Below are 437,096 nucleotides of genomic sequence, written 5' to 3' on the forward strand. Positions count from 1 at the left end.
TCCCCGGCCCGACCCCGGAGGTGAAACCCCGATGAGCGACACCGTGAACGAGCGCCCGCGCGCCGCCGCCCTGCGCGCCCGCCTCGCGCGGCTGCCCCGCTGGTGGCCCCTGCCGGCCTGCGCGGCCCTCGGCCTGCTGGCCGGGGCCGGGTACGGCGCGTTCCAGACACCGCGGTACACGGCCACGAGTTACGTAGTCGCCGTACCGCAGTCCAAGGCCGACCCGGCCACCGCGCTCGGGTTCGCGCAGGCCTACGGACGGGTGGCGACGCAGCTCGCCGTGCTGGGCGACGCGCAGGTGGCGGCCGGGATGTCCGCCGCCGAGCTGCGGGACAGCGTCACGGTGGCCACCTCCCCCGACGCGCCGATGATCGCGATCTCGGCGGCGGACGAGAAACCCGGGACGGCCGCCGTCACCGCCAACGCGGTGGCCCACTCGCTCGCCACGAACGCCAACCACGCCAAGGGCAGCACCCAGGTCAGGCTCCTGTCGTTCTCCCGGGCCCTGGAACCGACCGAGCCGTCCTCGCTCTCCACCGGCGTGACGACCCTGGTCGGCGGATGCGCGGGCGGGCTGCTCGGCGGACTCGCCCTCCTGGTGCGGCCCCGCGCCCGTACGGAGGAGGCACCGGCCGCCGCCTCGGTGCCGGGCCCCGCGTCCGCCCTGGCCAGGAGCGCCCCATGAGTACGGCGACGGGTGAGCGCCTCTTGACGACGCGGCTGTGCGTCGACGAGGACGAGTTCGACGCGCTGGCCGAGCCGTGGGGGCACCTGCACCGGTCCTGCCGGGCGGCCACACCGTTCCAGAGCCACGCGTGGCTTTCGTCCTGGTGGCGTTCCTACGGGCGGCCCGGGCGGCTGCGGGTACTGCTGGTCCGCGACGGGGACCGGCTCGTCGCGGCGGCGCCGCTGATGCGGGTGCACCGCCCGCTGCCCGCCCTCAAGCCGCTCGGCGGCGCCATCTCCGACTTCGCGGACGTGCTGGTGGACGACTCCGTACGCGAGGCCGGCACCGAGGCGCTGGCCGCGGGGCTCGGCGAGCTGGCCGCGACCGCGCTGATCGACTTCGGCGAGGTCCGTCCCGGGGCCTGCCTGGAGGGCGTCCACGCCCGCTGGCGGGGGCCGCGCCGGGCGCTGGCCGACTCGGCCTGCCTGGAGCTGCCCGCCCTGCCCATGGAGGAGTTGCTCCAGCGGATGCCGGCCCCCCGGGCCCAGCGCACCCGGGCCAAGCTGCGCAAGCTGGCCAAACTCGGGGTGGAGAGCCGCGTCGTGCCCCCCGACGAGGTGGAGGCCTCGGTGCGGACCCTGCTGCACCTGCACCAGTTGCAGTGGAGCGGCAGAAAGGTCACCTCGGAGCACCTGCGACCGCGGTTCCGCGAACATCTGCTGCGCGTCATGCGGCCGATGGTCGCGGCCGGGGAGGCGGTGGTGACCGAGTTCCGCCTGGACGGCGAGGTGGTGGCCGCCGACCTGACCCTGCTCTCCGGCACGCTGGCCGGCGGCTATCTGTACGGCGCCCATCCGCGGCTGCGCGAGCGCAAGGTGGACGTGGCGACGATGCTCCTCGACGCGTGCACGCGCCACACCGGCGGCGAACAGCGCCGCGCGCTGAGCCTGCTGCGCGGCAACGAACCGTACAAGCACCACTGGCGCCCCGAACCCGTCACCAACCAGCGCTTCCTACTGGCCCGCGGACGCACGCGGCCGCTGCTGGCCGCCGCGGCCTGGGACGCCTCGGCCCGCCGGTGGGCCAAGGAGCGGCTGCGCGAGCGCGAGGCACGCCGCGAGGGCGGGGGCCCTTCCTGAGGCCCCCGCGGCGTTGACGGCCCGCGACGCGCGACGCTCAGGGGCGCCCCTGCCCCTGCCCCTGCCCCTGCCCCTGCCCCTGCCCCTGCCACCAGTCGAGCCGGAGGCACAGCTTCCCGCCGAGCCAGTGCTCGACCCACTCGCCGAGTTCCAGCGGCGAGCACGCGGGCGGTGTCGCCGGCCGGGTCGGCACCGTCGGGATGTCGTCGCGACCGGAGAGCATCTTCCGGTAGACCTCGGAGGCCCCGGGATTCTCCTTGCACTGCCAGACGCCGTGCGGGCAGTAGTCGGTGACCGTGTTGTACACGGGCTTCTTGTCGTCCATCCATTTCAGCATGCGGCGCATGTACTCCTCGTTGTCGCCGTTGCGGAAAAGGCCCCACTCCGGGTAGGAGATGGGCTTCTTGTGCGCCGCCGCGAAATCGACGTGGTCCTGGAGTCCGTACGGCTCCGTAACCTGCTCGTCGAACGACATTCCGCGCGGCTGGTCGTAGGAGTCCATGCCGATGATGTCGACCACGTCGTCGCCCGGGTAGCACTGCGTCCAGGGAACGGCGTCCCGCCCTCTGCTGGGCGTGAAGTCGAACTGGAACTTCTGTCCGGCCACCGAGCGCATCGTGGTGACGATCCTGTTCCAGTACTTCTTCCAGGCGTCCGGGTCCGGGCCGCAGCGGTGGGTGTACGTCGTGCCGTTCATCTCCCAGCCCGGCACGACCACCGTGTCCGGCACGCCGAGGTCGACGAGGCGCCGGGCGAGCGCCCGGAAGTGGTGGTCGAAGCGGCCGGCGGCGCCCTGCCGCAGCAGGTCCGCCACCTCGCCGTCGCCGAGGCGCTCTTCGTTGCGTTCGAGCATCGGCACGTTGAGCACGAACAAACGGTCGGCCCGCTCCTTGCGCCAGGCCGCCCAGGCCTCCAGGAAGCGGGGGGCGCCCTCGATGTTGCTCCACCGGTCACCGGGGAGGTAGGTGTGCCCGACCCGCAGCTCGGCCCCGCCGAGCCACTGGCTCAGTTCATCGATGCGCTGGACACCGCGCGGCCCGTAATCGAGATAGGCACCAAAGGCGGGAACCTTTTCCGAGGGGGCCGAAGAAGAGGGACCGCCCGGCGGATCGCCGTCGCGTGTGACGCCCGCCGGGTGGGCCGGGGCGGCGGCGAGAACCACCGCCGAGACGACCCCGGCGGCGATGAGGGAAAGTCGCTTTCCCCGCCGCCCGCCCATCGGGCCGGCGAACCTTCGCCGTGCATCCATAGCCGCTCCTCTTTTTCAGCCGCAACTCATCGACGACTTGGCACCTTGACCCCTCGTCATATGTATTCTTATTACGCCAATCGAGTTTCTAATCCCGCGTCAGGACATACCGCCCGTATGGACGATCGAGCGGAGCCGACGCCTTCGCCGCGGGTTCCCGCCCGTGCCGAACGGGTGGAACCGGCCTCCCGCCCGGGTGTGGCAGCCCCGCGTGCGGCACGCGGCTCCTACGCTCGCCCCAGGTGACGCCGAGACGGCACCCGGCCCGGCTTCCGTGCATGCGATGGTCCACGGGAGCCGGGCCACCAACGCCCCACGCCCCTCCCGCGTCCGGCCCCTCTTATGAGTGACACGGCGGGCGAACGGGTGAACCTCGCACCGCGCCGGGCCCCTCAAGTGATGCACTGGAGGGGCTTCGTGGGACAGGCCGGGTCGCTTCCCGCCAGCCGTCGGCAGCCATGCCGTGGGTGAGCGACTTCCCCGACGGGCCGGCCGCCCCTCCTCCCGAGTCGGTGGGGAAGCGATCGCGTCCGGCCTTCCCCACCGGTGACACCGTTGAGCCCCGCTACCCGGCAGGTAGCGGGGCTCAACGGGTTTCTAGCGGCGCGCGGAGGCGGTGCGTCCACGCCGGTAGAGGATCGCGCCGCCGAGCAGCAGGCCGGTGCTCACGGCCGCCGCGCCCAGCAGCTTCTCGTCCGTGCCGGTCTCGGCGAGGCGGACCTCGGGGGCCGCCGCGTGGACCGGCCGGTCCGCCCGGGACTGGTGCGGTACGTGCCCGGGCGCCGTGTGCGGCGGCATCGCCTCGCGCTCCCGCGGGCCGGGCTCGGCGGGCCGGGGCGCGGGGTGCTCCGGTGCGCCCGGCGGACGGGTGCCGGGGTGCTCGTGCTCGTGGGGCTGCCCGCCACAGCGGTTGCCGAAGGTGGGGTTGAGGACCCCGACGGCGTCCACGGAGTTGCCGCAGACGTTGACCGGGACCGACACCGGCGCCTTCGCGCTGTTGCCGGACAGGACACCGGGCGAACCACTCGTGGCGCCCTGAGCGGCGGCGCCCGAACCCCCGTAGGGGCCGGGAGAGGCGTGCTGCGCGCCGGGGGAGCCGGATGCGGCGTGCGGGTGCGGCCGCTCCGGTGGGCCGGGCGCCGGGGCGCGGTGGTCGTGGCCCTGCCGGGCGGACGAGGACGTGTTCGCGCACTTGTTGCCGAAGGCGGGGTTGGCGGCTCCGACGGCGTCCACGGAGTTGCCGCAGACGTTGACCGGGACCTCCACCGGCGCTTGCACGCTGTTGCCCGAGAGGATGCCGGGCGAGTTCAGAGCCGGTCCGTCCGCCCCGGACGCGGCGAGCGCCGAGCCGCCGGACAGGGACAGGATGCTCGTGGCGGCCGCGGCCGAGAGCATGCCTTTACTGAGGGCCTGTCGCAATCTAGTGGTCTTTCTCTGTGCGATGGGGAGCCGGCCCCGGAGACGGGAGGCCTCCGGGGCCGGCCGAGACGCAGCTGGAGCAGCTGGGTCGCCGCGTCAGTCGTTGACGCAGGTGTTGCCGAACGCCGGGTTCAGGAGAGCGATGATGTCGACGGTGTTGCCGCACACGTTGACGGGCACGTGGATGGGCACCTGGACGACGTTCCCGGAGAGAACGCCGGGGGAGTTGGCGGCCACACCGGAGGCTCCGGCGTCGGCGAACGCCGGGGTGCCCATGCCCAGAACCATGACGGCACCAGCGACGAGCGTTGCGCTCTTCTTGAGCTTCACAGCTTTTCCCTTCTTTCGGGTCACGCCTAAGCGGCGGCCGGGGCCGGACGGGGAGTTCCTGTTCCCGCACCGTGACCTGAGCCCTGCTTAACGAGTGACGTGCAGGGAGGAAACCGAGGTGTTGACCGGCCTCGGAAATTCACTCGAATGCGAACCGGGACCAAAAACCGGATTCGGCGGCGGAGCAAAAGAAACTCGGGCCGCCCACCGTGACGACGGGCGGCCCGAGCGGGTCCTACGGCATACCGGATCAGCCGTTGCCGGCGCCGTTGCCCGAGAGGACCGGGATGTCGTCCAGGATGTGCGACAGCGGCTCGTCGCCCTTGGCCTGGGTCGAGTTCTCGGTGCACTGCTGGGTCTGCGGCGCGGACAGGATCGGGATGTCCTGGATGCCGATGTTGACCAGAGCGACGATGTTCTGGATGTTGAGCTTGGCCGGGAGACCGATGCAGGGCTTGTTCAGCGAGCCCTGGACCAGGGAGAGCTGCGGGCTCATGTCGCCCTTGGTGCCGGAGTTGCCGAACGACTGGACGGCGCCGTTGCCGCTCATCGACTGGGTGCCGGTGTCGTCGCCGATCGCCATCGCCGGGGAGCCGATACCGGCCACGGACACGGCGACCGCGGCTGCTGCCGTTGCCATTGCCTTCTTAAGCATTTGCGGTTCCTTTTTCTGGGGCGAACGCTCACGTTACTGCGGCCTGCCCAACTCCCCGCCCCGCGTTTAGTTCCGCCCATTCACTCCATCGGATCTTTCGGGGAACGCCGCGACGACGGATCGCCCGTGAAAACGGCCCACAGAAATGACGGTCTGATTATTCGCAGATCGGCGTTTCACACCCCACGAGAGGTCGCGCATTGGGCCATCGGAGTGAATTTCAGCAACCCCTTCCACTCCACGGCAGTTGCTCAGGGCGCTCCGAGGACGGGGCTAACTCAGAGAGGAATATCTGTGATCAAGAAGGTTATGACCGCGGCTGCGGTCACGGCTTCCGTCGTCGGCATGTCGGCCGCCGCAGCGCCCACGGCGCTCGCCATCGGCAACGACGGCGGCACCGAGACCATGAGCGGCAACAACGCCGTGCAGTCGTTCGGCAACTCCGCCACGTACGGCAACATGAGCCCGCAGATGGCGCTCATCCAGGGCTCGTTCAACAAGCCCTGTATCGCCCTGCCGGCCAAGCTCAACCTCCAGAACATCGTCGGCCTGGTCAACGTCGGCATCCAGGACATCCCGATCCTGTCCGCGCCGCAGACCCAGCAGTGCACCGAGAACTCGACCCAGGCCAAGGGCGACGAGCCGCTGTCGCACATCCTGGACGACATCCCGATCCTCTCGGGCAACGGCGTCGCCAACGACTGACACCGCGCACCGAAAAGCGGGCCGCCGACTTCCTCCTCGGCGGCCCGCTTTTCGGTGTCAGCGGTCAGCCATAGCCCCTCGTCCAAAGTGGCCCATTCAGCACACTTATCCACCGAATGGGCCAATCGCCGCAACCCGAGCCCTGTCACCGAGTTGATGACCATGCGGCTCCGGAGTGGAGCCTCACTCGAAGGGAACCCCTCACCATGAAGAAGCTGCTCGCAACCGCCGCCATCGCCCTGTCGGCCGCCGCGATGTCCGCCACCGCGGTTCCGCAGGCCCTGGCCATCGGCGACGACTCGGGCACCGAGTCCGCCAGCGGGAACGGCGCCCAGCAGTCGTTCGGCAACTCCGGCACCAAGGGCGACATGAGCCCGCAGATGAGCCTGGTCCAGGGCTCGCTGAACAAGCTCTGTGTCGGCCTCCCGGTCAAGGCCAACATCCAGAACATCGTGGCCCTGGTCAACATCGGCATCCAGGACATCCCGATCCTCTCGGCGCCGCAGCTGCAGCAGTGCACCGAGAACTCGACGCAGGCCAAGGAAGACGAGCCGCTGTCGCACATCCTGTCCGACATCCCGGTCCTCTCCGGCAACGGTGCCGCCAACCACTGAACCTGAGTACCGCCAGGGGCCGGTCGGGCACCGGTCGGCCCCTGCGGCCTCGACGGCAACGGAAGGCTACTGATGCAGCGAATCGCGAAGGCGGGCCTCACGGCGACGGTGGCCGTCGTCTCGGCCCTGGCGCCCGCGGTGGCGACCGCCGCCGAGCGGCCCCAGGTGACGCTGGACCCCGCCGCCCGGATCGGCGCCGACCCGTCGGCCGCCGTGGTGTCCGGCACGTACACCTGCCGGGGCGTCAAGGGCGACGCACAGCTGAACGTGACCCTGCGGACCCGGCGCGACCGTACGCCGACGCCCGCCGAGGCCAAGGAGCTCCAGCAGCTCTACGGGCGTCTCGGCCTGGGGAACGCCCCCTCGACCCTGTCGAACATCACGTCCCGGACGCGGACCGTCGCCGTGTCCTGCGACGGAAGCAGCACCGTGCGCCCCTGGAAGCGCTCCTTCACCGGGGAGTGGAAGAAGGGCACCACCGCCGAGGCGTCCGTCACGATGATCTCCGTCGAGCTGCCCCTGCGGATCAACCGGCTCGCCGACACCTCGCGTACCGTGACGTTCTCCTAGCGGGCGCCGGCGGCGCGCTGATCCGCGACGCACCGTTCCGCTGGGCGCTCCGGTGGTGTCACCATGCGGAGTCGGAATGCGGGGGGAGTCGCCCTCTTCAGGCGGCGGAGCGGGAGGCGTGCATGGCGGAAGTGTTCTTGCGGCGGCTGAGCCGTTGGCAGGCGGAGCAGCAGCGAGAGGCCGTCGCCAACCTCTACGTGGAGGCGTATCGGGGCGCGGCCGGAGCCGAGTACCGCGACCGGCAGGGGTTCCTGCGGCGCTTCGAGCACGACGTCCAGCAGCCCGACTTCGACATGGTCGTCGCCGACTCGGGCGGCCTGGTCGGCTGCCTGTACGGGTACCGCGCCGCTCCCACCGGCGAGTGGTGGGAGGGGTTCCGCGGCATCCTGCCGGCCGGCGTCGAGGAACAGACCGCCTCGGGGCGGGTGTTCCTGCTGGGCGAGCTGATGGTGGCGCCCGCCCACCGCGGGACGGGCGTCGCCACCCGGCTGCGGACGCTGCTCATGTCGCGGCACACCGCCGATGTCGTCGTCGCCGTGATCAAGCAGGACGACGATCAGGGGCGGGAGGTCCTGCGGGCCTGGGACTGGGCGAAGCTCGGCGAGTTCGACCCCGGGCGCGAGGGGTGGCTGCGGCCGCCGTCGCCGCTGCCGTGAGCCGGGACGCGGGGGCGGTCCGTCGCTCGCGTGCGGTTATCCACAGGCTGGGGACCCTCGCCAGCGGATTGTCGGCGGGTGCGGGCACTATGGGGGCATGAGCGAGACGGGTGCCGAGAAGGCCACGGGGTCGAAGTCCATGCCCGACTGGGAGAAGCGGTTCAGGGCGCCGAGGGTGTCGCTGCCGGACTGGGCGCAGGACGCGCCGCAGCGCTCCCTGTTCGTGTCGAACGCGACGGGGACGTACGAGCTGTACGCCTGGGACCGGGCGACGGGCGCCCAGCGCCAGGTGACCGACCGGCCGAACGGCACGACGGACGGCGTGCTGTCGCCCGACGGCGAGTGGATCTGGTGGTTCAACGACAAGGACGGCGACGAGTTCGGCGTGTGGATGCGCCAGCCCTTCGCCGGCGGCCCGGACGAGCCCGCCGTGCCGGACCTCGCCGGTTCGTATCCCGCGGGTCTGGCGCTCGGCAGGGACGGCAGGACCGTGGTCGTCGGCCGCTCGACGGACGAGGACGGCTCGACGATCCATGTCGTGGGGCGCGGCCCGACCGGCGGCCCCGACGAGGTGGTCGAGGTGTACCGCCACCGCGAGTCGGCGGGCGTCGGCGACCTCTCGCACGACTGCGCGCTAATCGCCCTGGAGCACACCGAGCACGGTGACGCCATGCACTCGGCGCTCCGCGTGATCAGGCCCGACGGCTCCACCGTCGCCGAACTGGACGACACCGAGGGCGGCACAGTCGAGCTGGGCCTGGAGGTCCTCGGCTTCGCGCCGGTCGACGGGGACACGCGGCTGCTGGTCGGGCATCAGCGGCGCGGACGCTGGGAGCCGATGCTGTGGGACGTCGCGTCCGGCGAGGAGAGCGACCTCGCGCTCGGCCTGCCGGGCGACGTGAGCGCCGAGTGGTACGCGGACGGCTCCGCGCTGCTGATCGCCCACGGCTTCGAGGCGCGGGGCGAGCTGTTCCGCTACGACCTCGCCACCCGCGAGCTGGTCCGCATCGAGACGCCCGCGGGCTCGGTGTCGGGCGCCACGGCGCGCCCCGACGGCACCGTGGAGTACATGTGGTCCTCGGCCGCCGAGCCGCCGGTGGTGCGCTCGACCTCGGGCGATGTGGTCCTGGACCCGCCCGGCATGCGGGCGCCGAAGTCCGTCCCGGTTCAGGACGTGTGGGTCGAGGGTCCCGGCGGCCGCATCCACGCCCTCGTCCAGAAGCCGGCCGGCGCGGTGGGGCCGCTCCCCACCGTCTTCGAGGTGCACGGCGGGCCCACCTGGCACGACAGCGACTCCTTCGCGGCGGGCCCAGCCGCCTGGGTCGACCACGGGTACGCGGTGGTCCGGGTCAACTACCGCGGCTCCACGGGGTACGGCCGCGAGTGGACCGACGCGCTCAAGCACCGCGTCGGCCTCATCGAGCTGGAGGACATCGCGGCGGTCCGCCGGTGGGCGGTCGACTCCGGGCTCGCCGACCCCGACCGGCTGGTCCTCGCGGGCGGCTCCTGGGGCGGGTACCTCACGCTGCTGGGCATCGGTACGCAGCCCGACGCCTGGGCGGTGGGCCTGGCGGCGGTGCCCGTCGCGGACTACGTGACGGCGTACCACGACGAGATGGAGGCCCTCAAGGCGATGGACCGCACGCTGCTGGGCGGCACGCCGGAGGAGGTCCCGGAGCGGTTCGCGGCCTCGTCCCCGCTGACGTACGTCGACCAGGTCAAGGCGCCCGTCTACATCTCGGCGGGTGTCAACGACCCGCGCTGCCCGATCCGCCAGATCGACAACTACGTGGACCGGCTGGCCGCGCGCGGCGCGGTGCACGAGGTGTACCGCTATGACGCGGGCCACGGGTCGCTGGTCGTGGACGAGCGCATCAAGCAGGTGGCCCTGGAGCTGGACTTCGTGGCGAGGCACCTGGGGGCGGCGGCGGGGCGGGGCTGAGCCCGTCCGGGAAGGCGCTCGGCGAGGGCGACCCCGCGGGTGGGCGGGCCGCGGGGCCCCGTACCGTGGAGGTGTGTACCGGTTTCTGCTGACGCCCCGCTGGTGGGGGATCAACCTCTTCGTCGCGCTGGCCATCCCGTTCTGCCTCTTCATGGGGTCCTGGCAGCTCGGCCGCTTCGAGGACCGCGTACAGGACCACGAGTCCGCCAAGGCGCAGGCGCAGAGCGCGCACGGCCGCAAGGCCGCGGCCCGGCCGCTCGACGCGCTGCTACCGGTCGACCGGGACACCTCGGGTGAGCGGGCCACGGCCACCGGCCGCTACGGCAAACAACTGCTCGTACCCGAGCGGGAGTTGGACGGCAAGCGCGGGTTCTACGTACTGACCCTGCTGCGCACGGACGGCGGCAGGTCGCTGCCCGTGGTCCGCGGCTGGCTCCCCGGCGAGGCCCGCACCGCCAAGGCCCCGGCCGCCCCGAGGGGCGAGGTCACGGTGACCGGCGCCCTCCAGGCCTCCGAGAGCCCCGGCGCCAACGGCGTCAGCGCCGCCGGCGGCCTGCCCCGGGGGCAGCTGGGCGCGATCAGCTCGGCGTCGCTGGTCAATCTCGTGCGCGACGACGTGTACGACGCCTGGGTCACCCTCGACAAGGGCGACTCCGGCATGAAGGCGGTCCCGGCGACCGCGCCGGAGAACACCGGCCTGGACCTGAAGGCCTTCCAGAACCTCGGCTACACCGGTGAGTGGTTCGTCTTCGCGGGCTTCGTCGTCTTCATGTGGTTCCGGCTGTTCCGCCGCGAGGCGGAGGTCGCCCGCGACGCGCGCCTGGGCCTCCTGCCCGACCCCGCGGAACCCGCGCCCCGCCCCTGAGACGGGGACGGGCTCAGGAGGCGGGCAGGATTCCCGTGCGGTATACCGTCCCCGCGCACGCGTTGGCGACCGTCGCGCCCGTCGAGGGCGCGCCCGCCTCCGCGGTCAGGGAGACCACGACGCTTCCGTCGACCACTCCGCCTTCCGACCGGCCCAGCTGGGGGTCCATGCCCCCCTCGGGCGAGCCGCCGTCCGTGGTGCCGCCGTCCGTGGGCGTCGGGTTCGGGGTGGGCTCGCCGCCGTCGGTGGGGCACGCCTCGGCCGGGACCCAGGCGAAGCGGACCTCGTAGGCCGAGCCGGGTTGCAGCACGAGCGGGCTCGCCTCCAGCGAGGGATCGGGCAGCGCGGCCGCCGCGTCACCCACCGTGTGGTCCACCACCGAGACCTTCGCGGGGTCGGCCGCGCCCTGTGCCGTCACGGCGACGGCGCCCGCGGCCTCGACCGTGCAGCTGCTGGCGGAGATGTTGGTGACGCGGAAGCTGCCGTACACCTTGTTCTCCGCGTCGGGCGCGCCCGCGCTGCCGGTGGCGCCGAGCTGGGCGGCGGAGCAGACGGGCGAGGTGGCGGCCTCGGAGGCGCCGGGGTCGGGCGATCCCGGGCCGACGCCGCCTGTGGCGCCCTTCCCCTTGCCGTCCTTCTTGCCCTTCTTGTGCTTCTTGTCCTTCTCCTTGGACTTGCCCGGCTTCTTGTCGGAGTCCTTCGGACCGGAGGCGTGACCCTTGCCCGGACCGGAGCCGCCCTGCGCCTCCTGGCTGTTGCCCGCGATCGAGGGGCGGTCGTCCGAACCGCCCCGGGAGTTGGTGACGTGCACCAGGGCGGGGACGGCCGTGCCGATGAAGAGCGCCGCCGCGGCGAGGCCGACGACGGCCTGGCGCTTGCGGGCCCGGCGGGCCGGTACCGCCCGCCGCAGGTGTTCGAGGGAGCGCTCGCTCGGCTCGATCTCCTCGACCGCCTGCCGCATCAGCCGCCGCAGCGCCAGCTCGTCGGCGCCGAGGTCGTCCGTTCCCGTCTCCTCGGAGCCGGGGATATCGGGGCCGGGGATATCGGGGCCGGCGGCCTCGCGGCCGGGTTCCCTGGGACTTGGGCCGTGATTCACGTTTCCGTTCCCGCCATGCCGCTCACATCCGCCCTGCTCGTCCTGCTTGCTCATGCCGGGGCCTCCATGGCGACCCTGAGGGCCGCGATGCCGCGCGAACCGTACGCCTTCACCGAGCCCAGGGATATGCCCAGGGTGTCGGCGACCTGCGCCTCGGTCATGTCGGCGAAGTACCGCAGGACGAGCACCTCGCGCTGGCGCCGCTGGAGGCCCTTCATGGCCTTGATCAGCTCGTCGCGTTCCAGCAGGTCATAGGCGCCTTCCTCGGCGCTCGCCATGTCGGGCATCGGCTTGGAGAGCAGCTTCAGGCCGAGGATGCGCCGGCGCAGGGCGGAGCGCGAGAGGTTGACCACGGTCTGGCGCAGATAGGCCAGGGTCTTCTCGGGGTCCCGCACCCGCTTGCGCGCGGAGTGGACCCGGATGAACGCCTCCTGCACCACGTCCTCGCAGGACGCCGTGTCGTCCAGGAGCAGCGCGGCGAGGCCGAGCAGCGAGCGGTAGTGGGCGCGGTAGGTCTCGGTGAGATGGTCGACTGTGGTGCCCGCGGTCATCGTGTCGTCAGCGCCCTCACGCTGCGCCGGAAGATGAGCGGGGCGCGCTGCGGGCATGGGCGCGATCACCGGCATGCCGCCGGGCGCGCGGGTACGACGAGGGGGACGCAGCGCTGCCGCGCCTCTCGCCTGTACCGCTGTGAAGTCGAGTACCTCTGCCACGCATGTTGGACACGCTTCCCCCCGTCAGGGTTGTACGCGTCCGGCATCGCGTTCGCGGCACGTCGTGCGCGCACCGCTCGTGACGACGCATCAAATGCCCCCATGCCTACCAGCTCTTCCCCTATGCCCCATTTTTTTCGCGGCGTCCAGGTCACCCCTGAGGGCGATCGCTAAAGACGCCCCGCGCCGCGCCGCTGGTTGCAATGATCGGACGCGAAATATTCGAATGCGGAGATGATCCAGTTCAAGCGTCCTGGGCCACCGAGTTGGACACCGAACTTACACAGATCACGCACAGATGTTCGCTTCGGGGCCGCGTACCGATCAATCTCCGGGGAAAGAGCGACCGGGTCACGCGTCGCCCGGATCAGCGCCCGGTGAACTCCGCGGCCACCAGTTCGGCGATCTGCGCGGTGTTGAGGGCGGCCCCCTTGCGGAGGTTGTCCCCGCACACGAAGAGCTCCAGGGCGGTCGGGTCGTCCAGCGCGCGCCGCACGCGGCCCACCCAGGTCGGATCGGTGCCGACCACGTCGGCGGGTGTCGGGAACTCCCCGGCGGCCGGGTCGTCGAACAGCACGACCCCCGGCGCGGTGGCGAGGATCTCGCGCGCCCGGCCGACCGTGACCTCGCCCTCGAAACGGGCGTGAACGGTCAGGGAGTGCGTGGTCACGACCGGGACGCGCACACAGGTGGCGGCGACGCGCAGCCCCGGCAGGCCGAGGATCTTGCGCGACTCGTCGCGCACCTTCATCTCCTCCGAGGACCAGCCGTCCTCGCGCAGCGACCCGGCCCACGGCACGACGTTGAGTGCCACGGGCTCCGGGAAGGGCCCGGTGTCCTCGCCCACGGCCCGGCGCACGTCCCCGGGGCTGGTGCCCAGTTCGGATCCCGCCACGAGCTTCAGCTGGCGCCGCAGTGTCTCCACGCCGTCGCGTCCCGCGCCGCTCACGGCCTGGTACGAGGAGACGATCAGCTCGCGCAGGCCGAACTCGGCGTGCAGCGCGCCGACGGCGACGATCATCGACAGGGTGGTGCAGTTGGGGTTGGCGACGATGCCGCGCGGGCGCACGCGCGCGGCGTGCGGATTGACCTCGGGGACCACGAGCGGCACGTCCGGGTCCATCCGGAAGGCCGCGGAGTTGTCGACCACGACGACGCCCTTGGACGCGGCGAGCGGCGCCCACTGCGCGGACACCTCGTCGGGTACGTCGAACATGGCGACGTCGACCCCGTCGAAGACGTCCTCGGACAGCGCGAGGACCTCGACCTGCTCACCGCGCACCGCCAGCTTGCGGCCGGCCGAGCGCGGTGAGGCGACGAGTCTGATCTCGCCCCAGATGTCGGCGTGCTGCGACAGGATCTGGAGCATGACCGTGCCGACGGCCCCGGTCGCCCCGACGACCGCGAGCGTCGGCTTTCGGCTCATCGGCCGGTGCCTCCATAGACCACGGCCTCGTCCGTGTCGGAGTCCAGGCCGAAGGCGGTGTGCACGGCGCGCACGGCCTCGGTGACGTCATCGGCGCGCGTGACGACGGAGATGCGGATCTCGGAGGTCGAGATCAGCTCGATGTTGACGCCGGCGTCGCTGAGCGCCTCGAAGAAGGTCGCCGTGACGCCGGGGTTGGTCTTCATGCCGGCGCCGACGAGGGAGATCTTGGCGATCTGGTCGTCGTAGCGCAGGGAGTCGAAGCCGATGGCCGAGCGGGTCTTCTCCAGGGCGTCGATGGCCTTGCGGCCCTCGTCCTTGGGGAGGGTGAAGGAGATGTCGGTCAGGCCCGTCGAGGCGGCCGACACGTTCTGCACGACCATGTCGATGTTGACCTCGGCGTCCGCGATGGCGCGGAAGATCGAGGCGGCCTCGCCCGGCTTGTCCGGCACACCGACGACCGTGACCTTGGCCTCGGAGGTGTCGTGCGCGACACCGGAGATGATGGCCTGCTCCACCTTGCGGGCTCCTTGCTGTGATTCGTTGCTGACCCAGGTGCCCTGGAGCCCGCTGAAGGACGAGCGCACGTGGATCGGGATGTTGTACCGACGTGCGTACTCCACGCAGCGGTGGAGCAGCACCTTGGACCCGGAGCTGGCGAGCTCCAGCATGTCCTCGAACGAGATCCAGTCGATCTTCCGCGCCTTCTTGACCACGCGGGGGTCGGCGGTGAAGACACCGTCGACGTCCGTGTAGATCTCGCAGACCTCGGCGTCGAGGGCGGCGGCGAGGGCGACGGCGGTCGTGTCCGATCCGCCGCGGCCCAGCGTGGTGATGTTCTTGCCCTCCTGGCTGACGCCCTGGAACCCGGCGACGATGGCGATGTTGCCCTCGTCGATCGAGGTCCGGATCCGCCCGGGGGTGACATCGATGATCCGCGCCTTGTTGTGGACGGAGTCGGTGATGACGCCGGCCTGGCTGCCGGTGAACGACTGCGCCTCGTGGCCCAGGTTTTTGATCGCCATGGCCAGCAGGGCCATGGAGATCCGCTCTCCGGCGGTCAGCAGCATGTCGAATTCGCGTCCGGCAGGGATCGGGGATACCTGTCCGGCGAGATCGATCAACTCATCCGTCGTGTCACCCATCGCCGACACCACGACGACGACCTGATGGCCGTTCTTCTTGGCGTCGACGATTCTCTTGGCGACCCGCTTGATGCCCTCGGCATCGGCTACGGAGGAGCCTCCGTACTTCTGCACGACAAGGCCCACGTGCGCTCCTCGCTCAATCCGTTGTGCGGTCGGCTCAGTTTAACGAGCGACCGAAATTCGCCTCGCGGATATCACATCGTGAGATGTTCCGCTCACCGCTCGATCACCCCAGGGCATACGTGCCCGCTGGTCGGGTCGTACGTTCCGGTCGCTCGGCTTGGCACATGCCCGCTGTGGAGCACCGCACTCCGGAAAGTGGGGCGGCTCACAGGGTGCCCTAGCGCACCGGCTTGACCGTGTGCAGGCCGAGCGGGCCCGCGATCTCCTCGGCCATGACCCGGCCGGCCGCCTCGGCGAGCGCGTCCTCGGTCAGGTCCTCGTCGGTGTCCAGGCCGTCCAGGTCCTCCAGGGGCTGGTTCAGCCGGACGTGGGCGACCAGGGACTGGAGCGCGCGCAGGGCGGCGGACGCCGTGCCGCCCCAGTTGGAGAAGTACGAGAACTGCCACCACCACAGCGCCTCGACCGTGCGGCCGGCGCGGTAGTGGGCCAGGCCGTGCGAGAGGTCCGCCACGACGTCCGCGAGGTCGTCCGAGATGCGGGCGGGCACGGGCGCCTTGCGGGGCTCGTAGGGGTCGAAGACCTCGGAGTAGACGTCGACCGGCTCCAGGAGCACCGCGAGGCGCTCGCGGAGGTCGTCCACGTCCTGCTCGGGGCCGGGGTCCGGTTCGTACCGCTCCTCGGGGACGATGTCCTCGTGGGCGCCGAGGCGCCCGCCGGCCAGCAGGAGCTGGGAGACCTCCAGGAGGAGGAAGGGGACGGCCGAGTCCGGCTCGGCGCCCGTGGCGACCTCCCTGACCGAGACGATGAAGCTCTCGATCTGGTCGGAGATCTGCACCGCGAAGTCGTCCGGGTTCTGGTTCTCGCTGGTCGCGTGCAGCGTGGCGTCAGACATCTAGGAGTCGTCTCCCCTCGAAAGCGCGGCCCAGGGTGACCTCGTCCGCGTACTCCAGATCTCCCCCGACAGGGAGCCCGCTGGCCAGGCGGGTGACTTTCAGGCCCATGGGCTTGATCATGCGGGCGAGGTACGTCGCCGTGGCCTCGCCCTCCAGGTTCGGGTCCGTCGCCAGGATGAGTTCCGTGACCGTGCCGTCGGCGAGCCTCGCCAGCAGTTCCCGTATCCGCAGGTCGTCCGGGCCGACGCCCTCGATCGGGCTGATCGCCCCGCCGAGCACGTGGTACTTCCCGCGGAACTCGCGGGTCCGCTCGATCGCCACGACGTCCTTGGGCTCCTCGACGACACAGATGACCGAGGGGTCGCGCCGCGGGTCGCGGCAGATGGCGCAGAACTCCTCCTGCGCGACGTTCCCACACGTCGCGCAGAAGCGGACCTTGTCCTTCACCTCCAGCAGGGCGTGCGCGAGGCGGCGCACGTCCGTGGGCTCCGTCTGGAGGATGTGGAAGGCGATCCGCTGCGCGCTCTTGGGACCGACGCCGGGCAGCCTGCCCAACTCGTCGATGAGGTCCTGGACCACGCCTTCGTACAACGGATCGCCTTTCTGGAAGGTCCTGAGGAGAATGCCGACTCTCTACGTACGGTAGAGGGCCGAGGGGTTTCTTAGAAGGGAAGGCCCGGGATGCCTCCGCCGCCCAGGCCCTGGGTGAGCGGACCGAGCTTCTGCTGCTGGAGCGTCTGCGCGTTCTCGTTCGCCGCCTGGACCGCGGCGACCACCAGGTCCGCCAGGGTCTCGGTGTCCTCCGGGTCGACGGCCTTCGGGTCGATCACCAGGCCGCGCAGCTCGCCGGAGCCGGTGACCGTCGCCTTGACGAGGCCGCCGCCCGCCTGGCCGTCGACCTCCGTGCGCGCGAGCTCCTCCTGCGCGGCCGCGAGGTCCTGCTGCATCTTCTGGGCCTGCTGGAGCAGCTGCTGCATGTTGGGCTGGCCACCACCGGGGATCACGATCAGCTCCCTTTCCTACGGGTTCATGGGGCTAGGGGTTCATGGGCGGGGTTTTCCGCTTGAAACGAGCCTACGTGGTCAGGGGTGCCGTCGCCCCAGCACTCTTTCGAGTGAGAACAGCCGACCTCCTATACCTGATCAAGCGCCTCTTCCGGGCGGAAAAGCCGTGAACCGGGGCTCAGGGCCACCCATTGGGCGGTAGGACTTGGGGCACCGCATCGGTACGGAACGTTGCGCCGCCGCAGGAGAACAGTCACGGATCTCGTAGAGGAGTGCCGGGTGAGCCAGCCGGAGATGCAGCCCGAGGGGGTGCCCCCCGAGGGTCAGGGCACGGGTGCCGGTGCCGGTGCGGGCGGGCGGCGGCTGGGGGATCTGGCCGGGCGGGCCTTTCCGGCGGGCGACTGGGGCGAGCCCGCCGTGCGCCTGGACGAGCTGTACCGCTGGGTGGAGCGCAGCGCCCTGGAGACGGCGCAGTGGTATCTCACCGATCGCGGCCGCAAGCGGCGCGGGGCGCGCCTGCTGCGGGCGGGCGCCGCGCTGGGCGCCGTGGGCGCGGGCGTGCTGCCGCTGCTCGATCTGGCCGGGGCGGTGGCGGGGGTGGCCACGTGGGGGTTCGTGGCGCTGCTGGCCGGGGTGGCGTGTGTGGGGTGCGACCGGTTCTTCGGGCTCACGTCGGGCTGGATGCGGGACGTGGCGACCGCGCAGGCCGTGCAGCGGCGGTTGCAGGCGTTCCAGTTCGACTGGGCGTCGGAGGGCGTGCGCGAGGTGCTCGGGCCGACGGACGGCACGGCCGGGGAGGCGGCGGAGCGGTGCCTCGCGGTGCTGCGGAAGTTCTCCGAGGACCTGGCGGAGCTGGTGCGCGTGGAGACCTCGGACTGGATGGTGGAGTTCCGGGCCGGCCCCGTGCCGCTGGTCATGCAGGCGATGGTGCCCGGGGTGCCGCCCCGGGAGGTCCATGCCGTGCCGGGGCGGTTCCCGCTGCCACCCGGGGCGCGGCCGAACATGCCGCGCCAACGGCCGCCGGAGCCCCGGTGATGCCCGGGGCCCCTTGTCCTCGGCGGCTCGTGTCCTGTGCTCGGCGGCTTGGCGCGCTCAGCTGTAGATGATCATCGAGCCCTGGGCGAGACTGCGGGTCGTGGCCGCGTGCAGGCCCAGCCAGACATGGCGTTCCCGGGCGAAGGGGCTCGCGTCCGCGGGGGCGGGCGCCGCCGGTTCCTCCAGGGCGGTCGGCGCCGCGGGCGGCATCGGTGCCTGGGGAGGGTTCGCCGGGTCTATGCCGATCGACGGGGCGACGAACTCCAGCTCGCGCAGGAGTGCCTGGGAGGAGCCCAGCGGGCCGCCGCCGGCGAGCAGCTCGTCGTTCGACAGCGGCGCCGGGAAGTCCACCGGGACGTACGCGCCGGCGTGGTCGTAGTGCCAGACCAGGTGCGACTGCTGGGCCGTGGCGTCGAACATCTCCAGGAGCTGTTCGTAGTCACCGCCCAGCGCGTCCACCGGCGTGACCTCCAGGCCGCAGATCCGCAGGAGGTAGGCGCGGCGCAGGAAGTGCAGCGCGTCGTAGTCGAAACCCGCGACCGGGGCGACGTCACCGGACAGGCCCGGCATGTACGAGAAGACGGGGACGGACGGCAGACCGGCCGCGTGGAGCGCCTTGTCGTAGGCGGCGATCTCTTCCGCGAAGGGGTTGTCGGGGCTGTGGCACAACACGTCGACGAGCGGGACCAGCCACAGGTCGCAGGCCAAGAAGACTCCTCGGGTCGGATCGGGGGACGCCTGTATGTCCAGGGGTGCCGGTAGGTCTAGGGGTGCCTGTATGTCTAGAGGTGCCTGTATGTCTAGGGATGTACGGACGGACGCACCTGTGTGTGCGTAGCTGTGCGTTGCCTCGCGTGCAGGCAGCGTAGTGCTGCCCCCCGGCCGTTAGCTGCCCCCGTGCGCGTTCCGGTCGCCGCGGTCGGTGCTCTCGTACAAGTCCCATACCCATACACCGTCGACCCACCGCGCCCGCCGCCCGACGAGTGCCTCCACGGTCGTGCGCAGGGCCGCATCGTGCTGCTGCGGGGGCAGGACGAGGACGCCGGCACGCCAGAACTCCAGGTCGGCGCGGGCCGCCTCGCGCCAGGCCGGGGTGATCTTCGGGACGCGGCCCGTGTCGGCGACGTGGCGCAGGAGGTTGGAGGTGTTGCGGGGCACGGGGCCGTAGATGCCGACGCGGTCCGGGCCCCAGGGGCCGTTGAAGTAGCCGCCGGGCAGGCGGAAGCCGAGGCCGGCGACGGTCTGCCAGTGCAGGGCCTCCGCGTGGGCCGCGTCGGGCACCGGGATCGGTACGAGCGTCTCGTCCGCGCCGAGGTACGCGTGCCAGGTGCCCCGCGCGATGAACGGCGGCACCTCGGCCCGGTCCACGGCGTCGAGCGGCACGGGCACGATCGGCAGCAGGGCGAGGGCGACGGCGGCGAGACCCGCGTACCGGGCGACGTCCGGTCCGCTCGCCGCCTCCCGGCGCGCCAGCAGGCGGTCGAGCGCCAGCGCGAGCAGCATGCCGAGCGCCGGAGCGCACACCATCGCCACGCGCCCCTCGATGACGGACTCGAAGAGCGGGCGGTGCCGGATCGCCGCCCACGGGCCCGGGAGGACGATGTCGGTCAGCGGAATCCGGAACTCGGGGCCGAGCGAGAGCAGCGCCGCCCCGAGCGCGGTGCAGGCGAGCGCCTTGACCACCGCCCGCTCCCCCATGCGTACGACGATCGCGAAGGCCAGGGCGGTGAGCGGCCATCCGTAGAAGGCGTTCTGCTCGGTGCGGTTCAGGGCGAGGGCGTCGGCGCTCTCGGCGGCGCCCGCGAGGGAGCGCTCCGCGAAGGCGACGAACGCGAGCGGGCTGTTGCCCGCGCCGTCGCCGTGCAGCACGCTCTGATAGCTCTGGGCGCCGAAGAACTGCCAGTACAGGGGGTAGGCGACCAGCGGGAGGGCGACGGCCAGGGCCACGCCGACGCCCCGGGCGAGCGGGCGCCAGGACCGCCGCGCCACGTCCCTGCGGGCCAGCGCGTAGGCGAGGGCGAACAGCAGCATGCCGAGCGCGGCCAGCAGCAGCGGTTCCTCGCCGAGGAAGATCTGGTACGCCGTGAACAGGCCGAGGACGACTCCGTCGCGTACGACCCCGGTGCCCTCGCACAGCCGCAGCGCCCTGTCGATGATCAGCGGGATCATGAACAGGACGATGAAGTTCGGGTGGGCGGTGGCGTGGCTGACCATCGGGGGCGCGAAGGCCGCGAGGGCCGCGCCGACGGCGGCCGCGCCCCGGTGGGCGACCAGCCGCCTGCGGATCAGCCAGTACCAGGCGACGGCGGTGGCGGCCAGGCCGCCGGTCATCGCCACGTTCAGGGCGAACGCCGGGCCAAGGAGCCAGGTCACGGGGGCCAGCGGGACGGAGAGGCCGAGCATGACCGTGTTGGCCATGAGGTTCACGCCGTCCGGGAAGTTCTGGAGGGTGGTGAAGAGCGGGTTGTGCAGGTGGCGGACGTTGTCCGCCGTCACCGCGAAGAACCACTCCCACTGGTTCTGGTCCTGCATGGAGTCCGGGATGTAGCGGTGGGCCGGTGAGATCCAGCGCTGCGCGTAGAGGACGACCGACAGGGTCAGGAAGAGGAGCGCGACGAGGACGTCGGCGCGGTGCGGGGCGCGGGGTCCGCGCGGGCGGCGGGTCGCGTCCTGGATCGCGCGCCGGGGGCGGATCGCCCGGGCCTTGAGGAGGGTCAGTTCGGCGAGGACCTTGACGTAGTCCAGCGGGCGGACCTTCGAGCCCTCCTGGTGGGACCAGCGCACGGGCACCTCGGCGACCGGCCAGCCCGCCCGGCGGAAGTACTGGAGTATCTCGACGTCTATGCCCCAGCCGCGCAGCCGGGACGCGGCGAAGGCCTCGCGGGCGCGGTCGCCGTCGAAGAGCTTGAAGCCGCACTGGGTGTCGCGGACTCCGGGGACGGCGACCGAGCGTATGAGGAAGTTGCCGGTCCGGCCGAGCAGCTCGCGCAGGCGGTGCTGGTGGGCGCCGATGGTGGCGCCCGGCCGGGCGCGGGAGCCGATCGCCGCGGTGTGGCCGTCCGCGAGCGCCTTGTCGAGGTGGTCCAGCTCCGCGATGGGCGCGGCGAGGTCGGCGTCGGTGATCAGGACGCGGCGGCCCCGGGAGGCCAGGACGCCCAGGCGCAGGGCGTGGCCCTTGCCCTGGTTGCGCTCCGCGCGGATCAGGCGGACGCGGGGGTCGGCCGTGGCGGCCTCGGCGGCGATCTCGGCGGTGCGGTCGGTGGAGCCGTCGTCCACGACGATCAGTTCCCATGTGGGGTCGTCGGGGGTGCGCTTGTCCGGGGCGGGGCGGGCGTCTGCGGCGGGGCTCTGGGGGCTGGCGGGGCTTTCGTCCGTGGCGGGGGCCTCGTGACTGGCGGGGCTTTCGTTCTGGTAGAGCGTGTCGAGGTGGGTTCTTATGGCCGTGAGGGTGGGGGCGAGGCGGTGCTCCTCGTTGTACGCGGGGACGACGACCGTCAGGTCGTGGGTGCTCATGCCGCGGCCAGCCGCTCTATCAGGGACAAGGAGTGCGCGTTGTACTCCCTGACGATGACGTGCGCGGCGGCGGGCTCGCGGCGGGCCAGGGCGTCGACCAGCTCCGTGTGCCGGGACCACAGCGCGCCGCGCAGGTCGCCGCCGCCCTCCTCGCTCCAGCGGCGCAGGTGGGTGACGGCGCAGACCCAGGACTTCACGCGCAGGCGGTGCAGGAAGTCGGAGAGGTGGGGGTTGCCGAAGAGGGCGCTCAGCTCGCGCCAGAAGCGCAGGTCGTAGCCGATCAGGACGTTCAGGTCGCCCGCGCAGGCCGCGCGGGCCGCCTCCTCGCCCCTGCGGCGTACGGAGAGCAGCGCGTCGCTCATGTCGCCGCGGGCGTCGCCGTGCCGCGCCAGGTCGCGGAACATGCCGTCGGCTATCAGGCCCCGAGCCTCCAGCATGCGGCGGTAGTCGTCCAGGGTGTGCTCGTGGACGCGGAAGCCCCGGTGCTGGTCGGCGTCCAGGAGGCCCTGCGCCGTGAGGTTCACCAGGGCCTCGCGTACGGGGGTCGCCGAGACGCCGTACTGCTCGGCGATCTCCTTGACCGTGAACTCCTGGCCCGGCTCCAGGCGGCCGGCGAGGACCTCGTCGCGGAGGGCGTCGGCGATCTGCTGGCGCAGAGTGCTGCGGATGACGGCGGGGCCGTCGGTGCCGGGCATCTGGGTTCCCCCACGGAGTCTGGCGTGGTCGCCTGGTGCGGTCGTCTTTCCTGGCCCTTTTGGAGGGCGTGGGCACGTCAGACTACGCGGTGGGGGGTTGGGGGGTAGGGGGGTGGTTCTTTCGGGTGGGGGGTCTTGGCGGGGGGGCTGGCCTGTAGGTGTCTGGCGTTTGGGCGCATGGTTGGCCTGGGTGCGGGGGTCTTCCCAGGGGGCCGTTCGAGGTACGTGGGCGTGGGGTCTGGGCCGCCGGGGTCTCCCACCCACCCACCCGGTACTCCGGGTCCAGGGGTGGGCGGGCCCGGGTCTCCCCGGGGGCCCTTCGCGGGACATGGCCGTCGTCGCCGTCGGGCCTGTCCCGCCGCTTCGCGGCGGATGTTTCCCACCCACCCACCCGTTACTCCGGGTCCAGGGGTGGGCGGGTGAGGTTTCCCCGGGGGCCTTCGCGGGACGTGGCCGTCCCGGCGTCGCCGGGGTCAGGCGGGACGTGGCCGTCCCTGCGTCGCCGGGGCCGGGGTCAGACCGTGTGGGCGTCCGCTGCTGTCAGCGCCGTGTCCAGCGCCGCGAGGCCCTCCTTCGCCTCCTGTTCCGTGATGGTGCACGGCGGCACCACATGGGTGCGGTTCATGTTGATGAACGGCCACAGGCCGTTCTTCTTCGCGGCGGCGCCGAACGCCGCCATGGGGGCGTTCGCCTCGCCGGTGGCGTTGTAGGGCACCAGCGGTTCGCGGGTCTCCCTGTTCTTCACCAGTTCCAGCGCCCAGAACATGCCGACACCCCGCACCTCGCCCACGCTCGGGTGCCGCTCGGCCAGTTCGGCGAGGCCGGGGCCGATGACCTCGGCGCCCATGCGGGCCGCGTTCGCCACGACGCCCTCGTCCGCCATGACGTTGAGCGTCGCGACCGCCGCGGCGCAGGCCAGCGGGTGACCGGAGTACGTGAGTCCGCCCGGGTAGGGACGCCGGGCGAACGTCTCCGCGATCGCGCCGGAGATCGCCACACCGCCCAGCGGGACGTACCCGGAGTTGACGCCCTTGGCGAAGGTCAGCAGGTCCGGCACCACGCCCTCGAAGTGGTCCACGGCGAACCACTCGCCGGTGCGGCCGAAGCCCGCCATGACCTCGTCCAGGATGAAGACGATGCCGTACCGGTCGCAGATCTCGCGGACGCCCGCGAGGTAGCCGGGCGGCGGCGTCATGATGCCCGCCGTGCCGGGGATCGTCTCCAGGATGATCGCGGCGACCGTCTGCGGGCCTTCGAAGACGATCGTGTCCTCCAGGTGCTGGAGGGCCCGCTCGCACTCCTGCCGCTCGTTCTCCGCGTAGAAGCGGGTGCGGTACAGGAACGGCGCCCAGAAGCGGACCACGCCCGCCGAGCCGCTGTCGGAGGCCCAGCGGCGCGGGTCACCGGTGAGGTTGATCGCCTGCTGGGTGCCGCCGTGGTACGAGCGGTACGCGGAGAGGACCTTCGCGCGGCCCGTGTGCAGACGGGCCATGCGGACGGCGTGCTCGACGGCGTCGGCGCCGCCGTTGGTGAAGAAGATCTTGTCCAGGTCGCCGGGGGTCCGCTGCGCGATGAGGCGTGCGGCCTCGGAGCGGGCCTCGACGGCGAAGGCGGGCGCGAACGTCGTCATCGTCGCCGCCTGCTCCTGGATCGCGGCGACGACCTTCGGGTGCTGGTAGCCGATGTTGGTGAAGACGAGGCCACTGGTGAAGTCGAGGAAGCGGTTCCCGTCGTAGTCCCAGAAGTACGAGCCTTCGGCACCGGCGACGGCCGGCGGGTCGATGAGTTCCTGCGCGGACCAGGAGTGGAAGACGTGGGCGCGGTCAGCGGCCTTCACGGCGGCGCCGACCTGCGGGTTCGGCTGAGGGGTCATGGGGCCGAGGGTAGATGTCCGCCCAGTGGACACGACATGGGCGTCCTGTCTGACGTGGGAAGCGGAACCCGACACTGTGTCGCGTGGCGGTGGCGGTGGCAGGGGCGGTGGCCTAGGGCAGCGGCGCTGGCGTCACGTTCCCGGTCCCCTTCCCGTCCGCGCCCCGCGCGGAAACGCCGTCCGTGCCGCCCGGGCCCATCTGCCGCTCCCCAGCTCGGGGCGGACCGCCGCGTACCCCCCGCAGTACTTGGTGAAGTCGGCCACCCGCACCCCGAACCGGTGCAGCACCCGGTCGGCGTCGGTCAGGTGCCCCTCGGTCCTGGTCTTGGTCTCGACGAGGACGAGCCCGCTGTCGGCGGCGGCCGTGCGGCCCGTCGCGGTGTCCCGGACGACCAGCCCCGCGTCGCAGGTGACGCGCTGCCCGTCGGCGACGAACGTGGCCCGCTGGTAGTCGGTCACGAGCGAGCGGATCAGGCCGCGTGGGGCCTCGATGTCGTACGACCCGCGCAGCACGCCGGCGAGGAAGCCCTGCCGCGCCTCGTCCAGGGCGTGGTCGGCGCCTTCGAGCCGCTGGCGGTGCTTGACGGTCTCGCCCCGGCCGCTCTTCAGCTTGACCTCGAACTGCCGCTCCCCGCTGTCGCGGTAGACCCGCTCGCGGATGCGGTAGCGCGGCCGCCGGCCCTGCCGGTGGTCGTGGAAGGTGCCCAGCTCGGGGGTGTCGTAGTACGTCGAGTGGTACCGGAAGCAGCGTCTGCCGCCGATGCTGAGCGCCCGGAAGGGGCCGCGGGGCCGCCGGGGGTCGGTCAGCAGCGCCGCGAGGTCCTCGAAGATCTCGACGGGCACGAGGTAGCTGTTGTCGTGGCGGGCGAGCAGCTCCGCGCGGGCGTTCACCTCGTCCAGCGCGATGGGGTGCGCGGCGAGCGCGGCGCGGGCGATGGCGCGTACGGCGGGGTTCACACGGTCTCCTTCGGGCGGCTGGGGGCGATCGTGCGGGACCGGGTCGTCGGGCGGTCTTCTTTGGGAACTCCCTCGACCGTATCGAAGGTTCCGGCTGGCGGAAGTGAACTTCCACAGACAGGGGGTACGTAGTCGGTCTCACGGACCGTCCAGCCGCGCGGGCTCCCGGTGTCGTACGTCCGCATTATCCTCGCCACGTCGCAAGAGCAGGTCCGCAACGGTGGCTTGTCGACCCCCGTTGCCGGGCAGCCGCGTCTTTCTGGCCGGCCATACCGCAGTACGGCCGGTTGTCAGCCTGCGAACGCATCACGCGCCATGTCGGCCAGCCAAGTAGGACCGTCCCTCTCGATGACGCGCAACGTCGCACGCATGCGCCTGCGGTTGCGAGACGAGGCCACGTTGCGCAGGATCGGCGGCAATCGCAGCAGAGGCCCCTCGGCCTCGCGCCAGGCGCCGATCCGAACGAGGGCATCCAACTCGGCGGTGGCGTAGTACAGCGCTCCGCGGCCCGTCGGGTTGATCGTGTCAACCAACTCACGAGTCCGCTCGAAGCGCGGCACCGCACGTGCCGGTTCAGCCAAGAGCAAGGCGACTTCCGCCTCGTGCCCGGTGACTTCGAGATCGTCGACCCACCAGGACCACTCGGGGTCCCGGGGATCCAGGGAGTCTTCCAAGCTGCTGCGAGCCTTTTCGATCGCCTGTCGTGCCCGTGCCCGGTCACCCGCCGCGGCAAGGGCACGGCTCCGCTGCCGTCCGTGCGCCCGTACCCACGTCTACCGGACGCTCCTCGACCACACGCAGAGCTGTGAGCAGTGCGCCGACGACCTCACCCGCTGCCCCGGCGGCAAAGCGCTGCGCGCGGCCATGAGGACGCTGCGCTGATGAGTAAGGGGAGCCACCGGTCCGTGATCAGCGGTGGGCAGGGGGACGGTACGGTCTGGCGTAGGTCTGACTCCTGGTGATGCAGGGATCAGAGCCGGGCCCGTCCGGTGAGGGGAGTCACCACGGCGCGGTCGCCGGCCGTCTCACGGATGTGTCACAGATTCCGTCGACGGCTGCGGAGAAAGCGCCCATGATGTGGGCTCTACGTAGGTGAGACCTCGTCTGATGGGCCGTGTGTACGGCCCGTAGAGTTCTCACCCTGTTGCACACCAATGGGGGAGGTCGGTGCGGCGATGGAAAAGCTCGGGTCCGGAGATCCGCAGCGGATCGGCGCGTATCGGTTGCTGGCGCGGCTCGGCGCGGGCGGCATGGGGCAGGTGTACCTCGCGCGCTCGGGGCGGGGCCGCACGGTCGCGGTGAAGCTGGTGCGCCAAGAGCTCGCCGAGCAGGAGGAGTTCAGGAACCGCTTCCGGCAGGAGGTGCGGGCCGCGCGGCGGGTCGGCGGCGCGTGGACGGCGCCCGTCCTGGACGCGGACACCGAGGCCGCCATCCCGTGGGTCGCCACCGGGTACGTGGCCGGGCCCTCGCTGCAGACCGTCGTCTCGCGCGACCACGGTCCGCTGCCCGAGCGGTCCGTGAACATCCTGGCGGCCGGGCTCGCGGGCGCCCTGAAGGACATCCACGCGGCGGGCATCGTCCACCGCGACCTCAAGCCGTCGAACGTGCTGGTCACCATCGACGGCCCGCGCGTCATCGACTTCGGCATCGCCCGCGCCCTGGAGACGGTCACCGACGGTGGCCTCACCCGCACCGGCGCGCTGGTCGGCTCGCCCGGTTTCATGGCGCCCGAGCAGGTGCGCGGGGACCGGATCACGCCGGCCTGCGACGTGTTCTGCCTCGGCTCCGTCCTCGCGTACGCGGCCTCGGGCGCGCTGCCCTTCGGCACCGCCAACAGCGGTGTGCACGCGCTGATGTTCCGCATCGCGCAGGAGGAGCCGGACCTGTCCGGACTCCCGGAGAACTTGGCCGAGCTGATCGCGCTCTGCCTGCGCAAGGACCCGGCCTCCCGGCCCACTCTCGACGACGTCCTGGAGCGCACGGGCGCGCAGGACACCCTCGGCGCGGAGGGCCGCACGCTCGATCCCTGGCTGCCGGGCGCTCTCGTCGCCCAACTCGGGCGGCACGCGGTGCAGTTGCTGGACGCGGAGGACCCGGACGAGCCGCGGGTGGCGACCGTCGTGGCCACAGACGGCTCCCCCGACGCCGGCGCGGACGGGTCCAGAGCGAGAGCCGCCGGTTCCGGCGACGCGGGTGCCCCGGGCGCCGGTTCGCCGGACGGGGCGGGATCGTCGGACGGGCCCCCGGCCCCCTCCCCCGAGGCACGGGCCGACGGCGCGGACGCGGCCGTGTCCGCTGCGGCCGCAGCGGCAGCCGCGGCGGCAGCGGCCTCCGGCGGGGCGGCGGGCGGTGGCGGTGCCACTCCCCCGCCCCCCGGAGCGCCCGGCGGCGCGCCGCTCGACCATCTGCCCACCATGGTCGGGGGCCAGGCCCCGCCGCACACGCCGACCCCGCCGCCCATGCCGCCGGCGGGCGCCCCGGCGTACGGCTATCCCCAGCAGGCACAGCAGCACCCGCAGCCCGGCGCCTACGGCTACCCGCAGCAGCCCCCGGCCGGCTTCGGCCCGACGCCGCCCTACGGTCCGGGCATGTACACGCCGCTGCCCGTGCCGCAGGCCGAACCGGCGCGCCGCAGCGGCCGTTCGAGCGCCGCGCTGATCGTCGTCGCGTTGATAGTGGCCATCGGGGCGGGCGGCACCGTCTACGCCGTCATGAACAACAAGGACGACGACACCAAGCGGGGCGACGACGCCAAGAACTCGGCCAGCAGCGGACCCCGGACCCCGGGACCCAGCTCCCCGGAGCCGGATCCGTCCACGTCGCCCACGCCCTCCCCCACCGAGGAGGAGGGCACCGTGCCGGACAAGTACGTCGGCACGTGGTCGGGCGGCCTGGACAACAAGTTCGGCCACCACACGCGCAGTCTGACCATCCAGCAGGGCGAGACCGGGGACACGGCCCTGTCGCTGGTGGCCGAGGGGCCGACGGACGGCGGCGGCACCTACCGCTGCGTCTTCGAGGGCAAGCTGGAGTCCGCGTCCGGCGACCGCCTGCACATCGGGCCCACCGAGATCACGGAGGGGCAGCCGATGTCGGCGTGCACGCCCGGCAAGGCGAGCGTCGTGACGATCCTCGGCAACGGAAAGCTGCGGCGCGCCAACACGGACGGTACGGGGGAGCTGACGTACGACCGGTCCGGCTGAGCGCCCGCCGCGCCGGGGGCGAGACCCCGAGAACCTCGCCCCCGTCGGGCCTCAGCCCTCGATGCGGACGGTTCTGATGCCCGTGCCCCGGTAGCGGTGCGGGGCTCTGGTCAGGACCGGGCGGCCGCGCGGCCACTCGGCCGACGGCAGCGCGAGATGCAGCGCGTGCGCCCCGCCCCAGTCCGCCGCCCCGTCGATCCGCAGCCGCTTGCCGACGGCCGTGGCGCCCGCGAAGTCCAGCTCCGTGATGTCGACGGACGGCAACGATCCGACGTGCTCGGCGACTCCGGCGCGGTCACGCTCGGCGGCCGCGAGGGCCAGGGCCGGTACGTAGACCCGCAGGGCGGGGTCCTTCTCGGCCTCGGCCACGAACCGGGACGCCATCCTGTTGCCCGCGCCCAGCGCCAGGGCGGCGGTGTCGTCGAAGATGACGGCACGCGGCAGCGGGTACTTGTCCTTCTTCACTGGACCTCCCCGATGCGCCCGGCCTCAAGGTCGGCCCAGAGCTGCTCGCCCGCCTTCTCGTCCTCTTCGGTGTAGGGCCCGCCGAGGAAGTGCTCCTCGACGTACGCCTTCGTCTCCTCGTACCGCCGCCGCTGCTCCTCCTTCGTGGGCAGGGCCCCGGCCAGCTGCGCGACCAGGTCACGCATGGTCATCCCACGCTCGCGGGCCAGCTCCATGAGGCGGTCGCGGACGGCGGGGTCAACCTTGATCGTGGTGTCGGCCATGACGACAGTATACCGACGGTATACCGTCTCCGGGCGTTCGAGTGCGATGGTCATGGCACTCCGTTTCTTTCGATGGACCCGGCCGCACGGTCGTGGGCCGGGAGTCTGGTGGCCGCCGGTCAGGCCAGGAGCGGGGCCGACGCGCCCCGCAGCGCCGCTCTGGCCGCCGCCCCGCCGCGCCGTGCCGCCGCGACGAACCCCGGCTGGCCGGGCGCGCGCCGCTCCTCGCCCGCGCGGGGCGTACGCGGCGGAGGCGGCGGCGCGGGCAGCTTGCGGCGCAGGCGGTCCTTGACCAGCGCCGCCGCCGAGTACACCCGGGACGGCAACCCCTGCGTCAACGCGGCCCGCACCACCGCGTCACTCGCGCCGACCGCCCACCACTCCTCCACGAGCGGCGCGAGGCGGACCGCGTCGGCGGCGCCGAGCGCGAGCCGGGGGTCGCGCCTGCCGAGCGAGGCCAGTAGCTGGGCCGCGACGCCCAGCGGTTCGGCGGCGTTCGCGGGTTCGGCGCCGCGCTGCGCCGGCGGCTCCGGGGAGGGAGGTTTTTCTTCCCTGGTCTTTTCTCCCGAAGGGAGAGCGCCCGCCGCCCCGGATGCCGACTCGCCGGGAGCCAGGTTTTGAACTTTTTCCGCGTCACCCTCTGGGGGCTCCTCGTCGTACGGGGCATCGAACACCTCGTAGACGGTGAAGAGTTGGCCCGTCTCACGGTCCTTGTGGACGGCCCGCCGCAGATAGCGGGATTCCTCCAGCTCACGCAGGGCGGCGGCGACCCGCATCCGCCCTTCCTTGCGCTGTTCCGCGAGCGAACGGACCGTGGCACGGGCGCCGTTCGGAAGGCTGAGGAGGTACATCAGTACGCCTGCCGCGCACCAGGAGATGGACCTGTCGCGGAGAAGAGAGTTGGCGAAGCTGGAGAACGCGCGCGTGGGCGTCGTACGATGGATGCGCATTTGGAGGTCTTCGCTCCGGGTGTCGAGCCCCCAGGTGTTCCCGCACCGTGGGGGCAACTTCATGCGCCGCCGACCGGCCGCGCCACTGGCGGCGACTCTATGCCCACGCAAAGTGCCGCGCGCAAGTCTGAACTGGCCTTTGTGCAGGTGGCGTTCATTATCTTCACTCGTGCGAGTTAAGCGCGGTGTGCAGCAGCAGGGTGTGTACGCGGCGGTCCGCGCCGCTGGGGCGGTAGCGCCAACTCAGCGGCCAGGTGTGGCCGTCCAGCGCCGGAACCGGTACGTACGACACGTGTCCCGGCGCGGCGGTCAGGCGCGTGACGCCGTCCGGCCACGGCCGGTGCGACGTGCTGCCGACGGGGACGAGGAAGTACACCCCGCGACGCCCGTTCGCCTCCTCCACGATCGGCCCCGGGTCGCCGCCCGTCAGCCGCGCCAGATCGTCGGCGAGGGCGCGGCCCCGGTCGCCGTCGACTCGTACGGCGTCGAACTGGACGCCCGCCTTGCGGAGTTGGAGGCCGATCGCCGGAATCCAGTCGGCCTGCGCGTTGTGCGTGTTCATGGGTTCAGCCAAGCGGCGCGAGGATAGCTTTTCCATGACTCTGAGTCGACTACCGCGCACGGTCGGAATCGGGCCGAGCGGGGTTGAGACCGGTTGAGATCGGTTGAGATCCGGTGAGTTCGGAATACTTTCGGAGGTGACCTCGATGGCGCGGTCCGCGAACAAGGACGAGGCGGGCGGCGTGACCCACCTCGTCGCCGCCCTGGCCAGGGCCCTGCGGGAGCAGCAGCGGCTCTCCCAGACCGAGGTGGGCGCGATGACCGGTTACACCGGATCGGCGATCAGCGCGATGGAGACGTGCGCGCAGCCACCAAGTGACCAGATGCTGGTCAAATTGGGGGAGACGATCGGCGCGGGGCTCGGTGTCTTCGAGAAGGCCCGCGAGTACGTCCTGATGGACAAGTACCCGCCTCAGTTCAAGGACTTCTCCCTGATGGAGGCGCAGGCGGTGACGTTGTCCTCGTACCAGACGTACGTTGTGGACGGGCTCTTCCAGAGTCAGGACTACGCCCGCGCGCTGATCGGCGGTGGCTATCCGAAACTGTCCGAGGACAAGGTGGAGGAGCTGGTCGAGGCCCGCATGGCCCGCCGAGCCCTCTTCGACCGGCAGCCGACCGCGATGATCGAGCTGATCCTCGACGAGTCCGTGCTGCGGCGGCCCTTCGGGAGCTGGGACATCCTGCGCGGGCAGCTCCGCTCGCTGGCCGAGGACGCGCAACGGGACAATGTCAGCATCCAGGTGATGCCGATGGCGCGTGGGTTGCGCGGCGCCCATGCCGGTGCTCGCGGTGACATGAAGTTGGTGGAGACCAAGGAACACCACCACGTGGTCTACCTGGAGATCGAGGACGAAAGCCACCTCGTCAGCGATCCCACCAAGGCGGCCCAACTCTCCCACCGCTATGCGAAGATCCGAACACAGGCTCTGAGCCCGGACGACTCACTGAGCCTCATCGAGCGGCTGGCAGGAGAAGAACGGTCATGAGCAGCACTCTGCGGTGGTTCAAGTCGAGCTACAGCAACGACAGCGGCGGCCAGTGCCTCGAAGTCGCCTATGAGTGGCGCAAGTCGAGCTACAGCAACGACAGCGGCGGCGACTGCGTCGAAGTCGCCTACAACTGGCACAAGTCGAGCTACAGCGACAGCAGTGGCGGCCAATGCGTCGAGATCGCCCCCGGCGCGACCACGCACGTCCGGGATTCCAAGAATCCCGGGGGCCCCTCCCTCGCCGTCTCGGCGGGGGCCTGGGCCGCGTTCGTCTCCTGGGCCGAGTAGCGCTCCCCCGCGCGGGGGAGAAGGACCGGCCACGGAGGTGATCCGTCGCGCCGCGCTCGCCGCGAGGCTGGAGGCATGACCACCGCAGCCGCACACCAGCGCCCCGCCCGCACCGTCGCCGCCCCGGCGTCCGCCTGGACCGTCCGGGCCGCCCGCTCCCTCTCCCTGCTCGCCCTGCCCGTCTGCGTGTGGCGGCTGCCGTTCGCCTTCGGGTACGGGATGGGCGGCGAGGCCCCGGACCCGGTGTGGTGGAACACGCCGTACGTGCTCGGGCTGAGTCTGCTCACCGAACTCGCCGCGCTGCTGAGCCTCGGCCTCGTACGCCCCTGGGGCGAGGTCTTCCCGGCCTGGCTCCCCCGCCTCGGCGGGCGCCGCGTTCCGCCCGCCGCCGTGATCGTGCCCGGGGCCCTCGCCGGGCTGCTCTTCAGTGCGCTGTGCGCCGACTGGCTCCGCCTGGCCTGCACCGAAGGTCCGGACGCCTGGCCCTACGCCGACGGCTGGAACGTCCTCGCCATGACGGTGAGCGGGCTGATGACGCTGTGGGGGCCGCTGCTGCTCGCTCTTACGTTCGCGTACTACCGGCGTCGGCGGTAGGCGCCGGGGTGCGGTCCTGTCAGGTGCGGTAGCGGGGGAAGTCGCCCGTTTCTACCGACCAGGCGCCCATCTGTACGGTGTCGCCGAACTTGTAGCGACGCGTGTCCCCGTAACGGGGCTCCCCGGCGGACGTGTCAGGCTCGGAGTGCACGGTGATCGTGCCGTCCCGGGGGTCGATGATCACGTAGACCGGGATGCCCATGCGCGGATAGTCGCGGAGCTTGGTGATGTGGTCGTTGCCCGGGTTCGAGGGGGAGACGACCTCGATGGCGACGGACACATCGGGCGCGAACGCGGCGAAGTCTTCCGTGCCCCGCTCGTCCGCCTCCTCGGTCATGACGAGGCAATCAGCGGTGCGGCACAGACCCAGCCCAGGGTGATCGACCCGTGTCTCGGCGAAGGTGACCGCCTTCTCGTCCTGGTTCTCGATCTGACGTACCAACATGCTCACGGTGCGTCCGTGCGGCTTGGAGGGGGACATCATGTGGACGGTGATCTCCTGATTCGCAATGTCTGCCCGCACCAAGTCGCCGCGGCACTCCGCAAAGGCCACGATCTCCTCGACGTACTCGCCGAGCTGCTGATACGTGACCGTCGGCCTGCTCGGCTCCACCGGCTGCGCACTCATCGGCCTACTCCTCGCTCGGGCATGACGGAGATGCCCTTCCACGGTAACGCCGCTCGCTGTCATGTCCGTCAGCCTTCCGGGCATGGCAAAGGGGTGGGTCGCGTTGTGTGCGACCCACCCCTAAGAGTGAGCTGAGCCCCGTTCGCGGGGCGGGCGGATCAGACGAAGGAGTTGATCTCGATCGTCTCCGTGCGGCCCGGGCCCACGCCGATCGCGGAGATCGGGGCGCCGGACATCTCCTCCAGGGCCTTCACGTAGGCCTGCGCGTTCTTCGGCAGGTCCGAGAAGGTCTGGGCCTTGGTGATGTCCTCGGACCAGCCCGGCAGCATCTCGTAGATCGGCTTCGCGTGGTGGAAGTCGGTCTGCGAGTAGGGGAGTTCCTCCACGCGCTTGCCGTCGATCTCGTACGCCACGCAGACCGGGATCTGCTCCCAGCCGGTGAGGACGTCGAGCTTGGTCAGGAAGAAGTCCGTCAGGCCGTTCACGCGGGTCGCGTAGCGGGCGATCGGGGCGTCGAACCAGCCGCAGCGGCGGTCACGGCCGGTCGTCACACCGCGCTCGCCGCCGATGCGGCGCAGGTCCTCGCCGTCCTGGTCGAACAGCTCGGTCGGGAACGGGCCCGCGCCGACCCGCGTCGTGTACGCCTTGAGGATGCCGATGACCCGGCTGATCTTCGTCGGGCCCACGCCGGTGCCCGTGCAGGCGCCGCCGGCGGTCGGGTTCGACGAGGTGACGAAGGGGTACGTGCCGTGGTCCACGTCCAGGAGCGTGCCCTGGCCGCCCTCGAAGAGGACGACCTTGTCCTCGTCCAGCGCGTTGTTCAGGATCAGGGTGGTGTCGGCGACGTACCGCTTGATGTTCTCGCCGTGCTCCAGGAGCTGCTCCACGATCTGCTCCGCCTCGATCGCGCGGCGGTTGTAGAGCTTCGTGAGGAGCTGGTTCTTGATCTCCAGGGCGGCTTCGACCTTCTGCTGCAGGATCGACTCGTCGTAGAGGTCCTGCACGCGGATGCCGGTGCGGTTGATCTTGTCGGCGTACGTCGGGCCGATGCCGCGCCCGGTCGTGCCGATCTTGCGCTTGCCGAGGAAGCGTTCCGTCACCTTGTCGACCGTCACGTTGTACGGCGTGATGATGTGCGCGTTTCCGCTGATCAGAAGCTTCGACGTGTCGACGCCGCGCTCGTTCAGACCGCTCAGCTCGGAGAGCAGGACCGACGGGTCGACGACGACTCCGTTGCCGATGACCGGGACACAGTCCGGGGAGAGGATCCCGGAAGGGAGGAGATGCAGTGCGTACTTCTGGTCGCCGACGACGACCGTGTGGCCGGCGTTGTTGCCGCCCTGGTATCGCACTACATAGTCCACGGAGCCACCGAGCAGGTCAGTGGCCTTTCCCTTGCCTTCGTCACCCCACTGAGCACCGAGCAGCACAAGTGCGGGCACAGGCGTACACCCCTTCCGGGCGGGGCATGTCCAAGGTCAGGGGCCGTCGCCCCCGTATGGGTGTGGCGTGTACGGCCCGAGTGTGCCTCGGATGCTGCCCCGGAATAGACGAAGCCCCTGGCGCAATAGCGCAAGGGGCTCTTGCACAAAGATGCTACCCGAGGTCTCAAAGAACGGCTAAAAGAAAGGGAGCACGTTGTCGGCTCGCGACCAGCTCCTAGTCGTCATCGACCCGGTCGCCCGACGCGCGGACGGCGAGTCGGTACGCATCGCGAAGGACGTGCTCGGTGCGGGGGCGAACCTGCGGATCTGCCTGCCGGACAGTCCCGAGGACTTCACGAAAGCGCTGGCCAGGCGGGGTGCGCGGCGGCCGGTGGTGATCGGCGACGACCGTGCGCTGCTGCGGGCCGTCCAGGCCTTGCACCGGGAGCGGGGGCTGGCCCGCGCCACGCTCTCCCTCGTGCCCGTCGGGGCCGCGCAGACGCTCGCGCGGGCGCTCGGGGTGCCCGCCGGGGCGGTCGCCGCGGCGCGGGCCGTCCTGGACGGGGCCGAGCGGCGGCTGGATCTGCTGGTGGACGAGAGCGATGGGGTGGTGCTGGGGGAGTTGCGGATTCCGCCTGTGGGGGTGGGGGCGGTGCCGGCGGCGGGCGCGGGTGCGGGGGCGCGGGTTGGGCTGTCCCGTCTTTCCGTGGGTGTGTCCCCGGCCGGTGCCGGTGAGGGGCACGCTTGGCTGCGGACCTGCCAGTCCTTCGTACGGACTCTGGCCGCGCGGCCCTCGCGGGTGGCGGCGGTGGCGGGGGTGGGGCCTTCGCGGTTGCGGGTCGAAGCGGACGGCGTCACGTTGATCGACCTGGACCAGCCTGTCGAGGGCGTGCGGATCAGTGCGGGGGAGGGTGGGCTGGCGCGGGTCGAGGTGCGGCCGGTCTCCGTGGGGGCGGAGGCGGGGCCTCTGGGGGTGTGGGCGCGGGCCGTCACCGTTTCTGGGGCGGATTTTCGCTTTTGTGCGGATGCGGTGGTTGGGGGGCCTGTCCGTACGCGGACCTGGACGGTTCGGGCGGGGGCGTGGGGGTTGACGTTGCCTCGGGGGTGAGGTCTGGGGGTGCGGGGGGTCTTTGGGGGTTTTGCGCAGTTCCCCGCGCCCCTGGGGTGGGCCTCGGGCCTGTTGGTCGGGTGCGGGTTCGTGGGGGGCCGCGCAGTTCCCCGCGCCCCTGGGGGTGGGTTTCTCGGTGCGGGTCGGTGGGGGTTTTGCGCAGTTCCCCGCGCCCCTGGAGGGTGGGCCTTGCGCTCGTTGGTCAGGTGCGGGTGCGTTGGGGTTTTGCGCAGTTCCCCGCGCCCCTGGAGGGTGGGCCTTGCGCTCGTGGTCAGGTGCGGGTGCGTTGGGGTTTTGCGCAGTCCCCCGCGCCCCTGGAGGGTGGGTCTTGCGCTCGTGGTCAGGTGCGGGTGCGTTGGGGTTTTGCGCAGTTCCCCGCGCCCCTGGAGGGTGGGCCTTGCGCTCGTTGGTCAGGTGCGGGTGCGTTGGGGTTTTGCGCAGTTCCCCGCGCCCCTGGAGGGGGTGGGTGTCGGGCTCGTTCGTCGGGTGCTGGTGCGTTGGGGTTTTGGGCCGTTCCCCGCGTTCCTCGGGGGCTAGGGGGTGGGGTTGGTGGCTTGGGCGTGTTCGGTCCAGCCTTCGCGGAACCAGCGCAGGCGGGTCTGCTGGGCCTCGTCCTCCGTGATGATCCGTACGCCCTCCACGCCGGCCTCCTGGATCTTCGTACCCAGTTCGACGAGCAGGCCGCCGAGGAGGAACGCCAGTTCCTCCGACGTGCAGGCGTGGCCCTCGCCGCGTTCGCCGTCGCGGCGCGGGTGGCCCGACGGTCCCTCCGATTCGTCAGTCGGCATGTTCGCGCTCCTTCTGTGCCCCTGCTATTCGTCCTGCGGCAGGAACGCCTTCGTGACGCGCACGAAGACCGCCTGCAATTCCGTCGGGACCCCCATCCGCCGAGCCGCCTCCTCTGGGCTCAGCCGTCGGGGGGCGTCGGCGTCCCCGCCCCGCGGGGCCGTGATCGGCAGGTCGCTCTCGGAGAGGCGGCCCGAGCGGATCAGCATGTCCCGCAGCGGCACACCGAGCACCGTCGCCAGCCGCCGCATCGTCTCCAGGTCCGGCATGCTCTGCCGCTGCACGAGCCGGCTGACCGCCGCCCGGTGCACGCCCGCGTCGTCCGCCAGCTTCGACTTGCCGCCACCGCGCGGGCTGTCGATGTCGTAGCCGCGCTCGCGCATCACACCCTCGATCCACTCGGCGAACTCCTCCAGTTCGTCCGCTCGATTCCGGCCACTGTCCCGGATCTGTCCGTCGTGGTCGTTGCGGGCGCTGGCCCGCGGGCTGGACACCATGTCGTCGCTCTCCCCTCGTCGCAGGGGGAGCGTATCGATCGCGCGCGCACGGACATACGTGCGCGCCAGCGCGTTGCCGGGAAGTTCCGGCCGGGTGCCACCGGACGTTTCTTTCTGGCCATCCCTCTCGTCACTCCGCTCACTCGCCACGCCATTTTTAGTTGCGCCTGCGCACACAGCGTGGAACTCTGATCACGCATCGCCCTTTCGAACATACGTTCGCATACCCTGCGGAGGGATTGCGCATGCCTCAACGGACAGCTGTCCCCGCACTTGCTCTGAACAGCGCGTTTCCTCGTACGGAAGCTCCCCTGGACGAAGCTCTCGATTGGCGCAGAGACGCCGCCTGTGTCGATATCCCCCAGCAGTACGTCTTCACCCGCACCCTCGCCGAGGCCGCGCCGGTATTGCGCGCCTGCAATCAATGTCCGATCCGGCGCGAGTGCGAGGCCGTCGTCGATCCGTCGCACAGCTGGTTCGACGGGGTCAGCGGCGGGCGGCTCTGGCGCAACGGCCGCGCGGTCAAGCCCCGCAAGCCGGCCGCCGGGAGGCCGTGATGAGTGACGCGAACAGCGCGGTCGACCGCGCGGCCCGCTGGATCGACTCCCTGCGCCGCCGCTACCCCCTGCTCCTGGCGGAGCTGACGCCCGGCACCGGACGGACCCTGCGTGAGGTGCGCGGCGGTGGACCCGCCGCGTCCGACGTCGCCCCGGTCCGCCTGTACGTCAGCGACGCCCTGCGCGACATCGGTGACGGCGTGACCGAGCTGGAGGAGGCCGTACGCGACCGGCTCGGCCTGCGCCGCATCTCCGCCGCCCCGGTGCCGGTCCGGCTGCGCCGGCTCGGTGAACTCCTCGACTCCGTGGCGGAGTTGCCCGACCTCGCGGCGCACGTCGAGGAGGAGGCGCGCCGGATGGCCCACCGCTGCGCCCGCGCCCTCGGGGACCCCGAGCAGCTGGTGCGGCTCCCCGGACGCTGCCCGGCCTGCGACTGCGTCTCGCTGCGGGCGTTTCCGGAGCGGGGGATCGCGATGTGCGTGAATCCCCCGTGCCGGCACGTGCTCGACGAGGAGGGGACACCGTGAACACGCCGCTGATCTCGGGCGACCTCGCCGCCGACGAGGCCGACGTCTCGCCCGCCACCATCCGCAAGTGGGTGCAGCTCGGCCATCTGAAGGCCGCCGGGCGGCAGGGGCGGCGGTCCCTGTACCGCCTGGAGGACGTCTTCGCCGCCGAGCGCGCCGTCCGCCGGACACGGGCGGCGGCCCGGCCGCCCACGTAAGCCGCCTAAGCCGCGTGCGGCCCGTCAGCCGCGTGCGGCGCGCGTGGCGCCTCAGCCGCGTCAGCCGCGTCAGCCGCGTGAGAGAAACGTAGGAACGAGGGGTCCCGCACCCAAGAGGTGCGGGGCCCCTCGTGCGTACCGGCAGCGAGCCCCTCGCGTACTTCGCCACCGGGGGCTCAACCCGGCCCTCGTACAAGCCGGTTGCGGGAACGGGCCCCCTGGATCACACTTGGAGCAGCGGCAGAGCTGCGCCCCCGGCGAGGGGCGGCGGACCTGCCGCTTTGTGTTGCCCGCACTCGTCCCATCCCCTCCGATGACAGGGAGTGTCCATGTGGCCATCCTGACCTTTCCCGACGCGGAACGGCTCGTCGTCGACTTCCTCAAGACCCGGGCGGAGCTCGCCGGTTCGGACGTCGACAACCGGCCGCCCCCGGGATTCGACGGCACCCAGAAGGCCGTCCTCGTCTCGCGCGTCGGTGGCGCGTGGGTCGACGACCGGCATCTCGACCAGCCCCTCCTCGACCTGGAGGTCTACGGTCCGGACAAGACCACCGCGCACGGCGTCTCCCTCGCCGCCCGCGCCTGTGTGCTCGAACTGACCGGCACCTCGTACGGCGGGGCCGTCGTCACCGACGTCACCGAGACGGACGGACCGCGCTGGCTGCCCGACTACAACCGCCCGGCGGGAAGCCGGTACCTGTCGACGGTACGGGTGTCGATCCGGCCCCAGTGAGCACCACGCCCTACCCGCTACGCACTACACGCACCGCACGCAGTTCCAGGCCCTGCCCCATCCCGGCGGGGCCTTCGTCGTGTCCGGGACCGTCGTCCCGCGACCAACCGCACCCATCTGAGGAGTACGCATGGCAGGCAACAACGGCAAGGAGATCCGCGTCGCCGGTACCGGACGCGTCCTGATCGCCCCCGCCGGCACCGACGCCCCGGCCAACGCCACCGTCGACTGGGACACCACCAAGTGGACGGACCTCGGTTACACCACGACCGACGGCATCAAGTTCAACAAGAAGGACAAGATCGACCCGGTGGACACCTGGCAGTCGGTGAGCCCGGCGCGGTTCATCTACTCCGACCGCGACCTCACCGTGAAGTTCCAGCTGCTCCAGCTGAACAAGGCGACCCTCGCCTTCTTCATGGGCGGCGGCGAGGTGAAGGCGGTGACCACTGCGCCGGGGACCGTGGTGGAGAACGAGCTCAAGGAGTTCTCGTACGACCTCGCCAACACGCCGACCCCGGACGAGCGGGCGCTCGGCATCGAGTTCGTCGACGGCGCGTCGAAGTACCGCTTCGTGGTGCCGCGCGGCCAGGTCACCGAGACCGAGGAGATCGGCCTGACCCGGACCGGCGCGGTGAAGCTGGGCGTGACCTTCACGGCCCTCGCCAAGGACGACCGGGCCCCGCTGGCCAGTTTCCGCATCAAGGAACTCGCCACGTCCTACGCGTGAGCCGACCGAGGCACACGAGGCCCGCCGCCGACGCCTGTTGACGGCGAGCAACCGGCGGTCGCGCTCGTACGCGACCGCATAGGATCCCCGCGACGCCCGGCCCGTGCCCCCCAGCACGGCCGGGCGTCGCCCTGCCCAAGGAGACAACCGTGGCCGGCTTCAACGTCAACGCCGCCCGCGCCCAGCGCCTCGAAGCGCTCGGCCGGGCCTGGACCTTCGAGCTCGACTCCGAGACCTTCGAGCTGCCGACCGAACTGACCCGCGCCACCGCGCGCGAGCTGCGGGACCTGGACGACAACGACGTGGACGGACTGCTCGAACTGCTCCTGGGCGAGCAGCAGTTCGCCCGCTTCGAGCGTCACGACGTCACGATGCAGGACATCGCGGCGATCCTGGAGGCGTACGGCAAGGAGACCGGGCTCGGCCTGGGGGAAGGCTGAGCCTCGGCGTGTTCGTCGACGAACACGCCGAGGCCCTTGAGGCGGACCTGCTGCGCCACTACGGCCTCGACCTGCTGGACTGGCACCGCGGCAGGCTCTCCTCGCGCCGCCTCGCGCTCCTGATCCGGCACCTGCCCCGGGACAGCGCGGTGGCCCGCGAGACGGAGGGGGAGGCGGCGGAGTGGGCGGTGGGGGACTATCTCCTCGCCCATGTGGTGGACCAACTGGCGGACGCCAACTGGATGTTCGCCACGGTCAACCGGGACGAGGACGCGGATCCCCTGGAGCCGCCGAAGCCGGTGCCGCGGCCGGGTACGGCCGACGCGGCGGCCACCGGGGACGCCCCTGAGCCCGCCACCGCCCCCGGCGCAGGCCCCGCTCCCGCCCCGGACGACGTCCCCGCGCCCGTCGCGAGGCCGACCGCCGATCAGCTGGCCGCCTTCTTCTCCTGACGAGCGGAAGCCGCCTGGTCGCACCGGTCGTCCCCCGTCACCTCCGGCGCAGGGTCACCTTCCACGGGGGCAGGGAGCCCCACCGCAGCGCGCCCCCGTGGCCGCCGCCCACGGCGACGAGTCCCGGGCCCGGGATGACGATCGTGCCGCGGAACTTGCCCGTGTGCTCGATCAGCTTCCTTTCCCCGCGCCCTTGGAAGTCGTAGAGCCAGACGGAACCGTGGCCCTCGAAATCGACGTCCGCCTCCGTCTTTTCCCCGTGGTGGGCATAGACGCGGGAAGTGTTCCCGGCATTCTCCGGCGCCAGCGGGGGCGCGTCCGACAGTTCACCGAGGGATATGTGCCAGCGCCCCGGCCTGTGCACACCGTCGGATATGGCGAGCCGGTGGTATTGCGCCGGAATCACCAGGTGGGCCCGGTCCTTTCCCCACCCGGACTCCCCGACGCGTTCCCGGAGGGTGATGCCGCCCTCCGTGTAATCACCGTCGATCGAGAAGCCCCGCCCGAACGCTCTGCCCCAGGCCTCCGCGAGCAGGACCTTTCCGGAGCGAGAAGCCGGTATGTCGAACTCGTCCCTTCCGCGTCCGGAGAAATACCCCGACGAACTATCGGACATTCAGGAACCTTTCGAGAGGAAATGCCAGATGAGCGAAGGTGACGTGAAGCCGATCAAGGACAGGGTGACAGACCTTGAGAAGCAGATCCAGGAGTTCACGACCAAGTTCGAACACGGCTGGGCCAAAGGGGAAACGGTCGGCGCGGCGGGTGCCGCCACGGGTGCGGCCGCGTCCCTGACCGGAGTCTCGGGCGAGGCCACCCTCCTGTCCGGCGGCTTCAAGCTGGCGAACTTCGAATACGACTTCATGGCCGAGAGGGAGAAGAAGAAGCTCAGAAGTCTCCGCCAGTTGCCGGATCAGCTGGCCGAGGACATCGGTGCCGCCAAACGCCTGGCCAACGAAGGAAAAGAGGCGGCCGGCCGCGTCGACCGACGGGTGAGCGACCTCTCCCGCGACGTCGACCAGAAGCTCCGCCGCAAAGCCGACCTCTCCGAGGTACGGCAGGCCAACAGCCGGCAGAACAGTCAGCTCGAAGGGCTGCGGAGCAGTCAGGTCAGCGCGCTGCGCCGCGAGGCCACCCAGGCGAACGCCGCCGTGCAGCACCTGAACGACGAGATCACCCGGCTCAATTCCCGCTTCTGACGCGGCGAGCGAGGAGAAGACACCATGGGACTGAACCAGTCCATAGGAACCGCGGCCACCCAACTGGGCCGCCTGCGCGGGGCGGCCCGCCAAGCCGCGTCCGAGATCGGCACGTTGGGCAAGTCGACCGGGACGGCCGCGAGGTCCGTCGGCACCCTCGGTCGGCCGGCCGGCACCGCCGCCACCGCCGTCGGCAAGCTCGGCACGTCCTCCGGGACCGCCGCCACCGCCGTGGGACGGCTGCGCACCTCCGCCAACAACAGCGGCGGCGCCGTACGCCAACTGAACACCGGCCTGCGAACCGCCGACGGAGCCCTCTCCAAGGCCCGCAAGGGAAGCGACGGCTTCAAGAAGGCCCTGGACGGGCTGCGCGGCGCCGCCAACCGCACCAGGACCGCCCTGCGCGACGTGCAGCGCCAGGCCGACGCCGTCGAGAAGTCCGTCGGCAAGGCCGGCAAGAACGCCGACAAGGGCGGCAAGTCCATGGGCGGGCTCGGCAAGGGCCTCAAGGGGGCGAGCGTGGCCCAGAAGGGGCTGAACCTCGCCATGGCGGCCAGCCCGTTCGGGCTGATCATGACCCTGGCCGCCCCGCTGATCGCCCAGTTCGTGAACATGGACAAGGTCACCGCCGCCCTCAAGCGGGGCATGACCGCCGCCTGGAACGGCATCAAGTCCGGCACCCGCTCGGCCGTCGACTTCATCAAGCCGCTGGTCAAGGGCCTCGGCAATCTCATCCTGGCGCCCATCCAGGGGCTGGCGTCCGCCCTGAACGGGGTGTTCGGCGTCCTCGCCGGGATCAAGATCTCCATTCCGAGCTGGGTGCCGAAGTGGGGCGGCAAGTCCTTCGGGTTCCCGCGCCTGCACGTGCCCGTCCCGCACCTCGCCCAGGGCGGCGTCGTGCGCGCGCGAAGCGGCGGCACCCTCGCCCTCGTCGGTGAGGCCGGCGAGTCCGAGGCCGTCATCCCGCTCTCCCGCCTGGAGAGCATGATCGGCCGCGGCGGCGGCAACACCGCCGCCCTGCGCCGCCTCGCCGACGTCATGGAGCGGCTCGCCAAGCGGCCCGTGCACGTCGACGTCGACTCGCAGACCATCGCCCGCGCCGTCTTCGCCGGGCAACGCGCCCTCGCCCGCAGGTAACCGCGCGGCCCGCCGTAGGCCCGTACGCCGTATGCGCCGTGTCGTGCGCCGTACGCCGCGCATCACTACAGAACAGGAGGAGTTCATGGCCAGGAACCTGTGGATCGGAGCCCCCGGCCGGCTCCGGGAAATACGTCAGGCGGCGAAGAGCTGGGAGCGCACCGCCGAGCTGAACGTCACCGAGTTCAAGGCGCTCGAAGGGCGCGTCACCACCTTCGCCCCCACCCGCACCACCCGCCGCCTGAAATTCTCCTTCGACTGGCTGGAGCCCGGCGACGCCCGGCACCTGGACCGCCTCGCCCGCCGCGTCGGCACCGGGCGGGGCCCGCTCGTCGTGCTCGACCCCGCCGCCGTCAACCTCCTCGACCCCCACCAGGCGGCCGGCCAGTCGGACAGCCCCGGCGGCCGGGACCACTGGTTCACCATGAACGGCGCCGTCGCGCTCGCCCGCGACGCCGACGACCTCACCACCGCCGACTGCCAGGACCCGGCCGCCGCCATCGGCTGGGTGCACGGCACCTGGGCGGGCTGGCCGGTGGTGCCCGGCATGCGGGTGTCCTGGCTCCTGCCGGCCGGCTGGGACCCGGCCACCGCGACCGCCCAGCTGGACTGGAAGGCGGCGGACGGGACGTATCTGAGCACCGCCCACGCCTCCGGAACCTCCGTCACCGGCACCGCCCCCGCCGGCGCCGCCTTCGCGACCCCGGTCGGGCGCCCCGGCACCACCGGTCTGTTCGGGCTCGCGGGCGCCTGCCTCACCCTCGACGAGGAGCCGGGCGCCGACCCGGGCACGGGGCCCGGCGCCCACCTCCTCGGCGACGGCTGCCCGGCCATGTCCGTCACCGCGTACAGCGACGTCCCGGCGGCCCGCCTGCCGTACCGCAACGTCAGCGTCGACCTCGTGGAGGTGCGCCGTGCAGCCTTCTGACGAGGCCCTCGACCACGCCCTCGCCGCCCCCGAGCGCGTCCCCGCCCACTCCACCCGCCTCGGCGGCGAGGAGCTGGGCGGCCAGGTCCAGTCGTGGAAGGTCGAGCGCGCCTACGCCACCGACCTCCCCGAGGCGATGCGGGCCTTCTCCGGCAGCGCGTCCGCCCAGCTCGAAGTGCAGCTGGGCGGCGCCGACGGCGTCCCCGCGCCACGGCTGTACTCGGCCTGGGCGAACCGGGCCACGGGCGACGTCGTACGCCCCGGCCAGTCGGTCGTCCACCGGGCGGGGGCCGCCGGCCGCACCCTGCCCGCCTTCCGCGGCACGGTCCGCTCGCGCGGCGCGGCCTCCGGCAGCGACACCGTCACCGTGCAGGCCCTGGACGGGGCCGAGCGGCTGCGCGGTCCCGCCTCGCTGCCCCGGCCCTACCACGGCTACCTCTACGGCCGCCCGGTGGCCACCGCCACCTGGTGCGTGGACGAACTCCTGCGCCAGGGCGGCATCCACACCTGCCCGCCCCCGCGCGCGCCGCTGGTCGACAAGGACGACACGGCGGACGAGAAGCCGTTCACCGTGCTCTACGCCTCGCTCCACGGCGGCTTCAACTCCACCTACGGCCAGCCGGAGGAGGTGCCGAGCCCGTCCACGTACGACTGGATCCAGGAGGGCGCGCCCTTCGAGCTCGCGCTGATGCCGAAAGCCACCGGGCTCACCGCCTCCTGGATGCCGCGCTCGCGGTTCGTCATGCCCGGCAAGGTCTTCCTGGTGGAGTGCTGGGTCAACACGGCGCTCACGCGCGGCAACCTGATCGAGATGTCGGCGGTGTTCGACCAGAGCGGCACCAAGACCGGCTACATCAAGGCGTCGTTCGACATCGCCACGGGCGTCGTCGGCATCACCTCGGGCACCACGGGCGTCGCCGCGCCCACGGTCACCTGGGGCATCGACAAGCTGGCCTCGCTGCGCGGGAACTGGCACCTCGGTTTCCTGGTCGACACCTCCTCGACCGGCACCGTCGTCGCCCCGACCGTGCAGCCGCGCCTCACCGCCCCCGACGGCTCGCTGCGCGTGGGCGGCAAGTACACGTTCACCCAGGAGTCGGCGTTCCAGCCCACCTCGGAGCTGAACCGGATCGACCTGACCACCGACATGGCCGTCGAGTGCCTCCAGGTCACCGACCGGGTGTGGACGGACACGGCGAGCTATCCGGACCAGGAGTGGGAGCCGAAGGGGTGGTGGGTGAAGGGCGCGGTCCTCGACCTGCCCGAACTGCCGCTGTACGACATCCCCAAGGTCTCCGGCTCGCAGTGGGACGTGATCACCGAGATCGCCCGGGCCAGCATGTCCACCGCCGAATTCGACGAACAGGGCGTCTTCCGCTGGCGCGGTCCCTCCCGGTTCACCACGGTGCCGACCGTCCCCGACCTCACCGTCACCACGAACCGGGACATCGCCTCGCTCACGGTCACCGAGGAGATCGACGCCTGCCGCAACCACTGCGAACAGCCCTACCAGGACTGGACCGGCATCAAGGCGCTGCGCGGCGAGGCGGTGGACGACACGGTGGTGCGGGAGATCAAGCCGAACACCGCCGTCGTCGTGCAGTACGCCATGGCCGAGGACGAGAACGACGTCGGACCGCTCCTGGTCGTGGACGACTCCGTCAGCTACGACGGCCACGGCGTGCGGTTCGGCACGGCGAAGATCGGCGGCACCGCCGTCAAGGGGAAGGTGTCGGTGAGCTGCTGGCGGGAGGGGCCGACCTACTTCGTACGGTTCTCCAACCGCGGTACGACCAGCGTGTGGACGGTCACCAAGGACGGCAAGCCCTCCGTGCGCGTCCTGCCCCTCAAACGGTCGGCCGATCCCAGGCAGCGGTCCTACGCCCGCTGGAACACCACCAGCCAGCAGCACTACGGCAAGCAGCAGTACACGGCGCCCGCCACCGACTGGGTGCAGACGTCCACGAGCGCCGCCGCCCTCGCGGACGCCATGCTCGCCGCCGGCCGCTACCCCGTGCCGCTCCTCGGCGAGGTCGAGATCCTGCACGACCCGCGCGTCCAGCTCGGCGACGTGGTGCGGGTGCGCGACTCCGCGGGCGCCGAACTGGACACCCTCGCCTGGGTGGTGGGCATCCGCACCACGTGCGCCGCGGGCAGCGCCCCGCAGCAGACCCTCACCCTGCGCGGCACCGCCTACAACGGCGCGCCCGCCGACGACGGGCTCACCCCCGACGGGCCGGTGGACCCCGCCCACGGCACGCAGCGGACGTACCAGCGGCTCACCGCCCAGTACGCGACGCTCGACGCCCTCACCACGGCGGCGCTCAGCTACCGGACGCTCCTGACGACGACGGGGGCCACGACATGAACGAGGACGGGAGCCTCGCCATGAACGAGGAGGACGCCGACGGGGCCGTGCTGCCGCCCGGTACGTACGTGCCGCCGCCCGGGCCCGTGCAGATCGACGACCCCCTCGTGGCGGCCGACGACGAGGGCATGGACCCGAACGAGACGCTGCCGCCGCCGCTCGACGGCTGAGCCCCCCGCGCCACCCCCGCCCCCGTGCCCGTGCCCGTGCCCGCTCCAAGGAGGAATCGAACCCATGGTCGCTCTCACCCCGCTCGGCAGCCTGCCCTACCCGCAGCCCGCCGACAACGCCAACATCCCCGTCCACCTCCAGTCCCTCGCCGAAGCCGTCGACGGGCGCACCGTGCTGCGCTTCGCCGACGCCGCGGCCCGCGACGCGAAGGTGAGCGACCCGATCCCCGGCATGCTCACCTGGCTCAACAACCCGGGCCGCTACTACCACTTCACCGCCGCCCGGCAGTGGGCGCCGCTCGTGCCCGGCCCGGTGCACTGGTTCAGCAACCTCAGCGGTACGACGACGTCCACCACGTACGTCGAGACCCTCACCGGCGTCACCGAGCCGTTCGCCGTCACGTTCCTCGCCCCGCCGTCCGGCATCGCGCTCCTGACGGTCGGCGCCCGCATCAACAACAGCGCGGCGGGCCTGGCGCACTTCTCGGCCTCCGTGAAGCAGGGCACCAGGGTCGTCTTCGCCGCCGCCGACAACCGCGCGGCCGTCGTCGGCGGCACCAACCCGGTCTCGGCGAGCAGCCAGTTCCCGCTCTCCGGCCTCACCGCCGGCGCCGCCTACACCGTGACCGGCGCCTACCGGACCACTGCCGCCACCGCCACCTTCACCAACCGCTTCCTGACCATCACCGCCCTGAACTGACACACCCGAGGAGGCCCCTATGGCCACACCTCTGACCCCCGACGCCCTCGTCCGCGCCCTGCGCGGCGAGGGCGTCCGCGTGAGAGAACACGGCGACTGGAGGACGCACAACCGCAACCACAAGGGCCCCTGGGGGCCGGTGCACGGCGTCATGCTGCACCACACCGCCGGCCGCGACAGCCTCGCCGTCTGCCGGCACGGCCTGCCCGACCTGCCCGGCCCGCTGTGTGTCGGCCTGATCGCCAAGGACGGCACGCTCCACCTGGTCGGATACGGCCGCACCAACCACGCGGGCAACGGCTCCAGCGCGGTGCTCGACGCGGTCCGCGCCTCGAAGGCACCGCCGTCCCGGCCCGGCCCCGACGCGGTGGACGGCAACGCCCGCTTCTACGGCTTCGAGATCGAGAACCTCGGCACCGGCCGCGACCCCTACCCCGCCGCCCAGCTCGACACGGTGGAGCGCCTGTCGGCGGCCCTGTGCCGTGCGCACGGCTGGACGGGGGCGAGCGTGATCGCCCACAAGGAGTGGACCCGCAGGAAGATCGACCCGTCCTTCTCCATGCCGGTGATGCGCGGCCGAGTCGCCGCCCGGCTCGGCTCCGGGCCGCCGGGCGACCACACCCCCTCCCCCGCGTACGCCCCGTTCCCCGGCGCGGCGTTCTTCACGGTCGGCCGGCGCAGCACGCTGTGCACGGCGGTCGGCCGCCGCCTGGTCGAGGAGGGCTGCGGACGGTACGAGATCGGGCCCGGGCCCGAGTGGACCGAGGCCGACCGCGCCTCGTACGCCGCCTGGCAGCACAAGCTCGGCTACCGGGGCGGCGCGGCCGACGGGGTGCCGGGGCGGGCCAGCTGGGACCGCCTGCGCGTACCGCGGCCTTGACGGCGGCCGACCCCTTGGGAGGAGCACTGAGGAGCACCGAGGAGAACCGAGGAGAACCATGGAGAAAGACACCACGCGCAGGGCGCTGCGCACCGCCGTACAGGCGCTGTTCACGCTGCTCGCCGCCCTGCCGCTGCTCGCGGCGGACCCGGGCATCGCCGACGTACCGGTGCTCGCGGCCCTCGTCGCCTTCGCCACCGGGCTGAGCCGGCTGATGTCGGTACCGGCCGTCGAAGCGCTGCTGCCCCCGTGGCTGCGCGGGTCGGCCGGCGAGGGGGCGGACGATGGCGGTTGAGACGGGCAGCGTCCCCCTGGAGCTGGAGCGGCTGAGGCGCTCCGTGGACGTGGGGTTCGCGACCACCCGGGGGGATCTGGCGCTCCTGTTGCAGCGGGCCGACCAGACCGACAAGACCCTCTCGGAACACGAGGACCGCCTCGGCGCCCTGGAGCGCAGCCGCTGGCCGCTGCCGTCCCTGGCCGCCATCACGTCGTGCACGGCGCTGGCGGTCACGCTCTGGCAGACCGGCGGCAGATAGCGCGCCGCCCTTCCGGCGGACCGGACCGCTCGTACGGTCCGGTCCGCCGGTCGACGTGTGGTGCGCGCAAGATGCGCAGTCACACCTCGACGAGCAGTTCCTCGAAGCCGCGGATCACGAAGTTCGGTCTGCGGACCGGCTCCGCGGCGAGGCGCAGGGCGGGGGCCCGGCGCAGCAGCGCCCGGGCCGACGCGGCGAGTTCCATGCGGGCCAGGGGGGCGCCGAGGCAGTAGTGGACGCCCGCGCCGAAGGAGATGTGAGGGTTGTCGCGGCGGGCCAGGTCCAGTTCGGCGGGGCGGGTGAAGACGGCGGGGTCGCGGTTGGCGGAGCCGAAGAGGAGCGCCAGCTCGCTGCCGCGCGGGATGCGCACGCCGCCGATCTCGATGTCGTCCAGGACCCAGCGCTCGAACAGCTGGAGCGGGGTGTCGTGGCGCAGCAGCTCCTCGATCGCCGTGAGCAGCAGGCCGGCCGGGTCCGCGCGCAGGGCGGCGAGCCGGTCGGGGTGGCGCAGCAGCGCGTGCCAGCCGTTGACCGTGGCGTTGACGGTCGCCTCGTGTCCCGCGTTCAGGAGCAGCACGCAGGTGGAGATCATCTCCTGCTCGCCGAGCGACTGTCCGTCCTCGTGGGCCGCGATCAGCCCCGAGATCAGGTCGTCCCCCGGGCTCTTGCGGCGGACGGCGATCAACTCCCGTAGGTAAGCGGAGAATTCGACGGATGCGGCGACCGCCTTGGCCGCCGTCTCCTCGGAGGGGCGCAGCTCGTACATCCCGCAGATCGCGGCCGACCAGGGCCGCAGCAGCGGCCGGTCGCTCTCCGGGACGCCCAGCAGCTGGGCGATGACCGCGACCGGCAGCGGCTCGGCGACCCTCGTGGCGAGGTCACCGCCCCCGTCGGCCACCAGCGCGCGCACCAGCTCGTCCGCCAGCTCCTCGATGTAGGGGCGCAGCCGCTCGACCGTGCGGGGCGTGAAGGCCTTGGCGACCAGGCGGCGGATGCGGGGGTGCGCGGGCGCCTCCAGGTCGAGGATGCCGTTGTCGTTCAGGACGTGGAACGGCTCGTGCTCGGGCGGCGGGGCGGCGCGGCCGAACTCCTCGTGGGTGAAGCGGTGCAGGTACGTCCGGCCCAGGCGCCGGTCGCGCAGCAGGGCCGAGACGTCCGCGTGGTGCGGGATCAGCCACTGGTCGGTCGGCGCGTGGTGGAGGGCGCGGCCCGCCGCGCGGAGCCGGTCGTACGCCGGCCAGGGGTCGGCCACGAACTCCGGCGCGTCGGGGGTGAAGACCTCGGAGGGATCGAACGGTACGGGCGTCATGGCGCGACGCTATGGGGTCCCAGGGGGAGCGGACAGACCTCCGGGGGGTGCCGCAGCCCGCCCGGAGGGGCGACCGGAAGTCCGTCAGCCCGGTGTGACCAGCCTCGCCTCGTACGCGAAGACCGCCGCCTGCGTGCGGTCCCGCAGCCCCAGTTTCACCAGGACCCGGCTGACGTGCGTCTTGATCGTGGACTCGGCGACCACCAGGCGCGAGGCGATCTCCGCGTTCGACAGCCCCTGCGCGATCAGCACCAGGACCTCCGTCTCGCGCTCGGTCAGCTCGCCGTACTGCTGCGCCTGGACCGCCGCCGAAAGGCGCGGCGTCTGCGCCATCTTGGAGAACTCCGTGATCAGGCGGCGCGTGACGGTCGGCGCCAGGAGCGCCTCACCGGAGGCCACCACCCGGACGCCTTCGGCCAGTTGGCGCGCCGACGCGTCCTTGAGGAGGAACCCGGAGGCTCCCGCGCGCAGCGCCTGGTACACGTACTCGTCCAGGTCGAACGTCGTCAGGACGAGCACCTTCGACGTGCCCTCGGCCGCGACGATCTCCCGGGTCGCGTCGATGCCGTTCAGCTCGGGCATGCGGATGTCCATCAGGACGACGTCGGGGGCCAGTTCGCGCACGCGCTCGACCGCCTCGCGGCCGTTGACCGCCTCCCCGACGACCTCGATGTCGGGCATGGCGCCCAGCAGGACGGAGAAACCCTCGCGGACCATCATCTGGTCGTCCGCGATGAGCACGCGGATCGTCATGCGACGTCCTCCTTCGCCGCCTCGGGCCGGTCGGCGAAGGGCACCGGCAGGAAGACGGTGACCTCGTACCCGCCCTCGGCCGTCGCCTCGGCCGTCATCTCGCCGTTCAGCATGGTGACGCGCTCGCGCATGCCGGTGATGCCGTGGCCGGCCCCCGGGGACGGCTTGGCCAGGCCGGTCGCCGGGCCGTTGACGACGCGCAGACCGAGGCCGCCGAGGACGTAGCCGACCTCCACGCGGGCCGGGGCGCCGGGCGCGTGGCGCAGGCTGTTGCTGAGGGCCTCCTGCACGATGCGGTACGCCGAGAGCTCCACGCCCTGCGGCAGTTCCCGCACCGCCCCGGTGATCACCTTGTCGACGCTCAGGCCCGCGTCCCGGACGTTGTCCAGGAGGCGGTCGAGGTCGGCGAGGGTGGGCTGCGGGGCGTCCGGCGCCTCGTAGTCCTCCGCCCGTACGACACCGAGGAGGCGGCGCAGCTCGGTCAGCGCCGCCACCGCGTTCTCCCGGATCGTCGCGAACGCCTGCTCCAGCTCGGGCGGCGGGTCCTGCACGCGGTAGGGCGCGGCCTCCGCCTGGATGGCGACCACCGACATGTGGTGCGCGACCACGTCGTGCAGTTCGCGGGCGATGGTGGTGCGCTCCTCCAGGAGCGTGCGCTTGCCGCGCTCGATGGCGGTGACGGTGCGCTGCACCGTGACCTCACGCTGGGCCTCGCTGCGCACATGGGCGAGGGTGGTGACGAGCAGCGCGAGCGCCGAGCAGAACAGCATCGCCGGGGCGTCGGACCCGGCGTAGCCGTTGGCGCCGAAGTCCAGCAGGACCTCGGCGGCCAGGGCGTACGCCGCCGTGGTGAGCCACATCCACAGGGCGGTGCGCGGGCGGGTGCGGGCGGCGACCACGACCATCACCACGATGTGCGCGAAGAAGGCCTCGGGCGTCCACGGCCAGCCGTCCCAGGTGTTCCCGAACGCCGCGGTGAGCAGCGTCGACGCCAGCGACACCCAGAACGCGCCCACCGGCCTGACCAGCGTCATCAGGACGGCTGCCGCCGGGATCAGGCTGACGGCCACATAAGGGGCACCACCGCCCGCGAGGGCCATCCGGTAGGAGATGAACATGGTGATCAGGGCCGCGGCCACCACCAGGGCGTGGCGGATCCAGACGGCGTACGGGCGTATCCGCTCCGGGAGCAGGCGGGCCGCCCCGCCGCCCGCCGTCCGCGGGGGCAGCAGCCGGTAGGCGAAGGCGTCACGGAACAGTGCCTCGCGCAGGCCGCCGAGGGCCTCCCGCGCGAAATGGAACTCCGGGCTCTTGGGGCCCTGGCCCCTGAGCTGCTCAGTCGTATCGGTCACGGTGACGACGGTACGGGGGCGCCGGGCCCGGGTCGTCCACAGCGAGAGGGGTTCCGCGGGGTCCGTCGCAGGTACTACACGCGGACCCGGCGCGCCGCTCCCACCGAGGCCCCACTCTCACCGGTCCACCCGCTCGCACCGATGCCCCCGCTCTCACCGGTGCCCGGAAGGACGCACCACCCCGGACTCGTAGGCGAAGACCGCCGCCTGGGTGCGGTCCCGCAGGCCCAGCTTCACCAGGATGCGGCCCACGTGCGTCTTCACCGTCTGCTCGGCGACGACCAGCTCCGCCGCTATCTCCGCGTTCGACAGGCCCCGCGCGATCAGGGCGAGGACCTCCGTCTCGCGCCCGGTCAGCTCGCCGACGCGGGACCTGAGGGGGCCGCGCCCCCCGCCGTCCAGGCGGGAGAACTCCGCGATCAGGCGCCGGGTGATCCCGGGCGCGAGCAGCGCGTCCCCGGCGGCCACCACGCGCACCGCCTCGGCGAGCTGGTCCGCGGAGGCGTCCTTCAGCAGGAAACCGGACGCGCCCGCGTGCAGCGCCTCGTACACGTACTCATCCAGGTCGAACGTCGTCAGGACCAGGACGCGCACCTCGGGCAGCGCGGCCGTGATGCGGCGGGTGGCCTCGATGCCGCTCAGCTCGGGCATGCGGATGTCCATCAGGACCACGTCGGGCGTCAGCTCGCCGACCTGGGCGACCGCGTCCCGCCCGTCGACCGCCTGGCCGATCACCTCGATGTCCGGCTCCGCGTTCAACAGGACCGTGAAGCCCTGTCTGACCATGATCTGGTCGTCGGCGATCAGTACCCGGATCGTGTCCCTCACTGGCTCTCCCCGTTCGTCGGCGAAACGTTCGTCGGCAAGAAGGCGGACACCTCGTAGCCGCCGTCCGGCAGGGGGCCGGCGGCGAGGTCACCGCCCAGCATCGCGGCCCGCTCCCGCATGCCGAGCAGCCCGTGCCCGGCGCCCGGCGAGGGCGGGACCCGCTCCCGCGCGGCGGTGTTGGTGACGCGCACGCGCAGACCGGCCCCGCCGTGCGCGAGGGCTATGCGCACCGTCGACCCCGGCGCGTGCCGGATGGCGTTGCTCAGCGCCTCCTGCACGATGCGGTACGCCGACAGGTCCACGCCGGGCGGCAGCGGCCGCCGCTCCCCGCCGGCCGGAAAGCCGCCGTGGACGGTCAGTCCGGCCATCCGGGCGTTGTCGAGGAGGCCGTCGAGGCGGTCCAGGGTGGGCAGGGGGGCCTGCGGGGCGCCGTCGGGGTCCTCGGGGTCCTCCGAGCGCAGCACGCCGAGGACCCGGCGCAGCTCGGTGAGGGCCTCCAGGGCGTTCTCCCGGATGCCCCGGAGGTTCTCCCGCAGCTCGTCGGGCGGGTCCTTGACCAGGTGCGGGGCGACCTGCGCCTGGATGGAGATCACGGACATGTGGTGGGCGACCACGTCGTGCAGCTCACGGGCGATGCGGCTGCGCTCCTCCAGCAGCGTGCGCCGGGCGCGCTCCTCGGCGGTGAGCGTCGTCTGCCGGACGAGCTGGCTGCGGGTCTCGCGGCGGGCGCGCAGCAGCGTGCCGATCAGCGTGACGGCCCCGAACACGAGCGCGGAGAGCGGCACCGTCGTGTCGTACGGCCCCGGGCTGATCGTCTGTTGCAGCAGGAACGGCACCCCGACACCGAGGACGTACGCCGCCCAGGCGGCCCTGGCCGACAGCCGCAGCGCCAGCAGCAGCGTCACGGCGGCGTGCGCGATGAACGAGGGAGGCGACCACGGCCAGGGTTCACCGCCTTGATCGGGCGGCATGGCCCCGGCGGCGGTGAACGCCCCATGCCCGGAGGGGATTCGCGCCGCCGCGGCGACGAACACGTTCACCCCGAGCGACAGCCACCACGCGGCGGCCGGCCGCGACAGCGCCAGCAGCAGGGCCACGGCCTGTGCCAGGCTCATGAACCAGCCGAGCGAATAGCCGAGTCGGTAGACCAGCGCCAGCTGGTCGACGTTGTTGATGGTCGTGGCGAGGGTGATCCCGAGGACCACGAGGTGCGGGGCCCAGCGCAGCCGTCGGGGCCTGCCGAGCGGCGGCAGCGGCAGGAGGGCCGCGTTCCACAACTCACCCCGCAGCCCACGCAGACCACGCAGACCGCCGGTCAGGAACCGGTCGGCCCGCTCTCCGTCGCCACCCCCGCGGCCCGCACCGTCCACAAGATCAACCCTAGTCATGCCGCGCCCCCTCGGTCGCCGCCGCCCCCGCCCCGCGGCGCACACGCACCACCCGGGAGCCTCCCTCGCCGCGCCGCGGACCCCCGCGCTCCTGCGTACGGAACGCCGCCCAGCAGACCGCGAGGGCCACCGCGAACACCGGCAGCCAGGCAAGGCGGGCGAGCACCCAGCCGAGTCCGTCCGGCACCGTGTGCAGTCCCGGCAGCGGTGCGCCGGCGAGCAGGCCGAGCGCGGTCACCGCCATCAGGGCCGTCTGGTGCCAGAGGAATATCGTCATCGCCGAGAGGTTGGCGAGGGCCACCGCCGCCCAGGCGAGGGGCGTGCGCGTCCACCGCCGCAACGGCTCCCGCAGCAGCAGCGCGAGCCCGCACTGGGCGAGGCCGAAGGTGACGGCGGCCAGGGTGGGCGGATCGAGGTTCGACACCGCCGCCCCGGGGACGCCGACCATCGAGGCGGGATAGCCGCCCCACAGGACCAGTACGGCGGTGGCCGCCGCGCCGCCCACGAGCAGCACCCGCCCGCAGACGTGCGTCAGCCCGCCCCGCGCCCAGGCCGTGCCGAGGGTGTAGGGCACGAGCCAGCCCGCCGCCACGTTGATCCAGCCGAGCCAGGCCGGGCCCCCGAAGCCGAACCGCAGCAGATCGACGTGGAGGACGACGGCCAGCGGCCACAGCGGGTTGAGCCGCGCCACCAGCGGGGTGGCCGCGGTGAGCGCGGCGAAGACCAGCAGGAACCACAGCGGGGAGAGCACCAGTTTGAGCAGGGTGTGCACCGTGTCCGGGTCCGTGCCGGTCAGGAGGAGGGCGCACGCTGTGGCGGTCCAGACCGCGAGCACGGCGGTGACCGGCCGGAAGAGACGGCCGAGCCGGGCCGCGAGCCACGGGAGGTGGCCGGTCCCCCGCGCCCGCGCCGACGCGTGGCTCCTCGCCGCCACCTGGCCGCCCACCAGGAAGAACACGGCCAGCGTCTGGAAGGCCCAGGAGATCGGGGCGAGCCACGGCAGGTGCCGCAGCGGGCTCGCGCCGCGCAGGGCTCCGCCGTCCGACACCAGCGCCGTGACCAGCCAGTGGCCGCCCACCACACCGAGGATGGCCAGGGCCCGCAGGGCGTCGACGGCGCGGTCCCGCCCGGGAGGCGTACCGGCCTCGATCCGCCGCACCAGGTCACGCATGGCCGGCCTCCGGGGCGTCCCCGCGCACGATCCGGGCGAGGTTGTGCAGCGACACGGAGCCTGGTCGGAGGTAGTCGCTGTGGCCGCCGTCCCCGGCCGGGAAGACACGGGCCCCGAAGTCGGCGGAGAGCGGGTCGGTGCCGAAGCCGACCGTCGTGCCGAACAGGTCGGCGCTGGTGTGCGGCACCTCGGCGATCCAGTCGTCCGTGCCGCGGCCGGCCCAGATCCGGGCCCCCGTGTTCAGGTCGGCGGCCTGGTCGGCGCCGGTGCCGGGGCTGCCGTAGAGCGCGATGTCGGCGACGTCCAGGGTGTGCGGCCCCGAGGCGGCGCTCGCACACACCACCGAGCCGTAGGAGTGGCAGAGCAGGGACACCCGCGCGCGGGCGTTGACGCCGTGCAGGTCGGCGACGAAGGAGCGCAGCGCGGGCGCCGCGCCGTCCGCGCGGCCCGTGGTCAGCACGGCGGGGCTGACCGTACCCGGCGTCTCGTACCCGAGCCAGGCCACGACCGCCGTGCCCGGGCCCAGTTCGCGGTGCAGGGCGAGCGCACCGGCGCGCAGCCTGCCGTAGGTGTCGAGGGAGGTGTCCGAGCCCGGCACCAGGACGGCGACGCGCCCGGCGTCCGCCAGGTCGCCGAAGACCTCGGCGGTGCGGCCCGCGCCCCGCCCGTCGAAGGCGAGGAAGTGCCGGTCGGGCGCGGCCATGGCGCGCAGTCCGGCGGCCCGTTCCCGCGCTCCGTACCGCTCGGCCATGCGGGCGGCCTCGGCGGCGTTCGCCCTGTTCGCCTCGTACGCGGCGGGCAGTTCCCGGGCCGTGACGTGGCCGAGGGCGGCGGGCGCGGGGGCCGGGATCTCGGGGCGGGCGGCACCCGACAGCGGGAACGCCACCGCCGCGGTGACACCGGCCGCCAGCAGAGTGCGGCGCAGCCGCCCGGCACTGATCCTCATCGCGCTTCCCTTCCACCGCGCGGGCCGGTGCTCCGACTCGCGTCCATGGAAGGGAAGTTATGGATCGGGCTCTGTCACCCGCATCACACCGGGGTATGCACCTGCCGCGTAGCTCTCAGGTATGACGGGTATCCCCGGGCCGCCGCGCGGGGCCCGCTCAGAACGCCAGCTGCGCGATCTCCTCCGCGACCACCGCGCACGCGTCCGCCGCCGGATCGATCAGCGGGAAGTGGCCCACGTCCGCAAGAAGGGTGAGGCCCACGACCTCGCCCGCCGCGGCCGCCGCGGCCGCGTACGCCTCGGCCACGGCCTGCGGCACGACGATGTCGTCGCGGCCCTGCACGAGGGCGGTGGCGATGCCCGTCGGGAGCAGCGAGGCGGGATCGGCGTAGGGCAGCCGGCCCGCGAACCTGGCGCTGCCGCCCAGGAGTTGGGTGCAGGCGCCGCCGCACACGTCCAGTTCCTCGGCGGCCGTGAAGTCCGCGATGGGCGCGAGCGCGACGACGCCCCGCAGCGGGGCGGGCCGCTCGGTGCGCCAGGGCGCGTCGGCGGGCAGCAGGTGCCGTGCGGCCGCCCACAGCGCGAGGTGGCCGCCCGCGGAGTGCCCGGTGACGACCGTGCGGCGCGGGTCGGCCGACGGCAGGGCCTCGCGTACGAGCGGGAAGAGGGCGTCGAAGGCGGCGGCCACGTCGTCGAAGGTCTCCGGCCAGCGCCCGGCCACCGGGGCCGTGCCGCCCTGGGCCGGGATGGGGCTGCCCCTGCGGTACTCGACGTTGGCCACCGCGAAGCCCCGGCGCGCGAGGAAGTCCGCGAACGGCGTCAGGTGCCACCGGTCGTACGGCGCGCGCCAGGCGCCGCCGTGCAGGGTGACGACCAGCGGCGCGGGCCGGGGGGTGTCGCCCCGGGGCGCGTAGAAGTCGATGACCTGGTCGGGGTGCGCGCCGTACGCGGCGGTGGCGTCCGGCTCCACGACGGGGTGCGAGAAGGCGGCTTCGGCCTCGGCGGCATCGCGGGCCACGGCGGCGTCGTCCGGCATGCGGCAACCTCTCCACAACAGTGCGGCTGGCGGGCACGTCCCGTCCCCCCGGACGCGGGGGAACGGGACCAAGATCCGCCGGACGCTACCAGCCCGGCGCGCGCCCCGGCATCACGCCGCCAGCGTCCGCGCGAGGACGCGGGCGGCCCGCTCGGCGTCGGCGAAGGAGACGTACAGCGGGGTGAAGCCGAAGCGCAGCACGTCCGGCGCGCGGAAGTCGCCCACCACACCCTGTTCGACCAGGCGCTTCATGACGTCGCCGGCGTCCGCGCAGCGCAGCGCGACCTGGCTGCCGCGCTCGGCGTGCGCGGCCGGGGTGAGCGACTCCACCAGGCCGCGCGGTACGTACGCCTCGACGCACCGCAGGAAGAAGTCCGTCAGGGCGAGGGACTTGGCCCGTACCGCGTCGACCGAGACGCCGTCCCAGACGTCGAGGGCCGCTTCCAGGGCGAGCATGGACAGGATGTCCGGCGTGCCGACGCGTCCGCGCACCGCGCCCTGGGCGGGCTCGAAGTCGGGGCGCATCCCGAAGGGCTCGGCGTGCGCGTTCCAGCCGGGCAGCGGCGAGTCGAACCGCTCCTGGTGCTCCTCGCGCACATAGAGATAGGCCGGTGAACCGGGGCCGCCGTTCAGGTACTTGTAGGTGCAGCCGACCGCGAGGTCCACGCCGTGCTCGTCCAGGCCGACGGGCAGGGCGCCCGCCGTGTGGCACAGGTCCCAGACGGCGAGGGCGCCCACCGCGTGCGCGGCCGCCGTCAGGCCGGGCAGGTCGTGCAGGCGGCCGGTGCGGTAGTCGGCGTGGTTCAGCAGCACGGCGGCCGTGCGCGGGCCGAGCGCGGCCGGCACCTCGGCGGGCGCGAGCGGGATCAGCCGGCAGCCGGTGAGGCGGGCCGCCGATTGCGCGATGTACCCGTCCGTGGGGAAGGTCGTGGCGTCAACGATGATCTCGTCGCGCCCCCCGTCCGAGTGGCGGCCCCGCTCGTCCCAGTGACCGCTGCCCCCGACCGAGGGGCGGCCGCTCCCGCCCGGGTGCTCGCCGCCCCCGCCCGGGTGCTCGCCGCCCCCGTCCGGGTGGTCGCCGCTCTCGCCGCGGGCCAGCCGCACGGCGCCGACCAGCGCCTTGAAGACGTTCACGCTGGTCGAGTCGCCGACCACGATCTGGCCGGGGGCGGCGCCGACCAGTGGGGCGACGCGGTCGCCGATGCGCTCGGGCGCGGTCCACCAGCCGCTCTCGTCCCAGGAGCGGATGCGCAGCTCGCCCCACTGGCGGGCGATGACGTCCGCGACGCGGTCCGGCACGTTCGCGGGCAGGGCGCCCAGGGAGTTGCCGTCCAGATAGACGGTGTCGTCCAGGACGAATTCGGCGCGCTTGGCGGCCAGATCGTCCTTCGCGTCCAAGGCCTCGGCCTCGCTGCGCAGGTCAGACATGGCTCCTCGCCGTCCACAGCTCGGGGAACACGTTCTTCGTCGCCCGCTTCTCCAGCCAGGCCACGCCGGCCGAGCCGCCCGTGCCCGTCTTGGAGCCCATCGCGCGGCGGGTGGCGACCAGGTGGTCGTTGCGCCAGCGCCAGACCAGCTCGGCCACGTCCGTCAACGTCTCGCCGAGCCGGGCCAGTTCGGCGCTCTCGTCGCCGGAGTACAGCGCCGTCCAGACCGCCTCGACCTCGGGCGACGGCTCGTACTTCTTCGTCAGGTCGCGCTCCAGGACGGCGTCCGGGATCGCGTGCCCCCGCCGGGCGAGCAGCCTGAGCACCTCGTCGTACAGGCTCGGCTCGTGCAGGGCCTTCTCCAGCTCCGCGTGGACGCGCGGGGCGCCCCGGTGCGGGACCAGCATGGACGCCGACTTGTCGCCCAGCAGGAACTCCATGCGCCGGTACATCGCGGACTGGAACCCGGAGCCCTCGCCGAGCGAACTCCGGTAGGAGTTGAACTGCGCGGGGGTCAGACCGGCCAGCGGGGTCCAGGAGTGGTTCAGGGCCTCCAGCTCGCGGATGCTGCGCTTGAGCGCGGCCACGGCGACCGGGACGTCGTCGCGGCGCAGGGCGCTCGCGGCGGTCTCCCACTCGTGGACGATCACCGTGAACCACAGCTCCATGACCTGGGTGGTGACCAGGAAGACCATCTCGCCGGGGTCGTCCGAACGCAGGTGCTGGAGGTGGGTGAGGACATCCGCCTGGACGTAGTCCTCGTACGGAGTGGTGCCGGCGAAGTCGAGGTTCGGGGCCTCGTGCGTCTCGGCGGGCGTCTCATGCGCCTCTGGGGACATCGCTGTCTCCTCGTACGTACTCCGGGTAGCGGTCCGCCCCTGCCGGTACCGGCACGGGGGCCCCGGTCCCCACCGGCATCCTCTGCAACTTTCCCCGAAACGGCAAGGCACACCCGTTCGGGACCCGGGCTAAAGCTTGACGCTGCTGTCGCCGACGCCGTCCTGGACGCGGCGCCGCTCCCGACAGGCCCGCAGGTGGGCGGCGTTCCCGCAGCCCCGCACCGAGTGCCAGACGCCGCTGTTGTTGCGGGAGCGGTCGTAGAACGCGGCGGCGCAGGAGGCGTTGCGGCAGATCTTCAGGCGGCGCCACACGCCCGAGGTCTGGGCCAGCAGCGACTCGGCGAGCACGGCGGAGGCCAGCCAGCGCGCCCCCGCGCCCTCCGGTTCCACGGTCAGCGTGCCGTCACCCGCGAGTCCGACGACCACGGGCGCGGAGGTGAAGCGCACCGCCGTCCCGCTCCGGTCACCGGCGGCCAGCGCGCGCCGCACCTGATCCCGCAGGCAGCGCAGCTTCGGCAGGTCGTCGTCGGTCAGTACGAGCTGGACGTCGGCCCGGCCCGTCTCGCGGGCCCATCCGCGCACCGCCCCGTCGGCCCACTCCTGGGCGGCGCCGAGCGCGCCGTCGGCCAGCAGGTCGGGCAGGTCGGCGGGGCCGGGCCGGTCGGCCGGCGCGGTGTTCAGGAGCTCCTGGACGAGGGCGAGGCCGCCCGGCGCGGGACTCAGGCAGTGGCGCTCGGTCGCTGGCCAGTTCATGCCTCTCACGGTACCCGTCCCGAAGGCGACAACAGCAAAAGGCATACAGTGCTGTCAGCATCGTAGGACGCCATTCGTAGTGGGGGCCGGAACGAACGCCGGTCGAACGTCGGCTGCACGTCGGCCGAAGGCCGAGCCGAACGCCGGACCGACCCCGGTGACACCCCGGACCGGCCGGCCCCGGCGACACGCCGGACCGAGCCCGGACCCCACGCCGGACCGAGAGCCCAGGAGGGCCGCATGGAAGCCACGGAAGCGACGCCGGAAAGCACGCCGGAGGCGACGCCGGAAGCCACCGCCGCGACGGGAACGAGCGACACACGCGCCGCACGTGTTCTCGGCCGCCCCTTCGACATCAACGGCCTCACCCTGCCCAACCGCATCGCCATGGCCCCCATGACCCGTGAGTTCTCGCCCGACGGCGTGCCGGGCACGGATGTCGCCGAGTACTACGCCCGCCGCGCGGCCGGCGGCGTCGGCCTCATCGTCACCGAGGGCACCTACGTCGACCACCCCTCGGCCGGCAGCAGCCACCGCGTCCCCCACTTCCACGGCGAGGCCGCGCTCGCGGGCTGGCAGCGGGTCGCCGAGGCCGTGCACGCGGCGGGCGGGAAGATCGTCCCGCAGCTCTGGCACGTGGGCGTGACCCGCGACGAGGGCCAGGGCCCGATCCCCTCGGCGCCCTCGGTGGGCCCCTCCGGCATCGGTCTGGACGGCGCGGCCAAGGGTCACACGATGACCGGCGCGGACATCGACGCGGTCATCGCCGCCTTCGCCGACAGCGCGGCGGCCGCCGAGCGGATCGGCTTCGACGGGGTCGAACTGCACGGCGCGCACGGCTACTTGATCGACCAGTTCCTCTGGGGCACCACCAACCGCCGCACCGACGGCTACGGCGGCGACCTCGCGTCCCGCACCCGCTTCGCGCGGGAGATCGTGGCAGCGGTGCGCGCGGCGGTCTCGCCGACGTTCCCGGTGATATTCCGCCTCTCCCAGTGGAAGGCGTACGCCTTCGACGCGCGGCTCGCCACCGACCCGGCGGAACTGGAGTCGCTGCTGACGCCGCTGGCGGACGCGGGCGTCGACGCCTTCCACGCCTCCACGCGGCGCTACTGGCTGCCCGAGTTCGACGGCAGCGACCTGAACCTCGCGGGCTGGGTCAAGAAGCTCACCGGCAGGGCCACGCTGTCCGTGGGCTCGGTCGGCCTCGACAAGGAGTTCGTGGGCCCGCAGGGCTGGGCCAAGGAGACCGCGTCCACCGGCATCGACCTGCTCCTCGACCGCATGGAGCGGGACGAGTTCGACGTGATCGCGGTGGGCCGCTCCCTGATCGGTGACCCAGAGTGGGCGAACAAGGCGGTGACGGGGCGCCTGGCGGAAGCGGTGCCGTACGACGTGGCGCAGCTGGGCCGGCTGCGCTAGGCGCCGGCCTGTCCAAGAGCCCGTCCGGCGATTGAGGACGAGCCCGCAGGGCGATCGACGGCACGACCGCGCGGGCCCGCGACGCAAGCGACGCGAGCCCGCTCAAGGTCAGCCCAGCGTGACGGCCGCGGTCTGCGAGGAGTCCCGCAGGAAGCCCGCGCAGCGCTCGTACTCCTCCTGCTCGCCGATCGCCTGTGCCGCCCGCGCCAGGGCGTGCAGCGCGCGCAGGAAGCCGCGGTTGGGCTCGTGCTCCCACGGGACGGGCCCGTGGCCCTTCCAGCCGCTGCGGCGCAGTGAGTCCAGGCCGCGGTGGTAGCCGGTGCGGGCGTACGCGTACGACTCCACGACGCTGCCACGCTCGAACGCCTCGTCGGCGAGCTGCGCCCAGGCCAGCGAGGACGTGGGGTACTTGGCGGCGACGTCGGCGGGCGCCGTGCCGTTCGCCAGCAGCTCGCGCGGCTCCGGGTCGTCGGGCAGGTGGGTCGGGGGCGGTCCCCCGAGCAGATCCTTGTGAATGGGCATGGGTTCAGTGTGCTGCATGGCGGTACGGCGAAGGCCCCGGGTCACCCGACCCGGGGCCTTCGTCACGTGGGGCGAGGGGCGCTACTTCAGCTTCGTGCCGGTGGAGCGCAGGTTGGCGCACGCCTCGGTGACCCGCTTGGCCATGCCGGCCTCGGCGAGCTTGCCCCAGGTGCGCGGGTCGTACGTCTTCTTCGAGCCGACCTCGCCGTCGACCTTCAGGACGCCGTCGTAGTTCTTGAACATGTGGTCCGCGACGGGCCGCGTGAACGCGTACTGCGTGTCGGTGTCGAGGTTCATCTTCACGACGCCGTTCTCCAGGGCGGTCGCGATCTCCTCGGCGGTGGAGCCGGAGCCGCCGTGGAAGACGAAGTCGAACGGGGACTGCTTGCCGTACTTGGCGCCCACGCCCTCCTGGAGGTCCTTGAGCAGCTCGGGACGGAGGACGACGTTGCCCGGCTTGTAGACGCCGTGGACGTTGCCGAAGGACGCGGCGAGCAGGTAGCGGCCCTTCTCGCCGAGGCCCAGCGCCTCGGCGGTGCGCAGCGCGTCGTCGACGGTGGTGTACAGCTCGTCGTTGATCTCGTGCGTGACACCGTCCTCCTCGCCGCCGGTCGGGGTGATCTCGACCTCAAGGATGATCTTGGCGGCGGCGGCCTTCGCGAGCAGCTCCTGGCCGATGGCCAGGTTGTCGGCGAGGGTCTCGGCGGAGCCGTCCCACATGTGGGACTGGAAGAGCGGGTTCCGGCCGGCCTTGACGCGCTCGGCGGAGACGTCGAGCAGCGGGCGGACGTAGCCGTCCAGCTTGTCCTTCGGGCAGTGGTCGGTGTGCAGCGCGATGGTGACGTCGTACTTCGCGGCGACGATGTGCGCGAACTCGGCGAGCGCGACCGCGCCGGTCACCATGTCCTTGCTGTACTGGCCGCCCAGGAACTCCGCGCCACCGGTGGAGATCTGGATGATGCCGTCGCTCTCGGCCTCCGCGAAGCCGCGCAGCGCGGCGTGCAGGGTCTGCGAGGAGGTGACGTTGATGGCCGGGTAGGCGAACTTGCCTGCCTTCGCCCGGTCGAGCATCTCGTTGTAGACCTCGGGAGTTGCGATGGGCATGTGTCCGCTCCTTGTGATGTGCGGGTGGGATGCTGTGCTGCTTGACCCTGACCTGGGGGCGACGACATCGTCGCCCCCATCTTTCCAGACGTGCCGGAGTCAGTCGGCCAGACCGAGGTCGTCCTTGGAGTACGCGAAGAGGTACGGCACGCCGGCGCCCTCGGTGATCTTCTCGCCGGCGCCGGTGGCCCGGTCCACGATCGTGGCGACGCCGACGACCTCGGCGCCCGCCTCACGGACGGCCTCGACGGCGGTGAGCGGGGAGCCGCCGGTGGTGGAGGTGTCCTCGACGACGAGCACGCGGCGCCCCTTGATGTCCGGGCCCTCGACGCGGCGCTGCATGCCGTGCGCCTTGGCGGCCTTGCGGACCACGAAGGCGTCCAGGCGCCTGCCACGCGCGGCGGAGGCGTGCAGCATCGCGCCCGCGACGGGGTCCGCGCCCATGGTCAGGCCGCCCACGGCGTCGAAGTCGAGGTCGGCGGTGAGGTCGAGCAGCACCTGGCCCACCAGGGGGGCGGCCTCGCCGTCGAGGGTGATGCGGCGCAGGTCGATGTAGTAATCGGCTTCGAGACCCGAGGAGAGGGTCACCTTGCCGTGCACCACGGCCTTGTCCTTGATCTGCTGGAGCAGCGCGCCACGTACGTCGTCAGTCATGCCTGTCAGCTTAAAGCCGCGTCCAGGTCCAGGTCGTCGCCGTCTCCAGCGGTTCGATGGGGGTGACCAGGCGGGGCGCGGTGTTGAGCCCGTTGGGCGGGCCGGTCTGCGGCTCCACGCACACGGCCGCCTCCTGCTCGTCGTAGACCACGACCCACTGCTCGCGGCTCTTGACGTTCACCGCGAGCCGCCCGGGCCAGGTCAGCGTCACGTCGACGCCGTCGGGCATGCCGAAGCAGTCGTCCCAGGGGCCGGGGCGCGGCTCGACGCGGCGGCCGGTGGGGAGGTGGTCGTCGCCGCGCTCCTCCTGCCAGGCGGGGGCGAAGTCGATCCGCGCGGGCTCGCCGCCGCCGTCCAGGGAGCGGTTGAACCAGGGATGCCAGCCCGCCTGCGCGGGGAAGGAGTCGCCGTACGTCTCGATGCCGAGGCGCAGCGTCAACGCCTCCTCGGTCAGTTCCACGATCTGGGTGACACGCCCCGGGTGGGGCCAGGGGTCGGTGAGGTCGTACGTGAAGACGGCCTCGGTCGGGGAGGTGCGCGCCGTGCGCCACGCGGCGTCGCGGGCGAAGCCGTGGATGGCGTGCGGCGGGGAGTTCAGCGGCATCTGGTGGACGCTCGCGCCGTCGCGGAACCGGCCCCGGTCGATCCGGCCGCACCAGGGCACCATCGGGAAGCAGCCGTACCGCTCCCCCTGGCGCAGCAGCTCGACGCCGTCGATGCGCAGACTCCCGATGCGGCAGCCGTTGCCCGGCCGCACGGTCACTTCCGCGTCGCCCGCGGTCAAAGTCACGTCTTGGGTACTCATCCGGCCGACCCTACGGTGTACGCGGTCACCGGCGGCGGCGCAGGGCACGCCCGACCACGACGGCCGAGGCCAGCGCGAAAGCGGCGGCGGGCGCGGCCCAGCGGAGCGTGGCACCGGCGGAGAGCGTCTCGGGGACGGGCGCCGGCGCGTACCGACCGCGCGGCGGGGCGTGGTCGACCTCCTCGGCGCTGCGGCCGATCATCGTGCGGCGGGCGTGGGCGGCCTCGGCGGGCGGTACGTCGATGTCGCTGACGTCGTCGTCGATGTCGCTGACGTCGATGTCGATCTCGTCCTCGTCGTCGAGGTCGTCGGCGCTGTCGAGGTCGTCCATGCCCTCGATGTCGTCGTCATCGTCGTCGTCATCCTCCGCTCCGGGGGCCCGCGGGGCGAGCGGCGGCGGTGGGACGTCCGTCCCGAAGGCGGCCGGTGCCCCGGCCGGGCCGGAGTCCGCGGGCGCCGCCGCGGCGAGGGCCTCCGCGAACCGTTCCAGGAGTCTGCGCACAGCGGTCTCCACAGCCTGTGGAGAACTTTCCGTGATCCGGCCGTCGGCCGTGGCCGCGCCCTCGAAGGCGATGTTCGTCCCCGCGGTGACGGGCAGCAGCCGCACGGTCAGCGTGAGCCGCACGGAACCGGAGCCGCGCGCCTCCGTCCCCTCGCCCTCGATCACGTACGCCCCGTCGGCGCGGGCCTCGGTCCGCGCCGCGCCCCGGTAGGTGATGGTGTGCCCCGCGACACGCACCTTGAGGCGGCCGGAGACCGGCCCCGCCGTCTCCTGCGCGTCGCGCTGGAGCGCGGGCACCGCCCCGGCGACCCGCTCGGGGTCGGCCAGGACCTGCCGGAGACGCTCTGCGGCAACCGGGACGAACACCTCATGCTCCATGTCGGTGGAGCCTACCCACGCACTCGCGACTATGTGCGCCGGTTCACCGGACCGTGTACGTCAGTTCGCGTAACGCGGATGCACCAGGGTGGACGCCACCAGGCCGGACACCCGGGTGGGCGCGGCCGAGCGCACCCCGGCGCGCACCGCCCGTGACCCGGCCGCCCGCAGCAGCACGGGACGCGCCCGCGAGGCCAGCACGAACCCCCAGTCGCGCGGCGCCCGCGCCCCCGCCGAGGCGCGGGCGGGCCCGGCGGCGAACCCCGAGCGCGGGCCGACCACGCGGTAGGGCACGGTCCGCAGGCCCGCCGCCCGCACCGTCGCCTCCACGGTCCAGAAGATCCGCGGCCGCACCGACACGGGGCCCGCGTGCACGGCGAGGCGCCCTCGGGGGGCCAGGACGCGGGCGGCCAGGCCGTAGAACTCCTGGGAGTACAGCTTCGCGCTCGCGGTGCCGCCCGGGTCCGGCAGGTCGGAGACCACCACGTCGTACGCGGCGCGCTCCGAGCGCAGCCAGCGGAACGCCTCCGCGCGCACCACCCGCACCCGCGGGTCGCGCAGGGCGTGGCCGTTCAGCTCGCTGAGGGCCGCATCGTGCCGGGCGAGGGCGATGACGCCCGCGTCCAGCTCCACGAGGTCGACGCGGCGCACCCCCGGATGGCGCAGCACCTCGCGTGCCGCGAGGCCGTCGCCGCCGCCGAGGATGAGCACGCGCGCGTGGGGGCCGCGCATCGCGGGCCGGACCAGCCCTTCGTGGTAGCGGCGCTCGTCGCGGCCGCTGATGCGCAGGCGCCCGTCGAGGTAGAGGTCCAGGGAGCGCCGCCGCCCTCCGGTGAGGACGACCTCCTGCACCTCGGTCTGGACGGCGACCCGCACGTCCGCGCCGAACACCGCCCGCCGCGCGGCCCGCTCGAAGTCGCCGACGAGGACGGCGGCCGTGGCGAGCACCGACAGGACGAGCACGTTCGCGGCGATCAGCGCGGCCCGCTCGCGCACGCCGAGGTCCCGCCCGAACAGACCGAGGACGAGCGCGCCGCCCGCGACCGCGTTGACCGCGCCGGTGAACAGGGCGCCCGTGAGCTGCCCGAACACCGGCAGCAGCAGGAAGGGGAAGGCGAGGCCGCCGACCAGCGCGCCCACGTAGTCGGCGGCGAACAGGTCGGCGACGGCGCCCCCGGCGTCCTGCCGCCGGATGCGCTGGATGAGGACCATCAGGAGCGGCACCTCGGCGCCGATGAGGACGCCGATGGCCAGCGAGAACGCGACGAGGAGGTGGCGCGAGCCGCCCGCCCAGGCCTCGCCCCGGTCGCCGGTCCACGCGAACGCCGCGTAGAGCGCCATGGCGCTGCACCCGCCGACCAGCGCGAGCGCGGCCTCGATCAGGCCGAACCCGAGGGCGGCGCGGCGCCGCAGCCGCTTGGCGAGCAGCGACCCGATGCCCATGGCGAAGACCATCACGGAGAGCACGACGGAGGCCTGGGTGACCGGGTCGCCGATCAGATAGGCGGCGAGGGCGACGAGTTCGAGTTCGTAGACGAGCCCGCAGGCAGCGCAGACGAACACGCCGACCAGAACGAGGAGCCGTCCTGCCCGGGGTGAGACCGGCAACCGGACCGTCGAGTCGAGCACCGACAGAACGCTACGTCACGGCGGCCTTGCTCCGGGTCCCCCGCACGGGTGCAAAAGGGTCGCGCCGGGCGCGGCGGGTCCCCCTCACAGCGGCGCGGGCAGCGGCATCCGCACCCCCACCCGCGACCGCGTGGCGACCAACTGGCCGTCCTGCGGGTACGCGTGCCAGGTGCGCCACATCACCGAGCCCTCGTGCCGCTGGGCCAGCAGGGCGGTGAAGGCGTGCGGGCTGCCGGGGAAGACCCCCGCGAGACCGTGCGGGTGTTCGGCCACCAGGGCCAGCAACTCCTGGGCGCGGCCCTCGAACCGGCCGCGCGAGAGGGTCTCGACGCGCGCCGCGAACTCGTACTCCCAGTCGCCCACCCGCTTGGAGACGCCCAGCGGGAGCGGCGTGCTGCTGCCGGGGATGCAGGCCACGGTCTCGGAGCAGCTGCCCTGCTCCTCCTCTAGGAGCACCTGGTGGGAGGCCCCGAGGAGTCTCAACTGCATTTTCGCGTCGGCCAGTTCCACGTCGAGGGTGGCGAGCGCGGGCAACGGTTCGCGCCCCAGGGCCCAGGCGAGGTCCGCGGCGCGCGTGTCGGTGTAGACAGTCTTCAGGGTCGTGAGCATGGGTCGGCTCCGCTAACACGCAATGGAGGTGGGGCCGGCGCACCCGGGTCGTGGACCGGGAGGGTCGTGACCGGGAGGTCGGAATACCGGCTCGTGCCCACGTGAACGGCACCGTTCGGGTCTCCGGGCTTTCGTCCGTGAAACCCGTGAGGGACGTCCGAGGGCGGTACTGGCGGTTAAGAGGGAATCATGGTCGACGACAGTGCCACAGCGCTTTTACCCAACTTCGTGTGATTTCCATCCCCCTGGGGGTTGCACAGTTCAACTGTTCAAAGATTCACGACCGTCCGTCCGCCGGAGCGCGCCTCCTCATCTCGCACGCCTGAACGCAACACCGGGGCGCCCGGCGGGAGTTGCCTCCCGCCGGGCGCCCCGGGGAATCGGTGGACCAGCTGCCCCGTGTCAGCTGCCTCCGCCGCATCCGCCCCCGCCCCCGCACGACGAGCCGCCCCCGCACGAGGAACTGCCCCCGCACGAGGAGCCGCCGCCGCAGGAGTGTCCCCCGTGGTGGTGACCGCCGCCCCCGGAGCCGCTGTCGCCGCCCCCGGCCCACCAACTGCCGCCGCCCGCCGTGCTCGACGCCGTGCCCGAGCTCCACCGCGAACCCGTGCGGCGCTTGGCGCTCCCCCGGGAGCCGGCCACCATGGCCACGACGAACATGATCACTCCTGCGAAGATGAAGGCCACGATCACGACCACCACGCTCCTTCCGTTCCTCCGCGACGCGGTCCCCCCGTGGGCCTCGCTCCTCGCGTGACAGGGGGATGCCCTTCGCCGTCGCGGCCCAAAGCAGAGTTGAGGAAGTCCAGAGGTTCGGCGCAGGATGGCGGCCATGACTTCCACCACCGGGAGCGGGCGCCCGCTGCTCAACCGCCGCCTCGCCGAGTTCGGTACGACGATTTTCGCCGAGATGTCCGCGCTCGCCGTGTCGACGGGCGCGATCAACCTGGGTCAGGGCTTCCCGGACACCGACGGACCCGAGTCCGTGCGCGAGGCCGCTGTGCGCGCGCTGCGCGACGGCCGCGGCAACCAGTACCCGCCGGGCCCCGGCGTCCCCGAGCTGCGCACGGCCGTCGCCGCACACCAGCTCTCCCGCTACGCCCTGCGCTACGACCCCGACCGCGAGGTCCTCGTGACGGCCGGCGCCACCGAGGCGATCGCCGCCTCGCTGCTCGCCCTCGTCGAACCGGGCGACGAGGTCATCGCGCTGGAGCCCTACTACGACTCGTACGCCGCCTCGATCGCGCTCGCGGGCGGCACGCGGGTGCCGGTCACGCTGCGGCCCGGCGACGGCCGCTTCCGCCTGGACCTGGACGAGCTGCGCGACGCGATCACGCCCCGCACCCGGCTGCTGCTGCTCAACACCCCGCACAACCCGACCGGCACGGTCCTCACCCGCGCCGAACTGGCCCGGATCGCGGAACTGGCGGTCGAGCACGACCTGCTCGTCATCACCGACGAGGTCTACGAGCACCTGGTCTTCGACGGCGCCGAGCACATCCCGCTCGCCTCCTTCCCCGGCATGCGCGAGCGCACGGTCACCATCGGCTCGGCGGGCAAGACGTTCTCGTTCACCGGCTGGAAGGTCGGCTGGCTGACGTCCACCCCGGAACTGGTCACGGCGGTCCGCTCGGTGAAGCAGTACCTCACCTTCGTCTCCTCGGGCCCCTTCCAGTACGCCGTCGCGGAGGCGCTCGCGCTGCCGGACTCCTTCTTCGACGGCTTCCGCGCCGACATGCGGGCCCGGCGCGACCTGCTCGCCGAGGGCCTCGCCGCCGCCGGCTTCGACGTCTACCGCCCGGCCGGCACGTACTTCATCACCACCGACATCCGCCCCCTCGGCGAGAGCGACGGCTTCGCCTTCTGCCGCTCGCTCCCCGAGCGGGCCGGCGTCGTCGCCATCCCGAACGCCGTCTTCTACGACCACCGCGAGGCGGGCGCGCCCTTCGTCCGCTTCGCCTTCTGCAAGAAGGCATCCGTCCTGGAGGAGGCCGTCACCCGCCTCAAGCGGCTGACGGTCCCGCTATAACTGGTCGCATGATCTATCACGCGGCACCCCTCGAGCGCTGGCTGGCCGATCCCGAGCGCCCTTACGCGCCGCCGACTCTGCACAGGGACGGGTCGGTCCACTGTGCTCCCAGCACGGAGGCGCTGCTGGCCAGTGCCACCCGTTTCCTGTCGGGGGTGGAGGGTCCGCTCGTCGCGCTGCTCATCGATGAGGCGAAGCTCGATGCCCCGGTGAGCTGGGAGGAACCCGCCGCGGCCGCGCCTTCCGGGGCGCCGGCGGTCTCGATGCCCCGCATCCGGGGCCCCGTCAACCGCGGGGCGGTCGTCGACGTGCTGGAGATCGCGCGGGACGACGACGGCCGGGCCCGCGAACTCCTGCGGAGGTAACCCCCGGGAAGGCCCGCGTGGGGCGATGACCCTAAGTGCGATAGTCGGGTTATTACTCCATAAAGGTGGCAATGAGATGCTTTCCTGCTGAACGTGGGCAGGAATATGCCAAGGACACGCGCGGGCCGGGTCCAGCCACAAGGGGAGTGCCAGGATGACTGCTGCCGACGTTGTGCGGACGTGTCCTTTCCGACACGACGACGCCCTCGAACCGGATCCGGTCATGGCCCGTATGCGCGACGAGTCGCCTGTCGCCCGGGTCCGCATGCCCTACGGGGAGGGCGACTGCTGGCTGGTGACGCGCTATGAGGACGTGCGGACGGTGACCTCCGACCGGCGCTTCAGCCGTGCCGCGCTCGTCGACCGCGACTTCCCCCGGATCACCCCGGCCCCCATCGCCCAGCGCGAGGCGATCAACCTGATGGACCCGCCCGCGCTCAATCGCGTGCGCCGGCTGGTCATCAAAGCCTTCACCACACCCCAGGTCGAGGCACTGCGGCCCTGGACGCAGCGCACCGTGGACACGTTGCTGGACAAGATGGAGGCGGGTGGCGCACCCGCCGACATCGTCGCTCATCTTGCGGACCGGCTGCCGCTGATGACGATCTGCCAGCTCATGGACGTGCCGGAAGAGGACCGGCCGCAACTGCGCCGCTGGGCGATGGCCATGATGTCCATGAGGGCCGCCGACCGTTCATCGGCGGCCGAGGCGAAGGCCGGGTTGCGCGCCTATTTCGACGCGCTGACGGCCGCGCGGCGCCGTGACCCGGGCGAAGACCTGATCAGCGCACTGGCCACCGCACGCATCGGCGCGGAAATGCTGGACGAAGGGGAGCTGTCCGTTCTGGCCATGCTCCTGGTCGTCACCGGACACGACACCACCACCTACGACATCAGCAACGTCCTCTACACGCTGCTGACCCGCCCCACACATCTGCGCCGGCTGCGGGACAGCCCCGAACTGGTGCCCCGGGCCCTGGAAGAACTGCTGCGCTACATCCCCTTCCGCCAGGGCGTGGGCATCCCACGGGTGGCGCTGGAGGACGTCGAACTGTCGGGCGTGCTCATCAAGGCGGGTGACATCGTGCACGTGTCCTATCTGACCGCCAACCGCGACGGCCTGGTCTACGAACAGCCCGACGCCCTCGACTTCGAGCGGAAGGACCCGGCCCCGCACATGGCCTTCGGGTACGGCAGCCACCACTGTCTGGGCTCCCACCTCGCCCGTATGGTCCTCCAGGTCTCCATCGGCACCCTGATCGCCCGGTTCCCGAAACTGCGGCTGGCCGTACCGGCGCAGGACGTGCAGTGGAACACCGTGTCGATCTGGCGCTATCCACTGACTCTGCCGGTCGTCTGGTGAGGAGCTGACCATGGCCACTTTGTGCAGACCCGCCATCGCCGTGCCCGAACACGTCATCACCCGGGAGCAGACCCTGGGCCTGGCCCGCGAGCTCCACGCCGGCCACCCGCAACTGGATCTCGCGCTGCGCCTCATCGCCAACACCGGGGTCCAGACCCGCCACCTGGTGCAACCCATCGAGGACACCCTGCGCCACCCGGGCCTCACCCGACGCAACGCCCTGTACGAGGCAGAGGCGAAGTCACGGGTCCCCGAAGCCGTGCACCGGGCGCTGGAGCACGCCCAGCTGACGCCCGAGGACATCGACATGATCGTCTACGTGTCCTGCACGGGCTTCATGATGCCCTCGCTGACCGCCTGGCTCATCAACACCCTGGGCTTTCGACCGCAGACCCGGCAACTGCCGATCGCGCAGCTCGGCTGCGCCGCCGGCGGGGCGGCCATCAACCGCGCCCACGACTTCTGCACCGCCTACCCGCGAGCGAACGTCCTGATCGTCTCCTGCGAGTTCTGCTCACTGTGCTACCAGCCCACGGACCTGCTCGTGGGAAACCTGCTCTCCAACGGCCTGTTCGGGGACGCCATCGCCGCCGCCGTGGTCCGCGGCCAGGGAGGCACCGGCGTACAGCTGCACCACAACGGCTCCCACCTGGTACCGCGCACCGAGGAATGGATCTCCTACGCGGTCCGCGACACCGGCTTCCACTTCCTGCTGGACAAGCGCGTACCGGGCACGATGGCCGACCTCGCACCCGCCCTGCGCGACATGGCCGCACTGCGCGGCTGGGACATCTCGGACCTGGGCTTCTACATCATCCACGCCGGGGGGCCCAGGATCCTCGACGACCTGAGCACCCACCTGGGACTGCCGCCGACGATGTTCCGCTACAGCAGAGCCACCCTCACCGAACGCGGCAACATCGCCAGCGCGGTCATCTTCGATGCCCTGGAACGCCTCTTCCAGGACGGCGGCGCCGACCACGCCGCCTCGGGCGTCATCGCGGGATTCGGCCCCGGCATCACCGCCGAGATCACCCTGGGCGCCTGGGACGCGACCGGAACGAGCGACCCGTCGGCAGTGCACACCCTGGCACAGACACCAGTCTGAGCACGCACCTCACGGGCCATGGCGAAGAGCCCGGCCGGGACGACCTCTCGGGGTCGTCCCGGCCGGGCTCTCGTGGGTGTACGGACCCTCAGGCCTCGTCGCCCGGCTGCTCGCCGGCGTCGCCCTCGGCGGAGTCCACCTCGGACTCCAGACCGAGCTGCTCGACCAGCCAGCGGTCGAACTCGATCGCGGCGCGCACCCAGCTGACCGTCGACGACACGAAGTGCTCCAGGGAGACACCCGTGCCGATCAGCATCTGGGCCTCGCCGATGAGGCGGACCGTGCCGTCGTCGTGCGTGTGGCTGTAGACCTTCGGCCACAGCGTGCGGCGGTTCCAGTCGTCGATCGACTCCAGGAGCTGCTGCTTCTGCTCGATCTGGTGCGGACGGTCGTAGAACGTCCGCACCGAGAAGACCTGCTGGTCGTCCTCGCCGCGGAACATGAAGTACGTACGGAACTCCTCCCACGGCGCCGCGAGGTCACCCTCGTCGTCGACGACGTGCTTGAGCTCCATCTGGTCCAGGAGCTGCTTCACCAGGTCCTGGTCGGGGACGACGGGGCCCGCCGGTCCTGCGCCCTGCTGCGGTTCGGGCTGTCCCCCGAAATTCGGAATCGAGGACGGGTCGATGCTCACGTGCTTTGTCCCTTCGTATGGATGGGCCCATCCTCTCCCAGGAGGGGCCCTCGGGGGCAAGCCCGGCACCTCGTCTGCCGGGTTTCCGCCGTTCGCCGTCTGCGGACAGGCGGTGGCCGGTCGCGCAGTTCCCCGCGCCCCTTGGGGGGCTACAGCGACTTGCCCGGCGTGTCCGGCGAGGGGCCGACGATCAGGCCGTCCTCGCAGCGGTCCACGCGGACCACGTCGCCGTCCTTGACCTCGCCCGCGAGGATCTCCTTGGCGAGGCGGTCGCCGATCGACGTCTGGATCAGGCGCCGCAGGGGACGCGCGCCGTACGCCGGGTCGTTGCCCTCCAGGGCCAGCCAGGCCAGTGCCTCGGGCGTGACCTCCAGGGTCAGGCGCCGCTCGGCGAGCCGCTTGGCGAGCCGGCCGATCTGCAGCTCCGCGATGTGCGCCAGCTCGTCCTTGGTGAGCGCGGAGAAGACCACCAGGTCATCGAGCCGGTTGAGGAACTCGGGCTTGAAGGAGGACCGCACGACCTCCAGGACCTGCTGCTTCTTCTCCTCCTCGGAGGTCAGCGGCTCGACCAGGTACTGGCTGCCGAGGTTGGACGTCAGCACCAGGATGGTGTTGCGGAAGTCCACCGTCCGGCCCTGCCCGTCGGTCAGGCGCCCGTCGTCGAGGACCTGGAGCAGGACGTCGAAGACCTCCGGGTGCGCCTTCTCGACCTCGTCCAGGAGCACCACGCTGTACGGACGCCGCCGCACCGCCTCGGTGAGCTGTCCGCCCTCCTCGTAGCCGACGTAGCCCGGCGGGGCGCCGACGAGCCGCGCGACGCTGTGCTTCTCGCCGTACTCGCTCATGTCGATGCGGACCATGGCCCGCTCGTCGTCGAAGAGGAAGTCCGCGAGGGCCTTGGCCAGCTCCGTCTTGCCGACACCGGTGGGGCCGAGGAAGAGGAACGAGCCGGTGGGCCGGTCGGGGTCGGCGATCCCGGCACGGGTGCGGCGCACCGCGTCGGAGACGGCGCGCACCGCTTCGTGCTGGCCGATGAGCCGCTTGCCCAGCTCGTCCTCCATGCGCAGCAGCTTCTGCGTCTCGCCCTCCAGGAGGCGCCCGGCGGGGATGCCGGTCCACGAGCCGACGACGTCGGCGATGTCGTCGGGGCCGACCTCCTCCTTGACCATGGTGTCCTTGGCCTGGACGGCCTCCTCCTCGGCCTCGGAGGCGGCTTCGAGGTCGCGCTCCAGGGTCGGGATCTCGCCGTAGAGCAGCTTGGAGGCGGTGTCGAAGTCGCCGTCGCGCTGGGCGCGCTCGGCCTGGCCGCGCAGGTCGTCCAGCTTCTCCTTCAGGGCGCCGACGCGGTTGAGGGACTCCTTCTCCTTCTCCCAGCGCGCGGTGAGCCCGCGCAGCTCCTCCTCCTTGTCGGCGAGGTCGCGCCGCAGCTTCTCCAGGCGCTGCTTGCTCGCCGGGTCGGTCTCCTTGCTGAGCGCCAGCTCCTCCATCTTCAGCCGGTCCACGGCGCGCTGGAGCTCGTCGATCTCGACGGGCGAGGAGTCGATCTCCATGCGCAGCCGGGAGGCGGCCTCGTCCACGAGGTCGATGGCCTTGTCCGGCAGGAAGCGGGAGGTGATGTACCGGTCGGAGAGCGTCGCGGCGGCCACCAGGGCGCTGTCGGCGATCTGGACCTTGTGGTGCGCCTCGTAGCGCCCCTTGAGGCCGCGCAGGATCGCGATGGAGTCCTCCACGGACGGCTCGGCGACCAGGACCTGCTGGAAGCGCCTCTCCAGGGCGGGGTCCTTCTCGATCCGCTCGCGGTACTCGTCCAGGGTGGTGGCACCGACCATGCGCAGCTCGCCGCGGGCCAGCATCGGCTTGAGCATGTTGCCCGCGTCCATGGCGGAGTCGCCGCCGGCGCCGGCGCCCACGACGGTGTGCAGCTCGTCGATGAACGTGATGATCTGGCCGTCGCTCTCCTTGATCTCGGACAGGACGGTCTTCAGGCGCTCCTCGAACTCGCCGCGGTACTTGGCGCCCGCGACCATCGCGCCGAGGTCCAGGGAGACCAGCCGCTTGTTCTTCAGCGACTCCGGCACGTCGCCCTTGACGATGCGCTGGGCGAGGCCCTCGACGACGGCGGTCTTGCCGACGCCGGGCTCACCGATGAGCACGGGGTTGTTCTTGGTGCGGCGCGAGAGCACCTGCACGACCCGCCGGATCTCCTGGTCCCGCCCGATGACGGGGTCCAGGCGCCCTTCCCGGGCCGCGGCGGTGAAATCGGTGCCGAACTTCTCCAGCGCCTTGTACTGACCCTCGGGGTCGGGTGTGGTCACCCGGCGTCCTCCCCTTGTCGTCTCGAATGCTTCCAGCAGCTTCTTGTCGGTGGCCCCGTGCCCGGCGAGGGCCTGTCCGGCCCGGCCGCCCTTGGCGGCGATGCCGATGAGCAGGTGCTCGGTGGAGAGGTACTCGTCGCCCAGCTCCTTCGCCCGCTGCGCGGCGTCGGCGATGACGGCGAGCAGTTCGCGGTTGGGCTGCGGTGGCGCGACGGTGGACCCGGTCACGCTCGGCAGCGCGGCCAGGGCCCGCTCGGTGTCCGCGCGCACGGCCGCCTGGTCCGCGTCGACCGCCGCGAGCAGGTCGGTGATGTTCGCGCTTTCCGGCCGTCCTTGGCCCTCCAGGAGGGCCAGCAGCAAGTGCTCCGGCGTCAGGTCGGGGTGGCCGTCCTGTACGGCCCGGTCACCGGCCGCGTTGATGGCGGCACGGCTCCTGTTGGTCAGCTCTGCGTCCACGTGCGCTTGTCCTCCTTACGGACCGAACGGGCTACGGGTCCTGAACTCGGCCGACGGCCGGGTTCCCTCTCACGCTGACTTAATCAACGTACACAAAGTTGAGTCTATTCCACTCAAGGCAGGGGTCGGAAGGTGGGGCGGCTATGTTCCGGTCCATGAGCAGCCACGCATCCGCGCCCATAGATCCGCGGAATCCGCCCGCGCCCTACCTCAGCTTCTGGCGCGAACGGCACCTGTGCACCTTGACCACCCTGCGCCCGGACGGCACCCCGCACGTGGTGCCGGTCGGCGTGACCTACGACCCCCGGACCGGCACCGCCCGCGTCCTCGCGCGCAGGACGAGCCGGAAGGTCGCGCACATCCTCGCGGCGGCGGGCGCGCCGGACGGGCCGGGGGCGCGGGTGGCGGTCTGCCAGTTCGCGGGCCGGCGCTGGGCGACGCTGGAGGGCCGCGCGACGATCAGGACGGAACCGGAGCGGATCGAGGACGCGGAGACGCGCTACGAGGCGCGCTACGAGCGGCGCCCCTCACCCAACCCCGACCGCGTCCTGATCGAGATCGAGGTCACCCGCGCCCTGGGCAAGGCCTGAGCCCGCGCGGGCCCGGCGCCCTGGAGCGCACGCCCCGTACGCGCCACCGGCCGCGCACGCCACAGCGGCGCCACCGTGTTCAGGTCCACGGTGACGCCGCTGCTGGGGGAAGCACCTGCGCGATTTACAACGACGGGGGAATCGCGTCAGGCGCTGCGGGGGGTGGCTGTGATGCTGTCCGGGGCGCTCGTCATGGCCCCCGGGTCCTGCTGTTCGCCCTCTCCGACCAACTGGTGGTCGCGGCGGTCGAGATTGACGAAGACCATCCCGTACCGGATGGCGCACCGCACGGGCTGCGGCGCTCCTCGCGGCCGCCGCAGGCACCGGTAGGCCCGGATCTCCTCCTCGTCGTCGCGGGTGACGACGATCGGCTCGCCGAGCAGGGTGACCATCAGCGAGTCGCCGCGATGCGGGATCGCGGTCACGAGATCGATGAAGTGCCATCCGGAGCGATAGGCGGTGGCCATCTCGCGGCGGAAGGTGCGGTCGTCAGGAGGAGTGCTCATGTGTGCGCACCCTTCGGGCCCACGGTCCAGCCCGTGTCCCCCGCCGGGAGCGCCTCCACGCTGGTCCAACCGGTGTCCACCGGAAGCGCCTGCACGCTGGTCCAACCGGTGTCCGCCGGGTTCGCCACCGCGGAATTTCCGCTGCCAAGGCCCGAGCCGCTCTGGGCACCGAGGGCCACAGCGGCAGAGAAGACCGCGGCAAGCACTGAGCCAAGTATTCTCACGCGCATAGTCGGCTTCGTCCTCACTTGATGGATTCCTCTCCCCCGGCCATGAAGACGATGGCTCATTCAGGCATGTCAACGCCACAGGAGCGATGCATCATGTTCTTGCACGTTCAGGACCCTGGGGGGTGGAGATATGACCACAAGCAACACAAAACCGACACATCCCCATGCTGTCACTGACCTGTGCGACGAGGGGGCACGGCTTTACGCCAACGCGCTGCGTTCCGGACGCATCAATCGTGTCGAAGCGGAACTGGCCCCGTGCCTCGTGGAATTCGCACTGCTGCACCCGGATCCGGATGACGCCAACTGGCTCCGCCCGGTTCCCCCGTCCGTCGCCCTCGCCCAACGTCTGCACCCGCTGGAACGCGAGATCCAGGACCGCAGGCGGCTCGCCATCGAGCTGACGGACTCCTTCGAACAGTTCGTCACGATCAGCGCCCAGAGCCCCGCGAACATCCACGCGATCACCGTCCTCGAGGGCTTCGACCGCATCAACGCCGCGCTGAATTCGGCCACCGCCGAGTGCAACACGTCCGTGCTGACCATCCAGCCCGGCGGCGGCCGCCCGGTGGACGCCCTGACCCAGGCCCTGGAGCGGGACCGGCCCCTGACCGACCGCGGCGTCAGCATCCGCACCCTCTACCAGCACACCGCCCGCCACAGCCAGGGAACGCTGGCCTACGTGGACCGCATCTCGGGCGGCAAGGTCCAGGTCCGCACCCTGGAGGAGCTGATCGAGCGGCTGATCATATTCGACCGGACCGTGGCCTTCATCCCGGCGAGCGACGACCGGCGCGTGGCCCTCGAACTGCGCCACCCCGGCCTGGTCGAGTACCTCAGCAAGGTCTTCGAGCAGCTCTGGGAGCGCGCGGTGCCGCTGACCGAGGAAGTCCCCTACGACATCGCGCCCAACGGCATCACGGGCGTCCAGCGCTCCATCGCCAAGCTGTTGATCGAGGGTCACGTCGACGAGGCGATCGCCCGCCGGCTCGGCATGAACGTCCGCACCTGCCGCGCCCACATCGCCAAGATCGCCGCGGCCCTCGGCAGCGGCAGCCGCGCCCAGCTCGGCTACCTCATCGCCCAGTCGGGCATCCTCGACCAGGCGAAGCTCAGCCCGGACCGCCCGAAGTAACCGCCCGAACCAGCCGCCAGAAGTGGACACTTCAATCACGGCAGGACAGTCCGCACCCGCACCCTCTGCATAGAATCGCCGCGCTTCAACCGAGCGGGAGGGAGCACACATGGCCAGGGAACTCACGACGCACGCAGTGACGGATCTCTGCGAGGCGGGCTCGGCCGTATACCTGCGCCGGGCCCTCCGCGCCGGTCGTATCCGTGGCGAGGACGTCACGGGCGCCTCCTTCCCGGAGGCGCACATCACCGTCCTGGACGGCGTCGGCCGCATCAACGCGGCCATCGACCGCGCGATGGACGACGTCAGGGAGGAGTTTTTGGCCATTCAGCCCGGCGGCACCCGGCCGCCGGAGACGCTGGCCGAGGCCTTCCCGCGCGACCAGGCGATCCTCAGCCGCGGCTGCCGGATGCGGACCCTCTACCAGCACACGACGCGCCATTCCCTGCCCGTGCTCGGCTATCTGGAGCAGCTGCACGGCGACGCCGAGGCCCGCACCCTGGACGAGGTGACCGACCGTCTCTTCGTCTTCGACCGGGCCGTCGCGTTCATCCCGGCGAGCAAGGACCGCAGCATCGCCCTGGAGGTGCGCCACCCGGCCCTCGTGGAGTACTTCACCACCACCTTCCGGCGGCTGTGGCGGCTGGCCACGCCCATGTGGCCGCAGGCCGCCCCGCAGGTCTCGGAAGGCGGCGTGACACCCCGCCAGCGGGCCATCGCGGGTCTCCTCGTCGAAGGCCTCACCGACGCCGAGATCGCCGACCGCCTCGGCATGAACATCCGTACGGCCCGCGTCCACATCGCCAAGCTCGCCGCCACCCTCGGCAGCGGCAGCCGCGCCCAGCTCGGCTACCTCATCGGCCGGTCGGGGCTCCTGGAGCGGGACCAGTAGCGTCCGCCACCGCCAGCCACTCGCGCAGCAGCGCCTCCCGCGCGGCCGCCCGGGGCGAGCCCCCCTCGTGCCGGCGGCCCCACTCCGCCATCGCCGACAGCGTCGTCAGGAGGGTGGCCGCGCCCTGGGTGAGGCGGCCGAGCAGCGCGCGGGAGAGGTCGTACTCCGTCGCGGAGTAGCCGACCGCCGGGGCGGTGTACGCCGTCAGTTCCGTCTCCCCCGTGGCGCCGCCGATCCGCACCGTCATCGTCGGGGCCTCGTCCGAGCCGCCCAGGCCGACCGTCAGCACGAGGTCGACGGCCACGCCCACATGCCGTTTGAACGACTTCACCGGTACGTCGTCGATGGTCAGCGTGTGGACGTCCGCCCACGGCCAGAACGCCGACTGCCGGTCCCCGAGGGCCGCCACGCCCTCCGGCGTCAGCCGCACCCCGGGGGCGAGCCCGGACGGCTTCGCGCCCACGTACACATCGCCCTCGGCGATCCAGAACAGCCCCACCATGGCCATGGCCGGCTCAACTCCCCGTTCGAACAGCGGAAAACAGCGAACGGGGGCCGGGAGGTTGCCACCTCCCGGCCCCTGCGTCAGCCTACTCAGGCCGTGCGAACCGCCGCCGGTCCCCTATGCCTCGGTGTCCCTACTGCTCGTGCGTCCTCTTGGGCCGCCACACCACGAGCGCGCTCGCCTGCTGCACGTCCTGGTACGGGACGAGGTCGCGGCGGTAGGAGGCGTGCACCGCCGCTTCGCGCTGCTGCATGGCCGCGGCGGCGCCCTCCACGGCCGCGGACAGCTCCGCGACGCGCGACTGGAGCGCCGCGACCTGGTTCTCCAGCTCGATGATGCGCTTGATGCCGGCGAGGTTGATGCCCTCCTCCTGCGACAACTGCTGCACCGTGCGCAGCAGTTCGATGTCACGGGCGGAGTAGCGGCGGCCGCGGCCCGCGGTGCGGTCCGGGGAGACCAGGCCCAGTCGGTCGTACTGGCGCAGGGTCTGCGGGTGCAGGCCGCTGAGCTGGGCGGCCACCGAGATGACGTACACCGGCGTCTCGTCGGTGAGTTGGTACGCCCTACTGAATCCGGACTGTCGACGGCGGCCGTCCATCTCATGCTCCCTTCGCGGCCTGGAACAGTTCTGCCCGCGGGTCGTCCCCCGCGGTCGCCTCGCGGTAGGCCTCCAGGGCCTCCTTGGCGGCGTCCGACAGAGAGGTCGGGACCGACACCTCCACCGTCACCAGGAGATCGCCCCGGGTGCCGTCCTTGCGGACCGCGCCCTTGCCGCGGGCCCGCATCGTACGGCCGTTGGGCGTGCCCGGGGGCAGCTTCAGCGTGACGGCGGGTCCGCCCAGGGTCGGGACCTTGACCTCACCGCCCAGCGCCGCCTCGGGGTAGGTCACCGGCACGGTGACCGTGAGGTTGTCGCCCTTGCGGCCGAACACGGGGTGGGCGTCGACGTGCACGACCACGTACAGGTCGCCGGCCGGACCGCCCCGCTCGCCGGGCGCGCCCTTGCCGCGGAGCCTGATCCGCTGGCCGTCGCTCACCCCGGCCGGGATGCGCACCTGCATGGTGCGGGAGGACTTCGCGCGCCCCGAGCCGTGGCAGGCCTCGCAGGGGTCCTGGGCGATCAGGCCCCGGCCCTTGCAGTCCACGCACGGGTCGGTCAGCGAGAAGCCGCCGCCACCGCCCCGCGAGACCTGGCCCGTGCCGACGCAGGTCGGGCACACGCGCGGCGTGCCGTTCTTGTCGCCGGTGCCGGAACAGGCCTTGCAGGCGGCCTGGGAGGACATGCGCAGCGGCACCGTGGCGCCGTCCACCGCCTCCGTGAAGCTCAGCGTGACCTCGGACTCGATGTCCTGGCCGCGCCTGGGCTGCGTACGCGTGCCGGCACCGGCACCCGCGCCGCCGCGGTTGAACAGGCCCCCGAAGACGTCACCGAGACCGCCCCCGAAGCCGCCGCCGGCCGCCCCACCGCCACCCGGGGCGCCGCCTCCGAAGAGGTCGCCCAGGTCGAAGTTGAACGTGCCGCCGGCGCCTGCGGGGCCCTGGCGGAATCCGCCGTTGCCGAAGAGGGCACGCGCCTCGTCGTACTCCTTGCGCTTCTTGGGGTCACCGAGGACGTCGTTCGCCTCGGAGATCTCCTTGAAGCGCTCCTCCGCCTTGACGTTGCCCTTGTTGGCGTCCGGGTGGTTCTCGCGGGCGAGCTTCCGGTACGCCTTCTTGATCTCGGCCTCGGTGGCGTCCTTGGGGACGCCGAGGACCTTGTAGTAGTCCTTCTCGATGAAGTCCTTGGTGCTCATCCCCGACGTCCCTCCTCACTCATCTCGTCGCCGTCAGCCCTCGTCCGGGCCACCGGTCTCCTTCTCGTCCGATCCCTCGGCGGCCGCGGGCCCCTCGGGGGCCTTCTCGGCGGCCTCCTCGCCCTTGCCCGGCTGCGCGCCGGGCTGGGGCTCGGCGACGGCCACCCGCGCGGGGCGGATGGTGCGCTCGCCGATGCGATACCCCGGCTGCAGGATCGCGACGCACGTCGTCTCGGTGACGTCCGGTGCGTAGCTGTGCATCAGGGCCTCGTGGATCGTCGGGTCGAAGGGCTCGCCCTCCTTGCCGAACTGCTGCAGGCCCATCTTGGCGACGACGGTCTCCAGCGCCTCGGCGACCGACTTGAAGCCACCGACCAGCTCCCCGTGCTCACGGGCGCGGCCGATGTCGTCGAGGGTCGGCAGGAGCTCGGAGAGGAGGTTCGCCGAGGCGATCTCCTTCACCGTCACCTTGTCCCGCTCCACGCGGCGGCGGTAGTTCTGGTACTCGGCCTGCAGCCGCTGGAGGTCCGCCGTGCGCTCGCTGAGCGCGGTGCGCACCTGGTCCAGCTGGGCGGTCAGGCCCACATCCTGGGCGGACGTCTTGCTGTCCGCGTCCCCGGCCGGGGCCGCCGGGCCCTCCTCGGTGGAGGGCTCGGCGGCCTTGGGCGCCGCGTCGTCAGGGGTGGCGCCGGAGGGGACGTCAGGCTTGTCGGCGCTGTCGCCGAAACCCGGGGTCTCCTCGGTCATCAGGCGGCGCCGCCCTTCTGGTCCTTCTCGTCGTCGACGATCTCGGCGTCGACGACTCCGTCGTCCTCCTTGGCCTGCTCGCCGCCGGGGGCCGCGCCCTCGGCGCCGCCCGCGGCCTGCGCGCCCTGGGCGTCGGCGTACATGGCCTGGCCCAGCTTCTGCGAGACGGCGGCGACCTTCTCGGTGGCGGTGCGGATCTCGGCCGTGTCCTCGCCCTTGAGCTTCTCCTTCAGCTCGCCGACGGCTTCCTCGACCTCGGTCTTGACCTCGGCCGGGACCTTGTCCTCGTTGTCCTTGAGGAACTTCTCCGTCTGGTAGACGAGCTGCTCGCCCTGGTTGCGGGACTCGGCGGCCTCGCGGCGCTTGTGGTCCTCGTCCGCGTACTGCTCGGCCTCCTGGCGCATGCGGTCGACCTCGTCCTTCGGCAGCGAGGAGCCGCCGGTGACGGTCATCTTCTGCTCCTTGCCCGTGCCGAGGTCCTTCGCGGTCACGTGCATGATGCCGTTGGCGTCGATGTCGAAGGAGACCTCGATCTGCGGGACGCCGCGCGGGGCCGGCGGCAGGCCCGTCAGCTCGAACATGCCGAGCTTCTTGTTGTACGCCGCGATCTCGCGCTCGCCCTGGTAGACCTGGATCTGGACCGACGGCTGGTTGTCCTCGGCCGTCGTGAAGATCTCGGAGCGCTTCGTCGGAATCGTGGTGTTCCGCTCGATGAGCTTGGTCATGATGCCGCCCTTGGTCTCGATGCCGAGGGACAGCGGGGTGACGTCGAGGAGCAGGACGTCCTTGACCTCGCCCTTGAGGACACCGGCCTGGAGCGAGGCGCCGATGGCGACGACCTCGTCCGGGTTGACGCCCTTGTTGGCGTCCTTGCCGCCGGTCAGCTCCTTGACGAGCTCGGCGACGGCCGGCATGCGGGTCGAGCCGCCGACGAGGACGACGTGGTCGATCTCGCTGAGCTGGATGCCCGCGTCCTTGATGACGTTGTGGAACGGCGTCTTGCAGCGCTCCAGGAGGTCGGACGTGAGCTGCTGGAACTGGGCGCGCGTGAGCTTCTCGTCCAGGTGCAGCGGGCCCTCGGCGGAGGCCGTGATGTAGGGGAGGTTGATCGTGGTCTCCGTGGAGGAGGACAGCTCGATCTTGGCCTTCTCGGCCGCCTCGCGCAGGCGCTGGAGCGCCATCTTGTCCTTGGAGAGGTCCACGCCGTGGCCGTTGTTGAACTGCTTGACCAGGTAGTCGACGACGCGCTGGTCCCAGTCGTCACCACCGAGGTGGTTGTCGCCGTTCGTGGCCTTCACCTCGACGACGCCGTCACCGATCTCGAGGAGCGAGACGTCGAAGGTGCCGCCACCGAGGTCGAAGACCAGAATGGTCTGGTCGTCCTTGTCCAGGCCGTAGGCCAGGGCGGCGGCGGTGGGCTCGTTGACGATGCGCAGGACGTTCAGACCCGCGATCTCACCGGCCTCCTTGGTGGCCTGGCGCTCCGAGTCGTTGAAGTACGCCGGGACGGTGATGACCGCGTCCGCGACCTTCTCGCCCAGGTACGCCTCGGCGTCGCGCTTCAGCTTCTGGAGGATGAACGCGGAGATCTGCTGGGGGTTGAACCCCTTGTCGTCGATGTCCACCTTCCAGTCGGTGCCCATGTGGCGCTTGACCGACCGGATGGTCCTGTCGACGTTGGTGACCGCCTGGCGCTTGGCCACCTCGCCGACCAGCACCTCGCCGTTCTTCGCGAAGGCGACGACGGACGGCGTGGTCCTGGCGCCCTCGGCGTTGGTGATGACGGTGGGCTCGCCGCCTTCCAGAACGCTGACGACGGAGTTAGTCGTGCCCAGGTCGATGCCGACCGCACGTGCCATTTCGATTCCTCCAGAGGTACTTCTTGAGTGGATCTGGCTCAAGGATGCATGAGCGCTGCGCTCGCGTCAACAGATGTGAGTCGAGGGGGCTCAACTCTTATCCCGGACTTACGCGCAAGTCGGGGGCTCCCGGAGGTCCGGAGCGCCCGGCTGCGGGTCGTATGTGGCCGGCCGCGCAGTTCCCCGCGCCCCTGACGGGGCGCCCGTCGGCGGGGTGCCCGCGTACGGCGGCGCGCGCGGCAAGGGTTGCCTGAGCGACGCAGATCACCGCCTTGCTGGCTACAGTGCGACCGGGTAAGTGGGTAGTCTCAGACGGACTGCATAAGTTACCGCTTAGTAATCAGCCCTAGTCCGCTACGACGAGTCCCGCCTCGCAGGCCCGAGGAGCCCCCCAATGCAACTCGCCGCGATCATCGTGTCGCTGGTCCTAATCGCGGTCGGCGTCGCGCTGTTCGGCCGTGCCATCGTGCAGATCTACCGGTTCATGCGGCTCGGCCAGCCCGTACCCGCCGGCACCCGGACCGACAACCCCGTCCAGCGCACGCTCACCGTGGTCAAGGAGTTCCTCGGCCACACGCGCATGAACCGGTGGGGCATCGTCGGCGTCGCGCACTGGTTCGTGGCAGTGGGCTTCTTCTCGCTGCTGCTGACGATCGTCAACGCTATCGGCCAGCTCTTCCAGGCCGACTGGATGCTGCCGATCATCGGCGACTGGGCGCCGTACAACGTCTTCGTCGAGTTCCTCGGCACGATGACCGTGCTCGGCATCGCCACGCTGATCGTCATCCGGCAGCTGAACCGGCCGGACAAGCCGGGCCGCAAGTCCCGCTTCGCCGGCTCGAACACCGGCCAGGCGTACTTCGTCGAGACCGTCATCCTCATCGTCGGCATCTGCATCTTCACGCTGCACGCCCTGGAGGGCGCCCAGCACCACGTGGACGGCTACGAGGCCTCGTTCTTCATCTCGTACCCCCTGGTCTCCGCGTTCGAGGGCCTGGACGTCTCCACGCTGCAGAACCTCACGTACTTCTTCGCCGGCGTGAAGATCGCGACCTCGTTCATCTGGATGATCACGGTCGCCCTGAAGACCGACATGGGCGTCGCCTGGCACCGCTTCCTGGCCTTCCCGAACATCTGGTTCAAGCGGGACGCGGACGGCTCCACCACCCTCGGCGAGCTCCAGCCGATGACCAGTGGCGGCAAGCCCATCGACTGGGAGGACCCGGGCGAGGACGACACCTTCGGCGTCTCCCAGGTCGAGCAGTTCTCCTGGAAGGGCCTGCTGGACTTCTCCACCTGCACCGAGTGCGGCCGCTGCCAGTCGCAGTGCCCCGCCTGGAACACCGGCAAGCCGCTCTCCCCCAAGCTGCTCGTCATGTCGCTGCGCGACCACGCGCACGCCAAGGCGCCCTACCTGCTCGCGGGTGGCGGCAAGACCATGGAGGGCGAGGAGAAGGCCTCCGCGGAGCAGCTGAAGGACGTGCCCGCCGCCGCTCTCGCGGAGGCCGAGCGCCCGCTCGTCGGCACCCTCGAAGAGAACGGCGTCATCGACCCCGACGTCCTGTGGTCCTGCACCACCTGCGGCGCCTGCGTCGAGCAGTGCCCGGTGGACATCGAGCACATCGACCACATCGTCGACATGCGCCGCTACCAGGTGATGATCGAGAGCGCGTTCCCGTCCGAGGCGGGCACGATGCTCAAGAACCTGGAGAAGAAGGGCAACCCCTGGGGGCTCGCCAAGAAGCAGCGCGTGGAGTGGACCAAGGAGGTCGACTTCGAGGTCCCGATCGTCGGCAAGGACGTGGAGGACCTCACCGAGGTCGACTACCTCTACTGGGTCGGCTGCGCGGGCGCCCTGGAGGACCGCGCCAAGAAGACCACCAAGGCCTTCGCGGAGCTGCTGCACATCGCGGGCGTCAAGTTCGCGATCATGGGCGGCGACGAGAAGTGCACCGGTGACTCCGCCCGGCGCCTGGGCAACGAGCCGCTGTTCCAGCAGCTCGGCCAGGAGAACGTCGCGATGCTGAACATGGCGTACGGCGAGGACGACGAGGACGAGTCGACCAAGAAGCCGAAGTCGGCCAAGAAGATCGTCGCGACCTGCCCGCACTGCTTCAACACCATCGCGAACGAGTATCCGCAGCTCGGCGGCGACTTCGAGGTCATCCACCACACCCAGCTGCTCCAGCACCTCATCGACGAGGGCAAGCTGATCCCGGTGACCCCGGTCGAGGGCCTGATCACCTACCACGACCCCTGCTACCTGGGCCGGCACAACAAGGTCTACACGCCCCCGCGCGAGATCATGTCCGCCGTCCCGGGCCTGCGCCAGCAGGAGATGCACCGCCACAAGGAGCGCGGCTTCTGCTGCGGCGCCGGCGGCGCGCGCATGTGGATGGAAGAGCGCATCGGCAAGCGCATCAACACGGAGCGGGTCGACGAGGCGCTCAGCCTCAACCCCGACATCGTCTCCACCGCCTGCCCGTTCTGCCTGGTCATGCTCACCGACTCGGTCAACGGCAAGAAGAACGACGGGAAGGCGAAGGAGTCCCTCCAGGTCGTCGACGTCGCGCAGCTGCTGCTCGACTCCGTGAAGACGCCGGCCGACCCGGCGGGCGACGAGGAGTCCGCGGACGCGCCGGAGCCCGAGCCGGTCAAGTAGCGCGTACCGATACGACGGTCCGCGTCCGGGTACGACGGTCAGGCCGGTTCCGCCCTTCGGGGCGGGGCCGGCCTGACGCGTTGTGACGCGAACGGCATCCCGGCCCTCTTAACCCGCGAGGACGCGGGAGACATCATGGGCTGATCGATCTCCCGTGGGGGTTCGGGCCGGGTCTGTGGGGGGCGGATGAGCAGCGTGCGCGGAGACGGCGCAGGGAGCCGACGGAGTGGCGGGGTCGCCGCGCTGGCCTGCGCGGCGGTCCTGCTCACCGGGTGCGGGCTCCTCGCGGACGGTGACACGGGCGCCGGGGACGGGCAGACCTTCGGGCGCCCGCCCGCCGGCAAGGCCGCCGCGGACCCGGCGCCCGGCGACTTCAACGGCGACGGCTACGACGACCTCGCGACCTCCCTGACCTCCACCCGCAGGAACAGCGCCGGCGACAAGTACCTGAGCAGCACGCTCACCGTGGTCTACGGCTCGGCCAAGGGCCCGCGCCCCGCGTGGTCGCGGCGCCTGCCGGCCGGCACGAGCGACGGCGACACGGCGTTCGGCCCGCTGCTCCGCGCCGACCTGGACAAGGACGGCTTCACCGATCTGATCACCTTCGTCGACGGCGACAGGCTCAAGCGGGGCACGTACGTCCTGTACGGCGGGAAGCGGGGTCTCTCGCAGGCCGAGCGGGTCGAGGCGGACGTGTCGCGGACCGGCGGCCCGGGCGTGAAGGACGGTTTCCGGCCCGCCGCCGCGGGGGACTTCGACGGGGACGGCGCGGCGGACCTCTTCGACGGCAGGACGACCCTGTTCGGGCCCTTCGAGCGCGGCGGCGTCCCCGCCCGCCGCGGCACGGTCGCCGGCGGCCACACCGGCCCGCGGCAGGCCGTCGCGGGCGACTACAACGCCGACGGCCGCACCGACGTCGTCCTCACCTACCCGTTCAACGGCGACGACTACGAACAGAACGACACCCCTCCCACCGGCCGGCCGCCGCAGATCGACTTCTACCAGGGCGGCCCCGGCGGCCTCCGGGACGGCGGTGCGGTGCCGCCCGGCCTGGACTCCATGGCCACCTACGAGGGTCCTCGCCAGGGGGTGTCCGGGGACGTGGACGGCGACGGAGCCGACGATTTCGTGGCCAACGGCGACGACCCGCACGGGGGTTCGCGTTCCGCGAGCAGGCTCACCGTCATCCGCGGCTCGAAGGCGGGCCTCGGCCGGGGCGCGCCCTCACGGGTCCTGCGGGGGCGGGGCTCCACCTGGGGCGGCTCCCCGATGATCGGGGACGTCACCGGGGACGGGAAGCCCGAGGTGGTGGCGGCCAGGCCCGGTTTCAGCCTCACGGACACGGACCGGCTGCTCCTGCTGCCCGGGAGCGGCGAGGGCCCCACCACCGTAGGGCAGCAGATCGTACGAGGGGACGATCCCGGCCTGCCCGGCGACCTGGAGGCGTTCAGCTTCGGGCCGACGGACCTGCTCGACGTCGACGGCGACGGCCATCGGGACGTGATCGTCTACTCCCACAAGTACGGGCGTCCGTACGGGGACTTCGTGGTGTTGCGGGGGGCGCGGGACGGGCTCGCGGCGAAGAGGGCGTGGCACTTCACGTCCGACGACGTGGGGGTACGGGTGGGGCGGCGCTGAGGCGTGGCGCCCCGTTCACCCGGCGATCGCTCCGCCGCCCCCGGTGCACAACCCTTCGTACGCCTCACGAGTCACACACCACGGAAACGATCTTTACCCAGAGGCTCACGTCGAGCCCGCAGACGCCCTGCCCCGTACTTCTGACTTCGGCGTCCATGTCCTCACCCGGTTGGAGACTTCTTCAGTGACTCAGCACGTGCGCACGACCGCGCGCAGGACCGCCCGCAACAAGTTCCTCGCCGCGGGCGCCGTCTGCGCCGCCACGGCCCTCGGCCTCACCGGCCTGACCGCGGGCAGCGCGTCCGCCACCGCCGCCCCCTCCAAGCTGCGCGCCGACTACAACGGCGACGGCTTCGTGGACCTGGCCGTCGGCGTGCCGGGCGCCACGGTCGGGGGCAAGGCCAAGGCCGGTTACGTCAACGTCGTCTGGGGCGGCGCGGCCGGTCTCGGCAAGCACGGCTCGACGACGGTCAGCCAGTCCACCGCGGGTGTGCCCGGCACCGTCGAGGCGGGCGACAAGTTCGGCAAGGCCGTCGACTCCAACGACATGAACGGCGACGGCTACAGCGACCTCGTCGTCGGTACCCCCGGCGAGGACATGGGCACCACCCTGGACGCGGGCAGCGTCACCGTCGTCTGGGGCTCCGCGAGCGGCTTCAAGGGCGGCTTCACCGCGACCACCGGAGAGGGCGAGTCCGGCAACTACGGATCGCTGCTCACCACGGGCGACTTCGACAAGGACGGCGACAAGGACATCGCCCTCAACACCCACTTCGACGAATCCAGCGCCCTCGACATGCGGCGGGGTCCCTTCACGGCGGGTTCTTCCGCCAAGCTCTCCAGGATCCGGGGCTGGCACTTCGCCGGCCCGAGCGTCGTCACCAGCGGCGACTTCGACGGCGACGGCGGCGACGACATCGCCCTGGCCTACTCCGGCATGGAGATCAGCGGCATCGAGGTGGTCAGCCGGGGTTCGGGCGAGTGGAAGGGCCTGTGGTCCACCGGTGACTCCACCAACAGCGCCCTGGCCGCCGGCGACTTCGACGGTGACGGCACGACGGACCTCGCCGTCGGCAACGTCCGGCCCAACCCCGAGTCCGACGACACCGCCTGCGCGGACCGCCTCGGCGGCGCCGTCCTGACCGTCTACAACAAGAAGGGCGGCAAGCTCGGCGACGGAGGCCACTCCTGCACCACGCAGAACAGCCCGTCGGTCGCCGACGACGCGGAGGCCGAGGACAACTTCGGCGCGCACCTGGCGGTCGCCAACGTCGACAAGGACGGCATCGACGAGCTGATCGTCGGCGCCGACACGGAGGCGGTCGGCACCGCGAAGAGCGCCGGCGCCTACTGGGTCCTCGGCTCGCTCGGCACCGGTCAGGCCCTCGTGGGCCCCTCCTTCAACCAGGACTCCCCGGACGTCGCCGGCACCGCGGAGGCCGGCGACCGCCTCGGCGCGGCCGTCGCCACCGGTGACTACAACGGCGACACCTACCCGGATGTCGCGGTCGGCGCGCCCGGCGAGGACGGCAAGGGCGGCGTCTGGTACGACCCGGCCCAGAAGGACGGCCCGAACCTGCCGGTCACCTCGGTGACGCCGGGCAAGCTGGGGCTGACCGGAGCGGTGGAGTACGGGGCGATCCTGGGGCGGTGAGTCACCGGCTCCGCCGAGTTCGTCCTCACACGCCGGACGGGCTCGTCGAGTTCCCCGGCCGGGTCGGCCCTCAACGGCCCCCGGCCGGGCCCGGCCTCAGTACCGGGCGGGGTAGGCAGGGCGGTCACCTGACGGATGCGTTCTCAGCTGCCGGCCGGGCCGGATGCGTTCCCCCGGGGCCCCGCCGAACGACCCGAACCCCGTCAACCCGCCCCAACTCCCCTGCTCCGTACAACCCTTGGGTGCCATCGGGGGTCTCCTCTTCGCCGACCACGGCGTGACGCCAGGGCCAATGCCCGGTGAACGCGTCTGCTCCGCACCCCATCGAACGCGGATGCCCGCCAGGCATCCCCGCATGCCGCAGGAGAACCGCATGGCCCAGCACAAGCGCACCACCGCCGGCAGACCCGGCCGCATCCGCCTCGCCGCGGCGACGGCCGTCGTCGCCGCGCTGTCCGGCGGGCTGCTCACCACCACCGCGGTCACCGCGTCGGCCGCGCCGTCCCCCGCCACGCAGCCCGACGCCGACTTCGACGGCGACGGCGCCGCGGACCTCGCCACCTCCGCCTCCGGCGCCAACGTCGCCGGCAAGGACGGCGCGGGCCAGGTCACCGTGACGTACGGCGGCGGCGACCGGCACCACACCACGTACAGCCAGGACAGCACCGGCGTACCCGGCGCCGCCGAGAAGAACGACCGCTTCGGCAGCGACACCGCGTACGGCGACTTCAACCGCGACGGCTACGACGACCTCGCGGTGGCCGCGATCGGCGAGGACGTCGGCACGGACGTCGACGGCGGCACCGTACAGATCCTGTGGGGCTCCAAGAACGGCCTGTCCGGCGGCACCACGCTGGAGGACCCGCGCCCCACCAAGCACGACTTCTTCGGCGGGCCCATCCAGGCCGGCGACTTCGACGGCGACGGCAAGGACGACCTCGCCATCGGCTCCAGCTCGGGCGCGGCCACCCTCGACGTCTACGAGGGCGGCTTCACCCGCGCCGGCGGCACCGGCCGCCACTACACCGTCACCCCGCCCATCCTCAGCGGCGACGGCGCGGGCCCGTTCAACCTGCACTCCGGAGACGTCAACGGCGACGGCAAGGACGACCTGATCGTCGACGGCTTCTCCTCCGGCGACCACTACAACGCCAACCTCTGGCTGCCCGGCAGCGCGAACGGCATCACGACGACCGGCGTGCAGCGCCTGCCCGGCGGCTACATCACGGATGTCGGCGACACGGACAGCGACGGCTACGGTGACATCATCATCGGCCTCACCTGGGACGACGGCATCGACGGCGCCCACAAGGGCGGCAGCGTGTACGTCGTGAAGGGCAAGTCCACCGGCCCCTACGGCGACAGCCAGGTCATCACCCAGGACACAGCGGGCGTGCCCGGCAGTGCCGAGAAGGGCGACGGGTTCGGCTCCGAGCTGGACCTCGGCGACATCAACGGCGACGGCCACCTCGACCTGGTCGTGGGCACCGTCGGCGAGGACCTGGACGGCGTCTCCGACGCCGGTTCCGTCACCGTCATCTACGGCGCCGCGGACGGCTCCGGCCTCACCACGGCGGGCTCCGTCCTGCTCACCCAGAACACGCCGGGCGTGCCCAACGCCAACGAGAAGAACGACTTCTTCGGCTCGGACGTCCACATCGACGACCTGAACGACGACGGCCGCGGCGACGTCGTGGTCGGTGCGGCCGGCGAGAACTCCTCGAACGGCGCCTTCTACGTCCTGGACTCCAAGGCGGACGGCACGCTCTCGGGCACCTCCGGTGTCTACACCTCCACCGTGGGCATCTCGGGCGCGGGCACGCCCCGCCTCGGCGCGAACTTCGCGGACTGATCCCCCTTCGGCCCGGCCGCCGGGCCCGCACGTGCGGGCCCGGTCCCTCTTCCCCGCGTGAGCGGCGCGGCCGGCCGGTCCCGCCGCCGCTGTCCCCAGAATCGACGTACCGACCCCGCAGAGTTGGAGCCCTTATGCGCCTCCGCGCACACACCCGCCCGAGCCCCCGTGCCCTCGCCCTGGCCGCCGCCACCGCCCTCGCCGCGACGGGCCTCGCCCTGCCCCTCGCAGCCCCGGCCACCGCCTCCGAACGCGCGCCCCTCACCAGCGACTTCAACGGTGACGGGTACGCGGACCTCGCCGTCGGCGTGCCCTCGGGCACCGTCGACGGCAAGGCCAGGGCCGGTTACGTGAGCGTCGTCTTCGGCGGCGCGGACGGCCCCGGCACGAACGGCGTGCGCCGCATCACGCAGGCCACCGTCGAGGTCCCCGGCACCCCCGAGGCCGGCGACCGCTTCGGCGCCGCCGTCACCACCGCGCACGTGGACGACGACAAGTACGCCGACCTCGTCATCGGCGCCCCCGGCGAGGACATCGACGGCAAGGCCGACGCCGGTTCCGTCACCGTCCTGTACGGCACCGGCGACGGCTTCGCCCTCGCCAACACCGCCGCCCGGGGCGAGAAGGCCTCCGACGCGTACGGGATGTCCCTGACCGCCGCCGACTTCACCGGTGACACGGACGTCGACCTGGCGATCGGCGCCAAGGACAAGGTCGTCGCCAATTTCAACCCGTACGCCGCCCGGACCGAGCCCGTCATGGCCCGGCCCATGGGCGGCCGCGCCCCCGTCATGGCGACCGGCGACTTCGACTCCGACGGCCGCCCCGAGCTGACCGTCGCCTACTACACGCAGAACCAGCCCCACACCCAGTCCCACATCCAGCTCTACCGCTACCTCAAGGACGAGACCCGCTTCGACCTGACCTGGAGCAGCGACAACAGCGCCGCCAACGCGCTGGCCGTCGGCGACTTCAACGGCGACGGCCTGGACGACCTGGCCCTCGGCAACTGCCGCGAGATCGCCGACGAGAACATCGACGACCCGTGCGGCCCCGAGGAGCGCGCCAAGGGCGGCGGCATCCACATCCATTACGGGGGCGGCGAGCAGCCGATCTGGGAGGGCCAGACCCTCAACCAGGACACCCCGGGCGTTCCCGGCGTCGCCGAGACGGGTGACGACTTCGGCAACGCCCTCGCCGTCGCGGACATCGACGGCGACGGCAAGGACGACCTGATCGCGGGCGCCCCCGGCGAGGCGATCGGCGACGCGGCGGGCGCGGGCGCCGTCACCGTCCTGAAGGGCGGCCCGAAGGGCATCCTCGACGCGTCGGGGGCGGCGCGCGCGGTGGCGTACCAGCAGAACTCCCCCGGCATCCCGGGCGGTGCCGAGAAGGGCGACGCGTTCGGTGCGGCGCTCCTCACCGCCGACCACGACGGCGACGGCCGCCCGGACCTGTCCGTCGCCGCGCCGGGCGAGAACGCCTCGGCGGGCGGCGTCTGGGAGCTGCCCGCCGTCAAGCCGTCCGGCGTGCGGGTCATCACCCCCAACTCCATCGGGTTGCCCGCCTCTTCACACCCGTACGCGTACGGAGCGGTGCTGGGCCGCTGACCCGGCGGCCGGGGTCACAGGGAGCACAGAGGCCAGTGGGGGCACAGGGGGGCCGGCCCCCTCAGGGTTCCCTTAGGGGTTGTCACAGGTCGGCCGCAAAGCGGCTCTCCTCCCAAGGAGGGACGACCCGGCCCCGTAAGACCAGGTACGTTCGATTCGTGGCTGGATTCAGGAACGGACGCGGCCGGGACAACCGCGCCCCGCAATCGCGACCGCAACAACAACCGCGGCAGCAGCCGTACGGACAGCAGGCCCCCCAGGGGCAGCAGCAGCCGTACGGCTACCCACCCGTGTCGCCGAACCCCCGCCAACAGCAGTACGGCGGGGCCGGCCCTCAGGGTGGCGGCCCCCAGTACGGCGGGGGCGCCCCGTACGGGGGCGGGCGTCCGCAGCCCGGCGGCGGCCCGCAGTGGCCGCAGCCCGACGGCGGTCACGGCGAGCCGGAGTACTTCGGCGGGCCGGGCGACCAGGGCCACGGACCCCAGGGCGGCCCCGACCCGTACGCGGCCAACAACCCGGGGCACACCCAGGCCTTCTCCATCGGGGACGACCACTACACCCAGGGCGACACCTACCGCGCGGGCCAGGCGGCCGCGGCGCCGATCGGTCCGCGCCTGCACTGGAAGGACCTGCTGCGCGGCATCGTGCTGCGCCCGGGCCCGACCTTCCTCCAGATGCGGGACTACGCGATGTGGGCCCCGGCCGTCATCGTCACGTTCGTCTACGGCCTGCTCGCGATCTTCGGCTTCGACGGCGCCCGCTCGGACGCGCTCAAGGCACCCCTGTCGTCCGTGGTGCCCTACGTCCTGACCACCGGCGTCGCGATCACCATCAGCGCCTTCGTCCTCGGCGTGGTCACGCACACCCTCGCCCGCCAGCTCGGCGGCGACGGCGCGTGGCAGCCGACGGTCGGCCTGTCCATGCTGATCATGTCGATGACGGACGCGCCGCGTGTCGTCGTGGCGATGTTCCTGGGCGGCGGCCAGAGCTTCGTACAGCTCCTCGGCTGGGCGACCTGGATCGCGGCGGGCGCGCTGCTGACGACGATGGTGGCCAAGTCGCACGACCTGCCGTGGCCGAAGGCGCTGGGAGCGGCGTCGATCCAGCTCCTGGCGATCCTGTCGATCATCAAGCTGGGCACGTTCTAGCGCTCGCCCACGCATGAGGAAGGGCCCGTCCGACGATTCGTCGGACGGGCCCTTCCCCCACTTCGGGGGGACGCTGTGGCTCAGGCGTCGAGGACCTGCCCCGCGCGCTTGACGACGGGCGGCTCGACGCTCCACGGGAAGTTGATCCACTCGTCGGTGCGCTTCCACACGTACTCGCACTTCACGAGCGAGTGGGACTTCTCGTAGATGACGGCGGAGCGCACCTCGGCGACATGGTCGAGGCAGAAGTCGTGCACGAGCTTCAGCGTCTTTCCGGTGTCGGCGACGTCATCGGCGATGAGCACCTTCTTGTCGGTGAAGTCGATGGCGTTGGGGACGGGCGCGAGCATGACCGGCATGTCGAGCGTGGTCCCCACCCCCGTGTAGAACTCGACGTTCACCAGGTGGATGTTCTTGCAGTCGAGGGCGTAGGCGAGCCCGCCGGCCACGAAGACACCACCGCGGGCGATGGAGATGATGATGTCGGGCCGGTACCCGTCGTCGGCGATGGCCTGCGCCAGCTCGCGCACGGCGCCGCCGAACTTCTCGTACGTAAGGTTCTCGCGCACGTCGCTCATACCGCTGCTCACACCTGTGTCCGATGGAAATTGAGGAAGGACCGGGAGGCGGTCGGCCCGCGCTGCCCCTGATAACGCGACCCGTACCGCTCCGAGCCGTAGGGCTCCTCGGCGGGCGAGGTCAACCGGAACAGACACAGCTGCCCGATCTTCATGCCCGGCCAGAGCTTGATCGGCAGGGTCGCGAGGTTCGACAGCTCAAGGGTCACGTGCCCGCTGAACCCCGGGTCGATGAACCCGGCGGTGGAGTGCGTGACGAGCCCGAGCCGCCCGAGGCTGGACTTGCCCTCAAGACGGCTGGCGAGATCATCGGGCAGGCTGACGACCTCGTACGTCGAGGCGAGGACGAACTCACCGGGATGCAGGATGAAGGGCTCGTCGCCCTCGGGCTCCACGAGCCGCGTCAGATCGGCCTGCTCCACGGAGGGGTCGATGTGGGGGTAGCGGTGATTCTCGAACACCCGGAAGTAGCGGTCCAGCCGCACATCGATGCTCGAGGGCTGCACCATGGATTCGTCGTACGGTTCGATCCGCACTCGTCCGGAGTCGATCTCGGCCCGGATGTCCTTGTCTGAGAGAAGCACGCACCGAGGATACGCAGAGCGCGCGGGCCCGCCCCAATCGGACGGACCCACGCGCTGTGCCACCCCTTACCGCTTCTGCAGGACCACCGGCACGGCGTGCCGGAGCCGGGCGCAGCGCGGACAGCGGATGAGCCGCCCGGGGCCGAGCCGGCCGGCCTGCTGCATCGGGAACGAAGCGGTGCTGAACACGTGCCCCTCGGCACATCGGACGACGGTGCGCTCCATCAAGTCCTCGAGTCCCTTCCCCAAAGCCGTGTGTGAACTCGTCCTGCCGGCCGGGCTCGGGAGGCTGCTGTCCCGCCCCTGAAGCCGACGACGAAAGCACACATTACGGCACGAAAGGGACGCCACTCCAGGCGGCACGACCCCACTAGGCGACCCATCGGCGGTGCGCCCACGGTACGCCCCAACTCCCTCCCCCCGCACGGCCCGACCCCGCCCCGAACAGCACACGGGCCCCGCGGCGACAGCGCCGGGGGCCCGTGATGAGGTACAGTGTGCGACGTTACGACACCGCTTCTGGCGGCGCGTTACGCGGGTGTAGTTTAGTGGTAGAACATCAGCTTCCCAAGCTGAGAGTGCGAGTTCGATTCTCGTCACCCGCTCCACAGTTGAGGCCCAGGTCAGAGACCTGGGCCTTTTTGCTGTGCCGCGCCGGGGCGGCGTGCGTGCCAGGACGCACCACTTCATGACGCCCATCCCCGGCGAGCGCCAGCCGTTGCAAGACCTCGGTTCAGGCCTTCTCCGCACGCACGCGGGGGTGTTCGGCGGTGAGCAGTTCGATGTCTTCCACGTCCGAAGTCAGGATCGTCACCCGACCGGGATGCTGGAGGGCGGTCGCGCACAGTATGGCGTCGATGGCGTACTTGTGGCCGTGCAGTCCCGCTGTGCGCAGCAAGGCGGCAGCGGACTGCGCGACGGCCTGGGTCACCGGCTCGACGGTCAAGCGGGAGAGGGTCCACTTCAGTGCGGCGTCGTTGATCTTCGGATGGATCACCTCGACCAGCACGGCGGCCGAGGTGATCACCGGCAGGTCTGCGTCGCGAGCCGCCGTCAGCCACTCGTGGATCTCCCGATCACGCTGTACGGCCTTTGCCAGGCCCTCGCTGTCCAGGACCAGGGCACCGCTCACGCGGCCGTCCCAGCGTTCGAGGCGCCTCCGGTCAGCCGGGCGCGCTTGGCCGCCACGGCCTCGGGGTCGGCCGGGCCGTGCACCTTGTCGAAGTCCGCGATCAGCTCGTCCAGGTTCTCCCGCTCGATCTGGCGCTGGGCCGCCTTCTCCAGGTAGGCCGAGACGCCTCGCTTGCCGACCCGCTCACGGATCGCATGCAGAGTTCCGGCAGTGAGGGTGACAGAGATGCCACTGGTGGGGCCATCACCGGGTGGGAAGTCCACTTCGTCGTCAGTCACACATCGAGTATGCCATTGGGTATGGCATAGCGCGTGGTGGATGCACAGGGTGCGGTGCGGACGCCTCCGGCGCCCTCACGGCGGCCACCCGCGGCGGCCACCCGCAGCGCGGAATATCTCATCAACCAGCGCACAGAAATCTGTCGTCATGGGAGTAGACATTGGGTTGTCTCCTCGTTATGGTTTCTCTTGTAGTCGAGATCGAGCAAGGGCCCGGCAGACACGAACTGCCGGGCAGAAGTACCCGCATGACGGTGCGGTGGTGGAGTCTCGGAGCCAGGGTTGTCGCATGACGGTGACGAGGCTGACCGCCGGACCGGGTGGCCCGCAGTGATCAGGGGCCGCCGTCAGCAGTAGGTAGTACAACGGCAGTACAGGCAGTATCCGCAGTAAGGGCAGGGACAGGACGTCCTGCCTGGCAGTACGCAGTACGTAGTTTCGTCAGAGGGAAGAAACGGAGGAAGCGCGCGCCATCAGGATCGCCCGGGTCGACGTCTGATCCCGGGTACCGCAACCGCAGGACATCGATAGGTAGGTGGTCTCCGGTCACGCATCTCCGATCCCCGCACCCCCGTCAGCGTTTCGGGCGGCCGTGCGGACACAGAGGGCCGACGCAGTTCTAAGTCGGCAGATGGTGTTGTAGTTCCTTCGGGGCCCTGGTGCTTACCGCACCGGGGCCCCTCAACATTCCTCGCCCATTTCCCGCGTGCCCGCGCGCACCTCCCGCGCGCCCAGAAGCGCTGCTCAATGTGCCAGCTGCGCCGCCACCATCGCGTGGAACCGGTGCACCGCGTCGTCCACGCTGCGGATGAAGCCCGTCTCCGCGTTGCCGCGGCCGCTTCCCATCCCCTTGAAGAGGGACAGACGGAAGCCGGTGATCCGAGCGCCGTTCTTCGGCAGCATGTCCGCCGGCTCGGGGCGGAGCCGTTCGAGTGTTCCTCGTGGGCCTCCCGCCTCGCCCTCCACCAAAGTCTCGATGTGGAGGTCGGCGGGTGCGTCGGACAGGCGGCGGACGAGTCGTTTGACCCAGGTCAGCGGGGACCCCTGAGCGGGCGCCGGGATGTCGATCGACGTGCGCAGCTTGCCGGTGCGCAGATCGGCCGTGATCGCGAGGACACCCGGCGTGTCCTCGATCCGCATCTCCGCCTGCAGCCTTCCTTCGAGGCAGAGCTGGTCCGCCAGCCGCGAGCGGCGCTCCGCGGGGTCCGACCCCCGCCTGGCACGCTGCACGGGCAGCACCTTCTGGCCGAGTTCACCGCCCAGCCCGAGACAGACCTGGCGGATGAGCCGCTCCCAGCTCTCCACCACCTCGAGCGTGCGCGGGTCCCCCTGGCACAGGGTCTCGTCGTCGATGCCCTTGCGTACGGGGACCCAGGCCGCGCCCATGTTCTGGAAGCCGTGGCAGCCGGAGTTCTCGTGTTGGAGGTAGTGCAGCAGCTCCTGGAGCAGCCAGGCGTGCGCCGCGTTGCCCACGCCCTCGTGGCGGATCAGCATCTGCGCCTGGTGGGCGACCTCGGCCCAGGACAGGTGCCACAGGGCCACCTTGTGCTTGCGCCGCCCGTCGACCTTGACGTCGACCAGGGGGCTGCCCTCCAGGGCGACGTCGTTGGACAGCGTGATCACGGCTTCGTAACCGCGGCGGGCGGCGATGTCCATGTACGCCTGCACCTGTTCGGCCTTCAGTGCGTTGCCGTTGGTCTTCGTCTCGACCAGTGCCGTCCACAGCTTGCCGGCCCGCTCGACGCGGATCACGCCGTCCGGGCGCCGGGGGGTCTCACCATGCGGCAGCTGGACCTCCGCGAACGTCTCCATCCGGCCCGCCGGCGCCCCGAACGCGGCGGTGAGCCGGCGGCCGAACTCCGGGATCTGCGCCATCACCGACAACAGCACCGAGGTGGCCCGCGTCTCACGGTCCCGGTCGCTCTTGAGCACGGAGACCGGGAAGAGCCTGGCCCCCTTCCACGAGTCGTTCTCCGCCAAGGACTTCTTGGCCACCTTCGGCAGGGTGACCTTCTTCTTGGCCGTACGAGGCCGGGGGGCCGCCTTCTTCGGCCCCCCATCGGCGTCCGGCCGACGGGGAGTTGGGATGGCCGGCGGCGACACCGCTGGTTGCCCGTCGGCAACCAGGGCCTCGGCTTCCGGTCCACCCGGGGCCTGCCCCGTCGCCCCGCCCTCGGGCACATCCTCCGTCGCCCCGCCCTCGGGCCCGTCCTCCGTCGCCGCGTCGTCGTCGATGTCGACGCCGAAGTCCGTCGCCAGGCCCGCCAGCCCGGTGGCGTAACCCTGTCCGACGGCCCGCAGCTTCCACTCCGGGCCCCGGCGGTAGATCTCACCGAAGATGAACGCGCTGACCGACCCGGTGTCGCCGATGGTGAAGCGGAGCAGCTCCTCGCCGGAACCGTCCGCCAGCGTGAGCCGCAGGTCGTCCAGCTCCCCGAAGTGGGCGCCGCCGTATCGGCTCGCCGCCACGACGATGCGGTCGATGTCCGGCGGAACCGCGGTCAGGTCAAAGCTGATCCGGTCCTTGTCGCCGCCGCCGGTCGGCGTCTTGCCGAGGAGCTGCACGCTGCCGTCGGCGGCCACCGGGTTGTTGTAGAAGTAGAAGTCGCCGTCGTCGCGGACCTTGCCCTCCGCGGTGAGCAGCAGGACGGAGACGTCCGCGTCGCCCTCGCCCGTCGGGCTCGTCCAGTCCAGGCCGACGATCACCGCGTCGGTGTTCTCGCTCAGGGCCGCCAGGCCCACGTTGGCGCCCTTGGTCAACTCGTACATGTTCCGCCCCCATAGCGCCCGTCAGGCGCGCGCCGGCCGCCCCTGGTCGCGCGCCGCCCCTTGTGTGGTGCGTCACACACTGATCGCACAGCGGCACCCTAGTCGCCCGTACGGGCCCTGCGTGGCCTCTCCCGGAATCATGTGAGGACTCCGTCGTACGGACCCGAAGAGCGCGGCAGCGGGACGTGAGCCGGGCGGCAGCAAGGCGTGAGCGGTGGGCGCGAGACTCAGGGGTGTCAGCAGGTCAGGCGGGGTTTCCCGGTCGGGTCGGCTCGCTCCTACGGTCGTCATCCTTAGCTCTCGGGGGAATCCCATGCCTACGTTCCACAGCCGCACCCGCACCGGTGCCCGCGCCCGTTCCGCCGTCGTCGTCGCCGCCGGGGCGGCCGCGCTCGCGCTGTCCCTCAGTGCCTGTGGCGGAGGCGGCACCGGGGTGAAGTCCTCGGGGGCGGGTGAGGCCGGCGAGACCGTTTCCGTCTCGGTGTCCAAGGCCGCGAAGTCGGGGGCGACGCCCGGCGCTTCGGGGGCTTCCGGGGCCCGCACGAAGACCGGCGGGTCCAGTGCCTCGGGTGAGTCCGCCGGGACCCAGGTCGGCGAGGCCTCGTCCTCCGCGTCGCGGGCCACCGCTCCCGTCTGCACCACCAAGGACGTCTCCATCAGTGCCGCCCGGCACGGCGGCCCGCCCTACACCCACCTCGTGCTGACCGCCAAGAACACCTCCGGGCACGCCTGCGAGCTGACCGGCTACCCGGAGATCCAGTTCCTGGAGAGCCACCGCGAGGTCGTGCCGCCGGTCGCCAAGAGCAAGCCCGCCGCGCCCGTCGTGCTGAAGGCGGGAGCCCCGGCGTACGCCCTGGTCAAGCTGTCGGACGGCGGGAGGGACGAGAGCACCGAGGTCGTCACCGACTTCTCCGTGACGTTGCAGGGGGGCGGCGGCATGAGCGCCGTCAGGGCGCCCGGCGCGGGCGGTGTCGCCGTGGACCCGGCGAAGTGGGCCACCGGCTACTGGACGTACGAGCTGCGCAGCGGCGCCGACGACTTCTGAGCGGTCGGCGGGGCCGGCGCCTCTCGGGCGTCGAGCGTCGAGGCGAGGCGGGCCAGTTCCGCCGCCTCCCTCGTCCCCTCAGGGACTCGAAGTCCAGGGTGAGGACGCCGGTCACGGGGTGGTGCGGCCGCTTGCTGCCGGCCGCGCACATCACCACCTCTCGCCGCTGTCCCAGATGCGGCGGAACTCCGCTCTGTGAGCGGTCAGTTCGGCGATGGGCGCCGACAGTCGCGCGTCGTACGGGTGGCGTCCGGCGGCCACCCGCAGCGGGCCACGAGATGCGGCTGCTGCCAGGGGTCGAGGCGCCGGGTGCGGCCGGCCGCCTGGCCCTCCACCGACGCGAGGGCGGCCCCGGCGACGAAGACGGTGACCGCGTCAGCGCCGGTGACGGCGTCGGTGCCGGTGCCGGTGCCGGTGCCGGTGCCGGTGCCGGTGCCGGTCTGCGTGTCGGCGGCGCGTCCACGGGTTCGTAGGGTTCGGGCGATCAACTCACCGGAGCCGGCTACTCCCCGGAGTGGTAACTGCCGCCCCGGTGGCTCCTCTTCCTGGCCGTGGCGGCCAGTTCCGCCGCCACGGTCGTGGCCCGGGCCACCCCGTGGACCCAGCGCGGGCCGCCCCGCGCCGCCCACACGACGGCGCCGAGCCCCGCAGCCGCGATCAGCACCCCCGCGCCGAGCAGCAACATCATCATCGCCATCCCCACCCACCTGGCCGGGACCTTCGCAGGCCCGTTCGTACGGGCCCTGATCATCGCAGACCCACCGCCAAGCCGTGGGCAGAGCTTCACCGAGGTGTTCGAACGGGGGTACGTGACTTCCGCCGGACCCCGGCCAGGCCCCGGTTAGGGTTTGGGCAAGGCAGACCTACCAGCTGGTGGGTCCACACAGTGGGGGGCCACACATGGCACTTTTCGGGAACGCGCACACCATCGATCCGTCCAAGGCGCAGGGCGAGTACGCGCGGCTGCTCGGTCACGGCGAGCAGGTGCACGCCGCGTACCTGCTGATACGCGACACGATGCTGTTCACCGACCGTCGGCTGATCATGGTCGACAAGCAGGGGATAACCGGCAAGAAGGTCGAGTACCACTCGGTGCCGTACCGCAGCATCACGCACTTCTCCGTGGAGACGGCCGGGCACTTCGACCTCGACGCGGAGCTGAAGATCTGGATCTCCGGCAGCCCGACGCCGCTCCAGAAGACGTTCACCAAGGGCGTCGACATCTACGAGGTCCAGGCGATCCTGACGCAGTTCGTGGCGCGCTAGCGCCACGCTTCCGCGACGGCACCGCGACGCACGGACCGTCGCGGGCAGCCCTTCGGCCGACGGGCGATAGACCTTCGGCCGTAGGGCGGCGTGGGGGCGGGCCGCCAGGCTGGTGGCCCGACACCACGGGAGGCACAGTGCGGAACGAAGCGATCAGCAGGGCCCGGTTCATCACGGCGGCGGGGGCGGTGGCGGCCGGCGGCGCGCTGGGCGCCACCGTCACCACCCGCCCGGCCCGCGCGGCCACCGGAACGGCCACCCCGGCACCACCCGCCACCCCGGCGACACCCGCCGCCCCCGCCACGAAGCCGCGCGGTCTCACCTACCGGGGCGTCTGCTACGAGGTCGGTGACGGCGAGTCCCCCGCCACCCGCTGGACGGCCCCCCGCATGCGCGCCGACCTGCGGGCGATCCGCGAGGACCTGCACGCCAACACCGTCTCCGTCTTCGGCGACGGCGTCGCACGCCTCGCCGCCACCGCCACCGAGGCCGCCGAACGCGGCCTGCACGTCTGGCTCCAGCCGCGCCTCGGCGACGTACCGGAGCGGGACATCCTCGACCACCTCGCGGAGACCGGCCGCCACGCGGAACGCCTGCGCCGACAGGGCGCCCGCGTGTACCTCAGCGTGGGCTGCGAGTTCCTGCTGTACGTCCCCGGGATCGTGCCCGGCGCCAACGCCGTGGAGCGCGTCGACAACATCCTGAAGGGCAACTACGACCCGGCGCACATGGTCCGCAAGCTGCGTGAGTTCATCGCGCGGGCCGCCCGGGTCGGCCGTTCCGTCTTCCACGGGCCGCTCACCTACGGCGCCGCGCAGGACGACGACGTCGACTGGGCCCTCTTCGACATCGTCAGCGTCAACTACTACGCCTACCACCGCGACCGCTCCGCCTACGTCAAGGAGCTCACCCCGTACGGGCGTTGGGGCAAGCCCGTGGCGATCACCGAGTGCGGCACGTGCACGTACGAGGGCGCGCCCGAGCGAGGCGGCATGGGCTGGCACGACGTCGTGGACTACACCAAGGAGCCCCCGGAGATCATCGGGGACCTGAAGCGCAGCGAGGGCACGCAGGCCGCCTATCTCCTGGACGTCTTCGGCGCCTTCGATTCCATGGCGCTGCACGCCGCCCTTGTCTACACCTTCGTCGCCCCCGACTCCCCGCACCACCCCGACCGGCTCCACGACCTCGACATGGCGGGCTACAGCATCACCAAATCCGTACGGGATCACCCCGACGACCCCGCCTCGCGCTGGCATTGGGAGCCGAAGGAGTCCTTCCACGCCCTGGCACGCCACTTCGCGCGCGCCGAACGCGCCCAGCGGACGAAACCGGCCGCGCTGAGCTGACCGTACTTGGCGGGCCGACGCCTTCCACCGGCCTCACCCGTGTGCTTGCCTGAGGGCCGTTTCGGCTGTCTGGGGCGGGAGTCGCGGGTGCGAAGGCTGTGGGGCACGGGTGTGGGCGCGGGGGTGCTGGCGGGCGCGCTGCTGCTGGCCGGGTGCGGGGATCCCGGGTCCGGCGGCGAGACGCGGGCCGCCGCGCCCCTCCCCGAGAACCCCGGGCGCTCCGCCCACGCCAAGCCCTCCGACGCCGGTGACCCGGCCCCCGCTCCCCGTCGGGGCGCCGCCGCGAAGCCCCCGCGCAAGGCCCCGAAGGTCCTCTACCTCGGCGACTCCCTCGCCATGGAGAACCAGGACGTCCTCGGTGCCTTGCTCAAGGACCGCCTCGGCGCCCACTACCGCAGCGCCCCCTACTCGGGCACCACCCTCTGCGACTACCTGGAAGGCACCGGCAAGGACTCCCTCGTCCCCGACCGGGACAAGGCCGCCGCCCTGGTCCGCGCCGAGCGGCCCGACTACGTGGTGCTCCAGTTCTGGGGCAACGCGTGGGGCTACACGCCGTGCATGGACGGCATCACGTACGCCGAGGCCCGCGAGAAGTACTTCGACCGGTACGCGGCGGACGCGCGTGCGCTCGCCGCGCAGATCGACGCCGCCGGCGGCGGGAGCGGGCGGCCGCGCGTCGTGTGGGTCCTCCAGGGCCCCGACCCGATCACGCCCGACCGCGTGCGCCGCGTCAACGGCCTCTACGAGGCGCAGGTCCGCGCGGGCGGCGGGCTCCTCGCCGACGCGGGCAAGGCCGTCGCCCCGGCCTCCGCGCGGTACACGTGGGCCGGGACGCTGCCGTGCACCTCGTACGAGGTGAAGCACCCCGCATACTGCACGGACCCGGCGCGTGGCCGCACCGCGCTCCACCGGAGCGACGACTACCTGCACTTCTGTCTGGCGCCGACCACGCCCAAGTCCCGGCCCTGCCCGACACGGTCGCCGGGCGTCCGCCGCATGGCCTCCGCGATTACCTCGCGGGTCGCGGCAGATCTCCGTTAGCGGCGGCGCCCACGAATCGCGTGAACGCGGGGGTCGCGATGGTGAGGGCGGGGCCCCCGGGGTTCTTGCTGTCCCGTATGGCAACGGTGCCGTTGCACTGGGCGGGAGCGAATTCGAGGCATTCGCCGCCTGTGTTGCCGCTGTATGTCGACTTACGCCAGGCCTCGCTGCCGAGGGGGGCACATTCGACGCAGTCGCCGCCGCTGCTGCCGCTGTAGGACGACTTACGCCATCGCGCGAGTGTCAAGTCCTGGCTGGTCCCCATACCGTTCCTCCATCACGCGAGCGATCAGCGTGGCTGACTCCTCCCGTGAGAGGGCCGAGCCTTGCAGGCGAGCGTAACCGAGCGAACGCTCCCTGATCACTTGCGGATTGGCCGTCATGTGACCCGAGTCGTAGCTTTCCGAGTAGAACAAGTCAGGGTCGTCGTTGAAGCGCAGGACGTTGAACGAGCCCATCACCGCAGCATGTTGACCCACCGAGAACGGCAGTACCTGTAGGTGCAACCAGGAGCTGTCACGGTAGCTCAACAGGTGAGCGAGCTGCTCCCGCATGATGTCCCGGCCCCCCACCTGCCGGTACAGGGCCGCCTCGTCGAGTACGACGAACAGGGCGGGCGGCGTGTCCCGGTGCAGGATGCGCTGGCGGTCCATCCGAGCGGCCACCAGCTCGTCCAGCCTGTCCTTGTGCTCAACCTGCAGGATCGACCGCGCGTACTCCTCGGTCTGCAGCAGGCCGTACACCAACTGACACTGGTACGTGGAGATGAAAGTTGCCCGCGCCTCCATCTCCGCGTAGGCCTGGAACCAGTGGGGCAACTGGCTGCGCAGGACGAGGCCCACCAGGCGGGAGAAGACGCCGTCCGTGCCCAGCGCCGCGTCCACCCGCTCGGAGAAATCCCTCGTGGGGACCTTCCGCGCGGTCTCGATCTGGCCGACCAGGGACCCCGTACAGAAGATGCACCCGCCCAGCTCGGACTGTTTGAGGCCGGCGGACTCCCGCAGGCGGCGCAGTTCCGCGCCGTAGTAGTCCAGCGGCGAGGCGCTGGGGTCGAGTTCGGTGTTGTGGACCATGGGACGGACTCCCCCGGGCTCGAACGCACGGACACGGCGTACTGACGCTGTCGCCCAGCGTAACCACGCCGCTCCGGCCGAGTGGCGGGAATCCGCAAGCCTCCGGGTCACTCGTTCGGAGTACGTCCGGTCGCCGCGCCCGGCGGCCCGGCACACGCTGTGGGTCCCGACAGCGAGAGGTGGGGTGGCCATGAGCAGCGTGACCGATCACGGGAAGCCGGACCACCGCGGCGGCCAGAAGGCGGTGTGGACGACCGGCGGCACGGTGTTCGCCGGTGTGCTGATGCTGGTGAACGGCCTGCTCGGCGTGTTCGCCGGGATCGCGGGCATCGCCAAGGACGACGTGTACGAACGTATCGGCGACTACGTGTACAAGTTCAACCTGTCCACGTGGGGCTGGATCCACCTGGTGCTCGGCATCGTCGTCGCCGTCGTCGGCTGGGGCATCCTGACCGGCGCGAGCTGGGCGAAGGCGGCGGGCGTGGCACTGGCGGCGCTCAGCATCGTCGCGCAGTTCCTGTGGCTGCCGTACACGCCGCTGTGGGCGCTGGTCTCGATCGCGATCGGCGTCTTCGTGATCTGGGCGCTGTGCACGGACCGCCCGGACAGCGCCGGCCGCTAGCCCGCCAGGCGCGAGCCCAGGCGGGCGTCCTTCTCCGGGGCGCCTAGCGCGGCCGGGTCGAAGGAGCTGATCCCGGCCGTCGTCAGGCCGGTGGCCGCGCCCTTGAACACCCAGGCGGCACCGGAGTCCCGGTACGTGCCGTCCTCCCCGGGGGCGGTGACGGTCAGGTCGGCCTTCTTGTCGCCGTTGACGTCGGCGAGCGAGACCTCGGCGCCGAACTTGTCGCCCTTCTCGGAGGCGCCGGGGACGCCGGGCGTGGTCTGGGTGAAGGACTGGGCGCCCTTGCCGCCGAGGCCGCTCCTGGCGCCCTTGAGCAGGACGACGTTGCCGCTGTCCCGGATGTTCTTGCCGCTCGCGGTGACGTCCTCGCCGGGGACGCCGACGGCGATGTCGGCGTAGCCGTCGCCGTTGACGTCGCCCGCGCTGATCGAGGCGCCGAACTGGTCGCCGTCCTCACCCACGCCCGGGACGCCCGGGCTGTCCTGGGTGATCTTCACGGTGCGGGTGGCGGCGGGGCCGTTCTTGCTGCCGTAGTCGACGCGGACGGTGCCCTTGTCACGCTCGTTGTCGTCGTCGAAGGGGCCGTTGTCGCGGGTGACGAAGTCGCCGTAGCCGTCGCCGTCCACGTCCGCGACGGCGCCGCCCACGGAGGCCTTGAGGTCCTTGGACGTGTGGCCGAGGCCGGACGCGCCGCCCTTCCAGAAGCGGCTGCCGAACGCCAGGTCCTCAAAGCTGTGGCTGGTGACGAGGTCGTCGACGCCGTCGCCGTCCATGTCGCCCGCGACGAACCCGTCCAGCTCGGGAAACCGTTCGAACCCGATATCGTCCTTCTTGGCCGCCTCGCCGCCGCGCGTGAACGGCCCGTACGAGACGGTCATGCCGGGGAGGCCGTGCTCGGGCGTGGCCTTGTCATCATGCGTCACCAGGTCGCGGTGCCCGTCGCCGTCGAAGTCGCCGACGGCCAGGGAGCCGACCGCGCCCGGCAGTCGGGCGGCCGCGTCCGTGAGCCCGGCGGCGGAGCCCCACAGCACCACGGTGCCGCCTTTACCGGCGCCGACGACCAGGTCGGTGTAGCCGTCCCCGTCCAGGTCGGCGGCGGTCAGCTCGCGGCCGAAGGCCCCGTGCTTGCTGACGTCCCCGGGCACCCCCGCGCTGGACCGGTCGACGACCTTCCGGCGTGCCTGGTCGGCGCCGTCCTTCGACCCGTACACCACGGCCACGTATCCGGCTTCCTGCTTCCCGCCGACCGTCGCGTGCGCCGCTCCGAGCGCCAGGTCGGCGTACCCGTCCTTGTTGAAGTCGACGACCGGGGCCTTGGCCGCCTTCGCCCGAGGCGCTGCGGACGCGGTGGCGGTGCCTACCGCCAGCGGCGCGGCAATGGCGGCGGCCGCGATGGCGACGACGAGGGAGCGACGCACTGTTCCTCCTGAGACTGGCGGCCCTTCGGATCAGGTTGATCAGGGCCCGCAGAGAGGAGACGGCCGAGGTGACGCGAGGGTTGCACACCTGTGAACCACCAGAAACGGAATCCTTGCCTCAACCTGGTGGGGCCGGTCTGCCGCCTTCGCCGCCGGTCTCATGAGCGGCCTCCTGACCGCCGCCGCCCCGGAGGCAGGCAAGGTTCGGGTCGGCTCCGTTCGGGGTGCGGCACACCGAAACGCGGCGCGCGCCGGGACAGTTGACCGGAGAGCCAGCGGGCGTCGGGCGGCTCTGCGGTCATCCAGCCGCTTACGCCCCCGCAACGACTCGGGCAGCAGCGGCCGGACGAACTCCCACTCAGCATCGGACAGTTCATGACGACGTATCACCACACCATGATCCGCCAGCGGTGATCATTTGAAGACACTGTCTAAAACTGTGCGGGCCCCCCGTTCCCGGCGACGACATCCGCGACGGCCCGGACGAACGCGTCCACGCGGGCACTCGTGGTGCCGGTCCGGTGGATCAGGGCCACCTCCGCCGGCGGGACATCCCGTAGGGGCACGAAGGTGACGTCGGGGCGGGCGTAGTACCGCTCCACGGAGGCGACCACCGGCGAGATCCCCTGCCCGGTGGCGACCAGCGTCATCAGTTCCTGGAACGAGGCGACCGCCTGCCCCCGGCGGATCTCCCGGCCGCTCGGCGTGCGCGGCGGCACGTGGAAGTCCCACCAGTACGCGGGCGCGCCGTTGACCACGCCGAAGAACGTCTCGCCCGCCATCTCCTCCAGGGAGACCGACGTCCGCCCGGCGAGCGGATGGCCCAGCGGCATGGCGAGGAGCCGGGGTTCCTCGATGACGACGGGGCCGACCGCGAGGTCCGGTTCCCGCACGGGCAGGCAGGTGAAGAGCAGGTCGACGTCGCCGCCGCGCAGCGCGCCCAGCGGGTCCTTGAACTGCGTCTCCCGCATGGTCACCGCGCAGCCCGGGCAGCGCTCGCGGAACGTCGCGAGGATCGGCGTGGTCAGCGAACCGGCGCCCGAGCCGAGGAAACCGACGTTCAGCTCGCCCTCGACGCCCCGCGCGGCGTCCTTCGCGCGCGCCAGGGCCGCCTCCAGCTGGGCGTGCAGCGGCGCCACATCCTCGTACAACTGCCGTCCCAGCGGTGACATCCGCACCACTCGGCTGGTGCGTTCGAAGAGGGGGGCACCGATCTTGCGCTCCAGTTTCTTCAGCGTCTGGCTGACGCGGGCCTGGGAGAGCAGCAGGCGTTCGGCGGTGCGGCCGAAGTGCAGCTCCTCGGCCAGCGTCAGGAAGGTCTCCAACTCCTGCCGTTCCATCATGTCCCCCATGCCCCCATACCCCTGTACCCCCTGTGACCTGCATCGATAAGCGCAGGCACGTTGATCGTTCCATGAATCGCCCTTGATGGGCGATCGCGGTCGGCGGATCTTTGGGGTGTCGGTCCGGCGCGGTGCCGGGTCGGGTCCCCTCCTCCCAACACCCCGGAGATCGCCATGATTTCGCGTGCCCGTATGACCGCCGTCGCCACCGCCGCCGCCCTCGCGCTGACCGCCGGGGCCGTCCTGACCGGCGCCCACGCCACCGCGCCCGCCACGAGCGGCCAGGCCGCCGGGTGGAACGCCGCCTGGGCGGCCTCCCCGCAGCGGCCCAGCACCGGGTTCAAGGCCAACTGGTCGGAGGCCGGATTCGACGGTCAGACCCTGCGCCAGGTCGTTCGCGTCACCGAGGGCGGCACCAGGGCCCGCATCCGGCTCTCCAACGCGTACGGGGCCTCGCCGCTGCATATAGCGAGCACCACCGTCGCCCGTACGACGAAGGGAGCGGCCGTCGACAAGGGCTCGGTGCGGCGGCTCACCTTCGACGGGAAACGCTCCGCGAGCGTGCCCGCGGGCGGCCAACTGGCCAGTGACGCGGCCGGGTTGCGGCTCGACCCCTTCGAGTCCGTCACCGTCACCCTCCACCTCGCGGCCACGACCGGGCCCGCCACCTTCCACGCGCAGTCCTTCGCCACCAGCTACCGCGCGGACGGCGACCACACCGCCGACGCGGGCGGCGAGGCCTTCGGCGAGTCGACCGAGTCCTGGTACTACCTCGCCGGCGTGGACGTCAGCGGTTCCGGGCCCGCCCGGCGCGACGGCGTCGTCCTCTTCGGCGACTCCATCACCGACGGCTTCGCCTCCACCACCGACCGGAACCGCCGCTGGTCCGACGCCCTCGCCGAACGCCTCGCCCAGGCCGGCGACCAGCGGCCCGTCCTCAACTCCGGCATCGGCGGCAACACGGTCCTCAACGACTCCGCCTGGTACGGCGACAAGGGCCTCGGCCGGTTCCAGCGGGACGCCCTCGACCTGCCCGGCGTCGGCACCGTCCTCGTCCTCGAAGGCGTCAACGACATCGGCTTCAGCGAGACCGACAAGCCCACCTACAAGCCCGCCCCGACCGTCTCCGCCCGGCAGCTCGTCGACGGCCACCGCAAGCTGATCCGCGCCGCCCACGCCAAGGGCGTGAAGGCCGTCGGCGCGACCCTGCTGCCGCTCGGCGGCTCCGACCACTACGGGCCGCACGCCGCCGCCGTGAGCGACACGTTCAACACATGGGTGCGTACGTCCGGCGAGTACGACGCGTACGTCGACCTCGACAAGGCGCTCGCCGACCCGGGCGACCCCGAGCGGATCGCCCCGAAGTACGACAGCGGGGACCACCTGCACCCGAATGACGCCGGTTACCGGGCCATGGCGCGTGCCGTCGAGCTGGGGGAGCTGTGAGCGCCGGTACGGGTGTCGGTACGGGTGCCGGTGCCCGTGTCGGTGAGGGGGCGTTGTCCGTGGGCGGGGAGAGACGGGGGGCCGGGGGCATGACCCGGCGGCAGCGGCTCGTGCTCGTCCTGCTGCTCGGCTCGCAGTTCATGGTCGCCGTGGACTTCTCCATCCTGAACGTCGCCCTCCCCGCCGTCGGGGCGGGGCTCGGATTCTCCCTCGCCCACCTCCAGTGGGTCGCCACCGCCTTCGCCCTCGCGGCGGCCGGCTTCACCCTGCTGTTCGGGCGGGTGGCCGACCTCTTCGGACGCAAGCGGCTCTTCATCGGCGGCATGGCGCTCCTCGGCCTCTCCTCGGCGCTCGGCGGCCTCGCCGGCTCCCCCGAAGTCCTGCTCACCGCCCGGGTGTTGCAGGGCCTCGCCACGGCGGCCGTCACCCCCGCCGGACTCGCGCTGCTCACCACGGCGTTCCGCGAGGGGCCCCAGCGGGACCGGGCGCTCGGGCTCAACGGCGCGCTGATGTCCGCCGGTTTCACCACCGGCGCGCTCCTCGGGGGGCTCCTGACCGACCTGCTCTCCTGGCGCTGGGCGTTCCTCGTCAACGTGCCGGTGGCGGCCGCCGTCGTCGCCCTCGCGCCCGCCCTCCTCACCGACTCGCGCATCGTGTGCCGGCACCGGCTCGACGTACCCGGCGCGGTGACCGTCACCGGCGGCCTGCTCGCCCTCGTGTACGGGCTGACGCGGGCCGGCGAGAGCGGCTGGGGCGACCCCGTGGCCCGCGCCGCGCTGAGCGCGGGGGCGGTTCTGCTCGTCGCCTTCTGGTGCGTGGAGCGGCGCTCGGCCGCGCCCCTGGTCCCCGTACGCATCATGCGGCGCCCCACGGTCGTCTGGGGCAACGCGGCGGGCCTCGTCGCCTTCGCCACGGAGACCTCGCTGGTGTTCCTCCTGACGCTCTACCTCCAGCGGGTCCTCGGCCACTCCGCCCTCGCCACCGGACTCGCCTTCGGCGTGCTCGGCCTCGGCACGGTGGCCGGCGGGCTGCTCGGCGGGCGGGTGGTGAGCCGGTTCGGGGGCCGGGCCACGATCCTCGGCGGCGGCGCGGTCCAGGCCGCGGCCACCGTCTCCCTCGTCGCGCTCGGCACCTCCGGCGGCTGGATCTGGCTGCTCCTCGCGGCGACCTTCGTCGGCGGTGTCGGCAACATGCTGCTGATCGTCGCCTTCATGGTCACCGCCACGTCCGGCCTGCCGGACTCCCAGCAGGGGCTCGCCACCGGGCTCGCCACGATGACCCAGCAGGTCGGCATCACCCTCGGCATCCCGGTGATGAGCGCGATCGTCGCCACCCGGACGGGGAGCGGCTCCGGTGCGGGTGCCTCGCCGGGGGCGGTGCTCTCCGGGGTGGGCACGGCGGTCGCGGTCAACGCGGCGCTGGTCCTCGTCGCGGCGCTGGTGGCCGCGTACCGGTTGGGGCGGGCGGAGCGGTCGGGCGCCTCCGTCGGCCAGCGGTTGTCCGGCTCGTCGGTCGGGTAGCGGTCGTGCGGCTCCTCGGTCGGGTAGCGGTCGTGCGGCTCCTCGGTCGGGTAGCGGTCGTGCGGCGTTCGGTCACTCGGTCGTGTAGTAGCGGTAGAACGTCACCGCGAAAACGCCCCCGGCGATCAGCAGCGCCAGCACCGTGCACCGCAGCACGCCCACTCCGCCCAGGCTGCACAGGAAGCCGAACGTGACCCCCGCGAACACCGCCCAGGACAGGGAGCGCAGTTCGCGGGGCAGCGCGTGTGCCATCCGGTGCACGGCGAACATCAGCGCGGCGAAGACGAGGCCCGTGACCACGCCGAGCAGGACGTTCCCCGTCGTGATCGGCCCTCCGTCGCGGTCGATCGCGCAGGCCCACAGGCCGTAGACGACGCCCATGAGCAGGGCGAGGCCCGCCCAGCGGGTGGCGGGGGTCGTGGCCGCCCTGGAGCGGGCCGAGCGGCCTGAGTGGCCCGGTCGGCGCGTCGGGCGGAGGGGTGCGGCGTGTGCCATGACGGTTCCCTTCTACGTGGCTGCGTGTGCGTACGTACGTGCGTACGCGCGCGTCAGTGGTCGCGGTTCACGCACGGGTCGTGGTGGCAGTCCCGGTCGCGCCACTGCGGGCACGGGTCCTCGGGGGCGGAGCAGCTCGGTACGTGGCGGCCACCGGTGTCGACGTACGCCGCGCTCACCCAGCCACGGGCGCCGGTCAGCCAGTACCAGTCGGGGTTCCCGTGCACGACCGTGCCGTGCGTGGCGCACTCGACGCGGTCCTGACTGCCGGGCGGCAGCTTCTCGACGATCCGGCCGCCGGTGTTCGGCTCGTCGCGGACCTTCAGGTCGGGTCCGGAGACGACGGTGCCCCAGATGACTCCGCCGCCGTTGTGCGCGGGGCTCGCGGCGGGCGCCGTCGTGGTGGTGACGGCTGCTCCCGCGGTGGCGGCGGTCGCGGTGGTTCCGGCGGCCCCGGCGGTCAGTACGGCTGCCGCGCAGGCCGCCCCCAGGGTCAGAGCGATTCGCATGATCGGCCTCCTCGTCCCCTCATCCAGGAAACACCCGTTCGGCCGACTGCTCCACCGGAACCGTCGGCCCCGGGGGCTGACGCCGTTGCCCCATATGCAGTCGCACCGCTCGCGCGCCCCGGGGGCGGGGCCTTGCCTGGAAGGCGTGCCCCGCAGCGTCCGCAGCCCCCTGTCCGCCGTCCTCCTCGTCCTCGCCTGCCTCCTCGTCCCCCTCGGCGCGCTCTCCACCTGGACGCGGTACGAGATCGGGGACGAGGACAACTACGTCGCCACCATGGCGCCGCTCGCCTCCGACCCCGCGGTGCGGGCCGCGGTCGCGGACGCGGTCACCGGCGCGGTCATGGCGGAGGTCGACGTGGGGCCGCTCCAGGGCACGGTCACGACGTTCGTACGGGACGCGGCGGGGTCCTTCACCGGCACCGCCGCCTACCGGACCGCCTGGGAGGCGGCGAACCGGGCCGCGTACGACGCCGTGCGGCGGGCCCGGGGCGACGCCGACGGGGCCGTCACCATCGACCTCGCGCCCATCACGCAGCGGATCAAGCGGCAACTCTCGGACGACGGGGTGCCGTTCGCCTCGCGGATTCCCGTGCGGCACGCCGAGGTCACGGTGCTGCGGTCCTCCGACGACCTCGGGTGGTTGCGGCGGGTCTTCACGGTGCTGCGGGTGGCGGGGCCGTGGGTGCCGGCCGGCGCGGTCGTCCTCGCGGTCGCCGGCGTCCTTCTCGCCCTGTCGCGGCGACGGGCGGTCATCGCCATGGCGCTGGGCGCGGGGCTCGCGGCGGGGCTGTTGCTGGGGGGCGTGGCGGTGGGGCGGGGGTTGACGCTCGGTGACCTTCCGTCGGATGTCTCGCGGGGGGCGGCGGGGGCGGTGTACGACGCCCTGACGGCGTCCTTGCGGGGGTCCTCTTGGGCGGTGGTGGGGGTGGGGGTGCTGGTGGGGGTCGGGGGGTGGCTGTTCCCCCGATTCCCACGCCTTCCGTTAGCGACGCGCGGGCGGGTGGGGGTCGCGCAGGCCCCCTGACAGGGACCCGCCCCGCCTTCTGCCTGCGGCATCGCTGGTTGTTCGCGCAGTTCCCCGCGCCCCTGGAAGGGGGCTCGACCCGCCCTTTACCTGCGGCACCGCTGTGGTCCTCGCGCAGTTCCCCGCGCCCCTGGAAGGTGGCCCAACCCGTCTTCCACCTGTGGCATCTCTGTGGTTGTTCGCGCAGTTCCCCGCGCCCCTGGAAGGGGGCTCGACCCGCCCTTTACCTGCGGCACCGCTGTGGTCCTCGCGCAGTTCCCCGCGCCCCTGGAAGGTGGCCCAACCCGTCTTCCACCTGTGGCATCTCGGTGGTTGTTTGCGCAGTTCCCCGCGCCCCTGGAGGGGGGCCCGACCCGCCCCTTGCCTGCGGCTTCGATGGGGGTGGGGGTGTCGTTCCCCGCGTTTCTGGTGGGGCGTAGCCCCCGTAGGGGCGCGGGGAACTGCGCGAGCAACCACCGACCAGTCGCACGCGACAGACGACCCCTTAAGGGGCGCGGGGAACTGCGCGAACAGCCACGCGCGACCCGCACGCGACAGACGGCCCCTCAAGGGGCGCGGGGAACTGCGCGAGCAACCACCCACGCACCCGCACGCGCGTGATCGGCTCCAGCGTCCATGAGGGAAGATGCCCAGGGTGAACCGCCGGGAGTGAGGAGAGGGTGAGCTTGCGCAGCGTGACCGTCAGTCGTGACGCCGATTCGGACGCGAGGGAAGCAGACGCCCCCCGGCGAGGAAGAGGCGCCGGCGCCGCATGGCTGGGCGGCGCGTTGCTGCTCGGCGTCACCGCCATCCTCGGCTTCCGCGTCGCCGACTCCGACGGCCTCACCCCCGTACCCCAGATCCTCGCCTTCCTGCCCTGGCTGCTCGTCCCCGCCGCCGTCGGCCTCCTCCTCGCCGCCCTCGCCCGATGGCGCACCGGCATGGTGTGGGGCGTCGCCGTACTCGCCCTGCTCGCCTGGTACATGGAGCCCTACGGCACCTCCGACCCCCCGGAGGGGAAGGCCGTCGCCGAGCTGCGCGTCATGGCGGCCAACATCGAGTACGGCCGGGAGACGGCGGGGCTCATCCGCGCCGTCCGCGCGGAGCAGCCCGACCTGCTCTTCGTCGAGGAGTGCGATCACGCCTGCTCCGCGACCCTCCGCGAGAAGCTGCCCCGCGCCGACTACCCCTACCGCGAGTCGGTCGACGCGTACGGCCCGGAGGGTTCCGTCCTCCTCGCCAAGGTCCCCCTGAAGCCCGCGCCCGGCATCGACGCCACCCTCGGCATGCCCGGCGCCGTGGCCGACGTCAAGGGCCACCCCGTACGCGTACAGCTCGCACACCCCATGCCCCCGATGCCCCGCCAGGTGGCCGTGTGGCGCAAGGAGCTGAAGGCCATCGAGAAGTACGCCGCCGCCGGCAAGGGCCGCTCCACCATCGTCGCCGGCGACTTCAACGCCACCCAGGACCACGCCGCCTTCCGCTCGCTCCTGCACGGCGGCGGCCTGCGTGACGCCGCCCGGCTCGACGGCGCCTCACGCACCCCCAGCTGGCCCACCGCCCTGCCCGCACCGCTCGGCGCGCAGATCGACCACGTCCTGGTCACCCCGGACTTCGCGGCCCGCGGCACCCGCTTCCTGGAGCTCGGCGCCACCGACCACCGCGCGCTCGTCGTCACTCTCACGCTCCACCGATAATGGGCTCATGCCTCGTGAGACCCCCAGCGCACCTCCGGTTCCACGCGGCCCCCGGCCCCCGCGCCCGCTGACCCCGCCCGACTGGCTGGTCCGCTCCCTCAGACCGCAGTCCGCGCCCATCCCCTGGGCGGCCGTCGCCCGCGCCTGTGTCGCCATGGCACTGCCCCTCGCCGTTGGCATCCTCACCGGGCGGCCGGCGTACGGCGCGCTCGCGTCGATGGGCGCGCTCTCCGGCGTCATCGGCGACACCGCCGACGCCTACCGCATGCGCGTCCTCAACATCGCCGTGCCGCAGCTCTTCGGCGCCCTCGGCGTCACCCTCGGCTCGCTCGTCTTCGGGCACGGCTGGGTGGCGGTCGGCGCGGTCACGTTCGTGGCGCTCGTCTCCGGGATGATGTCGACGATCGGGGCCGTCGCCTCCGTCGGCGGGCTGCTCCTGCTGCTGAACTGCGTCGTCGGCGCCGGGCTGCCCATGCCCGGCCCGTGGTGGCTGGCCCCGGCCCTGATGACCGGCGGCGGCCTGCTGGTCCTCGCGCTCGGCCTGCTCGCCTGGCCGCTGCGCTCCGGCATCCCCGAACGCGCCGCCGTCGCCGCCTCCTACCGCGCGGTGGCCGCCCTCCTCGACGCGGCGGGCACCGACGCCTACGACGACGCCCGCGCCACCGTCACGGCCTCGCTCAACCAGAGCTACGACCTCGTCCTCGCCCGGCGCGCCCGCGACCACGGCCGCAACCCCGACCTCGTCCGGCTCGTCGCCCAGCTGAACGCCCTCACCCCGATCATCGAGGCCGCCCCCGCCACCCACCTCGGCGCCCGCCACACCTGCGGACGCCTCCCCTCCGCCGTCCCCGGCGCGGTGCGCGCCCTGGCGGAGGCGGTGGAGCACGGCGGCCACGCCGAACCGCCCGCCCCGGCCCCGGAGACGATCCGGCTGCCCGAGCCCGGCGACCACGCCGCCCGCGCCCTCGACCACGCCGTGCGGCACGCGGCGGAAACCCTGAGCGACCCCGACCCGCTCGGCGTCATCGACAGCGACGACCGGCTCGGCAAGCCCGCCGCCCTGCGCGTACGGGCCCGGCGCGCCGCCCGCAACGTCGTCCTGTCCGGCGCCTCCTGGCGCTACGGCCTGCGCCTCGCCCTGTGCATCGGCATCGCGCAGGCCCTGGTCTCCCTGATCGACGTCCCCCGGTCGTACTGGGTGGCCCTCACCGTCACCTTCGTCCTCAAGCCCGACTTCGGCTCGGTCTTCTCGCGCGCCGTCCTGCGCGCCCTCGGTACCGCCGCGGGCCTGGTCGTCGCCGCGGCCGTCCTCACGCAGGTGCCGCACGGCTGGTGGGACGTGCCCGTGATGATGCTCCTCGCCCCGCTCATCCCGGCCCTGACCACCCGGGGCTACGGCTACCAGACGGCGGCCATCACCCCGGTCATCCTGCTGCTCTCCGACATCCTCAACCACCAGGGCCTCGGGCTGGTCGTGCCCCGCCTGGTCGACAGCCTGCTCGGCTGCGCCATCGCCCTCGTCGCCGGCTACCTGCTCTGGCCGGAGAGCTGGGGCACGCGCATCGGGGACCGGCTCGCCGACGCCGTCGCGGACAGCGCCGGGTACGTGGAGTGCGCCTTCGGCGACACCGCGGGCGCCGCCGAGCGGGCCCGCCAGCGCCGGCGCCTGTACCGCGACCTGTCGGTCATCCGCTCCGAGTTCCAGCGGGCGCTGACCGAACCCCCACCGACCGGCGCCCGGGCCGCCGCCTGGTGGCCGCTGGTCGTCGCCGTCGAGCGGATCCTGGACGCCACGACCGCGGCCCGCGTGCGCATCCGGCACGGTGCCCCGCCGGCGGCGGCCGACGAGATCACCGAGATCGCCCGTGAGCTCCGGGAGTTGGCGGCGGGCCTGCGCGCCTCGGACGTACTGGAGGAGGTGCGCCCCGACTTCACCGTGGGGCCCAAGGACAGCGTCCTGGAACCCCTGCGCCAGGAGGTGGCGGCGGCCAGGGCCATCGCCACCCCCAAGGCCTAGCAACCTGGTTGGGGCCGCGAGGGCTCATCCGGGCTGTGGCAGGATCGCGGGATGCTACGACTGACGGACTTCATCATCGACTGCCCCGACACGATGGAGCTGGCGGCCTTCTACTCCGAGATGGTGGGGCTCCCGGTCAAGGAAGGCAGCGACGAGAACTGGGCCGGCATCACGTTCGGCGAGATCGAGCTGGCCTTCTGGCCGGTGGCCGACTACCGCGCCCCGCAGTGGCCCGACAGCGACCACCCCAAGCAGTTCCACCTCGACTTCGAGGTCGACGACATCGAGGCCGAACAGCGCCGCGTCCTGGCCCTCGGCGCGACCCTGAAGCGGGACTGCGTCGGGCCCAACGGCTACGGCTTCCGCGTCTACGCCGACCCCGTCGGCCACCCCTTCTGCCTCTGCCGCAACAAGGGTGTCATCTGGACCGAGCAGGGTCTCGTCTGGCCCGAGAGCGGCCAGCAGGACCAGCAGGACCAGCAGAGCCGGTAGCCCCAGCAGGGCCTGGGGCCGGCAGACCGCGGATCGCGGGCTGAGCCGCCGCTCAGCCCGCTCCGTGGCCCTGCGCTAGCGGACCTTCTGCAGCGCCTTCGCCAGGCCGTTGGCCCACAGCCGCTCGACCTTCGCGCGCTCCGTGGCGTCCGGCCGCGCGTTCGTGCAGGACGGGCCGGGGCCGCCGCCGGACATCAGCTGGCTGCACGGACCCGAGTACGTGTCCGGCAGGCCCAGCACGTGCCCGGTCTCATGGGCGGTCACGCGCGTCGAGTTGTACTGCTGGTTCTGCGCGTAGTCCAGGAAGATGTACCCCCGGCCGTGCCCGTCGGTGCTCGCGTACGAGCCGCGCGAGTCATTGCCCTCGCGGTAGCTGAAGCTCGCGCCCGAACTGCCCTGCTGGAGCTTCACGTTGGACACCGACGAGTTCCATATGGACGTCGAGCTGGCTATCTGCCGGGCGAAGCTGGGGGCCCGGGAGGCGTCGTAGACGACCGTCACGGACGTCGCGCCCGGGTTCGCCGCGCGCTTCTCGGCGACCGCCTTCACGACGGCCTCGAAGAACGCCTTGTTGGCCTTGGCCTCCTGCGCCGACCCCGCGTACCGGGTGTACGACGGGGCGGCGGAGTGCCCGCCGGGCGCCACCGGGGCGGCGGACGCGGTGACGGAGGTGGCGCCGAGTCCGGCGACGGTGAGGCCGAGGACGGCCGCGACGGACAGGTAACGCTTGCTCATGGGTGGGGGGCTCCCTACTCGTTCGACCGACCGTGGGGGTCGATGAAGGGTGAACTTTTCGGTGGCTGTGAGTCTCGGGGAGCCCGGGGCGCGTGGGAATGATGGCAACTCGCGATAGCACGGAGCTATCACCCGCTCCCGGCCTGCCCAGAACGGCTGGTTCTCATGGGGTTTGGGTGTCTGGTGCGCCGGCCGCGGCGGCTCTACGCTCAACGACCATGGAGCTCGAGGTCAGGCACCTCCGCGCGCTGTGCGCCATCGCCGACACCGGCAGTCTGCACAAGGCGGCGCGCCAGCTCGGCATGAGCCAGCCCTCGCTGACGACCCAGCTGCGCCGCATCGAGAACGCCCTCGGCGGCCAGCTCTTCGCCCGCGAGCGCACCGGCTGCCGCCCGACCCCGCTCGGCCGGATCGTCCTGAGCCGGGCCCGGCCCCTCGTCACGGAGATGCGGTCCCTGGTCAGCGAGACCAGGGCGGCCGCCGCCCGCACCGCCGACGGCCCCCGGCTGCGCATCGGCTCCACCGCGAGCCGGGCCATACCGGGCTGGCTGCGCCGGCTGCGGATCCGCCTGCCGGGCATCGAGATCTCGCTCCAGATGGACGTCTCCGCCAACGCGCTGCTGCGCATGGTCGACGCGGCGCAGCTCGACGTGGCGTTCGTGCACGAGGTGGAGGGCAGCCCGCTGCGGATGCCGGAAGCGCTGCGAAGACGGGTGCTCCTCGACCGCGAGCCGCAGTTCGTCTCCCTCGCCGCGGACCATCCGGCGGCCGGGCGGCCCGTCGTACGGCTCGGCGACCTCGCGGACGACCGCTGGATGGTCGACCCCACGGTCGACGGCGAGTGGGACGGCCTGCGCCGCGTCCTGACGGCGGCCGGCCTGAAACCGCCCGTCCTGCACGGCGACTACCTCACCGCCGCGTCCCTCGTCGCCACCGGCGAGGTCGTCGCCCTCTGCCAGCCCACCTCGCGGGGCCGCCCCGAGATGGCCGTACGGCCCCTCCTCGGCGACCCGCTCGGCGTACGCCTCCTCGTGGCGGCCCGCGCCGAGGAGGAACTGGACGCGGTCTACGGCGAGCTGGAGGCCGCCTACTGGGAGGCGGCCCGGCAGTCCCCCGCCTACACGGAGTGGCTGCTGCGCGCCGGTGACCCGCGGGGGGCCACCGGCGGGACGCTGGTCCCGGCCAGCCGGTGACCCCCCACCTCTCTCCCGGACCGCCGCCCCCCCTGGGGGTCACACCCCGATGTCGCGGCCGTCCTCGCGCCACACCGACACGACCGACGGACGGACGATCTTGCCGGGGCCGTCGGGCCAGGCGCTCGCGGGCTTCTCCACGGACGCCCCGTCGACCTCGCCCGGGTGCTGGACGGAGACCAGGACCCGCCGGTCCTGCACGAGCGGCCCACAGGTCTCGGCGCCGGTCGGCATGGTCAGGAACTGCTTCAGCTCACCGCGCCGGTCCCCGCGCGTGGCGACCCCGAACAGGCCGTCGTGCGAGCCCAGTTGGTTGCCGTCCGTGGAGATCCACAGGTTGCCGTGCGAGTCGAAGGCGACGTTGTCCGGGCAGGAGATCGGCGAGACCCGCTCCTTGGGGAAGCCCGCGAAGTACGTCGCCGGGTCGTTCGGGTCGCCGGCGACCAGGAACAGCGACCAGCCGAAGGTCGTGGCGTCGGCGCGGTCGCGGTGCTCGGTCAGCTCCAGGATCTGGCCGTGCTTGTTCAGGTTGCGCGGGTTGGCCTCGTCCGCGCCGGGCTTGCCCGGCTTGCCCCGCTCGGAGTTGTTGGTGAGCGCCACGTACACCTTGCCGGTGTGCGGGGACGGCTCGATGTCCTCGGGCCGGTCCATCTTGGTGGCGCCGACCTTGTCGCCCGCGAGGCGCGTGAAGACGTACACCTCCTCGGCCGTCATGCCCTCGACGTGGCTGACGGCATTCCCGCCGGGCCCGGCGGTGGCCAGCGGGATCCACCGGCCGCCGCCGTCGAACTCGCCGTCCCGCGGGAGCGTGCCCTTGCCGTCGATCTCCTCGACCGGTGAGTCACCGGTCAGCTTGGCCACGTACAGGGTGCCCTCGTCCAGCAGCGTGAGGTTGTGCTCGTGCGCGGCGCGGGAGCCGCCCTTGGCCATGCGCTTGCTGCTGACGAACTTGTAGAAGTAGTCGAACTTCTCGTCGTCGCCCATGTAGACCACCGGACGCCCGTCGCGCGTCAGGCGCGGCTGCGCGGCCTCGTGCTTGAAGCGGCCGAGCGCGGTGCGCTTGCGGGGCGTCGAGTGCGGGTCGTACGGGTCCAGCTCCACCACCCAGCCGAAGCGGTTCGCCTCGTTGGGCTCCTTGGCCAGGTCGAAGCGGTCGTCGAACCGCTCCCACTTGCGCTCCGAGGCCTCGCCCGTGACGCCGTACCGCTTCAGGCGGGCGGCGGCCGTCGCGTCCGTCACCTTCGCGGCGTTGGCGAAGTACTGGTTGAAGTTCTCCTCGCCGTGCAGCGTGGTGCCCCACGGCGTGGTGCCGCCCGAGCAGTTGTTGAGCGTGCCGAGGACGGTCGTGCCGCGCGGGTCGGCCTTCGTACGGAGCAGTTCGCTGCCGGCGGCGGGCCCGGAGAGCCGGAAGCGGCTGGTCGCGGTGAGCCGGCGGTTGAGGTGGTGGCGGCCGACGGCGCGCAGCTTGCCGCTCCTGCGCTCGCCCTCCACCACGACGACGGACAGGCCGTGCGCCGCCCACGCGATCTCCACCTGCTCGCGGGTGGGGTTCTGGGGGTCGTACCCCTTGAACATCAGGATCTCGTCGGTGTACTCGTGGTTGGCGACCAGGACCTGCCGGCCGTGCTCGGACCTGAGCGGCAGCAGCGACAGGAAGTCGTTGTTGTACCCGAACTGGCCGGCCTGCGCCGCGGCGCTCTGCCGGTCCGCGTCGAAGGCGGGCGCGCCGCGCAGGATGGGCTCGCCCCAGCGGATGACGACGTTCTGCTGGTAGCCGGCGGGGACGGTGACGGCGTCCGTGGTGTTCGGCGCGACGGGCGCGAACCTCAGTCCGCGCGCTCCCTTGCCCTTGGCACCCTTCCCCGTGCCGGGGACGGCGGCGACGGCCTCGCCCGCGCCGGGGCCCGCCATGACCGCGCCGCCCGCGGCGGTGGCGACCGTCACGACGGCGGCGGCGCGCATCAGCGAACGGCGGCTGAGCGCACCGGCGATGACGTCACCCACGTACTCGTTCGCGCTGGTGTTGGGCACCTCGCCGAAGCAGGCGTCGCCGCAGCGGAAGCGGCAGGTCAGGGCGGAACGGCCGCCGCTCCCCTGATGCGAGGTGATGATCGGCAGCAGCTTGGGCACGGATCCTCCGTCGTCGTGGCGTGGCTTGTTTCCGCCGTGAGGCTAGGCGGGGGTTCCGGCACGGCGGCGGCCTGCGGGTGAACGGCCGGTGAATCCGCGACGCCCGGGAGGAAGTTGGCGTGCGGGCCGCCGCGTGGTGGCGCGGGCGGGTGACGAGCGGCGACCCTGCCCAAGATCGCCAGGGGCGGCGGCTAACCTTACGTGTCCGCCCTGGCCAGGGATTTCGGGAATCAACTCACGCGAAGGGTTGCGCACATGGGCATTCTGGATCGCCTGCGGAACGCGTTCGGACGGTCACGCAAGGGGAACGTTCCTGAGGCGCGTGAGTCTGCGGCAGCGCTTGAACCGGGGTCGGAGGGGGCGGAGTCCTCGCAGGTCGTCTCGCTTCCCGGCCCGTCACCGGAACCGACGCCGCCCGCCCGGGCGACGATTCCGTCCCCGAGTCCGGAACCGTCTGCCTCGACGGTGAGTGACCTGGTCGCGGCGGCGTTCGACAAGGTCAAGCGCCGGGCTCCGGACCCTGAACCGGACCCCGCGCCCCCCGCCGAGGGTCCCGCGACCGAGCCGAAGCCCGAGACCGCCCAGGAGCCTGCGACCGAGCCGAAGGCGGAGACCGCCCCGGAGCGCACGGCCGAGACAGACGCCGAGCCGAAGGCGAAGACTGTCCAGGAGCGCACGGCCAAGACGGAGGCCGACACCGAGCCGAAGGCCGAAACCACCCCGGAGCGCGCGGCTGAGACAGACGCCGAGCCGAAGGCCACGGCCGACGCGCAGCCTGCGGCTGAAACTGAGGCCACGGCGAAGTCGGAGGCCGCTACGAAGCCTGCGGCTGACGGTTCGCCGAAGACTGCCGCCGCCCAGGAGCCTGCGACCGAGGCAGAGGCCGAGCCGAAGGCAGAGGATGCCCCGGAGCGCGCGGCCAAGGCGAAGGCGGAGGCCGAGCCGAAGGCAGAGGCGGAGGCCGACGCGCAGCCTGCGGCTGAGACCGAGCCCACGGCCAAGGCCAAGGGCAAGGTGGAGGCGAACCCAGAGGCCCAGCCCGAGGCCACGGCTGAGGGCAAGCCCGAAGCGAAGGCCGGGACCAAGGCCAAGACGAAGCCCGACGACAAGGCGAAGCCCGAAGCCAAGGCCGAGCCCGACCCGAAGGCTGCTGCCGCCCAGGACACTGCGGCTGAGCCGAACGCCGAGGACGGCCCGGAGCGCGCGGCCGAGGCGAAGGCCGACGCACAGCCTGCGGCTGAGACCGAGCCCAAGGCCGAGGGCAAGGCGGAGGTGGAGCCAGAGGTCCAGCCCGAGGGCAAGCCCGAAGCTAAGGCCGGGACCGAGACGAAGGCCAAGGCCAAGACCAAGGTCGAGACCGAGACGAAGCCCGAGGCCAAGGCCAAGGCCGAGCCTGAGGCGAAGCCTGAGGACAAGGCGGAGGGCAAGGCCGAGACCGAGCCCAAGCCCGAAGAACCCGAGGTGAAGCCCGGGGCCAAGGCGAAGCGCGAAGCCAAGGTGCAGGCGAAGCCTGAGGACAAGGCGAAGGCCGAGGCGAAGCCCGCAGCCAAGGCCGAGGCCAAGAGGCAGGCCGAGCCCGCAGCTGAACCTAAGGCCAAGGCGGAGGCTACGTCCGAGACGAAGCCCGCAGCCAAGACCGAGGCCAAGAGGCAGGCCGAGCCCGCAGCTGAACCTGAGGCCAAGGCCAAGCCCGAAGTGAAGCCCGCAGCCAAGAGCGAGGCCAAGGGGCAGGCCGCGCCCGCAGCCAAGACGGAGGCTGCGTCCGAGGCGAAGCCCGCAGCCAAGGCGGAGGCCAAGCCCGCAGCCGTGTCCGGAGTCAAGGCCGAGGGCAAGGGGAAGGCCGAAGCCGGGTCCGGGGCCGAGAAGGCCGGGGTTGGCGGTGGCGGCAAGGGGGTTGCCGGGGTTCGGGGGGTGGCTCCTGGGTTGGTTGCCGCGTACAAGGCCGCCGGGGGCGTGTTGAAGAAGCGGGGGCTGGACGGGGTGCGCGCGGCCGTGTACCTCGTGCTGGACCGTTCCGGGTCCATGCGGCCGTACTACAAGGACGGCTCCGCGCAGAGCCTCGCCGAGCAGGTCCTCGCGCTGGCCGCCCACACGGACCCCGAGGCCACCGTCCACGTCGTCTTCTTCTCCACCGACATCGACGGCACCGGCACCCTCACGCTCCCCGAGCACGAGGGCCGCGTCGACGAGCTGCACGCCGCCGCGGGCCACATGGGCCGCACCAGTTACCACCGCGCGATCGAAGAGGTCGTCTCGCACTACGAGTCGCACCACGAGAAGTCGGACCGCGCCGGCGAACCCGCCCTGGTGATCTTCCAGACGGACGGCGCCCCCGACGCGAAGGGCCCGGCGACCCAGGCCCTGGCGGAGGCCGCCGCGCACCCCCTCTTCTTCCAGTTCGTCGCCTTCGGCGAGCACGACGCGAAGGCCTTCGACTACCTCCGCAGGATGAAGGCGGACAACGCCGCGTTCTTCCACGCGGGCCCCACCCCCCGCGAGCTCACGGACAAGGAGCTGTACGAGGGTCTGCTGGCGTCCTGGCGCCCTGGTCCGGCCAGTGAAACCGAGGTGAGTGGATCTTCGCGGGGCCGTTAGGATTTCGACCATGGCGGCCACTGGATCCGAGAAGCAGGGAGCGGGCGAGAACGCGAAGGCGTTCTACGTCTCGACCCCCATCTACTACGTAAACGACGCTCCTCACCTGGGCCACGCCTACACGACCGTTGCAGGGGACGTGCTCACGCGCTGGCACCGTCAGCGCGGCGAGAAGGTGTGGTACCTCACCGGCACGGACGAGCACGGTCAGAAGATCATGCGCACGGCCGAGGCGAACGACGTCACCCCCCAGGAGTGGTGCGACAAGCTCGTCACCGAGGCCTGGAAGCCCCTCTGGGAGCACCTGAACATCGCCAACGACGACTTCATCCGCACCACGGAGAAGCGTCACACGGACCGGGTCCAGGAGTTCGTCCAGGATCTCTACGACAAGGGCGAGATCTACAAGGGCGGGTACGAGGGCCCGTACTGCGTGGGCTGCGAGGAGTACAAGCTCCCCGGTGACCTGATCGACGGCGAAGCGGGCGGCGAGTTCGCGGGGCAGAAGCTCTGTCCCATCCACAAGAAGCCGGTGGAGCTGGTCAAGGAGGAGAACTACTTCTTCAAGCTCAGCGAGTACGGCGACAAGCTCCTCGCCCTCTACGAGGCGAACCCCGGCTTCATCCAGCCGGAGTCCGCGCGCAACGAGGTCGTGAACTTCGTCCGGCAGGGCCTGCAGGACCTCTCCATCTCGCGCTCGACGTTCGACTGGGGCGTCAAGGTCCCGTGGGACGACAAGCACGTCATCTACGTGTGGGTCGACGCGCTCCTCAACTACGCCACGGCCGTCGGCTACGGCGCCAACCAGGAGAAGTTCGACGCCACCTTCCCGGCCGACGTCCACCTGGTCGGCAAGGACATCCTGCGCTTCCACGCGGTGATCTGGCCCGCCATGCTGATGGCGCAGGGCCTGCCGGTGCCGGGCAGGATCGCCGCCAACGGCTGGCTGATGGTCGGCGGCGAGAAGATGTCGAAGTCGAACCTGACGGGCATCAAGCCGCAGGACCTGACCTCGCACTTCGGCGTGGACGCGTACCGCTGGTACTTCCTGCGCGCCATCGCCTTCGGCAGCGACGGCTCCTTCTCCTGGGAGGACTTCACCGCCCGTTACACCAGCGAGCTGGCGAACGACTACGGCAACCTCGCCTCCCGCGTCGCGGCCATGGTCGGCAAGTACTTCGGCGGCGAGCTGCCCGAGGCCACGGCGGCGGGCGAGGCCGAGAAGGCGGTCGAGGACGGCTTGGCGAAGGCCGTCGCGGACGCCGACCGCGCGATCGGTGAGGAGCTGGACTTCCAGGCCGGCATCCTCGCCATCTTCGCCTTCGTCAAGCAGGTCAACGGCTACATCACGGAGCAGGAGCCGTGGAAGGTGGCCAAGGACGAGTCGGCGCAGGGCCGCGCCCGCCTGGCGACCATCCTCTACACGGCCGCCGAGGCGCTGCGCGCCGTCGCGGTCCTGCTGAACCCGGTCATGCCGGAGACGTCCCAGAAGCTGTGGGAGTCCCTCGGCGCGGAGGCCTCGCTGGGCGCGCTGGCCGACCAGCGGGTCCAGGACGCGGGTGCGTGGGGCCGGCTGCCCGCGGGCTCGACGGTGACGAAGGGCGCGGTGCTGTTCCCCCGCCTGGAGGAGCCGAAGAAGGCCTGACGTACGTACGTCCGAGGGCCGGGACCGCGCTGTGCGGTCCCGGCCCTTTCGCATGTGCTCTCAGGCGTACGTCCGCAGCAGCCGGGCCAGTTGCCGGCCCGCGGCCCGCAGGGGCTCCTCGCTGCGCGTGACCTGGGCGGTCACCTCCGCCCCCTCCAGCGTGCTGATGACGGTCGTGGCGACCTCGGCCGCGTCCCCGGTGGTGAAGCCGGACGCGAGCAGCTTCTGGGCGACGACACGCTCCCAGTCGCGCAGGGCGTCCGCGCACACCTGTTGGATCCGCGAGTCGGTGCCGAGGGTCTCCAGGGCGGCGGCCGTGACGGGGCAGCCGTCGGTCCAGCCCGATTCCCGCAGCGCGACCGCCAGGTCGGCGGCGCAGGCCTCGACGGCCAGGGCCGGATCGTCCTCCCGCTTCAACGCGTCTTCGAGGAGCCGGCCGAACTCCTTCTCCCCGTGCTGGATGGCGGCGACGGCAACAGCCTCCTTGCCGCCCGGGAAGAAGTGGTAGACGGAGCCGAGCGTGGCCTCCGCCTCCGTGGCGATCTGCTTGATGCCGGTGCCGACGTAACCCTGCCGCTGGATGAGCCGCGCGGCGACCACGACGATCCGCTCACGCGTGCTGGGGGGCGCGCTGTACTGACTCATCCCGTCACCTTATCCAGCTCTGAGTAGAGCGTTCGTTCTAGAGCCGTGCTACGTTTCGTCCAGGCGCTGGATAGAGCGCTCGTTCTAGTAACTGGTTGTCCCTGCCGGAGGCCCTCATGTCACAGCACGTCACCCCCGCCGTCACCGTCATCGGGCTCGGCCCCATGGGCCAGGCCATGGCCGCCGCCTTTCTCGACCGCGGCTACGAGGTCACCCTCTGGAACCGCACCGCGTCCCGCGCCGACGCGCTCGTGGCCCGCGGCGCGCGGTGGGCCCCGACGGCGGAAGCCGCCCTGGCGGCCAACGAGTTGGTGATCCTCAGCCTCACCGACTTCGACGCGATGTACGCCCTCCTCGAACCCGCCAAGGCGGCCGTCGCGGGCCGCACCCTGGTGAACCTCAGCTCGGACACCCCGGAGAAGGCCCGCGCGGGGGCCCGCTGGGTGACGGACCTGGGCGGGACGCACCTGACCGGCGGCGTCCTGTGCCCGCCGCCCCTGATCGGCACCCCCGACGCCTCGACGTTCTACAGCGGCCCGCGCGAGGCGTACGAGGCACACCGCGCGGCCCTCGAAGTGATCACCGGCAAGACGGACCACCGGGGCGAGGACCCGGGCCTGGCCGCGCTCATGTACCAGCTGAACATGGCCATCTTCTGGCCGTCGATGATCGCCTACTGGCAGGCCGTGGCCGTGGCCGCCGCCCACGGCCTCACGGCCTCGGACATCGCGCCCTACGCCGCGGAGAACTTCGCCGGCATGGGCCACTTCATCGACTTCTACGCCCCCCGCATCGACGCGGGCAACCACGCCGGCGACGTGGACCGCGCCTCGATGGGCCTGGCCAGCATGGACCACGTCGTCCACACGGCCCGCGACGCGGGCGTGGACACGGCCTTCCCGGAAGCGGTCCAGGACCTGTTCCGCCGCGTCGTGGCCGCGGGCCACGGCTCGGACAGCTTCAGCACGGCGGTGGAACTCATGAAGTCCCCGAAAGAGTGACGGCGCGCTGCGCACAGCTCACGGTGAGCTAAGTCATGCGGGGTGATGGCTTAATTTGACGGCGTCTTCACACTCGACTACGTAAGCTTCACGACATGGCCACGACTCACTCCCCCGACCGGCGCCGTACCGCCGACGAGGTCAACGAGGAGATCCGTGCGCTGTGGCTGGGCGCCGGCGGCCGGTTGCGGCCCGACGAGCGACGGGTGTACGAGCAGCTCGTCACCGAATGGGCCGAGGCCGAGGCCAACTCCTCGCCCACGCACGCCGCCTGACAGCGCACGCGGACTCTCACGACCCGAAGAAGAACAGGAAAAGGCCCCCGGAACCGATGGTTCCGGGGGCCTTTTACGGCCGCTACTGCGCCGCGGGCTTGCGCAGCGAGATGTTCAGCTCCCGCAGCCGCGACTCGTCCAGCTCGGTGGGCGCGCCCATCATCAGGTCCTGCGCGTTGCCGTTGAGCGGGAAGGCGATCGTCTCGCGGATGTTCGGCTCGTCCGCGAGGAGCATGACGATGCGGTCGACGCCGGGCGCGATGCCGCCGTGCGGCGGGGCGCCGAGGCGGAAGGCGCGCAGCATGCCCGCGAACTCCTGCTCGACGGTCTCCGCGTCGTAGCCCGCGATCTCGAAGGCCTTCAGCATGACCTCGGGCTCGTGGTTGCGGATCGCGCCGGAGGACAGCTCGATGCCGTTGCAGACGATGTCGTACTGCCAGGCGAGGATGTCCAGCGGGTCCTTCTCCTCCAGGTCCTTCATGCCGCCCTGGGGCATGGAGAACGGGTTGTGGGAGAAGTCGATCTTGCCGGTCTCCTCGTCCTTCTCGTACATCGGGAAGTCGACGATCCAGCAGAAGCGGAAGACGCCCTCCTCGAAGTGCCCGGCCCGCTTGGCGGCCTCGACGCGCACCGCCGACATGATCTTGGAGACCTCGTCGAACTCGCCCGCGCCGAAGAAGACGGCGTGCCCGGCGGCGAGGCCGAGCCGCTTGGTCAGCTCCTCGACGTTCGCCTCGGTCAGGAACTTGGCGATCGGGCCGCTCAGCGAGCCGTCCTCGGCGACGCGCACCCAGGCGAGGCCCTTGGCGCCCTGCTCGACGGCGTAGTCACCGAGGCCGTCGAAGAACTTGCGGGACTGCCCGGCGGTGTCCGGCACCGGCAGCGCGCGCACGTGCTTGCCCGCGAAGGCCTTGAAGTCGGAGCCCGCGAAGATGTCCGTGATGTCGTGCAGTTCGAGCTTGGCGCGCAGGTCCGGCTTGTCGTTGCCGTACTTCAGCATCGACTCGCGGAACGGGATGCGCGGGAAGGGCGAGGTGACCTCGCGGCCGCCGCCGAACTCCGTGAACAGCTCCGTCATCAGCTTCTCGATGGGCTGGAAGACGTCCTCCTGCTCCACGAAGCTCATCTCGACGTCGAGCTGGTAGAACTCGCCCGGCGAGCGGTCCGCGCGCGCGTCCTCGTCGCGGAAGCAGGGCGCGATCTGGAAGTAGCGGTCGAAGCCCGAGATCATCAGCAGCTGCTTGAACTGCTGCGGGGCCTGCGGCAGGGCGTAGAACTTGCCGGGGTTCAGGCGGGAGGGGACGACGAAGTCGCGGGCGCCCTCGGGGGAGGTCGCGGTGAGGATCGGCGTCGCCATCTCGTTGAAGCCGAGGGCCACCATCTTCGAGCGGATCGCGGCGATCACGGCGCTGCGCAGCATGATGTTGCGGTGCATGCGCTCGCGGCGCAGGTCCAGGAAGCGGTACTCCAGGCGCCGCTCCTCGTTCACGCCGTCCTCGGCGTTGATCGTGAAGGGCAGCGGGCCGGCGGCGCCGAGCACCTCGACCTCGGCGGCCTCGATCTCGATCTCGCCGGTGGGCAGCTCGGGGTTGACGTTGTCGGCGCCGCGCGAGACGACCTTGCCGTCGACGCGGACGACCGTCTCCTTGGACAGCTTGTCCAGGACCTCGGCCGCCGCGGTGCCCGGACGGGCCACCAGCTGCGTGATGCCGTAGTGGTCGCGGACATCGATGAACAGAATGCCGCCCAGGTCTCGGCGATTGTGCAGCCAGCCGCTGAGCCGGACGTCGGTGCCGACGTCAGAGGCGCGGAGCTCGCCGCAGGTGTGGGACCTGTACCGATGCATCGTCGTTCATCCAGTCTTCGCGAATAGGGGAGAGAGCAGACGCTCCCCAGGCTACCGCCCGGGCGAAGATCGGTTTCCGGATATCCGCCGGTGGCCGCCCTTCCGGGCTCCCCCCGGACCCCTTCCGGGCCGGGAAAGGGCCCGTTCCCGGAACCGGGCTCGGTGGCGGCTTTCCCCTCCATCTTCCTAAAGTGGGTCAATGCGCACCGACGATCCCCTCTCGCAGGCGGGGAACGACTCCCTGCCTCCCGTACGGGACGTCCTTGCCGCCATCGCGACCGGCCTGTGGCGCTGGGACAACGCGTCCGGGACCGTCACGCTCGACGCCGAGGCCGCCCGGCTGCTCGGCCTGCCCGCCCGCCCGCAGACCCTGACGGAGGCGGCGGTGCGCTCCCGCTTCCACCCGGTCGACTGGAACGAGATCTACGGAACGGTGCAGCTCGCCGTCGCCGAGGGCACCCTCGCCGAGGCCCGGCTGCGGATCATGGACGACACGGGACGGCGCGTCCTGCGCACCGTACGCAGCCGCTCCAAGCCCGTGCTGCACGACGCGACCGAGGCGTACGAGCTGATCGGCACCCTCCAGGAGGTGACCGAGCCCGCGCCCGGCACCGCCGCCCGCACGCCCGTCACGGGCGACTGGCGCCGCTCCCGGGAGGCGTTCCTGCTCGACGCGGGCCGGGCGCTGGCCGAGGCGCGCTCCACGGAGGAGGTGCTGCGGGTCGCGGCGGGCCTGTCCATGCCGGGGTTCTCGCCCGACGGGCTCGCGGTCTTCGGGGTGGCGGGCGACCGGCTCTCGATCATCGGGCACCACGGCCACCAGCCCGGGGACGACGGGCCCTTCTCGGCGATGCCGCTGGACACCGACTACCCGGCCGCCGAGGTGGTGCGCACCGGCCGTGCCGTCTACCTCTCCTCGCCCGAGGACTACCGCCGCCGCTATCCGGCGGCCTGGCCGCTCGCCCAGCGCTTCGAACGGCAGTCGTGGGCGTTTTTGCCGCTGACGGTGGCGGGCCGCACGATGGGCGCGTGGATGGCGGCCTTCGCGTATCCGGTGTCCTTCACGCCCGACGAGCGTTCCGTCCTGACGACGGTCGCCAGGATGCTGGCGCAGGCGCTGTCGCGGGCCGGGGTCGCCGAGTCCGAGCGGGAGCTGACGGAGGGCCTGCAGCGCTCCATGCTGCCGATGCTCGGGCCGCGGATCCCGGGGATGAGCGTGGCGGCCCGCTATGTGCCGACCGGCGGCGGGCTCCAGGTCGGCGGCGACTGGTACGACATGATCCAGCTGCCCAGCGGCCGGATCGCCTTCGTCATCGGCGACGTACAGGGGCACGACGTGCGCGCGGCGGGCCTGATGGGGCAGCTGCGGATCGCCCTGCGCGCGTACGCCTCCGAGGGGCACCGCCCGGACGCGGTCCTGTCGCGGGCCACCCGGTTCCTGTCGGGGATCACCGAGTCGATCACGTACGGCTCCAGCGGCCACGGCGCCGACGAGTCCACGGTGTACGACCCGCGCTTCGCGACCTGCCTGTACGTGGAGGCCGACCCGGCGACCGGCGTCCTGGAGATCGCCCGCGCCGGCCATCCCGAACCGGCGATACGCATGAGTGACGGAACGGTTCTGCTCAGGCCCACGGCGGGCGGTCTGCCGCTGGGCATCGACCCGGACGCGGACTATCCGACGACGCGCCTGGTCCTGGAACCCGGTGAGACCATGCTGATCTGCACGGACGGTCTGATCGAGACCGGCGGCCACGACCTGGACAGCGGCTGGTCCCGTATCCGGTCGATCCTGGAGGGGTACCTGGGCGAGGACGAACAGGACGGCCTGGAACTCCTCGCCGACCGGCTCGTACAGGCCGTGCACGGGCCCGCCTCGCACTACACCACGGGACCGCTCGCCGACCGCCGCGAGGACGACGTCGCCGTCCTGCTGCTGAGCCGCACCGGGCGCCCCGAGCAGCGCACGGACGCCCGTCGCACCGTCCTCACCGTCGCGCAGGCCGAACCGGAGCGCGTCGCGGGCGCCCGCAGGCACCTGCGGGACCTGCTGCACGACTGGGCGGACGACGAGCAGGTCGACTCGGCGGTCCTGATGGTCTCGGAGATGCTGACGAACGTCCTGGTGCACACGGACGGGGACGCCCTCCTGGTCGCCGAGGTCACCGGCGAGCCCGGCGCGCGCCGGCTGCGGGCCGAGGTCGCGGACGGCAGCGACGACCTGCCGCACAAGCGCCGGCCGGGCGAGATGGCCTCGTCGGGGCGCGGCCTGGTCCTGATGGAGCTGCTCGCCGGGGCGTGGGGCGTGGACCCGCGCGGGGACGGCAAGAGCATCTGGTTCGAGCTCTACGAGGACGCGAATGCCGCCGGCGGTGACGCGGAGGACTGAGTACCGGGGCAGTGGCGGGGCATCGACGACGTGCGGGTCGTCGGGGGCTCGGCGCGCGGTTCCCCGCGCCCCTTCGGGGCGCTACTCGGGGTGCTGAGCCGCACCGGAGTAGCGGGAGCGCAGTTCCGACAGGACGCCGAAGGCCGCTGCCGTCAGCGGCACCGCGAGCAGCATCCCGAGGATTCCGGCCACCGACGCGCCCGCCGTGATCGCCAGCATGACCACCGCCGGGTGCATCTGCACGGTACGGCTCTGGATCATCGGCTGGAGGATGTGCCCTTCCAGGACCTGTACGGCCAGGACCACGCCGAGCGCCCAGAGCGCGATGGCGAAGCCCCGGTCGGCGAGGGCGACCAGGATCGCCACCGCGCCGGACAGGAAGGCGCCGAGGTAGGGGATGTAGGCGCCGACGAAGACGAGCGCGCCGAGCCCGAGGGCGCCCGGGACGCGCAGGACCAGCAGTCCGACAGTGATGCACAGGGCGTCGATGAACGCGATGATCGTCGTGCCGCGCATGAAGCCCTCGATGGCCTCGAAGGCGCGCCGCGCCATGACCTCGGCGGTGTCGGCGCTGTCGCCGGGGGCGAGTGAGCGCAGCGCGCCCAACGCGCGGCCGGAGTCGCGCAGGAAGAAGAAGACGAGCAGCAGCGCGAGGACGGCCATCGCCATCATCTCGCCGACGGTGCTGAGTCCGCTGATCACCCCGGACGCCGCCGTGCCGCCGAACTTGCCGAACAGCTCCTTGGCGTTGGACGCCATGTCGTCGAGCGAGGTGCCGGCCGCGCCGAAGTACTTCGACAGGTCGGTCGCGGCCTGCTTGAGGGAGGCGATGATCTGGTCGCCGCTGTCGATCAGCGCCTTGACCACGATGTACGTCGCCCCGCCCACGACGGCGACGACGGCCGCGCAGGTCAGCCCGGCGGCGAGGGAGCGCTGCACCCGCATCCTGAGCAGGCGCCGGTACAGCGGACCGAGGAGCGCGGTGCCGAGCAGGGCGAGCAGGACCGGGGTGACGGCCGTCTTGAGGGTGACGCAGAGCCAGACCCCCACGGCGGCCACGCCGGTGACCAGGAGGACGACGCCGCACCAGGCGGCGGCGCGACGGGCGGGCTCGGGCAGGAGGGTGTCCACCCCTCCTACCCGAGCACGGGGCCGGGCGCCGCGCACGTCATGTACGGCTACATGCCGTGCGGGTCAGGTACGGCTACATGCCGTGCACGGCCGGGACCTTGCCGAGGAGTCCCTTCTGGAAGTCCTCGAAGGCCTGCTGGAGTTCGGCCTGGCTGTTCATCACGAACGGCCCGTAGTGCGCCATGGGCTCGCAGATCGGCTGCCCGCCGAGCAGGACGACCTCCAGGTCGGGGGCGTGCGCGTCCTGCCGCTCGTCGGCGCGGACGGTCAGCGCGGAACCGGCGCCGAGGACGGCGGTCTGCCCCACGTGCACGGGGCGCCGCTCGGCCCCGACCGTGCCGCGGCCGGCGAGGACGTACGCGAGTCCGTTGAAGTCCGCGCGCCAGGGCAGCGTCACCTCGGCGCCGGGCCGCACGGTCGCGTGGATCATCGTGATCGGCGTGTGCGTGATGCCGGGGCCCTCGTGCCCGTCCAGCTCACCGGCGATGACGCGGAGCAGCGCGCCTCCGTCGGGGGAGGTGAGCAGCTGGACCTGGCCGCCGCGGATGTCCTGGTAGCGGGGGTCCATCATCTTGTCCCTGGCGGGCAGGTTCACCCACAGCTGGAGGCCGTGGAAAAGGCCACCGGACAGGACGAGGTCCTCCGGCGGCGCCTCGATGTGCAGCAGGCCGCTGCCGGCCGTCATCCACTGGGTGTCGCCGCCGCGGATGGTGCCGCCGCCCCCGTTGGAGTCCCGGTGGACGAAGGTACCGTCGATCAGGTAGGTGACCGTCTCGAAGCCGCGGTGCGGGTGCCAGGGGGTGCCCTTGGGCTCCCCGGCGGCATACTCCACCTCACCCATCTGGTCCATCATGATGAACGGGTCGAGGTACTTGTAGTCGATCCCCGCGAAGGCCCGGCGCACCGGGAAGCCCTCGCCCTCGAAGCCGCTGGGCGCGGTGGTCACGGCGAGCACGGGGCGGGCCACGGCGTCGGCCGGTGCCACCACTCGGGGCAGGGTCAGCGGGTTCTCGACGGTCACTGCAGGCATGGTCGGACCTCCTTGTGCGCTCACTTTAGTTGAACATAGAACTTTCTGTCATCTGAACGAACGGGACCCGGAGGGCATTCCCTCCGGGTCCCACGGGTGGCTTGATCTGTTCCGTCGGTTACGGGCGCACCGGCTCCAGTTGGAGGTAGTCCAGGTTCCAGTTCTGGAACGCGCCCGCGTCCAGGGACAGCAGTACGTGGTGGTGGCCGGGGGCCAGCTCCCGGGGATCGCGGCCGTCCTGGAGGTCGAAGGCGTGGTGGGCGGTGGTGTTGGCGATCGATACCGGCTTGCCCGGGCGGCCGCGGTCGAAGGCGATCCGGTAGGTGCCGGCGGGGGAGTACGGGGACGAGACGCGGGCCTTGAGGGTGTAGCGGCCGGCCTTCGGTACGTCGAATCCGTAGGTCAGCCACTCCGAGCCGCGCATCCAGCAGACGACCACCGCGCCGTCGTGGTCGCACACGTCGACGTTCTCGCCCCGCCGCCCCGGCCCGTCGCCCCGGTTCCCGGGGTCGATGTCGTGGTAGGCCCGGCCCTCGCCGCCGGGGGCGTAGTTCTCCGCCTGGACGCGTACTGCCCCGGCCGGCACGGGGTCGGGGGCGCCGGTGGTCAGATAGGACCTCAGCGCCCGGACGTTGTCGGTCTGGAGGATCGTCGCCTTGTGGCGGGCGATGAGCGCGCCCCAGCCGTGCGCCGGGTCGATCAGCGAGGCCTCGTCGGTGTACCGGGCCGCGTAGCCGTTGCGCATGGTGTTGAACCACACGCGGCCGGTCGCCCGCAGTCCCTCGGTGAAGGCGGGAGCGGCCACCTTGTCGCGGACGTCGTCGAAGACGACCTCGAACGCGGGCGGCCGGTTCTGGCCGAAATCCCCCACGGAAGCGGCGTTGGCGTCGTCCACCAGGTGCATGTAGAGCGCGCCCCGGTGCCGGTCGAGGAACGCCCGTACTTCCGCGGCCGGCGCCCTGGACTTGAAGAGGCCGTTGCGCACGGTGCCGGTCTGCTCCAGCACCCGCCAGACGGCCTCGCGGTCCTTCCAGGCCTGGTCGAGATTGACGAGGCCGAGGGTGCGGGCGGCCCCCATGGCCTCCGCGAGGGTCGGCACCCGCTCGCCGGTGACCGCCGCCTGGCGTCCGCCCAGTCCCGCGCGCAGACGCAGGCCGCGCAGCTGGGCGAGGGTGAGGTCGGCGACGCGGCCGGTGCCGTTGGTCGTGCGGTCCACTCTTTCGTCGTGCATCAGGACGGGCACCCCGTCCTTGGTCAGCCGGACATCGACCTCGACGATCTCCGCGCCGTCGGTGAAACCCGCCCGGACCGCGGCGAGGCTGTTCTCGGGGGCCCTGCGCCACTGGCCCCGGTGGGCGGCGATCATGACCCCGGCCCTGGGCCCGTGATCGAGGAAGGCACGGTGGGCGCGGTCGGCGGGGGTCTCGCCGGGGGCGGCGGCGTCGGTCCGGGCCAGTGGACCGCCGGGGGTGGCGGCGTCCGTCCGGGGCGGGGGAACGGCGGGGGCCGTGGGGGGCGGGGGGTGGGCGGGGGGTGCGGGGTCCGCCGGAGGGGGCGGGTTCGCGGGAGGGGCGGGGGCCGCCGCTGGAGGTGCGGGGGCCGCTGGAGGCGGGGGGCCGGGGGTGGTGACCGGGCCCCTCATGGCCGTCCCCGGCGACCCGGCGGGCGCCGCCGCTCTCGTGCCCGGGGACGCGGCGCCGAGCAGCGCCGCGCACACGGCGAAGGTCACGAGGACGGCGAGACCGCTGCCCGGAGCGGCGAGGGCGCGGCGCGCGCTCCGTGGCGAGGAGGAGCGCTGGGGTGAGGGCGAGGGCGAGGAGGGCGACGAGGAGGGCATGGTCGTGAGCATCCGCGCCCCCGCTCCGCGCGGTCCCCGACCGGGCCGGGCCCCGTCCGCCGTTCACCTGAAGCGACGATCTGAGCGCGACCCGTCCGGCGGCCGCCGGACGTCAGCCGGCACCGGGGTCACAGCCCGACGGCCGGGGTCACGGCCCGGCACCCGGGGGCACGAACCGGGGCGGCCCGGGGGCGCCAGGAGGGCAGGTCAGCCGTACATGCGCCGCATCGCGAAGTCGACCATCTGCTCCACGGCCTTCGCGTCGAAGACCATGCGGTGCTCGCCCTCCATGTCGAGGACGAAGCCGTACCCGGTGGGGAGGAGGTCGATGACCTCGGCGCCGGTGATCACGAAGTACTTGGAGTCCTTGCCGGCGTACCGGCGCAGTTCCTTGAGGGAGGTGAACATCGGGATGACGGGCTGCTGGGTGTTGTGCAGCGCGAGGAAGCCGGGGTTGTCGCCGCGCGGGCAGTAGACCTTCGAGGTCGCGAAGATCTGCTGGAAGTCCTCGGCGGACAGCGAGCCCGTGGTGAAGGCGCGCACCGCGTCCGCGAGGGACGGCGGCGAGGGCTCGGGATAGAGCGGCGGCTGCTGGCCGTACCCACCGCCGGGCATGCCCTGCATCTGCTGCGGCGGCGGCTGCGCGCCCGGCGGGGCGTACTGCTGCTGGGCGCCAGGGTTCTGGTCGTAGCCGTACATGGGTGGAAGCCTACTGAGTCACAGATGGGCGGTTAGGGGTTGCGTCTTATTACCGACGGGTAGCATCATCGTAGCTACTTACTGGTATTCCATCCCTTTCTGCTTACGGAGCCTTCGCCATGGGCCACTACAAGTCGAATCTCCGCGACATCGAGTTCAACCTCTTCGAGGTGCTCGGCCGCGACAAGCTGTACGGCACCGGCCCGTTCGCGGAGATGGACGTCGACACCGCCAAGAGCATCCTCGAAGAGCTGCGCCGCCTCGCCGAGAACGAGCTGGCCGAGTCCTTCGCGGACGCCGACCGCAACCCCCCGGTCTTCGACCCGCAGACCAACACCGCGCCCGTCCCGGCGTCCTTCAAGAAGAGCTACCAGGCCTTCATGGACTCCGAGTACTGGCGCCTCGGCCTGCCCGAGGAGATCGGCGGCACCACCGCGCCCCGCTCCCTGATCTGGGGCTACGCGGAGCTGCTGCTCGGCTCGAACCCGGCCGTGTGGATGTACTCCTCCGGCCCGGCGTTCGCCGGCATCCTCTTCGAGGAGGGCAACGAGGCGCAGAAGAAGATCGCCTCGATCGCCGTCGAGAAGCAGTGGGGCTCCACGATGGTCCTCACCGAGCCCGACGCGGGCTCGGACGTCGGCGCCGGCCGCACCAAGGCCGTGCAGCAGGCGGACGGCTCCTGGCACATCGAGGGCGTGAAGCGCTTCATCACCTCCGGTGAGCACGACATGTCGGAGAACATCCTCCACTACGTCCTCGCCCGCCCCGAGGGCCACGGCCCCGGCACCAAGGGCCTGTCCCTCTTCCTCGTACCGAAGTACGAGTTCGACTGGGAGACCGGCGAGCTGGGCGAGCGCAACGGCGTCTACGCCACCAACGTCGAGCACAAGATGGGCCTGAAGGCCTCCAACACGTGCGAGATGACCTTCGGCGACCAGCACCCTGCCAAGGGCTGGCTGATCGGCGACAAGCACGACGGCATCCGCCAGATGTTCCGCATCATCGAGTTCGCGCGGATGATGGTCGGCACGAAGGCCATCGCGACGCTGTCGACGGGCTACCTGAACGCCCTGGAGTACGCCAAGGAGCGCGTCCAGGGTCCCGACCTCGCCCAGTTCATGGACAAGACCGCGCCGAAGGTGACGATCACCCACCACCCGGACGTGCGCCGCGCGCTGATGACGCAGAAGGCGTACGCGGAGGGCATGCGCGCGCTCGTGCTGCACACCGCGGCCGTCCAGGACGAGATCCAGGTCAAGGAGGCGGCGGGCGAGGACGCGTCGGCGCTCAACGCCCTGAACGACCTGCTCCTGCCCATCGTCAAGGGCTACGGCTCGGAGAAGTCGTACGAGCTGCTGGCGCAGTCGCTCCAGACGTTCGGCGGCTCGGGGTACCTCCAGGAGTACCCGCTCGAGCAGTACATCCGGGACGCCAAGATCGACACCCTCTACGAGGGCACGACGGCCATCCAGGGGCAGGACTACTTCTTCCGGAAGATCGTCCGCAACCAGGGCGCCGCGCTGAACGGCCTCGCCGAGGAGATCAAGAAGTTCCTCGCCGTCGGCACGGGCGGCGAGACGCTGGCCGCCGCCCGCGAGGAGCTGGCCAAGGCCGCGGTCGAGCTGGAAGCCATCGTCGGCGTCATGCTGACGGACCTCGCGGCGACCGAGCAGGACGTCAAGTCCATCTACAAGGTGGGCCTCAACACCACGCGCCTGCTGATGGCGTCCGGCGACGTCGTCGTCGGCTACCTGCTGCTGCGCGGTGCGGCGGTCGCCGCGGAGAAGCTGGAGACGGCCTCCGCCAGGGACAAGGCCTTCTACGAAGGCAAGATCGCGGCGGCCAAGTTCTTCGCGACGACGGTCCTGCCGGGGGTCGCCGCCGAGCGGAAGCTCGCCGAAGGCGTTGACCTGGAGCTGATGGAGCTGGACGAGGCGGCGTTCTAGCCTCCGCGCCCACGCCGGGTACCGCGGCCCGTCCCCGTCCCCGGGGGCGGGCCGCGCGGCATGGGGCCCTGTCCCGCCGCTTCGCGGCGGATGTTTTCCCACCCACCCACCCGATTGCCCCGCATAGCCCCGGAACCGAACAAGCTCCCGCCGCGAAGCGGCGGACCAGGAGATGACGCCGGGCAACGGGCGGGTGGGTGGGAGACATCCGCCGCGAAGCGGCGGACCAGGAGATGACGCCGGGCAACGGGCGGGCGGGTGGGAGACATCCGCCGCGAAGCGGCGGACCAGGGGATGACGCCGGGTAAACGACCGGGGTACCCCCGCAGGCCCCCGGCCAGCCCCCGCCAGGAGACGTCCCCCACCGAATCCCGCCAAACCCACCCCACCCCCGCAGGGGCGCAGCACCCCCCGCCCCGGGGACCCACGCCACCCCACCCCCGCTCTGGCTAGGCTGGCAGCCATGCGCACATCCACCGGCCCCTTCGACCGCGGCCACACCGAAGACCTCATGTCCTTCCTGGCGGCCGGCCCCACGCCGTACCACGCCGTGGCGAGCGCCGGCGAGCGGCTGGAGAAGGCCGGTTTCCGCCAGGTCGAGGAGACCGACGCCTGGGACGGCACGACCGGCGGCAAGTACGTGCTGCGCGGCGGCGCGATCGTCGCCTGGTACGTCCCGGAGGGCGCCGACCCGCACACCCCCTTCCGGATCGTCGGCGCCCACACCGACTCCCCGAACCTGCGCGTGAAGCCGCAGCCCGACGCGGGCGCCCACGGCTGGCGCCAGATCGCGGTCGAGATCTACGGCGGCCCGCTGCTCAACTCCTGGCTGGACCGCGACCTCGGCCTCGCGGGCCGGCTCTCGCTGCGCGACGGCACGACACGGCTCGTGAACATCGACCGGCCGCTGCTGCGCGTGCCCCAACTGGCCATCCACATGGACCGTTCGGTGCACTCCGAGGGCCTGAAGCTCGACAAGCAGAAGCACATGCAGCCCATCTGGGGGCTCGGCGACGACGTCCACGAGGGCGACCTGATCCGGTTCCTGGAGGAGGAGACCGGTCTGGGCGAGGGCGACGTCACGGGCTGGGACCTCATGACGTACTCCGTGGAGCCCCCCGCCTTCCTGGGCCGTGACCGCGAGCTGGTCGCGGGCCCCCGGATGGACAACCTCCTGTCCGTGCACGCGGCGACGGCCGCCCTCGCCGCCGTGTCGGGCCGCGCCGACCTGCCGTACATCCCGGTACTCGCCGCCTTCGACCACGAGGAGAACGGCTCGCAGTCCGACACCGGCGCCGACGGCCCGCTGCTCGGCAGCGTCCTGGAGCGGTCCGTGTTCGCGCGCGGCGGCTCCTACGAGGACCGGGCCCGCGCCTTCGCCGGGACCGTGTGCCTCTCCTCCGACACCGGCCACGCCGTGCACCCCAACTACGCGGAGCGGCACGACCCGACGCACCACCCGCGTGCCAACGGCGGCCCCATCCTCAAGGTCAACGTCAACAACCGTTACGCCACGGACGGCACCGGGCGGGCGGTGTTCGCCGCCGCGTGCGAGAAGGCGGGCGTGCCGTTCCAGTCGTTCGTCTCCAACAACTCGATGCCGTGCGGCACCACCATCGGCCCCATCACCGCGGCCCGGCACGGCATCAAGACGGTCGACATCGGCGTGGCGATCCTGTCGATGCACAGCGCCCGCGAGCTGTGCGGCGCGGACGACCCGCACATGCTGGCCAACGCCCTCGTGGCGTTCCTGGCGGGCTGAGGCGTCAAGTCCCGTGTGGTCGTGGCCCATCCGGGTACACGGTGCATCGCAGCCACGACCACAGGGAGGCGGTCCATATGGGCCTGGGCGGATGCATCATTCTCATCGCCGTGGGCGCCATTCTCACGTTCGCGACCGACTGGAAGATGGAAGGCCTCAACCTCACCGTCGCCGGTCTGGTCATGATGGCGGTCGGCCTCATCGGCGTCGCCGCGTTCACCAGCATTGCGCGCCGCAGGCGGGCGGTGGTGCCACCGGTCACGCAGAACACGGTCGTCGACCCCGAGCAGGAGCGCAGGGGCTACTGACCCGCCGACGCGCTCCACATCATCGATGCCCTCCACGTCACCGATGCCGGATGTCCGATGTGCGGCGGTTCGGGGTAGTCATGGGTCATGAGACTTCTCGTACGGGACCGCCTGCTCGGCATCGGTGACGACTACTGGATCGAGGACGACCAGGGCCGCAAGGTCTTCCTCGTCGACGGCAAGGCGATGCGCCTGCGCGACACCTTCGAGCTGAAGGACGCGCAGGGCAGGGTCCTCATCGACATCCACGCCAAGATGCTCGCCCTGCGCGACACGATGGTGATCGAGCGGGAGGGACGCCCGCTCGCCACCGTCCGGCGCAAGCGCCTGTCGCTGCTGCGCAACCACTACCGCGTCTCGCTGGTCGACGGCACGGAGCTGGACGTCAGCGGCAAGATCCTCGACCGGGAGTTCGCCGTCGAGTACGACGGTGAGCTGCTGGCGGACATCTCGCGCCGCTGGCTCAGCGTGCGCGAGACGTACGGCCTGCACGTCGTGCGCGAGGACGCCGATCCCGCGCTGCTGGTCGCCGTCACGGTCTGCGTCATCCACCTGGCGGAGAAGGAGCGCACGGACGACTGACGTCCGGTCCCGGCGGCGTGGGCGGGGCGCGCGTCAGCGCCTGGGCGGGTCCATCCCCAGCAGCCGGTCCTTCAGCGCCGGGAACTGCTCGCGCGTCGCCGCCACCTTCGCGGGATCGAGATCGACGGTGAGGACCTCCTCACCGTCACCCGCCTCGGCGAGCACCTCGCCCCACGGGTCGACGACGACGCTGTGCCCGGCCTGCGGTACGCCCGCGTGCGTGCCGCCGGTGCCGCAGGCCAGGACGTACACCTGGTCCTCGACCGCCCGCGCCCTGGCCAGCAGCAGCCAGTGCTCACGCCGCCGCTCGGGCCAGCCGGCGGACACCACGAACATCTCGGCGCCCGCGTCGACAAGACCCCGGAACATCTCGGGGAAGCGCAGGTCGTAGCAGGTGGCGAGGCCGAGGGTGGTGTCCGGCGTGCGGACCGTCACGAGCCGCGAGCCCGCGCCCATCAGCACGGCCTCGCCCTTGTCGAAGCCGAAGCGGTGGATCTTCCGGTAGGAGGCGGCGAGTTCACCGTCCGGGGAGAAGACGAGCGAGGTGTTGTAGAGGACGCCGTCCCCCGCGCCGGAGCCTTCGTCGGACGCGGCGCGCTCGGGGATGGAGCCGGCGTGCAGCCAGACGCCCGCGTCCCGCGCGGCCCTGGACATCGCGTCGTACGTGGGCCCCGTCAGCGGCTCGGCGTCGCTCGCGAAGGCCTCGTAGGCGAAGGCGCCCGTCGTCCACAGCTCGGGCAGCACCACGAGATCCGGCCGCTCCCGTGCCGCCGTCTCCCGCACCAGCGAAGAGACGCGCTCCCTACGGGAATTGACCGACTCGTCCTCGTCCACGGCGATCTGGATGAGAGAGGCGCGCACACTACCACCGTCCTGGCATTCGATCCGTCATCACCGTCAAGCACAGCCTACGATCGTCACACGAAAGCACTGCCGGGGTGCCTGCGGGCAGCGTACTGTGATTTTCCGGGGGAGCCCCCCGGACCCCCACGACGCCCCACCGACACCCACCGCCCGCGTACGACCGCCGAGGGGTCCCGTGAGTCTCCATCCCAGCCTGCAAACCTACGCCGATGCCTGGTCCCACTCCGTGGAAGCGATATCCGAGCTGGTGACACCGCTCGTCGAGGGCGAGTGGAACCGGGCCACCCCGTGCCCCGGCTGGTCGGTGCGCGACATCGTCTCCCATGTCATCGGCCTCGACTGCGAGATGCTGGGCGACCCGCGGCCCATCCACTCCCTGCCCCGCGACCTGTACCACGTGCGGACCGAGGGCCAGCGGTACATGGAGATGCAGGTCGACGTGCGGCGCCACCACACGGCACCGGAGATGACCTCCGAGCTGGAGTACACGATCATCCGCCGCTCCCGGCAGCTGCGGAACGAGTCGCGCGACCCGAGCACCAAGGTCCGCGGCCCCCTCGGCTCGGAGCGCACCCTCGAACAGTCCATGCGTCTGCGGGCGTTCGACGTATGGGTGCACGAGCAGGACCTGCGTACGGCACTGCGCAAGCCCGGCAACCTCGACTCCCCCGGGGCGTACGTGGCGCGCGACCTGCTCCTGGAAGGACTGGCGAAGGTCGTCGCCAAGGAGGCGGGCGCCCCCGCGAACAGCGCGATCGTCTTCGACGTCAGCGGCCCCGTGGAGTTCCTGCGCACGGTGCGCGTGGACGCCGAGGGCAAGGGCACCGTGGACAACACCCCCTCGCTCGGCCCGCTCGCCACCATCGCCCTGGACTGGGAGACGTACTTCCGGCTCGCCTGCGGACGCGTGTCGTACGGGGCCGTCGCCGACCGCGTCAAGACCGAGGGCGACCACGACCTCGCGGAGGCGATCCTGCGCAACTTCGCCGTGACGCCGTGATGTTGTGACGCCCTGACGCCCGACGCCCTGACGCCGTGACCCCGTGACCCCGTGCAGAAGCACCGCCCGTCCGGCGCCCGAGACGCCCCCTGATGCGGTTCACACCGGGACGTGCACGGCCTCGACCCGGGAGGCGACAAGCTGCTCCCGCTCCCGGCGAACCGCCCGCTTCCGCAGCCGCAGGATCTGGCAGAGCCCCACCGCCTCCAGGACGAACACCGCCGAGAACGCCACGCGGTAGTTCTCACCGGTCGCGTCCAGCAGCAGGCCGATCGCCAGCAGCGTCGTCATGGAGGCGACGAAGCCGCCCATGTTGGTGATGCCGGAGGCCGTGCCCTGGCGCTCGGGCGGGTTGGCGGGCCGCGCGAAGTCGAAGCCGATCATGGAGGCGGGCCCGCAGGCGCCGAGCACGGCGCACAGCACGATCAGCAGCCACAGCGGCGCGTGGTCCCCGGGAGAGGCGAGCGTCGCCGCCCACGCCGTGGCCGTCGCCCCGACCGTGCCGAGCGCCAGCGGGAGCCGCGCGGCGTGGTGCCGGGCGACGATCTGCCCGTAGACCAGGCCGATCACCATGTTGGAGAGCACGACGAGGGTGAGCAGTTCGCCCGCCGCCGCCCGGGACAGGCCCTGCGCCTCGACGAGGAAGGGCAGTCCCCACAGCAGCAGGAACACCATCGCGGGGAACTGCGTGGTGAAGTGCACCCACAGTCCGAGCCGGGTGCCGGGCTCGCGCCAGGACAGGGTGATCTGCTCGCGCACGAAGGCCGCCCCGGTGCGCTCGGCCGGCTTCGGCTCGTGGCCCTCGGGGTGGTCCTCGAGGAACAGCGTCAGCAGGACGAGGACGACGACACCGCACAGCGCGCTGCCCGCGAAGGCCGCGGTCCAGCCGACGGAGTGCAGCAGCCGCGCCAGGACGAGCGTGGAGACGAGGTTGCCCGCCATGCCCACGAGCCCCGCGAGCTGGGCGACCAGCGGGCCGCGCCGGGCCGGGAACCAGCGGGTGCCGAGCCGCAGCACGCTGATGAAGGTGAGCGCGTCACCGCAGCCCAGCAGGGCCCGGGAGGCGAGCGCCATCGCGTACGAGGGGGAGAACGCGAAGCCGAGCTGCCCGACCGTGAACAGCACGACCCCGATGGTCAGCACCTTCTTGGTGCCGAGCCGGTCGACCAGCAGGCCGACGGGTATCTGCATCCCCGCGTACACGAGCAGCTGGAGGATCGAGAACGTCGACAGGGCCGAGGCGTTGACGTGGAACCGGTCGGCGGCGTCGAGTCCGGCGACGCCGAGGGAGGTGCGGAAGATGACGGCGACGAAGTAGACGGCGACCCCGACCGACCAGACGACCACGGCCTTCCTGCCGCCCGGCGGATCACCGGGCAGGACGCCGGAGGCGGACGGGGAACTCACCGCACCTCACCCCGGGCCAGGTGCTGGAACCACCCCACGTGCCGGGTGACGACGTCGACCGCCGCCTCCGCGTCGCCCTCGCGCAGCGCCGCGAGGATCTCCTCGTGCTCCGCCAGCGTCTTCGCGATCCGGTCCGGATGCGAGTGCATCACCGCGACCCCCATCCGCAACTGCCGGTCCCGCAGCTGGTCGTACAGCCGCGAGAGGATCTCGTTGCCCCCGCTGCGCACGATCTCGGCGTGGAAGCAGCGGTCGGTGACGGCGGCCGCGGCGAAGTCCCCGGCGGCCGCCTGCTCGCGCTGGCGGGCCAGCAGCGCCGCGAGGCGCTCCACCAGCCCCGTCGGCGCCGGTACGGCCTTGCGCACGGCGTGCGTCTCGACGAGCAGCCGCGTCTCGACGACGTCCGCGATCTCCTGCGCGGAGACGGGCAGCACGAGCGCGCCCTTCTTGGGGTAGAGCCGCAGCAGCCCTTCGACCTCCAGCTTCAGCAGCGCCTCGCGCACCGGCGTGCGGGAGACGCCCACGGCCTCGGCCAGCTCGCCCTCGGTGAGCAGCGTGCCGCCCTCGTAGCGGCGCTCCAGGACAGCTCGCTTGACGTGCGCGTAGACGCGTTCGGCGGCGGGCGGCCGCTTGCCGGCGGGCGCGGTGGCGGTGGCGGTGGGGATGGTGGACGGGGTGGTGGCCGTGGTCGCGGCGGCGGGGGCTGGCATGCGCACAGCTTAGATACAACACGTATACGCGAGAACGCCCCGTCCACATGACGGACCCCGCACGCACCGCGCGTTCCCTCGGGCTCACGGGAGACGCCTCGGGATCGGGAGACGCCTCGGGATCGGGAGATTTCTCGGCCCGCATGCACATCCATTGCCCCCTCTCACTCGTCTTACGAAAGAGGCGGCCCCTCCATGTGGCCGCAATCCAGGGGCATTTGGAGCAGAGATCTTGAAAACCGGCATCAAGGACGTACGCCGCGTATCGGTCGTCACCCTCACCGCGAGCGCGATACTGGCCGGCGGCGTCCTCACCACCCCGGCCCACGCGGCCGCACCACCGAAGCCGTCCATCGCGGCCAAGGGCGGTTATGTGATGAACAACGGCACGGGCAAGAGCCTCTTCACCAAGTCCGCCGACACCCGCCGGTCCACCGGCTCCACGACGAAGATCATGACGGCACGCGTGGTGCTCGGCCAGCGGAACCTCAACCTCGACTCCAAGGTCACGGTCCAGAAGGCGTACAGCGACTACATCGTCGCCAACAACTACGCCTCCTCGGCCCGCCTGATCGTCGGCGACAAGGTCACCGTCCGCCAGCTGCTGTACGGGCTGATGCTGCCCTCCGGCTGCGACGCCGCGTACGCGCTCGCGGACAAGTTCGGCAAGGGCACCACCCGCTCGGCCCGCGTGAAGAACTTCATCGGCCAGATGAACACCACGGCCAGGTCGCTCGGCCTGACCAACACCCACTTCGACTCGTTCGACGGCATCGGGCACGGCCAGAACTACTCGACGCCGCGCGACCTGACGAAGCTCGCGAGCAACGCGATGAAGTACTCCACGTTCCGCACGGTCGTGAAGACGAAGGCGACCACCCAGAAGGTCACCACGAAGTCCGGTGGCTACCGCAACATGGCGTGGGAGAACACGAACAAGCTCCTCGGCTCCTACAGCGGCGCCCTCGGCGTGAAGACGGGCTCCGGCCCCGAGGCGAAGTACTGCCTCGTCTTCGCGGCGACCCGCAACGGCAAGACGGTCATCGGCACCGTCCTGACCTCGTCCTCGGCGGCCAACCGCCTCTCGGACGCCAAGAAGCTGATGGACTACGGCTTCAAGGTCGCCTGACACCAGATGCACCAGTAGTACGAGAAGGGGGGCCCGCCGCTCACTGCGCGGCGGGCCCCCCTTCTCCTGCACGCTACGCCCAGGTCAGCAACCGCTTCGGCCGCTCCAGGATCGCCGCCACATCGGCGAGCACCTTGGAGCCCAGCTCCCCGTCCACCAGGCGGTGGTCGAAGGAGAGCGCCAGCGTGGTCACCTGACGCGGCTTGACCTTGCCCTTGTGGACCCACGGCTGGAGCTTGATCGAGCCGACCGCGAGGATCGCGGACTCGCCGGGGTTCAGGATCGGCGTGCCCGTGTCGACGCCGAAGACGCCGACGTTCGTGATCGTGACCGTGCCGCCCTGCATGGCACCGGGCGAGGTCTTGCCCGAGCGCGCCGTCGACACCAACTCGCCGAGCGCCTCGGCCAGTTCCGGCAGGGTCTTGGCGTGCGCGTCCTTGATGTTCGGCACGATCAGACCGCGCGGGGTGGCCGCGGCGATGCCGAGGTTCACGTAGTGCTTCTGGACGATCTCCTGGTTCGCCTCGTCCCAGGCGGCGTTGACCTCGGGATGGCGCCTGATCGCCACCAGCAGGGCCTTGGAGATGAGCAGCAGCGGATTGACCCGCAGCCCCTCGAACGCCTTGTCCTGCTTCAGCTCCTCGACCAGCCGCATCGTGCGCGTCACGTCGACCGTCACGAACTCCGTGACGTGCGGGGCGCTGAACGCCGAGCCGACCATCGCCTGCGCGGTCGCCTTGCGGACGCCCTTGACGGGGATACGGGTCTCGCGGGCGTCGGCGCCCGACGCGGGGGCCGGGGCCTGCCCTTGGGGCTGTGCGGGGGCGGCCTGCTGTGCCGGTGCCGGCTGCGGCGCGGCGGCCTCGGTCGGAGCCGTCACGACCGCCGCCGCGTGCACGTCCTCGCGCGTGATGATCCCGTCGGGCCCGGACGGGGTGACCGTCGCGAGGTCCACGCCGAGGTCCTTGGCGAGCTTGCGGACGGGCGGCTTGGCCAGCGGGCGGGCGCCGTGGCCGTTCACGCTGCCGTTCTGCCGGGCCACCGGGGCCGGCACCGGCTCCGCGACGGCGGCCGGCTCCACGACGGCGCCCTTGCGGGCCCGCCGCTTCGTCGAGGCCTCGGCGACGCCGTACCCCACGAGTACGGGCGTCCTGCCCTCCGCGACCGGGGCCCCGGAGACCACGGCCTCGGCGGGCACGGCCTCGGGAGCCGCGGCCGGCCGGGGCGCCGCGGCCGGCTCGGTCGCGGGCGCCGCCGGGGCACCCGCTCCGCCGGACACGTCCACCGTGATGATCACCTGGCCGACGTCGACCGTCGTGCCCTCGGGGAAGCGCAGCTCGGCCACGACGCCGTTGAACGGAATGGGGAGTTCGACCGCGGCCTTGGCCGTCTCGACCTCGCACACGACCTGGCCGTCGGTGACGGTGTCACCCGGCACCACGTACCACTTGAGGATCTCGGCCTCGGTGAGTCCCTCACCCACGTCGGGCATCTTGAACTCGGCCAGAGCGGTGTCTGTCATCGTCGTCACGACCCTCTCCCTCAGAACGCCAGCGAGCGGTCGACGGCGTCGAGCACCCGGTCGAGACCCGGCAGGTACTCCTCTTCGAGGCGGGCCGGCGGGTACGGGGCGTGGTAGCCGCCGACCCGCAGCACCGGGGCCTCCAGGTGGTAGAAGCACCGCTCGGTGATACGCGCCGCGATCTCCGCGCCCGTGCCCAGGAAGACCGGGGCCTCATGGACGACGACGAGCCGCCGCGTCTTCTCCACCGAGGCCTGCACGGCGTCGAAGTCGATCGGCGACATGGAGCGCAGGTCCACGACCTCCAGGGACTTCCCCTCCTCCGCGGCGGCCGCGGCCGCCTCCAGACAGACCTTCACCATCGGGCCGTACGCCACGAGGGTCAGGTCGCTGCCCTCGCGGGCGACGACGGCCTTGTGCAGGGGCCCGGGGAAGGCCTCCTTGTCGACCTCACCCTTGTCCCAGTACCGCCGCTTGGGCTCGAAGAAGATCACCGGGTCGTCGCTCTGGATGGCCTGCTGCATCATCCAGTAGGCGTCCGCGGAATTCGACGGGGAGACCACCTTCAGGCCCGCCACATGCGCGAACAGCGCCTCGGGGGACTCGCTGTGGTGCTCGACGGCGCCGATGCCGCCGCCGTACGGAATGCGGATGACGACCGGCATCTTGATCTTGCCGAGCGCGCGGGCGTGCATCTTCGCGAGCTGCGTGACGATCTGGTCGTACGCCGGGAAGACGAAGCCGTCGAACTGGATCTCCACCACGGGGCGGTACCCGCGCAGGGCCAGCCCGATGGCGGTGCCGACGATGCCCGACTCGGCGAGCGGGGTGTCGATGACCCGCTCCTCGCCGAAGTCCTTCTGCAGCCCGTCCGTCACCCGGAAGACGCCGCCGAGCTTGCCGACGTCCTCGCCCATGACGAGGACCTTGGGGTCGTTCTCCAGCGCCGTGCGCAGCGATTCGTTGATCGCCTTGGCGATGGGCAGTTTCTGGACAGCCATGGTTACTTGACCTCCCCGGCCGCGGGGCCGTCCGCGAACGACGCCTGGTAGGCGGCGAACTGGGCGCGCTCCTCGTCCACGAGCGCGTGCCCGTCCGCGTACGCGTTCTCGAAGATCGCCATCAGATCGGGATCCGGCATCGCCCGCACCACCTCTCGCACTCGCTTGCCCAACGCTTCGCTCTCGTCGTCGAGTTCCGCGAAAAATCCCTCATCCGCGTGACCCTCGGACTCCAGGTAGGACCGCAGCCGCAGGATCGGGTCCTTGGCCTCCCAGGCCACCCGCTCCTGGTCGTCGCGGTATTTGCTCGGGTCGTCGGAGGTGGTGTGCGCACCCATGCGGTACGTGAACGCCTCGATCAGCGCCGGGCCCTCACCCGCGCGGGCCCGGTCCAGCGCCCACTTGGTGACGGCGAGCACGGCGAGCACGTCATTGCCGTCGACCCGCACGCCGGGGAAGCCGTAGCCCTGCGCGCGCTGGTAGAGCGGCACGCGCGTCTGACGCTCGGTGGGCTCGGAGATCGCCCACTGGTTGTTCTGGCAGAAGAACACGACCGGGGCGTTGTAGACCGCGGAGAAGGTGAACGATTCGGCCACGTCGCCCTGGCTGGAGGCGCCGTCACCGAAGTACGCGATCACGGCCGAGTCGGCACCGTCCTTGGCCACGCCCATGGCGTAGCCGGTGGCGTGCAGCGTCTGCGAGCCGATGACGATCGTGTACAGGTGGAAGTTGTTGCTGTTGGGGTCCCAGCCGCCGTTGTTCACGCCGCGGAACATGCCGAGCAGGTTCGTCGGGTCGACCCCGCGACACCAGGCGACGCCGTGCTCGCGGTACGTGGGGAACACGTAGTCGTCGTCACGGGTGGCCCGGCCCGAGCCGATCTGGGCGGCCTCCTGGCCGAGCAGCGAGGCCCACAGGCCCAGCTCCCCCTGGCGCTGCAGGTTGGTGGCCTCGGCGTCGAAGCGACGGGTGAGGACCATGTCGCGGTACAGGCCGCGCAGCTCCTCGCCGGTGATGTCGGCGACGTACGCGTCGTACACGGCGTTCTCGGCGCTCCTGACGCGCTTGCCCTCGGGCGTCAGCAGCTGTACGAGCTCGGGCTCCGTGCTTTTCTGCGGCGCGGCCTTCTTGGCGCTCGCGCGCTTGCCGGCGCCGGTACTGCTGCGGCGCGGTTTGCGCGCGGCGGTGCTCTCCACGGTCACGTGTGCTCCTCCGTCGGTCCGGCTCCCGGGATTACCGGGTGAGCCAGTACGGCTCGCCTGGTCCGCCCGCGCACGGGGTGGGTGCGGCTCGGCCGGGAACAGGCGTGACAGGTGCCCCGGCGAGCGCCCTGCACAATGCACGTTACCCAGTGCTTCCCAATTCTGTGAAACCCCATCTGACCTGCGAATTTGCTTGGATTTCCAAGTAAACGACCATGCGTCGACTGCTGGGAAATCCGAGTAGTTCGAGAAAAGCGGGAACACATCCTGGTCACAGCACTGATCACAGCCTGGCAGGGGGCCGGAACACGGGCACGTTATCCCGGCCACCCCGGGCTCGGGAAGGGCCGCACGAGAAGGGTTCCTCCCGGGCGGCAAAAGTGATCGTGTGTGAGACTGGCTCCGTGCGCGAAGACGGAAAAATTACGGTTTTCCTCCTCGACGACCATGAGGTGGTCCGGCGTGGAGTCCATGAACTGCTCTCCGTGGAGTCCGACATCGAGGTGGTCGGCGAGGCCGGCACCGCGGCGGACGCCCTGGTCAGGATCCCCGCGACCCGGCCCGACGTGGCCGTGCTCGACGTACGCCTGCCGGACGGCAGCGGGGTCGAGGTGTGCCGCGAGATCCGCTCGCAGGACGAGGACATCAAGTGCCTGATGCTCACCTCGTTCGCCGATGACGAGGCCCTCTTCGACGCGATCATGGCCGGTGCGTCCGGTTACGTCCTCAAGGCCATCCGCGGCAACGAACTGCTCACCGCCGTGCGCGACGTCGCCGCCGGCCGGTCCCTGCTCGACCCGGTCGCCACGGCCCGGGTCCTCGAGCGGCTGCGCGACGGCAACAACACCAAGGGTGACGACCGGCTCGCCGGCCTCACCGACCAGGAGCGCAAGATCCTCGACCTGATCGGCGAGGGTCTGACCAACCGCGTCATCGGCGAGCGGCTGCACCTGGCGGAGAAGACGATCAAGAACTACGTCTCCAGCCTGCTCTCCAAGCTGGGCATGGAGCGCCGCTCGCAGGCCGCCGCGTACGTGGCGCGCATGCAGGCGGAGAAGCAGCACTGACGGGACTTACGTCCCGTTTCAAGGGGGCGGGGTCCTCTTTTGTGAGCCCTTGCCCCTGGACGAGGGTGGGGGCATGCCCTCCGATGTCCCCGCTGCCACCGATGCCGGCGCTGTCCCTGACGCCGCCGGTGCCGCCGACTCCGCCGACGACCAGCTCGCCTTCGAGCTGCTCCGCCGTTCGGATCACGGCCGGGTGGCGACCAGCATGCGCGCGCTGCCCTTCCTCGCGGTGGCCCGCCACATCGTCGTCGGCGGCGGGATCCTGCTGCGCATGCACCAGGGATACGGCTACCACCAGGCCTGCGTCGGCAGTGTCATCGCCTACGGCGCGGACAACGCCGACACGGCGGGCGCCCATGAGGACCGGTGGAGCGTGCAGTGCGTCGGCCTCTGCGAGGCGATCGAGCCGACCACCACCGAGCTGGAGCTCTTCGGGCCGGCCCCGCACTTCGCGGACGGCGAGCTGTTCGACCCGGTCTACCTGCGGATAGAGCCGCAGGTGACCGAGGTCCACACCCTCAGCGCGGGCCGCGCCCGCAGCCCGCGGCGGATCCGCTGAGCCACCGGATCAGGCGCCCGGATCCTCTCCGGTGCCGCCCTGGTCGCCCTCGCCCTCGGTCGGGTCCGTGGTGACCGGCGGGTCATCGGTCGGGTCCGTCGTGGGGTCGGTCGTCGGGTCGGTCGTCGGGTCCGTCGTGGGGTCGGTCGTCGGGTCCGTGGTGGGCCGCGTCGGGTTGCCGGTCGGCCGGGTGGGACCGGTCGGCTGGTTCGTCTGCGGCGGGTAGTCCGTCTGGCCCCCGGTGTCCCCACCGGGCTCCGTCGCCCCGCTCGTCTCGTCCTTGTCCGGGCTCTTGCTGGGCTTCTTCTCCTGCGACTGCTTCGTCGTGGGAGTCGTCGGGGTCTTTTCCTTGTGCTTCGTGTCGCCGTTGAAGTTCAACGCGACGGCGACGCCCACCGCGATCGCGATGACCGCCAGGACGGCGACGATCCACATCCTGCCCCGGCCGCCCTTGCCGCCGCGCTGCCCGCCCTCGAAGCCACCGTCGTCGCCGCCCGGCGGGCGCAGCATCGGGCCCGGGATCTGCGCGGTCCCGGAGTCGGGGTGCCCCATGGCGCCCGAACCGGCGACGCCCATCGCCGGGGTGCTGCCGCCCTCGTGCATCTCGACGGGCCCGGTGTTCCACGTGCCCGTGTGGCTGCCCTGCTCGTGCAGCATCTGGAGCCCGTACTGGACCAGGCCGCGCATCTCCTCGGCGGTCTGGAACCGGTCGTCCGGGTCCTTGGCGAGGGAGCGCATGACGAGCCCGTCCAGCTCCGGCGGCGCGTCCGAGACCTGGGAGGGCGGCACGGCCGTGTCCTGGACGTGCTGGTAGACCACGGACAGCGGCGTCTCGCCGGTGAACGGGGGCCGCAGCGCGAGGAGTTCGTAGAGCAGACAGCCGGTCGCGTACAGGTCGGAGCGGTGGTCGACGGCCTTGCCGAGCGCCTGCTCGGGCGACAGGTACTGGGGCGTGCCCATGACCATGCCGGTCTGCGTCATCGTCGACTGCGCGCCGTGCAGGGCGCGCGCGATGCCGAAGTCCATCACCTTCACCGCGCCGGTGTTGGTGATGATCACGTTCGCGGGCTTGATGTCACGGTGCACGATGCCGTGCTGGTGCGAGTACGCGAGCGCTTCCAGCACCCCGGAGACGATGATGAGCGCCTGCTCGGGACCCGGCGCCTCCGCGTTGAGCAGCAGATCGCGGATCGTGTGACCCTCGACGATCTCCATGACGATGTACGGGACGACGCTCGGCCCGACGACGTCTTCACCGGAGTCGTACACGGCCACCACGGCGTGGTGGTTGAGGCCCGCCACCGACTGGGCCTCACGCGTGAACCGGGCCTTGGAGACGGGGTCCTCGGCGAGGTCGGAGCGGAGCAGCTTGACCGCCACCGTGCGGCCCAGACGTACGTCCTCGGCGGCGAACACCTCGGCCATGCCGCCCCGGCCGAGCCGGTGCGTGAGCCGATAGCGGCCGTCTCCGACGAGCCCGCCATTGCCCCACAACTCCGGCGCGTCTGACATTCCGCCGCCAGTCGCGTCGGGGTCGGACGGGCCCTGAGCGCGCTGCGTCTGTGCCATCAGTCCTCGCCGTCGTTTCTGGTCGTGGTACTTGGTGCTGAGCACGCCGCCGTACGGGTACTCCGACGGGCCACGCTACAGCCTTCACGCCACCTGCCGGTTCGACGTGGACCGGACATAAAAGCGTTCACGGGTCCTCACGCGCAAACTTGTAACGCTTCCGAGACGCTTCTTGCGCGTACGGTCACGGAACGGGCACCGAGCTTGACGCGTCATCGTCCTCGGGCAGACTTGGCCAGGAATAGCGGGTAATCGATCACCAGCCGCGGAGCCGTCCGGCCGCCGCGCCGATGGGGGACGCACGAGATGAGCAGCCAGGACGGCGCACAGGGGCGGTACGCGGGGCGTTCGCTGGCCGGTGGCCGCTACCAACTGCGCGATCTGCTCGGCGAAGGCGGCATGGCGTCGGTCCACCTCGCGTACGACGCCGTTCTCGATCGCCAAGTCGCGATCAAGACACTCCACACCGAGCTGGGGCGCGAGCAGTCCTTCCGCGAGCGCTTCCGCCGCGAGGCCCAGTCGGTGGCGAAGCTCACGCACACCAACATCGTGTCGGTCTTCGACACCGGCGAGGACGACCTCGACGGCACGACGATGCCGTACATCGTCATGGAGTACGTCGAGGGCAAGCCGCTCGGTTCCGTGCTCGACGCGTCCGTCACGCAGTACGGCGCGATGCCGACCGACCAGGCGCTGAAGATCACCGCCGATGTGCTCGCGGCGCTGGAGATCAGCCACGAGATGGGCCTGGTGCACCGCGACATCAAGCCGGGCAACGTCATGATGACCAAGCGCAACGTCGTCAAGGTCATGGACTTCGGCATCGCCCGCGCCATGCAGTCCGGCGTCACCTCGATGACCCAGACCGGCATGGTCGTCGGCACCCCGCAGTACCTCTCGCCCGAGCAGGCCCTCGGCCGGGGCGTCGACGCGCGCTCCGACCTGTACTCGGTCGGCATCATGCTCTTCCAACTGGTCACCGGACGCCTGCCGTTCGAGGCGGACTCGCCGCTGGCGATCGCGTACGCGCACGTCCAGGAGGAGCCCGTCGCCCCGTCCTCGATCAACCGTTCGCTGCCGCCGGCGGTCGACGCGATCGTCGCCCGCGCGCTGAAGAAGAACCCGAACGAGCGCTTCCCGACCGCCGACGCGATGCGCGACGAGTGCCTGCGCGTGGCCCAGTCCCTCCAGGCGGCGGCCCCCAGCATCGTGCCGGGCGCGCCGACGGCGAGCGGCGCGGGCGTCAGCTCGGCGGTCTTCCCGCCGGTCGACTCCTCGCTCCCGCAGCAGAGCGGCGGCATCCAGACGCCGTACCAGCCGGGCCCGTACGCCCCCTCGACGCCCGCGCCGACCCCGGGCTACGGCTACCCGCCGCAGCAGCAGGGCTACGGCTACCCCCAGCAGCAGGGCGCGCACACCCCGCCCCCCTACAACCTCTCCCCGCAGCCGGTCACGACGGCCACCGGCGGCCCGGGTGGCGGCAAGCGGCGGAACGTCCCGCTGATCGTCGGCTCGATCGTCGTCGCGCTCCTCGCCATCGGCGGCCTGATCACCGCGCTCACCCTCGGCGGCGACAGCGACAAGGAAGCGTCGGACGACAAGTCGAAGCAGCCGGTGGCGGGGCACAAGGGGCCCGAGCGCGACAACACCATCGAGGTCGAGAAGTGCAAGGAGCCGGAGACCTCGTACAACGACGAGAACAAGATCAAGGTCCCTGACTTCACCTTCAAGGACTGGAAGTCGGTGCTGTCCTGTCTGCAGGCGGCCGGGTGGAGCTACGACAAGCGCTCGATCAACGAGAACGCCTATGGCGAGGACACCGTGATGCGGCAGACCCCGAAGGAGGGCTCGGACGTGGACCCGAAGAACGTGGACATCCAGTTCGACGTCTCCACGGGCAACCCGGCCTGATCCTCTGACCCGACACCACGAGGGCCCGGTACGCGTGTCGCGTACCGGGCCCTCGTCACGTACCGGCCGCCTTGAGGCCGTGCGATCCCATGTCCCTAGAGGTAAGGACCCCCCGTGCGGCCGGCGATGCCGCCCTCTTCCTCGTCGTCGCCGCCCATGCCCGGCGGCAGCGCTCGGCGCATGGATTCCAGCTGGGCCCGCGCCGCCATCTGCTGCGCGAACAGCGTCGTCTGGATTCCGTGGAAGAGGCCTTCGAGCCAGCCGACCAGCTGGGCCTGGGCGATGCGCAGTTCGGCGTCGCTCGGCGTCGCCTCCTCCGTGAAGGGCAGGGAGAGCCGCTCCAACTCCTCGACCAGCTCAGGTGCCAGACCGTCCTCCAGCTCCTTGACCGAGCTGGCGTGGATCTCCTTCAGCCGCACTCGGCTCGCCTCGTCGAGAGGAGCCGCCCGCACCTCCTCAAGCAGCTGCTTGATCATGCTGCCGATGCGCATGACCTTGGCCGGTTGTTCGACCATCTCCGTCACCGGAACCTCGCGGGATTCGTCGTCTCCGCCACCACCGAGAGCCATTCCGTCCTGGCCAACGACCAGGACCTGGGGGCTCTCCGGCGACCGTTCGTTCCTCGGCATCTCCATGCCGCCATTCTCTCGCACCCGTACATCACACGTCGGTGGTGCCCCCATACGGCGGTGATCCACCCTCGGGAACCTCTTCGCCACCGCCACCGCCACCGCCACCGCCGCCGCTCAGTCGCTCAGTCACGCCGCAGCCGCAGGCCGAGGAAAGCGAGGCCGAGGCCGATCAGGACCAGGCCGCCGCCGAGCGGCAGCACCCGGGGCCCGGGCAGCACGGACTCCGTGGAGGTGGGCTCCTTCGGGTCGGCCACGCCGTCCCGGTGCGTCACCGACACCCGTTCGGGCCGCGGCGGGAGCACATCCGGTGGCGGCGAGGGCGGTGCCGGCGGATCAGGGACCGGCGCATCGGCGCGCCCCGGCCGCGCGCGGCCCTCACCCGGACGGCTCCCGGCCCGGGGCGTCTCGTCGACGCTGGTGACGGGACCTCGGGGCCCGGCCTCGGCCGCGTACGACACGAGCCCGGGCGGGCCCGACCCGGGGGACGCGACCGACCCGGGGGACGCGGCCGTCCCGAGGACGGTGAACAGCGTCGCCACGAAGACCCCACGCAGAGCCAGCCACGAAACAGTCACCGCGCCGGTCGCCTCCCGCAGTCGGGACACCCAAGGTCAAGGGGAACATCACGCCAGGCACCACACTCACATGGCATGACCATCCCGGCACCTCGATCGCGCCCAAGAGGGTGCGACGACTACCGCGTGAGCAGCACCTTCCCGATGTGCCCGCTCTCCTCCAGCACCCGATGCGCCTCGGCCGCGTCACTCATCGGCACCGTCCGGTCGACGATCGGCCGCACATGCCCCGCGCCGATGAGCGGCCAGACGTGCTCCCGCACCGCCGCGACGATCGATGCCTTCTCGGCCGCGGGCCGCCCCCGCAGCGAGGTGGCGGTGACGGCGGCGCGCTTGTTGAGCAGCGTGGCGATGTTCAGCTCGCCCTTGACGCCGCCCTGCATGCCGATGATCGCGAGCCGCCCGTTCACCGCGAGGGCGCGCACGTTCCGGTCAAGGTACTTCGCGCCCATGTTGTCGAGGATGACGTCGGCACCGGCCCCGTCCGTGGCCCGTTCCAGCTCCTCCACGAAGTCCTGCTCGCGGTAGTTGATGAGGATGTCGGCGCCCAGCTCCTGACAGAACGCCAGCTTCTCCTTGCTGCCCGCCGTGACGGCGACCTTCGCGCCGACCGCCTTGCCCAGCTGGATCGCCATGGTGCCGATGCCGCTGGAACCGCCGTGCGCGAGCAGCGTCTCACCGGGCCGCAGGTGGGAAATCATGAACACGTTGGACCATACGGTCGCGGTCACCTCGGGCAACGCGGCCGCCGTCACGAGGTCGACGCCCTCGGGCACGGGGAGCAGCTGCCCGGCCGGGACGGCGACCTGCTCGGCGTAACCGCCGCCGGAGAGCAGGGCGCACACCTCGTCGCCGACCGCCCAGCCGGAGACGCCGGGTCCAAGGGCGGTGATCCGGCCCGCGCACTCCAGACCGGGGTAGGGGGAGGCGCCGGGCGGCGGGTTGTAGAAGCCCTGGCGCTGGAGCAGATCGGCGCGGTTGACGGCGCTCGCCACCACCTCGACCAGCACCTCGCCCTCGCCGGGCACGGGATCGGGCACCTCGGCCCACACGAGCGCTTCGGGGCCGCCGGGTTCGGGGATCGTGATCGCATACATGCGGCCGAGGCTACTCCCGCCGCCCCCAACACCAAGGAAACCCCACGGGCGAGCACCTCTCGACGGACAGCCACTGGGCGCCCCGTCAGGGGCGCGGGGAACTGCGCGACAAGCCACGACACACCGCCACGAGAAGAGCGACCTCAACCCCCCGGCGGCACCCCGAACCCCGGCACACGGCCCGGAGCCGACCCCGCCCCCGCCCCGGGGGCGAACCCCCAAGGCCCCCAGGCCAGATCAATCCGCCGGCAACGGCCTCGCGTCGGGCGCGACCACCGTCGCGGGCGACGCCCGGACAATCGTGATCAGCCGGTCCGTCAACTCCAGCTTCCCGACGGCCGGATCGTCGTACCCCAGCACCCGATGCCCTCGTACGACACTCACCACGAGGTCATCCGTCTCCCGCACACCCCGCCCCACCTCGGCCTTTATCACCGGCCGCTCGATGAGATCGAGCCCCGTGCCCTGCTGGATCAGGTCCTCCATGACCATGCCCGCGCTCGGACTCAGCACGGAGAGCCCGAGCAGCCGTCCCGCCGCGCTCGCACTGGTGATCACCGCGTCGGCGCCGGACTGCCGCAGCAGCGGCGCGTTCTCCTCCTCGCGCACCGCGGCCACGATCTTCGCCCCGCGGTTCAACTGCCGCGCGGTGAGCGCGACCAGCACCGCCGTGTCGTCGCGCTGCGTCGCGATGATGATCTGCCGGGCCCGCTGGACCTCCGCCCGCAGCAGCACATCACTGCGTGTCGCGTCACCGATGACACCCGCGTACCCCTCGGCCGTCGCCGCTTCGATGGCCTTCGCGCTGGGATCGACCACCACGATCTGCTCCGGTTTCAGGCCGGTGGCGCAGACGGTCTGGATCGCCGAACGGCCCTTGGTGCCGAAGCCGACGACGACAGTGTGTTCACGCAAGTTGGACCTCCAGCGGGACAGACGCCATTCCTCGCGCGTACGTTCCGTGAGCACTTCGAGGGTCGTACCGACCAGGATGATCAGAAAGAGCACGCGCAACGGCGTGACCAGGAGGATGTTGGTGAGCCGCGCGCTGTCGCTGTACGGGACGATGTCGCCGTACCCGGTGGTGGAGAGCGTCACGGTGGCGTAGTACGCGGCGTCGAGGAAGTCGACGCGCTCATCCGAGTTGTCGTGGTAGCCGCTCCGGTCGATCCACACCAGGAACGTCGTCAGGGCGAGCACCAGCAACGCCATCGCCAGACGCCGAGTGACCTGGCGCAACGGCCGTTCGACCACTCGCTGGGGCAGCTTGATCCGGTGGGTCACATGGTGTTCGTCGGGCTGTCGGGCGATGGCATCGTGGCCGGGAAGTTTCACGTGAAACACACCCCGCCCTCGGTCGTACCCCAGGGCAGGTCCAGGATCTCCAACTCCTGACCCCCGCGTGCCCCGCCGGGCGGCACCACGGCGAGTCCGTCGGCCGCCGCGATGCCCCGCAGCATCGCCGGGCCGTTGAACCGCAGCGGCACGGCGTGCTCGGTGCGCAGGGTGACGGGGACGAGGCGGGTGTCGTGTGGATGCCCTTGTACGTCCTCGCGTACGGGCGCGGTGTACGCGGCATGCGAGGCGTGGGAGGCGTGTGGGGCGTGCCTGGCGTCGGCTCGGGGCACGCGTCCGGTGAGCGTACGCAGCAAGGGTTCGGCCAGTGTGAGCAGGCCGGAGATGGCGGCGAGCGGATTGCCCGGCAGCCCGACGAGATGCCGGCCGGGCCGGATCCGGGCCAGCAGCATCGGGTGCCCGGGACGCACGGCGACACCGTCCACGAGCAGCTCGGCGCCGATGCGGCGCAGCGTGGGATGGACGTGGTCTACGGGGCCCGCCGCCGTGCCGCCGGTGGTGACGATCAGATCGGCGGCGGAGCCGGTGAGCGCGTCGTGCAGCGCGTCGGCGTCGTCGCCCAGGCGCCGCACGCCGGTGACCTCGGCGCCGAGCGCGCGCAGCCAGGACGGCAGCATCGGGCCGAGCGCGTCCCGGATGAGGCCCTCGCGGGGCAGGCCTTCGGTCAGCAGTTCATCACCGAGTACGAAGATGTCGACACGGGGCCGACGCAGCGCGCTGAGTGTGTCGTACCCCGCCGCCGCGGCCAGACCGAGCACGGCGGGCGTGACCAGGGAACCGGACGGCAACAGGTGGTCGCCGGCACGGCACTCCTGGCCGCGCGGACGGATGTCCTGGCCCGGCACCACCTCGCGCAGGGCGTGCAGCCTGCCCCTGGCGTCCATTCGGCCGTGTTCCGAGCGCAGCACTGCGGTGGCCTCCCGCGGGATGCGGGCCCCCGTCGCGATCCGGACCGCCTCACCGTCCCCGAGGGTCTCGGGCCCCTCGTGCCCGGCGAGGACCTTGTCCTCCCGTACGCCCCAGGGGCCCGGGCCTGCCACGGCCCAGCCGTCCATGGCGGAGGTGTCGAAGGACGGCAGGTCGGTGAGGGCGGCGAGCGGGGCGGCCAGGGTCAGCCCGAGGGCCTGGTCCAGGGGGACGGCCACGGGCTCGCCTCCCGCCCGGGGCACGGCCTGCGCGGCGCGTGCGCGGGCGGCGCGCCATGAGGTGACACCGTCGTGCGTGGCCCCGCCCTCTCGGCCCTGTTCCCGCGCGCCGGGCCGCGTGGGGGGCGGGGCGGACGGAGGCGTCGGCGGGGAGCCGGGGGAGGCCGGGGACTGCGGGGACGGGGGGGACGCGGGGTGCGCCGGGGACGGCGAGTGGGGCACGGCTCTGCGGCCGTCCCGGCTCTCGTTCACCAGGGCGAGCGCCTCGTCGAGTTCGGCGTCCGAAGCGGGTTGCCCGGTCATCCGGCATCGGACGCGGCGTCGGGGGCGGGCGCGCCGTCGTCCTTCGCGTCCTGGCGGGCCTCCTGCGCCCAGCGTGCCGCGAGTGCCGCGGCCTTGCGCGCCGCCTCGGCCACCGCCTCGGCACCGCCACCCGTCCCGCCCGACGCGGCGGCCTGAGCCGCCGCGTAGCCGACGAGGAACGTGGTCAGCGGTGCCGCGGGCCTGGCCACACCATGCGCGGCGTCGCGGGCGAGGTCGAGGAGGGTGCCGGTATCGACGTCGAGTTCGATGCCGAGCTCGTCCTTGACTGCGGAAATCCATTCATCCAACACGTGCCCATGCTCCCTGATCCGCGCCCGTGCGGCGGCGATGTCGTCCCAGGTGTCGCAGTCGAAGGCGGCGACGGGGTCCGCGACCCGGGTCAGATCGAGCCGCGCGGTGAGCAGGCGCAGCGGAAGCCCGTCGAGCCCGCCGCCCTCGCCCGTGTCCGCGCCGGTACCCGCGCGCGTCTGTGCGACCTCCGCGAGCCCTTGCCGCAGCGACGCGCTGCGATAGGCCGCCACGAGCGGCTGGTCACGCCCCCCGGGATCGGTGAGGAGCGCCCCGTCCGCACCGCTGTCCCGCAGCGCGTCGAGCAACCGGCGTACCGTCCGCCCGTCCAAAAACGGCAGGTCGGCGGAGAGCACCAGCACCCGCTCCGCCGTCGTGCGCCGCAGCCCGGCGGCGAGCGCGGCCAGCGGCCCACCGCCCGGCGGGTCCTCGCGCGCCCACACCACGGGCCGGGCCGTCGCTCTCGGCGCGGCCACGACGACCGTGGTCCCGGCGCCGGAACAGGCGGCCAGGACCCGGTCGATCAGCGTCCGGCCGCCCACGCGCACACCGGGTTTGTCGGCGCCGCCGAGCCGCGCGGCACCGCCGCCGGCGAGCACCACGGCGTCGTAGAGGCCACCTTCGTTCGCGGTCACCCCCCGAGTATGGCCATACGCGGGATCATCGCCACCCCGCGAACAACCCCGGACGCAAAGGACTTCCGTCACTCGGACGCCGCCCCGGCATGCCGTCCGGGGCGCCCTCCCGGCTCCCCCGGCAGGTTCACACCGAGCGCAGCAGCACCGCCGGCTGCTCGACGCAGTCCGCCACGTACCGCAGGAAGCCGCCCGCCGTGCCGCCGTCGCACACCCGGTGGTCGAAGGTGAGCGACAGCTGGACCACGTGCCGCACCGCCAGCTCCCCCTCGTGCACCCACGGCTTCGGCACGATCCGGCCGACGCCGAGCATGGCCGCCTCGGGGTGGTTGATGATCGGCGTGGAGCCGTCGACCCCGAACACCCCGTAGTTGTTCAGCGTGAACGTCCCCCCGGTCAGCTCCCCGGGGGTCAGCCTCCCGGTCCGCCCCGCCTGCGTGAGCCGGACCAGCTCGGCGTTGATCGACTCGGTGGTACGCGTCTGCGCGTGCCGTACGACGGGCACGACCAGGCCACGCTCCGTCTGCGCGGCGAATCCGAGGTGGATGTCGGCGAACTGCCGCACCTCCCGCGCCTCCATGTCCACGCTGGAGTTCAGCATCGGGAAACGCGTGAGCGCGGCCACGGTGATGCGGGCGAACAGCGCGAGCAGCGACACCTTGTGACCGTCGCCCTCCGTCGTCGCGGCGTTCATGGCGGTGCGGGCGGCGAGCAGTTCCGTCGCGTCGGCGTCGACCCAGCAGGTGGCCTCGGGTATCTCCCGCCTGCTGCGGGCCATCTTGTCCGCGACGAGACCCCGGATGCCGGTCAGCGCGTGCCGGGACTCCCGTCCCGCGCCCATGGGTTCCTGGCCCGCCTCGACCTCACGCCGCGCCTGCGCGTACCCGGCCCGGACCAGCTCGTCGTCCGCGCGGGCCGCCGTGACGTCCGCGCCCCGACGCGCCTCGTCCGCCCCGCCGGGGGAATTGCCCGTCGCGCCGACGGCATGGCCCACCGTGCCGGGGACGCGCCCGGCCGCCCCGCCTCCGCCGATGGCCGCCTCGACGTCGCCCCGCGTGATCAGCCCCTCCGGGCCCGAGCCCGCGAGAGCCCGCAGGTCCACCCCGTGCTCCCGCGCCAGCCTGCGCACGAGGGGGGAGATCACCGGAACCGGGCCGGCCACGCGTGTGCGTCCCGCTTCCGGGCGCGGCTCCTCGGACGGCGCCGCCACGGCGTGCCGAGTGGGCCGCACCCTTCTGCGCCGGGCCGGGGCGGCCGCGGTGCCGTAACCGACCAGGACGTTTCCCGAAGCCTCTTCCGCGGCCGTCTGCAGGGCCCGCTCGGCGGGCTCCTCCGGTGCGGAAGCCCCGGGCACGGAGGCCTCGGGCGCGGAGACCTCGGCCGGCGCTCCCACCGCGACCGTCAGCAGCGGTGCCCCGACGGGCAGTTCCGCGCCCTCCGCACCGAAGCGGGCGGTGACCACGCCTCCGTAGGGGCACGGCACCTCGACCATCGCCTTGGCCGTCTCGACCTCGACGACCGGCTGGTCCACGGCGACGACATCCCCGACCTCGACGAGCCAGCGGACGATCTCGGCCTCCGTGAGCCCCTCACCGAGGTCCGGCAGCTTGAACTCCAGCACCTGCGCCATCAGCTCTCCGCCTCCCACTGCAACCGCGCGACCGCGTCCAGGATCCGGTCGACGCCCGGCAGATGGTGCTTCTCCAGCATGGGCGGCGGATAGGGGACGTCGAATCCCGCGACCCGCAGCACCGGCGCCTCCAGATGGTGGAAGCACCGCTCGGTGACCCGCGCGGCGATCTCCGCGCCGGGCCCCGCGAAACCGGTCGACTCGTGCACGACGACCGCCCGGCCCGTGCGCCGCACGGACGCGGCGACCGTCTCGTCGTCGAAGGGCACCAACGACCGCAGGTCGAGCACTTCGAGGTCCCAGCCCTCGGCGCGCGCCGCCTCGGCCGCCTCCAGGCAGACGGGCACCGACGGGCCGTACGTGATGAGCGTGGCGCTGCGGCCGGGGCGCCGCACCACCGCGCGTCCTATCGGTTCAACGGCCTGCGGCGCGTCCGGGTTCCAGTCGGCCTTGGACCAGTACAGCCGCTTCGGCTCCAGGAAGACGACCGGGTCGTCGGAGGCGATGGCGGCCCGCAGCAGGCCGTAGGCGTCGGCGACCGTGGCGGGGGTGACGACATGGAGGCCCGGGGTCGCCATGTAGTACGCCTCGGAGGAGTCACTGTGGTGCTCGACGCCGCCGATCCCGCCGCCATAGGGCACGCGCACGGTGATGGGCAGCGGCATCGCACCCCTGGTGCGGTTGCGCATCTTCGCCACATGCGACAGGAGCTGTTCGAACGCGGGGTAGGCGAAGGCGTCGAACTGCATCTCGACGACGGGCCGCAGTCCGTACATCGCCATGCCGACGGCCGTCCCGAGGATGCCCGCCTCGGCCAGCGGCGTGTCCATACAGCGGTCCTCGCCGAACTCCTTCGTGAGCCCGTCGGTGACCCGGAAGACGCCGCCGAGCGCCCCCACGTCCTCTCCGAGGACGTGCACGGAGGAGTCCTCGGCCATGGAGTCGCGCAGCGCCCGCCCGAGCGCCTGCGCCATGGTGGCCGGTTTGGTGGCCGGCTTCGCCGCGACCGTGGTCATCGCGCCCCGCCCTCCGATCCGTGCGCCTCTTCCGAGGCGGCGTCCAGCTCGGCCCGCAACTGCGCCGCCTGCTCCCGCAGTTGCGAGGTCTGCTCGGCGTACACGTGCGTGAAGAGGTCCATGGGGTCGAGCAGCGGGTCCTGGTTCATGCGCTCGCGCAGGTCGGCGGCCATGGCCTCGGCGTCCTCGCCCGTCCGCCGCTTGAAGTCGTCGTCCAGAAGGCCGCGCCGCGCCAGCTCCCGCTCCAGGAGCAGGATCGGGTCATGGCCGCGCCAGGCCTCGACCTCGGCGTCCCCGCGGTAGCGCGTGGCGTCGTCGGCGTTCGTGTGGGCCTCCATCCGGTAGGTGACCGCCTCCACGAGCGTCGGGCCGCCGCCCTCACGCGCGCGGGTGACCGCTTCGCCGAGGACCTCGTGCATCGCGATCGCGTCGTTGCCGTCCACCAGGCGTCCCGGTATGCCGTACCCGACGGCCTTGTGGGCCAGGGAGGGGGCGGCCGTCTGCTTGGCGAGCGGCACGGAGATCGCGAAGCCGTTGTTCTGCACGAGGAAGACCACGGGCGCCCGCCACACGGCGGCGAAGTTCAGCGCCTCGTGGAAGTCGCCCTCGCTGGTGCCGCCGTCACCGACCATGGCGAGCGCGACGACGTCGTCCCCCTTGAGGCGGGCGGCGTGCGCGAGGCCCACGGCATGGGGAAGCTGGGTGGCCAGGGGAGTGCACAGGGGCGCCGTGCGGTGCTCGCGCGGGTCGTATCCGGTGTGCCAGTCGCCGCGCAGCAGCGTCAGGGCGCTCACCGGGTCGAGGCCCCGGGCGACCACGGCGAGCGTGTCCCGGTAGCTCGGGAAGAGCCAGTCCCGCTCCTCCAGGGCCAGCGCGGCGGCCACCTCGCACGCTTCCTGGCCTGTGCTCGAGGGGTAGACCGCGAGCCTGCCCTGCTTCGTCAGCGCCGTCGCCTGCGTGTTGTAGCGGCGCCCGCGCACCAGCTCCGCGTAGAGGCGGCGCAGCAGCCCCGGCTCGGCCTTCGCGGCGGCCTCGGTGCCGAGCACCCGGTACGGCTCCGCGTCCGGCAGCAGCGGCGCGGGGTCGGTCCTGGGCTGCCAAGCGGGGGGCGGGGTCGGCCGGTAGGCGCCCCGCTGCTCCATGACCGTCATGACGGCACCTCCTGGGGGAAGCGGTCTCCTCGTGAGGAGCGGCAAAAGAGGCGCGGTGATGTGAGGCGCCTCACCTACCGATTGTTCGGTCGTCGGCACATTTTGGCTACAGGCGCCTCCAGGCTGTGGACAAACGGTTCTGCACAGCCTGGGATGGGCGCAGTACGTCCATGGTAGGGAGGCGGGGGGACATGGCATCTGAACGAATGGCCGACCAGCATGCCGAGGGCCGTCCGGAGCCCCGCTCCCTGGACGCCATCGACCGCGACATCCTCCAGATCCTGCACACGGACGGCCGCGCGTCGATACGTTCCGTGGCCGAGCGGGTCCATGTCTCGCGGGCCAACGCCTACGCGCGCATCAACCGCCTCATCGACGACGGCGTCATCCGGGGGTTCGGTGCGCGGATCAATCACGAGCGCGCCGGACAGGGCGCGTCGGCGTACATCACGCTGAAGATCGTGCAGAACACCTGGCGCACGGTGCGCGAGCATCTGCGCGCGCTCCCCGGTGCCTCCCACATCGCACTGGTCAGCGGCGACTTCGACGTACTGCTCCTGGTGCACACGCCGGACAACCGCGCGCTGCGGGAGCTGGTGCTCACCCGGCTGCAGTCCATCCCCGAAGTCCTCAGCACGCGGACGCTGCTGGTCTTCGAGGAGGACGACCTGCAGAGCGCCGAGCCGAGCGCCCATCCATGACGCCGAGACGGCACGCCGGTGCCCGTGAGTCAGCGGTCGGTGCGCAGCCCTCCGAAGGCCAGCTGCACGACGGCGTCGGCGATCTGGCCGCCGTTGGCCGCTCCCCGGCTCTCCGGCCGGTACCACTCCACGATGGAGTTGATCATTCCGAAGAGCAGCCGGGTGGCCAGGCGCAGCTCGACGTCGGAGCGCAGATCACCGTCCGCGACCGCCTCCTTGAGCAGCGCGGCCACCTGCTGGTCGAACTCCCTGCGCCGCTCCAGGGCCCACCGCTCGGTGTCGGTGTTGCCGCGCACCCGCAGCAGCAGCGTCACGTAGGGCAGTTCGGCGACGAGGACCTCGACCGTGCGCCGTGTGACGTATTCCAGGCGCTCGACGGCGCTGCCCACGCGCGCGTGCTCCTCGGCGAGGATCCCGAAGAGGCCGTCGATCGCCCGGCTCACCGCGCGGCGCAACAGTTCCTCCTTGCCCGCCACATGGTGGTAGATCGAGGACTTGGAGATACCGGCCGCCTTGGAGAGGTGCTCCATGGACGTGCCGTCGTAGCCGCGTTCGTTGAAGACCCGTACGGCGACGCTCAGCAGCGTCTCCGGGGTGTACGTGTCACGCCGGGCGGTGGTCATGAGTACTCCTCTCGCACGGCCTGGCGCCGCAGGGCCTGGGAGGGCGCGTAACGCCCGGTGGGGTACTCGTCGTTCATCAGGTCCAGCGCCTCGGCCACGCGGTACGCGGTGAGCCGCCGGCCCCATTCGGCCGGTCCGAGCGGGTAGTTGACCCCGAGGCGCATGGCGGTGTCGACGTCCTGCGCGTCCGCCACCTCGCGGCCGACGGCGTCCAGGGCGAAGTCGACGAGCATCCACACCGTGCGGGCGACGATCATCCCCGGGGCGGGGCCGATGACGCTGACCTTCTTGCCGAGCGCCTGGAAGAGGCCGACCGCCTCCTTCAGCGCCCGCTCGTCCACTCTGCCGGAGGGGGCCAGGGCGATACGGGTCGCGGTGCGGTAGTCCAGGGCGAGGTCGAAGTGGATCGTGGGTTCCGCCGCGGCGTCGGGGGACATCCCGTCGGCCGGTTCGAGCCGCGCGCCGCCGGGCAGCTCGATGGAGCCGGGACAGCTCGGGGTGTCCGTCCCGTGCCCGACCCGGATGCCGGCTTCCCGCATGAGGTCGAGCAGGGCGTTGGCCGCGAAGAGGTCACCGTGGACGGTGACGGACTCCGGAGCCCGCTCGGGCCCCGCGGTGTGCGGCTCCGCGCGCGGGGTGTCGTCGCCGTACGCGTACCAGCCCTGCCCGGACTTGCGGCCGAGGCGGCGCGACTCGACGAGCCGGCGCTGGACGAGCGAGGGCGTGAACTTGGGGTCCTGGAAGAACGACTCCCACACGGAGCGCGTGACGGCTTCGTTGACGTCCTGGCCGATGAGGTCGGTCAGCTCGAAGGGGCCCATCTTGAAGCCGCCGCACTCGCGCAGGACCGCGTCGATCGTCGCCGGGTCGGCGACCCGCTCCTCGTACAGGCGCAGCGCCTCGGCGTAGAAGGGCCTGGCGACGCGGTTGACGATGAACCCGGGGGTGTCGGCGCAGCGCACCGGAGTCTTGCCCCAGGCCCGCGCGGTCTCGTACGCGCGCGTGGCCACCGCCTCGTCGGTCGCGAAGCCGCTGACGACCTCCACGAGGGGGAGCAGCGGCGCCGGGTTGAAGAAGTGCAGGCCGAGGAAGCGGCCCGGCTTCTTCAGGGCGCCCGCGATGGCCGTCACGGAGAGGGAGGAGGTGTTGGTGGCCAGCAGACAGTCCTCGGCGACGACGTCCTCCAGGTCCTGGAACAGCCGCTGCTTGACGTCCAGTTGCTCCAGCACCGCCTCGATGACGAGGGCGCAGCCGGCCAGTTCCGCGAGGCTCTCGGCGGGTGCGAGCCGGGCGGCCGCGGCGGCGCGGTCGCCGGCCGAGAGCCTGCCCTTCTCCACGAGCCGGTCCAGGCGGGCGCCGATCGCGTCGGCCGCAGCCTTCGCCCGGCCGGGGGCGGCGTCGTACAGCCGCACGGGGTGGCCGGCCACCAGGGCGACCTGTGCGATGCCCTGCCCCATGGTTCCGGTGCCGACCACGGCAACGGTGCTGCTGAGCTCGAGTGCTGTCATGCTCGCGATCCTCCCGCACGGTTGGCCGGCCGGAGGGTTCGGGGTGGCCGCGAAGAAGTTGTCCACAGGTTTGGCGGACCCTCTTGTCCCGACCGATCGTTCGGTTACTCTAGCTCTGTCAGCCAGTCCCTGCCCACTGTTCCCGCCCATCTCGCCAGCTCGACGGAGAGCTGACCGACGAGGAGTTGGTCCTGTCATGGCCGCCGAACTCACCGCGCACCAGCTGATCGCCAAGCACCGGTCCACCCTCGATCAGGCGCTGGAGACCATCCGCACGCGTGCGTACTGGTCGCCGCACCCCGAGCACCCCAAGGCGTACGGGGAGGACGGCAGCCTGAGCCTGCCCGAGGGCAAAGCCGCTTTCGACGCCCTCCAGGGCACCCGCTTCGACCTCGACCAGCCCGGCACGGACGACTGGGTCGGCGCCGAGGTCTCTCCCTACGGCCCGGAGCTGGGGATCACCTACCCCCACCCGGACATCGACGTCCTGCTCCCCGCGATGCGGGCCGGCATGCGCGCCTGGCGCGACGCGGGCGCGGAAGCACGCGCGATGGTCGGCCTGGAGATCCTGGCGCGCATCAGCGCCCGCACCCACGAGCTCGCGCACGCCGTCATGCACACCAGCGGCCAGGCCTTCATGATGGCCTTCCAGGCGGGCGGCCCGCACGCCCAGGACCGCGCCCTGGAAGCGATCGCGTACGCGTACGTCGAGCAGGCCCGCACCCCCGACACCGCCGAGTGGCACAAGCCCCAGGGGAAGCGCGACCCCCTCGCGCTGAACAAGCGGTTCACGCCTGTGGCGCGCGGCATCTCGCTCCTGATCGGCTGCAACACCTTCCCGACGTGGAACGGCTACCCGGGCCTCTTCGCCTCGCTCGTGACCGGCAACCCCGTCCTGGTCAAGCCCCACCCGCGCGCGGTGCTCCCGCTCGCCCTCACGGTGCGGATCGCCCGCGAGGTCCTCGCCGAGGCCGGCTTCGACCCGAACCTGGTCTGCCTGGCCGTCGAGCGGCCCGACGAGGGGATCGCCAAGGCCCTCGCCGTCCGCCCCGAGATCAAGATCATCGACTACACGGGGTCGACGTCCTTCGGCGACTGGCTGGAGGCCAACGCCCGCCAGGCGCAGGTCTACACCGAAAAGGCCGGGGTCAACACCGTCGTCATCGACTCGACGGACAACTACAAGGGAATGCTGGCCAACCTCGCCTTCTCCCTGTCCCTCTACAGCGGCCAGATGTGCACGACCCCGCAGAACCTCCTCATCCCCCGCGACGGCATCCACACGGACGCCGGGGCCAAGTCGTACGACGAGGTGGTGGCCGACCTCGCGGCCTCGGTGAGCGGCCTCCTGGGTGACGACGCCCGGGCCAACGGCATCCTGGGCGCGCTGGTCAACCCGGATGTGAGGACCCGCCTGGAAGCGGCCGCCGGCCTCGGTGAAGTCGCCTTGCCCTCCCGGCAGGTGGCCAACCCCGACTTCCCGGACGCCGTGGTGCGCACCCCGGTCATCGTCAAGCTGGACGGCGCGAAGCCGGACGCCGAGGCGGCCTACCTGAGCGAGTGCTTCGGCCCGGTCTCCTTCGCGGTCGCCGTCGACTCGACGGCGGACGCCGTGGAGCTGCTGCGCCGCACGGTGCGCGACAAGGGAGCGATGACCGTCGGGGCGTACACCACCTCGCACGAGGTCTCCACGGCCGTCGAGGAGACCTGCCTGGAGGAGTGCGCCCAGCTGTCCCTGAACCTCACGGGAGGGGTCTATGTGAACCAGACGGCGGCGTTCTCGGACTTCCACGGCTCGGGCGGCAACCCCGCGGCGAACGCCGCGCTGTGCGACGGCGCGTTCGTCGCCAACCGCTTCCGCGTGGTGGAGATCCGCAAGGACGCGTGACCCGCGCGCGGGACGGACTGCGGCGGGTTCAGGCCTCCAGGCCCGGAGGCCTGCCCGCCGACCAGTGGAAGAGCGCCATGCCGACACTCGTCGCCAGGTTGTAGCTGGAGACCTGCGGCCGCATCGGCAGGGACACCAGATGGTCGGCCCGTTCCCGCAGGGCCGCCGAGAGACCGCTGCGCTCGGAACCGAACGCGAGCACGGCGTCGTCCGGGATCTTCAGCCCACGGATGTCCACACCCTCCGCGTCGAGCGCGAACACCGGCCCGGGCGGCAGCTCGGCGACCTCCATGCGCTCCACGGCGGTCGCGAAGTGCAATCCGGCGCCGCCGCGTACGACAGTGGGGTGCCAGGGGTCCAGCGTCCCGGTCGTGACGACACCGGTCGCCCCGAACCCGGCGGCGAGCCGGATCACCGCCCCGGCGTTGCCCAGATTGCGGGGGTCGTCGAGCACGACGACCGGTGCCGTCCTCGGCGTACGCCCCAGTGCCGCCAGGTTGGCGGCGCGCGAGGGGCGTACCGCCAGGGCGGCCATCGCGGTGGGGTGCAGCCTCGGCACGAGCGCGCGCAGCCGCTCCTCGGAAACCTCCACCAGGAGCGCGTCCAGCGCGTCCCGCACATCGGGCGCCAGCTCGTCGGCGAGCGCCAGCGCGCCCACACGGTCACCGGTCAACGCGACGGGCACCCGCGCGTCGAAGCGCAGCGCGTGCTTGATCGCGTGGAAGCCGTCGAGCAGCACGGAGGTGTCGGCGAGCCCGAGCCAGGCGCGTACGGCGCCGTCGGCGTCCGTCGCGTGCGTCCCGTCCGTCGGGTCCGTCCCGTTCATGGAGCGAAGCCTACGTGCGCGCGTGCCGCCCACTTGCCGAGGCGCCGCAGGAACGATGTCGGCAGGAAGACCGCGTCGGCGGTGATCATCGCGAGAGAGAAGAACGGCAGCCCCAGGACGACGGCGATCACGGCATGCTCGAAGATCATCGCTGCCAGGAGGACGTTCTTCACCCGGCGGTTGAAGAGGGTGAAGGGGAAGGCCACCTGCACGGCGACCGTCCCGTACGTCACCAGCATCAGCATCAGCCCGTGGGACGACAGCAATCCGGAGAGAGCCGGCCAAGGAGAGAAGTAGTCGAGGTTCAGCGGGTAGTAGACGGCCGTCCCGTCCTGCCAGCGGCTCCCCTGGATCTTGTACCAGCCGGCGGTGGCGTAGATCAGGCACGCCTCCACCATGATCACAAGCAGGCCCGCGTTGTGGGCGAGGTTGGCGACGACATCGAGAAGCTTGCGCAGCTCGCCGTGCGGAGCGCGCCGCCCCGCCAGCCACCACAGGCCGTGGGCGAGCCACGCCCCCCAGAAGACCAGGGGCCACCAGTCGCTGAGTTCTCCCATGAGGGTGACGACGGACAACCCGAGCCCGAGCACCCACCACAGGACGGGCCCCACCCGGTCGACGCCCGGCTCGCCCCGCCCCGTCCGCACACACGCGCGTGCTGCCCGCCGCGCGTCCAGCGACCAGACCTGACCGCACCGGAGGAAGACCAGGTAGGTCGCCATGAGGTGGATGACGTTGTCACCGCCGTCGCCGATGAAGACGCTGCGGTTCTGCAGCGACAGCACGCCGATCATGAACAGCACGGACATCGTGCGCGTGCGCCAACCGAACAGCAGCAGGGCGCTGCTCAGGACGGCCACCGCGTAGACGATCTCGAACCAGATCCGCGCGTCGGACCACATCAGGGCGGTGAAGGCGCCGTTGCCCGAGATGAGCTGCCGCGCCATCTCCCAGTCCCAGGGGCCGTCGGGGCCGTACATCTCATGGCGGTGGGGGAATTCGCGCAGCAGGAAGAACAACCAGGTGCCGGCGAATCCGATGCGGATGACCGCGCTCTGGTACGGGCCGAGGGCGTGGCCGGTGACCTTGTCGAGCCCCCGCGCCAAGGGGTGTGCGACGGCCAGGAGACGCTGCCCGGCCCAAGACCCCTGCCCGGCGACGGGCTGTTCGCTACGGGTCACCGAGCCGCCCCCTCCGCGTCGGCGAGCGGCAGGTCGTCGGGCGTCACCGACCACCACGGGACCAGGCGGTACACCGGCTTGGTGGAGACCTTCTCCTCGCTCCACTTCGGCGGCCGTACGCTCGTCGTCCTGGAGCGCAGCTGCACGCGCGCGATCTCGTCGCCCGCGCCGCCGGGCCCCTCCCGTTCGAGCCGCAGGTACGCGATGCGGCGGACGTAGCGCTCGGAGAGCCGGCCCCGCAGACCGACGGGACGATTCTGCGCGTCGTGCGAGCCGACGTAGAAGTCCCAGGCGCGGCGCAGTTCGTTCTGCCGGGTGTGGCTGGGCAGCAGGCTTCCGTCGATGGCGGCGCCATCCTGTGCGGAGAGGTCGTACCAGTCGGTGGTCCGTACTCCTCCGTCGGCCGTACGCAGCTCCGCCCGGGCCTGTACGGCGACGTTCTGCTGGAGCGGGTTGGGTGCGAAGAGCTTCCAGTTCTGTTCGAACTCGGGGTAGATCCATTCGTCCACCACGTCGCCGTGCCGCTTGGTCAGCGTGTTCGAGGGAGCGACGTGGAAGAAGAGCATCCCGATGTGGACGCACGCGACCACGGCGATGAGCGCGAGAGCGCAGGCGGCGACGATCTGGTGGCCGAGCTTGAGCCCGGCGATGCCGGGTCGGGGAGACCCGGATGGCGGCTCGCTCGGCCCGGATGGTGGCGTACTCGGCCCCGAATACCCCGCTGGCGCACGGGGCGGTTCGCTCGGCCCGGAAGGCCCGGCAGACCCGCGTGACGGGGCGGGCTCGACAGGCCCGGTAGCCCCAGGCTGCCCGGCGGACCCAGGCGGCCCGCCAGACCCCGGTGGCCCGGCGGACCCGCCCCCGGAACCCTCGTCGTACCCGTCCATTCCGCCCCGTTCCCCCGCCCCGCTCTAAACCCTGCCGCCGGAACGGTACTCAGGCCTGTCCGCCGCGCACAGCGGCGGCGAAGTTATCCACAGGGTTGACACCTTATGGCGGCGCGCCGCACCATTGAATTCCAACGAACCGAACGATCGGTCGGTCGGTTCGCTCCCAGGTCGAGGGGGACCGAGATGGCGACAGCAGCCGCACACAAGGCGGCGGGGACGGAGCCGGAAGAGGCCGCGTCCTCGGCCGCGCGCACGGTCGAGCAGCAGACCGCCTTCGACGCGGCGGTCGCCGCCGACGAGCGCATCGAGCCACGCGACTGGATGCCGGACGCCTATCGCGCCTCCCTCGTGCGCCAGATCGCCCAGCACGCGCACTCCGAGATCATCGGCATGCAGCCGGAGGCCAACTGGATCACCCGCGCCCCTTCCCTGCGGCGCAAGGCGATCCTGATGGCGAAGGTGCAGGACGAGGCCGGGCACGGCCTGTATCTCTACAGCGCCGCCGAGACCCTCGGCACCAGCCGCGACGAGCTGCTCGACAAGCTGCACTCGGGCCGCCAGAAGTACTCATCGATCTTCAACTACCCCACGCTGACCTGGGCGGACGTCGGCGCGATCGGCTGGCTCGTGGACGGCGCCGCGATCACCAACCAGGTCCCCCTGTGCCGCTGCTCGTACGGCCCCTATGCCCGCGCGATGATCCGCGTCTGCAAGGAGGAGTCCTTCCACCAGCGCCAGGGGTACGAGTCCCTGCTCGCCCTCAGCCGTGGCACCGCGGCCCAGCACGAAATGGCGCAGGACGCGGTGAACCGCTGGTGGTGGCCCTCGCTGATGATGTTCGGCCCGCCCGACGACGAGTCGTCGCACTCCGAGCAGTCGATGACATGGAAGATCAAGCGCCACTCGAACGACGAGCTGCGCCAGCGTTTCGTCGACATCTGCGTCCCCCAGGCCGCCTCGCTGGGCCTGACCCTCCCCGACCCCGACCTGGTGTGGAACGAGGCGCGAGGGCACTACGACTTCGGCCCGATCGACTGGACCGAGTTCTGGGACGTCCTCAAGGGCAACGGCCCGTGCAACGACCAGCGCATCACCCAGCGCCGGCGTGCCCACGAGGAAGGCGCCTGGGTCCGGGAGGCCGCCGCCGCCTACGCCACGAAGCAGTCGGCCAGGACACAGGCAGACGGCACGCGGGCAGACAGGGCACAGGTGAGCGGCAAACAGGTGAGCGGCACCGACGGCAGCACCGCACAGCACGGAGAGGCGACAGCATGAGCAGCTCGACCGACTGGCCGCTGTGGGAGGTCTTCGTCCGCTCCCGTCGCGGGCTCTCCCACACCCACGCGGGCAGCCTGCACGCGCCGGACGCGGAGATGGCCCTGCGCAACGCCCGCGACCTGTACACCCGCAGGAGCGAGGGCGTCTCCCTCTGGGTCGTGCCGTCCACCGAGATCACCGCCTCCTCGCCCGACGAGAAGGACTCCTTCTTCGAACCGGCCGGCGACAAGCCCTACCGCCACCCGACGTTCTACGACATCCCGGAGGGGGTGAAGCACCTGTGACCACCACCCCTACCGCAGCCACCACCCGAGCCCCGGCCGTCCCGGCCGAGGCCCTGCCGGCCCTCGCCCTCGGTGACGACGCCCTGGTGCTGTCGCACCGTCTGGGGGAGTGGGCCGGCCACGCCCCCGTCCTGGAGGAGGAGGTCGCCCTCGCGAACATCGCCCTCGACCTCCTCGGCCAGGCCCGCGTCCTGCTCTCTCTCGCCGGCGACGAGGACGAGCTGGCGTACCTCCGCGAGGAGCGCGCTTTCCGCAACCTCCAGCTGGTCGAGCAGCCGAACGGCGACTTCGCCCACACCATCGCCCGCCAGCTCTACTTCTCCACCTACCAAACCCTCCTGTACGGCCGGCTGGCCTCCGGGGACAGCGAGTTCGCCCCCCTGGCGGCGAAGGCCGTCAAGGAAGTCGCCTACCACCAGGACCACGCCGAGCAGTGGACCCTGCGGCTCGGCGACGGCACGCCCGAGAGTCACGAGCGGATGCAGCGCGGGCTCGACGCGCTCTGGCGGTTCACCGGTGAGATGTTCCAGCCGGTGGCCGGCATCGACGTCGACGGCGCGTCCCTGCGGGAGAGCTGGACGGCCTCGGTGACGGCCGTCGTCGAGCGAGCCACCCTCTCCATGCCCAGCGGACCGCAGACCGGCGCGTGGACGGCGGGCGCCGGACGCCAGGGCCTGCACACCGAACCCTTCGGGCGGATGCTCGCCGAGATGCAGCACCTGCACCGCAGCCACCCGGGGGCGTCATGGTGACGACCGCGCCCACAGCACTCGAGGCAGAGCTCCTTGCCCTCGCGGGCTCGGTGCCCGACCCGGAGCTGCCCGTGCTGACCCTGGCCGACCTCGGCGTGGTGCGCGGCGTCCGGGTCCTCGCCCCCGGCAAGGTCGACGTCGAGCTGACCCCCACGTACACCGGCTGCCCGGCGATCGAGGCCATGTCCTGCGACATACAGCAGGTGCTGCGTGACCGCGGCATGACCGAGGTGTCCGTGCGCACCGTGCTCTCCCCCGCCTGGTCCACGGACGACATCAGCGCTGAAGGCCGCCGCAAGCTCGCCGAGTTCGGCATAGCGCCCCCGCGCTCCCACCCGGCGGACGGGCCCGTGCCCCTGAGCCTGTCGATCCGCTGCCCGCACTGCGGATCGACGGACACGGAGCTGCTCAGCCGCTTCTCCTCCACGGCGTGCAAGGCGCTGCGCCGCTGCGCCTCCTGCCGCGAGCCCTTCGACCACTTCAAGGAGTTGTGATGGCACGCTTCCACCCGCTCCGGGTAGCGGCGGTCGACCGGCTCACCGACGACTCCGTGACGCTCACCTTCGACGTGCCGCCCACGCTGCGCGAGGAGTACCGCTTCACCCCGGGCCAGCACCTCGCGCTGCGCCGCTTCACCGACGGCACCGAGATCCGGCGTACGTACTCGATCTGCTCCCCCGCCCCACCCGCCGACGCCCCCGACGAACCCCGGACACTGCGCGTCGGAGTGCGCCTCGTGGAGGACGGCGCCTTCTCGACATACGCCTTCAAGGAGCTGTGCGTCGGTGACGAGCTGGAGGTGATGACCCCGGCCGGACGCTTCACGCTGGACCCCGCTCCCGGCCGCTATGCGGCGGTGGTCGGCGGCAGCGGGATCACCCCGGTGCTCTCCATCGTCACCACACTCCTGGAGCGCGAACCGCAAGCCGAGTTCTGCCTCATACGCAGCGACCGCACGGCGGCCTCGACGATGTTCCTGGAAGAGGTCGCCGACCTGAAGGACCGTTGGCCGGACCGCTTCCAGCTGGTGACCGTCCTCTCCCGGGAGGAGCAGCAGGCCGGCCTCGACTCGGGGCGGCTCGACGAGGAGCGGCTCACCCGGCTGCTGCCGGCCCTGCTGCCCGTGGCGGACGTCGAGGACTGGTTCCTGTGCGGGCCGTTCGGTCTGGTGCAGGGAGCCGAGCGGACCCTGCGCGGCCTCGGCGTGGACCGTCGGCGCATCCACGAGGAGATATTCCACGTGGACGGCGGTGTCTCCACCGCTCCCCCGGCCCCGCCCTCCACTCCCGCGCACAGCATGGTGACCGTGACCCTCGACGGCCGCTCGGGCACCTGGCCCGTCCTGGACGGCGAGACGCTGCTGGAGACGGTGCTGCGCAACCGCGCGGACGCGCCCTACGCCTGCAAGGGCGGGGTCTGCGGTACGTGCCGTGCCTTCCGGGTCTCGGGGGAGGTCCAAATGGAGCGGAACTTCGCACTGGAGCCGGAGGAGACGGAGGCCGGATATGTGCTGGCCTGCCAGTCCCATCCGGCCACGGACACCGTGGAGTTGGACTTCGACCGCTGAGACGCCGGCCCACGTACCGGCGGCCATGACCGCCGTGGCTGTTCCCTTCCCCTAGAACCTGTTCTATCTTGACGCCCCGTCAGTCGGGACAGGCCGGTGCGTGGGAGGACAGGCAGTGGACTTCACCTTCACCGAGGAACAGCAGGCCGTGGTCGAGGCAGCCAGGGCGCTCTTCGCCGGCGTCGCACCGGACGGGGTGCCGAGCCCGGCCCGCACGCCCGGTGCCGTCGCGGAGGACTTCGACCGCGCCGTGTGGGCCCGGCTCGCGGACGCCGACCTGCTCGGGCTGCTCATCGGCACCGAGTACGGCGGCGTGGACCTGGACGCCATCGCCCTGTGCCTGGTGCTCCGCGAGTCCGCGAAGGTCCTCGCCCGGGTTCCGCTCCTGGAGCACACCGCCGCCGCCGCGCTCTTACAGGCCCACGGCAGCGCCGAGTTGCAGCGGCGCGTCCTGCCCCGCGCCGCTCTCGGGCAGCTCGTCCTCACCGTCGCCGCCCACGGCCGGAGCGGCCACGACCGGGCGGACCTCGCCGTCTCCGCCCGACCCGATGGCGACGGCTGGCTTCTCGACGGGCTGCAGACCGCCGTGCCCTGGGCGCAGAACGCCGACCTCGTCCTCGTGCCCGCCCATGCCGACGACGGCCACACCGTCCTCGCCTTCGTGCCCCGTGTCCACGAGGGTCTGACCATCGCCGAGCAGTGCTCCACCAGCGGTGAACGGCTCGGTGAGCTGTGCCTGGAGGACGTGCGCGTCGACGCCGCCGACGTCATCGAGGCAGCCGGCGCCTGGGACCGGCTGCGTGACCTGCTCGCCACCGGCACCTGCGCCCTCGCCCTGGGCCTCGGTGAGGCGGTGCTCCGCATGACCGGCGAATACACCGGCAAGCGCGAGCAGTTCGGGCACCCCATCGCGACGTTCCAGGCAGTGGCGGTGCAGGCCGCCGATCGGTACATCGACCTGCGCGCCATGGAGGTGACCCTCTGGCAGGCCGCCTGGCGGATCAGCACCGGCGCCAACAGCGCACTGCCCGTCACCGGGGACGTGGCCGTCGCCAAGATCTGGGCGTCCGACGGCGTACGAAGGGTCGTCCAGACGGCGCAGCACCTGCACGGCGGCTTAGGCGCCGACACCGACTACCCCCTGCACCGCTACCACGCCTGGGCCAAGCAACTGGAGCTCTCCCTCGGCCCGGCGGCGGCGTACGAGGAGACGCTGGGCGACCTGCTGGCCGCCCACCCGCTCGGCTGACGCGAGGTGGTCGGGCGACGAAGGGATCCGGAAAGACGAGGAGATCCAGAGAGGCGGGGAGAGGCCGTGAGACCCAGAGAGGCTAGGAGGTCAAGAGAGGCGAGGGGCCTCAGATCACGGTGCCCGGCCGGCCCTGGTCGTCCACGACCGGTCGGCCGGAGGCCTGCCAGGCCTCCATGCCCCCGGCGACGTTCACCGCGTCGACGCCCTGCTGCCCCAGGTACATGGCGACCTGGGCGGAGCGCCCGCCGGAGCGGCAGATGACGTTGACCTTGCCGTCCTGCGGGGCGGCCTCGGTCAACTCGCCGTACCGGGCGACGAACTCGCTCATCGGAATGTGCAGCGCGCCCTCGGCGTGACCCGCCTGCCATTCGTCGTCCTCGCGGACGTCCAGCAGGAAGTCGCCGCTCGTGAGGGCGTCGACGCCGACGGTGGGCACATGAGATCCGAAAGCCATGTCCCCGACGCTACCCGACCGGCGCCGCCCCCGCGGGCACACCTCCGTACGCGGACCGGGCCGGACCAAGCCGATCCGGTCAGGTCTGGGCCCGACCGGGATCCTGGGCCAGACCGGGACTACGCCGTCAGCCGTGCCAGCTCCGCCTCGCGCTCGGCGACCTGCGCGAGCAGCTGCTCGGCGATCTCGTCGAGCAGCGTGTCCGGGTCGTCGGGCGCGAGGCGCAGCATCCCGCCGATCGCGCTCTCCTCCAGCTCCTTGGCGAGGACCGAGAGGAGTTCCTTGCGCTGGGCGAGCCATTCCAGCCTGGCGTACAGCTCCTCGCTGCGGGTGAGCCGCTGCTCCTGGGGCACGGGCCCCGCGGCCCACTCCTCGGACAGTTCACGCAGCAGCGCCTCGTCACCGCGGGCATAGGCGGCGTTGACGCGCGTGATGAACTCCTCGCGCCGCTGTCGCTCGCCCTCCTCCTGCGCCAGGTCCGGATGCGCCTTGCGGACCAGCTCGCGGTAGAGCTTGCGAGCCTCCTCGCCGGGACGCACGCGCTGCGGCGGCCGCACCGACTGCTCGGTGAGCATCGCCGCGGCCTCGGGAGAGAGGCCCTCGTCGTCCATCCAGCCGTGGAACAGCTCCTCCACGCCCGGCATCGGCATCACCCGTGCCCGCGCCTCTTCCGCCTTGCGCAGGTCCTCGGGATCACCCGTGCGGGCCGCGGTGGCCTCCGCGATCCGGGCGTCCAGCTCGTCGAGGCGCGCGTACATCGGGCCGAGCTTCTGGTGGTGCAGGCGCGAGAAGTTCTCCACCTCCACCCGGAAGGTCTCCAACGCGATCTCGTACTCGATCAGCGCCTGCTCGGCAGCGCGCACGGCCCTTTCGAGCCGCTCCTCGGGCCGCTGGGGCTCCTCGCGCGGAGTCTCTGCCGCGGGCTGCCCCGCCTGCTCGCGCCGCTCCTCGGAGCGCGCCCGCAGCCGCTCCTTGAGCTGGTCCTTGAGCCGCCCTTCCGGAGCCGGGCGCCCCGCCTCCTCACCGGAGGTCTCGGGCGTCTCGGGCTGCGTCGGCTCGGCTTCCGGCATCGTCACTCGTCCAGCGTAGGGCACCAGGCGCCCCGGTCCGGAAGTCCGCCGTCCACCGCCCGGATGCCGCGCCCGGGAGCACCCCGTCCACCGCACCCGGAAGCGCTCGGCCCGTTCCGCCTCACACCCCCGTCTCGGCGGCCACCCGCCCCTCCTTGACGGCTCGCGCCAGCGACGCGTGATCCGCCTCCGTGCGGTCCGCGTACGCCGTCGCGAAGCGCGATATCGCCACGTCCAGCTTGTCGCTCTTGCCGCAGTACCCCGCTATCAGGCGCGGATCGGCGCTGTGCGCGTGGGCGCGGGCCAGCAGGGCGCCGGTCATGCGGGCGTAGTCGTCCATCTGGTCGGCGGTCAGCGCCGCCGGGTCCACGCTGCCCTTGCGGTTCCTGAACTGACGCACCTGGAACGGTAGTCCGTCCACCGTCGTCCACCCGAGCAGGAAATCGCTGACGACCTGCATCCGCTTCTGGCCGCGCACCACCCGCTGCCCTTCGTGCGCGCTCTGGGGCTCCTTGAAGCCCGCGGCGGGCAGATGCGGCAGCAAGGCGGAGGGACGCGCCTCCTTGACCTGGAGCACCAGGGGCTCGCCCCGGTGGTCGAGCAGCAGCACCACGTACGACCGCAGGCCGACGCTGCCCGTGCCCACGACGCGGAACGCCACGTCCTGCACGGCATACCGCCCGAGCAGCGGCAGCCGGTCCTCGGAGACCGTCTCCAGGTACTCCCCGAGGGACGCGGCCACCGAGGCGGCCTCCGCGTCCTTCACCCGCCGCAACACGGGCGGCGCGTCCACGAAACGCCGCCCCACAGAACCGTCGTCGCCCTCGACCCGCTCCGTCGACTTCGCGGCGAACCGGGCGCTCGTGTTCTGCCGGGCCTTGTCCGAGACCCGCTGGAGCGTGCCGAGCAGATCGCGGGCATCCGCGTGCGAGACCAGTTCCTCGTCCGCGATGGCGTTCCAAGCGTCCAGGGCGGGGAGCTTCGCCAGGAGCCGCATGGTGCGGCGGTAGGACCCCGCCGCGTCCAGGGCGGCGGCCGCGCAAACCGCCTCACTCGCGCCCGCCTCGCGGCCGGCGAGCACCAGGGAGGTGGCCAGTCGCTTCAGGTCCCACTCCCAGGGGCCGTGCACCGTCTCGTCGAAGTCGTTGAGGTCGATGACGAGGCCGCCCCGCGCGTCCCCGTACAGCCCGAAGTTCGCCGCGTGGGCATCCCCGCATATCTGCGTACCGATCCCGGTCAGCGGGGCCCGCGCGAGGTCGTACGCCATGAGTCCCGCGGACCCCCGCAGGAAAGCGAAGGGGGAGGCGGTCATCCTGCCGACCCGGATCGGCACCAGCTCCGGGAGCCTGGTGCGGTTCGACTCCTCCACGGCCGCCACGGGGTCGGGGCGCCCCGCACCCGCCTCGAACCCCGCGTGCATCGAACGGGGAACACGTCCGCGCAACGCCTTGCCCTCGCGCTTGGGCGACCCCTGCCCGGGCCACGGCGCGAACCCCGACACCTGCGGAACTCTCTTCCCCTGCCGTTGTCCCTGCCCTCGCCCTTGGCGCACCAGCGCCTTCCCGAGTTCCGCCATGCCCATCGCCCCCGCCGTCCGTCCACCGAACCTGGCCTCGAAAGTACCGCCGCGCGCCGACTCCCGTCAGAGCCTGTGGATAACTTCGGTGACATAGATCACCGCAAGCCGCAGAGGCAGACCCGAGTACGGACACGGACATGGGCACAGGCACACACACGGGCACAAAAAGAAGCGGTCTTCCTCCGGACTTTCGTCCGGAGGAAGACCGCTTCCTCATGGTGCGCGAGGGGGGAGTTGAACCCCCACGCCCTTTCGGGCACTGGAACCTGAATCCAGCGCGTCTGCCTATTCCGCCACCCGCGCATGGGTGTTGTCTTTGGGTCTCTCACTGTGTGGTGCGAGCGCCTGCCGACATCCAGAAGATTAGCACGGTGCGGACGGTGGATTCACATCCGTATTCGGCGGGCACCTGCCAAGGGATCCGCTCTCGGACCGTGCCGGGGCCCAGGCCACGCCCGGGGCCGCGCCCGGGCCGGCACCGGACCTGCCCCCCTGGACCGTGCTCCCGCCCGCCCGGCCCGGCCCACCCTCGCCCGTCCCCGGGACAGGAGCACGCCGAGGTCCACAGCCAGGTGCGGGACACTGGCTCGGGGCCACCTCTACGATCCCTGCAAGAGGAGACTCAGCATGCGTCGCGAGCAACTGCCCGGAAGGGTTTGCAGATCCGGAAATCAGGGCCTCGTCAGGGGCCCTGGGGGGATCCCTGGCGCCTGGTGCGGGCATGCCTTGTGAGAGGCGACACTCACCGACCGGGCAGACAGGGGGAACCAGCCGATTTCCCGGCGCGTGGATACGATCAGTAAGCAGTACCAGGATGACTACGACGGAGGAGGTGCCCCATGGGAGTCCTGAAGAAGTTCGAACAGCGACTTGAAGGTCTGGTCAACGGCACCTTCGCCAAGGTGTTCAAGTCCGAGGTCCAGCCCGTCGAGATCGCCGGCGCCCTCCAGCGGGAGTGCGACAACAACGCGACGATCTGGAACCGCGAGCGGACAGTCGTCCCCAATGACTTCATCGTGGAGCTCAGCGCCCCCGACTTCGAGCGCCTGAGCCCCTACTCCGGCCAGCTCGGCGACGAGCTCTCCGGCATGGTGCGCGACTACGCCAAGCAGCAGCGCTACAGCTTCATGGGGCCCATCAAGGTCCACCTGGAGAAGGCCGAGGATCTCGACACCGGCCTGTACCGCGTCCGCAGCCGCACACTCGCCTCCAGCACCTCCCAGTCTCCCGAGCAAGCCACCGCGGGCCCCGGTCCCGGCGGTGCGGGTCCCGCTCCCGGCGGCCCCGTGGCCCCGGGCCGTGGCGCGGGCGGCGGCTATGGCTATCCGCCGTCGTCTTCCGGTGCCCCCGGCGGGGCACCTCCCATGCCGGCGGCACCACCGCCCGGCACGGGTCGCCCCGGCGGCCCGTCCCCGGCGGCGGCCAGACCCCCGGTTCCCGGCGCCGGACCACTCCCGGGCGCCCAGGTGCGGCGCTGGATCGAGATCAACGGCAATCGCCATCAGATCTCCCGCCCGACGCTGGTGCTGGGACGCAGCACCGACGCCGATGTGCGGATCGACGACCCCGGCGTATCGCGCCGGCACTGTGAGATCCGGACCGGAACGCCCTCGACGATCCAGGATCTCGGGTCTACCAACGGCATCGTGGTAGACGGGCAGCACACCACCCGCGCTACGCTCCGCGACGGCTCGCGGATCGTCGTGGGCCAAACCACCATCGTTTACCGGCAAGCCGAAGGGTGAAGCGGGGGCAATGTCAGAGCTGACCCTGACGGTCATGCGGCTAGGTTTCCTAGCTGTTCTGTGGCTGTTCGTGATCGTGGCCGTCCAGGTCATCCGCAGCGACCTGTTCGGAACGCGCGTCACACAGCGCGGTTCGCGCCGAGAGCGGCCCCAGCAGGCCGCCCGGGCGCAACAGGCCGCGCCTCCGCAACAGCGCCAGCAGCAGAGCGGCGGCGGTCGCCAGCGCCGCGGCGCCCCGAGCAAGCTCGTCGTCTCCGAGGGCATCCTCGCCGGGACGACGGTCGCGCTGCAGGGCCAGACCATCACGCTGGGCCGTGCGCACGATTCGACGATCGTGCTGGACGACGACTACGCCTCCAGCAGGCATGCCAGGATCTACCCGGACCGGGACGGCCAGTGGATCGTCGAGGATCTCGGGTCCACCAACGGCACGTATCTCGACCGGACCCGACTCACCACCCCGACGCCCGTTCCGCTGGGCACGGCGATCCGCATCGGCAAGACCGTCATCGAGCTGCGGAAGTAGTGCTACGTCATGAAAGAGCGCGAGCGGAGCGAGCGAGCCGAAGCGGCTGTCCAGGCACTGGACGCCGGCGCGCTCCCGACCGGAGGGTGGGCACCGTGCGGATGTACCCGGAGCCGACGGGCGAGGTGCGCATGAGTCTGTCTTTGCGCTTCGCCGCCGGATCGCACAAAGGCATGATCCGGGAGGGGAACGAGGACTCCGGTTACGCCGGCCCCCGTCTCCTCGCCATCGCCGACGGCATGGGGGGCCAGGCCGCGGGTGAGGTGGCCAGCTCCGAGGTCATCACGACGCTCGTCACCCTCGATGACGACGTGCCCGGTTCGGACATCCTGACGTCGCTCGGCACGGCCGTGCAGCGGGCCAACGACCAGCTGCGGCTGATGGTCGAGGAGGACCCCCAGCTGGAGGGCATGGGGACGACCCTGACCGCCCTCCTGTGGACGGGACAGCGCCTCGGCCTCGTCCACGTCGGCGACTCCCGCGCGTACCTCCTGCGCGACGGCGTGCTCACGCAGATCACGCAGGACCACACCTGGGTGCAGCGCCTCGTGGACGAGGGCCGCATCACCGAGGAAGAGGCCACCACCCACCCGCAGCGCTCCCTGCTGATGCGCGCGCTGGGCAGTGGCGACCACGTGGAGCCGGACCTGTCCATCCGCGAGGTCCGCGCCGGCGACCGGTACCTGATCTGCTCCGACGGCCTCTCCGGCGTCGTATCGCACCAGACCATGGAGGACACCCTCGCCTCCTACCAGGGCCCGCAGGAGACCGTGCAGGAGCTGATCCAGCTCGCGCTGCGCGGCGGCGGCCCCGACAACATCACCGTGATCGTCGCCGATGTCCTGGACATCGACAGTGGCGACACCCTCGCCGGCCAGCTGTCCGACACCCCCGTGGTGGTCGGCGCGGTCGCCGAGAACCAGCTCCAGGCGCAGGACGACGGCGCCATGCAGACGCCCGCCGGCCGCGCCTCCGGGCTCGGCCGTCCCGTGCCGCCACAGCCCTCGGGCGGCGGCTTCGGCCCGCCCGGCAGCGGTGACTCCACGGGGTACGTCCCCGAGGGCGGCTTCGGGGCGTATGACGACGAGGACTTCGTCAAGCCCCGCGGCGGCCGCAAGTGGATCAAGAGATCGCTCTACACCGTGCTCGTCCTCGCCGTGATCGGCGGCGGCCTCTACGGCGGGTACCGCTGGACGCAGACCCAGTACTTCGTGGGCACGAAGGACAAGCACATCGCGCTCTACCGGGGCATCGACCAGGATCTCGCCTGGGTCAGCCTGTCGAAGGTGGAGAAGGACCACCCCGAGATCGAACTCAAGTACCTGCCGCCGTACCAGCGCAAGCAGGTCGAGGCCACCATCGCCGAGGGCAACTTCGACGAGGCCACGAGCAAGATCGAGGAGCTGGGTCTGCAGGCCTCCGCGTGCCGGAAGGACGCCGAGCGCCGCAAGGTGGAGCGCGAGAACAACGCCAGGAACGGCGAGGGCGAGGCGGGCGGCACGACCGGCCTGACCAAGGCCCCGGGCGACGACCCCACCACCGACCCGTCGACCAGCCCGACCGGCAAGAACGACAAGAACAGCACGACCGACAAGAACAAGTCCAAGACCGCACCGACTCCCACACCCGGCCCCAGCCTCTCCGAGGATGAGCAGAAGCTGGTCCCGCTGTGCGGTAAGCAGTAAGCAGCCGTTGGGGGCCTCTGCACGCCATGAGCAGTACTACACACACGTCGACGATCGGCGCGATCGGGGCGCCGAGCCGGCGCAACACCGAGCTCGCGCTGCTCGCTTTCGCGGTCGTCATCCCGTTGTTCGCCTATATGAACGTGGGGCTCGCGCTGACCGGTGAGCTGCCGACCGGCATGCTCGGTTACGGGATGGGGCTCGGCCTGCTCGCAGGCGTGGGCCACATCGTCGTACGCAAGTTCGCCGCATACGCGGACCCGCTGCTACTGCCGTTGGCGACGTTGCTCAACGGTCTGGGGCTGGTGGTGATCTGGCGGCTGGACCAGTCGGAGAAGCTCCAGAACCTTGCCAAGGCCCAATTCGGTGCCTTCAGCCCCTCGGCGCCCAAACAGCTCCTGTATTCGGCGGTCGGCATCGCGCTCTTCGTCGGAGTGCTGCTGTTGCTCAAGGATCACCGCATCCTGCAGCGCTACACGTACATCTCGATGGTCGGTTCCATCGTTCTGCTGCTTCTTCCGCTCGTGCCCGGCATCGGCCAGAACATCAACGGCGCCAAGATCTGGATCCACGTCGGGAGCTTCTCGATCCAGCCTGGTGAGTTCGCAAAGATCGTCATCGCCATCTTCTTCGCGGGCTACCTCATGGTGAAGCGTGATGCGCTCGCTCTGGCCAGTCGCCGCTTCATGGGCCTCTACCTGCCGCGTGGGCGTGACCTCGGCCCGATCATCGTCGTCTGGGCGCTTTCGATCCTCATCTTGGTGTTCGAGACTGACCTCGGTACGTCACTGCTGTTCTTCGGCATGTTCGTGGTCATGCTGTACGTCGCCACGGAGCGCACCAGTTGGATCGTCTTCGGTCTATTGATGTCTGCCGTCGGCGCGGTCGGGGTTGCCACTTTCGAGCCGCATGTGCAAAAGCGTGTCGACGCATGGCTGAACCCATTCTCGGATGCCGTCATCACCTCGACCGGAAGTGACCAGATCGCCCAATCCCTGATGGCCTTCGGCTCCGGTGGTGTCCTCGGGACTGGCCTTGGCCAGGGCAACTCCGACCTCATCGGTTTCGCAGCCAACTCAGACTTCATCCTCGCCACGTACGGCGAGGAGATGGGGCTGGCCGGGATCATGGCCGTCTTGCTGATCTATGGCCTGATCGTCGAGCGCGGCGTCCGCACCGCGCTCGCCGCCCGTGACCCCTTCGGCAAGCTCCTCGCGATCGGCCTCTCCGGAGCCTTCGCCATCCAGGTCTTCGTCGTCGCCGGCGGCGTCATGGGTCTGATCCCGCTGACGGGTATGACCATGCCCTTCCTGGCATACGGCGGTTCCTCCGTCATCGCCAACTGGGCCCTGGTCGGCATCCTGATCCGGATCAGCGACACGGCGCGACGCCCCGCCCCGTCCCCCGCCCCGAACCCCGACGCCGAGATGACCCAGGTAGTTCGACCGTAAACCGCCAAAACGATCAGCGCTTTCTACGCGCAATACGGCTGTGGGGACTACGACCACAGAGACAACAATGCCGTATGGGTCACCAGCACGTGACCCATACGGCAAGTTGCCAGACCGCTAGTCGGCCTTAGTGGTGTCAACAGTCACCTTGTCGACGGTCAGCTTGTTTCCCCACTCGATTCCGTTAATGTATTTGATCCGGAAAACGTAGTGGTCTTGGGGAAGGTTCGTCCAAACGCCCGTACTCGTCTGGTCGGCACCACCCGTGAAGCATTCCGTAAACGTCCTGGTCCCACGGCTTTCATTGATTCCGTCTACGCCTATCAGCTCAACAGTGACGCTCCCACCTTCGGTGTTGGATGCGTCACATCGAGTGAAGTGAATCTGCGTGTAACTACTGTCCGACCATTCCCGCGACGTGAACCCAGGCGCTACAGCACTCAAGCTGCTGCTCCAGGTGGCGAAGGCACTTGTGATGCCCAAAACTGTCGCCGCAGTGAACATTCCGGCGACAACCCCGACACGCTTAATGTTGTTCATTCTACTCAATTCTTTAGCCAGAAACGCATATGTTGCACAGTGAACGATCGTCACTCACCGCGTTCGATTCTTCACTAGATGCACATTGCACGTCAACCAACTTTCACGCTCTACCCATACGGCAACGAAAGGAATATTTTGCAGAGAGTGTCCACAATTTTCCCTATATGGTACGTTTCGTGAATTGAGTGAGAAACACAGGCAATACCACTTAGACTCAACGGAAACCACTGAATTAATTACCAGGTAGAGAGGTTTCGTGAACAAGCCCCTGCGCCGGATCGCGATCTTCTGTGGGCTGCTCGTCCTCGCCCTGCTGGCCCGGGACAACTGGCTCCAGTACGTGCAGGCCGACACCCTGGCCAAGCACGAGAAGAACCGCCGCGTCACCATCGAGCGCTACTCCCAGCCGCGCGGCGACATCATCGTGGACGGCAAGCCGATCACCGGCTCCAAGGCCACCCCGGGCAGCGACCTGAAGTACAAGCGCACCTGGAAGAACGGGCCCATGTGGGCCCCCATCACGGGGTACTCCTCGCAGCGCATCGGTGCCAGCCAGCTGGAGAACATCGACGACGGCATCCTGACCGGCAACGACGACCGGCTCTTCTTCCGCCGCACGCTCGACATGCTGACCGGCGAGAAGAAGGAGGGCGGCAATGTCGTCACCACCCTCGACGGAGCGGCGCAGAAGGCCGCCTACGAGGGGCTGAAGGGCCGCGGCAAGGGCGCGGTGGCCGCCATCGACCCGTCGACGGGCGCGATCCTCGCGCTGGCCTCCACCCCTTCGTACGACCCCGGTGACTTCGCGGGCAACACCAACGCCGAGGCCGAGAAGTTCCTGGAGCTCGACAAGGACAAGGACAAGCCGCTGGTCAACCGCGCACTGCGCGAGACCTACCCGCCCGGCTCCACCTTCAAGGTCGTCACGGCGGCGGCAGCCCTGGAGCACGGCCTGTACGACAGCGTCGACGGCAAGACGCGCTCGCCGCTGCCGTGGACCATGCCGAACACCACGACCCAGCTGAAGAACGAGGGCGACCTGCCCTGCAAGAACGCCTCGCTGCGTGAGGCGCTGCGGGTCTCCTGCAACACCGTCTTCGGCAAGATCGGCGCCGATCTCGGCAAGGACAAGATGCTGGAGACGGCGAAGAAGTTCGGGTTCAACTCCGAGCAGTTCGTCCCGGTCCGCTCGAACGCCTCGAACTTCCCCGAGGACATGGACAAGCCGCAGACCGCGCTGTCCTCCATCGGCCAGTTCGAGACCGCCGCCACGCCCCTGCAGATGGCCATGGTCGCCTCCGCGATCGCCAACGACGGCACGCTCATGGAGCCGTACATGGTCAGCGAGCTGCAGGCGCGGAACCTGGACGTCATCGAGAAGCACTCGCCCAAGGAGATGAGCGAGCCGCTCTCGAAGGAGAACGCCCAGAAGCTCCAGGAAATGATGGAGACGGTCGTCAAGTCCGGCACGGGAACCAGGGCGCAGATCCCCGGCGTCACCGTCGGTGGCAAGACGGGTACGGCCCAGCACGGCGTGGCGAACAGCAAGAACCCCTACGCCTGGTTCATCTCGTACGCCAAGACGGACTCGGGTTCGCCGGTCGCCGTCGCCGTGGTGGTCGAGGACAGTGCCGCGGACCGGGGTGACATCTCCGGTGGCGGGCTCGCCGCCCCCATCGCCAGGGACGTGATGGAAGCGGTCATCAAGAGCAAGAAGTGACGCCCGTCACGGCCACTCGACATCGGTGCACGTTGCGGTACCGGTCCGGTATCGGCTGACGGTCACGTCCGGGTCACGTAAGTCGAGCCGGGTACCGTATGCCCGGACAGCACACCGCCGGACCACACAAAGGTGCGGTCGGGGACCGACGGAGAGGGCTGGATTAGCTATGGAAGAGCCGCGTCGCCTCGGCGGCCGGTACGAGCTGGGCCAGGTGCTCGGCCGTGGTGGGATGGCGGAGGTCTACCTCGCGCACGACACCCGCCTCGGACGCACCGTGGCGGTGAAGACGCTGCGGGTCGACCTGGCCCGCGATCCGTCGTTCCAGGCCCGGTTCCGCCGTGAGGCCCAGTCGGCCGCCTCGCTCAACCACCCGGCGATCGTCGCGGTCTACGACACCGGCGAGGACTACGTCGACGGGGTCTCCATCCCGTACATCGTGATGGAGTACGTCGACGGCTCCACGCTGCGCGAGCTCCTTCACTCCGGCCGCAAGCTGCTGCCGGAGCGGGCCATGGAGATGACGATCGGCATCCTCCAGGCACTGGAGTACTCCCACCGCAACGGCATCGTCCACCGCGACATCAAGCCCGCGAACGTCATGCTGACGCGCAACGGCCAGGTCAAGGTCATGGACTTCGGCATCGCCCGCGCCATGGGCGACTCCGGCATGACGATGACGCAGACCGCCGCGGTGATCGGCACGGCCCAGTACTTGTCCCCGGAGCAGGCCAAGGGCGAGCAGGTGGACGCCCGTTCCGACCTCTACTCCACCGGCTGTCTGCTCTACGAGCTGCTCACCGTCCGGCCGCCGTTCGTCGGCGACTCCCCGGTCGCGGTCGCCTACCAGCACGTACGTGAGGAGCCGCAGGCCCCGAGCGTCTTCGACGGAGAGATCACTCCGGAGATGGACGCCATCGTCCTGAAGGCCCTCACCAAGGACCCCGACTACCGCTACCAGTCGGCCGACGAGATGCGCGCCGACATCGAGGCGTGCCTGGACGGCCAGCCCGTCGCGGCCACCGCCGCCATGGGCGCGGTCGGCTACGGCCACCCGGACGACCAGCAGACCGCGATGCTGCATCCGCAGAACGGTGGCGGCCACACGTCCATGATGCCGCCGGTCGGCCCCGACGACGGGGGCTACGACGAGACCGGCCACGGCCGCCGCCAGAAGAAGAACAACACGTCGACGTGGCTGCTGATCATCGCGGGCGTCCTCGTCCTGGTGGGGGCGATCCTCATCGGGAAGGTGGCGTTCAGCGGGGACGGCGCCGACAGCACGACGAAGGCGCCGAACCTCGTCGGCGAGAAGGTCAGTGAGGCCAAGGAGTCGGTCGCCAACGTCGGGCTCAAGCTGGAGGTCGGCAAGCACGAGCCGTGCGCCAAGTACCCGAAGGGCGAGATCTGCGAGCAGGATCCCGGGGCGGACACGGAGGTCGAGAAGGGCGACACCATCACGGTGACGGTCTCGACCGGTGCGCCCAAGGTCGCGGTGCCGAACGTCATCAGCACGGACGTCGAGGACGCCACGGAGAAGCTTCGGGGCGACAAGTACCAGTTCAAGGTGGAGACCGAGTCCCGGGAGTCCACCGAGGAGCCGGGCACGGTGCTCGAACAGGACCCGACGTTCGGGACCGAGGTCCAAAAGGGCAGCGAGATCACCCTCATCGTCGCCAAGAAGAAGACGCAGTCCGTCGTGCCCAGCGTGGTCGGCAAGACCTGGGCCGAGGCGAAGAAGCAGATCGAGGACAGCAACCTCGTCGCCCAGCGTCAGGACGTCGCCAGCGACGAGGTCGCGGAGGGCAAGGTCATCCAGACCACGCCCACCGCGGGCACGTCGGCCGACCCCGGCTCCACGGTGACCGTCCAGGTCGCCAAGAAGCCGGAGGAGACCACCGTCCCGCCGCTGACCGGCCAGAAGCTGAAGGACGCCCGTAAGGCCATCGAGGACGCCGGCCTCTCGGTCGGCACCATCACCGGCCCGCAGGACGACGACGCCCTCGTGGTCCTCTCCACGCCCAACGCGGGCGAGAAGGTGGATCCCGGCTCGGCGGTCAACCTGACCACCGCGGGCGGCGGCGGAAACGGCGGGAACGGCGACGGCGGAATCGGTGGCGGCGGGGACGACGACGGCGGCGGCTTCCTCGGCGGCCTGTCGCAGCGCGACTCCCACCGGGACTCCCACTGGGGCTCGAACCGCGACGAGGACTGACCCGGCCCACCGGCCGCGTGCACAGAGCCCCGGTCACCGCTCAGCGGCGACCGGGGCTCTGTCGTGCCCGCCCTGGGGCGGCGGCGGTCACTTCAGCTCCGGTGGAGGCGTCCTCTTGTTGTCGACGTCATCGATCCGCTCCAGCTCGCCCCACACGACGTAGCGGTAGGTGGAGGTGTAGACGGGCGTGCAGGTCGTCAGCGTGATGTAGCGCCCGGAGTGCTTCACGCCCGATTCCCTGGGGACGGGGTCCAGGACCTTCACGTTGTACTTCGAGGTCTCGGGCAGCGTCTTGTAGACCTTGTAGACGTACCACTTGTCCCGCGACTCGAAGACGATCGCGTCGCCCTTCTTGATCTTGTCGATCTTGTGGAACTTCGCGCCGTGCCCGTCGCGGTGCGCGGCCAGCGTGAAGTTGCCCTTCTTGTCCTCGGGCAGGGCGGACTTGATCGGCTTCTTGTAGTAGCCGGCGACGCCGTCGTTGAGGCGCTTGCTGTCGGTGCCCGGTTTGACCAGGATCTCGCCGTTGCCCATCGCGGGTACGTGGAGGAAGCCGATGCCGCCCTTGGTGTCGACGCTGCCCGGGCCGCCCGCCCACCGGTCGCGCACCTTCTCGCCCTGCTTGTGCGCCTCGCGGTCGGCGACGACGTTGGTCCACCACAGGGAGTAGACGACGAAGAGCCCGAGGACCAGGCCCGCGGTGATGAGGAGTTCCCCGAAGACGCTGACCGCCGTGGCGATGGGGCCGCGGCCCCGACGGTGTGGTGCGGGCGCCGGAGCGGGCGCCTCGGCCTGCTTCTCGTCGTCTTCGGTTGTGGCTGCCACTGGTTCTGCCCCGTTCTCACACTTCTAGTTGACGAGCGCGCTCGGCTTGCCCTTGCCGCGCGGCCGCTCCTCGGCCATCTTGCCCCAGACGATCATCCGGTACTTGCTGGTGAACTCCGGGGTGCAGGTGGTCAGTGTGATGTAGCGGCCGGGTTTCGTGAAGCCGGAGCCCGGTGGCACGGGGCTGATCACACTGATGTTTCCGGGGTTCGTCTGCGGCAGGATGCTTGCCATCTTGTAGACGTAGTACGTGTCCCGCGTCTCGACGACGATGGGGTCGCCCGGCTCCAAGCGGTTGATGTAGCGGAACGGCTCACCGTGGGTGTTGCGGTGGCCGGCCAGCGCGAAGTTGCCCTTCTCGGCGTCCGGCATCGCGGTCTTGGTGGCGCCCTTGTCGTAATGGCCGACCATGCCGCGGTCGAGGACCTTCTGCTTGTCGATGCCCTCGGCGACCGGCACGACGACGTCCAGCTTCGGGATGTGCAGGAGCGCGAAGCCCTGGCCCGGCTCGAAGGCGCCCGGCCTGCCCTCGCCCTTCGCCCACTCCTGCTGAAGCTCGTGGGCGGCGCCGTCCGCCTGCCGCTGGGCCCTTATGTTCGTCCACCACAGCTGGTAGGCGACGAACAGCAGCATCAACACGCCTACGGTGATGAAGACTTCGCCGAGCCCACGGCTGATCACCGCGCCGGGTGAGGGCCTACGGGCACGTTCCGCGCGACGGGCCTCCACACGCGAGAGCGGGGCACCGCCGGGCCGGGGCGGTGCGGGGCGCGCGCCGCCCTTCCTCGCGGCCTTGCGGCGGGCGGCCCTGCCCTCGGCGGGGTGAAGGGGCTCGGGGCTGCCCCCGGTGGAGCCGACGGGCTCGGGCCCGCCCTCGGTTTGCAGCGCGCGGCGCGTCTCGGCGGTCCGCAGGCCCACCGTCTCGTCATCGGCTGTCGGCTCTGGGGCGTAACCACCGTACAGCTGCTCGTACGTGGGTTCAGGCACGCGCTGGGGCACCACCCTGGGGGCGGGGGCCGCCGTGGGCTCGGGCGCGCGTGGCGGCTTTGCCACCGGCTCGGGAGCGGGCGCGCGCTGCGGTTCGGCAATCGCGCTGCGGAACCACGGAGAGGGGTGATCCCCGGGCCGGGGGCCGGGCAGCGGATCGGTCAGCGGGTCGGCCAGGTGCTCGACCGCCTCCTCCAGTGTCTCCGCGTCCCCGGGCGCGCGACCGCCACCGTCCCCGGGCGCATGACCGCCCCCGCCCCCGGGCGCGCCACTCGCGCCGTACGGGGCCGCGGAGGGGTCTGGCTCGGGGCGCGGGGCCGTCACGCCGTGGCCCTGCCCACCACCGGGGCGAGCCCGCTCGAGCGCGCGACGGCGCCGGTGTCGCCACACTCCACCAGCCAGTTGGCGAGCATGAGATGGCCGTGCTCGGTCAGCACGGACTCCGGGTGGAACTGCACGCCTTCGACCGCCAGTTCCCGATGGCGCAGGCCCATGATGATGCCGTCCTCCGTGCGCGCGGTGACCTCGAGCTCGGCCGGGACGGTGGCGGGCTCCGCCGCCAGCGAGTGGTAGCGGGTCGCGGTGAAGGGCGACGGCAGGCCGGCGAAGACGCCCTTGCCCTCATGACGTACGAGTGAGGTCTTGCCGTGCAGAAGCTCCGGGGCGCGGTCCACCACGCCCCCGTACGCCACCGCCATGGACTGCATGCCGAGGCAGACCCCGAAGACGGGCACGCCGGTCGCGGCGCAGTGGCGCACCATCTCGACGCAGACGCCCGCCTGCTCCGGGGTGCCGGGTCCGGGCGAGAGCAGGACGCCGTCGAAGCCGTCCTGCGCGTGCCGCAGCTCGACCTCGTCGTTGCGCAGCACCTCGCACTCGGCTCCCAGCTGGTACAGGTACTGGACGAGGTTGAAGACGAAGCTGTCGTAGTTGTCCACGACCAGGACGCGTGTGCGGCGGGCGCCGCCGGGGGCGCTCACTGGCCGTCCACGGTGACGTCGTTGAAGGGGAGCAGCGGTTCGGCCCAGGGGAAGACGTACTGGAACAGCAGATAGACCACCGCGAAGACGAGCACCAGAGCGATCAGCGCCCTCAACCATGTGTTTCCCGGCAGATGCCGCCAGATCCAGCCGTACATGCCGTCCCTTCCGGTCGCGTACGGCAACAGGCCTCTCTCGCCGTACGGCAACAGACTAACGGCGCAGTGCCTCCGGTTTCCCGGCCTCCACGGGCCGGATGCCCTCCAGTCGGGCCCAGACGACCAGCCGGTGGCTGTGTCCCCACTCCGGTTCACAGGTCGTCAGGGTGAGGTAGCGGTCGGGGCCCTCGAAGCCGGAGCCGCGCGGGACGGGCGCGATGACGCCGATGTCGCCGGGGAGGGTCTTGTGGGGCCTTCTCTCGACGCGGTACGTGAACCAGGTCGCGCCGTCGGTCAGGACGACGGCGTCACCGCGCCGCAGCCGCGGGAAGTCCTTGAAGGGGTCTCCGTAGGTGCGCCGGTGGCCGGCGACCGCGAAGTTGCCCTTCTGCCCCAGCCGGGCGGTGGCGGCGTAGTGCCCGAGCCCCTTCTTCAGCACGTCCGTGCCGGTGCCCTGGAGCACGGGCTTGTTCCACGTGAAACCGAACCGCGGGATGTACATGACGGCGAACGGTTTGCCGTCCTTGTAGGGGGCGGGCTGCTGCGGGGAGGCCTCGACACCGCCACCCTCGGCGCCGCCCGTCCCCGCGGACGCCGAGCCCCGCGCCCACCGGCTGTGGAGGTCGTCGATCTGGCGCTCCATGGCCTCGTCGGCCCGCACGCCGGTCCAGAACAGGACGTACACCACGAAGAGCACGATCAGCGTGCCGACGGTCACGCACAGCTCGCTGAACGTCCTGACGATCACGCGCACGGACACAGGCTCCCCCTGGGGGCGGCTATTCTCCGGCTGCTCCACGGCTCCGCCGGTCGTCGCACGGGACCGCTCCGCCGGTCATCGCACGGGCTTCGCGTAGTGGAGATCCACTGTGCCCGAGTAGCCGGGAAGAGTCACCGCCCCGTCGTCGTCCACCTTCCAGCCGAGGCCGTAGGCGTTGACGTACAGCATGTAGTTCTGGATCTCGGGGGACGCGGCGAGGGCGGCCCTGAGCTTGTCGGGGTTCCCCACGGCGGTCACCTTGTAGGGCGGGGAGTAGACGCGGCCCTGGAGGATCAGGGTGTTGCCGACGCAGCGCACGGCGCTCGTGGAGATCAGCCGCTGGTCCATGACCTTGATGCCCTTGGCGCCACCCTGCCACAGGGCGTTGACCACCGCCTGGAGGTCCTGCTGGTGGATGACCAGGTCGTTGGGCTGCGGGTCGGGGTAGCCCGGGAGCTTGGGCGCCGCGTCGGGTGGGGCGTCGGCGAGGGTGACCGTGACGGCCTCGCCGTGCAGCTCCTTGGTGCCGGCGTTCTCCTCCAGGGCCTTGAGCCGGGCGTCGTCGGCCTTGGTGCCCCCGTCGTCCCGCTGGGCGAGCGCCTCGACGTCGTCGCGCAGGGAGCCGTTGGACTCGTCCAGCGCGCCGTTCTTGTGGCTGCGCTCCTGGATCAGGTCGGACAGTTTCAGCAGGGAGGCGTCGGTGCGGATGTTGGTGCCCTTGGCCGTGTTGAAACTGGTGAAGAAAATCAGGCCGGCGAGCGCGAAAACGGCACCCGTAAGCACCCGAACCGGACGCCATCGAGGGCGACGACCGGCACCTTTGTGGGGGTCGGCAGAATTGCTCAACGTACCCTTATCTCCTTCAGCGCCGCGGAAGCACTACGCTAACGGACGCCCGGGGGGAGGCCTCAGCTCCCCGAGGAGTCCCGCCAAGCCCCGTCCCAGTTACCTGCGCGGCCACGCAGCGCATCGACAGGAGAGACCCTCGTGCCGAAGTCACGTATCCGCAAGAAGGCTGACGACTACACGCCGCCCCCCGCCAAGAAGGCGACGAACATCAAGCTGACCAACCGCAGCTGGGTGGCTCCGGTGATGCTGGCGATGTTCCTCATCGGGCTGGCCTGGATCGTGGTCTTCTACGTCACGAACGGCACGCTGCCGATCGACTCGCTCGGCAACTGGAACATCGTCGTCGGTTTCGGCTTCATCGCGGCGGGCTTCGGCGTCTCCACGCAGTGGAAGTAGCTCTCCGCGGGGAGGGGAAGTAGCCCACTTCACCCCCGCCGCACAAGCCCTGCCCTGAGTTATCCACAGCGCTATCCACACGAGTGGAAAAGGTCTGAAGATCTGTGGATAACTCTCCGCCGGTTGACACCGGTGTGACTGACCCACCGGTTCCCTCGCCACCGCCCACCCCTTGTCCTTCCTGGGAAAACCCGGGCCGGCGACGAGGGGCACGGGTGTTCCCCACTGCGTGCACAGGATCGAGCACACGCTGTGGACAACACCGTTTCCTCACACGAGCTGCCCGGTCCTGACGAGGACGATCACCACGGTCGCGACCAGGACCAGCGCACAGCTGCCGTACTGGATGAGGCTCCGCCGCTTGCGGGGCGCGTACACCATGGCGTAGCCCACGACGAGCCCGCCGACCAGGCCACCGATGTGGGCCTGCCACGCGATGTTGGGCCAGAACTTCGTGATGAGCAGGTTGATCGCCAGCAGCGCGAGGACCGGCCGCATGTCGTACTTCAGGCGCCGCATCAGGATGGCGGTCGCGCCGAACAGGCCGAAGACGGCGCCGGACGCTCCGAGCGAGGGCTGATTCGGCTCTTCGAGGAGATAGGTCAGCGCGCTGCCCGCGATCCCCGAGGCCATGTACAGGGCGATGTACCGGGCCCGGCCGAGAGCCGCTTCGAGCGGCCCGCCGATCCACCACAGGCTCAGCATGTTGAAGGCGATGTGCATGACGCTGCTGTGCAGGAACATCGCCGTGACCAGGCGGTACCACTGCCCCTCGGCGACGCCTTCGACCGATCCGAGCTCCGGCACGATGGCGCGTCCGAGCATGTCGTACTGGTCGGTGAAGCGGTCCCCGATCGCCATCTGCATCAGGAACAGGGCGATGTTCAGCCCCAACAGGATCTTGGTGACCAGCCGGGGGTCGGCGCTGATGGTGCCGCCGGCGACCGTGCGCGGCTGGGTGGCCGTCGGGGCGTGGCCGGTCCCCGAACCGCCGCGGACGCACTCCGGGCACTGGAAACCGACCGAGGCGCTGATCATGCACTCGGGGCAGACGGGACGTTCGCATCGGGTGCAGGTGATGCCGGTCTCACGGTCCGGGTGGCGGTAGCAGCGGGGCAGGCCCGACGCCCCTCGCGACTCCTGCGGGCTGCCTGGCACCTGGTCCATGAGGTCCCCTCAAATCTCCGTGCGACGGCACTGGTACGACGGCACTGCGGCGTGGCGGCACTGGTACGACCGCACTGTGGCGCGGCAGGCGCCGGCGTGATGGCACGCTCGGCAACGCACCGCCCCGCCCTTCCTTACGGATGGGCGGGGCGGTTCGGTTCCCCCGCGGACACCCGCGGGTAAGCGCCGATCAGGCGTCGCGGTTCTCGATGACCACGGACTCGATGACCACGTCCTTCACCGGGCGGTCGGTGCGCGGGTTGGTCTGCGTGCCCGCGATGGCGTCCACGACCTTCCTGCTGGCGTCGTCGGCGACCTCGCCGAAGATCGTGTGCTTGCCGGTCAGCCACGCGGTCGGCGACACAGTCACGAAGAACTGCGAGCCGTTCGTGCCCGGTCCCGCGTTGGCCATCGCCAGCAGGTAGGGCTTGTTGAAAGCGAGGTCCGGGTGGAACTCGTCCTTGAACTCGTAGCCCGGGCCACCGGTGCCGTTGCCCAGCGGGTCGCCGCCCTGGATCATGAAGCCGCTGATCACGCGGTGGAAGACCGTGCCGTCGTACAGACGGTCCGTCGTCTTCTTGCCGGTCGCGGGGTGGACCCACTCGCGCTCGCCCTGAGCGAGCTCAACAAAGTTCTTGACCGTCGTGGGCGCGTGGTCCGGCAGGAGCCGGACGACGATGTCGCCCTGGTTGGTCTTCAGGGTGGCGTAAAGCTGCTCAGCCACGATCTGCCTTCCGTTGTCTTCTGTGACACCCCGATCCTCGCACGGACCGGATTGGGACGAGTAGCCGCCGAGTCGGCGCGCGCCGCGGCGATCCGTGACATCGTCGGCAAAGAACTCTTCTCATCCCGTTCAATCGGATTCCCCGCGCCGGAAACGGATACCCGCTCCTTGCCGCCCGCGAGTGATTCATACCTGGGAGCGATCCAGAAGGCATGATCCTTGAAAGGGTGGAAAGGTGACATACGTATACGCCACCGAGGAGGAGGATCACGTGACCCGCATCGACAGCGTGCGTGCCGCGACTGGCTCGGCCAAGGACAGCGTGCGGCACGCCGCGGACGCGGTGGCGCCATACGCCGACACGGCCAAGGACCGGGCCGCGCAGTACGCCCAAGAGGCGCGTGCGCGGCTGGCGCCCAAGGTGTCGCAGGCGGCCGAACAGGCCCGTGTCCAGTACGGCGCCCACGTCGCCCCCCGCGTCGAGCAGGCGCGTACGCACGTGCCGCCGAAGGTCGACCACGCCGCCCACGAAGCAGCCGTACGTACCCGCAAGGCCGCCCGACAGGCCGCCGAGTACTCCAAGCCCCGCATCGAGAGCGCGGTGGCGGCCGCCCAGCCCGTCCGTGAGGAGGCCGCGGCCCGCAGCACGGCCGCGCTCGCCGCTCTGCGCGGCCAGGTCTCGGCCAAGGAGATCCAGCGGCTGGTCCGCAAGCACGAGCGCCGGGCCAGGAACGGCCGCATCGCCAAGAAGCTCGCCCTTGTCAGCATCCTCGCCGGGGGTGCCTTCGCCGCCTGGAAGTGGTGGGACAAGCAGGCCAACCCGGACTGGCTGGTGGAGCCGCCCGCGGCCACCGAGGTCCCCGACAGCACGCCGCTGACCTCGGTCGACGGCAGCGACCAGGCCGCCCTCGACCCGGAGGTCCAGGCCAAGCAGGCCGAGGCCGAGGCGACGGACCGGGACAAGCAGAGCTGACGCAGGTGGGTCGCGCGCCGCGTCCCGTGCGGCATTGACACAGCAGCACCGCGCATCGTGGGGGCGGAGGGCCAATCGGTCCTCCGCCCCCACGATGTTTCACGTGAAACAGCGTCTCGTACGTCCAGTGCGCCGCCTGACCACGTTCTCGCGCACGCCGCTCACCAGTCGATCCCGGCCGCCACCGGCCGATGGTCGCTGCCGGTGGCCGGCAGCACCCACGCGCTCGTCGGCTCGACGCCCCGGACCAGGATCTGGTCGATCCGCGCCACCGGGAAGGTCGCCGGCCAGCTGAAGCCGAAGCCGTCCCCGGCCTCCTGTTGGGCGGAGTGCAGCCGCGAGGCGAGACAGGCGAGCGCGCGGTCGTCCATGGTGCCGTTGAGATCACCGAGGAGCACCACCCGTTCATTGTGTTCGGCGGCGACGGCCTCGGCGAGCGCCTGTGCGCCGCGATCCCGGTCGCCCGTCCAGAAGCCGTCCCCGGGACGCACCCGTACGGACCCCAGGTGGGCCACGTACACCGCCAGCGGCCCGTTCTCTGTGGTCACCGTGGCGCGCAGCGCCCGACTGTCGGCCGCCCTGACGTCGGCCGGCTTGGTGTCCGCCAGCGGCCCGACGTCCTGCGCGATGTCGACCGGTTCGGTGTCCGACAGCGGCAGCTTGCTCCACAGACCGACCGTGCCCAGCACCATGTGGTGCGGGTACGCCTTCGCCAGTGCCCGCTCGTACGCCGGCTTCGCCTGGGGGGTGATCTCCTCCAGGGCCAGGACGTCCGCACCGGAGCCGACCAGGTCGCGGGCGGTGCCGGCCGGGTCGGCGTTGTCGGCGTCGACGTTGTGGGAGACCACGGTGAGGTCGGCGCCCGGCCGGGACTTGTCGGCGAGCAGCCCGCCGAAGAGGTGCAGCCACGCCACCACGGGCAGCAGCAGCGCGAGTGCCGCCGAGGCGGAGCGGCGCCACAGCGCCCCGGCGAGCAGCACCGGGACGAACAGTGCGGACCACGGCAGGAAACTCTCCACCAGGCTGCCGATGCCCTTGCGGTCCGGGATCCGGGCGTGCAGCAGGATGAGCAGGCCCAGCAGCAGCGCCAGCACCGCGAACACCGGGCCCCGCTTCCAGGGCTCCGCTCGGGAGCGGGCCGGGGCGCCCGGACGCCCCTCCTGGTGCCGCTCCTGGTCTGGCTCCTGGTCTCGGTCGAGCAGGGCGTCCGTTCGGAAAGTGCTGTTCACCGGCGCATCCTCGGGTCCTCGGTGGGGTCGGCGTACCTCCGCGGGCAGCCCTGATCACGCGCTTCGGCGCGCAGCTCGTAGTGCCAGGGCTCGTTCTCGTAGATCTGGCACAGCCCGTACGGGGCACCGTGCCGGGACAACCACTTCGTCGCGTCGGAGCGCCCGAGGTCGACCGCCTCCCCCGAGACATGGGGAGAGGTCTGTGCGGTGGCCACCCACCGGGAGGCCTCGTACTCGGAGCCGTACTCGGCGACCGCCTTGCGAAGCAGTTCTTCCTGGTACTTCGGGGAGCGCCAGCCGCTGTTGACGTTGAACCGGATTCCGTCGTCGGCGGCATCCGTCGCGGCCCGGCGGAGGGCCTTGCGCAGCCGCGGGTCAAGCTTGGTGACGGCCGGGGTTTCGTCGTCGAAGACCGTCACGCCGTCGGGGACCACTCCGTCGGCCGCGCCGACTCCGTCGGGCGGCGCCTTCGGCAGTGCCGGGGCCTCGGAGGACGTGGGCGGTGCGGACGTGGACGTGGACGCGGAAGAGGATGAGGAGGTGGACGGCGGTGGCCTGCGGCCGAGGGCCATGGTGAGCACCGCGACGGCGGCGATGGCGACCAACAGCCCGGCGACGAGGAGCCGCCGCCTCCGACGCTCACGTATTCCTGCCGACAGTGGAGTGGGAGTCATACCGCCAGTCAAGGCAGCCGGGTGTTGCCGGCACGTATGCGGTTTTCGATACACCGGCGATATGTGCCGGCTCGTAGCCTCGCTCCATGCGTGTGCTGATTGTCGAGGACGAGCCCTATCTGGCGGAAGCCATCCGCGACGGCCTCCGCCTGGAGGCGATCGCGGCCGACATCGCGGCTGACGGCACCACCGCGCTGGAACTGCTGGGCATCAACACGTACGACATCGCCGTCCTCGACCGCGACATCCCCGGCCCGTCCGGCGACGAGATCGCCAGGCACATCCTCGCCTCCGGCAGCGGCACACCGATCCTCATGCTCACGGCGGCCGACCGCCTCGACGACAAGGCCTCGGGGTTCGAACTCGGAGCCGACGACTACCTCACCAAGCCCTTCGAACTCCGGGAACTCGCGCTCAGGCTCAGAGCACTCGACCGCAGACGCGCCCACCACAGGCCTCCCGTACGGGAGATCGCGGGACTGCGCCTCGACCCGTTCCGCAGAGAGGTCTACCGGGACGGCCGCTACGTGGCACTGACCAGGAAGCAGTTCGCCGTGCTCGAAGTCCTCGTCGCCGCGGAGGGCGGTGTCGTCAGCTCCGAGGAACTCCTGGAACGCGCGTGGGACGAGAACGCCGACCCGTTCACCAACGCCGTCCGCATCACCGTCTCGGCCCTGCGCAAACGGCTCGGCGAACCCTGGATCATCGCCACGGCGCCGGGAGCCGGCTACCGCATCGACACGGCGCCCCGGGCCGCACACAAGGGGGAAGGCCATGGATAGGCGGCCCGGCCTGAGCGTGCGCCTCAAGCTCACCCTCAGCTACGCCGGTTTCCTCATGCTCGCCGGTGCCCTGCTGCTGGCCGCCGTGTGGGTGTTCCTCCTGCAGTACGTCCCTGACGACTGGGACCGCAGAATGCTGCACGACAACCCCAATCGCCAGCTTCTCATCGGCACCTTCACCCCGGCGGCCGCCGCGGTCCTGACGTTCCTGCTGGTCTTCGGCCTCCTCGGCGGCTGGTTCCTCGCGGGCCGCATGCTCGCCCCCCTGACCCGCATCACCGACGCCACCCGTATGGCCACGGACGGATCGCTCTCGCACCGCATCCGCCTGGAGGGCCGCAGGGACGAGTTCCGCGACCTCGCCGACGACTTCGACGCGATGCTCGAACGGCTCGAAGCGCACGTCGCCGAACAGCGGAGGTTCGCGGCCAACGCCTCGCACGAGCTGCGCACCCCGCTGGCGATCTCGAAGGCGCTGCTCGACGTCGCCCGCGGCGACCCCGACCACGAGACCGGCGAACTCGTCGAGCGTCTCCACGCCGTCAACACCCGGGCGATCGACCTCACGGAGGCGCTGCTGCTGCTCGGCCGCGCCGAGCAGCGGACCTTCGCCCGAGAACGCGTCGACCTGTCCCTCATGGCGGAAGAAGCCACCGAAACGCTGCTCCCCCTCGCCGAGAGGCACGGCGTCACCCTCACCACCAGCGGCGACATCGCCCCCACGACCGGCTCGCAGGCACTCCTGCTCCAACTGGCCACGAACCTGGTGCACAACGCGATCGTCCACAACCTGCCCGGCCGGGGCACCGTGTGGATCACCACCGCTGTCCGGCCCGAAACCGTGCTTCTCACCGTCGAGAACACCGGCGAGAAGCTCGCCCCGCAGTTGACCCCGACCCTCACCGAACCGTTCCGGCGCGGCACGGAACGCGTCCACACCGACCATGTGGGCGCGGGCCTCGGCCTGGCCATCGTCAAGACGATCACCCGTGCCCATGACGGCACCCTCACCCTCACCCCGCGCCCCGCCGGCGGCCTCCGCGTCGCCGTCGAACTGCCCGCGGCGCCCCCGCGTACCGACTCCTGACCGAGGTCGGCGGAGCCACGCATCCGGGGAACGGCGCGGGGCATGTCACGGACATGCACGGAGGGACCAGACCGCATGCACGGCACGGCAAGGGGGTGCCAGAAAGCGCATGCATGCTGAAGCGAGATGCGAGGGGATTGCAGACCCCGCCCCCCACCCGACCGACTGATGAGGGAATGCCGTGCTCAAGAGGACTGGCTTCGCGCTGGTGTCGATCACCGCCGCGACCGCACTGCTCACCCCGCTGGCCACCACGGCCTCGGCGACGACCGGCCCGGCCGACAGGACGACGGCGGTCAGCCGGGACCTCCAGCCAGCGGCCAAGACCAGCGCGGCGACCCGACAGAACTGGCCGGTCATCGACTGGGACATCACGGACATCACGGCCGGCCGGGGTGAGCACGCGAATCGCTACTGGAACCTGATCGACGCGATCCACCAGAACAGCTACGGCGACGCGACCGACACCGGCAGCGGCCTGGTCCAGCAGACCACCCGGAACACGAACCGGCTGATCCAGGTGCGGGTGCGGAACGAGGGACGCGACCTCGTCTCCGTCTACCTGTGGGCCGACAACCTCTACGTCGCGGGCTTCTACTCTCCCGGCGCCGGCGTCCACTGGGCCTTCCAGGACGGCCGCCAGCAGCAGTTCCAGCAGGATCTGGGCGTGCAGGTGCGTTTCATGCCGCGCAACGGGAGCTACCTCAGCCTCAACGGCGGCAGCACGCGCGAGAACCTCTACCTCGGCTCCACCAACATCTTCAACGCGCTGTACGACCTGCACAACGTCCCCACGTGGAACGAGACGCGCGTCGACCGGGGCATGCTGATGGCCATCACCATCTTCTCCGAAGCCGCCCGCTTCGGCCCGATCTTCAACCGCGTCTACGGCAACATCAACGGCTTCACCAACTACCAGCTGAGCCACGATTACGCCGAAATGGAGAACCAGTGGGGAGCCCTCTCCCTGGCCGCCCACAGCTGGCGTGAGGGCCGCCCGGCCTCGGTGCGCCTGATCGGCAACAACGTCACGAGCTTCGACAGGCTGCGCCAGGTGGTGGGCTTCGTCGAGCTGCACGGTTCGGAGGCGCTGCTCTAGAGCTCCTGTTCACCCGCGCCAGGCGGAGGTGCGGTTCCACGGCGGGCGTGCCGGCCGGGGCCGGGAAACAGCCGGCCGGGCTCCCGAGGCCCGCCGTGTCGTCGTCCTCTGTCAGGTCTCGCGGACCACCACCACGGGGCAGGGGGCGAGGTGTACACAGTGCTGGCTCACCGAACCCAGTAGAGCCTGGGTGAAGGCGCCATGGCCGCGGTTGCCCACTACGAGCAGCTCGGCTCCGCGTGCCGCGGTGATCAGGCACTGGGCGGCGTTCCCGTCCACCACGGTCTGGCGGATCTCGACACCCGGTTCGTCCTTCTCCGTCTGCGCCACCGCCTCCGCCAGCACCTTGCCGAAGGTGTTCTCGAAGTCGTCGGGCAGGGGCAGCGGGGGCCACCCCGCCGTCGTCGGATAGTCCCAGGCGGTCAACGCCTCGACGGTGCTGCCCGACAGCCGGGCCTGCCGCACCGCCCACCGCAGCGCCGCCCGGGACGGCGGCGAGCCGTCGACCCCGACCACGATCCTTCGTCGTTCGTCACTGGGGAGAACCATGGTCATACTCCTGTTCGGAGCGGATCTCGCGAGCCGCTCGATGGGCGGGCCGGGCCGGTCACCATTTGTCACCAGGAGTAGATGCGGGAAATGATCTCCGTACGTGCCACCTGCTCCGGGCCCGGATGGGTCACCTGCACCGGAATGCCATTGGGGTCACGGCCCTCGACCCACGTGAAACCGGCCGCCTCCCGCGTGGTGACGTGAGCGCCGCGGTCCTTGAGGACCTCTTCGCAGTGGCGCAGGGCCGACGCGCTGGGGGCTGTCCACATGAGGCACGGCACTCCGATGCCCCCGGTCGGGTGCGGGGCGTGCCGGCCGACGCAGCGCAGATACAACTGGGACCCCTCGCTGCTGACCAGGAGCGTGGCCTCATGCATGGCCACGGCCACCTGGAGCCCGAGCAACTCCCGGTAGAACGCCACCGACTGATCCAGGTCGAAGACGTACAGAACCGCGGAGGCCAGTCGCATCCCCTCGGACCGCGGATGGCTGCTGTCCTCCCGGGCCGTGGCCGGGGCCGTGGTGGAGGAGCTCTTGTTCGTTCCGGTCGACATGGGACCTCCGGTTGCCGGGCTCCGACCGCGGCACCCCGGGGCGCGCGTGAAGGCGGACAGGACACTGACCGGCGCGCAGGGTGTGCCCCAAGAGACGCGGCAGCTGCTCGTTCGCGCTGCCGGGGGCTGGGGCCGCACAGTCCACGTTAGTCCCCCCGCGGACCTCGGGATACGCGAGAGCGGTACTTTCTCCCGCCCTGCCCTGCGACCTGGCCCGCCGACGTCCGCCACCCCGGCGGCGACCACACTGCGCCCCGCATCAGGCCTGGCTGACGCCAGAAACGCGAAGAGCCCCTCCGACCCGCGTTTCCGCAGTTCGGAGGGGCTCTTGCAATGTGGAGCCTAGGGGAGTCGAACCCCTGACATCTGCCATGCAAAGACAGCGCTCTACCAACTGAGCTAAGGCCCCGAGACGATGCGCCGGGCCGCAGGACCGCCTTCCGGCGTGCATCGCAGACCAGAGTACCGGGTCACCCCCCGGATCTCGCAAAAGGATTGGGGGTCCCGGTCGACGACCACGCTCCGTAAGATGCACGACGTGGTTCGCGGCAGCGAACCGCGGTCTTAGGGGAAGCGATGGGGAGACGCAATGGACGCCGCACAGCAGGACACCACCGCGAGAGCACGGGAGCTCCAGCGGAACTGGTACGGGGAGCCGCTGGGGGCGCTCTTCCGTCGACTCATCGATGATCTGGGCCTCAACCAGGCGCGTCTCGCCGGGGTCCTCGGCCTGTCCGCGCCCATGCTGTCCCAGCTGATGAGCGGTCAGCGCGCCAAGATCGGCAACCCCGCGGTCGTCCAGCGTGTGCAGCTCCTCCAGGAACTGGCGAGCCAGGTCGCGGACGGCAGCGTGAGCGCCGCCGAGGCGACCGACCGCATGGACGAGATCAGGAAATCCCAGGGCGGCTCCGTGCTCACCAACACCGCGCAGACGGCGACCGGTTCGGGCGCACCCACGGTCAAGCGCGTGGTGCGCGAGATCCAGTCGCTGCTGCGCTCCGTCGCCGCGGCCGGCGACATCATCGACGCCGCCGACTCCCTCGCCCCGACCCATCCGGAGCTGGCAGAGTTCCTCCGGGTGTACGGCGCCGGACGCACCGCGGACGCGGTGGCCCACTACGAGGCGCACCAGAGCTGAGCCGTCGACCGGGCCGCCGCACGGCCTGGAAGGGGAGCGGAGCGCGACCATGGGTGAGGTCTTCGCCGGCCGGTACGAACTGGTCGACCCGATCGGACACGGGGGAGTCGGAGCGGTCTGGCGCGCCTGGGACCACCGGCGACGCTGCTACGTGGCCGCCAAGGTGCTGCAACAGAGCGACGCGCACACCCTGTTGAGGTTCGTGCGGGAGCAGGCCGTCAGGATCGACCACCCGCACGTGCTCGCGCCCGCCAGCTGGGCCGCCGACGACGACAAGGTCCTGTTCACCATGGACCTGGTCGGCGGCGGCTCGCTGGCGCATCTCATCGGGGACTACGGGCCGCTGCCGCACCGTTTCGCCTGCACGCTCCTCGACCAGCTCCTCTCCGGTCTCGCGGCCGTCCACGCCGAAGGTGTCGTCCACCGCGACATCAAGCCGGCCAACGTCCTGCTCGAAGCCACCGGCTCCGGACGCCCGCACCTGCGTCTGTCGGACTTCGGCATATCCATGCGCAAGGGCGAGCCACGACTGACCGCGACCGACCATGTCATGGGCACACCCGGATACTTCGCTCCCGAGCAGCTGCTGGGCGCCGAACCGGACTTCACCGCCGACCTCTTCGCCGTCGGCCTGGTGGCCCTGTACGTCCTGGAGGGCGCCAAGCCGGACGCCACGGCGCTGATCGAACACTTCGCCGAGCACGGCACGCCGTGCGCGCCACGGGGCGTGCCGGAGCCGCTCTGGCAGGTCATCGCCACCCTGCTCCAGCCCGACCCCCGGGCGCGCTTCCGCACCGCCACCGGGGCGCGCAAGGCGCTGGCGTCCGCCGCCGAGCTGCTGCCGGGGCCGGGGCCGGACGCCGAGGCCGTGCAGATCTTCGACCACCTCCCACCGCTGCCCACGGGGTACGCCCTCACCGGGCCCACTGGTCACAACGACCTCGTCGGTCCTCCCGGCCTCGTCGGCCCCACCGGCCCCGCCCGCCCCCAAGCCACCCTCAGTCACGGCCCCCCACCACCAAGCCCCGCACCCACACTCGCCCCGACGTACCGCGCCCCCGCCTTCGGGCCCCACAGCCACTTACCGCCGCCACCCTCCACGCCCCCGCGCCCGTACTCCACGACCGGTCCACCACCCCACCCGCCCGCGAAGATCGCCGTCCCGATGCTGCTCATCGCGCTGCTGTGCCTCACGGTCGGTGTGTGGGCCCTGACCCGGCTCTGACGGCGAAGAGCGTCGCCCTCCGCCGCGCGACCAGCGTCCACACGCCGAGGACGCCCAACAGACCCGCCCCGGTCCCGATCCCACCGACGGCGAGCACCACCATCACCGTGTCATCGTCGTCGTCCCGCCCCGCGCGGTTCCCGGCAGCCGTCTCGCCCCGCCGGGCCGCGTCCAGGTCCCGCTCCGTGACGTCGAACTCCCCGGCGGGTACGGGCGATCCCGCGTACGCCGGCCCCGGCCGCGCGGTCCCCTCGACGGATATCCGCAGTGTCAGGTCGAGCGGCCCCTCGCCGGACACCTCCGCGACCCGCGGGCTGAGGTGGACCGACAGGTAGTACCAGCCGGCGAACCGCACCGCGGCCACCCTGTCGCCCGGCGCGAAGCGGTTCTCGTACGCGACCGGAGGCAGTGGGTCCATTCCCACCGACTTCTGCTTGCCGTCGTACGCCGTGTCCGCGTCGTCGACCTCCGCGCGCACCGGGTTGGACAGCGCCACGACCAACGCGGAGGAGACGTACCCCCTCCCGCGCCCGGAGCCGCGTACCGTGCCGCTCCGCTCACCGCGCCCGCTCGAACTGCCCAGCTCCGCGCCGACGGAGAGGCGCTGCCCCCAGTCGACCGGCACCCGGTAGAAGAGCGTTCGGCCGGGCTCGATCCGGTCGCCCCAGACCCCCGTGCCCAGCGCGCGGGCCCCGGAGAAGCCCGGCCCGCCCGCGCGGCTCGTCCGCTCACCGGTCCGGGGCGCGGGGGTCGCGGAGTTCCAGGAGCGCGGCGCTCGCGTCGCTCCCGCAGACCGCAGCGCGGGTTCCGTCGCGACCCGAAGCTCCAGCCCCCAGCCACCCCGGGAGGACTCGGGGGCGCTCATCCGCTCGACGAGCACGTAGTACGTACCGCTACCCGCGCAGCTCCTCTCGTCGGGGCCGACCCGGCGCGCCGCCGTGGCGGTGACGGGGCGCGGGCTCTCGGAGGCGCCGAACCTCGCCTTCCGCGCCTCCCGGGGGCTGCAGTTGTCGCCGTCGGCGTCCTGCACGGAGACCTTGATGCCATCGGCGTAGGAGACCTTCTCGGCCAGCCCCGGCACCGCGGTGACCGCCACGTAGGCGCTCTCCTCGGCCGTCAACTCCAGGCGGTAGAAACGCTGTCCCGCGCGCGGGAGGGAGCTTAGGTACGTCTTCCCCGGGCTGAGCCGGTGCCCCGTCGCGTTGCTCGTCGCGCCGTCGATCGTTTCGGCACCTTCGGCGAAACCGTACGGAGAGGACGCACCCGCCGCCACCGTCTGCGCCGGGGGCAGCGCCCCGGTCACACACAGCGCCGCCCCCACTGCCAGCGCCGCGCCCCTGCCCCCGCCAAGCCGCCGCCCCATCCCGCGCCACCCCTCGTCGCGAAGTCGGCGGTCCCGCCCGGACCGCCCGGGCCCATCCGCCCCGAGCGTCCTGCCCGCCGGGCGCCCCGGGGACACCACCACGACTCCGCCGTCACCGCAACCGCGCCACCCACCACCCCCACATTCGCCCCCGCAAGCAACTCCTTCACGGAAGCGAACTCACCGCACAGCACAAAACCCCGGCCGCATCAGCGACCGGGGCCTGTGAAGTGACTGGTGTCGATGACTCACGAACCCGTGGGCACGGAGTCAGTCGCCTCCGTCCACAGATCCTGCTCGGCGCGATCCGCCTGGATCTGGCGGTACACGAGGAGCCCGCCGATGGCGGCCAGTGCGACCAGGAGAAGCTTCTTCACCGCGCGACCTCGTCTTTCCTTGACGTAGGGGACTTCTGGCGCCCGACTATACACACCGACCGATATCGATCGGTGACCTGGATCCGACCCCAACTTCCGCCCCGGACACAGCAGTCCAAACGGACTTCGGCGCTCCATGGGCATCGCCCCACTGTGACGTTCGCCGCTCCGCGCCCTTTCTCGGGGCCCTTAGGGCCATCCGTGTGGTGTTCATCTGAACATCGGCGCCGCGCGGGCGTCGGTCCGCCGTTATCGACCCCACATACACATCATGAGGAAAGTACGCAAATCGCCCAACCCGAATTGAGGGGTCATGACCGGCAACAAGGCCATGAAGCTGTGGACCACGATCGTCACCGCCTTCCTCGCGCTCTTCGCGGCGCTCGGACTCACCACGACGGCCGCCGCGGCCACGGCGGTACAGGAGACCACGAACACTCGCAACGCCACGGAGTGCGCGCCCACGCCGGCTCTGGCCGCCCTCTGGACAGCCGCGTACGAACGTTCGTTGCCCCCGACGATGAAGCAGCGCATCCGCGCCGAGGCCCACGGGTCGTCGCCCAGCTGCCGGCACCTGCCCCCCGCGGACACGGAAGCCGAGGCCGGGACGGCCACCGCCCATGAGCCAGGGCTCGCCTCGGAGCCGTAACCCGGACCAGACACCCCCCATAGACGTCCGAAGGCCCCCCAGCCACACAGGCTGGGGGGCCTTCGCGCGAACGGACGGGCCAACCTGGGGGCGCGCGGTGGGGTCAGCTCGCCCGGTGTCGCTGACCGAGGACGCAGAACTCGTTGCCCTCGGGATCCTCGAGGACCACCCACGACTGCTCGCCCTGGCCGATGTCGACGCGCTTCGCGCCGTGCGCCTCGAGACGGGCCACCTCGGCGGCCTGATCGTCGGGCCTGAAGTCGAGATGCAGCCGGCTCTTCGCCTTCTTGCTCTCCTCGACCCGCACGAAATCCAACCCCGGCAGCCGATCCGGCGCCGGGCGGATCTCGAACTCATCGTCATCGGAGTGGACGACCACCCAGCCAAGAGCGTCGGCCCACCACTGCCCCAGGGCCGCCGGATCCACCGAATGAACGATTACTTGTTCCCATTCCAAGGCCATCCGCAGAGCGTAGTGCGACCGAGGTTTCGGCAACAGTTGTTCAGGGCGGCCGCGACGCAGCAAAAACCCCCGACCGTATTCGGCCGGGGGTTTTCGTACTGGTGGGGCTAACAGGATTTGAACCTGTGGCCTCATCCTTATCAGGGATGCGCTCTAACCAACTGAGCTATAGCCCCGCCGCGCTTCGGAGTATGTCCCGCGCGCTGACCCCTGAAGATTAGCGCACCTGGGGGCCAGTCCCAAAATCGGTGCTCAGGCCCCCGGCGCGACCCCCGTTACTCGTCTTCCGCCAGCGTCAGCTCGACGCCGCCCACGAAGCCCGCGGAGAGGTTGTAGATGAACGCGCCGAGCGTCGCCAGAGCCGTGGCCAGGATGACGTCGATGACCGCGATGATCGAGGTGAACGTCAGGACACGCGGCAGCGACAGGAAGGACTGCAGGTCGAAGCCGTTCGACTCGTTCGAGCCCGTCGCTTCGGAGATCGTGCCGCCCACCGTGGAGAAGACGCCCATCGCGTCCATGACCATCCACAGCACGGCAGCCGCGACGATCGTGCAGATGCCGAGCGCGATGGAGAGCAGGAAGCTGACCTTCATGACCGACCACGGGTCGGCCCTGGACACCCGCAGCCGCGCCTTACGCGTACGCGGCACGGTGCGCGTGCCCGGCCGCGGCTTGCGCGCCGCGCCCCCCTTGGCGCCCTGCTGGTACGCCTGCGGCGGGTGGTACGGCTGAGACGCCTGCGTCTCGGGCCTGCGCTCCCCGGGCAGCGCCCCGCCCGATGTGTCGGCGTCTCGGGTGTCCGTCACAGTTCCCCCCTGGGATCCATGAGACTCGTCGGAGTCGTGGGCATCTGTGGCGGAGCCACGGGCACCGTCCCTACCGGTAGTGCCGGCCCGCTGGGCCTCGGCGCCCGTGGCTTTACTCACGATGACTCACTCCTCGCGCTACTCGGCCGAGGAGTCCGTGCCCTCGTCCGTACCGATGGCCGGCTCGATGCCGTCCGGGTCGTCGACGACGATGTCCCCGTCGACTTCCTCGGCCTCGCGGCCGGCCTCGGCGTTACGAGCGATGCCGACGACGGCATCGCGCTTGCCCAGGTTGATCAGTTGGACGCCCATGGTGTCACGGCCCGTCTCCCTGACCTCGTTGACTCGCGTACGAATCACACCACCGCCCAGCGTGATGGCGAGGATCTCGTCCGTCTCCTCGACCACCAGGGCGCCCACGAGTTCGCCGCGGTCCTCCACGATCTTGGCGGCCTTGATGCCCAGGCCACCGCGACCCTGCACGCGGTACTCGTCGACATTGGTCCGCTTCGCGTACCCACCGTCGGTGGCGGTGAAGACGAACGTACCGGGCCGGACGACATTCATCGAGAGCAGCTCGTCGCCGTCGCGGAAACTCATGCCCTTCACACCCGACGTGGCGCGGCCCATCGGGCGCAGCGCGTCGTCCGTTGCGGTGAACCTGATCGACTGGGCCTTCTTGCTGATGAGCAGCAGGTCGTCCTCGGCCGACACCAGCTCGGCGCCGATCAGCTCGTCGTCCGAACCGTCGTCCGTCTCGCGGAGGTTGATGGCGATGACACCGCCCGAGCGGGGCGAGTCGTAGTCCTTCAGCGGTGTCTTCTTCACGAGACCGCCCTTGGTGGCGAGCACCAGGTAGGGCACCGCTTCGTAGTCGCGGATCGCGAGGATCTCGGCGATCTGCTCGTCCGGCTGGAAGGCGAGGAGGTTCGCCACGTGCTGGCCGCGGGCGTCGCGGCCGGCGTCGGGCAGCTCGTACGCCTTGGCGCGGTAGACGCGGCCCTTGTTCGTGAAGAACAGCAGCCAGTGGTGCGTCGTCGACACGAAGAAGTGGTCGACGATGTCGTCCTGCTTCAGCTTCGTGCCGCGCACGCCCTTGCCGCCGCGCTTCTGCGAGCGGTAGTCCTCGGTCTTGGTGCGCTTGATGTAGCCGCCGCGGGTGATCGTGACGACGATGTCCTCTTCGGCGATCAGGTCCTCCATGGACATGTCGCCGTCGAAGGGCACGAGCGCGGAGCGACGGTCCTCGCCGAACTTGTCGACGATCGCCGCGAGCTCGTCGCTGATGATCTGGCGCTGCTTCTGGGGCGAGGCCAGGATCGAGTTGTACTCGTTGATCTTTGCCTGGAGCTCGTCGTGCTCGGCGACGATCTTCTGGCGCTCCAGGGCGGCGAGCCGGCGCAGCTGCATCTCGAGGATGGCGTTGGCCTGGATCTCGTCGATCGAGAGCAGGCCCATGAGGCCCTCGCGCGCGACGTCGACGGTCTGGCTGCCGCGGATGAGCGCGATGACCTCGTCGATGGCGTCCAGGGCCTTGAGCAGGCCGCGCAGGATGTGCGCCCGCTCCTCGGCCTTGCGCAGCCGGAACTTCGTGCGCCGGACGATGACCTCGACCTGGTGCGTCACCCAGTGGCGGATGAACGCGTCCAGCGAGAGCGTGCGCGGCACTCCGTCGACCAGGGCCAGCATGTTGGCGCTGAAGTTCGACTGGAGGTCGGTGTGCTTGTAGAGGTTGTTCAGCACGACCTTGGCGACCGCGTCCCTCTTCAGGACGATGACCAGGCGCTGGCCGGTGCGCGAGGACGACTCGTCGCGCACGTCGGCGATGCCGCCGACCTTGCCGTCCTTGACCAGGTCGGCGATCTTCTGCGCGAGGTTGTCGGGGTTGGTCTGGTAGGGCAGCTCGGTGACCACCAGGCACTGGCGGTTCTGGATCTCCTCGACCGCGACGACCGCGCGCATAGTGATGGAGCCGCGGCCCGTGCGGTAGGCCTCCTCGATGCCCTTGCGGCCCACCACGAGGGCGCCGGTCGGGAAGTCGGGGCCCTTGATGCGCTCGATGAGGGCGTCCAGCAGCTCCTCGTGCGAGGCGTCGGGGTGCTCCAGGGCCCACTGCGCGCCCGCCGCGACCTCGCGGAGGTTGTGCGGGGGGATGTTGGTGGCCATGCCGACCGCGATGCCCGCCGAGCCGTTGATCAGCAGGTTCGGGAAGCGCGCCGGCAGGACCGTCGGCTCCTGGTTGCGGCCGTCGTAGTTGTCCGTGAAGTCGACGGTGTCCTCGTCGATGTCGCGGACCATCTCCATGGCCAGCGGCGCCATCTTGCACTCGGTGTACCGCATGGCGGCCGCCGGGTCGTTGCCCGGGGAGCCGAAGTTGCCGTTGGAGTCCACCAGCGGCATCCGCATCGACCACGACTGGGCGAGGCGCACCAGGGCGTCGTAGATCGAGGAGTCGCCGTGCGGGTGGTACGTGCCCATGACGTCGCCGACGACGCGGGCGCACTTGTAGAAGCCCTTCTCGGGGCGGTAGCCGCCGTCGTACATCGCGTACAGGACGCGGCGGTGGACGGGCTTCAGGCCGTCGCGTACGTCGGGCAGCGCGCGGGACACGATGACGGACATCGCGTAGTCGAGGTAGGAGCGCTGCATCTCCGTCTCGAGCCCGACGGGCTCGACACGCATGCCCACACCGGGAACGACAGGTTCCTCTTCGGGCGTCACAGGGGTGTTCTCGTCGGCCATTGCTGGTCAAAGTCCTTTCGAGGTGCGGCTTGTACGGGCCGACTCAGATGTCGAGGAAGCGAACGTCCTTGGCATTGCGCTGGATGAACGAGCGCCGTGCCTCGACGTCCTCTCCCATCAGCACCGAGAAGAGGTCGTCGGCCTGTGCCGCGTCGTCCAGGGTGACCTGGCCGAGCACGCGGTGCTCCTGGTCCATCGTGGTGATGCGCAGCTCCTCGGCGTTCATCTCGCCGAGGCCCTTGAAGCGCTGGACCGAGTCGTCCCTGATGCGCTTGCCGGCCTGGCGGCCGATCTCCACCAGGGCGTCGCGCTCGCGGTCGGAGTACGCGTACTGGAAGTCGTCCCGCGACCACTTGATCTTGTACAGCGGCGGGCGCGAGAGGTAAATGTGCCCGTTCTCGACCAGCGGCCGCATGAAGCGGAACAGGAACGTCAGGAGCAGCGTGTTGATGTGCTGACCGTCGACGTCGGCGTCCGCCATCAGGATGATCTTGTGATAGCGGAGCTTCTCGATGTCGAAGTCCTCGTGCACACCGGTGCCGAAGGCCGAGATGAGGGCCTGGACCTCCTGGTTGTGCAGGATCTTGTCGATGCGCGCCTTCTCGACGTTCAGGATCTTGCCTCGGATGGGCAGGATCGCCTGGTACATCGGGTCGCGGCCGGACTTCGCCGAACCACCGGCGGAGTCACCCTCGACGATGAAGATCTCGCACTTCGTCGGGTCGTTCGACTGGCAGTCGGAGAGCTTGCCGGGCAGGGACGCCGTCTCCAGCAGGCCCTTGCGGCGGGTCAGGTCGCGCGCCTTGCGGGCGGCGACGCGGGCCGTGGCGGCCTGGATGCCCTTGCGGATGATGTCGACGGCCTCGTTGGGGTTGCGGTCGAACCAGTCCGTGAGGTGCTCGTGGACGACCTTCTGCACGAAGGTCTTGGCCTCCGTGTTGCCCAGCTTGGTCTTCGTCTGGCCCTCGAACTGGGGCTCGCCCAGCTTCACGGAGATGATCGCCGTCAGACCCTCGCGGATGTCCTCGCCCGTGAGGTTGTCGTCCTTCTCGCGGAGCAGCTTCTTCTCGCGCGCGTAGCGGTTCACCAGGCCCGTCAGCGCGGCCCTGAAGCCCTCTTCGTGCGTACCGCCCTCGTGCGTGTGGATCGTGTTCGCGAAGGAGTACACACCCTCCGTGTACTGCGAGTTCCACTGCATCGCGATCTCGACCGAGAGCAGGCGGCCCTTGTCCTCGGCCTCGATGTCGATGACGGTCGGGTGGATGACCTCGCCCTTGCGGGAGTTGAGGTACTTCACGAAGTCGACGATGCCGCCTTCGTAGTGGTACGTGACCGTGCGGGCCTCGGCGGCCTCGTCATCGGTCGCCTCGGCCGAGTCCGCACCCGCCGTGGCCTTCGCCGACTCGCGCTCATCAGTGAGTTTGATCGTCAAACCCTTGTTGAGGAACGCCATCTCCTGGAAGCGCCGTGCCAGCGTCTCGAAGGAGTACTCGGTGGTCTCGAAGATGTCGCCGTCGGCCCAGAAGGTGACCGAGGTGCCGGTCTCGTCGGTCGCCTCGTGCCGCTCCAGGGGGGCGGTCGGGGCGCCCGTCTTGTAGTCCTGCGTCCAGCGGTAGCCGTCGGTCTTGATCTCGACGGAGAGCTTGGTGGACAGGGCGTTCACGACGGAGACGCCGACGCCGTGCAGACCACCGGAGACGGCGTAACCGCCGCCGCCGAACTTGCCGCCCGCGTGCAGCACGGTGAGCACGACCTCGACGGCCGGCTTCTTCTCGACCGGGTGGATGCCCACCGGGATGCCACGGCCGTTGTCGATCACGCGCACGCCGCCGTCGGCGAGGATCGTGACGTCGATCGCGTCCGCGTGGCCGGCGAGGGCCTCGTCCACGGAGTTGTCCACGACCTCCTGCACCAGGTGGTGCAGACCGCGCTCACCGGTGGAACCGATGTACATGCCGGGTCGCTTGCGGACCGCGTCCAGACCCTCGAGGACGGTGATCGCGCTGGCGTCGTACGAGGGCGGGGCCTCGACGGTCTCGCCGGCGGCGGTGGACGGGATGTTCTCGTTGGGGTTGCCGGAATCGGCCACGAAGCGCCCTTTCTGGCACAGCACAAGCCAAGCTCCCGGCGGTGGCCGGAGCGGCTGCGTCGTTCAGCGATAGTCAGCGTTGCTCGGTGCGTCCCACAAGTGGGGCGGGATTAGCTTCCAGTCTACCGGTAGCACTGACATTGATGGGGGCTTGCCGGTACCTGAGTCCTCATGTGCCGCCCTGAACCGGACTCGGCCGACTCCCCATATACGGAACGGGGCTCCAGAGGGCTCACAGCGGCACTCAGCGCTTCGAGCCGTCAACCCCCAGCAACCGCCGCCGACAGGCTCAGCCGTAGGTGTCGCCGGGGCCCGTGCTGCCCGGTGCGCGCAAGGGTCCGAAGCGGTGCGCGGGCCCCCCGGGACCGAGCACCTTGATGAGGCGCACGGTGCCGTGGCCCAGGTCCTCGTTGAGGCGGGCGACCAGCTGGGGGGCCATGAGGCGCAGCTGGGTGGCCCAGGCCGTGGAGTCGCACTGGACGGTCAGGACGCGCTCGTCCTCGTCGTACTTCTGTGGGACGCAGTGCTTGGCCAGGTCGTCGCCGACGATCTGCGGCCAGCGGCCCATCACACCGCCGACCGCGGCCGGCGTCTCCCAGCCGCGCTCGGTGATCAGCCGGTTGATGGCGGAGCCGAGCGGCAACGGATCGCGGCCGTCGGCGCGGGCTCCGGAGCGCAGTCCGCCGCGGCGGGCCTGCTTCTTCTGCTGCGCGGCGTCGCCACGCGCGCGGGCCTGTTCTTTCGCGGCGCGCAGGGCGACGCGGGCGAGGTCGACGCCGGAGGGCTCCGGCGTCTTCCGCGCTCCCTCGGGCTCACCTTTGGCGGGCTTCTCCTGGCTCATACGCGGTCCACCGCCCCGTCCGCCACCGCGAACCGCGTGCCTGCGAGCACGCCCGGGACGTCGTCGTCCACCGCGGCCGTGACCAGCACCTGCTCCCCGGGGGCCACCAGTTCCGCGAGCCGCTCCCGGCGGCGGGCGTCCAGCTCCGCGAAGACGTCGTCGAGGACGAGCACCGGCTCATTGCCCTCGGCCCTGAGCAGGTCGTACGAGGCGAGGCGCAGCGCCAGGGCGTACGACCAGGACTCACCGTGGCTCGCGTACCCCTTGGCGGGGAGCTGGCCCAGCTTGAGCAGCAGGTCGTCGCGGTGCGGGCCGATCAACGTCACGCCCCGCTCGATCTCCTGCTTGCGCGCCTCCTCGAGGGCGGCGATCAGCTGTTCGTAGAGCGCCTCGCGGGTGTGGCCCTCACCGGGCGCGGAGGGCTTGTACTCCAGGGCGACGGGTCCACCGCCGGGGGCCAGCTGTTCGTATGCCTTGTCGGCCAGCGGCTGGAGCGCCGAGATCAGATCGAGCCGCTGCGCCAGCAGCTCGGCGCCCGCGCGCGCGAGGTGCTGATCCCAGACGTCGAGCGTGGACAGGTCCATGGAGCGTCCGCCGTGGCGCCGGGCGAGCGCGGCCGACTTCAGGAGGGTGTTGCGCTGCTTGAGGACCCGGTCGTAGTCCGAGCGGACGCCTGCCATGCGCGGGGAGCGGGCGGTGATCAGCTCGTCGAGGAAGCGCCGCCGCTCACCGGGGTCGCCCTTGATCAACGCCAGGTCCTCGGGCGCGAAGAGCACCGTGCGCACGATGCCCAGCACGTCCCGCGGCCTGACCTGCGAGGAGCGGTTGACGCGGGCGCGGTTCGCCCTGCCGGGGTTCAGTTCGAGTTCGATCAGCTGCTGCCGCTCGCCCTGGCGGACGTTGGCCCTGATGACGGCCCGCTCGGCGCCCATGCGCACCAGCGGGGCGTCCGAGGAGACGCGGTGGCTGCCGAGCGTGGCGAGGTAGCCGACGGCCTCCACGAGGTTCGTCTTGCCCTGGCCGTTGGGGCCCACGAACGCGGTGACGCCCGGATCGAGTGGGACCTCGACCCGGGCGTACGACCGGAAGTCGGCCAGCGACAGATGCGTGACGTGCATGGTGTGCGCCGACCTCCCCCGGCAAGCCTGTGCTCGACGCACAGGCTGTGGATTACTTCTTCTCGACCGCGTGGCCGCCGAACTGGTTGCGCAGCGCGGCGATCATCTTCATCTGCGGCGAGTCGTCCTGGCGGGACGCGAAGCGGGCGAAGAGGGACGCGGTGATCGCCGGGAGCGGGACCGCGTTGTCGATGGCCGCCTCGACGGTCCAGCGGCCCTCTCCGGAGTCCTGCGCGAAGCCGCGCAGCTTCTCCAGGTGCTCGTCGTCGTCCAGCGCGTTGACCGCGAGGTCCAGCAGCCAGGAACGGATGACCGTGCCCTCCTGCCAGGAGCGGAAGACCTCGCGCACGTCGGTCACCGAGTCGACGGCTTCCAGCAGCTCCCAGCCCTCGGCGTAGGCCTGCATCATGGCGTACTCGATGCCGTTGTGGACCATCTTCGCGAAGTGGCCCGCGCCGACCTTGCCCGCGTGCACCGATCCGAAGTCGCCCTCGGGCTTGAGCGCGTCGAAGACCGGCTGCACCTTGGCGACGTCTTCCTTGTCGCCGCCGTACATCAGCGCGTAGCCGTTCTCCAGGCCCCAGACGCCGCCGGAGACGCCGCAGTCCACGAAGCCGATGCCCTTGGCCTTCAGCTCCTCGGCGTGCTTCTCGTCGTCCGTCCAGCGGCTGTTCCCGCCGTCCACGACGACGTCGCCGGGCTGGAGGAGCTCGGACAGCTCGTCGATGGTCGACTGGGTCGCGGCACCGGCCGGGACCATCACCCACACGACCCGCGGACCCTTGAGCTTGCCCACAAGCTCTTCGAGGCTGTGGACATCGGCGAGGTCCGGGTTGCGGTCGTATCCGATGACGGTGTGACCTGCGCGGCGGATGCGCTCGCGCATGTTGCCGCCCATCTTGCCGAGGCCGACGAGACCGAGCTCCATCAGTGGTTCCTTCACTAGCGACGTGGCGTTACGGCACTTTCGTACCTGCGTCCGAGCCTACGCCCGGACGCACGCACACACCTGTGGGCTCAGCCGCTCAGACGTACCGGCATGATCAGGTACTTGTAGGCGTCGTCCGCCTCGGCGTCCAGGGCCGGCCTGCCGCTCAGCAGCGCCGGCTTCGTGGAGGTCGTGAAGGACAGCTGGGCGACCGGGGAGTCGATCGCGCTCAGGCCGTCGAGCAGGAACGTCGGGTTGAAGGCGATCGAGATGTCGTCGCCCTCGAGCTGGGCGTCGACCCTTTCCACAGCCTGTGCGTCGTCGCTGGAGCCGGCCTCCAGGATCAGCACCCCCTGCTCGAAGCTGAGCCGCACCGGGGTGTTCCGCTCGGCCACCAGGGCCACACGCTTGACGGCCTCCACGAAGGGGACGGTCTCGATGACGGCCACCGAGTTGAACTCGGTCGGGAAAAGCGTGCGGTACTTCGGCAGGTCGCCTTCGAGGAGACGCGTGGTCGTACGCCGACCCGCTCCCTCGAAACCGATCAGGCCCTCGCCCGCGCCCGAGCCGGACAGCGCCAGGGTGACCGTGTCGCCGCTCGTGAGCGCCTTGGCGGTGTCCAGGAGCGTCTTGGCCGGGACCAGGGCGACGGCGGACGCCTCGGGGTCCTCCGGCTTCCACAGGAACTCGCGGACCGCGAAGCGGTAGCGGTCGGTGGAGGCCAGGGTGACCGTGTCGCCCTCGATCTCGATGCGTACGCCGGTCAGCACCGGCAGCGTGTCGTCGCGGCCCGCGGCGATGGCCACCTGGGCGGCGGCGGAGGCGAAGACCTCACCGGGGACGGTGCCCGTGGCGGTCGGCATCTGCGGCAGCGCGGGGTATTCCTCCACAGGAAGCGTGTGGAGTGTGAAGCGCGAGGAGCCGCAGACCACCGTCGCCCGTACACCGTCTGTGGAGATCTCCACCGGGCGGTTGGGGAGCGCGCGGCAGATGTCCGCGAGCAGTCGGCCCGAGACGAGGACCGTGCCTTCCTCGTCCACCTCGGCGTCCACCGAGACGCGTGCCGAGACCTCGTAGTCGAAGCTCGACAGGCTCAGTGCGCCTTCCTCGGCCTTCAGCAGCAGGCCTGCGAGGACGGGCGCAGGCGGCCGGGCCGGGAGGCTGCGCGCCGCCCAGGCCACCGCCTCCGCGAGTACGTCGCGTTCAACCCGGATCTTCACCGTAAGCCGCCCTCCTGCTGTTGCTGGCTGCTCTCGCCCGCTGGGCCTGTGGCCCTCGTCGTCTGACTCGGTGTCTCTCAGCCATGCCGTGGGAAGGACACCGGGGTCCAGTCTGACGCACCGCACTGACAGTCGGTGCCCGTCGGGGTCAAGTCGTGGCAAGCGGCCTCGGAGCTCCGCGGGGCGAGTTGTGCACAGGCCCCACTTCCAAACGATTTCCCCGGACTCTCTAGTTGGGAGTAGTAGTAGGGCCTGTGGAAACCGTGGATAACCGTGTATGCGCTGGTCAGCACCGGTTTTTTATCCACCGAGCCTGTGGGCGGAGCCCGTGGACAACCGGGTGTTTCTGTGGACGGGCGAAAGTTCTGCACACCCGATGCACAGGCAGGGGCCACTTCTCCCCAGCGCTGTCCCCAGCTTTACCCCGCTTCCCCACAGGCCAACCCGGCACCTTGGTGTGACGCCTTTCACTCGACCCGGTGAGGGGGCGCGTCGCGTTGCCGAACAGTGGACAGCCGTGTGGAGAAGCTGGGAAAAGCTGGGGACAACAGCCTCCTGCCTGTGGGCCGCCGGTGGACAACGTCGTGCACACCCTGTGGACGGAAATTTCATCCACACCCTGTGGATAGTCTTCGTCCACGAATCCACAACCAGCTGACCTGGCCTGATGATCTCTCAGCCGCGCTGCCTGTGGACAGTGTCTGGACAACTTTCCAGTCCCCAGGGTGTGGACGCGAAAAAGTGCCGACATCTGTGGAGAACCCCCGTCTGAGCTGGGGAAATCGAACAAAGAGGGCCGGCCGTACGAGGGTCTTGTGCGGTTGGAACGGGCTTCCCACGCCTCCGAACGGGCCCCACGCACGCGTGGGCAACGAAAAAAGGCGCCCCGGAAGGTGTCCCGGGGCGCCCTCAGCGACGTGTCGCAGCGGCTGTCAGCCGTTCTTGATGCGGTTGGTGAGCTCGGTGACCTGGTTGTAGATGGAGCGCCGCTCGGCCATCAGAGCGCGGATCTTGCGGTCCGCGTGCATGACGGTCGTATGGTCGCGGCCGCCGAACTGCGCCCCGATTTTCGGCAGCGAGAGGTCGGTCAGCTCCCGGCACAGGTACATGGCGATCTGGCGGGCCGTCACCAGCACGCGGCTGCGCGAGGATCCGCACAAATCATCCACTGTGAGCCCGAAGTAGTCCGCGGTCGCCGCCATGATGGCCGTCGCCGTGATCTCCGGAGCCGCGTTCTCGCCGCCCGGGATCAGGTCCTTGAGGACGATCTCGGTGAGCCCCAGGTCCACGGGCTGGCGGTTCAGCGACGCGAACGCCGTGACCCGGATCAGCGCGCCCTCCAGCTCGCGGATGTTCCGCGAGATCCGCGACGCGATGAACTCCAGGACCTCCGGCGGGGCGTTGAGCTGCTCCTGTACCGCCTTCTTACGGAGGATCGCGATACGCGTCTCCAGCTCGGGCGGCTGGACGTCGGTGATCAGCCCCCACTCGAAGCGGTTGCGCAGCCGGTCCTCCAGCGTGACCAGCTGCTTGGGCGGCCGGTCGCTGGACAGGACGATCTGCTTGTTCGCGTTGTGGAGCGTATTGAAGGTGTGGAAGAACTCCTCCTGGGTCGACTCCTTGTCCGCGAGGAACTGGATGTCGTCGACCAGCAGGATGTCCATCTCGCGGTAGCGCTTGCGAAAGCTGTCGCCCTTGCCGTCGCGGATGGAGTTGATGAACTCGTTGGTGAACTCCTCGGAGCTCACGTACCGCACGCGCGTTCCGGGGTACAGGCTGCGGGCGTAGTGCCCGATCGCGTGCAGCAGGTGCGTTTTGCCGAGTCCCGACTCCCCGTAGATGAAGAGGGGGTTGTACGCCTTCGCGGGCGCCTCCGCGACGGCCACCGCGGCCGCGTGTGCGAAGCGGTTGGACGCGCCGATGACGAAGGTGTCGAACAGGTACTTGGGGTTGAGCCGGGCGGTCGGCTCGCCGGGTCCCGTCGCGGGCGCCGGCTGCGCGGCCAGCGGGCCGGGGGCGCCGCTGGACGAGTTGCGGCCGACCGGGCCGCCCCGGTGCACTCCGTGGCCGCCGTGCCCCTCGTTGCCCCGGTGATCACGCGGATCGCGGTGGTCGCGAGGATCACGGTGGTCGCGGGGGTCCCCGGACGAGTCGGACATGTCGTGCCGCTCGCGGCGGTCCTGCGACTCCGAGCGCTGCTGCTCGTACGGGGAGCGGTCCTGCGGCTGCGAGCGGTAGTCGCGCTGCGGCTGCTGGACCGGGTTCGCGTACGGGTCGCGGTCGGGGAAGCCGAGCCGGGGCTGCTGCCAGCCGTAGTCGTCCTGCCGCTGCGGCTGCGGCCAGGCGCCGGGGCCCGGGCGCCGGTAGTCCGGGTAGGCGGGCCGGGCGGTCGGCATCTGATCGCGGGAGCCCTGGTGCTCGTCCGAGGGGCGGCGCCCGTAACTCTCGTAGCCGTCACGCCCCTGGCCCGAGCCGGAGGGCAGCTCGGGCTCCTCGTAGCGCTGCTGCTGCTGGCCCTGCTGCTGGTGCTGGATCGGCGGGCCGGCCGGTTCGCCGACGGAATCGTCGACCGTGATGGCGATGCGGATCGGGCGGCCGCACTCACGGCTCAGCGTCTCGCTGACCACAGGGGCCAGACGGCCCTCCAGGACGCCCTTGGCGAATTCGTTCGGCACGGCGAGCAGCGCGGTGTCGGCGACCAGCGCCAAGGGCTGGCAGCTCCTGAGCCACCGCTCGTCCTTCGCCTCGACGCCTTGGCCCCGCCCCTCACCCAGCAGATGTTCCAGAACTCGTGGCCACACTGCGGCAAGATCGGCAGGTACATCAGCCACAGGGCACGCTCTCTCACGGGGTCCCACGAAGGTGTGGTTCTTGGGACGGAAATCGGGATGGGGAGGGGGAAGGGAACGAATCGGAGTTCAGCCAAGGTAGTCAGGGCGACGGCTGCGGTTCAAGTTGTTGTCCACAGGCTGTGCACAGTGTCTCCCTCCAGCGGTCGGTTTGACCGGATGGCGTAGCCCCGCGTACCGTGACCAGGTCGAGTTGTCGATGGCTGCTGCCGCCTGCCTCCGATGGGCAAAGATCACGATCTGTGATTGTGAAGCGGTGCACTCGGTGCGTATTCGCGAGCTTCTCGTGGGCGCACGGTGACAGCCAGGCGATGTCCCGCCACCCACGATCATTTCTGGAGCCCCCGAGTGAGCAAGCGCACCTTCCAGCCGAACAACCGCCGTCGCGCCAAGACCCACGGCTTCCGCCTGCGGATGCGCACCCGCGCCGGCCGCGCGATCCTCGCCAACCGTCGTGGCAAGGGTCGCTCCAGCCTGTCCGCCTGATCTCAGTCAGGTCATGACGTCGTGCTGCCTACCGAGCATCGGCTGAGGCGGCGCGAAGACTTCGCGACCGCGGTACGCCGAGGACGCCGGGCCGGACGCCCGCTTCTCGTCGTCCATCTACGCAGCGGTGCAACGGACCCGCACGTGCCTGGGGAGAGCCTTCCCCCGACACGTGCGGGTTTCGTCGTCAGCAAGGCCGTGGGTGGAGCAGTCGTACGCAACAGTGTGAAGCGCAGGCTTCGCCACCTCATGCGCGACCGGCTGGCCTCCGTGCCCCCCGGTAGCCTGGTAGTCGTACGAGCGCTGCCCGGAGCGGGCGACGCCGACCATGCACAGCTGGCCCGAGACCTGGACGCCGCCTTGCAGCGGCTGCTGGGAGGGGGCGCGCGATGAAGTACCCGCTGCTGGCCCTGATCAAGCTGTACCAGTGGACGATCAGTCCGCTTCTGGGTCCGGTCTGCAAGTACTACCCGTCGTGTTCCCGCTACGGCTACCTGGCCATCGACCGGCACGGTGCGCTCAAGGGCACGGCGCTCACCGCCTGGCGCGTCCTGCGGTGCAATCCGTGGTCGCTCGGTGGTGTCGACCATGTTCCGCCGCGCAAGCGTCCGCGGTGGCACGAGATGCTGCGCGCCGCCTGGCGCGAACGCAAGGGCGGGCCCTCCGCCGCAGGCGCGCCGACCGGGCCTCCTCCCCCGAGCACGGCCGCCGAGACCGAGACCCCGTCCCATGCTCAAGGAGCCTGATTAGTGGACACGATTGCCAGCCTCTTCAGCTTTATCACGACACCAGTTTCGTGGGTCATCGTCCAGTTCCACTCGGTGTACGGGAAGCTCTTCGGCCCCGACACGGGCTGGGCCTGGGGCCTGTCCATCGTGTCCCTGGTGATCCTGATCCGAATCTGCCTGATCCCGCTCTTCGTGAAGCAGATCAAGGCCACTCGGGCCATGCAGACGCTGCAGCCCGAGATGAAGAAGATCCAGGAGCGCTACAAGAGCGACAAGCAGCGCCAGTCCGAAGAGATGATGAAGCTGTACAAGGAGTCGGGCACCAACCCGCTCTCCTCGTGCCTTCCCATCCTGGCGCAGTCGCCCTTCTTCTTCGCCCTGTACCACGTGCTGAACGGCATCGCGACGGGCAAGACGATCGGGGTCATCGACCAGGGTCTTCTGGAGAGCGCGCGCAAGGCACACATCTTCGGTGCTCCGCTGGCCGCGAAGTTCACGGACAGCGCCGACAAGGTCGCCTCGCTCAGCGCCTCGATGACGGACGTCCGCGTCGTCACCGCGATCATGATCATCATGATGTCGGCCTCGCAGTTCTTCACCCAGCGCCAGCTGATGACGAAGAACGTGGACACCACGGTCAAGACGCCGTTCATGCAGCAGCAGAAGATGCTGATGTACGTCTTCCCGATCATGTTCGCCGTGTTCGGCATCAACTTCCCCGTCGGTGTCCTCGTCTACTGGCTGACCACCAACGTGTGGACCATGGGCCAGCAGATGTTCGTGATCCGCCGGAACCCGACGCCGGGCTCCAAGGCCCAGGCGGCCTTCCTGGAGCGTCTGCAGAAGCAGATCACCCACACCAAGAAGGTGCGGGGACGGGGCAACACGAACGTCATCAAGGCGATCGTCGCCAAGGGCCGTGACCGCAACGAGTTCGAGCGCAAGTTCATCAACGGTCTGACCAAGGCGGGCCTCGCGGCCCAGGCCGACGGCACCGTGGTGGAGAGCGAGACCGCGGTCGCCACGCCGACCGAGGACGGTGCCACCGCCGCCGGTGGCCCCAAGCGCCAGCAGCCCAAGCGCCAGAGCAAGGCCAAGCGCCAGACCGCCACCGTGCAGGGCGCCACCAGGACGGACGCCGAAGAGGCGCCCAAGACGTCGCTGGAGAAGGCTCAGGTCCAGCCCGAGGACGCCGCCCCCAAGGCCAAGCCGACGGGCGGCGACACGACGGGCACCAAGCCCGGCTCCGGTACCCGCAGCAAAGCCAAGTCGGGACAGCAGCGCAAGGGCCAGCCGCGGCCCAAACACCCGTCCTCCAAGAAGTAGAAGGAGCCCATCCCGTGACGGAAGGCACCACCACCACCTCCGCCGCTGCCGAGGCTGGCGACACTCTCACGCGCCTCGAGCAGGAGGGCGAGATCGCGGCGGACTACCTCGAGGGTCTGCTCGACATCGCCGACCTCGACGGTGACATCGACATGGACGTCGAGGCCGACCGGGCCGCTGTCTCGATCATCAGCGACACCGCCAGCCGTGACCTGCAGAAGCTGGTCGGGCGCGACGGCGAAGTCCTGGAGGCCCTCCAGGAACTCACGCGCCTGGCCGTGCACCGCGAGACCGGTGACCGCAGCCGCCTGATGCTGGACATCGCGGGCTACCGCGCCAAGAAGCGTGAGGAGCTGTCGGAGCTGGGCGCCACGGCCGCGGCCGAGGTGAAGAGCTCCGGCGAGCCGGCCAGGCTCAAGCCGATGACGCCGTTCGAGCGCAAGGTCGTGCATGATGCGGTCAAGGCCGCCGGTCTGCGCAGCGAGTCCGAGGGCGAGGAGCCGCAGCGCTTCGTCGTCGTGCTCCCCGCCTGAGCGACACCGCTCTTCCCGGCCCCGTCTGTCCGCAGGCGGGGCCGGTCTTTGTCAGCCCGATAGTCACCACCCCAGTGCGGTACGGAAGGACGGTCCCCGTGACGGAGGCAGCGGAGCTTCCCCCGGCGCCTGAAGAGGCGCGGACGGTATTCGGCGATCGCTTCACGGACGCGGTCCGGTACGCGGAGCTGCTCGCCGATGCGGGAGTGCAGCGAGGCCTGATCGGCCCCCGGGAAGTACCCCGGCTCTGGGAGCGGCACCTGCTGAACTGCGCGGTGCTCTCCGAGGTCGTGCCCGAGGGCGTCACGGTCTGCGACGTCGGCTCAGGTGCCGGGCTTCCCGGCATCCCGTTGGCGCTGGTCCGCCCGGATCTGAAGATCACCCTCCTTGAGCCGCTGCTGCGGCGCACGAACTTCCTCACCGAGGTCGTCGAGCTGCTCGGGCTCGACCATGTGACGGTCGTGCGCGGCCGTGCCGAGGAAGTCCTCGGCAAGCTGCCTCCGGTCCATGTGGTGACCGCGCGGGCCGTCGCGCCGCTGGACCGGCTGGCGGCCTGGGGCGTACCCCTGCTGCGCCCGTACGGGGAGATGCTTCTCCTGAAGGGCGACACCGCCGAGGAAGAGGTCAAGGCCGCGGGGTCCGCCCTGAGCAAGCTCGGCGCGGTGGGCACCTCGGTCCTGCACGTCGGGGAGGGCGTGGTGGACCCCCTGTCCACGGTTGTACGGGTCGAGGTCGGGGAGAGCCCGGGCGGAGTGCGCTTCGCGGCCAAGCGGGCCAAGGCCGCCCGCACGGGCCGCACACGCCGCCGTCGCCACGGCTGACGCAGGGCCGTAGAAGCGGGTCCATACGTACGCATACCGGGGTGTCGCAGCAGCGGCACCCCGGTTGCCGTGCATCGTGTTTCACGTGAAACGTCGCTCACTGCTGCATGGCATCATCAATCGCGGCCGCGCTGCGGAACCTCGCGACCGCCGTCCCCTCGGTTCCCTCGATAGGGGAACGGAGTTGTCCACAGAGGTGGATTCGTCCACAGATCACCGGGCCTCGCTGGTTCATGAACCTCAAAGCATGGGAGGCTCTGTTCATTGTGAGCCTGATGTCGAGGAGAGTGAATCCTTGCGGTCCGACGCCAACATCGCGGGACCGATGACCGATCCGGTCCCCGGTCCCCGTACCGAATCGGCGGGGGAGGATGTTTCACGTGAAACACCGACCCCGATGGACGACACACCCATCGGCCGTGCTGCCCAACTGGCGGTGGAAGCGCTTGGTCGCGCGGGAGAAGGCCTGCCACGCCCCGAGCAGACCCGCGTCATGGTCGTCGCCAACCAGAAGGGCGGGGTGGGCAAGACGACGACGACCGTCAATCTCGCTGCCTCGCTCGCCTTGCACGGCGCACGCGTCCTGGTCATCGACCTCGACCCGCAGGGCAACGCCTCCACCGCTCTCGGTATCGACCACCACGCCGAAGTGCCGTCCATCTACGACGTCCTGGTCGAGAGCAAGCCGCTCTCCGACGTCGTGCAGCCGGTGCCGGATGTCGAAGGCCTCTTCTGTGCCCCGGCCACGATCGACCTTGCCGGTGCGGAGATCGAGCTGGTGTCGCTGGTGGCGCGGGAGAGCCGGCTGCAGCGCGCGATCCAGGCCTACGAGCAGCCGCTGGACTACATCCTCATCGACTGCCCGCCGTCCCTGGGGCTGCTGACGGTCAACGCCATGGTGGCGGGCGCCGAGGTGCTGATCCCCATCCAGTGCGAGTACTACGCGCTGGAAGGACTCGGCCAGCTCTTGCGCAACGTCGACCTCGTACGGGGGCACCTCAACCCGCACCTGCATGTCTCGACGATCCTGCTCACCATGTACGACGGCAGGACCAGGCTCGCCTCCCAGGTGGCGGACGAAGTGCGCAGCCACTTCGGAAAGGAAGTGCTGCGAACCAGCATCCCGCGCTCGGTCCGCATCTCGGAGGCGCCGAGCTACGGCCAGACGGTGCTTACCTACGATCCGGGATCGAGTGGCGCTCTTTCCTACTTCGAAGCAGCACGCGAGATCGCGCTGCGCGGGGTCGGAGTGCACTACGACGTACAACACGCCCACCCGGGCGCGCAGAACGACCAGCACAGCACGACGGAGGGGATGCAGTGAGCGAGCGACGGAGGGGACTGGGGCGAGGTCTCGGTGCCTTGATCCCTGCGGCTCCGACAGAGAAGCAGGTACCGCAGAGCGCTGCGGGAGCCTCGACCTCTCCGACGGCTGTGCCGGTACTCACCGCAGAGCGAGGGGTGGCCGCCGCGAAGGTGACGGCGCTCCCGCAGAGCACCGTTTCACGTGAAACGGTGGAGCCGCCCCGACAGGCGGCAGCGGCCCAGGAGAATACGCCGGCGGCCGGTGCTTACTTCGCTGAGCTGCCGTTGGACTCCATCACTCCCAACCCTCGGCAGCCGCGTGAGGTGTTCGATGAGGACGCCCTCGCGGAGCTGGTCACCTCCATCAAGGAGGTCGGCCTGCTCCAGCCGGTCGTCGTACGGCAGTTGGGCCCCACGCGCTACGAACTCATCATGGGTGAGCGGCGCTGGAGAGCCTGCCGGGAGGCCGGTCTGGAGCGCATCCCGGCGATCGTGCGGGCCACGGACGACGAGAAGCTCCTGCTGGACGCGCTGCTGGAGAACCTGCACCGTGCCCAGCTGAACCCACTGGAAGAGGCCGCCGCCTACGACCAGCTCCTCAAGGACTTCAACTGCACGCACGACCAGCTGGCGGACCGCATCGGCCGGTCCCGTCCGCAGGTCTCCAACACTCTGCGCCTGCTGAAGCTCTCCCCGGCCGTGCAGCGCAGGGTGGCCGCCGGGGTCCTCTCCGCCGGACACGCCCGGGCCCTGCTCTCCGTGGAGGACTCGGAGGAGCAGGACCGGCTCGCGCACCGGATCGTGGCCGAAGGCCTCTCGGTGCGTGCCGTCGAGGAGATCGTGACCCTCATGGGGTCCCGTCCCCAGAGCGCTCCGAAGGCCAAGGGGCCGCGTGCCGGTGCCCGGCTCTCGCCGGCGCTCAGCAGTCTGGCCACTCGTCTCTCCGACCGGTTCGAGACCCGGGTACGGGTGGACCTCGGACAGAAGAAGGGCAAGATCGTCGTCGATTTCGCCTCGCTGGAGGACCTGGAGCGCATCCTCAGCACGCTGGCTCCGGGTGAGGGCCCCGTCCTGAAGAACGGCCAGGTCGAGGACGCCCTGGAGGATACCTCCGAGGACCGCAGGGCCTAGCCACGCCAGTCGGCACCGCGAGAGCGGGCCGTGTCCGGTCTGTACCGGAACACGGCCCGCTCTTTGCTTTCCTACGGTATCGGTGGAATCACTTCGTGGATACGATGCGTTCGGGTATGGCGCATCCACCTGACGGCACCTCATTGGGGAGGCGGGGGCCATGCGAACGATGAGCCGCACCGGACTGATGACCGCGGGCCTGGGGCTTGGGGCGGTCGGCGGGTTCGTCGGCAGTCTGCTCCGGGAACGAAGCGCTCTGACAGCCGCCCGCAGTGTGGCGGGCGAGGAAAGTGAGGGACCGCCTTCATGGGGCGTCGGCTCGTACCGCTCACGCTGGACAACCTCCCGGACCTTCCCGAACGCTGCCGATCGTGCGTCTTCTGGGAACTGGACCCGGTCAGCGGCGAGGCCGCGGTAAAGGCCGGAACCTCAGAGGCGGAGAAGGAGGCGTGGATCTCCGCGGTCCTTCTGGAGTGGGGCTCCTGCGGCAGGGTCGTGTACGTCGATGATGTGCCGGTGGGCTTCGTGCTCTACGCTCCCCCCGCTTATGTTCCGCGCTCCACCGCGTTCCCGACGAGCCCTGTGTCGCCGGACGCGGTTCAGCTGATGACGGCATGGATCATGCCCGGGTATCAGGGCCAAGGGCTTGGCCGGGTGATCGTCCAGACGGTCGCGAAGGATCTGCTGCGTCGGGGATTCAAGGCGATCGAAGCCTTCGGCGACGCGCGGTGGGAGAAGCCGGCGTGTCTGCTGCCCGCCGACCACCTTCTGGCGGTGGGCTTCAAGACGGTCCGCCCGCACCCCGCCTATCCACGGCTGAGGCTGGAGCTGCGGACGACGATCTCCTGGAAGGAAGACGTCGAGATGGCGCTCGACCGGCTGCTGGGGGCGGTACAGAAGGAACCGGTGCTACGACCGCTCTGAGCGAGTGGGCCGAGCGCACCGCGTGGGGCAAACACAATGGGCCGGCCCCAGAGGGCCGGCCCGTTGTGTTTCACGTGAAACATCGCGTGACGCGTGAAACGCCGTCGTTGATCACTCGGCGATGAAGTCCGCCAGGTCACGCTCGAGCGCGGCCTTCGGCTTGGCGCCGACGATGGTCTTGGCGACCTCGCCACCCTGGTACACGTTCAGGGTCGGGATGGACATGACGCCGTACCTGGCGGCCGTGCCCGGGTTCTCGTCGATGTTGAGCTTGACGATCTCGATCTTGTCGCCGTGCTCGGCCGCGATCGCCTCGAGGGAGGGGGCGATCTGGCGGCAGGGACCGCACCAGGCAGCCCAGAAGTCCACCAGTACGGGCTTGTCGTTCTTGAGGACGTCCTCCTCGAAGGAGGCGTCGGTCACGTTCTTGAGGGTGCCGGCCACGGCAGTCTCCTTAACTTGGTGCGGTGGGGGAAGAGGGGGTCAGACGGTGGCAGCCGTCGCGGTCTCGCTGTCGGCGAGGGCGGCGAGGAAACGCTCGGCGTCGAGGGCGGCGGAGCAGCCGGTGCCGGCCGCCGTGATCGCCTGGCGGTAGGTGTGGTCGACGACGTCACCGGCACCGAAGACGCCGGTGAGGTTCGTCCGGGTCGACGGCGCCGCCACCTTCAGGTAACCCTCGTCGTCCAGCTCCAGCTGTCCCTTGAAGAGCTCCGTGCGCGGGTCGTGGCCGATGGCGATGAACAGGCCGGTCACCGGCAGCTCGGAGGTCTCGCCCGTCTTGAGGTTGCGCAGCGTCAACCCGGAAAGCTTCTGCTCGCCCTTGATCTCGGCGACTTCGCTGTCCCAGATGAACTTGATCTTCGGGTCGGCGAAGGCGCGCTCCTGCATCGCCTTGGAGGCGCGCAGGCTGTCGCGGCGGTGCACGATCGTCACGGACTTGGCGAAGCGCGACAGGAAGGTGGCTTCCTCCATGGCGGTGTCGCCGCCACCGATGACGGCGATGTCCTGGTCCTTGAAGAAGAAGCCGTCGCAGGTGGCACACCAGGAGACGCCGCGTCCGGAGAGCGCGTCCTCGTTCGGCAGGCCGAGCTTGCGGTGCTGCGAGCCGGTCGTGACGATGACGCTCTTCGCGCGGTGCACGGTGCCCGCGGTGTCCGTCACGGTCTTGATCTCACCGGTGAGGTCGACGGCGACCACGTCGTCGGGCACGAGCTCGGCACCGAAGCGCTCGGCCTGGGCACGCATGTTGTCCATGAGCTCGGGGCCCATGACGCCGTCCTGGAAGCCGGGGAAGTTCTCCACCTCGGTGGTGTTCATCAGCGCACCGCCGGCGGTGACGGCGCCCTCGAACACCAGCGGCTTCAGCGACGCGCGCGCGGTGTAGAGCGCCGCCGTGTAGCCGGCGGGCCCGGAGCCGATGATGATCACGTTACGGACGTCGGTCACGGCTTGATTCCTCGTCTCTGGGGACTGCTGCGTACTGCTGGTGGGTGCCTGTGTCAGGACTACTCACCCCACCCAACGGATCCTACGGGGCATGCATTCCCCGCCGTGCCCACGCGTACGAAGGCGTGTCAGCCCTGAGGGTAGGAATGCGTCAGCAGAACCTTGCCCGCGCTCGGTGAGGACTTGCCCACACAGGCGGCGTCGACGATGTAGGCGGAGACCTGGCCGGCGTCGGAATCGTGGGGCACCACGACGAGATACGCGCGCTTTCCCTCGTACGAGCCCTCTTCGGCGGCGAGCGGGGTCCTGGAGCCGATGCCGCGCCGGATGCACTCGGGGACCTGGACCGCCTCTTCGCGCAGCGGGGAGTCGGCCGTCGGGGACTCCGGGCTGGAGCGGGTGTCGAAGGACGGCTTGGACCCGTCCGACTTGCGGCCCCGCGACTCCTTGACCGGGCTCTTGGCCAACAGGTCGGCGACCTGCCCCTTGAGCTCGCCTTCGGAGAAGGAGTCCGCGGTTTTCTGCCGGTCCGCTGAGATGTTCGGGGAGTCATCGCCCAGGGTCTGCATCAGCAGGGACCCGAGGCCGATGGCAGCGGCGGTGAACACGGCTCCGAGTACGGCTGTACGGCGGCGGGTACGGCGTAGAGGCGCACCGCGCCCCGGACCGGTGGCCCCGCGCGGTCGCCCGGCAGGCCGGTCGCCGGAAGCACGGGGCATGGAGGCGGTGGTGGCAGCGGGCGCTGTTTCACGTGAAACATGCGGCGCGGCAGCGGATGCCGAAGGGGCGGGTGCCGAGGCGGCCGCTGCGGGCTCCGCCGCCGCGTCCGTCGAGGGGCCGTCAGGAGCGGTGGCGTCCAGCAGCGCTTCGGCGGCCAGCGCCGCATCGATCCGGCCCGCGACATCGGCTGGCATATGGGGCGGGCCGGGGAGCGTGCCGAGCAGGCCGCGGATCTCTTCCAGGGAGGCATGGACGTCGGCGCAGAGGTCACAGCTGTCGAGATGCCGCCGTACATCGCCCATGCGCGACGGGGAGAGCAGACCTTCGGTCAGGTCGGAGATCTCGGTGACCTCCGGGTGCCCGTCCGAGTCGGTCGTGGCTGTCACGCTCGCCCACCTCCGCCCTTCACCGCAGCTGAATCGCTTGGTCCCGCATCCCGTGGCCCTGCTGCCGGTGGGACGGATGTCCCCTGCGTCCGGTTCCTTCCTGAGCCGGGCCTCTTGTCCTTGCCGTCCTCGCCACCGTCGCCGTCGCGCGCACGTGTCTCCGAGCGCAGATGGGTGAGCAGCGGCAGCAGTCTGGCTCTGCCACGGGCACAGCGGCTTTTGACCGTGCCGGTGGGGACGTCCAGGACCCGGGCGGCCTCGGCGACCGGGTAGCCCTGCATGTCGACCAGGACGAGGGCGGCACGCTGGTCGTAGGGGAGCGTGCCCAGCGCCTCCTGGAGCTCCCGGTGCAGGTCGTTCCGCTCGACCGGGGCGGACGCCGACTCTTCTGGCTCCAGCAACTGTTCGAGGCGCTCGGTGTCGTCGAGCGGGGAGGTCTTGCGGGAAGCAGCCTTGCGGGCCCGGTCGAGGCAGGCGTTGACGGTGATCCGGTGCAACCAGGTCGTGACGGCGGACTGGCCGCGGAAGGTGTGCGCGGCACGGTAGGCGGAGACGAGGGCGTCCTGGACCGCGTCGGCGGCTTCCTCGCGGTCTCCCAGGGTGCGCAGTGCCACGGCCCACAGCCGGTCCCGGTGGCGGCGGACCAGCTCACCGAAGGCGTCCTTGTCGTGCCCGGAGACGTGGCGGGCGAGGAGCTCCTGATCGCTCAGGTCACCGTGCGCGGTGCCGTCCACTGTCGATCCCCTCCCCCCGTGCCACGCCGATCCCTCAGCCCTTGAACTTCACGTCCGCGATGGCCTGCTTGAATCCTGCTCTCTTGAAACCGTCGGGGCCGGACCGCGGAAGGGACGTCATCCACAGAAGCACGTACTGCGACTTCACGGGTTTCTTGGCCACGATCTTCGCGGTGTTGCCGGATGTCGTGGCGGCACCGATCTTCTTCATCGAGTCGATCGATGTCGTGGGTGTCAGCGAGTCCACGGCCAACAATGTGACCGTGGTCTCGGGACCGCTGTACAGAAGGGCTATGGACGCCTCGGAGACGTCCTGCTTCGAGCCGAGGTCGTACACGATGCCGACGCCGGGCTTGAACGGGGCGATCTTCGGTCCGTCGTCGAAGGTCCTGGTGCGCCAGAGCGTCGAATGGTCCTTGTCGTAGGTCTTCGCGACGGCACTCGGATCCTGGGCCACGCCCTTCAGGACGTACTCCTGGCCGTTCTCGATGCTGATCGGCTTCTTGGGCCTGAGACGGCCCTTGTCGTCGCCGTCCTTGGTCGTCTGCGTCGTGTTGGTGTCCGCGGAGTTCTCGCGGTCCATGAGGGCGTCCGCGAGCTGCCAGCTGCCGAGGCCGAGTGCGGCGATCAGCAGTGCTGACACGGCCCACTTGAGGGCCCTGCCGGTGCGGCTCTGCAGCGGGGCCGGCGGCGCGAGCACGGGCGGGGTGGCGCCGGGGTGGAGCGCGGGGCGGCCGTAGGTGCCCTGCTGGTACGTGGTGCGCTGGTACTCGGGCGGCGCGGTGAACGCCGGCTCCGGCGGGCGGATGCGGGGCATCTCGCCGATGGCCTTGACCAGCTCCTCCGGCGTCGTGCACGGCTGGTCCTGGCGGGATGCGGTCGCCCCGTCGTTGACGAGCGCCCGCATGGCGAGCTCGGAGAGGCCGCGGTGGACCCCTGCCCGCACCTGGTCGGGGGCGATGAGGCCGACGTCCTTGGGCAGCCCGGAGAGGCCGTAGGCGTCGTCCGCGTACGGCCAGCGCTGCGTCAGCGAGGCGTACAGCAGGGCGCCGATCGCCTCCGTGTCCGTGCGCTGCGGGGTCTCGGAGCTGATGCCGCGCAGCGCGGCGTTCACGGCGAGGCCGCGGATGCGGTACTGACCGGTGGAGGTGCGCAGCACGGCGCTCGGGGTCAGCCGCAGATGGGCCAGCCCTTCGCGGTGCGCGGCGGCCATGGCCTGGGCCACCTGGCTGACGAGCTGGTACGCGTCGTGCGCCTCCAGGGGACCGGCCGCGAGGACCGCGGTGAGTTCCGTGGCGTCCGGAAGCCATTCGTGGACGACGTAGACGAGGTCGTTCTCCTCGACCGCGTCCAGGACCTGCACGAACCGCGGGTCTCCGAGGAGAGCCGAGGACCGGGCCGCCGCCAGCACGGATCGCGCCCGTGCGTGGTTCGCGGGCAGCAGGTGTACGCCGACGGCGCGACGGAGTTTCTCGTCCACCGCGCGCCAGCTGCTGAAACCGTCCAGTCGAGTGACGCACTCTTCGAGTCGGTAGCGTCTGGCGAGCTTGTGGCCGCTGTGCAGTTCCGGGGGTGAGGAGGCCCCACGGCTCTTGGGCTTCCCGGTTTCCGCCGCGTCTTCGTCTGCTGCCGTGTCCCGCTCCCGGGTTAGGGCCACCCCGTCGGCCGTGGGCTGCTCCGCCTTGGCGGTCAGCGGCTCATCACCGCTGTTGTCTGCCACGTCGACGGCAGCCGTGCTCCGTTCCGCCACCGTCGTTCCTGCCTCCCCATCCATTGCGCTTCGTCAGACGCCAAAGCCAATTGTGCCCACAGTCCTGTGCTCTGCACGACACGCGGTCCCCGGCGATGGTTGTGCGGTACTCCTCATCTCAGCGCCCGAGACGGCCGCGGACCATGCCGACCATGGAGTTGATCTCCTCGATCCGCATGCGCTTGGCCGCGACGAAGAAGACGCCGATCAGTACGAAGCCGCCCGCGACCAGTGCCGCCAGTGACCCAAGGACACCCTGTCCGAGCGCTCTGGTGACGGCGTACGCGGCGCCGCCGCCGAGCAGGGCCGCGGGCAGCGCCGCGATGCCGAGCCGCGCGTACGTACGCAGGACACGGGAGCCGTCCAGGTCGCCGCCGAGCCGCTTGCGCAGCCGCTGCCAGGCGACGCCCACGCCGATGGCGTAGGCGAGGCCGTAGACGGCCGCCATGCCGGTGACCGCCCAGCGGGTGGGCAGCAGCATGTAGCAGGCCCCGGAGGCGGCGGCGTTCACGGCCGCCACGATGACCGTGTTGTAGAAGGGGGTGCGCGTGTCCTCGTAGGCGTAGAAGGCGCGCAGCACGACGTACTGCACGGAGTACGGGATCAGGCCGAGGCCGAAGGCCATCAGCATGTAGCCCATGTTCGTGGCCTGCTCGGTGCCCGAGGAGCCGAAGATCAACGTGCAGACCGGGATGCCGAGGGCGACGAAGCCGAGGGCGATGGGCACGATCGCGACGGCCGTCGTGCGCAGGCCCTGGGAGATGTCGTCCCGGACGGAGCCGGGGTCCCCGTCCTGGGCCGAGCGGGCCAGCCGGGGCAGCAGGGCCGCCATCAGCGACACCGTGATGATGGCCTGCGGGAGTCCCCAGATGAGCTGGGCGTTCGCGTAGGCGGAGAAGCCGATGCCGCTCGTCGAGGGCAGGTCGGTGGTGGCGGCGGTGGCCAGCTGGGTGACGACGAGGGCGCCCGCCTGGTTGGCCAGCACGAAAAGGACCGTCCACTTGGCGAGCTTGGCGGCCTTGCCGAGACCGTGGCCCTTCCAGTCGAAGCGGGGACGCAGCTTGAACCCGGTCTCGCGCAGGTACGGGAACATGGCCAGGGCCTGTACGACGAGACCGAGCAGGACACCGAAGCCGAGGAGTCGCTCGGCCTCCGGCGGGATGCTGTCGACGGACATGCGGGACGTCGCCGCGGTGCCGTACACCCAGAGGAACATGCCGAGTGTGGCGATGATGACGATGTTGTTGAGGACCGGGGTCCACATCATCGCGCCGAACTTTCCGCGCGCGTTGAGGATCTGGCCCATGACCACGTGGATGCCCATGAAGAAGATCGAGGGCAGGAAGTAGCGCAGCAGCGTCGTGCCGACCTCGGTCGCCGCGGGGTCGTTGGCGACCGGAACGGACATCACCCGGACCAACTGGGGGGCCAGGACCATGCCGAGGACGGTGAGGACGCCGAGCGCCACCATGACGAGGGTCAGCAGGCGGTTGGCGTAGGCCTCGCCGCCGTCCTCGTCCTCCTTCATGGAACGGACAAGCTGCGGGACGAACACCGAGTTCAGGCCGCCGCCGACCGTGAGGATGTAGATCATCGTCGGGATCTGGTAGACGACCTGGAAGGTGTCGCCGAGCAGGCCGACGCCCAACGCCGAGACGATCAGCGCGGAGCGGATGAAACCGGTGAGGCGGGAGACGAGTGTGCCCGCCGCCATGACGGCGCTGGACTTCAGCAGGCCCGAGGCCCGGCCGCCCGACTTCGGGGCGGGCGCCGCGGCCGGCGTCGCGACGGGCGGGGGCACCGGTGCCGCGGGGGCGGGCACGATCGACTGGTCGGCGGGGGGATAGCCGCTGTCGAGGGGCTGCTGGTAGCCGCCCTGGGGGTAGCCGTTGTCGTTCTGGGGATAGGCGTTGCCGTGCGGGTAGCCGTTGCCCTGCTGGTGTCCGCCCTGCGGGTAGCCGTTCTCCTGCGGGTAGCCGCTCTGGGGATAGCCGCTCTGGGGATAGCCGTTGTAGTCCTGCGGGTAGCCGTCGTCCTGAGGGTGGCCGTCCTGCTGGTAGCCGACCTGATGGCCGCCGTGGCCGCCGGACTGCTGGTCGCGGAAGAGGTGGGCGAAGGCGTCTGGCTCGTGCCGCTCCTCGCCGGCCTGGGTGACCAGGTCGTCGACGCCCACGAACTGCGTCGTACGGGCGTCGTCGCCGTACGGCAGATGCCGGGTGGGGCCCTCCGGCTCCGGGGCCGGGGGCTGGGCCCACACGCGAGGGTCGGGGGCGTGCTCGGGCGTGGGCGGCCGGCTGTAGAGCGGCTGCTGCGGGTAGGTGCCCGGCGGCGGCGGAGGGTGGGCCGCACGGTCGTAGAGCGCCTCGGTCACCGGATCCTGGGCGGAGAGGTCCCGCGCCCGGTAGGGATCCTGCTCGTAGGCGTCCTGGAAGTAGGTGTCGGGCGCGGGCTGCGGCGGAACCTGCCCGTGGTCGGCAGAGTCCGCGGGCGGGCCCTCGGGCGAGGCGGAGCCGCCCGAGCCCTGGCCGCGGTCACCGTCGTACGGCGCGTTCATGGTTTACCCCACCTCATCGTCCCCGGGCCCACCGGCCACGACATCGCTCAACGGTCCACTCTCTCACCCGTCTCCGACGGGTCGGTGCTTTCGGGACCGGTGTCCGGTGTCGGGTCACTCGGCTGCTCGGGGTCGTCCTCCCCGGACGCCGTACCGGCTTCGCCGTCGGGGCCGTCCTCCTGGCCTTCCTGCTCGGCCAGCCGGCGGGCCGCTCGCTTGCGCTGCGTGTACATCCGGAATCCGGCGAGCACGAGCAGCAGGAGGCCGCCGGCGATGACGAGCATGACCGTGGGGGTGACCTCGGTGGCATTGACCTCGAAGTGCACGGCATCTCCGTAGAGCTGCCCGTCCTCCGTGTAGAGCTGGGCGTAGACCGGGACCGGGCCGTTGGCGTTGGCCGTAGTGGTGAACTTCACGGACTGGGAGTGCCCGCCCGCGATCTTCACCGGGTGTTCCTCGAACTGCCCGTCGCCGATCTTGAGCCGGGTGGGGTTCTGCGAGTACAGCCGCAGGGTCAGGTTCTCGACGCCCTGCACCAGGTTGTTCTGCACGGACACCGGGATGGTCGCGCTGCGCCCGGAGAGCTTCGCGTCGGACCTGTTGATCAGGGCGACCTGCTCGGTCAGCTCGCGCAGGTAGCTCTCGACGCTGCCCCGGTAGGTGGACGCCTGCGCCGGGCGGCCGCGCCAGGACGTGGACATCTCACGGTCTATGGCCCGTCCGAACGGGGTGACCACCCGGTCCTCGTCCGTGAGGATCACCTGGAAGCGCTCCAGCATGCCCTGGGTGTCGCGGATCGACTCGAAGGCCGACTGCGGCAGCTCCTGCCTGCGCAGCGAGGCCGGGTACGCCCCGGTCGAGGGCACCCGGGTGGTGGCCCGCGGGTCCGGCTTCTCCTTCGCCGCCGCGGTGAGGTCCTCGGACTGCGACCACCGACCGCCCTGGAGCGCGGTCAGGGCCTTCGCCATGGTCTGGGCCTGGCTGGCCGACGGCATGCGCTGCGGGGCGACCACGACGCTGCGCTGCCTGCCGGGGTCCTGGAGGTTGAGCATCAGGCTCTGGGTGACGAACTCCTGGACGGCGAGCGTGGAGTTCTCGGCCTCCGACATGTCGCCCTGGAAGGCGGTGGACAGACGCGCGTCGGCCACCACGGCGGTCGTTCCCCCGCCGATGGGCCGGGCCGCGTTGGGCGAGTACGGCAGGCCGCTGGTCTCGCGCAGACTGTCGCTGCGGGCGATCACCGTGTGGGCGCCCGCGGAGGTGGACACGTCGACGATGGACGGGTCGATCGCCCCTTCGGCGGGCCACGCGAAGTCTGTGCTCGGCTTGACGTGCAGGATCGTCTCCACCGCCCGGACCCCGGCTTCGGTGGCGTCCTTGAGGTGGCTGAGGGATCCGCTGACGGCCCTGCCGTTGTGCGCGAGGGAGGCGAGGTCGGGGTCGGCGAAGGGCAGCGCGACGATCTTCTTGCCCTTGACGGCCGCCTCCAGGTCGTTGAGCCACTCTGTGGCCACCGCCTGGTGCTTGCCGGTCCTCGTGGTCTTCCCGCCGTCGTTCTGGATCTGGTAGCCCTTGGTCATCGCCTCGACGGTGGTCAACAGGTCCGGGTCGAGAACCCACGTGACGTCGAGGTCACTGCCGAGGGTCAGCAGCTGTTGCAGGCGTCCGCCCGGGGCCAGCTCCTCGGCCAGATCGTCGTTCTTGAAGACGGGCGTCTGCTGCTCGTCGGACTCCGTCTTCGCCGTGAGGTGGGTGTCGGAGATGAGCGGCCACAGGTAGGCCGTCTTCGTCTTCGTCTCTGCCGCCCCGGGCTGCCACGGCAAGAAGGTGCGCTCGATGCCGAGCACCTGCGGATAGCCCTGCACCGGGGTCTGCCCGGTGAGGGTCACACCCAGCTGGTAGACACCGTCGGCCCCGAGGTCCAGGGCCTTCACGGGCACCCTGATGCTGAAGTCCTGCCGGACGCCGGGAACGAGCTTGTCGAACTTGTCGACGTACTTGCCGCCGACCTCGCTGCCGTCCGACCCCGGCTGGAAGCCCCGGCGCTCCGCAGCCCGGTCGATCTCGCTGCGGCCACTGAACGACGGTCCGACCCGCAGCCCGACCTGGGCCCCGGTCACCGTCTGCCTGCTGTTGTTGGTGACGGTGCCGGAGACGGTGAGGGTGTCGTCCTCGTCGGGAACCGTGGGAGTGAGCGCGTCCAGCGAGACGTCGACGGTGGTGGAGCCGGTGGCTTCGGCCGCCGCGCTCGACACGGTGGCGTGCGCGGGGCCTGCCGGGGCCTGTAGGGCGCCGGCCAGCAAAGGGGTACCCACCAGGAGTGCTGCGGTGCGCCGCAGCCACCGGCGGGCAGGTGAGGGGCTCGTCCCCGGGAAGTCTGCCGCCTCGGCCACGCGTTCGCCCGTCCCTCGTCGTCAGTGGTCGTCGGTTGTGCGTCCACGCATGGTAACGATGCGCGCTGTGGCGAAGTGCCGCGGACTGCTCCACGGGATCGAAGGACCCGACCGGGGGTACCGAGGCGCGGTCCGTGTCGGTGCGGGCCGCGGGCGGCCGACGGCAATCGGGTCGGCTCCGGGCGCCCGGGGCACGTACCCTTTTCTGTTGTGCCGAACGCCAATGAAGACAATCCCAGCGCACTGAGCCAGGTGCAGCGCCGCGCGGTCGCCGAACTGCTGCGCGTGTCCCCTGTCGCGGACGACCTCGCCCGCCGTTTCCAGGAGGCCGGGTTCTCTCTCGCCCTGGTCGGCGGCTCGGTCAGGGACGCCCTGCTGGGCCGGCTCGGCAACGACCTGGACTTCACCACTGATGCCCACCCCGAGGACGTCCTGCAGATCGTCCGGCCGTGGGCCGACGCGGTGTGGGAGGTCGGGATCGCCTTCGGGACGGTCGGCTGCCAGAAGGAGGGCCGCGCCGGCGACAGCGAGCAGAGCTTCCAGATCGAGATCACGACGTACCGCTCGGAGGCGTACGACAGGACCTCGCGCAAGCCCGAGGTGTCCTACGGCGACTCCATCGAGGAAGACCTCGTCCGCCGTGACTTCACCGTGAACGCGATGGCCGTGGCGCTCCCCGAGAAGGAGTTCATCGACCCGCACGGCGGGCTCGAGGACCTGTCCGGGCGCGTTCTGCGGACCCCTGGCACGCCCGAGGAGTCCTTCTCGGACGACCCGCTGCGGATGATGCGGGCCGCGCGGTTCGCCGCACAGCTGGACTTCGAGGTGGCGCCCGAGGTGGTCGCCGCGATGAAGGCGATGGCCGAGCGCATCGACATCGTCTCGGCGGAGCGCGTGCGGGACGAGCTGAACAAGCTGCTCCTCTCCACGCACCCGCGCAAGGGCCTCGCCCTCCTCGTCGACACGGGTCTCGCCGCGAGGGTCCTGCCCGAGCTTCCGGCGCTGCGCCTGGAGCGGGACGAGCACCACCGGCACAAGGACGTCTACGACCACTCGCTGATCGTTCTTGAGCAGGCGATGGCGCTGGAGACGGACGGCCCCGACCTGACGCTCCGGCTCGCGGCACTGCTGCACGACATCGGCAAGCCGAAGACGCGGCGCTTCGAGAGCGACGGCCGGGTCTCCTTCCACCACCATGAGGTGGTCGGAGCCAAGATGGTCAAGAAGCGCATGACGGCGCTCAAGTACTCCAACGAGCTGGTGAAGGACGTCTCGCGCCTCGTGGAGCTCCACCTCCGCTTCCACGGCTACGGCACGGGCGAGTGGACGGACTCGGCCGTGCGCCGCTACGTGCGGGACGCGGGCCCGCTCCTGGAGCGCCTGCACAAGCTGACCCGCTCGGACTGCACCACGCGCAACAAGCGCAAGGCGAACGCGCTGTCGCGTGCGTACGACGGTCTGGAGGAGCGCATCGCCCGCCTCCAGGAACAGGAGGAGCTGGACTCGATCCGCCCCGACCTGGACGGCAACGACATCATGGAGGTCCTGGGCGTGGGCCCCGGGCCTGCCATCGGCAAGGCCTACAAGTTCCTGCTGGAACTGCGCCTGGAGAACGGCCCCATGGAGCGGGACGCGGCGGTGGCGGCACTCAAGGAGTGGTGGGCCTCGCAGGACTGAGGCGAGAGGGGTGTTTCACGTGAAACACCCGCAGCGCCCAGGAGGGACCAAGACGGACCAAGGGGCGGTGTTTCACGTGAAACCGTGAAACACCGCCCCTTGGAATCTTCTGGAGCCCTACTGGTCCCGCTACTTCGTCTTCTTCAGGCAGAGCACTACGTCGTGGCCCTTGCCCTGCTGGTAGTAGGCGATCTGAGAAGTCTTGACCGCCCGGCACTTCTCGGCATCGCTGGTGCCGTCGAACTTCTCGACCACCTTGAACTCGGAGTCGCTGGACGAGCAGTCGACTTCCTTCAGATCCGGCTTGAAGTCGGTGCCCTCGTTGTGCATGCAGCTGCCGACCGCGGTCGTCTCGGCATCGCTCTTGCCCAGGTACCACTTGCCGACGGCTATGAGGATGGCGACGAGGATGAAGCCGCCGATGCGCAGGAGGAGCTTCTTGCCGCGGCCTTGGCGCGGAGTGGCCGGCGGGGGAACCGGGGCGCCCTGGTTGAAGGCCGGGTACGGCGGCTGCGGAGCGGCCGGCTGGCCCTGCTGCGGGGCGCCGCCCTGGGGCTGGCCGTAAGGGTTCTGAGGCTGGCCGTAAGGGGCCTGTCCCTGGGGCGGGTACGGAGCTTGGCCCTGGGGCGGCGGAGTGGTCACTTTGGGGGTCCCCCTCGAACGAGAGCGCGATGGCGCGGATAAGACGCCCGTAAGTTATCCGGACGCAGTGACATCTCTGAAGCCCAGAGCGGCTCTGTGGCACTGATGTGACACTTACTGCACGTCAAACCGGGCCATAGCCGAAGCAATCGCTGCGTACAGCAGAGCCACGGTGACGACAAGTGGAACCGACCGGCCGTCAGGCGGCAGCATCAGCGCGGCCACGGCGGCTGCGCCCACGAAAGCGACGTTGAAGAGCACGTCGTAGAGGGAGAAGATCCGGCCACGGAAACGGTCGTCCACCGAGGACTGCACCACCGTGTCCGTGGCGATCTTCGGGCCTTGGGTCGTCAGGCCGAGGAGGAACGCGGCGACGAGGAGCGGGGCGGCTTCGAACGAGAGGGCCAGGGCAGGTTCAAGGAGCGCCGCCGCTCCCGCGCACACGGCGACCCACCGGCCCGGCCCGAGCCGTCCCACCGCGGCCGGCGTCACCACGGCCGCCACGAAGAACCCCGCCCCGGAAACCCCGACGGCGAGGCCGAGCAGCGCCAGCCCCTCGGACTCCGTGGACGTCCAGGCGTACCGGCACAGCATCAGGACCATGACGGTCAGCGCGCCGTAACAGAACCGCAGCACCGTGATGGCGGCCAGGGCGCGGGCCGCCGCGGGGCGCCGCGCCAGGTGGCCCACGCCCGCCCGCAGGCCGCGTGCCGTGCCGGCCAGGGCCTGGCCGAGGCGGGGCCGCACCAGTTCGGGGTCGGGGCCGAGCAGCCCGCGGGACATCCGGAGCGAGGCGAGCGCCGCGCAGAGGTACAGGGCCGCTCCGAGCAGCACGACCGCCGCGTCCGAGTCGGGGCCCGCCAGACGGACGACGAAGGCGATGCCGCCACCGGCCGTCGCGGCCAGCGTCCCCGCCGTCGGCGAAAGGGAGTTGGCGATGACCAGCCGGTCGGCGTCGACCACCCGCGGCAGCGCGGCCGAGAGCCCGGCGAGGACGAAGCGGTTGACGGCGGTGACGCACAGGGCGGAGACGTAGAAGAGCCCGTCGGGGGCGCCGCCGAGCATCAGCAGGGCGGTCAGCGCCGCCAGCACCGCGCGCAGGAGATTGCCGTGGAGGAAGACCTGCCGCCGTGGCCAGCGGTCCAGGAGGACGCCCGCGAAGGGGCCGATCAGCGAATACGGAAGGAGCAGCACCGCCATGGCGGAGGCGATCGCCGCGGGCGAGGTCTGTTTCTCCGGGGAGAAGACGACGTACGCGGCGAGGGCGACCTGATAGACGCCGTCCGCGCTCTGGGAGATCAGTCGTACGGCGAGCAGGCGCCGGAAGTCCCGCAGACGCAGCAGGACACGCAGGTCACCGACGACGGCCATGGCCCCCACTTTCCCGAGGGTCCCCACCCTCACATACGAGGAGGGCCCCCGGGGCGCGATGCCCGGGGACCCTCTCAAGCGGCAGGAAGAGAGCGGGTCAGCGCTCGACCTCGCCCTTGATGAACTTCTCGACGTTCTCGTAGGCCTCGTCGTCGAAGTACTGCACCGGCGGGGACTTCATGAAGTACGAGGACGCGGAGAGGATCGGACCGCCGATGCCCCGGTCCTTGGCGATCTTCGCGGCGCGCAGGGCGTCGATGATGACACCGGCGGAGTTCGGGGAGTCCCAGACCTCGAGCTTGTACTCGAGGTTCAGCGGGACGTCACCGAAGGCGCGGCCCTCGAGGCGGACGTACGCCCACTTGCGGTCGTCGAGCCACGCGACGTAGTCCGACGGGCCGATGTGGACGTTCTTCGCGCCCATGTCGCGGTCGGGGATCTGCGAGGTGACGGCCTGCGTCTTCGAGATCTTCTTCGACTCGAGGCGGTCGCGCTCCAGCATGTTCTTGAAGTCCATGTTGCCGCCGACGTTGAGCTGCATGGTGCGCTCGAGACGGACACCGCGGTCCTCGAACAGCTTCGCCATCACGCGGTGCGTGATGGTGGCGCCGACCTGCGACTTGATGTCGTCACCGACGATCGGCACGCCGGCCTCGGTGAACTTGTCCGCCCACTCCTTGGTGCCCGCGATGAAGACCGGCAGGGCGTTGACGAACGCGACCTTCGCGTCGATGGCGCACTGCGCGTAGAACTTCGCGGCGTCCTCGGACCCGACGGGCAGGTAGCAGACGAGGACGTCGACCTCGCGGTCCTTGAGGACCTGGACGACGTCGACCGGGGCCTCGGCGGACTCCTCGATGGTCTGGCGGTAGTACAGGCCCAGGCCGTCGAGGGTGTGGCCACGCTGGACCTGCACGCCGGTGTTCGGCACGTCGCAGATCTTGATGGTGTTGTTCTCGCTGGCGCCGATCGCGTCCGCGAGGTCGAGGCCGACCTTCTTCGCGTCGACGTCGAAGGCGGCGACGAACTCGACGTCACCGACGTGGTACTCGCCGAACTGGACGTGCATCAGGCCCGGGACCTTGGCGTCCGGGTCGGCGTCCTTGTAGTACTCGACGCCCTGGACCAGCGAGGCGGCGCAGTTGCCCACGCCGACGATGGCTACGCGAACCGAACCCATTCCGGTTGCTCCCTGTTTGTTCTCGGTATTCCGGTTGAAACCCCGCGGAACGCTGGGTCTCACTTGGCGGGGCGGTCGGACGGATCCGGCGGCGGGTCGTTGTCCCGCCGCCGGGGCAGGCCCGTCGACTCCCCAGATGTGCTGTTCTGCTGAGCGGAGCTTTCGGGGGAGGGCCGTTGCTGGTCCCGTCCCGCTCGCTCGCTCTCGATGAGCTCGTTCAGCCAGCGCACTTCGCGCTCCACGGACTCCATGCCGTGCCGCTGCAGCTCGAGCGTGTAGTCGTCGAGGCGCTCCCGGGTACGGGCCAGGGAGGCGCGCATCTTCTCCAGACGCTCTTCGAGGCGGCTGCGGCGGCCTTCGAGCACCCGCATCCGCACGTCCCGCGAGGTCTGCCCGAAGAAGGCGAAGCGGGCCGCGAAGTGCTCGTCCTCGTACGCGTCCGGGCCGGTCTGCGAGAGCAGGTCCTCGAAGTGCTCCTTACCTTCCGCCGTCAACCGGTAGACGATCTTGGCGCGTCGCCCGGTGAGCGGAGCCGCGAGGGCGTCCTCGGAGGTGCTGCCCTCCTCCTCGATCAACCAGCCGTTGGCGACCAGCGTCTTGAGGCAGGGGTAGAGCGTCCCGTAGCTGAAGGCACGGAACACCCCCAGCGACGTATTGAGGCGTTTGCGCAGCTCATAGCCGTGCATCGGGGACTCTCTGAGGAGGCCGAGGACGGCGAATTCCAGGATGCCGGAGCGCCTGCTCATCTTCGCCTCCCGTCTGCCGCGGTCCCTCGGAGCGGCCCTTGTGCCGACCGTTATGCCGAGCTGATGTATCGACTCGATACATCGAGACGATAGAACGGTGATCCGCTTGAGACAAGAGGGGGCACGGTGAACGGCGTCACATCACCGATTCGTAGGAAGTAACTTGCCTGATTTGGGGTGAACTTCGGTCCTACGAGGGTTTTGACCGTGCGTAGTCTGTGCGCCATGCATGCCACCGGGAACCAAGTGACCCCAGGGACCGTCGTCATCCCCGGTGTAGTGCGGGTGAGCGCCGGGACGGGCGCACCCGTACGTCGGGGGGACCGGAAACCAGCCGCCGTTTCCAGGCGCGGGCAACTGCGCCTGCCCGAGGAGTAATCGTTCGATGAGCGAGCACCGTCGCAAACCGCCGCAGCCGCAGGGTGGCGGACGACCCGCGGCCAGGCGTGGCGCCCCAGCAGCGCCGTCGGGCCGCCGTGCGGCACCGCGAGATGCCACTGGACCGTCCTCTTCCTCCTACGGAGACAGGTCCTACGGAGAAGCGGCCTACGGAGACACCTCATATGGGGAGGCGTCCTTCGGGACGCGTGCGTCCGGTACCCCGGACGAGGGGGAGCGCCCCTACGGCGGGCGGGCCCAGGCCCGTCGCGCCGCGCAACGCAGCGGCTCGGTCGGCGCGAGCGGCGGTCGTCGCCGGGCGGCCGAGGCCGGCGGTGGCGGACGCGGCGGTGGCGGGGGGCGTCGCGGCGGTGGATCCGGTGGCTCGGGCGGTGGCGCCGGGCGCGGCGGCCGAGGCCGGGGTCCCGGGCCGTCCGGCAAGAAGCGGTTCATCGACTACCCGCGCGCGGGCCGGCACGGCATGCGGCGCTGGGTTCCGTCGTGGCGCCTGGTCAGCGGCCTGTTCCTCGCCTTCCTCGGCAGCCTGATGGCAGTCGCGGGCATCTCGTACGCGTTGGTGGAGGTGCCGGAGGTCGACAAGGCGGCCAAGGCCCAGAACAACGTCTACTACTGGGCCGACGGCAAGCAGATGGTCGCGACCGGTGGTGAGCGCAACCGCCAGATCATCGGCTACGACGACATCCCCAAGGAGATGCGCTTCGCCGTCATGTCGGCCGAGAACAAGACGTTCGAGGACGACAAGGGCGTCGACCCGATGGGCATCGCGCGTGCCTTGGTCAACATGGCCAAGGGCGGGCAGACGCAGGGCGGCTCCACGATCACCCAGCAGTACGTGAAGAACGCGCGGCTGGGTGACCAGTCGCAGACGTTCAGCCGCAAGTTCAAAGAGCTGTTCATCTCCATAAAGGTCGGCCGGACCGAGTCCAAGGAAAAGATCATGGCCGGCTACCTCAACACGGCCTACTACGGTCGCGGGGCCTACGGCATCCAGGCGGCCGCGCGGGCGTACTTCGACAAGGAGGCCAAGGAGCTCGACCCGAGCGAGTGCGCTCTCCTCGCGACGGTCCTGAAGGGCGCTACGTACTACGACCCGGCCGGCTACCCCGAGATCGACCCCGCGGCCACGCGGCAGGACAACACCGCGCGCGCCAAGAAGCGGTGGGAGTGGATCCTCGACGAGGAGGTCAAGGACGGCCGCCTCACCTCCGCGGAGCGGGACAAGTACCGAGACTTCCCGAAGCTGAAGAACCCGCGGTCGAACATCCAGCTGGGCGGCCAGACGGGTTACCTCGTGGACCTGGCCAAGGCCTATGTCATCCGGAACACCGACATCACCGCCGAGCAGCTCCAGCGGGGTGGCTACGAGATCCACACGACCTTCGACAGGACGAAGGTCAAGGAGCTCGAGAAGGCGGTCAACAAGGTCCGCAAGGAAAAGATCAACCCGAAGCTGCGTCCGGAGAAGGACACGCACGTCCAGTTCGGCGGGGCGTCCGTGGACCCCGAGGACGGCGCGATCAAGGCGATCTACGGTGGTGTCGACGCGACGAAGCACTTCACCAACAACGCCGACCAGACCGGCGCCCAGGTGGGTTCGACGTACAAGCCCTTCGTGCTGGCCGCCGCCTTCAAGTACGGCGTGCGCGATCCGAAGGGCCCGGAGATCCAGAGCGAGGCCGAGCGCACGGTCGTCAATCCGAAGAGCCTGTACAGCGGAAAGAACGAACTGAAGATCCAGAATTACAACGGCACCGTCTGGACCGACCGCGACGGCAAGCAGTGGAACCAGAAGAACGACGGGAACCAGTCGTACAACCCTCCCACCTACCAGATCGACCTGCGTGAGGCGATGCGCGAGTCGGTCAACTCGGCCTATGTGCAGCTCGGCATGGACGTCGGGCTGAGCAAGGTGAAGGAGGCGGCGATGGACGCCGGCCTCAAGGACGACCGCTCCATGGCCAGCTCCAACTATCCGTCGTTCTCGCTCGGCACCTCCTCGCCGAGCGCGATCCGGATGGCCGGGGCCTACTCCACCTTCGCGGCCAGCGGCGAGCAGAACGACCCGTACTCGGTCACCAAGGTCGTGCACGAGGGCGACGAGGTCTACAAGCACGAGAAGCAGACCAAGCGAGTCTTCGAGGAAGAGGTGGCCGACAACGTCACCGACGTGCTGAGGACCGTCGTGGAGAAGGGCACCGGTACCTCGGCCCAGCTGGGCAACCGCCCGGTCGCGGGCAAGACCGGTACGACCGACGGCAACAAGTCGGCCTGGTTCGTCGGGTACACCCCGCAGCTCTCGACAGCGGTCAGCATGTACCGCCTGGACGACGACGAGGCCAACAAGAAGCGCGAGTTCCTGGAGATGTTCGGCACGGGCGGTGAGGAGAAGATCCACGGCGCCTCGTTCCCCGCGAAGATCTGGCAGGACTACATGTCGAACGCGCTCAAGGGCGAGCCCGTCGAGAACTTCCCCGTGCCGCAGCCCATCGGAAAGGTGGTCGGCGAGACGCCCCCGCCGCCGCCCAGCCCCACGGCGACCGAGGAGCCGAAGGAGGAGGAGGACAAACCCTCGCCCCCGGCGCCGACCGAGACGGAGACGACGAAGCCCCCCACGAAGTCGCCCGACCCCGAGGAGTCCTGCAGCCAGTGGGACTGGGAGTGCGGCCATGAGGACGGCGGTGTCGACGGCGGTGCCGAAGACGGTGGCGCCAACGGCGACCCGGGCGGGGAAACCCCGCCTCCCACGGCTGATCCGCCCGGCCAGGAGGACGGAGGGCTCTTCGGCGGCCCGCGAGGCCGACAGGGCTGAGCGGGGCCTCCGGCCGGGCTGTAGCCGGGCAGCGGATGTTTCACGTGAAACGAGGGCCGCCACACCGACGGGTGTGGCGGCCCTCGCCGTATCCTCCGTCGCTTACGGGCCGCGTTCTCCGTCGCGTACGGACCGTGTTCTCAGCCGCGTACGGGCCGTGCTCTCAGCCAGGTACGGCAGGATGGCGGGCATGCCCAGTGCAGACCCCAGCGCCGACCCGGGCGCAGAGACGCCGAGCACGAGCGCGTACGAGACCGTGAACCGGTGGGAGCCCGAGCCGGTACAGCCGACCATGGAGGACGAGGTCGCCCGGGCCGGCAGCGAGCTGCTCGGCGGTCCCCTTGGCCGAAGAGCGTTGACCTGCGCGACCTGGTGGACGCCGGTACGCGTCATCGCACTCGTGGCGCTCGGGATGTTCGCGCTCGGGATGGTCCAGAAGATGCCGTGCTACAACGGCGCGTGGTTCTTCGGGACGAGCTCGCAGTACACGCACGCGTGCTACTCCGACATCCCCCACCTCTACGAAGGACGCGGCTTCGCCGACGGCCTCGTGCCGTACTTCGACAAGCTGCCCGGTGACATGGAGTACCTGGAGTACCCGGTCCTGACCGGCCTGTTCATGGAGTTGGCCTCCTGGGTGACGCCCGGCAGCGGATCCATCCACCACCAGGAGAAGATCTACTGGATGGTCAACGCGGGGATACTGATGGCCTGTGCCGCCGTCGTCGCCGTCTGCGTCACCCGCACGCATCGCCGCCGCCCCTGGGACGCCCTGCTCGTGGCCCTCTCGCCCGCCCTGGCGCTGACGGCCACCATCAACTGGGACCTGCTCGCCGTCGCTCTCACGGCCGCCGCGATGCTGATGTGGTCCCGGGGACGCGCCCTCGCTTTCGGCGTTCTCCTGGGGCTCGCCACGGCCGCCAAGCTCTATCCCGTGCTGCTGCTCGGACCGCTGCTGATCCTGTGCCTGCGCGCGGGCCGGTGGCGGGAGTTCGGGACCGCCCTGGTGGGTGCGGCGGGCACTTGGCTCGTCGTGAACCTGCCGGTGATACTGCTCGCCGGTGAGGGCTGGTCGAAGTTCTACACGTTCAGCCGGGAACGCGGCGTCGACTTCGGATCCTTCTGGCTGATCCTCGACCAGCGCATGGACTCCCCCCTGGCCACGGACACCGTGAACCTCCTGGCGATGGTCCTGATGCTTCTCGTCTGCCTCGGCATAGGCGCGCTCGGTCTCACCGCCCCGCGCCGGCCGCGCTTCGCGCAGCTGGCCTTCCTGGTGGTCGCCGCCTTCGTCCTGACCAACAAGGTCTACTCGCCGCAGTACGTCCTGTGGCTGATCCCCTTGGCGGCGCTCGCGAGGCCGCGCTGGCGCGACTTCCTGATCTGGCAGGCGTGCGAGGTCGTGTACTTCCTCGGGATCTGGATGTACCTGGCGTACACGACCAGCGGAGACGCCCACAAGGGACTGCCCACCGAGGGCTATCAGGTCGTCATCGCCATCCACCTGCTGGGGACGCTGTACCTGTGCGCCGTGGTCGTACGCGACGTCCTGCTGCCGGAGCGGGACGTGGTGCGGCGGGGCGGGGACGACGACCCTTCGGGCGGTGTCCTGGACGGGGCGGAGGACGTCCTCGTGCTGGGCGTCGGGGCCCATTCCGGGCGGCGTATGGCGCACTCCAGTGCGGGGCCGCCCGTGAAGTGGGGGTCGGTCACCGACGGGGTTTCGCCCTGAGCGAACAAGGGCCCTCGAATGGCCGAAGGGGCCGGACACGAGCATGTCGTGTCCGGCCCCTTCGATGTGGTGCGCGGCGTTCCGGAGCGGTGTGGTGCGCAGTGCCCCGGAGATGACTCAGCGATCCACCATCCGGTCGAACTGCGTGGTGGTGTGCCGCAGGTGGGCCACCAGCTCCTCGCCGACCTTCGGCTCCGGTGCGTCGGAGGGCACGAAGAGGATGGACACCTGCATGTGCGGCGGCTCGGCGAACCAGCGCTGCTTGCCGCCCCACACGAACGGCGAGAGGTTGCGGTTGACGGTCGCGAGGCCCGCGCGGGCCACCCCCTTGGCGCGGGGCATCATGCCGTGCAGCGCCTTCGGGGCCTCCAGACCCACGCCGTGCGAGGTACCGCCGGCGACCACGACGAGCCAGCCGTCGGACGCGACCTTCTGCTGGCGGTAGCCGAAACGGTCGCCCTTGGAGACGGCGGTGACGTCCAGGACGGCGCCGCGGTACTGGGTGGCCTCGTGGTCGCCCAGCCAGAGGTTCGTGCCGATGCGCGCCCGGAAGCGGGTCTGCGGGAACTGCTGCTGAAGGCGAGCGAGTTCATTGGCCTTGAGGTGGCTGACGAACATCGTGTGCAGCGGGAGACGGGCCGCGCGCAGGCGGTCCATCCAGCCGATGACCTCCTCGACGGCGTCCGAGCCGTCGGTGCGGTCCAGCGGCAGATGGAGCGCGAACCCTTCTAGGCGCACGTCCTCGATGGCGGCGTGCAGCAGCGGAAGCTCCTGCTCGCTGACGCCGTGTCGCTTCATCGAGGACATGACCTCGATGACGACGCGGGCGCCCACCAGGCCGTGCACGCCGTCGAGCGACGACACGGAGCGCACGACGCGGTCGGGCAGCGGAACCGGCTCCTCGCCCCGCCGGAACGGGGTCAGGACCAGCAGGTCGCCGCTGAACCAGTCCTTGATGCGGGCCGCTTCGTAGGTGGTACCCACGGCGAGGATGTCGGAGCCGAAGCGCGTGGCTTCCTCGGCCAGGCGCTCATGACCGAAGCCGTAGCCGTTGCCCTTGCAGACCGGGACGATGCCCGGGAACTGCTCCAGCACGTGCTTGTGATGTGCCCGCCAGCGCGCGGTGTCGACATAGAGCGTGAGCGCCATGGCTGGATCCCGGAACCTTTCTCGTGTCTGCGGTGTAGCTGAGTGGTGGAACGACGTTGTGCGGGATCAGCGACGCGACATGTACATGTCGAGCGCCTTGTGCAGCAGCTTGTTGAGGGGGAAGTCCCACTCGCCGATGTACTCGGCGGCCTCGCCGCCGGTGCCCACCTTGAACTGGATCAGACCGAAGAGGTGGTCCGTCTCGTCCAGGGAGTCGGAGATGCCGCGCAGGTCGTAGACCGTGGCCCCCATGGCGTACGCGTCGCGGAGCATCCGCCACTGCATCGCGTTCGAGGGCCTGACCTCGCGCCCGATGTTGTCCGAGGCGCCGTAGGAGTACCAGACGTGACCGCCGACGACGAGCATCGTGGCCGCCGAGAGGTTCACGCCGTTGTGGCGCGCGAAGTACAGCCGCATGCGGTTGGGGTCCTCGGAGTTGAGGGCCTGCCACATCTGCTGGAAGTAGCCGAGCGGCCGCGGGCGGAACTTGTCGCGCACAGCCGTGATCTCGTAGAGGCGCTGCCACTCCGCGAGGTCCTGGTAACCGCCCTGGACGACCTCGACGCCGGCCTTCTCGGCCTTCTTGATGTTGCGCCGCCACAGCTGGTTGAAGCCCTTTTGGACCTCGTCCAGGGAGCGGTTGGCCAGCGGCACCTGGAAGACGAAGCGGGGCTGCACGTCACCGAAGCCGGCGCCGCCGTCCTCACCCTGCTGCCAGCCCATCCGGCGCAGCCGGTCGGAGACCTCGAAGGCACGCGGCTCGATGAACGTGGCCTCGGTGTCCCGCAGGCGCTTCACGTCCGGGTTCTGGATGCCGGCCTTGATCGCCGGAGCGTCCCAGCGGCGGATCACGACGGGCGGGCCCATCTTCACGGAGAAGGCGCCCTGCTGCTTGAGGTGCGCGAGCATCGGCTGGAGCCACTCGTCGAGGTTCGGGGCGTACCAGTTGATGACCGGGCCCTCGGGGAGGTACGCGAGATAACGCTTCAGCTTGGGCAGCTGGCGGTAGAGCACCAGGCCGACGCCGACCAGGTAGCCGGTCCGGTCGTCGAACCAGCCCAGGTTCTCCGAGCGCCATTCGCTCTTCACGTCAGCCCATGCCGGGACCTGGCAATGACTCGCCGACGGCAGTGTCTGGATATATGCCAGATGCTGCTCGCGACTGATGGTCCTCAGGGTCAGACTCATTCGGGGCGCTCCTCGGGCTGGTGTGTCCCCATGGGTTCAGGGGCTCCGGCTCTCGCGCCGAAGCCTACTGCGCCCCGAGAGCGCCCCGACTGGCCGTAGGCGACCTCAGCACCCCGACCCGCCCGGGGCCGGGGTGCGGCGAGGGCGTCAGCCGACGATTCCGCCGAAGAGTCCGCCGTGTGCCATCCCGAGGAAGAACCCGATCGCCGAGGCCCCGAGACCGATGATCAGGCCGAAGCGCTCGCGGGTCGTCGCCGAGATGAACTGGCCGTACGCACCCGTGGCGATCCCGACCAGGCCCGCCCAGGAGCTGAGCAGATGGAGGTGGTGGAACATCGCCGTCACGAAGGCGATCGCCCCCAGCACCAGCGTCACGCCGACCAGCGTGTCCTGGAGCGGATGGGATCTGCCGTCCGAGGCGAGGAGAGAGGTGGTGTTGTTGTGTCGCATTGTCTGTGCCATAGGAGGCACCTCCTGCGGAAAGCGGCGCATCGTAGCGCCATGCACACCCGATGTGTACAGATTCTGCCCGTCCGCCGCCGGATTTCAACCGGAAGCCTCGGTGCGGGTAGTCTGTACCGTCTGCACCCGTGTCTGCCCGGCCACGGCAGGAGCTCCCGTTCGCGGAAGCCGATTGTCAGTGGCGGCCGATACGGTTGCGTACGCATCACGACCCTCCTGCCACGGAACGACCGTGGCCGCTGAGTCCAAAGGAGGTGGGTTCCACATGCGTCACTACGAAGTGATGGTCATCCTCGACCCCGATCTGGAGGAGCGCGCTGTCGCCCCCCTGATCGAGAACTTCCTCTCCGTCGTCCGTGAGGGCAACGGAAAGGTCGAGAAGGTCGACACCTGGGGCCGTCGTCGTCTGTCCTACGAGATCAAGAAGAAGCCCGAGGGCATCTACTCGGTCATCGACCTCCAGGCCGAGCCTGCGGTCGTCAAGGAGCTCGACCGACAGATGAACCTGAACGAGTCGATCCTCCGGACCAAGGTCCTCCGTCCCGAGATGCACTGAGCTTCCTAGCTCAGCGGCACCCGGGAATCGAGTAGCAGCAACAAGCAGCCAGCAGCAAACCCGCCGAGAGGTTCCCCCATGGCAGGCGAGACCGTCATCACGGTCGTCGGCAATCTTGTCGACGACCCCGAGCTGCGCTTCACCCCCTCCGGTGCGGCGGTCGCGAAGTTCCGTGTCGCGTCCACCCCCCGCATCTTTGACAAGCAGACCAATGAGTGGAAGGACGGCGAAGGCCTGTTCCTGACCTGCTCGGTCTGGCGTCAGGCGGCGGAGAACGTCGCGGAGTCGCTCCAGCGAGGCATGCGCGTCATCGTGCAGGGCCGACTGAAGCAGCGGTCCTACGAGGACCGTGAGGGCATCAAGCGCACGGTCTACGAGTTGGACGTCGAGGAAGTCGGCGCCAGCCTGAAGAACGCCACGGCCAAGGTCACCAAGACCACCGGCCGAGGTGGCCAGGGCGGTTACGGCGGCGGTGGCGGCGGCCAGCAGGGCGGCAGCTGGGGCGGTGGCTCCGGCGGCGGTCAGCAGCAGGGCGGCGGCGGTGCTCCCGCCGACGACCCCTGGGCGACCGGTGCGCCTGCCGGTGGCGGCCAGCAGCAGGGCGGCGGCGGTGGCGGCTGGGGCGGAAGCTCCGGCGGCTCCGGTGGCGGCTACTCGGACGAGCCCCCCTTCTAAGCCCCAGGGCTTTGGGCCTTCGGGCCGAGGGTGGGCCGTACCCACACTTCTTGATCACACAGGAGAAACACCATGGCGAAGCCGCCTGTGCGCAAGCCTAAGAAGAAGGTCTGCGCTTTCTGCAAGGACAAGGTCACGTACGTGGACTACAAGGACACGAACATGCTGCGGAAGTTCATTTCCGACCGCGGCAAGATCCGTGCCCGCCGCGTGACCGGCAACTGCACGCAGCACCAGCGTGACGTCGCCACGGCCGTCAAGAACAGCCGTGAGATGGCGCTGCTGCCCTACACGTCCACCGCGCGATAAGGGAAGGGTGACCGACTAATGAAGATCATCCTCACCCACGAGGTCTCCGGCCTCGGTGCCGCCGGCGAGGTCGTAGACGTCAAGGACGGCTATGCCCGCAACTACCTGATCCCGCGGAACTTCGCGATCCGCTGGACCAAGGGTGGCGAGAAGGACGTCGAGCAGATCCGTCGTGCTCGCAAGATCCACGAGATCGCGACCATCGAGCAGGCCAACGAGGTCAAGGCCCAGCTCGAGGCCGTCAAGGTCCGCCTGGCCGTCCGCTCCGGCGACGCCGGTCGTCTCTTCGGTTCCGTCACCCCGGCCGACGTCGCTTCGGCGATCGAGGCTGCCGGTGGCCCGAAGATCGACAAGCGTCGTGTCGAGCTGGGCTCGCCGATCAAGACCCTGGGCGCCCACGCGACGTCCGTGCGTCTGCACCCCGAGGTTGCCGCGAAGGTCAACGTCGAGGTCGTCTCCGCCTAAGCGTTCCGCTTGGCTGGACTGAGTGAAGGGGCCGCACCCGATGGGTGCGGCCCCTTTGCCGTCCGCCGTTTCACGTGAAACGCCAGCCGCTGTGCCACGTGAATCGCCGTCGGCTGTTTCACGTGAAGCGCCGTCCCCTGTCTCCCGTGTATCGCCGTCGGCTGTTTCACGTGGAACAACGGAGTGTTCAGCGGGTGGCGCCCGTGACGATCCAGCGGCCGGAGCGGGTGCGCAGCCACAGGGTCAGCATCCGCACCAGCATCATCAGCGTCATGGCTCCCCACACCGCGGTCAGCCCACCGCCGAGGACCGGTACCAGCAGGGCGACCGGGGTGAAGGCGGCCAGCGTGAGCAGCATCGCCCAGGCGAGGTAGGGCCCGTCGCCGGCGCCCATCAGCACCCCGTCGAGGACGAAGACGATGCCGCAGATCGGCTGGGCGAGCGCCACGACCATGAGTGCGGGCAGTGCGGCGTCCCGGACCGTGGCGTCACCCGTGAAGAGCGGGACGAACACCGGCCGCGCGAGGATGACGAGCAGTCCCAGGCCCACTCCCGCGGCGATACCCCACTGCACCATGCGCCGGCAGACCGCGCGGGCGCCCTTGGCGTCGCCGGCGCCGAGATAGCGGGCGATGATCGCCTGTCCGGCGATGGCGATGGCATCCAGCGCGAAGGCCAGGAAATTCCACAGGGAGAGAGCGATCTGGTGAGCGGCGACCTCCGCGTCACCCAGACGCGCCGCTACGGCGGTGGCGAGCATCAGGATGGCCCGCAGGGAGAGCGTGCGGACCAGGAGCGGCGCCCCTGCCTGGGCGCAGGCCCGGATCCCGGCCACATCGGGGCGCAGCGAGGCACCGTGCCGTCTGGCGCCGCGTACGACGACGAAGAGGTACACCGCGACCATGCCGCACTGGGCGATGACGGTCCCCCAGGCCGAACCGGCGATGCCCAGGCCGGCGCCGTACACCAGGCCCACGTTGAGGAGGCCGTTGGCGACGAAACCGCCGACCGCGACGTAAAGGGGCGTCTTCGTGTCCTGAAGGCCCCGCAGCACACCGGTGGCGGCAAGGACGACGAGCATGGCGGGAATGCCCAGGGAGGAGATGCGCAGATAGGTGATCGCGTATCCGGCAGCGGCGTCCGAGGCGCCGAAGGCGTCCACGAGCGCCGGTGCGGTGGGCATGACGACGGCGATGACGGCGGCGCCCAGCAGCAGGGCGAGCCAGATGCCGTCCATGCCCTGGCGGATGGCGGCGGGGAGATCGCCGGCGCCCACCCTGCGGGCGACCGCGGCGGTGGTGGCGTAGGCGAGGAAGACGAAGATGCTCACCGCGGTGGTGAGGAGACCCGAGGCGATGCCGAGGCCGGCCAGTTGCGCGGTGCCGAGGTGGCCGACGATGGCGCTGTCGGCGAGCACGAAGAGGGGCTCGGCGACCAGTGCGCCGAAGGCGGGGACGGCGAGCGCGATGATCTCCCGGTCGTGTCGTCGCCGGTCGGCCTTGGGCGCGAGGGGGGCCTGTGTCATGGACACCAATCTAATCTTCCACAGGTAAGAGATGCAATTGTCTAGAGACCCTTACTTCGACTCGCGGTGGACGCTCGGTGACGCGCCGTTTGTCGTGATCTTGGCCCGCTGGGAAAAGTTTTTCTTCTGCACAGCCGGTGGATGGGAAAACCGCAGGTCAGCGGCGCTGACACGCAGGGTCTGAGGGCTTGTTCACAGGGCTGTCCACCGGGCCGTGCACAGGTTTCGCGGAGTTCTCCACAGCATCGGGCCCGTCATCCACACCACCTGTGGATAACCAGATTGGCTGACGGTGCCCGCGGGCCTACCGTGGTCCGGCGCCCGCCTCGTCGTACGACCTCGGAAACCCGGTAAAACCGACGCGTCAGAACCGGAGTTGGGCCCCCTTGTTTGTCAGTGTCGTGCCGTAAGTAAGAGGGGCACGGCTAGGTCCGCGCGGCGGACGGGAGGAGGTGGCCCGGTGAGTATTTCCGAGCCTTTGGACGACCCCTGGGCCGACAGCGGTCCCAGTGACCGTCTGCCCGTCTCCCGTCAGCGCCGTGACGGCGGCAGGGGCCGCGACGAGCAACACGAGCGCGGCCGGGAGGGCGGTTGGGACGGGGGAGGTTCGTCCTTCGAGCGTGTCCCCCCGCAGGACCTCGACGCGGAGCAGTCGGTCCTCGGCGGCATGCTGCTCTCCAAGGACGCCATCGCCGACGTCGTGGAGGTGCTCAAGGGCCACGATTTCTACCGGCCCGCGCACGAGACGATCTACGCCTCGATCCTCGACCTGTACGCGAAGGGCGAGCCGGCCGACCCGATCACCGTCGCGGCCGATCTGACCAAGCGCGGCGAGATCACCAAGGTCGGCGGCGCGTCGTATCTGCACACGCTGGTCCAGACGGTCCCGACCGCGGCGAACGCCGAGTACTACGCGGAGATCGTCCACGAGCGCGCGGTACTGCGGCGACTCGTCGAGGCCGGCACCCGCATCACCCAGATGGGTTACGCGGCCGACGGCGACGTCGACGAGATCGTCAACAGCGCCCAGGCCGAGATCTACGCCGTCACCGAGCAGCGCACCACCGAGGACTACCTCCCGCTCGGCGACATCATGGAGGGCGCCCTCGACGAGATCGAGGCGATCGGTTCCCGGTCGGGGGAGATGACCGGTGTACCGACCGGTTTCACCGACCTCGACCAGCTCACCAACGGGCTGCACCCCGGACAGATGATCATCATCGCGGCGCGGCCCGCGATGGGTAAGTCCACCCTCGCGCTGGACTTCGCGCGGGCCTGTTCGATCAAGCACAACATGCCGAGCGTGATCTTCTCGCTCGAAATGGGGCGCAACGAGATCGCGATGCGTCTGCTGTCCGCCGAGGCGCGTGTGGCACTGCACCACATGAGGTCGGGCACGATGACGGATGAGGACTGGACCCGGCTCGCCCGCCGCATGCCGGACGTCTCGGCCGCCCCGCTCTACATCGACGACTCCCCCAACCTGTCGATGATGGAGATCCGCGCCAAGTGCCGGCGCCTCAAGCAGCGCAACGACCTGAAGCTCGTCGTCATCGACTATCTGCAGCTGATGCAGTCCGGCGGCTCCAAGCGGGCCGAGAGCCGGCAGCAGGAGGTCTCGGACATGTCGCGAAACCTGAAGCTCCTGGCCAAGGAGCTGGAGCTGCCGGTGATCGCGCTCTCCCAGCTGAACCGTGGCCCCGAGCAGCGCACCGACAAGAAGCCCATGGTCTCCGACCTGCGTGAGTCCGGCTCGATCGAGCAGGACGCGGACATGGTGATCCTGCTGCACCGCGAGGACGCGTACGAGAAGGAGTCGCCCCGCGCGGGCGAGGCCGACATCATCGTGGGCAAGCACCGTAACGGCCCGACGGCGACGATCACGGTCGCCTTCCAGGGCCATTACTCGCGCTTCGTGGATATGGCACAGACCTGATCCGAGGCGTGTTGTCGGCTCCCACTTCTCTCTGCCGCGAACGCGGCCCGTCGCACGGGCGGCATGATCGGGTCCTCCGACCCACCTCCCCGCCCACACCGGGCAGCGTGCGTGCCGCCTCGCCGGGATGGCCTGGGCTCAGTGTTTGGTCAGGGTGCGGTCGAGGAGGGGGAGCAGGCGGTCCCAGTGGCGCTGCATGCCGCTCGGGCTGAAGGCCGAGGTGTCGGACATGGTGAAACCGTGGGCGGTGCCGGGGTAGATCTCGGAGGTGTGGTTGACGCCCGCGGTGTCCAGGGCCTCGTTGAGCTCGGCCAGGGTCTCGGGCGTGAGGTCGCTCTCGGCGTGGCCGAAGTGGGCCTGGGCGGTGAGCTCGGAGAACACGTCGGTCCCGTCGGCGCTCACAGGGGCGTGGAACGCGGCGAGGGCGGCCACCTGGTCGGGGTGGGCCACGGCGGTGCGCGTTGCCAGGAGGCCGCCGAAGCAGGAACCGGTCACCGCGACGGGCCCGGGGGCGACCTCCGGCTGGGCGGCGAGGAAGCCGAGGTAGGCGTCGGCGTCCATCAGGGTGCGTTCGGCGGTGTGCGCGTTGACCAAGGGCATCACCTCGGCCAGGACCTCGGAGCGGACCTCTTCTCCGATGTACTCGGGAAGTTCGATCAGAGGCGCTGTGCCGTGCCGGTAGAAGAGGTTGGGGACGAGTACGTAGTAGCCGTGCCCGGCCAGTTCGCCGGCCAGCTCCCGCAGGACGGGCCGGATGCCGAAGGCGTCCGCGTACATGAGCACTCCGGGGTGCCGCGTGCCGTCGTCGGGGCAGGCGGCGAACGCGTCGGCCTGGCCGTCCGGAGTGGGGATCCGCAGGTTCTTGATGGGCAAGAGCTTCCTTCCGTCGGTTTCACTCGATCTGCGTGGGATGCGCTCGATTTCCATCAACGGTCGCTCGTTCTACGCTGAGGTCCCGCGACGGGCGTTTGTGCAGCTGACGTTCTCGCTCGAACGTGCATCGTTAGTCCAACTAACGTAAAGATGGAGATGGGCGCCATGACCAGTGCCGAGGCTGCGGACCGGCCCGATGACGGCACGCCGAGGACGCCCGACAGGCTGCGCCGGCGGGCCAGCCGACTGCTGTCGCAGCTGACCGCGCGGTCGGACCGGCTGATCAACGAAGGGCTGGCCCGGGCCGATGCCCGCAAATGGCATTACGCCGTACTCGCCGCACTGGAGGAGGACGGCCCGGGCAGCCAGGCGGCGTTGAGCGGACGCACCGGCATCTACTGCAGCGACATGGTCGGCGTGCTCAACGAACTGGTCGAACGGGGCCTGGTCGAGCGTGCCCCGGATCCCGCCGACCGGCGCCGCAACGTCATCACGATCTCCGCCGCCGGACGCCGTCATCTGCTCCGCCTCGACCAGGTCCTGGACGACCTGCACGACGTACTGCTCGCGCCGCTGAGCCCGGAGGAACGCGATCAGTTCGTGGGGTTGCTCATCCGTCTCCTGGACCATGCCGGGCCTCTGCCCGCCTAGCGGAGGCAAGCTGCTCAGGCGAGATTGGTCAGCTCACAGGAGAGGTCCCACAGCTTGGCTGCCGCGTCGGTGTTTCTGACCCAGGGCTTCACCCCACCGATGAGCATGTCCTCGGTGGTGGCCGGTTCGGCGATGTCACAGTCCTGGCAGTACGCGCCGCCGTGCGCGTCCAGCAGAGGGGAGGTCGCGGCCCAGACGGCCGTCGCCGCGCCCTGTTCCGGGGTCTTGAAGCCGACGGCCGGCGTGCCGTCCCGCGTCACCCAGCCCTGGGCGACCCACTCCTCGCGCGGGATGTGGCGTTGCAGGGTCGTGAGGATGCTGCCCGGGTGGACGGCGTAGGCCCGCAGGCGGTGTTGTGCGCCCAGACGGTCGAGGTGCAGGGCGAAGAGGGCATTGGCGGTCTTGGACTGGGCGTAGGCCGACCACCGGTCGTAGCCGGTGCGGAAGTGGACGTCGTCCCAGCGGATGCCGGACAGAAAGTGCCCCGAGGACGCCACGGACACCACCCGGGCCCCGCCGGACGCGAAGGCGGGGCGCAGCCGTTGTGTGAGCGCGAAGTGGCCGAGGTGGTTGATGGCGAAGTGCGCCTCCCAGCCGGGGCCGACGCGTGTTTCCGGGCAGGCCATGACGCCCGCGCCGTTGATGAGGAGGTGGAGGGGGCGGCCGGTCTCCAGGAAGCGCTCCGCGAAGACGCGGACGCTGCCCAGGTCGGCCAGGTCGAGGGCGTGCACCTCTGTACGGGGAACGCCGCGCAGGGCGGCCTCCGCGGTTTCGGGCCTGCGGGCCGGGACGACGACGTGGGCACCGGCCCGGACGAGGGCACGGGTGGTCGCCAGACCGAGACCGGAGTAGCCGCCGGTGACCAGGGCGGTGGTACCCGACAGGTCGCGGCCCGCCAGCACGTCGTCGGCGGTGCTGTGCGCACCGAACGGGGAGCCGAGCTTTCGCTGTTCCGTGATCATGCGGGTGAGGCTAGGACCTGGAGTGCGGTCTAGATCAAGCGGTGACGTCGGTACGGTCCACCCAAGGGCCCAGCGCGAGGGACGAGCGAAGGCGCGGTACTTGCGCGACGGAACGACGAGTGGGCTCTGGCCCCGACTGCGACCTCGACCCGGCCCTGGTACCCACGCCGACACCGCCACCGACGTGCTGACCTCCCTATGAATCCACTCGACGTACCGGCGTCCTCCCGATGAACTGGTCCCATGACAACGCCTCATGAAGAACTGCTCCCCGCCACCCGTCGAGCCCTGCTGCACCGCATCGCCACCGCTCAGACAGCGGGGCGAGCCCCCTCGCTGGTGGCCTCGGTGGCCAGGGACGGCGAGCTGGTGTGGAGCGGCGGACACAGCATGGTCGACGGACACGCGCCGGATGAGAACGTCCAGTACCGCATCGGGTCGATCACCAAGACCTTCACCGCCGTACTGGTGATGCGGCTGCGGGACGAGGGGGTGCTGGACCTGGGTGACCCACTGGAGAAGCATCTGCCGGGGACCGGCGTGGGCGAGGCCACGATCGCCGAACTCCTCGCGCACACCGGTGGTCTGGCGGCCGAGACGCCGGGTGAGTGGTGGGAGCGCACGCCTGGATCGACGCGCCCGAACCTCACCGATGTGCTGGGCGAGCAGCCCTTCAAGCACCCCGTCGGACGTCGTTTTCACTACTCCAACCCCGGCTACACCCTGCTCGGTTCGCTCGTGGAGGCACTGCGGGGCGCCTCCTGGGAGGAGGTGCTGCGCCGCGAGATCCTGGAGCCTCTGGGCCTCAACCGTACGAGCGCGCAGCCCGAGGCACCCCATGCGGGCGGCTGGGCCGTGCATCCCTGGGCGGACGTGATGATGCCGGAGCCCGACGAGGACCTGGGACTGATGGCTCCGGCGGGCCAGCTGTGGTCCACGACGGCGGACCTGGCGCGCTTCGCCTGTTTTCTCGTCAAGGGTGACGAGCGGGTGCTCGGTGCGCAGTCACTGCGGGAGATGCGGACCCCGTCGGCGCCCTCCCAGGCGGACAACTGGGACCGGACGTATGGCCTGGGGCTGGATCTGCTGCGTGGGGAGGGGCTCAGTCTGGCCGGGCACACGGGGTCGCTCCCGGGCTTCTTGGCCGGACTGTGGGTCAGCGAGCGGGAGGGGCTGGCGGCGGTGGCTCTCGCCAACTGCACGTCAGGGCCCCTGGTGGCGTCTGTGGCCGCAGACCTGGTGAAGATCGTCGCCGAGGCCGAGCCACGTATCCCGGAGCCGTGGCGTCCTCTCCCGGAAGTCGACGAGAAGGTCCTGGAGCTGACCGGCCCTTGGTACTGGGGCACTCAGGTGCTCGCGCTCCGGCTGGTGAACGACGGCGGGATCGAGATCGGCCCGCTGTCGGACGCGGGACGCCAAGCGCGTTTCCGGCCGCACGGTGACGGCACGTGGCTGGGGCTGGACGGCTATTACGCGGGGGAACTGCTCCGGGTGGTACGACGGGAAGATGGCTCGGTGAGCCATCTCGACCTGGGGTCGTTCGTCTTCACCCGTGAGCCCTACGACGAGGGAGCGCCGGTGCCCGGTGGGGTGGACCCGCAGGGGTGGCGCGGTTTCTAGAGGCGGCATGTTTCACGTGAAACGACGTCTCAGCAAGCTTTCAGAGCTGGAGCTTGAACCCGACGTGTGACGCCGTGAACCCGAGCCGCTCGTAGAAACGGTGGGCGTCGATGCGCGTGACGTCGGAGGTCAGCTGCACCAACTGGCAACCCTGTCGCCGCGATTCTTCGACGGCCCACTCGATGAAGCGGGTGCCGAGCCCGCTGCCGCGTTCGTCGGCATGGACGCGCACCCCCTCGATGATCGACCGGGTCGCCCCCTTCCGGGAGAGACCCGGAACGATCGTGAGCTGGAGGGTGCCGACCACGCGTCCCTCACGTACGGCGACGACCAAGTGTTGATTCGGGTCGTCGGCCAGGCGCTGGAACGCGGTGGTGTACGGAGTCAGGTCGTCCGGCGACTCGCGCGTGGCACCCAGCGGGTCGTCCGCGAGCATTTCCACGATGGCGGGTAGGTCATCGGCGACGGCCGGGCGTATCTCAAGATCTCCCATGGCGACAGCCTATGCGGCTGCCGTCACCGGGGAGGGGCTTCCGCCGCGGGCCGCGTCCGGCACCGCGTCTAGGCGGGCACGCGGAGCGTTTCGACGGCCCTGACCAGGGGAGCGAGTTGCGGGTTCCGCGCGGCCTCGTCGAGCGCCTCGCGCAGGGCGGCGTCATTGGTCGGGCGGGCCTCGTCGAGAAGCGTGAGGCCGGCTTCGCTCACGTCGGTGTAGATGCCCCGGCGGTCGGTGGGACACAGATAGCGGGAGAGCAGCCCGCGATCCTCGAGCCGGGTGACCAGGCGGGTGGTGGCGCTCTGGCTGAGCACCACGGCGTCCGCGACCTGCTTCATCTGCAGGTGGCCGCCCTCGCCGTCGTGCTGGCGGCTGAGGACATCGAGCAGGGAGTACTCCCGCACGCTCAGCCCGTGCTCGGCCTGGAGGGCGCGCTCGATGTGGGTCTCGATCTGTCCGTGGAGCAGGGAGAGCGCGCACCAACCCTGCGCGAGGGCGGTGAGTGCGGGGTCCGTCGCTGTCATGGCTCTAGTTTCCTCCGTCCCCGAGTAGCTAGGGCTCAGGATAGTCCACGAACGCAATATCCAGCGTTTGCAAGTAACCCGCGTCTGCAACTATTGTGGACGCACGTTAAGCGCACCTGCAATCGTTTGGAAGGTAGATCCATGCCTCTCGCGCTCCTGGCCCTCGCGATCGGGGCCTTCGGGATCGGCACCACCGAGTTCGTGATCATGGGGCTGCTCCCCGAGGTCGCCGGTGACTTCGGCGTCTCCATCCCCACGGCCGGCTTCCTCGTCACCGGCTATGCCCTGGGCGTGGTCCTCGGAGCACCACTGATGACCGTTCTCGGCACCAAGATCTCGCGCAAGCGGATGTTGATGCTGCTGATGGGCCTGTTCATCGCGGGCAATCTGCTCTCCGCCGTCGCCCCCGTCTTCGGTGTGATGCTCGCGGGCCGTGTCGTCGCCTCCCTCGCCCATGGCGCCTTCTTCGGCATCGGCTCGGTCGTCGCGGCCGAACTGGTCGCCCCCGAGAAGAAGGCCGGCGCGATCGCCATGATGTTCACGGGCCTGACCGTGGCCAACGTGGTGGGCGTGCCGCTCGGCACCTTCGTCGGACAGACGCTCGGCTGGCGGATGACCTTCACGATCGTCGCGGCGCTCGGTGTCGTCGGCCTCGCGGGCGTCGCCAAGCTGGTCCCCGACCTGCCCAAGCCCGAAGGCGTGCGCCTCCGCCACGAACTGGCGGCCTTCCGCAACGTCCAGGTGCTGCTGGCCATGGCCATGACCGTCCTCGGCTTCGGCGGAGTCTTCGCCGCCGTCACCTACCTGGCGCCGATGATGACCGACGTCGCCGGTTACGCGGACTCCTCCGTCACGTGGCTGCTCGTCCTCTTCGGCCTCGGCATGGTGGCCGGCAACCTCATCGGCGGGAAGTTCGCCGACCGGGCCCTGATGCCGCTCCTCTACATCTCACTGGGCTCCCTGGCCGTCGTGCTGGCGCTCTTCACCCTCACCGCGCACAACAAGGTCGCGGCCGCCGTGACCGTCGCGCTGATCGGCGCGCTCGGATTCGCGACCGTTCCGCCGCTGCAGAAGCGCGTCCTCGACCAGGCCTCCGGCGCCCCCACCCTGGCCTCGGCCGTCAACATCGGCGCGTTCAACCTCGGCAACGCGCTCTCGGCCTGGCTCGGCGGCATCGTCATCGCCGCGGGCCTCGGTTACACCGCCCCGAACTGGGTGGGAGCCGCCCTCGCCGGATCCGCTCTCGTCCTGGCCATCGTCTCGGCGGCACTGGAGCGCCGTACCGCCGTGACGCACCCGAGCCTCGTCGTGACCGGCAAGGCCCCCGTCGAGGCCACGCCCGTCCACCACTGACCTTCCCCACTCACGCGGCTCACATCCCCCGCACCACCCCGCAAGGAGACCTCCCCTCATGAGCACCACCGCCACCAACGCCGTCACCCCGCTGACCATCGAGGACGCCGAAGCGCTCGTCGCCACGGCCCGCCGCGCCGCCGAGGCGGCCGATGTCACGGTCAGCGTCACCGTCCTCGACGCGGGCGGCCACCTCCTGGCCTTCCGGCGCGACGACCGGGCCGTGCTGATCTCCGGCGAGACCAGCACCCGCAAGGCCTACACCGCCCTGCAGCTGAACGCCCCGACCGCCGACCTGGTCGACGCGGTCCAGCCCGGCGGCCCCTTCCACACCCTGCCCACCGCGCTCGACCGCCCCCTGCTCTTCATCGCGGGCGGCGTGCCGGTGCACCGCGACGGCCGTCTGATCGGCGCGATCGGCGTGGGCGGCGGTGCGCCCGAGCAGGACCACGGCTTCGCGACGACGGCCGTGGAGGCCCTCGCGTAGCGCATTACGCGTGTAGGCCCGTCCCGGGCGCCGAAAGACTTCTGGCGCAGAGGGACGGGCCTACGCGTGTTTCGCGCGCCGTGCGTCTGTCCGGGTCAGCCGGCCGCCACCGTCAAAGGCGCGAAGCGTCGGGTCCAGTCGCCGGGCAGCTCCGGCATGCCGTAGGCCATCACGGCGTTGAAGGCGACCGGTTCGAGGCCGCTCTCCTTCACCCAGGCCAGGAGCTCCTCGTGTCGTACGTCGATGTCAGTGCGCAGCGGCCGGTCGGTGTGCGCGCCGAGCGATGCGATGAGTGCTTTCGCGGTCTCCGTGTCGCGGGCGATGAGAGGGCCGACGACATGCGTCTCCATGTTCGGCCAGGCACCCGCGTAGCCGATGATCTCGCCGTCGGCCTCGGCGACACGAAGCTGGTCGGTGAAGGCGGGAAGACGGGTGATCACGTGGGTCCGGTCGTGGCCGAAGACCTCGGCGTCGAGCCGGAGGATGGCGGTCAGGTCCTCTGCGGTGGCCGGCCGGGTGGCGATGCCGGGAATCGGACCCGAGGGCGCGAGGCGGCCGCGGACCATCTCGGCACGGCCGATCACCTTGAAGCCGAGCTGTTCGTAGAGGGGCCGGCCATGAGGGGTCGCGTGGAGGGTCAATGGGACCGGGGCCTCCTGCTCGATGGCGTACTGCATCAGACGGCGGCCGATGCCCCGGCGGGCGTACCGCTCGGCGACGAGGACCATGCCGATTGCTGTGAGGTCGGGGCGCTCCTGCGGGCCGTACCGGGTCACCACGAAGACGCCGATGAGGCCTTCACCGTCGGGGTCGTCGATGCCGTAGCCCGACCCGGCTCTCAGCAGGAAACCCCACTTGTGTTCCTCGCGGGGCCAGCCCCGGTCCTCGGACAGATCGGCACAGGAGATGAGATCGCGTGGGGTGAGCCGGCGGATGGGCAGTGCGGAGAGGGAAGGTGTCGACACTCGGGTCAGGCTGTCTGACGTACGTCCTTGGCGTCCACCCGTTTGTGGGCAGAAGCACGTCGCTTCTGATCACGCTGTCCCTGACCGCGTGGCCTGACGGGCGGGGCGGCTTGGTTTCACGTGAAACACAGTGCCAACCGCGCTGGTCCAGGGCCTTAGGCGGCGGGGGTAACCGCGGGTACTAGCCTCGGCGTACATGGCACTCCTTCACCTCTCCGATCCCGAGCCTCGCCGCCTGCTCTCATCTCGGGCGGGACCTGCGCAAGGGGTACGAATTGCTCCGGCACATCGGTTGATTGCGGCCACGGGAAGGTGTCGGCGTTGAATTAGCGAGGCAGGGCAGGGGACTTGTATGTCGCGCGGCTGCCGGTATGGTCGACTCCGGTTCGTGCCGGGTGGGCTACCTCACACCTGCGGGCCGCGCGCGCAGGTCGATGAAGCCTAATGCGGCGGGAAGATCCCGAGCCGGTTCTTCCTGTTATGCAGCGACGCGGTGGTGGTGGATGGGATGCTGCGGTGAGCAGGCTGCGGCCAATGTCACATTCTTTCCCTACTTGTCCGTAGGGTCCGGGTGTCCGGGGTTCAATGTGGCCGGATCAGCCATCAAGGCAGAGCGAGGAAAGCGCGGGCTTCCGGCAGGAAGTGCACAGACCGACCGAGAGATGTTCGAGGCGAGGCACAGGATGGACGCTCCGACCACCACGTCGGCGGACGACGGCACTTCCGGCGGCGGGAGTGGCTGGTTCACGCCGCGCAGGCCGCCGAAGCGGCAGGAGGACGGGCATCAGCAGCGGCCCGGCGCCGAGGAGCCGGAAGCCGCGGAGGTGCGCCGACCGGCGTCGATACGTCCCTTGGGCAGGGTTGAGGAGGCGAGCCCCGGCGCGTCGCACTCCGGGGTCTCCACCGGATCTCACACCGCGGCTCCGGTGGAAGAGCGAATATCCGGCGCGTCGGTCTCCCGGACGGCCCAGGCACTCGCGACCGCTCCTGCGGATCAGGAACAGGCCCCGGCGGCGGACGCCGCACCGCGGATGCCCGCCCAGACCGCCCGACGACAGCCCGCCCCGCACGCGGCCCAGCCGCACCCTGCTCCACAAGCGGCCCGGCCGCACCCTGCCCCGCAAGCCGCTCAACCCCGGTTCACCTCGGCAGCGGGCGTTACGCAGCACACGGCAGCGACCGGCACGCAGCATGCTCCGGAAGCCGCTGACCCGCGACACGTTCCGGCAGCAGCGGACGATCCGCGGCACACTCCGGAAGCCCCTGGCCCGCAGCACGCTCCCGAAGCCGCTGCCCCGCAGGGCGCCCCACCGGCCCCCGCAGAGCCCGAGGCCGAGGCGCTCGCCCAGTCCTCCAAGCTGGCCAAGCCGTCCGTACCGGTGTCCCCCGACGCGGCCCTGGTCCAGCGCACGATGGCCGAGATCGGCCCTGTCGCCGATCAGGTCACCTCGTACTTCTACGCACTGCTCTTCACCCGCCACCCGGATCTGCGCCCCTTGTTCCCCGCGGCGATGGACACCCAGCGGGACCGTCTCCTCAAGGCGCTGCTGACGGCGGCCGAGAACATCGACCGCACCGATGTGCTCGTCTCGTATCTGAAGAACCTCGGTCGCGGCCACCGCAAGTACGGCACCCAACCCGAGCACTACCCGGCCGTCGGTGAATGCCTGATCGCTTCTCTGAGCCGGTACGCGAGCGCGGTCTGGGACGAGGAGACCGAGGCCGCCTGGGTCCGTACGTACACGACGATCTCCCAGGTGATGATCGACGCGGCCGCGGAAGACGAACTGCGCGCCCCCGCCTGGTGGTTCGCCGAGGTCGTCGCCCATGACCTCAGAACCCCCGACATAGCCGTGGTCACGGTCCGCCCGGACCAGCCCTACCCCTTCCTCGCGGGGCAGTACACCAGCCTGGAGACCCCTTGGTGGCCGCGGATCTGGCGGCACTACTCCTTCGCGTCGGCGCCTCGCTCCGACGGGCTGCTGTCCTTCCACGTCAAGGCGGTCCCGGCCGGCTGGGTCTCCAACGCCCTGGTGCACCACGCCCGCCCCGGCGACGTACTGCGACTCGGTCCGCCCGCGGGGTCGATGACCGTCGACCACACCACCGACAGCGGCCTTCTGTGTCTGGGCGGCGGCACGGGCATCGCGCCCATCAAGGCCCTGGTCGAGGATGTCGCCGAGCACGGCAGACGCCGACCGGTGGACGTGTTCTACGGCGCCCGTACCGATCACGATCTGTACGACATCGACACCATGCTGCGGTTGCAGCAGGCCCACCCCTGGCTCGCCGTGCGCCCCATCGTGGACCAGCGGTCCCATCTGCCGGACGCCGTGCGCGAGTACGGCCCCTGGGACGAGTACGACGCCTACCTCTCGGGTCCGCCCGGCATGATCCGCAGCGGCCGGGACGCCCTGCGGGACGCGGGCATCCCCGAGGGGCGGATCCGCCACGACTCGGTCGAGGAATTGGTGGCGGCGGCCCGGGACTAACCCAGGTCGGGGGCGTGCATCGCGCGTACGCCCTCGATATTGCCGTCCAGGTAGTGCCGCAGCGACAGCGGTACGAGATGGACCGAGGCGATGCCGACGCGGGTGAAGGGCACCCGGACGATCTCGTACTCGCCGCAGGGTTCCTCGACCTCCGGGCCGTGCCGCAGGCCGGTGTCCATGGACTCCAGACGGCAGACGAAGAAGTGCTGCACCTTCACACCGGTCGCGCCGCCGTCCTCGCCGATGTGCTCCACGGTGTCGACGAAGCACGGCACGACGTCGATGACCTTCGCACCGAGTTCCTCGTGCACCTCACGGTGGAGCGCGTCGATGACGGTGGCGTCCTCCGGCTCCACGCCGCCGCCGGGGGTGACCCAGTACGGATCGACACCAGGCTTGGTCCGCTTGATCAGGATCAGGTCGTCGCCGTCCAGCAGGACGGCGCGTGCGGTGCGCTTGACCACGGGTCGGACGGTCATGGGAGGAATGTGGCCCGGACTGTTCCACGTGAAACATCGCGAACCGGTGGACGCGGCCATCAAGCCCAGTGAACGGCGGCCCGCAGCAGCCATGCGTGCGCCCGCGCTATGTGCGGCATGGCGAGCGTGCCCGTGCGCACCACCAGGAAGTATGTGCGCAGCGGGGGCACGGCGGGCTCCAGGAGGGCCACGACATCGCCGTGCGCCAAGGCGTCGGCGCACAGATAGCGGGGCAGTACGGCGAGACCGGCGCCCGAGGCCGCGCACGCGAGGACCGCGCGCAGGTCCGGCACGATGACGGCGCCGGCCGCGGCGGGACGGGTGTCGAAGACGGCGGCCCAGTAGCGGGAGATGAACGGCAGCGTCTCGTGCACCTCGACCACCGGCAGGTTCTCCAGTGGCAGCGCGCCCTTTCGGCGTAGCTTGCCGGGGCCGATGCGGGCGGCCCAGTTCTTCCCCGCGACCAGGACGTGCTCCTCGTCGCAGAGCGGGGTCGCGGTGAGCAGTCCGCCCCGGGGCCGGGCCGCGGTGATGGCCAGATCGTGGTGTCCGGCCGCGAGTCCCTCCAGGACTTCGTCGGCGGTGCCGAACGAGGCACGCAGCGCGTAACTGTGACCATCTTGGCCGTTGAGGGTGGTGAGCGCGGGCAGGGCCCGTTCCGCGGTGAACTCGGGGGGACCCGCGAGATGGAGAGTGCGCACCGATGACTCCTCGTCGAGTCCGGTCTCCGCGATCTCCACGAGGGCGTCCAGATGCGGGGCGGCCTTGTGGGCGAGTTCGTCGCCGATGGTCGTGGGGGTGACGCCGCGGGCCTGGCGCAGGAAAAGGGGGCGGCCCAGTTGCCGCTCCAGGGTGCGGATCTGGGAGGTGACGGCCGGCTGGGAGAGCCCGAGCAGTGCGGCGGCACGGGTGAAGGAGCCGGCCCGGTGCACCGTCACAAAGGTGCGCAGCAAGGCCAGGTCCATGGCGACGCCCTTCTCCTTCGTGACTCTCAGGGCGCTCAACTATAAATATGTCGATAGGCCTCTGTCGCTACAGTGATTGGACACTGACACAGAGTCAACTAGCCTTGTTCACGCGGTTCTTCGCAAGTGGAACCGGAACGGTCCGAGCCACGAGGGGGGAGGCTCGGACCGTTCGCCGTCCGCGGCCGCCGCAGCGTTCACCCTGCGGATGCGTCCAGCGCGTGGAGTACGTCAGCCACCAGGTCAGCGGCGTCTTCGGCCCCCGCGGAGAAGCGGATGAAGCCCTCCGGAACATCGTCGCCGCCCCAACGCCTACGCCGCTCGGCTGTGGACCGCACACCGCCGAAACTCGTCGCGTCGTCAACGAGCCGCAGCGCCTCCAGGAAGCGCTCGGCACGCTCGCGGGTGGGCAGCGTGAAGGACACCACGCACCCGAAGCGCCGCATCTGCCGTGAGGCGATCGGGTACGAGGGGTCGTCGGGCAGCCCGGGATAACGCAGCCCCGTGATCTCGGGGCGGCTCCGCAGGGCCTCGGCGAGGGCCAGCGCGTTCGCGTTCTGCCGGTCGGCACGCAGTTGGAGCGTGGCGAGGGAGCGATGCGCGAGCCAGGCCTCCATCGGCCCCGGAATCGCCCCGACGATCTTGCGCCAGCGTCGTACGGAAGCGGTCAGTTCCACGTCGCGGCAGGCGACGTACCCCAGAAGGATGTCGCCGTGACCGGTGAGCATCTTCGTGCCGCTCGCCACCGCGAAGTCGGCGCCCAGCTCAAGGGGCCGTTGGCCGAGCGGCGTGGCCAGGGTGTTGTCGACCGCGACAAGGGCGCCACGCGTGCGTGCCGCTGCCGCGAGGCGGCGCACGTCGCAGACGTCGAGCCCCGGGTTGGACGGCGTCTCGATCCACAGCAGCTTGGCGCCGTCCAGAACGTCGAGTTGCGCGTCGCCCCTGGTCGGGGCGGTCCGCACCTCGATGCCGTACGCCATGAGCTGCTCGCGGACCAGCGGCAGCACCTGGTAGCCGTCGTCCGGCAGGACCACCGCGTCCCCGGCGCGCAGCTGCGAGAACAGCACCGCCGAGATCGCGGCCATCCCGGAGGCGAAGACGAGCGTCTCGACGTCCTCACCGGCCCCCGGGGCCTCCAGCTCGCCGATGGCGCGCTCCAGGTGCGTCCAGGTGGGGTTCTCGTCGCGGGCGTAGGCGTAGCCGCCCGTGGGGTTGCCGGGCAGGTGGAAGTGCGCGGCGAAGACCGGACCCGGAAGCGTGGGTTCGTGCTTCACCGGCTCGGGCAGCCCGGCCCGGACGGCCCGTGTGCCCTCGCCTATGCGTTCGGGGTGGTCGTGTGTGCCGTGGGGGGCGTCGGCGGTGCCGTCTGAGGGGCCGTCGCCGCTGCCGCCCACGGGTGCGGAGTCCGTCATGCCGTTCAGTCCTCGTCCGGGAGGAGCATGTTCATGGCCCAGGAGACGATCGAGATGATCAGGCCGCCCAGGACGGCGGTCCAGAAGCCCTCCACGTGGAAGCTGACGTCGAACTTGTCGGCCAGCCACGAGGTGAGCAGCAGCATCAAGGCGTTGACCACGAGGGTGATCAGGCCGAGCGTCAGGATGAACAACGGGAAGGTGAGTACCTTCACCACCGGCTTGACCAGGAAGTTCACCAGCCCGAAGAGCAGAGCGACGACGATCAGGGTGCCGACTTTCTTGCCGGTGCTGCCGCCGGTCAGGGTGATCTTGTCGAGCAGCCACACGGCGACGGCCAGGGCCGCGGCGTTGGCGATCGTCTTGACTACGAAATTCTTCATGTGTCTGATCGTGGCAGACCCGGACCGGGAACGGCCGGTTCACGAGCACCGGCGGGGACTCCGCGGGGTGAGCACCAGCGAGGGGCGTACAAGGGCGATGAAGGCATTCCGACTGGATGAGCTGGAGGCGGAGCGCGCGGCGAACGACGGCGCGTATCTGCAGTTTCTGCGGGAGCGGAACATGTCGGTCGGGCTCTACGCGCTCGACGCCGGCGAGACCGATCCGCAGCAGCCGCACGCACAGGACGAGGTGTACATGGTCGTCAGCGGCCGTGCCTCGATCACGGTCGGCATGGAGACGACGGCGGTCGCGCGCGGCAGCGTCGTCTACGTACCGGCGGGCGTCGCCCACAAGTTCCACCACATCAGCGAGGACCTGCGGGTCCTGGTCGTCTTCTCGCCGCCGGAGGCCTGACGCCGAGGCCGGATCCCGAGCGGCAGGGGTGCGAGACGTGCTTGCGAGGCCTACCCCCGAGAGGCCTGATCGCTCTCTGAAGTCGGCCCTCTTCAGGGTCGCGACCTCGGGGTTCCCTCAGGGTCGGATCAGGGGAGGACAAGGGCTGCGCGGCCCCCGCAGGGCTCTTCGGCGCCCTAGCATCGAATGCAAGAAGTCGGGAGTCCACGGACACTCAGGAACCCGCGCCGATGCGATGTGCGCCGAGAGAGGTAAGGACGATGGCAGTGAAGGAGATTTTCGCGGGAATGCCGTGGTGGGTGAAGTGGGTGGCCGTGCCCGTCATCGCCTTGGTCGTGTTCGGCGGCGTGATAGCGACCGTTGTCGGCTTCGTCGTCGGCCTGCTCTTCAAGGCGCTGCTCTTCGTCGCCTTGGTCGGTGGACTCATCTACGTCGTACGGAAGTTCATATCCGGCTCCTCGTCCCGCACCGATTGGTGATCACGCGCGTGCCGAGCTGACTCCCACCGGGGCCGGCTGAACGCCGAGAGGTCGCCGTCAAGGCGATTACCGCCGAGGGGCGACTTTTCGAAACGGTTCCCTCGGCAGAGGGAAGTTTCCTGGCAGATGGCCGGGGAGCGGTGGCCAAGGGTTAGAGTCCGAAAACCGACGCGGGGGCCGCTCCCTCGCGGACGGGCGCACTGCCCACCCGTGTTTCTCCGGGCACGGACGGCTCCCCCTACGCGCTTCGGGAGTGAACCTTGGCCGCGGTCGACACCTCCACCTCGCCGGGCGGCACCTCCACCGCACCGAACGCCACCGCCGGCACACCCACCCTCATCGGCTCGGTGCAGCGGGCGATGCGGTTGCTGGAAGCCGCCGCGTCCCATCAGCACGGGGCACCTGCCAAGCAGTTGGCCCGAGAGGCGGGTCTGGCCCTCCCCACGGCCTACCACTTGCTGCGCACGCTGACCCACGAGGGCTATCTGCGCCGGGAGAATGGAGTGTTCGTGCTCGGCGAGGCGGTCGAGCGGCTCAGCGGCGGCGCTGCGCAGCAGAATCGTCGCGGCATGATCGGTGAGGCCCTCGCGCACTGCCGTGATGCCATCGGAGTGCCGGTGTACTTCGCCGTGTACCGGGAGGGCGAGATCGAGGTCGTCGCGGTCTCCGACACCCCGGGTAATCCGGCCGTCGAGGAGTGGGCCGACTTCCGCGAGACGGGCCATGCCCACGCCATCGGCCAGTGCCTCCTGTCCCAACTCGACGGAGAGGCGCGGCAGGACCACCTCGACCGCTATCCGGTGCGGTCGATCACGCGGTACTCGGTCCGGGACGACCGGACGTTCCTGCGTCGGCTCGACGCCATGGAGCGCATGCGTCCGGTCGTGGAGCGCCAGGAGTACGCGCTCGGAACGGTCTGTGCCGCCGTTCCGATCCTGGCGGGGAGCACCGCGGCGACCCTGGCCATCTCCGTGCCCGCCGCTCAGGCGGCCCGTCTGATGCCCGCCGCGGAGAGATTGCAGCGGGAGATCGGGGAACTGCTAGGGACACTCGCCTTCTCTATCAGCATCTGAAAACTCACTCCTTGTGATCAGGTGTGCACGTTCAGCAAGATGCCAGGAGCGTCAGGAAGTTGGTTCCTGGCCACTCGAGGGCTATGTGACGGGGTAGGGCGCAATGGACGAGTCGGTTCAGGCAGAAGTCATGATGAGCTTCCTTGTTTCCGAGGAGCTGTCGTTTCGTATCCCCGTGGAGTTGCGCTATGAGGCAGAAGATCCTTATGCCGTGCGGCTGACCTTCCACCTGCCCGGCGACGCCCCGGTGACCTGGGCTTTCGGGCGGGAGCTGCTGATCGACGGGGTGGTCAGGCCGTGCGGGGTGGGGGACGTGCGCATCGAGCCCACTGATCCCGAGACGCTCGACGAGGCCCTGATCAGGCTTCAGGTCGGCGAGGACCAGGCGCTGTTCCGGGTGGGAATCCCACTGCTGCTCGCCTTCCTGGACCGTACGGACAAGCTGGTGCCGTTCGGGCAGGAGCGAGCCCTCGCCGACTTCGAGGCGCACCTCGACGAGGCGCTGGACCGGATCCTGGCGGAGGAGCAGAACGCGGGCTGACCGCGGGCCCAACAGGCGGACACCAATGGCAGATTGGTGCATTTGCCGGCGTCAGGCCTTGCGGCGGCGCCCCTTTCCGCCTCGGGAGGAGCGTGGGGCCGGCGTGCCGGTGGCCGGGGCCGGGATGACGGGGCCGGACGAGCGGTCGGCGGAGACGACCAGGGCGGCCAGCGCGGTCGTCACCGGTACCGAGGCGACCAGGCCGATCGAGCCGATCAGGGTGCGCACGATCTCCTCGGCGACCAACTCGCTGTTGGCGACCGTGCCCACGCTGGACTGCGCGATCGAGAAGAGCAGCAGCAGGGGCAGTGCGGCACCCGCGTAGGCGAGGACGAGGGTGTTGACGACCGACGCGATGTGGTCGCGGCCGATACGGATGCCTGCGCGGTAGAGGCCGCGCCAGCCCATGGCCGGGTTGGCCTGGTGCAGTTCCCAGACCGCCGACGTCTGGGTGACCGTCACGTCGTCGAGGACGCCGAGGGAGCCGATGATGACGCCCGCGAGCAGCAGGCCGCTCATGTCGATGGACGGGTAGAGGCCGTGGATGAGACCGGTGTTGTCGTCCGTGTTGCCGGTCAGCGCGGCCCAGCCGATGAACAGGGAGCCCAACAGGCCGATCAGAAGGAGCGAGATGAGAGTGCCGAGCACCGCGACCGACGTACGGGCCGTGAGCCCGTGGCAGAGATAGAGCGCGACCAGCATGATGGCGCTCGCCCCGATCACGGCCACGACCAGCGGGTTCGAGCCTTGGAGGATGGCCGGCAGGATGAAGAAGGTGAGGACCAGGAAACTGACGGTGAGTGCGACCAGGGCCATCGCGCCGCGCAGACGGCCCACCACGACGACCGCCAGCGCGAAGATGCCGGCGAGCAGCGCCATGGGCATCTTGCGGTTCACATCGGTGACCGAGTACTGGAGTCCCTCGGGCGCCTTGGGCTCGTAGGCGACCACCACCTCTTGGCCCTGGTGCAGTTGCCGGGCCGAGTCCGGCTGGATGATCTCGGTGAACGTGCGGCCCTTGTCCTTGCCGGCGGACACCTCGATCAGCGCCTTCTTGCAGGTGCCGCTCGCACCGGACTGGGCGGATTGGCCCTCGGCGGTGGAGGTGTCGCCGTTGGGCGGGGTCTGCGAGGGGTTCAGGTCCTTGCAGGGCAGCTCCTGCACCTTCGTCACCTTTGCCGACTGCGTCTGCCGGTCGAAGCCGACTCCCGTCCGCTCGTGCGAGGGCGTACCACCCGGCCAGAGCACGACGAGCCCGACGACGACCGCGGTGGCGAAGGGAATCAGCACTGCGGCGATCACCTTGCGCAGATGCTGGGAGACGGGCGCGGCCGGCCCGTGGTTGTGCGAGTGCCCGCCGTGCCCGTGCCCGCCGCCGTGCCCATGCCCTCCGTGCCCGCCGCCGTGGCCGCCGTGCCCCTCGCCGGGCTCACCGCCGTGCACGTGCCCGGGGGTGGGCTCAGGCCCCGGCACGGGTTCGTGCCCAAGGGCGGGACCGGGTCCGTGTGCGGGCCCGTGGCCGTGGCCTTGGTCGCGTGCGTACCCGGGGCCGGGATCCGGCGGGCCCGAGTGAGGCGGTCGGGAGTGGGGAGGCGGCGGCGGGGGTGTGGTGGTCACGGCCCGATCATCGCAAGAACGGAGGGGGCCCTCTGTTCAGCGCGGCCGACATGACGCTAGCGTGGAGCCACCTTTGCAATCGCGGGAGCTCGGAGCACCGGGCTGAGAGGGCGCTGACCTCCGTACGAAACGGCACGAGATGTGCACGAGCCGTACGGAAGCCGCTGCGTCGACCGCCGAACCTGTTACCGGGTAATGCCGGCGTAGGGAGTAGGTCTCATGACCACATCGGACGCACGCACGCCTGCCTCGACGCGGGACCAGAGTCAGGACCAGGCCCAGAACAAGGGCCAGGACCAGGTCTGGAACCAGCGCGACGAGGCCGGGAAGTCCATCGGCTGGCACAAGGCGTATGTCGAGGGCTCACGCCCCGACCTGCGGGTGCCGGTCCGCCAGGTGCACCTCACCAACGGCAAGGCCGTCACGTTGTACGACACGTCGGGCCCGTACACCGACCCGTCGGCCGAGACCGACGTCCGTCGCGGGCTGCCCCCGCTGCGGGAGAACTGGATCATCGCCCGCGGCGACACCGAGGAGTACGTGGGCCGTCCGCTCCGCCCCGAGGACGACGGCATCAAGCACACCTCGCCCCGCGGCGGGCTCAAGAACCTCGACGCGGTCTTCCCCGGCCGCCCCCGCCAGCCGCGCCGCGGCCGCCCGGGTCAGGCGGTGACGCAGCTCGCGTACGCCCGGCGCGGGGAGATCACGCCCGAGATGGAGTTCATCGGGATCCGCGAGAACATGGACCCCGAGATCGTGCGGGAGGAGGTCGCGGCGGGCCGGGCCGTGATCCCGGCCAACGTCAACCACCCGGAGATCGAGCCGATGATCATCGGCAAGAAGTTCCTGGTGAAGGTGAACGCCAACATCGGCAACTCCGCGGTCACCTCCTCCATCGAGGAGGAGGTGGACAAGATGACCTGGGCGACCCAGTGGGGCGCCGACACGGTCATGGACCTCTCCACCGGCCGCAACATCCACACCACCCGCGAGTGGGTGCTGCGCAACTCCCCCGTGCCCATCGGCACCGTGCCGCTCTACCAGGCCCTGGAGAAGGTCGACGGCAAGGCCGAGGAGCTGACCTGGGAGATCTACAAGGACACGGTCATCGAACAGGCCGAGCAGGGCGTGGACTACATGACGGTGCACGCGGGCGTGCGCCTGCCGTATGTGCCGCTGACCGCGCGCCGCAAGACCGGCATCGTCTCGCGCGGCGGTTCGATCATGGCCGCCTGGTGCCTCGCGCACCACAAGGAGAGCTTCCTCTACGAGCACTTCGAGGAGCTGTGCGAGATCCTCGCCGCTTACGACGTGACGTACTCGCTCGGCGACGGCCTTCGGCCCGGGTCCATCGCGGACGCCAACGACGAGGCGCAGTTCGCGGAGCTGCGCACGCTCGGGGAGCTCAACACGATCGCCAAGCGGCACAACGTACAGACGATGATCGAGGGCCCCGGGCACGTCCCGATGCACAAGATCAAGGAGAACATCGACCTTCAGCAGGAGATCTGCGAGGAGGCGCCGTTCTACACGCTCGGTCCGCTGACCACCGACATCGCGCCCGCCTACGACCACATCACCTCCGGCATCGGGGCCGCGATGATCGGCTGGTGGGGCACGGCCATGCTCTGCTACGTCACGCCCAAGGAGCATCTGGGGCTGCCCAACCGCGACGACGTGAAGACCGGCGTCATCACGTACAAGATCGCGGCGCACGCGGCGGACCTCGCCAAGGGGCACCCGGGCGCGCAGGCCTGGGACGACGCGCTCTCGGACGCGCGCTTCGAGTTCCGCTGGGAGGATCAGTTCAATCTCGCCCTGGACCCGGTCACGGCGCGGGAGTTCCACGACGAGACGCTGCCGGCCGAGCCCGCGAAGACGGCGCACTTCTGCTCGATGTGCGGGCCGAAGTTCTGTTCGATGAAGATCTCCCAGGACATCCGCCGCCGGCACGGCGGAGACCTGGACCAGGACGACATCGAGGCGGGCATGGAGCAGAAGTCCAAGGAGTTCGCCGCGGCGGGCAACCGGGTCTATCTGCCGATCGCCGAGTGAGCGCGCCCCGCACGGCAGGGGTGTCCGCAGAGCGCCGGGTCGGCTCTGCGGACTCCCCGGCCTACTCCGGCTTGCGATCGGGCCCGCCGAAGTCCGGGCTGGGGAAGTCCGGGCTGGAGTAGCTCGGTCGCGACCCGGGCGCCCTGCCGCCGTCCGGGCTGCTGAAGCCCGGTCGGTGGTAGCCGAGTTGGGGCATGCGGCCGCCGGACCGCGGGTCGGCGGGCACCTGGGACGGCGTGCGGGCGGCGGGCGCCGCACCGGGATCCGCCAGGGCCGCCCGCAGGAACGGCACGAGGCCCTGTTCCAGGAGCGCCAGGCCCCAGGCTTCTCTGGCCCGGGCCACCTCGTCGCGCAGCTCGCCGTGCGGGCCCGCCTGGAGAGAGGTGGAGCCGTTGCGCAGGGCCGTCAGCAGGAGGCCGACCGCGGCGATCAGGATGCCCGCGGCCGTCAGCGCGCCGAACAGCCATCCCGCGGTGAGCAGGGTGTCCGCGAAGGCGGGCTCGGGGTTGAGCATCTTCAGGATGTAGCCGACGAGCAGGAAGATCGCGGCGGCCGCCCCCGCGAGGACGGGCGCGAGGACCGCGACGACGGCGATCGCGCCGGCTCCCGCCGTGGCCGCCGGTTCGGTGACCTCACCCATCGTCGTGGCGAGGCCTATGCCGCCGGAGCCGGACTCCGCGGCGCTGTGTCCGCTCCCTTCGCGGATCGAGGTGGAGGACGGTCGAGGTTCGCGCGCCTCCTCGCGAACCTGCACGTAGTGCGCGTACTCGGCCGCGGCGGCGGCCGTGATCAGCGCTGTCGCGTTCAGGGCCATGGTGCGCAGCTGTTCGGTGTTGAGCCGCCGGCCCACTGCGGCGAGTTCAGGACGGTCAGGTGCGGTGCGCAGCGCCTCGTCGAGTATCCGCTCGTACTCGGGGCGGTCCTCATTGAGCAGGTGTGGAGCGCTGTTCATGTGCATCCCCCGATGCTCCGTAGGGCTAAGGCTCGCATGGCTACGAGCCGTCGGGCAGAAACGGAGGGGAGCCTGCTACGGATAAGCCGATGGTAGAGCCGTGACGGCACGCGTTGACAGGGGGTTTCCAGAATTCTCCCCCCCCTGGGCAACACGGACCTGTAAAGGGGTGCCTGCCCGGGGAACGCTCAGATACCCAGGGGGAGTTGGCAGACCAGTAGCTTTCCGGCCATGGTCACTCCGCCGTCCATGGCGATGGCCAGGCCGTCGGCGTAGACGTGCGGGCCCTCGATGACCGGGCCGCCGCCGTCCGACTCGTCCTCGGAGCCGACATCCCCCAGGAGGTAGGGGATGGGGCTGTGACCATGGACGATGCGGGTGCCGCCGTACATGTCCAGGAGCTCGCGCACGGCCGCGGGGCCGGACTCGTCGCGGAACGCGAAGCGCTTGGTGAACTTGCGGAAGAGGTCCCAGCACTCGTCGGCGTCGTTGCGCGTGAGGGTCTCGCGGATGGTGTCGTTCACCGCCTCGATCGAATCGCCGTAGTCGAGATAGGCGGTCGTGTCGGAGTGCACCAGGAGGTGCCCGTCGGCCTCCTCCATCGCGTCCAGCCGGGCCATCCACTGCAGGTGGTGGTCCTCCAGGCGCTCCATGTCGGTCTTCTGGCCGCCGTTGAGCAGCCAGGCGGCCTGGAAGGTGGCGGTGCCGGCACCGGAGTTGACGGGGGTGTCGCCGAAGCGCTTGGCGCCGAGCAGGAGCAGCTCGTGGTTGCCCATGAGGGCCTTGCAGTAGCCGCCGGCGGCGGCCGCCTCGGCGGACAGGCGCATCACGAGGTCGATGACGCCGATGCCGTCGGGCCCGCGGTCGGTGAAGTCGCCGAGGAACCACAGGCGGGCGTTGCCCGCCGCCCAGTTGCCCTCGGCGTCGAGGAGGCCCTGTTCCTGGAGGGCCGCGAGGAGCTCGTCCAGATAGCCGTGCACGTCGCCCACGACGAACAGCGGGCCGTGCTGGTCGCCGGGCCTCGGCTGCGGGGGATCCGGCATGACCTGCACCTGGACCGTGTCACCACGGCGGCCGATGACCGGCAGGTCGCGCTGGGTCGGGGTGTAGCCGTCGTCCGGCACCTCCCCCGGAGCCGGGGCCGGGGCCGGCCCGGGGCCCGGGGGCGCGGGGCTCACCTCGGCGGGACCGGTCGTCTCATGGACGTACGCCGGTACGCGGAAGTCGCGCAGCGTCGCCGTCCGCACATCGGGTCCCTGACCGGCCCCCTGAGTCATCGACCCCTCCACCACCATTGCGCCGCATCTGCACCGAGAACGGACTGCCTGGTCGCAGCGGCCCGCGGTGTCGTCCGCCCATCATAGGAATGCGGCTCCCGCTGTGTGGTGCACCAGGGGTGGTGAATCGGTCCCTGACACCGGTTCACCGATGATTTCTCCCGAATTGGGCAGAGGTTTCCCCGCTCGTCGCGAGTGGGTGGCCCTCCTCCGCCCGGCTTCGTGGCGGTCAGCCGGAGCCCGAGGAGCGCGGCGGGCTGACCGTAGTGCGCGGTGGACGCCGCTCGGACGAGGTGCGGACGATCAGTTCGGTCGGTATCACCTGCTCGACCGGCCGGCCCGAGTCGATGCCCTCGATGGCGTCGATCAGGAGCTGTACGACGGCCGTGCCGATGCGCCGGGGCTTGAGGGAGAGCGTGGTGATGGGCGGTTCCGTGGTGGCGTAGACGGTGGACTCGCTGCAGCAGACGAGCAGCAGGTCGTCGGGGACGCGCAGGCCGTAACGCCGGGCGGCGGCGAGCAGGTCGGTGCCGTTGGGGTCGAAGAGGCCGTAGACGGCGTCGGGGCGGTCGGGCCGGGCGAGCAGCCGGTCGGCGGCGACGGCGCCCGCACACGGGTCGTGCGCGGGGTAGGACTCGTAGACGGGATCTTGTCCGACGCGCTCGCACCAGCGCAGATACGCGGTCGTGGACAGGTGGGTGTAGGTGTCCGTCGTGGTGCCGGTGAGCAGGCCGATGCGGCGGGCGCCCGCGGCCGCGAGGTGGTCGAGGATCTCCAGGACGGCGGCCTCGTGGTCGTTGTCGACCCAGGCGGTGACGGGCAGGGAGCCCGCGGGGCGGCCGTCGGAGACCACGGGGAGGCCCTGCCTGACCAGCTCGCTGACCACCGGATCGTGGTCGGAGGGGTCGATGACGACGGTGCCGTCGAGCGCGACGTTGGACCACACGTCGACCGGGCTGCGGCGCGAGGTCGCCGGGAGGATCACCAGGGCGTAGCCCCGGGCGAGCGCGGCGGAGGTGGCGGCTCTGGCCATCTCCGCGAAGTAGGCGAACTCGGTGAAGGTGAAAGGTTCATCCCCGTACGTCGTCACGGTCAGGCCGATGAGGCCGGACTTGCCGGTACGGAGGGTTCGGGCCGCCGCGGAAGGGCGGTAGCCCAGGCGCTCGGCGACTTCTCGGACGTGGCGTCGGGTGGCATCGGGCAGCCGCCCCTTGCCGTTGAGGGCATCGGAGACCGTCGTGATGGAGACACCGGCTGCGGCGGCCACGTCTCTGATGCCCGCCCTGTTGTGCCGGTTGCCCCGGCGCGCGGTCTCCGCTCGGCTCACCTGGTGCTTCCCTGCTGCTGTCATGGCGAGCCGATAGTAGGGCTCATCGGGGTGGGTAGCGCGGGTGCATATTCACTCGTTGACAGGCACGTTTCTGCAAGGCCTCTCCCGGTCAATGACCATGGAAAGCAATGGTGTTGGGCTTTCAGGAAGTCACTGCCGCTGATCGTCGCGCGAGGGCCCGGCGCATGCGGTAGGTCTCGAAGAGGTCTCAACTCACCTTCACGGGTGACGCGCGCCACGGAGCGAGCCACCGGCGCACGGGGGAGCACGGAGCGCCCCCCCGCTCGCCGCACACCTTCACCGCGCGCGGCCGGGCCCACCGATCGCGGATGGATCTCCGGAGGCCATTCGCACCGGCGCCGAATCCTCATAAGGTGAGCAGTATTCGAACCTTCGAGATGCGAACTTTCGAATCTTCGAACTGTTCCGGTACTGGTACGAGGAGGACTGCGGTGAGCGAGACGAGCCCGAGGCTGCGCGCCGAGCTGGAGGGGATCCCCACCTACAAGCCGGGCAAGCCCGCCGCGGCCGACGGCCCGGTGGCCTACAAGCTGTCCTCCAACGAGAACCCCTACCCGCCGCTCCCCGGCGTCCTGGAGAGCGCGCTCGCGGCGGCCGGTTCCTTCAACCGCTACCCCGACATGGCGTGCACGGGTCTGATGAGTGAGCTGGCCGACCGCTTCGGGGTGCCCGCGGCGCACATCGCCACCGGCACCGGCTCGGTGGGCGTGGCCCAGCAGCTGCTCCAGGCCACGTCCGGCCCGGGCGACGAGGTCATCTACGCGTGGCGGTCCTTCGAGGCGTACCCGATCATCACGCAGGTCAGCGGCGCGACGTCGGTGCGGGTGCCGCTGACCGAGGGCGAGGTGCACGACCTGGACGCGATGGCCGACGCCATCACCGAGCGCACCCGCCTCATCTTCGTCTGCAACCCCAACAACCCCACCGGCACCGTGGTCCGCAGGGCGGAGCTGGAGCGGTTCCTGGACCGGGTGCCGAGTGATGTGCTGGTCGTACTGGACGAGGCGTACCGCGAGTTCATCCGCGACCCCGAGGTGCCGGACGGCATCGAGATCTACCGTGACCGCCCCAACGTCTGCGTCCTGCGGACGTTCTCCAAGGCGTACGGTCTCGCGGGCCTGCGGGTCGGCTTCGCGGTCGCCCATGAGCCGGTGGCCGCCGCGCTGCGCAAGACGGCGGTGCCCTTCGGTGTGAGCCAGCTGGCGCAGGACGCGGCGGTGGCGTCGCTGCGCGCGGAGGACGAGCTGATGGGCCGGGTCGGCACGCTGGTCGCCGAGCGCACCCGGGTGGTCGAGGCACTGCGCGGGCAGGGCTGGACGGTGCCCGAGACGCAGGCGAACTTCGTGTGGCTGCGGCTCGGGGACCGTACGGCCGACTTCGCGGCGGCGTGCGAGCGGGCCGGCGTCGTGGTGCGGCCGTTCGCGGGCGAGGGCATGCGGGCCACGATCGGGGAGACCGAGGCCAACGACGTCTTCCTGGCGGCGGCGGAGGCGTTCCGCAAGGAGCTTTAGCGAGGTGCTCCGGGAGGGGCCGGCCTCAGGCGGTGAGGAGTTCGACGCGGATCGGGTCGCCGTCGCGCACGGTCGCCAGGAGGCGCGGGTCCTGCTCGACCCGGCCGAGGACATTGCACGGGCTCGCGAGGCGGCACTCGTCGCCTCGCGAGATCGGCGTGGGGCCGTAGGGGAGCGCGAGGGCGTCGCCGTCGGGCCAGAAGGCCACCGTGCCCGGCTCGACGACCTGACGGGCGTCGGCCTCGCACGGGACGCTCACGCCCGTGTCGAAGTAGACCTCCTCGCCCCAGGTGTGGGCGGTGGCGGTGAGCGGCAGGGCCTTCTCCAGGGCCCGGAAGGTCGGGGTGTCGCCGACCGTCGCGGTCAGGTGGCCGGCGGGCCAGGAGATCCGTATCCGTAGCTGGTGCTGCTCTGTCTGCATGCCGCGGATTCAACAATATGTTGAAGCCGATGGGAAGGGTCCGCGACCCCGACGGCAAGTTCCCGGCTGTGGGTCCCGGCGGTAAGGGGACCCCCCATTTGGGCGTCGACAGCCAGTACGACATAATGCTTGTGAATGTGAACGCGTTCACAAGCGTGCCCCGGTTCCTCCGGAGATCAGTGGGACAAGCAGGGGCAAACTGCCGCGATGACCACGGCGAGTAAGGAGAGACGCAGTGGACCTGGCTCTGGCGCCCGAGACCTTGGCGCGATGGCAGTTCGGCATCACCACCGTCTACCACTTCCTGTTCGTCCCCCTGACGATCTCGTTGGCCGCCCTCACGGCGATCCTGGAGACGGCGTGGGTCCGGACGGGCAAGGAGCACTACCTCCGGGCGACGAAGTTCTGGGGAAAGCTGTTCCTGATCAACATCGCGATGGGTGTCGTCACCGGCATCGTCCAGGAGTTCCAGTTCGGCATGAACTGGTCCGACTACTCGCGCTTCGTCGGTGACGTCTTCGGGGCGCCGCTGGCCTTCGAGGCGCTGATCGCCTTCTTCTTCGAGTCGACCTTCATCGGCCTGTGGATCTTCGGCTGGGACAAGCTGCCGAAGAAGCTGCACTGCGCGACCATCTGGATCGTCTCCATCGGCACGATCCTGTCGGCGTACTTCATCATCGCCGCGAACGCCTTCATGCAGCACCCGGTCGGCTACAAGATCGTGGAGCGGGACGGCACCAAGCGCGCCGAGCTGACGGACTTCTCGAAGGTGCTCTTCCAGGAGACGACGCTGGTCAACTTCTTCCACGTCATCTCGGCGGCCATCTTGGTCGGCGGCGCCTTCATGACCGGCATCGCCATCGTCCACCTGCGCAAGAAGCGGCACATCCGCACCATGCGCATGTCGATGCGGCTGGGCCTGGTCACGGCGTTCGTCGGCACCCTGCTCACCGTGGTCAGCGCGGACACGCTCGGCAAGGTCATGTACGAGCAGCAGCCGATGAAGATGTCGGCCGCCGAGGCGCTGTGGGAGTCAGAGAAGCCGGCGCCCTTCTCGATCTTCGCGTACGGCGATGTCGCCGAGGGCCACAACAAGGTCGCCATCGAGGTCCCCGGCGTCCTGTCCTTCCTCGCCAAGAACAACTTCAGCGCCGAGATCCCCGGCATCAACGACCTCAACAAGGAGGCGCGGGAGAAGTTCGGCCCCGGTGACTACCGGCCCAACATCCCCACCGCCTACTGGTCGTACCGCTGGATGATCGGCTTCGGCGGAGTCTCGATGGCCCTGTGCACCGCGGGTCTGTGGCTGACGCGCAAGAAGTTCTGGCTCGCTCCGGAGCACCGCACCGGCGCGGACGAGATCCCCAAGCTCATGCTCACCAAGAACAAGGAGCTGGCCCCCAAACTCGGCCACTGGTGGTGGGTGCTCTCCCAGTGGACGCTGATCTTCCCCCTCATCGGCACCGCCTGGGGCTGGATCTTCACCGAGACGGGCCGGCAGCCCTGGGTGGTCTACGGAGTGCTCCGCACCCGGGACGCGGTCTCGCCCGGCGTCTCACAGGGCGAGGTGCTCACCTCGCTGATCGGGTTCACGCTCATCTACGCGATCCTCGCCGTGATCGAGGTGAAGCTGCTGCTCAAGTACGTCAGGCAGGGGCCGCCCGAGCTGACCGAGGCGGACCTCGACCCGCCCACCAAGATCGGCGGGCCGCGCGGCGGTTCCGGTGCGGGATCGGACGCCGACGCCGACCGGCCCATGGCCTTCTCGTACTGAAGGAAGGAGCGCTCAGGACATGGAACTCCACGACATCTGGTTCGTACTGATCGCCGTTCTGTGGATCGGCTACTTCTTCCTGGAGGGCTTCGACTTCGGGATCGGGGTCCTGACCAAGCTGCTCGCCCGCGACCGGGTCGAGAAGCGGGTCCTCATCAACACCATCGGCCCCGTCTGGGACGGCAACGAGGTGTGGCTGCTCACGGCGGGCGGCGCGACCTTCGCCGCCTTCCCCGAGTGGTACGCGACGCTCTTCTCCGGCTTCTATCTGCCGCTGCTCGTCATCCTGATCTGCCTGATCGTGCGCGGTGTCGCCTTCGAGTACCGCGCCAAGCGGCCCGAGGAGCGGTGGCAGACCAACTGGGAGCACGCGATCTTCTGGACGTCGCTGATCCCGGCGGTCATGTGGGGCGTGGCCTTCGCGAACATCACACGCGGTGTCGCGATCGACGCACACAAGGAGTACGTGGGTTCCTTCTGGGACCTGCTCAACCCGTACGCGATCCTGGGCGGCCTGGTCACGCTGACCCTGTTCACCTTCCACGGCGCGGTGTTCGCCTCGCTCAAGACGGTGGGCGACATCCGGGTGCGTGCGCGGAAGCTGGCGCTCGGTCTCGGGCTCGTCACGGCCGTGCTGGCGCTGGGCTTCCTGACGTGGACCCAGCTGGCCCACGGCGACGGCAAGAGCCTGGTCGCGATGGCCGTGGCGGTGCTCGCGCTGGTGGGCGCCATCGGGGCGATCAAGGCCGGGCGCGAGGGATGGTCGTTCGCGCTGTCGGGCGTCACGATCGCGGCGGCCGTCGCGATGCTCTTCCTGACGCTCTTCCCGAACGTCATGCCGTCGTCCCTGAACGACGAGTGGAGCCTCACGGTCACCAACGCCTCGTCCAGCCCGTACACCCTGAAGATCATGACCTGGTGCGCGGTCATCGCGACGCCCGTCGTGCTGCTCTACCAGGGATGGACGTACTGGGTGTTCCGCAAGCGCATCGGCACGCAGCACATCGCCGACGCCGCCCACTAGGTTCCGACGTCCCTGTGGCTCTCAGGAAGGCGTGTTTCACGTGAAACCAATCGATCCGCGTCTGCTCCGGTACGCCCGTGCCACCCGCTTCTTCCTCGTCGCGGTGGTGGTCCTGGGCCTCGCGGGGGCAGGTCTGGTGATCTGCCAGGCGATGCTCATCGCCGAGATCGTGGTGGGCGCCTTCCAGAAGGGCCTGTCCGTCGCCGACCTGGGTATGCCGCTGTCGTTGCTCGCCCTGGTCGCGGTGGGCCGGGGGCTGGTCTCCTGGCTGACCGAGCTGGCCGCGCACCGGGCGAGCGCGGCGGTCAAGTCGGAGCTGCGGGGGCGGCTCCTGGCGCGGGCCGGTGAGCTGGGGCCCGCATGGTCGAGCGGGCAGCGGACCGGCTCGCTGGTGTCGCTGGCGACGCGGGGCGTGGACGCGCTCGACGACTACTTCTCGCGCTATCTGCCGCAGCTGGGGCTCGCGGTGGTGGTCCCCGTGGCGGTGCTCGCCCGCATCGTCACCGAGGACTGGGTGTCGGCGGCGATCATCGTGGTGACGCTGCCGCTGATCCCGATCTTCATGATCCTGATCGGCTGGGCGACGCAGCACCGGATGGACCGGCAGTGGAAGCTGCTGTCCCGGCTCTCGGGGCACTTCCTCGACGTCGTGGCGGGCCTGCCCACCCTGAAGGTGTTCGGCCGCGCCAAGGCACAGACCGAGTCGATCCGGAAGATCACCGGCGAGTACCGGCAGGCGACGATGCGGACACTGCGCATCGCCTTCCTGTCGTCCTTCGCGCTGGAACTGCTCGCCACGATCTCCGTCGCGCTGGTCGCGGTGACCATCGGCATGCGACTCGTCCACGGCGAGATGGACCTGTACGTCGGCCTCGTCATCCTCGTCCTCGCCCCCGAGGCCTATCTACCGCTGCGCCAGGTCGGCGCGCAGTACCACGCGGCGGCGGAGGGTCTTGCCGCCGCCGAGGAGATCTTCGAGGTCCTCGAGACCCCGGTACCGGCTACCGGCACCCGGGCGGCGCCGTCCGGCGTGCTGAGCGTGGAGGGCGTGACGGTCCGGTATCCGGGGCGGGTCTCGGACGCGATCTCCGGGGCGTCGTTCGAGGTGGCGCCCGGGGAGACCGTGGCGCTCGTCGGGCCCAGCGGGGCGGGCAAGTCGACCCTCCTGAACGTGGTGCTCGGGTTCGTGCGGCCCACCGAGGGGCGGGTGCGCGTCGGGGGCGTCGACCTCGCGGAGGTCTCCCCCGAACGGTGGCGCGAGCGGATCGCGTGGGTGCCGCAGCGCCCGCACCTCTTCGCCGGGACCATCGCGGAGAACGTACGGCTCGCGCGACCCGAGGCGTCGGACACGCTGCTGCGGGAGGCGCTGCGCGACGCGGGGGCGCTGGAATTCGTGGACGCGCTGCCCGCCGGGGCGAACACCCCGCTGGGGGAGGACGGGGCCGGGCTCTCCGCCGGGCAGCGGCAGCGGCTCGCCCTGGCCCGGGCGTTCCTGGCCGATCGGCCCGTGGTGCTGCTCGACGAGCCGACGGCGGCGCTCGACGGGGGGACCGAGGCGGGGGTCGTGGAGGCCGTTCGGCGGCTGGCCGTCGGACGGACGGTGCTGCTGGTCGTGCATCGGCCCGCGCTGCTGGCCGTGGCGGATCGTGTGGTGCGGCTCGACGCGGTGCGCGGAGGGGCGGCGCGGCCGTCGGGGGGTGATGGGGCGGCCCTTGGCGCGTCGCACTTGGACGTGCCGGCTCTTGTTGCCCCGGCCCTTGCCGCGTCGGACTTGGACGGCCCGGCTCTCGATACGTCGTCCCTCGACGCGTCGGCCTCGGCCGCGCCGTCCCTCGATGCGCAGGCCGCCGGGGAGCGGGCGGCCTCGCCCATCGTGACGGTGGATGGTCGGACGGGGGACGCCGGCAAGGGGCGTGGCGTGGCGGCCCGCGTACGGGCAGCCGCGGGGGCGCGGCGAGGGCAGCTGGCGCTCGCGCTGTTGCTGGGGAGTCTCGCGCTGGGCAGTGCCGTCGGACTCATGGCCACGTCCGGGTGGCTGATATCCCGGGCCGCCGAGCAGCCCCCGGTGATGTACCTGATGATCGCCGTGACGGCGACCCGCGCCTTCGGTATCGGCCGCGCCGTCTTCCGCTACGCCGAGCGGCTCGTCTCGCACGACGCCGTGCTGCGGATGCTCGCCGACACCCGCGTCGCGGTCTACCGCCGCCTGGAGCGGCTCGCCCCGGCCGGCCTGCGCACCACCCGCCGCGGTGACCTCCTCTCCCGCCTGGTCGCCGACGTCGACGCCCTTCAGGACTACTGGTTGCGCTGGCTGCTGCCCGTCTCCGCCGCGGCCGCGGTGAGCGTCGGAGCCGTCGGTTTCACCGCCTGGCTGCTGCCCGAGGCGGGCGCGGTGCTCGCCGTGGGGCTGCTCGCCGCGGGCGTCGGGGTGCCGCTGCTGAGCGGTGCCGTGGCGCGCCGCACGGAGCGGAAGCTGGCCCCCGCGCGCGGGGTGCTCGCCACGCGCGTGGCCGATCTGCTCACGGGGACGGCGGAGTTGACCGTCGCCGGCGCGCTGAAGCGGCGTACGGCCAAGGCCGGGGAGGCCGACGCCGAGCTGACGCGGATCGCCTCCCGGGGCGCCACCGCCACCGCGCTCGGCGACGGGCTCGGCGCGCTCATCACGGGGCTCACGGTGACCGCGGCCGCGCTCGTGGGGGTGCAGGCGGTGCGAGACGGGCGGCTCAGCGGTGTCGCCCTGGCCGTGGTCGTGCTCACGCCGCTCGCCGCGTTCGAGGCGGTGCTGGGGTTGCCGCTCGCCGTGCGGTACCGCCAGCGGGTCATGAAGAGCGCCGAGCGCGTCCACGAGGTCCTCGACGCCCCCGAGCCGCTGCCGGAGCCCGCGGCGCCCGTGCTCGCCCCGTGCTCGCCCTTCCCGCTGCGGGTCGAGGGGCTGCGCGCACGCCACGAGGGTCAGCGGGGTGACGCGCTCGCCGGTGTCGACCTGACGCTGGAGCGCGGGCGGCGCATCGCCGTGGTCGGCCCCTCCGGTTCGGGCAAGACGACGCTCGCGCAGGTGCTGTTGCGCTTCCTGGGCGCGTACGAAGGGACGTACACGCTCGGGGGCACGGACGCGACCGCGCTGGACGGCGACACCGTGCGCGGCATGGTCGGACTGTGTGCCCAGGACGCGCACATCTTCGACAGCTCGGTGCGCGAGAACCTGCTGCTCGCCAAGAAGGACGCCACGGACGCGGAGCTGCGCGGCGCGCTGGAGCGGGCCCGCCTGGACGACTGGGTCGCCTCGCTGCCCGACGGCCTCGACACGCTCGTCGGCGAGCACGGGGCGCGGCTCTCCGGAGGCCAGCGGCAGCGCCTCGCGCTGGCCCGCGCGCTGCTCGCGGACTTCCCCGTCCTGGTGCTCGACGAGCCGGCCGAACACCTCGACCTGCCGACCGCGGACGCCCTCACCGCCGACTTGCTGGCGGCCACGAGGGGCCGCACGACACTGCTCATCACGCACCGGCTCGCCGGGCTCGACGCGGTGGACGAGGTGATTGTCCTGGACAGCGGGCGCGTGGCGCAGCGCGGCACGTACGGGGAGCTGGCGGCGGTGGCGGGCCCGTTGCGGCGGATGGTGGAGGTAGAGCGCGCGGCTGATCTGCTCGGCGTGGCCTGAGGACGGGGGCAGGCCGGGACTCCCTCCGTGGGCACGCGGCCCCGGAGCGACGGCCGCCGGTGTCCGACAGGCCTCGACTTTCCCCGGTAAATAGGACTTACTAGGCTCAAAGTCATGCCAGTACCTTCGGCCTCCGCCGATTCCCCGCTCCCCGACGGCACACCGGATCCGGCGGGTACGGCGGCGCGGGCGACCCGCGGCCTCCAGGGGCTCTCGCCCGAGCTGACCTCACGGGTGCCGCAGCTGCTCGAAGCCATGCGGTCGGTCGGTACCGGGCTCGAACTCCACACCACCCTGGACCGCATCTGCGAGACCGCCGCGGAACTGGCGGACGCGCGCTACGCCGCCATCGGCGTCGTCGCCGAGGACGGCAAGGGGCTCTCCGAGTTCGTCTACCACGGTATCGACGAGCGGACCGCCGAGCGGATCGGGCGGCTGCCGGACGGCCACAAGGGGCTGCTCGGTGCCCTCATCCACCAGCCGAGGACGCTGCGCCTCGCCGATCTCTCCGCCGACCCGCGCTCCTGCGGGTTCCCGGCCCACCACCCGCCGATGCGGACCTTCCTCGGCGTCCCCATCCGCGTCCAGGGGGAGATCTTCGGCAACCTCTATCTGACGGAGAAGCGGGACGGGGCCGAGTTCAACGACTACGACGTGCACATGGTGCGCGTCCTCGCCACGGAGGCCGGCATCGCCATCGGCAACGCCCGCCTCTACGAAGCCGCCAAGCAGCGCGAACGCTGGATCGACGGTTCGGTGGCGGTCACCACGGCCCTGCTCTCCGGCAGCGACGCCGAGGACGCCCTCGCCGTCGTCGCCGAACAGGCCAGGCACCTCGCGGACTCGGCGGCCGGGATCGTGCTGCTGCCCGACGAGGAGGGCGGCATGGAGGTCGTCGCCGTCTCCTCGGACGAGCCCACCGGGGCGCTCGGCCTGATCGTGCCTCCGGAGAGCCGCATCGTGGCGCAACTCCTCGAAGGGGAGGCCGTCTTCATCGACGACGCGGCCACCGACCCCCGGACGATGACCGACCTCGCGCGCCGCTACGGTCCGGTGATGATGCTGCCGCTGCACAGCGACGGCCGGGTCCTCGGGACGCTCGTGACGCCCCGCGCGCGGGGGGCGCGCCGGTTCAGCGAGGCCGAGCGGACGCTCGCCGCCCAGTTCGCCTCACAGGCCGCGCTCGCCCTGATGATGGCCGACGCGCAGCGGGACCGGGAGCGGCTCGCCGTGTACGAGGACCGCGACCGGATCGCCAGGGACCTGCACGACCTCGTCATCCAGCGCCTCTTCGCCACCGGGATGATGCTGGAGAGCGCCCAGCGCCGGTCCGTCGTGCCGGAGGTGCAGGTCGGCGTCGGGCGGGCCGTGGACGAACTGGACGTGACGATCCAGGAGATCCGCACCGCGATCTTCGCGCTCCAGCAGGGTCCGGCCGAGGCGCCGTCGGGGCTGCGCACGCGCGTGCTGCGCGAGATCAACATGGCCGCCGTCCCGCTCGGCTTCAAGCCCACCCACCACTTCGTCGGTCCCGTGGACACCGTGGTCGGCGAGCTGACCGGGAAGAACCTCATCGCGGCCCTGCGGGAGGCCCTCTCCAACGCCTTCCGGCACGCCCACGCCGCCCGCATCGACGTCGTCGTCGACTCGACGGTGCGGCTGCCCGACGGGCAGCAGGGCGTACGCCTGACGGTCGCCGACGACGGCGTGGGCATCGCCGAGGGCGGTCGGCGCAGCGGCCTGAAGAACCTCAAGCGGCGGGCCGAGTCACTGGGCGGCGACAGCTGGTACGGGGAGGGGATCGGCGAGGACGGCGGCGGTACGACGGTGGTGTGGCAGGCGCCGTACTGACGTCCGGGCCTGTCGCCGTATCGACGTAAGGGAAGCCCTGTGCGGGGGCGCTGTACGGCCGTTCGGGGCCATGCCGCTGGGCTGGACGGGGCAACCACGCCCCCCGAGTACACGAGTGGCGTAGGAGGTCCCGGGCCCCGCGGGGAAGCGATCGGTGACATGCGCCTGAGCCACCGTCGTCCGCGCCCGTGCCTTCCGCGCCGGCTCCTGAGTGTGTCGGTGCTGCTGTGCGCGCTGCTCGGGCTCGTGGTTCCGGCCGCGTCGCCTCCCGCCGCGGCCGCCGCCGTGACCACCGAGGGGTCGAGCGCCGGCGCCACCGTGGCGCGGCTCTACGAAGAGGCCGCCCGCGCGAGCGCCCACTACGAAGAAGGGCGTCGGGCGGCACGCCTCCAGAAGAGGAAAGTTCGGAAACTGGACCGACTTCTTGCCGCGCAACGGCGCCATGTCGCCGTGCTGTCCGAGGACCTCGGCCTGCTGGCCAGTGCCCAGTACCGCACGGGGGGCGGCCTCCCCTACGCCGCTGGGCTGCTCCTGGCCGACAGCCCCGACGCCCTGATGCGCGGCCGACAGGTCCTGTCGCAGGCCGACCTGGCGGTCAACAGCGCGGTCGCCGAGACGCAGCGGGCCGCCACCCGGCTCGCGGCCGCCAAGCGGAGGGCGGACCTGGCCAAGCGCGCGCTGCTCCGGCGCAGCGCCCGGCTGGCGAGGTTGAAGAGGGGCATCGAACGGAAGCTTGAGTCGGCTCAGAGGAGGATGCAGGGCCAGGCGGATCGGGCGGTCGCCGCAGGCAGGTGCCGAGGCGCCGTACGTCAGCATCTGCGTCAGCCGAAATCAGCCTCCGCGCGCGCGTGGGTGGCGCCCGTGAGGGAGTACGAACTCTCCGCGGGCTTCGACAGCACCGGCCGGCGCTGGGCCCACCGGCACACCGGGCAGGACTTCGCGGTCGGCATCGGGGCACCCGTGCGGTCGGTCGGCGCGGGCCGGGTGCACAGCGTGGCGTGCGGTGGCGCCTTCGGCATCGAGGTCGTCGTGCGGCACCGCGGCGGGTATTTCACGCAGTACGCGCATCTGGCGGCCGTCACGGTGGACGAGGGGGACAAGGTGCGCGCCGGCCAGTGGGTCGGACAGGCCGGCACCACCGGGAACTCCACCGGCCCGCATCTGCACTTCGAGACCCGGCTCACGCCGCGCTTCGGCTCGGGGGTCGATCCGCGGAAGTGGCTGGCGCGGCGAGGGGTCCGGATCTAGGACCGGTCCCGCTGCTTCAGGCGCTCCGCCAGGATCCGTTCGATCACGACCGCGACACCGTCGTCGTTGTTGGCGACGGTGCGCCCCGAGGCGGCGGCGATGACGTCCGGGTGGGCGTTGCCCATCGCGTACGACGTGCCCGCCCAGGTCAGCATCTCGATGTCGTTCGGCATGTCTCCGAAGGCGACGACCTCTGCGGGCGTGATGCCGCGCTCGGCACAGCACAGCGCCAGCGTGCTGGCCTTGGAGACGGTGGGGCCGCTGATCTCCAGCAGCGCGCTGGGGCTGGAGCGGGTGACCGTGGCCCGCTCCCCGATGGCCGCGCGGGCGGTCACCAGGAAGTCGTCGGGCTGGAGTTCGGGATGGAAGGCGAGGATCTTCAGGATGGGCTGTTCGGCGACGGCGGGGTCGCCGGGGTCCTCGGCCAGGAGCTTCTCCGCGGGCGCGACGCTTTCGCCGGGCTCCATGTGCAGCGGCGGATACGCCTCCTCGTGGTGCAGTCCGCCGGTCCGCTCGATCGCGAAGGCCGTACCCGGCGACGCGGCGCGCAGCCTACGGACGACGTCGAGGGCGCACGCCCGCTCCAGCGCGCGGACCTTGACGAAACGGTGGGCGCCGGGGCCGCCGTGCAGGTCGACCACCGCGGCGCCGTTGCCGCAGATGGCGAGGCCGTGGCCGTGGACATGGGCGCTGACCACATCCATCCAGCGGGCCGGGCGGCCGGTCACGAAGAAGACCTCGATGCCGGCCTCCTCGGCGGCGGCGAGCGCGGCGATCGTGCGGTCGGAGACCGACTTGTCGTCGCGCAGCAGCGTGCCGTCCAGGTCCGTCGCGATCAGCCGGGGCCGTGGCCGCGGCCCCGACGGCGCGGAGACGGCCGGGGTGTCCGGGGTGGGGACGGCCGGAGGCTGGGGCCCTGGGGTAGCTGAGGTCACACCGCCGATTGTCCCGCATATGCCCGCACGGGCGTGCGCGGGGGCGCACATCTGAGTGGACGTCGGCCGGACGCCGGCGCTGGTCGAGCCACAAGGGGGCCGCGGGCCGAGCCATGTCCTTACGGGGTCGGTGTCCGGGCGGGGCGGCGGGAAGGGGTCCATTCGGGGGCCGTCGGCGTCGCCGTAAGCTCTGAGGCATGAGCCTGCGCCTGAGCACCGTGATCCTGCCCGTACGCCGCTGGCACGAAGGCGGCCGCGACCAGTGGCTGCGCGCCGAGGAGCTGGGCTTCCACACCGCGTACACGTACGACCACCTCGCCTGGCGCTCCTTCCGCGACGGCCCGTGGTTCGGCGCGGTGCCCACTTTGACCGCCGCCGCGGCCGCCACCGAGCGGCTGCGCCTGGGCACGCTCGTGACGTCACCCAACTTCCGCCACCCGGTGACCCTCGCCAAGGAACTCATCTCGCTCGACGACATCTCCGGCGGGCGGATCACGCTCGGCATCGGCGCCGGCGGCAACGGCTTCGACGCCACGACCCTCCTCGCCGAGGGGCAGCAGCCCTGGACCCCGCGCGAGCGCGCCGACAGGTTCGGCGAATTCGTGCCGCTGCTCGACCGGCTGCTGACCGAGGACTCGGTGACGTACGAGGGGACCTTCTACTCGGCGACCGAGGCGCGCGACATCCCGGGCTGCGTCCAGCGGCCGCGACTGCCCTTCGCGGTGGCGGCGACCGGCCCGCGCGGTCTGCGGCTCGCCGCCCGGCACGGCCAGGCGTGGGTGACCACGGGCGACCCGAAGCTCTTCGAGAACGGCACGCCCGAGGAGTCCCGCGAGGCGCTCCGGGGGCAGATCGAGAGGCTCGGCAAGGCGTGCGCGGACCTCGGCCGGGACGTGGCCGAGCTGGACAAGATCATGCTCACCGGCTTCACGCCGGACCGCAACCGTCCCCTGGAGTCCGTCGACGCCTTCGTGGACTTCGCGGGCCGGCACAGGGACCTCGGCTTCACGGAGATCGTCGTCCACGCCCCGATCCCGGACTCGGACTTCGCCACCGACCAGGACGTCTTCGAGAAGATCGCGACCGAGGCGCTCTCCCAGCTGCGCTGAACCGCCCGCGCCGATTCACGGTGGCGTGCTCCCTCAGCGCACCCGGGAGCTGAGCCACGGCGTGAGCGTGCCGAAGGGGACGAACTCCTTGTACGTCTCGTCGCCGGGCAGCGGCACGACCAGTCGGTAGCCGGGCGGGAATCGCCTGCCCTTGACGTGGGCGAGGCCCCCTAGAACCGACCGCACGAACGCGGGCACCGCGTCACGCGGCACGTCGTGGTACTCGACGCCCTCCACCGTGATCAGGGTGTCGGCACCGCCGCCACCGTCGCCTTGGGCGCCGCCGTCGTCGGGATAGAGCCGCACCGAGATCCGGGGCGAGCCACCGAACTCGACGAACGCCTCGTGCGGCAGCGAACCGTCCGGATCCGCCGTCACGCCGATCCCGGCGGCGCTGCGCCGCGAGGTCTGATCGGCGCCGATGGCGTGGGAGACCTCGATCTCCCGGTCATGCTCGCGGGCCACCGCACGCAGGGCGGCGAGGGCGGCCTCGGTACTGGGCAGGTGCTCCATGCGACCGATCATGCCTGCCGGCCGCGGGCGCGGGTCAGCGGGGGCCGGGGAAGCGCAGGTAGCCGGGCGGGACGGCGGCCGTGAGCCAGACGCCGTTGCCGGTGACCTGGAAGACATGGCCGTCGCGGTGCATCGCGCCCGCGTCGACGGACAGGACGACGGGCCGTCCACGGCACGCCCCGACCCGCGTCGCGGTCTCGCGGTCGGACGAGAGGTGGACGGCGTGCCGGTTCATGGGCCGCAGCCCTTGCGCACGGATCTGCGACAGACGCGCGGCGACTGTGCCGTGGTGGAGGTACGCGGGCGGGGTCGCGGGCGGCAGACCGAGGTCGACGTCCACGGAGTGGCCCTGCTGGGCGCGTATCTGGCCGTCTCGGACCGCGAAGCGCTGTTTGTCGTTGACGGCCACCACGTGGTCCAGCTCGGCCCGGGTGAGAGGGAAGCGGTGTGCGGCGGTGGCGGTCAGGAGCGCGTCGATCTCGACCCAGCCGTTCTCGTCGAGGGCCAGCCCGATGCGGTCGGGCTGATGCCGCAGATGCTTCGACAAGTACTTGGAGATTCTCACGGTGCGCTGCTCATCCGGCGCGCGCTGCTCATTTGGCGTGTGCTGCTCATCCGGTGTGTGCTGCCTGATGCTCGCCGGGGAGGGTCGTCCTTCTTTCATTCCTTCAGCTTTCATTCCCTCAGCGTCGCGGGCAGGAGTTCTCCACGCACTCGATTTACGTCCACCGAGTTTTCATCAACGGATTCCGGCTTCCGGGTTTGATCCACAAGCAAGTCCGCTTATCCACAGGAAAGTTGACGGTTCTGTGGACAACGGGCGTGCGCACTAAGGCGTTTCGTCAATATTGCCCCTATTTGGGTCAGTTGTCGCCAATGCGTCCAACGTCCGTGCGGCGACCTCCCGTTCAGCGGCCGCCGCGACGAACGCCGCGGCATTGCTTTCGCCAACGAGCGCCCGCACAGCCCGCATTGTCGCGGCGGGCAGCGGCACCGGCTGCGGCTCCTCCGCACCCGCCACAGGACGCTCCGGGTCGAGATGTCGGCGCAAGTGCCGGACGGCGAACAGACGCATGGCGCGGGCGAGTTCGGCGTCGACGGATTGCTGGGCCAGTGGACGAAGGCGGCGCACGAGAGAGGCGGCCTCGGCGGCGTCCGACTCCGTCGGCGGATGCGGTCCGAGATATCGGGCGAAGACATGCTCCGTGGTGAACTCCAGGAAACGGGAGGCTATGTACTCGACCTGCCCCCTCAACTCCCGCAAATGGCCCGATATCGCCGACAACGGAACGCCCGCCGCGTGCAACTCCACCGCCACAGCCAGCTCTTGAGGGCTCGGCACCAAGAACTCGTCCTCGCTGCCCGGCACCGGTTCGAGCACCCCGAGGGCGACCGCGTCGGCCACCGCCGCCTCGTCCTGGACGCCACCGAACGCCGCCTCCAGCTCCGCGCGGGTGATCCGGTCGGCCTTCTCGTCCGTCCAGGGTCCGTCGACCTCCGCGGCCAGACCGAGCACCCCGCCCAGGCCCCGCCCGGTGTCCCAGGCCTCCAGCAGTTCCTTTATGGACGCCAGGGTGTACCCGCGGTCGAGCAGGTCGGCTATCTGCCGAAGCCGGGCCAGATGCCCTTCCCCGTACACGTTGGCCCGGCCGCGCCGCTCCGGGCGGGGCAGCAGCCCGCGGTCCTGATAGGCACGGATCGTGCGCACCGTCGCGCCGCTGTGGTGCGCCAGATCCTCGATGCGGTACTCCACGCTGACCGTCCTTCGTACTGCGTCGTGCCGGGCGGTGCCCGCCTGAATCTTCGGAGACCGCCCCGGTCGCCTCTGCCCCCCCCGCCGACCACCTCCGCGCCCTCTCCAGCCGAGGGCCGCCCTCCGCCAGGGAGTACCGCGAGCGGCCCGGCAGCTGGGGGATCGTGCCGGATCAAATAGGCCGCCCCCAGCCCCACCGGCTCACAGTGGCGGCTCCAGTCGCGCTATCGCGCGCAGGGCCCTCGGGGTGAAACGCGACATGAGGTGGGCGCCGCGGGCCTCGGGGGTGACCGGAACGACCGCCTGGTTCTTGACGACGGCGCGCAGGATCGCGTCGGCGACCTTCTCCGGCGGGTAGTTGCGCAGGCCGTAGAGCCGGGCGGTGCGCTTTTGGCGGCGCTTCTCCTCGCCGGCGTCCACCCCGACGAAGCGGGATGTCGACGTGATGTTCGTGTTGACGAAGCCCGGGCATATCGCGGAGACCCCGATGTCCTGCCCCGCCAGCTCCGCGCGCAGGCATTCGCTGAGCATCAGGACCGCCGCCTTGGACGTGCTGTAGGCGGGCAGCGCCTTTGACGGCTGGTAGGCCGCCGCGGAGGCGGTGTTGACGATGTGGCCGCCTTGGCCGCGCTCGGCCATCTGCTTGCCGAAGAGACGGCAGCCGTGGATGACGCCCCACAGATTGACGTCGAGGACCTTCTTCCAGTCCTCGGCGCTGGTGTCGAGAAAGGAGCCGGAGAGGCCGATGCCCGCGTTGTTCACCAGGACGTCCACGACGCCGTACTCCCTGGCGACCTTCTCGGCGAGCTTCTCCATGGCCTGCTCGTCGGAGACGTCGACCGTCTCGCCCCAGGCCTCACGGGCTCCGATCAGACGGGCCAGCTCCGCGGTGCGGGCGGCGCTCTCCTCGTCCCGGTCGACGGCCACCACGCGTGCGCCCGCCTCGGCGAAGGCGAAGGCGGTGGCCCGCCCGATGCCGCTTCCCGCGCCCGTGACCAGGACCAGCCGGTCACTGAACCGGTCGGCGTACTTGCCCGTGGCGGTGCTGTCCTTTCCGGGCAGCCCGTCCTCGTTGGCCGTCGCGAAGTCCGCGATCCACGCCGCCAGTTGGTCCGGACGCGTGCGCGGCACCCAGTGCTTGGCCGGCAGTGTGCGGCGGACCAGCCGCGGGGCCCACTGCTCCAGGTCGTCGTAGAGCCGCTCGGACAGGAAGGCGTCCCCGGAGGGTGTGATGAGCTGCACCGGCGCGTGCGCGTACGCGTCGGCGCGGGGCCTGCGCAGCCGCGCGCGGATGTTGTCGCGGTAGAGCCAGGCTCCGTGTACGGCGTCCTGGGGGAGCGACGGCGTCGGGTAGTCGCCGGCCGGGAGCTTCTCCACGCGCTGGAGGATCTTCGGCCAGCGCTTCCCCAGTGGTCCGCGCCAGGCCAGCTCGGGGAGGACGGGCGTGTGCAGCATGTACACGTACCAGGACTTGGCGCCCTGGCCGAGCAGCTGGGCGACCCGGCGCGGGGTCGGCCGTGCCACCCGCTTCTTGATCCAGTGCCCGAAGTGGTCGAGCGAGGGCCCGGACATCGAGGTGAAGGACGCGATCCGCCCCTCGGTCCGCTTGACCGTCACGAACTCCCAGGACTGCACCGAGCCCCAGTCGTGCCCGACCACATGCACCGGGCGGTCCGGGCTGACCGCGTCGACGACCGCGACGAAATCGTCGGTCAGCTTCTCCAGGGTGAAGCCGCCGCGCAACGGCCGCGGGGCCGTCGACCTGCCGTGGCCGCGCACGTCGTACAGCACGACGTGGAAGCGTCCGGCGAGGCGCTCGGCGACCTCGGTCCACACCTCCTTGGAATCCGGATAGCCGTGCACGAGCAGGACCGTGGGCCGCTCGGGGTCGCCCAGCTCGGCGACGCACAGCTCGATCCCGCCCGTGCGCACCCAGCGCTCGCGCGCGTCCTGCATCGTGTCGGTGCCTTTCCCGCTGCCCGCTCCGGTCGTCATACGGCGGCCCTCTCCTCGGCCCAGCGCCGCACATGCGGCAGATCGTCGTCCAGCCAGAAGGCGCTCTGTTCGGGATCCCTGGAGTCGGTGACGACGAGGATCTCCTCGAACTTCGCGCCCGTACCCCTGAACCCGAGGTGCGGTTCGACCGCCCAGAACCCCGCCCGGGGCGGGTGGTCGGAGAACTTGTAGGGCGACCACAGCGGGGACCAGCCCTCGCGGTGGCCGTGGAGCAGGTCGCTCGCCAGGCCCTTGAGCGACTGGGTGCCGAACCCGAAGAGGTGCGGGGACAGGCGGCGCTCCTTGACCCGGTCGACCTTGTGCGCGATGACTCCGAAGGGATAGGCGCGATGGCGGTTGGCATACCCCTGGCGGACCATGAGCCGGTCCACGTCCTCGTAGATCTCGCGCAGCGGGCGGCGCTCGCGGACCTCCCGCAGGATCAGCTCGCGGTGCGCCTCCAGATCGGCCAGCAGCTTGTCGTGGACGGGATTGAGGCCCAGACAGCCGGAGTACCCGATGTCGGCCGTGAAGCCCTTGTACACCGGGGCCATGTCGAGGATGAACGGCATCCCCGGCTCCAGCTCGCGGTGGGTGGGGAAGAACTGCAGCGGTATCCGGAAGTCCGTGAACGCCGTGCGGTCGCCGAACCAGGCGAAGGGCAGATGGAACCAGTCCCGCACGCCCCGCTCCCGCAGCCACTCGCGCTGCATCCGGGCGGCCTCGCGCTCCGTCACCCCCGGCCGGAGCTGGGCCGCGACCGCCTCGGCGCATTCATACGCCAGGGCCTGCACTTCCCTGAACCCCCGCAGTTCCGCCGGGAGTTCGCCTGCAACTGCTGAGGTCATGCCACCGTCCGTCCCGAGTCCGGTCCACCCGTGTCCGGCCCGTCGCCGTACGCGGTCGTAACTTGACACTGACGAATGTGACAATGAGCGGCGGCTGCGTCAATAGTTCCGTCCGACCCCGCGGGACAGGTCCGGGAGATCCCCCAGGGGTCGACCTCCGGACGACCCCTACGGGCCCGTAATACTCCAGGTTGACGGCGGGCCAGGCCCGTGGTCTGACGACGCGTGTGGCCTGCGCCACTACCTTCGAAGCGTGACTGTGATCGCGACCGAAAGCCTGAGCAAGCGGTTCCCCAGGGTGACCGCGCTTGACCGGCTCTCCATGGACATCGGGCCCGGTGTGACCGGACTCGTCGGGGCCAACGGAGCCGGCAAGTCCACACTGATCAAGATCCTGCTGGGTCTGTCCCCCGCCACGGAGGGCCGCGCCGCCGTGCTCGGTCTCGACGTCGCCACCAGCGGCGGCCAGATCCGCGAGCGCGTCGGGTACATGCCGGAGCACGACTGCCTGCCGCCCGACGTCTCGGCCACCGAGTTCGTCGTCCACATGGCGCGCATGTCCGGCCTGCCACCCACCGCGGCCCGCGAGCGCACCGCGGACACCCTGCGCCACGTCGGGCTCTACGAGGAGCGGTACCGCCCCATCGGCGGCTATTCGACGGGCATGAAACAGCGCGTCAAGCTCGCCCAGGCACTCGTCCACGACCCGCGACTGGTCTTCCTGGACGAGCCCACCAACGGTCTCGACCCGGTCGGGCGCGACGAGATGCTCGGCCTGATCCGCCGTGTCCACACCGACTTCGGCATCTCGGTCCTCGTCACCTCGCACCTCCTCGGCGAGCTGGAACGCACCTGCGACCACGTCGTCGTCATCGACGGCGGCAAGCTGCTGCGCTCCAGCTCCACCACCGACTTCACCCAGATCACCACGACCCTGGCCGTCGAGGTCACGGACACCGACGAACACCCCGACGGCACCCGGGCACTGCGCGACGCGCTGCGCGGGCGCGGCATCGGCACGGAGGCCGGCGGCGAACTGCCCGGCGCGGGGCACACGATCCTGCTCACCGCCGAGGGCGAGGAGACGTACGACCTCGTACGGGACCTCGTCGCCGGCCTCGGCCTCGGCCTGGTCCGCATGGAGCAGCGCAGGCACCACATCGCGGAGGTCTTCAAGGACGAGCCGCGCCAAGAGGCCGCCCCCGCGCGCGCGGGCGCCGCCCTCCCCGACCAGCAGCCCCGGCCCGCGGCCGCCACCGGCACAGCAGACAGGAGGCGGACGCGATGAGCACGGAGTCCACCCAGATCCACAACATCGGATACCGGAACTACGACGGCCCGCGCCTGGGCCGCGGCTACGCCCGTCGCTCGCTCTTCTCCCAGAGCCTGCGCGGCGCGTACGGCCTCGGGCGCTCCGCGAAGTCCAAGGTCCTGCCGATGATCCTCTTCGCGGTGATGTGCGTACCCGCGGCGATCATGGTGGCGGTCGCCGTGACCACCAAGGCCAAGGACCTCCCCGTCGACTACACGCGCTACGCGATCTTCCTGCAGGCCGTCATCAGTCTCTTCCTGGCCGCCCAGGCCCCGCAGACCGTCTCCCGCGACCTGCGCTTCAAGACGGTGCCGCTCTACTTCTCGCGGCCCATCGAGCGCGGGGACTACGTCCTCGCGAAGTTCGCCGCGATGTCCTCGGCCCTCTTCGTCCTCACGGCCGCGCCGCTGCTGGTGCTCTACGTAGGAGCCCTGCTCGCCAAGCTCGACTTCGCCGACCAGACGAAGGGCTTCGGTCAGGGCCTGGTCTCCGTGACACTGCTGTCCCTGCTCTTCTCCGGCATCGCACTGGTCATCTCCGCGGTCACACCGCGGCGCGGCTTCGGCATCGCCGCCGTCATCGCCGTCATGACCATCAGCTACGGAGCGGTCTCCACGGTCCAGGCCATCGCCTACGAACAGGGCAGCACCGGAGCCATCGCCTGGCTGGGACTGTTCTCGCCGATCACGCTCATCGACGGCGTGCAGAGCGCGTTCCTCGGCGCGACGTCCGCCTTCCCCGGCGGACAGGCCCCCTCGACGGGCATCGGCACCGTCTACGTAGTCGTCGTCCTCGGCCTCATCGCGGGCTGCTACGGCGCCATGATGCGCCGCTACCGAAAGGTCGGCCTCTGATGAGCACGATCACCATCGACCACACGTCCCGCTGGTTCGGCAACGTGGTGGCCGTCAACGACATCACCATGACCATCGGCCCGGGGGTCACCGGGCTCCTCGGTCCCAATGGCGCGGGCAAGTCGACGCTCATCAACATGATGGGCGGCTTCCTCGCCCCTTCCACGGGCAGCGTCACGCTCGACGGCAAGCCGATCTGGCGCAACGAACAGATCTACCGGGACATCGGCATCGTCCCCGAGCGTGAGGCGATGTACGACTTCCTCACCGGCCGCGAGTTCGTCGTCGCCAACGCCGAGTTGCACGGCCTGGACGAGCGGGCCGCCCAGAAGGCGCTCGCGACGGTCGAGATGGAGTACGCGCAGGACCGCAAGATCTCCACCTACAGCAAGGGCATGCGCCAGCGCGTGAAGATGGCGTCCGCCCTGGTCCACGACCCGTCCGTGCTGCTGCTCGACGAGCCGTTCAACGGCATGGACCCGCGCCAGCGCATGCAGCTGATGGGTCTCCTGCGCGCCATGGGTGACCAGGGCCGCACGGTCCTGTTCTCCTCGCACATCCTCGAAGAGGTCGAGCAACTGGCCTCGCACATCGAGGTGGTCGTCGCCGGCCGGCACGCGGCGAGCGGTGACTTCCGCAAGATCCGCCGCCTGATGACCGACCGGCCCCACCGCTATCTGATCCGTTCCAGCGACGACCGCGCCCTGGCCGCCGCCTTGATCGCCGATCCGTCGACGGCGGGCATCGAAGTGGACCTCAAGGAGGGCGCGTTGCGCGTCCAGGCGGTCGACTTCGGCCGGTTCACGGCGCTGCTGCCGCGTGTCGCCCGTGACCACGGCATCCGGCTCCTGACGGTCTCGCCCTCGGACGAGTCCCTCGAATCGGTCTTCTCCTACCTCGTCGCGGCCTGAAAGGGAGCATCGTGTACGACCCCACTGTGGCCCGGCTCACCTACCGTGCCCTGCTCGGCCGGCGCCGGGCACTCATCCTCTTCGCCCTGCCCGTCCTGCTGGTCGTCATCGCCGTCGCGGTGCGCGCGCTCAACGGCGCCGACGACCAGGTGGCCGTCGACCTCCTCGGCGGTTTCGCGCTCGCCACGATGGTGCCGATCATCGGTGTCATCGCCGGTACGGGGGCCATCGGACCCGAGATCGACGACGGCTCGGTGGTCTATCTGCTGTCCAAGCCGGTCAAGCGGCCCACGATCATCTTCACCAAGTTGATCATCGCCATCGCCGTGACCATGGCCTTCTCCGCGATCCCCACCTTCGTCGCGGGGATGATCCTCAACGGCAACGGTCAGCAGATCGCCGTGGCGTACACGATCGCGGCACTGGTCGCCTCCATCACGTACGCCGCCCTCTTCCTGCTCCTCGGCACGGTCACCCGGCATGCCGTGATCCTCGGGCTCGTCTACGCCCTGGTGTGGGAGGCGCTCTTCGGGACGCTGGTCGCGGGGGCGCGCACGCTCAGCGTCCAGCAGTGGTCGCTGGCCGTGGCCCAGAAGGTCGGTGAGGGGGACCTGATCACCAGCGACATCGGCCTGCCGGCGGCGACGGTCCTGCTGGTCGCCGTCACGGTCGCCGCGACCTGGTACGCGGGTCAGCGGCTGCGGTCGCTGACGCTGGCCGGGGAGGAGTAGCCGTCGGGGTCCCGCTCGCGAGAAGCGGAACCCCGGGCCACGAGGCCCCGCGCAGCCGCCCGGCGCCCCAGGGCCTCTCTTCCGGATCTTGCCGGGCTCGCGGCGTCCGGCCTGATCCGAAAGGGAGGCCTTAGCCCAGCAGGCGTTCCAGGACCACCGCGATGCCGTCCGCCTCGTTCGAGGTCGTCACCTCGTCCGCCACCGCCTTCAGCTCCTCGTGGGCGTTGGCCATGGCCACGCCGTGGGCCGCCCAGCCGAACATCGGGATGTCGTTCGGCATGTCGCCGAAGGCGATCGTGTCGGCGGCCTTGGCGCCCAGGCGGCGGGCCGCCAGGGACAGGCCGGTGGCCTTGGAGAGGCCGAGCGGGAGCAGTTCGACGACGCCTTCACCCGCCATGGTCACGCCGACCAGATCGCCCGCCACCTGGCGCGCCACCTCCGTCAGGGCGTCGTCGTCGAGGCCGGGGTGCTGGATGTAGACCTTGTTCAGCGGGGCGGCCCACAGGTCGGCGACGTCCGTGAAGGGGAGGCTCGGCAGGAGCCCGCTCTGGACCGCGTACCCCGGGCCGACCAGGACCTCGCCGGCGATGCCGTCACGGCTCGCGGCCAGGGCGAGCGGGCCGATCTCCGCCTCGATCTTCGCCAGGGCCAGGCCCGCCAGCTGCCGGTCGAGCGTCACCGAGGTGAGCAGCCGGTGCTCGCCCGCGTGGTAGACCTGCGCGCCCTGTCCGCACACCGCTATGCCGTCGTATCCGAGGTCGTCGAGGATGTGCCGGGTCCACGGCACGGCCCGACCGGTGACGACGATGTGCGCGGCGCCCGCCGCGCTGGCCGCGGTGAGCGCCTCGCGCGTGCGGTCCGAGACCGTGCCGTCGGGGCGCAGCAGCGTCCCGTCGAGGTCGGTGGCGACCAGCTTGTACGGGAAGGACGGGGTGACCGGAGCTGGCTGGCTCACTTGGCGATGGGCTCCAGGATCTCTCGGCCCCCGAGGTACGGGCGCAGCACCTCGGGCACGACCACGGAGCCGTCGGCCTGCTGGTGGTTCTCCAGGAGGGCCACGATCGTGCGCGGGACGGCGCACAGCGTGCCGTTCAGGGTCGCGAGCGGCTGGACCTTCTTGCCGTCGCGCATGCGCACGGACAGGCGGCGGGCCTGGAAGCCGTCGCAGTTCGAGGCGGAGGTCAGCTCGCGGTACTTGCCCTGGGTGGGGATCCACGCCTCGCAGTCGAACTTGCGCGAGGCCGAGGCACCGAGGTCACCGGTCGCCACGTCGATCACCTGGAAGGGCAGTCCGAGGCCGGTCAGCCACTGCTTCTCCCACTCCAGGAGGCGCTTGTGCTCGTTCTCCGCGTCGGCCGGGTCGACGTACGAGAACATCTCGACCTTGTCGAACTGGTGGACGCGGAAGATGCCGCGGGTGTCCTTGCCGTACGTGCCGGCCTCGCGGCGGTAGCAGGGCGAGAAGCCCGCGTACCGCAGGGGCAGCTTGTCGGCGTCCAGGATCTCGTCCATGTGGTACGCCGCGAGGGGGACCTCGGAGGTGCCGACCAGGTAGTAGTCGTCCTTCTCCAGGTGGTACACGTTCTCCGCGGCCTGGCCGAGGAAGCCCGTGCCCTCCATCGCGCGCGGGCGCACCAGCGACGGGGTCAGCATGGGGATGAACCCGGCCTCGGTCGCCTGGGCGATCGCGGCGTTGACCAGGGCCAGCTCCAGGAGGGCGCCGACGCCGGTGAGGTAGTAGAAGCGCGATCCGGAGACCTTGGCGCCGCGCTCGACGTCGATCGCGCCGAGCAGCTCGCCGAGCTCCAGGTGGTCCTTCGGCTCGAAGCCCTCGGCGGCGAAGTCGCGCGGGGTGCCGAAGCGGTCGAGGACGACGAAGTCCTCCTCGCCGCCGATGGGGACGTCCGGGTGGACGATGTTCCCCAGCTGGCGCAGGAGCCGCTTGGTCTCCTCGTCCGCCTCGTCCTGGGCGGCGTCGGCCGCCTTGACGGCGGCGGACAGCTCGCCGGCCTTCTTCAGGAGCTCCTGCTTCTCCTCGGGCGAAGCCTTGGGGATCAGCTTGCCGAGCGCCTTCTGCTCGGAGCGCAGCTCGTCGAAGCGGACGCCCGACGACCGGCGCCGCTCGTCGGCGGAGAGCAGGGCGTCGACGAGCGCGACGTCCTCTCCACGGGCGCGCTGGGAGGCGCGAACACGGTCGGGGTCCTCACGGAGCAGGCGAAGGTCAATCACCCCTCCAGGCTACCGTTGTGCGGTTCCGGCCTACGACTCGATATGCTTTTGCGGGCTTTTGCCTGTTTTGCCGGACTGAATTCGCGGGGGCGCGAGGGCGGGGGCAGCGGCAATGCCGACGAAAGATCACCGGAGGCGTCGCGGTCGGAGCGGCCGAAAAAGCCCCTCCTGTACGAACGTCGGCGGCCGGTCAATAAAACGGGCGCCCCTCCCCGAAACGGGGCAGAGTGCGCTCGGTCCCTTGACTCGAACTCCTTGTGCGGAGCGGGACTTGGGCCCGGCGTCCGCTTCGGTTGTCCACAGGAATGGTTACTTCCTAAGAGTTATCCACAGGGTGTGCGAAAGATCTGTGGATGCCGGAAGAAGTCGTTCCGTTAGCCGTGGGCGTACCGAATGGATCTCTTCCCCATCCGACTCTCCACCACTTTCGAGTGGAAATGGTTCGCTCCAAAGAGTTGATCAATGGAAAAGAGTGGACGAGGGGTGACGTGCGGGGCTGGGGACGGGGTCGGGCGCTCTGCACCGATTTGTCGACCATGTCGCGCTTCGTTGTCGACTTGTCCCCAGGTCGAGATGCGAGCCTGTGGATAACTTCTGTGGACAACGAAAATCTGCAGGTAGGAATGGCGCGCGGAGCCGGTACCGGGACAGCGAAGGACCACTTTCGGCGGGCCGAAGACCTTCGGTGGCTAGAAACGACCGTCCTGGCAGCGTGCCAGCCAGTCCCAGGCCGCCAGGAACTCCTCGTCCGACGTCCCGGGCCGCAGGGTCGGTCCATCCGCCGAGGCCATCCCGGCCCGCGGATAGGAGCCGAGGAAGCGCACCTGCGGGCAGATCCGCTTGAGGCCCATCAGCGCCTCGCCGACCCGGCGGTCCGTGATGTGCCCCTCGGCGTCAACGGAGAAGCAGTAGTTGCCGATGCCCTGGCCGGTGGGGCGCGATTCGATCCGCATGAGGTTGACGCCGCGCACGGCGAACTCCTGGAGCAGTTCGAGCAGCGCGCCCGGGTGGTCGTCCCCCAGCCAGATGACGACGGAGGTCTTGTCGGCGCCGGTCGGCGCGGCCGGGCGGGCCGGACGGCCGACCAGGACGAAACGGGTCTCGGCGTTCGCCGCGTCGTGGATCTCGCTGACGAGCGGTTCGAGGCCGTAGGTGGCCGCCGCGAACTCGCCCGCGAAGGCGGCGTCGAAGCGGCCCTCCTGGACCAGCCGCGCCCCGTCGGCGTTCGAGGCCGCCGACTCCCACCGGGCGTCCGGGAGGTGGGCGGCCAGCCAGTTGCGCACCTGCGGCTGGGCCACGGGGTGGCCGGTCACCGTCTTGATGTCCGTCAGCTCCGTGCCGGGCCGCACGAGCAGCGCGAAGGTGATCGGCAGGACCACCTCGCGGTAGATCATCAGGGGCTCGCCCTTGGCGAGTTCGTCGACGGTGGTGGTGACACCGCCCTCGACGGAGTTCTCGATCGGCACGAGCGCCGCCGCGGCCTGGCCGCCGCGGACCGCGTCCAGCGCGGCCGGCACGGACACCATCGGGACGAGTTCCCGGGCGGCCGCTTCGGGCAGCGTACGGAGGGCGGCCTCGGTGAAGGTGCCCTCGGGGCCGAGGTAGGTGTAGCGCGTCGCCGACATACCGTCACCCTAATGGGCCGGACGTGGCACGGCTCCCGTGTCTCACCAAGCGGCGCGGCCCTCACCTGAGCCCCAGGAGCCCCACGACAGCGACCCGTCCGGCCACCGCTCCCCCGCCCGGCAGCGGCCCCATGTGCCGCCGCTACCCCTCCAGCAGCCGCTGCCCCACGTACTCGCCCTTCGCCGCCCCGCCCGGCACCGCGAAGAGTCCGCTGGCCTCGTGGCGGATGAAGTCCGACAGGGCGTCCCCCCGGTCGAGCTTGCGCTGCACCGGCACGAAACCGCGCAGCGGGTCGGCCTGCCAGCAGACGAAGAGCAGCCCCGCGTCCGGCTCGCCGTGCGCGTCGAAGCCGTCGTGGTAGGAGAACGGCCTGCGCAGCATGGCGGCACCGCCGTTCTGGTCGGGCCGCGTGATGCGGGCGTGCGCGTTGAGCGGGATGACGACCTTGCCGTCGGGGCCCGTCTTCTCCAGGTCCGGCTCGGTCGTCTCGGTGCCGCCGGTCAGCGGCGAGCCGTCCGACTTGTGCCGCCCGATCACCGCCTCCTGCGCCTTGTGGCCGAGCTTCTCCCAGTCGTCGAGGAGCATCCGGATACGGCGTACGACGGCGTAGGAACCGTCGGCCATCCAGGCCGGGTCACCGTCGGCGGGCACGAAGATCCGCTCGGCGAAGTCCTTCTCCGAGGGCTTCGGATTGTTCGTGCCGTCGACCTGGCCCATGAGGTTGCGGGCCGTCATCGGCCGTGCCGTGGCGCCCGGCGAGCGGTTGAAGCCGTTCATCTGCCAGCGCACGCGTGCGGCCCCGGCCGACTCCCGCTGGATCGCGCGCAGCGCGTGGAAGGCGACGAGCGGGTCGTTCGCGCCGATCTGCACCCACAGATCGCCGTTGCTGCGCGCCTTGTCGAGGTGGTCCGAGGAGAAGTCGGGCAGGGGGTCCAGAGCGGCCGGACGCTCCTTCTTCAGGCCTGTGCGGGAAAAGAAGGAGGCGCCGAAACCGAAGGTGACGGAGAGCGCGGAGGGGCCCGCGTCCCGGGCGACCGCGGTGTCCTCGGCGCCGAGCGGTTCGCCCGCCATCAGCCGCTCGGCCGCGGCCGACCAGCGGCGCAGCAGGGCGGCCGCCTCCTTGCGGCCCGCGCCCGCCGTCAGATCGAAGGCGACGAGATGGCCGCGGGACTGCAGGGGCGTGGTGATGCCGGGCTGATGTTTCCCGTGAAACATCACCTCGTCCGCGCCCAGCGAGGCGAGGGCGGCCTGCGCTCCGCCGGTTGCCCCCGCCGCGTCGGAGGAGGGCGCCGCGGCGTACCCGACCGCGCCGCCCGCGGCGCCGAGCGCGAGGCCGGTCGCGCCGGCGGTGCCGAGGAGCCGTCGTCTGGAAATGCCGTTGTCCGTCATGCCGCCGAGATTCCGTTGTCCGTCATGTCACTTCAGCCGATCTGCGCGTTCTTCTTCACGGTGACCTGGTCGATGTCGGAGGTCCGCACCGTCACCGCGACCTTCCAGTCGCCCGCCATGGGGATCTGCACCCCGCTCGCACTCCAGTGTCCGGTGGCGAGGTGGTCCGGGGTGACGGGCAGCGGGCCGACGTCCTTCGCCTCCAGGGTGAAGGAGACCTTCACCTCGGGGACGTCGAAGGCGCTGCCGTTGGGCCGCTTCACATAGACGTGCAGGTCGTTGCCGCCGGTGCGGCCCGGGTCCAGTTCCAGGCGCACGGTGCCCCTGCCGTCCTGGCCACCGGTGTCGAAGGGCACGTCGAGCGTGAGCGGGCCCGAGCGCTGTGCGGCCGCCGCGGCGGTGGCCTGGGCGGCCTCCTCCTCGGTGCGGCCGGGTTCGGTGGTCGTCAGGACCGTCGTGACGGCCAGCAGGACGACGGCGACGCCCGCCTCCGTGAGCACCGAGCGGCGCAGTCCGGAGCGGTGCGGGTCGGCGTCGCGGGCGCGCTTCTCGCGCGCGGCGGCCATGGCGGCGCGCTGGCGCGCGAGCTGGGCGGAGCGCTCCGAGTCCTCCGGGCCACCGGCCCCGGAGGACGCCGGCACGGTGACCGGCGTCTTGCGGGGCTTGCCCGCCGGCTTCTTCTGGGCACACTGCTCGACGTCCGGGACGGCCGCGGCCTGCGGCACGACGCCGCCCCTCCCCGAGGGGACGCCGCCCGCCGCGGAGGTGATGCGGCCGGTCCAGCGCCGCGAGACGGCGGCGAGACCCACCAGGACGACGACCAGGCCGACCTTGACGAGGAGCAGCTGCCCGTACGCCGTACCGGTCAGCGCCGACCACGAACCGATCTGGCGCCACGACTGGTAGAGCCCGGTCGCGGCCAGGACGACGACGCTCACGAACGCCACGCGCGAGAAGCGTCGCACGGCCGCGGCCTCCACCGAGGGTGTGCGGTACAGCGCGACGACGAGCGCGGCGAGCCCGCCGAGCCAGGCGGCGACGGCCAGCAGGTGCAGCACGTCGACGGGCATCGCGATGCCCGCCTGGATGCCGGTCGATGCGTGCTCGGCCATCGCCCAGGTCGCCGCGATGCCGAGGGCGACGACGGTGCCGCCGATGGCGAGCCCGAAGGCGAGGTCCTTCTTCTCCTTCGGGCCCTCGCGCTTGTCGTACGCCCCGAAGAGCACCGCGATGAACAGCGCGGCGGCGGCGAGCAGCAGCAGCCGCGAGACCAGGGCCGCGCCGGTCTTGGTGTTGAGCACGTCGCCGAGCGCGTCCATGTCGAAGGCGTCGGCGAGCTTGCCCGAGCTGGTGTAGGGGGCGCGCAGCAGGAGCAGGACGAGCGTGGCGCCGGTCAGCGTGAGCCAGCCGTAGGTCACGAGCCGCTGGACGGGCCGCGCGCCCGCGCCGCGCGGCCAGCAGCCGAGTACGAAGGCGGCGCCCCCCACGACCAGGATGAACCCGGCGTAGGAGAAGTAGCGCGCGATGTCGTAGAGCACCCCGACGAGGCCGCCGCCCGCCTCCTGGTCGGGCAGGGCGACCTTGGTCTGGGAGGGCGCGCCGATGGAGAAGGTGAAGGCGCCGGCGACCGGGTGGCTGTCGGCGGAGACCACCTGGTAGGCGACGGTGAAGGTGCCGTCGGGCAGGCCGGGGCGCAGTTTCACGCCGTACGTATTGGCACCCAGATCGGTGGTCCTGCCGGTGTCGACACGCTTGCCGGCCGGGTCGAGGACCCGCACCGAACCGTCCGACATGGCGACCTTCTCCGAGAAGGTGAGCTTCACCTGGGCGGGCGCCTTGTCGACCACCGCTCCCCGCTTCGGGTCGCTGCCGGTCAGCGCGGCGTGCGCGGAGGCCGGCGCGGCACCGGCGAGGAAGGCGCCGGTCGCGGCGACGAGCACGAGAAGAAGCCGCCAGAAGCGGGGAGCGTTGGTCTGCATCAGCGATCCGTCCTCAGTGCGACGAGTGCGACGAGTGCGACGAGTGCGTCGAGTGCGTCGAGTACGACGTGTGCGTCATGTGCGTGTCGTGCGAGGCGTTCGAGCCCTCGTGCTGCCCGGGGCGGTACGTGGCCTCCTTGACCGGCACCTCGATCGTGATCGGGTCGGACTTCTGGAAGCGCAGGGTCAGCGAGACCCGTTCGCCGCGCTTCAGCTTCCGCTTGAGGTTTTCGAGCATCAGGTGGTTGCCGCCGCCGGCGAGTTCGAGCTTGCCGCCCGCCGGTACCTCGAAGGACTTCTGCTCCTTCATCGCGCCGCCCTCGGTGCTGTGCAGCGTGATGGAGCCCGCGATGTCGCTCGTGACGGAGGTGAGCCTGTCGGCGCCGCCCTTGTTCGTGAGCGTGAAGTAGCCGGCCGCCATGTCGGCCATGGTGGGCTCGGGGATGTACGCCCCGCCGAGCCGCAGGTCGGGCTTCTTCGCGGCGGCCGAGGAGGCCGCGGAGTCCTTGGACCCCGACCCCGAGCCGTCGCCGCACCCCGCGAGGGCGAGCGCCGCGGTGAGCGCCAGGGCGCCGGCCGCGAGCGCGCGAGGGCGGAGGGTGGTGCGGGTGGTGCGGTGGTTCACGGGGTCTCTCCCTTGATGAGCTTGGGGAGGTCCTTGGTGTAGTCGGCGGCGGTGGCGCCCTCGCCGTACAGGACGTATCCGCCGTCGGTCTTCGGCGAGAAGGCGATGACCTTCGTGCCGTGCATCGAGACGATCTTGCCGTTCTTGTCCTTCTTCGGCGGCTCGATGCTGATGCCGAGCCGGCGCGCACCGGCCTGGATGGTGGCGAAATCGCCGGTCAGGCCGGTGAAGTCGCCGTCCACGCCCTTCAGCCACTTGCCCAGTTCGGCGGGGGTGTCGCGCTTGGGGTCGGTGGTGACGAAGACGACCTTCAGCTTGTCCTGCTCGGCCTTGGGCAGGGCCTTCTTGGCGACCGCGATGTTGTTCATCGTCAGCGGGCAGATGTCGGGGCAGTGCGTGTAGCCGAAGTACACCAGCGTCGGCCTGCCCTTGGTCTCCTCGCGCAGGTCGTACTTCTTGCCGTGGGTGTCGGTCAGGACGAGGTCAGGCTTCTCGAACTCCTTGTCCAGGACCGTCGCCACCTTGCCCGAGTCGGCGCCGGTGGAGACGTCGACGACGGGCTTCTTGCTGCCCTCGCTGTCGCCGTCGCCACCGCAGGCGGTCAGGGTGAGCGCGGACGCGGCCAGGAGGGCGACGGCGGCGAGCGCCCTCCGCCCACCCTTACTGCCGACGATCCCGCCGGTCTCACGGCTCGGGGTGCTGTGGTTGTTGCTCATGATGCTCTCGGAGCTCTTCGTGCGCATACGGAAATGTCCCAGATGTGAGGGGCCGGGGTGCGCCGGGGCGGGCGTTCGCCGCCGCGGCGCACCCCGTGTGGATGGCCGGCGGAGGGTCAGCCGGCGACGCGGCGGCGCATGGCGAGGACGCCGAACGCGACACCCGCGGCGCCCACGACGATGCCGACGACACCGAGGACCCGGGCGGTGGTGTCACTGCTGTCGGAGGACTCCGCGGCGGTGCTCTCGCTCGTGCCGCCCTGCTCGCTCTTGTCGTCCGACTTCGCGGCGCCGCCGCCGTGGTGGTCGTCGGACGCGGCGGTCAGCCGGAGGGTGGGCGCGGGGTGCTCCGGCTCCTCCTGGCCCTTTTGCTGCGGCTCGATCCAGCGGACGACTTCCTTGTTGTCGTACGTCTGGACGGCCTTGAAGACCAGCTCGTCGGTGTCCTCGGGCAGCTGGCCCATGGAGAGGGGGAACTTCTGGAACGAGCCGGGCTGGATGCCCTTGCCGTCGGCGGTCCAGGTGACCTTGGTGACGGCCTCGTCGATCTTCTCGCCGTGCATCTCCAGCGGCTTGTCGAGCTTGGACTTGGTGACCTTGACGGTCCAGCCCGGGACGGCCTGCGTCATCACGGAGGCGAGCGGGTGGTCGCCGGGGAGGGAGACCTCCAGCTTGGTGGTCGCGGCGTCGTCCATCTCGTTCGGCACCTTGAAGTTGACCGTCGCGTAGCCGCCCTTGGCGGCCTCACCCTCCGGGGAGACGCTGACGTGCGCGAACGCGGGTGCGGACAGGACGAGAACGGCGGATGCGGCGGACGCGGCGACGGCGCCGACGGCGGCGGCACGGGACATCTTCATGAAGGAAACACTCCACTTCTGGCAGGGCGAGGAGTACGGGACGGCTCGCGGCCCGGGCCGACGGCCCGGGGTCCGGCGTCCTGTACTCAGTACGAGGGGGATGCGCGCGGCTCGGTTGGCGGCACGCGCGCGTGCGTGCCGAGCGACCCCTCCGTACCTCTGGTGGAGTACGTGTCCGAAAGGGATACGTCTCCGGAAGGGGCACGTCTGCGTGCCCCCGGGTGGAGTGCGTCGCGTCAGGCAGCGAGCGCGAGGTGGCGCACGCCCGCCGGCGGACCGCGTCGGATGACCGCGTCCTCCAGGGTGACCGTGCGCGGCTTCGGCGGCGCGAGCAGCGCGGTACGCGAAACCGGCGGTCCCGCCGTCTCGGGCGCACCGGGCAGACCGGCCCGCAGGGCGCGTACGAGCGTGAGGGCCGAGCGCAGAGAACGTACGAGCGCCGCCTCGGCGACCCCCTGCGCCCCTTGGGCGAGCCGGAGCAGCCGGAGCAGGGCGAGATCCCCGCGGCGCAGCAGCCACCCGGCGGCGAGGGCCGCCAGGAGGTGGGCGACGACCATCGGCGCCGACGGCAGCAGCGCCATGGCGTCCATCGATCCGGTCGGCGCCATCGAGCCCGAGGCGGCCGATTCCATGGCGCCCGCCGCGGCGGACCCGTGGTGGTGCGCGGCCGAATGGGCGGCGCCGCCGCCCGGGATGACCCCGGCGGTGCTGAGTATCCGCTGGGCCTCGGCGGGCGTGATGGTCGCGGCGCCGGCCCCGCAGACCAGCCGTGCGGCCCGCTCCACCAAGGCGGCGTCGCCGCCCGTCGGCGCGGCGGCGGCCATGCCGTGCTGGCCGAGGCCGAACAGGGCGTGCAGCCCGAGCTGACCCGCCGCGAGGAGCGCCGCGATGCCGGGCAGCGAACGCGTCCGCCCGGCGAGCGGCAGCACCACCGCGAGGACGGCGACGAAGGCCGCGCCGAGCGTCCACAGCGGGACGGCGGCGCAGGAGGCGAGCACATGGCCCCCGGCGGACAGCACGACACAGACCGCGGCGAACATCGCGGCCCTGAGCAGCCGGAGATCGACGCCGTCACGCGGCGGGCGCTGGCGGGGGGCAGTCATGGCGGGGCCATCATCGCACTGGGCACACCCGAGGCGTACGGCAGGTCCGGAAGGTCCCGTTCCGGACGATGGGCACGCCTGTGTCCCTTCAGGAGGCCCGACGGGGCGTACGCGCGTGGCAGAAGGGAAGTACTGGGGTGCGGGGGAGTGCTGGGACGCCCGGTGAGCGGGCAGGGAGGCCGTTCGCGAGCCGCCGAGGGGTGGCCGTCCTACACCAGCCGCGCACGCCGCGCGTCCGCCGTATGGGCGGCATCACGCCCGCAGAGCGCTTATTCACGCGACCCCGCGGCAATACGTATCGGTATGTCGAGCCGCAGCCAGGAGGCTGGAGCATGAGCATCTGGTGGTCTCTCCATTTGCGGCGCGAAGCTGCGAGTGTTCCGCTCGCCCGCCGCCTGCTGATCGGCACGATGGAGACCGCGGGCGTGGATCCCGACGTCTCCTTCGACCTGTCGGTCGCTCTCAGCGAGGCCTGCGCCAACGCCGTGGAGCACGGCGGTGCGAGCGCCGCCGGCGGGACGGCCGGCGCGTACCGGGTCACGGCCTATCTGGACGGCGAGAAGTGCCGCATCGAGGTGGCCGACTCGGGTCCCGGCTTCCCCGGATCGCCGCGCGGCTGTCCGCCGCCCCGGCCGCCCGCCGCGGAGACGGACGAGCACGGCCGGGGCCTTCGCATCATCAGGGAACTCGCCGACCACGTGCACCTCGACAACAAGCCGGGCCGGGGCGGCGCGGTGATCAGTTTCGACAAGCTGCTGAAGTGGCGCGAGGGCGCGCCCGCCCTCCTGACGGCCTGACCGCCCCTGCCGCGCCTGCCCCCGCTGCCGGCGCCCCAAAGGCGACGGCCGGACCCCACGGAGACCCGCGGTGCCCGGCCATCGGCACGGATCGCTCTCGCCCGGCTCAGCCCTTGAGGCGCGCCATCCACGCCTCGACCTCGTCGGAACGCCGCGGCAGCGCGTCCGAGAGGTTCCTGTTGCCGTCCTCCGTGACGAGGATGTCGTCCTCGATCCGGACACCGATGCCGCGGTACTCCTCCGGCACGGTCAGGTCGTCCGCCTGGAAGTACAGGCCCGGCTCGACGGTCAGGCACATGCCCGGCTCCAGCGTGCCGTCGACGTACGACTCGCGGCGCGCGGCGGCGCAGTCGTGCACGTCCATGCCGAGCATGTGGCCGGTGCCGTGCAGGGTCCAGCGGCGCTGGAGACCCAGCTCCAGGACGCGCTCCACGGGGCCCTCGACGAGGCCCCACTCCACCAGCTTCTCGGCGAGCACGCGCTGCGAGGCGTCGTGGAAGTCGCGGTACTTGGCGCCCGGCTTCACCGCCGCGATGCCGGCCTCCTGGGCCTCGTACACGGCGTCGTAGATCTTCTTCTGGAGCTCGTCGAAGCGGCCGTTGATCGGCAGCGTGCGGGTGATGTCCGCGGTGTAGTACGTGTGCGTCTCCACGCCGGCGTCGAGCAGGAGCAGCTCTCCGGAGCGCACCGGGCCGTCGTTGCGCACCCAGTGCAGGGTGGTGGCGTGCGGGCCGGCGGCGCAGATCGAGCCGTAACCGATGTCGTTGCCCTCGACGCGGGCGCGCAGGAAGAACGTGCCCTCGATGTAGCGCTCGCTCGTCGCCTCGGCCTTGTCGAGGATCTTCACGACGTCCTCGAAGCCGCGCGCGGTCGAGTCGCACGCCTTCTGCAGCTCGCCGATCTCGAACTCGTCCTTGACCAGCCGGGCCTCGGAGAGGAAGACGCGCAGCTCCTCGTCGCGCTCGGCGGTGACCTTGTCGGTCAGCGCGGCCTCGATGCCGGCGTCGTGGCCGCGTACGACCCGCACCGGGCCGGTGGCCTCGCGCAGCGCCCCGGCCAGCTCGCGCACGTCGGAGGCGGGGATGCCGTACAGCTTCTCGGCCTCGGTCAGGGAGTGGCGGCGGCCGACCCACAGCTCGCCCTGGCCGTCCAGCCAGAACTCGCCGTTCTCGCGGTCGGAGCGCGGCAGGAGGTAGATCGTCGCGTCGTGGCCCGTCTTCGTGGGCTCCATGACGAGGACGCCGTCCTCGGTCTGGTTGCCCGTGAGGTACGCGTACTCGACGGAGGCGCGGAAGGCGTACTCGGTGTCGTTCGAACGGGTCTTCAGATTGCCCGCGGGGATCACCAGGCGCTCACCCGGGAAGCGCGCGGAGAGCGCGGCGCGGCGGGCCGCGGTGTTCGCGGCCTGCGGGATCGGCTCCAGCTCGTACAGCTCGGTGTCGGCCCAGCCGGACTTCATGTTCTCGGCGAGCTCATCGGAAACGCCCGGGTACAGGCCGTTCTTGCGCTGCTTGATCGGCTCTTCTTCGGTCTCGTCCGGGCCCGCTGCGTCTGCAGCGATGGGTTCCGCCGGGTTGAGGGCGTCCGACACGGGTCTGCCTCCTAGGTACGACACTGGGCCACCCTCCATCGTACGGGCGTACGGAAGGGGGCACAGGGCCGTTGGACCACTTACAGCGCGTGGCCGTGGCCTCACGCGAAACGGGCCGCCAGGAGCACCACGTCCTCCTCGCTGTCCACCGTGTCGAGGCCGTCGGGGAGGACCGTGTGCAGCACGTGGTCGGCGATCGCGCCCGGGTCGTCCCTGAGGGCCTTGGGCACCCCGGCCGCCGCCGCGTGCAGCCGGGCGAACGCCCGGTCCATCGCGTCCCCGGTGCGGTGCAGCAGCCCGTCCGTGTAGAGAAGCACCGTTTCTCCGGGCTCGGGGGAGATCTCCACGCTCGGCGCCTCCCAGCAGGCGAGCATCCCGAGCGGCGCGGACAGCGAGGTCTCCACGAACTCCGTGCGCCGCTCACCGATGATCAGCGGCGGGCTGTGGCCCGCGCCCGCGAGGACGACCTTGCGCAGGGCGGGCTCGCAGTAGGCGAAGAGGGCGGTGGCGGACCGCGCGGGTTCGGTGAGCCGCAGCAGCAGCTCCAGATCGGAGAGTACGGCGACGGGGTCCTCGCCCTCCATCACGGCGTACGCCCGCAAGGAAGCACGCAGCCGCCCCATCGCGGCCACGGCGCTCGGCCCGGAACCGGTGACCGAACCGACGGCGAGGCCGAGCGCGGCGTCCGGCAGCGGCAGCGCGTCGTGCCAGTCGCCGCCGCCACGCGGCCCGGTGCGCTGCCGGGCGGCGAGCTGCACCCCGGCGACCCGGGGCAGCCGCGCGGGCATGAGCTCCTCGCGCAGGGTGGCGGTGGTGGTGCGGGCCCGGTCCAGTTCGAGCAGTCGGCCGAGGTGTTCGGTGGCGTAGCCGGCGTAGAGCCCCGCCAGGTGGCGCCTGCGCTCGGTCGGCTCGGCGGGCTCGTCGTACAGCCAGACGGCGGCGCCGATCAGGCCCGCCCCCTCGGTGGCCAGGGGCAGGGCGTAGCTGGCGGCGTAGCCGAGGCGGACGGCGACCTCGCGGTGGCGGGGGTCCAGGCCCTCGTCCGCGAGGAGGTCGGGCCGGACGATCTCGGGGCGGGGGCCGGGGGTGGGGCCTTCGCTCGCCGGGGCGTCCAGGATCTGGCCGTAGGAGGTGGCGCCGCGCGGCACCGTCTCGATGTGCCCCAGCTCGGCGCGGGTGAGGCCGAGGCCGGTCGTGGTGTCGGGGCCGAGTCCGTCGCCGGGCTCCAGGACGGCCAGGCCCCGCCGGGCGCCGACGAGGGCCGCGCCGGCCCGCAACAGCTCCGGCACGGCCTCGTCGAGGGTCCGCGTGCGGGCGAGCCGTTCGGTGAGTTCGTGCAGCGTGGTGAGGTCGGAGACCCAGCCCGCGAGGCGGTCCTGGAGCACGGCGCAGGGGGCGCCGGGGGCGGGAGGGTCCACCGGGGCGGGTGTGGTGGGTGCGGCGGGCGCGACAGTGTGGGCTGGTGGCGGAACTGTTGAATCGATTCCGGCCACTTTCGGGAGGTGCGGGGCGTTCATGGCTGACGGCTTTCCGGCCGGTGCGTAATGCTCGATAGCATCGCAAACCCCCATGTCATTATGCGCCGCTAGCAATGTCTCCAGATGTACACGCCCTGGTAAGGGGATGTCCAGCATTGTCCTGCTGGGATTCCTGGTGTCCGTGTGCATTCTGAGCAGAGTTAACGATCTTGAGAACTTGGCTGAAAAACGCGCCGGGTTAAGGCATATTAGGGTCGACTGGCGTTGTTCGGTAGAGCGTTGCAGCGGTCGGGCTGGGTACGTACTCAGTGATGACCAGGGGCAGTTGGGGACCGTCCGGAACCTCGCGCAGGACCCGGGCGTCTTAACGCACGACGACCGTGCCCCATCCTCCCGTGGGGGAGGCGGCAAGCAATATCGCGTGACGGCAAACGCCAGGCGCCGCCACCCCACGCCACGTCAACGCTCGGTTCAGAGTGGTTCCCCATGCCGCAGGCTGGGGTCGGATGTGCCAGCTCGTACGTACAGCGAAGTGATCCACACATGGTGTAGAGATCCACACATGGTGTGATGTGGCCCGCAGTCTCCCCGGCGTCAAACGCCGGCGTGCAACGGAAAGGAACGAGCGCTCATGCGCGAGATCCTCGGAAGGCGACGCAGGCTCCTGTCCTGGCGAATCGGAAGGAAGCCCGGCCGGAGTACCGGACAGCTCGGCGCGGCCCTGACCTTCGCCACCCTCTGGCGGTGGCCCGTACTGCCAGGCGTCGGCCTCGACCGTCGGGACGGCGGCCGGTGCGCCTGCCCGGACCCCGACTGCGTGGTGCCCGGCGCCCACCCCCTCGACCCCGGGCTGCTCGCCGCGACCACCGACGAGCGCATGGTGCGCTGGTGGTGGACCAACCGCCCGGGCGCCCCCATCGTGCTCGCCACCGGAGGCGCCGCGCCGTGCGCCGTCAGCCTCCCCGTCGGCGCGGGCGCTCGCGCGCTGGCCGCGCTCGACGAGGCGGGCATCAGGCTCGGCCCCGTCGTCGCCACCGAGAGCCGCATCTATCTGTTGGTCGCGCCCTACTCCATGGCCCAGTTGGGCGAGTTGCTCTACGCGAAGGACTACGTCCCCGGCTCCCTGCGCTTCCACGGCGAGGGCGGTTATCTGGCGCTGCCTCCCTCGGGGACGGGTCAGGGGCCGGTCCGCTGGGAGCGTGCCCCGCTGCCCGGTTCGGCCGCCCCCTGGGTGCCCGACGTGGAGGCGGTCGTGGACGCCGTGGTCGACGCCCTCACTCGTACGGGTGTGAGCGCACCCGAGTTGTAGGGGAAATGGGCGCGCGGCGAACGGGCCGCGCGCCGACTGTCGTTATGTTCGGCCCATGCAACCCCGCCTGATCGTGCTCCTGGGCGTCGCGACCGTCACGGTTCTCCTGCCGCTCTCCGGCGCGTTCGCCGGGCCGGTCGGCGACGGTGACGCGAAGTCGCCCCCCGCGGCCGACCCCGCGAAGGCGCCGGCCGACCCGGCGAAGGCCCCGGCCGGTCCGGCGAAGACGTGCGGTCCCGAACTCTCCTCCCCCGACGGCATCGAGGCCCAGACCTGTGTCCTCACCCAGGGTCACGACACCTGGGCCCGTACGTACTACCGCAACGCGACCGGCGACGACCTGACCGCCGTACTGACCGCGATGGGCCCGCGCGGGCGCACCGTGCAGACGCACTGTGCCGTGGGCGCCGGGGACGAGCCGGGAGCGTGCGAGACGCCGCGGGAACGGACGGCGGGCAGGGCGGCGGCATACTCGGCGGTGGCGGAGTTCGCCGCGGGGGAGTCCGGCGCGCTGCTGCTGCGGTCGGGAAGCAACTCCGCGTCTCCGCAGGGAAGTTGAGCCCTTGACCGATCCCGGACATGGAAGGGCCCGGTTGCTGGCGACGGGGGATGCACCAGCAACCGGGCTATCTGAACGGTAACAAGAGATCGGCTCCTGGCAAATTCGATCTCGGTTATCCGGACAGGGATTTACCTGCGATGACGGGGAGTTGTGACAGGAGTCACGCTCCCCGACCGACTGACTGGTGGGTCAGCAGCGCGCGGGCCCGACCGGGTCAGCTGAGCGTGACCTGACGGTTGGTGAGGCCACCGCGCGCCCGGCGCTCGTCCGGGGTCAGCGGAGCGTCGGAGTCGAGCGCCGCCGCGAGCCGCTCGGCGAACTCGGCCGCCGGCTTCTCGACGTCGTCGGCGCCGACACCGCTCGGCAGGTCCCACACCGGCACGATCACCCCGTGCGCGCGGAAGGACCCCACGAGCCGGGTGCCCTCGCCGAGGCTCGACGTGCCGGCCGCGTGCAGTCGGGCCAGCGCGTCCAGGAGCTGCTCCTCGGGGTGCGGCATGACCCAGCGCAGGTGGTTCTTCTCCGGCGTCTCGCACCAGTACGCGGCGTCCACGCCCGAGAGCTTCGCGGTCGGGATGGCGGCGGCGTTGGCCCGCTCCAGGGAGGCGGCGACCTCCGGGGACGCGTTGTCCGGGTCCGGCACCCAGAACTCGAAACCGGCGTGCACCACCGGCTCGAACGGCGCGTCGGGTGCGAGCACGTCCTGCATGCGCGGCCCGTCGGCGGGCGCGCGGCGGCCCTGCACCGGCGTGCCCGGCTCGGCCTCCAGGGCGCGGCGCAGGGTGTCCGCCAGGTCGCGGCTGATGTCGCCGGACGAGGTGTCGTTCTGCAGCCCGAGCAGGACCGAACCGTCGTCCCGGCGCAGCGCGGGCCACGCCATCGGCAGCACGGTGGCCAGCGTGACCGACGGGACGCCCTCGGGGAGGCCGTCCTTGAGCGTCAGCTCCACGGTGGCGGCGGGCACCAGCTCGCGCAGCGCGACCCAGTCGCACTCGCCCGGCAGGCCCTCGAAGGGGCGCTGCACCAGCTCGGCCACCGCCTGTGCGGCGGCCCGGCCGTGACAGGCCTTGTAGCGGCGGCCCGAACCGCAGGGGCAGGGTTCACGGGCGCCGACGGCCGGATAGCTCTCGTTGCCTCCGCCCTTGAGCTGCGGCTGCTGCTTGCCCTTGGTCTGGGGGCGCTTCTTGGCCATCTTGGGTGTCTCCCGGCTGCGGCTCTCTTGCTCTCTTGCGTACGGGCGCGAGCCTAGCCGCTGGCGCGGGGCGCGCCGGGATTCACCTGGACGGGGTCCCCTGAGGGGGCTGTCGAGGAGCACGGTCCGCTCTGCCCGACGGAGGCTTCCGGAGCCGCTCGGTCCCGTGGACGGGGGCGCTCGGAGCGGTTCAGTCCAGGTCGTCGAAGGGGTCGGCGAAGGCCAGGTCGGTCAGCGCGGCCGCCGACGGGGCGGCGACGCGCGTAGCGAAATCCTCGGAGCGGTGTCCCGCTTGGACGACGACCCAGACGGTGACCTCGCCGTGCACGTCGTCGCGTACCCCCCAGGTGTCGGCGAGCGCCGAGATGATGTTGAGCCCGCGGCCGCCGTGCGCCGTGACGGACGGCGTGGCCGGAATCGGGCGGGTCGGGCCGCCGCCGTCCGTCACCTCGACCGTCAGCCGGCCCGTCTTGTCGACGTGCCACGCCGCTCGCACGTCACCGTCGCCGACCATTCCCCGGCCCAGCGGCCTGCCGTGCCGGCACGCGTTGCTGAGCAACTCGGACAGGATCAATACGGCATCGTCGATGACCGACTCGGACACTCCGCCGACACGCAGCTGATCGCGCATCCGGTGCCTCGCTTCCCCCACGCCCGCAGGGCCATGGGGCACGGCCATGCTCGACGACGTGGGCACCTCCCGTGCCACCACCAACGCCACCCCCGAGACCTCCTTCACCCCACGCCATCGTGTGGATGCCCCAATGGACTGGACCGGAAACCGGCCAATCGCTCCCCGGTGACGCACTCGTGACGATCGAATACGTACCGAACGCGCCGGTGCACTCCCTGTAACGGGTGTTACCGGAGTCCCAGGCGATCCAGTTGGGTCAGGACCTGCTTGGGGCGGTTGGTGATGATCGCGTCGACGCCCAGTTCGGCGCAGAGCTCGACGTCCTCCGGCTCGTTCACCGTCCAGACGTGCACCTGGTGCCCCGCGCGCTTCAGCTTGGCGACGTAACCGGGGTGGTTGCGCACGAGCCGCAGGGAGGGGCCCGCGACGCGTACGCCCGCCGGGAGCCGCCCGTCGCGGTGGCGGGGCGAGACGAACTGCATCAGATAGACGGTCGGCAACGTCGGGGAGGCGGCCCGCACGCGGAGCAGCGAACGCGCCGAGAAACTCATGATCCGCACCGGGGAGGCGCTCTCCGTAGCGGGCGCGTCCAGACCGAACTGCTTCAGGAGCAGCATCAGGCGCTCCTCCACCTGTCCGGCCCAGCGCGTGGGGTGCTTGGTCTCGATGGCCAGGCGTACGGGGCGGCCGGCGGCGTTGTTCTCGGCGACCAGCTCCAGGAGCCGCTCCAGGGTCAGGACGGAGGTGTCCTCGCCGAGGCCCCCGCCGACGTCCACGCCCGCGGAGCGGTCCCAGTCCGGGCCCTCGCCCTCCTCGGCCTCGTCGTGATGCCGCTTCCAGGAGCCGAAGTCGAGGGCGGCGAGGTCGGCGAGTTCGAGCGCCGACACCGCTCCCCGGCCGTTCGAGGTGCGGTTGACGCGGCGGTCGTGCACGCAGACGAGATGGCCGTCCGCGGTGAGCCGTACGTCGCATTCGAGGGCGTCCGCGCCGTCCTCGACCGCTTTCCTGTAGGCGGCCAGGGTGTGCTCGGGGGCATCCTCGGAGGCTCCGCGGTGGGCGACGACCTGGATCGGGTGCTGTCGTGCGAGGGTCACCGCGTCATGGTGCCATCACGGGGTACCCGGCGGCTCGCGGAGGGCCGCGCGGGGCCGCGTCCCGGGGGGCCGGACACACAGGCTCGGCTTATGGTGCCCTGACGGCCCATGGGAAAAGCTGACTGTAGACAAGACGTACGTACAGTCGGCACCCGCGCACAGTCGGCACAGCCGGGCCGTGACCGAGAACGCCAGCCACGACAGCATGGACCGAGGAGAAGAGCTGTGAGCACCGAGAACGAGGGCAACGCGGTACCGGAGGCCCCGTCCGCACCTCCTGTGCCGGTGGACGCTCCCGCTGTTTCCGCCGCCTCCCCTGCTTCCGCCGACTCCGCCGCTTCGCGTCCCGCCGCCGATCCCGCGCATGCCGCCGCGGGGGCGCCGCATTACGGGGCCGAGGCCGGTATGGGCGGGGCCGCCGGCGCTCCTGGCACCGGGGGTGCTCCTGGCACTGGTGGCGCTCCTGGCACCGCTGGCGCGGCGGCCGGGGCGTGGCCGCCTCCGCCGCCGCCCACGGTGCCGTCGTATGCCTCCGGTGGCGACTCCGGGTCCGGCTGGGGCTCCTCGTACCACCCGCAGGAGCCCAAGCCCGGCCGACGGCGCGGCGGTCTGGTCGCCGGGGTGCTCGCGGCCGCCCTGGTCGCGGGCGGCGTCGGCGGCGGCATCGGCTACTGGGCGGCCGAGCGCAACGACAACGACACCGGTTCGACCACGGTCGCCGCCGCGGACACGCCGGCCGACCTGAAGCGCGAGCCGGGCTCGGTGGCCAAGATCGCGAACGACGCGCTGCCGAGCGTCGTCACCATCGAGGCGCAGAGCGGCAGCGGCGAGGGCGGCACGGGCACCGGCTTCGTCTACGACAAGCAGGGGCACATCCTCACCAACAACCACGTGGTGGCGTCGGCCGCCGAGGGCGGCAAGCTCCAGGCGACGTTCTCCGACGGCAAGAAGTACGCGGCCGAGGTCATCGGCCGGGCCGAGGGCTACGACGTCGCGGTCATCAAGCTCAAGAACACGCCGGGCGACCTGAAGCCGCTCCCCCTCGGCAACTCCGACCGCGTGGCCGTCGGCGACTCGACGATCGCCATCGGCGCGCCCTTCGGCCTCTCGAACACGGTCACCACGGGCATCATCAGCGCCAAGAACCGCCCCGTGACCTCCAGCGACGGCGGGCAGAGCGGCAAGAGCTCGTACATGAGCGCCCTGCAGACCGACGCGTCCATCAACCCCGGCAACTCCGGCGGCCCCCTCCTGGACGGGCGCGGCGCGGTCATCGGCATCAACTCCGCGATCAAGCCGGCCGACAGCGGCGGCCTCGGCGGCTCGGGCCAGTCGGGCTCCATCGGCCTCGGCTTCGCGATCCCGGTGAACCAGGCGAAGAACGTGGCCCAGCAGCTGATCAAGACCGGCCAGCCGGTCTACCCCGTCATCGGGGCGTCGGTCTCACTTCAGCAGGAATCCGGGGACGGCGCGACGATCTCCCGGGAGGGCGCGGGCAACGCCGAGCCGATCACGCCGAACGGCCCCGCCGACAAGGCGGGCCTCAAGCCCGGTGACGTCATCACCAAGCTGGACGACACGGTGATCGACAGCGGCCCGACCCTGATCGGCCAGATCTGGACCCACAAGCCGGGCGACAAGGTCGAGCTCACCTACGAGCGCGACGGCAAGGAGCACACGGTCGACGTGACCCTGGGCCAGCGCAAGGGCGACAGCTGAGCCGCCGCTCCCCCGCCGAACCGACCCGCTAGTCTTGTCCCCGCGCCGTCCCGCGTTCCAGGCCCCTGGCCCTCGCGGGAGGCGCGGGGTGGGTTGCCCGAGCGGCCTAAGGGAACGGTCTTGAAAACCGTCGTGGCGCGAGTCACCGTGGGTTCAAATCCCACACCCACCGCCACAGGCCAGCAATGGCCTAGTTGGAGGGCGTGACCTGATTCGGGGTCACGCCCTTCTCTCGTGTTCTGACTCACCCTGAATCGGCGACGAAGGTCGGGAAGTATCTGGAGACGCTGCCCTGTGGTGATGACCCGCTCCTGTTCATCACGCCCGGTGGGAAGCGTCTGCTGTTGCACGTCGATGCCTTAACGGGTGGGGGTGTTGCTGGATATGGTCAGGTCTGATCTTGCTGCTTCATGAAGAACGTTCAGGGCCTCCACCAACGGAATCGGGCGAAGTTCGGCTGTCCCGCTTGAGGGGAGCCGCGCGACCCTGAGAAGTTCCCAAGTCCGCTGGTTGACGGCATGAGCAGCGGTGGCAGCCTTGTCGTTGCTCAGCAGGACGAGAGTTTCGAAGAGGACCGATCGCCTCTTCTCATTCCTCTCCATCTCGGTCAGCCCGTCAGATGCATCCTTCCCCTGATCACGAGCCCGTCCGGCGTCCATGGCAGCCCTCTGGATTTCTTTGATGCACGACACGTACTCGATGTAAGTGTCAAGTTTCCGCTCGTCCCACCGGGTGGCCATCAGGTGCCGCAACTTTGTTCGTTCGGCCATGGTCGTTGCGAAGTATGACGTCAGGGCGCCGATGAGGACGCCGACCAAGGTGATGATCTGGGTGGCCATGCCGGACAACGTACCTGCGCGCGAATCTGCCGACTGCGCGAAAGAAGCAGCGGACTTTTGGGCTTGACGGGCATGGCCAAGAGCCCAGGGGTACGTAGCGGACTCGACGACGATGACGACGGCTCCGTCACGGTACTTGCACCCGTTCGACCTGCGGCGGAGCGGCCGTCCGCTGAACCCACATGGGCGGCCGCTGACCATGCGTGACGGTCGGGGGCCGTCGTCTTGTGGCCTGCCTGGCTGCTGTACCTTCCCGCTGTACACGGGTCGGCTCACGAGCTTGTTGGGGAACCATGGCGGCGCTCGGCTTCGTTTTCATCCTCCTGCCGTGCCTCGCCGTCATCAGCTTTACGTGCTTCGCCGCGTGTCGTGCCCAGCGGCACAAGATGTTCAAGCCTCTGGCTTATGTCTCCCTGGCTGTCGGCCTGGTCGCAGCACTCACGCCCGTCGCGGTCGTGGCCTGGGTTTTCACCGTAGGGGTGTAGGGAAAGCGGGCGTCCCTTGCGTGTGCGCCTGGATGCGTGGGTTACGCGTGGCCGGTGAGGCGAGCCGCTGAGGTGATGGTGGAGTGGGCCTCGCGGGGAGTGAGGCCGATGCGTAGGGCGGCGGCCTTCAGGTGGGGGGTCAGGGTGTCGCCCAGGCCGTTCTCGTAGGCGCGGCAAGCGGCCCAGAAGAGGCGCGTGTTGCGTTGGCCCTCGTGTGCCGCGAGGACGAACTGGACCAGGCCGTGGCCCTGTTGGGCCGCCGTTCCGGTGTGCGGGGGTGTGGAGTGCGGGGCGCGGGGTGGTGGCGTGAGCAGGCGCAGCAGTGCGGGCGGGCAGGGTGCGGGCGGCAGGTGGGCGGTGCCGGGGACCGTGTTGTAGACGCCGTGCTCGGTGCGGGAGCCGGGGCCGACGAGGTAGCCGCCCGCGCCGCGGATGTCGATGCCGGGGGCCAGCCGGCCCGCCGAGTTGGGGACCACGGCGTCCGGCGGGCCCGCCAGCCAGATGTGGCGGCCGCCGCTCGGCGTGGTCACGACGACGGTCTCGGGGATGGTGAAGAGGTGGCGCAGCGCCAGTTCCCGCAGCGCCGCCGAGGCGTCGACGTCCGACTTGGTGTCCAGGTCCACGCCGATCAAGTGGTGCGGCGGCAGTCCGCAGGCGATGCCGTAGCCGGTGGCCCAGGGAGCGGCGGCGAAGAGTTCCCGGATGCGTCGCGGGTCGGTCGACGCGTCGTACACGCCGTGCCCGAGGAGGCCGCACCCGCCATGGCAGGGCGGTGCGGGGCGAGGCGCCCCGGCCCCAGGGGCGGGCGCGTCCTGGGGGTGGGCGTGCGGGGCGCCGGCGTGGTGGGGGGAGCGCAGGGCCGGGAGCTTGGTGCGGGAGAGCGGGATCACCGCGAGGCCGCGTTCGGCGGCGGACAGGGCGTGGGCCAGCGCGAGCGTGGTGGCATGGCGGTCGATGATGGCCATGACTATATTTTCGTACGTACGTTCGAAGAAGGGAAGAGGGGGCGACGTCGAAGAGGGGGTGGGGGAGGGGCTGGGCGCCGAAAGCGCCCCCTCCGTGCGGGTCCGGGCTGATGGTGGCGAAACGCTTCGGCCTCTGGGGGGCCTGAGGTGGGTGCCGGTTGCGGGGGAGCGTGGGTGGCCCCCAGGGGGCTCACTCGGTAGTTCGAGACGTGAAGCGCGTTTATCGACTTGTCCTCACGCTTGCGGGGGAATCGAGGCTTCCGGGGTGGATCGCCGGAGTTCGGTGGGCAACTCTGATCCCGCGACGTCGTGCAGCACTCCGGGGCGGTTGGCCAACTGCCCTGGTGACAAGCCCTATTTCCCGGTACTCCCGGCGCATGCGCCGGTGTGTACCTCCCCTTTCTGGAGGACTGGACATGGCCAGCATTCGTACCGCTCGCGTCATCGCCACCGTCGCCGCCCTGCCTCTGGCGGCCGCGCTCTTCTCGGGCGTCGCGACCGCCGACAACGGCGCCTTCTCGAACGACGGGTCGAACGCGGGAGTGGCGGCCATCAACGGCAGCGGCGTCGGTGGGAGCAATCACGGCAACTCCACCACTACGCAGCAGCAGGCCATCGGCGACGGTGCCTCGAACCAGAACAACACCGCCCAGGTGAATGGCTCGGCGTTCACGGCGATCGACCAGTCGAGCCACGATGTCGCGGTGAACTTCACCGAACTCTGGTGAGCCGCGTACCCCTGTAGCCGCTCGGGACGGCTTCAAGGGTGAGCGCGGTGAGGTGAGATGGGGGGGAGCTGTGAGGGGGGATCTGTGCGGCGGCGCTTCGGCGTCGCCGCACAGGTGTGTTCGGAGGCTTGTGCGGAAGCGGTTCGGATACCGGTTCGTGCGCTGGTTCGTCCACCGATCCCTTCACCGTCCCCTTCGTCGGTCCCTTCACCGGTTCATGCAGCGGCTCGTGCGCCGGTCCGCTCACCGGTCCGTTCACCGGTTCGTGCGCCGGCTCGTGACTCCTCTTGACATGCGTGCGTTAGCTGACGGACAGTCAGAAAGTCGGCGTGGCGGGTGAGGTGCAGCGGGAGGTCGTAGCGACGATGCGGCTCGGCAGGCGGAGGGGGCACCGATGAGCGGCCCGTACGAGGAGTGCGTCGCGTACGAGAAAGGCATCCCGTACGAGGAGTTGCGGGCCTTCGAAGGCCGGCGCGCGGTGGCGGGGGGACTCGGCAAGGATCCGGTCAACTCGGCCATGATCAGGCACTGGTGCGAGGCGATGGGCGACGCCAACCCCGCGTACGCGGGCGCGGAACAGGTGGCGCCCCCCACCATGCTCCAGGTCTGGACGATGGGAGGCCTCTCCGGACACGAGGGCCGTTCCGCCGCGTACGACGAGCTGTGGGCGCTGCTCGACGGCGCGGGGTACACCGCGGTGGTCGCCACCGACTGCGAGCAGGAGTACGCGCGGGCGCTGCGGCCCGGCGACGAGGTCACCTTCGACGCGGTGATCGAGTCGGTGTCGGCGCGCAAGACGACCAAGCTCGGCACGGGCCACTTCGTCACCACGAGGATGGACGTCAGAGTCGGCGCCCGGCTGGTCGGGACGCACCGTTTCCGGATCCTCAAGTACGCGCCGGCGCGGCGAAAGCCCTCGGGCAGGCGGCCGCGTCCGGTGATCAACCGGGACAACGCCGGGTTCTGGGAGGGCGTCGCCGCGCACCGCCTGCTGATCCAGCGCTGCGGCGGCTGCGGGGAGCTGCGTTTTCCCTGGCTGCCCGGCTGCAACTCCTGCGGTTCGCCCGAGTGGGACACGGTCGAGGCGAGCGGGGAGGGCACCGTCTATTCGTACGTCGTGATGCACCACCCGCCCTTCCCCGCCTTCGACCCCCCATACGCGGTGGCGCTCGTCGAACTGGCGGAGGGCGTGCGGATCGTCAGCAATGTGATCGGGGTGCCGTACGACGAGGTGCGGATCGGGATGCCGGTGCGGCTGACGTTCCAGCGGGTGGACGAGGAGTTGGAGCTGCCGGTGTTCCGGGCGTCGGCGCCCTGGGAGGGCGCGAGGTCCGACCCGGAGGCCACGCCCTCGCAGAAACCGCCCTCGCAGGAGTCACCGTACGTACAGAAACCCCCGCAGAAGCAGGACCCTGCGCAGGATCATCCCACCGGAGCCGGCATGAAGGCGGGTGACGAGTTGCCGCCGCTGGAGATCCCGATCACCCGCACCCTGATCGTCGCCGGGGCCATCGCCTCCCGCGACTACCAGGACGTGCACCACGACGCGGAGCTGGCCGGGGCCAAGGGATCCCCCGACATCTTCATGAACATCCTGACGACCAACGGCCTGGTCGGCCGGTACATCACGGACCACTTCGGCCCGACGGCCATGCTGCGCAAGGTGGCGATACGCCTGGGCGCGCCCAACTATCCCGGGGACTCGATGGTGCTGACCGGCAGGATCGGGGACGTCGACGCCTCACCGGAGGGCCGGACGGCCACCGTCGAGGTCGTCGGGTCCAACGGCATCGGCCGGCACGTCACCGGCACCGTGACCGTGACTCTCCCCCCACGAGACGCCGCCCGCCCCGCGCGAGACGCCGCGCGCCCCCAGGGAGGCACCGCATGAGTGTCCACGGGCGCGACGCCCTCGGCGGCAGGGCCGCGATCGTCGGCATCGGGGCGACGGAGTTCTCCAAGGACTCCGGCCGCAGCGAACTGAAGCTGGCCGTGGAGGCGGTGCGGGCGGCGCTGGACGACGCCGGTCTCGCGCCCGCCGATGTCGACGGCATGGTCACCTTCACCATGGACACCAGCCCGGAGATCACGGTCGCCCAGGCGGCCGGCATCGGGGAGCTGTCCTTCTTCTCCCGTATCCACTACGGCGGCGGCGCGGCCTGCGCCACCATCCAGCAGGCGGCGCTCGCGGTGGCGACGGGCGTGGCGGAGGTCGTCGTCTGCTACCGCGCGTTCAACGAGCGCTCGGGACGCAGATTCGGCTCCGGCGTGCAACGGCGCGAGCCCTCGGCCGAGGGCGCGGCGCTCGGCTGGTCCCTGCCGTTCGGCCTGCTGACCCCCGCCTCCTGGGTGGCGATGGTGGCCCGGCGCTACCTCCACACGTACGGGCTGACGCCGGACGCCTTCGGGCAGGTGGCCGTGACGGACCGGAAGTACGCGGCCACCAACCCCGCCGCCTACTTCCACGGGAAGCCCATCACGCTCGCGGAGCACGCCGCCTCGCGCTGGATCGTCGAACCGCTGCGGCTCCTCGACTGCTGTCAGGAGACGGACGGCGGCCAGGCGATCGTCGTCACGAGCGTGGAGCGGGCCCGCGACCTGCCACAACCCCCCGCCGTGATCACGGCGGCGGCCCAGGGGGCGGGCCGGACGCAGGAGCAGATGACCGGCTTCTACCGCGGCGACCTGAGCGGGCTGCCCGAGATGAGCGTGGTCGCCCGGCAGCTGTGGCGCACGTCGGGGCTGGCCCCGGCCGACATCGACGTGGGGATCCTCTACGACCACTTCACACCGTTCGTACTGATGCAGCTGGAGGAATTCGGTTTCTGCGCGCGGGGCGAGGCCGCGGGGTTCGTCGCCGAGGAGCGGCTGCCGCTGAACACCCACGGCGGTCAGCTCGGGGAGGCGTACCTGCACGGGATGAACGGCGTGGCGGAGGCCGTCCGGCAGATCCGGGGCACGTCCGTGAACCAGCTGCCCGGCGCCGCCCGCACCCTGGTCACCGCGGGCACGGGTGTCCCCACTTCGGGGTTGATTCTGGGGGCGGACGGCTGAACGCGGCGCGTCCGCGACGCCTGGAGGAGGGGCGGGGCCCTTCACTCGCCGTATGCGTATCCAAAAACTGATCATGGGACTTGTCCTCATGATGCTGACGGTCCTGACCCTCGACCTGACCGCGGCCCCGCCGGGCACGGCGGCCGCCTCCGAGGCGGAGGCCGTGGCCCCACCCGCCGCCTCCCCGGACACGGCCGTCCCCCCGGCTTCCGCCGCTGCCGCCGCCGGGCCGTCCTTCCGGGGGAAGGCCTTCGACACCTGCGTCGCGCCCTCGCTCGACACGATGCGGCGCTGGCAGCGTTCCCCGTACGGCGCCGTGGGCGTCTATTACGGGGGGCGCGGCCGGGCCTGCAAGACCCAGCCGCACCTCGACCGCGGCTGGACGCGGGCGGTGGACCGGATGGGGTGGGGGGTACTGCCGGTGTACGTGGGCTCGCAGTCGCCCTGTGTCAACGCGCGGAACAAGAAGGGCTACACCATCGGACGCCACCCCTGGAGCCAGGGGAAGCGGGAGGGGCGCGACGCGGCCCGCCGGGCCGAGGCCGTCGGCTTCGACCCGGGCAGCCCGCTCTATCTGGACATGGAGGCGTACGCCTACCGCAAGCCGGCGTGCGCCCGCACCACGCTCTCCTTCGTACGGTCCTGGGACCGCGAGGTGCGCAGACACGGCTACGTCCCCGGTTTCTACAGCAGCGCCGACTCCGGAGTGCGGCACATGGAGAAGGCGCGGCGCTCGGGAGTACGGGATCTGCCGACGGTGATGTGGTTCGCGCGCTGGCGCACCCGCCCGCACCTGTACCGCGAGCCCTCGCTGAGCCCCGACGCGTGGCGTCCGGCGCGGCGCATCCACCAGTACGCGGGGAACGTGAGGGAGCGGCACGCCGGGCGCACGCTGGTGATCGACCGCAACCTGGTGCACGCCCCCGTGGCCCGCATCGGCTGATCGGCCGGACGACGACCCCGACCGGTGACCCCTGAGGGGCCAACCCTCAGGGGCGGATCCTCGGGGGCGAACCCTCAGAGGCGGACCCCACTTCCTCCACCTGTAGGAGGTGGGGCAGGCCCCCCTAGTACAACCTGAGGCGGACACGGCTTCGGGACTTGGGGCCGATCCCAGAAGTAGGGGGCGCTTCTAGCGTGGAGGCATGACCGCATCCAGGGTGTCCGTGTGCACCAGCGCATCGAAGGCCGCGACGCGGGGCACGGGCCCGACGAGGGGCGCGGGCCCCTACGCGTACCCGTCGTTCGCGTCCTACGTACGGGCACGCCAGCCCGTACTGCTGCGCACCGCCCGTTCGCTGACCGCCAATCCGAGCGATGCCGAGGACCTGCTGCAGACCGCGCTGACCAAGACGTATGTCGCGTGGGACCGCATCGAGGACCATCGCGCGCTCGACGGATACGTGCGCCGCGCGCTGCTGAACACCCGCACCTCGCAGTGGCGCAAGCGCAAGGTCGACGAGTACGCGTGCGACGAGCTGCCGGAGCCGGCACTGGCACCCGTCGGGGACCCGGCCGAGCAGCAGGTGCTGCGCGACGCGATGTGGCGTGCGATCACGAAGCTGCCGGACCGGCAGCGGGCGATGGTCGTCCTCAGGTACTACGAGGATCTCAGTGAGGCCCAGACCGCGGAGGTGCTCGGGGTCTCGATCGGCACGGTGAAGAGCGCGGTGTCGCGCGCCCTCGGCAAACTCCGCGACGACCCGGAACTGACCCCGATCCGCTGAGCACGCGTCCTCCGGGCCGCTGGGCGCACCGACCCCATCCGCTGGGCGTGCCGCCTGCGGGCTGCTGAGCAGGGACAAGGGGAGCCGCGCCGGGCAGGAACCGACGGTTCGCTGTGTGGTGTAGCGGCCGATGCCGTCCGGCGGCGCGAGCACGGAGAGCGAGCCGGTTTCCAGGACGGCGCGCCCGGAGCTGCCCCCGGTGCGCTGGACGTGACGTCGTTGCGTAGAGCCTGGTCGTCGTCGATGGGTTCCAGCGGGGGCGACGACCTCGCGGGCGGTGTAGTCGAGGGTGAGGGCCCGCGCTTGTGTGTAGTGCAGGGCGGGGTGCAGTAGGCCAGGGAAAGGGCGTCGCGTTGCTCGTACAGAATGCCGCCGTCCGCGTCTGTGCACTCTTGAAGCAGGGTCGAGCAGGGTCGATGCCGACTGCGCGCCCCCGCGCGTCGCGGTCGCGTTGGTGCGACCGGTGTAGAGGAGAGGTACATCTTCTTCGCGGGCGAGGCGCAGCATGCGAGTGGCGATGGTTTCACCTGCCCACGCATCGATGGCGCCGCCGTAGGCGGGGGTCGTCGCGGTCGGCCACACGCTGATGTGGCCCAGCGCCATGCCGTCGAGCAGGGGACTGAATCCGCCGGGCGGGGACGCGACGCCTGTCGGCCAGCCGATCTTGTCCGGGTACCGGTTGGTGTAGCCGCCGGCGGTGCCGCCGACGTCGGTCCACTCGACGCGCCCACTCGGCGTCGGACCCGTCCTGCCGTACGCGGAACTGAACGCGTACCCACCGGGTCGAACAGATCGTTTCCGGTGCCGATGTTGTGCGTCACGACCTCGCGGCCGAGAACGTCGTTACGGATGACGCGGGTGCCGAGGTTGGTCGACTGGATGTACCAGGCCGCGACAGTGCCGCCCGTGCTTCGGATGCACATGACGGTCCGTAGCTCCGCCGGCGCAGCGGATCGTACCCGCCGAGGGTGGTCTCGTCGGCCTGTGCCTGGGTGATGAGGTCGCCGTCGACCTTACGCGCGGCCAGTACTCCGAACTGGCGGCGGACCTCGGCCTCGGGGTCTCCGAGGGCCGTAAGGCCGGCTTTGTCAGTGATCTCGACGGCCTTGCCGGCTTCCTTGATCACGGCCTTGGCTGCGCTGGTCGACATGCCACCGGGGCCATAGATGTGGGCCTCGTCGAGGTTGCCGAGGTCGCCGAGGGCGCCCCAACGAACGGGGGAACTCGATCTTCGCGCCAGGGGCGCCTTCAAGGGTGTTGTCCTCAACGACGGCGGCCGATCCGGCGACGCGGACCTTTCCCCGGAACTCGGTCTGGGCGATGTCGCCCCAGACCTCGGGAAAAGATCATCAGTGCAGAGGTCTTCTTCGCCATGGTGGTGTGCTCCTTTTCCGGCGCGGGCGCCGGGCGTTATGGGGGCCCGGCGCGCGGCCGCATGGAGCAGGACCCGGCGAGACGCCGGTAGGTGTCGGGATCGGTCTGGAACAGTTCGGTGCGCTCGGCGTAGGGCATGGCGGCGAACTGGGCGGCGGTGACGGCGCCCGGTCCGGCGCTGCTGAAGTCGGCGCCGCCCTTCGGCGCGGTCCGCGAAGCCGCGGCGAGGTGCTGGTGCGTGGCGAGAACGCCCTCGATGGCCTGCTTCACCGCGCCGCTGTCGGACGGGTCGACGCCGGACAGTGCGTGCATGGCGGCCTGCGAGTCGAGCAGGCGGGAGACATCGGCGCCCGCTTCCGGGGCGGCGGCAATCACAGCCGTCTGCAAAGCGAGCTGCTGCGCCGCGCCTTGGTCGTCGGTGACGGCGCGCTGTGCCCACTGCGGGAGGCGGGCGGTCTCGCCCTCGACCGACGGCATCGGCTGCTGGGAGGCGGACACGGGCGGGGTCTGCGGGGCGGTCGGCTGCTGCGACTGGGCGGTCTTGATGAGCTTCTACGCCCGCTCGGGAAGTGCGGACACGTCGCCCTGGCAGGCTCCTGCGGCGGGGCCGACGGGGGTTGGCCGGGGGGGGGGCGCGGTCGGCGTCGGCGGGGTGACCGGGACGGTCGCGGGGGCGCCGACGGGTTCGGGTTCGGATCAGTCACGGGTGCACTCCTAGCGTTTTCGACCCGCTCTTAGCGGGCAAGACGGCATGCGAAAGGTTGCCGATTTGGCGGCTGGTGGAATTTGTGTGCGCGCTGCATGCAGGGTGGGACCCATGCAGGTGGGCGCGCCGGGACACGAAAAGGCGCCGCCGATTTAGCGGGTTCCGAATTCTCGGGGACATTCGGGGGGCGAGGAATGTTCGAATTCGCGCTCATGACCAGCACGACGCCAATATGGGAATGGCCGCTTCGGTACTGGGTTGTAACACTCGCCAGTTGGGCGATAGTGCTGGCCATGACCTCGTCCCGGAAGAGCAATTCAAGCGGTAAAGGGACCCGCCCGTCCAGGTTCCCTAACCGTGGCGCCCCTAATACGTTCCGCTTTGGCGCTACTTCCGGCGACGAACAGAACCCAACCGCATCAAACGCGGCAAGGGAAAAAACTCCATTGCTGACGAAGCTCGCCGAACTCTCCGGCCTGGCCGCCTTAGTTGTGGCACTGATAGACCTGATCTTCAAGTAGGGCGCCTACGGACGTTGCCCCTGATCAGAAAGCGGGCGCTGTTGCGCGTAGCCGCGAATCCACGCGGTACGCAGCGTCGACGCGCTTGGGTACGGGCAGGCGGTCGGCGGGTCGCCGTGGTCCCCTGCCTCCCGGCCTGCGGTGACTGCTTTGACGATGTCCTCGCGCGTGCCCATGGTCCTCTTGTTGTGGTGGTCCGACTCGTTCTTACGGGCGCCGCCGGCCCACCGCTGAGCCTTGCCGGTCGCCTGCTCGATGAACTCGGCCTGAGCCAAGCGGCCGCGCTCGGCCCACCATTCTTTCCGCTCGTCGGACGCGCGCGAGTACGCGATCCTTGCGGGGGCGGCCAGCGCGGCGAACGTCTCGTCATCGGCGAGGGCGCCCCACTGCTCGGGATCGGGTGCGGGCGCCATGGCCTCGGTGAGGGCGTCGCGGTCGGCGAGCAGGTCGTCAACGGCGTTGCCGGTGTCGGCGGTGGCCGGTAGCTCGACGGCGTTGCGGCGGTCGATCTCGGCGGTGATGCGCGGGAGTTCGGCGGTGTCGGCGTACTGCATGGCCCATGCGAGGTCGTCGTCGCCCACGCCCGACAGGTCCGCGAGCAGGGTCCCGCCGGAGAAGAGGCGGATGAGCAGGTCGCGGCGGGCGGCTTCGGCGGCGATGGCGGCGGCGTCCGGCGCGTCGCGGTAGCGGCCGGCGAGCTGCGCGTCGGACAGGCCAACCAGTTCGAGCTGTACATCCGGGAGTTGTCCGGCGCGGTCGCGGCGGTCGGTCTCCGCCATGATCCGCACGCGGTCGAGGTCGTCGACGTGGGCCCAGGTACGGGCGAGGTCGTCGTCGGACAGGCCGAGCAGGTCATCGACCAGGTGCCCGCCGGGGGCGGCCCGGGCGAGCAGAGCCGCGGTGTCGCGGCGGTCGGCCTCGGCCTCGACGCGGCGCCGTGCGCGGTCGTCGAGCGGTGTGCGGAGTGCAGCGGCAAGTTGGTCGCCACTCAGCTCCCGCACGGTCGCCTCGTCATCCGACCGCACACGGGCCCGCTCGACCTGATCCGGCACCGGCGGGGCGGCGCCGCGGGGAGATTCCCCGCCCCTTCCTGCTCGCGGTGCCTGAGTCGGCGTAGGCCCGGGTGGATGGGTACATCCTCACTCCCCCACTTTTCCGCTATTTAGGGCGAATGGCCCGTTCCGCATCGTGTGTGATGCGTATCACGTGACGGGGTTAAGGAGTGCCGCCCGGGAGTGTGAGACTTCGCCGCCGAAGGTGCCTGATGTGGGGATTGCTAGTTTCCCCCTGTGTCATTGTCCCTTATAAGTTAACGCAGAACCAGCAGGTCAGTACATTATATGGGTCAATGGGTGGCCGCTCGAACATGGCGAGGTCTGTCTTTCGCTATGGTTCTCGGCATGGGAATTGAAATCCACTTGGCCGCATTTCCTGTCCCGCTCTTCGGGCTGCTGTCTCTCCTTCTCGCATGCGCCCTTTCGCATCCGAACCCGACTGTCAGGGCGAGGGCTGAACGGATCTTGACCAGCTTGTTCGGAGGCGGCGGAACGCCCTACCCGTAGAGGCTCTCTGTGGGGGAGGGTGGGTACCCCGGCTCCGGTCTCCGCCAGGATCGCGGAGACTTCCGCCTTTGCCACGGCGTCGTCCCATTCGGGGTGAAGGATCTTGACCTTGATCGAGGGTGGTCGCGGTGGCCTGCTCGCTCTCGGTGACGCCGTCGCCGAACTCGACGCGCGGGCACTCCGGTTGGATGGCCCGACCGAAGTGCACGCGGTCGAGCTGCAACAGAACGTGCAGGATGTGAGTGAGGGGCTGGCGCGTGTACCCGGCTATCTGCTTCCGGGTGACGATGGACAGGGCGTCGCGGCTGTCGACCTCGGTCGCGGTGATCGGGGCGCCGTTGGCGTCGAGGCCGAACGACTGTGCCGAGTAGTCGGCGGACTGGACGGCTTGCCGGGTCAGAGCCTCGCTGGTCCTCTGGTGCTCGTCGACCCTGATCGCGAACTGAGACAGGGTGATGCCGCTTCCCTCGTTGGGCGGCATCTTCAGGGAATGCCAGACCTCGCGATCGTCGTCGAACGACGCGCCCTGTCCTGCCCCCTGATGATCGCGGAGGTATCCCTCAGGGACGATCAACCGGGCGCGGGCGAGGCGGATGTCGCGCATCCATGACGTCCACACGTCGTCGAGGGCGTCGAACTCGTCCCTGGTGCCCTGGAAGTTGCTATGCCCCACCGGGCTCGACCGGTGCAGTCGGTCGGGTCCGATGTTCGGCACGTACGCGAACGTGAGATCGGTGATGCCGATCTCGACCCCAGGGAGCGCGGGCCACACCGTGGAGATTCACCCAGCGTGGGAGCCAGACCCGTGGCCGGCGCCTGGGAGTAGGAAGAGGAAACGAGCTACCCAGAGGTAGTGACATACCGCACGGTATGTGCGCAGAATCTCTCCACGCCGTCGCGCCATGGCGACGCCCACCGGGAGGCATGCCGTGCAGAGCACTATGCAAGACGTTCCCCTCACGATCAGCCGGATTCTTGAACACGGCCGACGTGTACACGGCCAGTCGACTGTGACGACGTGGACAGGTGAGGCGGAACCCCAGCGCCGCACGTACGCCGAGATCGGCGACCGCGCCGCACAGCTCGCACACGCCCTACACGATGACCTCGGAGTGACCGAGGGAAGTGTTTTGGGAACGATGATGTGGAACAACGCCGAGCACGTCGAGGCCTATTACGCCGTGCCCTGTATGGGCGCCGTCCTGCACACCCTGAATCTGCGGCTGCCCGCCGAGCAGCTGACGTGGATCGTCGCGCACGCCGCCGACCGCGTCATCATCGTCAACGGCTCCCTTCTCGGCCTGCTCGCGCCGCTGCTCTCCCGGATGCCGAGCGTCGAGCACGTCGTGGTCTCGGGGCCCGGCGACCGCTCCTTGCTGGCGGGCGCGCGGGCCCAGGTGCACGAGTACGAGGAGCTGATCGCCGGGAAGCCCACCGGCTACGACTGGCCCGAGCTGGACGAGCGCGCCGCCGCCGCCATGTGCTACACCTCCGGCACCACCGGCGACCCCAAGGGCGTCGTCTACTCCCACCGCTCCATCTACCTCCACTCCATGCAGGTCAACATGGCCCAGTCGATGGGGCTGACCGACGCGGACACCTCCCTGGTGGTGGTCCCGCAGTTTCACGTGAACGCGTGGGGCCTCCCGCACGCCACCCTCATGACCGGCGTCAACATGCTGATGCCGGACCGCTTCCTGCAGCCCGCCCCGCTCGCCGAGATGATCGAGACGGTGCGGCCCACCCACGCCGCCGCCGTCCCCACCATCTGGCAGGGCCTGCTCGCCGAGCTGACCGCGAAGCCGCGTGACGTCAGTTCGCTCACCCAGGTCACCATCGGCGGCGCGGCCTGCCCGCCGTCCCTGATGAAGGCGTTCGACGCCCTCGGCATGCGCGTCTGCCACGCCTGGGGCATGACGGAGACGTCCCCGCTCGGCACGATCGCCCGGCCGCCGGCCCACGCGGTCGGCACCGACGAGGAGTTCGGCTACCGGCTGACGCAGGGCCGCTTCCCCGCCTCCGTCGAGGCCCGCCTGATCGGCCCCGGAGGCGAACACCTGCCCTGGGACGGCGAGTCGGCCGGCGAACTGGAGGTGCGCGGTCCCTGGATCGCGGGCGCCTACTACGGCGGGGTGGGCGGCGAGAGCCACCGGCCCGCGGACAAGTTCAGCGAGGACGGCTGGCTGAAGACCGGTGACGTCGGCGTGATCAGCTCCGACGGCTTCCTGACCCTCACCGACCGCGCGAAGGACGTCATCAAGTCGGGCGGCGAGTGGATCTCCTCGGTCGAGCTGGAGAACGCGCTGATGGCCCACCCCGACGTCGCCGAGGCCGCGGTGGTGGCCGTGCCCGACGAGAAGTGGGGCGAACGCCCGCTCGCCACCGTCGTCTTGAAGGAGGGCGCGACCACCGACTACGCGGGTCTGCGCGCCTTCCTCGCGGACAGCGTCGCCAAATGGCAGCTCCCCGAGCGCTGGGCGGTCATCCCCGCCGTCCCGAAGACCAGCGTCGGCAAGTTCGACAAGAAGGTCCTGCGCAGGCAGTACGCCGCCGGGGAACTGGACGTCACGCGGCTCTGACGCCCCGGGGCGGGCGGGACCGCCACCGACCGACGTGCGTCGCCTGCGCGGCGTACGTCAGTTGGTGCCGATCTTCGCCAGCAGGTCCACGATGCGGCTCTGCACCTCGGTGCTCGTGGAGCGCTCCGCGAGGAAGAGCACCGTCTCGCCGGCCGCGAGCCGCGGCAGCTCCGTCTTGTCGACGGCGGCGGTGTAGACGACCAGCGGAGTGCGGTTCAGCTGCCCGTTCGCGCGCAGCCAGTCGATGATGCCGGCCCTGCGGCGGCGCACCTGGAGCAGGTCCATCACCACGAGGTTGGGACGCATCCGCGCCGCGAGCGTCACGGCGTCCGCGTCGCTCGCGGCCCGCCCGACCTGCATGCCCCGCCGCTCCAGCGTGGCGGTCAGGGCCAGCGCGATCTCCTCGTGCTCCTCGATGAGCAGGACCCGCGGCGGGTGCTGCTCGCTGTCGCGCGGCGCGAGGGCCTTCAGGAGTACGGCGGGGTCGGCGCCGTACGCCGCCTCGCGCGTCGCCTGGCCGAGTCCCGCCGTGACCAGCACGGGCACCTCGGCGGCCACCGCGGCCTGGCGCAGCGACTGCAACGCCGTGCGGGTGATCGGCCCGGTCAGCGGATCGACGAACAGCGCGGCGGGGAACGCCGCGATCTGGGCGTCGACCTCCTCGCGCGAGTGGACGATCACCGGTCGGTAGCCGCGGTCGCTGAGCGCCTGCTGCGTGGTGACATCGGGCGCGGGCCACACCAGGAGGCGGCGCGGGTTGTCCAGCGGCTCGGGCGGCAGTTCGTCGTCCATCGGCCGGGGCTGGGGCCGGTTCGCGACCTCGACCGCGCCTCCGGGGCCGTCCAGCGGCTCCGGGCCCTCGTCCGCGTTCCGGTCCGGAGCGCCTATCGCGTACGAACGTCCGGCGCCCTCCGTCGGCGAGGCGAGCCGGGACTGGGGGTGCCCGGGGGGCGAGGTGTGCGGCTGGGGCTGCGGGTGCGGCCGCGCCGAGTTCTCGGGGCGGTCCTCGCCCGTCGGCTCCGGGGGCGTGGCCAGCCGGCGCCGGCGCCCGGAGCCGCCGAGGGTCTGCGACTGCGGCGGGGCGGCGGGGCCTTCCTGGGGGGCCTGGGGGCCCGGTGCCTGAGCCGGGATCTGGCCAGGGGCCGGGTGCGGCGCCTGCGGCATGGCGGCCGCGGCGGCCTGATCCGGCTGCGGGGTCCGGGGGGTGCCCGTCGGACGGCCCTGCTGTTGTTCGGGGAGCTGCCGGCCGAACGGCACGCCCTGTCCGAGCGTCCGCACGCTGAAGGCACGCCCCTGCGTCGAGTTGGGGTCACCGGGCGCGGCCTCGGCGGGCAGCGGCTGGGCCGCCCTCGGCTGCGCGCCGTGCTCGGGCGGCAGCGCCGTGTCCGCGGGGGGCGTCACCACGCCCTGGGCGGGGGTGCCGGAGGACGGCGCGCCGCCCTGCGCGGGCACGCCGGTGGGCGGCGTCGTGCCGTCGGGCCAGGGCTGGGGAGCGGGCAGCGGCCCCGGCTCGGCGGTCCGGTGGCCGCGCTGGGCGCCGGGGGCGGCGGGGATGCCGTGGGCGGGCGTGCCGGGACTGCCCGGGGCGGGGCGGGCCGGGGCGGGCGGGGGCGTGGGGGCGCTCGGGGCCTGCGGTGTTTGGGGTGCCTGCGGGGCCTGTGGTGTTTGCGGGGTCACCGGGCCGGTGGGAGCCGTGGGGCTCTCCGGAGTCGGCGGCTGCGGGGCGACCGGTCGGCGGGAGCGGCGACCCGCCGGGGCCTGGAGGGGATGCGGCTGCGCCGGGGTCTGGTCCTCGCCCGCGCCGACGGGCGTGGTGCCGGGCGCGGTACCGGGCACGACGGGGGTTTGCGGGGCCGTGCCGTGCGCGGGGGTGCCGTGGGCGGGAGTGCCGTGCGGAAGAGGGCCCTCTGGTACGGGGCCGCCATGAGGCGCGGGACCCTGCGGAACGGGGCCGCTACGCGGAACCTGACCCTGCGCCACCGAGCCGCCGTGCTGCCCGGTGCCCGTGACACCCGGAGCAGCCGGGTACGTCGGTCCCACGGCGCCCGTGTCGACGTCGCCCTGAGGCACACCCTGGGACCCGGGTGCCTGGCGCGCGGGGGCCTGATTCACCACGGCATGGCCGACGCCACCTCGCCCCTGACCCTGCCCCGGAACCTGGCCCTGACCCTGCCCCGGAACGGGGACCCGCCCTTGGCCCTGGGCCTGCCCCGGAACCTGGTCCTGGCCCGGCACGGGCACCCGCCCCTGGCCCTGGCCCGGAACCGGAACCTGCCCCTCACCCAGGCCCGCGCCCGGGCGGAGCCCGATGAGGTCCTGGTCCACCACACCCTGGGCCGCGGCGACCGCGCCCTGGTTCAGCACAGCGTGGCCCAGCGGGCTCACCGCCCCGTGAGCGGCACGCACCTGGGCGGCATGCTCCTGAACGGCGTGTGCCTGAACGGCATGCTCCTGCACGGCGTGCACCTGAGCGGCACGCTCCTGAGCGGCACCCTCCGCACCGGAGGGGACGCGATCGGCCGCGGCCGGAGGCAGCGCGAAGACGCGCCCGCTGTTCGCCTCCTCGGCGGCGGCCCGCTCCTTGGCGGCGGCCAGCGCGCGACGAGCCCGCCGCCCCGTGGGCCGCCCGGTCTCACCGTGACCGGACTCCACGGCGGCGAGTTCCGCGCCGGGGGCGCCGCCGTACGTCTCGGACGGCCCCGAGGCCAGCGCGGGCAGCGCGTGCTGCTCCCCCGCCCGCCGTGCGCGCCGCCCGGTCCCGCTCGCCGGGACCGGAACGCCCTGCGGCGGGACGGTCTGCCCCAACGCCGCCGACCCGGCCGCGTGTTCGGCCGCCGTCATCACGGAGCCCTCGGCGGCACTCGGCCGCCCGCGCCGCCGCCCCGTACCGCCCGAAGGGCCCGCGTCGGCATCGCTGCCCTCATGGGCGGCACCCTCGGAAGAACCGGCGACAGAGCCCGGGCCGGACTCGGAAACAGGGGCAGAGGCAGCATCAGGAGTCAGGCCGGAGGCCGCCCCCGGGACGGGAGCCGGACCGGCGGCCGCCTCTGCCGCACGCCGCCCCCTGCGCCGCCCCGTACCGGTCGCCGCGGCGGGCATCCCGCTCTCCGTACCGCCGGCTCCACCGGGGCCGTCGGCGACCTCGGCGGCACCCGGGGCCGCCGGAACCGGAACACCGCTCTCCAGGAACGAGTCCACCGAGGGACGCCGAGCCCGCCGGCGCCCGCCACCGGCGGAGGGCGCCCCCTGCTGGGGCACCGCGACCGCGCCGGAACCGGCCTTCTCCGTAGGGCTCGCCCCGGAACCGGCGCTCTCCGTGGAGCCGCCGCTGACCGGTACTTCGAGGACGTACGCGCTGCCGCTCGTGCCCGGCACCTCGTGCGTCTGGAGTACGCCTCCGTGGGCGCGCACGATGCCGCGCACGATCGGCTCGTGCACCGGGTCCCCGCCGGCGTAGGGCCCCCGCACCTCGATGCGGACGACCTCGCCGCGCTGGGCGGCGGCCACCACGATGGTCGAGTCGACGTAACCGCCCGCCGTGACGGCACCGACGTCCGCGCGCGTGTTGCCCGTCGCGTCGATGCCCGCCACGTCCGCGACGAGGTGGGCCAGCGCCGTGGCGAGCCGCTCGGCGTCAACCACGATCTCCATCGGCGGTGCGTGCACGGCGAACTGCGCCCGCCCCGGCCCGATCAGCTCGACCGCGCCCTCCACGCCGGCGGCGACGACCGCGTCGAGCATGGCCGTCGTGAGGGAGAGTCGCTCCTCGCCCGCGTCGAGCCGCTGGAAGCCGAGGACGTTGTCGACGAGCGTCGTCATCCGCGCGTATCCGGCGGACAGGTGGTGCAGGACCTGGTTGGCCTCGGGCCACAGCTGGCCCGCGTCGTCCGAGGCGAGCGCGGCGAGTTCGCGGCGCAGCTCGTCCAAGGGGCCGCGCAGGGAGGAGCCGAGGACGGAGAGCAGCTGCTCGTGCCGGGCGGACAGCGCCTCGTACCGCGTCGTCTCGCGCTCGGCCAGCTCCTCGAAGCGGTCCTTCTCGCGCTCGGCGAGCGAGGCGTACCGCTCCTTCTCGGCGGCGAGTTCCTCGGCCCGCTGCTCCTCGGCGGCCTTGATCTCCTCGGCGCGCCGCTCCTGCGCCGCCTTGATCTCCTCGGCGTGCCGTTCGGTGAGCGCGCGCAGTTCCTCCGCGTGCCGGGTCAGGGCGGCCTCGTGCTTCTCGGCCAGCTCGTCGTAGGGCCTGCGGTCGGTGAACGTCATCACCGCGCCGACCAGTTGGTCCCCGTCGCGCACCGGTGACGTCGTCAGGTCGACCGGGACCTTGGCGCCGCTCTTGGACCACAGGACCTGCCCGCGCACACGGTGCTTGCGGCCGGAGCGGAGGGTGTCGGCGAGCGGGGACTCCTCATAGGGGAAGGGTTCGCCGTCGGCGCGCGAGTGCAGGACCAGCGGATGCAGTTCCCGCCCGCCGAGGTCGCTCGCCCGGAAACCCAGTATCTGGGCGGCGGCCGGATTGACGAGGACGACCCGGCCGTCGGTGTCCGTGCCGACGACGCCCTCGGCGGCGGCCCGCAGGATCATCTCCGTCTGCCGCTGGGAGCGCGCGAGTTCGGCCTCGGTGTCCACGGTGCCCGAAAGGTCCCGTACGACGAGCATGAGCAGTTCGTCGCCCGTGTACCCGTGGGCGTCGTACGCGTGCCTGCCGTCCTCCAGCGGGGAGCTGGTCACCTCGACGGGGAACTCGGTGCCGTCCGTGCGCCGGGCGGTCATCCGGGTGGGCTTGGTGCGCCCGCGCTCGTCGATGGTGTCCGGGCGCCGCATGGAGCCGGGGATGAGCCGGGAGTCGAACTCCGGGAGCAGATCGAGCAGACCGCGTCCCACGAGGGCGGTACCCGGCGTCTCGAAGGCCTCCAGCGCGATGGCGTTGGCGTTCACGACGGTGCCGTTGGCGTTGACGAGCACCAGGGCGTCCGGGAGCGCGTCGAGTATGGCTGCGAGGCGAGCAGCGCCTCGGGATGGCCTGCTGCTCACGACGACGCTTCCTCCCTGGTTACCGCTGCTTGCCGACCCGCTCAGGCCATCTTGCCCCTCGGCCCGTGGCGTGTCACGGGAGGGAGTCTACGGGGCGCGGTTGCCGGTGCGGCGCCGGATGAGAGGGAGGTCGCACGCAGACCTTGTGAGTTTTCGGTACCGCCCAGGTCACGGGAGGGCGCGGTGCTCCCCCTCTTCTCATGTCCTCGTTCCCCTGTACTCGCGCGGTGGAGTGGCGTTTGTACGCGCGCGGTGAGGGCGTTCACGAGGTGCGGGGGAGCACGGGGGCCATGCGGTCCCAGCGCGAGATCTCGCAGCCGTCGCCACGGGAGTACGTCGCGTCGACGGGGCGGCCCTGCCACGTGCCCTTGATGTGCGCGGTGGCGGGACCGCCGTACTGCATGGTGCACATCGTGTCGGGCGCCACCGGTGCGAACGGGTCGGTGCCGTAGACGGTGACCTCGTCCAGCCGGGCGCACGCCTGGGCGGCGGCCGGATGCGTGCCGCCCGTGGGGTGGCACTTCAGTTCGTACGTTCCCTCGCCGTCGCCCCCCGAGTCGGAGACGGTGATCGTCAGCCGGTCGACCGGGGTCTCGGCGTGGTCGGTGGCGTGCGCGGTGACGGGCGTGACGGAGAGCGCGGCGGCGGAGGCGGCGGCGGTGAGAACGAGGCGGCGCAGCATGAGAGCTCCACGGGTTCGTCGGTCGTCGGTACGGGCGGGCCGACGGGTCGGTCCACCGCCTTTAACGCCGCTCGCCGCCTTACGTTGCGGGGTGGCGCCGCCGGACCGCCGGGCCGGGCGGCGGCTTTGCCCTGCGGGCCGCGCGGCTAGTACCGTGGAGGACGCGATTGGTGGCACGCCGCCTGGCTGTGTCATCATCTGCACGCACCCCCGCGCTCGCGCAGGATGTGCAAGCTGGAGGCGTCGCCTAGTCCGGTCTATGGCGCCGCACTGCTAATGCGGTTTGGGCCTTAAAGCCCATCGAGGGTTCAAATCCCTCCGCCTCCGCGCTGTGAACCCGAAGCCCCGGTCGTCCGCGACCGGGGCTTCGGTCGTTTCCGGTGGGACTTCGATCGTTTCCGGACGCGGTCCGGCCGCGTCCGGACGGTCCACGGCGGGGCGACCCTGGCGCTCCGAAGGCTGTTTCCCCAGCTCAGAGGCGGTTTGGGAAACGGATTTCGCCTCACGGCGCAGGTCATGTAATGTTGTTCTCGCAACGCCGACGGGGCAGAAAAAACCCCGGAAGCACAAGCACTCGTAGCTTAACGGATAGAGCATCTGACTACGGATCAGAAGGTTGCAGGTTCGAATCCTGCCGAGTGCACACAGGTGAGAGGCCCCCGGAGATCATCCGGGGGCCTCTTGCGTTGCCCGTACAGCAGCGAAGTACCGCAACCGCGCTAACCGCTGCCGTCCATCGCGCCGGACAGTTGATCAAGTGCCGAGCGCACCTCTTCCTCGCTCGCCTCCGCGTAGACCTCCATCGTCATGGCGATCTGCGAGTGTCGAAGGATGCGTTGCGCCACCTTCGGGTGCACCTTCAGGGCGACCAGGAGCGAGCTGCATGTGTGCCGGGTGTTTCGCAGCGGGATCACACGCAGGCCGGCGCGGCGAGCCCGGAGCGCGAACATGCGGGTCATGTTGCCCGGCTCGATCGGGGTGCCGTACTTCGTCGTGAAGATCAGGCCGTGACCGTCCTGCCAGGCGTCACCGGCGGCGCGACGGTCGCCTTCCTGCTGGGCGCGGCGCATCCGGAGAGCCTTCAGGCACAGCGCGGGCAGCGGCAGGAAGTCGTCCGAGTCCTCCGTCTTGGTCTCACGGTGCAGGATCTGGCGGCCGGCGCGCTGGATCTGGTGGTCGACGTACAGCTCGCCATTCTCGAAGTCGACAGACTTCCACGTCAGGCCGAGGACCTCGCCACGGCGCAGGCCGAGGCAGAGCACCAGCATCCACGCGGCGAACAAGTGATCGTCCCGGGCAGCGGCGTCGGTGAGGAACTGGCCGGCTTCCGCGACGGACCACGGCTTGATGCGTCGGCGGCGCGGCTTCGGCACCTTCACCAGAGAGGCGACGTTCTTACTGATCTCTTCCTCGGAGACCGCGTGCGTCAGGGCCGCCCGCAGGGCATCGCGAGAAGCCTGGATGACCCGGCGGGACGGGTACGCCTCACAGCACTCCCCGACCGCGCAGCACTTGCGGCGAGCCGGGGCCCGCTTCGCGTCCTTGCCCTGAGCGCAGCACTGACAGACGGTGGCGAGCTTGGTCAGCCACTCCCGCACGTCCCGGACGGTCAGCCGGTCCAGCCGCTTGGTTCCGAGGTAGGGGGCGATGTAGAGGCGCACGCAGCCCTCGTACGAGATGTACGACAGTGGGGCGAGGTTCGGCTTGACGATCGAGTCGAGCCAGTACGCCAGGAAGGCGGAGACGGTGCGGTGCCGAGTGGCGACCGGCCCCTTCTTCGCCTCCGCGTGGAGGTTGAGCCACTTCTCGTGAACCTCTTCGCGCGTCTTGCCGTAGGCGTACTTCCGGGCCCGTTTGCCGTCCGGCTTGGTTACCCAGACGTAGGCGGCGAAGCCGTTCTTGTACGGGTAGATCGAGCCCTCACCGTTGCCGCGCTTGCCGCTCATGCCAGCACTCCTTCGGCCTCGCGGGCACGGCGTTCGACGTATTCGTCCACGTAGCGGGGGAGGATTCGGCGGTTGCGGCCATCCTTGATGGAACGGATCTCACCGGTCAGTACGAGCATCTTGGTCTTGGAGAGGCCGTAGCCGAGCATCGCCGCGACCTCCGCCGTGGTGTACCACTTCCGTTGGATCACTACCGTGGTCATGCGACGGCTCCTTCCGAGGGCCATTCGTCTTGCAGGGCTTCGCGGGCGAGTTCACGGTTCTGGGCGATGTCGCGGCGGATGTTGGCGGCGAGCCAGGATTCGCCGGGGGTGTGGCCGTGTCCGGCGTAGGTCCAGTGAGCGAGGGTGAGCGTGGTCGCCTCGGGGTGCTCGTCGGGGTCGGGGAGGCCGAGGGCGGCGCGTTGTTGCGCGGTGCGGTAGTTGGCGCGGACCTGTCGGAGGGCGCCGAGGGTGGTGGAGTAGCGGCGGGATTTCGAGCTGAAGTGGCCGCGGAAGCCGAGCATGTGGGCCCAGTCGCGGAGCTTGCGGTCCGGGTAGAGGGCGTGCAGGTCGAGGCATGTGGCGATGAGCCGGCCGGGGTGGTCAGGCACGCCGAGTAAGGTCAGGGCCTCTTTGTTGCCGATGCGGCGGTCGACGGTGCCGGTGGTCTCGGCGGCTTTGGTGGCGTACTTGGCGACGTAGGAGGCGACGGCTTGTTCGGTGAGGTCTTCGCCGTTGCCGAAGGCGCCGATGGGTTGCACGTCGAGTTGGGTGCCCCACCGCAGGGTGCGGGCCGGTTGGCCGCCGGCCGGGGGTACGTCGACGGTGACGCGTACGGCTGCGGCGTGGATGGCGTCGGTGAGCAGTTGCAGGGTGGCCCAGTGCGGGGGCGGGGTGTCGGGTCCTTCGGGTCCGTCGAAGCGGATGACGGCATGGAAGTGGACGGCACCGCGCTTCTGGTACTCCGCGACCTTGCCGAAGGAGAGCCGGGACTGTTCGCGAGCGGCCTTCTGCGTGAGTCCGGCCCGCTTGGCGATCTCGCGGCGCAGGTAGATGGTGAAGAAGCGCCACAGTTCGGAGGCGTGGTTGTTCCACAGCACGGCGCCCGCGTAGTCGTAGGTCTCGGGGTCGAGCGGAGTGCCCAGCTCCGGGACGTCTTCTGGGTGGCGGGTGCCACAGCGGCAGGGACGGTTGCCGGGGCGGTTGTGGACGGGGCCGAAGCTGGGGGCCGTGAGGGTGGCGAAGACGCGGGGGTGATCGCGCACGGTGTGCGGGGTGCCCTTGGTGGGGTCACCGGTGAGTCCGGCGCGGATCAAGTGGTAGGTGTCCCCCGCATAGGTCCAGGCGCAGGAGGGGCAGCGGGAGGCGCGGCGGTTTCCACAGGCGATCCGCAGCCGGCCGCCGGGTTCGGCGTCGGTGGAGTAGGAGAACAGCGCCTGGCCGGTGGCGCGGTCGCGGGTGACGGTCGTGCCTTGCAGGTGGATCGGGTCGGAGCAGCCGCCGGTACGGCGGATCTGGTCTTGGAGGCGGTCGAAGCCGGGGGAGCCGGCCACCCTGAGTACGTCGGTGAGGGTGGCCGGGTCCAGGCCCGCCATGGTGGCGGTGGCAGTCATGCTCGGGTCACCGTCCGGCGCGGGTGAGCGCGGCGGCCGGGAGGGCGTGGCCGGTGCCGTTGCAGGGGCGGCAGGTGGCCGTGACGGTCACGCGGGTGCCGTCGCGGTGGCGGTCGCCGGTGGTGATGGCGGCGGTGGCGAAGCCGTCGCAGTCGCGGCAGATGCGACGGGCAGGGGTGAACTGGGCCATGATGGGACTTCCCTTTCGGGTCCGTTGGATCTGGAGGGGTGGAGCCGTCCGGGGCGGCGGAAACTTGGCGGTTGAGGCCGCCCCGGAGGGTGTTACTTGCGATAGGCGTTCTTGGGCCGTGCGGGCCGGGAGCGTGAGGGCCGACGACGCGGAGCACGCGAACGCCCCTTGATCGCGCGGCCGGGCCGGGTGCTGCGGTTGGCGCGGCTGAACGTGTAGCCGAGACCGCAGCTTGCCGAGAGAACCGCGATGATCGATGCGGCGATGATCTGGGCGACGAAGGCGGCCACCAGTAGGACCAGCACGGTTCCGGCGGTGATGGACAGGGTGAGCAGGATGGGGCCCTTGTAGGAGCGGGGCGCCTCCTGCACGATCACGACCCTGCCCATGTCGGTGCCGGGCGGGATCTGCCGATACAACTCGGTGGGGAGGTGTCCGGCGCGGAACTGCTCGTCGGGCAGCTTCATGGAACGGCGCTCCTTCTCAGGCCGTGCAGCGATGGGTACGGGCGGCGAGTTCGGCGGCGGAACGGTCTCGGTACTCGTTGGAAAAGCCGCATTTCGGTGCGGTGCAGGCGGCGGTGTGTTTGATCTGGCCACGGCCGTTGCTGAACGTGCCGACCTGCACGGGGCCGATGCGGACCACGTCGTAGAAGCGGTTCGGGCGCATGGGGTCACCTCCCTTCAGGCGAGTTGGGCGACGATGGCGCCGGCGAGGTCTTCCGGGATGCTGAGGCGAACGCGCAGGGTGGCGGTGTCGATGTCCCTACCGGTGCGGGTGCGGTGCTCGGTGGCGACCTTGCGGGCGTGGTCCACCAACGCCGGCGGCACGGCCAAGGGCGGGGGCGGGGCTTCCGGCAGGGCCGGTGCGGGCTCCGGGACCGGCAACACCTCGTGTGCGGGTTCGGCGGGCTCGGGGCGGTCGACCACTGGCACCGGCGGGGGAACGGGCTCCGGGGGCAGCGCGTGGTCAGTCGGGCTGTGAGCGAGCAGGGTGCCGCCGAGGAAGGCGAGCGCGGGCCAGCCGGCGACGAGGATGCGCAGCCATGCCGGGACGTGATTCAGGTCGAGGAGTCCGGCGGTGGCGATGTTCGCGCCGAGTGAGGCGATGAGGGCGACCAGGAACCAGACCCAAGCCAGCTTGGAACGGTCGGTGCGCAGCCGGCGCCACACGGCGACCAGGAGCAGGTCGACGGAGACGGGGTAGGCCCACGCCTTCCAACCGGTCTGTCCGGCGGCTTCGGCCAGGTCGTGCAGGTGGGCGAAGGACAGCGCACCGGCAATCACGGCCTGGATCAGTACGGCGTCAATGCGGATCGAGCGGAACACGGCTTCACCTCCCTTCGCGGGGGTCGAGCCGGGGCGGGGCGGGGATCAGATGTCCGGCGGCCCGGCCCGGGCAGTTCAGTCGGTGTCGGGGGCTTCGCCGGTGCCGAGGCAGGACAGGCACATCGCGGTTTGCCGGTGCTCGGTGACACGGCTTCTGCGGGAGCCGACCCGGACGGCTTCGGTGGTCTCGCCCTTGCCGTCGCAGTCCGGGCACGTCGGGGTGGGGCGAGGCTTGGTGGTCTTGCGTACGCGCGGAGCCATGAGCGATTCCCCTTTCCGGGGTCAGAGCTGCGGGGACACCAGCGGGGGCACGACGGGCATGGGCGGGACCGTCCGGGCGACCGGCCGAAACGGGGCGAGGAACGGCAGATCCGGGGTGAGGTGAGCGAAGTCCCGGCACACGGCCGCCACTTCCGCCGCACTGGTCTCAGGGGTGCGGATGCGAGACCAGCCGCCAGAGGTGTCGCCGGCCACCGCGATGCCGGGGCGGTCCACCCGGATCGAGGTCGCGGCCATCACCGCGTCAGGGGCGATGTCACCCAGACCCATCTCGGCGGTCGCCTTGTCATTGACGCGGTGGACGACACGGCCTGTGAGCTGCGCACGCAAGGCAGTGGCACCCCTGCCGAGATCGGAGCCGAAGCGCTGCCCGCAAACCTCCAGGTACATGCCGACCGCACGGGCCATCTGACCCAGCCGAACCAGTTGCATGACGGTCCGGTCGCGCGCCGGCTCGTCCTTCTTCGAGGTGACGAAGAACAGTTCCGCGACCTCATCGATCAGGACGACCAGGGGCACGGGCCGCAGGTGGGCGGGCAGGTCCCACACGTCCGAGACGCCATAGAGCGCGAGGAGATCGAAGCGCTCTTCCATCTCCGCAACGAGAACGTTGATCAAGCGACCGGCCATGTCCGGATCAGTGGCCAGGGCCGACAGACGCGGCAGGTATCGGCTGTGCTCAACACCGCGCTTGCAGTCGATGCCGATCAGCCCCACCGGGAGCTGCGCCAAGCCCTTGACCAGGACGCGCTGATACATGGACTTGCCCGAGGAGTTCGCGCCCAAGGTCAGCGCCATGGGGACCGTGCGATAGTCCCGCTCAAAGACCGTGCCGTCTTCCCGCAGCGCCACCGGAACCACCAGGTCACGAGGCTGCGCCTTGCGCGGCAGACGGACCCGGCGCAACACGTCATAGCCCGTCATCCGCAGTTCCACAAAGCCGGGCTTGGTCTCCACGACGGTGACCGACTGCACGCCGAATGCGTGGCGCAGCCGTTCACAGGAGGTGGCCACATCGGCGGGTTCCAGGCCGGCCGGAAGGCGCAAGGTGACGCGCAGTCCGGTCGACACCGGGCGGACCCGGCGGACCTTCGGGGGCATCGGCCGAACCTCGCGACGGGCCAGGTTGCGGGTCATGAAGGCACGGAAACCCGCCGGCTGAACCGTCAGGCCGCACACCTCCATCGTGGAGCGGTACGACCAGGTGAACCGGCCCCACGTCACCGGCAGTCCGACCATCGACCAGTACACGCGCGGGGCCCGCTGCTTGGCGTAGCCCATACCACCGGCGCCCGCTAACGCTCCCGTGGCCTCCAGCCACAGCGTCAGGTCAGACATGATCAGGCCCCCAGCGGGGTGACCGCGACCGCGCGGAACGAGATGCCGTGCCGCTTCTGACCGTTGAACTCGTTCTCCCAGTCCCGCGCCTTGAGCCCGGTCACCGCCACCGGCGTACCCGGCGCCAGATCCTGCGGGACACCCGTCTCCGGCACGGTCACCTGGTAGAGGTTGCCCTCTCCCTCGTCCGAGACCAGCAGACCCACCGTGGACAAGCCCACGCTCGGGTTGTCCCGGTCCACGGCCCGCTCACCGGTCCTCTTGTTGACCATCTTCGCTTCCGGCGGCGTCGCCACGAACACGATGGCGGTCGAGAGATCGATCTTGAAGGACGGCATAGAGCACTCCTTGAGTCAGACCCAATAGCACTGGGTCGCAGCTTCCCTACGAAGGTAGGCGCAGAAAAACTGCGAGTCAAGAAGTTCTGTGAGTAGCAGTGCAGCTAAATCTCTGGGACTCTGAGAGCGACACCTAAGGAGGACCACATGACCAGCGGTTTTGGCCTCGTCGTCCGGTTCAACCTGCGCGATGCAGAGGCGGCGAGAAGCTTCGACGCTTTGGTGGAGGAGACCCTCAAGGGCATCCGTGCCCACGAGCCCGGCACCCTGGCATACGTCGTGCACACCGTGCTGGAGGAGCCCAACACCCGAGTGTTCTACGAGCTGTACGCGGATCGAGCGGCGTTTGATCAGCACGAGCAGCAGGAGCACACCCGCCACTTCTTGGCGGAGCGGGAGAAGTACGTGACAGACTTCTCCGTCACTTTCATCGAGAGTCGGGACGCCGCCGGGGTGTGGGTGTGACTCCGGAGGAACGGCGGGCTTTTGGTGCCCGAGTCGCCCGCTTTCGCGAGGAGCGCGGCCTCACGCAGAAGCAGTTGGCAGCCGAGATCGGTCGCACTGCAAGTTGGCTTTCCCAGGTTGAGCGGGGTATCCAACCGGTCAACCGCTTGGATGTTCTGCGCTTGCTGGCGGACGGCCTTGGTGTCTCCGTGCAGGAACTGCGAGCAGATGCACCGGTGCAAGCACCGGTGGAGGAACCTTCGGTCGAGCTTCCGAATGATCTCGACCAGGCCCGATTGGTTATCTCGGGACATGCCGTCCCCGAGGTTGTTCTGGGTGCGGCCAGCCCCGGTCCCGCCAACGTGGAAGAGCTGCAACGTGCGGTTGACCGGGTGTGGGAGCTGACCCACGCCAATGAGTTCGCGGAATTGAGCTGCATGCTGGGGCCACTGGTGCCCCGGATCGAGCGTGCGGCCCGTACGGCCACGCCGAGCGAGCGAGGAAGGCTTTGGGGTCTGCTAAGCCGGACTTACCAAGCCCTCGCCGCAGCGTTCGTACGGCAGGACGAGGCGGATGCCGCATGGGTCGCGGCGGATCGCGCCATCCGAGCGGCAGAGGAATCGGGTAACACCCTGGATGTGTTCGCCAGCATCTTCAGGTTGTCTCAGGCGTTCGTGCGGCTCAAGCACCTTGACCAGGCCGAGCACTCAGCCACTACGGCCCTGAACGCGCTGGAACGGTACTACGACGAGGGTGCAGAGCCTGAGGCGCTGTCGGTGATCGGGGCTCTACACCTAGCGTTGGCCCTTATCCATGCGCGCGCTGGAGACCGAACCCGGGCGCGGCAGGAGATGAAGAGGGCGCGACAGGTCGGCGTCAGGCTGGGAGAGGATCGGAACGACTTCAATCTGGAGTTCGGGCCGACCAATGTAGAGATCCAAGCCGTATCGATCGCAGTCGAGCTAGGGGATGCCGGCGAGGCCATCGAGGTGGGTACTGCCCTCGATACGTCTGCACTTTCGTTGGAGCGTCGAGCCCGACTGAAGATGGACCTTGGCCGCGCTTATGCGCAGCGGCGGCAAGTCGGTGAAGCGCTGGGGGCGTTGCTGGACGCGGAGGAGTTGTCCCCCGACCTCATCCACACCCACGTAGCCGCCAGGGACACAATCCGGGACCTTCTCCTTTTCGCCGGTCGCACGGCGCCCCCGGAGCTGAAGCAGCTTGCCGACCGGGCGGACGCGCATCCCTGAGCTGTTACAAGTTTCTCTACCTCATCAAGGCACCCGGCTGCGCTCCGCTCCGCCGGGCGCGCTTCCCGGCTCTGGCTGCGCCCGCGCTCCTGCCTTCGGCCCGCTCGGCGCTGCCGCCGCCGACGCGCGCCCGCATGTGGATAGGGGCCGAAGGCCATGAGTCGATCACCGCACAGAGCGGCCTACGGTCAAGACGATGCCTCCGGCGGGGGATCGGCCGGCACCGGGATGGAGGGGGCGCCGTTTCCGCCTGCGGACCCGCTGTGGCGTGCGCGGGGCTCCCATCCCGTCCACCATCGACCCAGGCAGAGCCGAGCAGACGCGGCCCAGGGCGTCAAGGTCGTTCGTACAGTGGCGCGCTCCACCTTGACGCCCTGAACCACGCCCGCTCCACGGTGTGTGGGTCGACGGCGGACGGGATGGGAGCGAGGAGGAGTGTGGTGGAGGTATCAGACGACCCGCAGGTTGGGACGAACCGCAGGGCTGGTCATTTCCCCGCCCTCGACAACCATTGGCACAAGGCCGAAGACGTGCAGGTTCAGCTCTTCGACCGTCAGGTTTATGTCGTCAGCCATACGGGATACGGGAATTTTCTGCGAGCGCAACGCAGCGAAAACCTTACTAAGAAGCTGAGAGCTTTCCCTCGGAATCCCACCTGGCTCGCTGCGCCTGAATCCCATCTGAGAGAGTTGCTTGACAGTGGTGCGGTAATTCCACTCTGTGATTAGGTCTAGGTCTTTCAGGCGATACGCTAGGGCCACAGCGGCAACTTGCCATTTGAGTTTAGCGCTCAGAATCCTACGAGCGTCGGCAGAATAAAGCCTCTGGGCAAGCAATCCGGCTTTTGGCATCAGGAAAGCTGAGGCGAACTGTTGCGCTTCCTGTTCCGCCTCCTGGCCGTGTGGGATCCGATGCTCGGAGTGCAACACTAGGTGGCCGAGTTCGTGTGCGGCGTCAAATCGCCCGCGTTCGCCGCTCTTTTCGAGGTTCAGAACAATGAATGGGCGTGTCCTTTTCCAGCGGAATGAAAAGGCGTCCACTGATGTGCAGTCTGCTGCTAGCGAGAAAACGCGGACGCCGTGAGATTCCAGCAGATGGACCATATTAGGAATTGGTGCTTCCCCAAGCCCCCACAGCATGCGGACCCTATCCGCTGCCTCTTCTGGTGATAGGTGCGGCAGGGTTGGGACGTCGGGCTTAGGTAGCCCGAAGCTTCGCTCGATCCAGTCATTAATCTCGACCACGATCCGGCCGGCGCCGCGGGCAGAGTCCCTGTCGAGAGCGCTCATCTTGGACAGTGCCCGAAAGCTGACCGCGTCGAGCTCGATCTCCTCGACGTCGTGCGCAGTGAAGAAGGGCAAGGGGAGGCCGAGGGCCTCCGCCAAGACCTCCATGGTTTCGGGTGCTGGAGTCTTATGCCCGTTCTCGAAGGCTGTCAGGCTCCGCACCGAAATTCCTGACTTGTTTGCCAAGGAGGATAGAGTCATGCGCCTTCTCTTTCGCGCAAGCACCAACCGCGAAGCAGTAAGCATGACTCTTTCTCCTGTCTGAGGGAGCCTAGACGGCTCCCTTGAATTCAACTGGGACATCGACGGGCGTCACAGTCGGGATCTCGTCCAGACGCTTGATGTCGAACTCGGCACCTCGGAACGGGTTGTCATCGATGATGATGCGTTCCAGCCACGAGTCTACGTACTTCCCATGCATCTGCACGGGAAGCGACAGTTCGAACATCAGGCCTGCGTTGCTCGACTTGTAGAGGAGGAACCACGTGGGGAGGTCGTTGACCTCTACCTCACTCTCCGTCTCCTCGTCAAGGACCGAGAAAAGAGGCAACTGCTTGAAGTTCCGCTCGACGAGTTTTGCGACGGCGGAGCCCTTCGGATTCTTGGTTCGAACGTCCCCGGTGAAGTCCGCAGCCTCTTCGCCAACCATACCCGAGCCGCTCACGGCAGTGATCGCGAAGGTCCCAGAAGGGTTGATCGTGCGAAGAATCGACTGCGCGTTGCTAAAAGTCCAGGCATTCAGCGTCATTCTCTCCCGGAACGTGCGATTGCTTCGCGACCAGAAGGCGTAACCCGCCATGCCGGGGGCGTCCATCTCGGTGCACAGGCGGGCTTCGGCCAACCCGCCCGCGATGGCCCGGTGCACATCCTCGGGCGTGAGGTCGAGTTCTCGAAGCCGCCGCACTGCGGCTTCACCGACATGACAGACGGGTTCCACGTGCCCTCCAGACCAGACTGAAGTAGGTTCCAAAAATCCTACCTCATCTGAGGGCCCTTTTTTGGAACCTCGACCCGATGGGAACATTAGTTCGCATCGTTGGTTGGGTCAACCGACAGCGCGGGGTAGGTTTGTTCGTGCGGTACAGCACCGAAGTACAGCAACTTCGATGCACTCGTGCGGTCGCCAACGCCTCTGATGGCCCGTCTGGTGGCAGGTATGCCCGTCAGTGACCGATCCACATAGAGCTACGGATCAGAAGGTTGCAGGTTCGAATCCTGCCGAGTGCACAGCAGGCCAGAGGCCCCGACGGGAAACCGTCGGGGCCTCTGGTCGTTTGTGCGTGGTCGGGACCGAGGAGTACGGCGATGGAGTGGCGTTGCGCGGGGCTCGGGTGGTCGGGGGGCCGGCCCGTGTTGCGGTGGGCGGGTGGGCGGAGCAGTGCGCTCGCGTATGGGCGGGCGATCGGGTTCCGGGCCGTGGGGGAGCGATGGTGCGTGGGGGCGCGGGGAAATCCGTGTCCTGTGCGGGCCGTCGTGCCGGCGCGGGCCACGCAGGCGCGGTGCCCCGAGTGTGCGCGGCTCGACCGGGCGTTCTCCGTGGCGGCGGACGGGGTGCCGGACGATCCGCGTACCTACCGGGTGTATCTCGCGTGGTTCGGGCCCGGGCTGGTCAAGGTCGGGATCACCGCGCAGGAGCGGGGCGCGGTGCGGCTCCTCGAGCAGGGGGCCGTGGCGTTCTGCTGGCTGGGGCGCGGCCCGTTGATGGCGGCCCGCCGCACGGAGGAGTTGCTGCGGGCCGCGCTCGGGGTGCCGGACCGGGTGCCGTACGCGCGCAAACGCGAGGTCCGGGGGGCGCTGCCCGGGTGGCCCGAACGGGTGGGGGAGTTGGCGGGGCTGTACGAGCGGGCCGCCGCGCTCGCGGGGTGGGCCGAGACGCTGGAGCGGTTGGCGTTCGAGGCCGTCGATCACGCGGAGGCCTTCGGGCTCGCGGCGCCGGGGAGCGGGGCCGCCGAGGGCGTCGTGCGGGAGGTGGCCGACGGCGGGGTCGTCGCCGGGCGGCTGGTCGCGGCGGCCGGGCCCGATCTGCATCTGGAGGTCGCGGGCGGGGGCGTACTCGTCCTCGACACGCGGGTGCTCGTGGGGTGGGAGCTGGTGGGGGCCGACGCGGGGGCGGCCGTGACGGTGCCGGTCCTGGGCCTGGGCGGCCGGCGAGGGGGCCAGGGGCCGGGGGCGGTGGGCGGCGCCGCCGAGCAGGAGGGCCTTTTCTGAGCCGCCGTGCCTCGCCTCGCCTCGCCGTGCCCGTGCCTCGTGCCCGTGCCTCGCCTCGCCGTGCCCGTGCCTCGTGCCCGTGCCTCGCCTCGCCGTGCCCGTGCCTCGTGCCTCGCCGCCTCGCGCCGCCTTCGTCCCGGTCGTCGGGAGCGGCCGTGCCCTCTCGTCGCGCCTTGCCGACCCGAGGGTTGGACGCCCTTTGCTGACCGGAGGGTCAAAGGTCGGTGACCGGAGGGCAAGGAGTGGGGCTGAGGGGTGGACAGGGGGTGCCGCGGGTTCGAGGGTGGGGGCATGAGTGATCTTGACGTGGGGCCGGTCGGGCCCTTTGAACCGCCTTACTACACCGTCGTGTTCACCTCTGTACTCGCCGCGAACGGCGCGGGTCACGGGGATGCGGACGGTGCGGGACACGGCGACGGGTACGGCGAGACCGGTGCGCGCATGGAGGAGCTGGTCGCCGCCGTGCCCGGCTTCCTCGGTGTGGATTCCGCGCGGGCACCCGGCGGCCTGGGCATCACCGTCGCCTACTTCCGCGACGAGGAGGCCATCGAGGCCTGGCGGAACCAGCCCGAGCACCGGGTGGCGCAGCGGCGCGGGCGCGAGGAGTGGTACGACTCGTACGTCCTGCACGTGGGCAAGGTCGAGCGGAGTCATGGCTTCGTCCGCGGATGAGGCCGGGGCCGCTGGGGCAGCCGGGGGCGCTGGAGGGACCGGAGGCGTAGGGGGGCACCCACGCCGGGGAACGGGGCGCGGGCCGTTCGGGTCGGAGGAGTGAGAGCGGCTCCGTCGAACCCCCGCGCCGTTTCTCAGGCAATTCACAGGTTCGCGCAAGAGTGCTCTCAGGGGCGCGGCCCACCCTCTGGGTATGACCACGACCTCGCCCCAGGCGCGCACCGAACTGCTCCGGCCGGACGGGAGCCCCGTCCGCGTACTCGTGGTGGACGACGAGGCGTCTCTCACCGAGCTGCTGTCCATGGCCCTGCGGTACGAGGGCTGGCAGATCCGCAGCGCGGCGGACGGCGCCGGCGCGGTGCGGGCCGCGCGCGCGTTCCGGCCCGACGCCGTGGTGCTGGACATGATGCTGCCCGACATGGACGGCCTCTCGCTGCTCGGCAGGCTGCGCCGGGAACTGCCGGACGTGCCGGTGCTGTTCCTGACCGCGAAGGACGCGGTGGAGGACCGTATCGCCGGGCTCACCGCCGGCGGCGACGACTACGTCACCAAGCCCTTCAGCCTGGAGGAGGTGGTGGCCCGGCTGCGCGGGCTCATCCGGCGGGCCGGGGCCGCGGACAAGCGCGGCGCGTCCGTGCTCGCGGTGGGGGACCTCACCCTGGACGAGGACAGCCATGAGGTGACGCGCGGCGGGGAGTCCATCCATCTGACCGCCACCGAGTTCGAGCTGCTGCGCTATCTCATGCGCAATCCGCGGCGCGTGCTGAGCAAGGCGCAGATCCTCGACCGCGTGTGGAACTACGACTTCGGCGGCCAGGCCAACGTCGTCGAGCTCTACATCTCGTACCTGCGCAGGAAGATCGACGCCGGACGGGAGCCGATGATCCATACGCGGCGCGGGGCCGGGTACCTGATCAAACCGGCCGCGTCCGTGACCGCTCCCGCGACCCCGGTGTCGAGCGCACCCATGAGGCCCGCGCCCTCGCCCCTGCCTTCGTGAGAGGCGGCCCCTGGCGTCGGCGGCCCCGGGCGCGCACGCTCCGTACCCGGCTCGTCCTCTCCGCCGTCGCGCTCATCGCCGTCGTCTGCGCGGTGATCGGGACCGTCACCACCATCGCCCTGCGCTCCCACCTGTACGAGCAGCTGGACGGCGCGCTCGGCGCGGTCGCGAAGCGGGCGGCCGGGCCGCCGGGCGGGCCCGGGGCCGAGCGGCCCGCGGGGTTCGGCGGCGGGCCGTGGAGCGATCCGCTGGAGTTCGTCACGCGCGGCCCGCAGGAGATCGGCACCATCGGCGCCGAGGCGGCCGGCGGTTCGGTGGGCCGCGCCCTGGTCAGCACCGAGGCGGACAGCGACGGCGACAGTACGCCGCCGGTCGCGACGAGCCTGGACGCGGGCCAGAAGGATGCGCTGGCCGCCGTACCGAAGGACCAGCGGCCGCACTCCGTCGACGTCCCGGGCCTCGGCGAGTACCGCGTGACGTACACGACCGGGAGCAACGGCTCCTTCCTGGTCGGCATCCCCACCACCAAGGTGCGCACCACCCTGAACACCCTGGTCGTCGTCGAGGTCAGCGTCACCGCGGCGGGCCTGGCCGCCGCCTCGCTCGCCGGCGCCGTCTTGGTCGGCGTCGCACTGCGCCCCCTGCGCCGCATCGCGGGCACCGCGACCCGGGTCGCCCAACTGCCCCTGCACAGCGGCGAGGTGGCTCTCCACGAGCGTGTCCCCGACGCCGATCCGCGCACCGAGGTGGGCCAGGTGGGCGCCGCCCTCAACCGGCTGCTCGACCACGTGCACTCCGCGCTCGACGCCCGCCAGCGCAGCGAGACACGCGTACGGCAGTTCGTCGCGGACGCCGGCCACGAGCTGCGGACACCGCTCGCCTCCATCCGCGGGTACGCCGAACTGACGTGCCGGGGGCCGGAGTCCACCGGGCCCGACACGCGGCACGCGCTCGGCCGCATCGAGTCCGAGGCCGAGCGGATGACCGGGCTCGTCGAGGACCTGCTGCTCCTCGCGCGGCTCGACGCCGAGCAGCAGGAGAGCGCGGGGCTCGCGGGCGGCGGGGGCGTGCGCCCGCTGTCGTGCCGGATCGGTGATCTGGCGCCGCTCGTCGTCGACGCCGTCGGTGACGCCCGTGCCGCCGGGCCCGGTCACCACTGGCGCCTCGAACTGCCCGGGCCCGAGGCGCCCGCCCTGGTCCGCGCCGACACCGACCGGCTCCACCAGGTCGTCGTCAACCTCCTGGCCAACGCCCGCGTCCACACCCCGCCCGGTACGACGGTCACCGCTCGGGTGCGCCGGGAGGGGCCGCGCGTACGCCTGGAGGTCCAGGACGACGGGCCCGGGATCCCGCCCGCCCTCGTGCCCCGCGTCTTCGAACGCTTCTCCCGTGGCGACGCCTCGCGCTCGCGCCGGGCGGGCTCGACGGGCCTCGGCCTGGCCCTCGTACGCGCCATCGTGAGCGCGCACGGCGGCGAGGTCGCCGTGGAGAGCGCGCCGGGACGCACGGTGTTCGCCGTCTCACTGCCCGCCGCACCGGACGGCGGGACGACGGCCTCCGCGCCCGTCCCACAGTCAGGCCACAGCCTCGCCACACAGGCCTGACAGGACGGCTCGCGAGGGTCGTTCGTATGCGAACCGACTCTCTCCCGGGGGCCCTGCCGTCGCGGGAGCACCTTCCCGCCGGTCTGCGCGACGTGCCGGTCCTGGACGTCGTGATCCCCGTCCACAACGAGGAGAAGGACCTGCGGCGGTGCGTCCTGCGGCTGCGCGAGCACCTCGTCCGGACCTTCCCCTATCCCTTCCGCGTCACCATCGCCGACAACGCCTCCACGGACGCCACCCCGCGCATCGCCGCCGAACTGAGCGCCGAGGTGCGCCAGGTGCGGCACGTCCGGCTCGACCGCAAGGGGCGCGGCCGGGCGCTGCGTGCCGTCTGGTCCGCCTCCGACGCGCCGGTCCTCGCGTACATGGACGTCGACCTCTCCACCGACCTCAACGCGCTGCTGCCGCTGGTCGCCCCGCTGATCTCCGGCCACTCGGACCTGGCGATCGGCTCGCGGCTCGCGGGCGGTTCGCGGGTGGTGCGCGGGCCCAAGCGGGAGTTCATCTCCCGGGCGTACAACCTCATCCTGCGCGGCTCCCTGCACGCCCGCTTCTCCGACGCCCAGTGCGGGTTCAAGGCGCTCCGCGGCGATGTGGCCCGGGTGCTGCTGCCGCTGGTGGAGGACACCGGGTGGTTCTTCGACACCGAGATGCTGGTGCTGGCCGAGCGGGCCGGGCTGCGCATCCACGAAGTGCCGGTCGACTGGGTCGACGATCCCCACTCGACCGTGCGCCTGGTGCGGACGGCCGTGGACGACCTCAAGGGGGTGTGGCGGGTCGGCCGGGCGCTCGCGGTCGGCGCGCTGCCGCTCGACCGGCTCGCGCGCCCCTTCGGGGACGACCCCCGGGACCGGCGGCTGAGCGACGTGCCCGGTGGCCTCGCCCGTCAGCTGGTCGGTTTCTGCGTGGTCGGCGCGCTGTCGACCCTCTTCTACCTGCTGCTCTACAGCGGCTTCCGTACGTTCACGGGGGCGCAGGCCGCCAACGCCCTCGCTCTGCTGGTGTCGGCGGTCGCCAACACCGCGGCGAACCGGAGGCTCACCTTCGGGGTGCGCGGCCGGGAGCGGGCGGTCCGCCACCAGGCGCAGGGCCTCGTCGTCCTCGGCATCGGCCTCGCCCTGACCAGCGGCTCCCTGGCGGCGCTCGGCGCGGCCACGGGCGACCCGGCGCACTCCACGGAACTGGCGGTACTGATCGCGGCCAACCTCGCGGCGACCGTACTGCGGTTCCTCCTGCTGCGCGCCTGGGTGTTCCCGGCCTCGTCCGCCACCAACACCCCCGCCCCCAAGGACGACATGAACCCCGCCACCGCGGATGAATCGAGGAACGGCCGATGAGCGCGACCACGCCCTTGTCCATGACCACGGCCCCTGGCGTGCGGCCGTCCCGCCGGGCGGCGCTGTGGCGGGGGCGGCCCGACGATCCCCGCTGGGCGCGCCCGGCGCTGTTCGCTCTGCTGCTCGCCACGGCCGTCCTCTACCTCTGGAACCTCGGCGCGTCCGGCTACGCCAACTCCTTCTACTCCGCCGCCGTCCAAGCCGGTAGCCAGAGTTGGAAGGCCTTCTTCTTCGGCTCGCTCGACGCGGGCAACGCCATCACCGTCGACAAGCCCCCGGCCGCGCTGTGGCCGATGGCGCTCTCGGTGCGCCTCTTCGGCCTCGGCCCGTGGGCCGTACTGGTGCCGCAGGTCCTGATGGGGGTCGCGACGGTCGGCGTGCTGTACGCGGCCGTGCGGCGGCGGTTCGGTCCGGCGGCCGGGCTGATCGCGGGCGCGGTGCTCGCGCTGACGCCGGTCGCCGCGCTGATGTTCCGCTTCAACAACCCGGACGCGCTGCTCGCCCTGCTCATGACCGTCACGGTGTACTGCGTCCTGCGCGCGCTGGAGCAGGGACGTACGAAGTGGCTGGTGTGGGCGGGGGTCGCGGTGGGCCTCGCCTTCCTGACGAAGACGCTCCAGGCGTTCGTGATCCTGCCACCGCTTGCCGCCGTGTACGCGGTCTGCGCGCCGGTGCGGGTGCGCAGGCGCCTCGGGCAACTCGCCCTGTCCGCGCTGGCGATGGTCGTCACGGGCGGCTGGTGGGTCGCCGTCGTCGAGCTGTGGCCGGCGGGCTCGCGGCCCTACGTCGGCGGTTCGCGGCACAACTCCTTCCTGGAACTGACCTTCGGCTACAACGGCCTCGGCCGGATCAACGGCGAGGAGACCGGCAGCGTCGGCGGTCGCGGCGGCGGGGGCGGCGGCCAGTGGGGCGAGACCGGCATCGGGCGGATGTTCGCCACCGAGACCGGCGGGCAGATCGCGTGGCTGCTGCCCGCCGCGCTGGTCCTGCTCGTGGCGGGGCTCGTCCTCACGCGGGGGGCGCGCCGCACGGACACCGCGCGGGCCGCGTTCGTCGTGTGGGGCGGCGCGCTGCTCGTGACCGCCGGGGTCTTCAGCTTCATGGCCGGGATCTTCCACCAGTACTACACGGTGGCGCTCGCGCCGTACCTCGCGGCGCTCGTCGGCATGGGGGCGACGGTCCTGTGGGAGGAGCGGGCCTCGCGGTGGGCGCGCGGGGTGCTCGGCGCGACGGTCGCGGGGACGGCCGTCTGGGCGTACGTCCTGCTGGGCCGGACCCCGGAGTACGTGCCGTGGCTGCGGTGGGCGGTGCCGGCGGCCGGGACCGCCGGGGCGGTGGGTCTGCTGTGCGCCGCACGGCTCGGCCGCCGGCTGACCCTCGCCACGGCGGGCCTCGCCCTCGCGGCGTCCCTGGCGGGCCCGGTCGCGTACACGTTGTCCACCGTGGACAGCGCGCACACGGGCTCGATCGTGACGGCGGGCCCGGCATCGGCGGGCCGGTTCGGCCCGGGCGGCGGACCCGGCGGAGGCCGGGGCGGCCCCGGCGGTGAGGGCCGCGCGATGCCCCGGCCGGGACAGCTCGGGGGCGGCCCGGGGGGTGACGGCCAGTCCGGCCGGGGCACCCAAGGAGCCCAACGCCGCCCCGACGGCGGGGCGCAGGCCCCCGGAGGGGTGGGCGGTGGCGGAGGCGCTTTCGGCGCGGGCCGGGGCGGTGCCATGGGCGGTCTGCTGAACGGTGCCCACGTCTCCGCCCGGGCGAAGAAGCTCCTGGAGGCGGACGCGGACGACCACACCTGGGTCGCCGCGGCCGTCGGCTCCCAGAACGCGGCCGGTTACCAACTGGCCACGGGCGGGCCGGTGATGGCGATCGGCGGGTTCAACGGCAGCGACCCGTCACCGACCCTCGCGCGCTTCAAGCGGTACGTGACGGAAGGCGAGATCCACTACTTCATCGCGAGCGGCACGGGCGGCACAGGCCGCACGGGCGGCCCCGGCGGCGCCGGCACCTCCGCCGCGATCACCTCGTGGGTCCGGTCGACCTTCACGAAGGTGACGGTGGGCGACGCGACCTTCTACGACCTGACGCAACCGAGGAAGTAGCGCGGGCGCGGAGGGTCCCGCGTATTGCCTTGTACGACGTATGGGAACTGCTCTACGGTGTACGGGAAAGGCGTCCCCTCCACCGTAGAGCCAACCCAGGAGCCCCGTATGACGGCGACGACCGCCGAGTCCTCGGCCGCCCCACCCCGGCACCCGCAGCGCTGGCTGATCCTCGGCGTCGTCTGCCTCGCCCAGCTGGTGGTGCTGCTCGACAACACCGTCCTGAGCGTCGCGATCCCCTCCCTCACCCGGGAGCTGGACGCGTCCACCTCCGACATCCAGTGGATGATCAACGCGTACTCGCTCGTGCAGTCCGGGCTGCTGCTCACCGCGGGCAGCTCCGCCGACCGCTACGGCCGCAAGAAGTTGCTCCTGGCGGGCCTCGCGCTCTTCGGCGCCGGCTCCTTCGTCGCCGCCTTCGCGCAGTCCTCCGGGCAGCTCATCGCCGCCCGCGCGGGCATGGGCGTCGGCGGTGCGCTCCTGATGACCACCACGCTCGCGGTCGTCGTGCAGATCTTCGACGACACCGAGCGCGTCAAGGCGATCGGCGTCTGGTCGACCATCAGCTCCCTCGGCTTCGCGGTCGGGCCGCTGCTCGGCGGCTTCATGCTGAACCACTTCTGGTGGGGCTCGATCTTCCTGATCAACGTCCCCGTGGCGGTGCTCGGCCTGCTCGCGGTCGCCAAGATGGTGCCCGAGTCCAAGAACCCGCGGGGAGACCGGCCCGACCTGCTCGGCGCGCTGCTGTCGACGGTCGGCATGGCCTCGGTGGTCTACGCGATCATCTCCGGGCCCGAGCACGGCTGGACGTCGTCGCACGTGCTGGTCGCCGCGGCCGTCGGCGTGCTGGTCCTCGGCGCGTTCGTGCTCTGGGAGCTGCGCATCCCGTACCCGATGCTGGACATGCACTTCTTCCAGAACCAGCGGTTCATCGGCGCGGTGGCGGGCTCGGTCCTCGTCGCGTTCGGGCTCAGCGGCTCGCTCTTCCTCCTCACCCAGCACCTCCAGTTCGTCCTCGGGTACGAGCCGTTGGAGGCGGGCGTGCGGACCGCGCCGCTCGCGGTGACCATCGTGGCCCTGAACCTGTCCGGCCTCGGCGCGAAACTGCACACCAAGCTGGGCACGCCCACCACGATCCTGGTCGGCATGAGCGCCATCGCCGCCGGTCTCCTGGCGATAGCGCTGCTCGGCGGCGACAACTACGGCGGCATGCTGGCCGGGCTCATCCTCATGGGCGCGGGCATCGGCTTCGCCATGCCCGCCATGGCCAACGCCATCATGAGCGCCATCCCGCTGGAGAAGGCGGGCGTGGGCGCGGGCGTCAACGGCACGCTCGCGGAGTTCGGCAACGGCCTCGGCGTCGCCGTCCTCGGCGCGGTCCTCAACTCCCGTTTCGCCTCGCTGGTGGCGGTCTCCGCGGCGTCCTTCCCCGCGGCGATGGCGGCGGCGAAGTCGGCGGGCGAGCGGGAGCGGATCGCCGACGCGTTCGCCTCGGGGCTGGAGACGAGTCAGCTGGTGGGCGCCGCCGCGGTGTTCCTCGGCGGGGTCGTGGCCGCCGCGTTGCTGCGCAGGGTGGAGCGGGCGGACTCGCGGGGGACGGCGTCGGCATAGCATCGGGGGGAGGGGCGGACCACTGGGTTCCGGTTCGTGGCCTCCCCGGCCCCGCCCCGGAGAACACCGGTCCGGGCCCCAGGTTCCAGGACCCGACGAGGAAGGTGCGCCATGGCCAAGGCTGCCGCCCGCACGAAGAACCCGGCGCGGACGAGTGTCTGGCTGCAGGGCAAGGCCCCTCGCGGCGGCGCCCGCAAGGGCGACCAGCCCAGCGGCCTGGACCGGGAGCGCGTCACCGAGGCCTCGGTCCGGCTCCTGGACGCGGAGGGCCTCGCCAAGTTCTCCATGCGCAGGCTCGCCGCGGAGCTGAACGTCACGGCGATGTCCGTCTACTGGTACGTGGACACCAAGGACGACCTCCTGGAGCTCGCCCTCGACGCGGTCTGCGGCGAGATGCGGCTGCCCCAATGGGAGACGCCCGAGGGGCCCGAGGGGAAGGCATCCGCAGCGGGGGCGACCGCGGAGGCCTGGCGCGACCACCTGCGCGCCCTGGCCCACGAGTACCGCTCGCTGCTGATCCGCCACCCCTGGGTCTCGCCGCTGGTCGGCCGGTACCTCAACATCGGGCCGAACTGGCTGGCGTTCGCCGTCGCGATCCAGCAGACGGTACGGAGCACCGGGCTGCCCGCGCACACGCAGAACGGCGCGATCTCGGCGGTCTTCCAGTTCGTGTACGGCTTCGGGACCATCGAGGGCCACTACATGGCGCGGTGCGCGGAGGCCGGGATGACGCAGGAGGAGTACTACCGGGAGTCGGTCGGCACGGTCGAGGACGAACTGTCCGCGCCCGGGGTGCCCGACAGCGCCAAGGAGCTGCTGGCGGCGCGGGACGGGACCACGGTCGAGGAGATGTGGGAACGGGACTTCACCATCGCCCTCGACCTGATGATCGCGGGCATCGAGGCGCTCCTCACCCGCCCGACCCCGCCGGGTCAGGGCCGGGCGCCTCGCGGAAGGAGCCGCCCGGCGCCGGACCGGTGACGTCCGCTCAGCCCGGCAGCGACTCCCCCTGCACGGCCTGGATGTCCAGCTCCACCCGCAGGGTCGTGCCGATCGCCGAGATCCCCGCCTGCACCACCTGGTTGTAGTTCATGGCGAAGTCCTCGCGCCGCAGCTCGGTCGTGGCGCGGAAGGCCGCGCGGGTCCCGCCCCAGGGGTCGGCGCCGGTGCCGAGGTAGCTCAGCTCCAGGTCGACGGGGCGTACGACCCCGTGCATCCCCAGCTCGCCGTGGACCGTCCAGCGGTCGGCGCCCGCGGGCGTCAGGCCGCTCGACCGGTAGGTGATCTCCGGGTACTGGTCGACGTCCAGGAAGTCCGGCGACTTCAGGTGCCCGTCGCGCATGCCGTTGCCCGTGTCGATCGACGCCGACCGGATGACCGCCTCGACCCGCGACTTCTCGACGTCCTCGGCGATCTCCACCCGCCCGCCGAACTCCAGGAACCGCCCGTGCACGCTGGTGATCCCCAGGTGCTGGGCGACGGCGCCCACGGTGGAGTGCGCGGGGTCGATGGTCCACGGCCCCGGCGGCGGCAGCTCGGTGCCGCCCTGGCGGGCGAGGACGACGTTGCCGACCTCGGCCCGGCCGCTGGCCGTGACGAGCGCGGTGGAGGCGACGGGCGCGTAGCCGACCGCGGTGACGATGACGGTGTACGGCCCGGCCGCCAGCACCGACGCGTCCCGCACGACGCCTTCCTGGTCCGCGGCGGCGCGCAGCACCTGCGTACCGGTCATGTCCGTCACCGTGACGACGGCGTGGGGCACGGCCCACCCGTCACGCGTGCGGATCCGAGCGTTGAGTCCCATCCCGTTTTACTCCTTGCCAAGCCTCGGAAGCGCGCAAGAGAAGCGCGTGAAAAGCGTCGGCCGGTGGCCGCGCCCCGTCAGGGGGCGCGGCCACCGGCCGGGGTCGTCACTCGCCGGGGTGGGCGAGTTCGATGTCGTGGCCGTCGGCGCCGTCGCCGGTCACCGTCAGGCCGGTCGCCACCGGCGGGTAGCCGGTCGCGATGACCGTGTACTCGCCGCTGTCCAGGTCGGTGAAGGCGTACGCCCCGTCGGCCCCGGTGGTCGCGGTGGCGACGACGTTGCCGGCGGCGTCCACCAGCGTGACGCGGGCGTCGTTCAGGGCCGAGCCGCCCGCGCGGACGGTGCCGAGCACCTGCGCGCCGGAGTTCAGCTCGACCTCGACCCGGGTGACCCCGGTGCCGCCGACCTCGACCGGCAGCGCGACGGGCCGGTGGCCGGCCGCGTTGACCGCGACGGTCACGGTGCCGGGGACCAGCTCGGCGAAGGTGAACTCGCCCTGCTCACCGGAGAGCCCGGTGGCCAGGACGTCGCCGCGCACGTCGGTCACGATGACCATCGCGCCACTGACGGGCAGCTTGCTGTCGGCGTCCCGCACGAGACCGCTCAGCCCGCTGGTGCCGCTGAGCAGGATGTCGTACGCCAGGGCGTCCTCGCCCACGACGACGGTCGAGGCCTGCGGCTGGAAGCCGTCGGCGGAGGCGATGAGCACGTACGAACCGGCGCCGGGGGCGTCCAGGGCGTAAGCCCCGTCCCCCTGGGCGACCGCGCGGCCCAGCTGGCGTCCCGCGAGGGAGATCAGCGTGACGGCGGCCTGCGGGACGGGCGCGCCCTCGGCACCGCGGACGTGGCCGTGGACCGGGATGCCGTCGGTGACCGGCGGCAGACCTCCGGAGGCGGCCTCGGCGGCGGACGCCGACGCGGCGAGCCGCTGGGTGCCCTCGGGGCCGGCCTCGGTGCGCGAGGCGACGGAGGCGAGGACGGCCTCGTCGGCGGCGGGGGCACCGGCGACGGCCGGGGCGGTGGCGTCGGCCGTCTCACCGGCGGCCTGCGCGAGACCGCCCGAGGTCCGCAGCGGGACCTCCTTGATGAACAGCGTGATCAGGAAGGCGATCAGGGCCATCGGCGCGGCGATCAGGAAGACGTCCGCGATGCCGTGCCCGTACGCGCTCTCCATCACCGTGCGGAACGGCTCGGGGATCTTGTCCAGGTCCGGGATGCCGCCGCCACCGGTGCCGCCGTGGCCGAACTGCGCGGCGGCCTTCGGGCCGAGGTCGGTGATGCCGTCCTTGACGTAGTCGGTGATGCGCGTGGCCATGATGGCGCCGAGCGCCGAGACACCCATCGCACCGCCCAGGGAGCGGAAGAAGGTGACGGTGGAGCTGGCGGCGCCGAGGTCCTCGGGGGCGACCTGGTTCTGCGTGCACAGGACCAGGTTCTGCATCATCATGCCGATGCCGAGGCCCATCAGGGCCATGAAGATCGCGATGTGCCAGTACTCGGTGTCGTAGCGGATGGTGCCCAGCAGACCGAGGCCCGCCGTCACCAGCACGCCACCGCTGACCAGCCACGCCTTCCACTTGCCGGTCTTGGTGATGACCTGGCCCGAGACGGTCGAGGAGATGAACAGGCCGCTGATCATCGGGATCGTCATGACACCGGACATCGTCGGGGACTCGCCCCGCGCCAGCTGGAAGTACTGGCTGAAGAAGACCGTGCCCGCGAACATCGCGACACCCACGAAGAGCGAGGCGAGGGAGGCGAGCGTGATGGTGCGGTTGCGGAAGAGCCGCAGCGGGATGATCGGCTCGCTGGCCTTCGACTCGACGAGCACGAAGAGCAGGCCGAGGACGATCGAGCCGCCGACCATGGCACCGGTCTGCCAGGACATCCAGTCGTACTTGTCACCGGCGAAGGTGACCCAGACGAGCAGCAGGCAGACGGCGGCGCTGATGAAGAAGGCGCCGGCCCAGTCCACCTTCACGTCGCGCTTGACGACGGGGAGCTTCAGGGTCTTCTGCAGGACGATCAGCGCGATGATCGCGAAGGGCACGCCGACGTAGAAGCACCAGCGCCAGCCGAGCCACGAGGTGTCGGTGATGACACCGCCGAGCAGCGGACCGCCGACGGTGGCGACGGCGAAGGTGGCGCCGAGGTAGCCGGAGTAACGCCCGCGCTCACGCGGGGAGATCATCGCGGCCATGACGATCTGGGCGAGGGCGGAGAGACCGCCCACGCCGACGCCCTGCACGACGCGGCAGGCGATCAGCATCCCGGCACTCTGCGAGAGACCGGCGACGACCGAACCGCCGACGTAGATGACCAGGGCTATCTGGACCAGGGCCTTCTTGCTGAAGAGGTCCGAGAGCTTGCCCCACAGCGGGGTGGTCGCCGTCATCGCGAGCAGCGAGGCGGTGACGACCCAGGTGTAGGCGGACTGGCCGCCGCCGAGGTCGCCGATGATTTCGGGCAGGGCGTTGGAGACGATCGTCGACGACAGGATCGCCACGAACATGCCGAGCAGCAGACCCGACAGTGCTTCCATGATCTGCCGGTGCGTCATCGGAGCGTTCTCGCCGGGGTGACCGTGGTGCGCTCCGTGCTTGGCATGGCTGCCCCGCACACCGGCTGGTGTGGTTGTTGCCATGGACTTCCTCTTCTTACGCGGGTGTACGGGTGGTCTCGGGTCGGGCCGCCGCGGCGCGGCAGTCCCCGAAGCTGTCGCGCAGGCGCGCGAGCAGTGTGCTGAGCCGGACGACCTCTTCGTCGGTCCAGTCGTGCAAGTAGTGGGTGAGCGTCCGGATGGAGAGGTCGGACAGCTCCTCGACCTTGGCCTTGCCCTCGGGCGTCAGGCGCAGGATCCGGGAGCGCTTGTCGGCGGGATCGGGATCGCGGACGATCCACTCCTTCTCCACGACATGGGCGACGTGCCGGCTGGTCACCGACATGTCGACGGCGAGCAGCTCGGCCAGCCTGCTCATCCGCATCGCGCCGTGGCGCTCCAGCAGGACGAGTACGGCGGCGGACCCGGCCGGGCAGTCCGGGGGCAGGGCCCGTCCGAGACCGCGTTTCACGGCGCCGATGGCGCTGAGCTGTCGGGCCAGCTCCTCGTACTGACGCTGCGCGGCCACGGCACCTCCGTTTTTGTTGCTTAGGGCAACCATAGAAGCAGTTGGTTGCTGCAGGCAAACTAAAATCGGACGTACGCCCTAAAGAGTCGGCAAAGCTCCGGGGGTCCGCTCGTAAAGTCCCAGGCGGGTGAGGGTCCGGTGGGGGTTGGGCGGGGGGCGATGGATTCGCTAGTGTCCTGCTCCATGGCACACAACCCCCAGGGTCCCCAGGGCAACCCCGACCCCGCCGGCAGCACGCAGATGTTCCGCGCCTTCGTCGACGAGGCACCGCAGGGCGGCGGCGGTCGCCGGCAGGCGGCGCCTTCCTCCTCCGGCCCACGGGTCGGCCTGATCCTCGGCGTGGTCCTCGCGGTCGTGATCGTGGCGGGCGTGGCGTGGCTCGCGCTCAAGTAGTTCGGGACATCGCGAAGTAGCGCCCCGTCAGGGGCGCGGGGAACTGCGCGACCAGCCACCACGCGCCCGCGCACGAACGACCGGGGCCCGACCGGGCAGTCCGGACGTCTCCCCACCGAGCCCGACCGGGGCCTGAACGGTGAGGGGGGCGTAAAACCGTCGAGGGCCGGGTGGCCTCCCCTCCGTGCCACCCTCCCCGCGGAGCGGAACGCGTACGTCAGTCCGAGATGAGCCCGTCGCGCAGCTGCGCCAGCGTGCGCGTGAGCAGCCGCGAGACGTGCATCTGGGAGATGCCGACCTCCTCGCCGATCTGTGACTGCGTCATGTTGGCGAAGAAGCGCAGCATGATGATGCGGCGCTCGCGCGGCGGCAGCTTGGCCAGGAGCGGCTTGAGGGACTCGCGGTACTCGACGCCCTCCAGGGCCGTGTCCTCGTACCCGAGCCGGTCCGCCAGGGAGCCCTCGCCGCCGTCGTCCTCGGGGGCCGGGGAGTCCAGCGAGGAGGCGGTGTAGGCATTGCCCACCGCGAGGCCGTCGACGACGTCCTCCTCGGACACCCCGAGCGCGGCGGCGAGTTCGGGCACGGTGGGCGAGCGGTCCAGACGCTGGGCCAGCTCGTCGCTGGTCTTCGTCAGCGCGAGGCGCAGCTCCTGGAGGCGGCGCGGGACGCGTACCGACCAACTGGTGTCGCGGAAGAACCGCTTGATCTCGCCGACGACCGTCGGCATCGCGAACGTCGGGAACTCCACGCCCCGTTCGCAGTCGAAGCGGTCGATCGCCTTGATCAGGCCGATGGTCCCGACCTGGACGATGTCCTCCATCGGTTCGTTGCGGCTGCGGAAGCGGGCCGCCGCGTAGCGCACGAGGGGGAGGTTGAGCTCGATGAGCGTGTCGCGCACGTAGACACGCTCGGGGCTGTCCTGGTCGAGTGCGGCGAGCCGCAGGAACAGGGAGCGGGACAGGGTCCTGGTGTCGATGGCTTCCGGGGCCGTTGAGCTCTGGAGAGCCTCGGGTGTGCTCGGAAGCGCGTCGGGCGCGGATTCGCTCGGGCTCTTGATGAGCGTGAGCGTGAGCACCTTCGAGCTGCCCTGGTCTGCGGACATGCCACCCCCTTGAGGTCGCGGACGGTCGCGGCGGGCGCTCCCGTCGGAGGAACGCAGCCTCCACCTGAATACCGGAGGTGGGGCTACGGCAAACGCGGTTCCAGCAGAATGTCACATGTCGGCAACGCGCTGTAGTTACTTGTCGACAAACAAGGATGACATTCGTGCAGGAAAGAGGGGGTCTGAGGCTTTTGGGTGGGCGGTGGCGTCGGCAAGAGCCGCGACGGGACTCCACCCGATACGGTTACGCCTCGATCCGATTTGCGGATCGAAGCCGGGCGAAGCTTCTGGCGAGCAATCTCGACACATGCATCTGGGATACGCCCAGTTCGGCACTGATCTGTGACTGCGTCAGGTTGCTGTAGTAGCGGAGCAGCAGGATCCGCTGTTCGCGCTCGGGCAGTTGGACCAGGAGGTGGCGCACGAGATCGCGGTGCTCGACGCCGTCGAGCGCGGGGTCCTCGTAGCCGAGCCGGTCGAGCAGCCCGGGCAGCCCGTCGCCCTCCTGCGCGGCCTCAAGCGACGTCGCGTGGTAGGAGCGTCCCGCCTCGATGCACGCGAGTACTTCCTCCTCGGTGATGCGCAGCCGCTCGGCGATCTCCGCGGTGGTCGGGGAGCGTCCGAAGGCGGTGGTGAGGTCCTCGGTCGCCCCGGTCACCTGCACCCACAGCTCGTGCAGCCGCCGCGGTACGTGGACCGTGCGGACGTTGTCGCGGAAGTACCGCTTGATCTCGCCGACGACGGTCGGCATCGCGAAGGTCGGGAACTGCACCCCGCGGTCCGGGTCGAACCGGTCGATGGCGTTGATGAGCCCGATGGTCCCGACCTGGACGACGTCCTCCATCGGCTCGTTGCGGCTTCGGAAGCGGGCGGCCGCGTACCGCACGAGCGGCAGATTGGCCTCGATGAGCGCGCCGCGCACCCGGCCGTGCTCGGGGCTGCCCGGCTCCAGCTCCTTGAGCTGGCCGAAGAGGACCTGGGTGAGGGCCCGGGTGTCGGCGCCGCGGGTGCTGCCGGTGCTCGGAGCGTTCGTGGGGGGCACGGAGATGGGGGGCGGCGCCGCGGGGGAGGGGGTGCCGGGGGAGGAGGTCGTGGCGGGCGGGGTCGGATTCGCGGGTGGAGCCTCAGGCGCAGTACTGGCCGGCACGGTCAACGCCACCCCTTCTCAGTCAAGCCCAATCAAGCCCGGTCAAGCTCGATCGACCTCGGCCCTATTGTCGATCGACCTCGGTCAACTCATCCGTCAAAAGCGGTCATAGCATCACAAGACATGTGCACTGTGTGCAAGCACCTGATCACTACGTGTTGAGGGCAAGTTGGGCCCGGGGACGCCGAACGGCCCCGCACCGTCGTGGTGCGGGGCCGTTCGGGAAGCGGTCGCTCGGCGGGCGGCGGGGCCCGGGGTCCTCGGGGCGGCTCAGAACTCGTAGTCGGCGATCACCCAAGTGGCGAACTCCCGCCACAGGGCGACGCCGGCCTGGTGGGCCGGGTGCTCGAGGTACCGCTTCAGCGCGTCGGTGTCCTCGACCGCCGAGTTGATGGCGAAGTCGTACGCGATGGGGCGGTCGGTGATGTTCCAGTCGCACTCCCAGAAGGTCAGTTCCGGGATCTGCTCGCCGAGCGCACGGAAGGCCTCGACACCCTCGAGCACACGCGGCTCGTCGCGCTGTACACCGTCGTTGAGCTTGAAGAGGACCAGATGGCGGATCACGGGCACTCCTTGGGGAGGGTGGGGACGAGGGCTCGGCGGCCGCTCAGTCCTTGCCTCCGTTGGCGACCCACGTCATGAAGTCGCCGATGCTCCGAGCGGCGCTCGAAATGCCTTCGAACCCTATCTGGACGTAGTCGGCGGCCTTGGCGGGGTCGGTGATGATCACGTAGAGCGCGAAGACGACCACCACGAAGAGGCCGACCCTCTTCCACTGCACTGCCACGATCTGGCCTCCCCTTGCCGCGCCCAGTGTGACCCCTGTGACGGCGGTGAGTCTAACCCGGTCCACGCGCACCGGGTCTTTTCCGCCCGCACGCCCCTACCGACCCGCCCTCACCCGACTTTTAGGGACCAACGGCCCGGCAGCGCAGGCCCTTTGCCACCCCGCTCCGGGTGGCGCGGGGCGCAGGATGGACGGTGAGCCCGAGGGATCTGGCAGGAATCCACGGGTGAGGGACCGGCTCCACTGCGGGGTCCGCGCCGTCCGCTTCCCCCCGACGGCGGCGTCGACTTGAGGGCTGGTCCTCGTCGGGGGAAGCGGCTGTCCCCCCGATGCCGCTTCCCCCGTCCCGAGGAACCCCGGCGCCATGACGGCGCCGGGGTTTTTCGGCTGCGGAAGCAAGAACGCCCCCTGACCGGCACGGTCAGGGGGCGTTCTGAAAGCGGTAGCGGAGGGATTTGAACCCTCGGTGACTTGCGCCACACTCGCTTTCGAGGCGAGCTCCTTCGGCCGCTCGGACACGCTACCGAGAGGAACTCTAGCCCAAGGTGGCCCGTGTTCTGAAATCGATTGGCCGGGCCTCCTGTATCACCGTTTCCGGAAGAAGTCCGTCAGCCGGGTGGCGCACTCGTCGGCCAGGACGCCCTCGATGACCTCGGGGCGGTGGTTGAGCCTGCGGTCGCGGACGACGTCCCAGAGGGAGCCCGCGGCGCCGGCCTTCTCGTCGCGCGCCCCGTAGACGACCCGCTCGACGCGCGACTGCACGAGGGCGCCCGCGCACATCGTGCACGGCTCCAGCGTCACGACGAGCGTGCAGCCGGTCAGCCGCCACCGACCGAGCCCGGCGGCCGCCCTGCGGAGGGCGAGCACCTCCGCGTGCGCGGTGGGATCGCCGGTCAGCTCCCGTTCGTTGTGCCCGGCCGCGAGCACCGTCGTGCCGTCCGGGGACAGCACGACGGCGCCGACGGGCACGTCACCGCCCCGGCCGGCCAGCTCGGCCTCGGCCAGGGCGAGCCGCATGGGCGCCCGCCAGCGGTCGCGTACGGGGTCGTGGGGTTCGGGGCCGTGGTCGGGGCCCTGTTCGATGAGGTGGTCCACACCGGGAACCTAACGGACGGTCTCCAGCACCTCCGCCGCGCCGAGGATGTCGGCGATCTCGTTGAGGGCGTCGCCGGCCTCCAGACCGAGCAGGTCCTTCTGGGGCACGCCGAGGTCGGTGAGGAGCTGCGCGTCGCCGAGCGGCCCCGCGGGCACCGCGTCGCCGGTCACGACGGGCACGTCGTCCTCCTCCTCGTCGACGGCTTCCTGCGGTTCTCCGTCCTCCGTACCGTCGAGGTCGAGCGCGTCCAGGTCGGCGACGGTGTCGTCGGCCCCCGGATCGCGGCCGAGCATTTCGTCGGTGAGGAGGATCTCCCCGTACGCGCTCTTGGCGGCCGCGGCCGCGTCCGAGACGTAGATACGAGGGTCCTCCTCACCGTCCACACGGACGACGCCGAACCACGCGTCTTCCTGTTCGATGAAGACGAGGACTGTGTCGTCGGCGTGGTCGGCGGTGGCTTCACGGGCCAGGTCGGCCAGATCCGCCAAGGTCTCCACGTCGTCGAGCTCCGTGTCGCTCGCTTCCCACCCGTCTTCGGTGCGCGCGAGCAGTGCGGCGAAGTACACCGTGACTCTCCCACTGGTGATAGGCAGTGCCGGTTGGCGGTTTGGGGTCCCCCCGGCGAGGTCGGGGGGCGGGGAGTGCTGTGCCGAGCCCCGCCCATTCGGAATCGTGGCAGAAACCGCGCCGTCAGGAGAGGTCTTCGGGCCGCTGTGTCCGCGTCGCGTTCCTCACGGCCCCCCGTGGGGCCCGCCGCGCGCCGGGGCGGTCACCAGCGGAACGTGCGCATGCGCATCTGCTGACGCATCCGTGCCGCCCGGGCGCGGCGCGGCTTCACACGGTCGCGGAGCTCGATGGCCTCGGCGCGTTCCCGCAGGAACTGAGCGCGCCGTCGGCGTCGCTCGGCGTCGGTCTCGTCTTCCCGTTTGCGATCCGCCATGGGCCACCACCTCAGTTCGTACGTCCCCACCTTCCCCCGGTCGGCGGTGTTGATGCCAGCACGGAGCGGGGCCGGGGCCCGGTTACTGTTGATGCCATGCGGATCCACGTCGTCGACCACCCGCTGGTGGCGCACAAACTCACCACGCTGCGCGACAAGCGCACCGACTCCCCGACCTTCCGGCGCCTCGCCGACGAGCTGGTCACCCTGCTCGCGTACGAGGCCACCCGGGACGTGCGCACCGAGCAGGTCGACATCCAGACCCCCGTGACGCGGACGACGGGCGTGAAGCTGTCGTACCCGCGGCCGCTGGTCGTGCCGATCCTGCGCGCGGGTCTCGGCATGCTCGACGGCATGGTGCGGCTGCTCCCGACCGCCGAGGTGGGCTTCCTCGGCATGATCCGCAACGAGGAGACCCTGGAGGCCTCCACGTACGCGACGCGCATGCCGGAAGACCTCTCGGGCCGCCAGGTCTACGTCCTGGACCCGATGCTCGCCACGGGCGGCACGCTGGTCGCGGCGATCCAGGAACTGATCAAGCGCGGCGCCGACGACGTGACCGCCGTGGTGCTGCTCGCCGCCCCCGAGGGCGTCGAGGTCATGGAGCGCGAGCTGGCCGGCACGCCGGTGACGGTCGTGACGGCCTCCGTCGACGAGCGGCTCAACGAGCAGGGGTACATCGTCCCCGGCCTCGGTGACGCGGGCGACCGGATGTACGGGACGGCGGAGTAACCGCGGTCGGCAGTTCCTGACGGCGGAGTATCCGCGGTCAGCAGTTCTTTCCGCCGCCGGACGACTGGGGCGTCGGCTCGGGCCTGGTGAGTGCCGCCAGGGCCTTGTCGGCGTCCTCCTTTTTGACCAGGTCCTTGAACTTCTCCCCGATGATCAGGTCGACCTCGTCGCCGTCACGGCCGTCGGTCCTCAGCTCGGCGCCCGCGAGCTGGGTGCCGAGCACGGGCAGCGCGGCGGTGGCGGCCGTCCTGGCGCCGAGCAGTATCCCGGTGCCCTTGACCTTCTTGTCGAACTCCTTCGTCGCGTTGCCGACCTCGCCGATGGCGAAGCCGCGCTTCTTCAGCTCGTCCGCGGCGCCCTTGGCGAGGCCACCGCGGGGCGTGGCGTTGAAGACGTTGACGGTGATCTGGTCCGGCTTCGGCAGCGGCGCGGGCTTACCCTCGCGGCCCGCCTCGCGCGCGGCGCCGGGGTCGGTGCCCCGGGCGGGCGGATGGGAGCCGCCCGGCTCGCGGTCGCAGTCCGAGGCGGCCCGGCCGGCCACCGCCGACGCCGACGACGTATCGCCGCCGCCGGAGAAGACGTGGATGAGCTGCAGCGTGCCCCAGCCGATCAGGCCCAGGGCCGCGGCGGACGCGATGACCGCGAGCACGATCCTGCGGCGGCCGCCGGTGCGGCGCATACGCGGATATTTGTCCCCCGTGATGCGGTATTTGCCGCCCATGCCGGGGGGAGTGAGCATGCTCATGGGCGCAGCGTAGTGCGGCCTGGCGGCGATGCCTACTAAATGATCATTGACCGGGGGGCAGTCCAACCCGAAAGGGCCAACGAGGGGTCGAAAGGGCCCGTGCCCCGGGGGTCAGCCCAGTTCGAGGACGCGCGCGTGGAGCACCTGGCGCTGCTGGAGCGCGGCGCGGACGGCGCGGTGCAGCCCGTCCTCCAGGTAGAGGTCGCCCTGCCACTTCACGACGTGCGCGAAGAGGTCGCCGTAGAACGTGGAGTCCTCGGCGAGGAGCGTCTCCAGGTCGAGCTGGCCCTTGGTCGTCACGAGCTGATCGAGGCGGACCGGGCGCGGCGCGACGTCCGCCCACTGCCGGGTGCTTTCCCGGCCGTGGTCGGGGTACGGCCGGCCGTTTCCGATGCGCTTGAAGATCACACGGAAAGCCTACCGGTCAAGACTCTCCGGGCGCAGCCATGCCGACGGAGTGCGCCCCTGGGAAATGCCATCGCATATCCGGTCATACCGGAAACCGGTGGGCCAAGAGCGGGGGCCCAGGCGGGCGAGAGCCGACCATCGCCGTCCATGCCGGGTGCCGAGAATCGCTCGAACGGGTTACGTGTGCGCCGCCGGGGGTCTCATGGGGCGGGTCTCGCGGGGCCGGGGGTGCCGGAAAGGGGTGCGCGGGGCGGGGTGCCGGGAAAGGGTGTGCGGGCATCGCGGAAGCGGGGGCGCCGGAAAACGGTGTGCGGGGGTGGCGTCGGGGTCGGTAGCCTCGGGGGCATGTCTACGCCCCGCATCTCCTAGCCAGGACACACGCTTCCACGCCACCCGTGTGTCCATTCGCTACTGCGGAGCGTTACCCCATGATCACCGTACGAGGCATCGACGTACGCGTCGGCGCCCGGCTTCTGCTGTCCGGCGTCGACTTCCACATCGCCCCCGGCGACCGCATCGGCCTGGTCGGCCGCAACGGCGCCGGCAAGACCACCCTGCTGAAGATCCTCGCGGGCGCCGCGGCTCCCGCCGCCGGCACCGTCACCCGTACCGGCTCCGTCGGTCACCTCGCCCAGGACCCACGCGCCGCCGACCCCGCGGCCACCGTCATCGCCCGCGTCCTGTCCGCCCGCGGCCTGGACGAGGCCGTCGCCGCGCTGCGTACCGCCGAGGCGGCCATGGCCGCCGCCGCGAGCCCCGCCGCCCAGGAACGGGCCATGGCCGCGTACGCCCGCGCCGACGACCGTTTCCAGGCGCGCGGCGGTTACGCCGCCGAGGCGGAGGCCGCCCGCGTCGCCGCCGGGCTCGGGCTGCCCGAACGGGCGCTGCACCGGCCCGTCGGCGAACTGTCGGGCGGCCAGCGGCGCCGCGTGGAGCTGGCCAGGATCCTGTTCTCGCGGCACGACACGCTGCTCCTCGACGAGCCGACCAACCACCTCGACGCCGACTCGGTCGGCTGGTTGCGCGGCTACCTGTCGTCGTATCCCGGCGGCCTCGTGCTCATCAGCCATGACACCGGGCTGCTCGCCGACACCGTCAACCGCGTCTTCCACCTCGACCCGGGTCGGGCCGCCCTCGACGTGCACAACACCGGCTGGCACACCTACCTCGCCCAGCGCGCGGCCGACGACCGGCGGCGCGCCCGCGAACGTGCGAACGCCGAGCGGAAGGCGGCCTCGCTGCGCGCCCAGGCCGACAAGATGCGCTCCCACGTCGCCACCGCCACCGCCGCGAAGAACATGGAACGGCGGGCCGAGCGCATGCTCGCCGGGACGGAGCGGGTGCGGCGCGGCGAGAAGGTCGCGCGGATCCGGCTGCCCGAACCCGCGCCGTGCGGCCGCATGCCGCTCGGCGCGGTCAGCCTCACCAAGGCGTACGGCTCCCACCGGGTGCTCACGGGGGTCGACCTGGCCGTCGACCGGGGCAGTCGGCTGGTCGTCCTCGGGCTCAACGGCGCCGGGAAGACCACGCTGCTGCGGCTGCTCGCCGGACGCGAACGTCCCGACGAGGGTCGGGTCGTGGCGGGTCCGGGCCTGCGCCTCGGCTACTTCGCGCAGGAGCACGACACCCTGGAGGGCGCGAAGACCGTACGGGAGAACCTCGCGGACGCGGCCCCGCAGCTGACGGACGGTGAGGTGCGCCGCGTACTGGGGTCGTTCCTGTTCGGCGGGGACGACGCGGACAAGCCCGCCGCCGTGCTCTCCGGCGGCGAGAAGACGCGGCTCGCGCTGGCCGGACTCGTCCACTCCGGTGCGAACGTCCTGCTCCTCGACGAGCCCACGAACAACCTCGACCCGGCCTCCCGGGACGAGGTCCTCGCCGCCGTCGGCACGTACCCCGGGGCGATCGTCATGGTCACGCACGACGAGGGCGCGATCGACGCGCTGCGACCGGACCGCGTCCTGCTGCTCCCCGACGGGGCGGAGGACCTGTGGAGCCCCGAGTATCGGGGCCTGGTCGCCCTGGCCTGAGCGGTCGCCGGGCGGAGCCGGTCCCGGGGGTCGGGGGAGTCGGCCTCGGCGGTCGGCGGGGCCGGTCCCGGGGGTCGGGTGGGCGGAGAAGGCGGCTCCGCCCCGTCGGCTGTGCTTCCATGCTCCGATGAGACGAGACCGTGCCGCCGACGCGGCCGAAGGCCATCCTGTCCTGCGGGTGCGCGAGCGCGCCGGTGCGCCCGATCTGGAGGCGTGCGTGGAGGTGCTCGCCCAGGTGCACAAGAGGGACGGCTACCCCGTCAACTGGCCCGACCAGCCCGCCGACTGGCTGTCCGGCACCGCCGTCCTCGGCACCTGGGTGGCCGAGCTGGACGGGCGGGTCGTCGGGCACGTGGGCCTGTCCCGCAGCAGTGAGGGCGACGCGGCGCCCGCCCTGTGGAGCGAGCGCTCCGGCGCGGACGTCGGGGCGGCGGCGGTGGTCAGCCGCCTCTTCGTCGCGCCGGACGCGCGCGGCCACGGCATCGGCGCGCTGCTGATGGGGCGGGCCGCGCGGGAGGCGCGGGCGCGCGGCCTGCACCCGGTCCTGGACGTGGTCTCCTCCGACGCGTCGGCGGCCGCGCTGTACGAACGGCTGGGCTGGGAGCTGCTGGCCGTCGTCGAACAGGAGTGGGAGCCGGGGCAGCGGGTCGCCCTGCGTTGTTACGCGGCGCCTTCCGAGGGCGGGGCGTCTGCTCCGGGTGCCGTGCCGGGTGCCTCGGCGGCTGCCGTGCCGGCCGCCTCGTCGGGCGCCGTTACGGATGTCCCTTTGGACGCCGTTCGGGGCGCCGCCCCCGCCGCCTCTTCCGGGGCCGCCGCTCCTTCCGAGGCCGTCACCCGAAGCGCCGTCAGCAAGCCCTTCAGCGCCGGCTGAACAGGTGCCCCGGCCCGCACGGCGGCGTGGATCGCCCTGACCGGCTCGGGGTCCCTGAGTTCTCGTACGACCACATCGGGACGGTGTCCGGTGGCCAGGCCCAGCTCCGGCACCAGGCTGACGCCGAGCCCGGCGGCGACGAGCCCCTGCGCGGTGGCGTAGTCACCGCTCTCCACCGTGAAGTCGGGGGTGAAGCCGGCCGCCGCGCAGGCGTCGAGAACGGGGTCGAGGCAAGGGCCCGGCGTCTCGCCGGCGATCCAGGGGTCCTCGGCGAGGTCGGCGAGATCGAGTACCGGCCGGTCGGCGAGCCGGTGGCCGCGGGGGAGCACCGCGCGATAACGGTCGTCCAGCAGATGCACGAACCGGACCCCGTCCACCGGCGTCTGCTCGCGCGGCCCGACCACCAGCGCCAGATCGGCCCGCCGCTCCTTCACCTCCAGGGCCGGGTCGCCCGGCTCGCAGAGCTTCAACTCCACCTGTACGCCGGGCTGGTCGCGGCGCAGCGCGGCGAGCGCGGGAGCGACGAGGGGCGCCCCGGCCGTGGCGAAGTACCGCATCGAGACCCGGCCCGTCCGGCCCGCCCGCAACGCGGCGAGCGCGGTCTCCGCCTCGGCGGCGTGCCGTCCGATGACCGTCGCGTACTCGGCGACCAGGCGGCCCGCGTCCGTCGGCAGCACCCCGCGGCCGGTCCGTTCCAGGAGCGCGATGCCGGCCTCCTTCTCCAGGGCCGCCATCTGCTGGCTGACCGCCGAGGGCGTGTACCCCAGGTTCCGGGCCGCCGCGGTGACCGACCCACTGGCGACCACCGCCCGCAGAATCTGCATGCGCCGCATGTCGAGCATGGGTCCAGTGTGCGGCAGGGCCCGCGGCCTGTGTACAGCAGGGCTTAACTCTGGCTCCAGATCTTTTCGCTTGTCTTATGGGTGGGCGGGAGGAAAGGTACGGGGGCGCATACGGGAGCCACGTACGCGCCCCCCGTCGAAGCCCGGGTGAACCGGCGTACGTACGCGGAGGGGGCGTGGGCGTGGGCGCGTTCCCGGAGTGGTTGGCGGACCACCTGGCCCGCACCGCGGCCCCTCCGGCACATCAGCGCATCCGCACATCCCGCCGCCCGGCCCACGCCCGTCGGCATGCCCGCACGACACACACCCCTACAGGAGGCCCCGATGCTCAGCGGCACCCGTTCCACCCCGGTCCGCATGGGGCTGCTCGCCCTGCTCTGGGGTTCCGGATTCCTCTGGATCAAGATCGCCCTCGGCGGCGGCCTCACGCCGCTGCACCTCACGATCATCCGGTGCGCGCTCGGCGCCGCCGTGCTGCTCGTCCTGGCCCGCGCGGCCGGGCAGCGGATGCCGCGCGACCGCCGGGTCTGGGGCCATCTCCTCGTGGCCGCCTTCTTCTGCAACGCACTGCCGTTCTTCCTCTTCAGCCTCGGCGAGCAGACCGTCGACTCGGGCGTGGCCGGCGTCCTGAACGCCACCACCCCTCTGTGGTCCCTCGCCCTCGGCCTGCTGCTGCGCACCGAACGCCGGCTCGGCCCGCTCCGCCTCGCCGGCCTGCTGCTCGGCTTCGCGGGCACGCTGCTGATCTTCGCGCCCTGGCAGCAGACGGGGCTGGCCAGTTGGGGCGCGCTGGCCCTGCTCGCCGCGGCGGCCAGTTACGCCGTCGCCTTTGCCTACATGGCCCGCCACCTCATCACCCGTGATGCCGCCCCGCTGGCCCTCTCCGCCGCCCAACTGCTCACCGCCACGGGGCTGACGACGCTCGCCCTGCCGGCCGCGCCCACCGGCACGTCCTTCCCGACGTTCACGGCGATCGCCGCGGTCGTCGTCCTGGGCACACTCGGCACGGGCGTCACCTTCCACCTCAACTCCCGCCTGATCGCGGCCGAGGGCCCCACCGCGGCCGCGACCGTCGGCTATCTGCTGCCGGTGGTCTCGGTCGCGCTGGGCGCGCTCGTACTCGGCGAGGAGATCGGCCCGCGGGTCGTGGCGGGGATGGCGGTGGTACTCGTGGGGGTGGGGCTCACGCGGAACCAGAGGCGAAGCGACAGGGTCCCGCTCCGCGACAGCGCCCCCGGCACACTTCTTGGCGACAACCCCGGCCCGGTCCTCACCAGTAGCCCCAGTCCAGTCCTCAGCAGCAGCCGGCCCAGCCGAATGCCCGGCAGCAACCCCAGCCCGGTCCTCAGCAGCAAGCCACAGCCGGCTCCTCGCCCGTAACAGCAGCGCGATCCTCGGCAGCAACGCCGGTCTGATCCCCGGGCACTGGCCTCGGCCCATTTCTCAGCGGCAGCGGCAGCGGCCGCAGACCGCCCTGTCCAACACCACCGTTACGACGACGCGACGACGACGCGACGGCGACCGGGAGCGTGACCGAGACCCCGCTGAGCCGGCGGAGGGCGGCTGGACGCCACCGTGCTGCTGACCTGCTGACCTGCTGACCTGCTGACCTGCTGGCCGGTCGGCCGCACGCTCGGACAGCGCCACACGCTGATACCCGGGGACGGTTGCGCCCCGCGCTACATGGCGTGGCCGCTTACCAGGGCGCCGTGCTCCAACCGTCGCGGCGCGGGCACCCGGTACGGGCCGACCCGGCCCCGGGTTCCGGAACCCGGACCCCATCCCTCAGCCACCCCCGCCCCCGCCCCCCCCGCAACGCGTCGAAGCACTTCACACCTCACCCCTCGTCCTGGCGCCCCGCTCCCGCAGCCACGCGACGAGGTCGCTCGCGCCCGCCGCGACCGCGATGTCCAGAGGGGTCATCTCGTCGTACCCGACCCTGTCGAGCGCGGCGCCCTGCTCCAGCAGATAGGTAGCTGACGCCAGCTGGCCCCCGTGGCAGGCACCCCAGAAAGCGCTGTCGAGATCGTCGGCGTCCAGCGGGCCCGCCGCCACACGGGTCCGGAGCCGGTCGAGGAGCCCCAGCGTCGCCTCGTCCCGCAAGGTCGTCCGCGCCCCGTGCTCCAGCAGCCGCCGCGCGGCCCGCCACTGCCCGAACCCACACGCGTCGGCCAGCGGCGTCCCGCCCCCTATGACCGCGCCGCTCGCCTCGATGTCCGCCCCGGCGGCGACAAGGGCGTCCAGGGCCGCCACGTCGTCACTGCTGGCCGCCCAGTGCAAAGGCGTCTCGGAGTGCCCTCCGACGAATCGGGCGTCGGGGTCGGCGCCTGCCGCGATCAAGACTCCGATGACTTCGGGCGCCGCAGGGAGATGCCCGGGCCAGTCCGTGGCGATGTGCAGCAGAGTGCGCGTCCCGGCGGCGTCACCGTCCTGCCGGATCGAAGAAGCGGCAAGGCAGGCATGCGTACCGAGCAATTCATGGAGCACGGGCACGTCACCCGCGCGAATCGCCCCGGTCACCCTGACGGCCAACGGATCCCGCCAGTCAAGAACTGCCATGCCCCACCCCCCGATCCAGCCAACGATCAGCCCCCCACCAACTCCTCCGATGCTCTCAGCGACCACTGACAACGGACGGCGCCACCACCCGCCGGACGACCCACTCGCGGTACGGCACGACACCGAGAAGCACAGCGACGGCCACGGCGATCAGATGCTCGCGGCCGGCGAGATCGGCATCGGCGAAGGAACCCACCACCGTGGGGACGACGGCGACGACGAAGAGAACAGGGGCCCGCAGCACCACCGCCGTCCAGGCGAACAGCCCGACGATGGCGGCAGACGTCCCGGTGTCCACGGCATGCGCCGCACTGCCGGGGAGGCCGAGACGATCGGGGCCCAGCGCGATCATCACCCGCGCCCCGAGCGTCCCGGCGAGCGTCACGGCGTACGCCACCACCAGCGTGCGGGCACGACCGAAGAGCAGCTCGGCAAGCGCGAAGGCCAGGAACAGCCGGGGCAGCCCGCCCCACACGGGCAGATCCACGGCGGGCACGAACAGCGATACGGGCGTACGCAGCAGGGTCAGCCAGAGCGGCTGGTCGGCCCGCACCTCACTGACCACCCGCAGTACGTCGGCACCCACCGCCGTCTGCTGGAACGCGTGCAGGCCGGTCACGGCGACGGCGGCGAAGAGGGCCAGCGATACCCCCAGAGGCCCGCGCCGCCGAAGCTCACGCCACGGCACGGCGACGACACTCCGCCACTCACGGACCAGGGCTTCCCGGCCGAGCCCTATCAGGCAGCCAACAACCCGCGCCCCCCACACCATGACCCGCCCACCCTCTTCCTCACCCGCTCGACCACCCACCCGAACCTCGAAACGGAATGTCGGCCGGCCGCCGTCGGAGGGTACGCGAATGCACCAACCGTTGCTGCACTGCCATACCGATAACGCTGCCCTGCACCCAGCCGGGCACGGTGACTCCGTAAGAGGCGCTCTCAGGAGCTTGCGGTATTACGTGCGGCACTAGGCGCTCATGACTGGCCACTACCGGACAAGATGATCGACCAGAGAACACCGGGCTCCAGCCCGTTGTGAGGCGGCTCCTCGACGACATATACCGAGGAACGGGCTGTGGCCTCGCGGAAGTGGTTGAACCCGCCCATTGAGGGGTCCTCCACTTTTTCAAGGGCTCCACCTTGATCCTGTAGCTTCGTCCGGAACTGGTCGAACCCCATGCGCTCCGAGAAATCCCCGTACGACCGGGCGAGCGATAGTGGGACCACACCATCGAGACCGTGTGCCAAACGGTGGATCTGCAGTGAGGCGGATACGGATTCCCATAGGCCTGCGCGTTTGATGAAGGCGATTTCGATAAGTCCGTAGTCACGTCGCATGTGAGACTTCTGGACGTCGTCCAGGAAGTCGTCGCCGAGGCCCTCCTCCCAGGCTTCCGGAGGGGCGCCAAGAGGGATTCCCAATACCTCATTTCGCAAGGTAGCGGTCACGTAGAAGTCAATGTCTGACATCAGTCGACTTTCGGCTTGTTCAGCTTCTCAAGGTTCTTGATGATGAAGTGCAGTTCGGCGGCGCGGTTCTTGCTCATCCCGAATTCTCCCTTGTTCATGGAGTTCCGTGCGGACGTGGCCTTATCGATGATGTCACTCCTGAGGGCCGGATTCGAGTGGATCTCATCGAGGACCTTCTGTACTTGCGCGTTGCTGGCAGTACCGTGCTTCATCCTGATTCCCTCGGCGCCGATCCCGCCCTTGTCGTCCGGGAAGATGCGCACTTCCATGTTTTTAATGTGGATATGCGCGCCCTTGGTTCCCCAGTCCTGATACGCGACGGACGCGTGGATGTTGTATGGGGCGAGGCCGAGCGGATCGGCCCGGGTGTGGGGGTTGCTGACGTAGGTATCCGGGTTGGGCGCCGGGTCGAGGCCGAGCGGGTCCTGGGTGAGGTAGCGGGCCGTCTCGGGGTCGTAGTGGCGGAAGTAGTTGTAATGGAGGGCGGTTTCTGGGTCGAAGTACTGGCCGGGGAAGCGCAGCGGCGTGTACGCGGTGCTCCGTGCCGCCCACGCCGTGATCCCCCACAGAGAGGTGCGGGAGCGCCACGCGATGCCGCCGGCCTCGTCGAGGAGTTCGGTGGGGGTTCCGATCAGATCGGTGACAATCGAGAAGAAGCGTGTGTCGATCTCATCCTGCGGGGTGTCGGGAACCGCGACGCGTTCGAGCTGGCAGAGAGGCCTCAGGTCCTCGTGGTCCCAGGTGAGTGTCACCGTACTCGGCAGGGCGGGCCCCACGGTGGTCTGTTCGCAGAGCGTGGTGCCGTCCCACGTGAAGATGGTCTCTTCGACCGCTGTGCTGCCGTCTGGAGCGAGGCGCTGCTTGGTGATGCGACGGCCCAGAGGGTCGTACTTGTAGCGCCACGTGGTGCCGTCTGGCGTGACCACTTCGGTGAGGCGGTTTTCGGTGTCCCAGCGGTAGCGCCAGGTGTCCGGCCTCCGGGACAGGCGGGCCTTCTGCCGGAGGATGATCCGGCCTGCCGCGTCGTGCTCATAGCGGACACCGCCGGCCCGGGTGATGTGGGTTCCGGTGTACGAGCGGGGTCCGGTGGCTTCCTGGCCGGGATGGTCGTGGGGCCATGAGGCGTTCGTCTGGTTGCCTGCGTCGTCGTACGCGTACGACTCTGTCCAGTCGGCCGCGCGTACGGCGGTGACGCGTCCTGTGATGTCCAGTTCGAAGTGGCGTGTGCCGCTGAGGTGGTCATCGATATGGATGAGGTTGTCGTCGGGACGGTAGGAGTAGGCCCGGCGCTGGATCACCTTCGCTTTCGGTCCGCTGATGGCCTGAGCCACCATGCGGCCGAGATCGTCGAAGGAGTTGGCCAGAGTGATCGTGGAGCCGATGTGGCGAGCTGTCTCTCGCCCTGCCGCATCGCGGTCGAAGTCGATCGTGCGATCGGCGGTGACCAAACGGGTGAGGTTGCCCACCGCGTCGTAAGTTCGGTGGTGGAACGCGCCGGTTGGGGTGGTGCGGTGGATGCGGCGGCCCAGGAGGTCATAGCCGTAGGTGATGGTGCGGCCGTTCACCGTCTCCGCCAAGAGGCGCCCGGCGACGTCGCGCTCGAAGAGGACAGTGGCGTCGGGTCCGACCGCCTGCGTCAATTGTCCGGCGAGGTTGTATGTGAAGGCAGTGACGGCGCCATGGGCCTCCTTGCGGACGAGTCGGCCGAGCTCGTCGTACGCGAAGTGGAGTACCTCGCCCAGACTGTTGGAGCGTGAGGTGGGGCGGCCCACTGGATCATGGGTGTATGTAAGGCAGTGCCCGTTGAAGTCGGTCTCGCGGGAGAGGCGTCCGGCCGCATCGTACTTGTAACTCCATTCCATCCCCTGAGGGTTGGTGACCTTCGTCAAGCGGAGCTCGGTGTCGTGCGTGAAGGTGTGGCGCGCACCGTCCGGGCCGGTACGCGCTGACATCAGGTCGAAGTGGGTGTACTCGAAGCGAGTGATGGCACCGAACCCGTTGGTGTGGCTGGTGCAGTTTCCCTCGCCGTCGTAGGTCCAGTACTCGCTGGTGCCGTCGGAGGTTGTACGGGAGGCGAGCTGGCCATCGGCCGTCCACTCCAACTGGGTCGTATGGCCGAGCGCGTCGGTCATGCTGACGGTACGCCCGAAGGTGTCACGTCCGAGATGGGTGGTGGCTCCCAGTGGGTCGGTGAACTCCACTGGCAGTCCGGCCGCATTGCACCGGAGCCGAGTTACGTGACCGAGAGCGTCGGTTATCTGCTTGATATGCCCGTGCATGTCGTGGGCGTATTGAGTGGTCGCCCCTGTCGGGTCCGTACTCGCGGTGCGATTACCGCGGTCGTCATACTCCTCACGCCAGACGGACCCGTCCGGCTCGATGACCTGTGTGACCAAACCGAGTGCGTTGTACTCGGAGGCGACCTCCCGGCCATCGGGGCGAGTGATGGACACCGGGAGCCCCTGCTCGGTGTAGCGGTAGTGAGTGGTGTTCCCCAGGGGATCGGTGACGGCGGTCAGCCGGTGCTCGTCGTCCCACTCTTGGACCGTGACGTTGCCGACAGGGTCGGTCAGCCGGATGAGACGGAACGCCTCATTGTGTTCGTACCGGGTGACGTTGCCTCTGGAGTCGGTCACCGCCGTCGTCCGCGTCGCATCGTCATAGGCCAGGGCTCCGGACAGGAAGCCCCCGCTTCCCTCGGTACGCGCTACACGGCCACGGCCGTCGTACGCGTAGGTGTAACGGGTGTCGTTACGGTCGGTCCAAGAGGTGATCCGGCCCACCTCGTCGTAAGTGAACCGCATGGGCAGGCCGGAGGAGTTGGTGACTTCGGTGAGATGCCCGCTGCTGTCGTATCCGTACGAAACCAGTGGTATGCCTCTGGCCTCGGGGTGGTGCGGGGCGAGGAGACGCAGGGCGGCGATGCGGGGCAGGTCGGAATGGCAGTCGATGACGACGCGATACCCGCCGCTGTGGCGGACCTCCGCCGGAGCGCCGTCATCTGTGTAGCGGATGGTGATCCGCTGCCCGTTGCGATCCACGATCTCCTGAAGTGGAAGATCGACCGCGCCACCCTCGTCGGTGGGCCGCGGGCTGTGGAAGATGCAGGTCTGCCCGGTTATGGGATCGGTGACGCGCATGCCGCCATCGGTGCCCACGTCCCAGGTCAGGGGCAGGCGCGGGCCGACCTCCGGATACACGGGTTCTTCTGCTCCAGCGGCCGGGTGGGGGTAGACGAGCCGTATGCCGTCGGAGGTGGTGTAGATGATGCCCTCGTCATCGGCTTGTAGGCGCTGGTCGAGGGTGGAGGCCCAGGAGGGTCCGAACCAGCCTCCCCATCGGTACGACGACAGGTGGGTGCGTTCCAAGAGCAAGGGCAGGGTGCCCGGCAGCTCGACGTCGGTCTGCGGCAGCAACACATCGCCGGTGGCCACGTCGATCGGGTCACGGTCGAGCTTCTTGAGGACTGCCTTGATGGAGGCGGGTAGCTTCTCCCACTCCGATGGGCGCAGTCTGGGCCGTGACAGACCGGAGCCGTCCAGCTTCAAAGCCTTGCCGAGCTTGGCGAGTTCGCTGGGTTTTAGTTTGCCCAGGCCTTTGCCGAGGGCTTTCCCCAGGGCACCGGCGCCGACTCCGAAGGCGGCGCCGGTGGTCAGCAGCTCTGCCAGCTTGCCGGGGTCCTTGAAGGCGCCGGGGTCTTGCAGGGCGGCGTCGAAGGCGGAGAACTTCATGCCCTCGCCCGCGAGTCTGCCCGCCCTGGCGATGGTCTTGATCTCCCCGAGGGCCTTGAGTGCTCGTTCCAGACCGCGGATCGCTTCCATGACGGTGCGGATGACCCTGGCCATGCGGCTGCCGGACTTCTCGATCCGGGCGATCAGTGCCACGACCTTCGCGGCCCGCGCGCCGGCCGCGAGGCTGCCCGCGATTGCGGACAGGCCGCCGGTCAGGACCGACAGGGCAAGGCCCGCGATCTCGAACTCGGCTATTTCGGCGAGGATCACACCGATCTCGGTCAACAGTGCATGGGCTTCATCGGCGAAGTCGTCCAGCGCCTTGGCGCCCTTGCGCAGCGAGTCGGCCATGTCGGTGGCCTGCGTGCGGGCGGTCTTGGCCCGCTTGTGGAGGGCCTTGGCGGCCTTCCCCTCCCACTCCAGGTCCTGGAGCGCGGTCTCGGCGTCGCGGGCGGCGGCATCCAGGCCCTTCGCCAGGGCCCGCCATTCCTTGGCCAACTCGCGGATGCCGTCGGGGTCGACGGCCGGATCGGTGATGCCGAGGAACTCCAGACCGCTGGCCAGGGTGTCCCCGAAGGCGTGGTTGGCCTTGTTGATCCAGTGCAGCGGATTGAGATCTTCGGCGTCGATGTCGCCGGGGATGATGTCGAAGCCCATCGACGGCTCAGCCCTTCTTGGCGCGAGCCGCGGCGGACAACAGGACATCCAGCAGATCGAAGGCGTCGGAAACGTCGCCCAGGAATTTCGCCTCCGCCTCCCACTCCTTGTGCAGGTCCCCGGTGAGCCTGGCGATGGTGTCCATGCCGTCCTGGATGTCGTCCTTGGCACTCATCAGAGAACCCAGCACCCCGAACGCGGACAGATCGTGCGAAGCGGCCTTGAAGTCGTGCAACGGCTTACGGGTGTGGTCATCCACCTTGCCCAGAGCGGAGGCCGCCTTATGCAAGGCCGCCGCATCCTTCTTCAAGTCCGACATACTGACTGTCCCCCTGGGTTGAGCTGGTTCTAGGTGCGACGCGCTGACGTGTGCAGACCGGATCGGCCCACAGTCTCGGTCAGCGGTTGATGGACTGGATCTCCTGGACGTTCATGCCCTGGGTCGTCTCGAAGGTGCCGTTGGGCAGGCTGCCCTTCGCACCGCCTGTGCCCTCCCAGGAGATCTCCCAGGTGAGCGACACCTTCAGCTCGTACGGTTCGCCGTTCGTGGCGCGGAGGTACTGGATCCCGCACGGCGGCTCCTGTCCGGCGTCGCCCTTCTTGTACGGGGTGCCGATGGAGCCGTCCTCATTGACCGGGCAGTCGCCGGAGGCGGAGAACGTCTTCGCGTACTCGGTTCCGGGCTCCAGGTGCAGGGCCACCGGCTTCGCGGTGGTCACCGCCCACAAGCCGGTGCCGGGCAGGTCGGCGCGGACCGTGACGTCCCTGAAGGTGGCCTTGTCCAGCCACGCCCAAGTGGGCAAGTTGACCGTTGACTTACCCTCGGGCCTCAGCTCGACCTCGGTGTCCGGAACCTTGATCTTGTCGTACGCGAACGCGGCGAGAGTCTCGGGAGTGGGGGCGTTCTCGTCGTTCGGGATCGTGCCCGCGTCCTGCCAGAACATGATGCGGCCGCAGTCCCACGCCTTGGGGTCCTGGTACATGCCCTCACGGACCGTGCTGCGCCAGAACATGCCCTTCTTGCCGATGTTGTAGTTCTTGTATCCGTCGGCGCTCGTGTCCTCGGGAAGCTTCAGGTCGAAGTTGTTGTCGGCCTTCCCCTTCTCGTAGTGGTCCACCCAGAGGCCGTTGCTCCACCAGACGTGCGCGTTGACCAGCCCGCCCTCACCGGTGGCAACCGCGTCCTTGAGTTCCTTCGGTGCGAAGGCGGGCTCGTACCAGCATGCCGGTGGTTCCCAATTCGGGTCCACCGAGACAAGCTCCCCCACATTGGCCTTCGCCGTTTGGCCGCCGGGGTACGTGAGCTTGATCTTCGAGTTCGACACCGATGCCATGAGTGATTGACCGGAGGCGTCACCACTGGGACCCGAGGGCTTGCTCGGCTGCTTGGACTTGTCGTCCCCGCCGAACGCGTGGGCCATGCCGGGCACCGCTACGACGACGAGCATCGAGGCAACCAGCAGGCCCGCGGTCCTGGAACGGAGCGGCATGTTCAGCAGCCTCCCCGTTCGGTCTCCGAGTAGCTCGTCCTCCACACACCCTGAGAGGTCTTGTCGAGCCGGTTGCGGTACTGGACGCGCGCTTTGGAGTCCTGGGGTGTGTGCTCGACCTTGCCGCTCCGGGTGTTCTTGGTGGAGCCCTTGCTCTCGTCGACGCAGTAGAACAACACGCCGCTGCCGTCATCCGCGATGCTCACCTGCGGCTTCGACACCGTGGCGCGGCCGATCAGAACCAGGTCGTCATCGGCGAAGCCCTTGATCCACTTGCGGGCCGACCGGCCGGCGGCACCGTCGGTGTAGAAGGCCAGCGCCTTGGAGTCCGGGTTACCCTCGATGATCGCCGCGTACTCGGCCAGCAGTTCCTGTCTGCCGTCATGCAAGATCGCCTGCTTCTTGGGGTCCGCGTCCGTCCACCCCTGGAAGTCGGCCCGGAAGCTCTTGGGGAGCGTGATCTTCGGGCGGCCTGCTGCCGTGTCGGAGGGCGTGGCGGAGGCCGACGGGGCGGCACTCGGTCGCGTGTCCGCCCCGGCGATCTTCTCGTTGCCCTTGTCGTCGTCAGAGCTGCCGCAAGCGGTCAACAGCAGGGCAGCGGAAGCCGCGAGCGCGGCCGCCACGAACCGGGTCGAGCGGTTCACAATCGTCTCCGATGGGGTGAGGGTTAGCCCAAGCGAAGCAACGGTATCCGTGACGGTCTGGTGACGCAGAAAGGGGCCAGGCTTTGGCTGAGACAAAGCTGTGCTGAACGACCCCGGTTCGAGTGGGGCCCACGGCGATTCCATTGCGCCCGCCTCTTCCCTGGTTCCCCGGCGCTCTCCGATCACCTTGCGGGCTGGGCTGCTGAGGTCCTTCCCGGCCACCACGTGGACGGGCGAGCACCTCTCGCCGTACGGGAACTGTCGGCACGTCCGGAACCTGGAGCCGTGCAATTACGGTCGCGAACAACTGCCCTAGGCCGTAGGCCCTCGCCGCGAGCGCCGAGGTGCTGCTCGGCAGCAGTCGGCCCATGAAGGCCAGCGCCGAGCCAGAAGCCGAGCCAGAAGTGGATGAGACGGAAACTGGGACCCAGGCATGCCGAAGGCCCCGGTCGCTGGAGCGATCCGGGGCCTTCGTCTGCCCTGGCGGGCGAGTGCGGAGGATACGAGATTCGAACTCGTGAGGGGTTGCCCCCAACACGCTTTCCAAGCGTGCGCCCTAGGCCACTAGGCGAATCCTCCGCCGCAAACAATACAAGACGTTGGGGAGTGCTCGCGAACACGGTCCGGGGGCGGCCCCGGGATCGGTCTCGTCGTGATCGTTCCGGGGCGGTCCGGTCCGGGGGCGCGTCGCTTCCGGGGGTGGGGATCCGCTACTGTGGGGGGCAGCCCCTCACGTGGCGCTATCTGACTGAACTCCCCCAGGGCCGGAAGGCAGCAAGGGTAGGTCGGCTCTGGCGGGTGCGTGGGGGGCGCTTTGCGTTGGCGCGGTCCGGGTTGTCAGTGGGCGCCTATAACCTCGTATGCGTGTCGTCTCTCGCGTTGTACCGCCGTTATCGCCCGGAGTCGTTCGCCGAGGTCATCGGGCAGGAGCATGTGACCGACCCGCTGCAGCAGGCGCTGCGGAACAACCGGGTCAATCACGCGTACCTGTTCAGTGGCCCGCGCGGCTGCGGCAAGACGACGAGCGCGCGCATCCTGGCCCGCTGCCTCAACTGTGAGCAAGGTCCCACTCCCACGCCCTGCGGCGAGTGCCAGTCCTGCCGCGACCTCGCGAGGAACGGCCCGGGTTCGATCGACGTCATCGAGATCGACGCCGCGTCCCACGGAGGCGTGGACGACGCCCGTGACCTGCGCGAGAAGGCCTTCTTCGGCCCCGCGTCGAGCCGGTACAAGATCTACATCATCGACGAGGCCCACATGGTCACCTCCGCGGGGTTCAACGCCCTGCTGAAGGTGGTCGAGGAGCCCCCGGAGCACCTGAAGTTCATCTTCGCGACGACCGAGCCCGAGAAGGTCATCGGCACGATCCGGTCGCGTACGCACCACTATCCGTTCCGGCTCGTGCCGCCCGGCACGCTCCGGGAGTACCTCGCCCAGGTCTGCGGCCAGGAGGACATGGCCGTCGAGGAGGGCGTGTTCCCGCTCGTCGTGCGGGCCGGCGCCGGGTCCGTGCGTGACTCGATGTCCGTCATGGACCAGCTCCTCGCCGGCGCGGGTGACGACGGTGTGACGTACGCCATGGCCACCTCGCTCCTCGGGTACACCGACGGCTCACTGCTCGACTCCGTGGTCGAGGCCTTCGCCTCCGGGGACGGCGCGGCCGCCTTCGAGGTCGTGGACCGCATCATCGAGGGCGGCAACGACCCGCGCCGCTTCGTCGCCGACCTCCTGGAGCGGCTGCGGGACCTGGTGATCCTCGCCGCCGTGCCGGACGCCGCCGAGAAGGGGCTCATCGACGCCCCCTCCGACGTCGTGGAGCGGATGCAGGCCCAGGCCGGCGTCTTCGGGGGCGCCGAGCTGAGCCGCGCCGCCGACATCGTCAACGAGGGCCTGACCGAAATGCGCGGCGCCACCTCGCCGCGCCTCCAGCTCGAGCTGATCTGCGCGCGCGTGCTGCTCCCCGCCGCGTACGACGACGAGCGCTCCGTCATGGCCCGCCTCGACCGCCTGGAGCGCGGGGGGAACTTCGTCCCGGGCGGCCAGGGCCCCGGGCCCGCCATGGCGTACGTCCCCGGGCCCGACGCCCACGCGGGCGCCCACCCGGGCGGCCCCGCGCCCGTCCCGCAGGGCCCGCCGGTGCCTCCGGGAGGCGGCCCGGCCGCCGTGCGTGCGGCCGTACGAGGTTCAGGGGCGCCGCAGGGCGGCCCGGCCCCGGAAACGACCGCCCCGCAGACCCCGGCGCCCCCGGCGCCGACACCGGCACCCCAGGCCCCCGCCCCGCCCACCCCCGCACCGCAGGCCGCGCCCCCCGCTGCCGCTCCCGCCACCCCCTCCGCCACGTCCGCCCCCTCCGGCGAGCGACGACCGGGCGGCTGGCCCACGGCCTCGGCCCCCGGCGGCGGCCCCGCGGCAGCCGCCCCCACCGCTCCCGGCGGATCCGCGGCCCCCTCGGCCCCGCGGCCGGGCGGCTGGCCCACCGCCGCCTCCACCGGAGGGAGCGGCCCCGCCACGCCGCCGCCCCCGGCCCAGCAGGCCCCCTCCCCGGCCGCCGCCCCCGCCCCCATGGCTGCGCAGGCGGCCCCGGCGGGCGGCCCCGACCCGCGTTCCCTGTGGCCGAACATCCTGGAGGCAGTGAAGAACCGCCGCCGCTTCACCTGGATCCTGCTCAGCCAGAACGCCCAGGTGGCGGGCTTCGACGGCACGACGCTCCAGCTCGGTTTCGTCAACGCCGGGGCTCGGGACAACTTCGCCAGCAGCGGCAGCGAGGACGTGCTGCGGCAGGCGTTGTCCGAGCAGTTCGGCGTGCAGTGGAAGGTCGAGGCGATCGTCGACCCGTCGGGCGGCTCCGCGCCCCCGCCGGCCGCGGGCAACTTCGGTGGCGGCGCTCCCGCCCCCTCCCGCCCCGTGGCCCCGCCGCAGCACCGCACGCCGTCTCCGGCCGCCCCGTCCGCCCCGGCCGCGCCGTCACCGGCCCCGGAGCCCGCGCCGCCGTCCCGGCCCACCCCCGCCCGGGAGCACGTGTCCCCCGAGGACGACATCCCTGCGGACGACGACCCCGACCTCGTCGAATCGGCCCTGTCCGGCCACGACCTGATCGTCCGCGAGCTGGGCGCCACGGTGGTGGACGAGTACCCGAACGAATAGTTCCGGTTCGGATCGCCCGCCCGAGGCGGAGCAAGGCCCCGTACTTCCGGTGGTCAGCCCCAGCAAACGCCAGGGGTGTGCGCCGGGAACTGGAGGAACGTACAACAGGCTCCGGAACCGGACCTGGCAGGCCGTACAAAGCCGTCCCGGGCCGCGGGCTAGGCTGACCACCGTGAAGGTCCTCGTCATCGGCAGTGGTGCCCGCGAACACGCCCTGTGCCGCTCTCTGTCCCTCGACTCCGCCGTCTCCGAGCTGCACTGCGCCCCCGGCAACGCCGGCATCGCAGAGGTGGCCGAGACCCATCAGGTCGACGCCCTCGACGGCGCCGCCGTGACCGCTCTCGCCCGGCGACTGGACGCCGGCCTGGTGATCGTGGGCCCGGAGGCCCCGCTCGTCGCCGGTGTCGCCGACGCCGTGCGCGCCGCCGGCATCCCCTGCTTCGGCCCCTCCCGGGAGGCGGCGCGGCTGGAGGGCTCCAAGGCGTTCGCCAAGGACGTGATGGCGGGCGCGAGCGTGCCGACCGCCCGGTCATATGTCTGTACGAACGCGGAGGAGATCGACCGGGCCCTGGACGCCTTCGGGGCGCCGTACGTCGTGAAGGACGACGGGCTCGCCGCGGGCAAGGGAGTGGTCGTCACCGACGACATCGAGGCGGCCCGCGCGCACGCCCTCGCGTGCGACCGGGTGGTCATCGAGGAGTTCCTCGACGGCCCCGAGGTCTCCCTCTTCGCGGTCACCGACGGCGAGACGGTCGTCCCGCTCCAGCCCGCCCAGGACTTCAAGCGCGCGCTGGACGGCGACGAGGGGCCCAACACCGGCGGCATGGGCGCGTACTCGCCCCTCCCGTGGGCCGACCCGAAGCTGGTCGACGAGGTCATGGCCGGCGTGCTCCAGCCGACCGTCGACGAGCTGCGCCGCCGCGGCACCCCGTTCGCGGGCCTGCTCTACGCGGGCCTGGCGATCACGAGCCGTGGGGTGCGGGTCATCGAGTTCAACGCCCGGTTCGGCGACCCCGAGACCCAGGTCGTCCTGGCCCGCCTGAAGACCCCGCTCGCCGGACTCCTGCTGGCCGCGGCGACCGGCAACCTCGCGGACCTGCCCCCGCTGCGCTGGAGCGACGAGGCCGCGGTGACCGTGGTCGTCGCCTCGCACAACTACCCCGACACGCCTCGCACGGGTGATCCCATCGAGGGGCTCGACGAGGTGGCGGCCCAGGATGCCCCGCACGCGTACGTCCTGCACGCCGGGACCAGGCGGGACGGCGACGCCGTCGTCAGCGCGGGCGGCCGCGTGCTCTCCGTGACGGCGACCGGTGACGGCCTCGACCAGGCCCGCGAGCGGGCGTACGCCGCGCTGTCCCGTATCCGCCTCGACGGCTCGCAGCACCGCACGGACATCGCGGCGAAGGCGGCGGCCGAGGCGTGACCGGCCTCGCCCAGATGTGACTCCCGGCTGACCTCAGGCCCCGGATCCGACACGGATCCGGGGCCTGTTCGGCATCCACCTTTAGCCAAAGCCATTCCATCGAGTGACCGCTGGCCCATCCGGCTGACGACGACCGGGACCCCAACTAGGGTGCGGCGCAAGCGTTCAGGGCACCCAGGACCAAACAGACCACCGGCATTGCGATGTCAGTGGCGGGTGCCACAGTGGGGGAATGAGCAGAAGGAACGCCAGCCATGTGCGCCACCGGCTTCGGCCGGTGGCCGAGCAGTAGGCAAGCAGGGGGTGCCATCGGTCGTGTCGGTTACGGGTGTGGAGGTCGGCGCGCAGGCCGCGCGCTCCCGGGCTCTCGCCGTGCTGCGGTTGCGCAGCAGGGCGCTGGCCGTCGCCCTGCTGCCCGCGGCCGCCGCCGTCGTGCTGCTCGCGGGCAGAATCACGGGGCATGTCGGCGGCGGGAATTGGGACGTCGTGGGCTGGGTCGTGACGGTGCTCGCCGTGCTGGTGCTGCTCGCCGCGGCGGGCGTCTCGCTGGTCGTCGCCCGGGCCAGACCCGCGCTGAGTCCGACGGTCCCCATCGCCGAGAAGTCCGCCCCGGATCTGTACCGCCTGGTCCGTGACCTCGCGGACCGGCTGGACGTGCCGGCGCCCTCGGCGATAGCGCTCACCCCCGACTGCGACAGCTGGCTGGAGGACCGCACGCACCCGGCGCACGGCTCGTCCGCGAAGGACCGGGACGGCTCCCGCGCCACGGACGGCTCCCGTGCCACGGACGGCGCGCCCGCCGACGGCGTGCGCGGCCCGCACCGCCGGGCCACCGCCGCGCCGGTGCTCGTCATCGGCTCCCCTTTCCTGTGGTGGATGCGGGTCGGCGAGCTGCGGGCGGTGCTCGCCCCCGTAGTGGCGGGTACGGGACCCTCCGCGCACCCCGACATAGCCGCCGCCCGGCGCTTCGTGCGCGGGCTCGACGCGGCGGTCGCGGTCGCCTCGGACCCGGGCCGCGGCCCCGTGACCCGGGTGGTGCTCGGTGGCGTCGGCTGGGTCGCCCGGCTGCTCCTGCGCAACTGCCGGGTCCATGCCGCCGAGATGGAGCGGGGTGTCGCCGCGGCCGCCGCCGAGCGCGCCCAGACCGTGGATTACGGCGTGCGGATCGTCGCCCAGGAGCAGGTCGGGCTCGCGTACGCGGGCTGGGACCGGTTGCTCACCCGGGTGGCGCTGCCCGCCTGGCGCATGGGGCGCTGGCCCTCCCGGCTCGACGCCGGTGTGGTCTCCGCGCTCACCGAGCTGTCCCGCAGGGACCGGCTGGCGGAGGGCTTCGCCTCGCGTCTGGGGGAGCGCCCCGCCTGCGACCTGCTGGAGGAGCCCGGGTGCGTGGACGAGGCGACCTCGCTGCTTGCCGCCCGGCTCTTCCACGGCGGCCCCGCCGAGCAGGGGCCGGACTGGGCGCCGGTGGCCTGGCAGGAGTATCCGGACGAGGTCGTCGACCGCAAGTGGCGCATGGACGCGGCGCGGCTGCATCGCGTCCTTGACTCCCTGGGCGTCGGCCACCACGCCGCCGACCCGACCACCCCCGGCCCCGAGGGCCCGACCCTGGCCCGCGTACTGGACCACCTGACGGCCACCGGGATCCCTGGTGCGTCCGCCTCTGACCTCTCTGACCTCTCTGGCGTCCCTGATGTCTCCGGAGCCCCTGACGTCCTCGCCTCCGAGGCCCAGGGTTCTGGCGGCTCCGGTGACGACGCCCTCGCCCTGGGAGGTGCCGGTGGCGATGCCCACGCCCCGGACGACCCCGACCCCCTCGCCCGGGATGAAGGCCCCGGCGGAGCCCTCGCGGCCGGGCTCAGTGCCGAGTTGGCGCGGGAAGAGGCGGCCGCGCCGGTTCGCTCCGCGCCTGCGGGCCAGGGGCCCGACGAGGCGCTCTGGGACCATGGCGCGCTGCCCCTCTTCCCGCTCCAGCCGCCCCGCACGGGGCGCGAGCTGCTGGCCGACCACGTCACGGCGATGGTGTGCTGCGCGGCCGTGGACACGGCGGGAGCCACCCCGGGCCTCGACTGGCTGGACGGCCCCGCCCTGATGGTCGACGGAGAGCGCGCGGCCGATCTCGCGCCGCGTGTCCTGCGCCTCGTCGAGCACGGCGATCCGTCCGCCCTGCGCGACTGGCTCACCCGCCTCGGCGTCCGCCAGGAGAAGCCGGTCCGCCTCGTCTGACCCGGTCCGATCCGGCCCGGACCGGAGATCCCGGGGCCCGGAGACCCCGGAGGCTGAAGACCGGTGTCCCGGCGTCCCGGCGGCGATGGCGCGCCGCCCGCCCAGGGCCGCGCGCCCACCGCCGCGCGCCCACGGCCGCATGCGCCGGATGGCGTCCTCCGTGGCCGAGGCAGCGCCGGGGCCGCACGGCCAGGGCCGCCCGCCAAAGACGTACGCACCGGACGGCGTCCTCCGTGGCCGAGGCGGCGCCCAGGGCCGCCCGCGCCCCGCACCGCACACCCGCCCACATCCGGAGCCGTCCCTTCCACTCCCCTCCCGCCCCGCCAATTAACGACGAACGGTGACGGCGCGCGTGCTTAATGTGATGTGCTGGGAGCAGGCGCCGAACCGCAGGAGTCCGTCGGCGGCGCAGGCTCGGGGGAGCGAGGAGGGGAAGACATGGGGCAGGAACCGATCCGCCGCTGGGAATCGGGCGCGCTGGCGCACGCCGTGTCGGACCCCTTCGGGCAGGGCCCCCTGCCCTGGCTGCGCGGATCCGAGCACTACTTCGACGACACGGGCCACGTGGTGCCCTGGTACGTCGACCCCGCCCAGGCCCCGGGCGCCGGCCTGCCGGCCCCCCGCACCGGCCCGCTGAACGCCGACGACGTGCGCTGCCAGATCAAGGGGTTCACCTCCACCGGCGCGGCCGCCCCGGGCGAGGCGATCGACTTCCACGTCACGGTCGACCCGCCCCAGCAGTTCAGCGTCGACATCTACCGCATCGGGCACTACGGCGGGGACGGCGCCCGGAAGATCACGACCAGCCCGCGCCTGTCCGGCATCGTCCAGCCGGCCCCGCTCACCGCCGACCGCACGATCTCCTGCCACCACTGGTGGCTCTCCTGGCGTCTGCAGATCCCGAGCTACTGGAGCGTCGGGGCGTACGTGGCGGTGCTCACGACCGACGACGGCTACCGCTCCCACGTGCCCTTCACGGTCCGCGACACCCACCCCGCCGACCTCCTGCTGCTCCTGCCGGACGTGACGTGGCAGGCGTACAACCTCTACCCGGAGGACGGGTGCACGGGCGCCAGCCTCTACCACGCGTGGGACGAGCAGGGCCGCCTCCTGGGGGAGAGCGAGGCCGCCGTGACGGTCTCCTTCGACCGGCCGTTCGCGGGCGCGGGCCTGCCCCTGCACGTGGGCCACGCCTACGACTTCATCCGCTGGGCCGAGCGCTACGGCTACGACCTGGCGTACGCCGACGCCCGCGATCTGCACGCGGGCCGCGTCGACCCCTCCCGCTACCGGGGCCTGGTCTTCCCCGGCCACGACGAGTACTGGTCACCGGCCATGCGCCGCACCGCGGAGCTGGCCCGCGACGGCGGCACCTCACTGGTCTTCCTCTCGGCCAACACCATGTACTGGCAAGTGGAGTTGAGCCCCTCCCCGTCCGGTGTCCCGGACCGGCTGCTGACCTGCCGCAAGCGCCGCGGCCCCGGCAGACCCGCCCTCTGGCGCGAGCGGGACGCCGGCAAGGCGGCCGAACAGCAGCTGCTCGGCATCCAGTACGCGGGCCGCGTCCCCGAGCCGCGCCCCCTCGTCGTGCGCAACGCCGACCACTGGCTGTGGGAGGCGACGGGCGCGCACGAGGGCGACGAGATCGACGGGCTCGTCGCCGGTGAGGCCGACCGCTACTACCCGCGGACGGCGCTCCCCGAGCACCAGGGCCGCATCCTGCTCGCCCACTCGCCGTACGAGGACGCGGAGGGTGTCCGGCGCCACCAGGAGACCTCGCTCTACCGCGCCCCCTCGGGCGCCCTGGTCTTCGCCTCCGGCACCTTCGCCTGGTCCCCGGCGCTGGACCGCCCGGGCCACGTGGACACCCGGGTCCAGCGCGCCACGGCCAACCTCCTGGACCGCATCTGCAAGCGGGACTGACCCCTCCGTACCCCCGGGGCCCTCCCCCGGCACCCCCCTGTGACCAGCCCTGATCGCCCGCTCCACCCGACCCCTGGCCGGGACCGCGCCCCCGATACGGGAGAATCGACACGACTTGGCCTAAAGCACTGGAGGGAACCGTGTCCGGATTCGTAGAAAAGCCCGAGCCGCTGCAGATCCCGGGCCTGGTGCACCTTCACACCGGCAAGGTGCGCGAGCTGTACCGGAACGAGGCGGGCGAGCTGATCATGGTGGCCAGCGACCGCCTGTCCGCCTATGACTGGGTGCTGCCCTCGGAGATCCCCGACAAGGGCCGCGTCCTCACCCAGCTGTCCCTGTGGTGGTTCGACCAGCTCGCGGACATCGTGCCGAACCACGTCGTCTCCACCGACCTGCCGCAGGGCGCGCCCGCCGACTGGGAGGGCCGCACGCTCGTCTGCAAGGCCCTGGAGATGATCCCGGTGGAATGCGTGGCCCGCGGCTACCTCACCGGCTCGGGCCTCCTGGAGTACGACGACACCCGCACCGTCTGCGGCCTCGCGCTGCCCGAGGGCCTGGTCGACGGCTCGGAGCTGCCCGCGCCGATCTTCACGCCCGCCGCGAAGGCCGCGGTCGGCGAGCACGACGAGAACGTGAGCTACGAAGAGGTCGCCCGCCAGGTCGGCGCCGAGACCGCCGCCCAGCTGCGGCAGGTCACGCTCGCCGTCTACAGCCGCGCCCGGGACATCGCCCGCGAGCGCGGCCTGATCCTCGCGGACACCAAGTTCGAGTTCGGCTTCGACGGCACCGCGCTGATCATCGGCGACGAGGTCCTGACCCCCGACTCGTCGCGTTTTTGGCCCGCGGACCAGTGGGAGCCGGGCCACGCCCAGCCGTCGTACGACAAGCAGTTCGTGCGGGACTGGCTCACGTCGCCGGCCTCGGGCTGGGACCGCAGGAGCGAGCAGCCGCCGCCGGCGCTGCCGCAGGACGTGGTGGACGCCACCCGCGCCAAGTACATCGAGGCGTACGAGCGGCTCACCGGCACCGCCTGGTAGCGCGGGCGCCCGGGAAGAAGCACGAAAAAGGCCCCGCTCCGAGGAGCGGGGCCTTTCACCTGAGCGGACGACCAGGTTCGAACTGGCGACCTCAACCTTGGCAAGGTTGCGCTCTACCAACTGAGCTACGTCCGCGTTGCGCCGAAGCGCGAGGACAACTATACCCAACCTCGCTCGCGTGCGAGACGCACTGCCGCATGACGATTCTCCGCCCCGATCTTGGTGGCCGCCGAGGAGAGGTAGTTGCGGACGGTCCCGGGGGAGAGCGCGGCCCGCTCGGCGATCTCCGTGACGGGCGCCCCGTCGGCGGCGAGTTCGAGCACCTCGGCCTCCCGTGCGGTCAGCGGCGAGTCCCCGGCGGAGATCGCGTCGGCCGCCAACTCCGGGTCCACGTAACGGTTTCCGGCGTGCACGGTACGGATGATCTCGGCGAGGCGCTGGGCGCTGACGGTCTTCGGCACGAAGCCGCGGACGCCCACCGCGAGGGCCCGCTTGAGATGTCCCGGTCTGCCATGACTCGTCACGATCATGGTCCGGCAGTGCGGGAGTTCGTCCCGCAGGGATGTGGCCACCCTCACACCGTCGGCGCCCGGCATCTGGAGGTCGAGCACCGCGACGTCGGGCCGGTGGGCCCGTGCCATGGCGAGCGCCTCGGGGCCGGTCGCCGCCTCGGCGACGACGACGAGATCGTCCTCCAGGCCGAGGAGCGCGGCGAGGGCGCCCCGGATGAGGTGCTCGTCGTCGGCGAGCAGCACGCGCACGCTCACAGCAGGACCTCGCTCCGAGGGGTCGGGGCCGCCGGGCCGCTCCCGGTGGCAGGCCGCGGCGACGGCACGGTCGCCGTGAGGTGGAAGCGGCCCCGCCCGGCCGTGTGGTCCAGGGTGCCGTCGACCTCGGCCAGCCGTTCCCTGAGCCCGGCGAGGCCCGAGCCGCCGGCCGAGGGCACGGCATCCGGTGCGCCGTCGTTCTCGACGGTCAGCGTCGTACGTTCGTCCGTCACCGTCAGGGCGATGTCACAGCGGGACGCGTCGCCGTGCCGCAGCACGTTGGTGGCCGCCTCCCGTACGACCCAGCCGAGCGCCGACTGCACGGGGGCCGGCAGTCCCGCCGCCGAGCCGGTGACCCGGCAGCTGATCCCGGCCGCCTCCAAGACGCCCCGCGCCCCGAGGAGTTCCACCCCGAGATCGGCCTCGCGGTAGCCGCGTACCACTTCCCGCACCTCCCGCTGCGACTCCTGCGCGATCCGCTGGACCTCGACCATCTGGTCCACGGCCTCGGGCCGCCCGCGCCGCGCCAGCTGGACCGCCAGCTCGCTCTTGAGGGCGATGACGGCAAGGTTGCGGCCCATCACGTCGTGCAGGTCCCGCCCGAACCGCAGCCGCTCCTCGGCGACCGCGAGCCGTGCCTCGACCTCGCGGGCCCGGTCGGCCTCCCACATCACGGAGAGCGTCCAGGCGCCGCACCGCGCGGAGAGCAGCGTCAACAGGCCGCCGAAGGCGATGAGCGCGGCGAACCCGGCGAGCCGCTCGTCGTGCACCCCGACGGCCGCGAAGCCAGCCACGGCCACGGCGTCGATCACGGCCATGCGGACGACGAAGTCCCGCACCGTCCCGGTGAAGGCGAGCGACTGGCCGAACGGCACCACCAGGTACAGCGTCGTGAAGCCGATCATTCCCTCGGTGACGCCGTCCACCGCCTCCAGGCCGAGGAGGAGGCCGAACGAGAGGACGAGCAGCGCGCCCCCGACGGCGAGGTCGCCGCGCGGCAGCGGACCCCGCTGCAGATAGTGGTCGAGCGAGCGCCGCAGGCTGCGGTTGACGTGCGCGCTCTGCACGGCGCCCACCGCGATCAGCGCCCAGCCGAGGATCTGCGCGGCGGGCCCGGCGCGCAGGCTCAGGGCGAGCGGCACGGAACCCCAGCTGAGGTAGAAGAGCCAGGGCATGGCGTGCCACATGGCCATGCTCTGGAACTCGACCTTCTCTATCTGGCGCCGGCGCCGCCACTCGTGCTGCCAGGCCCGGATCCCCATCACGCCGACCCTCTCCCTCAGTGCCGGGGTTCCCAGCGGAACCACCGCCGTACAGCAAACACCGACAGCAGGGTCCAGACCACCGCCGTGGCGAGGGCGCCGAGGGTGTCGCCCGTCGAGAGGTGGCCGGCCCAGCCGCCGCGGACCAGCTCGACGACCGACGAGAGCGGGAGCAGCTCACAGACCCGGGCGACCTTGTCGGGCATGACCTCGAACGGGACGAAGAGCCCGGAGCCGATCATCGACACGAAGATCAGCGGCATGCTCATGACCTGGGCGGATTCGGTGGTCCTGCTGAAGCTTGCGGTGACGGCCGCCAGCGCGGCGAACATCACGAGGCCCGCGGCGACACCGAGCACCACGAGGTGGGGCGCGCTCGGCGCCCCGGCGTCCAGGAGCACCGCGCAGCCCACGCCGAGGACGAGGCACTGCGCGATCCCGATCGTGATCGCCGGCAGCGCGGCGCCCGTGAGTATCTCGGCGTCCCGCAGCTCGCCGGTGCGCAGCCGCTTGAGCACCAGTTCCTCGCGCCGGGCGACGTAGACGCCGGTCAGTGTGGCGTACACGGCGAAGAGCAGCGAGAAGCCGAGGGCGCTCGGCAGCACGACGGTGCCGAGGGAGAGCCCGGTGCCCTTCAGGTCCATCCCCTCGGTGGCCTGCCGCATGCTGACCGGGAGGACGAACGGCACGAACAGCGCGGCGAACAGCGTCCCCTTGTTCCGCCCGAGCAGGGTCATCTCGGCGCGCGCCAGCGCCCCCATCCGCCCCGCGGGAGTCGTCACCGTCACCGTGCTCATCCCGCCATCTCCTTCTCTGCCGAGTCCCCCCGGGAATCCCCGTGTTCCGTGCCCCGCGCCCGCTCGGCGTCCCGCGCGATCCGCAGGAACGCCTCCTCCAGCGAGGCCGCCCGCACGTCGAGCCCCCGCAGCTCGACCCGGGCGTCCCTGGCCCACACCAGCAGCGCCGTGGCGGTCCGCTGGAGGTCCGTCGTCCGCAGCCGCACCCGGCGCCCCGTGCTCTCGTGCCCGCTGACGCCCAGCTCGGCGAGCGGCGGCAGATCACCGACGACGTACCCCTCGGGCAGTTCGAAGGAGACGTGGGAGGGCTGGGCGGCGACCACGTCGGCGACGCTGCCCTCGGCGGCGATCCGGCCCTCGTGCAGGATCGCGAGCCGGTCGGCCAGCTCCTCGGCCTCTTGCAGGTAGTGCGTGGTGAGCAGCACGGTCGTGCCGCCGTCCCGGAGTCCGCGGACCAGTTCCCAGGTCTCGCGGCGCCCTTCGGCGTCGAGGCCGGTGGTGGGCTCGTCGAGGAAGAGCACCTCGGGCCGCCCGATGAGGGCCAGGGCCAGGTCGAGCCGCCGCTTCTCGCCGCCGGACAGCTGCTTGACGCGTACGCGGGAGCGCTTGCCGAGGCCCACCATGTCCAGGGCCTGAGCGGCGGGCCGGGCCCCGCTGGTGCACCCGGCCCACATCCGCACCGTCTCGGCGACCGTCAACTCGGCCGGAAAACCGCCTTCTTGGAGCATGACGCCGATGCGCGGCCGTACCGCGTCCCGCTCGGTGTACGGGTCGTGCCCGAGCACCCGGACCCGCCCGCCGGCGGGTGCCGCGAGGCCTTCGAGCAGCTCCACGGTGGAGGTCTTGCCGGCGCCGTTGGTGCCGAGGAGCGCGAACAGCTCGCCGCGTCCCACCCCGAAGGAGACGCCCCGTACCGCCTCGAAATCTCCCCCGTACACGCGCCGGAGATCGCTCACGTCGATCACTTGGTCGGTCATGGGAGAAGCTTCCCCTGGTCAGGGGCGCGGGAGCAGTGCGGACTGTCACCGGCCCGCATGACAAATGTCAGAAGCCCTCACAGTGCCTGTGCGGAGTGCGCACGAAGAAGGCCCCGGTCGAAATCGACCGGGGCCTTCTTGACTGGAGCGAACGACGAGGTTCGAACTCGCGACCTCAACCTTGGCAAGGTTGCGCTCTACCAACTGAGCTACGTTCGCATTGCCTCCGACCAGCTCTCACTGATCGGCGCGAGCACCAGCTTACCGCAACCAGCGGACTGGTCCGTAAGCGATGCGGAGCGGGTGACAGGAATTGCACACTGCGCCTTCCCCCTGGAAGGGGGATGTTCTACTACTGAACTACACCCGCACGACTCCGTGAGGTCCGGCCTTTCGGCCTCGCCCCTCGGCGTGCTCCAGACTCTAGCTGACCAGCGGGGGTGCAGCGCAAGTCGGTCGCCGCGAGGCGCCCGGACCTCGGCGGACGCCGGGTCAGTTGGCGGCCTCGAAGGCCTCGTAGACCTTCTTCGGGATGCGGCCGCGCGGCGGTACGTCCAGCTGGTGCGAGCGGGCCCAGGCCCGGACGGCCGACGGGGCGGGGGAGACGGCCGTGTGCCGGTAGGCCTTGCCGGATCTCGACTGCTTGCGGGCCGCCTCCAGGTACGGGGCAAGTGCCGTGCGCAGTTTCTTGGCATTGGTTTGGTTCAGGTCGATCTCGTACGACTTGCCGTCAAGACCGAACGCGACTGTTTCCGCCGCTTCCCCGCCGTCCATGTCGTCAAAGAGAGTGACTACGACACGCTGCGCCACGAATATCGGTCCCTTCGTGCGACCCCACCGCGCTGACGTGCGGTGATGTCGACTGTCCGGCTGTTTTGGGCAAAGTATCGACTATTGCCTTTTCCTTTGTACAGGGCCGGGCATTGAATTGTGAAGTCCGGCCGAATATCTCCGCGTGTCCGCACGCAATGCCGATCCGTGATCTTTTCCTGGATTCCTCGCGAAGGCGGCCGCTCCGATACCCGGCGGACCCCTGGAACGTGACCGCCATCACGTAGGAAGCTACTAATCTACGCGAGTAGAAATTTTGTGCCGGTAGTCTGAAGGGACCTGCTCAGCACCAGCAAGCAGCACACGCCAGCACCACACACCGGGAGTGCCAGTGGCACGCGTCGTAGTCGACGTCATGCTCAAGCCGGAGATCCTCGACCCCCAGGGCCAGGCGGTGCAGCGTGCACTGCCGCGCCTCGGTTTCCAGGGCATCTCCGACGTACGTCAGGGAAAGCGATTCGAACTTCAGGTCGACGGGCCGGTGGACGACGCGGCCCTCGCCCGTATCCGCGAGATGGCGGAGACCTTCCTCGCCAACACCGTGATCGAGGACTTCGTCGTAAAGGTGGAGGACGAGAAGTGACCGCTCGAATTGGAGTCGTCACTTTCCCCGGCACCCTCGACGACCGCGACACCCGGCGCGCCGTCCGTGTGGCGGGCGCCGAGGCCGTGCCGCTGTGGCACAAGGACAAGGACCTCAAGCAGGTCGACGCCGTGGTGCTGCCCGGCGGTTTCTCCTACGGCGACTATCTGCGGGCCGGTGCCATCTCCCGTTTCTCCCCGGTGATGGAGTCCGTCATCGAGCAGGCGAAGGCCGGCCTGCCGGTCCTCGGCATCTGCAACGGCTTCCAGGTGCTGACCGAGACCCACCTCCTGCCGGGCGCGATGCTGCGCAACAACCACCTGCACTTCATCTGCCGCGAGCAGAAGCTGCGCGTGGAGAACGCCGGGACCGCCTGGACCGCCGACTACACGGCGGGCCAGGAGATCTCGGTCCCGCTCAAGAACATCGACGGGCAGTACACCGCCGACGAGCGGACCCTGGACATGCTGGAGGCCGAGGGCCGCGTCGCCTTCCGCTACCTCGACGGCAACCCCAACGGTTCGCTCCGTGACATCGCCGGCATCACCAACGAGGCGGGCAACGTCGTCGGCCTCATGCCGCACCCCGAGCACGCGGTCGAGCCGCTGGTCGGGACCGGCCGCACCGACGGCCTCGGATTCTTCACCTCGATCCTGAAGAAGCTGGTCAACGCATGACTCTGGACACCGTCAAGCACGCGGCCGAGACGCCCGACGTCAAGCTGCCCTGGGCCGAACTGGGCCTGAAAGAGGACGAGTACGAGCGCGTCCGCGAGATCCTCGGCCGTCGTCCCACCGGCGCCGAGCTGGCCATGTACTCCGTGATGTGGTCCGAGCACTGCTCGTACAAGTCCAGCAAGGTCCACCTGCGCCAGTTCGGCGAGAAGGTCCCCGAGAACGACGCGATGCTCGTCGGCATCGGGGAGAACGCGGGCGTCGTGGACGTCGGCCAGGGCTACGCCGTCACCTTCAAGGTCGAGTCGCACAACCACCCCTCGTACGTGGAGCCCTACCAGGGCGCGGCCACCGGCGTCGGTGGCATCGTCCGCGACATCATCGCGATGGGCGCCCGGCCGGTCGCGGTCGTGGACCCGCTGCGGATGGGCGACGCGCACCACCCCGACACCAAGCGGGTGCTGCCCGGCGTCGTCGCGGGCATCGGCGGCTACGGCAACTGCCTGGGCCTGCCCAACATCGGCGGCGAGCTGGTCTTCGACGCCTGCTACCAGGGCAACCCGCTGGTCAACGCCGGTGCCATCGGCGTCATGCGGCACGAGGACATCCACCTCGCCAAGGCGTCGGGCCCCGGCAACAAGGTCATCCTGTACGGCGCCCGCACCGGCGGCGACGGCATCGGCGGCGCCTCGATCCTGGCGTCGGAGACCTTCGACGACAGCAAGCCGAGCAAGCGCCCCGCGGTCCAGGTCGGCGACCCCTTCCAGGAGAAGCTCCTCATCGAGTGCACCCTGGAGGCCTTCGCCGAGAAGCTCGTGGTCGGCATCCAGGACCTCGGCGCGGCCGGACTCTCCTGCGCCACCAGCGAGTTGGCGTCCAACGGCTCCGGCGGCATGCGCGTCGAGCTGGACGACGTACCGCTGCGCGACTCCACGCTCACTCCCGAGGAGATCCTCATGAGCGAGTCGCAGGAGCGCATGTGCGCCGTCGTGGAGCCGGACAAGGTCGAGCGCTTCCTGGAGATCTGCGAGAAGTGGGACGTCATCGCCACCGTCGTCGGTGAGGTGACCGACGGCGACCGCCTGGAGATCTTCTGGCACGGCGAGAAGATCGTCGACGTCGACCCGCGCACGGTCGCGCACGACGGCCCGGTCTACGAGCGCCCCTACGCCCGCCCGACGTGGCAGGACGCGCTCCAGGCGGACGACGCGAACAAGCTGCCCCGCCCGGCGGACGCGGACGAGCTGCGCGCGCAGGTCCTGAAGCTGGTCGCCGCCCCGAACCAGGCCGCGAAGTCCTGGGTCACCGACCAGTACGACCGCTTCGTGCAGGGCAACACCGTGCTCGCCCAGCCCGAGGACTCCGGGATGATCCGGATCAGCGAGGAGACGGGCCTCGGCGTCGCCATCGCCACCGACGGCAACGGCCGGTACGCGAAGCTCGACCCGTACACAGGCGCCCGGCTCGCGCTCGCCGAGTCGTACCGCAACGTGGCCGCCTCGGGCGCCAAGCCGCTCGCGATCTCGGACTGCCTGAACTTCGGCTCCCCCGAGGACCCGGACGTCATGTGGCAGTTCGCGGAGGCCGTCCGCGGCCTCGCGGACGGCTGCCTGGAGCTGGGCACCCCGGTCACCGGCGGCAACGTCTCGCTGTACAACCAGACGGGCGAGGCGGCGATCCACCCGACGCCGGTCGTCGCCGTGCTCGGCGTGATCGACGACGTGGCCCGCCGCACGCCGATCGCCTTCCGGGAAGAGGGCCAGCTCCTCTACCTGCTCGGCGAGACGCGCGAGGAGTTCGGCGGTTCGGCCTGGTCGCAGGTGATCCACGACCACCTCGGCGGGCTGCCGCCCCAGGTGGACCTGGGCCGCGAGAAGCTGCTCGCGGACATCCTGATCTCGGCCTCCCGCGACGGCATGATCGACGCCGCGCACGACCTCTCCGACGGCGGTCTCGTGCAGGCCGTCACGGAGTCCTGCCTGCGCGGCGGCAAGGGCGCCCGGCTGGTCGTCCCGGACGGCCTGGACGCCTTCACGTTCCTCTTCTCCGAGTCGGCGGGGCGCGCGGTCGTCTCCGTGCCGCGCAGCGAGGAGCTGCGCTTCACCGACATGTGCGGCGCGCGGGGCCTGCCCGTCACGCGCATCGGTGTCGTCGACGGCGACGCGGTCGAGGTGCAGGGCCAGTTCACGCTGCCCCTGAGCGAACTGCGCGAGGCGCACGAGGGCACGATCCCGGGGCTCTTCGCCTGACGGTCGCTTTCGGAAGCCCCCGCCCGGACCTCACTGTCCGGGCGGGGGCTTCGGCGTTCCCGAGGCCGACACCGCACCCATCAGACTCTTGATTAAAATTACGTAATTACGTAACCTCTCGCCATGGATCTGGAAGAGCGCGTCGCCGAGCTGGAACGGCGTATGGCGGAGCTGGAGAGCGCGGGCCCGTCCGCGCCCGACGTGGGAGAGGGCGACTTCTGGGCCCTCGACGCGCTGAAGGCACGGCACCCGGTGGCGCGGGACGCGGACGGTGCCGTGCTGTTCACCGGTGCCGTGCGGGCGCCCACCGGGCACCGGTACGAGTGGCAGTACGGCCGGCTCACGGAGTCGCTGTTCGAGGACGACTGGTCCGAGGCGGCCGATGCGTTCGCCGCGCTCGGCCATCCCGTGCGGCTGCGGCTGCTGCGGGAGATCCTCGCCGGCACCGGCACCGCCGCCGAGCTGGCCGCGCTCGACGACATCGGCACGACCGGCCAGATCTACCACCACCTGCGCCAACTGACCGGCGCCGGCTGGCTGCACAGCACGGGACGCGGCCGCCACGAGGTTCCGGCGGGGCGGGTGGTGCCGCTGCTCGTGATGCTCTCCGCCGCGCGTCCCTGATCGACCACGCCGACCGCAGCAAGGGGAACGACATGTCCATGGGTATGCGCACATTCACCGGGGCGCTGCAACGCCTGCTGGTGCTCTACGTGTTCGTCCAGGTCGTGGCAGGGTTCTTCGTGGAGCTGCCGTACCCGTACTGGGCGGGCTGGCTCCCGATCGTCGCCGTCCTCGCGATCGGCTTCGCCCGGCGCCGGGCCGCCCGCCGGGAGGTCGTGGCGGACCCCCCGGCCCCCGTCGAGGTCGAGCCGCCCGTCACCGGCCGCTGGTCGGCGCTGAACAGCCCCGCCGACAAGGTGCCGAGCCACGGCACGCACAGCCTCGGGCAGACCTACGCCATCGACATCGTGGCCGTACCGGAGGAGGGGCCCGCCCGCCCGGCCTTCGCCTGGCTGTGGCCGGTCACGCGCCGCAACCGCGCCTTTCCCGCGTTCGGGGCGCCCCTGCTCGCGGCCGGTGACGCCACCGTCGTACACGCGGAGGACGGCCGGCGCGACCACCTCAGCCGCAACTCCCTCGCCGCGCTCCTGTACTTCTTCCTGATCGAGGGCATCGGCAGGACGGTCGGCGGGGCCCGCAGCGTCGTCGGCAACCACGTGGTGCTCGACCTCGGCGAGGGCACGTACGCCCTGTACGCGCACGTCGAGCGGGGCTCGCTGACCGTGCGGGCGGGCGACGAGGTGGTGGCCGGACAGCGGCTGGGCGGCTGCGGGAACTCCGGCAACTCCACCGAGCCGCATCTGCACTTCCAGCTGATGGACGGGCCCGACCTGAACGTGGCGCGGGGCGTGCCGTTCAGCTGGCGCGGGATCGGGGTGCCCGGCGGCGGCGAGACGTTCACGGTGCGGGAGGACGCCGCCCCGGTACCGTGATCCGTATGACTGAGGAGCTGGGACTGCGGGCGCGCAAGAAGAGGCAGACCGCCGCGCGGATCTGGCAGGTCGCCGTGGACCTGTGCTCCGAGCGGGGTTTCGACCACGTCTCCGTGGCGGAGATCGCCGAGGCGGCCGACGTGTCGAAGATGACCGTCTTCAACTACTTCGGCACCAAGGAAGGCGTGATCGTCGCCCCGATGGAGGAGCACGCCGGGGACCCCGCCCGCGCGGTGCGCGAGCGTGCGCCGGGCGAGTCCGCGGTGGCCGCCATGCGCCGCCAGTTCCTGGAGCAGGTCGCCGGGCGCGACCCGTCGACCGGCCTCAGCGGTGACCCGCGCACCCTCAAGGTGCGCCAGCTCATCAACGAGACGCCGACCCTCGCGCACCGCATGGTGATCTTCCACATGCGCAGCGTCCAGCTCCTCACGGACGCCCTCGCCGAGGAGACGGGCGACGTGCTCCTCGCCCGGGTCGCCGCCGCCCAGCTCCTCGGCGCCCGGAACGCGCTCATCATGGAGAACCACCGGCGCACCCTCGACGGCGACCCGCTCGAAGACATCGCGAAGGACTGCGCCGCGTCCGCCGAACGGGCCTTCGGACTGGTGGAAAAGGGCCTTCAGGGCTATCCCGGCAGCATCTAGGCTCGACTCCATGCCCCCGGCCAAGAAGCGCACGCGATCGTACGACTCCGCCAAGATCCGCACCGCGGTGCTCACCCAGTCCGGCAACGTACGGGACGCGGTGCGCACCCTCACGCCCGAGCAGCTCGCCCGCCCGACCCGGCTCGGCGACTGGACCGTGCGCGAACTGTCGGCGCACATCGCGATGGTCCTCGGCACCGTCCACCGCTATCTGAGCGTCCCGGAACCGGCGCGTCACGAAGTGCCGCTCATGGACTGGCCCTTCGCGACCGTCACGGCGGCCGCCCAGGTCGACGAGGACACCCGCGCCATCGCCGAGACGGCGGGCACGGAGCTGGACGAGCTGTTCACGCGCACCCTCACCGACTTCGAGCGGTCCCTGGCCGCGGCGCCCGACGGGCGCCTGGTGCCGTCCCGCTTCGGCGCGATGACCCTCGGCGACTTCCTCGTCACCCGTACGGTGGAACTGACCGTCCACACCGACGACTTGAACGACGCCGTACCGGGCCTCGACGTCCCCCACGACCGGCACGCCCTGGCCGCCTGTGCCCGCCTGCTCGCCGACGCGCTCGCGCTGAAGGCGCCGGGGGCCTCGACGGAGGTGCGGATCCCGCCGTACGCGGTGGTGCAGTGCGTCGAGGGCCCGCGGCACACCCGCGGCACCCCGCCGAACGTCGTCGAGACGGACCCGCTGACCTGGATCCGCCTCGCCGCGGGGCGTACGGACTGGGCGAGCGCCCTGGCCGCGGCACAGGTCAGCGCGAGCGGGGAACGGGCCGATCTGTCGGGGTTGCTGCCGATCATGGGCTAACCCCCGGTGTCGATCATGGCCGGCCCCCGGTGTCGATCACGGGATGGTCCCGGCCGGCGGAGTGAAGGGAACCGACACCCCCGCTCGTCCCGTCCCATCGCCATGCACACGCAGCGTCTGACCCTGACCCTGACCGCGCTGGCCTCCGCCGGGCTGCTGCTCACCGCATGCGGCACCGAGTCGGGAGCCGGCTCCGAAGGCGGCTCCGGCGGCCGTTCCGTGGCGAGCGAGGTGCCGCTCACCGGTATCCGGTGGAACGTCGACAGCGTCACCGTGGGCGGCAAGAGGTACGCGGCCCCCGACGGCGCCCATCTCAAGATCGGCAAGGACGGGCGGGCCGGCGGCAGCTTCGGCTGCAACTACGCCGGCGTCCCCGTCAAGATCCAGGGCGACACCCTCGACTTCGGCAAGGCCACGCTGACCAGGCGGGCCTGCCCGCCGGGCCGGATGACGTTCGAGGAGCACTTCACGCGCGCCCTCGCCGCGAAGCTCACCGCGAAGGTCGACGGCGACCGCCTCACCCTCACCACCCCCAAGGGGGACCACGTGGACCTCACCTCACGCACCGCGGAGCCCGATGCCCCGCTCACCGGCACCAAGTGGACGGTGAGCGCCGTCGGCGACGCCAAGAGCGCGGCGCCCCTGCCGAGGACCGTGGCCGGCAAGGCCCACCTCACCTTCGGCAAGGACGGCGGGGTGCGCGGCAACCTCGGCTGCAACGACGTCACCGCCAAGGCCGAGGAAAAGGACGGCCGCCTCACCTTCGGCGCCCCCGCCACCACCCGGAAGCTGTGCGCGGGCGCCGCGATGACCACCGAGCGCCGCCTCCTGAAGCTCTTCGGCGGCACGGCGCGCTACGAGCTCCAGCGCGAGACCCTGAAGCTCACCGCCGCCGACGGCATGGTGATCCAGGCGCACGCCGAGCCGCAGAAGTAGAAGCCGTCCGGCGGACCTTGGCGGCGGCGGACCTCAGCGGTAGGGCAGCAGCTCCTTGTCCGTCCGCTCCCACGCCGCCTTCAGCTCGGCCAGCAACCGCGGCTCTGCCGCCGCCCGGTCGGCCTGCTCCCGCCGGTCGGCCGCGAGGTCGAACAACTGGTCCGCGCCGTCCTTGCCCCGGTAGTACTTCCACGCCCCGCGCCGCAGCGCCCGCTCCCCGCGCACCCGCCAGAACAGCTCGCGCGCCGGGAGGCGCGCCCCCCTGAGCAGATACGGCGCGAGGCTCGTGCCGTCCAGCGGATACGCCGGGTCGGGCCGGGCCGCGGCGATCTCCAGAAGGGTCGCCGTCCAGTCCGGCGTGAAGACGGGCTCCCCGCTGACCTGCCCGCCGTCGATCCGCGCCGGCCACCGCACGAGGGTCGGCACCCGTATGCCGCCCTCCTTCAGCGACCCCTTGTTGCCGGACAGCGGCCAGTTGTACGAGAAGCGCTCACCGCCGTTGTCGGAGGCGAAGAACACCAGCGTGTCCCGCTCCTGCCCGGACTCCCGCAGCGCGCGCAGCACCTCGCCGACGGACCGGTCCAGGTCCTCGACCATCTGCGCGTACTTCTCGACGGAGCCGCCGTCCTGGTGCCAGAGCGCGCCCTTCCCGCCCGCCTTGATCCTGCGTACGATCTCGGCGCTCTGCTCCTGGTCGCCGTCCGCGATCCAAGGCCAGTGCGGGGTGGTGAAGTTGAGGTTGAGCAGCCAGGGCCGGTCCCCGTGGTCCCGCCGTACGTAGGCGCTCGCGCGCTCGGTGAGGACGCGCGTGTAGTACCGCAGGTCCTTGTACTCGGCGTCGCCTTCGCGGACCTTCCCCTCGTAGAGGTCGTACTCCCCGTCGAGCCCCAGCTTCGAGTAGTACTCCAGGGCGCCGCCGAAGTTGCCGAAGAACTCGTCCCAGCCCGAGCGGGTGGGGGAGTAGTCCGGCAGATATCCGCAGTGCCACTTGCCGATCAGGGCGGTCGCGTACCCGGCGCCGCGCAGCAGCGAGGCGAGCGTGGGATGCGTCGGTTCGAGGCCCACCGACCGGTCCGCGATCGGCTCCGCGAGCCCGCCCTTCGTACGCCCGGGGAAGCGGCCCGTGTACAGGCTGAAGCGGGTCGGGGAGCAGGTCGCGGACCCGGCGTAGGCGTCGGTGAACCGCACGCCCTGGCGGGCGAGGCGGTCCAGGTGCGGCGTCCTGATGTGCGGGGAGCCGTACGAGGACAGGTCGGCCCAGCCGAGGTCGTCGCCGAGGATGAACAGGATGTTGGGCCGCTTCGAGCGCCGCCCGCGCGCGGCGGCGAAGGGGCGCTCGGCGGCCTCCGCCTCGGTGGTTGTGGCGCCCACACCCACGCCGACGGCGGCGGCCGCGCCCGCCACCCCGCCGGCGAAGGAGCGCCGGGAGAGCCGGGAGGGTCGTGACAGTCCATGAGATCGCATGGACGAGGAGCCTTCCGGCGCGCCGGAAGCGGCGTCAACGCTCGCCCGCCGCTGTTCACAAGGCTGTCGTCCCAGTTCACAGAGCCGTCGTGAGTCCGCGGCACAGAGGCGGCGATCCGGCCGCGCTCACCCTCCGTACAGGGGTCGTATCCCCAATTCGGACCAGTGGTCGATCTCGCCTACACTCGAAGATGTGCCACGTGGTGACGGTCGACTCAATCACGATCTGCTCCCCGGCGAGAAAGGCCCCCAGGACGCTTGTGGCGTCTTCGGTGTCTGGGCTCCGGGCGAAGAGGTCGCAAAGCTCACGTACTTCGGGCTCTACGCCCTCCAGCATCGGGGCCAGGAATCCGCGGGAATCGCGGTCAGCAACGGCTCCCAGATCCTCGTCTTCAAGGACATGGGCCTCGTGTCCCAGGTCTTCGACGAAACCTCTCTCAGCTCGCTCCAGGGTCACATCGCGGTCGGTCACGCCCGCTACTCGACCACCGGCGCCTCCGTATGGGAGAACGCCCAGCCGACGTTCCGTGCCACCGCGCACGGCTCCATCGCGCTCGGGCACAACGGCAACCTCGTCAACACGGCCCAGCTCGCCGAGCTGGTCGCCGAGATGCCCAAGGAGAACGGCCGCGCGACGCAGGTCGCCGCGACCAACGACACCGACCTGGTGACGGCTCTCCTCGCGGGCCAGGTGGACGACGACGGCAAGCCGCTGACCATCGAGGAGGCCTCGGCCCGAATCCTCCCGCAGGTCCGGGGCGCCTTCTCCCTCGTCTTCATGGACGAGCACACGCTGTACGCGGCCCGCGACCCGCAGGGCATCCGCCCGCTGGTCCTCGGCCGCCTGGAGCGCGGCTGGGTCATCGCCTCGGAGTCCGCGGCGCTCGACATCTGCGGCGCCTCCTACGTCCGCGAGATCGAGCCGGGCGAGTTCGTCGCCATCGACGAGAACGGCCTGCGAACGTCCCGATTCGCGGAAGCGAAGCCCAAGGGCTGCGTCTTCGAGTACGTCTACCTCGCGCGTCCCGACACGGACATCGCCGGGCGGAACGTCTACCTCTCGCGGGTCGAGATGGGCCGCCGGCTCGCCAAGGAAGCCCCGGTCGAGGCCGACCTGGTCATAGCCACCCCGGAATCGGGCACCCCCGCCGCGATCGGCTACGCGGAGGCCTCCGGCATCCCCTTCGGCGCCGGCCTGGTCAAGAACGCCTACGTCGGACGTACGTTCATCCAGCCCTCGCAGACGATCCGGCAGCTCGGCATCCGGCTGAAGCTGAACCCCCTCAAGGAAGTCATCAAGGGCAAGCGCCTTGTGGTCGTCGACGACTCGATCGTCCGCGGCAACACCCAGCGCGCCCTGGTCAAGATGCTCCGCGAGGCGGGCGCCGCCGAGATCCACATCCGGATCTCCTCGCCGCCCGTGAAGTGGCCGTGCTTCTTCGGCATCGACTTCGCCACCCGCGCCGAGCTGATCGCCAACGGCATGACCATCGAGGAGATCGGCTCGTCCATGGGCGCCGACTCCCTCTCGTACATCTCCATCGACGGCATGATCGAGGCCACGACCATCGACAAGCCGAACCTCTGCCGCGCCTGCTTCGACGGCGAGTACCCGATGGACCTGCCCGACCCCGAACTGCTCGGCAAGCAGCTTCTGGAGACGGAACTGGCCGCGGGCCCGGCGGGCACCGCCGCCGCCGACGCGATCCGTCGCCCGTAAGACCCCACGCAGTACGACACGAAAGTTCTCACCGTCATGTCTGAGACCACTGGTGCCAGCTACGCAAGCGCGGGCGTCGACATCGAGGCGGGCGACCGCGCCGTCGAGCTGATGAAGGAGTGGGTCAAGAAGACCCAGCGCCCGGAGGTCGCGGGCCTCGGCGGCCTCGGCGGCTTCGCCGGGCTCTTCGACGCCTCCGCCCTCAAGCGCTTCGAGCGCCCCCTGCTCGCCTCCGCCACCGACGGCGTCGGCACGAAGGTCGACATCGCCCGCCAGCTGGGCGTGTACGACACCATCGGCCACGACCTCGTCGCGATGGTCATGGACGACATCGTCGTGTGCGGCGCCGAGCCGCTGTTCATGACCGACTACATCTGCGTGGGCAAGGTCCACCCCGAGCGCGTCGCCGCCATCGTGAAGGGCATCGCCGAGGGCTGCGTCCTCGCCGGCTGCTCCCTCGTCGGCGGCGAGACGGCCGAGCACCCGGGCCTGCTCGGCCCCGACGACTTCGATGTCGCGGGCGCCGGCACGGGCGCGGTCGAGGCGGACCGCCTGCTCGGCCCCGATCGCATCCGGAAGGGTGACGCGGTCATCGCGATGGCCTCGTCCGGTCTTCACTCGAACGGGTACTCGCTCGTGCGGCACGTGGTCTTCGACCGCGCCGGCTGGACGCTGGACCGCCGGGTCGAGGAGTTCGGCCGCACGCTCGGCGAGGAGCTCCTGGAGCCCACCAAGATCTATTCCCTGGACTGCCTGGCGCTCACCCGCACCACGGACGTCCACGCCTTCAGCCACATCACCGGCGGCGGCCTCGCGGCCAACCTCGCCCGGGTCGTCCCGGACGATCTGCACGCGATCGTGGACCGCGGGACCTGGACCCCGGGCGCCGTCTTCGACGTCGTCGGCACGGTGGGTCAGGTCGAGCGGCTCGAACTGGAGAAGACGCTGAACATGGGCGTCGGCATGATCGCGATCGTCCCCGAGGAGTCGGCGGACGCGGCGCTCACCACCCTCGCCGACCGCGGCGTGGAGGCCTGGGTCGCCGGTGAGATCACCGAGCGCGGAGAGCACACGACGGGCGCGGCCCTGATCGGCGACTACGCCGAGTAAGGCGCCCGGAAGGGCTCACGGCAGCACAAAACCCGGTCCGGGGTGGTGACCACCCCGGACCGGGTGAAGTGCAGTCGCTACAACGAGGTCAAGCGCCGCGGCGCTGCGACGACGGGCCGGACTCGTCGGAGTCCTCTTCGTCGTCGACGTTGTACAGATCCGCGTACTGGGCGTACGGGTCGTCTTCCTCGTCGTCGTCCTCGAACGGCTCGCCATTAGGCGGCTGTTGCGAAGTCGAAGCGCCCAGCTCATTGGCCAGACGCGACAGATCAGTCCCGCCGCTGCTGTACTTCAGCTGGCGGGCGACCTTCGTCTGCTTGGCCTTTGCCCGGCCGCGCCCCATGGCTCGACCCCCTCGGATACGGGGCTCGACGGCCCCAGAGTCTTGACACGCGTTCATGATCTAGGACGGACTCTCCTCGGAGAGACCGGTCCGTAGGGCTTCCACGGTACCTGTTCCTGCGGCCATACGGTACGTCGCCCGTAGGACGCGCCTCGGCGCAGAACCCGCGAGGAGCCCCGTCCTCGCTGGTCAACTGCGATTTTAACCTCTTCTTGCCGGGCGACCCGCCGACGGGGGTGAGTCTTGTCTCCCGAATCCCGCCGACGGGGCCCGTGCCGTGCGCTCAGCGCGCGTCGGCCATCCGCTGCTCCGCGATCCGGTCGGCCGCCGCGGCCGGCGGAATGCCGTCCTTCTTCGCACGAGCGAATATGGCGAGCGTGGTGTCGAAGATCTTCGCGGCCTTCGCCTTGCACCGGTCGAAGTCGAAGCCGCGCAGCTCGTCGGCGACCTGGATCACCCCGCCAGCGTTCACCACGTAGTCCGGCGCGTAGAGGATCGAGCGGTCGGCCAGGTCCTTCTCGACGCCCGGGTGCGCGAGCTGGTTGTTGGCCGCCCCGCACACCACCTTCGCGGTCAGCACCGGCACGGAGGCGTCGTTCAGGGCGCCGCCGAGCGCGCAGGGGGCGTAGATGTCCAGGCCCGCCGTGCGGATCAGCGCTTCGGTGTCCGCCACCGCGGTGACCGACGGATGCCGGTGGACGATCCGGTCCACGGCCTCCTCGCGCACATCGGTGATCACGACCTCGGCGCCGTCCGTCAGCAGGTGCTCCACCAGGTGGTGCCCGACCTTGCCGACCCCCGCGACACCGACTTTGCGACCGCGCAGTGTCGGGTCGCCCCACAGGTGCTGGGCCGAGGCCCGCATGCCCTGGAAGGCGCCGAAGGCGGTGAGCACGGAGGAGTCGCCGGCGCCGCCGTGCTCCGGGGAGCGCCCGGTGGTCCAGCGGCACTCGCGGGCCACGACGTCCATGTCCGACACGTACGTGCCGACGTCGCACGCCGTCACGTACCGGCCGCCCAGCGAGGCCACGAAGCGGCCGTAGGCGAGGAGCAGGGCCTCGCTCTTGATCTGCTCGGGATCACCGATGATCACGGCCTTGCCGCCGCCGTGGTCGAGGCCGGCCATGGCGTTCTTGTACGACATCCCGCGCGCGAGGTTCAGCGCGTCGGCGACGGCCTCCGCCTCGTCCGCGTACGGATAGAAGCGGGTGCCGCCGAGGGCGGGCCCGAGGGCGGTGGAGTGGAGGGCGATGACGGCCTTGAGGCCACTTGCGCGGTCCTGGCAGAGCACTACTTGCTCATGGCCGCCCTGGTCCGCGTGGAACAGGGTGTGCAGGACGCCGTTGTCTGCTGCGGTCACTGTGGTGACTCCCGGTCGGGTGGCGGCAATGGACGGGCCCCCGTACGGGTGGCGGGGGCTCGTTGGGCATGACACTAGAGCCTGTCCACCGCCGGGTTCGGCCATGGCACGATCAGCAGTGTTTTCCGGTCCGTCCGCGGGGGAGGGAGCAGCCGTGCCCAAGGTGTCTTCGGTGACGGTCCCCTATGCGTCCTACTTGCGTGTCTACGAGCCGCTTGCCGCTTTTCCCGAGCCGGAGCGTGCTCACTGGGAGCGCTACGCCCGCCGCCGGGACCGCCCCTCGTACCAGGACGAGCTGCGCCGCTCGCTGGCCGACCTGCTGCCGACGCCGCCCGTCCCGGTGCCGGTGCACGAGAGCGGCGACGCCTTCGTCGTGGAGCTCGACGGAGTGCTGTGCGTCTGCCCGTGGCGCACCCGGCTGCGCGGCTGGCAGGCCCTCGGCACACTCGCCGAGCAGCTGCCCACGCCCGTCCTCGACGCGGTGCTCCCGCCGGTGCTGCGCCGGCAGACGGCCGCGGACTACGAGCGGTGGCTGGCCCGCAACCCCGACGCGCGCCCCTGGATCCGTACGTCCACGTGGCAGGTGCCGCTGCACTGGTTCGTGCTCGTCTCGGACCAGGAGCGCGACCACGACAAGGGCGACAAGGGCGACAAGGGCGGCAAGGGGGCGCCGGGCGCCGCGCCGGTCCTGCGCTACCGCACGCCCATGGTCGAGGCGAGGCGCCGGGTGGCGCGGGGTCTGAAGACGCTGCGGGAGGCGCTGGACGAGGCGCCGGTCGTCGAGGGGCTGGTGGACGTCGGGCGGTGGCTGGAGGAGTTCCACCCGCGCTCCCTGGTCGAGCTGGACTACGGCGGCCTCGTGCACGCCGTGTCCGAGGAGGAGCTGGAGGAGGACCACTCGGCGGCGGATGTCGCCGAGGGGATCGAGGCGCTGCGCACCGGTGACGACGAGGTGGCCGGCGAGGCGTATGCGAGGCTCGTGGAGCGATGGCGGGCGGTCCGGGACCTTCAGTTCGCGAACTGAGAGCCGGCGCGCGCCGGGTGGCGGGACGTAGGTCCCGATCCGGGCCTTTGTGTCAAGCGTGACGGACCGCACTTTACTGCGCCCTTGCGCCCATCGCCCCTCCTCGTGCCAAAATAGGACAAGGAGTCCGGGGAGGACTCCTTCCGTCCGAGTAAGGGCGGATTGCTCTGCATTGCACGCTATGGGGGGTCCTGTTGACTCCTGATCGCTCTGTGACTGATCGTCACGGGGGCGTGACTGTCCGCTATGGCATGGTCCATCGTCTTCCGTCGGTGATGAACACCTGGGAGGGCAATTCCATCGGTTTGGCCGACGTGGCTGGACGGATGGTGTAGTTGTAGTGCCGAGGACAAGCCGTTCGTCCTATAACCGACTCGACTCGCGTCCGCCATTTCGGGCAACGCGGGTCAAGGTGCAGAATTTAGAGGAATGAACCGAGAAGGTTCGGTTCTCCCGAGGAGGCCGCTCATGACCGCTCGCACCCCTGATGCCGAGCCGCTGCTGACCCCGGCTGAGGTCGCCACGATGTTCCGCGTCGACCCGAAGACGGTGACGCGCTGGGCCAAGGCTGGCAAGCTCACGTCGATTCGCACGCTCGGCGGACACCGCCGTTACCGCGAGGCTGAGGTCCGCGCACTGCTCGCGGGCATTCCGCAGCAGCGCAGCGAGGCCTGACGTACGCCAGAAGTACCGCTCAACCAGCAGTAACCCGCACAACTCGGGCGAAGAGCACCACTGCTGCCGGGTCCCCCAACCCGGTCGTACGTCCGACATATAGCTACACGCGACGCGGTCCCCGCCCCAACGGGTGCCACGCCTGAGCCGCATGGGTGAGTCGTTCGATCGCGCTGGACTCCGCCGGGTCCAGCGCGATTTTTTTTGTGCGCCGGCGCGGGTGTGCGGGCGGGCCCGGGGCGGGCCTGTCGCACTCCGGGGCGGCCGCGCGAGGGGCGCGTGGGGGCGTGGGCGGTGCGATGCGGGCGCATTCCGAGGGGTGGTGCAATTGCACATATTAAATTGGCCCGTTGTAGGAAGGGTGTAAGTTCGGGCCTTTCCAAAACTTGTTCGGTGACACCCGTCACACGCCGCGCGCCTTGTTGCGTGCGTTGTCGCTGCGCTAAAGGGCTGTGACTCTCAGCCTCTCACCGGGGTGCGGGTGCCGCCGCCGCCCTTTGGTCATGGATCGACGGGACTTTCGTCCCCGTCGCCCTCGTCGGGCCCACCGGGGTCGTCCTCGACCGCCCCGCACCCGTCCTGGCGGGCCTGGGTGGGCTCCTGAGCGAGCCTCAGCAGTCGATGGCAGATGGGGCAGTGTCGCGTCAGATGGCGGTAGCCGGAGGCCGCCGCGAGGTGCGCGCGCAACAGGGCCCGGGTCTCGTGCCGCGCGGACGCGGAAGAAGCAGACATGCGTCACCTCCCGGGAGCCTGCCGTCGACTCCCTGATGTCCGGGGTACCGGCGGAATGTGACGCCGTCAAGACACGCGCCCGAGAACACGCCGGGGGCCGTAGAGGCCGGGTGGCCTGACATGCGAAAGACCCCGTAACCGATGCGGTTACGGGGTCTTCCTCTACTGCGGTCCTGACGGGATTTGAACCCGCGGCCTCCACCTTGACAGGGTGGCGAGCACTCCAAACTGCTCCACAGGACCTTGCTCGCGGCACTCGCTCGCGCGCTGTGCTGCGAGACAGGACTCTACAGCAGCGCAGGCCCGGCGGTCGAACTCACCCTGCGTGCCCGGGTGCTCACGGCGCCAGCGCGTCGATCGCCTTCACGATCCGCTTGTCCGAGACGGGGTACGCCGTGCCGAGCGCGTGCGCGAAGTAGCTGACGCGCAGCTCCTCGATCATCCAGCGGACGTCCAGGACCTCCTGCGGCACGGGCCGGCCCCGCGGCAGCTGTTCCAGGAGCCACAGGTACTCGTCCCGCATCTCGTGGACCTTCTCCATGCGGCTGGTGTCCCGCTGCGCGTTCGTCGGCATCTGCTGGAGCCGCCGGTCCGCCGCCATCATGTAGCGCATCAGGTCGGGCAGGCGCCGCAGCCCCGTCTCCGTCACGAAGCCCGGCTTGACGAGGGAGTCCAGCTGCTGTCGCACGTCCGCGAGGTTCGCGAGCAGCACGGGGCTCCTGGTGGACTTCAGGCGCCGCTCACAGGCCTGCCAGGCGGCGAGGACCTGCTGCACCTGCCCGACCGCCCGCACGGTCGTGTCGACGATCTCGGCGCGCACCTTGTCGAAGAGCTTGCGGTAGGACTCCTCGTCCCAGGCGGGCCCGCCGAAGTCCGCGATCAGCTTGTCCGCCGCCGCCATCGCGCAGTCGTCGAAGAGCGCCTGTATGGAGCCGTGCGGATTCGCGGACAGGGCGAGCTTCTGCTGGTTCGTCAGCTTGTCCGAGGCGAACTTGCCCGGGTTGACCGGGATGTTGCGCAGGATGAGCCGGCGGGTGCCGCGCCACATCGCCTGCCGCTGCTCCGCCTCGGTGTCGAAGAGGCGGACGGAGACGGTGTCGCCGTCGTCCACGAGGGCCGGGTAGGCCTTCACGGGCTGTCCGGCCCGCCGCGTCTCGAAGACGCGGCTGAGCGCGCCGATGCTCCAGTCCGTCAGCCCCGTGCGCTCCACGGCCGAGCCGCCCGTCCGCTCGGCGGTCGCGGCGGCGGCCTGCGAGAGCGCCTGCCGGGCCTTCGGCTTCAGCCGCAGCTTGAGCGCTTCGAGGTCCTTGTCCTCGGCGAGCTTGCGACGCCGCTCGTCGATGATCCGGAACGTGATCTTCAAGTGGTCCGGCACGCGCGTCAGATCGAAGTCGTCGGGCGAGACCGGCACCCCGACCATCCGCTGGAGCTCGCGCGCCAGCGTCACGTGCAGCGGCTCCTGCAACGGCACCGCGCGCTCCAGGAACGCCTTCGCGTAGTTCGGCGCCGGTACGTAGTTCCGCCGGATCGGCTTGGGCAGGGAGCGGATCAGCTCGATGACCACGTCCTCGCGCAGGCCCGGGATCTGCCAGTCGAAGCCCTCGTCCGTGACCTGGTTCAGGACCTGGAGCGGGATGTGGACCGTGACGCCGTCCGCGTCAGCCCCCGGCTCGAACTGGTACGTCACCTTGAACTTCAGCGGCCCCTGCCGCCACGAGTCGGGGTAGTCGTCCTTGGAGACGTCACCGGCCTTCTCGTTAATGAGCATCGACCGCTCGAAGTCGAGTAGTTCGGGCTCTTCCCGCTGCTTCTTCTTCCACCAGGAGTCGAAGTGCGCGCCGGACACGACGTCCGCCGGCACCCGCTGGTCGTAGAAGTCGAAGAGCGTCTCGTCGTCCACGAGGATGTCGCGGCGCCGGGCGCGGTGCTCCAACTCCTCGACCTCGGTGAGCAGTTTGCGGTTGGCGGCGAAGAACTTGTGGTGCGTGCGCCAGTCGCCCTCCACGAGGGCGTTGCGGATGAACAGGTCGCGGGAGACCTCGGGGTCGATCCGGCCGTAGTTCACCTTGCGGTCGGTGACGATCGGGACGCCGTACAGCGTGACCTTCTCGACCGCCATCACCGCCGCCTGGTCCTTCTCCCAGTGCGGCTCGCTGTACGTGCGCTTCAGGAGGTGCTGGGCGAGCGGCTCGACCCACTCGGGCTCGATCTTCGCGTTGACCCGGGCCCACAGCCGCGAGGTCTCCACCAGCTCGGCCGACATGATGAAGCGCGGGGGCTTCTTGAAGAGCGCCGAGCCGGGGAAGAGCGCGAACTTGGCGTTGCGGGCGCCGATGTACTCGTTGCGCCCGCCGCGCTGCTTGGGGTCACCGTCCTTGGCGGCCCTGCTGTCCTTGGACTCCTTCACGTCCTTCATCCCGATGTGGGAGAGGAGGCCGGCGAGGAGGGAGACATGGACGCGGTCGTCGGGCGCGTCCTCGTCGTTGACGTGGATGCCCAGCTGCTTGGCGACCGTACGCAGCTGCGTGTAGATGTCCTGCCATTCGCGGATGCGCAGGAAGTTCAGGTACTCCGCCTTGCACATGCGGCGGAACGACGACGAGCCGCGCTCCTTCTGCTGCTCGCGGACGTACCGCCACAGGTTCAGGTACGCGAGGAAGTCGCTGGTCTCGTCCTTGAAGCGGGCGTGCTGCTGGTCGGCCTGGGCCTGCTTCTCCGCCGGGCGCTCGCGCGGGTCCTGGATGGAGAGCGCCGCCGCGATCACCATCACCTCGCGCACGCAGCCGTTCTTGTCGGCCTCCAGGACCATCCGGGCCAGGCGCGGGTCCACCGGCAGCTGGGCGAGCTTGCGGCCCTGCTGCGTGAGCCGCTTCTTCGGGTCCTTCTGGGTGGGGTCCAGCGCGCCCAGCTCGTGCAGGAGCTGGACGCCGTCGCGGATGTTGCGGTGGTCCGGCGGGTCGATGAAGGGGAACTTCTCGATGTCGCCGAGCCCGGCCGCGGTCATCTGGAGGATGACGGAGGCGAGGTTCGTGCGCAGGATCTCCGCGTCCGTGAACTCCGGCCGGGAGAGGAAGTCGTCCTCGCTGTAGAGCCGGATGCAGATGCCGTCCGACGTACGGCCGCAGCGGCCCTTGCGCTGGTTGGCGCTGGCCTGGCTGATCGCCTCGATGGGCAGCCGCTGCACCTTCGTGCGGTGGCTGTAGCGGGAGATGCGGGCCGTGCCGGGGTCGATCACGTATTTGATGCCCGGCACGGTCAGCGACGTCTCGGCGACGTTCGTGGCGAGGACGATCCGTCTGCCCGTGTGCTGCTGGAAGACGCGGTGCTGCTCGGCGTGCGAGAGCCGTGCGTACAGGGGGAGGACCTCGGTGAACCGGTAGTTCTTCTTGTTCAGCGCGTCCGCCGTGTCGCGGATCTCGCGCTCCCCGGAGAGGAAGACGAGGATGTCGCCCTTGCCCTCGGCCTGGAGCTCCTCGACGGCGTCGGTGATCGCGGTGATCTGATCGCGGTCGGAGTCGTCCGAGTCCTCTTCGAGGAGCGGGCGGTAGCGCACCTCCACCGGGAAGGTCCGGCCGCTGACCTCGACGATCGGGGCGTCCCCGAAGTGCCGCGAGAAGCGCTCGGGGTCGATGGTCGCCGAGGTGATGACGACCTTCAGGTCCGGGCGCCTGGGCAGCAGCTGGGCGAGGTAGCCGAGCAGGAAGTCGATGTTGAGCGAGCGCTCGTGCGCCTCGTCGATGATGATCGTGTCGTACGCCCGCAGCTCGCGGTCCGTCTGGATCTCGGCCAGCAGGATGCCGTCCGTCATCAGCTTGATGAACGTCCCGTCCGGGTTCACCTGGTCCGTGAAGCGGACCCTCCAGCCGACGGCCTCGCCCAGCGGCGTGTCCATCTCCTCGGCGACGCGCTCGGCGACCGTACGGGCCGCGATGCGGCGCGGCTGGGTGTGGCCGATCATGCCGCGCACGCCCCGGCCCAGCTCCAGGCAGATCTTGGGGATCTGCGTGGTCTTGCCGGAACCGGTCTCGCCCGCGACGATCACGACCTGGTGGTCGCGGATCGCCTCGGCGATGTCGTCCTTCTTCTGGCTGACCGGGAGCTGCTCGGGATAGGTGATCGCGGGCACGCGGGAGCCGCGCTCGGCCATCCGCGCCTCGGCCTTCTCCACGTCCGCCGCGATCTCGGCGAGGACGGCGGCACGGGCCTCGGGCTTGCGGACGCGGCGGGCACCCTCCAGCCGGCGCCCGATCCGGTGCTCGTCGCGCAGCGAGAGCTCGGTCAGGCGGGGGGCGAGGGTGTCGAGGGTGAGGGCGGGCTGCGTAGACATACGCCGTCCAGGATCTCACCCGCCGCTCCGCAGTGGCGAACCGATTTCCCTCCCGAGGTGTCCCGGCACGTACGATTCCGGGCATGTTGTCCGGTGCGCGTACGCCGTGGGGCCCCTTGCTCGGGGTCCTGCTGGTCGTGCTCGGGGTGTGCTGCGGGCCAGCCCGGGCGGCGGAACCGGCGACGAAGCCGGTGGCGGAACAGACGGCGACGGTGCGGGCCGGGGACTCCACCGGGGCGCCCGGCTGCGGCCAGGGGGATCCACGGGAGACCGGGCAGCCGCCTGCCGCCCCGCCGCGCCCCACGTCCGCGTACGAGCTGCTGCCCGCCCTGCACCAGGCCCATGCCGCGTCCGGCGGGTGGGGCGCCGAGCAGACGGTGCCGTCGCCGGCACCGGAGCGCGGGCCGCCGCCCCTCGCGCCGCCCTCTCCCCTCGATCTCTCGATCCTGCGCGTGTAGAGGCCCCCGCCCGGGGCCCCTTCAACGACGTACAGGAACAGAGAGAACTCCCTGATGCCCGAGAACGACAACAACAAAAAGAAGCACATCGCCATCGGCGCGGGCGTGGCCCTCGCCGCGCTGCTGCTCGGCGCCGCCTCCTACAGCGCGACCAAGCCGGACGAGCCCTCGTCGGCCGGCGCGCGGGAGGGGTCGTCCGGCACGTCCGCCGAGTCGCGGGCCGGGGTCCACCCCGAGCTGGAGAAGCTCGCCCGCCGCGCCGCCGGGGACCCGCTCGCGCGGGGCCGCGCGGACGCGCCCGTCGTGCTGGTCGAGTACGCCGACTTCAAGTGTGGCTTCTGCGGGAAGTTCGCCCGCGACACCGAGCCGGGCCTCGTGAAGAAGTACGTGGACAAGGGCGTCCTGCGCATCGAGTGGCGCAACTTCCCGATCTTCGGTGAGGACTCCGAGCGGGCCGCGCGCGGCGCGTGGGCGGCGGGCAGGCAGGGCCGCTTCTGGCAGTTCCACGAGGCCGCGTACGCCGAGGGGGCCAAGGAGAAGGGCTTCGGCGACGACCGGCTCAAGGAGCTGGCGAAAGAGGCGGGGGTCGAGGACATCGGCCGCTTCGTGCGCGACACCGGCGGCGACGCCGCCGAGGCGGCCGTGCAGAAGGACCAGGAGGAGGCGTACGGCCTCGGCGCCACCTCCACGCCCTCCTTCCTGGTCAACGGCAGGCCCATCGCGGGCGCGCAGCCGGACGAGGTCTTCGCCCAGGCGATCGAGGCGGCCGCCGAGGAGGCCGGCCCGGCCCGTGGCAGGGGTGGTTCCCGGTGACCGCCGACGTGGGGTACTTCGCCGCCTTTCTGGGCGGGCTGCTCGCCCTGGTCAGTCCGTGCAGCGCGCTGCTGCTGCCCGCCTTCTTCGCGTACTCGATCGACTCCGCCTCCCGGCTCGTCGCACGGACCGGCATCTTCTACGCGGGACTCGCCACCACCCTGGTCCCACTGGGCGCGGCCGGGTCCTACGCGGGGCGTTTCTTCTTCGGCCACCGCGACCAGCTGGTGCTCGTCGCCGGGTGGCTGATCATCGGGCTCGGGGTGCTCCAGGTGGTGGGGATGGGGTTCGCCTCGCGCCGCATGGCGCAGCTGTCGGGGCGCATCCGGCCGACGACCGCCTTCTCCGTGTACGCGCTGGGCGCGGTGTACGGGCTCGCCGGCTTCTGCGCCGGGCCGATCCTCGGCAGCGTCCTGACGGTCGCGGCGGTCAGCGGGAGCCCGGTGTACGGCGGGCTGCTGCTCTCGGTCTACGCCCTGGGCATGGCCGTGCCGCTCTTCGTCCTCGCGCTGCTCTGGGAGCGGTTCGACCTGGGGCGGCGGGCGTGGCTGCGCGGGCGGGCCTTCCGGCTGGGCCGGTTCGAACTGCACACGACCTCGCTGCTGTCCGGGCTCTTCTTCATCGGCCTCGGGGCCCTCTTCCTCGCCTACGACGGGACGACCGCGCTGCCCGGTCTGCTGGACGTGGACGATTCGTTCGCGGTGGAGCGGTGGGCCGGGGGTGTGGGCAGGGCGGTGCCGGACACCGTGCTGCTGATCGGGGTCGTGGTGCTGGTGGGGGCGGTGTGCGCGGTGCGGGGGTGGCGGCGACGGGGGAGGTCCGTTTCGTCAGCGGCTGAGTGAGTGGTGCGGGTATGCGTGGTTTAGCGTGTTCGTATGCCTGATCATGAGCCGGGAGAGCAGAGTCAGCAGGGGGCGCACCCCCACGGCGCGCACGGGCGGGTCCCCACCCGCGGAGAGCGGTGGGCGTCCTTCAAGGAGTCGCCCTTCCTGCCGGCGCTCGTGCTGGTCTTCATCCTGGCGGCCGCGGCGGGGCTCTTCGCGGGTTCGTACACGTATTCCATGGCGAACCCCACGCCCCACCACGTGCCCACGGCGGTGGTCGGGTCGCCGGACAACGCGCGCGGCAAGGCCTTCCTCGACGGCATGGAGAAGGCGCTGAACGCCTCGCTGGAGGTGCGGCGGTACGACGACGTCGCCGGGGCCCGGCGGGACGTGGAGGAGCAGAAGGTCTTCGCGATCCTCGACGTGGGCGAGGACAAGGTGACCCTGGACGTGTCGGGGGCGTCCGGGGCCTCGGTCGCGCAGGTGCTCGCGGAGACCGCGCCGAAGGTGGGCGAGAAGGTCGGGGTCCCGGTCACGGTGAAGGACATCAAGCCGTTGCAGGAGGGCGACCCGAGGGGGCTCGCGATCTTCTACATCTCGCTGGCGGCGGTGATCATCGGCTTCGTCGGGGCGATCCAGCTGAGCGTGCACGCGCGGGGGCTGAATCCGGCGGAGCGGATCGGGTTCACGGCGCTGTACGCGCTGCTCGGGGCGTTCGTCATCGCGGCGGTCGTCGACTGGTGGCTGGGGGCGGTGGATCTGCCGTTCGTGGAGTCGTGGCTGATCCTGGCGCTGACGCTGTTCGCGTCCGGGATGGTCTTCACCATGTTCAACACGCTGTTCGGGCGGTGGGCGATGCTGCCGACGTGGGGGCTGATGGTGCTGCTCGGGAACCCGTCGTCCGGGGGCGCGGTGTCCTGGCCGCTGCTGCCGTCCGTGCTGGGGCACATCGGGCAGTGGCTGCCGCCGGGGGCGTCGGTCAACGCGCAGCACACGGCGGTGTACTTCGGCGGGCACCAGCACGCGTTCCCGTTCCTGGTGCTCGGGGGCTGGGCGCTGGTGGCCTCGGCGGTGTTCTGGGTGTGGCGGCACCGCCATCCGGGGGGCCGGGCGGGGACCGCGGCCCATGCGGGCAAGCCCGCGTAGGAGTGTCCGGGAACGCCGAAGGCCCCGTCCAGGGACGGGGCCTTCGGGGAAGTGGCTGGGGCCGGGATCGAACCGGCGACCTATCGCTTTTCAGGCGATCGCTCGTACCAACTGAGCTACCCAGCCACGCGATCCGCGTGGAATCGCAAGCGGTCCTGACGGGATTTGAACCCGCGGCCTCCACCTTGACAGGGTGGCGAGCACTCCAAACTGCTCCACAGGACCAAGCAATGTGCGAGCACCAGTCTCGCACATGGTGTTGCGTGCCCCCAACGGGATTCGAACCCGTGCTACCGCCTTGAAAGGGCGGCGTCCTGGGCCACTAGACGATGAGGGCTAAGGGCCCACCTGGGCGCTTTGCAGCGCGTCGGGGACGTGAGAAGCATATGGGATGCGGGGAGGTATCGCCAAAACGGTTATCCGGGGGCCGGGGAGCGTGCCCCGGCGGAGCGCTCGGGAGAGGCGCCGGGGGTCCTCCGGGAGGGAGCCGTCGGGGAGGGGCTCGCGCCGGGCTGGTTCTCCTTGGGCAGGTGTCGGCTGACCTCCGCCTTCGTCAGGCCCAGTCCCCCCAGCTTGATCTCGTCCCAGGCCTGCAGCCGTTTGGTCGTACGGTCCAGGTACAGGACGGAGGCCTCGACCGGGTCGGGGTACTTGCCCTCGACCGCGCGCAGTCCGCTGCCGCCCGTCGAGCCCTCGACGCGCAGCCGTGTGCCGCCGTCCAGGACCTCCATCTGCTGGTGGTGGACGTGCCCCGCGAGGGCCAGCGGGACCTCGCCGTCCGTCTCGCGCGCGGCCGTCGGGTTGTGCGCGATCGCCACGTCGACCGGGGTGCCGGCGGCCCGTTCGGCGCGCAGGGCCGACGCGAGGCGGATGCCGGCCATGTGCTGGACCGTGTCGCCGCCGGTCTTCTCCGAACGGTCGGGCGTGTACTGCGGGTCGCCGATCCCGGCGAGGCGCAGACCGGCGACGGTCGCGGCCCTGCCGTCGTCCAGGACGTGCACGTTCTTGAAGCGTTCCAGATAGCGCTGGGTGGTGAACGAGTCGTGGTTGCCGCGCACCCACACGTAGGGGGCGCCCAGGTCCTCGATCGGGTCCAGGAAGCCGTTCTCGGCCGCCGTGCCGTGGTCCATCGTGTCCCCGGAATCGACGATGACGTCGATGTCGTACTGCTCGACGAGCGAGGCGATGATCTTCCAGCTCGCCGGGTTCAGATGGATGTCGGAGACGTGCAGGAGCCGCATGGTGGTGGGGTCCGGCTGGTAGGCGGGCAGTGAGGACGTCACGTCGTAGAGCTTGGTGACGTTGGTGACCAGGCGGGCCAACTCCTGCTGGTAGACGTCGAATTCGGTGACGATGCTGCGGGCGTTGCCGACCACGGAGGGCGCGCTGCTGAGCAGGCCGGAGAACTTGGGCTCCAGGACCGACTTCGGGTTCCAGGTGGCGTACGCGGCCGTGCCCGACGCCGCGAGCAGGGCGAGCGCCAGACCGCCCGCCGCGAGCGCGCGGCGCGGGCGGCGGTAGACGGCGAGGCCGAGCGCGGTGGCGCCGGACACGACGGCCACGCAGGAGCGCACGGCGAGGTCGAGCGTGCCGTGGCCGACGTCGCGGGCGACCTCGTCCTGGAGGCCGGCGAGCCGCTCGGGGTGGTCGACCAGGGCCTGGGAGCGGACCGGGTCGAGGCGGTCCACGTCGACGTCGAGACGGATGGGCGCGGTGTGGGAGCGCAGTTCCAGGGCGCCGAGCGGTGAGACGTTGATCTTCGTGCCGCCGGTCAGGGACGGGCGGAGCGTCATGCGGGTGTCCATGGGGCCCACCGGCGCGCGCACGCTGCCGACGATCAGCAGACCGAGCCAGGCGCCGACGAGCACGACCGTGACGAGGCCGAGGGCGCGGGCGTAGGGGCGGGTCGGTTCGCCGATCGCCCGGGCGCGGCGGCGGCCCACGCGGGCGGCGACCGCCCGTCGCAGCCCTCGGGGAACGACCGTGAAGGCGCGTGCCATTGGTCCCGTATGCCCAAGGCGGGCGCGGGGTATGCCGGGACGGGGACGGGGGCGTGGCCGACAATGGGGGTGTGCTGGAGATGACGCGCGAGGAGTTCGAGGAACTGGTCGGCGAGGCTCTCGACCGGATTCCGCCGGAGTTGACGCGGCTGATGGACAACGTGGCCGTCTTTGTCGAGGACGAGCCGCCCTCCGACGATCCCGAGCTGCTCGGGCTGTACGAGGGCACGCCGCTGACCGACCGCGGCGAGTGGTACGCGGGTGTCCTGCCGGACCGCATCACCATCTACCGGGGGCCCACGCTCCGGATGTGCGAGTCGCGGGAGGACGTGGTCGCCGAGACGGAGATCACGGTGGTGCACGAGGTGGCGCACCACTTCGGGATCGACGACGCGCGGCTGCATGCGCTCGGGTACGGGTGAGGCGGGTGGCCGTTCAGGGGGCGCGGGGCGCCTGCCCGGAGGGCGGGGTCATCGGCGTGGGCATGACGTCCGTGTCTTCTCGTGTGCCACGGGAGTTGGGCAGGGCGTCTTGATTCTCGGCGCCTCAGGAGGTGCTCGGCCGTGCGTCATTTGTACGTTTCCGTGCGTTGGGCCGCGGTCGCGGTGGCCGTCGCGGCGAGCGCGGGGTGCATGAGCATCGGGGACGACGGGAACGCGCCGCGGCCCGGGCACTCGGCCGGCGAACACGGCGGGGCGGCCGCCTCCGACGGCAAACCGGCGGCCGGGGACGACGCCGCGTCGGGAGGCGAGCGCGGGCAGGGCCGGGACAAGGGGAAGGCCAAGGGCAAACGCAAGGGCAAGGGCAAGGGCGGCAAGAGCGGCGGGGGTTCGGCGGGCGACGGTCCGGCCCTGGGCGGCGGAAGGCCCTTGGAGACCGTCGCCGCCACGGCCACCGCGATGCCGCCGAAGCCGGGTGGTCCCGGCAGGCCCGCGACGACGCGGCCGAAGCCGACCCCGACGCGGTCGAGCGAGGAGCCGGAGCCGCCGAAGCCCACGCCCACGCCGACCCCGGAACCCACCACCCCGGAGCCCTCCTCCTCGGCGCACGAGGGCGGCCAGGGCGCTCAGCTGGAACGGCGGAACGCGCTGATCGCCGAGCGCGAGCCGTCGCCCGAGGCGGGCCCGCTGTGACTGTCGTGCACATGGTCATGGGTGGGGGTGGGAAACACGTATGCCCAGGTGGGAGGGGGTGAGGCGGAGGCGGTTTGCCATATGGGCCAGGGGGTGCGTATGGTAGTAGATCGTTTGATACCAATTGCCCGGCGCCGACACAGAAGAGCGCCGCGTGGCGCGTACTCTCCCTTGCCGTGGCTGACCGCATCGAGGCGGTCCATTGCGAAATCACGGAGTTGACGGGCGCGTGCCGAGACTCCGGAAGGTTTCGCATTTCGCATGTCCATTTTCAGTTCTGACCACATCGTCCTGCCCGAGAACGAGATCGCCGAGGCCGTTGAGGCCATCGGCGGCGTCGAGACCGTCGACGCCCCGGCCGCGGTCGTAGAGGCGCCGGCGCAGGCCCCTGCGGCCACCGAGGCCCCGGAAATCACCGAGGTCGCCGAGGTCGTCGAGATCGCCGGTTCCGAGGACGTCGCCGAGGCCGCTGCCGACACGGACGCCGCCCCTGAGGCCGCCGCCGACGCCGAGCCCGAGATGACCTTCACGGACCTCGGTCTGCCCGAGGGCATCGTCCGCAAGCTCGCGCAGAACGGTGTGACCACGCCCTTCCCGATCCAGGCCGCGACCATCCCGGACGCCCTGGCCGGCAAGGACATCCTCGGCCGCGGCCGCACCGGCTCCGGCAAGACCCTCTCCTTCGGCCTGCCGATGCTGGCGACCCTCGCCGAGGGCGGCCGCACCGAGAAGAAGAAGCCCCGCGGCGTCATCCTCACCCCGACCCGCGAGCTCGCGATGCAGGTCGCGGACGCCCTCCAGCCTTACGGTGACGTCCTCGGCCTGAAGATGAAGGTCGTCTGCGGCGGTACGTCCATGGGCAACCAGATCTACGCCCTGGAGCGCGGTGTCGACATCCTCGTCGCCACGCCGGGCCGACTGCGCGACATCATCAGCCGTGGCGCCTGCTCCCTGGAGAACACCCAGATCGCGGTGCTCGACGAGGCCGACCAGATGTCCGACCTGGGCTTCCTGCCCGAGGTCACCGAGCTGCTCGACCAGGTTCCGTCCGGCGGCCAGCGCATGCTGTTCTCGGCCACGATGGAGAACGAGATCTCCACGCTGGTCAAGCGCTACCTGACCAACCCGGTGACGCACGAGGTCGACAGCGCCCAGGGCAACGTCACGACCATGACGCACCACATCCTGATCGTGAAGCCCCGCGACAAGGCGCCCGTCACGGCCGCCATCGCCGCGCGCAAGGGCCGCACGATCATCTTCGTCCGCACCCAGCTGGGCGCCGACCGCATCGCCGAGCAGCTCTGCGACTCCGGTGTGAAGGCCGACGCGCTGCACGGCGGCATGACGCAGGGTGCCCGCACCCGCGTCCTGGAGGACTTCAAGAAGGGCTACGTCAACGCCCTCGTCGCCACCGACGTCGCCGCGCGCGGCATCCACGTGGACGGCATCGACCTGGTCCTGAACGTGGACCCGGCCGGCGACCACAAGGACTACCTGCACCGCTCGGGCCGTACGGCCCGCGCCGGCCGCAGCGGCACCGTGGTCTCCCTCTCCCTGCCGCACCAGCGCCGCCAGATCTTCCGCCTGATGGAGGACGCGGGCGTCGACGCCACGCGCCACATCATCAACGGCGGCGGCACCTTCGACCCGGAGGTCGCCGAGATCACCGGCGCCCGTTCCATGACCGAGGTGCAGGCCGACTCCGCGGGCAACGCGGCGACCCAGGCCGAGCGCGAGGTCAAGGAGCTGACCAAGGAGCTGGAGCGCGCCACCCGCCGCGCCGCCGAGCTGCGCGAGGAGGCCGACCGCCTCACCGCGCGTGCCGCCCGCGAGCGCGGCGAGGACCCGGAGGTCGCGGTCGCCGAGGCGGCCGCCGCCGCGGAGGCCGTCGTCGAGGCCGCCGTCGCGTCGGTCCCCGAGCAGCCCACCGCCGAGCGCGTCGAGCGCCCGGCCCGCGAGGAGCGCTCCTCCTCGTACGAGAACCGCCGTCCGCAGCGTGACGAGCGCGGCAACTACGAGCGGGACCGCCGGGGCGACCGTGGCGGTGACCGCGGTGGCTTCAACCGTGACGACCGCGGTGGCGACCGTGGCGGCCGTTCCTTCGAGCGCCGTGACGACAACCGTGGCGGCGGCTTCAACCGCGACCGTCGTGACGACAACCGTGGCGGTGGCTTCCGTCGCGACGACAACCGCGGTGGCGGCTTCAACCGTGACCGTCGTGACGAGCGTCCCTCGGGTGGCGACCGTGGCGGCCGTTCCTTCGAGCGCCGTGACGACAACCGTGGCGGCGGCTTCAACCGCGACCGTCGTGACGACAACCGTGGCGGTGGC

400 protein-coding genes, 17 tRNA genes, 1 other RNA gene and 3 pseudogenes (1 of these 421 cut by a window edge) are annotated in these 437,096 nt (G+C 71.0%); 189 read left to right on the plus strand and 232 right to left on the minus strand.

The window, feature by feature from the left end:
• The 3 genes in view from ACZ5GP_RS12980 to ACZ5GP_RS12990 are tightly spaced (each overlapping or abutting the next) and all read left to right on the plus strand, a layout consistent with a single transcriptional unit that may run on beyond the window.
• Positions 1 to 35, plus strand: the final stretch of a protein-coding gene (locus tag ACZ5GP_RS12980) for a glycosyltransferase (protein ID WP_468750907.1). It extends 1,129 nt beyond the left edge of the window; the window shows 35 of its 1,164 coding nt (coding positions 1,130-1,164); its start codon lies beyond the left edge, outside the window; it ends in the stop codon at positions 33 to 35.
• On the plus strand, positions 32 to 685 hold the full coding sequence (locus ACZ5GP_RS12985) for a YveK family protein (RefSeq protein ID WP_468750908.1): 654 nt from the start codon (positions 32 to 34) through the stop codon (positions 683 to 685). Before ACZ5GP_RS12980 ends, ACZ5GP_RS12985 begins: the two co-directional genes overlap by 4 nt.
• On the plus strand, positions 682 to 1,806 hold the full coding sequence (locus ACZ5GP_RS12990; protein WP_468750909.1) for a GNAT family N-acetyltransferase: 1,125 nt from the start codon (positions 682 to 684) through the stop codon (positions 1,804 to 1,806). Before ACZ5GP_RS12985 ends, ACZ5GP_RS12990 begins: the two co-directional genes overlap by 4 nt.
• A 37-nt stretch (positions 1,807 to 1,843) precedes the next feature.
• On the opposite strand, the gene ACZ5GP_RS12995 is transcribed toward ACZ5GP_RS12990, so the two are convergent.
• The 4 genes from ACZ5GP_RS12995 to ACZ5GP_RS13010 form a co-directional block, all read right to left on the minus strand.
• Entirely contained in the window at positions 1,844 to 3,055 is a 1,212-nt protein-coding gene (locus ACZ5GP_RS12995) for a glycoside hydrolase family 26 protein (protein WP_468750910.1), read from the minus strand.
• A gap of 597 nt (positions 3,056 to 3,652) precedes the next feature.
• A complete protein-coding gene (locus ACZ5GP_RS13000) occupies positions 3,653 to 4,450 on the minus strand; it encodes a chaplin (RefSeq protein ID WP_468750911.1) in 798 nt (265 codons plus the stop codon).
• Between the two features lie 120 nt (positions 4,451 to 4,570).
• Positions 4,571 to 4,762 carry a chaplin gene (locus tag ACZ5GP_RS13005; protein WP_468751271.1) on the minus strand — a complete coding sequence of 64 codons (192 nt, stop codon included), beginning with the start codon at positions 4,760 to 4,762 and terminating at the stop codon, positions 4,571 to 4,573.
• 292 nt (positions 4,763 to 5,054) lie between these two features.
• A complete protein-coding gene (locus ACZ5GP_RS13010; protein ID WP_468750912.1) occupies positions 5,055 to 5,459 on the minus strand; it encodes a rodlin in 405 nt (134 codons plus the stop codon).
• Positions 5,460 to 5,753: 294 nt separating this feature from the next.
• Here ACZ5GP_RS13010 and ACZ5GP_RS13015 point away from each other — a divergent pair, with 294 nt between their 5' ends.
• The 6 genes from ACZ5GP_RS13015 to ACZ5GP_RS13040 all read left to right on the plus strand — a co-directional run bounded on the left by ACZ5GP_RS13015 (position 5,754) and on the right by ACZ5GP_RS13040 (position 10,811).
• Positions 5,754 to 6,164: a rodlin gene (locus ACZ5GP_RS13015; RefSeq protein WP_468750913.1), complete on the plus strand. Its 411-nt coding sequence runs from the start codon at positions 5,754 to 5,756 to the stop codon at positions 6,162 to 6,164.
• Between the two features lie 206 nt (positions 6,165 to 6,370).
• Positions 6,371 to 6,778 (plus strand): rodlin, encoded by a 408-nt coding sequence (locus ACZ5GP_RS13020; protein WP_468750914.1) that lies wholly within the window; start codon positions 6,371 to 6,373, stop codon positions 6,776 to 6,778.
• A 72-nt stretch (positions 6,779 to 6,850) separates the two neighbouring features.
• A complete protein-coding gene (locus ACZ5GP_RS13025) occupies positions 6,851 to 7,348 on the plus strand; it encodes a hypothetical protein (protein WP_468750915.1) in 498 nt (165 codons plus the stop codon).
• Between the two features lie 122 nt (positions 7,349 to 7,470).
• The gene (locus ACZ5GP_RS13030; RefSeq protein ID WP_468750916.1) at positions 7,471 to 8,004 is read left to right on the plus strand and encodes a GNAT family N-acetyltransferase; all 534 of its coding nucleotides are present in this window, start codon (positions 7,471 to 7,473) and stop codon (positions 8,002 to 8,004) included.
• 97 nt (positions 8,005 to 8,101) lie between these two features.
• Positions 8,102 to 9,946, plus strand: a complete 1,845-nt coding sequence (locus ACZ5GP_RS13035) for a S9 family peptidase (protein ID WP_468750917.1) — start codon at positions 8,102 to 8,104, stop codon at positions 9,944 to 9,946.
• A 73-nt stretch (positions 9,947 to 10,019) separates the two neighbouring features.
• On the plus strand, positions 10,020 to 10,811 hold the full coding sequence (locus tag ACZ5GP_RS13040) for an SURF1 family protein (protein WP_468750918.1): 792 nt from the start codon (positions 10,020 to 10,022) through the stop codon (positions 10,809 to 10,811).
• 13 nt (positions 10,812 to 10,824) lie between these two features.
• Here the strand turns inward: ACZ5GP_RS13040 and ACZ5GP_RS13045 are convergent, their stop codons facing one another.
• The 7 genes from ACZ5GP_RS13045 to ACZ5GP_RS13075 all read right to left on the minus strand — a co-directional run bounded on the left by ACZ5GP_RS13045 (position 10,825) and on the right by ACZ5GP_RS13075 (position 17,214).
• Complete coding sequence (locus ACZ5GP_RS13045) at positions 10,825 to 11,961, minus strand: hypothetical protein (protein ID WP_468750919.1); 1,137 nt, start codon at positions 11,959 to 11,961, stop codon at positions 10,825 to 10,827.
• A complete protein-coding gene (locus ACZ5GP_RS13050) occupies positions 11,958 to 12,620 on the minus strand; it encodes a SigE family RNA polymerase sigma factor (RefSeq protein ID WP_358582804.1) in 663 nt (220 codons plus the stop codon). The genes ACZ5GP_RS13045 and ACZ5GP_RS13050 overlap by 4 nt, the downstream gene beginning before the upstream one ends.
• Positions 12,621 to 12,987: 367 nt before the next feature.
• A complete protein-coding gene (locus ACZ5GP_RS13055; protein ID WP_468750920.1) occupies positions 12,988 to 14,046 on the minus strand; it encodes an aspartate-semialdehyde dehydrogenase in 1,059 nt (352 codons plus the stop codon).
• On the minus strand, positions 14,043 to 15,317 hold the full coding sequence (locus ACZ5GP_RS13060) for an aspartate kinase (protein WP_358582800.1): 1,275 nt from the start codon (positions 15,315 to 15,317) through the stop codon (positions 14,043 to 14,045). The genes ACZ5GP_RS13055 and ACZ5GP_RS13060 overlap by 4 nt, the downstream gene beginning before the upstream one ends.
• 217 nt (positions 15,318 to 15,534) lie before the next feature.
• Positions 15,535 to 16,209, minus strand: a complete 675-nt coding sequence (locus ACZ5GP_RS13065) for a DUF5063 domain-containing protein (RefSeq protein WP_358582797.1) — start codon at positions 16,207 to 16,209, stop codon at positions 15,535 to 15,537.
• Positions 16,202 to 16,801: a recombination mediator RecR gene (recR, locus tag ACZ5GP_RS13070; protein ID WP_468750921.1), complete on the minus strand. Its 600-nt coding sequence runs from the start codon at positions 16,799 to 16,801 to the stop codon at positions 16,202 to 16,204. The genes ACZ5GP_RS13065 and recR overlap by 8 nt, the downstream gene beginning before the upstream one ends.
• A gap of 71 nt (positions 16,802 to 16,872) precedes the next feature.
• A complete protein-coding gene (locus tag ACZ5GP_RS13075; RefSeq protein ID WP_358582793.1) occupies positions 16,873 to 17,214 on the minus strand; it encodes a YbaB/EbfC family nucleoid-associated protein in 342 nt (113 codons plus the stop codon).
• 279 nt (positions 17,215 to 17,493) lie between these two features.
• Between ACZ5GP_RS13075 and ACZ5GP_RS13080 the strand changes: the two genes are divergently transcribed.
• Positions 17,494 to 18,249 carry an SLATT domain-containing protein gene (locus ACZ5GP_RS13080; protein WP_468750922.1) on the plus strand — a complete coding sequence of 252 codons (756 nt, stop codon included), beginning with the start codon at positions 17,494 to 17,496 and terminating at the stop codon, positions 18,247 to 18,249.
• Positions 18,250 to 18,306: 57 nt separating this feature from the next.
• On the opposite strand, the gene ACZ5GP_RS13085 is transcribed toward ACZ5GP_RS13080, so the two are convergent.
• The 6 genes from ACZ5GP_RS13085 to ACZ5GP_RS13110 form a co-directional block, all read right to left on the minus strand.
• A complete protein-coding gene (locus ACZ5GP_RS13085) occupies positions 18,307 to 18,957 on the minus strand; it encodes a hypothetical protein (RefSeq protein ID WP_468750923.1) in 651 nt (216 codons plus the stop codon).
• Between the two features lie 177 nt (positions 18,958 to 19,134).
• Positions 19,135 to 21,762, minus strand: coding sequence for a glycosyltransferase (locus tag ACZ5GP_RS13090; RefSeq protein WP_468750924.1), 2,628 nt, complete (start codon positions 21,760 to 21,762; stop codon positions 19,135 to 19,137).
• A complete protein-coding gene (locus ACZ5GP_RS13095; protein WP_468750925.1) occupies positions 21,759 to 22,457 on the minus strand; it encodes a GntR family transcriptional regulator in 699 nt (232 codons plus the stop codon). Before ACZ5GP_RS13095 ends, ACZ5GP_RS13090 begins: the two co-directional genes overlap by 4 nt.
• Before the next feature lie 514 nt (positions 22,458 to 22,971).
• On the minus strand, positions 22,972 to 24,330 hold the full coding sequence (locus ACZ5GP_RS13100) for an aminotransferase class III-fold pyridoxal phosphate-dependent enzyme (RefSeq protein ID WP_468750926.1): 1,359 nt from the start codon (positions 24,328 to 24,330) through the stop codon (positions 22,972 to 22,974).
• A gap of 132 nt (positions 24,331 to 24,462) precedes the next feature.
• The gene (locus tag ACZ5GP_RS13105) at positions 24,463 to 25,287 is read right to left on the minus strand and encodes a VTC domain-containing protein (protein WP_468750927.1); all 825 of its coding nucleotides are present in this window, start codon (positions 25,285 to 25,287) and stop codon (positions 24,463 to 24,465) included.
• A 290-nt stretch (positions 25,288 to 25,577) separates the two neighbouring features.
• Entirely contained in the window at positions 25,578 to 25,961 is a 384-nt protein-coding gene (locus ACZ5GP_RS13110) for a hypothetical protein (protein WP_468750928.1), read from the minus strand.
• Positions 25,962 to 26,462: 501 nt separating this feature from the next.
• Between ACZ5GP_RS13110 and ACZ5GP_RS13115 the strand changes: the two genes are divergently transcribed.
• Positions 26,463 to 28,490, plus strand: a complete 2,028-nt coding sequence (locus ACZ5GP_RS13115) for a serine/threonine-protein kinase (protein WP_468750929.1) — start codon at positions 26,463 to 26,465, stop codon at positions 28,488 to 28,490.
• Between the two features lie 51 nt (positions 28,491 to 28,541).
• Here the strand turns inward: ACZ5GP_RS13115 and ACZ5GP_RS13120 are convergent, their stop codons facing one another.
• The 4 genes from ACZ5GP_RS13120 to ACZ5GP_RS13135 form a co-directional block, all read right to left on the minus strand.
• Complete coding sequence (locus ACZ5GP_RS13120) at positions 28,542 to 28,955, minus strand: PIN domain-containing protein (protein ID WP_358590750.1); 414 nt, start codon at positions 28,953 to 28,955, stop codon at positions 28,542 to 28,544.
• Positions 28,952 to 29,218, minus strand: a complete 267-nt coding sequence (locus tag ACZ5GP_RS13125; protein WP_468750930.1) for a hypothetical protein — start codon at positions 29,216 to 29,218, stop codon at positions 28,952 to 28,954. The genes ACZ5GP_RS13120 and ACZ5GP_RS13125 overlap by 4 nt, the downstream gene beginning before the upstream one ends.
• A gap of 119 nt (positions 29,219 to 29,337) precedes the next feature.
• Positions 29,338 to 30,168: a hypothetical protein gene (locus ACZ5GP_RS13130; RefSeq protein WP_468750931.1), complete on the minus strand. Its 831-nt coding sequence runs from the start codon at positions 30,166 to 30,168 to the stop codon at positions 29,338 to 29,340.
• A 163-nt stretch (positions 30,169 to 30,331) separates the two neighbouring features.
• Positions 30,332 to 30,730 (minus strand): hypothetical protein, encoded by a 399-nt coding sequence (locus tag ACZ5GP_RS13135; RefSeq protein WP_468750932.1) that lies wholly within the window; start codon positions 30,728 to 30,730, stop codon positions 30,332 to 30,334.
• Positions 30,731 to 30,875: 145 nt separating this feature from the next.
• Here ACZ5GP_RS13135 and ACZ5GP_RS13140 point away from each other — a divergent pair, with 145 nt between their 5' ends.
• The 3 genes from ACZ5GP_RS13140 (at position 30,876) to ACZ5GP_RS13150 (ending at position 32,599) form a co-directional block, all read left to right on the plus strand.
• Positions 30,876 to 31,715: a helix-turn-helix domain-containing protein gene (locus ACZ5GP_RS13140; protein WP_468750933.1), complete on the plus strand. Its 840-nt coding sequence runs from the start codon at positions 30,876 to 30,878 to the stop codon at positions 31,713 to 31,715.
• The gene (locus tag ACZ5GP_RS13145) at positions 31,712 to 32,005 is read left to right on the plus strand and encodes a DUF397 domain-containing protein (RefSeq protein ID WP_468750934.1); all 294 of its coding nucleotides are present in this window, start codon (positions 31,712 to 31,714) and stop codon (positions 32,003 to 32,005) included. The genes ACZ5GP_RS13140 and ACZ5GP_RS13145 overlap by 4 nt, the downstream gene beginning before the upstream one ends.
• 75 nt (positions 32,006 to 32,080) lie before the next feature.
• On the plus strand, positions 32,081 to 32,599 hold the full coding sequence (locus ACZ5GP_RS13150; protein ID WP_468750935.1) for a hypothetical protein: 519 nt from the start codon (positions 32,081 to 32,083) through the stop codon (positions 32,597 to 32,599).
• Between the two features lie 19 nt (positions 32,600 to 32,618).
• Here ACZ5GP_RS13150 and ACZ5GP_RS13155 read toward each other — a convergent pair whose 3' ends face one another.
• Together ACZ5GP_RS13155 and ACZ5GP_RS13160 are read right to left on the minus strand one after the other, a co-directional pair.
• The gene (locus ACZ5GP_RS13155) at positions 32,619 to 33,227 is read right to left on the minus strand and encodes a Uma2 family endonuclease (protein WP_468750936.1); all 609 of its coding nucleotides are present in this window, start codon (positions 33,225 to 33,227) and stop codon (positions 32,619 to 32,621) included.
• A gap of 158 nt (positions 33,228 to 33,385) precedes the next feature.
• On the minus strand, positions 33,386 to 34,669 hold the full coding sequence (locus ACZ5GP_RS13160; RefSeq protein ID WP_358587636.1) for an adenylosuccinate synthase: 1,284 nt from the start codon (positions 34,667 to 34,669) through the stop codon (positions 33,386 to 33,388).
• Between the two features lie 196 nt (positions 34,670 to 34,865).
• Between ACZ5GP_RS13160 and ACZ5GP_RS13165 the strand changes: the two genes are divergently transcribed.
• A complete protein-coding gene (locus ACZ5GP_RS13165) occupies positions 34,866 to 35,759 on the plus strand; it encodes a diacylglycerol kinase family protein (protein WP_468750937.1) in 894 nt (297 codons plus the stop codon).
• 533 nt (positions 35,760 to 36,292) lie between these two features.
• On the opposite strand, the gene ACZ5GP_RS13170 is transcribed toward ACZ5GP_RS13165, so the two are convergent.
• A complete protein-coding gene (locus ACZ5GP_RS13170) occupies positions 36,293 to 36,547 on the minus strand; it encodes a hypothetical protein (RefSeq protein WP_468750938.1) in 255 nt (84 codons plus the stop codon).
• Positions 36,548 to 36,571: 24 nt separating this feature from the next.
• Positions 36,572 to 36,928: a helix-turn-helix domain-containing protein gene (locus tag ACZ5GP_RS13175; RefSeq protein ID WP_468751272.1), complete on the minus strand. Its 357-nt coding sequence runs from the start codon at positions 36,926 to 36,928 to the stop codon at positions 36,572 to 36,574.
• A 359-nt stretch (positions 36,929 to 37,287) separates the two neighbouring features.
• Between ACZ5GP_RS13175 and ACZ5GP_RS13180 the strand changes: the two genes are divergently transcribed.
• The 7 genes from ACZ5GP_RS13180 (at position 37,288) to ACZ5GP_RS13210 (ending at position 40,678) form a co-directional block, all read left to right on the plus strand.
• A complete protein-coding gene (locus tag ACZ5GP_RS13180) occupies positions 37,288 to 37,599 on the plus strand; it encodes a WhiB family transcriptional regulator (protein ID WP_468750939.1) in 312 nt (103 codons plus the stop codon).
• Positions 37,599 to 38,126, plus strand: a complete 528-nt coding sequence (locus tag ACZ5GP_RS13185; RefSeq protein WP_468750940.1) for a hypothetical protein — start codon at positions 37,599 to 37,601, stop codon at positions 38,124 to 38,126. The genes ACZ5GP_RS13180 and ACZ5GP_RS13185 overlap by 1 nt, the downstream gene beginning before the upstream one ends.
• Positions 38,123 to 38,323 (plus strand): helix-turn-helix domain-containing protein, encoded by a 201-nt coding sequence (locus ACZ5GP_RS13190; RefSeq protein WP_468750941.1) that lies wholly within the window; start codon positions 38,123 to 38,125, stop codon positions 38,321 to 38,323. Before ACZ5GP_RS13185 ends, ACZ5GP_RS13190 begins: the two co-directional genes overlap by 4 nt.
• A 331-nt stretch (positions 38,324 to 38,654) precedes the next feature.
• Positions 38,655 to 39,056: a hypothetical protein gene (locus ACZ5GP_RS13195; RefSeq protein WP_468750942.1), complete on the plus strand. Its 402-nt coding sequence runs from the start codon at positions 38,655 to 38,657 to the stop codon at positions 39,054 to 39,056.
• Between the two features lie 130 nt (positions 39,057 to 39,186).
• Positions 39,187 to 39,786: a phage tail tube protein gene (locus ACZ5GP_RS13200; protein ID WP_358587649.1), complete on the plus strand. Its 600-nt coding sequence runs from the start codon at positions 39,187 to 39,189 to the stop codon at positions 39,784 to 39,786.
• A gap of 149 nt (positions 39,787 to 39,935) precedes the next feature.
• Positions 39,936 to 40,226: a hypothetical protein gene (locus ACZ5GP_RS13205; protein ID WP_468750943.1), complete on the plus strand. Its 291-nt coding sequence runs from the start codon at positions 39,936 to 39,938 to the stop codon at positions 40,224 to 40,226.
• 8 nt (positions 40,227 to 40,234) lie between these two features.
• Entirely contained in the window at positions 40,235 to 40,678 is a 444-nt protein-coding gene (locus ACZ5GP_RS13210) for a hypothetical protein (protein ID WP_468750944.1), read from the plus strand.
• A gap of 37 nt (positions 40,679 to 40,715) precedes the next feature.
• Here the strand turns inward: ACZ5GP_RS13210 and ACZ5GP_RS13215 are convergent, their stop codons facing one another.
• Complete coding sequence (locus ACZ5GP_RS13215; protein WP_468750945.1) at positions 40,716 to 41,294, minus strand: hypothetical protein; 579 nt, start codon at positions 41,292 to 41,294, stop codon at positions 40,716 to 40,718.
• Positions 41,295 to 41,322: 28 nt separating this feature from the next.
• On the opposite strand from ACZ5GP_RS13215, the gene ACZ5GP_RS13220 reads away from it, so the two are divergent.
• The 9 genes from ACZ5GP_RS13220 (at position 41,323) to ACZ5GP_RS13260 (ending at position 48,596) form a co-directional block, all read left to right on the plus strand.
• The gene (locus ACZ5GP_RS13220) at positions 41,323 to 41,877 is read left to right on the plus strand and encodes a hypothetical protein (protein WP_468750946.1); all 555 of its coding nucleotides are present in this window, start codon (positions 41,323 to 41,325) and stop codon (positions 41,875 to 41,877) included.
• 24 nt (positions 41,878 to 41,901) lie between these two features.
• Entirely contained in the window at positions 41,902 to 43,014 is a 1,113-nt protein-coding gene (locus tag ACZ5GP_RS13225) for a hypothetical protein (RefSeq protein ID WP_468750947.1), read from the plus strand.
• 85 nt (positions 43,015 to 43,099) lie between these two features.
• Complete coding sequence (locus ACZ5GP_RS13230) at positions 43,100 to 43,942, plus strand: hypothetical protein (RefSeq protein WP_468750948.1); 843 nt, start codon at positions 43,100 to 43,102, stop codon at positions 43,940 to 43,942.
• Positions 43,929 to 46,310, plus strand: coding sequence for a hypothetical protein (locus ACZ5GP_RS13235; protein ID WP_468750949.1), 2,382 nt, complete (start codon positions 43,929 to 43,931; stop codon positions 46,308 to 46,310). Before ACZ5GP_RS13230 ends, ACZ5GP_RS13235 begins: the two co-directional genes overlap by 14 nt.
• A complete protein-coding gene (locus ACZ5GP_RS13240; protein ID WP_468750950.1) occupies positions 46,307 to 46,480 on the plus strand; it encodes a hypothetical protein in 174 nt (57 codons plus the stop codon). The genes ACZ5GP_RS13235 and ACZ5GP_RS13240 overlap by 4 nt, the downstream gene beginning before the upstream one ends.
• A gap of 64 nt (positions 46,481 to 46,544) precedes the next feature.
• On the plus strand, positions 46,545 to 47,180 hold the full coding sequence (locus tag ACZ5GP_RS13245; protein WP_468750951.1) for a hypothetical protein: 636 nt from the start codon (positions 46,545 to 46,547) through the stop codon (positions 47,178 to 47,180).
• A gap of 19 nt (positions 47,181 to 47,199) precedes the next feature.
• Positions 47,200 to 48,060: a peptidoglycan-binding protein gene (locus tag ACZ5GP_RS13250; protein WP_468750952.1), complete on the plus strand. Its 861-nt coding sequence runs from the start codon at positions 47,200 to 47,202 to the stop codon at positions 48,058 to 48,060.
• A gap of 58 nt (positions 48,061 to 48,118) precedes the next feature.
• Positions 48,119 to 48,355: a hypothetical protein gene (locus tag ACZ5GP_RS13255; RefSeq protein ID WP_468750953.1), complete on the plus strand. Its 237-nt coding sequence runs from the start codon at positions 48,119 to 48,121 to the stop codon at positions 48,353 to 48,355.
• Entirely contained in the window at positions 48,345 to 48,596 is a 252-nt protein-coding gene (locus ACZ5GP_RS13260) for a hypothetical protein (protein ID WP_358587672.1), read from the plus strand. Before ACZ5GP_RS13255 ends, ACZ5GP_RS13260 begins: the two co-directional genes overlap by 11 nt.
• 79 nt (positions 48,597 to 48,675) lie before the next feature.
• Here ACZ5GP_RS13260 and ACZ5GP_RS13265 read toward each other — a convergent pair whose 3' ends face one another.
• From ACZ5GP_RS13265 to ACZ5GP_RS13315, 11 genes are all read right to left on the minus strand, one after another.
• Positions 48,676 to 49,905, minus strand: a complete 1,230-nt coding sequence (locus ACZ5GP_RS13265; protein ID WP_468750954.1) for a cytochrome P450 — start codon at positions 49,903 to 49,905, stop codon at positions 48,676 to 48,678.
• 84 nt (positions 49,906 to 49,989) lie between these two features.
• Positions 49,990 to 50,658 carry a response regulator gene (locus ACZ5GP_RS13270; RefSeq protein WP_468750955.1) on the minus strand — a complete coding sequence of 223 codons (669 nt, stop codon included), beginning with the start codon at positions 50,656 to 50,658 and terminating at the stop codon, positions 49,990 to 49,992.
• A complete protein-coding gene (locus ACZ5GP_RS13275) occupies positions 50,655 to 52,010 on the minus strand; it encodes a sensor histidine kinase (protein WP_468750956.1) in 1,356 nt (451 codons plus the stop codon). The genes ACZ5GP_RS13270 and ACZ5GP_RS13275 overlap by 4 nt, the downstream gene beginning before the upstream one ends.
• 153 nt (positions 52,011 to 52,163) lie before the next feature.
• Positions 52,164 to 52,838 carry a response regulator gene (locus ACZ5GP_RS13280; RefSeq protein WP_468750957.1) on the minus strand — a complete coding sequence of 225 codons (675 nt, stop codon included), beginning with the start codon at positions 52,836 to 52,838 and terminating at the stop codon, positions 52,164 to 52,166.
• On the minus strand, positions 52,835 to 54,226 hold the full coding sequence (locus ACZ5GP_RS13285; protein WP_468750958.1) for a sensor histidine kinase: 1,392 nt from the start codon (positions 54,224 to 54,226) through the stop codon (positions 52,835 to 52,837). The genes ACZ5GP_RS13280 and ACZ5GP_RS13285 overlap by 4 nt, the downstream gene beginning before the upstream one ends.
• Positions 54,219 to 55,397, minus strand: coding sequence for an acyltransferase family protein (locus ACZ5GP_RS13290; RefSeq protein WP_468750959.1), 1,179 nt, complete (start codon positions 55,395 to 55,397; stop codon positions 54,219 to 54,221). The genes ACZ5GP_RS13285 and ACZ5GP_RS13290 overlap by 8 nt, the downstream gene beginning before the upstream one ends.
• Positions 55,390 to 56,343: an alpha/beta hydrolase gene (locus tag ACZ5GP_RS13295; protein ID WP_468750960.1), complete on the minus strand. Its 954-nt coding sequence runs from the start codon at positions 56,341 to 56,343 to the stop codon at positions 55,390 to 55,392. Before ACZ5GP_RS13295 ends, ACZ5GP_RS13290 begins: the two co-directional genes overlap by 8 nt.
• Positions 56,344 to 56,500: 157 nt before the next feature.
• The gene (locus tag ACZ5GP_RS13300) at positions 56,501 to 57,379 is read right to left on the minus strand and encodes an alpha/beta hydrolase (RefSeq protein WP_468750961.1); all 879 of its coding nucleotides are present in this window, start codon (positions 57,377 to 57,379) and stop codon (positions 56,501 to 56,503) included.
• Between the two features lie 111 nt (positions 57,380 to 57,490).
• Positions 57,491 to 58,807: a kynureninase gene (locus ACZ5GP_RS13305; RefSeq protein ID WP_468750962.1), complete on the minus strand. Its 1,317-nt coding sequence runs from the start codon at positions 58,805 to 58,807 to the stop codon at positions 57,491 to 57,493.
• Positions 58,800 to 59,645 (minus strand): tryptophan 2,3-dioxygenase family protein, encoded by an 846-nt coding sequence (locus ACZ5GP_RS13310; protein WP_358583635.1) that lies wholly within the window; start codon positions 59,643 to 59,645, stop codon positions 58,800 to 58,802. Before ACZ5GP_RS13310 ends, ACZ5GP_RS13305 begins: the two co-directional genes overlap by 8 nt.
• A gap of 129 nt (positions 59,646 to 59,774) precedes the next feature.
• The gene (locus tag ACZ5GP_RS13315) at positions 59,775 to 60,398 is read right to left on the minus strand and encodes a CGNR zinc finger domain-containing protein (protein WP_468750963.1); all 624 of its coding nucleotides are present in this window, start codon (positions 60,396 to 60,398) and stop codon (positions 59,775 to 59,777) included.
• A 240-nt stretch (positions 60,399 to 60,638) separates the two neighbouring features.
• Between ACZ5GP_RS13315 and ACZ5GP_RS13320 the strand changes: the two genes are divergently transcribed.
• The gene (locus ACZ5GP_RS13320) at positions 60,639 to 61,820 is read left to right on the plus strand and encodes an NADH:flavin oxidoreductase (protein WP_468750964.1); all 1,182 of its coding nucleotides are present in this window, start codon (positions 60,639 to 60,641) and stop codon (positions 61,818 to 61,820) included.
• A 108-nt stretch (positions 61,821 to 61,928) separates the two neighbouring features.
• Here ACZ5GP_RS13320 and ACZ5GP_RS13325 read toward each other — a convergent pair whose 3' ends face one another.
• From ACZ5GP_RS13325 to ACZ5GP_RS13355, 7 genes are all read right to left on the minus strand, one after another.
• Complete coding sequence (locus ACZ5GP_RS13325) at positions 61,929 to 62,342, minus strand: DUF3151 domain-containing protein (protein ID WP_468750965.1); 414 nt, start codon at positions 62,340 to 62,342, stop codon at positions 61,929 to 61,931.
• 81 nt (positions 62,343 to 62,423) lie between these two features.
• The gene (gene fbaA, locus ACZ5GP_RS13330) at positions 62,424 to 63,446 is read right to left on the minus strand and encodes a class II fructose-bisphosphate aldolase (RefSeq protein ID WP_205040202.1); all 1,023 of its coding nucleotides are present in this window, start codon (positions 63,444 to 63,446) and stop codon (positions 62,424 to 62,426) included.
• 99 nt (positions 63,447 to 63,545) lie between these two features.
• Positions 63,546 to 64,100: an orotate phosphoribosyltransferase gene (gene pyrE / locus ACZ5GP_RS13335; protein ID WP_358583625.1), complete on the minus strand. Its 555-nt coding sequence runs from the start codon at positions 64,098 to 64,100 to the stop codon at positions 63,546 to 63,548.
• Positions 64,101 to 64,110: 10 nt separating this feature from the next.
• Positions 64,111 to 64,905, minus strand: coding sequence for an aldose epimerase family protein (locus ACZ5GP_RS13340; protein WP_468750966.1), 795 nt, complete (start codon positions 64,903 to 64,905; stop codon positions 64,111 to 64,113).
• Positions 64,906 to 64,930: 25 nt separating this feature from the next.
• Positions 64,931 to 65,785, minus strand: a complete 855-nt coding sequence (locus ACZ5GP_RS13345) for an SRPBCC family protein (protein WP_468750967.1) — start codon at positions 65,783 to 65,785, stop codon at positions 64,931 to 64,933.
• Between the two features lie 60 nt (positions 65,786 to 65,845).
• The gene (locus ACZ5GP_RS13350; protein WP_468750968.1) at positions 65,846 to 67,414 is read right to left on the minus strand and encodes a polyamine aminopropyltransferase; all 1,569 of its coding nucleotides are present in this window, start codon (positions 67,412 to 67,414) and stop codon (positions 65,846 to 65,848) included.
• Between the two features lie 84 nt (positions 67,415 to 67,498).
• Positions 67,499 to 68,023, minus strand: a complete 525-nt coding sequence (locus ACZ5GP_RS13355) for a DUF2617 family protein (RefSeq protein WP_468750969.1) — start codon at positions 68,021 to 68,023, stop codon at positions 67,499 to 67,501.
• Positions 68,024 to 68,855: 832 nt separating this feature from the next.
• On the opposite strand from ACZ5GP_RS13355, the gene ACZ5GP_RS13360 reads away from it, so the two are divergent.
• From ACZ5GP_RS13360 to ACZ5GP_RS13375, 4 genes are all read left to right on the plus strand, one after another.
• Positions 68,856 to 70,052, plus strand: a complete 1,197-nt coding sequence (locus ACZ5GP_RS13360) for a pyridoxal phosphate-dependent aminotransferase (protein WP_468750970.1) — start codon at positions 68,856 to 68,858, stop codon at positions 70,050 to 70,052.
• Positions 70,053 to 70,060: 8 nt separating this feature from the next.
• The gene (locus tag ACZ5GP_RS13365) at positions 70,061 to 70,417 is read left to right on the plus strand and encodes a DUF952 domain-containing protein (protein ID WP_468750971.1); all 357 of its coding nucleotides are present in this window, start codon (positions 70,061 to 70,063) and stop codon (positions 70,415 to 70,417) included.
• 154 nt (positions 70,418 to 70,571) lie between these two features.
• On the plus strand, positions 70,572 to 71,780 hold the full coding sequence (locus ACZ5GP_RS13370; RefSeq protein ID WP_468750972.1) for a cytochrome P450: 1,209 nt from the start codon (positions 70,572 to 70,574) through the stop codon (positions 71,778 to 71,780).
• Between the two features lie 10 nt (positions 71,781 to 71,790).
• A complete protein-coding gene (locus ACZ5GP_RS13375) occupies positions 71,791 to 72,888 on the plus strand; it encodes a type III polyketide synthase (protein WP_468750973.1) in 1,098 nt (365 codons plus the stop codon).
• Between the two features lie 88 nt (positions 72,889 to 72,976).
• Here ACZ5GP_RS13375 and ACZ5GP_RS13380 read toward each other — a convergent pair whose 3' ends face one another.
• Both ACZ5GP_RS13380 and clpB read right to left on the minus strand, forming a co-directional pair.
• A complete protein-coding gene (locus ACZ5GP_RS13380; protein WP_468750974.1) occupies positions 72,977 to 73,522 on the minus strand; it encodes a type III secretion system chaperone family protein in 546 nt (181 codons plus the stop codon).
• Between the two features lie 149 nt (positions 73,523 to 73,671).
• A complete protein-coding gene (gene clpB, locus ACZ5GP_RS13385) occupies positions 73,672 to 76,293 on the minus strand; it encodes an ATP-dependent chaperone ClpB (protein ID WP_468750975.1) in 2,622 nt (873 codons plus the stop codon).
• Positions 76,294 to 76,448: 155 nt separating this feature from the next.
• On the opposite strand from clpB, the gene ACZ5GP_RS13390 reads away from it, so the two are divergent.
• The gene (locus ACZ5GP_RS13390) at positions 76,449 to 76,883 is read left to right on the plus strand and encodes a pyridoxamine 5'-phosphate oxidase family protein (protein ID WP_468750976.1); all 435 of its coding nucleotides are present in this window, start codon (positions 76,449 to 76,451) and stop codon (positions 76,881 to 76,883) included.
• A gap of 146 nt (positions 76,884 to 77,029) precedes the next feature.
• Here the strand turns inward: ACZ5GP_RS13390 and ACZ5GP_RS13395 are convergent, their stop codons facing one another.
• On the minus strand, positions 77,030 to 77,389 hold the full coding sequence (locus ACZ5GP_RS13395; protein ID WP_468750977.1) for a hypothetical protein: 360 nt from the start codon (positions 77,387 to 77,389) through the stop codon (positions 77,030 to 77,032).
• Between the two features lie 360 nt (positions 77,390 to 77,749).
• Here ACZ5GP_RS13395 and ACZ5GP_RS13400 point away from each other — a divergent pair, with 360 nt between their 5' ends.
• Positions 77,750 to 78,754 carry a helix-turn-helix transcriptional regulator gene (locus ACZ5GP_RS13400; RefSeq protein WP_361079824.1) on the plus strand — a complete coding sequence of 335 codons (1,005 nt, stop codon included), beginning with the start codon at positions 77,750 to 77,752 and terminating at the stop codon, positions 78,752 to 78,754.
• Between the two features lie 109 nt (positions 78,755 to 78,863).
• Positions 78,864 to 79,646, plus strand: coding sequence for a helix-turn-helix transcriptional regulator (locus ACZ5GP_RS13405; protein ID WP_468750978.1), 783 nt, complete (start codon positions 78,864 to 78,866; stop codon positions 79,644 to 79,646).
• Here ACZ5GP_RS13405 and ACZ5GP_RS13410 read toward each other — a convergent pair.
• The 5 genes from ACZ5GP_RS13410 to dnaK form a co-directional block, all read right to left on the minus strand.
• Positions 79,609 to 80,154: a hypothetical protein gene (locus tag ACZ5GP_RS13410; RefSeq protein ID WP_468750979.1), complete on the minus strand. Its 546-nt coding sequence runs from the start codon at positions 80,152 to 80,154 to the stop codon at positions 79,609 to 79,611. The two genes, ACZ5GP_RS13405 and ACZ5GP_RS13410, sit on opposite strands and share 38 nt — an antisense overlap.
• Before the next feature lie 130 nt (positions 80,155 to 80,284).
• Positions 80,285 to 80,749, minus strand: coding sequence for a heat shock protein transcriptional repressor HspR (locus tag ACZ5GP_RS13415; RefSeq protein WP_468750980.1), 465 nt, complete (start codon positions 80,747 to 80,749; stop codon positions 80,285 to 80,287).
• Position 80,750: 1 nt separating this feature from the next.
• Positions 80,751 to 81,944 (minus strand): molecular chaperone DnaJ, encoded by a 1,194-nt coding sequence (dnaJ, locus tag ACZ5GP_RS13420; protein ID WP_468750981.1) that lies wholly within the window; start codon positions 81,942 to 81,944, stop codon positions 80,751 to 80,753.
• A 33-nt stretch (positions 81,945 to 81,977) separates the two neighbouring features.
• Positions 81,978 to 82,691, minus strand: coding sequence for a nucleotide exchange factor GrpE (gene grpE, locus ACZ5GP_RS13425; protein ID WP_468750982.1), 714 nt, complete (start codon positions 82,689 to 82,691; stop codon positions 81,978 to 81,980).
• The gene (gene dnaK, locus ACZ5GP_RS13430) at positions 82,691 to 84,550 is read right to left on the minus strand and encodes a molecular chaperone DnaK (RefSeq protein WP_358909576.1); all 1,860 of its coding nucleotides are present in this window, start codon (positions 84,548 to 84,550) and stop codon (positions 82,691 to 82,693) included. Before dnaK ends, grpE begins: the two co-directional genes overlap by 1 nt.
• 394 nt (positions 84,551 to 84,944) lie before the next feature.
• Between dnaK and ACZ5GP_RS13435 the strand changes: the two genes are divergently transcribed.
• From ACZ5GP_RS13435 to ACZ5GP_RS13460, 6 genes are all read left to right on the plus strand, one after another.
• A complete protein-coding gene (locus ACZ5GP_RS13435) occupies positions 84,945 to 87,212 on the plus strand; it encodes a (Fe-S)-binding protein (protein WP_468750983.1) in 2,268 nt (755 codons plus the stop codon).
• 186 nt (positions 87,213 to 87,398) lie between these two features.
• Positions 87,399 to 88,850, plus strand: a complete 1,452-nt coding sequence (locus tag ACZ5GP_RS13440; RefSeq protein ID WP_468750984.1) for an FG-GAP repeat domain-containing protein — start codon at positions 87,399 to 87,401, stop codon at positions 88,848 to 88,850.
• Between the two features lie 184 nt (positions 88,851 to 89,034).
• Positions 89,035 to 90,504: an FG-GAP repeat protein gene (locus ACZ5GP_RS13445; protein ID WP_468750985.1), complete on the plus strand. Its 1,470-nt coding sequence runs from the start codon at positions 89,035 to 89,037 to the stop codon at positions 90,502 to 90,504.
• A 373-nt stretch (positions 90,505 to 90,877) separates the two neighbouring features.
• Positions 90,878 to 92,356 carry an FG-GAP repeat protein gene (locus tag ACZ5GP_RS13450; RefSeq protein ID WP_468750986.1) on the plus strand — a complete coding sequence of 493 codons (1,479 nt, stop codon included), beginning with the start codon at positions 90,878 to 90,880 and terminating at the stop codon, positions 92,354 to 92,356.
• A 134-nt stretch (positions 92,357 to 92,490) separates the two neighbouring features.
• A complete protein-coding gene (locus ACZ5GP_RS13455) occupies positions 92,491 to 93,966 on the plus strand; it encodes an FG-GAP-like repeat-containing protein (protein ID WP_468750987.1) in 1,476 nt (491 codons plus the stop codon).
• A 158-nt stretch (positions 93,967 to 94,124) separates the two neighbouring features.
• A complete protein-coding gene (locus tag ACZ5GP_RS13460; protein ID WP_468750988.1) occupies positions 94,125 to 95,114 on the plus strand; it encodes a Yip1 family protein in 990 nt (329 codons plus the stop codon).
• An 80-nt stretch (positions 95,115 to 95,194) separates the two neighbouring features.
• Here ACZ5GP_RS13460 and ACZ5GP_RS13465 read toward each other — a convergent pair whose 3' ends face one another.
• The 3 genes from ACZ5GP_RS13465 to ACZ5GP_RS13475 all read right to left on the minus strand — a co-directional run bounded on the left by ACZ5GP_RS13465 (position 95,195) and on the right by ACZ5GP_RS13475 (position 96,465).
• On the minus strand, positions 95,195 to 95,692 hold the full coding sequence (locus ACZ5GP_RS13465; protein WP_361079808.1) for a phosphoribosyltransferase: 498 nt from the start codon (positions 95,690 to 95,692) through the stop codon (positions 95,195 to 95,197).
• 8 nt (positions 95,693 to 95,700) lie between these two features.
• Entirely contained in the window at positions 95,701 to 96,276 is a 576-nt protein-coding gene (dcd, locus tag ACZ5GP_RS13470; protein WP_358583004.1) for a dCTP deaminase, read from the minus strand.
• A 66-nt stretch (positions 96,277 to 96,342) separates the two neighbouring features.
• Positions 96,343 to 96,465, minus strand: coding sequence for a hypothetical protein (locus ACZ5GP_RS13475; RefSeq protein ID WP_358698031.1), 123 nt, complete (start codon positions 96,463 to 96,465; stop codon positions 96,343 to 96,345).
• 345 nt (positions 96,466 to 96,810) lie between these two features.
• Between ACZ5GP_RS13475 and ACZ5GP_RS13480 the strand changes: the two genes are divergently transcribed.
• Positions 96,811 to 96,884 (plus strand) — tRNA-Gly (locus ACZ5GP_RS13480).
• Positions 96,885 to 97,009: 125 nt separating this feature from the next.
• Here ACZ5GP_RS13480 and ACZ5GP_RS13485 read toward each other — a convergent pair.
• The 3 genes from ACZ5GP_RS13485 to ACZ5GP_RS13495 all read right to left on the minus strand — a co-directional run bounded on the left by ACZ5GP_RS13485 (position 97,010) and on the right by ACZ5GP_RS13495 (position 100,455).
• The gene (locus ACZ5GP_RS13485; protein ID WP_468750989.1) at positions 97,010 to 97,408 is read right to left on the minus strand and encodes a type II toxin-antitoxin system VapC family toxin; all 399 of its coding nucleotides are present in this window, start codon (positions 97,406 to 97,408) and stop codon (positions 97,010 to 97,012) included.
• The gene (locus tag ACZ5GP_RS13490; protein ID WP_468750990.1) at positions 97,405 to 97,686 is read right to left on the minus strand and encodes a hypothetical protein; all 282 of its coding nucleotides are present in this window, start codon (positions 97,684 to 97,686) and stop codon (positions 97,405 to 97,407) included. The genes ACZ5GP_RS13485 and ACZ5GP_RS13490 overlap by 4 nt, the downstream gene beginning before the upstream one ends.
• A gap of 744 nt (positions 97,687 to 98,430) precedes the next feature.
• Entirely contained in the window at positions 98,431 to 100,455 is a 2,025-nt protein-coding gene (locus ACZ5GP_RS13495; protein ID WP_468750991.1) for a TerD family protein, read from the minus strand.
• A gap of 313 nt (positions 100,456 to 100,768) precedes the next feature.
• Here ACZ5GP_RS13495 and ACZ5GP_RS13500 point away from each other — a divergent pair, with 313 nt between their 5' ends.
• A complete protein-coding gene (locus ACZ5GP_RS13500; protein ID WP_468750992.1) occupies positions 100,769 to 101,500 on the plus strand; it encodes a DUF4232 domain-containing protein in 732 nt (243 codons plus the stop codon).
• Between the two features lie 150 nt (positions 101,501 to 101,650).
• Here the strand turns inward: ACZ5GP_RS13500 and ACZ5GP_RS13505 are convergent, their stop codons facing one another.
• Positions 101,651 to 101,761, minus strand: coding sequence for an MmyB family transcriptional regulator (locus ACZ5GP_RS13505; RefSeq protein WP_468750993.1), 111 nt, complete (start codon positions 101,759 to 101,761; stop codon positions 101,651 to 101,653).
• Positions 101,762 to 102,002: 241 nt separating this feature from the next.
• On the minus strand, positions 102,003 to 102,197 hold the full coding sequence (locus tag ACZ5GP_RS13510; protein ID WP_358583015.1) for a hypothetical protein: 195 nt from the start codon (positions 102,195 to 102,197) through the stop codon (positions 102,003 to 102,005).
• Between the two features lie 203 nt (positions 102,198 to 102,400).
• On the opposite strand from ACZ5GP_RS13510, the gene ACZ5GP_RS13515 reads away from it, so the two are divergent.
• From ACZ5GP_RS13515 to ACZ5GP_RS13525, 3 genes are all read left to right on the plus strand, one after another.
• Positions 102,401 to 102,766: a PH domain-containing protein gene (locus ACZ5GP_RS13515; protein WP_468750994.1), complete on the plus strand. Its 366-nt coding sequence runs from the start codon at positions 102,401 to 102,403 to the stop codon at positions 102,764 to 102,766.
• Positions 102,767 to 102,903: 137 nt separating this feature from the next.
• The gene (locus ACZ5GP_RS13520; RefSeq protein WP_468750995.1) at positions 102,904 to 104,115 is read left to right on the plus strand and encodes an abortive phage infection protein; all 1,212 of its coding nucleotides are present in this window, start codon (positions 102,904 to 102,906) and stop codon (positions 104,113 to 104,115) included.
• An 87-nt stretch (positions 104,116 to 104,202) separates the two neighbouring features.
• The gene (locus ACZ5GP_RS13525; protein ID WP_468750996.1) at positions 104,203 to 105,156 is read left to right on the plus strand and encodes an SGNH/GDSL hydrolase family protein; all 954 of its coding nucleotides are present in this window, start codon (positions 104,203 to 104,205) and stop codon (positions 105,154 to 105,156) included.
• On the opposite strand, the gene ACZ5GP_RS13530 is transcribed toward ACZ5GP_RS13525, so the two are convergent.
• Together ACZ5GP_RS13530 and ACZ5GP_RS13535 are read right to left on the minus strand one after the other, a co-directional pair.
• Entirely contained in the window at positions 105,125 to 105,421 is a 297-nt protein-coding gene (locus tag ACZ5GP_RS13530; RefSeq protein ID WP_468750997.1) for a DUF397 domain-containing protein, read from the minus strand. The genes ACZ5GP_RS13525 and ACZ5GP_RS13530 overlap by 32 nt on opposite strands.
• Positions 105,381 to 106,229 (minus strand): helix-turn-helix domain-containing protein, encoded by an 849-nt coding sequence (locus ACZ5GP_RS13535; protein WP_468750998.1) that lies wholly within the window; start codon positions 106,227 to 106,229, stop codon positions 105,381 to 105,383. The genes ACZ5GP_RS13530 and ACZ5GP_RS13535 overlap by 41 nt, the downstream gene beginning before the upstream one ends.
• Positions 106,230 to 106,419: 190 nt before the next feature.
• Here ACZ5GP_RS13535 and ACZ5GP_RS13540 point away from each other — a divergent pair, with 190 nt between their 5' ends.
• Positions 106,420 to 106,851 (plus strand): DUF7144 family membrane protein, encoded by a 432-nt coding sequence (locus ACZ5GP_RS13540; protein WP_468750999.1) that lies wholly within the window; start codon positions 106,420 to 106,422, stop codon positions 106,849 to 106,851.
• Here ACZ5GP_RS13540 and ACZ5GP_RS13545 read toward each other — a convergent pair.
• Together ACZ5GP_RS13545 and ACZ5GP_RS13550 are read right to left on the minus strand one after the other, a co-directional pair.
• Positions 106,848 to 108,269, minus strand: a complete 1,422-nt coding sequence (locus ACZ5GP_RS13545; RefSeq protein WP_468751000.1) for an FG-GAP and VCBS repeat-containing protein — start codon at positions 108,267 to 108,269, stop codon at positions 106,848 to 106,850. The genes ACZ5GP_RS13540 and ACZ5GP_RS13545 overlap by 4 nt on opposite strands.
• Positions 108,270 to 108,700: 431 nt before the next feature.
• A complete protein-coding gene (locus ACZ5GP_RS13550) occupies positions 108,701 to 109,621 on the minus strand; it encodes a LysR family transcriptional regulator (protein ID WP_468751001.1) in 921 nt (306 codons plus the stop codon).
• Positions 109,622 to 109,804: 183 nt separating this feature from the next.
• Here ACZ5GP_RS13550 and ACZ5GP_RS13555 point away from each other — a divergent pair, with 183 nt between their 5' ends.
• Entirely contained in the window at positions 109,805 to 111,058 is a 1,254-nt protein-coding gene (locus ACZ5GP_RS13555; protein ID WP_468751002.1) for an SGNH/GDSL hydrolase family protein, read from the plus strand.
• An 89-nt stretch (positions 111,059 to 111,147) separates the two neighbouring features.
• Positions 111,148 to 112,578: an MFS transporter gene (locus ACZ5GP_RS13560; protein WP_468751003.1), complete on the plus strand. Its 1,431-nt coding sequence runs from the start codon at positions 111,148 to 111,150 to the stop codon at positions 112,576 to 112,578.
• 72 nt (positions 112,579 to 112,650) lie between these two features.
• Here the strand turns inward: ACZ5GP_RS13560 and ACZ5GP_RS13565 are convergent, their stop codons facing one another.
• Positions 112,651 to 113,073 (minus strand): hypothetical protein, encoded by a 423-nt coding sequence (locus ACZ5GP_RS13565; RefSeq protein ID WP_468751004.1) that lies wholly within the window; start codon positions 113,071 to 113,073, stop codon positions 112,651 to 112,653.
• Between the two features lie 53 nt (positions 113,074 to 113,126).
• The gene (locus ACZ5GP_RS13570) at positions 113,127 to 113,582 is read right to left on the minus strand and encodes an SH3 domain-containing protein (protein ID WP_468751005.1); all 456 of its coding nucleotides are present in this window, start codon (positions 113,580 to 113,582) and stop codon (positions 113,127 to 113,129) included.
• 145 nt (positions 113,583 to 113,727) lie between these two features.
• On the opposite strand from ACZ5GP_RS13570, the gene ACZ5GP_RS13575 reads away from it, so the two are divergent.
• The 4 genes from ACZ5GP_RS13575 to ACZ5GP_RS13590 all read left to right on the plus strand — a co-directional run bounded on the left by ACZ5GP_RS13575 (position 113,728) and on the right by ACZ5GP_RS13590 (position 118,791).
• Positions 113,728 to 114,606 carry a hypothetical protein gene (locus tag ACZ5GP_RS13575; protein ID WP_468751006.1) on the plus strand — a complete coding sequence of 293 codons (879 nt, stop codon included), beginning with the start codon at positions 113,728 to 113,730 and terminating at the stop codon, positions 114,604 to 114,606.
• 674 nt (positions 114,607 to 115,280) lie between these two features.
• A complete protein-coding gene (locus ACZ5GP_RS13580) occupies positions 115,281 to 116,282 on the plus strand; it encodes an endonuclease/exonuclease/phosphatase family protein (protein WP_468751007.1) in 1,002 nt (333 codons plus the stop codon).
• Between the two features lie 7 nt (positions 116,283 to 116,289).
• Positions 116,290 to 118,299, plus strand: a complete 2,010-nt coding sequence (locus tag ACZ5GP_RS13585) for an FUSC family protein (RefSeq protein ID WP_468751008.1) — start codon at positions 116,290 to 116,292, stop codon at positions 118,297 to 118,299.
• A gap of 51 nt (positions 118,300 to 118,350) precedes the next feature.
• Positions 118,351 to 118,791: a VOC family protein gene (locus ACZ5GP_RS13590; RefSeq protein WP_468751009.1), complete on the plus strand. Its 441-nt coding sequence runs from the start codon at positions 118,351 to 118,353 to the stop codon at positions 118,789 to 118,791.
• A 75-nt stretch (positions 118,792 to 118,866) separates the two neighbouring features.
• On the opposite strand, the gene snpA is transcribed toward ACZ5GP_RS13590, so the two are convergent.
• Complete coding sequence (gene snpA / locus ACZ5GP_RS13595) at positions 118,867 to 119,526, minus strand: snapalysin (protein WP_468751010.1); 660 nt, start codon at positions 119,524 to 119,526, stop codon at positions 118,867 to 118,869.
• A gap of 218 nt (positions 119,527 to 119,744) precedes the next feature.
• Between snpA and ACZ5GP_RS13600 the strand changes: the two genes are divergently transcribed.
• Positions 119,745 to 120,719, plus strand: a complete 975-nt coding sequence (locus tag ACZ5GP_RS13600) for a LysR family transcriptional regulator (RefSeq protein ID WP_468751011.1) — start codon at positions 119,745 to 119,747, stop codon at positions 120,717 to 120,719.
• A 39-nt stretch (positions 120,720 to 120,758) separates the two neighbouring features.
• On the opposite strand, the gene ACZ5GP_RS13605 is transcribed toward ACZ5GP_RS13600, so the two are convergent.
• Complete coding sequence (locus ACZ5GP_RS13605) at positions 120,759 to 122,849, minus strand: PhoX family protein (protein WP_468751012.1); 2,091 nt, start codon at positions 122,847 to 122,849, stop codon at positions 120,759 to 120,761.
• A 465-nt stretch (positions 122,850 to 123,314) separates the two neighbouring features.
• Here ACZ5GP_RS13605 and ACZ5GP_RS13610 point away from each other — a divergent pair, with 465 nt between their 5' ends.
• Together ACZ5GP_RS13610 and metG are read left to right on the plus strand one after the other, a co-directional pair.
• A complete protein-coding gene (locus ACZ5GP_RS13610) occupies positions 123,315 to 125,444 on the plus strand; it encodes a VWA domain-containing protein (protein WP_468751013.1) in 2,130 nt (709 codons plus the stop codon).
• A 10-nt stretch (positions 125,445 to 125,454) separates the two neighbouring features.
• Entirely contained in the window at positions 125,455 to 127,089 is a 1,635-nt protein-coding gene (gene metG / locus ACZ5GP_RS13615; protein WP_468751014.1) for a methionine--tRNA ligase, read from the plus strand.
• Positions 127,090 to 127,149: 60 nt separating this feature from the next.
• Here metG and ACZ5GP_RS13620 read toward each other — a convergent pair whose 3' ends face one another.
• Positions 127,150 to 127,734: a TetR/AcrR family transcriptional regulator gene (locus ACZ5GP_RS13620; protein WP_468751015.1), complete on the minus strand. Its 585-nt coding sequence runs from the start codon at positions 127,732 to 127,734 to the stop codon at positions 127,150 to 127,152.
• A 116-nt stretch (positions 127,735 to 127,850) separates the two neighbouring features.
• Between ACZ5GP_RS13620 and ACZ5GP_RS13625 the strand changes: the two genes are divergently transcribed.
• On the plus strand, positions 127,851 to 128,735 hold the full coding sequence (locus ACZ5GP_RS13625; RefSeq protein ID WP_468751016.1) for an NAD(P)-dependent oxidoreductase: 885 nt from the start codon (positions 127,851 to 127,853) through the stop codon (positions 128,733 to 128,735).
• Between the two features lie 95 nt (positions 128,736 to 128,830).
• Positions 128,831 to 129,010, plus strand: coding sequence for a hypothetical protein (locus tag ACZ5GP_RS13630; protein WP_468751017.1), 180 nt, complete (start codon positions 128,831 to 128,833; stop codon positions 129,008 to 129,010).
• A gap of 82 nt (positions 129,011 to 129,092) precedes the next feature.
• Here the strand turns inward: ACZ5GP_RS13630 and aspS are convergent, their stop codons facing one another.
• Positions 129,093 to 130,856 (minus strand): aspartate--tRNA ligase, encoded by a 1,764-nt coding sequence (gene aspS / locus ACZ5GP_RS13635; protein WP_468751018.1) that lies wholly within the window; start codon positions 130,854 to 130,856, stop codon positions 129,093 to 129,095.
• 199 nt (positions 130,857 to 131,055) lie between these two features.
• Between aspS and ACZ5GP_RS13640 the strand changes: the two genes are divergently transcribed.
• On the plus strand, positions 131,056 to 133,245 hold the full coding sequence (locus tag ACZ5GP_RS13640; protein ID WP_468751019.1) for an ATP-binding SpoIIE family protein phosphatase: 2,190 nt from the start codon (positions 131,056 to 131,058) through the stop codon (positions 133,243 to 133,245).
• Between the two features lie 81 nt (positions 133,246 to 133,326).
• On the opposite strand, the gene ACZ5GP_RS13645 is transcribed toward ACZ5GP_RS13640, so the two are convergent.
• The 4 genes from ACZ5GP_RS13645 to ACZ5GP_RS13660 form a co-directional block, all read right to left on the minus strand.
• Complete coding sequence (locus ACZ5GP_RS13645; protein WP_468751020.1) at positions 133,327 to 134,376, minus strand: AI-2E family transporter; 1,050 nt, start codon at positions 134,374 to 134,376, stop codon at positions 133,327 to 133,329.
• A gap of 73 nt (positions 134,377 to 134,449) precedes the next feature.
• Entirely contained in the window at positions 134,450 to 135,406 is a 957-nt protein-coding gene (locus ACZ5GP_RS13650) for a pirin family protein (RefSeq protein ID WP_468751021.1), read from the minus strand.
• A 118-nt stretch (positions 135,407 to 135,524) separates the two neighbouring features.
• Entirely contained in the window at positions 135,525 to 137,243 is a 1,719-nt protein-coding gene (locus tag ACZ5GP_RS13655; protein WP_468751022.1) for a glycerophosphodiester phosphodiesterase family protein, read from the minus strand.
• A 207-nt stretch (positions 137,244 to 137,450) separates the two neighbouring features.
• Positions 137,451 to 137,942 (minus strand): SseB family protein, encoded by a 492-nt coding sequence (locus tag ACZ5GP_RS13660; RefSeq protein ID WP_361079751.1) that lies wholly within the window; start codon positions 137,940 to 137,942, stop codon positions 137,451 to 137,453.
• 119 nt (positions 137,943 to 138,061) lie between these two features.
• Here ACZ5GP_RS13660 and ACZ5GP_RS13665 point away from each other — a divergent pair, with 119 nt between their 5' ends.
• The 4 genes from ACZ5GP_RS13665 (at position 138,062) to ACZ5GP_RS13680 (ending at position 142,540) form a co-directional block, all read left to right on the plus strand.
• Entirely contained in the window at positions 138,062 to 139,888 is a 1,827-nt protein-coding gene (locus ACZ5GP_RS13665) for an acyl-CoA dehydrogenase (RefSeq protein ID WP_468751023.1), read from the plus strand.
• Between the two features lie 463 nt (positions 139,889 to 140,351).
• The gene (locus ACZ5GP_RS13670; protein ID WP_468751024.1) at positions 140,352 to 141,650 is read left to right on the plus strand and encodes a M18 family aminopeptidase; all 1,299 of its coding nucleotides are present in this window, start codon (positions 140,352 to 140,354) and stop codon (positions 141,648 to 141,650) included.
• A gap of 77 nt (positions 141,651 to 141,727) precedes the next feature.
• Positions 141,728 to 141,958, plus strand: a complete 231-nt coding sequence (locus tag ACZ5GP_RS13675; protein ID WP_468751025.1) for a DUF6458 family protein — start codon at positions 141,728 to 141,730, stop codon at positions 141,956 to 141,958.
• Positions 141,959 to 142,045: 87 nt separating this feature from the next.
• A complete protein-coding gene (locus ACZ5GP_RS13680; protein ID WP_468751026.1) occupies positions 142,046 to 142,540 on the plus strand; it encodes an LURP-one-related/scramblase family protein in 495 nt (164 codons plus the stop codon).
• 33 nt (positions 142,541 to 142,573) lie between these two features.
• Here ACZ5GP_RS13680 and ACZ5GP_RS13685 read toward each other — a convergent pair whose 3' ends face one another.
• The gene (locus ACZ5GP_RS13685; protein ID WP_468751027.1) at positions 142,574 to 143,401 is read right to left on the minus strand and encodes a carbon-nitrogen family hydrolase; all 828 of its coding nucleotides are present in this window, start codon (positions 143,399 to 143,401) and stop codon (positions 142,574 to 142,576) included.
• Positions 143,402 to 143,579: 178 nt separating this feature from the next.
• On the opposite strand from ACZ5GP_RS13685, the gene ACZ5GP_RS13690 reads away from it, so the two are divergent.
• The gene (locus ACZ5GP_RS13690) at positions 143,580 to 144,404 is read left to right on the plus strand and encodes a maleylpyruvate isomerase family mycothiol-dependent enzyme (protein WP_468751028.1); all 825 of its coding nucleotides are present in this window, start codon (positions 143,580 to 143,582) and stop codon (positions 144,402 to 144,404) included.
• 99 nt (positions 144,405 to 144,503) lie between these two features.
• Here the strand turns inward: ACZ5GP_RS13690 and ACZ5GP_RS13695 are convergent, their stop codons facing one another.
• Together ACZ5GP_RS13695 and ACZ5GP_RS13700 are read right to left on the minus strand one after the other, a co-directional pair.
• On the minus strand, positions 144,504 to 145,811 hold the full coding sequence (locus tag ACZ5GP_RS13695) for an MFS transporter (protein ID WP_468751029.1): 1,308 nt from the start codon (positions 145,809 to 145,811) through the stop codon (positions 144,504 to 144,506).
• Entirely contained in the window at positions 145,808 to 146,521 is a 714-nt protein-coding gene (locus ACZ5GP_RS13700) for a GntR family transcriptional regulator (RefSeq protein WP_468751030.1), read from the minus strand. Before ACZ5GP_RS13700 ends, ACZ5GP_RS13695 begins: the two co-directional genes overlap by 4 nt.
• A 232-nt stretch (positions 146,522 to 146,753) precedes the next feature.
• Between ACZ5GP_RS13700 and ACZ5GP_RS13705 the strand changes: the two genes are divergently transcribed.
• Entirely contained in the window at positions 146,754 to 147,650 is an 897-nt protein-coding gene (locus tag ACZ5GP_RS13705) for a D-alanyl-D-alanine carboxypeptidase family protein (protein ID WP_468751031.1), read from the plus strand.
• A gap of 73 nt (positions 147,651 to 147,723) precedes the next feature.
• On the opposite strand, the gene ACZ5GP_RS13710 is transcribed toward ACZ5GP_RS13705, so the two are convergent.
• Genes ACZ5GP_RS13710 through pdhA (ACZ5GP_RS13720) form a run of 3 tightly spaced genes read right to left on the minus strand, consistent with a single transcriptional unit; the run spans position 147,724 to position 151,375 of the window.
• Positions 147,724 to 149,181, minus strand: coding sequence for a dihydrolipoamide acetyltransferase family protein (locus ACZ5GP_RS13710; RefSeq protein WP_468751032.1), 1,458 nt, complete (start codon positions 149,179 to 149,181; stop codon positions 147,724 to 147,726).
• 11 nt (positions 149,182 to 149,192) lie between these two features.
• Positions 149,193 to 150,173, minus strand: a complete 981-nt coding sequence (locus ACZ5GP_RS13715; protein WP_468751033.1) for an alpha-ketoacid dehydrogenase subunit beta — start codon at positions 150,171 to 150,173, stop codon at positions 149,193 to 149,195.
• A gap of 2 nt (positions 150,174 to 150,175) precedes the next feature.
• Positions 150,176 to 151,375, minus strand: coding sequence for a pyruvate dehydrogenase (acetyl-transferring) E1 component subunit alpha (gene pdhA, locus ACZ5GP_RS13720; protein WP_468751034.1), 1,200 nt, complete (start codon positions 151,373 to 151,375; stop codon positions 150,176 to 150,178).
• Positions 151,376 to 151,779: 404 nt separating this feature from the next.
• Between pdhA (ACZ5GP_RS13720) and ACZ5GP_RS13725 the strand changes: the two genes are divergently transcribed.
• Both ACZ5GP_RS13725 and ACZ5GP_RS13730 read left to right on the plus strand, forming a co-directional pair.
• On the plus strand, positions 151,780 to 152,442 hold the full coding sequence (locus ACZ5GP_RS13725) for a response regulator (protein WP_468751035.1): 663 nt from the start codon (positions 151,780 to 151,782) through the stop codon (positions 152,440 to 152,442).
• A gap of 73 nt (positions 152,443 to 152,515) precedes the next feature.
• The gene (locus ACZ5GP_RS13730) at positions 152,516 to 153,001 is read left to right on the plus strand and encodes a pyridoxamine 5'-phosphate oxidase family protein (RefSeq protein ID WP_468751036.1); all 486 of its coding nucleotides are present in this window, start codon (positions 152,516 to 152,518) and stop codon (positions 152,999 to 153,001) included.
• Positions 153,002 to 153,010: 9 nt separating this feature from the next.
• Here ACZ5GP_RS13730 and ACZ5GP_RS13735 read toward each other — a convergent pair whose 3' ends face one another.
• Entirely contained in the window at positions 153,011 to 154,570 is a 1,560-nt protein-coding gene (locus ACZ5GP_RS13735; RefSeq protein ID WP_468751037.1) for a protein kinase domain-containing protein, read from the minus strand.
• Positions 154,571 to 154,876: 306 nt separating this feature from the next.
• Here ACZ5GP_RS13735 and ACZ5GP_RS13740 point away from each other — a divergent pair, with 306 nt between their 5' ends.
• The gene (locus ACZ5GP_RS13740) at positions 154,877 to 156,481 is read left to right on the plus strand and encodes a protein kinase domain-containing protein (RefSeq protein WP_468751038.1); all 1,605 of its coding nucleotides are present in this window, start codon (positions 154,877 to 154,879) and stop codon (positions 156,479 to 156,481) included.
• Positions 156,482 to 156,576: 95 nt separating this feature from the next.
• On the opposite strand, the gene ACZ5GP_RS13745 is transcribed toward ACZ5GP_RS13740, so the two are convergent.
• The 9 genes from ACZ5GP_RS13745 to pdhA (ACZ5GP_RS13785) all read right to left on the minus strand — a co-directional run bounded on the left by ACZ5GP_RS13745 (position 156,577) and on the right by pdhA (ACZ5GP_RS13785) (position 166,330).
• The gene (locus ACZ5GP_RS13745; RefSeq protein WP_358586730.1) at positions 156,577 to 157,116 is read right to left on the minus strand and encodes a bacterial proteasome activator family protein; all 540 of its coding nucleotides are present in this window, start codon (positions 157,114 to 157,116) and stop codon (positions 156,577 to 156,579) included.
• A gap of 119 nt (positions 157,117 to 157,235) precedes the next feature.
• The gene (locus ACZ5GP_RS13750; RefSeq protein WP_468751039.1) at positions 157,236 to 157,688 is read right to left on the minus strand and encodes a hypothetical protein; all 453 of its coding nucleotides are present in this window, start codon (positions 157,686 to 157,688) and stop codon (positions 157,236 to 157,238) included.
• 119 nt (positions 157,689 to 157,807) lie between these two features.
• Positions 157,808 to 158,785: an NAD(P)H-quinone oxidoreductase gene (locus tag ACZ5GP_RS13755; RefSeq protein ID WP_468751040.1), complete on the minus strand. Its 978-nt coding sequence runs from the start codon at positions 158,783 to 158,785 to the stop codon at positions 157,808 to 157,810.
• A gap of 237 nt (positions 158,786 to 159,022) precedes the next feature.
• On the minus strand, positions 159,023 to 160,129 hold the full coding sequence (locus ACZ5GP_RS13760; RefSeq protein WP_468751041.1) for a potassium channel family protein: 1,107 nt from the start codon (positions 160,127 to 160,129) through the stop codon (positions 159,023 to 159,025).
• Positions 160,117 to 161,589, minus strand: a complete 1,473-nt coding sequence (locus ACZ5GP_RS13765) for a molybdopterin molybdotransferase MoeA (protein WP_468751042.1) — start codon at positions 161,587 to 161,589, stop codon at positions 160,117 to 160,119. Before ACZ5GP_RS13765 ends, ACZ5GP_RS13760 begins: the two co-directional genes overlap by 13 nt.
• Entirely contained in the window at positions 161,586 to 162,533 is a 948-nt protein-coding gene (locus ACZ5GP_RS13770) for an NTP transferase domain-containing protein (RefSeq protein ID WP_468751043.1), read from the minus strand. Before ACZ5GP_RS13770 ends, ACZ5GP_RS13765 begins: the two co-directional genes overlap by 4 nt.
• A gap of 127 nt (positions 162,534 to 162,660) precedes the next feature.
• Entirely contained in the window at positions 162,661 to 164,163 is a 1,503-nt protein-coding gene (locus tag ACZ5GP_RS13775) for a dihydrolipoamide acetyltransferase family protein (protein ID WP_468751044.1), read from the minus strand.
• A complete protein-coding gene (locus tag ACZ5GP_RS13780) occupies positions 164,163 to 165,179 on the minus strand; it encodes an alpha-ketoacid dehydrogenase subunit beta (protein ID WP_468751045.1) in 1,017 nt (338 codons plus the stop codon). The genes ACZ5GP_RS13775 and ACZ5GP_RS13780 overlap by 1 nt, the downstream gene beginning before the upstream one ends.
• Entirely contained in the window at positions 165,176 to 166,330 is a 1,155-nt protein-coding gene (gene pdhA / locus ACZ5GP_RS13785) for a pyruvate dehydrogenase (acetyl-transferring) E1 component subunit alpha (protein WP_468751046.1), read from the minus strand. Before pdhA (ACZ5GP_RS13785) ends, ACZ5GP_RS13780 begins: the two co-directional genes overlap by 4 nt.
• A 191-nt stretch (positions 166,331 to 166,521) precedes the next feature.
• On the opposite strand from pdhA (ACZ5GP_RS13785), the gene ACZ5GP_RS13790 reads away from it, so the two are divergent.
• Complete coding sequence (locus tag ACZ5GP_RS13790; RefSeq protein ID WP_468751047.1) at positions 166,522 to 167,031, plus strand: Lrp/AsnC family transcriptional regulator; 510 nt, start codon at positions 166,522 to 166,524, stop codon at positions 167,029 to 167,031.
• 29 nt (positions 167,032 to 167,060) lie between these two features.
• Here ACZ5GP_RS13790 and ACZ5GP_RS13795 read toward each other — a convergent pair whose 3' ends face one another.
• Positions 167,061 to 167,654: a TetR/AcrR family transcriptional regulator gene (locus ACZ5GP_RS13795; protein ID WP_358577985.1), complete on the minus strand. Its 594-nt coding sequence runs from the start codon at positions 167,652 to 167,654 to the stop codon at positions 167,061 to 167,063.
• Positions 167,651 to 169,162, minus strand: coding sequence for a 3-hydroxyacyl-CoA dehydrogenase (locus tag ACZ5GP_RS13800; protein WP_468751048.1), 1,512 nt, complete (start codon positions 169,160 to 169,162; stop codon positions 167,651 to 167,653). The genes ACZ5GP_RS13795 and ACZ5GP_RS13800 overlap by 4 nt, the downstream gene beginning before the upstream one ends.
• 196 nt (positions 169,163 to 169,358) lie before the next feature.
• Between ACZ5GP_RS13800 and paaN the strand changes: the two genes are divergently transcribed.
• Positions 169,359 to 171,050, plus strand: coding sequence for a phenylacetic acid degradation protein PaaN (paaN, locus tag ACZ5GP_RS13805; RefSeq protein ID WP_468751049.1), 1,692 nt, complete (start codon positions 169,359 to 169,361; stop codon positions 171,048 to 171,050).
• A gap of 28 nt (positions 171,051 to 171,078) precedes the next feature.
• Here the strand turns inward: paaN and ACZ5GP_RS13810 are convergent, their stop codons facing one another.
• The 3 genes from ACZ5GP_RS13810 to ACZ5GP_RS13820 are packed head-to-tail and all read right to left on the minus strand — an operon-like array spanning position 171,079 to position 173,944.
• Positions 171,079 to 171,876, minus strand: coding sequence for a TrmH family RNA methyltransferase (locus tag ACZ5GP_RS13810; RefSeq protein ID WP_468751050.1), 798 nt, complete (start codon positions 171,874 to 171,876; stop codon positions 171,079 to 171,081).
• Positions 171,873 to 173,000 (minus strand): HTTM domain-containing protein, encoded by a 1,128-nt coding sequence (locus tag ACZ5GP_RS13815; protein ID WP_468751273.1) that lies wholly within the window; start codon positions 172,998 to 173,000, stop codon positions 171,873 to 171,875. The genes ACZ5GP_RS13810 and ACZ5GP_RS13815 overlap by 4 nt, the downstream gene beginning before the upstream one ends.
• 53 nt (positions 173,001 to 173,053) lie before the next feature.
• A complete protein-coding gene (locus ACZ5GP_RS13820; protein ID WP_468751051.1) occupies positions 173,054 to 173,944 on the minus strand; it encodes a DUF5819 family protein in 891 nt (296 codons plus the stop codon).
• A gap of 186 nt (positions 173,945 to 174,130) precedes the next feature.
• Here ACZ5GP_RS13820 and paaA point away from each other — a divergent pair, with 186 nt between their 5' ends.
• The 6 genes from paaA to ACZ5GP_RS13850 all read left to right on the plus strand — a co-directional run bounded on the left by paaA (position 174,131) and on the right by ACZ5GP_RS13850 (position 179,077).
• Positions 174,131 to 175,222, plus strand: coding sequence for a 1,2-phenylacetyl-CoA epoxidase subunit PaaA (gene paaA, locus ACZ5GP_RS13825; RefSeq protein ID WP_468751052.1), 1,092 nt, complete (start codon positions 174,131 to 174,133; stop codon positions 175,220 to 175,222).
• Positions 175,219 to 175,509, plus strand: coding sequence for a 1,2-phenylacetyl-CoA epoxidase subunit PaaB (gene paaB, locus ACZ5GP_RS13830; protein ID WP_055553366.1), 291 nt, complete (start codon positions 175,219 to 175,221; stop codon positions 175,507 to 175,509). Before paaA ends, paaB begins: the two co-directional genes overlap by 4 nt.
• Complete coding sequence (gene paaC, locus ACZ5GP_RS13835; protein WP_468751053.1) at positions 175,506 to 176,261, plus strand: 1,2-phenylacetyl-CoA epoxidase subunit PaaC; 756 nt, start codon at positions 175,506 to 175,508, stop codon at positions 176,259 to 176,261. The genes paaB and paaC overlap by 4 nt, the downstream gene beginning before the upstream one ends.
• Positions 176,255 to 176,755, plus strand: a complete 501-nt coding sequence (gene paaD / locus ACZ5GP_RS13840; protein WP_468751054.1) for a 1,2-phenylacetyl-CoA epoxidase subunit PaaD — start codon at positions 176,255 to 176,257, stop codon at positions 176,753 to 176,755. The genes paaC and paaD overlap by 7 nt, the downstream gene beginning before the upstream one ends.
• Complete coding sequence (locus ACZ5GP_RS13845) at positions 176,755 to 177,828, plus strand: 2Fe-2S iron-sulfur cluster-binding protein (RefSeq protein ID WP_468751055.1); 1,074 nt, start codon at positions 176,755 to 176,757, stop codon at positions 177,826 to 177,828. Before paaD ends, ACZ5GP_RS13845 begins: the two co-directional genes overlap by 1 nt.
• 115 nt (positions 177,829 to 177,943) lie before the next feature.
• Positions 177,944 to 179,077 (plus strand): acyl-CoA dehydrogenase family protein, encoded by a 1,134-nt coding sequence (locus ACZ5GP_RS13850; RefSeq protein WP_468751056.1) that lies wholly within the window; start codon positions 177,944 to 177,946, stop codon positions 179,075 to 179,077.
• A 109-nt stretch (positions 179,078 to 179,186) separates the two neighbouring features.
• Here ACZ5GP_RS13850 and ACZ5GP_RS13855 read toward each other — a convergent pair whose 3' ends face one another.
• The 4 genes from ACZ5GP_RS13855 to ACZ5GP_RS13870 form a co-directional block, all read right to left on the minus strand.
• On the minus strand, positions 179,187 to 179,534 hold the full coding sequence (locus ACZ5GP_RS13855; RefSeq protein WP_468751057.1) for a rhodanese-like domain-containing protein: 348 nt from the start codon (positions 179,532 to 179,534) through the stop codon (positions 179,187 to 179,189).
• 119 nt (positions 179,535 to 179,653) lie between these two features.
• The gene (locus tag ACZ5GP_RS13860; RefSeq protein ID WP_468751274.1) at positions 179,654 to 180,604 is read right to left on the minus strand and encodes a hypothetical protein; all 951 of its coding nucleotides are present in this window, start codon (positions 180,602 to 180,604) and stop codon (positions 179,654 to 179,656) included.
• Positions 180,605 to 180,725: 121 nt separating this feature from the next.
• The gene (locus ACZ5GP_RS13865; RefSeq protein ID WP_468751058.1) at positions 180,726 to 182,180 is read right to left on the minus strand and encodes a DUF2252 domain-containing protein; all 1,455 of its coding nucleotides are present in this window, start codon (positions 182,178 to 182,180) and stop codon (positions 180,726 to 180,728) included.
• A gap of 219 nt (positions 182,181 to 182,399) precedes the next feature.
• Positions 182,400 to 182,486: transfer RNA gene (locus tag ACZ5GP_RS13870), tRNA-Leu, on the minus strand.
• 536 nt (positions 182,487 to 183,022) lie between these two features.
• Here ACZ5GP_RS13870 and ACZ5GP_RS13875 point away from each other — a divergent pair.
• The 6 genes from ACZ5GP_RS13875 (at position 183,023) to pknB (ending at position 192,068) form a co-directional block, all read left to right on the plus strand.
• Positions 183,023 to 183,928, plus strand: a complete 906-nt coding sequence (locus ACZ5GP_RS13875; protein ID WP_468751059.1) for an FhaA domain-containing protein — start codon at positions 183,023 to 183,025, stop codon at positions 183,926 to 183,928.
• Positions 183,929 to 183,938: 10 nt separating this feature from the next.
• A complete protein-coding gene (locus tag ACZ5GP_RS13880) occupies positions 183,939 to 184,454 on the plus strand; it encodes an FHA domain-containing protein FhaB/FipA (protein WP_468751060.1) in 516 nt (171 codons plus the stop codon).
• A gap of 131 nt (positions 184,455 to 184,585) precedes the next feature.
• Entirely contained in the window at positions 184,586 to 186,139 is a 1,554-nt protein-coding gene (locus ACZ5GP_RS13885; protein ID WP_468751061.1) for a Stp1/IreP family PP2C-type Ser/Thr phosphatase, read from the plus strand.
• 26 nt (positions 186,140 to 186,165) lie between these two features.
• On the plus strand, positions 186,166 to 187,590 hold the full coding sequence (locus ACZ5GP_RS13890) for an FtsW/RodA/SpoVE family cell cycle protein (RefSeq protein ID WP_468751062.1): 1,425 nt from the start codon (positions 186,166 to 186,168) through the stop codon (positions 187,588 to 187,590).
• 799 nt (positions 187,591 to 188,389) lie between these two features.
• A complete protein-coding gene (locus ACZ5GP_RS13895) occupies positions 188,390 to 189,853 on the plus strand; it encodes a peptidoglycan D,D-transpeptidase FtsI family protein (RefSeq protein WP_468751063.1) in 1,464 nt (487 codons plus the stop codon).
• Between the two features lie 169 nt (positions 189,854 to 190,022).
• On the plus strand, positions 190,023 to 192,068 hold the full coding sequence (gene pknB, locus ACZ5GP_RS13900) for a Stk1 family PASTA domain-containing Ser/Thr kinase (protein ID WP_468751064.1): 2,046 nt from the start codon (positions 190,023 to 190,025) through the stop codon (positions 192,066 to 192,068).
• Between the two features lie 87 nt (positions 192,069 to 192,155).
• Here the strand turns inward: pknB and ACZ5GP_RS13905 are convergent, their stop codons facing one another.
• From ACZ5GP_RS13905 to ACZ5GP_RS13930, 6 genes are all read right to left on the minus strand, one after another.
• Positions 192,156 to 192,893 carry a class E sortase gene (locus ACZ5GP_RS13905; protein WP_468751065.1) on the minus strand — a complete coding sequence of 246 codons (738 nt, stop codon included), beginning with the start codon at positions 192,891 to 192,893 and terminating at the stop codon, positions 192,156 to 192,158.
• Between the two features lie 24 nt (positions 192,894 to 192,917).
• Positions 192,918 to 194,078, minus strand: coding sequence for a class E sortase (locus ACZ5GP_RS13910; protein WP_468751275.1), 1,161 nt, complete (start codon positions 194,076 to 194,078; stop codon positions 192,918 to 192,920).
• 122 nt (positions 194,079 to 194,200) lie between these two features.
• Complete coding sequence (locus tag ACZ5GP_RS13915; RefSeq protein WP_358578026.1) at positions 194,201 to 194,860, minus strand: aminodeoxychorismate/anthranilate synthase component II; 660 nt, start codon at positions 194,858 to 194,860, stop codon at positions 194,201 to 194,203.
• Positions 194,857 to 195,045 carry a hypothetical protein gene (locus ACZ5GP_RS13920; RefSeq protein ID WP_468751288.1) on the minus strand — a complete coding sequence of 63 codons (189 nt, stop codon included), beginning with the start codon at positions 195,043 to 195,045 and terminating at the stop codon, positions 194,857 to 194,859. The genes ACZ5GP_RS13915 and ACZ5GP_RS13920 overlap by 4 nt, the downstream gene beginning before the upstream one ends.
• A 28-nt stretch (positions 195,046 to 195,073) precedes the next feature.
• On the minus strand, positions 195,074 to 195,778 hold the full coding sequence (locus ACZ5GP_RS13925; protein WP_468751066.1) for a class E sortase: 705 nt from the start codon (positions 195,776 to 195,778) through the stop codon (positions 195,074 to 195,076).
• A gap of 75 nt (positions 195,779 to 195,853) precedes the next feature.
• Positions 195,854 to 196,624: a DUF881 domain-containing protein gene (locus ACZ5GP_RS13930; protein ID WP_468751067.1), complete on the minus strand. Its 771-nt coding sequence runs from the start codon at positions 196,622 to 196,624 to the stop codon at positions 195,854 to 195,856.
• Between the two features lie 141 nt (positions 196,625 to 196,765).
• Between ACZ5GP_RS13930 and crgA the strand changes: the two genes are divergently transcribed.
• Positions 196,766 to 197,023: a cell division protein CrgA gene (gene crgA, locus ACZ5GP_RS13935; protein WP_358578035.1), complete on the plus strand. Its 258-nt coding sequence runs from the start codon at positions 196,766 to 196,768 to the stop codon at positions 197,021 to 197,023.
• A gap of 270 nt (positions 197,024 to 197,293) precedes the next feature.
• On the opposite strand, the gene ACZ5GP_RS13940 is transcribed toward crgA, so the two are convergent.
• Together ACZ5GP_RS13940 and ACZ5GP_RS13945 are read right to left on the minus strand one after the other, a co-directional pair.
• Positions 197,294 to 198,190: a rhomboid family intramembrane serine protease gene (locus ACZ5GP_RS13940; RefSeq protein ID WP_468751068.1), complete on the minus strand. Its 897-nt coding sequence runs from the start codon at positions 198,188 to 198,190 to the stop codon at positions 197,294 to 197,296.
• Between the two features lie 190 nt (positions 198,191 to 198,380).
• Entirely contained in the window at positions 198,381 to 198,914 is a 534-nt protein-coding gene (locus tag ACZ5GP_RS13945) for a peptidylprolyl isomerase (RefSeq protein ID WP_468751069.1), read from the minus strand.
• Between the two features lie 271 nt (positions 198,915 to 199,185).
• On the opposite strand from ACZ5GP_RS13945, the gene ACZ5GP_RS13950 reads away from it, so the two are divergent.
• Entirely contained in the window at positions 199,186 to 199,887 is a 702-nt protein-coding gene (locus ACZ5GP_RS13950; RefSeq protein ID WP_468751276.1) for a DUF5324 family protein, read from the plus strand.
• Positions 199,888 to 200,048: 161 nt separating this feature from the next.
• On the opposite strand, the gene ACZ5GP_RS13955 is transcribed toward ACZ5GP_RS13950, so the two are convergent.
• On the minus strand, positions 200,049 to 200,990 hold the full coding sequence (locus ACZ5GP_RS13955) for an endonuclease/exonuclease/phosphatase family protein (RefSeq protein WP_468751277.1): 942 nt from the start codon (positions 200,988 to 200,990) through the stop codon (positions 200,049 to 200,051).
• 122 nt (positions 200,991 to 201,112) lie between these two features.
• The gene (locus ACZ5GP_RS13960; protein ID WP_468751070.1) at positions 201,113 to 201,790 is read right to left on the minus strand and encodes a M15 family metallopeptidase; all 678 of its coding nucleotides are present in this window, start codon (positions 201,788 to 201,790) and stop codon (positions 201,113 to 201,115) included.
• Positions 201,791 to 201,876: 86 nt separating this feature from the next.
• On the opposite strand from ACZ5GP_RS13960, the gene ACZ5GP_RS13965 reads away from it, so the two are divergent.
• The 3 genes from ACZ5GP_RS13965 (at position 201,877) to ACZ5GP_RS13975 (ending at position 204,758) form a co-directional block, all read left to right on the plus strand.
• Positions 201,877 to 202,572, plus strand: a complete 696-nt coding sequence (locus ACZ5GP_RS13965) for a response regulator transcription factor (RefSeq protein WP_468751071.1) — start codon at positions 201,877 to 201,879, stop codon at positions 202,570 to 202,572.
• Positions 202,565 to 203,659, plus strand: coding sequence for a sensor histidine kinase (locus ACZ5GP_RS13970; protein WP_468751072.1), 1,095 nt, complete (start codon positions 202,565 to 202,567; stop codon positions 203,657 to 203,659). Before ACZ5GP_RS13965 ends, ACZ5GP_RS13970 begins: the two co-directional genes overlap by 8 nt.
• Before the next feature lie 181 nt (positions 203,660 to 203,840).
• Positions 203,841 to 204,758 carry a ribosome-inactivating family protein gene (locus tag ACZ5GP_RS13975; RefSeq protein ID WP_468751073.1) on the plus strand — a complete coding sequence of 306 codons (918 nt, stop codon included), beginning with the start codon at positions 203,841 to 203,843 and terminating at the stop codon, positions 204,756 to 204,758.
• 111 nt (positions 204,759 to 204,869) lie between these two features.
• Here ACZ5GP_RS13975 and ACZ5GP_RS13980 read toward each other — a convergent pair whose 3' ends face one another.
• The 3 genes from ACZ5GP_RS13980 to ACZ5GP_RS13990 form a co-directional block, all read right to left on the minus strand.
• On the minus strand, positions 204,870 to 205,307 hold the full coding sequence (locus tag ACZ5GP_RS13980; RefSeq protein WP_468751074.1) for a universal stress protein: 438 nt from the start codon (positions 205,305 to 205,307) through the stop codon (positions 204,870 to 204,872).
• 68 nt (positions 205,308 to 205,375) lie between these two features.
• Entirely contained in the window at positions 205,376 to 205,864 is a 489-nt protein-coding gene (locus ACZ5GP_RS13985; RefSeq protein ID WP_468751075.1) for a VOC family protein, read from the minus strand.
• Positions 205,865 to 206,200: 336 nt separating this feature from the next.
• A tRNA-Ala gene (locus tag ACZ5GP_RS13990) sits at positions 206,201 to 206,273 on the minus strand.
• Between the two features lie 180 nt (positions 206,274 to 206,453).
• Between ACZ5GP_RS13990 and ACZ5GP_RS13995 the strand changes: the two genes are divergently transcribed.
• Both ACZ5GP_RS13995 and ACZ5GP_RS14000 read left to right on the plus strand, forming a co-directional pair.
• Positions 206,454 to 207,002 (plus strand): helix-turn-helix domain-containing protein, encoded by a 549-nt coding sequence (locus tag ACZ5GP_RS13995; protein WP_468751076.1) that lies wholly within the window; start codon positions 206,454 to 206,456, stop codon positions 207,000 to 207,002.
• Positions 207,003 to 207,051: 49 nt separating this feature from the next.
• Positions 207,052 to 208,227, plus strand: a complete 1,176-nt coding sequence (locus ACZ5GP_RS14000) for a serine/threonine-protein kinase (RefSeq protein ID WP_468751077.1) — start codon at positions 207,052 to 207,054, stop codon at positions 208,225 to 208,227.
• On the opposite strand, the gene ACZ5GP_RS14005 is transcribed toward ACZ5GP_RS14000, so the two are convergent.
• Together ACZ5GP_RS14005 and ACZ5GP_RS14010 are read right to left on the minus strand one after the other, a co-directional pair.
• Positions 208,193 to 209,590 carry a hypothetical protein gene (locus ACZ5GP_RS14005; protein ID WP_468751078.1) on the minus strand — a complete coding sequence of 466 codons (1,398 nt, stop codon included), beginning with the start codon at positions 209,588 to 209,590 and terminating at the stop codon, positions 208,193 to 208,195. The genes ACZ5GP_RS14000 and ACZ5GP_RS14005 overlap by 35 nt on opposite strands.
• Positions 209,591 to 209,838: 248 nt before the next feature.
• Complete coding sequence (locus ACZ5GP_RS14010) at positions 209,839 to 209,967, minus strand: DLW-39 family protein (RefSeq protein ID WP_003999697.1); 129 nt, start codon at positions 209,965 to 209,967, stop codon at positions 209,839 to 209,841.
• Positions 209,968 to 210,280: 313 nt separating this feature from the next.
• On the opposite strand from ACZ5GP_RS14010, the gene ACZ5GP_RS14015 reads away from it, so the two are divergent.
• Complete coding sequence (locus ACZ5GP_RS14015) at positions 210,281 to 210,616, plus strand: DUF6344 domain-containing protein (protein WP_468751079.1); 336 nt, start codon at positions 210,281 to 210,283, stop codon at positions 210,614 to 210,616.
• A 103-nt stretch (positions 210,617 to 210,719) separates the two neighbouring features.
• Here ACZ5GP_RS14015 and ACZ5GP_RS14020 read toward each other — a convergent pair whose 3' ends face one another.
• The 10 genes from ACZ5GP_RS14020 to dnaA form a co-directional block, all read right to left on the minus strand.
• Entirely contained in the window at positions 210,720 to 211,079 is a 360-nt protein-coding gene (locus tag ACZ5GP_RS14020; protein WP_468751080.1) for a VOC family protein, read from the minus strand.
• A 99-nt stretch (positions 211,080 to 211,178) separates the two neighbouring features.
• Positions 211,179 to 211,255, minus strand: a tRNA-Ile gene (locus ACZ5GP_RS14025).
• Positions 211,256 to 211,354: 99 nt separating this feature from the next.
• The gene (locus ACZ5GP_RS14030; RefSeq protein WP_468751081.1) at positions 211,355 to 212,008 is read right to left on the minus strand and encodes a DUF3566 domain-containing protein; all 654 of its coding nucleotides are present in this window, start codon (positions 212,006 to 212,008) and stop codon (positions 211,355 to 211,357) included.
• 18 nt (positions 212,009 to 212,026) lie between these two features.
• Positions 212,027 to 214,630 carry a DNA gyrase subunit A gene (gene gyrA / locus ACZ5GP_RS14035; RefSeq protein ID WP_468751082.1) on the minus strand — a complete coding sequence of 868 codons (2,604 nt, stop codon included), beginning with the start codon at positions 214,628 to 214,630 and terminating at the stop codon, positions 212,027 to 212,029.
• A 43-nt stretch (positions 214,631 to 214,673) separates the two neighbouring features.
• Positions 214,674 to 216,743 carry a DNA topoisomerase (ATP-hydrolyzing) subunit B gene (gyrB, locus tag ACZ5GP_RS14040; protein ID WP_358578074.1) on the minus strand — a complete coding sequence of 690 codons (2,070 nt, stop codon included), beginning with the start codon at positions 216,741 to 216,743 and terminating at the stop codon, positions 214,674 to 214,676.
• Between the two features lie 265 nt (positions 216,744 to 217,008).
• Positions 217,009 to 217,560: a DciA family protein gene (locus ACZ5GP_RS14045; RefSeq protein ID WP_468751083.1), complete on the minus strand. Its 552-nt coding sequence runs from the start codon at positions 217,558 to 217,560 to the stop codon at positions 217,009 to 217,011.
• Positions 217,557 to 218,678 (minus strand): DNA replication/repair protein RecF, encoded by a 1,122-nt coding sequence (gene recF / locus ACZ5GP_RS14050; protein ID WP_468751084.1) that lies wholly within the window; start codon positions 218,676 to 218,678, stop codon positions 217,557 to 217,559. The genes ACZ5GP_RS14045 and recF overlap by 4 nt, the downstream gene beginning before the upstream one ends.
• Positions 218,679 to 218,730: 52 nt before the next feature.
• Positions 218,731 to 219,606: a phosphogluconate dehydrogenase (NAD(+)-dependent, decarboxylating) gene (gene gnd / locus ACZ5GP_RS14055; RefSeq protein ID WP_468751085.1), complete on the minus strand. Its 876-nt coding sequence runs from the start codon at positions 219,604 to 219,606 to the stop codon at positions 218,731 to 218,733.
• Between the two features lie 89 nt (positions 219,607 to 219,695).
• Positions 219,696 to 220,826: a DNA polymerase III subunit beta gene (gene dnaN / locus ACZ5GP_RS14060; protein WP_468751086.1), complete on the minus strand. Its 1,131-nt coding sequence runs from the start codon at positions 220,824 to 220,826 to the stop codon at positions 219,696 to 219,698.
• 932 nt (positions 220,827 to 221,758) lie between these two features.
• A complete protein-coding gene (gene dnaA / locus ACZ5GP_RS14065; protein WP_468751087.1) occupies positions 221,759 to 223,684 on the minus strand; it encodes a chromosomal replication initiator protein DnaA in 1,926 nt (641 codons plus the stop codon).
• A gap of 339 nt (positions 223,685 to 224,023) precedes the next feature.
• Here dnaA and rpmH point away from each other — a divergent pair, with 339 nt between their 5' ends.
• From rpmH to ACZ5GP_RS14110, 9 genes are all read left to right on the plus strand, one after another.
• Entirely contained in the window at positions 224,024 to 224,161 is a 138-nt protein-coding gene (rpmH, locus tag ACZ5GP_RS14070; RefSeq protein ID WP_003967884.1) for a 50S ribosomal protein L34, read from the plus strand.
• A 21-nt stretch (positions 224,162 to 224,182) separates the two neighbouring features.
• A complete protein-coding gene (gene rnpA / locus ACZ5GP_RS14075; RefSeq protein WP_468751088.1) occupies positions 224,183 to 224,554 on the plus strand; it encodes a ribonuclease P protein component in 372 nt (123 codons plus the stop codon).
• Positions 224,551 to 224,907, plus strand: a complete 357-nt coding sequence (gene yidD / locus ACZ5GP_RS14080; RefSeq protein WP_358578091.1) for a membrane protein insertion efficiency factor YidD — start codon at positions 224,551 to 224,553, stop codon at positions 224,905 to 224,907. Before rnpA ends, yidD begins: the two co-directional genes overlap by 4 nt.
• 3 nt (positions 224,908 to 224,910) lie before the next feature.
• Positions 224,911 to 226,215 carry a membrane protein insertase YidC gene (gene yidC / locus ACZ5GP_RS14085; RefSeq protein ID WP_468751089.1) on the plus strand — a complete coding sequence of 435 codons (1,305 nt, stop codon included), beginning with the start codon at positions 224,911 to 224,913 and terminating at the stop codon, positions 226,213 to 226,215.
• 14 nt (positions 226,216 to 226,229) lie between these two features.
• Positions 226,230 to 226,748: a Jag family protein gene (locus ACZ5GP_RS14090; protein WP_468751090.1), complete on the plus strand. Its 519-nt coding sequence runs from the start codon at positions 226,230 to 226,232 to the stop codon at positions 226,746 to 226,748.
• A gap of 98 nt (positions 226,749 to 226,846) precedes the next feature.
• Positions 226,847 to 227,569 carry a 16S rRNA (guanine(527)-N(7))-methyltransferase RsmG gene (gene rsmG, locus ACZ5GP_RS14095; protein ID WP_358578098.1) on the plus strand — a complete coding sequence of 241 codons (723 nt, stop codon included), beginning with the start codon at positions 226,847 to 226,849 and terminating at the stop codon, positions 227,567 to 227,569.
• A gap of 247 nt (positions 227,570 to 227,816) precedes the next feature.
• Complete coding sequence (locus ACZ5GP_RS14100) at positions 227,817 to 228,893, plus strand: ParA family protein (RefSeq protein ID WP_358578216.1); 1,077 nt, start codon at positions 227,817 to 227,819, stop codon at positions 228,891 to 228,893.
• Positions 228,890 to 230,005, plus strand: coding sequence for a ParB/RepB/Spo0J family partition protein (locus ACZ5GP_RS14105; protein WP_468751091.1), 1,116 nt, complete (start codon positions 228,890 to 228,892; stop codon positions 230,003 to 230,005). The genes ACZ5GP_RS14100 and ACZ5GP_RS14105 overlap by 4 nt, the downstream gene beginning before the upstream one ends.
• A gap of 306 nt (positions 230,006 to 230,311) precedes the next feature.
• Complete coding sequence (locus tag ACZ5GP_RS14110) at positions 230,312 to 230,929, plus strand: GNAT family N-acetyltransferase (protein ID WP_468751092.1); 618 nt, start codon at positions 230,312 to 230,314, stop codon at positions 230,927 to 230,929.
• Positions 230,930 to 231,040: 111 nt separating this feature from the next.
• On the opposite strand, the gene trxA is transcribed toward ACZ5GP_RS14110, so the two are convergent.
• The 7 genes from trxA to ACZ5GP_RS14145 form a co-directional block, all read right to left on the minus strand.
• Positions 231,041 to 231,373, minus strand: coding sequence for a thioredoxin (trxA, locus tag ACZ5GP_RS14115; protein ID WP_358578104.1), 333 nt, complete (start codon positions 231,371 to 231,373; stop codon positions 231,041 to 231,043).
• 39 nt (positions 231,374 to 231,412) lie between these two features.
• Positions 231,413 to 232,375, minus strand: coding sequence for a thioredoxin-disulfide reductase (trxB, locus tag ACZ5GP_RS14120; RefSeq protein ID WP_468751093.1), 963 nt, complete (start codon positions 232,373 to 232,375; stop codon positions 231,413 to 231,415).
• Positions 232,376 to 232,503: 128 nt separating this feature from the next.
• The gene (locus ACZ5GP_RS14125) at positions 232,504 to 233,481 is read right to left on the minus strand and encodes an anti-sigma factor (RefSeq protein ID WP_468751094.1); all 978 of its coding nucleotides are present in this window, start codon (positions 233,479 to 233,481) and stop codon (positions 232,504 to 232,506) included.
• Positions 233,478 to 234,215 (minus strand): RNA polymerase sigma factor SigM, encoded by a 738-nt coding sequence (sigM, locus tag ACZ5GP_RS14130; RefSeq protein ID WP_468751095.1) that lies wholly within the window; start codon positions 234,213 to 234,215, stop codon positions 233,478 to 233,480. Before sigM ends, ACZ5GP_RS14125 begins: the two co-directional genes overlap by 4 nt.
• Positions 234,216 to 234,249: 34 nt before the next feature.
• Positions 234,250 to 235,965, minus strand: a complete 1,716-nt coding sequence (locus ACZ5GP_RS14135; protein ID WP_468751096.1) for a protein kinase family protein — start codon at positions 235,963 to 235,965, stop codon at positions 234,250 to 234,252.
• Positions 235,966 to 236,083: 118 nt separating this feature from the next.
• A complete protein-coding gene (murJ, locus tag ACZ5GP_RS14140; protein ID WP_468751097.1) occupies positions 236,084 to 238,519 on the minus strand; it encodes a murein biosynthesis integral membrane protein MurJ in 2,436 nt (811 codons plus the stop codon).
• Positions 238,520 to 238,566: 47 nt separating this feature from the next.
• Complete coding sequence (locus ACZ5GP_RS14145; protein WP_468751098.1) at positions 238,567 to 240,912, minus strand: DUF6049 family protein; 2,346 nt, start codon at positions 240,910 to 240,912, stop codon at positions 238,567 to 238,569.
• Between the two features lie 210 nt (positions 240,913 to 241,122).
• Between ACZ5GP_RS14145 and ACZ5GP_RS14150 the strand changes: the two genes are divergently transcribed.
• A complete protein-coding gene (locus ACZ5GP_RS14150; RefSeq protein WP_468751099.1) occupies positions 241,123 to 242,589 on the plus strand; it encodes a CCA tRNA nucleotidyltransferase in 1,467 nt (488 codons plus the stop codon).
• 129 nt (positions 242,590 to 242,718) lie between these two features.
• Here ACZ5GP_RS14150 and ACZ5GP_RS14155 read toward each other — a convergent pair whose 3' ends face one another.
• The 4 genes from ACZ5GP_RS14155 to ACZ5GP_RS14170 all read right to left on the minus strand — a co-directional run bounded on the left by ACZ5GP_RS14155 (position 242,719) and on the right by ACZ5GP_RS14170 (position 246,528).
• A complete protein-coding gene (locus ACZ5GP_RS14155; protein WP_468751100.1) occupies positions 242,719 to 243,231 on the minus strand; it encodes an LppU/SCO3897 family protein in 513 nt (170 codons plus the stop codon).
• A gap of 114 nt (positions 243,232 to 243,345) precedes the next feature.
• Complete coding sequence (locus ACZ5GP_RS14160; RefSeq protein WP_468751101.1) at positions 243,346 to 244,602, minus strand: MFS transporter; 1,257 nt, start codon at positions 244,600 to 244,602, stop codon at positions 243,346 to 243,348.
• Positions 244,603 to 244,699: 97 nt separating this feature from the next.
• The gene (locus tag ACZ5GP_RS14165) at positions 244,700 to 245,782 is read right to left on the minus strand and encodes an inositol-3-phosphate synthase (RefSeq protein ID WP_468751102.1); all 1,083 of its coding nucleotides are present in this window, start codon (positions 245,780 to 245,782) and stop codon (positions 244,700 to 244,702) included.
• A gap of 59 nt (positions 245,783 to 245,841) precedes the next feature.
• The gene (locus ACZ5GP_RS14170) at positions 245,842 to 246,528 is read right to left on the minus strand and encodes a PadR family transcriptional regulator (protein ID WP_358697929.1); all 687 of its coding nucleotides are present in this window, start codon (positions 246,526 to 246,528) and stop codon (positions 245,842 to 245,844) included.
• A gap of 385 nt (positions 246,529 to 246,913) precedes the next feature.
• On the opposite strand from ACZ5GP_RS14170, the gene ACZ5GP_RS14175 reads away from it, so the two are divergent.
• Together ACZ5GP_RS14175 and ACZ5GP_RS14180 are read left to right on the plus strand one after the other, a co-directional pair.
• Positions 246,914 to 249,736: a transglycosylase domain-containing protein gene (locus ACZ5GP_RS14175; protein WP_468751103.1), complete on the plus strand. Its 2,823-nt coding sequence runs from the start codon at positions 246,914 to 246,916 to the stop codon at positions 249,734 to 249,736.
• A 181-nt stretch (positions 249,737 to 249,917) separates the two neighbouring features.
• Complete coding sequence (locus ACZ5GP_RS14180) at positions 249,918 to 251,468, plus strand: glycosyltransferase family 87 protein (RefSeq protein ID WP_468751278.1); 1,551 nt, start codon at positions 249,918 to 249,920, stop codon at positions 251,466 to 251,468.
• 117 nt (positions 251,469 to 251,585) lie between these two features.
• Here ACZ5GP_RS14180 and ACZ5GP_RS14185 read toward each other — a convergent pair whose 3' ends face one another.
• The 3 genes from ACZ5GP_RS14185 to ACZ5GP_RS14195 all read right to left on the minus strand — a co-directional run bounded on the left by ACZ5GP_RS14185 (position 251,586) and on the right by ACZ5GP_RS14195 (position 254,267).
• Entirely contained in the window at positions 251,586 to 252,617 is a 1,032-nt protein-coding gene (locus ACZ5GP_RS14185) for an alanine racemase (RefSeq protein WP_468751104.1), read from the minus strand.
• A gap of 66 nt (positions 252,618 to 252,683) precedes the next feature.
• Positions 252,684 to 253,805, minus strand: a complete 1,122-nt coding sequence (locus tag ACZ5GP_RS14190) for a lipid II:glycine glycyltransferase FemX (protein ID WP_358578140.1) — start codon at positions 253,803 to 253,805, stop codon at positions 252,684 to 252,686.
• A gap of 147 nt (positions 253,806 to 253,952) precedes the next feature.
• Positions 253,953 to 254,267 carry a hypothetical protein gene (locus tag ACZ5GP_RS14195; RefSeq protein WP_468751105.1) on the minus strand — a complete coding sequence of 105 codons (315 nt, stop codon included), beginning with the start codon at positions 254,265 to 254,267 and terminating at the stop codon, positions 253,953 to 253,955.
• A 265-nt stretch (positions 254,268 to 254,532) separates the two neighbouring features.
• On the opposite strand from ACZ5GP_RS14195, the gene rpsF reads away from it, so the two are divergent.
• From rpsF to rplI, 4 genes are all read left to right on the plus strand, one after another.
• Positions 254,533 to 254,823 carry a 30S ribosomal protein S6 gene (gene rpsF / locus ACZ5GP_RS14200; RefSeq protein ID WP_399440404.1) on the plus strand — a complete coding sequence of 97 codons (291 nt, stop codon included), beginning with the start codon at positions 254,533 to 254,535 and terminating at the stop codon, positions 254,821 to 254,823.
• A gap of 78 nt (positions 254,824 to 254,901) precedes the next feature.
• A complete protein-coding gene (locus tag ACZ5GP_RS14205) occupies positions 254,902 to 255,498 on the plus strand; it encodes a single-stranded DNA-binding protein (RefSeq protein ID WP_358578147.1) in 597 nt (198 codons plus the stop codon).
• A gap of 72 nt (positions 255,499 to 255,570) precedes the next feature.
• Entirely contained in the window at positions 255,571 to 255,807 is a 237-nt protein-coding gene (rpsR, locus tag ACZ5GP_RS14210) for a 30S ribosomal protein S18 (protein ID WP_003949403.1), read from the plus strand.
• Positions 255,808 to 255,825: 18 nt separating this feature from the next.
• Positions 255,826 to 256,272, plus strand: coding sequence for a 50S ribosomal protein L9 (rplI, locus tag ACZ5GP_RS14215; RefSeq protein WP_468751106.1), 447 nt, complete (start codon positions 255,826 to 255,828; stop codon positions 256,270 to 256,272).
• 187 nt (positions 256,273 to 256,459) lie between these two features.
• Here rplI and ACZ5GP_RS14220 read toward each other — a convergent pair whose 3' ends face one another.
• On the minus strand, positions 256,460 to 257,797 hold the full coding sequence (locus ACZ5GP_RS14220) for an MATE family efflux transporter (protein WP_468751107.1): 1,338 nt from the start codon (positions 257,795 to 257,797) through the stop codon (positions 256,460 to 256,462).
• A gap of 460 nt (positions 257,798 to 258,257) precedes the next feature.
• Here ACZ5GP_RS14220 and dnaB point away from each other — a divergent pair, with 460 nt between their 5' ends.
• Complete coding sequence (dnaB, locus tag ACZ5GP_RS14225; protein ID WP_468751108.1) at positions 258,258 to 259,733, plus strand: replicative DNA helicase; 1,476 nt, start codon at positions 258,258 to 258,260, stop codon at positions 259,731 to 259,733.
• Positions 259,734 to 259,871: 138 nt separating this feature from the next.
• Here the strand turns inward: dnaB and ACZ5GP_RS14230 are convergent, their stop codons facing one another.
• On the minus strand, positions 259,872 to 260,606 hold the full coding sequence (locus ACZ5GP_RS14230; protein ID WP_468751109.1) for a dienelactone hydrolase family protein: 735 nt from the start codon (positions 260,604 to 260,606) through the stop codon (positions 259,872 to 259,874).
• A 165-nt stretch (positions 260,607 to 260,771) separates the two neighbouring features.
• On the opposite strand from ACZ5GP_RS14230, the gene ACZ5GP_RS14235 reads away from it, so the two are divergent.
• A complete protein-coding gene (locus ACZ5GP_RS14235; RefSeq protein ID WP_468751110.1) occupies positions 260,772 to 261,257 on the plus strand; it encodes a MarR family winged helix-turn-helix transcriptional regulator in 486 nt (161 codons plus the stop codon).
• 14 nt (positions 261,258 to 261,271) lie between these two features.
• Here ACZ5GP_RS14235 and ACZ5GP_RS14240 read toward each other — a convergent pair whose 3' ends face one another.
• Positions 261,272 to 262,219 carry an SDR family NAD(P)-dependent oxidoreductase gene (locus tag ACZ5GP_RS14240; protein ID WP_468751111.1) on the minus strand — a complete coding sequence of 316 codons (948 nt, stop codon included), beginning with the start codon at positions 262,217 to 262,219 and terminating at the stop codon, positions 261,272 to 261,274.
• 243 nt (positions 262,220 to 262,462) lie between these two features.
• On the opposite strand from ACZ5GP_RS14240, the gene ACZ5GP_RS14245 reads away from it, so the two are divergent.
• Entirely contained in the window at positions 262,463 to 263,839 is a 1,377-nt protein-coding gene (locus ACZ5GP_RS14245) for a serine hydrolase domain-containing protein (protein WP_468751112.1), read from the plus strand.
• Positions 263,840 to 263,879: 40 nt separating this feature from the next.
• Here ACZ5GP_RS14245 and ACZ5GP_RS14250 read toward each other — a convergent pair whose 3' ends face one another.
• Together ACZ5GP_RS14250 and ACZ5GP_RS14255 are read right to left on the minus strand one after the other, a co-directional pair.
• Positions 263,880 to 264,332, minus strand: a complete 453-nt coding sequence (locus tag ACZ5GP_RS14250; protein WP_468751113.1) for a GNAT family N-acetyltransferase — start codon at positions 264,330 to 264,332, stop codon at positions 263,880 to 263,882.
• 68 nt (positions 264,333 to 264,400) lie between these two features.
• Positions 264,401 to 264,859: a MarR family winged helix-turn-helix transcriptional regulator gene (locus tag ACZ5GP_RS14255; RefSeq protein WP_468751114.1), complete on the minus strand. Its 459-nt coding sequence runs from the start codon at positions 264,857 to 264,859 to the stop codon at positions 264,401 to 264,403.
• 141 nt (positions 264,860 to 265,000) lie between these two features.
• On the opposite strand from ACZ5GP_RS14255, the gene ACZ5GP_RS14260 reads away from it, so the two are divergent.
• Together ACZ5GP_RS14260 and ACZ5GP_RS14265 are read left to right on the plus strand one after the other, a co-directional pair.
• A complete protein-coding gene (locus ACZ5GP_RS14260; protein WP_468751115.1) occupies positions 265,001 to 266,212 on the plus strand; it encodes an MFS transporter in 1,212 nt (403 codons plus the stop codon).
• Positions 266,213 to 266,270: 58 nt separating this feature from the next.
• Positions 266,271 to 266,699, plus strand: a complete 429-nt coding sequence (locus ACZ5GP_RS14265; protein WP_468751116.1) for a GlcG/HbpS family heme-binding protein — start codon at positions 266,271 to 266,273, stop codon at positions 266,697 to 266,699.
• A gap of 95 nt (positions 266,700 to 266,794) precedes the next feature.
• On the opposite strand, the gene ACZ5GP_RS14270 is transcribed toward ACZ5GP_RS14265, so the two are convergent.
• Positions 266,795 to 267,664 carry a GNAT family N-acetyltransferase gene (locus ACZ5GP_RS14270; RefSeq protein ID WP_468751117.1) on the minus strand — a complete coding sequence of 290 codons (870 nt, stop codon included), beginning with the start codon at positions 267,662 to 267,664 and terminating at the stop codon, positions 266,795 to 266,797.
• A 683-nt stretch (positions 267,665 to 268,347) separates the two neighbouring features.
• Between ACZ5GP_RS14270 and ACZ5GP_RS14275 the strand changes: the two genes are divergently transcribed.
• Positions 268,348 to 270,156, plus strand: coding sequence for a globin domain-containing protein (locus ACZ5GP_RS14275; RefSeq protein ID WP_468751118.1), 1,809 nt, complete (start codon positions 268,348 to 268,350; stop codon positions 270,154 to 270,156).
• On the opposite strand, the gene ACZ5GP_RS14280 is transcribed toward ACZ5GP_RS14275, so the two are convergent.
• The 4 genes from ACZ5GP_RS14280 to ACZ5GP_RS14295 form a co-directional block, all read right to left on the minus strand.
• On the minus strand, positions 270,153 to 270,635 hold the full coding sequence (locus tag ACZ5GP_RS14280) for an NUDIX hydrolase (RefSeq protein ID WP_358578182.1): 483 nt from the start codon (positions 270,633 to 270,635) through the stop codon (positions 270,153 to 270,155). The two genes, ACZ5GP_RS14275 and ACZ5GP_RS14280, sit on opposite strands and share 4 nt — an antisense overlap.
• A 59-nt stretch (positions 270,636 to 270,694) precedes the next feature.
• Positions 270,695 to 271,600, minus strand: a complete 906-nt coding sequence (locus ACZ5GP_RS14285) for a LysR family transcriptional regulator (protein WP_468751279.1) — start codon at positions 271,598 to 271,600, stop codon at positions 270,695 to 270,697.
• Positions 271,601 to 271,797: 197 nt separating this feature from the next.
• Positions 271,798 to 273,012, minus strand: a complete 1,215-nt coding sequence (locus tag ACZ5GP_RS14290) for a cystathionine gamma-lyase (RefSeq protein WP_468751119.1) — start codon at positions 273,010 to 273,012, stop codon at positions 271,798 to 271,800.
• Positions 273,013 to 273,017: 5 nt separating this feature from the next.
• Positions 273,018 to 273,395, minus strand: a complete 378-nt coding sequence (locus ACZ5GP_RS14295) for a phage holin family protein (RefSeq protein WP_468751120.1) — start codon at positions 273,393 to 273,395, stop codon at positions 273,018 to 273,020.
• Positions 273,396 to 273,492: 97 nt separating this feature from the next.
• Between ACZ5GP_RS14295 and ACZ5GP_RS14300 the strand changes: the two genes are divergently transcribed.
• The 4 genes from ACZ5GP_RS14300 to ACZ5GP_RS14315 all read left to right on the plus strand — a co-directional run bounded on the left by ACZ5GP_RS14300 (position 273,493) and on the right by ACZ5GP_RS14315 (position 275,903).
• Entirely contained in the window at positions 273,493 to 273,810 is a 318-nt protein-coding gene (locus tag ACZ5GP_RS14300) for a cupin domain-containing protein (RefSeq protein ID WP_468751121.1), read from the plus strand.
• 266 nt (positions 273,811 to 274,076) lie between these two features.
• The gene (locus tag ACZ5GP_RS14305) at positions 274,077 to 274,289 is read left to right on the plus strand and encodes a DUF5326 family protein (RefSeq protein WP_358578221.1); all 213 of its coding nucleotides are present in this window, start codon (positions 274,077 to 274,079) and stop codon (positions 274,287 to 274,289) included.
• Positions 274,290 to 274,549: 260 nt separating this feature from the next.
• Positions 274,550 to 275,362, plus strand: a complete 813-nt coding sequence (locus ACZ5GP_RS14310) for an IclR family transcriptional regulator (RefSeq protein WP_468751122.1) — start codon at positions 274,550 to 274,552, stop codon at positions 275,360 to 275,362.
• Between the two features lie 103 nt (positions 275,363 to 275,465).
• Positions 275,466 to 275,903 carry an SsgA family sporulation/cell division regulator gene (locus tag ACZ5GP_RS14315; RefSeq protein ID WP_468751123.1) on the plus strand — a complete coding sequence of 146 codons (438 nt, stop codon included), beginning with the start codon at positions 275,466 to 275,468 and terminating at the stop codon, positions 275,901 to 275,903.
• 51 nt (positions 275,904 to 275,954) lie between these two features.
• Here ACZ5GP_RS14315 and ACZ5GP_RS14320 read toward each other — a convergent pair whose 3' ends face one another.
• Complete coding sequence (locus ACZ5GP_RS14320; RefSeq protein ID WP_468751124.1) at positions 275,955 to 277,520, minus strand: YibE/F family protein; 1,566 nt, start codon at positions 277,518 to 277,520, stop codon at positions 275,955 to 275,957.
• 219 nt (positions 277,521 to 277,739) lie between these two features.
• On the opposite strand from ACZ5GP_RS14320, the gene thiC reads away from it, so the two are divergent.
• Entirely contained in the window at positions 277,740 to 279,575 is a 1,836-nt protein-coding gene (gene thiC, locus ACZ5GP_RS14325) for a phosphomethylpyrimidine synthase ThiC (RefSeq protein WP_468751125.1), read from the plus strand.
• 61 nt (positions 279,576 to 279,636) lie between these two features.
• Here thiC and ACZ5GP_RS14330 read toward each other — a convergent pair whose 3' ends face one another.
• The 3 genes from ACZ5GP_RS14330 to ACZ5GP_RS14340 all read right to left on the minus strand — a co-directional run bounded on the left by ACZ5GP_RS14330 (position 279,637) and on the right by ACZ5GP_RS14340 (position 283,155).
• Positions 279,637 to 280,533: a hypothetical protein gene (locus ACZ5GP_RS14330; RefSeq protein WP_468751126.1), complete on the minus strand. Its 897-nt coding sequence runs from the start codon at positions 280,531 to 280,533 to the stop codon at positions 279,637 to 279,639.
• A 182-nt stretch (positions 280,534 to 280,715) separates the two neighbouring features.
• The gene (locus tag ACZ5GP_RS14335) at positions 280,716 to 281,819 is read right to left on the minus strand and encodes a metallophosphoesterase (protein ID WP_468751280.1); all 1,104 of its coding nucleotides are present in this window, start codon (positions 281,817 to 281,819) and stop codon (positions 280,716 to 280,718) included.
• A 214-nt stretch (positions 281,820 to 282,033) separates the two neighbouring features.
• Positions 282,034 to 283,155 carry a LacI family DNA-binding transcriptional regulator gene (locus ACZ5GP_RS14340; protein ID WP_358697868.1) on the minus strand — a complete coding sequence of 374 codons (1,122 nt, stop codon included), beginning with the start codon at positions 283,153 to 283,155 and terminating at the stop codon, positions 282,034 to 282,036.
• A 431-nt stretch (positions 283,156 to 283,586) separates the two neighbouring features.
• Between ACZ5GP_RS14340 and hisC the strand changes: the two genes are divergently transcribed.
• Entirely contained in the window at positions 283,587 to 284,666 is a 1,080-nt protein-coding gene (gene hisC / locus ACZ5GP_RS14345) for a histidinol-phosphate transaminase (RefSeq protein WP_468751127.1), read from the plus strand.
• A gap of 25 nt (positions 284,667 to 284,691) precedes the next feature.
• On the opposite strand, the gene ACZ5GP_RS14350 is transcribed toward hisC, so the two are convergent.
• Positions 284,692 to 285,087: a cyclophilin-like fold protein gene (locus ACZ5GP_RS14350; RefSeq protein ID WP_468751128.1), complete on the minus strand. Its 396-nt coding sequence runs from the start codon at positions 285,085 to 285,087 to the stop codon at positions 284,692 to 284,694.
• Positions 285,088 to 285,322: 235 nt separating this feature from the next.
• Here ACZ5GP_RS14350 and ACZ5GP_RS14355 point away from each other — a divergent pair, with 235 nt between their 5' ends.
• The 5 genes from ACZ5GP_RS14355 to ACZ5GP_RS14375 all read left to right on the plus strand — a co-directional run bounded on the left by ACZ5GP_RS14355 (position 285,323) and on the right by ACZ5GP_RS14375 (position 294,642).
• Positions 285,323 to 286,861, plus strand: a complete 1,539-nt coding sequence (locus ACZ5GP_RS14355; RefSeq protein WP_468751129.1) for a cytochrome ubiquinol oxidase subunit I — start codon at positions 285,323 to 285,325, stop codon at positions 286,859 to 286,861.
• A gap of 19 nt (positions 286,862 to 286,880) precedes the next feature.
• Positions 286,881 to 287,885, plus strand: coding sequence for a cytochrome d ubiquinol oxidase subunit II (gene cydB, locus ACZ5GP_RS14360; protein WP_468751130.1), 1,005 nt, complete (start codon positions 286,881 to 286,883; stop codon positions 287,883 to 287,885).
• Positions 287,886 to 287,916: 31 nt separating this feature from the next.
• Positions 287,917 to 291,543: a thiol reductant ABC exporter subunit CydD gene (gene cydD, locus ACZ5GP_RS14365; RefSeq protein ID WP_468751131.1), complete on the plus strand. Its 3,627-nt coding sequence runs from the start codon at positions 287,917 to 287,919 to the stop codon at positions 291,541 to 291,543.
• A gap of 114 nt (positions 291,544 to 291,657) precedes the next feature.
• Positions 291,658 to 293,394, plus strand: a complete 1,737-nt coding sequence (locus tag ACZ5GP_RS14370; protein ID WP_468751132.1) for a GAF domain-containing sensor histidine kinase — start codon at positions 291,658 to 291,660, stop codon at positions 293,392 to 293,394.
• Positions 293,395 to 293,553: 159 nt separating this feature from the next.
• The gene (locus ACZ5GP_RS14375; protein WP_468751133.1) at positions 293,554 to 294,642 is read left to right on the plus strand and encodes a M23 family metallopeptidase; all 1,089 of its coding nucleotides are present in this window, start codon (positions 293,554 to 293,556) and stop codon (positions 294,640 to 294,642) included.
• On the opposite strand, the gene ACZ5GP_RS14380 is transcribed toward ACZ5GP_RS14375, so the two are convergent.
• Entirely contained in the window at positions 294,639 to 295,577 is a 939-nt protein-coding gene (locus tag ACZ5GP_RS14380) for a Cof-type HAD-IIB family hydrolase (RefSeq protein WP_468751134.1), read from the minus strand. The genes ACZ5GP_RS14375 and ACZ5GP_RS14380 overlap by 4 nt on opposite strands.
• A 197-nt stretch (positions 295,578 to 295,774) precedes the next feature.
• Between ACZ5GP_RS14380 and ACZ5GP_RS14385 the strand changes: the two genes are divergently transcribed.
• On the plus strand, positions 295,775 to 296,686 hold the full coding sequence (locus tag ACZ5GP_RS14385) for an LLM class flavin-dependent oxidoreductase (protein WP_468751135.1): 912 nt from the start codon (positions 295,775 to 295,777) through the stop codon (positions 296,684 to 296,686).
• Positions 296,687 to 296,719: 33 nt separating this feature from the next.
• Here the strand turns inward: ACZ5GP_RS14385 and ACZ5GP_RS14390 are convergent, their stop codons facing one another.
• The 5 genes from ACZ5GP_RS14390 to ACZ5GP_RS14410 all read right to left on the minus strand — a co-directional run bounded on the left by ACZ5GP_RS14390 (position 296,720) and on the right by ACZ5GP_RS14410 (position 301,795).
• On the minus strand, positions 296,720 to 297,199 hold the full coding sequence (locus ACZ5GP_RS14390) for a hypothetical protein (protein ID WP_468751136.1): 480 nt from the start codon (positions 297,197 to 297,199) through the stop codon (positions 296,720 to 296,722).
• Positions 297,200 to 297,233: 34 nt separating this feature from the next.
• Positions 297,234 to 297,833 (minus strand): RNA 2'-phosphotransferase, encoded by a 600-nt coding sequence (locus tag ACZ5GP_RS14395; protein WP_468751281.1) that lies wholly within the window; start codon positions 297,831 to 297,833, stop codon positions 297,234 to 297,236.
• Between the two features lie 195 nt (positions 297,834 to 298,028).
• A complete protein-coding gene (locus tag ACZ5GP_RS14400) occupies positions 298,029 to 298,952 on the minus strand; it encodes a MerR family transcriptional regulator (RefSeq protein WP_468751137.1) in 924 nt (307 codons plus the stop codon).
• 201 nt (positions 298,953 to 299,153) lie between these two features.
• The gene (locus ACZ5GP_RS14405) at positions 299,154 to 300,947 is read right to left on the minus strand and encodes an SDR family oxidoreductase (protein ID WP_468751138.1); all 1,794 of its coding nucleotides are present in this window, start codon (positions 300,945 to 300,947) and stop codon (positions 299,154 to 299,156) included.
• Positions 300,944 to 301,795, minus strand: coding sequence for a M24 family metallopeptidase (locus ACZ5GP_RS14410; RefSeq protein WP_468751139.1), 852 nt, complete (start codon positions 301,793 to 301,795; stop codon positions 300,944 to 300,946). Before ACZ5GP_RS14410 ends, ACZ5GP_RS14405 begins: the two co-directional genes overlap by 4 nt.
• A gap of 259 nt (positions 301,796 to 302,054) precedes the next feature.
• Here ACZ5GP_RS14410 and ACZ5GP_RS14415 point away from each other — a divergent pair, with 259 nt between their 5' ends.
• Genes ACZ5GP_RS14415 through ACZ5GP_RS14430 form a run of 4 tightly spaced genes read left to right on the plus strand, consistent with a single transcriptional unit; the run spans position 302,055 to position 305,603 of the window.
• Complete coding sequence (locus ACZ5GP_RS14415; protein WP_468751282.1) at positions 302,055 to 303,083, plus strand: ABC transporter ATP-binding protein; 1,029 nt, start codon at positions 302,055 to 302,057, stop codon at positions 303,081 to 303,083.
• Complete coding sequence (locus ACZ5GP_RS14420) at positions 303,080 to 303,961, plus strand: ABC transporter permease (protein WP_468751140.1); 882 nt, start codon at positions 303,080 to 303,082, stop codon at positions 303,959 to 303,961. The genes ACZ5GP_RS14415 and ACZ5GP_RS14420 overlap by 4 nt, the downstream gene beginning before the upstream one ends.
• Positions 303,961 to 304,872 carry an ABC transporter ATP-binding protein gene (locus ACZ5GP_RS14425; RefSeq protein WP_468751141.1) on the plus strand — a complete coding sequence of 304 codons (912 nt, stop codon included), beginning with the start codon at positions 303,961 to 303,963 and terminating at the stop codon, positions 304,870 to 304,872. The genes ACZ5GP_RS14420 and ACZ5GP_RS14425 overlap by 1 nt, the downstream gene beginning before the upstream one ends.
• An 11-nt stretch (positions 304,873 to 304,883) precedes the next feature.
• The gene (locus tag ACZ5GP_RS14430) at positions 304,884 to 305,603 is read left to right on the plus strand and encodes an ABC transporter permease (RefSeq protein ID WP_468751142.1); all 720 of its coding nucleotides are present in this window, start codon (positions 304,884 to 304,886) and stop codon (positions 305,601 to 305,603) included.
• 130 nt (positions 305,604 to 305,733) lie between these two features.
• Here ACZ5GP_RS14430 and ACZ5GP_RS14435 read toward each other — a convergent pair whose 3' ends face one another.
• The 9 genes from ACZ5GP_RS14435 to ACZ5GP_RS14475 form a co-directional block, all read right to left on the minus strand.
• Positions 305,734 to 306,558, minus strand: coding sequence for an HAD family hydrolase (locus tag ACZ5GP_RS14435; protein ID WP_468751143.1), 825 nt, complete (start codon positions 306,556 to 306,558; stop codon positions 305,734 to 305,736).
• Positions 306,555 to 307,832: a serine--tRNA ligase gene (serS, locus tag ACZ5GP_RS14440; RefSeq protein ID WP_468751144.1), complete on the minus strand. Its 1,278-nt coding sequence runs from the start codon at positions 307,830 to 307,832 to the stop codon at positions 306,555 to 306,557. Before serS ends, ACZ5GP_RS14435 begins: the two co-directional genes overlap by 4 nt.
• A gap of 689 nt (positions 307,833 to 308,521) precedes the next feature.
• Entirely contained in the window at positions 308,522 to 309,457 is a 936-nt protein-coding gene (pheA, locus tag ACZ5GP_RS14445; RefSeq protein ID WP_468751145.1) for a prephenate dehydratase, read from the minus strand.
• A gap of 142 nt (positions 309,458 to 309,599) precedes the next feature.
• Entirely contained in the window at positions 309,600 to 310,847 is a 1,248-nt protein-coding gene (efeB, locus tag ACZ5GP_RS14450) for an iron uptake transporter deferrochelatase/peroxidase subunit (protein ID WP_468751146.1), read from the minus strand.
• Positions 310,848 to 310,879: 32 nt separating this feature from the next.
• A complete protein-coding gene (locus tag ACZ5GP_RS14455; protein WP_468751147.1) occupies positions 310,880 to 312,826 on the minus strand; it encodes a copper resistance CopC/CopD family protein in 1,947 nt (648 codons plus the stop codon).
• A gap of 13 nt (positions 312,827 to 312,839) precedes the next feature.
• Positions 312,840 to 313,451: a copper chaperone PCu(A)C gene (locus ACZ5GP_RS14460; protein WP_468751148.1), complete on the minus strand. Its 612-nt coding sequence runs from the start codon at positions 313,449 to 313,451 to the stop codon at positions 312,840 to 312,842.
• Positions 313,448 to 314,194, minus strand: coding sequence for an SCO family protein (locus ACZ5GP_RS14465; protein WP_468751149.1), 747 nt, complete (start codon positions 314,192 to 314,194; stop codon positions 313,448 to 313,450). Before ACZ5GP_RS14465 ends, ACZ5GP_RS14460 begins: the two co-directional genes overlap by 4 nt.
• Before the next feature lie 89 nt (positions 314,195 to 314,283).
• The gene (locus tag ACZ5GP_RS14470; RefSeq protein ID WP_468751150.1) at positions 314,284 to 315,024 is read right to left on the minus strand and encodes a YcnI family copper-binding membrane protein; all 741 of its coding nucleotides are present in this window, start codon (positions 315,022 to 315,024) and stop codon (positions 314,284 to 314,286) included.
• 236 nt (positions 315,025 to 315,260) lie between these two features.
• Positions 315,261 to 316,127 carry a hypothetical protein gene (locus tag ACZ5GP_RS14475; RefSeq protein ID WP_468751151.1) on the minus strand — a complete coding sequence of 289 codons (867 nt, stop codon included), beginning with the start codon at positions 316,125 to 316,127 and terminating at the stop codon, positions 315,261 to 315,263.
• A gap of 332 nt (positions 316,128 to 316,459) precedes the next feature.
• Here ACZ5GP_RS14475 and ACZ5GP_RS14480 point away from each other — a divergent pair, with 332 nt between their 5' ends.
• Positions 316,460 to 316,924 carry an ATP-binding protein gene (locus ACZ5GP_RS14480; protein WP_468751152.1) on the plus strand — a complete coding sequence of 155 codons (465 nt, stop codon included), beginning with the start codon at positions 316,460 to 316,462 and terminating at the stop codon, positions 316,922 to 316,924.
• A 106-nt stretch (positions 316,925 to 317,030) separates the two neighbouring features.
• On the opposite strand, the gene ACZ5GP_RS14485 is transcribed toward ACZ5GP_RS14480, so the two are convergent.
• On the minus strand, positions 317,031 to 318,554 hold the full coding sequence (locus ACZ5GP_RS14485; RefSeq protein ID WP_468751153.1) for an aminopeptidase P family protein: 1,524 nt from the start codon (positions 318,552 to 318,554) through the stop codon (positions 317,031 to 317,033).
• 62 nt (positions 318,555 to 318,616) lie between these two features.
• Positions 318,617 to 320,149, minus strand: a complete 1,533-nt coding sequence (locus ACZ5GP_RS14490; RefSeq protein WP_468751154.1) for a PP2C family protein-serine/threonine phosphatase — start codon at positions 320,147 to 320,149, stop codon at positions 318,617 to 318,619.
• Positions 320,150 to 320,624: 475 nt separating this feature from the next.
• On the opposite strand from ACZ5GP_RS14490, the gene ACZ5GP_RS14495 reads away from it, so the two are divergent.
• Positions 320,625 to 321,302, plus strand: coding sequence for a bifunctional DNA primase/polymerase (locus ACZ5GP_RS14495; protein ID WP_468751155.1), 678 nt, complete (start codon positions 320,625 to 320,627; stop codon positions 321,300 to 321,302).
• 55 nt (positions 321,303 to 321,357) lie between these two features.
• A complete protein-coding gene (locus ACZ5GP_RS14500) occupies positions 321,358 to 321,861 on the plus strand; it encodes a hypothetical protein (protein ID WP_468751156.1) in 504 nt (167 codons plus the stop codon).
• 217 nt (positions 321,862 to 322,078) lie between these two features.
• On the opposite strand, the gene ACZ5GP_RS14505 is transcribed toward ACZ5GP_RS14500, so the two are convergent.
• The 3 genes from ACZ5GP_RS14505 to ACZ5GP_RS14515 all read right to left on the minus strand — a co-directional run bounded on the left by ACZ5GP_RS14505 (position 322,079) and on the right by ACZ5GP_RS14515 (position 324,784).
• Positions 322,079 to 323,056: a DUF5926 family protein gene (locus ACZ5GP_RS14505; RefSeq protein WP_468751157.1), complete on the minus strand. Its 978-nt coding sequence runs from the start codon at positions 323,054 to 323,056 to the stop codon at positions 322,079 to 322,081.
• Between the two features lie 190 nt (positions 323,057 to 323,246).
• Positions 323,247 to 323,864: an ATP-binding protein gene (locus ACZ5GP_RS14510; protein WP_468751158.1), complete on the minus strand. Its 618-nt coding sequence runs from the start codon at positions 323,862 to 323,864 to the stop codon at positions 323,247 to 323,249.
• A gap of 53 nt (positions 323,865 to 323,917) precedes the next feature.
• Positions 323,918 to 324,784: a glycerophosphodiester phosphodiesterase gene (locus ACZ5GP_RS14515; RefSeq protein WP_468751159.1), complete on the minus strand. Its 867-nt coding sequence runs from the start codon at positions 324,782 to 324,784 to the stop codon at positions 323,918 to 323,920.
• Between the two features lie 225 nt (positions 324,785 to 325,009).
• On the opposite strand from ACZ5GP_RS14515, the gene ACZ5GP_RS14520 reads away from it, so the two are divergent.
• Positions 325,010 to 326,503 carry a S1C family serine protease gene (locus tag ACZ5GP_RS14520; protein ID WP_468751160.1) on the plus strand — a complete coding sequence of 498 codons (1,494 nt, stop codon included), beginning with the start codon at positions 325,010 to 325,012 and terminating at the stop codon, positions 326,501 to 326,503.
• Positions 326,504 to 326,590: 87 nt separating this feature from the next.
• Positions 326,591 to 326,678, plus strand: a tRNA-Ser gene (locus ACZ5GP_RS14525).
• A gap of 184 nt (positions 326,679 to 326,862) precedes the next feature.
• Here the strand turns inward: ACZ5GP_RS14525 and ACZ5GP_RS14530 are convergent.
• On the minus strand, positions 326,863 to 327,342 hold the full coding sequence (locus tag ACZ5GP_RS14530; protein WP_468751161.1) for a hypothetical protein: 480 nt from the start codon (positions 327,340 to 327,342) through the stop codon (positions 326,863 to 326,865).
• A 293-nt stretch (positions 327,343 to 327,635) separates the two neighbouring features.
• On the opposite strand from ACZ5GP_RS14530, the gene ACZ5GP_RS14535 reads away from it, so the two are divergent.
• Positions 327,636 to 327,827 (plus strand): hypothetical protein, encoded by a 192-nt coding sequence (locus ACZ5GP_RS14535; protein WP_468751162.1) that lies wholly within the window; start codon positions 327,636 to 327,638, stop codon positions 327,825 to 327,827.
• A gap of 41 nt (positions 327,828 to 327,868) precedes the next feature.
• On the opposite strand, the gene ACZ5GP_RS14540 is transcribed toward ACZ5GP_RS14535, so the two are convergent.
• On the minus strand, positions 327,869 to 328,792 hold the full coding sequence (locus ACZ5GP_RS14540) for a bifunctional DNA primase/polymerase (protein ID WP_468751163.1): 924 nt from the start codon (positions 328,790 to 328,792) through the stop codon (positions 327,869 to 327,871).
• A 416-nt stretch (positions 328,793 to 329,208) separates the two neighbouring features.
• On the opposite strand from ACZ5GP_RS14540, the gene ACZ5GP_RS14545 reads away from it, so the two are divergent.
• The 5 genes and pseudogenes from ACZ5GP_RS14545 (at position 329,209) to ACZ5GP_RS14565 (ending at position 334,301) form a co-directional block, all read left to right on the plus strand.
• On the plus strand, positions 329,209 to 329,520 hold the full coding sequence (locus ACZ5GP_RS14545; protein WP_468751164.1) for a hypothetical protein: 312 nt from the start codon (positions 329,209 to 329,211) through the stop codon (positions 329,518 to 329,520).
• 394 nt (positions 329,521 to 329,914) lie between these two features.
• Positions 329,915 to 330,826, plus strand: a pseudogene (locus ACZ5GP_RS14550) (bifunctional MaoC family dehydratase N-terminal/OB-fold nucleic acid binding domain-containing protein); the annotation flags it as partial.
• A 581-nt stretch (positions 330,827 to 331,407) separates the two neighbouring features.
• Positions 331,408 to 332,574: a lipid-transfer protein gene (locus ACZ5GP_RS14555; RefSeq protein ID WP_468751165.1), complete on the plus strand. Its 1,167-nt coding sequence runs from the start codon at positions 331,408 to 331,410 to the stop codon at positions 332,572 to 332,574.
• A gap of 52 nt (positions 332,575 to 332,626) precedes the next feature.
• Positions 332,627 to 333,517 carry a DUF1906 domain-containing protein gene (locus ACZ5GP_RS14560; protein WP_468751166.1) on the plus strand — a complete coding sequence of 297 codons (891 nt, stop codon included), beginning with the start codon at positions 332,627 to 332,629 and terminating at the stop codon, positions 333,515 to 333,517.
• A gap of 202 nt (positions 333,518 to 333,719) precedes the next feature.
• The gene (locus tag ACZ5GP_RS14565) at positions 333,720 to 334,301 is read left to right on the plus strand and encodes a SigE family RNA polymerase sigma factor (protein WP_468751167.1); all 582 of its coding nucleotides are present in this window, start codon (positions 333,720 to 333,722) and stop codon (positions 334,299 to 334,301) included.
• A gap of 817 nt (positions 334,302 to 335,118) precedes the next feature.
• Here ACZ5GP_RS14565 and ACZ5GP_RS14570 read toward each other — a convergent pair.
• Entirely contained in the window at positions 335,119 to 335,553 is a 435-nt protein-coding gene (locus tag ACZ5GP_RS14570; protein WP_468751168.1) for a hypothetical protein, read from the minus strand.
• 158 nt (positions 335,554 to 335,711) lie between these two features.
• Complete coding sequence (locus ACZ5GP_RS14575) at positions 335,712 to 336,173, minus strand: hypothetical protein (RefSeq protein ID WP_468751169.1); 462 nt, start codon at positions 336,171 to 336,173, stop codon at positions 335,712 to 335,714.
• A gap of 420 nt (positions 336,174 to 336,593) precedes the next feature.
• On the opposite strand from ACZ5GP_RS14575, the gene ACZ5GP_RS14580 reads away from it, so the two are divergent.
• Positions 336,594 to 336,902, plus strand: coding sequence for a hypothetical protein (locus tag ACZ5GP_RS14580; protein ID WP_468751170.1), 309 nt, complete (start codon positions 336,594 to 336,596; stop codon positions 336,900 to 336,902).
• 5 nt (positions 336,903 to 336,907) lie between these two features.
• Here the strand turns inward: ACZ5GP_RS14580 and ACZ5GP_RS14585 are convergent, their stop codons facing one another.
• A complete protein-coding gene (locus tag ACZ5GP_RS14585) occupies positions 336,908 to 337,903 on the minus strand; it encodes an Rmf/CrpP fold protein (protein WP_468751171.1) in 996 nt (331 codons plus the stop codon).
• A gap of 664 nt (positions 337,904 to 338,567) precedes the next feature.
• Here ACZ5GP_RS14585 and ACZ5GP_RS14590 point away from each other — a divergent pair.
• Together ACZ5GP_RS14590 and ACZ5GP_RS14595 are read left to right on the plus strand one after the other, a co-directional pair.
• Positions 338,568 to 339,074: a hypothetical protein gene (locus ACZ5GP_RS14590; RefSeq protein ID WP_468751172.1), complete on the plus strand. Its 507-nt coding sequence runs from the start codon at positions 338,568 to 338,570 to the stop codon at positions 339,072 to 339,074.
• A 319-nt stretch (positions 339,075 to 339,393) separates the two neighbouring features.
• Positions 339,394 to 341,043, plus strand: coding sequence for a long-chain fatty acid--CoA ligase (locus tag ACZ5GP_RS14595; protein WP_468751173.1), 1,650 nt, complete (start codon positions 339,394 to 339,396; stop codon positions 341,041 to 341,043).
• A 57-nt stretch (positions 341,044 to 341,100) separates the two neighbouring features.
• On the opposite strand, the gene ACZ5GP_RS14600 is transcribed toward ACZ5GP_RS14595, so the two are convergent.
• Both ACZ5GP_RS14600 and ACZ5GP_RS14605 read right to left on the minus strand, forming a co-directional pair.
• The gene (locus tag ACZ5GP_RS14600) at positions 341,101 to 346,071 is read right to left on the minus strand and encodes a PAS domain-containing protein (RefSeq protein ID WP_468751174.1); all 4,971 of its coding nucleotides are present in this window, start codon (positions 346,069 to 346,071) and stop codon (positions 341,101 to 341,103) included.
• Between the two features lie 262 nt (positions 346,072 to 346,333).
• Positions 346,334 to 346,753, minus strand: coding sequence for an SSI family serine proteinase inhibitor (locus tag ACZ5GP_RS14605; RefSeq protein WP_468751175.1), 420 nt, complete (start codon positions 346,751 to 346,753; stop codon positions 346,334 to 346,336).
• 236 nt (positions 346,754 to 346,989) lie between these two features.
• Between ACZ5GP_RS14605 and ACZ5GP_RS14610 the strand changes: the two genes are divergently transcribed.
• Positions 346,990 to 347,080, plus strand: a tRNA-Ser gene (locus ACZ5GP_RS14610).
• Between the two features lie 243 nt (positions 347,081 to 347,323).
• Positions 347,324 to 347,396: transfer RNA gene (locus ACZ5GP_RS14615), tRNA-Arg, on the plus strand.
• Positions 347,397 to 347,472: 76 nt separating this feature from the next.
• On the opposite strand, the gene ACZ5GP_RS14620 is transcribed toward ACZ5GP_RS14615, so the two are convergent.
• From ACZ5GP_RS14620 to ACZ5GP_RS14665, 10 genes are all read right to left on the minus strand, one after another.
• Positions 347,473 to 348,699 carry a site-specific integrase gene (locus ACZ5GP_RS14620; protein WP_468751176.1) on the minus strand — a complete coding sequence of 409 codons (1,227 nt, stop codon included), beginning with the start codon at positions 348,697 to 348,699 and terminating at the stop codon, positions 347,473 to 347,475.
• Entirely contained in the window at positions 348,696 to 348,902 is a 207-nt protein-coding gene (locus tag ACZ5GP_RS14625; protein WP_468751177.1) for a helix-turn-helix domain-containing protein, read from the minus strand. Before ACZ5GP_RS14625 ends, ACZ5GP_RS14620 begins: the two co-directional genes overlap by 4 nt.
• Positions 348,899 to 350,293: a replication initiator protein RepSA gene (repSA, locus tag ACZ5GP_RS14630; protein WP_468751178.1), complete on the minus strand. Its 1,395-nt coding sequence runs from the start codon at positions 350,291 to 350,293 to the stop codon at positions 348,899 to 348,901. The genes ACZ5GP_RS14625 and repSA overlap by 4 nt, the downstream gene beginning before the upstream one ends.
• 7 nt (positions 350,294 to 350,300) lie before the next feature.
• Positions 350,301 to 350,483, minus strand: a complete 183-nt coding sequence (locus ACZ5GP_RS14635) for a hypothetical protein (RefSeq protein ID WP_468751179.1) — start codon at positions 350,481 to 350,483, stop codon at positions 350,301 to 350,303.
• 92 nt (positions 350,484 to 350,575) lie between these two features.
• Positions 350,576 to 350,950 (minus strand): hypothetical protein, encoded by a 375-nt coding sequence (locus tag ACZ5GP_RS14640; RefSeq protein ID WP_468751180.1) that lies wholly within the window; start codon positions 350,948 to 350,950, stop codon positions 350,576 to 350,578.
• Between the two features lie 16 nt (positions 350,951 to 350,966).
• Positions 350,967 to 351,152 carry a mobile element transfer protein gene (locus ACZ5GP_RS14645; protein ID WP_468751181.1) on the minus strand — a complete coding sequence of 62 codons (186 nt, stop codon included), beginning with the start codon at positions 351,150 to 351,152 and terminating at the stop codon, positions 350,967 to 350,969.
• 14 nt (positions 351,153 to 351,166) lie between these two features.
• On the minus strand, positions 351,167 to 351,811 hold the full coding sequence (locus ACZ5GP_RS14650; RefSeq protein WP_468751182.1) for a DUF2637 domain-containing protein: 645 nt from the start codon (positions 351,809 to 351,811) through the stop codon (positions 351,167 to 351,169).
• Between the two features lie 75 nt (positions 351,812 to 351,886).
• Positions 351,887 to 352,072, minus strand: coding sequence for a hypothetical protein (locus tag ACZ5GP_RS14655; RefSeq protein ID WP_468751183.1), 186 nt, complete (start codon positions 352,070 to 352,072; stop codon positions 351,887 to 351,889).
• A 21-nt stretch (positions 352,073 to 352,093) separates the two neighbouring features.
• Positions 352,094 to 353,428, minus strand: a complete 1,335-nt coding sequence (locus ACZ5GP_RS14660; protein WP_468751184.1) for an FtsK/SpoIIIE domain-containing protein — start codon at positions 353,426 to 353,428, stop codon at positions 352,094 to 352,096.
• A 2-nt stretch (positions 353,429 to 353,430) separates the two neighbouring features.
• Positions 353,431 to 353,766 (minus strand): SCO3933 family regulatory protein, encoded by a 336-nt coding sequence (locus ACZ5GP_RS14665; RefSeq protein ID WP_398119480.1) that lies wholly within the window; start codon positions 353,764 to 353,766, stop codon positions 353,431 to 353,433.
• Positions 353,767 to 353,913: 147 nt separating this feature from the next.
• On the opposite strand from ACZ5GP_RS14665, the gene ACZ5GP_RS14670 reads away from it, so the two are divergent.
• Complete coding sequence (locus tag ACZ5GP_RS14670) at positions 353,914 to 354,231, plus strand: putative quinol monooxygenase (RefSeq protein WP_468751185.1); 318 nt, start codon at positions 353,914 to 353,916, stop codon at positions 354,229 to 354,231.
• Positions 354,228 to 355,460, plus strand: coding sequence for a helix-turn-helix domain-containing protein (locus ACZ5GP_RS14675; RefSeq protein ID WP_468751186.1), 1,233 nt, complete (start codon positions 354,228 to 354,230; stop codon positions 355,458 to 355,460). The genes ACZ5GP_RS14670 and ACZ5GP_RS14675 overlap by 4 nt, the downstream gene beginning before the upstream one ends.
• Before the next feature lie 449 nt (positions 355,461 to 355,909).
• Here the strand turns inward: ACZ5GP_RS14675 and ACZ5GP_RS14680 are convergent, their stop codons facing one another.
• A complete protein-coding gene (locus ACZ5GP_RS14680) occupies positions 355,910 to 357,049 on the minus strand; it encodes a helix-turn-helix domain-containing protein (RefSeq protein ID WP_468751187.1) in 1,140 nt (379 codons plus the stop codon).
• On the minus strand, positions 357,018 to 357,683 hold the full coding sequence (locus ACZ5GP_RS14685) for a hypothetical protein (protein ID WP_468751188.1): 666 nt from the start codon (positions 357,681 to 357,683) through the stop codon (positions 357,018 to 357,020). The genes ACZ5GP_RS14680 and ACZ5GP_RS14685 overlap by 32 nt, the downstream gene beginning before the upstream one ends.
• Before the next feature lie 171 nt (positions 357,684 to 357,854).
• On the opposite strand from ACZ5GP_RS14685, the gene ACZ5GP_RS14690 reads away from it, so the two are divergent.
• The 9 genes and pseudogenes from ACZ5GP_RS14690 to ACZ5GP_RS14730 all read left to right on the plus strand — a co-directional run bounded on the left by ACZ5GP_RS14690 (position 357,855) and on the right by ACZ5GP_RS14730 (position 368,258).
• Positions 357,855 to 357,973: transfer RNA gene (locus tag ACZ5GP_RS14690), tRNA-OTHER, on the plus strand.
• Between the two features lie 78 nt (positions 357,974 to 358,051).
• Positions 358,052 to 358,954 carry a DUF2797 domain-containing protein gene (locus ACZ5GP_RS14695; RefSeq protein WP_468751189.1) on the plus strand — a complete coding sequence of 301 codons (903 nt, stop codon included), beginning with the start codon at positions 358,052 to 358,054 and terminating at the stop codon, positions 358,952 to 358,954.
• 291 nt (positions 358,955 to 359,245) lie between these two features.
• A complete protein-coding gene (locus tag ACZ5GP_RS14700) occupies positions 359,246 to 359,626 on the plus strand; it encodes an antibiotic biosynthesis monooxygenase family protein (RefSeq protein ID WP_468751190.1) in 381 nt (126 codons plus the stop codon).
• 193 nt (positions 359,627 to 359,819) lie between these two features.
• Positions 359,820 to 360,557: pseudogene (locus tag ACZ5GP_RS14705) on the plus strand (response regulator transcription factor); the annotation flags it as partial.
• Positions 360,558 to 360,622: 65 nt separating this feature from the next.
• Positions 360,623 to 362,230, plus strand: a complete 1,608-nt coding sequence (locus ACZ5GP_RS14710) for a sensor histidine kinase (protein WP_468751191.1) — start codon at positions 360,623 to 360,625, stop codon at positions 362,228 to 362,230.
• A gap of 26 nt (positions 362,231 to 362,256) precedes the next feature.
• Positions 362,257 to 363,567 (plus strand): bifunctional glycosyltransferase family 2/GtrA family protein, encoded by a 1,311-nt coding sequence (locus ACZ5GP_RS14715; protein ID WP_468751192.1) that lies wholly within the window; start codon positions 362,257 to 362,259, stop codon positions 363,565 to 363,567.
• Positions 363,564 to 365,666, plus strand: a complete 2,103-nt coding sequence (locus ACZ5GP_RS14720) for an ArnT family glycosyltransferase (protein ID WP_468751193.1) — start codon at positions 363,564 to 363,566, stop codon at positions 365,664 to 365,666. The genes ACZ5GP_RS14715 and ACZ5GP_RS14720 overlap by 4 nt, the downstream gene beginning before the upstream one ends.
• A 108-nt stretch (positions 365,667 to 365,774) precedes the next feature.
• Positions 365,775 to 367,277, plus strand: coding sequence for a DHA2 family efflux MFS transporter permease subunit (locus ACZ5GP_RS14725; RefSeq protein ID WP_468751194.1), 1,503 nt, complete (start codon positions 365,775 to 365,777; stop codon positions 367,275 to 367,277).
• 111 nt (positions 367,278 to 367,388) lie between these two features.
• Positions 367,389 to 368,258, plus strand: coding sequence for a TetR/AcrR family transcriptional regulator (locus ACZ5GP_RS14730; protein ID WP_468751195.1), 870 nt, complete (start codon positions 367,389 to 367,391; stop codon positions 368,256 to 368,258).
• Positions 368,259 to 368,265: 7 nt separating this feature from the next.
• On the opposite strand, the gene ACZ5GP_RS14735 is transcribed toward ACZ5GP_RS14730, so the two are convergent.
• The 3 genes from ACZ5GP_RS14735 to ACZ5GP_RS14745 form a co-directional block, all read right to left on the minus strand.
• Positions 368,266 to 369,081: a YceI family protein gene (locus tag ACZ5GP_RS14735; protein ID WP_468751196.1), complete on the minus strand. Its 816-nt coding sequence runs from the start codon at positions 369,079 to 369,081 to the stop codon at positions 368,266 to 368,268.
• Positions 369,082 to 369,187: 106 nt separating this feature from the next.
• Positions 369,188 to 371,641: an MFS transporter gene (locus ACZ5GP_RS14740; RefSeq protein WP_468751283.1), complete on the minus strand. Its 2,454-nt coding sequence runs from the start codon at positions 371,639 to 371,641 to the stop codon at positions 369,188 to 369,190.
• A 97-nt stretch (positions 371,642 to 371,738) separates the two neighbouring features.
• Entirely contained in the window at positions 371,739 to 372,209 is a 471-nt protein-coding gene (locus tag ACZ5GP_RS14745) for a MarR family winged helix-turn-helix transcriptional regulator (RefSeq protein ID WP_358582411.1), read from the minus strand.
• Positions 372,210 to 372,392: 183 nt separating this feature from the next.
• Here ACZ5GP_RS14745 and ACZ5GP_RS14750 point away from each other — a divergent pair, with 183 nt between their 5' ends.
• Positions 372,393 to 372,602 (plus strand): hypothetical protein, encoded by a 210-nt coding sequence (locus ACZ5GP_RS14750; protein WP_468751197.1) that lies wholly within the window; start codon positions 372,393 to 372,395, stop codon positions 372,600 to 372,602.
• 217 nt (positions 372,603 to 372,819) lie between these two features.
• Here ACZ5GP_RS14750 and ACZ5GP_RS14755 read toward each other — a convergent pair whose 3' ends face one another.
• From ACZ5GP_RS14755 to ACZ5GP_RS14790, 8 genes are all read right to left on the minus strand, one after another.
• Positions 372,820 to 373,704, minus strand: a complete 885-nt coding sequence (locus ACZ5GP_RS14755; RefSeq protein WP_468751198.1) for an RNA polymerase sigma factor SigF — start codon at positions 373,702 to 373,704, stop codon at positions 372,820 to 372,822.
• A 244-nt stretch (positions 373,705 to 373,948) separates the two neighbouring features.
• Entirely contained in the window at positions 373,949 to 374,863 is a 915-nt protein-coding gene (locus ACZ5GP_RS14760; RefSeq protein WP_468751199.1) for an RNA polymerase sigma factor SigF, read from the minus strand.
• Between the two features lie 258 nt (positions 374,864 to 375,121).
• Complete coding sequence (locus ACZ5GP_RS14765; RefSeq protein ID WP_468751200.1) at positions 375,122 to 375,415, minus strand: Dabb family protein; 294 nt, start codon at positions 375,413 to 375,415, stop codon at positions 375,122 to 375,124.
• 43 nt (positions 375,416 to 375,458) lie between these two features.
• Entirely contained in the window at positions 375,459 to 375,638 is a 180-nt protein-coding gene (locus tag ACZ5GP_RS14770; protein WP_358582426.1) for a hypothetical protein, read from the minus strand.
• Positions 375,639 to 376,078: 440 nt separating this feature from the next.
• Positions 376,079 to 376,163 (minus strand) — tRNA-Ser (locus ACZ5GP_RS14775).
• Positions 376,164 to 376,223: 60 nt separating this feature from the next.
• Positions 376,224 to 376,655 carry a tRNA adenosine(34) deaminase TadA gene (tadA, locus tag ACZ5GP_RS14780; RefSeq protein WP_468751284.1) on the minus strand — a complete coding sequence of 144 codons (432 nt, stop codon included), beginning with the start codon at positions 376,653 to 376,655 and terminating at the stop codon, positions 376,224 to 376,226.
• An 87-nt stretch (positions 376,656 to 376,742) separates the two neighbouring features.
• A complete protein-coding gene (locus ACZ5GP_RS14785; RefSeq protein ID WP_468751201.1) occupies positions 376,743 to 377,300 on the minus strand; it encodes a tRNA adenosine deaminase-associated protein in 558 nt (185 codons plus the stop codon).
• Between the two features lie 203 nt (positions 377,301 to 377,503).
• Entirely contained in the window at positions 377,504 to 377,674 is a 171-nt protein-coding gene (locus ACZ5GP_RS14790) for a hypothetical protein (RefSeq protein WP_358582439.1), read from the minus strand.
• 96 nt (positions 377,675 to 377,770) lie between these two features.
• Between ACZ5GP_RS14790 and upp the strand changes: the two genes are divergently transcribed.
• Positions 377,771 to 378,406 (plus strand): uracil phosphoribosyltransferase, encoded by a 636-nt coding sequence (gene upp / locus ACZ5GP_RS14795; RefSeq protein WP_468751202.1) that lies wholly within the window; start codon positions 377,771 to 377,773, stop codon positions 378,404 to 378,406.
• Between the two features lie 37 nt (positions 378,407 to 378,443).
• On the opposite strand, the gene ACZ5GP_RS14800 is transcribed toward upp, so the two are convergent.
• The gene (locus tag ACZ5GP_RS14800) at positions 378,444 to 379,151 is read right to left on the minus strand and encodes a LytR C-terminal domain-containing protein (protein ID WP_468751203.1); all 708 of its coding nucleotides are present in this window, start codon (positions 379,149 to 379,151) and stop codon (positions 378,444 to 378,446) included.
• A gap of 111 nt (positions 379,152 to 379,262) precedes the next feature.
• The gene (locus ACZ5GP_RS14805) at positions 379,263 to 379,559 is read right to left on the minus strand and encodes a type II toxin-antitoxin system VapB family antitoxin (protein WP_003955420.1); all 297 of its coding nucleotides are present in this window, start codon (positions 379,557 to 379,559) and stop codon (positions 379,263 to 379,265) included.
• A 428-nt stretch (positions 379,560 to 379,987) separates the two neighbouring features.
• Between ACZ5GP_RS14805 and ACZ5GP_RS14810 the strand changes: the two genes are divergently transcribed.
• Positions 379,988 to 381,589, plus strand: coding sequence for an ABC-F family ATP-binding cassette domain-containing protein (locus ACZ5GP_RS14810; protein WP_468751204.1), 1,602 nt, complete (start codon positions 379,988 to 379,990; stop codon positions 381,587 to 381,589).
• 217 nt (positions 381,590 to 381,806) lie between these two features.
• Positions 381,807 to 382,265 (plus strand): annotated as a pseudogene (locus ACZ5GP_RS14815) (GNAT family N-acetyltransferase); the annotation flags it as partial.
• On the opposite strand, the gene ACZ5GP_RS14820 reads toward ACZ5GP_RS14815, so the two are convergent.
• Positions 382,250 to 383,284, minus strand: coding sequence for a LysR family transcriptional regulator (locus ACZ5GP_RS14820; protein WP_468751285.1), 1,035 nt, complete (start codon positions 383,282 to 383,284; stop codon positions 382,250 to 382,252). The pseudogene ACZ5GP_RS14815 and the gene ACZ5GP_RS14820 sit on opposite strands and share 16 nt — an antisense overlap.
• Positions 383,285 to 383,626: 342 nt before the next feature.
• Here ACZ5GP_RS14820 and ACZ5GP_RS14825 point away from each other — a divergent pair, with 342 nt between their 5' ends.
• On the plus strand, positions 383,627 to 384,682 hold the full coding sequence (locus ACZ5GP_RS14825) for a DMT family transporter (RefSeq protein WP_468751205.1): 1,056 nt from the start codon (positions 383,627 to 383,629) through the stop codon (positions 384,680 to 384,682).
• A 450-nt stretch (positions 384,683 to 385,132) separates the two neighbouring features.
• On the opposite strand, the gene ACZ5GP_RS14830 is transcribed toward ACZ5GP_RS14825, so the two are convergent.
• From ACZ5GP_RS14830 to ACZ5GP_RS14865, 8 genes are all read right to left on the minus strand, one after another.
• On the minus strand, positions 385,133 to 385,861 hold the full coding sequence (locus ACZ5GP_RS14830) for an ankyrin repeat domain-containing protein (protein WP_468751206.1): 729 nt from the start codon (positions 385,859 to 385,861) through the stop codon (positions 385,133 to 385,135).
• Between the two features lie 55 nt (positions 385,862 to 385,916).
• Positions 385,917 to 386,633: a hypothetical protein gene (locus tag ACZ5GP_RS14835; RefSeq protein ID WP_468751207.1), complete on the minus strand. Its 717-nt coding sequence runs from the start codon at positions 386,631 to 386,633 to the stop codon at positions 385,917 to 385,919.
• 206 nt (positions 386,634 to 386,839) lie between these two features.
• Complete coding sequence (locus tag ACZ5GP_RS14840) at positions 386,840 to 387,334, minus strand: hypothetical protein (RefSeq protein ID WP_468751208.1); 495 nt, start codon at positions 387,332 to 387,334, stop codon at positions 386,840 to 386,842.
• Complete coding sequence (locus tag ACZ5GP_RS14845) at positions 387,334 to 391,722, minus strand: DUF6531 domain-containing protein (RefSeq protein ID WP_468751209.1); 4,389 nt, start codon at positions 391,720 to 391,722, stop codon at positions 387,334 to 387,336. The genes ACZ5GP_RS14840 and ACZ5GP_RS14845 overlap by 1 nt, the downstream gene beginning before the upstream one ends.
• A gap of 7 nt (positions 391,723 to 391,729) precedes the next feature.
• Positions 391,730 to 392,041: a hypothetical protein gene (locus ACZ5GP_RS14850; RefSeq protein ID WP_468751210.1), complete on the minus strand. Its 312-nt coding sequence runs from the start codon at positions 392,039 to 392,041 to the stop codon at positions 391,730 to 391,732.
• 79 nt (positions 392,042 to 392,120) lie between these two features.
• Positions 392,121 to 393,212: a hypothetical protein gene (locus ACZ5GP_RS14855; protein ID WP_468751211.1), complete on the minus strand. Its 1,092-nt coding sequence runs from the start codon at positions 393,210 to 393,212 to the stop codon at positions 392,121 to 392,123.
• Positions 393,213 to 393,214: 2 nt separating this feature from the next.
• Entirely contained in the window at positions 393,215 to 393,856 is a 642-nt protein-coding gene (locus ACZ5GP_RS14860) for a hypothetical protein (protein ID WP_468751212.1), read from the minus strand.
• Positions 393,857 to 394,350: 494 nt separating this feature from the next.
• Positions 394,351 to 394,435: transfer RNA gene (locus ACZ5GP_RS14865), tRNA-Ser, on the minus strand.
• A gap of 142 nt (positions 394,436 to 394,577) precedes the next feature.
• On the opposite strand from ACZ5GP_RS14865, the gene ffs reads away from it, so the two are divergent.
• The 6 genes from ffs (at position 394,578) to ACZ5GP_RS14895 (ending at position 403,609) form a co-directional block, all read left to right on the plus strand.
• Positions 394,578 to 394,676, plus strand: an RNA gene (gene ffs / locus ACZ5GP_RS14870) — signal recognition particle sRNA small type.
• A 44-nt stretch (positions 394,677 to 394,720) separates the two neighbouring features.
• On the plus strand, positions 394,721 to 397,000 hold the full coding sequence (locus ACZ5GP_RS14875; protein ID WP_468751213.1) for a DNA polymerase III subunit gamma and tau: 2,280 nt from the start codon (positions 394,721 to 394,723) through the stop codon (positions 396,998 to 397,000).
• A 172-nt stretch (positions 397,001 to 397,172) separates the two neighbouring features.
• A complete protein-coding gene (purD, locus tag ACZ5GP_RS14880) occupies positions 397,173 to 398,426 on the plus strand; it encodes a phosphoribosylamine--glycine ligase (protein WP_468751214.1) in 1,254 nt (417 codons plus the stop codon).
• A gap of 315 nt (positions 398,427 to 398,741) precedes the next feature.
• Positions 398,742 to 400,649 carry a hypothetical protein gene (locus ACZ5GP_RS14885; protein ID WP_468751215.1) on the plus strand — a complete coding sequence of 636 codons (1,908 nt, stop codon included), beginning with the start codon at positions 398,742 to 398,744 and terminating at the stop codon, positions 400,647 to 400,649.
• A gap of 438 nt (positions 400,650 to 401,087) precedes the next feature.
• Positions 401,088 to 402,572, plus strand: a complete 1,485-nt coding sequence (locus ACZ5GP_RS14890) for a N,N-dimethylformamidase beta subunit family domain-containing protein (RefSeq protein WP_468751216.1) — start codon at positions 401,088 to 401,090, stop codon at positions 402,570 to 402,572.
• Between the two features lie 140 nt (positions 402,573 to 402,712).
• Complete coding sequence (locus ACZ5GP_RS14895) at positions 402,713 to 403,609, plus strand: phosphoribosylaminoimidazolesuccinocarboxamide synthase (protein WP_468751217.1); 897 nt, start codon at positions 402,713 to 402,715, stop codon at positions 403,607 to 403,609.
• A 62-nt stretch (positions 403,610 to 403,671) separates the two neighbouring features.
• Here ACZ5GP_RS14895 and ACZ5GP_RS14900 read toward each other — a convergent pair.
• The 8 genes from ACZ5GP_RS14900 to ACZ5GP_RS14935 all read right to left on the minus strand — a co-directional run bounded on the left by ACZ5GP_RS14900 (position 403,672) and on the right by ACZ5GP_RS14935 (position 408,222).
• Positions 403,672 to 403,744 (minus strand) — tRNA-Gly (locus ACZ5GP_RS14900).
• A 23-nt stretch (positions 403,745 to 403,767) separates the two neighbouring features.
• Positions 403,768 to 404,376, minus strand: coding sequence for a response regulator (locus ACZ5GP_RS14905; RefSeq protein ID WP_468751218.1), 609 nt, complete (start codon positions 404,374 to 404,376; stop codon positions 403,768 to 403,770).
• Positions 404,373 to 405,638, minus strand: coding sequence for a sensor histidine kinase (locus ACZ5GP_RS14910; RefSeq protein ID WP_468751286.1), 1,266 nt, complete (start codon positions 405,636 to 405,638; stop codon positions 404,373 to 404,375). Before ACZ5GP_RS14910 ends, ACZ5GP_RS14905 begins: the two co-directional genes overlap by 4 nt.
• Positions 405,639 to 405,655: 17 nt before the next feature.
• Entirely contained in the window at positions 405,656 to 406,435 is a 780-nt protein-coding gene (locus ACZ5GP_RS14915; RefSeq protein WP_468751219.1) for an ABC transporter permease, read from the minus strand.
• Complete coding sequence (locus tag ACZ5GP_RS14920; protein WP_468751220.1) at positions 406,432 to 407,412, minus strand: ABC transporter ATP-binding protein; 981 nt, start codon at positions 407,410 to 407,412, stop codon at positions 406,432 to 406,434. Before ACZ5GP_RS14920 ends, ACZ5GP_RS14915 begins: the two co-directional genes overlap by 4 nt.
• A gap of 143 nt (positions 407,413 to 407,555) precedes the next feature.
• Positions 407,556 to 407,631, minus strand: a tRNA-Gly gene (locus ACZ5GP_RS14925).
• A gap of 79 nt (positions 407,632 to 407,710) precedes the next feature.
• A tRNA-Gly gene (locus ACZ5GP_RS14930) sits at positions 407,711 to 407,782 on the minus strand.
• A gap of 122 nt (positions 407,783 to 407,904) precedes the next feature.
• A complete protein-coding gene (locus ACZ5GP_RS14935) occupies positions 407,905 to 408,222 on the minus strand; it encodes a histone-like nucleoid-structuring protein Lsr2 (RefSeq protein WP_468751221.1) in 318 nt (105 codons plus the stop codon).
• Between the two features lie 352 nt (positions 408,223 to 408,574).
• On the opposite strand from ACZ5GP_RS14935, the gene purS reads away from it, so the two are divergent.
• The 8 genes from purS to ACZ5GP_RS14975 all read left to right on the plus strand — a co-directional run bounded on the left by purS (position 408,575) and on the right by ACZ5GP_RS14975 (position 415,636).
• Entirely contained in the window at positions 408,575 to 408,826 is a 252-nt protein-coding gene (purS, locus tag ACZ5GP_RS14940; protein WP_468751222.1) for a phosphoribosylformylglycinamidine synthase subunit PurS, read from the plus strand.
• Positions 408,823 to 409,503, plus strand: a complete 681-nt coding sequence (gene purQ, locus ACZ5GP_RS14945; protein WP_468751223.1) for a phosphoribosylformylglycinamidine synthase subunit PurQ — start codon at positions 408,823 to 408,825, stop codon at positions 409,501 to 409,503. The genes purS and purQ overlap by 4 nt, the downstream gene beginning before the upstream one ends.
• Complete coding sequence (purL, locus tag ACZ5GP_RS14950; protein ID WP_468751224.1) at positions 409,500 to 411,749, plus strand: phosphoribosylformylglycinamidine synthase subunit PurL; 2,250 nt, start codon at positions 409,500 to 409,502, stop codon at positions 411,747 to 411,749. The genes purQ and purL overlap by 4 nt, the downstream gene beginning before the upstream one ends.
• Positions 411,750 to 411,872: 123 nt before the next feature.
• Positions 411,873 to 412,373 carry a helix-turn-helix domain-containing protein gene (locus ACZ5GP_RS14955; RefSeq protein WP_468751225.1) on the plus strand — a complete coding sequence of 167 codons (501 nt, stop codon included), beginning with the start codon at positions 411,873 to 411,875 and terminating at the stop codon, positions 412,371 to 412,373.
• A gap of 38 nt (positions 412,374 to 412,411) precedes the next feature.
• Positions 412,412 to 413,245, plus strand: coding sequence for a M23 family metallopeptidase (locus ACZ5GP_RS14960; protein ID WP_468751226.1), 834 nt, complete (start codon positions 412,412 to 412,414; stop codon positions 413,243 to 413,245).
• A gap of 5 nt (positions 413,246 to 413,250) precedes the next feature.
• A complete protein-coding gene (locus ACZ5GP_RS14965) occupies positions 413,251 to 413,889 on the plus strand; it encodes a TetR/AcrR family transcriptional regulator (protein WP_468751227.1) in 639 nt (212 codons plus the stop codon).
• A 10-nt stretch (positions 413,890 to 413,899) separates the two neighbouring features.
• Entirely contained in the window at positions 413,900 to 414,700 is an 801-nt protein-coding gene (locus ACZ5GP_RS14970) for a maleylpyruvate isomerase family mycothiol-dependent enzyme (RefSeq protein WP_468751228.1), read from the plus strand.
• Positions 414,701 to 414,802: 102 nt separating this feature from the next.
• Positions 414,803 to 415,636, plus strand: a complete 834-nt coding sequence (locus ACZ5GP_RS14975) for an META domain-containing protein (RefSeq protein ID WP_468751229.1) — start codon at positions 414,803 to 414,805, stop codon at positions 415,634 to 415,636.
• 33 nt (positions 415,637 to 415,669) lie between these two features.
• Here ACZ5GP_RS14975 and ACZ5GP_RS14980 read toward each other — a convergent pair whose 3' ends face one another.
• Entirely contained in the window at positions 415,670 to 417,100 is a 1,431-nt protein-coding gene (locus tag ACZ5GP_RS14980; RefSeq protein WP_468751230.1) for a sulfatase family protein, read from the minus strand.
• Positions 417,101 to 417,293: 193 nt separating this feature from the next.
• Between ACZ5GP_RS14980 and purF the strand changes: the two genes are divergently transcribed.
• The gene (gene purF, locus ACZ5GP_RS14985; protein WP_468751231.1) at positions 417,294 to 418,820 is read left to right on the plus strand and encodes an amidophosphoribosyltransferase; all 1,527 of its coding nucleotides are present in this window, start codon (positions 417,294 to 417,296) and stop codon (positions 418,818 to 418,820) included.
• A 36-nt stretch (positions 418,821 to 418,856) separates the two neighbouring features.
• The gene (gene purM, locus ACZ5GP_RS14990; protein ID WP_468751232.1) at positions 418,857 to 419,930 is read left to right on the plus strand and encodes a phosphoribosylformylglycinamidine cyclo-ligase; all 1,074 of its coding nucleotides are present in this window, start codon (positions 418,857 to 418,859) and stop codon (positions 419,928 to 419,930) included.
• An 88-nt stretch (positions 419,931 to 420,018) separates the two neighbouring features.
• Here purM and ACZ5GP_RS14995 read toward each other — a convergent pair whose 3' ends face one another.
• Together ACZ5GP_RS14995 and ACZ5GP_RS15000 are read right to left on the minus strand one after the other, a co-directional pair.
• Positions 420,019 to 420,273 carry a DUF3073 domain-containing protein gene (locus ACZ5GP_RS14995; RefSeq protein WP_125513810.1) on the minus strand — a complete coding sequence of 85 codons (255 nt, stop codon included), beginning with the start codon at positions 420,271 to 420,273 and terminating at the stop codon, positions 420,019 to 420,021.
• A gap of 283 nt (positions 420,274 to 420,556) precedes the next feature.
• The gene (locus tag ACZ5GP_RS15000) at positions 420,557 to 421,633 is read right to left on the minus strand and encodes a Leu/Phe/Val dehydrogenase (RefSeq protein WP_468751233.1); all 1,077 of its coding nucleotides are present in this window, start codon (positions 421,631 to 421,633) and stop codon (positions 420,557 to 420,559) included.
• 154 nt (positions 421,634 to 421,787) lie between these two features.
• On the opposite strand from ACZ5GP_RS15000, the gene ACZ5GP_RS15005 reads away from it, so the two are divergent.
• Positions 421,788 to 422,657, plus strand: a complete 870-nt coding sequence (locus ACZ5GP_RS15005) for a DUF8083 family protein (protein ID WP_468751234.1) — start codon at positions 421,788 to 421,790, stop codon at positions 422,655 to 422,657.
• A gap of 468 nt (positions 422,658 to 423,125) precedes the next feature.
• Positions 423,126 to 423,332 (plus strand): developmental transcriptional regulator BldC, encoded by a 207-nt coding sequence (gene bldC, locus ACZ5GP_RS15010; RefSeq protein WP_003949541.1) that lies wholly within the window; start codon positions 423,126 to 423,128, stop codon positions 423,330 to 423,332.
• Between the two features lie 501 nt (positions 423,333 to 423,833).
• Here bldC and ACZ5GP_RS15015 read toward each other — a convergent pair.
• From ACZ5GP_RS15015 to hrpA, 3 genes are all read right to left on the minus strand, one after another.
• Positions 423,834 to 424,064: a DUF6274 family protein gene (locus ACZ5GP_RS15015; RefSeq protein ID WP_468751235.1), complete on the minus strand. Its 231-nt coding sequence runs from the start codon at positions 424,062 to 424,064 to the stop codon at positions 423,834 to 423,836.
• 168 nt (positions 424,065 to 424,232) lie between these two features.
• Positions 424,233 to 424,307 (minus strand) — tRNA-Asp (locus tag ACZ5GP_RS15020).
• 94 nt (positions 424,308 to 424,401) lie between these two features.
• Positions 424,402 to 428,391 (minus strand): ATP-dependent RNA helicase HrpA, encoded by a 3,990-nt coding sequence (hrpA, locus tag ACZ5GP_RS15025; protein WP_468751236.1) that lies wholly within the window; start codon positions 428,389 to 428,391, stop codon positions 424,402 to 424,404.
• Between the two features lie 83 nt (positions 428,392 to 428,474).
• Between hrpA and ACZ5GP_RS15030 the strand changes: the two genes are divergently transcribed.
• Genes ACZ5GP_RS15030 through ACZ5GP_RS15045 form a run of 4 tightly spaced genes read left to right on the plus strand, consistent with a single transcriptional unit; the run spans position 428,475 to position 431,632 of the window.
• Positions 428,475 to 428,849, plus strand: coding sequence for a hypothetical protein (locus tag ACZ5GP_RS15030; RefSeq protein ID WP_468751237.1), 375 nt, complete (start codon positions 428,475 to 428,477; stop codon positions 428,847 to 428,849).
• A 54-nt stretch (positions 428,850 to 428,903) separates the two neighbouring features.
• Entirely contained in the window at positions 428,904 to 429,662 is a 759-nt protein-coding gene (locus tag ACZ5GP_RS15035; protein ID WP_468751238.1) for a DsbA family protein, read from the plus strand.
• The gene (locus ACZ5GP_RS15040; RefSeq protein ID WP_468751239.1) at positions 429,659 to 430,504 is read left to right on the plus strand and encodes a cytochrome c biogenesis CcdA family protein; all 846 of its coding nucleotides are present in this window, start codon (positions 429,659 to 429,661) and stop codon (positions 430,502 to 430,504) included. The genes ACZ5GP_RS15035 and ACZ5GP_RS15040 overlap by 4 nt, the downstream gene beginning before the upstream one ends.
• Positions 430,505 to 430,537: 33 nt before the next feature.
• Positions 430,538 to 431,632, plus strand: coding sequence for an ABC-2 transporter permease (locus ACZ5GP_RS15045; protein WP_468751240.1), 1,095 nt, complete (start codon positions 430,538 to 430,540; stop codon positions 431,630 to 431,632).
• Between the two features lie 52 nt (positions 431,633 to 431,684).
• On the opposite strand, the gene ACZ5GP_RS15050 is transcribed toward ACZ5GP_RS15045, so the two are convergent.
• From ACZ5GP_RS15050 to ACZ5GP_RS15065, 4 genes are all read right to left on the minus strand, one after another.
• Positions 431,685 to 431,758, minus strand: a tRNA-Phe gene (locus tag ACZ5GP_RS15050).
• 24 nt (positions 431,759 to 431,782) lie between these two features.
• Positions 431,783 to 431,857: transfer RNA gene (locus tag ACZ5GP_RS15055), tRNA-Asp, on the minus strand.
• Positions 431,858 to 431,896: 39 nt separating this feature from the next.
• Positions 431,897 to 431,969, minus strand: a tRNA-Glu gene (locus ACZ5GP_RS15060).
• 79 nt (positions 431,970 to 432,048) lie between these two features.
• A complete protein-coding gene (locus tag ACZ5GP_RS15065; protein WP_468751241.1) occupies positions 432,049 to 433,632 on the minus strand; it encodes a metallophosphoesterase family protein in 1,584 nt (527 codons plus the stop codon).
• A gap of 71 nt (positions 433,633 to 433,703) precedes the next feature.
• On the opposite strand from ACZ5GP_RS15065, the gene ACZ5GP_RS15070 reads away from it, so the two are divergent.
• The 3 genes from ACZ5GP_RS15070 to ACZ5GP_RS15080 all read left to right on the plus strand — a co-directional run.
• Positions 433,704 to 434,054, plus strand: a complete 351-nt coding sequence (locus ACZ5GP_RS15070; RefSeq protein WP_358585451.1) for a metallopeptidase family protein — start codon at positions 433,704 to 433,706, stop codon at positions 434,052 to 434,054.
• A 210-nt stretch (positions 434,055 to 434,264) separates the two neighbouring features.
• Positions 434,265 to 434,765, plus strand: coding sequence for a hypothetical protein (locus ACZ5GP_RS15075; RefSeq protein ID WP_468751242.1), 501 nt, complete (start codon positions 434,265 to 434,267; stop codon positions 434,763 to 434,765).
• 261 nt (positions 434,766 to 435,026) lie between these two features.
• Positions 435,027 to 437,096, plus strand: a 2,070-nt coding sequence (locus tag ACZ5GP_RS15080) for a DEAD/DEAH box helicase (RefSeq protein ID WP_468751243.1), incomplete at its 3' end; no start/stop codon positions are given.

The sequence above is a fragment of the Streptomyces sp. NPDC031466 genome, from assembly GCF_055581265.1.

Coding starts and splice junctions, on each gene's coding strand:
- ACZ5GP_RS12985 (WP_468750908.1), top strand. CDS start 32: ATGAGCGACACCGTGAACGAGCGCCCGCGCGCCGCCGCCCTGCGCGCC.
- ACZ5GP_RS12990 (WP_468750909.1), top strand. CDS start 682: ATGAGTACGGCGACGGGTGAGCGCCTCTTGACGACGCGGCTGTGCGTC.
- ACZ5GP_RS12995 (WP_468750910.1), bottom strand. CDS start 3,055: ATGGATGCACGGCGAAGGTTCGCCGGCCCGATGGGCGGGCGGCGGGGA.
- ACZ5GP_RS13000 (WP_468750911.1), bottom strand. CDS start 4,450: ATGCTCTCGGCCGCGGCCGCCACGAGCATCCTGTCCCTGTCCGGCGGC.
- ACZ5GP_RS13005 (WP_468751271.1), bottom strand. CDS start 4,762: ATGGTTCTGGGCATGGGCACCCCGGCGTTCGCCGACGCCGGAGCCTCC.
- ACZ5GP_RS13010 (WP_468750912.1), bottom strand. CDS start 5,459: ATGCTTAAGAAGGCAATGGCAACGGCAGCAGCCGCGGTCGCCGTGTCC.
- ACZ5GP_RS13020 (WP_468750914.1), top strand. CDS start 6,371: ATGAAGAAGCTGCTCGCAACCGCCGCCATCGCCCTGTCGGCCGCCGCG.
- ACZ5GP_RS13025 (WP_468750915.1), top strand. CDS start 6,851: ATGCAGCGAATCGCGAAGGCGGGCCTCACGGCGACGGTGGCCGTCGTC.
- ACZ5GP_RS13030 (WP_468750916.1), top strand. CDS start 7,471: ATGGCGGAAGTGTTCTTGCGGCGGCTGAGCCGTTGGCAGGCGGAGCAG.
- ACZ5GP_RS13035 (WP_468750917.1), top strand. CDS start 8,102: ATGAGCGAGACGGGTGCCGAGAAGGCCACGGGGTCGAAGTCCATGCCC.
- ACZ5GP_RS13045 (WP_468750919.1), bottom strand. CDS start 11,961: ATGAGCAAGCAGGACGAGCAGGGCGGATGTGAGCGGCATGGCGGGAAC.
- ACZ5GP_RS13055 (WP_468750920.1), bottom strand. CDS start 14,046: ATGAGCCGAAAGCCGACGCTCGCGGTCGTCGGGGCGACCGGGGCCGTC.
- ACZ5GP_RS13065 (WP_358582797.1), bottom strand. CDS start 16,209: ATGTCTGACGCCACGCTGCACGCGACCAGCGAGAACCAGAACCCGGAC.
- ACZ5GP_RS13090 (WP_468750924.1), bottom strand. CDS start 21,762: ATGAGCACCCACGACCTGACGGTCGTCGTCCCCGCGTACAACGAGGAG.
- ACZ5GP_RS13095 (WP_468750925.1), bottom strand. CDS start 22,457: ATGCCCGGCACCGACGGCCCCGCCGTCATCCGCAGCACTCTGCGCCAG.
- ACZ5GP_RS13100 (WP_468750926.1), bottom strand. CDS start 24,330: ATGACCCCTCAGCCGAACCCGCAGGTCGGCGCCGCCGTGAAGGCCGCT.
- ACZ5GP_RS13115 (WP_468750929.1), top strand. CDS start 26,463: ATGGAAAAGCTCGGGTCCGGAGATCCGCAGCGGATCGGCGCGTATCGG.
- ACZ5GP_RS13125 (WP_468750930.1), bottom strand. CDS start 29,218: ATGGCCGACACCACGATCAAGGTTGACCCCGCCGTCCGCGACCGCCTC.
- ACZ5GP_RS13130 (WP_468750931.1), bottom strand. CDS start 30,168: ATGCGCATCCATCGTACGACGCCCACGCGCGCGTTCTCCAGCTTCGCC.
- ACZ5GP_RS13135 (WP_468750932.1), bottom strand. CDS start 30,730: ATGAACACGCACAACGCGCAGGCCGACTGGATTCCGGCGATCGGCCTC.
- ACZ5GP_RS13140 (WP_468750933.1), top strand. CDS start 30,876: ATGGCGCGGTCCGCGAACAAGGACGAGGCGGGCGGCGTGACCCACCTC.
- ACZ5GP_RS13145 (WP_468750934.1), top strand. CDS start 31,712: ATGAGCAGCACTCTGCGGTGGTTCAAGTCGAGCTACAGCAACGACAGC.
- ACZ5GP_RS13150 (WP_468750935.1), top strand. CDS start 32,081: ATGACCACCGCAGCCGCACACCAGCGCCCCGCCCGCACCGTCGCCGCC.
- ACZ5GP_RS13155 (WP_468750936.1), bottom strand. CDS start 33,227: ATGAGTGCGCAGCCGGTGGAGCCGAGCAGGCCGACGGTCACGTATCAG.
- ACZ5GP_RS13170 (WP_468750938.1), bottom strand. CDS start 36,547: ATGCCGACTGACGAATCGGAGGGACCGTCGGGCCACCCGCGCCGCGAC.
- ACZ5GP_RS13175 (WP_468751272.1), bottom strand. CDS start 36,928: ATGCGCGAGCGCGGCTACGACATCGACAGCCCGCGCGGTGGCGGCAAG.
- ACZ5GP_RS13180 (WP_468750939.1), top strand. CDS start 37,288: ATGCCTCAACGGACAGCTGTCCCCGCACTTGCTCTGAACAGCGCGTTT.
- ACZ5GP_RS13185 (WP_468750940.1), top strand. CDS start 37,599: ATGAGTGACGCGAACAGCGCGGTCGACCGCGCGGCCCGCTGGATCGAC.
- ACZ5GP_RS13200 (WP_358587649.1), top strand. CDS start 39,187: ATGGCAGGCAACAACGGCAAGGAGATCCGCGTCGCCGGTACCGGACGC.
- ACZ5GP_RS13215 (WP_468750945.1), bottom strand. CDS start 41,294: ATGTCCGATAGTTCGTCGGGGTATTTCTCCGGACGCGGAAGGGACGAG.
- ACZ5GP_RS13220 (WP_468750946.1), top strand. CDS start 41,323: ATGAGCGAAGGTGACGTGAAGCCGATCAAGGACAGGGTGACAGACCTT.
- ACZ5GP_RS13225 (WP_468750947.1), top strand. CDS start 41,902: ATGGGACTGAACCAGTCCATAGGAACCGCGGCCACCCAACTGGGCCGC.
- ACZ5GP_RS13230 (WP_468750948.1), top strand. CDS start 43,100: ATGGCCAGGAACCTGTGGATCGGAGCCCCCGGCCGGCTCCGGGAAATA.
- ACZ5GP_RS13240 (WP_468750950.1), top strand. CDS start 46,307: ATGAACGAGGACGGGAGCCTCGCCATGAACGAGGAGGACGCCGACGGG.
- ACZ5GP_RS13245 (WP_468750951.1), top strand. CDS start 46,545: ATGGTCGCTCTCACCCCGCTCGGCAGCCTGCCCTACCCGCAGCCCGCC.
- ACZ5GP_RS13250 (WP_468750952.1), top strand. CDS start 47,200: ATGGCCACACCTCTGACCCCCGACGCCCTCGTCCGCGCCCTGCGCGGC.
- ACZ5GP_RS13255 (WP_468750953.1), top strand. CDS start 48,119: ATGGAGAAAGACACCACGCGCAGGGCGCTGCGCACCGCCGTACAGGCG.
- ACZ5GP_RS13260 (WP_358587672.1), top strand. CDS start 48,345: ATGGCGGTTGAGACGGGCAGCGTCCCCCTGGAGCTGGAGCGGCTGAGG.
- ACZ5GP_RS13265 (WP_468750954.1), bottom strand. CDS start 49,905: ATGACGCCCGTACCGTTCGATCCCTCCGAGGTCTTCACCCCCGACGCG.
- ACZ5GP_RS13270 (WP_468750955.1), bottom strand. CDS start 50,658: ATGACGATCCGCGTGCTCATCGCGGACGACCAGATGATGGTCCGCGAG.
- ACZ5GP_RS13285 (WP_468750958.1), bottom strand. CDS start 54,226: ATGACTAGGGTTGATCTTGTGGACGGTGCGGGCCGCGGGGGTGGCGAC.
- ACZ5GP_RS13290 (WP_468750959.1), bottom strand. CDS start 55,397: ATGCGTGACCTGGTGCGGCGGATCGAGGCCGGTACGCCTCCCGGGCGG.
- ACZ5GP_RS13295 (WP_468750960.1), bottom strand. CDS start 56,343: ATGAGGATCAGTGCCGGGCGGCTGCGCCGCACTCTGCTGGCGGCCGGT.
- ACZ5GP_RS13300 (WP_468750961.1), bottom strand. CDS start 57,379: ATGCCGGACGACGCCGCCGTGGCCCGCGATGCCGCCGAGGCCGAAGCC.
- ACZ5GP_RS13305 (WP_468750962.1), bottom strand. CDS start 58,807: ATGTCTGACCTGCGCAGCGAGGCCGAGGCCTTGGACGCGAAGGACGAT.
- ACZ5GP_RS13310 (WP_358583635.1), bottom strand. CDS start 59,645: ATGTCCCCAGAGGCGCATGAGACGCCCGCCGAGACGCACGAGGCCCCG.
- ACZ5GP_RS13315 (WP_468750963.1), bottom strand. CDS start 60,398: ATGAACTGGCCAGCGACCGAGCGCCACTGCCTGAGTCCCGCGCCGGGC.
- ACZ5GP_RS13320 (WP_468750964.1), top strand. CDS start 60,639: ATGGAAGCCACGGAAGCGACGCCGGAAAGCACGCCGGAGGCGACGCCG.
- ACZ5GP_RS13325 (WP_468750965.1), bottom strand. CDS start 62,342: ATGCCCATTCACAAGGATCTGCTCGGGGGACCGCCCCCGACCCACCTG.
- fbaA (WP_205040202.1), bottom strand. CDS start 63,446: ATGCCCATCGCAACTCCCGAGGTCTACAACGAGATGCTCGACCGGGCG.
- pyrE (WP_358583625.1), bottom strand. CDS start 64,100: ATGACTGACGACGTACGTGGCGCGCTGCTCCAGCAGATCAAGGACAAG.
- ACZ5GP_RS13340 (WP_468750966.1), bottom strand. CDS start 64,905: ATGAGTACCCAAGACGTGACTTTGACCGCGGGCGACGCGGAAGTGACC.
- ACZ5GP_RS13345 (WP_468750967.1), bottom strand. CDS start 65,785: ATGGAGCATGAGGTGTTCGTCCCGGTTGCCGCAGAGCGTCTCCGGCAG.
- ACZ5GP_RS13355 (WP_468750969.1), bottom strand. CDS start 68,023: ATGCTCACGACCCTGAAGACTGTCTACACCGACACGCGCGCCGCGGAC.
- ACZ5GP_RS13360 (WP_468750970.1), top strand. CDS start 68,856: ATGACTTCCACCACCGGGAGCGGGCGCCCGCTGCTCAACCGCCGCCTC.
- ACZ5GP_RS13365 (WP_468750971.1), top strand. CDS start 70,061: ATGATCTATCACGCGGCACCCCTCGAGCGCTGGCTGGCCGATCCCGAG.
- ACZ5GP_RS13370 (WP_468750972.1), top strand. CDS start 70,572: ATGACTGCTGCCGACGTTGTGCGGACGTGTCCTTTCCGACACGACGAC.
- ACZ5GP_RS13375 (WP_468750973.1), top strand. CDS start 71,791: ATGGCCACTTTGTGCAGACCCGCCATCGCCGTGCCCGAACACGTCATC.
- ACZ5GP_RS13390 (WP_468750976.1), top strand. CDS start 76,449: ATGAGCAGCCACGCATCCGCGCCCATAGATCCGCGGAATCCGCCCGCG.
- ACZ5GP_RS13395 (WP_468750977.1), bottom strand. CDS start 77,389: ATGAGCACTCCTCCTGACGACCGCACCTTCCGCCGCGAGATGGCCACC.
- ACZ5GP_RS13400 (WP_361079824.1), top strand. CDS start 77,750: ATGACCACAAGCAACACAAAACCGACACATCCCCATGCTGTCACTGAC.
- ACZ5GP_RS13405 (WP_468750978.1), top strand. CDS start 78,864: ATGGCCAGGGAACTCACGACGCACGCAGTGACGGATCTCTGCGAGGCG.
- ACZ5GP_RS13410 (WP_468750979.1), bottom strand. CDS start 80,154: ATGGCCATGGTGGGGCTGTTCTGGATCGCCGAGGGCGATGTGTACGTG.
- ACZ5GP_RS13415 (WP_468750980.1), bottom strand. CDS start 80,749: ATGGACGGCCGCCGTCGACAGTCCGGATTCAGTAGGGCGTACCAACTC.
- dnaJ (WP_468750981.1), bottom strand. CDS start 81,944: ATGAGCACCAAGGACTTCATCGAGAAGGACTACTACAAGGTCCTCGGC.
- grpE (WP_468750982.1), bottom strand. CDS start 82,691: ATGACCGAGGAGACCCCGGGTTTCGGCGACAGCGCCGACAAGCCTGAC.
- dnaK (WP_358909576.1), bottom strand. CDS start 84,550: ATGGCACGTGCGGTCGGCATCGACCTGGGCACGACTAACTCCGTCGTC.
- ACZ5GP_RS13435 (WP_468750983.1), top strand. CDS start 84,945: ATGCAACTCGCCGCGATCATCGTGTCGCTGGTCCTAATCGCGGTCGGC.
- ACZ5GP_RS13440 (WP_468750984.1), top strand. CDS start 87,399: ATGAGCAGCGTGCGCGGAGACGGCGCAGGGAGCCGACGGAGTGGCGGG.
- ACZ5GP_RS13450 (WP_468750986.1), top strand. CDS start 90,878: ATGGCCCAGCACAAGCGCACCACCGCCGGCAGACCCGGCCGCATCCGC.
- ACZ5GP_RS13455 (WP_468750987.1), top strand. CDS start 92,491: ATGCGCCTCCGCGCACACACCCGCCCGAGCCCCCGTGCCCTCGCCCTG.
- ACZ5GP_RS13465 (WP_361079808.1), bottom strand. CDS start 95,692: ATGAGCGACGTGCGCGAGAACCTTACGTACGAGAAGTTCGGCGGCGCC.
- ACZ5GP_RS13495 (WP_468750991.1), bottom strand. CDS start 100,455: ATGTACGAGTTGACCAAGGGCGCCAACGTGGGCCTGGCGGCCCTGAGC.
- ACZ5GP_RS13500 (WP_468750992.1), top strand. CDS start 100,769: ATGCCTACGTTCCACAGCCGCACCCGCACCGGTGCCCGCGCCCGTTCC.
- ACZ5GP_RS13510 (WP_358583015.1), bottom strand. CDS start 102,197: ATGGCGATGATGATGTTGCTGCTCGGCGCGGGGGTGCTGATCGCGGCT.
- ACZ5GP_RS13515 (WP_468750994.1), top strand. CDS start 102,401: ATGGCACTTTTCGGGAACGCGCACACCATCGATCCGTCCAAGGCGCAG.
- ACZ5GP_RS13530 (WP_468750997.1), bottom strand. CDS start 105,421: ATGGGGACCAGCCAGGACTTGACACTCGCGCGATGGCGTAAGTCGTCC.
- ACZ5GP_RS13535 (WP_468750998.1), bottom strand. CDS start 106,229: ATGGTCCACAACACCGAACTCGACCCCAGCGCCTCGCCGCTGGACTAC.
- ACZ5GP_RS13540 (WP_468750999.1), top strand. CDS start 106,420: ATGAGCAGCGTGACCGATCACGGGAAGCCGGACCACCGCGGCGGCCAG.
- ACZ5GP_RS13550 (WP_468751001.1), bottom strand. CDS start 109,621: ATGGGGGACATGATGGAACGGCAGGAGTTGGAGACCTTCCTGACGCTG.
- ACZ5GP_RS13555 (WP_468751002.1), top strand. CDS start 109,805: ATGACCGCCGTCGCCACCGCCGCCGCCCTCGCGCTGACCGCCGGGGCC.
- ACZ5GP_RS13560 (WP_468751003.1), top strand. CDS start 111,148: ATGACCCGGCGGCAGCGGCTCGTGCTCGTCCTGCTGCTCGGCTCGCAG.
- ACZ5GP_RS13565 (WP_468751004.1), bottom strand. CDS start 113,073: ATGGCACACGCCGCACCCCTCCGCCCGACGCGCCGACCGGGCCACTCA.
- ACZ5GP_RS13570 (WP_468751005.1), bottom strand. CDS start 113,582: ATGCGAATCGCTCTGACCCTGGGGGCGGCCTGCGCGGCAGCCGTACTG.
- ACZ5GP_RS13585 (WP_468751008.1), top strand. CDS start 116,290: ATGCCTCGTGAGACCCCCAGCGCACCTCCGGTTCCACGCGGCCCCCGG.
- ACZ5GP_RS13590 (WP_468751009.1), top strand. CDS start 118,351: ATGCTACGACTGACGGACTTCATCATCGACTGCCCCGACACGATGGAG.
- snpA (WP_468751010.1), bottom strand. CDS start 119,526: ATGAGCAAGCGTTACCTGTCCGTCGCGGCCGTCCTCGGCCTCACCGTC.
- ACZ5GP_RS13600 (WP_468751011.1), top strand. CDS start 119,745: ATGGAGCTCGAGGTCAGGCACCTCCGCGCGCTGTGCGCCATCGCCGAC.
- metG (WP_468751014.1), top strand. CDS start 125,455: ATGGCGGCCACTGGATCCGAGAAGCAGGGAGCGGGCGAGAACGCGAAG.
- ACZ5GP_RS13620 (WP_468751015.1), bottom strand. CDS start 127,734: ATGAGTCAGTACAGCGCGCCCCCCAGCACGCGTGAGCGGATCGTCGTG.
- ACZ5GP_RS13625 (WP_468751016.1), top strand. CDS start 127,851: ATGTCACAGCACGTCACCCCCGCCGTCACCGTCATCGGGCTCGGCCCC.
- ACZ5GP_RS13630 (WP_468751017.1), top strand. CDS start 128,831: ATGGCCACGACTCACTCCCCCGACCGGCGCCGTACCGCCGACGAGGTC.
- aspS (WP_468751018.1), bottom strand. CDS start 130,856: ATGCATCGGTACAGGTCCCACACCTGCGGCGAGCTCCGCGCCTCTGAC.
- ACZ5GP_RS13640 (WP_468751019.1), top strand. CDS start 131,056: ATGCGCACCGACGATCCCCTCTCGCAGGCGGGGAACGACTCCCTGCCT.
- ACZ5GP_RS13650 (WP_468751021.1), bottom strand. CDS start 135,406: ATGCCTGCAGTGACCGTCGAGAACCCGCTGACCCTGCCCCGAGTGGTG.
- ACZ5GP_RS13655 (WP_468751022.1), bottom strand. CDS start 137,243: ATGCCCTCCTCGTCGCCCTCCTCGCCCTCGCCCTCACCCCAGCGCTCC.
- ACZ5GP_RS13660 (WP_361079751.1), bottom strand. CDS start 137,942: ATGTACGGCTACGACCAGAACCCTGGCGCCCAGCAGCAGTACGCCCCG.
- ACZ5GP_RS13665 (WP_468751023.1), top strand. CDS start 138,062: ATGGGCCACTACAAGTCGAATCTCCGCGACATCGAGTTCAACCTCTTC.
- ACZ5GP_RS13670 (WP_468751024.1), top strand. CDS start 140,352: ATGCGCACATCCACCGGCCCCTTCGACCGCGGCCACACCGAAGACCTC.
- ACZ5GP_RS13675 (WP_468751025.1), top strand. CDS start 141,728: ATGGGCCTGGGCGGATGCATCATTCTCATCGCCGTGGGCGCCATTCTC.
- ACZ5GP_RS13680 (WP_468751026.1), top strand. CDS start 142,046: ATGAGACTTCTCGTACGGGACCGCCTGCTCGGCATCGGTGACGACTAC.
- ACZ5GP_RS13700 (WP_468751030.1), bottom strand. CDS start 146,521: ATGCCAGCCCCCGCCGCCGCGACCACGGCCACCACCCCGTCCACCATC.
- ACZ5GP_RS13715 (WP_468751033.1), bottom strand. CDS start 150,173: ATGGCTGTCCAGAAACTGCCCATCGCCAAGGCGATCAACGAATCGCTG.
- ACZ5GP_RS13730 (WP_468751036.1), top strand. CDS start 152,516: ATGCCCTCCGATGTCCCCGCTGCCACCGATGCCGGCGCTGTCCCTGAC.
- ACZ5GP_RS13735 (WP_468751037.1), bottom strand. CDS start 154,570: ATGGCACAGACGCAGCGCGCTCAGGGCCCGTCCGACCCCGACGCGACT.
- ACZ5GP_RS13740 (WP_468751038.1), top strand. CDS start 154,877: ATGAGCAGCCAGGACGGCGCACAGGGGCGGTACGCGGGGCGTTCGCTG.
- ACZ5GP_RS13745 (WP_358586730.1), bottom strand. CDS start 157,116: ATGGAGATGCCGAGGAACGAACGGTCGCCGGAGAGCCCCCAGGTCCTG.
- ACZ5GP_RS13755 (WP_468751040.1), bottom strand. CDS start 158,785: ATGTATGCGATCACGATCCCCGAACCCGGCGGCCCCGAAGCGCTCGTG.
- ACZ5GP_RS13765 (WP_468751042.1), bottom strand. CDS start 161,589: ATGACCGGGCAACCCGCTTCGGACGCCGAACTCGACGAGGCGCTCGCC.
- ACZ5GP_RS13775 (WP_468751044.1), bottom strand. CDS start 164,163: ATGGCGCAGGTGCTGGAGTTCAAGCTGCCGGACCTCGGTGAGGGGCTC.
- ACZ5GP_RS13780 (WP_468751045.1), bottom strand. CDS start 165,179: ATGACCACGGTCGCGGCGAAGCCGGCCACCAAACCGGCCACCATGGCG.
- pdhA (WP_468751046.1), bottom strand. CDS start 166,330: ATGACGGTCATGGAGCAGCGGGGCGCCTACCGGCCGACCCCGCCCCCC.
- ACZ5GP_RS13790 (WP_468751047.1), top strand. CDS start 166,522: ATGGCATCTGAACGAATGGCCGACCAGCATGCCGAGGGCCGTCCGGAG.
- ACZ5GP_RS13795 (WP_358577985.1), bottom strand. CDS start 167,654: ATGACCACCGCCCGGCGTGACACGTACACCCCGGAGACGCTGCTGAGC.
- ACZ5GP_RS13800 (WP_468751048.1), bottom strand. CDS start 169,162: ATGACAGCACTCGAGCTCAGCAGCACCGTTGCCGTGGTCGGCACCGGA.
- paaN (WP_468751049.1), top strand. CDS start 169,359: ATGGCCGCCGAACTCACCGCGCACCAGCTGATCGCCAAGCACCGGTCC.
- ACZ5GP_RS13810 (WP_468751050.1), bottom strand. CDS start 171,876: ATGAACGGGACGGACCCGACGGACGGGACGCACGCGACGGACGCCGAC.
- ACZ5GP_RS13820 (WP_468751051.1), bottom strand. CDS start 173,944: ATGGACGGGTACGACGAGGGTTCCGGGGGCGGGTCCGCCGGGCCACCG.
- paaA (WP_468751052.1), top strand. CDS start 174,131: ATGGCGACAGCAGCCGCACACAAGGCGGCGGGGACGGAGCCGGAAGAG.
- paaB (WP_055553366.1), top strand. CDS start 175,219: ATGAGCAGCTCGACCGACTGGCCGCTGTGGGAGGTCTTCGTCCGCTCC.
- paaD (WP_468751054.1), top strand. CDS start 176,255: ATGGTGACGACCGCGCCCACAGCACTCGAGGCAGAGCTCCTTGCCCTC.
- ACZ5GP_RS13845 (WP_468751055.1), top strand. CDS start 176,755: ATGGCACGCTTCCACCCGCTCCGGGTAGCGGCGGTCGACCGGCTCACC.
- ACZ5GP_RS13855 (WP_468751057.1), bottom strand. CDS start 179,534: ATGGCTTTCGGATCTCATGTGCCCACCGTCGGCGTCGACGCCCTCACG.
- ACZ5GP_RS13860 (WP_468751274.1), bottom strand. CDS start 180,604: ATGCCGGAAGCCGAGCCGACGCAGCCCGAGACGCCCGAGACCTCCGGT.
- ACZ5GP_RS13865 (WP_468751058.1), bottom strand. CDS start 182,180: ATGGCGGAACTCGGGAAGGCGCTGGTGCGCCAAGGGCGAGGGCAGGGA.
- ACZ5GP_RS13875 (WP_468751059.1), top strand. CDS start 183,023: ATGGGAGTCCTGAAGAAGTTCGAACAGCGACTTGAAGGTCTGGTCAAC.
- ACZ5GP_RS13880 (WP_468751060.1), top strand. CDS start 183,939: ATGTCAGAGCTGACCCTGACGGTCATGCGGCTAGGTTTCCTAGCTGTT.
- ACZ5GP_RS13885 (WP_468751061.1), top strand. CDS start 184,586: ATGAGTCTGTCTTTGCGCTTCGCCGCCGGATCGCACAAAGGCATGATC.
- ACZ5GP_RS13890 (WP_468751062.1), top strand. CDS start 186,166: ATGAGCAGTACTACACACACGTCGACGATCGGCGCGATCGGGGCGCCG.
- pknB (WP_468751064.1), top strand. CDS start 190,023: ATGGAAGAGCCGCGTCGCCTCGGCGGCCGGTACGAGCTGGGCCAGGTG.
- ACZ5GP_RS13940 (WP_468751068.1), bottom strand. CDS start 198,190: ATGGACCAGGTGCCAGGCAGCCCGCAGGAGTCGCGAGGGGCGTCGGGC.
- ACZ5GP_RS13960 (WP_468751070.1), bottom strand. CDS start 201,790: ATGACTCCCACTCCACTGTCGGCAGGAATACGTGAGCGTCGGAGGCGG.
- ACZ5GP_RS13965 (WP_468751071.1), top strand. CDS start 201,877: ATGCGTGTGCTGATTGTCGAGGACGAGCCCTATCTGGCGGAAGCCATC.
- ACZ5GP_RS13970 (WP_468751072.1), top strand. CDS start 202,565: ATGGATAGGCGGCCCGGCCTGAGCGTGCGCCTCAAGCTCACCCTCAGC.
- ACZ5GP_RS13980 (WP_468751074.1), bottom strand. CDS start 205,307: ATGGTTCTCCCCAGTGACGAACGACGAAGGATCGTGGTCGGGGTCGAC.
- ACZ5GP_RS13985 (WP_468751075.1), bottom strand. CDS start 205,864: ATGTCGACCGGAACGAACAAGAGCTCCTCCACCACGGCCCCGGCCACG.
- ACZ5GP_RS13995 (WP_468751076.1), top strand. CDS start 206,454: ATGGACGCCGCACAGCAGGACACCACCGCGAGAGCACGGGAGCTCCAG.
- ACZ5GP_RS14000 (WP_468751077.1), top strand. CDS start 207,052: ATGGGTGAGGTCTTCGCCGGCCGGTACGAACTGGTCGACCCGATCGGA.
- ACZ5GP_RS14005 (WP_468751078.1), bottom strand. CDS start 209,590: ATGGGGCGGCGGCTTGGCGGGGGCAGGGGCGCGGCGCTGGCAGTGGGG.
- ACZ5GP_RS14015 (WP_468751079.1), top strand. CDS start 210,281: ATGACCGGCAACAAGGCCATGAAGCTGTGGACCACGATCGTCACCGCC.
- ACZ5GP_RS14020 (WP_468751080.1), bottom strand. CDS start 211,079: ATGGCCTTGGAATGGGAACAAGTAATCGTTCATTCGGTGGATCCGGCG.
- gyrA (WP_468751082.1), bottom strand. CDS start 214,630: ATGGCCGACGAGAACACCCCTGTGACGCCCGAAGAGGAACCTGTCGTT.
- ACZ5GP_RS14045 (WP_468751083.1), bottom strand. CDS start 217,560: ATGAGCCAGGAGAAGCCCGCCAAAGGTGAGCCCGAGGGAGCGCGGAAG.
- recF (WP_468751084.1), bottom strand. CDS start 218,678: ATGCACGTCACGCATCTGTCGCTGGCCGACTTCCGGTCGTACGCCCGG.
- gnd (WP_468751085.1), bottom strand. CDS start 219,606: ATGGAGCTCGGTCTCGTCGGCCTCGGCAAGATGGGCGGCAACATGCGC.
- yidD (WP_358578091.1), top strand. CDS start 224,551: ATGAAGTACCCGCTGCTGGCCCTGATCAAGCTGTACCAGTGGACGATC.
- ACZ5GP_RS14100 (WP_358578216.1), top strand. CDS start 227,817: ATGGGAGGCTCTGTTCATTGTGAGCCTGATGTCGAGGAGAGTGAATCC.
- ACZ5GP_RS14110 (WP_468751092.1), top strand. CDS start 230,312: ATGGGGCGTCGGCTCGTACCGCTCACGCTGGACAACCTCCCGGACCTT.
- murJ (WP_468751097.1), bottom strand. CDS start 238,519: ATGAACGCGCCGTACGACGGTGACCGCGGCCAGGGCTCGGGCGGCTCC.
- ACZ5GP_RS14160 (WP_468751101.1), bottom strand. CDS start 244,602: ATGGCCGTCGTCGGTGACCTGCGTGTCCTGCTGCGTCTGCGGGACTTC.
- ACZ5GP_RS14165 (WP_468751102.1), bottom strand. CDS start 245,782: ATGGGTTCGGTTCGCGTAGCCATCGTCGGCGTGGGCAACTGCGCCGCC.
- ACZ5GP_RS14170 (WP_358697929.1), bottom strand. CDS start 246,528: ATGAGCAGGCGCTCCGGCATCCTGGAATTCGCCGTCCTCGGCCTCCTC.
- ACZ5GP_RS14175 (WP_468751103.1), top strand. CDS start 246,914: ATGAGCGAGCACCGTCGCAAACCGCCGCAGCCGCAGGGTGGCGGACGA.
- ACZ5GP_RS14180 (WP_468751278.1), top strand. CDS start 249,918: ATGGCGGGCATGCCCAGTGCAGACCCCAGCGCCGACCCGGGCGCAGAG.
- ACZ5GP_RS14185 (WP_468751104.1), bottom strand. CDS start 252,617: ATGGCGCTCACGCTCTATGTCGACACCGCGCGCTGGCGGGCACATCAC.
- ACZ5GP_RS14190 (WP_358578140.1), bottom strand. CDS start 253,805: ATGAGTCTGACCCTGAGGACCATCAGTCGCGAGCAGCATCTGGCATAT.
- ACZ5GP_RS14195 (WP_468751105.1), bottom strand. CDS start 254,267: ATGGCACAGACAATGCGACACAACAACACCACCTCTCTCCTCGCCTCG.
- rpsF (WP_399440404.1), top strand. CDS start 254,533: ATGCGTCACTACGAAGTGATGGTCATCCTCGACCCCGATCTGGAGGAG.
- ACZ5GP_RS14205 (WP_358578147.1), top strand. CDS start 254,902: ATGGCAGGCGAGACCGTCATCACGGTCGTCGGCAATCTTGTCGACGAC.
- rpsR (WP_003949403.1), top strand. CDS start 255,571: ATGGCGAAGCCGCCTGTGCGCAAGCCTAAGAAGAAGGTCTGCGCTTTC.
- rplI (WP_468751106.1), top strand. CDS start 255,826: ATGAAGATCATCCTCACCCACGAGGTCTCCGGCCTCGGTGCCGCCGGC.
- ACZ5GP_RS14220 (WP_468751107.1), bottom strand. CDS start 257,797: ATGACACAGGCCCCCCTCGCGCCCAAGGCCGACCGGCGACGACACGAC.
- ACZ5GP_RS14235 (WP_468751110.1), top strand. CDS start 260,772: ATGACCAGTGCCGAGGCTGCGGACCGGCCCGATGACGGCACGCCGAGG.
- ACZ5GP_RS14240 (WP_468751111.1), bottom strand. CDS start 262,219: ATGATCACGGAACAGCGAAAGCTCGGCTCCCCGTTCGGTGCGCACAGC.
- ACZ5GP_RS14245 (WP_468751112.1), top strand. CDS start 262,463: ATGACAACGCCTCATGAAGAACTGCTCCCCGCCACCCGTCGAGCCCTG.
- ACZ5GP_RS14250 (WP_468751113.1), bottom strand. CDS start 264,332: ATGGGAGATCTTGAGATACGCCCGGCCGTCGCCGATGACCTACCCGCC.
- ACZ5GP_RS14255 (WP_468751114.1), bottom strand. CDS start 264,859: ATGACAGCGACGGACCCCGCACTCACCGCCCTCGCGCAGGGTTGGTGC.
- ACZ5GP_RS14260 (WP_468751115.1), top strand. CDS start 265,001: ATGCCTCTCGCGCTCCTGGCCCTCGCGATCGGGGCCTTCGGGATCGGC.
- ACZ5GP_RS14265 (WP_468751116.1), top strand. CDS start 266,271: ATGAGCACCACCGCCACCAACGCCGTCACCCCGCTGACCATCGAGGAC.
- ACZ5GP_RS14275 (WP_468751118.1), top strand. CDS start 268,348: ATGGACGCTCCGACCACCACGTCGGCGGACGACGGCACTTCCGGCGGC.
- ACZ5GP_RS14280 (WP_358578182.1), bottom strand. CDS start 270,635: ATGACCGTCCGACCCGTGGTCAAGCGCACCGCACGCGCCGTCCTGCTG.
- ACZ5GP_RS14285 (WP_468751279.1), bottom strand. CDS start 271,600: ATGGACCTGGCCTTGCTGCGCACCTTTGTGACGGTGCACCGGGCCGGC.
- ACZ5GP_RS14290 (WP_468751119.1), bottom strand. CDS start 273,012: ATGACGGACTCCGCACCCGTGGGCGGCAGCGGCGACGGCCCCTCAGAC.
- ACZ5GP_RS14295 (WP_468751120.1), bottom strand. CDS start 273,395: ATGAAGAATTTCGTAGTCAAGACGATCGCCAACGCCGCGGCCCTGGCC.
- ACZ5GP_RS14300 (WP_468751121.1), top strand. CDS start 273,493: ATGAAGGCATTCCGACTGGATGAGCTGGAGGCGGAGCGCGCGGCGAAC.
- ACZ5GP_RS14315 (WP_468751123.1), top strand. CDS start 275,466: ATGGACGAGTCGGTTCAGGCAGAAGTCATGATGAGCTTCCTTGTTTCC.
- thiC (WP_468751125.1), top strand. CDS start 277,740: ATGACCACATCGGACGCACGCACGCCTGCCTCGACGCGGGACCAGAGT.
- ACZ5GP_RS14330 (WP_468751126.1), bottom strand. CDS start 280,533: ATGCACATGAACAGCGCTCCACACCTGCTCAATGAGGACCGCCCCGAG.
- ACZ5GP_RS14340 (WP_358697868.1), bottom strand. CDS start 283,155: ATGACAGCAGCAGGGAAGCACCAGGTGAGCCGAGCGGAGACCGCGCGC.
- ACZ5GP_RS14350 (WP_468751128.1), bottom strand. CDS start 285,087: ATGCAGACAGAGCAGCACCAGCTACGGATACGGATCTCCTGGCCCGCC.
- cydB (WP_468751130.1), top strand. CDS start 286,881: ATGGAACTCCACGACATCTGGTTCGTACTGATCGCCGTTCTGTGGATC.
- ACZ5GP_RS14370 (WP_468751132.1), top strand. CDS start 291,658: ATGCCAGTACCTTCGGCCTCCGCCGATTCCCCGCTCCCCGACGGCACA.
- ACZ5GP_RS14375 (WP_468751133.1), top strand. CDS start 293,554: ATGCGCCTGAGCCACCGTCGTCCGCGCCCGTGCCTTCCGCGCCGGCTC.
- ACZ5GP_RS14385 (WP_468751135.1), top strand. CDS start 295,775: ATGAGCCTGCGCCTGAGCACCGTGATCCTGCCCGTACGCCGCTGGCAC.
- ACZ5GP_RS14390 (WP_468751136.1), bottom strand. CDS start 297,199: ATGGAGCACCTGCCCAGTACCGAGGCCGCCCTCGCCGCCCTGCGTGCG.
- ACZ5GP_RS14405 (WP_468751138.1), bottom strand. CDS start 300,947: ATGACGACCGGAGCGGGCAGCGGGAAAGGCACCGACACGATGCAGGAC.
- ACZ5GP_RS14410 (WP_468751139.1), bottom strand. CDS start 301,795: ATGACCTCAGCAGTTGCAGGCGAACTCCCGGCGGAACTGCGGGGGTTC.
- ACZ5GP_RS14420 (WP_468751140.1), top strand. CDS start 303,080: ATGAGCACGGAGTCCACCCAGATCCACAACATCGGATACCGGAACTAC.
- ACZ5GP_RS14425 (WP_468751141.1), top strand. CDS start 303,961: ATGAGCACGATCACCATCGACCACACGTCCCGCTGGTTCGGCAACGTG.
- pheA (WP_468751145.1), bottom strand. CDS start 309,457: ATGTCGGCGACGCGCTACACCTACCTCGGCCCCGAGGGCACCTTCACC.
- efeB (WP_468751146.1), bottom strand. CDS start 310,847: ATGACGGACAACGGCATTTCCAGACGACGGCTCCTCGGCACCGCCGGC.
- ACZ5GP_RS14455 (WP_468751147.1), bottom strand. CDS start 312,826: ATGCAGACCAACGCTCCCCGCTTCTGGCGGCTTCTTCTCGTGCTCGTC.
- ACZ5GP_RS14465 (WP_468751149.1), bottom strand. CDS start 314,194: ATGCGCACGAAGAGCTCCGAGAGCATCATGAGCAACAACCACAGCACC.
- ACZ5GP_RS14470 (WP_468751150.1), bottom strand. CDS start 315,024: ATGAAGATGTCCCGTGCCGCCGCCGTCGGCGCCGTCGCCGCGTCCGCC.
- ACZ5GP_RS14475 (WP_468751151.1), bottom strand. CDS start 316,127: ATGACTGCCCCCCGCCAGCGCCCGCCGCGTGACGGCGTCGATCTCCGG.
- ACZ5GP_RS14480 (WP_468751152.1), top strand. CDS start 316,460: ATGAGCATCTGGTGGTCTCTCCATTTGCGGCGCGAAGCTGCGAGTGTT.
- ACZ5GP_RS14485 (WP_468751153.1), bottom strand. CDS start 318,554: ATGGAGGGTGGCCCAGTGTCGTACCTAGGAGGCAGACCCGTGTCGGAC.
- ACZ5GP_RS14490 (WP_468751154.1), bottom strand. CDS start 320,149: ATGCTGGACATCCCCTTACCAGGGCGTGTACATCTGGAGACATTGCTA.
- ACZ5GP_RS14495 (WP_468751155.1), top strand. CDS start 320,625: ATGCGCGAGATCCTCGGAAGGCGACGCAGGCTCCTGTCCTGGCGAATC.
- ACZ5GP_RS14500 (WP_468751156.1), top strand. CDS start 321,358: ATGCAACCCCGCCTGATCGTGCTCCTGGGCGTCGCGACCGTCACGGTT.
- ACZ5GP_RS14505 (WP_468751157.1), bottom strand. CDS start 323,056: ATGGCCAAGAAGCGCCCCCAGACCAAGGGCAAGCAGCAGCCGCAGCTC.
- ACZ5GP_RS14530 (WP_468751161.1), bottom strand. CDS start 327,342: ATGGCCACCCAGATCATCACCTTGGTCGGCGTCCTCATCGGCGCCCTG.
- ACZ5GP_RS14535 (WP_468751162.1), top strand. CDS start 327,636: ATGGCGGCGCTCGGCTTCGTTTTCATCCTCCTGCCGTGCCTCGCCGTC.
- ACZ5GP_RS14540 (WP_468751163.1), bottom strand. CDS start 328,792: ATGGCCATCATCGACCGCCATGCCACCACGCTCGCGCTGGCCCACGCC.
- ACZ5GP_RS14545 (WP_468751164.1), top strand. CDS start 329,209: ATGGCCAGCATTCGTACCGCTCGCGTCATCGCCACCGTCGCCGCCCTG.
- ACZ5GP_RS14555 (WP_468751165.1), top strand. CDS start 331,408: ATGAGTGTCCACGGGCGCGACGCCCTCGGCGGCAGGGCCGCGATCGTC.
- ACZ5GP_RS14560 (WP_468751166.1), top strand. CDS start 332,627: ATGCGTATCCAAAAACTGATCATGGGACTTGTCCTCATGATGCTGACG.
- ACZ5GP_RS14565 (WP_468751167.1), top strand. CDS start 333,720: ATGACCGCATCCAGGGTGTCCGTGTGCACCAGCGCATCGAAGGCCGCG.
- ACZ5GP_RS14580 (WP_468751170.1), top strand. CDS start 336,594: ATGACCAGCACGACGCCAATATGGGAATGGCCGCTTCGGTACTGGGTT.
- ACZ5GP_RS14605 (WP_468751175.1), bottom strand. CDS start 346,753: ATGCTGCGCCGCCTCGTTCTCACCGCCGCCGCCTCCGCCGCCGCGCTC.
- ACZ5GP_RS14620 (WP_468751176.1), bottom strand. CDS start 348,699: ATGAGCGGCAAGCGCGGCAACGGTGAGGGCTCGATCTACCCGTACAAG.
- ACZ5GP_RS14625 (WP_468751177.1), bottom strand. CDS start 348,902: ATGACCACGGTAGTGATCCAACGGAAGTGGTACACCACGGCGGAGGTC.
- repSA (WP_468751178.1), bottom strand. CDS start 350,293: ATGACTGCCACCGCCACCATGGCGGGCCTGGACCCGGCCACCCTCACC.
- ACZ5GP_RS14635 (WP_468751179.1), bottom strand. CDS start 350,483: ATGGCCCAGTTCACCCCTGCCCGTCGCATCTGCCGCGACTGCGACGGC.
- ACZ5GP_RS14640 (WP_468751180.1), bottom strand. CDS start 350,950: ATGAAGCTGCCCGACGAGCAGTTCCGCGCCGGACACCTCCCCACCGAG.
- ACZ5GP_RS14645 (WP_468751181.1), bottom strand. CDS start 351,152: ATGCGCCCGAACCGCTTCTACGACGTGGTCCGCATCGGCCCCGTGCAG.
- ACZ5GP_RS14655 (WP_468751183.1), bottom strand. CDS start 352,072: ATGGCTCCGCGCGTACGCAAGACCACCAAGCCTCGCCCCACCCCGACG.
- ACZ5GP_RS14660 (WP_468751184.1), bottom strand. CDS start 353,428: ATGTCTGACCTGACGCTGTGGCTGGAGGCCACGGGAGCGTTAGCGGGC.
- ACZ5GP_RS14665 (WP_398119480.1), bottom strand. CDS start 353,766: ATGCCGTCCTTCAAGATCGATCTCTCGACCGCCATCGTGTTCGTGGCG.
- ACZ5GP_RS14670 (WP_468751185.1), top strand. CDS start 353,914: ATGACCAGCGGTTTTGGCCTCGTCGTCCGGTTCAACCTGCGCGATGCA.
- ACZ5GP_RS14680 (WP_468751187.1), bottom strand. CDS start 357,049: ATGTCCCAGTTGAATTCAAGGGAGCCGTCTAGGCTCCCTCAGACAGGA.
- ACZ5GP_RS14695 (WP_468751189.1), top strand. CDS start 358,052: ATGGAGTGGCGTTGCGCGGGGCTCGGGTGGTCGGGGGGCCGGCCCGTG.
- ACZ5GP_RS14700 (WP_468751190.1), top strand. CDS start 359,246: ATGAGTGATCTTGACGTGGGGCCGGTCGGGCCCTTTGAACCGCCTTAC.
- ACZ5GP_RS14715 (WP_468751192.1), top strand. CDS start 362,257: ATGCGAACCGACTCTCTCCCGGGGGCCCTGCCGTCGCGGGAGCACCTT.
- ACZ5GP_RS14720 (WP_468751193.1), top strand. CDS start 363,564: ATGAGCGCGACCACGCCCTTGTCCATGACCACGGCCCCTGGCGTGCGG.
- ACZ5GP_RS14725 (WP_468751194.1), top strand. CDS start 365,775: ATGACGGCGACGACCGCCGAGTCCTCGGCCGCCCCACCCCGGCACCCG.
- ACZ5GP_RS14730 (WP_468751195.1), top strand. CDS start 367,389: ATGGCCAAGGCTGCCGCCCGCACGAAGAACCCGGCGCGGACGAGTGTC.
- ACZ5GP_RS14735 (WP_468751196.1), bottom strand. CDS start 369,081: ATGGGACTCAACGCTCGGATCCGCACGCGTGACGGGTGGGCCGTGCCC.
- ACZ5GP_RS14740 (WP_468751283.1), bottom strand. CDS start 371,641: ATGACGCACCGGCAGATCATGGAAGCACTGTCGGGTCTGCTGCTCGGC.
- ACZ5GP_RS14750 (WP_468751197.1), top strand. CDS start 372,393: ATGGCACACAACCCCCAGGGTCCCCAGGGCAACCCCGACCCCGCCGGC.
- ACZ5GP_RS14755 (WP_468751198.1), bottom strand. CDS start 373,704: ATGTCCGCAGACCAGGGCAGCTCGAAGGTGCTCACGCTCACGCTCATC.
- tadA (WP_468751284.1), bottom strand. CDS start 376,655: ATGCGGCTCGCCCTGGCCGAGGCCGAGCTGGCCGGCCGGGGCGGTGAC.
- ACZ5GP_RS14790 (WP_358582439.1), bottom strand. CDS start 377,674: ATGGCGGATCGCAAACGGGAAGACGAGACCGACGCCGAGCGACGCCGA.
- upp (WP_468751202.1), top strand. CDS start 377,771: ATGCGGATCCACGTCGTCGACCACCCGCTGGTGGCGCACAAACTCACC.
- ACZ5GP_RS14800 (WP_468751203.1), bottom strand. CDS start 379,151: ATGAGCATGCTCACTCCCCCCGGCATGGGCGGCAAATACCGCATCACG.
- ACZ5GP_RS14810 (WP_468751204.1), top strand. CDS start 379,988: ATGATCACCGTACGAGGCATCGACGTACGCGTCGGCGCCCGGCTTCTG.
- ACZ5GP_RS14820 (WP_468751285.1), bottom strand. CDS start 383,284: ATGCAGATTCTGCGGGCGGTGGTCGCCAGTGGGTCGGTCACCGCGGCG.
- ACZ5GP_RS14825 (WP_468751205.1), top strand. CDS start 383,627: ATGCTCAGCGGCACCCGTTCCACCCCGGTCCGCATGGGGCTGCTCGCC.
- ACZ5GP_RS14830 (WP_468751206.1), bottom strand. CDS start 385,861: ATGGCAGTTCTTGACTGGCGGGATCCGTTGGCCGTCAGGGTGACCGGG.
- ACZ5GP_RS14835 (WP_468751207.1), bottom strand. CDS start 386,633: ATGGTGTGGGGGGCGCGGGTTGTTGGCTGCCTGATAGGGCTCGGCCGG.
- ACZ5GP_RS14840 (WP_468751208.1), bottom strand. CDS start 387,334: ATGTCAGACATTGACTTCTACGTGACCGCTACCTTGCGAAATGAGGTA.
- ACZ5GP_RS14845 (WP_468751209.1), bottom strand. CDS start 391,722: ATGGGCTTCGACATCATCCCCGGCGACATCGACGCCGAAGATCTCAAT.
- ACZ5GP_RS14850 (WP_468751210.1), bottom strand. CDS start 392,041: ATGTCGGACTTGAAGAAGGATGCGGCGGCCTTGCATAAGGCGGCCTCC.
- ACZ5GP_RS14855 (WP_468751211.1), bottom strand. CDS start 393,212: ATGCCGCTCCGTTCCAGGACCGCGGGCCTGCTGGTTGCCTCGATGCTC.
- ACZ5GP_RS14890 (WP_468751216.1), top strand. CDS start 401,088: ATGGGGCAGGAACCGATCCGCCGCTGGGAATCGGGCGCGCTGGCGCAC.
- ACZ5GP_RS14910 (WP_468751286.1), bottom strand. CDS start 405,638: ATGGGGATCCGGGCCTGGCAGCACGAGTGGCGGCGCCGGCGCCAGATA.
- ACZ5GP_RS14915 (WP_468751219.1), bottom strand. CDS start 406,435: ATGAGCACGGTGACGGTGACGACTCCCGCGGGGCGGATGGGGGCGCTG.
- ACZ5GP_RS14920 (WP_468751220.1), bottom strand. CDS start 407,412: ATGACCGACCAAGTGATCGACGTGAGCGATCTCCGGCGCGTGTACGGG.
- purL (WP_468751224.1), top strand. CDS start 409,500: ATGACTCTGGACACCGTCAAGCACGCGGCCGAGACGCCCGACGTCAAG.
- ACZ5GP_RS14955 (WP_468751225.1), top strand. CDS start 411,873: ATGGATCTGGAAGAGCGCGTCGCCGAGCTGGAACGGCGTATGGCGGAG.
- ACZ5GP_RS14960 (WP_468751226.1), top strand. CDS start 412,412: ATGGGTATGCGCACATTCACCGGGGCGCTGCAACGCCTGCTGGTGCTC.
- ACZ5GP_RS14965 (WP_468751227.1), top strand. CDS start 413,251: ATGACTGAGGAGCTGGGACTGCGGGCGCGCAAGAAGAGGCAGACCGCC.
- ACZ5GP_RS14970 (WP_468751228.1), top strand. CDS start 413,900: ATGCCCCCGGCCAAGAAGCGCACGCGATCGTACGACTCCGCCAAGATC.
- ACZ5GP_RS14975 (WP_468751229.1), top strand. CDS start 414,803: ATGCACACGCAGCGTCTGACCCTGACCCTGACCGCGCTGGCCTCCGCC.
- ACZ5GP_RS14980 (WP_468751230.1), bottom strand. CDS start 417,100: ATGCGATCTCATGGACTGTCACGACCCTCCCGGCTCTCCCGGCGCTCC.
- purM (WP_468751232.1), top strand. CDS start 418,857: ATGTCTGAGACCACTGGTGCCAGCTACGCAAGCGCGGGCGTCGACATC.
- ACZ5GP_RS14995 (WP_125513810.1), bottom strand. CDS start 420,273: ATGGGGCGCGGCCGGGCAAAGGCCAAGCAGACGAAGGTCGCCCGCCAG.
- bldC (WP_003949541.1), top strand. CDS start 423,126: ATGACCGCTCGCACCCCTGATGCCGAGCCGCTGCTGACCCCGGCTGAG.
- ACZ5GP_RS15015 (WP_468751235.1), bottom strand. CDS start 424,064: ATGTCTGCTTCTTCCGCGTCCGCGCGGCACGAGACCCGGGCCCTGTTG.
- hrpA (WP_468751236.1), bottom strand. CDS start 428,391: ATGTCTACGCAGCCCGCCCTCACCCTCGACACCCTCGCCCCCCGCCTG.
- ACZ5GP_RS15030 (WP_468751237.1), top strand. CDS start 428,475: ATGTTGTCCGGTGCGCGTACGCCGTGGGGCCCCTTGCTCGGGGTCCTG.
- ACZ5GP_RS15035 (WP_468751238.1), top strand. CDS start 428,904: ATGCCCGAGAACGACAACAACAAAAAGAAGCACATCGCCATCGGCGCG.
- ACZ5GP_RS15045 (WP_468751240.1), top strand. CDS start 430,538: ATGCCTGATCATGAGCCGGGAGAGCAGAGTCAGCAGGGGGCGCACCCC.
- ACZ5GP_RS15065 (WP_468751241.1), bottom strand. CDS start 433,632: ATGGCACGCGCCTTCACGGTCGTTCCCCGAGGGCTGCGACGGGCGGTC.
- ACZ5GP_RS15075 (WP_468751242.1), top strand. CDS start 434,265: ATGAGCATCGGGGACGACGGGAACGCGCCGCGGCCCGGGCACTCGGCC.